This is a genomic window from Acinetobacter sp. P1332 (assembly GCF_044057475.1).
Classification (GTDB): Bacteria; Pseudomonadota; Gammaproteobacteria; order Pseudomonadales; family Moraxellaceae; genus Acinetobacter; species Acinetobacter johnsonii.
In genome coordinates, this window is record NZ_CP171157.1 from 979850 (window position 1) to 1441222 (window position 461373).

Below are 461373 nucleotides of genomic sequence, written 5' to 3' on the forward strand. Positions count from 1 at the left end.
CTACATCCAGCATCTGATTGTGACCTCTAACCATGCCACAGTGTTGTGCTTTACCAATGTTGGTAAAGTCTATCGCCTGAGAGTGTTTGAAGTGCCTCAAGCATCGCGTGGTTCAAAAGGTCGCCCAATGGTGAACTTATTGCCACTAGATGCCGATGAGACAATCACAGCAATTCTTCCTGTGATTGATGCGCCGAAGAAATTTAAAGAACGCTTAGCTGAGTTCAAAAACTTTGTGCGTAGCAATGTCGCGACATTACGTGAAAATAGTATTATCGACGCGCATTATGAAGCGTTAAAAGCTTCATTCGATGAGTTGGCTGAAGATGCTGATGAACTCTCTGATGCATTACGTAAGCAATTGAAAGAGTTGGGTGTTGAGCTTTCAACAACTGATTTAGACAATGAAACCGTTGTTGAATTTGCTGATCTTGCAGAGAAAATGCGTAAGAATTTCTTTGTATTTATGGCAACAGCATCTGGTACAGTCAAGCGTGTTGAATTAGAGCAATTTAGTAATGTTCGTTCAAACGGTTTACGTGCAATTGAGCTGAAAGAAGAAGATACCTTGATTGGTGTTGCAATCACCGATGGCGAACAGCAAATCATGTTGTTCTCAAATGAAGGTAAAGCAATTCGCTTCTCTGAAACTGATGCACGTGTGATGGGACGTACTGCAAAAGGGGTACGTGGTATGCGCGTCACTTTAGCTGCAGCTCAGGCCGAAGATGATGGTGAAACCGACACAGATTCAGATGATGAAGAATCTTCTGATTTAAGTGTGGCGAGCCGTATTGTTTCATTGGTTGTTGTGCCTGAAACTGGCGAAGTACTGTGTGCTTCTGCAAATGGTTATGGGAAACGTACGCCAGTTGATGACTTCCCAACCAAGAAACGTGGTGGTAAAGGCGTCATTGCAATCAAAACATCTGAACGTAACGGTGAGTTGGTTGGTGCGGTTGCCATTGATGAATCTAAAGAGTTGATGTTGATTTCTGATGGCGGTACTTTAGTTCGTACTCGTGCCTCTGAAGTTGCTAGAACGGGTCGTAATGCACAAGGTGTACGTCTGATTCGTTTAGGTAATGAAGAAATCTTGGTCGGTGTCGTTGCTGTTGAAGCAGTTGAAGTCGAAGATGATATTTTAGATGCTTCTATTGAAACAACTGAAGAAACTGTGGTTGACGAAGTAAATGTAGATGCATTTGAAAATACAACAGATACCAACACATCGAACGAAGACTAACTGAATGAAAAAGAAAAGGGCGCTTCGGCGTCCTTTTTCGTGTTGGCGATGACCGAGTGGTGGATAAGATTTTATGAAAGCAAAATTACTGGTTTTGAGTTGTGCGTTGGCTTTAACAGCGTGTGATAAATTGGGACAACAGGCATTGGATTCGATCCCAAATCCGAGTCCTGCTCAAGAGAAAGCAGCTCAGCAGGCTTATCAAGCCTTTACTCAGGGCGATTTTCCGCAGCTATATACTTATTTTGAGCCAGAGTTACAGCGTAAATTTAAAACTCATGAAAAAGACATGCGCAAATTTGCAAAATCGATTCCTAAACAAGCCATAACGACTCAAAAAATTGTATCGAAACATATTGAAAAATCGACAGAAAAACCAAGTTTGTATGCAGTTACCTATGAGTATGCTTATAGCAATAAAAACCTAGTTCAATATGATGTTGGTTTTGACAAAGCCGGCGGAAGCACAAAAATTCGCAGCTTTGATGTCAAACTTTATGGGGCTTCAACGGATTAAATGGATAGGATTGCTATCAATACGTTCTAAAATTTAGCGATGCTTGAGACGCCAATAAGCAAATGCTGCGCAAACTATACCAAACACAAAGAGATAGAGTAGTTTCGACAGAATAAGTGCAGTTGGTACACCCATTTGGTTCAGTTGAATAAACATTTGAATCCCTTGGGTCGATGGCAAAACATTGCCCAAGTGTTGCATCCAAACCGGCATTGCGGCGTGTGGCCATGCTGTTCCTGAAAGTAGAAATAGCGGAATAGAGGTAAATACAATGACATGTCCTGCACGCTCAGGCATATCGAAAAATGTTGAAATCAACATGCCTAAAGCCACGATACAGCCTATAAAAATCGGCACGGCCAGTAACATGCCACTAAAATTTCCTCCATGTGGGTAGTCATTTAACCAATAAATAAAGCCAAATAAATATAAACAACCGAGCATACCAATGGTCAGAATGGCGCAAAAAATCGCAAAAAATTCTGTCGTCGTTGGTCGCCATTTCTGTTCGCGGTATCCGGCCAATAACATTCCTAAACCGAGCACGATGGTTTGATGAATAATCAGCGGAGCAATGGCGGGGAAAATATAACTGCCATAACCCGACATGGTGTTAAAAAGCGGCGTTTGATGAATGGAAATGGCTGGAGAAAAGTGCGAAATATTGCCAAATTTTTCCACATGCTCACGTACAGTATTTTCAATTGAGGTGGCCAGACCTAGTCCAATTTGCTTGGTTTTTAAAAAGTTTGCCGCGCTGAGATAGAGCCCAATCCCACCGACTTCGCCATGCCGAAGACTATTGGAAAGATTTTCGGGTAAGAGCAAAATACCATCGGCTTGCTGTTGTTTAATCATATTTTCAGCATCGAGGAAATTGCCCGTCACAGCCTTCACTTCAACATTTGGACTGAGCGAAACTTGCTGAATGATGTTATTGGTCACGGTACTTTGTTCTTCATCCACAATCACAATGGGCAAAGCTTCTGCTTGCTGTGCTTTGTAGGCAGTCGGATAGAAAACACTATAGAAAATCACCGAGAGGATGAGCGTGGTTAAAATCGACTGATTGGCGATAATGTCTTTAAATGTCTTGAAGTAATAGTGCAAAAATGACTTCATGATACTGCTCCTTTGATTCTTTTTTTGAGCAGCAGGACAGAGGTCACAACGTAAAAGACCACATAGAGGATAAGTATGAGTAAAGGCAACAGCGATGAACTGATTGGGCTACCAATGACCCATTGTTCGGTTTGTAGTTTGGCATAAGGTGTGTAAGGGATAATATTGGCCCAAAATTTGGTAAATAGTGGTGCGTTATTTAAGGGGAGGGTCACTCCTGCAAAACTGAGTGATGAGCCGCCGTACACAGCAATTAAACCAAAGGTTTTGGATAAGTTATTGGTGGCTAAAACAATGGTACTACTGATCAAGGCATAGGCACTATAAAATAAAAGCTGTGCCAACATGATCAACCAAAGTTGACCTGCAACAAACCAGCCGCGAATCTCAATCAGCCAAAACATCCACGCCCATGTCCATAAGCTAAAAATTAGTACATAGGTCAGATTCTTAGAGAGGATGGCTTTAAAAGCAGATTGGTTGTTTAGCCAATTTTGCGCTGTATGAAACTTAAATTCTTGACCGACTGAAAATGCGACACAGCAGCAGAGTAGTAAATGCAAAATTGCAGGAATCATAAAGGGTTCTAAATAGAACTCATAACTCAAATTTGGGTTGTATAAGGTCGAAATTTTAACGTGTGGTGTAGGTACATCTAAATAAGGGATCGTATTTTCTAAATAGCTTTCACCAGCATAGTCTGCCATTGCTTCAACTGTGCTGAGTAACATGGCTGATGAAATGGTGTTCCCCACACTAAAGTAACTTTGGTTATAGGCGATGCTGATTTCAGCATCTTTAGCTTGAACAAAACGTTGTTCGGCGCCATTGGGAATACTGACGTAACCCCAAACTTTGGTTTGGTTCAGCAACTTTTCAACTTCGGTATTTTGATCACTGACGATGACGACATCTAAAGTATGGTTGAGTTTTAAGTAGCGCTGTATGTTTTGGCTGAGCTCGCTTTGGTCCTGATCAATAATCGCAATAGGCAAATGTTCGGGTTTACCTTGGGCAAACATGCTGGAAAACAGCACGATAATAAACAGTGGGGCAAGCGTGACTAAACATAGATCCCACTTATGCTTCAGTAAATAGTTCAGTTCCCGCAGTAGCCCGCTTAGCATTATTTGATCTCTTTGACTTTAAACAACACACTCATGCCAACTTTTAGGTCTGGAATGGCTTGCGCAGGCGTCAAATGAACTTTAAAGCTACGAATGTCATAGCCTCCTGTTTGGCGTGTGGTCTTAATGGTGGCAAATTCGCCTTCGGCATCAATATTCTTAATATTAAAGTTGGTATGTAGATTTAAGGCTGGAATAAAGCCTTCAATTTGTTTTGCTTGATAGATGTTGGCGTATTGGTCTTCACGAATATTCAGTGATACCCAAAGCTCGCGATCTTGAATAATACTCACAATCGGCACCCCCATCGCTACCAATTCGGAGGGTTTGCCATAAGTTTTAGAGACAGTACCGTCAATGGGTGAGAGTAGTTTGGTTTCAGCTTCAAGCGCATTGACTTCAGCAACAGCTGCTTTTGCAATTTGCACTTGCGCATCTGCTGAACTTTTTTGCTGTGGGGTGCTGCCACGTTCAGCCCGAGCATATTGTTGATATGCTGCTTCTGTCATTTGAGCGGCTGATTGTGCCGCGGCTTGCATTTCATCGCGACGTTGGCGTGAGATGACACCTTGTTGGTACAAGTTTGCACCACGTTGATAGGTGGTTTGTGCCAAAGTTTGCTGTGCTTTCAGTGCTTGCCAGTTGGCGTATAAACTCGCAATATTTTCTTCCTGAGAGCCACGGTCAGCAGTGGACTGGAGTGCTAAAGCAGCCTGTAAGCTGGCCAATGCTTGCTGTTTTTTGGCATCGACTTCAGGGCTATACAGTCGAACGAGTTCTTGGTTTTTACTGATCTTTTGTCCGTCATGTACATAAATTTCATCAATTCGACTGGGCACTTTGGTGCTAACATGGATCGTTTCTGCCTCAACCCGACCTTGGATTTCAACCGTTTTGGGTTGATAGGCCTTCCACAGTCCAAAAGCAATCACGATGAATAGAATGATGAGAGCAAGCCCCCCAATCAGCTTGATTGCTTTGGACTTTTGCTCGGTGTTTGTATTGGCTGATGCTGGCTTAGTCTGTTCGGTCTCAGCTTGTACCTGCTCTTGAGTATCATTTGTGGTTAATTCCTCTGTTGATGGCACCGCTTGATCTTCTTGTTTTTCAGGTTTTTGCGGATCAGATTGGTTTTGATCTTGATTCATTAAATGGCTCTCATCAAAGAATTAACGAATAAATCGCGTATTGGGTTGCAGAAGATAGGTTTGGAACTGATGGATCGAACCATGACTTTGTAGAAACGTCGCCAGTGACATGACATATTTATAGGCATTCAGTGCGGTTTCTGCTTTTAAAGCACTGAGCATATTTTGTGCATCGATCACTTGGGTCGCTGTTCCCATATCTTCTTTAAAGGACAGTTCTTGTATACGTAAATTTTCTTGCGCTGCTTTTATATTTTGCTGTAATAACTGATCACTTTGCTGCGCTGTGGTGGCTTCGCTATACGATTTATAAATCACATTTTCAATTTCTTGTTTAGTCCGTGCTGTCATCAGTTCAGAAGCGTAGCGTTGTAACTCTGCTGCTTGGACATTTTTGTTTTTATCAATGCCTGAGAACAGATTGTACTGTGCGGCTAAGCCAACGATCCAGTTATTTTTATCGTCTAGACTGTATTCACCAAAGGCAAAAATATGTGGTTTCTTGGCGGCGTTTTGTGCGGTGACATTGGCTTGTGCCAGTTGGGTGTCCATTTGCAGTTTTTGTACTAAAGCCGATTGATCTGCATATGACCTGAGTAGGGTATTCAGATCTTGGTTTTGGGTACTGTTAATAAAGAGTGGTGTGGTGAGCTCAGTAATTTGGCTGCTTTGCAAAAGGTTATTCAGTTGAAATAAACTGGCTTTTAAATTGGCCTGACTGGCTTGTTCACTGCGCTGTGCATTGTTTTTTGCCACTTCAAATTGCATGCGCTGGCCTTTACTAATAAAGCCCTGTTGTTCAAGTTTAAGTGCATTGTCATAGTGTTTTTGCATCGCATGCCAATTATATTGGCTAGACGCGAGTAACTGTTTTTGCAGTTGAACATTGAAATAGGCTTGAATCAGTTCAAAGCGTTGTAGGTCTTGCTGTTGTTTTGTATTGAGTTCGCTACGTTTTGCTTTGATTTTGGCGACTTGTTTCGCACTTGAGGTTAATCCGCCTGTATAAAGCGGCATCATTGCAGAAATGGTTGGGCGTATGACTTGATCTTCTAAGGTAATTTGCGAGCTATTCGGAATAAGTCCCACACCTTTGTGGATGGTTTGATCAATACCTTGCTCTAAACCACTTAAATCGCCCAAATTTGGATAGGTGTTTTGCCACTCATCAATTTTCGTGGCTACACCATCAGTCAGTGTGTGTTCTAAATTATTTTTGAGTGCACCCAGAGGCACATCGAGCTCATTATGAAAAGCATAGGCACGTACGTTCAGATCGATACGGGGTAGCCCCAAACCTTTGACAGCTTCAGCTTCTAGTTTTGAGGCTTGTTGTAAGGCTTGGGAGGCCTGTGTGCTAAACGAGTCTTGTAACACACTTTGCTCAGCTTGTTGATAGCTGATTGATGCAGCAAAAGTTGTCGAGCTGATTCCGAGACTGAGACCGAACATGCTTAATGACAAGATTGATGGCAGTGATGTACGCAATAAGTATTTGTTGGCTGGTGTATTAAGCATGTTGATTGGCTGGTGTATTAAGCATGTTGAATAGTCTTTGTAGCATGAGCACGACTCTTTTCTATGTTTTTGCACATTATACGCATAATCTAACTGTTCTGAATGCTGACTCAGTTACTGAATTGTTTAATTTGCAAATGTATATCAATAGATTAGCGACATTTTTAAGCAAAGGAAATGCTTTCGTTTGAGCTTAGGTGAATGGGACAGCGCTGCTGTAATTGATTGAGCAGTGCTGAGTTAAAACTGAATCGTTGATCTTGATTGAGTTTTTGACTGTAAAGGTGAGATTACATTGAAATATTTTCAGTTGAATTTACTGCAAGCACTGGCTATCTGTGGTTAAATGCCATCATTTTATTGTGTTTCACTTTGAAAGGAAAAATCATGCGCGCGTACAACTTCTGTGCTGGTCCTGCTGCATTACCTACTGCCGTTTTAGAAAAAGCACAAGCTGAAATGCTTGATTGGCAAGGCAAGGGTCTTTCCATCATGGAAATGAGTCACCGTAGTAAAGACTATGTTGCTGTGGCTGAAAAAGCAGAAGCAGATTTACGTAAACTCATGAACATTCCAGAGAACTATAAAGTCTTGTTCCTTCAAGGTGGTGCTTCACTTCAGTTCTCCGCGATTCCTTTAAATTTGTTGGGTAAAAACAGCAAAGCGGACTATATCCATACTGGAATTTGGTCTGAGAAAGCACTGAAAGAAGCGCAGCGCTATGGCGATATCAACGTCATTGAAGCGGGTACGCAAATTGATGGAAAACTTGCCATTGCAGACTCAAGCACTTGGAACTTATCTCAAGATGCGGCTTATGTGCATTATGTAGACAATGAAACGATTGGTGGTCTTCAGTTTTCGGCTATTCCAGAAACCAATGCGCCATTGGTTGCAGACCTGTCTTCAAGTATTTTGTCTGCACCTGTTGATGTGACTAAATTTGGTATCATTTATGCAGGCGCGCAAAAGAACATTGGCCCAGCGGGTTTAACCTTGGTTATTGTTCGTGAAGATCTGCTAGATCAAGCCAAACCTGAAATTCCAAGCATTTTGAAATACGCTTCGCAAGCGAAGAATGATTCGATGGTCAATACACCGTCGACCTATGCTTGGTACTTATCAGGTTTAGTGTTTGAATGGTTGCTTGAACAAGGTGGTGTTGAGGCGATCCATAAAGTGAACCTTGAAAAGGCAAAACTGCTTTATGGTTATATCGATGCAAGTGATTTTTATGCAAACCCAATTGCTGTGCAAAACCGTTCAATTATGAATGTGCCGTTTACTTTGGCGAATCCAGACTTAGAAAAACTTTTCCTTAAAGAAGCTGAAGAAAACCATTTGTTGAATCTTGCGGGTCACCGCTCAGTTGGTGGGATGCGCGCAAGTATTTATAACGCAGTTCCACTAGAAGGCGTTCAAGCGCTAGTGAATTTTATGGATGATTTTGCGAAACGCAATGCTTAAGTCATAGAAATAAAAAAGCCCATCAAACGATGGGCTTTTTTATTGGTTTTTTAACAGATTATCTAAAACAATCGTGACATTTTGGTGTCATACCAATCAATTATTCATTTTATTTATCGCTTAGTAAGGACGTCCACCTGCAAGACTAATACGTTTGAGTAAGCGACGTTGATCGACAGGAAAGGGACGACGTGAATGTAGTGTCACCTGATTATCCCAAAAGACAATATCTCCAGTTTCCCAGTGATGTTCATAACGAAACTCAGGTTTGAGGATGTGCGCACGGAGGGCAGCAATCAGTTCACTGCCTTCGCTATCATCGACATTGAGTAATTCAACTTCCGAACGGGTATTGAGCCAAAGCGCTTTACGCCCAGATTCTGGATGTGTGCGGACTAAGGGATGAGGATAGGCATGACCTAAAATGGGTTGATCTTTAAAGCGATAATAAGGGCTGTCTCCATAACCCGTATTGCCTGTATTACTTTGCGCACGGACGAATGGGTTATAAGTAATCAGCTGTAGCTGGTCGATCTGCTTTTTGACGTCATCGGGAAGTGCATCATAAGCTTTGATGGTATTGAACCAAGAGGTTTGTCCGCCGTCTTGAGGAAGCTCAAGGGCATAGAGCAGAGAGCCAAAAGAGGGAAGCGGTGTCCACTGGTGATCGGCATGTGGGGTGAGTTCGCCATGGCCGGTGTAGTTGCCTTGACCGACCGCATTGGAAACAGGAACCACATCGGGTGGAACACCAGTGTCAGTCTGGCTAGCCAGCACAGGATTGTCTGCACTTGGGCGGAAAATAGAACCAAAATAGCTGGCAAAGGCTAAATATTGCAGATCATCCAAAGTTTGGTTTTTAAAAATTAAAATCAGATGTTCAGCCAAAGCTTGTTTTAAGCGATAGATGGTCTCTCCTGCTTGGGCTTTACGGGCATCTAAACCAAAAACCATAGCACCTAAGGCTTCTTCCGCCAGTGGGATAATTTGTATTTCTTCTGGGTTTTGAAATTGTTTAGCCTGATGCCAACGCGGAGCATCATAAATCGCTTGTGAAAGTTGGGTTAGTGCGGTCATTTTGATTATTTTCTCTAGATATAGGGTCTAGAGAAAATGTAATCAAAATATGTGTAATCTTAAAATTAAAAGAAGTTCTAAAATTATGAAAAAATTTAAAAAAACAATAATTTATTGATTGTATTGCTTTTCTTTTATAATGAAATATTGAGCTCAAAATATGCAGATTTAATGTGCGCAAAATGCCTGATTAAAATACTCAAACAGATCAGGCGTATTCAGCCAAAGGCTAATTGCCAGAACAAACAAAGCAACGACGCTAATGCCGATACCACACTTGAGCCATAAAAATGAATTAGTCATGGACAACCGCCTTTTCATCGACAAAGAAATGTACCAGTACGCCAAAAACACTCAGAATAATGGAAAACAGCCAAATCAAGTCATAATTACCTGTCACGTCATGGTTCACACCACCCAGCCATCCACCGAAAAATGAACCAACTTGATGGGTAAAGAACACGATGCCACTCAGCATGCTGAGGTATTTAATACCAAACATATTGGCCACAATACCATTGGTTAAAGGCACTGTAGATAACCATAATAAACCCATCACCACACCAAAGCTATAGATGGTGACTGTGCTGAGTGGGAGCATCAAAAAGGCAATAATCGCAATGCCTCTGAGCCCATATAAGCCCATCAGTAACTTTGGTTTAGAATATTTCCCACCTAGCCAACCCGCAGTGTAAGTGCCAACGATATTAAATAAACCGACCAACGCTAAGAAAACAGTTCCTGTGGTTGCATTAAAACCATGGTCAATCAAATAGCCAGGTAAATGGATACCGATAAAGACCACTTGGAAGCCACAGACTAAAAAACCGAGTGATAGGAACCAAAATGGTTTATGGTTTTTCGCAATCACTAAGATATCTTTAAAACTGAGCTGAACTTGGTTGGTTGAAGCATTCGGTATAACAAAGGCGGGAGCTTTGAGCATCCAAGCCAGCGGAACAATCATCGCAATTAAAAGTGCACTAACGACCAACGCCGCAGACCAGCCAAAGTTTTGTAACAGCAGTAAGGTTGACGGCAGCATAATGAACTGCCCAAAAGAACCCGCTGCACTGGCAATACCCATAGCAAGGCTACGTTTTTCAGGCGGTGCAGCACGACCCACCGCGGATAATAATACAGAGAAAGAGGTCGCAGATAATGCTAGGCCCAAAATAAGACCGACACTTAAGTTGAGTAACCAACCCGTAGAGCTGACTGCCATGAGCAGCAAACCAATGGTATACAACACACCACCGACGGCAACCACAATTTTAGAGCCATATTTATCTGCTAATGCGCCTGTAAAGGGCTGCGCAGCGCCCCAAATCAGGTTTTGCATCGCAATCGCTAGACTAAAAACATTATGTCCCCAGCTAAACTCATCACTCATAGGCACAAGGTAGAGTCCAAAGCCATGTCGGACACCCAGTGATAATGCCAGAATTATTGCACTTCCAATGAGCATATAAATCAGCGGTTTGGAAAAACGAGTTTCTGACATATTTCAACCAAAAAATGAGCTTAGAGTTCGCTATATTAAGTGAATTATTTGCTGAAAGCGATGATAAAAAATTGACTATTTGATCAATAAAAACAATGAATATTCATGAAAAAAGACGACTTGGTGTCGTCTTTTTGGTAGTTGTTTGAAGCTTAGAACCGGTAGCCGACACCTGCATAAGCCAGAATGGGGTTAATTTCAATATCGGCTGTAGATTTGATTAGTTCACCGTGCGTAGCATCTTTGACGGTGATCGTGGTTTCATTTTTAAGATGAGCATAGGACACGGAACCGACAGCAAACCATTTATCATTAAAGTCATAGGTGAAACCGACGGTTGCAATAGGGGCGAAGGCATCGGTTGCTTCTAGCTTAACTTTGGGATTGGCTGAACTTTTTTTCCCTTCAAGTGATGCGCCAGCATTGCCTTCTTTAATATTGGCAATCATATGGCCTGCTGCAATCAAGTCTTTTTCAGTTTGTGGGTTAATTTCCAGCTCATTAAAGTAGGCATACATCATTCCAACACCGACATACGGACGGAATTTATTCACCCCTGTTTTACCAAAGTGATATTGGAACTCGAAAGCAGGTGTCCATGCACGTGCAGATGCCGCAGGGCCGTGTGCTTCCAAATCGGTAATGAAAATATCATTTTCAAGTTCTAAATTGCCTAAAGCTCCGCCCATAGGTGTTGCAGTTGCTGAAAAAGGTGCATAAATTTTTCCTTTACCTTGTAAATCAACTTTAGGCGGAATACCAGCTTTCATTTCAAAAGAAATATTGTCGGTAAAAAAGTAATTGGTCATGATGCCCAATGTGGTGACATCGTCGGCTTCTAAACCTGTACCTGGATTATCCCATTGACTGAGTCCACGGATTTCAGCAGTTCCACTTAGTGCTGAGGGGACATCAGCATTAATTAAAGCTAGCCCATCAATAGTAGCCTTTAAGAGAGGATTGACGCTACTTCCTGGCTTGATATTGTCGAGCACCGTTTGTGCTTTGATATCTCCAACTTTTGCAGTTTCACCTTCTTTAACCGATGTGTTAACTCGGAAAGGTTGGGCTTTACCTTGTGGCATGACATGTAAAGCACCGACCGATACAGAAAAGCGTTTAAATCCATCACCATCTTGTAGACTAAAATAAGGTGAATCTGCATGTGTGAGCATAGGTAAAGCAGCAATAGACGTTGCTACACAAAGCAATGTTTTTTTCATTCTGGGACTCCATGTCCAAATTAGCTATTCGTTTTTATAGAGCGTATTATTAAGGTTGCTGCTACGATAAAGCTGTTGTTTTTGAAGGACATGTGTTTTTGACATTTGTGAATGTCAAAACCTGTTTTGTGTGATCGTGTTACTTGCTTGCAATCTTTGTTACAGATGAATGAATATAATAGAGCGCTACTGTTGAGTATTTTTTGATTATAAATGTTTGTAAAATAAAGAATAAATTTCAAATCCAATATTTGCTCAGCCATAAAAAAGACCACCAGAAGGTGGTCTTTTTGACAGATGGCATCATATTTCATGCCAATGACAGCATTTTAAGACTGAAAGCGTGATAAATCTTCTTCAGGACGTGCAGTTAACACTTCAACCCCGTTTTTAGTGACCAACAACGTATGTTCATACTGTGCAGACAAACTATGGTCTTTGGTCACTACCGTCCATTTATCCCCCAGTAATTTAGTTTTCCAGTCACCACCATTGACCATTGGCTCAATGGTAAAGGTCATGCCTTCTTCTAAAATCATGCCTGAGTTTGGCTGACCATAGTGTAAGACTTGAGGTTCGTCATGGAACACAGTCCCAATACCGTGACCACAATATTCACGCACGACACCAAAACGTTCCGATTCGACATATTGTTGAATGGCGTGACCAATGTCGCCAATGGTTGAACCCGGCTTCACTGTTGCTATTCCACGGTACATTGCTTCTTGTGCCACTTTACATAAACGATTCGCAAGAATAGAAGTTTCGCCACCCACGATGTACATCATGTTGGTATCGCCGTGGAAACCATCTTTAATGACCGTCACATCAATATTTAAAATATCACCTTTTTTCAACACTTTTGCATCTGAAGGAATGCCGTGACAGACCACATGGTTTACAGAAGTACAAATCACATGTTGGAAAGCAGGGCGACCCGGTGCTGCACCGTAACCTAAACATGCTGGAATCGCGTCTTGTTTATTGACAATATAATCGTGACAAATCGTATCTAACTCAAGTGTAGTCACACCTGGTTTAATATGTGGCTTGATCATATCCAAGACTTCAGCCGCCAGTCGTCCAGCCACACGCATCTTTTCGATGTCTTCAGCGCTTTTGATGAGTCGACGGGGTGCTTCGTAAGTACTGTTCATGATCTCTAAAAACTTTTGGAAATTTGTGTGTGACTATGGTATAAATAGCCGCCCATTTTATCAAATGCTTTTTCGTGAATAAATTTCACGGGCTTTGTGCGATGGGGCAATAAAATCCGCACATATATCGACACATTTCTCTGGGTGCCCGTTAGGGTGGAGGATGCGGATATATGGAGGCCTAACCCAAACTTTAAGGTAAAGAAAATGGCAGATTACAACGTAAGCATGCGCGACCTTCTTCAAGCAGGCGCACACTTCGGTCACCAAACACGTTTCTGGAACCCAAAGATGCGTCAATACATCTTTGGTGCGCGTAACAAAATTCACATCATCAACCTTGAGCACACTGTTCCTGCGTTAAATGATGCTTTGAACTTTGTTAACAACCTTGCTAGCAAAAAGAATAAAGTATTGTTTGTTGGTACGAAACGTGCTGCTTCTAACATCATCCGTGAACAAGCACAACGTGCTGGTCAACCATATGTTGATCACCGTTGGTTAGGTGGTATGTTGACGAACTGGAAAACACTTCGCCAATCTATCAACCGTCTTAAAGACCTTCAAACTCAATCTCAAGATGGTACTTTCGCTAAGCTTACTAAACGTGAAGCTTTAGAGCGTACTCGTGAGATGGAAAAACTTGAACGCGCTTTAGGCGGCGTTAAGAACATGGGTGGTTTACCTGACGCATTATTCGTAATCGACGTTGATCACGAAGCAATTGCAATTAAAGAAGCTAAAAACCTTGGTATTCCTGTAATCGGTATCGTTGATACAAACTCTAACCCAGACAACGTAGACTACGTTATTCCGGGTAATGACGATGCGATCCGTGCAGTTACTTTGTATGCTTCTGCTATGGCTGATGCGATTCTTGCTGGTAAAGAATATGCTCAATCACAAGCAAATGCACAAGCTAAAGTTGAAGAAGCTAAAGAAGCTCCTGAGGCTTAATGCGTTTGACGTAAGCTTGTCATTTTTGCGACATGTGATGGTGGCAAAGTAAGCGTCATGTATGCAGACGGCCCAAGAGACAGCTCTGGGCCGTTTCTGTTCTAAAAAGAATTCATTTTCTACCGTATTTAGGAGATTGACATGACTGCAGTTACAGCAAGCATGGTTAAAGAATTGCGCGATCGTACTGGTCTTGCAATGATGGAATGTAAAAAAGCATTAACAGAAGCGAATGGTGACATCGAATTAGCGATTGATAACCTTCGTAAATCTGGTCAAGCTAAAGCGGCTAAAAAAGCGGGTAACATTGCAGCTGATGGCGCAATCACTATCGCTCAAGACGGTAACAAAGCGCTTCTTTTAGAAGTAAACTGCCAAACTGACTTCGTTGCTAAAGACGAAAACTTTGCTGGTTTCTCTGCTCAAGTTGCTGCTGCTGCGTTAGCTGCTGGCGAAACTGATGCTGCTAAAATTGCTGAATTGAAACTTGAAGATGGTGCAACTGTAGAAGAAGCGCGTATTGCACTTGTTCAAAAAATCGGTGAAAACATCCAAGTTCGTCGTGCTCAAATCATTGAAGGCGAAAACCTTGCAGTTTACAAACACGGTTTAAAAATCGGTGTTGTTGTATCTTACACAGGTGATGCTGCGACTGGTAAAGGTATTGCAATGCACGTTGCTGCATTCAACCCAGTTGCTATCTCTGCTGAAGGTGTATCTGCTGAACTTATCGCTAAAGAGAAAGAAATTGCTGAAGCTAAAGCAATCGAATCTGGTAAGCCTGCAAACATCGTTGAGAAAATGGTAACTGGTTCAGTTGAGAAATACTTGAACGAAGTTGCTCTTGATCGTCAAATGTACGTAATCGACAACGACAAGAAAGTTGCTGACGTTCTTAAAGCAACTAGTACTACAGTTGTTCAATTCGCTCGCTTTGAAGTGGGTGAAGGTATTGAGAAAAAAGCTGAACTTTCTTTCGCTGAAGAAGTTGCTGCTGCTCAAGCTGCTGCAAAATAATTGAAAAATTATTTTGAGTAAAAAAAGCCCCTTTGGGGCTTTTTTTATACAATTAATAAAAATAAAACGGGGGAAGTAGATAAGTGGCCAACAAAACCAACCTGAGTATTGGTGCGGTGATCGTACTTTTGATTGCTGCATATTTCGGAATCGATCTTCAAGAAAATCAATTACAAACATCGACACCATCAGTCACGGTAGAACCCACTACACAGACCAGTCAACCGCAAAATCAAGTGCTTGATGGCACAACAAAAATTGCCCAAGCGTTTCAAAGCCGGAAAAGTAATATTCAAGTTCAATCACAAGGGCGTGTTGTGGCTGTGCTTAAGGATGATAATGACGGTTCTCGTCATCAAAAATTTATTGTAGAACTCCCTAATGCAATGACGGTTTTGGTTGCACATAATATTGATTTGGCACCACGCATTGAGCGCTTACAAAAAGGCGATACCGTTGGTTTCAATGGTGAATACGAATATAGTGAAAAAGGCGGGGTGATCCACTGGACACATCACGATCCACAACAGCGCCATGAAGGTGGTTGGTTAAAACACCAGGGGAAAACCTATCAGTAGTAGAGCAATTTTGTTCTATACGTTTTGCTGAATCGCAGTATGCTGAGTGTTCAGGAGAGGTCAACTCATGCACGAAATCAGACCCAGTGAATTTGTAAATTACCATCATGTTCAAGAACTTGATGGTCTTGAAATGTTAAAAGCCTCCTATCAACATACGCAGTTTTCAAAACATACCCATGAAGGCTATTGTATTGGTTTAATTGATGAAGGTGCGCAGTCCTTTTTGCGCACAGGGAATCAGCATATTGCGCCGCAAGGCGATATTATTTTAGTGAATGCTGATGAGGTACATACGGGTTCTTCTGCTGTTGAAACTGGTTGGTGTTATCGGGCAATTTATCCGACCCCTGAAATGATTCAAGAGGTGAGCCAAGATTTTTTTCATGAAGCAGGTACTATGCCGTGGTTTCCACAAGCTGTGGTGCATGATGAAGGATTAGCCGAGCAATTGAATTTGCTGTTCGATTTGTTGTTACAGCCAAAAAATACATTGTTTAAACAGAGCTTATATATTTCAACTTTGGCCTATTTATTAAGTCGTTATAATCAATCTAAAAAAATATTAAAAGATTTGCCTGAAGCGCAGCGTAAAGTGGTCTTGGTACAAGAGCTACTTGCTGCGGAACCTGAAAAAGAGCACCAACTTACTGAGTTGGCGGCTGTGGTGGGGATGAGCCCTTGGCATTTACTACGTCAATTTAAAAAGTTTACTGGACTTCCACCTCACGCATGGTTGATACAGTTTCGTTTACGTAAATCATTATCTTTACTCAAACAAGGTTGTGAGATTGCGACAGTAGCACAACTGTGTGGCTTCTCCGATCAGAGTCATTACACACGTCATTTTAAAAAGGCATTGGGCTGTACACCAGCACAATATCTGGCACATAAAATTTAAAATAACAGCAATTTCATACAAGAAAGCCATCTAAGGTATGCCGCATATTGACTCTAGCGAAATGAAAAATGGAGTCTGCTGTGCAGTCGCAATTGATCCAACAGAAAAGTTTAGGTTTTTTCCGTGGTGTGCAAGATATGTTGCCGCTTTCAGTCGCCGTTATTCCATGGGGAATATTGGCTGGCTCAGCGGCGATTAATGCGGGTCTGAGTGTCATGCAAGCTGTAGGCATGTCAGCGTTAGTGTTTGCAGGTGCGGCACAATTAGTCAGTTTGAGCATGCTCATGACGGGTGCATCTTTACTGAGTATTCTGATCACCGTGTTTTTTCTCACCAGCCAGCACTTTATTTATGCACTGAGTCTAAGAGAAGAGGTGAAGCCTTGGTCACTCAAAAGAAGACTGAGCATCGGCTTTTTGCTAACCGATGAACTCTACGCCACCGCGATGCTGAAGGAAAAGCCGTCTTATGCCTATATGTTGGGTGCAGGATTCAGCTTTTATGTCAGTTGGGTGTTGTTTAGTCTAATGGGTATTTTGCTTGCAAATAAAGTACCTGATCTTTCAACTCTCCACTTAGAATTTTCAATTGTGGTGGTGTTCTTGGTTATGGCGGTGATGCTGATTGAAAATAAGGCTGCAATTTATGGCGTGGTGAGTTCATCGATCATGGTGCTGATTTTGAGTTGGTTCGAGCTTGGATCAGCTATTTTGCTGGCTGGATTTAGTGGGATGTGGGTTGCTGCGCTCTTTGATCAAGCAGAGGACTAAAACATGACCTGGTTATTTGTTTTGAGTTTGACCTGTGTGACCTTTTTTAATCGGTATTTATTTTTAGAGCCTAAAACTCAAATTCGACTGCCTAAATTTGCGACACGCATGTTGAAATATGCGGCGCCTTGTCTGATGGTTTCGATTTGTTTGCCACTGGTTTTTTTCGAAGGCGGGCACTGGAAAGGGATACTTCAAAATAGTTATTTTTATGGGGCAATTTTTACGCTGTTAATTACTCTTTTGACGAGAAAATTATTGCTCAGTATTTTGCTGAGTTTAGGATTTTTTTACAGTCTGAATCTGTTATTCGATTTCTAGCATTTCATCAGCAAATAGGCCCATAAAAGACCGAAAAAAGCATGAAAAAGTGTGAGATCTCGATCTTTTTCATTGCATTTAAATTTGTGTTGCTCTAAATGCTCACCATTTGCGATTTTTTCTATGTCTATCAAATTGGTGTGGCTTCGATTGGGAAACTAAAAAAGTTGAAAATAGAGCAAATGAGGCAGGGTTTGAGAACTTTGAAGAAATAAGAAGGTTTTCTTTTGAGTTTTGGTTTATAAAACTGCCCTAATTATACAAAAACAAGCAGGGCAATAATGAATCTAATATCGCAAAAATAGCGCTTAATTTACTAGGTAATTCATAAAATCATTTTAATTTGACGAATGCTTAAAACTACAGTTCAGGGTGGGTAGAAAATTGGCTTTGATCAGATAAGAATGAGCTGAGAAAATATTTAATTCTGCTAGTCTTCCACCGCTGTAAAAATGTGAGCACACTCACTTCAAAAAATCGGATCGATTAGATTTCGCATCTTATTCAAACTAAGCATCTGGGAGGGATCAAATGATGGAGATCGAGCTGTTTACGATTGTGTAAAACATTCGGCAAAGATAGGACAATAAAAAAGCCACATTACTGTGGCTTTGCTGTCAAATGCGTGCTGTAGGAAAGAATCTTAAGAGTTTGGTCCATCAATACGTTCAATGCTGACTTTTGCAGTCCCTGCATTGGTAATACCCAGTTGCTTAGCAGCACCATAAGAAAGATCGAGTACACGGTTACCGTGGAATGGACCGCGGTCATTTACTTTAACCACAACACTTTTACCATTGGTTTTATTCGTTACACGAATAAAGCAGTTTAGCGGCAAGCTACGGTGAGCTGCAGTTAATGCATTCATATCGAATGTTTCACCACTTGCTGTTTTACGACCGTGGAACTGACGACCATACCAAGAAGCCATACCCGTTTGACTAAACTTACGGACTGTATTTGATGCAACAGTATTTAACTTTTCAATCACTGAAGGCTCTTCTTCAGGGATCTCAATTTTTGCAGCGATTGTTTCGCGACGAATTTTATCGCCTGAACGTTCAGTGATTGAAAGGCTATTTAAATTTGAGAAGTGTGAGTTGAAGCCTTGAGCATCTTTATTCAAGACACGCGCAGCTAGGCGAGAGTTATCATTATCATTGGTAAATGATGACTGAACCATCTCTGCTTGCGATTGGCTCAGCGCGATGGTCGAGGCAATGGCCAGTATATATTTAAGTGAAGACTGCATTTATAAACTCCAAAAGACAATACTTTTTTCTTTAAACTAAGTGGTTGAAAGATAAAAAAACTTGCCTGTTAATTCACTTTTGCAACAACATTTGACGAAATGGATAATATTCATGCAGTCATAAGCATGTCTAGTGTTTAATTAAAATAATGATAAAAACTACATAAACCGAACATTTTTTGATTAAAAAACAATCAATATTGTAACAATGTATGAAAAATGCCGAAATTTACATCATTTTTAAATATTTTTTTATTGACATCTCAAGCTTGAGTAAAAAGCTAGCCCTATCGGCTAGCAATTTCAGCCCCTAATTGCCACACTGCAGTCGCATACATACGGCTCTTGTTATAGGTCGTAATCACTTGAAAGTTAGGGTAAGTGATGTAATAACTTTGCCCATAATTTTCCTGTAGTTGGATCACATTCACCATATCTAAATCATCGATTTTGACAATCGGATTGGTCGGTTGAATGCCCTGATTTTTTAAAACACCATAAGGCGTCGGTAAAGTTAAATCTTTAGCAATGACCGTTTCAGGATTTGAGCCACTATAGCGTGCTGCGAATCCAATTGGTTGATTACGTTGCCAGCCATGATTTGCTAAATAGTTGGCAATTGAACCAATCGCATCGACTGCTGAGTTTCGTAAATCGACATGACCATTGCCGTCATAATCCACCCCAAACTTTGGAATATTACTTGGCATAAACTGTGGGTAGCCCACCGCACCTGCATAAGAACCTACAACCGAGTTGGTTGGCACGCCATCTTTATAGCTCCATGCGATTAAAGCACTGAGTTCATCTTGGAAATATTGCTTACGACGTTCGTAACCAAAACCTAAAGTGGCTAAAGCATCACGGGTGACAAAATTACCTTTATTCGTCCCAAAACCTGTTTCTACCCCTAAAATGCCGAGAATGACTGATTGCGGCACACCAAATTGTTGTTCGGCACGGTTTAAAGTATCTGCGTACTGTGCTTTAAAACGGACACCACGCTGAATGGTGCTCTCTGCCATAAAGTTGGTTTTATACTCGTACCACGGTTTACTTTCACCTGGGCGGTTCATAATGTTGATGATGTTGGGTAGATTTTTAGAACCATTCATAGCCCAATCGACTTGTTCAGCAGACAGACCATAATTCTGCATGGTTTTTTGTTTAAAGCTGAAATAGTCAGGATGAGAGGCGAAATCGTTGGCTTGGCAAAAACTGGTGATCGACAAAGCGCCAATCAATAAAGGTAAACGTTTAACTTTGTTATAAAAGTTTAAATTTAACATAGAAGTCTAATTTCCAGAGTCGTTATTGGCAGTGGAGCAAAGCGAATAGGGGAATGCCCATAGTTCGCGTTTCTGTTATGTCGAAATTCTTGTGAACGGAGTCTAGCGTGAATAGGCTTTAAGATAACATTGTCTGTACTGAAGCGGGCAAATAGGTATACAAAAAAAGACAAACTCAGCCTATATAAAGGACAGATTATTCAAAATGGCGCAGATTTTTGTGCAGAGTATTTACGTGACTATATAAGTCAAGTTTTACTGACTGATATAAAAAAGTCTTCTATATATAGAAACAATTAAAACTGTAGTGTTTAGAGTCTAGTGACAATGACAAAAAGATCTGGTCTCAGCTTATATATCGCCTTTATATAGCTTTATATAAAGACTAAGAAATTACAGCTTAGAAACCAAAATGACCCTACACAAGTAGAGTCATTTTGATCTGAAAAGCATTGAAAGACTTTTAGTACTTAAGCATGAAATAAGGTGTCGTGATATTCAGCTAAAGCTAAAAGTTCATCTTTGGTTAAATTTGGGATGATTTTATTGGCAGCAATATGCACTGCTTTAATGACAGCTGCAGAACCGATATCGGCCGCTTTACGCTTAATCATGCCCAAATCGAGGGTTTTATTAAAGTCATTCATGAAGTGACGTACAGTCGCTTCAGCAAACTGTTTATACAGTTCGGTTAACGCGGCTTTATCTACTTCATTGCCTGCTTTAATTTCAGCATAGTTATATTTGAGGCTGGTCACTAAGCTTGCATCTAACGCTTCACCCACACGGAACTGACCTTCAGCATCTTTAAACAAGCTTTTTTCAGAAAACTGAATCGATGCTTGAACCACATCATTCGATGATTTGCCTAAAAGCTGCTTCAACAAAACCGCAACTGTTGACTTAATATAGCCAGCCAGTTTCTCGGCTGTGTCACGTTTATCACTCGGTGGAAAACGGCGAACTAACTCAGTCAAAATGGCATCAATAATTTCATCATTGATGAGTAGTGCTGTTTTATCTCGAAGTGGATATAAAGGCTCACTTGAGTCTTTCTTCTGCTGAGCAGTTTGAATAGTCTGTAAAAGTTCAGTCGATGGAATAAAACCAAAAAATGGCATCGTGTATTAACCTCAATGTTCTTTATTTTATTGTCGCGCCAATCGAATTGGGCGGGGCATCCATGACACATCTGACACACGACAAGGGTTAATGTCTAAACCACCACGGCGTGTATAAGCTGCGTACACCATCAGCTTTTCAGGTTTCAAATTTTGCCAAATATCGGCAAATATTTGTTCCACACATTGTTCGTGGAAACCGTTGTGCTGACGATAAGAGATAATATAAGCCAGTATGCTGTTATAACAAGGCTTTTTACCTTTATATCGGATAAATACCGTGCCCCAATCAGGTTGTCCAGTGACTGGGCAGTTACTTCTGAGTAAATGTGAGTAAATCTGTACTTCAACATCTTCCGCAGTATCATCTAATGCCAATAGATTTGCATTGGGATGATTTTCCAATTGGGTCGGAGTCAGTTCATCAATACAGATACCTTCAGGTTGACTAATTTCCACATCATCGACATGAAAAAGATCAATATTCACATCTGCGCCAGCCGCTGCCGATAAATCCTGTTCGACTGTTTCTTTAAACGTAGCTTTAGACTCAAACTGAGTAAAGTTCATGCTATTAAAGTAGAGTTTTAATGACTTTGACTCAATGAGGTTGGGCGATGTGGCCGGCAGGCTGATGCGACCAATGGCAACTTGCGGAACACCATGGGTGTTTAACCAAGAAATTTCAAAAACATGCCACCAGTCTTTACCTTGTTGAATACCTTCAACATGTGCATAGTGCTCACGTGCTGTAGCACGGGCTATAGGAAAAAGAATATCGGGTTGATAAGTTGGAGGGTAATTGGTGTCTTTACCCAAAAGAGAATGTTCTACACTCATTATTCACGCATTCCTGAACCACGAGAAAGTAAATAGTAAGCAATGCCATAAAGCACTGCACAGCATATGGTCATAACAGATAGGGAGACGACGACGTTAACATCGCTATGACCTAAGATACCGAAACGAAAAGCATTGACCATATATACAATCGGATTGATCAACGATAAATTTTGCCAAAAAGGGCTGAGTGCTGAAATGGCATAAAATACGCCACCTAAATAAGTTAAAGGCGTCAGCACAAAGGTTGGGATGATGGAGATGTCATCAAAAGATTTGGCATACACCGCATTGATAAAACCACCCAGTGAAAATAAGAACGAGGTGACCAAGACGGTGTAAATGGTAACAAACCAATTGGTAATATAAAGGTCAGTAAAAAATAAACTCATGGCCGTCACAATGATACCGACCAAGACCCCGCGACAGACACCGCCTAAGACAAAGCCCCATAAAATGGCATGCAAAGGTACAGGACTCATGATCAGCTCTTCAATACTTTTTTGAAATTTGGCACTAAAAAAGCTCGAAGAAACGTTAGCATAACTGTTGGTAATCACCGCCATCATAATCAGCCCAGGCACGATGAACTGCATATAGCTAAATCCGCCCATCTCGCCAATACGAGAACCGACCAAATTACCAAAAATTACGAAATACAAACTCATGGTAATGGCAGGCGGAAGCAAGGTTTGTGGCCAGATGCGCATAAAGCGACGAATTTCTTTATGCACCAGAGTATATAAAGCTACGCTAAGTTGATTTAAGTTCATGGCGTAGTTCCTTCGAGATTTTTTTCGACCATCTTCACAAACAGTTCTTCTAAACGGTTGGATTTGTTCCGCATACTACGAACTTGGATCCCTTGCGATTCGAGCAATTGAAATAAGTCATTGAGGGTATGCGCTCTATCCATAGTCACCTCTAAAGTCACGGCGTCGACTAAATGGAAACGAACCCCAATGATGTCGATATGAATCGGTTCAATCGGTGCTGCCAAATCAAAAATAAAGGTTTCCTCATTGAGTTGATTGAGGAAATTTTTCATGCTGGTGTCTTCTTTAATGACACCACGGTCAATAATGGCAATTCGACGACACAGCATTTCTGCTTCTTCTAAATAATGTGTGGTTAAAATGATCGATGTGCCTTTATTGTTCATTTCTGTGAGGAAGTCCCACATCGAACGACGTAGCTCAATATCAACCCCTGCTGTGGGTTCATCTAAAATAAGGAGTTTCGGTTCATGCATCATGGCACGGGCAATCATCAGGCGGCGTTTCATACCGCCTGAAAGCATACGGGCTTGAATGCCGCGTTTTTCCCATAAGCCGAGTTTTTCTAAATATTCTTCGGCACGAACTTCCGCAATTTTTTTAGGAATACCATAATAGCCTGCTTGTGTGACTAAGATATCGAAGGTTTTTTCAAACTGACCGAAGTTAAACTCTTGAGGTACAACCCCTAAGCACTGTTTGGCTTGAGAGGGGTGCGTGTCGAGATTATGTCCAAAAATTTCGACAGTGCCTGAGGTTTTCTTGGTCAATGAGCTGATAATACCAATCGTTGTAGATTTGCCTGCACCATTTGGTCCAAGAAGGGCATAGAACTCGCCTTCAGGAACAGTTAAATCGATGCCTTTTAAAGCCTGAAACCCATTTTTATAGGTTTTGGACAAATCCCTTAACGTCAATGCATCAGTCATGAAATTCTCGAATGATTAATAGTGGCACTATTGTGAGCGATTATGCCTAATAAACCAAGTAATCTACTCGCAATTCTGTGTTGCAGATATGGAACATTGTATAAAGCATAAGCAGGAAAATCACTCTAAGCTAGATAGATGCTTTACCTTGTGATTTTTTTTGATATGATGTGCTCGCGCGCTCATAGCTCAACTGGATAGAGTACAGGTCTCCGAAGCCTGTGGCGTGGGTTCGAGTCCCGCTGAGCGCACCACTTACCTATTTCAATACATACCAAAATAACCTCAAATGCCTATAAATACTGTATTATCTGCCTCTCTTGTTTCAACTTGTTCCATGTTGTACCGCTATAATCCATTTTTTTAGTGGTATATTTAGCAGTACATCAAAACAATAGTCTAAAATCTTTGTAAAAGCTTATTGGCTCATTCATTCGTGTGGCTTTACCACCCGCTAAAATCACTAGTGCTGTTGCTGGGTAGTTTTGCATGCCTTTGATCTAACATTCGTATGTAGGGATAATAATGCTCGTTAAATATTCAAGGGTACGGTCTAAGACAAAGCTGTCCAAGCCTTAGACCGTGTGCAAAAAGCATTTGGTTTGTATCACTATCCAATCGATGTCCTTAGATCGAGATGAAATCGACATAGTCCAATGTTACAGGAACATCAGATCGAGCAGGGATTCGAACAATACTATTGGCTCGATTTAAGTTACTGAGCATGTGGGATTGTTGTTTACCGAGTTTGGAAACGGTTAATTGTCCAAACTCGTTGACATCTAATACCATGCGAACCAGTTGCTCACGGCTGTCTTGTTTAATGCTGTCGTTGAAGCGAGCTTTTTTCCACGCGGGTGCAGGAGACGTAACTCCCTGTAAAGCCGCCAATAGTGTCGATACATGTACAGCAAGACAGGTGAGTACAGCAGCAGGGTTCCCAGGCAAGCCAATCAAATAAGAATGATGATGGTCTGTCTGATATTCAGCAAAATACAATGGTTTACCCGGTTTTTGCGCAACTTGCCAAAAAATCTCTGTTGCACCTACAGCCATTGAAACAGGTCGAATCAAGTCATAATCGCCTACCGAAACACCGCCTGTAGTAATGACTACATCATAATGATTCATGGCATTCGAGAGCGCTTGTGTGAGTATCTTCTCATCATCAATCACATGCTCTAAATGGGCTTCAGCAAAATCGTGTTCTTTGAGCCAAGTACGGATCATTGGGGCATTGGCATCGAACACTTGAGAGTCATTGTCCAGTTGCGTATTGACTTCATCACCAGTAATAAGCACTGCAATTTTAGGTTGGCGATAAACCTCGACATGCGGAACACCCGCCATACTGAGTGCCGCAATTAAACCGCTGCCTAAACGCTGGCCTTGTTGCGCAAGTGTTGTCCCGATGGACAACTCCTCACCTTGATAACGAATGTCTGCGCCTTTGTCCAAAGCTTGGGTTAGAGTCGCTTGATCATGGCTACGCGTGATAATTTCCTGCCGAGCCACAGTATCTGCTGAGTTTGGCAGCTTGCCCCCAGTAAAAATACGAACGGTTTGTCCTGCTTGAATCTCAATATGTTCTTCAATACCTGCACGAATTTCACCAACCAATTCAAAGCGAGTAATTCCTGCTTGCAAGTCTTCAGAGCGCAGCGCATAGCCGTCAACCGCACTTTGGGTAAATAGAGGCAAGGCAACTGTTGATAAAACATCTGCCGCTAAAACATGTCTATGCGCCTGTACTAAAGGCAAAGTAACGACAGGCAATGTTTGGACGGCGCTATAGTGTTCAAGAGCTTGATCGAGTGTAATTAAACCAACGCCAGAGCAACTCATTCATAACCTCCCGGGTGAGGTAGATCACGGCAGACATCAAAAATATGAACCAAAGCAGGTAAAATGGCTGCCATAGATTCACTTGCACCACCACGGCTGCCCGGAAGGGTAATCACCAATGAACGGTCGATAAAACCTGCAACGCCACGTGACATCGCAGCATAAGGGGTACGTTTTTGTCCGAAAGCACGTGCAGCTTCCATTAGTCCATTGAGTTCACGTTCAAGTAAAGGCTCAAGTGTGTCTACTGTAATGTCACGTTTGCCGATGCCTGTTCCGCCTACAGTAATAATGCAGGCATAAGATTGAGTGAGCTCTAAGACCAATCCTTTTAACTGATCGGCTTCGTCAGGTAAAATTTGATAGTGAATGGGATCAAAACCAGCTTCGGTTAAGGTCTCGACGACAGAGCGGCCAGCAGTATCGGGTTTACGCCCTGCGGCAACGGTATCTGATAGAACCAATACTGCCGCAGAAACAGGCTGACGCAAATGACGTTTAAAGTGTGATTTTCCGCCTTTTTTCAGATCGAGTTTACATTGTTGAATGATCAACTCATGCGGTTCGCAATGTGGTTTGAGCATGTCGTAAATGGTGAGAGCTGCAATACTGGCAGCGGTCAACGCTTCCATTTCTACACCTGTCGGCCCAATCGTTTCAACGGTTGCACGAATAACTACACGGTCGACAAGCAGTTCAAAATCGACATCGGCGCGGTAAATAGGCAGGGGGTGGCACAGCGGAATCAGTTCATCGGTACGTTTTGCGGCTAAAATCCCAGCAATGCGGGCTGTTTTGAGGGCATCACCTTTTTCGGTATTGCCGTCAGCAAGAAGTTGTAAACAATGTGCAGGGGCAAGCAGTTCAGAGCTTGCAGTTGCAACGCGATAGCTTTCTGGCTTCATGCCAACGTTTTTCATAAAGTATTCCGAAACATTGAAGTGTTGATCTAAAGTGAAACTGTTCGATCAAGAGAAAAAGTTTATGACGTATTTAGATAACACAAAAATAAAAGCGGATACAGTCGAATGACTGACAAACTCAAAATTAACTAGTTGATTAACCCCCTATGGCATGCATACTGATTTTGCGTGTTGGGGCATGTTGATGTTCAATAAACCCCGCTTTTTTATGCCATACCGCCTTCAGAATCTGAGCTTGTAATAAAGTGGGATCTTTTTGTTGAAGTAAATGACGCAGCGGTGTTCCGGTATTGGCAAATAAACAGGTAAAAAGCTCTCCCGTTGCAGTGATACGTAAACGGTCACAGCTTTGACAGAACGGTTTACTGATGGTGGAAATAATGCCTAATGTGTACTGATCATTAAGCAGATAAATGGTTGCTGGGTCATGTTGTCTGGCTTGTTTCTGAATTTGAAAATGGGGTTCAAGTATTCGGATAATGTTATCTTCAGTGATGACTTTTTTAGGCTGCCAGTGCTCAGGTTGATCTAAAGGCATATATTCAATAAAACGTAATGCGATATTCTGCTGATAAGCCCATTGAGTCAGTTCAAGCACTTCATGATCATTTTGTCCTGCGACTAAAACACAGTTTAATTTTATCGGCAGATTGGCTTGTTGAGCTGCAGCGATGCCTTCGAGGACTGGTGCTATCGGACGCTTGGTCATGTTCATAAAGGTGTCTGCATGAATGCTATCGAGACTGATATTAATATCATCTAGTCCTGCCTCTCTTAGCGCTCGTGCATACTTGTTTAAATAAAAAGCATTACTGGTCGTGGAAATACGTTCTAAACCGTGTGGCTTGAGCCGATTCAAAGTATCAATAAAATTGACCACGCCTTGACGCATTAAAGGCTCGCCACCTGTTAAACGAATGTGCCGAATGCCTAAACTGACCATCATTTCACAAAAGGTTAACAGCTCTTCAAAGCTTAAGATGTCTTTTTTGGCTAACCATTCAGGCGTATCGGGCATGCAATAACTACAACGAAAGTTACAACGATCTGTCAGAGAGATTCGGAGTTTATGTTTATGTCGGCCAAATTGATCGATCAGTTGTGCTGACCTATGTTCTAAGCGTGTAGTAGTCGAACCGTCCATAGTCGCTCCACCTCGTATTTACATACGATTTAGTTTTTATAAACGAGAGTATGAAATGTTTTATTTCAAAGATCAAACGGAGTCTTGAAGTCGCTTAGTTCGTTCATTCATTTTCAAAAATTGAGTTGGTGTTCCTCGAACGCGATCCATTAAGTCTTTGCTCTTTGTAATAATTCATCTATTGAAATTACATGCCAAAAGGGCGATATTTTTGATCAGAAGTGTTTTGGAATGGTGCCAAGAAACGCGGGCATGATGAATAAGAAATAGACAACAAAAAAGAGATGAGAAATCCAAATAGCTTACGAATGCTATGAGCAAAGTGAACAGTGAATTGATCATTGCAGAACTTTTTACCGAAGATAAATATTGAGGGCGGTGAGATGGAAAACACTGAAGATAAAAAGCATGACGATGAAGAAACCAGCTATGCGAGAATAGAGCCTTATACCAACCCTGCGGGTGGATGGGGCGCGTTGTTAAGTGTTGCAAGAAATTTAAAGAGACAGGAAGTTTTCAAAAAAGGTGCGATTACGCTTCTCAATATTAACCAACCCACAGGTTTCGACTGTCCAGGATGTGCATGGCCTGAAAAAAAAGATGCACATGCCTTTAACTTTTGTGAAAACGGTGCGAAAGCCGTTGCCTTTGAAGCCACTTCAAAACGTGTTACACCTGAATTTTTTGCGACCCATACGGTCAGTTGGCTGTCTGAACAAAGTGATTTCTTGCTTGAAGATTCAGGTCGTCTAACCGACCCAATGCGCTATGACAGCGTGACAGATAAATATGTGCCTATCTCATGGGATGATGCTTTTGCCTTAATCGCAAAACATTTACATGCCTTGGATCATCCAGATCAAGCGGCATTTTATACTTCGGGTCGTGCCAGTAATGAAGCAGCATTTCTGTATCAACTTTTTGTCCGCGCTTTTGGTACCAATAATTTTCCAGACTGTTCCAATATGTGCCATGAGACCACCAGTGTTGGCCTACGTGACTCAATTGGTTTGGGTAAGGGAACGGTGACTTTAGACGATTTTGATATCGCCGATGCGATTTTCAGTTTTGGGCATAATCCGGGCACCAACCATCCGCGGATGTTGGGGACTTTACGTGAAGTGTCGCGCCGTGGTGGCAATATCGTTGCCATTAACCCCTTAAAAGAACGTGGTTTAGAACGTTTCCAAGATCCTCAAGCACCTGTTGAGATGATGACCAATGGCAGTACACCTATTAGTCGTTATTATTTCCAACCCAACGTGGGCGGTGACTATGCACTCATGTTCGGGATGCTGAAACATTTACGTGAGTGGGATATTCAAGCACTGGCAGCAGGAAAAAAGAGCGTGTTTGACCGATCTTTTATCGAAATAAATACAGTCGGTTTCGATGCCATGATGGAAGAAATAGATCGTACTGCATGGTCCGATATTCATGCACATACGGGACTTAGCCCTGAGCATTTAGAATCTTTAGCTAAAATGTATTTAGATGCCAAAACGGCCATTTTCTGTTGGGGCATGGGGATTACACAGCATCGAAACGGGACTGCAAATGTACATATGCTCGCGAACTTAATGTTGGCAAGAGGGCATATTGGTCGTCCAGGGGCAGGCTTAGCACCGATTCGCGGGCACAGTAATGTGCAGGGCGATCGAACCATGGGGATCAATGAACGACCAAGCCCAAAATTGCTGGATAGTCTGGACCGAGTATTTGGTATTAAGTCGCCACGTGAACATGGTTTTGGCGTGGTGGATACCATTAAGGCGATGTATGAAGGTGGTGTAAAAGTCTTTATTGGTTTAGGTGGTAATTTTGCTGTTGCCACTCCAGATACACCGTATACACAAGAAGGCTTACGTCGTTGTGATTTGACGGTACAGATTGCAACGAAGTTGAATCGTAGCCATTTGGTTTGTGGTAAAGAGGCATTACTTTTACCCTGTTTGGGGCGTACCGAAATTGATATGCAACAGCATGGGCCACAGGCAGTCAGTGTTGAAGATTCCATGAGTAATGTGCATCTTTCAGCAGGGCGTAATGAGCCTGCTTCTAAGAATTTACTTTCAGAGCCTGACATTGTGGCGCGTATGGCAGCAGCCGTCTTGCCAGACAGTGATATCAAGTGGAAATGGTATGTAGAAAGTTATGACCGTATTCGAGATTCGATTGAAGACGTGTTTGATGAATTCCATGATTTTAATACACGTGTCTATCAGCCGGGTGGTTTTCACTTAGAGCATCCTGCCAATCAGCATGTGTGGAATACGCCTGTAGGCAAGGCACAGTTCTTAATTACGCCGTTGGCTGAAGTGTATGCCGATAAAGAGAATAAATACGCTGAACAATATACTGGGTCAAAAGTCTATACCCTAATGACCACACGCTCTCATGACCAATACAACACAACCTTGTATGGACTCGATGACCGTTATCGTGGGGTATTTGGTCAGCGCCGTGTTTTGTTTATGAATGCAGAAGATATCGCTGCGGCTGGTTTTGTTGCAGATCAATGGGTGGATATCGAAAGTATTTATTCGGATGGTGTTAAACGTGTGGTTCAAAGCTTCCGTATCGTACCGTATAACATTCCACGGGGTAGCCTTGCAGCCTATTATCCGGAGACCAATCCATTGGTTGCACTTAGTAGCCATGATAAATACGCCAAAATACCAGCTTCGAAAAGCGTGCCTGTGATTTTGCATGCAGGCCAAGCGCCTGAACATTTCAACTTGGCACAAGCGGTTGATCCTGAAGATGCCAATCAGATCGTGAATCGAGAGGTTAGTTGATTCAATGCTGAAATGACGCCTGATTTGCAGGTGTCATTTTTTTCATGATTGAAGGGTTTGGTGTTTAGGGAATATTGGAAAATTATTATGGATATTCGGGCGTTGATGTTGAATTCTCTCGGCTATGAAACTGTTAATATTCAGCGTTTAAGTGAAAATAGAGCTGTTGAACAATCTGATTTTGTGGTGCAAGAATACCCTATTGCCTTGGTTTATAATGGGATTTCGCATGCAGTAATGATGGCAACGCCAGCTGATATTGAAGTCTTTGCGAAAGGTTTTAGCTTGTCTGAAGGTATTTTGACGAGTTTGAAAGAGCTTTACTCTTTAGACATATACGAAACGGAATTTGGGATCCAAGTCGAAATGACGATTTCTACCCGCGCCTTTATGGCGCTCAAACAACATCGACGGATGATGGTTGGACGCACGGGTTGTGGTCTCTGTGGGATTGAAAGCTTGCAGCAACTTCATTTGGATTTACCTCAAATTACCACAGCCCTTTGTGAGGGATGGCTAGTTCAAATTCCCCAAGCCATTGCTCAACTCAATACCCGACAGAAAATCACCCAAATGACGGGCGGTGCACATGCGGCTGCATGGGTTGAAGCGGGGGAAATAGTGGCTTTGTTTGAGGATGTAGGCCGACACAATGCTTTAGATAAACTATTGGGTTATAGTGCAGAACATCATTATGATGTAAATCAAGGTTTTGTGGTGATGACCAGCCGAGCTAGTTATGAGTTGATTCGTAAGTGTGCTCAACTGAATATTGCCTTGCTGGCGTGTATTTCAGCTCCAACCAGTATGGCGATTAATATGGCAAAGCAGTCAGGTTTGACCTTAGCGAGTTTTTGTCGCGGCGATGGTTTTGTTTTATATACTTGATATTCAAAATTTTGCTGTATAAAAAGTAAAAGGTTTTTCTTTAGGTCATCTGCTTTGATGACAGGTCTTTATTTGAGTGAATGTATGCAGGACGTCAAATTAAAATTACAGCTCAGAATACTTCTCAATCAAGACATTGCATTTGGGCCGGGTAAGGCAGAATTATTGGAAGAAATTCGACGTACAGGCTCAATTTCTCAAGCTGCAAAAAGTATGAATATGAGTTACCGCCGTGCATGGCAGTTGGTTGAAACCATGAATCATAGCTTTCAGTCAGGATTAGTCGAAACTCAAAAAGGTGGAACGCATGGGGGTGGGGCAAAACTCACGGACTTGGGCGACAGTATTTTAAGTCAATTTAGACAAATGGAAATAAAAGCACGCCTTGCGATTGAACAGGATTTTGCAGAAATAGCTCAACACCTTAAACCATAATCTAGTCAGGTCAGCTAGATTCCTCTCGTATTCATTTATGACATACACGAATAGGCTTCCTCTATTTGATAAAAGCTCTTATTTCTACTGACTAGACTTCCGTCATAAATCAAAAAACGTACAATTTATTTGATCTTAAATTAGTCAGCAAAATTATTTAATTCAAGAGATAATCCTTGGATGAAATTCAAAGATATTCAAAAATTATCAGACGTTAAGTTTCGTAGGCTTACCGGTGTTAGTTGGGCTACATTTAACCTCATGTTGGCCGAGCTAAATAAGCATTTACCTCGTCATATTGGTAAAGGACGACCGCATAAATTACCGTTGGAAGATCGTTTGCTCTTATGTATAGAATATTGGAGAGAATATCGAACATTTTTCCATCTTGGTATGAGTTACGGTGTATCTGAAACGAGTGCAATTCGTATCACACGTGTTATTGAAGATACCTTAATCCGTTCTGGAAAATTTAACTTGCCAAAACAACTTCCTAATCGAGATGAAGTGGATTGGGAAGTTGTTGTGATTGATGCAACTGAAATATTAGTTCAACGTCCAAAAAAAACAGAAGAAATGGTATAGCGGTAAAAAAAAGCGACATACCTTTAAATTTCAGCTATCTATGCACTATACAACAGGTGAAATACTGAGTGTATGTGGAAGTCATGGAAGCATGCATGATTTTAAAATATTTAAAAAAAGTATGAGGAAATTAAAATTTAAGCCCTTTTTTATCGTTGATAAGGGTTATTTAGGGATAAAGAAATTGGGTTTTGGATGCCTCATGCCATCTAAAGCAAAGAAAACTGAAAAACTAGATTCTGAATTAAAAAAGTTAAATAAAGAGATTGGTCGTAGACGAATTCAAGTAGAGCATGTATTTGGAAGGATGAAATGTTTTAAGATTTTATCTTGTGTATATAGAAATCGTCGTAAAAGATTAAACCTGCGGTTTAATTTACTTGCTGGCATATACAATTTAGATTGGGTGAAAGATAAACAATTAAATTGATTGAAAAATGATTTATGAAGGAAGTCTACTAAATAGCAAGAGTAGTATCAGTCACGTGATTAAGATACAAATCCTTTAACTTGAACGATAAATAATCTGTTTCTAGAATTGACGTTGCTTATGTATCCATATATTTTTAAAAACATATCGGTCAATTTATAACGCTTAAGGGGAACATGGTGCTGCTTAATTTTAAGAATAAGTATATGCAATATGCGATGTTATGTTGTGGTTTGACTCTTGGGGTACAGGTACATGCAGAGCAAGCTATTACCGTTTATGCAGCAGCCAGCTTGACCAATGCTATAGCAGATGTCGATGCAATATTTGAACAACAAAAAAGAGTACACGTGAAAACCTCTTATGCAGGGTCGTCGACTTTGGCCAAGCAAATTGAAGCGGGTGCACCTGCGGATGTTTTTATTTCGGCAGATGAACAGTGGATGAATTATCTGCAAAATAAAAAGTTAATTGTGCCGAATAAACGTGTGAATTTATTGGGCAATCGTCTTGTATTGATTTCGCCAAAAGCTAAGCCCGTCAAAATAAAAATGGATAAAAGTTTTGATCCTTCTACTGCCTTTCAGGGCAAGCTTTGTACAGGTGACACCAAAAGTGTCCCAGTCGGAAAATATGGTAAACAGGCACTGACCGCATTGGGATGGTGGTCAAAACTTGAACCAAGATTGGTTGAAACTGAAGATGTCAGAGCTGCGCTCAACTTTGTAGCACGTGGTGAATGTCAGCTTGGCATTGTCTATGCAACCGACGCTGCTATCAGTAAAGATGTCACCGTCGTTGGTGTTTTCCCTATTAATACCCATACCCCGATTGTTTATCCCTTAGCTCTTGTCAAAAATAATCCCGATGCGCTAGCGTTTTATCAGTTTGTACAAAGTAAACAAGCACATGCAGTCTTTAAAAAATATGGCTTTACCGTTTTATCTGCTGCTAAGTGATGATGTTTTCTTTATCGGCTGAAGAGATAGAGGTACTCAAGTTATCCTGCCAAGTGGCTGCAACCTGTTTGGCATTTAGCCTGATCCCTGCGTTGGTAGTGGGTTGGGTTTTGGCACGTAAAGAGTTTTTTGGCAAATCCTTATTTGAAACCTTTATTTTTCTACCGCTGGTGCTGCCGCCTGTGGTGCCGGGATATTTGCTGTTACAGGTTTTTGGAGGAAACGGAATACTGGGTAAGTATCTTGAGCCCTTTGGACTCAATTTTGCATTTAACTGGAAAGGCGCAGTTTTGGCCTCAGCCGTGATGGGCTTTCCACTCTTGGTTCAATCGATTCGTTTGGCCATAGAGTTGGTGGATCAACGGCTAGAAATGGCGGCGAAAACGCTTGGTGCTTCCTCCTTGGGCACTTTTTTTTATGTCACTTTGCCTTTAGCCAGCAGTGGCATATTGGTGGGGGCGATTTTATGTTTTTGTCGCAGTCTGGGCGAGTTTGGCGCAACCATTACCTTTGTCGGTAATATTGCAGGGGAGACCAGAACTTTGCCCTTGGCCATGTATAGCTTGATGCAGCAACCTGACACAGAACAGGCGGTCTGGCGATTGATTATTCTGTCATTAACTGTGGCATTTTTGGCGTTATGGTTTGCCCAGTGGTTCCATCGCTATCAGAAAAACAAACGAGGACATTAAGACGATGATCGACTGTCATATTCAGTTAAATTTAGGCAAATTTAAACTCGATCAGACATTTTCATCTGAACATCCTGTCGTTGGTTTATTTGGGGCTTCAGGTTCAGGAAAAACCAGTATTTTGCATGCCATTGCAGGACTTAATACTCCAGTCAAGGGCTGGATTAAAATCAATCATCAGACATGGTTCGATGCTGAAAATAAGATTAATTTAAATGTACAGCAACGTCATGTTGGTTTGGTTTTTCAGGATGCACAACTGTTTCCACATATGACGGTGATGCAAAATTTATTGTTTGGCTATAAGCGAATTCCGCCTGAAAGCCGACGTTTTGATCCCGATTATATTATTGAACTGCTTAAACTTAATCATTTACTCAGTCGTATGCCGACGAAGCTTTCAGGTGGTGAAAAGCAGCGAGTTGCATTGGGTCGGGCACTGTTGTATTCGCCAAATTTATTATTATTAGATGAACCCTTGTCTGCGTTAGACGCTGCACATAAACAGGAAATCCTTCCTTTTTTTCAAACCGTCCAAAATGAAACCCATATCCCGATGTTGTATGTCAGCCATGATATGGATGAAATTAAGCAGCTGACCGAAACAGTTTGGTTGCTTTAATTAAACACATTTCAACTTCAACTTTTAAAGAGGGAACGAATAAAAACAGAAAAAATGGGCCTCCGTATCAGCTTAGGATCATTCGGTACCATTTTTATAAACAGACGGCGCTTGGCCTGTCCAGCGTTTAAATGCCCGACGAAATTCACGTACTTCTCTAAAACCTAAAGCTTGGCTAATGTCCCCAATGGAGAGATTATTTTCAAGCATCTGTTTCGCTTTTCGTTCTAACACGGTTTGTCGAATTTGCTGAAAACTAATGCCTTCTAGCAATAAGGAGCGTCGAAGATGACGCTCACTCATTTGTAAATAGTCTGATGCGAGTTGCATATCAAAGCGCACAGGAAGATGCTGCTCGATAAGCTGTTCTAATAAATATGCATATTGTGCATCACTGAAAAGAATTGGAGAGTAGGGTTGTAATTGAGCATTCAAGGGGGGATTATCGGTCAAAATAAAGGACTTATTTTATAAATTGAGCCTGTGAGAAATGAATGCTTTGATTGAGCTATTGGCGAGTGTTGATTACTTTTCATTAGAGCAGATGGTGATGCCGTTTAGTGAACGTTGATGCAGCCTAAGTAGATGGCGTGGTTGGATGTAATTAAGGAGTGTCGCTCTTATAGGGATTTTGGGCGAGTAACCTTAACAATAGCAATAATCGTCAGATTTCGATTAAACGACTGCCCTAGAAATAGATAGGACAGTCGCATTTTTATTTACCAGTTTACGCGCTTTAGTAAAATGTCTTTATACATTTTAAAGTCACAAACGAAACTGTAAAAAGGATATGTAAATGTGGCTGGTTTGTTATGTTCAAAAAAGAAATGACCGACCCACGCAAACCCATAACCCACCACAGGCAAAGCCCAGAGTAGTTTTGGATTTTTGGTCATCGCCGCAGCCGCGGTAATCCCGATCACACAGGTGGTTCCCACAAAGTGTAAACGTCGGCAAGTGGGATCTTCATGCTGAGAAAGATAGAAGGGATAGAATTCTTTTAAGGTTTTATAACGGCCATCACTTCCTTTAATTTGCACAGCAGGGCTTGCAACCGGTGTAGCAGAGAGATGGGCGTTATTCACCAAATCTTGCATATTGTTTTTAATTTGGGTTTGGGTATCCTGTAACATGTCCTACTCCTTTAGTGTTTACTAGGCGTAGTTTTAAACAGTAAACCAAAGATGGTCTTGAACGAATATGCTATCGCAAAGCAAGGATGCGAGTTTAGGGTTAGCGCTCCAAAGCAAAATTTACACTTGGGATGGTGTCATTTTGTATGTGACTCATGAGCAGTTGAATAATGCCCATGCCCATTTTCCAGCACTTTTACAAATTGGCTTGGGCATACCTTTTGCAATCACTTTAGACGACCACGTACGTCGTTATCACGATATTGTGGTGATGGCACCCAATGTGATGCACAGTACCGATTCAGAACATCAACCTTATCTTGCGCTCATGATTGATCCTGATCATGCACTTTATGGACACTTGTATCCATTGCTGAATGGCGAACAGATTTGTTCTTTACCTGCCGCTTGCCTTGCTACGTTTCATTCACAGTTTCAAAAGTTGATCGCTGGGCAACTCAGTCCTGATGATGCCAAACAATTGGTTTTAACGCTACTGTCGACGTTAAATCCAAATCCGTTGCAGGTATTGCCATGGGATGCCCGCGTTTTACAAGCTTGTCATTATATTCAACAACTTGTACCTCAGCAGATTCCCACAGTAGCTCAAGTCGCGGCATATACGGGACTGTCTGAGTCGAGGCTGATGCACTTGTTTAGTCAGCAACTGGGGATTTCAATGCGGCGCTACATTCTTTGGTTGCGTATTCGCTATGCCATCAAACTCTGGGCCGCAGGTCGGAGTTTGATTGATATTGCCTTGGAAGCAGGTTTTGCCGATCAGGCACATTTCACCCGAACTTTACGTAGCATGGTTGATTTTGCACCCTCGATGCTGAAAGGCAAAACTATCTTCGTGAATGACTCCATTAAAACACCATCGACGTCATAGCGTGTTAAGTTGCTTGATAGCACACGGAAATAGCAGAATCATTCAAGACAGGTTTCGCTATTTTACGAAGAATCAGTTTATGTTGAGAGAAAGACTTAAGCAGGGTTGGGCTTTTTCCTTCAAGCTCAATGTTAACTTTAATGGATAGAGATAATAGGGATAACAAATGACCAGTTTACATGCGATGAAAAGTCTAAAAGATGTCGTGTCCGAAAAAGAATGGGATGCACGTTGTCAGCTTGCGGGGTTGTACCGTCTAATTGCACATTTCCGCATGACCGATTTAATTGATACACATATTAGTCTACGTGTACCCGACGAAGATGGTCATTTTCTGATTAATCAATACGGCATTCCCTTTGAAAAAATGACGGCTTCGCATTTGGTTAAAATTGATTATGCAGGCAATATTATTGCGGATTATGATCAGGGCAAATTGGTCAATACCGCAGGTTTTGTGATTCACTCCGCGATCCATGATGCACGTAAAGATGTGCACTGTGTGATTCATACGCATACCGCAGATGGCATTGCAGTGTCTGCACAAAAACAGGGTTTATTGCCTTTGTCTCAGCATGCTTTGAAGTTTTATAACAAAGTCAGTTATCACGAGTATGAAGGGGTAGCGTTATTGACCGAAGAGCGTGAGCGTCTCGTGAAAGACTTGGGGCAAAACCGAGTCATGATTTTACGTAATCATGGTTTGCTATCGACAGGAGATTCGATTCAACGTGCTTTCCACGAGATCTATTTCCTTGAACGCGCATGCCAAGCGCAGATTAAGGCGATGGCGGGAGGAGCAGAGCTTCATCTTCCGTCTGAAGCTGTACGTCAACATACGGCTCAACAGTTTGAAAGTGAATTGATTGAAATGGTGATGCTGAAAGCATGGAATGCCGCGCTGTCTTTAATTGAGCATCAACGCAACGAGTATTGTTCATAAGCCATTCAACCATTTTAATAAAAGCCTCTATTTCTAAGTAGAGGCTTTTATTATGTTAAGTTTTGCTGTTGAGCTAACACATTTTTGAGCGTTTCGAAAATACGCGGATCTACCGATTGTGCGACATTGAAGCGTAAGAAATTCTGTGCATTTAAGGATTGGCTAAACGCATTTCCTGGTGCTAAAACAACGCCGTGTTTTAAACACTCTCGCGCAATGAGCGCAGCATCGAAACCGTCGGGAAGTTTACACCACAGGAATATGCCCGCTTGTGGGACGAGCCACGGGTGAATATTTAAAGCCCCGAGCTGAGTGATGACTTTTTGCATTTCATGAGCTAGGCGTAAGCGCACCGTTTCCATATGCTTACGATATCCACTGTCTTTTAAGGCAATCAGCACCATATCGGCGGCAAGTCGGCCTCCACCAAAAGAGGTGGCGATCTTTAAATCGATTAGATTTTCAATCCATTCATTTTTGGCCACGATATAGCCACAGCGCAAAGAGGCTGAAATCGTTTTTGAAAAACTACTAACTTGAATGACACGATTGAGTCCATCAAAAGCAGCCAGTCGTGGGGCAGGGGTATGTTCAAAGTCGGCAAAAATATCATCTTCCACAATGACTAAATTGGTTTGATCGACCAATTTAAGTAAGCGATGCGCCGTGACGGGGGAAAGCACTGCACCAGTTGGGTTGTGTATGCCTGAGTTGGTGATATACAGCCGTGGTGAGTGTTCAGCTAAAACAGACTGAAAGATCTCCAAATCTGGGCCATGGGGAGTATACGGCACACTCACAATATTAATGCGATGAGCTTTGAGGAGAGCATGAAAATTAAAATAACAAGGGTCATCGACAATAACAGTATCCCCAGCTTCCAATAAAAAACGACAGATCAAATCAATTGCTTGCGTGCCAGACTCGGTGAGCATGATGTGTTCAGGCGAAGCTTCAATGCCAATGTGAATTAAACGACGAGAAATTAATTGTCGCAGTTCAGGATGTCCTGCTGGTGTTGCATACTCCACCAGTTCTAAGCTATCTGCTTTTGCCATGCTACGCAGAGCACGTCGAACACCTGTCTCATATAACCATTCGGGTGGTAACCAGCCGCAACCTGGTTTGAGTGTGCTGTGATCTGTATCTAAGGCTTGTCGAGAGACCCATAAAGGGTCGACCTCTCTATCGAGCTTAGGCCCTATTTGGGCTAAAGCCAGTGGCGCGACAGGGCCAGACACATAAAAGCCCGATCCGGGTTTAGACAGAATGATGCCTTCGGCCATTAAACGTTCATAGGCTTCGACAACGGTTGAAACAGAGACCTGCAATGTACGTGCTTGTTGGCGTACAGAGGGAAGGCGATGACTGGGGAGATAAGTGCGTGAGCTAATTTTGAGTCTAATTTCATCCATAACTGCATCAATTCGAGTTTGGCTACGCATTCCATTTCTCCTAAACTGTATGGGCTTTTTATACATAACAGTTTTTATTTATTGTATTGGATTGTATCTCGATTCAAACATGCGGTCTATATTCAAATTGAGCGATTAACGATAAGAGAATCACGCCATGAAACAGGCAACCAGCGGCTGGGTAAACGGATTAATCGGTGTCGCTATTTTTGCGGGGTCTTTACCAGCAACACGGGTCGCCGTTGCCGATTTTAACCCCATCTTTTTAACCAGTGCACGGGCCACAATTGCAGCGCTATTAGGATTGTTTTTTCTGGTTTTACTTCGCCAAGCACGCCCGACCATTTCAAACATATCTGCACTTGCAGTCAGTGCATTGGGCGTGGACATCGGATTTCCACTCTTAACTGCTTTGGCCCTACAGCATGTAAGTTCTGCACACTCCATCGTTTTCTTAGGATTATTACCTATTAGTACTGCGATTTTTGCAGTTCTACGCGGGGGTGAACGGCCCAAGCCACTTTTTTGGTTGTTTTCAGTGCTAGGAGCCATTTTTGTAGCAGGTTATGCTGCACTTGGGGAAACGAGTACTGCATGGAAAGGCGACCTATACATGCTGGCAGCAATTATTTTATGTGGGCTGGGCTATGCAGAAGGGGCAAAACTTTCGCGAACACTGGGCGGTTGGCAAGTCATTAGTTGGGCTTTAGTGCTCTCGTTACCAGTGATGTTGCCAATAGCATTATGGAGCATGCCTATTTCATTTCAGCATGTCAGTACAGCCGCATGGATAGGACTGGCTTATGTTTCTGTCTTTAGCATGTTGCTAGGTTTTGTGTTTTGGTATCGAGGATTAGCACAAGGTGGCATTGCATCTGTTGGTCAACTGCAATTATTTCAACCCTTTATGGGTCTTGCACTTGCCGCTCTATTACTACATGAAAGCGTGAGTTGGATGATGTTGGCCGTCACTTTGGCAGCCATTGTTTGTGTGGCTGGGGCGAGAAAATATGCTTGAACATACGACGTCCAATTTTATCTGGATGGAGTAAAAATTACGAATGTCAGTCCTATCATCAAAGGTGTCATTTATCTTTGATGGTGGAATCATACTAAATACAATTTTTAAGTATCTATCTGTTATAAAAATCTGCTCTTGATTATCTTCTGTTCATATGTAGTGATGTGTTTTGTATTCCTCGAATAAAATCTTGCTGTATAGCAACAATGCTGTATATAGTTTTAAACATAGGCTGGTCAAGCGATGCTTAAATTCGCAGTATGTTGAGTGTTGATGGTAAGTCTGCGGACATGCAGAGTGAAAAGATCAGCGCTGAGACATCCTATCCGTACTGACATAGACTTTAGTGAATAAAATTAAAATAGCGTGAAATTGGCATGGATTGCCAACAACCAAGATGAGAACAAAATGAGTGCAGAAGTAGATTCACTAGGACTGGTTGGGCCTGTTGTACTGTTGAGTGCAGCGGTCATTGCCGTCCCTATTTTTAAACGTATTGGTCTAGGTTCGATATTAGGCTACTTAATTGCTGGATTGATTATTGGGCCGTTTGGTTTTGCCTTTTTTAACAATCCCACAGCTATCTTACATATTGCTGAACTCGGCATCGTGATGTACCTCTTTATCATCGGATTGGAGATGCAGCCTTCGCACTTATGGAGTTTGCGGAAAGAGATTTTTGGATTGGGCAGTTTGCAAATCCTTATTTCGGTCATTGCCTTAACGGGTATGGGCATGTTGTTTGGCTTTAGCTGGAAAATAGCGTTCATTGGTGCTGCGGGCTTTGTTCTGACGTCGACTGCGATAGTGATGCAACTGTTAAATGATCGCGGAGAGCTGCATCAACGACGTGGTCAAAAAATCGTTGCGATCTTATTGTTTGAAGACTTATTGATCGTTCCCTTATTAGCATTGGTTGCATTTATGGCACCTAATCAAGCGGCGGAAAGCTCATCTATCGATTTACAAGGGATTGGCATCGGACTGTTGGCCATCGCTGGATTAATTGTTGCAGGGCATTGGTTACTCAATCCATTATTTAAAATTCTAGCTGCTGCCAAAGCGCGTGAAGTGATGACTGCTGCAGCGTTATTGGTAGTACTGGGTGCGGCATTACTGATGCAACTCAGTGGTTTATCCATGGCACTGGGCGCATTTTTAGCGGGAGTGTTACTGTCCGAGTCGACTTTCCGTCACCAAATTGAAGCGGATATTGAACCCTTTCGAAGCCTATTACTGGGCTTATTCTTCTTAGGTGTCGGAATGTCTTTGGACTTGGCAGTGGTCAGGCAAAATTGGCCGCTGATTGTCAGTGGTGTAATTGCATTGATGTTGACCAAAGCACTGATGATTTATGTGGTCGCGCGTTTGACCAAGAGTAATCATCCCGAGGCTTTAGATCGTGCCTTACTGATGGCACAAGGGGGCGAGTTTGCCTTTGTATTGTTTAGTGCTGCGACGACAGCTCAAATTATTGACAATACCATCAAGTCGAATTTAACCGCGATTGTCGTATTGTCTATGGTGTTGACGCCAATCATTGGGGTGTTGTTTAAACGCTTTACCCTTGAGCAGAATGAAAGTTCACTCGATCAGGTCAGGGTTGCCGATGGCTTAACGGGTAAAGTATTGATGATTGGTTTTGGTCGCTTTGGTCAAGTGGCGAGTCAGCTGTTATTGGCGCGTAGTGTGGATGTGACCATTATTGATAATGATGTCAACATGATCCAAAATGCGGAAAAGTTTGGTTTTGATGTCTACTATGGCGATGGATGTCGTTTAGATATTTTACATGCGTCAGGGGCAGATACCGCAGAAGCAATTTTAGTCTGTGTCGACCACAAAGAAACGATTAATAAAATTGTAGAGTTGGTGAATGCTGAATTTCCTTTGGCTAAGCTGATTGTTCGTTCCTATGACCGTGAACACGCGCTGTATTTGTCTAAGAAAAATGTCAGTCTGATGGTTCGAGAAACCTTTGAGTCTGCATTGGCTTTAGGTCAAATGGCCTTGCAGCAACTGGGCGCAAGTCAGGATGAAATTCAGCAGGTGAGTGAGGATATCCGAGCTTTAGATAATCAACGTTTTGAAACCGAAGTTGCAGCTGATGATGTCAAAGCGGGCATAGGTATACAATATACGCAGCGTAACCCACGTCCGACTGCACCCTTGATTAAGCCGCAACATACGGGGCAGTTGTTAAATGATGCAGAACTAGAAAAACCGAGCGAAGTAGATGATAGAACTTAAAAATATAAGTTGAATCATCTTGCATGAAAAGGCCTATTTTAGGCCTTTTCATTTTTGAACAGATGGATCTGAAAAGCACTGCATGATTTGGCCTAATTTTATATTTAATGAAAGTTATATCAGTCCAATGATGTCGAGCGGATACAATTTCGACCATCATTCTTGGCTTGATAGAGTTTTTGATCTGCCAATTTAATCACCTCTTGAATATTTTCTGAGTCTTGAGGCCAAGAGGCGATACCAATTGAAACCGTGATCGTTCCAATTGGGTCAATGTAGCTTTGTGCTACTGTTTTACGAAGTCGTTCAGCCGCTATATAGGCAATTTTCGGATCTTCGTGCACCACAAAGACAATAAATTCTTCTCCACCGACACGGCAGCACACATCATGTTGACGAAAGTTGCTTTTCATATGAGACGCTAACTTTTTCAATACGTTATCACCTTGATCATGCCCATAGTTATCATTCACTGCTTTAAAGTGATCGATGTCCAATGTCAGTACCGAAAAAGGCGTATTGGTTGCTTCTAATTCATTTAAGAATAGTTTCATACCGCGGCGGTTATAAAGTCCCGTCAGCGGATCGGTATTCACGTGTTGTTTAAGCTCTGCAATTTCATCTTTAAAATGTTTGGAGCTAAGCAAGAGAGCGGTGCGAAAGCGTAAAGCCTCAAAATACCAAGGATCGATGTTTTTAATGTCTTGATCAATATTTGGGCGCGTCAACATGCTGGCCATTTGTGCAAGCTTATTGAGTGGTGACGAAATCCAGTAAGAAAGTTTCCACACAAAAATGAACAAGAGTAAATAGAAGCCGAGCATAGCCAGTGTTACTTTAATGATGATCGAGTTGGCTTGGCTTAATAACTCTAACGTCGGTTGTTGTGACACAACAACCCAATTCACACTTGGAATTGACGCAAACCCGGCAAGGTTTTCGATCCCTTTACTATTGACCAGTGCAATCTTTCCAGTGGGGTGGGAGGTAATATATTGCATCCCTGTGTTATTTTTTAATGAATCTCCAATGCGAGCTTTATCTGGATGGAAGATGATCTTATTTTTATTATCAACAACATAAGTATAACTTTTCTTATAAGAATAAGTGGTAGCTAACAGCTCACTCACCAAGTTTTCTTTATTCAAATAAATCGAGCCCGTGACGATACCGAGGAACTCATTTTTACGATTAAAAATAGGCTGAGCAATCAGCACAATTAAATTGTTTGACAAGCCTTTGTATGGAGAGGAAATATAGGTTTTCTTGAGTTTTAATGCTTCGGTAATACCTGGAGTTTTATATTGCTTCTTTTGATTAACATGTAAGGTCTCGGGTGAGTATTCCAAAATAAAAGCATTTTTATCGATAATCGTGATTGAGTTAAATTTTTGTGATTGACCTTTAAGACGTGTAACTTCAGCTTTTAAAACCTGTTGATTAGAAAAATCTTGACCAACAATTTGAGCACTATAGCGGAGCTCACTCAACATACTTTCAAAATATTTGTCGGTACTAAATGCAATTTTTGAGGCATAGCGTTGATTGGCAGCTAAAGAGTTTTCGGTTAACTGCTCTTTGATGACATAGTTCAGAACAAAAATTGAAATTAGAAACAAGCTTGAGACACAGCCAATAATTAAAATCAAAATAAGTTTTTGTAAATCTAAACTATGAAAAACAGATTTCTTGATCACTCATGCCCCCAAGACAAGAACAGATTTTTTAAAGTTTTGTTGTGACGCCTGTAGAAGCTCAATTCTCATGACTGAAATCAATCTGGGTGAAAATTGCTCGAATTTGCTTGCTGGTATTTTTCTAAGTATAGAGAAACTTCATATTAATATATATGTAATTTTTATATAAAAATTACATTAGTTTTCATTAAGATAATATGAATAGTACACAATAGCGCATAATCAATCAAAAGCACTATTAAAGTTTAATGAAAACAACATTAAATTGACATGCCTAAACGCAATAATGAGCTCTTTATTATTTCGGTCATTGGAGAACAAACATGAATGTCTTAGGCATCGGATTGATCATTTTATTATCATTAATCGGCTTAGGGGCACTCATTACAGGTTTTGCTGTGGGCGAAACATTCTTTATTGTGATTGGATTACTTATATTTATTATGACCTTTTTGGTTTGGTTAAGCCTTAAAGATAAAGTTTCAAATCCTTTTAAAGACTAAGAATGTTGTAATTGAGTGAATTTTATACCTTTGCTATAAGTGAATATTCATCGAACTTAGATAGGCATTATGTTCTTTGTATCTACTCAGTGTGTATATCATATGAACTACCAGCCCAAAGGCTGGTAGATTTGTAATTTTTGAACCTATGCTTCAATCCAATTATCTTTAATTTCTTGGGCATCTTTGCTTAACATGACCTGATCCTCTCGAATTTCTCTTACCCATGCACTTGGGATAATATGGTGTTTCCCATCGCCATGTTTGGTGAGTTTGATCTCTTTACCTTCTATGTGGTCAACATCTCCAATCTTCGTTCCACATACGGCAATTACACTAGAATGTTCTTTAATGTCTGAAATATTAATCGTGGTCATGATATACCTCTATCTTATTCATAGAACAAAAACGAAGATTTACCCTAAGCTAATTTCTCGTAGTCATGAGCTTTTTAAATACAACAGCAACATATTATGTCTTAAAATTTACGGAGTATAAAAATTGTCAGCCTGTGTTTTATTTATAGAGTGCTAAATTGATTCAATTATGCTGATGTTGTTTTAGTTGCAATTCAGCCAGCGTTTATTTACTGAATTTCCAGCATTATTATAGTGAATGACTTTTGCATAATTACCTACAGCTGTTGCATTATCAGGAATATCTTTGGTGACCACACTACCTGCACCGATGGTGGCATTATCGCCAATTTTAACATGATCGATAATACAGACATTTGGGCCAATATATACATTGTTGCCAATTACAGCGGCCTGATGACCGCCATTGGCACCAATCGTTTAAACTGCGATAGGTTGCATTGTTTCCAAGAACAGTAGTTACGTTGACTATCAAAGGTCTCTCATAACAGATGAACAAGCCATAGCCCATTTTTGTGGTGCAGTGGATATCGATCCCGTATTTTTTCTTATAATAAACAATAGAGTAGGCCAGTTTGCCGATCTGCTGTTTGCAAGCCGAAAGATGTAACCAATGCTAAAGTTCAAAACTGTAATTAAACAAATCAGTTTTGATAAATGAGTTTAGTTTTGTATTGGACAATACCGATATAAATCACTCAAAATGGATTGAACTAAGATGGAAAAGAACTCATAGGTTGAATGCGCGATTTTACTTGATTTGACGCTGAGATGTTATCTCGATTTTACCTTTCAGTAGGGTCTCTTATTTTTAAAAAATATCAACTGGCTTTTATTTGTACAGTTGTTTCGAAATGTCATAGGCTCTTGTCGAGAGTAAAAAATGCTTTTATATTGTACTTACAGTAGGTCGATAACTAAGACGCTACGATGTAGTTGGACGGATCAATGACAGCTCGTTGAGTTTGATACGAAATGTTCAAACAATAAATCAGCACTAGCCTTCCAACATAGAAAAGCTCGCAGCAATGCGAGCTTTTTTTATGTGAAAAAATATGACTATGTATCTCGGTTGTTAAGCATATTTGATTTAAGTTTATGATTTATAGTTATGATTTTGAAAATATTTATATAAATTAACATTGCGATAAATTCTAACAACTCTAAGGGCAGTGTTGGAAAAAACTTGTGCTATAAGATTAAACAGAGCTAAAAAAAGAAAAGGAAAATGACCATGACTCAGCTTGTAGATGTAAAGGTAAAGGACCAATACAGCCAAACGTATAATGTGAAGGCCCAGTTAAGACAAGTACCTGAAAACTCCGAAGCAGAACGTTTGGATTTGTTTAAACGAATTGAACATATCGTTGTTGATGGTGAAGTGATTCTGCCTAGTATTGAACTGTTATTTGAAAGTCGGCAAACGGAAAATATATACCGAGTTGTTGATTAACCCTATTGAAAAAAGCCCATGTTTACATGGGCTTTTTTATGGGCGATCTATATCAAGTTAAGTTATCCCATCGCAGAAGATAAGGGATAAATTTTTTGAGCGATTATATTGAAGATCATAAAGTGAAATTAGGATATCACTTCACACATAGTTCCTATTTATCAAGCTATTTGATGAATGGTTCGAGTAACCATTGTGCCAAAGTCTTAAACAGTCGATGAAAGACGTTAAGATTTATTGCTTGAAGAAAATATAAAACTTGTAGTCTTTAAATCTTAACTAAGACTCAATTATTCGTTGAATTTATTTAAGCTGCCTGCAAACGCAACAGTGAATGATTGATCTGTTGTAAGTGTTGGTTGAGTACTGTGGGTTCTATTCGACTTTCCTGTAACGTCGTAATCCATTGCATTTGGCAGCGTTTGAGACTGTGTAAGTCTGTCGCCGATTGAATTTGAAGAATGAGTTGTTTTGCCATTAAGCCACAATAACATTGTAATAAGCTCATCATCAAATCGCGTGTTTCTTCAAAGCTATAAGCTTTAAGTGGTGGGGCTGGGCTTTGTGTAGGAGCGGGTGGTGCAGGAGTCTGCGCTTTGCTGTCTAAATCTATTGGATTGACGTTATTCTGACTATTTTCGAGTACAGACGTCGATGATTGAGCCTCCGATGACGGTTGTATTGAGCTAGAGACGCGAGATGTTTGTGTGGAATGAATTAAACCCAATTCAATTAATTGTTCGAGGATTTCAGGCGTTGCAATGCGTTGTTTGAACTGATCAGCCAATTGTTCAAAATCTTCTGTACCAATTAAAACCAATAGTCGTCTTTGACGCGCATTGAGTGGGATATGACGTTGTTGTAAAGCATCTAAACCTAATGCTGTTTTTTGATAATGATTCATACCTTAATTTACTCCCCCGAACAAATAAATTAAGGCTGAACATACAGGGTGAAAATTACAACAATATTAAGAATTTATGACAATACATTTTAGAGCGTTTTAATGCTCGTATTCTCTAAAGCTTTACGTAAGTAAGGATCGAGTTCATCTTGACGCATTAACCACTGAATATAGTCAGCAGGGAGTTCGGCAATCGCTGTTCCGCGATGCTTGCCAAAATTAATGACTCGCGGAATACGAGCATCTTCAGAGACAGCAAATAACTGCTCCATGCTGTTTATTTTTAATTGATGAACCACATGCATTAAAATATTGGCTGTTAAAATAATATCCATATCGGCACGATGGGCCTTTTTAATCATTTCACGGGCTTTTTCACTGCCTTTTGAAATCATATAAATGAGTGCTGAAATATTGTGGGCTTCAGCATCAGGCCAGACCAAACGTGCAAGGGCGAGTGTACAAATCGCTTTAATATGAGAAGTATCGACACCACATTTTTCGATAGCACGAATATCATAATCAATATTATGACCAATGATGTATTGCGTTTCGGCGGGTAGTTTAAAGGTCGTATAGAGGGGCTTCCCAACGAGGTCTGACTCTAAAATATGATGCACAGCCATCGCTGCGAATGAGATTGGTTCATCGACGGTATAGAGCTGATCAAATACTTGGCTTTTGTCTAGGCTTAATTTGCCATTTGTAATTTCAATCGGTGCATATGCAATCTCAATGGGTTGACCATTTAGGGTATGGGTTTCTGTGTCGAGAATAATGGCTTGCATGTGCATATCCGAAAATTAAAAGCTGAATAAATTTATCATTTTCAAGACTATCAAGACAGCCTATGACTGCCAGATTTGTGGTTTATTCGCTGATTTTGTGCAGTGATGGTGTTTAAATCATCTGGTGAAGCTAGGTGATTAGAGATCAGGCTTTATTAAGCAAGGGAAAAGTTGGAAGCTACTTATCGATTTATTTAGGCGGGTTGAAAAGGAAAATGATTGCTTAAAATTAAAATAATTCTTTGGGATTCGGTTCAAACAAAGACTAGAGAAGAGCTCACTGCCTGAATTCAGTTGTGGGATCAGGATTTATTTTAAATTCCAATGACCAGTTTTTATAACAATGGTGAGTGTGCATTTGCAGACAATGTTCACTTTGTATCATTCTCGTAACTGGTCTTGCCATGCGTCATTTTGAGGCGTAAATCATTAATCTATTCAAGTGATTTGAATCGTTACAACAAGAAAAAATGTCATTAAGGAATTTTAAGATGAAAAAACATATATTGGCCGTGTTCGTCAGTAGTTCTATGCTTGTTTTAACAGCCTGTGGAGGAGGGGATGGCGATTCAACTTCTGTTGGTGTGGATGATGGGATTCCTAAAAATAATATTGTTAATCCAGTCGTAACTACGCCAACAGCATATACAGCTACAGATATGTCAGCTACGGCTGGTGAAAGTGTGGTCATGACTTATAAAATGCTGGGTCAGGACAATAAAGAAACTCGCGCAACTGCATTGCTTTTTACTCCTAAAACAGTAGCTCCGGCGAAAGGTTGGCCAATAGTGGTGTGGGCACATGGTACTACTGGTGTTGCTGATATTTGCGCGCCAAGTAAATCTTCTATGGATCCTGATGTAAAATCGATGATTAATGAGTTACTTAGCGCGGGATATGTTGTTGTTGCTCCCGATTACGAAGGACTGGGAGAGCCAAGTGGTACAGAAGCCCATCCTTATCTTAATTTAAAAAGTGAAGCTTTTTCGATTACAGATGCAGTAGTTGCAACACGTGACTACTTAACCAAGCAAGGTAAATCGGTTTCAAAAAACTGGGTGACGGTTGGGCATTCACAGGGCGGTCATGCTGCTTTAGGTGCTGGTGAATATCAAAGTCGCGCGCAGTTAGATTATAAAGGGACAGTTGCGATTGCACCTGCGTCTAATTTAAAAACGATCTTTCAAGTGGGGGCTGCAAGTGTTGCAAATTTGCCAGCAACTCAACAGGTTGCTACTTATACTTCACTGAATACCTATGCTGCACTCATCACTGCAGGTATGCAAAATCCACCCAATATAACTTTGTACGGGCAAGTGTTTGAGTCTGAAGCAGCCCGTATTGCACGAACAGCTGAATCGGCATGTTCAGGGACTGTTTCTGTAAATTACTATACGGAAATGTGGGCTTTAGCGACTGGTTATAACACATTAAATGGATATTACCCAAAAACAGGATTTCTAGATTTGCCAGTCATAAAAAACTTTTTAGATAACACATCTCAGCCTTTGAAGGTCAAACAAACAGCGCCAATTATTATTTATCAAGGCACCAATGACACGACTGTTCCAAGAGCGATTACGAATATTTTATATGCTGGAGCTTCTCAAGCTGGAAACAATATTCGTTATGTGACTGATGACAGTGAAACGACGAAATGGACCCATACCACATCGTTTAGTGAAAATATCGATGATATTGTTGACGATGTCAAAACTCTCATGCCAATTCAGTAATTTGCTTTGACCCAAATCGCTCATGGAGTTCTGCTTCGTGAGCGATTTTTTATTTAAAACTGCGTAAAGTTCGTTCTCGAAATTTATAAACTTCATGCTACAATACGCGCCAATCTTAGCACGGCTTAAAAGCCCTAATTTCATAGGACCTCGCTAATGTTTGCCAATATCTCAATTGCTGAATTTGATCCAGAAATCGCGCAAGCAATCACAAATGAAGATGCTCGCCAAGAAGCGCACATCGAACTGATTGCTTCTGAAAACTATTGCTCTCCAGCAGTAATGGAAGCGCAAGGTTCAAAACTTACAAACAAATATGCTGAAGGCTACCCAGGCAAACGCTACTACGGCGGTTGTGAATATGTAGACGTGATTGAACAATTAGCGATTGACCGTGCTAAAGAGCTTTTCGGTGCAGATTACGCAAACGTTCAACCGCATGCAGGTTCACAAGCAAACTCTGCTGTTTACTTAGCCCTTCTTAACCCAGGCGACACTGTTTTGGGTATGAGCTTGGCTCACGGTGGTCACTTGACTCACGGTGCAAAAGTTAGCTTCTCTGGTAAAACATATAACGCAATTCAGTACGGTTTAAACCCTGAAACTGGCGAGATTGATTACGAAGAAGTTGAACGTTTAGCAGTTGAGCACAAGCCACGTATGATCGTAGCTGGTTTCTCTGCTTATAGCCAAATTGTAGATTGGCAGCGTTTCCGTGACATCGCGGATAAAGTTGGCGCTTACCTATTTGTAGATATGGCTCACGTTGCTGGTCTAGTTGCTGCTGGTGTTTACCCAAGCCCAGTTCAAATTGCTGACGTAACAACAACCACTACACACAAAACACTTCGTGGCCCACGTTCAGGTTTAATCCTTGCGAAAGCAAACGAAGAAATTGAGAAAAAATTACAATCAGCTGTATTCCCTGGTAACCAAGGCGGTCCATTGGTTCATGCGGTAGCGGCTAAAGCAATTTGCTTTAAAGAAGCAATGGCTCCTGAATACAAAGTTTACCAACAACAAGTAGTGAAGAATGCTCAAGCAATGGCTGAAGTTCTTATTGCTCGTGGTTATGACATCGTTTCTGGCGGGACAGAAAACCACTTGTTCTTGTTATCTCTTATTAAGCAAGATGTAACAGGTAAAGAAGCAGATGCATGGTTAGGTGCAGCTCACATTACTGTGAACAAAAATGCTGTACCAAATGACCCACGCTCACCATTTGTGACTTCTGGTATCCGTATTGGTACACCGGCTGTGACGACTCGTGGTTTCGGCGAAGCTGAAGTACGTGAACTTGCTGGCTGGATCGCTGATATCTTAGACAGCAAAGGTGACGAAGCTGTGATTAACGCTGTTAAAGCGAAAGTTGAAGCTGTTTGTGCGAAATTTCCTGTTTACGCAAACTAAGTTCTGACTTGAGAAAGCCCCCTCAAGGGGGCTTTTTTTATAGCATTAAAAAATCAAAATCAGTTGAAATGTAATTTAGACTGCATTTCTGATATAACAGAAGTTATAGGCTAATAAATTATTTTTAATAAGAATTTTATTCATACCGTATTCAAATAGGAATGCAGCACATGGCAAACCCAGCAATTATCATTTCTGAGCAGGATCTTCATCGTTTAGAAACGATGTTAGAACATCAGCCTAAACTTACACCGACCATGCAGTTGCTTGAAGAAGAGTTGGCACGCGCCGATGTTGTTGCTCCACAAGATATGCCTGCCAATGTGGTAACGATGAATGCAAAAGTTTTACTGACCATTGCGCCATCTACAGAAGCATCTGAAATTACTTTGGTTTATCCGCATGATTTTAAAGGCGAGAAGGGACAGGTCAATGTTGTAGCCCCAATTGGTGCAGCAATTCTTGGCTTAGCTGAAGGTCAAGAAATTGAATGGCCGCAGCCAGATGGTCAAATGATGAAAGTCAAAATTGAAAAAGTGGTTTATCAACCTGAGCGTGAAGGAGATTATTTATAATTTCGAAACACCCCATTTTAAAGCCATGTTGATCATGGCTTTTTTATGACTTCAAATATGCGTTTTGTTTCATAAAGGATTGTAACTCCACAGAAGATAAAAATAGAGTATGTATTGATTGGATCTTTTATTTCTACTCAATAGGTTTGAGTCCTAGTACGAATAGAGTACTGAATAACAGATATAACCTTCGTGATAATTTCTACGGCACAAAAGATGTCACAGCATTTTTGCAAAAATCTACATGTTATTTGACATAAAAGCTGTACTATAAAAATGATTTTATTCAATTTCTTTATTGGGTTAAAGCACTATGGCACAAATTGACGTTCTTGTTCCTTTAAGGAATATACCAGTCAATTCAGATGAACTTTTAAGTATCCAGCGTAATGATTTGGTTCCGTTGCTGAACGATCAATATCGTCTCAATCATTATGCAGATAGTGTCATTCAAGCACAGTCTGTGCTGTTAAATGGAGTGGACCCGCAGCTCACTTTACAGTTGAGTCAGACCATTGAGCAACTGATACAGTCACTGGCTGACTCAAAAAAATACTTGAAGAAGCGCAAATTTAATGGGCTGCAAAAGTGGCTGGGAATTGATATTGAATATGGTTCAACCCAAGTTGAATACTATAAAAAACTGGATCAGTTGTTGGATCGAGCCAATCATCTCAGCCAAAAATTACAAATTGAAATTCAAAAGTCACAGGCGCGTTATCAGCAGTTAACAGGCTTACGTGAGCAAATGGCCAAATATGTATCTGCGGCTGAAGCATTTTTAATGGAATATCCTAAATTTGTGAAGAATGCACATCCTTTAGATAATTTTGCAGAACGTTTATCCAAGAAAATAAATAGTTTACAAACTTTGCAAAGCAGTAATGATATTGCGATTACACAAATGCAGTTGTCTCAGCAGCTTTCATTGAGTTTGTTAGATCGTTTTAAAGAAGCGCAGCAGGTCTTGATCCCAGCATGGCAATATCATGTCAAACAATCGCAGCAATCAAGCTCGACAATTGAACTGGAAAAGCTCGATAATAGCCGTGAAAAATTGATTCGTACCTTAAAAAAATCACTACAGAAACCAACACTTTAAGAAATAGATTAGGTGAATTATGACCAACTCAGAACAAAACAGTCTTGTGGTAGAGCCAACCACCGAAGTGATTGAACATAAGTTTCAACAGTTAAATTTGCAAGAAATTGGCTTGCAACAAGATGACTTCAATGCGGTCTTGGCAGCACGGAAAGAGTTGGCAGAAATCAACCATAACGCCGTGGCGGAGTATGGTAAAAATATTGCGACACAAACTTCAGGATATACCGATGAATTGTTAAATTTAGTGCAAAACAAGGACCTTGATGAAACAGGGCAAAAGCTGAATCAGGTGGTACAAGTCGCACAACAGCTTAATACCTCAAGTATCTTAAATAAAAAGAAAAATTCAGGTTTCTTCGGTGGCTTGATGAGCAAAATTAAAGGGGCAAAGAATAATATTGATATGCACTTTAATACCACCAAAGAACAAATAGATACTTTGGTGAAAGAAATTGAAAAATCGCAGTCTGGTTTAAAAGCACGCGTTGATACACTCGATCGGATGTTTCATGGTGTACAAAGTGAATATAAACAGCTCGGTGTGTATATCGCAGCGGGTCAGTTGAAACAGGATGAAATTCAGCAGGAAATCTCAACACTGACTGCACAGGCGCAAGACCAAACCACAACGCAGAGAGTTTACGACCTCAATCATTTAGCCAATAATTTGGAAAAACGTGTAAGTGATTTGCAGGTTTTACAACAATCAGCCATGCAAACATTACCGATGATTCGTATTATCCAGTCTAATAATTTGATGTTGGTCGATAAGTTTTATGCGATTAAAAACATCACATTGCCTGCATGGAAAAATCAAATTAGTCTGGCGATTTCTTTAAATGAGCAGAAGAATAGTGTGCAGTTGGCCAATACCATTGACGATGTGACCAATGACTTGTTGAAGCGCAATGCTGATTTGTTACATCAAAACTCAGTAGATACAGCAAAAGCCAATCAACGTTCAGTGATTGATATTGAGACGCTTGAACATGTACAAAACACCCTCATTAAAACAGTAAATGATGTGATTCAAATACAAAAAGAAGGGATGCAGAAACGTGCTGAAGCAACCACACGTTTGCGTAGTTTGCAGGACAATTTGAATCAACTGGTTTTAGACTCAAGTTCTAATCGTACGACACCATCTTAATGCCAAGGTGGGTGGTCGATAGAGGAGAAGTATTTGCCTTCCTTAGATGAGTATGTTGTTCAGCCTCAGCACATTGAACAAGGCGTGGTTGCACTCAAACAACGTCAACGTAAACTGAGTTTATGGTGTATGTTGAGTGCCGCCTTGTTTATTGCCTCCAGCATTAGCTATTTTCTACAACCTGATTTTGTCTATAGCTTTTTTGGACTGAGCGCTGAAATACAGCAACTACATATGCCCATGAGTGTCGATGCAAATTTAGCATCACTTGGACAACAGCCAGATTATTTTCTGAATTTGCTGTCATGGTTTGGTTGGCTTGTAGTCAAGATTATGGTGTCTTTTATTGGAGCATTCATACTGGTGCACTATGCACGGAAAATTCATTTTTTCTATGTACGTTTTCAATCTTTTATACTGAAGTTTGTGGCATGGCTGATTGCCTTTATTCTGCTTTGGTCAGGGCTGACTTATGTGCAATATGATTTAAAAGATGATGAAAGCGAGGCTTTTCAGCAAATCGTACACTACGATAAAAATATTCAGCAAAGTGAAATAGCGCAGTATTTGCAGCAGTCTCAAATTCAAATGCCCGTAAAACATTATTTGCTTGCGCAAACGGCATTGTTACATCAACCTGTCGATAAAAATGCAGCCATTCCGCATGTGCTTGCTCTGGTCCAAGCAGAAAAAAACGATTCACATTTTATTGAATATGGGTTTAAGCCTGAACAGTTATGGACGATGCAGCATCAACTCTATGGCAAAACACTCACACCGATGGCTGCAAGTGTAGAAAAACAAGTTCAGCAAGCAGCGCAGTTCACTAAGGTCATGCAATTCTTCTCGCTTATCTTGATGCTACTGATGGCAGTGCTGAGTCTTGTGTTGTTTGGTCTGACGCGTCAGTTAAAAGCCAGAACTTTAAGAATTGAACAGCGGATGCAGAGTGAATCCTAAGCTTTGACTTCATTTAAAGTCCTGCGTTTAATGGGACTTTTTATGATGAATATCTTTAAATCTATAAAACCGATTATTAAAATAAAAACAAACTGTTTTATCTATTTTTAGATTTACTCTATGATTCTTCTATCAAATAAATTTATAGACTGCTTTGGAGAGCTTAACAATGTTAGATCAAAATACTTCAGCTCAATTAAAAACACTTCTTGAACGCCTAGAAGGTCCGATTGAATTGGTTGCGACTTTGAACGGTTCTGAGAAATCAGACAAAATTAAAGAATTGGTTGAAGAAGTTGCAGCACTGTCTCCACTGGTGACTGCACGTTTTGATGGTCAAAACTCACGTGCACCTAGCTTTGGTGTAGCAAAAGCCGGTGAACAGCCGCGTGTCTTCTTTGCGGGTTTACCAATGGGACATGAGTTTACCTCTTTGATCTTGGCATTGTTACAAACCTCTGGTTATGCACCCAAAGTATCGGATGAAGTTTTGGCTTCAATCAAAGCTTTGGGCATCCAGTCTAACTTTGACGTATTTGTCTCTTTAAGCTGTCATAACTGTCCAGACGTGGTGCAAGCGTTGAACCTGATTGCTATTTACAATCCGGGCACGACAGCAACCATGATTGATGGTGCATTCTTCCAAGATGAAGTTGAAGAACGCAAAATCATGGCTGTACCAATGGTGTTCCAAGACAATAACCATATCGGTCAAGGCCGTATGACCTTGGAAGAGATTGTTGCCAAACTGGATACCAATTCCGCTGCCAAAGAAGCTGAAAAACTCAATGCCAAAGATGCTTTTGATGTTTTAGTGATTGGTGGTGGTCCTGCGGGAAATACCTCAGCCATTTATGCTGCGCGTAAAGGCATTAAAACCGGGATTGTGGCTGAACGTATGGGTGGTCAAGTCATGGATACCATGGACATTGAAAACTACACCTCGATTCAAAAGACCCAAGGGCCGAAGTTTGCTGCTGAAATGGAAGCACATGTACGTGAGTACGGTGTGGACATCATGAACTTACAACGTGTTTCTAACATCAAAGGTGCAGATGAGGCAGCAAATGGCTTGGTTGAAGTCACCTTAGAAAATGGTGCGAAGCTTGAATCTAAAACGGTAATCCTTTCAACAGGCGCACGTTGGAGAGAAATGAATGTGCCGGGTGAAGCAGAATACCGTACTCGTGGTGTTGCCTACTGTCCACACTGTGATGGTCCACTGTTTAAAGGCAAACGTGTAGCAGTAATTGGCGGGGGGAACTCAGGTGTCGAAGCTGCGATTGATCTTGCTGGGATTGTTGAACATGTAACTTTGGTTGAGTTTGATACCAAACTACGTGCCGACCAAGTGTTGCAAGACAAATTGCATAGCTTGCCTAACACTACGGTGATCCTGAATGCACTCTCGACCGAAGTTGTGGGTGATGGTTCACAAGTGACGGCATTGAAATATAAAGACCGTGCAACTGATGTAGAACATACGGTTGAGCTTGCAGGAATCTTTGTGCAAATTGGTTTATTACCAAACACTGATTTCTTAAAAGAGACTGCTGTTGAGCTTTCAAACCGTAATGAGATTATGATTAACGATCGCAACGAAACCAATGTCAAAGGTGTATTTGCCGCAGGTGACTGTACGACTGTGCCATACAAGCAAATCATCATTGCCACAGGTGAAGGCGCGAAAGCATCTCTATCTGCTTTTGATTATATTATTCGTTCTGGGCTGTAAGTGTGAAATGAAAAAGCCAACGCTCTCCCAAAATATACGTTGGCTTTTTCCCTTTATGTTGTATCGCTGATCTTTGGTTTTACCCTTGATAGGAACTGAGTCGCTAACAGCTCAGTTCCTTTTTTTTCGTTTAAAGCAAATATTTTGTACAAAGAAAAAGCCAAAGTGCTCCCCAGTCACTTTGGCTTTTTCATTTAGTTTTTGTTTATTGTTATTCTTTGCCCAGTTTTTGTTTTGAAACTCTGAGTGTGGTCAGTACTCGGTTTCTTTTCTACTTTCCCCAAGGTTAGATGTTAAATAATTTCAATCCTTTAAATTTTTCTAACAATTGTTGCTGTGTTTCAACGTGTTCTGGATGTTGCTCGATACAAGCAATTGGGCAAACATCCACACAGGTTTGGGTATCATAAAAACCAACACACTCGGTGCAGCGGTTGACGTCTATTTCATAAATTTTATCACCTTCAAAAATAGCGGTATTGGGACATTCAGGAAGACACATATCGCAGTTAATACATGCATCCGTTATTCGTAGTGCCATGGCATTAACCCCAGTCAGCTTGCAACATAAGCCAAGGCAGGCGCTGAAATGTCGGTACTTGAATGCGGTAAGTTGCGAATGAGCAGGGCATAGTGCATGTCGACATCAGCAGGAACTGGGATTTCAACCACATGACCTGAGCCTTTCGCTTCAAGTATTGGATTCCCTTTTTTATCGAGGATTTCTGTTAGTTCAAAAGTGATGTTGCCTGAAGTGGTCATGAGTTCGAGCACATCACCCACTACAAAACGGTTTTTGACATCGACTTTCAGATAATCGCCATTGCGCTCCAAAATTTCACCGCAGTATTGTTGATGGTCAAAACTGGATGAACCATTTTCATAATTTTGATATTCGCTATGCACGTGGCGACGTAAAAAACCTTCGGTATAACCACGGTTGGCCAGACCTTCGAGTTGTGTCAGGAGTGAGGAATCGAAAGGTTTACCGGCGAGCGCATCATCTATGGCTTTGCGATAAATTTGTGCTGTACGCGCACAGTAAAAATAAGACTTGGTACGTCCTTCAATTTTTAAAGAATGTATCCCCATTTGGGTTAAGCGCTCAACATGCTGCACCGCGCGCAAGTCTTTTGAGTTCATAAAGTAAGTGCCATGTTCGTCTTCTTCAGCAGCAAACATGTCTTCTTCATTACGTTGTAGTAATACGGGTTCATCGAACTGATGCTGTGCTTGCATATGCAGTTCATCAGCATCAGGGCTTGAACAGCAATTGGAGTCTGTATTCAGATTTTGGACTGGGATCACATCACCATTTTCATCTTGCGTAGTCTCATGAACTTTATATTCCCAACGGCAAGCATTGGTACATGCCCCTTGATTGGCATCACGCTTATTCATATAGCCTGAAAGCATGCAACGTCCTGAGTACGCCATGCATAACGCACCATGCACAAAAACCTCAATTTCCATGTCAGGCACTTGTTGCTTAATTTCTTCAATTTCATCAATGGATAATTCACGGGACAAAATGACACGAGTCAGTCCCATATTTTTCCAAAACTTCACAGTAGCCCAGTTGACTGGATTGGCCTGAACGGAAAGATGCACATCCATGTCTGGAAAATGCTCGCGTACCATCATAATCAGGCCTGGATCCGACATGATCAGGGCATCGGGTTGCATCGCAACCACAGGTGTGAGGTCGCGAATAAAGTTTTTGAGTTTCGAGTTATGCGGTTGAATGTTGACGACCACATAAAACTTTTTTCCTAAGTCATGCGCTTCTTGAATGCCGATAGCCAGATTGTCATGATCAAATTCATTATTGCGCACACGTAAACTGTAACGAGGTTGTCCGGCATAGACTGCATCTGCACCATAGGCAAATGCATAACGCATATTTTTAAGCGAACCTGCAGGAGAAAGAAGTTCAGTAACGTGATGAATGCTCATGATTAAACTAAGGCATAAAAAAAATATGGGTTTATTGTAGGGCTTTAAAAAATAGATTCAACCTAGTAAACAACTCGGAATTTAAACGGTTATAGACGCGAAAATTACATGTTCAAACGCTGGATTTGAGTGCTTAATGATAAATATCTAGATCTATGGTTTTATGTGGCTAAGGATAGAAGTAAATTTAAATATCCTTGTTTTATAAAGTAAAAGATCGGTTATATAAAAATTACCTGAGGCGCTAATCATCAAAAAGCTAGAGTTCTTTGCGGCCTTTTATCCGAAATAATTAGGGATTATTTTATTAGATTTGATGTGAAGCTAGATTCTTTTATTTGTGAATTTATAAAAAAATTAAATAAAATAAGGATAAAAATCCTGCATTGCCCACGAATGGTTCAAGTAAATAGGTAGCAAAACTGAGTAATACCCATATTCTAAATTCTACGTTGATGTGTTTTATGCATCTGTAAGTCCTGCTTCAAGATGTCTTAGAATTTGACAATCATCAATGGTTGATTGAGTTGAGCAGGACTGTCGAAGCTGTTGTAGCTGTATCTGGAATTTTTGCAATTCAATGATTTTTCGTTCGACTTGTTTTAAATGTTCATCGATCAGTTGATTGACCGCACTACAGTCTTGTTGAGGCTTTTGTTCCAGTTCAATCAGGTATTCAATTTCTTTGAGTGAGATATCTAGCGCGCGGCAACGTTTGATAAAAATGAGTCGTTTAAGTGCATCATCTTGATAATAGCGATAGTTATTGTCCCCGCGAAAAGAAGGCTCTAATAAATGCTTTTTTTCATAAAAACGAATGGTATCGGCACTTAATCCTGTTTTATGGACTAAGTCTTTCATCAAATAAACAGGAGATGAGTTTTGTTGATTCATTTTGCTTGACCTTAGAGCGACTCCATAGTTTTTAATCATAATAGAAAATGATTAGGTCTGGATAGAGGTTGTGTATATGGCATGTTCTTCTTGCAGTTGTGCACCCGCACCGCAAAAGCCAAATAGTAAGTTTAGAACGGTATTGTGGATTGCCTTATTGATCAATTTAGCCATGTTTGTGGTGGAGCTTATTGGTGGAGCTTATGCACATTCATCATCCTTATGGGCCGATTCTTTAGATTTCTTTGGTGATGCAGTCAACTATGGTATTTCACTTGCGGTGCTTGGTGCGAGTTTGTATTGGCGGGCGACAGTGGCACTGCTCAAAGGCATGACCATGGCGTTGTTTGGCTTGGTGGTGATTGGTAAAGTGATCTATGCCTATGCTTTGGGAATTCCACCTGAAGCTATGACCATGGGGGTGATTGGTGTGATTGCTTTGCTTGCGAATGTGGTTTGTGCCGTCATTTTATATGCCTTTAGAGAAGGTGACTCTAATATGCAATCGGTCTGGCTCTGTAGCCGAAATGATGCGATTGGAAATGTTGCGGTTATTTTTGCTGCAATAGGTGTGTTTGGTACAGGTAGTTTGTGGCCAGACATAATCGTGGCAGGCATTATGGCGACTTTAGGTATGACTGCAGGTTATCAAGTGGTGAGCAAAGCATTATCTGAGCGTAGATTACAGCTCGAGAATTAAGAAAAACGCTAAATTTCTTAATCAAAGTGAAATTATTTTCCATAAAAATGCTCCGCAGTTGCTCGGAGCATTATGTTGTTTACATAATAAGAATAAAACTCTGCTCATTTGTCGGATTGATCTGGCTATAATGGCGCCTAATTTATGATCGCTGTTTGCGATCAATGATGACTGAAACTTACTTTTTAAAAATATAGACGATGATAAATACAATCACTCAAGTGCTTGAGCAATTGGGGTTAAGCGCACAAAAACGTGCCATTCATGCACAATTTTCACATGCTGCATTAAATCATGACACCTTTTTGCAGCATATTGAAGGCACACATGCATTAAACCAAGGTTTAAACGTTGAATTGATCTGCCTCTCAACCAATGCCCTGATTCCACTCAAACAATTTATCGGGGTACAAGTCGCGGTCGATCAGGTCACAGACCAAGGCACATTATTTCGCAGTACAGGGATCATCACCCACGCCGAACAAGGACAAAGTGATGGTGCACTGACCCTGTACAAACTTCGCTTAGAAGACGCAACGGCACTTTGGCATAAACGTCGCAACAGCCGAGTGTTTATGAATAAAAGTGTGCGAGATGTCAGTGAAATACTCTTTAAGGAATGGCAGAGCAAAAGTCCGCTATTTGCTGCTAGCCTCAGTCTTGATCTTTCTGGTTTAAATACAGAGACCGATGTTCGTCCCTTCATCATGCAGTCAAATGAAACCGATTATGACTTTCTAACACGGCTCTGGCGCAGTGAAGGCATCAACTGGCTGATTGATGAAGCTGAACTCTATGTACCTCATACTCGTCATCCGATTCAAGCCCAAAAACTTAGACTCTTGGATGACAACAGTCAGTTTCAAGCCTTAAAGCGTCGACAGATTCGTTTTCATCGTTCTAGTGCTACCGAACAACAGGATAGCATCATCAGTCTGAGTGCACAGCGCAGCCTGCAACCCACTGCAGTCCATATCCAACGTTGGCAAGCCGATCACCTGAGTCAAGAAGAAGGCGCAGGTTCAGTCCAAAGCCAACATCAACACAGTACACAGCAAGACAATGCTAGCCTCAGCTTAGAACAAGCGTGGCATATTAGCCCTGCATGGATGCAAGATTTAAATGGAGAAGATCAGGCGACAGCAGCATCAAACAGCCAAATTGAAAAACTCAATCAAACCCTGAGTAATGTCTACAACCAACAGGCGAAACAATTCACTGCACAGAGCACCGTACGTGATGCCCAAGTGGGGTATTGGTTTGAGTTACATGAACATCCTGAACTTGATCAACACAGTGACGCAGACAAAGAATTTCTGATCACGACCAAGACTTTCTATAATCAAAACAACTTGCCCAAAGATCTGAGTGAGCAAATTCAGCATTTACTGAAACAAAGCCAATGGTCACTCAAAACCAGCGCAGTGCCAAGCGAACGCCAAGCCAACCACCTAAGTTTACAGCGTCGTCACATCACGACCGTTCCAGTTTATAACCCGATAGAGCACCGACCAGCCACACACCCACAGCGTGCCAAAGTCGTGGGACCAAGTGGCGAAGAAATTCATGTGGATGAATGGGGACGGATCAAAGTTCGCTTCCTCTTTACCCGCAACGATGACCACAGCCATGATGGCGGTGCAGGCGCCAATGACAATGATACAGACTCGGCATGGGTTGATGTCTTGACCCCATGGGCGGGTGAGGGCTATGGCGCACGCTTTTTACCACGCATTGGTGAAATCGTGGTGATTGATTTCTTTGATGGCAATCTTGACCGTCCCTTTGTGGTTGGACGGATTCATGAAGCGCAGCGCAGCCCAACGAAATTTGATCAGAAAGGTCAATTGCCAGAGACCAAGAAACTGGCAGGGATTCGCTCTAAAGAAATAGGGGGTGAAGGCTATAACCAACTCCGCTTCGATGACACCACAGGTCAAATCTCGACTCAACTACAAAGTAGTCATGGGGCAACTCAGCTAAACCTCGGTAACCTCAGCCACCCCAAAGAAACGGAGACAAGTGAAGGACGAGGAGAAGGCTTCGAGCTTCGAACTGATCAATGGGGCGCGATTCGAGCAGGCGAGGGATTACTGCTCAGTAGCCATAAACAAGATCAAGCTGCAGGTACACATCTGAATGCTCAACCTGCCAAACAACAACTTGAAGGAACTTTAAACAATAGCCAAGCTTTAAGTGAAGTGGCGAAGAATCAACAGACAGATCCACTAGAAGTTTTAGAGAACTTAAAAGGCTTCTTAGAACAGATTGAACAACATGATCAAAACAAGGCAGATGCATTTAAACAAGCCATCATGATTCTCTCTGCACCGAACTCAGTTGCTGTCAGCAGTAATGAAGACCTTTATCTCTCAGCTGATGGTCAAATCAGCCAAAGTGCAGGGGAGAGTATTAACCTTTCTACACAGAAATCGTTGATTGCACATGCCAGTGAGAAAATCAGTCTCTTTGCAGCACAGGACGGGCTAAGAGCCTATGCAGGCAAGGGTAAGGTTGAGATACAGGCTCAAGGTGATGCACTCGATGTCATTGCGCGGAAAGACATTCAAATTATTTCCACGGAAGAACAAATTGAAATTAAGGCCAATAAGAAAATCGTGCTAACTGCTGGTGGTAGTCAAATTGAGATTAGTGGTGCAGGGGTATTACCGACCACTGCTGGAAAGTTTGAGGTCAAAGCAGGGCAACATCAGTTTTTGGATGGGGAAAGTGTTCATGCAACCATTCCCTTAATACCTAAATCGGGGTTACACAAAATACAATTTGAATTGAGGGATACTGAAACCCAAGAGTTGCTGCCTTTCACTTTTTACATGTTAATGAATGATGATGGACATATAAGCTATGGAAAAACAGATGCAAATGGTTTGACACAGGCATTTGTCACTGACAAGCAAGAGAATTACTATCTACATGCAATCAATAACAAAATAAAGAAATTGGATAACTAAGATGGCAAAGTATCCTCAACCTAAGATTATACAAGCTGCATTAACGAATGTTCCAAAACATATTGCTTTGCCACGTTTGAAATATGTGATTACAGCTAAAACATCAGAAGCCAAATCTACCTATGTATCTAAGCTGACATATTTCAATAAGTTTATGAAAACCCATAAAATTGAGGTTAACTATGATACTGCGGTTGTTCAAGTTGATATTTTCTTAGATGGTAAATGGTATCAGGGGGCAATCCTCCCACACTTAGCACAATCTGAAAGCGGAAAATTTACAGAGGTCAAGTTTAAGTACCATCAAGCAAAAAGTTCCCCTATTGATGAAAATAAAATCCAAAAAGTTTATATAAAAGAAGGTGCCGAAGTTGGGTGGAAGCTGATAAAGAAAGAACAAACGTTTGATGAGTTGTTAAGAGAAATTTATAAAAAAGTACCAAATCATACTGAACGGGATATTTTCAGGCATGCTAATGCTCACCTTAGTGATCTACAAGATTTAAATTTGAGTAAAAAAATTAAACCTGGTCAGATTGTTCTTATTACAAATAAAAAGAGTTCACCTGAACTAACAGAGTATAAAAAGTTAGCATTAGAGGCTGAAAGAGTATTTCAATTTCTATGTACGCAGAATGGATTTGATCCTAAATTCTTTGCAAATAATTTTGAACTTTTAATGGATTATATAGCTTTAGCTCAGCAAGTTCAGATTGCTAGAGTTGACTATCTTAAAACTGTGGAAGGACATAAAGAAAGCTATTGTGGTGATGTAGCCCTGAATCAAAAAGTTGAATCTGCTAATGCTGCTGCTATTTATTCTGATCAAACTAAACATAAGATGGATGATCATAAGCTGCAACGGCTGAATCAAGAACTATTAGCTAAATTAAATAATGATATAACTGCCCTTCAAAGAGCTTATAGTACTGAAGCACAAGGAAAGACCAAACTTGGCAATCCAAAGCATAATGCTGATTTTAAAAGAAAAAATTATCATTTGTATCAACGTATTGAACAAACGATTGCTGGTAATTTTGTTCGATTACAAGATAATAAAGAGTTTGCAAAAACCCTAAAAAATATTGTGAGAGACACATCAGGCGTAAAAGCCCCAGATTTCATGGGGGGATTAAAGCTCAATGTTAAAATGATGGAGACGATTGGACGGGCAACCATAAGCCTTAAACTTGGTATGAAGTTAGTATTGTATTTTTATATCGCAGAGTCCGCAGTGAAGGTTTATGGAGCATCACAGACAGGGGATACAGCCTATACGATTAAAGTAGCGACAGTAGAGACAGCAAATATAGGAGGAGGAATCTTAATGGGAGGGCTAGGTGCTACTGGTGGTGCAAAGCTCGGTGCGTTGGCGGGAGCAGAGATTGGCTTGATATTAGCACCTGTAACAGGGGGAACATCTATCGGTATAGGTGGAGTTATCGGGGCAGGTATCGGTGCTGTAATTGGGGGAGTTGGTCTAGGTTTTGCTGGTAATTATGTAGGTACAACTGTTGCAAGAAATATTACAGGTGTATGTAATTAGGAATATAAGTTATGTTTGAAGATTTAAAAAATATTAGAATTAGAGATATTATAGTTACTGATGATATATTTCTTATTTGTGTTTTTTTAATTATTCCTTTTGGTCTTTTATTGCTGTTATTTACATATATGTATAATAAAGTCTATATAAAGAATAATAAGAGAGATTTTTTGGTTTTTTTCTTTGGAGAGAGAGGTGGAGAAGAGTTTTCTAGAGTTGGAGGAGATCTGGTTGTAGTTGCTTATTGGTTTTTAATATATTACTCAAATTATAAAACTTTGTCTGTAAAGTTACACTTTCCATCTATAAATGATGAAAAAAATAAACCAATACCAATTATTCCAAATACATATAGAGAAAATTTGAAAGTCTTTGAAGAAAAACATAAGGGGTGGCTATTAATTAATCTTTCATCTATGTATCTAGGATTTATTCTTGGGATTATATTCTTGGTATATGGTTTTTTTATGGAAAGTTAAATTTAGCTAACCTAAAAATTTATTTATTTTAATATGTTTATGTCAAAAATGGGTGGTCGATGAGCCTGTTAAGGCAGTTGCTAAAAAGAATAATCGTATTTACATTTGGAAAGTGGTTTTATTTATACGGCTAAAGTAGAATTTTTTTTAGTGTCTTGAAAGTCAATTTTAAAGTGAGAAGATCATTTATTACTTTGAACCGTGTTTGAGTATCGTAAGGCTTTGTTGCACAAACATTCAAAAGCTAAACTTCTTCCAAGTTATCTAAATTTAAGTGGCAACTTGGGTGTGAGGTCGGCCTAAATCTGTAAATTTATTTAATACGGCCACACGTGCATGAATCTCATTGACTTGGCTTTGAAAGTTTCTCGCACGGAGTTTATCGCCTAATAATTTGATGCAATGCATCTTGGTTTCTATCAGACTTCTGCGATGATAGCCTGACCAATTTTTCCATATTGTTCTTCCTAAACGTTTAACTGTTCGAAGTAATTCATTTCGCTCTAGCGAGCTGGTCTTTGTATCTTTCCAAGGTTTCGCATTTTTTCTTGGCGGAATCACCGCATGTGCTTGTCGGTCTGCAATTACTTGACGGCATTGCTTGGTGTCATAAGCCCCATCAGTATAGACAGAGTCAATCTGCTCATCTTGTGGAATCTGATCGAGTAAATCACCAAGCACTTGTGAATCACTCACATTATTTGTAGTGAGTTGAATAGCGCGTATTTGAAGGGTTTCAGCATCTATACCAATATGAAGTTTACGCCATTGGCGACGATATTCAGGTTGGTGTTTCTTACGCTTCCATTCACCTTCGCCTAGAAACTTTAAGCCAGTAGAATCGACGAGTAGCTGGAGACCATTACTGCTTTTTTGATAGTTAATTGCAATATCAATATGCTTTTGTCTTCTGCAGATGGTGGAATAGTCTGGTGCTGTCCAATCTAATCTACAAAGATGAATGAGACTTTGCACAAAGCCAGTGACCATGCGTAAAGAAAGACGAAATAAGGATTTGATCATTAAACAGCATTGGATGGCTGTATCTGAATAAGTTTGATTTCGACCATGTTTACCTTTGGGTTGAGCGTACCATTGAGTCTTGGGATCAAACCAAATTGAGAGATTTCCTCGATTTATTAATGCACTGTTATAAGAAGACCAATTGGTTGTACGATAGATTTTAGGTGTGGGCTTATTCATTTGAGAATTATATTGTGGAATAAGCCTTTAGAGATAGGTTTGTGCAACAAAGCCGTATCGTAAGCTTATTGAAAGTGCTCCCTATCCAGAAAATTATATAGAGCAAAAAGAACGGAATGTATAACTAACTAGAAATTAAAAGGTTATTTAAGGTAAATTATTTGAAACTAAATTTAAAGCTTGTTCAAGGCCCGATCCATTCTTTAGAAAAAGTCAAGTCCAAAATACCAGTAAATCAAAATGTAGGAGGAATCGCAACTGGCACCGCTTTTGCAGGTGTACTGGCTGAAAGTAGTTCTTTGCTTACCAGTGCTCCCATACTAGTGATGGCAGGTAAAGCTAAAGATGGCATCACGTTTACTGGTGAAATAGAAGGATATTCCTTGCTAGGACAATTTACGACGACACGTTTTAAAGAAAATGATGAACTTATTGCTGTAATTAGTGAAAAACCTGTAGATGGACGTCATCAAGTTTATGCCATTCTGGATCCTAAATCTGGTTTGCTTTATATGATCTATGAAATGGGCCGTTCAATAAAAATGGGTTATAAGGCTATTATGATACAAACTTATTACTTCACCTTAATTACATGGGGAGTAATAGCAATTTTAATGCTACTGTTTTATATATTTAAGTTTTCTTATTCTTGGGATTCTTTTTTACGCCTAATTATATGGACATTTTGGGGGATTTTTGGAGTGGGTACCTTAATGGGATTTGTAAACTATTTTGGCTATAAGAAGTCATATGAAAATTTTGGAACATTATCAGAGCAAATATTTAAAAAACTTGGTTTTGAATGTCCAGAAGAACAGGATTTTTATAATGATTTTTTAACTGATGATGGTGTTCAGATTAGTGTAATGAAATATCGTAATAAGTTAAAAGGACAAGACCCTTATCCAGAAGATTATTTTGATAAAAAAAGAACGGTTGAAACTTTGAATTAAGCGTTGAGAAGACTTTTCACACAATGTTATTGACTACAATACTTATTCCAGCATGGCTTTTCATGTATGAATTGAATGATTTTTCCAAGCTTTAATATACCATTTTGGACTAAATTTAGATTTAAGTTTAGCTTAATACCAAATTCATCTTGCTCCAAAAATTATTCCATAGACTTAAATATTCAGTTTGAAGTTGCTGGAAATACAGAGCCTGTTCAGGTTTATAGCATTGTGTGAATAGCACCCAAATATCGTCTTCATGATTGTCATCGTTAGCAAGGGTTGTATCACATGTTTCTGCAAGGCCATGACATGCATAGTAGCCTTGGGTAAATAAAGGATGATAGGCTGCGAGATTAGTTCTGAGTGCTTCACTAAACTTAATCACTTGTAGTTCAGTACAAGCCAAAATGAGTAGCAAGTCTGAATAAGAATGAATATGTTCTTGAATAAATTGTGCGATTGCAAATGCTTCAGGCTCGGTCTGTTTTTGATCGGTGACATTGAGTTCAAGTTGCTGCATCAGTTGAAGGAAATAGACCAAATGCGATTTAGAGGGTGAGCTTTTCTCAAGTTGGTGGGTATTAAAACCCAATTCATCTAGAAGATTTAGCGACAACAAATAACGTGCATATATCTTGGCTGCAATGCGGTCTTGCTCCACGATATTACTGTCGTGCTCAAGTTGCAGCGCTTGATACATAACCATACTCAAAGCATCAGTGAAAATTTTAACAATGGCTGTAAAATAATTCAGATGAATAAATTTCAGCTGTTCAAGGCTCAGTTGGCATTGATGCAGCCGTGTCAGTATCGGATGTTGAAATAAAACATGTTCGGTTGTCATTTGCTTTAAATGGCTGATCGCTTGAGTGTTGGTTGCCCATGACGCTGAGTTTAAGGATTGTTCAATAAAGCGCAAAACTTCTGCGCGGGTATGTTCAGACTGGGTGAAGGAGAGAGCATTCATATACGAGGTAAATTTTAATTGTCATCATTTTTATCATAGTGAAAAAGACTCGATTCTTCTAGTGTTTTATTTATCTTAAAAGCCATATATTTCAAATGCTTATTTTAATATTGATATTGTTTCTTATAAAAAAACGGTGTTGGTCTAAATTTGATATATAATATCGTCTTCAATCGATGTATTTCGTTTTCATGTGCTGTTCTTTTGGGTTAATGGCTTAATTTTAAAGTTTTGTGCATCAGGTAAAATAAATGTCAAAAAAAGAAGACATCATTAACACAGCGCTTAATCTCTTTAACTCACATAGTTATAATTCTATCGGTGTGGATCGGATTATTAGCGAGTCTGGCGTTGCTAAAATGACGTTTTACAAATACTTCCCATCTAAAGCTAAATTAATTGAAGAATGCTTAGTGACAAGAAACCAAAATTTACAGCAGTCGCTTGAAGCGACGATTGCTGCATGTGACCCAAGTGATTATCTCTCCCATATTCGTGCAATTTTTGAATGGTACCATGCTTGGTTTCATAGCGCGGATTTTAATGGTTGTATGTTCCAAAAGGCAGTTGAAGAAATTTCAAAAATTTATCCTTCTTCGCTACAGCCTGCAATTGATTATAAAGAATGGTTAAAAGGCAAGTTATGTCAGGCTTTGAATCGTCTAGGTGTGAAGCAGGATGAACAGTTGGCGGCTTTTTTATCCAGTATTTTGGATGGCATGACCATACAGGCGCAAATCGATCCGAACCAAGTGCATTTGGAAGATTATTGGAAGCGTGTGAATACTTTAATCCAAATGGAACTTTCAGCTGTCTAATGTATAAAATTTCATCTTAAACTTAACCCAATACACATTATATTGCTGGCTTAAATGAGTTTAAAATAAATCAAGTACAAATAAATAAGCGCGATAACGGTTAAGTTATCGCGCTTTGCTGATAATGATTATGTTCCATATCGCACATTATTTGACAATAATGCATGATATGAATATGAGCAACTTAATGTGCCTTCTTATATTTTTTGTACCCTCTGAATGTTTTCGGTCATTCAGTATTTCAGCAAAAATAGACAGACTTGTCTGTTTTGTTGAATTATAGAGACTTTGTGGAGAAAAACAACCAATCTCTCATTATTTTGGCTGAAATTTATTCATTATGCTTAATATTCCTTAAAATATGTAGGGTATTTATTATTTGTTGCGTTATTTACCCAAATGATTTAAGCACTTTGGGGGTAAATAAATGGTAAATTCATTGATTGGTTCAATCAGAACACTATAGGGCTTGAGCTGATCTTCATAGCATACAAGATTGAGCTTTGCTAAAAGTTCAAAGCGAGCGTAATGCAGCGTTGCAGGTTTCGGATTTAAGCGACCATGCCACACACGATAGCTGCCGAGTTTTCCATCGCGGCGATGGTAAAATCCTGCCAAAGGATGAGTCAATAAGACCTGATAACTTTCTAAATTGGGAAAGCCTTCAAAATGCCATCTCTCATGTTCGGACTGAGACAAATGCACATCTGCAGTGGCCCATGCCGATTGGGTACGCATTTTATATTGTGTATATCGACCCTCTGCATCTTGCTGACAATCAAATTCAATCTGTGCAGGATGCCACGGTAGTTGCCAAACATAACGAGGAACGATCAGTGTCCAAGAGTCCAAGGTCGTTCCTAAAAACCAAACGCAACGTTCCTGTGTCTCCTGATCAATCACGTAGACCCGATAATTGGTTTGTCCCATCGTGAATTTTGGAAAAGGATAAACCGCAGAGCTGAAATCGACATCGATGAAGGGTACTACCGACATCAGTGCGTGTTGTTTGCCTTGGTACTGGACCGTGTCTAACTTAAACCGTGCTGGAATGATCTCTTTAAGCCGCGCTGGGTCGACGGCATAAGTAATGAGGGCAAAATGCTGGAGTTTACACTGTACATCGAGGCCGCTGGGCTTGGGTTTCGGATGTAAATAGTCTTTAAATTTGAGTTCTGGAAAGGTCATTGGTTTAAATTCTAGATTTTGTTATTTTTTAATATTAGATAAAGCTATACGTAGAGTAAATAAAAAACCGAAGCCTAAGCTTCGGTTTTTTAATATCTTTATATGATCTTATTTTTCAACGAATGCACGTTCAATCACGTAGTCACCAAGTACACCCATACGTGGCGATTCTTTTAAACCATGTTGGTCTAGAAGTGCAGCAACGTCATCGAGGAATGCAGGGCTACCGCAAAGCATTGCACGGTCTGTTTCTGGGTTGAAACGTGGTAAACCGATCTTCTCAAAAATCTCGCCAGTTTCAATCACAGTTGTGACACGACCTTGGTTTGGATACTCTTCACGAGTAACCGTTGGGTAGTAAACCAATTTGTCTTTAATGCCTAATTCTTCAAAGAACTCATTGTTCGGAAGTTCGTCTAAAATGAGGTCTTGGTAAGCCAACTCAGAAATGAAGCGTGTACCATGAACCACAATCACTTTCTCAAAACGTTCATAGGTTTCAGGGTCACGAATGGTTGCCAAGAACGGCGCAAGACCTGTACCAGAAGAAAGCAGGTATAAGTTTTTACCAGGGTTTAAGTCATCAAGCACTAAAGTTCCAGTTGGTTTTTTAGATACCAAAATTTCGTCGCCCACTTTAACTTTTTGTAAAATAGAGGTTAACGGGCCATCAGGAACTTTAATTGAGAAAAACTCAAGTTCTTCTTCGTAGTTTGCACTAGCGATAGAATAAGCACGCATTAACGGTTTGCCATTTACTTCAAGGCCGATCATCACAAATTGACCGTTTTTAAAACGTAAAGCAGTGTCGCGCGTCGTTTTAAAAGAGAATAAAGTATCATTCCAATGGTGGACGTGAGTAATCTTTTCGACGTTGAAAGCAGCCATTAAAGGTCTCAATAAATTATCAAATTAGAACAGGTTGCTATTCTAATCTAAAATCATTCTCGATAAACTGAATATATTTAATTGAGCTTATTAGAAAAAGTGATGATGACTGAGTTAACCTTGCCAATTATTGGCTATATGCACTCTTCTTATAAGGAAAAGTTTGGTATTCCTCGTCAGCCTAATTTGGTTCAAGTGGAATCGTATATTGAAATGCTAGCACCCTATAATGATGTTCTGGCCTTTGAAGGAATTGAGGCATTTAGTCATTTATGGTTGGTGTGGCAGTTTCATGACAATAAAAATCCAGAAAAAACCCAGTTTCGCCCACAAGTTCGTCCACCACGCTTAGGAGGGAATAAAAAAATAGGGGTGTTTGCTACGCGTAGTATGTATCGTCCTTCACCGATTGGTCTATCGGTGGTAAAGCTCAAGTACGTTAAAAAAGAAGGGAAGTCGGTTCGGCTGTATGTCACAGGAAGTGATTTACTAGATGGCACCCCAATTGTTGATATTAAACCTTATATTCACTACTCAGATGCAGTTATAGATGCGGAAAGTGGCTATGCGCAAGATGAACCTAAACGTAAATCGGTGATGTGGTCGGATCGAGCAATCGAGCAGAAGCAGCAGCTCTTGATGAGTGGGAAATTGTCTGTACAGACCGTACAAGAGCTTGAAGCCGTTTTATCTTTAGATCCTAGACCGGCGTATCAGGATGATGAAGCACGGGTATATAAAATGAAATTTGCTGCTGTTGATATCGCTTTTACAGTGGGTGAAACTACAGTGAATATCACGGCCGTAGAATGAGAGTCTTAAAGAGAGAAGCTCCAATACAACAGCCCAATCAAAACCATCATATGCAAAATCTGAATTGGGGCAAAAGCAATAAAGTATTGTTGACCACCTGTTAAGGCGGCATTAACGGATTTAGCAACAGCGTGTGCAGCCAAACCTAAGATAAATGCAGACATTGCTGCCGTGTCTGCTGGTGCTCCTTGCATGACCACAGTTGCCATCGCTGCATGAATTTCAAACAAAGAAGCCAGTAAAGTCCCAGCGATTAAACCTGCATCTCCCAGCCAAAGGTTGAGTCCATACACACCCGCTTGGATGAACGTCAAAGTCAGAGCAATAATGCCAGCCTCTTTTAGGCTAAACATGCGTGAATCAGTGGGTTGATGTTGTTCTTGCGCAGGCACAGATCGTACCAACATGTAGGCACAGATCCCTAAAAGGACACTTGCCACAAGGGTCGGAATCAGTATGGTCTTGAGCCAAGGCATACTTACACCAGCGACGATAATCAGCAATTGTAACAAAGTGGCAATACAGGACATGAGTGCTGCACCTGCATTGGGTTTGGCGAGTGCTCGACCTGCACGTACTTCCATACCTAAGCTGGCAACAGTCGCTGTACTGGATACAAATCCTGAAGCGATTGCCGATAAAATCATGGCATTTTTAGTGCTCAGCAGTCGTTTGGCAATATGTGCAAGCGCTTGAACAGCAAGAATGAGTGTAACTAATTTTAAAATAATATAGGGATTCAACACAGCACCCCATAAAGGCGTATTCGGCGTTAAGGGCAAGGCAATTAAAATCAACGCTAGGAGAAAGATACCGTCTTTAAACTCTGCCTCAGTAATCCATTTCCCCGCAATGCTGTGCATCGGATGTTTGGTCATTAAAATAATGGTCAGGAGCACGGCTAAACCCGCAGCAAGGGGGGTATTCCATAAGCACATCGCCCCGATAAAATAAGTCATGACAAAGGCAAGTTCGGTGGTTGAACCCAAATCTTCTATTTGGTTTTTCATTGAAAATATAACTATGCCGCCGATGATCAGCGCACCGACAATGCCAATATTGACACCAAATAAAAAACAAATAGCACCGAGGAGTGCACAAATGGCAAAGGAGCGTAGTCCTGCAAAGCTCTGTTGGTTTTCACGTTGTTTACTTCGTTCACGTTCTAAACCAATCAATAGGCCACAGCCTAATGCTGAAGCCAAGGTGATGAGGACCTCAGATAAAGCCAAGCTGTTGATGGAAATTGCGCTGAAGTCCAAGCCTATCTCACAAAAGCTAATGATCTGTCTAAAATATAGGCGAATGCTGAAGGTGGATTCAAGTTAAAAGAGCAAGATTTGTGAGTAAATTCGTGATTATATTTATGAGCTTGGCTACTCCTCAATATTTGTGGGATTTGCTTATGCTTTGTGCGAATGAATACAGAAAATCTTGCTATAGTGGGGTTATGTTTGGGGACGTATAACAATGAATTTTAATTTTGAAATTGATACCACTTGGTGCTTAGATCAACTCTTTAAAGATGGGCGAATTACTGAAAAAGAAAAAAATCTAGTACAAACCTCGCACCGTCAACGCGATCAATTGAAGTGGCATCCACTACAGTGGATTGCTCATTTTAATCTGGTGGATCAGTCGCATCCACAGTCGAGACTGACATTAAATCGGCTGTGTCAATGGTTAGCCGAAAAGACCCAATTACCGTTTTATGTGATTGATCCACTCAAAGCCGATGTGCAAGCGTTGACTTCGGTGATGTCTCAAGAATTCGCCTTCCGCAATAAAATCTTGGCAGTTGAAGTTCAGGCCAATCAAGTGTTGATTGCAACAGATCAGCCCTATATGAAAGATTGGATTGCAAATTTGGAGCAGAATGTTGCACCGAAAAAAATCCAGCGTGTATTACTTAGCCCTGAACAATTACAGCGCTATATGGTCGAGTATTATCAGGTGAGCCGTGCTGTCAGTAACTCCCAGAAGTCTGGGAGCTATGACCGTGATAATAAAGGTGTTGAGGCACTTTTACAGTTGGGCGATAGTCAAAATCCAGATGCCAATGACCAACACATTGTTAAATTAGTTGACTGGGTTTTACAGTTTGCTTTTGAGCAAGGTGCCAGTGATATTCACTTAGAACCACGTAAAGACAACGGCAAAGTTCGTTTCCGTATTGATGGGGTATTGCATACGATTTATAACATGCCAGCCAATACTTTAACCGCAGTGATTTCGCGGATTAAAATTTTAGGTCGAATGAACGTGGCAGAGAAACGTAAACCACAAGATGGACGTTTAAAAACACGGACACCGAAAGGGCAAGAAACAGAACTGCGTCTTTCGACTTTACCGACTGCTTTTGGTGAAAAGTTGGTGATGCGTATTTTTGACCCTGAAGTTCTAGTGCGCAGTTTTCAGCAGTTGGGTTTTGAAGGGCATTTGCTCAGTAATTGGCAAGCGCTGACTTCGCATAGTCACGGCATTATTTTAGTAACAGGGCCAACAGGTTCAGGCAAAACCACCACGCTTTATTCTTCTTTGAAACAATTGGCTACGGAACAGGTGAACGTCTGTACCATTGAAGACCCGATTGAAATGTTAGAACCGAGTTTTAACCAAATGCAGGTGAATACAGGTATTGATCTTGGTTTTGCTGATGGTGTTCGCGCGCTGATGCGTCAAGACCCCGACATTATTATGGTCGGTGAGATTCGTGACCATGATACGGCCAATATGGCGATTCAGGCCGCACTTACAGGACATTTGGTGTTGTCAACTCTGCACACCAATGATGCACCTTCCAGTCTAACGCGTTTGCATGATTTGGGCGTACAACCGTTTTTAACCGCGGCAACCATTTTAGGGGTATTGGCACAGCGTCTGGTACGTCATCTATGTCCACATTGTAAAGTTGAAAAGCAAATCAACAGCCAAGAATGGGAGCATCTGACTTTTGATTACATCATGGAAATGCCTGAAAAAGTCTTTACCGCAGTAGGATGTGAAGAGTGTCGGCAAACGGGTTATAAAGGACGAGTCGGTATTTATGAATTTATGCCGGTGAGTTTAGAAGCCAAGCAACTGATTGGTGCCAATGGTGACTTGACTGCACTGCGTCAACAAGCCAAAAAAGAAGGCATTGAGCCTTTAAGAATTGCGGGTGCACGTAAAGTTTTAGAAGGCGTCACCACGCTAGAAGAAGTGTTACGTGTTGTCCCACTCAACTAAGCGTTTAATGCATTACTTGAAGCTTTCTTAAGATTCAGCTCATCTAGCTTTGGTTTAATGACTTCATCGAATAGGTGAACAATTAAATAGAGGTACTGGATATGAATATGATGATGAAAGCGTTATTGGTTGCAGGTGTTATTGGCTCAACCACTGTCGCTGTAGCAAACACCGCAGTGAACCAAGCGGCAGTTGCTGCTTCAACACCAACTACAGTTAAGCATGCGTTAACATTAAAAGATGACAGTCACGTCCAGTTAAAAGGTTATGTGGTCAAAGCCATTGGGGATGAGAAGTATGAATTCCGTGACCAAACTGGTTCAATTACTGTCGACATTGATGATGAGTTATGGGGTGGCAAAGCAATTTCGGCTAAAACACCTGTAACCATTATCGGTGAAGTAGATATTGACTACAAACCAGCAAAACGCGTTGAAATTGACGTAGATCAAGTGAAATTCTAAACACACTTGCCCAAGTTCAATTCAATTTTGATTGGGCATTCTTAAAAAAACCACAGGGCTTTGAATGGATATTAGCCCTGTGGTTTTTTGTATTTTGAGCCATTTCACGGCATGATCTAAACAATAGTGATTAGGCAGGTTAAGCAGTGCGGATATTATTAGCAGAAGATGATGCCTCTCAAGCTGAGAGTATTAAAACTTGGCTTGAAATGGATGGCTACAGTGTCGACTGGGTGGAACGGGGCGACCATGCCATTTTAGCCATTGAACAGCATCAGTATGACTGTGTGCTTTTAGATCGTGGTTTGCCACATGCCACAGGTGATGACATTTTGCTGAAAGTCCGTGGCAAGAACCTATCGACTCCTGTGATTTTTTTAACAGCGCGTGACAGTATTCGAGATCGAGTCGAAGGGCTAGACTTGGGCGCCAATGATTATTTGGTCAAACCTTTTAGTCTAGAGGAATTATCCGCTCGAATTCGTTTACAACTTCGACAGCAACAGCATAGTAGCTCGCAGGTATTGAGCTATGCCAATATCCAACTCGACCCACAGGCCAAAAGTGTGACTCAAAATGGTCAAGCTGTTAATTTAACCGCCAAAGAGTTTCAAATTTTGCATAAATTGATGCTCAAACCCGAATATGTCGTTACGCGGGAACAACTCGAAGAAAGTCTTTATGCATGGGGTGATGAAATCGAAAGCAATGCAATTGAGGTCTTTATTTATCAATTACGAAAAAAACTCGGTAGTCAGTGTATTAAAACCATTCGTGGTTTGGGCTACAGAATGAATCAGGACACATAATGGCTCAGCCAATTTCACTGCAGCGTCAGCTCGTTAAAAGTTCGCTCCTCAGTTCGATACTGGCGGGGCTTTTGGCATTGCTGATGTTTATGGGGGTGTCGGTTTATCAGACTATGTCTATGCAAGATGAAATCATGGATGAAATGGCCGATATGTTGCTGGCAGATGATTTAACGGTCAGCAATGGTCAAGCCTTGGCAGAGCTTAGTGATGAGTTTGATATTCGCTATCGACTCGATAATGCACAGCAACTTTTGACTGCATCCGAAGATGTGCCTGAAAAAATTACCGTGGATCATTTGAGTTTGGTTTCAGATGCACCTTATGGTTTTTATTGGTCAGAGCATAAACTGTGGCGTATTTATACTGCACAGGATAATCACGGTTTGCAGGTTCAAGTGACCCAGTCGATGTCCGAACGTTTCCATGCCTTTTGGCAAAGCATCCTAGTTTTCAGTGGTGTGTTGTTTTTAGTCTGGTGTGTACAGTGGTTGTTGATGCATTTTGCCATTCGACGTAAATTTCGGGTGATACACCAAGTTTCAGAGCAAATTTCAAATAAATCGGTCAATGATTTAGCACCTATTTCTATGCCAGAACCTGAGCTGATTGAGTTACAACCGATGCTATCGCAGCTGAATGCTTTATTGGAGCGTTTAGACCAAGCTTTAGTGGCAGAGCAGCGCTTTACCGCGGATGCTTCACATGAGTTACGTTCTCCACTGTCTGCGATACAAATGCGACTTCAGGTGCTCAAGCGCAAGTTTCCTGAACTTGAAAGTGAGTTCAAACAGATCCAACAAGATGTCAGTCGTGGGGTGCAGGTGTTGGATAATTTGTTGTTGCTGGCACGTCTAGACCCTGAGCAAAAGGAAAGCTTAGCGAAGACTAAGTTTGACTTCAGTCTGCTAATGCCGGACGTGATTAAAGCTTTACAGCCGTTTGCGGACTCAAAACAGATTAAAATTAACGTGGTGCTTGCAGAGCAAGCCTGTGTCTTGGCCAATGAGCAGCTCTTATTTAGCGCACTTCGCAATTTGCTCGACAATGCCATTCGCTATAGCCCCGAGCAGGCACAAGTTTTTGTCAATCTCACGATCGAAAAACAGCAGCTCAGACTGAGGATTGAAAATAGTGGAAATGGGGTCGATACAGCGGTTATCCAGCGTTTGGGTGAACGCTTCTATCGGGCTTTAGGTACAAAAACACAAGGTTCAGGTTTGGGCTTATCGATTTGTCAGAAAATTGTCGATTTACACGCAGGGCAGTTGTTATTTAGTTCATCCGACTTAGGCGGTTTAAAAGTGGAACTGCTGTTAAATAGGGTTGAGGCTTAGATATGCAGATTGTGATCTGTGATAAAAACAGCATAAATGATCAAACTTAAAGACATTAAAAAGCAGTACGCGCTGACATACTGCTTGTTTCCACGATTATTGTTATTGGGTTTTTATAGTTCTTATTTGGTAAGAATGAGTCGATTATTGCGAGTGAGTCGTAGACGATACTCTTCTCCAGCATGCATAATGCGAATTTCACGGCCTAGGGCAAATAAGTTGTTTGAGTGTAGCATTGGTAGTGAAAGGGCTGTTTCGTTACGAGTAAATAAGCTAAATGGTGCGTTCATTCTGGCGACTCCGTGGTATATGTTGAACGATTTAAATGATAATCATTATCGAATGAGGCTGTCAACATTTTCTCGCTGAAAATATAAAAAACTTCAATATCGTTACATGCAGTCACTCAATACACCACACATCTGAAATGGAATCTGATTATGTCAAAACCTTTGGTTCAAGTCGCTATAGCCATCCTTTTACATCAAGGCAAAGTGTTGGTGGGTTGGCGGCAGGCGGAACAGCATCAGGGCAATAAGCACGAATTTCCTGGAGGGAAGGTGGAAGCAGGTGAAACGCCTGAACAAGCCTGTCGCCGTGAAGTCTTAGAGGAAGTTGGAGTTGATATACAAGATTGGCATGCTTTTGACTGTATTCAGTTTGAATATGACGATGTGATTGTCAATTTGCATTTATTTCATACCACAGTATCAAATCATCTATTGGCAGACATTCACTCACCATGGGCGTGGTTCAAGCGTGCCGAATTACAAGATCTTAACTTTCCAAAAGCTAATCAGGCCATTTTGAAGCGACTTTATATTGCACCCGTGATTAAAATTTCAGATCAAATCGATCTGTTGAAGGGTTTGCCTGAACAACAAGTGCTGTATTGGCGAGTGCCTGCGACTCCTGAACATATTTTAAAAATTGCAGAACTGAGTGTAGAGCAATTGGCACGGGTGATTGTAAATATAGAACTATGGAAAGGTTTAAATCCACTACAACAGCAGGCAGTTGCGGCCATACACCTGAAACAATCTCAACTGATGCAATTGAGTAAAGGGGAGCTAAATGTTGGGCAGCGTTATATAGCGGCCTGTCATGACCGTAGCAGTGCTGAACATGCACAAGAAATTGGCTGTGATGCTCTTTTACTCAGCCCTGTACTTGAAACACTCAGCCACCCCAATAGTGAAACTTTGGGTTGGGAGAAGTTAAGCTTGATTGCAGAAGAGATTCATATCCCGATTTTTGCTCTCGGCGGCTTACATTTAGCCGATTTAGCCAAGGCAAACAGTTATGGTGCTTATGGTATAGCAGGGCAGCGCTCCATCTAACGGAGCGTGCTTTTAAGACAGACTTTTGATTGCTGTTTGGGCTTGTTGAATGGTTTTCTGATTCTTCTGCATTTGACCTGCTTTTAAGATAACGCTCCAAAGCTGCTTTTTCATGGCATTGCTTTGGGCATAACTCAAACCGCGACGTGCAAGCGATTCCGCATTTGCAGGTTGTTTTTGTTGATTAGCAATTAAAGCCAAATACAAAAAGGTCTCACTCGACTGTGGTGCTAAACGCTGTGCTTGCATGGCGTAGCTTTGTGCTTGACTCCACTGGCCTTGGCGATAGGCCGTTTGTGTTTTTTGCATCAGACTTTTAAAAGCAGGAAGCTGTCGCCCATCATCAAACTGTTGTTTGCTTTTCTGCTCAGGAATCACAATCTTCTGACGTTGAATTTCTTCGCGGTCATAAGGGTGAATTGTAACTCCTGAGGGTGTTTTCTGCTCTTTATCCGCCTGTGTCGGCTTTTCAGGTATCTTTTTTTCAGATGGCTGTGGGAGGCTTTGACAGCCTGCCACAGTCACGATGGTTGCTAAGATACTTAAACGTTTAAACCACATCAAAATTTAAATCCGTCCTATTTATTCAGGTTGATAGCTACCACTCGAAATGACTTGCGTCTCATCTTCTAAGTTACGCTGCATGTTCGATTCACTTTCACGAATATAGTTGTCTATGCTGTCGCCTTGTTCAGGTGTAGCTTGGTAACCATCTGTTTCAGGATTGTAAGTGGGTTCAACTTGATAATGCGGTAAGCCACATGTGGTTGCTTTGCGTGGTACGGTGTTTCGCAAGAGGGGAATATACATTGCACCCTCACAACCTTGCGCGGCAAGATAACCCGTGCCACGATCAATCCAATGCCATTGCACATCATCCGGTTGGCGTAAGTTGACTGGTTTTTGACGCAGCTGGCTCATTACACTTGTCCACACTGGCAACGCACCTGAAGAACCTGTTAAGCCAGTTTGTTTATTGTCATCTAAACCTAGCCAAACCACAGAAACATAATTGCCCGAGTAACCTGCAAACCATGAGTCACGGGTGTCATTGGTGGTTCCAGATTTGCCTGCAAGCTGAAGCGAGTTCGGTAGAGTGTTATAAGCTGAACGACCTGTACCTGAGGTCATCACTTGTTGTAGACCATAGTTCAGGACATAGGCAGAAGCAGGGTCAATGGTTTGTTGGACATTTAAACCATAACGGGTCAGCAAGCGACCATTTTGATCGACAACAGTACGAATGGATTTAGTCGGATACTTAAAACCGCCTGTGGCAAAGTTGCCATAAATGCTGAGCATTTCCATCGGAGACATGTCTACCGCACCCAAGAAAATGGATGGATAGGTTGGGATGTTACTGGTCACACCAAAACGTTTTAGGTGGTTACTAAACGTCGATAAACCAAACTCTTGACCAAGGCGAACTGCTGACAAGTTATATGAATTAGACAGTGCCTGTACCATTGGTACAACGCCGTGTTCGCCACCACTATAGTTCTTGGGTGTCCATGCTTTACCATTGGCTTGAATACTAATGCTACTGTCTTCAATTGGGCTGGCCCAGTTGTAACGTCCCGACTGAATCGCACTGAGGTAAATCACCGGTTTAAGTAGTGAACCGACTTGACGTTTGGCATCGAGTGCACGGTTAAAACCAGTAAAGTCTTGGGTTGAACCAACAGCTGCAACCAATTCACCATTTTCAGGATGAGCAACCAACACCGCACCTTGCAGCTCTTTTAGACGACTTGAACCACGGCTTAAGCGACCAACAGTCGATTTAAACGCATCTTGAATTTTGGTTTGTGCAATTGGATCGAGCGTTGTAAAGATGCGTAGACCTTGGTTGGTCAAATCACCTTCTTGGTATTCGGTACGTAACTGACGGCGTACAATGTCTAAGAAATCTGGGAAACGTGAAGGGCCGAGAGTCGGTTTGGCAATCACATTTAAAGGGCGAGCTGTTTCAGTTTCATATTGTTCTTGGGTCAGATAGCCCATGACCAACATATTGTTTAAAACAATATTACGGCGCTTTTTCGCAGCTTCTGGGTTACGCCAAGGGTTATATAAGGTTGGACCTTGTACCAAACCCACCAAATAAGCTTGTTGCGCAATATTTAGCTCACGCAAAGGCATGCCGAAGTAAAACTGTGAAGCCAAACCATAACCATTAATAGAATAGTTGCCGTTTTGCCCGAGGTTCACTTCATTGAGATAGGCTTCTAAAATTTCATCTTTGTCATAGTGAAACTCAACCAATAATGCCATAAATGCTTCATTGACTTTACGCTTAATGGTTTTTTCAGGGGTGAGGTAGAAGTTTTTCACCAACTGTTGGGTCAGTGTTGAACCACCTTGACGTTTTCCACCCGTTACATTACTCACAATCGCACGTGCCGTACCACGAATTGAAACGCCGTGGTGACTATAGAAATTACGATCTTCTGTTGCAATTAAAGCCTCAATTAAAGGCTTAGGGACTTTGTCGAGTTTAATCAGGACACGGTCTTCATTATGCTGCGGATAAATCCCGCCAATCAGCATCGGCTCTAAACGTGCAATCCCTGTAGATGAGGGTTTAGTTGCACTGACTTCAGCCACTTGCTCATTGGCAAAGGTGACTTTAAGCACTTGTTCAGGCTCGACACTATCACCGAAGTCAAAGCCACGGGTATGTACATATAGCTCATTGCCAGAACTGACAAAGTTCCCTGATTTGGTATAGTTTTCCGAGGACTTATAGCCCAAAAGTTTTAACTCTTGAGTGAAGTCAGCCTGATTGACAGGGGCATTGGTATACACTTCGAGTGGGCGTGCGAATACCTTCGCAGGAATGTCCCAGCGCTTGCCTTCAAACTTGTCACGTACAACGGAGTCGAGTCTTATTAAATAAATACTAAACACCAAGAATGCTGCAATGACTAAGATGCAGAAGATCAGTGCAATTAAACCTATGCCACGTTCTGACTTCATAAATACGAATAAGATCCTGAGAAATTGTGCTAATCATGCGAAGCTTTTCGCTAATTTGCAATAATTAAACTGTGAACAAACTGAAATATAGACAATTCCGCGAGTAGGAGCAGTCACTTTAGTTTTTGAATCAATTTAAATAAATAATGTTATGATAGGCGGGAATCGTAGCGGAGCGATGTTGCAGGTGCAAATTTCACATAAAACATTTCGAAACATAGGCTTAATTGGACGTCCAGATAAGTCTTCAGTCGTCGAAACCTTATGTCTTATTCATGATCATCTACTCAGCTTAGGGTTACATCCCGTTTTTGATGCGCAAACCGCTGAACTGGTTCCTTATAAAAATACACAAACGGTGAGTCGTGCACTTCTGGGTGAAGTGGTCGATTTGGTGATTGTGGTGGGCGGGGATGGCTCACTTCTGCATGCTGCACGTGCCTTGGTTAAATTTAATACTCCTGTAATGGGTGTAAACCGAGGGCGTTTGGGTTTTTTAACCGACATCAAGCCGACTGAAGTGATTTTTAAGCTCGATCAAGTTTTAAAAGGTGAGTTTCAGTTAGATCGTCGTTTCTTATTGGAAATGGAAATTCGCTCAAAGGGCGAGACGATTTATGATGCGATTGCCCTAAACGATGTGGTACTACACTCGGGTAAGTCGGTGCATATGATTGACTTCGAACTGAATATCGATGGTCAATATGTCTACCGTCAACACAGTGATGGTTTGATTGTATCGACGCCTACGGGTTCAACAGCCTATTCGTTGTCAGGTGGTGGCCCAATCGTGCATCCGGGGATGGATGCGATTGCTTTGGTACCGATGCATCCACATACCTTGTCTTCACGCCCGATTGTGGTGGGTGGACACAGTGAAATTAAGCTTCTGATTCGTGAAAACCGTGTCTTGCCGATGGTCAGTGCCGATGGTCAACACAGTGTTTCACTCAATGTGGGTGATAGCTTACATATTCGTAAGCACCCCTTTAAACTGAATTTATTACATCCACCGGGTTATGATTTTTATATGTCATGCCGAACTAAACTTGGGTGGAACCAAGATTTTGACTCTTTTCAACAGGATTAAATCATGAATATTGAACAGATGCTTTCTATTTTAGATGCCGATATTGTTGAGCGTTTAAAAACAGCTGTAGAAATTGGTAAATGGCCAAATGGCGTTGCGTTGACTGCTGAACAACGTCAAACTTGTATGCAAGCCGTTATTGCTTGGGAGCATCAGAATACTCCTGAAAAAGAACGTACGGGTTATATCGATAAAGGGCATAAAGAAGAAGGAGAGGAGTGTGATTCTCATGAGCCTGAACCAGAATTTAAACCTATTCGTTTTATTTAATTGATTAAAATACGTTGAATCGCTCAGCAACAGATGCTTGGTGATTCAACAACTCAATTTAAAAGAATAACCTTCAAAACTGTTTCAATCATTATGCTTATAAAAATAATAAAGCTCACTCGACTCAGTTTGTTCTTCATTACTGTAATTTCGAGCAATGTATTTGCAGAGCCAATAAGTGATGCAAGCAAAATTGAATGTTTATTAGATGTTTTTGTTTTACCGAGTCAAAATTTTCAAAATCCCGTCACACAATACACATCAATGAAAAATGATGGTTATCCGATGTTATTGATTGGAATAAAGATCCATAACGCCTATGCAGGCGAAGCATCGAAAAAGATAAAAAGACATCAACTCTATTGTTCAAGCCTCATTGGACAACAAAAAGATGTTTATTTATCTGGCCATCATGAATCTCAAAAAATCGACATTCATATTGGTGATCAGTTGAATCTCAGAAATATTCATTCTTTAGGAAAGCATTATCCTTACTGGGCCGACTTTTACTGGGTCGAAAAGCGTGACGAATAACGTTCACGCTTTTGTTTGTCCTCTCAGCTTAGAAACGGGTGTGCCAAAGCTGCTTGGCTTGTTGCATGGCATCGCCATACGTATCGCACACTCCCATGGTATAGAGCGCAATGCCAATGGTTTCAGTCACTGCCATTTCACCATATTCATGCTGTTTTTCACCCAGCCAAACTGCTTTAAACTCAGCCAAATCTAACTCTTCTTCAATTGGGCTTCGGTTGTCGGTGAGTTTAGGTAGCTCATGTTCGTAGAGTTCACCATTTTTAATGCCGCAGATCAGTGTTTTGGCATCTGGGTTACGTTCAAATTCGCCGCCTTCACCTTTAATGACCGCACTATTTTGATAGCCCAGTTTAAATGCTGCTTGCTGATGCGAACCACGATAGGCAGGGTGGAAAATAGCTTGCAAGGTCGCTTTAGCATTAAATGGATTGATCAAGCGCGCAAGTGTATGAATGGGTGAACGAAGACCCATAACATTTCGTAGTGAAATTAAGTCACTTAAAATCGGGGAGATGGCGTGCAGCGGTAAATACGCAAAATTACACTTCGCTAATTCCTGTTCCACATCTGCTTGAGTTTGGCAAATATTAAAATCGAGATATTCTAATACCTGTTCAGTATAAATACGGTTAATGGTATGACCTGATGCTCCGTGCATCACGACCTTATAACCTGCTTTAGCTAAAGTCAGTGCCGCTAAGAGAAACCATGGATAGTGTTTACGCTTGCCTGCATAAGAAGACCAGTCTAAATCGACCTCTAAAGGCGTGAACGGCAGTTGATCTCGTGTGGCTTGAACAAAGCCTGCCAGTTCATCTACAGACTCTTCCTTAACTCGTAGTAGCATCAGAAATGCACCGAGCTGTACATCTAACACTTGATTTTTCAAGATCATATCAAAGGCTTGGTAAGCTTCTTCATAACTGAGTGAGCGTGCCCCATTTTTCCCTTTGCCAATAATGCGAACAAACTGGGCAAAAGGGTGCTCAGCATCTTTATAAATATTTCTTTTGTTGTTCATGGAAAAACCAAAGTAAGTGAAGGCTGTGTTGTGCTATTTTAGTGGAACAATCAAAAAAAACAGCACTTTTAATTTTAAATAAATTTTCCACTATTAGACTAAAGTATAAGTCATATTGTTTAGATTTTATACATTATGATTGAAATCAGTTTACTTTGATTAAAGAATGTTAGGTAAAATTTACCCAATAATTGTGACTCGCTAGTTTTTAGTCTCTCCCATTGCAGTAAATGTGAATGAACTGTGATTTTTGTCACAGTGCTGTTGTTTGTACACCATGATTTTTTACCCGGTGTTTGGATGCGGTCCAAACTGTGGGCTTTTTTGTGTTTATCAGAAAGCCAACTACCTATGAGGAAGTATAGGTATACCGATTTTTTTCAGTCTTTTGATTTACAGAAGTATTCGTTATGACTAAGAAACCAATCTATAAGTCACTATATTTTCAAGTTATTGTCGCGATTATTGCGGGTATCTTAGTAGGACATTTTTTCCCTAGTGGTACGCAAGTTATCAATGGCGTTGAAAAATATGTACCTGGCTGGGGCGAGCTTTTTTATCCTCTAGGTCAAGGCTTTATTAAGCTGATCAAGATGATTATTGCGCCAGTAATTTTCTGTACCGTCGTGAGTGGTATCGCGGGTATGGAAAGTATGAAGTCTGTGGGTAAAACAGGCGGTGTTGCGCTACTTTACTTTGAAATTGTATCGACGATTGCACTATTGATCGGTTTACTGGTCATTAACATCTGGAAGCCAGGTGTGGGCATGAACGTTGACCCTTCAACATTAGATACTTCTGGTATCTCAAAGTTTGTTGAATCTGGTCAGCAGCAATCGACTGTCGATTTCTTTATGCATATTATTCCAAACACCGTAGTTGGTGCATTTGCTGAAGGTGAAATCCTGCAAGTGCTACTTTTTGCCTTGATGTTTGGTTTTGCATTACATAAGTTGGGTGATGCAGGTAAACCTGTACTGAAGTTCATCGATCAAATTTCTCATGTGTTCTTTAACATTGTAAACATGATCATGAAACTTGCTCCAATTGGTGCTTTTGGTGCAATGGCATATACCATTGGTAAATATGGTATTGGTAGCTTGGCGCAACTTGCTCAGTTGATCATCTGTTTCTACATTACCTGTTTACTTTTCATTTTCTTGGTTTTAGGCACAATTTCACGTCTTTGTGGCTTCAGTATTTTGAAAATGATTCGTATGATTCGCGAAGAGTTGTTGATCGTACTGGGTACCTCATCTTCAGAGTCGGTTTTACCGCGTATGCTGAAAAAGCTTGAAATTGCAGGTTGTGAAAAGTCAGTGGTTGGTTTGGTTATTCCAACAGGTTATTCATTTAACTTAGACGGTACCTCAATCTACCTGACAATGGCTGCAATTTTCATTGCACAAGCGACCAATACTCAGCTGGATCTTATGCACCAAGTGACTTTATTGGGTGTGTTATTGATTTCATCGAAAGGTGCTGCAGGTGTAACAGGTTCGGGCTTTATTGTGATGGCAGCGACTTTGTCAGCCGTTGGCCATATTCCAGTGGCGGGTCTTGCGCTCATTTTAGGTATTGATCGTTTCATGTCTGAAGCACGTGCCTTAACCAACTTGGTGGGTAACTCATTGGCAACGATTGTTGTTGCGAAATGGGTCGGTCAGTTAGACCAAGAAAAATTAAACTTCGCACTTGCAAATCCAGAAGAAGTAGACCGCTTGATGGCTGTTGAAGAAAATGCTCACGCATAATTTCAGTTCATCTTAAAAAGGAAGCCCAAGGGCCACTGCTGTCCCATAGTTTGCTTTAAATAAAAAAACCTGAGTCCTAACAGTTAAAATATGAGTGCAAACAAACACTTTAACGACCAGGATTCAGGTTTTGTCACATCAGAATACCGTATTTCATGAGCTAATTAAACCTGTTGTGCGACAGGATTTTGAACAACTTGCTAAAGTACACCATGTTGGACAGAAATTTAGAGCGGCTTCCCGGTGGAATCAGTTTATTGCCATATTGATGTCTCAATTCTCTTGTAGGCAAAGTCTGAGAGATATTCAATCCAATTTGGAGTGCCAACAGGAAAAGCTAAGTCATCTCGGAGCAAAGTCTATTCCCCGAAGCACGCTGGCACGAATCAATGAGCAGCAGCCTGCTGCCTTGTATCAACAGCTATTTTACAAGTTGCTTAAATACTATGAACACTCAAAAGTAGCTCATAAATTTCGCTTTAAGAATCCCTTGTATTCCTTGGATGCCAGTCATATTGACCTGTCGCTTTCCCTATGTGAATGGGCCAAAGTTCACGACTCAAAAGCCAGCATGAAACTCAGTATAGGATTGAATCACAGCAATGATATTCCTGAGTTTGTTGCAGTTGAAAATGGCAAAGAAATGACATGGTACAAGGCCGCAAATTCCAGTTTCCTACTGGCAGCATTGTAGTTTTTGATAAAGGCTATGTCGATTACCAATGGTATGCAAATCTGACTGCTCAAAACATTGGATTTGTCACACGTTTTAGGCCTAAATCTGTGTATCAGGTGATCCAGCAACATCCAGTGCTTGAATCCAAAGGTATTCTAAAAGATGAAACCATTCAGCTGAATAGCGCACATGCCCTAAAAAGAAAAGCCCCAGTGTTAAGAAGAATTGAATATAGAGATCAGCAAAGTGGCAAGCACTTTAGCTTTCTCAGCAATAACTTTCATTTAGCCGCCTCCACCATTGCGGCGATTTATAAAGATCGTTGGAAAGTTGAGCTGTTCTTTAAGGCGATTAAGCAGAATCTCAAATTAAAAGCGTTTCTAGGCCGCAGCAGGAACGCAATTCAGACACAAATCTGGATTGCGATGATCGCCTATTTATTGGTGAGTTTCGCTCAACATTTAGGAAAAACAGGTTGGACAGTTCAACGTTTACTCAGAATAATTCAAGTGAATTTGTTTGAAAGAAGAACTTTAAAAGCTTTATTTTCACCCGATAAAATACCCATAAAACAAGAGGAAGCTCATTTGAGCTTCCTCTTGTGAAAAATTGTGGGACAGCAATGGCCCAAGGGCTTCCTTTTTTATTGGAATATAAAATGGCCTGATGCGTTCATGACAGTTGCCTTAAAAATGGCTAGCATGTGAGCTGAATAATAAAATAACGTCACTACAAGGAAGAAGCATGTTGAATTACGATGCAGACCTAGAACTATTTCGCGATAACTTTCGCCGTTTTATGAATGAACACATTGCTCCACACTATGAACAGTGGGAACTAGAAGGCTTAATGCCGCGCTCAGTCTGGAATGCCTTGGGTGAAAATGGTTTCTTATGTGTCGATGTACCTGAGGAATATGGCGGTTATGGTGTTCCAACGCATTATTCACTGATGTTGGTGGAAGAGTCGGCACGTGCGGGTTTTAGTGCTTTATCGACAGGTATTTCTTGTCACTCTGAAATTGCTGCGCCTTATATTTTGCACATTGGAACGGAAGCGCAGAAGCAGTACTGGTTACCTAAAATGGTGTCAGGTGAAGTGGTCGGTGCGATTGGAATGACGGAACCGGGTGCGGGTTCAGATTTGCAAGCCATGCGAAGTAATGCCATTTTGCAAGGGGAGCATTATATTTTAAATGGCTCTAAAACTTTTATTTCCAATGGGCAGCATGCCGACCTTGTGGTGTTGGCGGTAAAAACTGATCCGCAAGCCCGCGCAAAGGGTGTTTCGCTGATGTTGGTCGATACCCATTTGGATGGGTTTAAAAAAGGCACCAACCTCGACAAAATTGGGCTGCATTCACAAGATACTTCTGAGTTGTTTTATGACAATGTGAAAGTCCCGAAAGATCAATTATTGGGACAAGCAGGTCAAGGTTTTGCTTATTTGATGCAAGAGCTACCACGAGAGCGTACAGCAATTGCAGCAACGGCTATAGGTGCAATTCGCGGTTCGATAGATGTCACTATCCAATACGTCAAAGAGCGTCAAGCCTTTGGTCAACATATTTCGCAGTTTCAAAATACACGCTTTGTTTTGGCTCAAGCTAAGATTGATGAACAAGCTACAGCTGCTTTTTATAATCAAAACGTTGAGCTTTATATGCAAGGTAAGCTGGATGTCGAAACCGCAGCTGCGCTAAAAAGTTTTTCAACAGATATGCAAATGAAGGTGGCAGATAATTTATTGCAGCTCTTTGGGGGCTATGGCTATATGAGTGAATATCCAATTTCACGTTTCTTTGTCGATGCACGTATTCAACGCATCTACGGCGGGACCAATGAAATTATGAAAGAAATTGTCGCACGTAGCTTACTTGGCCGCTAAGCCTTAGGTGTTGATATAAACATGTGTCTAAAAAGAGCCTCAAGTAGGCTCTTTTTTATCGGTTCAGTACCAATAAACTTTCTTGTATAAAGGCGGGTAGGTCATATTGGGTTTGCGATGAAATGTATAAATTATTGTCATTCATAACACCTGTGTCATACAGCACGGCACCTGCATCTTTTAAGTCTTGATGAAGGTGATGGATACACGTCATGCGTCTACCTTTCACAACTCCAGCATGCATTAAAATTTTGGGTGCATCAGCACTGCATAAAATAGGTTTTTGCGTGTTTGCAAAGTGCCTGACAAATAAGATATAGCGTTCATCTTGGCACAGGTTGTCTGGCGAAAAACCGCCTGGAATGAGTAAGGCATCGAAGTCATGTACGGAGGCGTCATCGATACTTTGGTCGATGGTGACAAAGGCTCTACGCTTTTTGCCATAAATGATTTTGCCAGCCTGACTTTCAAGGTTAATAATACTATGCCGAGCTGCTCGAAATGCTTCTACGGGTTCAGCATATTCGGCATCCTCAAAGTCATAGGTGACCAAGACTGCAATTTTTTTGTGCATGACAGTACCTACAGTTCATTATTGTTTTGTTTTATTGAGACTATAGAGCAATCGCTGCTGCTGCATACTCTCTTTGTTATGAATACGTCAACTTAAGTAAAGCATATTTTAAAAGATATTCTAACGCACTGAAATACGGATGAATGGTGATTTTTGTGAAGGTGTAGCAAAAATTTTCAAAATCTAGATACAGCTTTAAAAGCGTTGAGTTAAGACCCAAATACCATCGTCTTAGTGTTTTGCTTGAGTGTTGTTCTATGCATAACAGCAAGAAGAAAATAGGCAGGGCTCAGTGGTTTTATTGATGTCTATTATTGGGGCAGTTTATTGATAAACTTGATGATTAAATCAACTGTATGTTTTTAGCACTGAAACATGCAAAGTCTTATTGCGCAAGATTTCAAAGCTAACTATTGTTATACTGTTTGCACAATGTATATGAAGGGCGACATAACAATGATCCAAGACGATCAAAACACAACGACTTCTCTTGACCTCAACCAAATCCGTCAGGATATCGACTCTGTTGATCAACAGATTCAACAACTTATTAACCGTCGAGCGAAACTGGCGGAAGCTGTTGCAAAAGCAAAATTTGCTTCTGAAGAGAATCCAATGTTTTACCGTCCAGAACGTGAAGCGCAAGTTTTACGGAATGTTATGGAGCGTAATGAAGGCCCTTTATCTGATGTGACCATGGCACGTTTGTTCCGTGAAATCATGTCTGCATGTTTGGCTCTAGAAGCACCGCAAAGTATTGCATTTTTAGGTCCTGTTGGTACTTATACGCACTCTGCGGTGTTGAAGCATTTTGGACATGATGCTGTAGTTCGTCCTTTACCGACCATTGATGAAGTGTTCCGTGAAGTGGAAGCAGGCAGTGCCCACTATGGTTTGGTGCCGGTAGAAAACTCGTCAGAAGGTGTGGTCAACCATACTTTAGATTGTTTTAAAGCCTCACACTTAAATGTGATTGGTGAAGTTGAATTGCGTATTCATCACCAGTTTCTTGTGTCTGAAAACACGCGTAAAGACAGTATTAAACAAATTTATGCACATCAGCAAACTTTGGCGCAGTGCCGTGCATGGTTGGACGCACACTATCCAGGTGTGGAACGTGTTGCTTTAAGCTCGAATGCTGAAGCGGCACGTCGTATTCGTACTGAATGGCATTCGGCTGCTATTGCATCTGATGTTGCAGCAAGTATTTATGACTTAGAAATTTTACACAGCAATATTGAAGATAATCCTGAGAACACTACACGTTTCTTGGTGATTGGTCGTGAAAGAATCCCGCAAAGCGGTAATGATAAAACGTCATTGCTGATTTCTGCACATGATCGTGCAGGTGCATTATTGGAAATCCTTGCACCATTTGCAAAGCACAACATTAGTTTGACCAGTATCGAAACGCGTCCTGCATTGCCTGAAAAATGGGCTTATGTCTTCTTCATCGACTTAGAAGGTCATGTGGAACAAGACAATGTTAAAGCGGCGATTGAAGAGATTCGTCCACTTGTGAAAGAAGTTCGAGTATTGGGTTCATACCCGATTGCAGTACTGTAATCTCTAAGGTGGTTGGGTTTGTTCCAAACTCAACCATGTACACCACTTGTAAGAATGGAAAGGTCACATGTCGTTTGCTCCAGCCAATGAAGGTATTGCGAAGTTAAAACCATATCAACCAGGTAAGCCAATCAGCGAATTAGAGCGTGAATTGGGAATGACCGATATTGTTAAGCTTGCTTCAAATGAAAACCCTTTGGGTTGTTCGGACAAAGTAAAAGAAGCAGTTGCTGCTGAATTGGCGGAAATTGGACGATATCCAGACGGTGGTGGTTTTATTTTGAAGGATCAAATTCATGCGCAGTTTGGTGTAGCACATGATTGTATTACTTTAGGCAATGGTTCAAACGATCTACTTGAAATTTTTGCCCGTGCATTTGTTTCAGATAAAGACTCGGTGGTGTATAGCCAACACGCATTTGCAGTTTATGCTCTGGTCACGCAAGCCATCAACGCTGAAGCGATTGAGGTACCTGCTCAAGGTTTTTCGCATGACCTTGACGCGATGGCGGCGGCAATTAAAGACAATACCAAATTGGTGTTTATTGCGAATCCCAATAATCCGACAGGAACTTGGTTTGAAGAGGCTGAATTTGAGCGCTTCATGCAAAAAGTACCGAGTCATGTGATCGTGGTTTTGGATGAGGCTTATGTGGAATATTTCCCAGAAAACTTTAATAGCTTAAAGTTTTTAGCACAGTATCCGAACCTGATTGTTAGCCGTACCATGTCAAAGTGCTTTGGTTTAGCGGCATTACGTGTTGGCTTTGCTTTAGCATCGGCAGAAGTGACAGATTTCTTAAATCGTATTCGTCAGCCGTTTAACGTCAACCATTTAGCCATGGTGGCAGCAGTTGCTGCACTAAAAGATGAAGATTTCATTGAGAAATCACGTGTGGTCAATAAAGCGGGCATGGTGCAACTTGAAACAGGTTTTAAAGCGCTAGGCCTAAACTATGAGCCTTCTCGTGCCAACTTTATTTTGGTCGATATACAAGCCGATCCTGCACAAACTTTTAATGCTTTATTAAAAGAAGGGGTGATTGTTCGTCCTGTGGGCATCGCCAATCATTTACGAGTATCGATTGGAACTGAAGCTGAAAATACGAAATTTCTAACGGCTTTGGCCAACGTACTAGGTTTAGAGGCGAACGTTTAAATTATGTCTGTGCCACTATTTGAAAAAGTTGCATTTATTGGTCTTGGACTGATTGGTTCAAGTCTTGCACGGGTGATGATTGCTGAAGGTTTAACCCAAAATATTGTAGCCTCTACACGTTCGGAAAAAACCTTACAGGATGCCAAAGCTTTGGGATTAATCCAACAGGGGTATAGCGATCCTGTACAGGCGGTTCAAGGTGCGGACTTGGTGGTTTTAGCTTTGCCTGTTCGTGCAACGCAAAAAGTATTGGAAACCATCAAACCATATTTGCAAGAACATACGATTATTACCGATGTGGGCAGTACCAAAGGCAATGTGGTCGACGCGGCCAAAGCCGTGTACGGCGAAGCATTACCTGCTGGCTTTGTACCGGGGCATCCAATTGCGGGTGCAGAACATACAGGTGTGTATGCAGGTAAGGTCGATTTATTTGCAAATCATAAAGTGATTTTGACACCGTTACCAACCAGTGCTGATTGGGCTGTAGAGAAACTGATCCAACTGTGGCAAGCTGCGAAAGCAGAAGTGATTTGTATGGATGTGGCCAAGCATGATGAAGTCTTGGCACATACCAGTCATCTTCCGCATTTGATGGCTTTTAACTTAGTTGAACAACTGGCAAACCGTGAAGATAATTTAGACATTTTCCGCTATGCTGCGGGGGGATTCCGCGATTTTTCTCGAATTGCGGCAAGTGACCCACAAATGTGGCATGACATCTTTTTTGCCAATAAAAAAGCCATTTTAAATGCCGTAGATGGTTTTGAAAACCAACTGGCTACGATTCGTAAACTCATTGAAGATGAAGATTCACATGCTTTAATGGGCTTGCTTGGACATGCGCAAGCAGCACGCCAGCATTTTAACCATATGCTGGCTCAAAAACCTTTCATGGAGAGCAATAAAGTGACGACACAGCAATTCACCATATTACCGGGTAAAAAGAGTTTCCAAGGTAAGTTTAGCGTGCCAGGCGATAAATCTGTGTCACACCGTTCAATCATGTTTGGTGCAATTGCGGAAGGAACGACGCATGTGACAGGTTTCTTGGAAGGTGAAGACGCGTTAGCAACCTTACAAGCCTTCCGTGATATGGGCGTCAGCATTGAAGGTCCTAAAAATGGTGAAGTGACGATTCATGGTGTGGGCGTAAATGGCCTAAAAGCGCCAGCAAGTGCGCTTTACATGGGTAACTCAGGGACTTCAATGCGTCTGCTTTCAGGGATGCTTTCTGCACAAAAATTTGACTCTGTCATGACGGGTGATGCATCACTGTCGAAGCGTCCAATGGAACGTATTGCTAAACCGTTACGCGAAATGGGCGCACAGATTCAAACCACAGGTGAGCGTGGTACACCTCCTGTTTCGATCACTGGAAACCAAGCTTTGCAAGGCATTCACTATGATTTGCCAATGGCATCTGCGCAGGTGAAATCTGGGATTTTATTGGCAGGTTTGTGGGCAGCAGGTGAAACATCTGTTACCGAACCAGAACCTACGCGTGATCATACTGAACGTATGCTACGTGCATTTGGTTATGACGTGAAAACAGAAGGCAACCGTATTTCACTGCAAGGTGGCGGTAAGTTAGTTGGTACAGAGATTCAAGTGCCATCAGATATTTCATCGGCTGCTTTCTTTATGGTGGGTGCTGCGATTACTGAAGGTTCAGACGTCACTTTAGAAGCAGTGGGCATTAACCCAACGCGTACAGGTGTGATCGAGATTTTGAAACAAATGGGTGCAGACATTACGGTTGAAAATGAACGTATTGCAGGCGGTGAGCCGATTGCAGACATTCGTATTCAAGGCACACGTACACTCAAAGGTATTCATATGCCTGAAGATCAAGTGCCATTGGCGATTGATGAATTCCCTGCATTATTCATTGCTGCGGCATGTGCTGAAGGGCAAACAGTATTAACGGGTGCTGCTGAGCTGCGTGTGAAAGAATCAGACCGTATTCAAGTGATGGCAGATGGTTTAAAAACCATGGGTATCGATTGTACGCCGACTGACGATGGCATCATCATTGAAGGTAAAGGTCATTCGGGTGAATGGGGTGCGATTTTCACCGGTGGCGAAATTGAATCACATCATGATCACCGTATTGCGATGAGTTTCTCAATGGCCGGCTTACGCACCTCTGGTGAAATTAAAATCATTGGCACTGAAACGGTTGCCACGAGTTTCCCGACCTTCACGCAATTAAGTAATCAAGCTGGTTTAGCGATCCAAGTCACTGAATAAGACTAAAGCTTAGAGATTTTGTGTGAAAACAGCCAAGCTTTTGCTTGGCTGTTTTGTGTTAAGTCATTATGCTAAACCCATATAACAAAAAAGCCTTTGGAATGATCAATGAGAAAATTACAATTTACAGCACAGCATGGACAGCAGCAGGATGTAAATGAAAGCGGTGTAGTACAGAAGCAAGTACAAGACTTGCTGGTTCAAAAGTTAGGTCAATTTGGTTTTGAAACTTTGCCACAAAGTGGTGATCAGGTGGCTGTGAGTGTTGATAATCATACTTTGCCCCTGTCTATTACGTGCCAAGGTCATGACAGCGAAGGAAATCTGGTGTGCGAAATTGCGTCTTATCCAGATGAAGAGCAAGACTGGTTAGACCGAATTGCTGAACGAAGCTTGTTAAATCAATTGGCACAAGCGGTTGAAACCACACTAAAAACAGATAAAAGTTTTACTGAGTTTGAGTGGAAAGGCCAATTGAATAGATAAAAAATGCTGAATTGGTTTTTCCTAATTCAGCATTTTTTTAGAACAGAACACGTTTAATATTTTGATGGATCAACGCGCTTATAACTGGATGTGCTATAAGACTTATTCCACACGTAACCAAGTTTGGCTACGTCCCACAGCAGAAACGCCTAAATATCCTCTTAAGAATAGCTTTTTCCCATTTGGGCTAATTTTACCTTTTAGGCTATACAGCTTGCCTGAAACGGGATCAATGATTTTGCCATGTGTATAATTAATATTGTTTTCGGTCTTTAAACCGGTAATCACTTGCATACCAATAATAGGCTTATCGGTGTAGGGTGCAGGGCAGTTGGTGCAGAATTCTTTAGCTGTATAGCCTGGACGAGGAGTTGCTTTTAGTGCAGTTCCAGCATAAGTCCCATTGGCTTGCTTTTCAATTTTCACCAGACCTTTGGGTTCTCCAGTTTTATCATCGATATAACGCCAAGTCCCTATAATGTCCTGAGCACAGGCTGACGTGGTGGCTATAGTGACTAAAACTGCCCCGAGAATTGTTTTCATAAAATCCCTGAATATTTTAAAAATTATTTAAATGAATAGCTCTCACGAGCTAAGATGTTGATTGTATAATTTATTATTTGAATAATGATGTGCAGAATATATCAAGTTCAAGCGTAGATTGTTGCATAAAGTACCATTAGCAGGATTAAATCCTTACTTATTTTTAAAACAGGTATTTGATGGAGGTAGTGCTGATTGAGTTTAGCGCTCAAAAGGAAACTTAAAATTATTTTGGGAACAGAAGATATATAAGGGACGACTAATGAAGCTGCTGGAAATGGCGTATTAAGCGTTGGAATAGAAAAAGAGATACATCTAGATTAAAAATAAAAAGTTCAAGAAAGAAAGGGACTAATGTTAGACAGCCATTTCTTTCCTGAACTGAGTGATGCGTTAAATCCACAAGAAACGTGTAATCGCAATACGTAACTGTTTTAAGTAACCGGTAAAGAAATGGTTTGCACCAGGTAATACAGTCACTAAATGGCGCTGCGGTTTAGCCCACGTAATCATGTCAGACAGTAAGGTTACTTCATCGGCTTCGCCATGAATGAATAAGATGTCACCTTTAAGCTGTGGTGTTACATAGTGGCGTACACCAGCGACCGTTGCCGTTGGTAGACCACATAAAATGGTTTGTTTTGGTCGAATTTCTTCTTGTAAAGCGTCATAGCATTTCGCCATGACATGCGCACCGAAACTAAAGCCACCTGCATAGAAGGGTAAAGTTGTATGTGCTGCACGAGCATGCTTAATCACTTCAAGAACATCATCAGTTTCGCCATGACCTTCGTCGTGTAGACCAACACTTTGACCTGAGCCACGGAAACTCGGACGGTACACAATACAACCGCGTTCTAAGAACATTTGCGCAAGCAATGCTGGAACCTTGTGTTGAGGTGTACCACCTTGGAGTGGATGGGGGTGAGTAACTACCGCGAATCCTTTCACTTCACCCTGTGGATAATCTACAAAAACTTCAATTTGCCCAACTGGACCTTGAATGAACATCTGCTCAGACATAGAGAATCGATACATATAACAGGAGAATGGGCTAGTTTAACCGTTTATGCTTATTAAAAACACAGATTGGTAATAAAATAAGTCTACTGATATAGTCTGTTTAATTGTTTTTTAATCAGGTTATCTATGCTTGCCCTTGTTTCTCCTGCCAAAACTTTAGATTACCAAACTGCTTTACCTACCGATACGTATACACAACCCAGATTGCTGCAACATTCCCAAGAATTGATCGAAGTTACTCGCAAACTGTCAGCAAGTGAAATTGCAAGCTTAATGAGCGTCAGTGAAAAAATTGCCACCTTAAATGTCGATCGTTTTCGCGATTGGCAGCCAGAATTCAACTTTGCCAATGCGCGACAAGCCATGTTTGCTTTTAAGGGCGATGTCTATACTGGTTTAGATGCTTATCATTTGTCAGAGTCGAACATTGAATATGCACAGCAACATTTAAGAATGCTCTCAGGTTTATATGGTTTGCTACGTCCATTGGACTTGATGATGCCGTATCGTTTAGAGATGGGAACCAAGCTGGCTAACCCACGCGGACATAATCTGTATGAGTTTTGGGGCAATCACATTACCGATTTAATTAACCAAGATTTAGAACAGGCAGGTTCGAAAATTTTGCTGAATATTGCTTCGGATGAATACTATAAGTCTGTGAAAGAGAGCAAAATCCAAGCAGAGATTATTAAACCTGTGTTTTTAGATCAGAAAAATGGCAAATATAAAGTCATTAGTTTCTATGCTAAAAAAGCGCGTGGTTTGATGGCGCGTTATATGATTGAAAACCAAATTGATCAAATTGAAGGGTTAAAATCATTCCAGACAGATGGTTATTATTTTGATGCTGACAGCTCATTAAAAGGTGAGTTGGTCTTTAAACGAGACGAACAGGCCGCATAATGCATGGGCATTCCAATGGTGCAATATACAAAACAGTTTCAGGACTATTGGGCGCTCACCGCAAGGCAATTGAGTTTAGATGACGATACCACTCAAAAGTTCCATGCCATGCTATATGATGCCTATAGTGAAGTACAGCGGCATTATCATAGCATTCAACATATTGTTGAATGTTTAGAGCATTTTCATCAGATCAAAACCTACTTAGACGATACTTTATCTGTTGAGTTGGTCATTTGGTTTCATGATGTCATTTATAACCCGCAAGCACATGACAATGAGCAGCAAAGCGCTGATTATATGCAACGGATGCTTAAAAATGTGCTTGGAGCTGAGCAAATTGCAAAGATCTATGCATGGATTTTGGCAACCCAAGCACATGCACCGACAGCTGATACTGATTTGGCTTATCTATTGGATATTGATCTGGCTATTTTAGCCAGCGATCCTATGCGTTTTGCTGAATATGAACGCCAAATTCAGCAAGAATATGCTTGGGTTGAGCCCTCACTTTATGTGCAGAAGCGTCAACAAGTGTTAAGGCACTTTTTAGAAATGCACCCTCTGTACCAGACGCCACTTTTCCAAAAGCGCTATGAGCCTCTGGCTAAGCAGAACTTAACCCAAACTTTAGGTATTTAAAGCCCTTTAAATGCTTCGATGGCACGAATACGACTGGATTTCAAATCGACGATTGGTTTGGGGTAGTCCAAATCCATATTCGGCTGCTTCGCATAAGGCTCATGAATGCTTTTGGCATCTAAATGTGCAAGCTCTGGCAGCCACTGTCGAATATAGTCACCATTGCTATCAAATTTCTGAGATTGGCTCACAGGGTTAAAGACTCGGAAGTAAGGTACAGCATCGGTGCCCGTGGAGGCACACCACTGCCATCCGCCATTATTGGCAGCTAAGTCACCATCAGCCAAATGTTGCATAAACCATTGCTCGCCCAAACGCCAATCAATCAACAAGTTTTTAGTTAAGAACATTGCAACAATCATACGGACACGATTGTGCATCCAACCAGTCGCAAGGAGTTGCCGCATACCTGCATCTACAATTGGAATACCAGTACGACCTTTTTGCCATGCGTTTAAATCTTCAGGCGAATCTCGCCATACAATACGCTGCGTGCTGGCTTTAAAGGGCAGGTGTTTAGAGACATGTGGAAAATCAAATAAAATATGCTGATAAAACTCTCGCCAAAGTAATTCATCTAACCAAGTCTGCTGGCCTGTGTTATCAATCATAAATTGACCGTGTTGAGCACGAAACAGGGCATTGAGACACTGGCGAATCGACACGATCCCGAGATTTAAATAGGTTGAAAGTTGGCTGGTGCTATTTAAAAATGGAAAGTCTCTCTCTTTTTGATAGTCACTAACTTTGTGATCAATAAAATCATCGAGCACTGAAAGTGCATATATTTCCGTTTCAGGCCAATAGGCTTTAATTTGATTTAATTCATTCGTATTCACATCAATCAGTGATTCAATGTGTGGAATGGTTGTATTTAAATCGGCAGGAAGCTGTATAGGTTGCTGTGCAGAAGGGAGAGGATAGCACTGCGGTAAGCCAATATTTAAGCGTTCATAACAGGTTTTTTTAAAAGCACCAAAGACTTGATAGGGCTTATCAGATTGGTTACGAATACTGTTTAAGGGAAAGAGGGTTCGATCCTGGAAGAGCGTAAATTCAATGTGTTGCTGATTTAAGCATTGTTGAACTTCGGCATCGCGCTTAAGCTCATTCACGCCCATTTCGATATTTGCAAAAATCTGTTGTACTTGCAGTGTATGACACAAAGATGAAAGCCGACGTGGAATATCTTGCCACAGCGGAATATTTAGAATGAGCAAAGGAATATTCAGCTGAGCAAGGCTCTGTTTTAAATCGTGCAATTGTCTGACATATAAATCAATTTTTACAGCTGCATCATGATGTAATAGCCACTGTTGTGGGGATAGGATCACTAAAGCCAGCATAGGTCCATGTTGGCTTGCATGCCAAAGTGCGGCATGGTCGTGTATGCGAAGATCTTGTCTAAACCAAATTATGTTCATAAAAGGTTAATCAACTGTAATTTTTTGAAATATAAAATATTACAAAATTGAGCACTTTGATCATATTTTTTTCTCACTCATTTAATTTAATCTTATGTTATTGAAATAATTAAATCAGAAAAAACTATAAAGTGTGAAGATACTTTTTATCTGATAAATGTGTGGCCCTTTGTATTATTTGTTATGATTTGTAATCATGCTAAAGCAGTTGTGGATATTGTGAATGTCATGAAAAAAATTCTAATCCCTATTTTTGTGGCTGCTGTTTGTTTGCTTGGGTTTGTTGTTTTTCAGGATACAGAAACGAAAAAACAGCAACAGTTGAATCAACTCATGAACAGTACTGAGCCTAAAGTGCAAAAGTTGAGTCCTCTCTCAAAGGCAAACGTCGTGCCTGAAAAAGTCAATAGCTCGTTTTCAAAGTGATGCTGAAGCAATAATCGATCAGGTCTCCATTAAAGTAATTTGAAGCTTAAGATAGAATAAAATCATGTATAAATGACTTATCGTGTTGAATTTTAATTAAAAATAAATTTAAAACAATTAAAAATCAGTGTGTTATAATTCGCGCCAAGATATATTGAATTTTAGACTTTGAGTCTAAAATGACGTTTTTGTTGAAAGCTGCATACGGTTTATGCGGCTTTTTTGTTTAGGTATATATGGTTCGACCATACGTTTGAATCATTCATGGCTAAATAAACTTTTCCTGAATTGAGGAAATTTGGCATATTCATTGCTTTAACTTCCAGAAATTTAATCAGATTTTCATCGTACTGAGTGTCGAAATTTTTTGGCAGTTATACAGTTTTAAAAGTTTATTTACAGGGGCTAGGTCATGACGACTCCTAATCCATCTTCAGAAAATATGCTCGAGCGTATGTTCAAACTGAGTGAAAATAAAACCAGTTTTCGTACAGAGCTTCTTGCAGGTGTAACCACATTCTTAACCATGTGTTACATCATTATTGTGAATCCAATGATTTTATCCGAAACGGGGATGGATCATGGTGCTGTCTTTGTAGCGACTTGTCTTGCAGCCGCAATTGGCTGTTTGGTTATGGGTATTGTTGCAAATTATCCAATTGCATTAGCACCGGGTATGGGCTTAAACGCTTACTTTACCTATTCGGTGTGTATGGGTATGGGTGTGCCTTGGCAGACTGCTTTAGCTGCAGTGTTTATATCAGGTTTGGTGTTCATTGCGATCAGTATGTTTAAGATCCGTGAAGCCATTGTGAATGCAATCCCAATGTCGCTTAAGCTTGCGATTGGCGGCGGAATTGGTTTATTCCTTGCGCTGATTGCTTTAAAAAATGCAGGCGTTATTGTGGACAATCCAGCGACTTTGGTTGGATTGGGCGACTTAAAGCAACCGACGGTTCTTTTGGCTTTATTTGGCTTCTTGATGGTGGTTGTACTGCATCACTTTAAAGTGCGTGGTGCTATTATTATCAGCATCTTGGCTTTAACTGCAATTTCAACAGCAATGGGCTTAAGCGAGTTTAAAGGTGTTGTTGGTGAGATTCCATCAATTGCTCCAACTTTCATGCAAATGGACTTTGAAGGTCTATTTACGGCAAGCTTAGTGGGTGTCATCTTTGTATTTTTCTTGGTCGATTTATTTGACTCAACAGGTACATTGGTTGGCGTGTCACACCGTGCAGGCTTACTGAAAGATGGCAAGCTTCCACGTTTGAAAAAAGCATTATTTGCAGACTCAACCGCAATTGTTGCTGGTGCAGCATTAGGTACATCTTCGACGACACCATATATTGAGTCGTCTGCGGGTGTTGCTGCTGGTGGCCGTACAGGTTTAACCGCAGTTGTGGTCGGTGTGTTATTTATCTTATGTTTGTTTTTAGCACCTCTAGCTCAATCTGTACCTGGTTTTGCAACAGCTCCAGCATTGTTATTTGTTGGTGTGTTGATGATTCAGGGGATTACCCATATTGATTGGGATGATATTACTGAAGCTGTACCTGCGTTCTTAACCATTGTATTTATGCCATTTACCTACTCAATTGCAGATGGTATTGCGATGGGCTTTATTAGCTATGCATTGGTTAAATTGTTCACCGGTAAAGCGGCGACTGTACCTTACATGGTGTGGATCGTGGCTGTGCTTTGGGCATTAAAATTCGCGTTATTTGGTGGCTAATTCATCAAATAGTGATAAGGGTGTAAACTCAGTTTACGCCCTTTTTTATTTTTAAAGAGGAAAAGATATGAGTCAATTGGAGCTCATTCGTGCTTTACCAAAAGCTGAATTGCATGTGCATATTGAAGGGACATTTGAGCCAGAACTCATGTTTGCAATCGCACAGCGTAATCAAATAGACATTCCTTATATGTCGGTTGAAGAAGTGAAACAGGCTTATAATTTTCACAATCTACAATCATTTTTAGACATTTATTATGCAGGTGCAAATGTACTGATTCATGAGCAAGACTTTTATGACTTGGCTTGGGCATACTTTGAAAAATGTGCCGAAGATCGTGTAGTGCATACCGAAATGTTCTTTGATCCACAAACGCATACTGACCGCGGTATTGCTTTTGAAACAGTGATTAATGGTCTGCAACGCGCATGTGATGATGCCAAGGCAAAATTTGGCATTAGTTCGCATTTGATTATGTGTTTCTTGCGTCATTTAAGTGAAGAAGCAGCCCTTGAAACTTTAGCACAGGCATTGCCGTATAAAGATCAAATCATTGGTGTAGGCTTGGACTCAAGCGAAGTTGGGCATCCTCCTTCAAAGTTTGAACGTGTCTTTGCTAAAGCACGTGAAGCAGGCTTTTTAGTGGTTGCGCATGCGGGTGAAGAAGGTCCAGCAGAATATGTGTGGGAAGCTTTAGATTTGCTTAAAGTGAATCGTATTGACCACGGTGTGCGTTCTGAAGAAGATCCTGTATTAATGCAGCGTTTGATCGCAGAGAAAATGCCACTGACCGTTTGTCCGCTCAGTAACTTAAAGTTATGTGTCGTTGACGATATGGCACAGCACAATATCCGCCGTTTGTTGCAACAAGGTGTGCAAGTAACAGTAAATTCAGACGATCCATCGTACTTTGGTGGTTATATGAATGATAACTTTATTGCCATTACAGATGCGTTAGACTTAACAGCAGCTGAGCTAAAACAATTGGCGTTGAACTCTTTTGAAGCGTCGTTTATTTCGGCAGAAGAGAAGCAAAAATGGGCGGCTGAAATTGTAGCCATTGCTTAATCTAATGTCCTTTTAAAGACAGAGTTCGCTCTGTCTTTTTTATGTGAGGTCGATATGAAAAAAATCATTGCATTGCTTGTGGTTATTTTTGTGCTCTTTGCAGTTTATTTGCTCAAAACGGATATTGGGTTAACGCAAAAACTACTAAAGCCAGTGGTGGTGTATCAGTGCGGTGTCGAGCTTGAAGCGACAAGGCTGTGGAAAGTCAGTACAGCATTGCTTGGTGAAGAGAAAAAGAATCAGCTCCAAACGCAAATCTGTGGTTGCGTGGGTGAAAATGCGTTAAAGGATATTCCAGCAATAACTTTGTTGCGCGCAGTGGTTGATGAACAAGTCAAAAAACAGGTGGTCCAACAGGGTGTGTTGAATACGCTGAAAGGATGTGTGGTGGATGAAGTCCTAAAAGCAACAGATTGATGCTTTTAGGCTAATTCAACTTGGTCTTACTTTGCTTGTTTGGTCATGCTATTTAACACATTATCTTTATCAATAAAGTGGTGTTTCAGTGCTGCTGCAATATGACCCACTAACAGCAATCCTGCAGCCCATGAAATCCAGATATGTAAAGGTTTTACGATTGCGAGTAATTCAGGGGTGTCTTGTACTAAACGGGGAATTTCAAAAAGGTACAATACAGGCGCAGGGTGCCCAGCACTCCAGCTAAATAAACAGCCAGTAATTGGCAAAGCCAACAAAATGAAATATAAAGCCAAATGACCGAGGTGTGCCATTTTTTGCATGAACGGTGACATACTGTCTGGAAGTTTGGGTGCAGGGTGGGTATAGCGCCAAAAGATACGAATCACCACCAGAAAAATAATCGTGGTTGCAATGTTCTTATGTAAGGTAATGACATCCCCTTTAAAGCTACCATCAGCATCATAGCTGAGGAAGTTTCCGCTATAAAAACCAATCAGCCAAGCAGCAATAAAGATAATTGCCATGAGCCAATGCAGGATTTGAGCAGTACGCGTGTAATGGGTATTTGCCAAGTTCATTAGATTCACATCCATTTTTATGTTGCGCTATTTTATAGAGCTATAGATATGTCAAAAATGTAGTAGATGCAACATAGCGTTGATATTCTGCAACGCTGCACAGACCAATGGCGCATGACTGATCTAAAACTGTGTAATAAGCGAAAGATATTAAAATGGTATGGAAATAGTGTTTCCGTAAATAGCAAAGATTCGGCAAAATACGCGCACTTTAACTGTTATAAATGGATATATCCGTGAAAAAAATGATTGCAGTGCTTGCTCCTTTGGCTTTGATCCTTTCGGCTTGTACAACGACTGATATGGCAACGACCAATACGACGACCACCACGCAACAACTGGGTACAGCAGCGCTTAAAATTGCCATTAATGCAAAATGTACGACTGAGTTGAATAATCTACCAGCATGGAAAACAGCAACCAAATTTATGACGGCTGACCAAAAAACCGATATTCAAACCGAAATTTGTGGTTGTGTCAGTGAGAAAGCCCCACAAAATATTACGGCTGTCGACCTGGCAACAGCGGCCATTGACCCTGCGGCGCGTACAACTATTATTAGCAATGCTGTGACGAAAACTATCAATGCATGTGTGGCTGAAGCGGTGAATTAAGTTGTGATATATCAAAGAAGTGGGGGACATGCTTCGCTTCTTTGCGGTTTTTTTGTACTTTTTGGTGTTTATCTTTTATATTGATGTGAATAATAACAATTTAAGCCTGATTTCTTTTACAACAAAGGGTGTATCTGTATGAAAAATGATAAGTTAATTCTCTGTTTGTTTGGCTCGCTTATGCTTTCCGCGTGTGTGTCGAATCCTTTATCTAGCTCAGATGATGATGGAATCTCGGCTATTAAAATGGCCTCACATGCAAAATGTATGGATGAAATCGAAACTAATCCGACATGGATCATGGGCAGTAAGCTGTTATCAGAAGACCAAAAACAAAAGAAAAAACGTGAAGTATGTAACTGTGTAGGTGATAACTCTCCCAAAGTATTGTCTAAAGAGCAGTTGGCTTTGGCGGCAATTGATCCCAAAGCAAAGGCAACCTATGGTACTTTAGCCGCAACAAAAACAACAGCCACATGCGCCTCCGAAATGCTAAACTAAGCCGAATAAATTGTTAAATTTTTAGAATGGCTGTTATCAGCCATTTTTTATGAGAGTAGAAAATGCAAATTGCAGGTGCAGATGAGGCAGGGCGCGGCCCTTTGGTGGGTTCAGTGGTCGCTGCTGCGGTAATTCTAGACCCCAATAACCCAATACAAGGGTTGAATGATTCCAAAAAATTGACTGAAAAAAAACGTGAAAAACTTTTTGTCGAAATTCAGGAAAAAGCATTAGCATGGGCGATTGCTGAGGCGAGTGCTGCTGAAATTGATGAGATCAACATTTTACAAGCATCTTTGCTTGCGATGCGCCGCGCGGTTGAACAGCTTGCAATACAGCCTGAACATGTCTTGGTTGATGGTAATAAAATTCCACAAGGCTTGAGTATGAGCTGTGAGGCAATTGTGGGCGGGGATGCTTTACATGCTGAAATCTCAGCGGCGAGTATTTTGGCCAAAGTGACACGTGACCATCAAATGATTGAGATGGACCGAAAATATCCTCAGTTTGGTTTTGCCAAACACAAAGGTTATCCAACCAAAGCGCATTTTGAGGCGATTGCTGAACATGGGGTCATTGACGAGCATCGTCGTAGTTTTGGGCCTGTAAAGAAAGTAATTGAGGCATTTGAGCAAAAAGAGACTGTATAAAAATTTAAAGCGGCCAATCGGGCCGCTTTATATCTGAATGTTTCAATCTTAACGATTGAAATTATTCTGCTGTGCACCTTCATCTTCAAATGCAGGCTGGTAGTCCTGATCAAGATGTTGAAGATGTTCATGCATTGCACGTTCATGCTGAATGCGTTGATAAATCTCTTCACGATGTACAGATACTTCTTTGGGAGCATTGACACCAATACGAACTTGGTTGCCTTTGACACCAAGTACAGTAACACTTACTTGATCCCCAATCATTAATGTTTCACCGACGCGTCGGGTCAAAATCAGCATGTTTATCTCCTTGCAAAACGCTAAACCTGCAGTTGTACTAAAGTAAAATACATAATTTTTTGTATTTAAAAAAATTTAAACAAATGTTTAATACAACCGCATGACACTTGAATTTTTAGATATCTAGTGACATTAGGTATAACATTCATCTAAATTTAAGAAAGCCTCGGGCTTAATATAACAGAGCCACTATAGAAAAAACTATAGTGGCCCCTGATTTTTGTAGTCTTTTGCAAAAACTGTCAGACAATGACAAGTTTTTCGCAAGATTGCTTAAGCACGTGCGCTTGATTCACCATGTTCACGGTCTAAACCGAAAGCAGTGTGTAAAGAACGTACAGCAAGTTCTAAGTAGTTTTCTTCAATAATCACAGAAATTTTGATTTCTGAAGTTGAGATCATCAAAATGTTGATGCCTTCATCAGCCAAGGCAGTAAACATTTTACTTGCAACACCTGCATGTGAGCGCATACCTACACCTACGATTGAGACTTTAACAATGTCGTCACGTGTAGCAACTTCGCGCGCACCAATAGCTTGAGCAGTTTCTTGAAGAATTTTTGTTGCTTTTGCAAGTTCGCCACGGTTTACCGTGAAAGTGAAGTCAGTTGTACCATCTTCTTCAACATTTTGGATAATCATATCCACTTCAATGTTGGCATTACCAATAGGCGATAAAATTTTAGATGCAATACCTGGTTCATCAGGAACACCTAGAATCGTAAGTTTAGCTTCGTCACGGTTAAATGCGATACCAGAGATAATTGGTTGTTCCATGTTGTCTTCCGCCTCAGTGGTGATTAGTGTTCCGACGTTCTTTTTAAAGTCTTCGTCGAATGCGCCATCATCGTCATTATCAAAACTTGATAATACGCGTAAAGGCACTTGGTATTTTCCTGCAAATTCAACCGAACGAATTTGTAGAACTTTAGAACCAAGTGATGCCATTTCCAGCATTTCTTCAAATGAAATACGGTCTACTTTTTTCGCTTTTGGTGCAACGCGTGGGTCAGTGGTATAAACGCCATCTACATCTGTATAGATTTGGCATTCATCTGCTTTTAATGCCGCAGCAAGTGCTACACCCGAAGTATCTGAACCGCCACGGCCGAGGGTGGTGGTGTTGCCATCGGCATCGAAGCCTTGAAAACCAGCAACCACGATCACACGACCAGCATCTAAATGCGCAGTCATGGTATCGGTATCAATTGACTCGATACGTGCTTTGGTAAACGCATTGTCCGTCTTGATACCGACTTGGCGACCTGTAAGTGACTTAGCTTCGACGCCAATAGAATTGAGCGCCATTGCTAACATTGAAATCGTTACCTGTTCACCCGTAGAAACCATTTGGTCTAATTCTCGTGGGTCAGGGGTTTCGGTAATGGCTTTCGCTAAAGCAAGCAGACGATTGGTTTCGCCACTCATTGCTGATACAACCACCACAACCTTGTGGCCGTGGTCATGCCAACGCTTTACACGACGAGCAACATTTAAAATGCGCTCTGGAGTACCCATAGAGGTACCGCCATATTTTTGAACGATTAATGCCATAGTTGTTCCATATAAACCATGACCCTGAATGCATCATTCAGGGTCAGTTACACAAAAGGTGAAGTTTTATTTCGCTTCAAGCCAAGCAGTTAAATCTGCCATCACTGTTGCAAACTTCTCGTTTAGTGGCGCGCCACCTTGTGCTAAGTCAGGTTTGCCACCACCTTTACCACCAAGCTCAGTTGCTAGATGTTTGATGATGTCACCTGCTTTAATAGAAGCAGTAAAGTCTTTTGCTACAGATGCGATCAGGCTAACTTTGTCACCTTCAACACCAGCAAGTACGATGACTGCATTTTCTAATTTTGATTTCACACCGTCATGTAGGTTGCGAAGTGATTTCGCATCCATGTTTTGAACAGTCGTGATTAGCGTTTGACGACCTGCAAGCGTTTGAACTTGGCTAAGCAGTTCAGCAGCTTGGAAGCTGGCAAGTTTTTGATTGAGTTGCTCAATCTGTTTTTGCAAGCTTGATGCTGTGTCGACTAAGGCTTCAACTTTTTCTAAAGTTTGGTCTTTTTGAGCTTTTAATAAACCGTTTATGGTATTGATATCACGGTCAGCTTTTTGAGCAACTTCAACGGCTTTGGTACCCGTTACAGCTTCAATACGGCGTACACCCGCAGCTACACCACCTTCAGAAGTGATTTTGAACAAGCCAATGTCGCCTGTGCGTTTAACGTGAATACCACCGCATAGCTCGATTGAGAAGTTTTTCTCTTCAATGATTGAACCCATTGAAAGTACACGAACTTCATCACCATATTTTTCACCGAACAACATCATCGCACCTTTTGCTTTCGCAGATTCGATGTCGAGAAGTTCAGTACTTACTGCTGTATTTGCAATCACTTCAGCATTGACCAAACGCTCAATTTCTTGAAGTTGTTCAAACGAAACGGGCTGATCGTTGGCAAAGTCAAAACGTAAGATGTCTGACGCAACCAATGAGCCTTTTTGTTGTACGTGTTCGCCTAAAATTTGACGTAGTGCAGCATGCAAAAGGTGAGTTGCAGAGTGGTTACGCGCAGTTGCAGCGCGGATATCTGCTTTGACTGTTGCTTCAACATTTTGAGCAAGCTTAATGCTACCTACAGTCACGATACCTTGGTGTACAAAAGCGCCGCCAGATTTCTTGGTGTCTTGGACTTCAAAAATACCTGTGTCATTTTTGAAAATACCTGTGTCACCAATTTGACCGCCGCTTTCTGCATAGAACGGGGTTTGGTTCAGTACGATGAGGGCTTCGTCACCTTCAACGATTTCATCAACTTGTTCGCCATATTTATAGATCGCGATAATTTGACCTTCACCAACCGTTGCGTCATAGCCGTTAAACTGAGTTTCGCCTTCAACTTTAACAACAGAGTTGTAGTCAATTGCGAATTTACCTGCATCGCGTGCACGTTGACGTTGCGCAGCCATTTCAACTTCAAAACCGGTTTCATCAATGGTTAAATCACGTTCACGAGCGATGTCAGCAGTCAGGTCAGTTGGGAAACCGTAAGTATCATACAGTTTGAAAACCACTTCACCTGGAATCACTGAACCTTTGAGTTGAGCCAATTCACCCTCAAGCAATTTCAAACCTTGCTCTAAGGTTTTAGCAAATTGTTCTTCTTCTTTCAGCAATTGCGCTTCAATACGTACTTTTTGCGTTTCAAGTTCTGGGTAAGCTTGACCCATCACTTCAATTAAAGGTTGCAACATTTTATGGAAGAATGAACCTGTAGCACCCAGCTTGTTACCATGACGAACTGCACGACGAATAATACGACGTAGTACATAACCACGACCTTCATTTGATGGGTTTACACCATCAGCAATCAGGAATGAGCATGAACGTGCGTGATCCGCAACCACTTTAAGTGATGCAGGGTACTGAACAGGTGTACCTTTTTCGCTAGCTTCTGCTTCATGTGCAGCGGTATCTAAACCAATAATTTCAGCGGCTGCTTTGAGTAAGTGTTGAAACAGGTCAATTTCGTAGTTTGAGTTAACGTGTTGTAAAACAGCAGAAATACGCTCTAAGCCCATACCTGTATCCACAGAAGGCGCCGGAAGAGGGTGTAATACGCCATCTGCAGTACGGTTAAACTGCATGAAAACGTTGTTCCAAATTTCAATGAAACGGTCGCCATCTTCTTCAGGTGTGCCTGGTAAGCCACCCCAAATATGGTCGCCATGGTCAAAGAAGATTTCAGAACATGGACCACATGGACCTGTATCACCCATTGCCCAGAAATTATCTGATGCGTATTGGCCACCTTTGTTGTCGCCAATACGGATAATACGAGATGCATCTAAACCAATTTCTTTGTTCCAGATGTCAAATGCTTCGTCGTCAGTGTGGTAAACCGTTGCATAGAGTTTGTCTTTAGGCAGCGCTAACCAAGCTTCACCTGTTAGAAAATCCCATGCAAATTTGATCGCATCACGTTTGAAGTAGTCGCCAAATGAGAAGTTACCTAACATTTCAAAGAAGGTATGGTGACGTGCGGTATAACCGACATTGTCTAAGTCGTTGTGTTTACCACCTGCGCGGACACATTTTTGTGAAGACACCGCACGTACATAATCACGTTTTTCTAGGCCTAAGAAACAATCTTTAAATTGGTTCATACCCGCGTTGGTAAACAACAAAGTAGGGTCGTTGGCGGGAACTAGAGAACTCGACGCGACACGTGTATGCCCTTGCGATTCAAAGTAGCTTAAAAAAGCTTCGCGAATTTCAGCTGATGTCATAAAACGAGTACTCACAACCAAGTCACTCCATAATTTCGATTTGGCTAATAGTAGCTGAAGAAAGTCTTATTCTAAATACGCTGACTTCAGATACTGGCTTAAAAATTTTAAAACGCCAAATTATAACGGAAAAAGGATGTTGCACCAATCACTTTAAGGCGAATTGATGACATTTCTATGTATTCGATGGTTCTAAGATTTTGCTTGTTATTGTTGGATATTTATATCATTTCATGGAAATGAGTTGATTAGTGCGAGGTTGTCAGGCTGGTCAATTTATGACTTAAGGGTTCATATTCATCATCTTCACTGATGGGGGATAGAAAAAGAAAGCTTAACCAAACCTATATAAATCCATTAATATAGGCCTGCTTTATCTTTCATCATTTTATAAATAAGGGCAAGTCATGCAACGAGTGGCGATAAATGGATTTGGTCGAATCGGACGTAATGTACTACGCGCTTGGTTTGAAAATCCAAAGAACTTTCAGTTTGAAATCGTCGCAGTAAATGATGTAGCAGATGTAGAAACCTTATTGCATTTATTTAAATATGACACCACGCATGGGCGATTTCCGGGCAAAGTCGATTTAAGTTATGAAAATGAAAGGATTTATTTACATCTTTCTAAAGATCAAGCGCAGCTCAAAGTTGAAGTATTGTGTCAGGCAAACCCGCAGGATTTACCTTGGGCAAGTCTCAATGTCGACGTGGTTCTAGAGTGCACAGGTTTATTTCGCTCGCGTGAAGCGGCAACAGGGCATATCAGCGCAGGTGCAAAGCGCGTGATTATTGGTGCAGCACCTTTTGATTCGGTTGATGCTGCAATTGTGTATGGGGTGAATCACCATGAGGTCAAAGTGAGTGACCAAATCATTTCCAGTGTGTCATGTACCACGCAGGCCTTAGTGCCTTTGGTTAAAATCATTGATGATGCTTTTGGGATTGATACCGCGCTCATGACCGAAATTCATGCAGTGACTGCCGATCAGTCTGTATTAGATCATGCGCATCGTGATTTAAGACGTGCCCGTGCTTCAGGTCAAAATATTATTCCCACCACATCGTCAGCCCTCGGTGCTTTAAAACAAGTTATGCCAAAAATGGCCGATCGTATCGATGGTTATTCGATTCGTGTGCCAACCATTAATGTGGCGGCAATTGATTTAACTTTTATTTCGCAAACACCGATTACCGACCATAAAATTAATGAAGTGCTGATTCAGGCGGCGAAGTCAGACTACCGTGAAATTATGGATGTGACGGATGAACCTTTGGTATCTTCAGATTTTAACCATTCACCCTATTCACTTATTGTTGATTTAACGCAAACCATGGTGGTGGGGCATCAAGCTAAAGTCTTTGCGTGGTATGACAATGAATGGGGCTATGCAAACCGCTTATTAGATTTGTGTGAATCTTTTAGTGCGTCAACTACCTAAAGGTCTTTATTTTTAAGCATCTTTTACTCTGAAAACAAGATGATAGGCATAGACCGAATACAGACTTGTGGTTATCATGAATCTATAAACGAAAATAATGTAGAGCGGTGCTTATGTTGATCTTAATTTGGGGATTTATTTTGCTGTTGGCGGTCGCTGTCGTATTTTTAATTTGGTTTCAATTTAAAAATCAGGCAGATAAAACCGATCCAAGCGTACAGCAGAATCAACTGCAAGAAAAAGTACATCATCTTGAAGAAAACTTAAAAAAGACCTTGGAAATTATGCAAGATCTTGCAAAAAAGATGCATGTTCAACAGGAAGTGATCGAGCAGACCACTTCTAAGTTGCAAAAAGTTGAGCTACAAAACGCTGAGTTGGTGAATATTCTCGCTAAAGCTGTACAGCATGAACGCTAAAAATTAAGTTTAGATGAGCACGGTACGTAATAATGCTGCGCTCAGCATACTAATCACAACGGTTGGTAAGAGTGAAAAGCGTGAAGCTGCAAGTAAAGTGATGGCAATGGCGAGTAGGTCTGCGACATTGTCTTTGACAAAATAAGGTGCAATTACTGAAATAAGTACGCAGCCCGGCACAACTTCCAAAATCTTTCGTTGTTTGTTGCTTAAAGTTTTATTTTTCAGCAAAACATAGCCCAATATACGCGTCAGATAAGTGGTGGCTGCGACCAATAAAATTGCGACAAGTGTAGTGCTGTGGATCATAGCTCATCCTCCTGAATAAATAAGAAAGCAGAGGCGATGCCACAGATTGCCCCAATAGGCACATACCAACCCGTCGGTAAATATAAATAAGCAATGGCCGCACTGATTAGACTGATAAGCCAAGGGCGTGCTGCACTGAATCCTTTCCACATACCACGCAGTAAAACCAAAAATACTGCAGCAAAGGCCATATCAAATCCATAACGGTGAACATCGCCTAACAAAGGACCAAGAATGGCACCTAAGCTGGTAAAACTGACCCACATCAAGTACAGGGCAAAACAGATACCTGCGTAGTAGGACATGCTAAAGGCCTGTTGTAGCCCAAATCTTTTCTTTTGTTCTGCATCGGCAAGAGCTGCGGCCCAACTTTCATCACACATGAAAAACAGGGCAGGGAAAACCTGTCGATTAGGCAAATGGCGTAAATAGGGCACGAGACTTGCACCCATGAGTAAATGACGGCTATTAACTAGAAAAGTAATGAAAATTAAAACGAGAAAATTTGGTGGATTGGTCCAAACCTCGAGCACTGCAAACTCGGAACCGCCCGCAAAGTTTAGACCAGTAAATAATGGAACTTCTAAATGGCTAAAGCCTTTTTGAGTGGCTTGTGTTCCTAAGACCAAAGCAAAAGGAATAATGCCCAGCAGCATGGGGATAGATGTTTTAATACCGCGTTTAAACTCGACGTAATCTGTAGAGTCATTGAGTTCTTGAGTCGTATTTCTAAGGGAGAACATTTTAAATCGCCTATGCGTGCTAGGTTTTGGTGCAGTAGGTGAATAAGTTTAGGCTTTTTCCGAAGATATTTTTTGCTTTATTTAGCTTAATATAGAGCTTGTTTGGAATAATATGCTGCGATTGCTTAAATATGAGCAAGATTATGCTTTAAGGGTGGGATTTATGGATCAAACAGATAAGCGGATATTGCAAGTACTACAAACCGACGGAAAACTTCAAAATAATGAGTTGGCTCAGCGCATTGGACTGTCTGCCTCACCGTGTTTAAGGCGAGTAAAACAGCTGGAAGAAGACGGGATTATTCGGGCTTATGTGGCTTTGGTAGATCCTGCTAAGGTGAATCTGCGTTTGACCGTGTTTGCACGCATTTGGCTAAAAAGTCAGGATCCGCAAACGGTGAACCAATTTGTTGAATCGATTCGTGAAGTTCCTGAAGTGGTCGAGTGTCATTTAATGGCAGGGGATTGTGATTTCTTTTTACGTATTGTGGTTGCAGACTTAGACGCCTATCGACAGTTTCAAATCCATCGTCTAAATAAAATCCCCAATATACAAAGTATTAAAACAGAAATTCCATTGCAAAATATCAAACAAACCACAGAATTGCCGATTTGGTAACTCAAAAGTTGATAGCTAAATCGCCCGTGAATGTGACAGCATGACTAAAAAATAGGACTTGTACTCTAGTCATGCTGATTAGGATGTTATGACTTTTCGTTTAAAAAGCCTTCTTTAATTTCTTTAGGCAGATCTGCGTGCCACCATGCATAAATACTGGCTTTAATTTCTTCATCTTCTTCAGGGTCATTTAGAGGTTCATCATCTTCACGAACCAGTTCATCACCTTCAAATTTGAACCAAAACTCCCAAGGATCATCATCACCGCAACCCCATGCTTGCGCATGGATGTCTGGAAGCAAGGCTTTCAGGAAGAATAAAATCGCTTCCATGAACTCATCACCTGATGAACCATGGACAAAGTGTGCGATGGAATAACCCGCGAGGGAGTATAGCGATTCAGGACCCAAGTCAAACTCGATATTATCGACGGTATTTAAAATATCTTTGGCCAGTTCAGCACCATGTTCTGGATTGATGTCACAGACTAAAGCTGAAAATTGACTCGCATCGCCGCGATGTTCTTGAAATAATCGGTCTAACTTTGACATGATTTGAGCATCTGCATGCTTGTAATATAAGTTGCTGTGCATTTCCATCGAACTTTCCCCAAGTAAAAAATATGTGATTAAAAGTGCTATCTGTATAGCGCCGTTGTATTTATTTTTGCTGTCAAATTGAGCTGAAGTATAAAAGAATGTGCCTTTTGTGCAAGTGTCGATATAATTGGAAATAAAATATAAAACAAAGTCTTATATGAATTTTTCCAATCTGTGCGGAGCACTAGGATGAGTTAATATTATTGATTATGATACTTGGGCATTGTCTAAAGACATGTTTTGAATGGCTCGCTCAAAATCGGTCAGAATGTATAAACTTGTTAACGATGACATCGAAACGATAAATTAAATTTTCCGAAATTGTCTAATGCACAGCACATTGTATCGTGATAGACTAAGAGAAATCGGGTGTGCCCCGATTTTTTTATGCGGATTCGTTCCGCGCAGACAAGATTTTAGGTTTACAACATGCCCATTTCAGAGACATGGTTATTACCTGATGGTGTAGCTGATGTACTACCAGAACAGGCGCAAGTGATTGAAACTTTGCGTCGTCAAGCATTAGATTTCCTCGCAAATCGAGGTTATCAGTTGGTGTACACGCCATTCATTGAATACATCGAATCGTTATCTTCTCTTTCAGAATCGAATCAAGATTTAGACTTAGCCACTTTTAAAGTGATTGATCAGCTTTCTGGTCGTTTGCTTGGTGTGCGTGCCGATATGACACCACAAGTGGCTCGTATTGATGCGCATGTACATCCAGTTGAAGGTGTTGCTCGTTATTGCTATGCAGGAACAGTCCTACATACCAAACCACAAGGCTTTAATACCACGCGTACACCTTTGCAGTTAGGTGCTGAGCTATTTGGTTCAGACAGCATTGATGCCGATGTGGAACTGATTGATGTGATGATCAGCCTGCTTGAAAAAACAGGTTTTGCAGACGGTATCCATTTGGATTTAGGCCACGTGGGCTTATTCCGTAGTATGGTGAAGGTTGCGGGTTTAAACAAAGCGACTGAACGCCAACTCTCTGATTTATACCAACGTAAAGCTCTGCCAGAATTGGCTGAATTTACCCAAGATTTAAACTTTGGTGCTGACTTTTATACTTTAGGTCGTTATGCAAGTGACTTAGCTGCCTTGCAAACGCATTTAAGTGCAGAAGTCATTGCCGATGCAGAATTTAAGCACGCTTTTGATGCATTAAAAACTACACAATCTGAGATTCAAGCACGTTGGCCAAATCTTCAGATGGGTATTGATGTGGTTGAGCTACGCTCATATCACTACCATACGGGCTTAATGTATGCCGTTTACGCACCAAACCGTGCTGCGCCATTGGCACAAGGTGGACGCTATGACGGGATTGGTGAGCACTTTGGGCGTGCACGTCCAGCAACTGGCTTTAGTTGTGACTTATATGCACTCAGTGCAGGTCGTTTTCAGCAAAACAGTCTTGTGGTTGCACCCAAAGGTACCCAAACAGATTTGATCCAAGCGATTGAACACACGCGTGCTCAAGGTATGAGTGTGATTCAACTTTTGGGGCAGGATGATTTAACTACGCTTCCATATGCAACGCACCAGTTGGTGAATGTTGCAGGTCAATGGACTGTAGAACAAATTTAATCACTTCTTCAGGTAAGCTAAAACCTGAGAAGTTCTTCAATTTTAACAGCATGATGCAATGAGGCTATTATGGGCAAGAATGTTGTGGTACTCGGTACCCAATGGGGCGACGAAGGTAAAGGTAAAATCGTCGACCTGCTCACAGATCAAGCGGCTGCGGTCGTTCGTTATCAAGGCGGACATAACGCAGGTCATACACTTGTCGTTGGTGGTAAGAAAACTGTATTACACCTCATTCCATCTGGTATTTTACGTGAAAACGTACTGTGCTTAATTGGTAATGGTGTGGTGCTTTCTCCTGAAGCGCTCATCAAAGAGATGGACATTCTTGAAAAAGAAGGTGTGCCAGTTAAAGAACGTCTACGTATTTCTCCGAACTGCCCACTGATTTTGCCAAATCATATTGCTCTTGACCAAGCGCGTGAAATCAAGCGTGGTAATGCAAAAATTGGTACCACTGGTCGTGGTATTGGTCCTGCATATGAAGACAAAGTTGCACGCCGTGCAATTCGTGTTGCAGACTTGGTTCGTGGTGGCGAGCATCTTAAAGCTCAGTTAACTGAACTTCTTGAGTACCATAACTTCCAATTAACACAATTCTACGGCGTAGAAGCAGTTAAATTAGAAGATGTACTTGCGCTGTGTGATCAATGGCGTGAAGTGGTTGCACCACTTGTGATTGATGTCACTACAGAGCTGCATAATTACCGTAAAAACGGTGACAACATCATGTTTGAAGGTGCTCAAGGTTCACTTCTAGATGTTGACCATGGTACATATCCGTATGTAACGTCTTCAAACACGACTGCTGGTGGCGTAAGCTCAGGTTCTGGTTTGGGTCCATTACATCTTGACTATGTATTGGGTATTACCAAAGCATACACAACACGTGTAGGTGCAGGTCCGTTCCCAACTGAGTTGGTTTATGACGCTGCAAATGACGTAGGTGATGCGATTGGTAAGCACTTAGGGACTGTAGGTTCTGAATTTGGTGCCTCTACAGGTCGCCAACGTCGTTGTGGTTGGTTCGATGCTGAAATCCTTCGTCGTTCTGTAGACGTAAACTCACTTTCAGGTATTTGCTTAACTAAGCTTGATGTTCTTGACGGTTTAGAAGAAGTGAAAATCTGCGTAGGTTACGAAGCAGCGGATTCTGGTTGTGTTGGTTCTTCTGATGCGCTTGCATTTGAAACTTTAAAACCAATTTACGAAACAATGCCAGGTTGGTCTGAGTCTACGTTTGGTGCGAAATCAATGGATCAATTGCCACAAGCAGCGATCAACTATGTAAAACGCATTGAACAATTAATCGAATGCCCAATCGATATCATTTCTACAGGTCCAGACCGTGAAGAAACGATTGTTTTACGTCATCCATTTGACGCTTAAACGATAAAGCATTGAGTAAAAAACCCTGTCTCGTACAGGGTTTTTTATTTGTGCGATCCATCTGTACAATGAGCGTTACAGATATTGATTTAAGCTGCTGAGCTGGAATGATTTTCCCGACTAAAGTTGCATGAATAAGCACGACATAGTGTATAAGTGCTTGTTAGAATAAAATGCACAATAAACAGATGAGCAGGCAGGATGCAAAAGAATATCGCGGGAACTATTTTTTACTCACTACTTTTTGCTATGGGTGGTGCGCCAACAATCGCGATGATGATTATTCAAGGGCAAACCACCGATCCAGACGTGATTTATAGTGCGCTCATTGGATTGTCTGTGATTATTGCTTGTATCTTGGTGCCGATCATTCTGCTCCAAAATGCATTTCTGTTTGCAAAGCGTAAAAGTGCGACCCTTGAGGAAAAAATTGAACCTTTAAGCCACCTGTATTTGGGTTTAAATATCCTGTGTTTGGTTTATTGGCTTTTAATTCAGTTTATGTAACTAGGTTTAAGGTGGCGTGTAGATAAGGCTTTACCGCTGAAATTTGGCTTATTGTACTTAATTGTGAAGATATTTTTACATAATTGCTATGATAAAACGCGGTGATGATATTTAACACTTTAAATCTATTCAATATAATTCAGCACATTATGTAAAATGCTTTGAGATGGATGGAGTTAAGCAATAATGAAAAATAAAATATTAATGAGTTTGTGTGCAGCAAGTGTGGTTACCATTTCAGGTTGTGCAACTTTTGCGGAAGTGGCAGGTGCAGACACTGCAACATTAAATGCAGCAGCAACCCAAGGCTTCAACAAAACAGTGAATGAAGCGCGAAGCACAAAGACCTTAGATACCTCATCTACGACCTATAAGCGTATTTATGGTGTATTCAATCGCTTGAAGCCATATGCCGATCAAATGAACCAAACTGGAACGAAATTTGACTGGCAGTTGGCAGTACTTAAGTCAAATCAGGTCAACGCCTATGTTGCACCTGGTGGTAAGGTAGTATTCTACACAGGTATTGTAGATAAATTGAACCTAACGGATGCTGAAATTGCAGCGGTGATGGGACATGAGATGGTGCATGCTTTAGAAGAGCACTCGAAGAGTAAAGTGGGTGCGCAGGCATTAACGGATTTGGCATTGGGTATTGGTTTAAGTGCGGCAGGTGTAGGTCAAACAGGTTCAGCAGCAGCGCAGCTAGGTAGTCAAATTGGTATTGGTTTGCCTTACTCACGTAGCTTAGAAAGTCGTGCAGACCAAGGTGGTTTAATGTTGATGGCTAAAGCAGGCTATAACCCTCAAGCCGCAATTAGTCTGTGGGAAAAAATGAATAAGCTTGATGGAGCAGGCGGTTCTTCATTCCTGTCGACACACCCATCAAATAGTCAACGTATTGAAGCAATGCGTAAGAATTTAGCTGCTGCTCAAGCGGTTTATAATCAAAGACGTTAATTTATCTTTGAGTAAAAAAGGACGCTAAGGCGTCCTTTTTTAATGTCAGTTGATGATTTTGAAAAGTATAAATTATTTGTGACAGGTGAAGTCGTGTTTCACCTGAACAGCTAACTAAGAAATATCTATGGCGCAGGATTAGGTTGTTGCTGATGGATAGCTTGAATACCCTGTAAAACTTCTTCCGATAAATCTATCTCAAAGGCTTGGATATTTTCTTTCAACTGGTCTAAGTTGGTCGCACCAATAATCGTACTGGTCACAAAAAACTGCTGCTTGATGAAGGCTAAAGCCAGTTGCGTCGGCGTTAAACCGTGATGTTCAGCCAGCTGTGCATACTGTTCTGTTGCCCATTCACTCTCTGGGTTGCTATAACGACTAAAGCGGCTGAAAAGCGTCACGCGAGCATTCGCTGGGCGTGCACCATTGCGGAATTTACCTGTGAGATAGCCAAAAGCGAGTGGGGAGTAAGCGAGTAAACCAACGTCTTCATATTTCGCAATTTCTGACATGCCAATTTCATAAGTACGGTTCAATAGGCTATATGGGTTCTGCACACTGACAAATTTAGATAGACCAAGCTGCTCTGCAATTTGTAGAAACTTCATGGTGCCCCATGGTGTTTCATTAGATAAACCAATATAACGAATACGCCCTTTTTGAATCTCTGCTTCTAATGCTTGTAGTGTTTCTTGTAAAGAGGTCACGGTTTGCGTGTTTTGGGCTTCACTGTTTTCATAGCCTAATTTGCCAAAAAAGTTGGTTGGGCGTTGTGGCCAGTGTAGCTGATATAAATCAATATAATCGGTCTGTAAACGCTTTAGGTTGCCATCTAGGGCAGAAGAAATGTCGCTTGCATTAAAACGAGTCTGTCCATCACGAATATGACTACCACCTTGAGATGGCCCCGCAATTTTAGAGGCTAAAAATAGCTTGTCTCGACCGCCGCGCTGGGCAATCCATTGGCCAATAATACTTTCGGTTGCACCTTGGGTTTCAGGTTTTGGAGGAACAGGGTACATTTCAGCAGTGTCCCAAAAGTTAATGCCTTGCGCTAAAGCATAATCAAGTTGTTCAAAGGCTTCAGCTTGAGTGTTTTGCTCACCAAAGGTCATGGTGCCGAGACAAATTTCAGGGACCAAAATGCCTGTATTGGCTAAGGGTTTAAATTGCATTCAACATTTCCTTTTATGGACTGCGTTTTTTCGGTCGAATTAGGTTAAACAGTTATGCCCAGTAGGTTAAATCACTATTTTTACAAAGTTTGTCATGATTTTGTCAAAGCAGAAGCAGATTTAAAGACATAAAAAAAAGCAAATCCTAAGATTTGCTTTTGGCTGTATCAGCTATGGAGAAAAGTCTTATTCTTCGTCTTCATAGTCATCAGCATTCGCTTTTGACTCTTCTAAAGAGGCATCAAAAATTAAGATGGCTTTACCATCAGTTTCGATCATGCCTTGCTCTTCGAGTGTTTTCAAAACACGACCAACCATTTCACGTGAACAACCGACAATACGTCCAATCTCTTGACGCGTAATACGAATTTGGCGGCCATTTGGTAAAATCATCGCTTCAGGTTGCGAAGATAAGTCGATTAGGCAACGTGCAATACGACCTGAAACGTCGATAAATGCAAGGTCAGTCACTTTACGAGTGGTATTTTTTAAACGGCGAACTAGCTGTGCAAATACTGCATAGCTTAGGTCAGGGTATTGTTTGCTGAGCTCATGGAAGTTTTCATAAGTCACTTCAGCAATTTCGCAGACATCACGGGTACGCACTTCTGCAGTACGTTGTGAGTTTGCTTCGAATAGACCCATTTCCCCAAAAAAATCACCCGCATTTAAATAAGCGACCACGATTTCACGTTCATCGTCTTCACGCAGAATAATGGAGACCGAACCTTTTAAAATCAAATATAAAGATTTAGATTCTGAGCCTGCATCTACGATGGTGGTACGCTTAGGATAACGATTAATATATGCGCGTTTTAATAATGCTTTGACTGACTCGGGGAGTTGACCTGGAGACAGCGCATCAGTGCTTAATTGTGAAAAGCTTGAAGTCATGCTAACGGTTCCGAAAATGGATAAAATATAGATCGCACAGACCTAGGGTGAACTTGTCACACAGTCAGAGCTGAAATTCCTTATCAACTCAATTTATGTTAGTGTACAGTCACTTCGTCAATCTATAGCTTTTTTTAGGTACTTGCAATGCAAACAACTGTTCATTGGTTAGAGAATGTTGCTTTCGAAGCAAAAACTCAAAGTGGTCACAGTGTTATCATGGATGGATCGCCAGAATATGGGGGTGAAAACCGTGGTCCAAGACCAATGGAATTGATCCTGACAGGGCTGGGTGGTTGCGCTTCTTTTGACATCGTAACCATACTTAAAAAATCACGCCAAGAAATTAGCGATGTACGCTGTGAACTCAAGGCAGAGCGGGCAGATAGCATCCCTGCAGTGTTCACAAAAATCCACTTACATTTCGTGATTACGGGTCATGCGGTGAAGGAAAAACAAGTCGCAAAAGCTGTGGAATTATCGGCAGAAAAGTACTGTTCTGCGAGCAAAATGTTGATGGATGGTGGGGTTGAAATTACCCATGATTTTGAGATTATTGAAGCAAATTAAACGCTGACTTTTAAGTCATTTGAGGCTGATCTAGTGATCGGCCTTTTTCATGCTTCACGCTTTTGTTTTGATTCCGTAAACTGGGACACAATTCATCACACGAATAAATAGAAAAATGCGTTGCTTGTTTGATTAATAATTGATCAAATGATTTTGGTTGTCACGGATTGATAGGTCGTCGTGGTCTTTAATACATAAATAATCTAGGTTGGCGCTTGAAAATAAGGCGGATAAGACCCATCTTATAACCGAGTCTTATGAGTTTATTCTTAAGATAAACTAATGAAAAATAAGTTAAAATGTAGAAAAATTAATTAAATTTGAATTGAATTTTGAGCAATTGTTCCCATATATCCATCAAGTTCGAAATTTGTTGTGAGGAAAACAAGAATGCGATTTGAAAAATTCACAAACCGCTTACAGCAAGCTCTCTCAGATGCTCAATCACTTGCAGTGGGGAAAGACCATACCGCAATTGAAGGTATTCATATCTTATCAACATTGTTAGAAGAAACCTCTAATCTGAGTTTGTTGCAGCAAGCGGGTGCCAATTTACCTGCTTTACAAAGCAAATTAAAACAAGCGCTAGCTGATGCACCAACACTGACAAATCCTACAGGAGACGTCAACTTAAGTTCAGAGGCAGTCAAAGCACTGAATTTGGCAGATAGCTTCGCGCAAAAAGCAGGTGATGAGTTTTTGTCTACCGATTGGGTGATGCAAGCCTTGGCCGAAGTGGGGGCAACTAAAACGCTACTCAACAGCGTGGGCGTACAAGCAGACAGCTTACGCAAAGTCATTTTAAAAATTCGAGGTGATGAGAAAGTCATGAGCAACAATCATGAAGATCAACGTGATTCTCTGAATAAATACACCATTGATTTAACTGAACGCGCACTTGCAGGTAAGTTAGATCCTGTGATTGGGCGTGATGACGAAATTCGTCGTACCATTCAAGTTTTGTCGCGTCGTACCAAAAATAACCCCGTGTTGATTGGTGAACCAGGGGTGGGTAAAACAGCCATTGTTGAGGGCTTAGCACAGCGGATTATTAACCGTGAAGTGCCTGAAAGCTTACAAGGTAAACGTGTTTTATCCTTAGATTTGGGTTCATTGCTTGCAGGTGCTAAATACCGCGGCGAGTTTGAAGAGCGCTTAAAAGCAGTACTGAAAGATTTGTCTAAACAGGATGGTGAAGTCATTTTGTTCATCGACGAATTACATACGCTGGTAGGCGCAGGTAAAGGCGATGGTGCGATGGATGCAGGCAATATGCTCAAACCTGCTCTGGCACGTGGTGAGTTACGCTGTGTTGGTGCAACAACATTAGATGAATATCGCCAATTCATTGAAAAAGATGCTGCACTAGAGCGTCGTTTCCAAAAAGTGTTGGTCGATGAGCCGAGTGTGGAAGACACCATTGCGATTTTACGTGGTTTGAAAGAGCGCTACGAAGTGCACCATGGTGTGAAAATTTTAGACTCTGCCATCATTGCAGCAGCGAAAATGTCACATCGTTATATCACCGACCGTCAATTGCCTGATAAAGCGATTGATTTGATTGATGAAGCGGCTTCTCGTATCAAAATGGAGCTGGACTCTAAGCCAGAAGCTTTGGATAAACTTGAGCGTCGTTTGATTCAATTGAAACTGCAACTTGAAGCAGTGAAAAAAGATGAAGATGCAGGTAGTCGTGCGGAAGTCGCTCATCTTGAAAAGCAAATCAGTGAAGTTCAACACGAATACAATGATCTAGAAGAAGTTTGGAAAGCTGAAAAAACCTTAGTTGAAGGCACCAAACAAGTTCAAGCTGAATTAGATCAGGCGCGTATTGCGTTGCAAAAAGCGCAGCGTGAAAACGACTTGGGTGAAATGTCGCGTCTTCAGTATGGTGTGATTCCAGAGCTGGAAAAACGTCTCAATGAAGAAGAAGTCGTTGAGGAAAAAGAAGAGCCAAAACTACTGCGTAACAAAGTCACTGACAATGAAATTGCAGAAGTCGTTAGTGCTGCTACGGGCATTCCAGTGGCTAAAATGATGCAAGGTGAACGTGAGAAACTTCTCCATATGGAAGAGTTCTTACATAACCGTGTCGTCGGGCAGGATGATGCTGTGGTTGCAGTATCTAATGCGGTTCGTCGTTCGCGTGCGGGCTTGTCTGACCCGAACCGACCGAGCGGCTCGTTCTTATTCTTGGGCCCAACTGGTGTTGGTAAAACAGAGTTGACCAAAGCACTGGCAAACTTCTTGTTTGATAGTGACGATGCCATGATTCGTATCGACATGTCCGAGTTTATGGAAAAACACTCTGTCAGCCGTTTGGTGGGTGCACCTCCTGGTTATGTTGGCTACGAAGAAGGTGGTGTGTTAACCGAAGCTGTACGTCGTAAACCGTATAGTGTCGTGCTGTTCGATGAAGTGGAAAAAGCACATCCTGATGTGTTTAACATCTTGCTCCAAGTGTTGGATGATGGTCGCTTAACGGATTCGCAAGGTCGCGTGGTTGACTTTAAAAATACTGTGATCGTCATGACATCGAATTTAGGTTCGAGTGATGTGCGTGAGTTGGGTGATAATCCTTTGGATGAAGAAGTTCGAGCAGTGGTGATGAATGCCGTGGCGCAACATTTCCGTCCAGAGTTTATCAACCGTATTGATGAGTTAGTGGTTTTCCATTCACTCAAAAAAGCGCAAATTCGTGGTATTGCCGATATCCAATTGGATCGTTTACGTGATCGTTTGGTTGAAAAAGATATGCGCTTAACGGTGGATGATCAAGCCTTTGACTTATTGATTGACGCTGGTTTTGACCCAGTTTACGGTGCTCGCCCATTGAAACGTGCCATCCAGCAACAGGTTGAAAACAACTTAGCTCAAAAAATATTGTCGGGTTACTATGTGGCTGGAGACAATATTATGATCACTGCACAAGATGGTCAGTTGAGCTTTGACAAAGTGAAAATGAGTTAATTGTGTAAATGATTCATTGAAACTAAAAACCCAGCTTCGGCTGGGTTTTTTATTGCGGGATAGAAATGTTAAAAGATGACATTTTTAAGCCAAAATGTGACCTAAGTTTTCACATTTATGTGATGGGTGTGGCATCTAAGTGATTTATTTGCAAAACAATTATCTTTATTTGAAGATTCTCTTTATAATTTATTTTAATAAAAAACAAACAACTTGAGATAGAAGAAATGACTCAATTGAAGTGGGGTATTGGAGGCGTACTTACGCTTGCTGTGGTCGCAGTAGGGGGTAATCTTTATGCGGATAAAAGTTTGAAGGCTTATTATCAACACAGCACCAAACAGTCGAATGATTTAAAGTTGCAATATCAACAATTTCAAATGGGTGCTTTAAATGGCAGTGCGAACTGGACCGCTGAATTAGTACTAGACCCATGTAAACCGAAAGAAGTGATCCAATTGAAGGGGCAGGATCATATTCAACGGAGTTGGAATGGATATGCGATTCGTTCAGATATTAATATTATGCAAGCACCTGGCGCACTTCAGTCTTTGTTGAAGGAACCACTTAAAGTACAAAGCAAAGTGAATTGGTTGGGTACTTTGAATAGTACCTTGACTACGCCAGTGATTACCCGCAATGAGGCTCAACTCCAGTCTAGATTAGATCCGATGACATTAAAGTTTCGGGCAAAACCGATCGAACAACAGTTAAAGATACTGGATTTACAGCTTGAAATTCCGAATCTCACAGTCACCGATCCAAATATACATTTGCAAATGGTGGGGCTAAAGCTAGAAAGTAACCAAGGGCTGAATGGTGAGTATCTTGAGGCGGGTGAAACCAAAATTAAGATGGATCTACTGAAAATGTCAGATCGAGATATCAATAAACCGATCAATGCCGAACTAAAGAATTTTAGTATAGAAACACAAAGTGAACTGACAGACCGAGTTGTAAACACTGAAATGTTATTGCGTCTAGATGAAATGAAAATGCCTTCAGCGCCCGCTGTCCAAAACGTACAGTTTAATTTTAATGTACTCGATATAAACCGACAGAAATTACAGACGCTGTTTGATATTTTGGCGAAAAGTGAAAACAGTTGTTTGGCAAAAGAGGCCGTGGAAAAAGATATGGAGCCTGCTTTATTGGCAGTGATCAATGAAGGTTTCCGTTTTGAATCCAAAGAGAACCAATTTGCTATCGGGGAAGGGGTTGCACAAGCGAGTGTGACGGGGCGTATTATGCCGAGTCATCAATCGACGGTGATGGGTATGGTGAAAATGATGCCGAGTTTAATGGAATACAAAGCAGATATTCAGTTTGATAAAAATATGATCTCGCGCATCATGAATAATTATCTGCAAAAAGGAGGCATCAGCATGTCTGATCAAGAGATCGAAAGCATGCTTTCGACGATGCAGAGTTCAGGGCAGGTGAAACGTGAAGGGAATGTCATGAAAATGTCAGTTGATTACAAATATGGGCAAACCAATTTCCTGACTGAATAATGCAAAATATGATGATCTAACATAATAAAAGGGACGTATTTCGTCCCTTTTTTATATCTGAAAATTGTCTAATGCAAAATTTAGCGAAGATGAAAGAGCTGCTGGTATTTCATCTTCAGTGCATTAGTTTTTTGGGTGGGTAATTTTCCAAGCACGGTGAATTTTCTGATTGCGCTTGAAATCTGGCCCAATCGTCTCTTGGGTGATTTCTTCGACATCAAAGAACGCCAAAATTTCTTCGTCCATTTCAAAACCACGGTAGTTGTTTGAGAAGTACAAAGTACCGTCCGTGGTTAAACGGTTCATCGCGCGTTTGAGCAAGGATAAATGGTCGCGTTGTACATCAAAGGTACCGTAGAACTTCTTCGAGTTTGAGAAGGTTGGTGGGTCAATAAAGATCAGCTCATATTGCTCATGACCTTCTTTTAACCACTCAAAACAGTCGCTGGCAAAGAACTGATGTTGTTCATCGGCATGATCGACCGTTAAGCCGTTCAAGACGAAGTTCTCTTTAGACCAGTTCAAATAAGTATTTGAAAGATCGACGCTGGTGGTACTTACTGCACCGCCTAAAGCTGCATGTAAGCTGGCTGTAGAGGTATAGCTATACAAGTTCAAGAAGTGCTTACCACGTGCTTCTTGTGCAATGCGTAGGCGGATTTGACGGTGGTCTAAGAACAAGCCAGTATCTAAGTAATCGGTTAGGTTAACTAAGATTTTTGCTTTGCCTTCCTGCACGATAAAACGCTTAGAAGCAGTACTTTGCTTGGTATATTGAGTTTTACCTTCTTGGCGAGCACGTGTTTTGATAAAAATCGCATCACGGCCTAAACCTGTCACCGCACGAATTGCCTGTAAAGCAAGATTGAAACGCTTTTTGGCTTTTTCAGGATCGATTTTTTTCGGTGGCGCATATTCTTGGACATGTAAGCGTTCGCCATACAAATCGACTGCAACGTTAAAGTCTGGAAGATCGGCATCATATAAACGTAAACAGTGAATGTTTTCTTTCACTGCCCATTTCTTTAAGGTCTGCATGTTCTTTTGTAAACGGTTAGCAAAGTCTTCAGCGCCTTCAATTGCTTCAAACTGTTGCGGTTGCCATGTTTCCAAGAACGGCTTGATCACTGCAACAGGTTTAACTGAACCTGAACGCACGTAAATTGGCAGTTTACCATTCATTAAACGCATGGTTTGCGGGTCATTCAGCGCCAATACATCGGCTTGCTCAACGGCTGCTGCGATAACTGCTGCGGTTTGATTTGGGAAGTTCTTTTGCAGTAAAGCAGATAAGCCTAAATATAAAGCACGGTTTGAAGCTTTATCACCTAAACGCTCACCATAAGGTGGGTTGGTCACAATAAAGGCTGTTTTTCCTTCGGCTTCAAAGTTCGGCCAGTCGGCTAAAGTCCGTTCTTCGATTTGGATCTGGTCAAGTACACGTTCAAAACCAGCAGCAATAATATTTTGCTTGGTGGCTTTTACTGCTTCCCAGTCTGCATCAAATGCGTAGAACTTAGGAAGAGGTTGTTCCAAGGCTGTTTGATGGCGTTCAGCTGCTTCTGCTTTAATGCTCATCCACAGATCATGATCATGGCCATTCCAGCCATTGAAACCGAAACGACGAACTAAACCAGGTGCGCGGTCAGTCAGCATCATCAATGCTTCAATAATGAACGTCCCAGAACCACACATGGGGTCAAGGAAAATATCGGGTCTTTTTGCAAGGAGCTTAGCTTTTTGTAAAATCGCAGCAGCTAAGTTTTCTTTAATTGGGGCATCGGTCATATAACGACGGTAGCCACGTTTATGCAATGAATCACCAGATAAGTCTAAACAGTAGGTGTGTTCAGTTTTTCCTGCGAGTGCATAAATGGTAATTTCAGGATGCTTAATATCAATACTTGGACGCTTACCGACAGCTTCCATGAATGAATCGACGATACCGTCTTTTACACGTAGAGTTGCAAACTGGCTGTTCACCTTAATTTCACGTTCAATATGTAAACGAACGGCGAAGGTGCTTTGTGGTGCAAAAATTAGCGACCAATCAAAGTTCATTGCACCTTCATAGAGCTCTTCAGCAACATCACGTGCGTCATGGCTAAATTCCAGTTCATGGACATGAATTGGTGTGAGTACACGCGAAGCAAGACGCGACCACATACAAATGCGATAGGCATGTTCCAGTGTACCTTTGAAAACTAAACGCCCAGGAAAACGTTCAATGTTTTGAACACCTAAACCTTCTAATTCTTCTTGGAGTAAGGTTTCTAAGCCATCGGCACACGTAACCCAATAGCTGCTTAAACGCGAAGCGGTTTTCATAAATTTGAGAGACCAAAATAAAACAAAATAAACTTGCTAAAGTTTAACGTATTTTGCCTCTGAATGGTTTTTTAAATATGCCTCTACTCAGCGGAAATATCAAAATAAATGAATCACCATGTGAACAATAACGTTTTTGGTACGTATTTTGCTAAATCCTTGCAAGTTTAATTTGCTGACTGATTTCTGATAGATCGTTAGTAAATATTTTTCACTTGAAAGGGGATGAATATGTCGACCAAGTTAGATCGCGGTGTTGTAAGTCATGCTGATGCTTTTTCAATTGCAACTTTACTTTATGCACGTCTGCGCCGTGTATCGGGGCGTGTAATTGATGTGATGTATTTGGTGGAAAATCCAAGTTACGCACGTCAGATGGCAGAGCTTGCTTTAAGTACAGAAGATGCTGAACTGATTCGATTGGTGAGTCGTTTAGACAGTGTCATGGATGTTTTTAACTATGAAGAAACAGCCGTGATCGAAAAACCTAAACAGGTCGACACGACACGACATGAGTTAGATGCCACTGAAGAAGAAATCTACCGTGCCCAAGTGTCACATCACTATATTGGCGCTTTACGATAAGAATCGCTAAAGTTGGATCGCTCTCGCAAGAGAGCTTTTTTAAATGTCCGCTTGGGATAAATGAGATAAGAAACTCTATGGAATTGATATTTATAGCAATTTGATGAACTCTGAATTTGGCTAATTTAGCCTTTGATGGTTTAATTTAACTGGTTGAAATAATAGATAAGAATTTCATAATCTTAGTTTTGAAGCCGATGATAATTAAGGCAATTGTTTTAAACTGAGGTCCAAATCAAAAAGAAAATCTGTATAATGCGTTAACTTAACGTACAAGGAATCTCTCATGCACTTGGCAGCATTGCATACTCCGAGTCAGATTCAACTCAACCAAGATGGTCATCTCAAACACTTCCTCACCATCGAAGGCCTTTCTAAAGAAACTCTTACAAAAATATTGGACACCGCGCAGTCCTTTTTTAATGACCAAAATCAGCTGATTACCAACAACCTCTTAGAAGGTCGAACGGTAATGAACCTTTTCTTTGAAAACTCAACCCGTACTCGTACCACTTTTGAAGCAGCGGCAAAGCGTCTTTCTGCAAATGTATTAAATATCGATATCGCACGTTCAAGTACTTCCAAAGGGGAGACGCTCAGAGACACTTTATGGAACTTAGAAGCGATGGCTGCGGATATTTTTGTAGTACGTCATTCTTCGTCGGGTGCGGCACATTTTATTGCCCAAACCGTTTGTCCGCATGTCGCAATTATCAATGCAGGTGATGGCCGTCATGCGCATCCAACACAAGCTATGTTGGACATGCTGACCATTCGCCGTGAAACCAAAAAGAAATTTGAAGATATTTCAATTGCCATCATTGGTGATATTAAACACTCACGCGTGGCGCGTTCAGATGTTGCTGCATTACAAACTCTGGGGTGTAAAGACATTCGCGTAATTGCACCGAACACGCTACTGCCATACGGCTTTGATGAATATGGTGAAGGTGTACGTTTATTTAATAACATGGAAGCTGGGATTCAAGACTGCGACGTGATTATTACCTTACGTATTCAAAATGAACGCATTGATTCGCCTGCGCTGTCATCTCAAGCCGAATTCTACAAAATGTACGGTTTAAACAAAGAACGTCTTGCGATGGCAAAACCTGATTGTATCGTGATGCATCCGGGGCCTATGAACCGTGGTGTAGAGATTGATTCCAGTATTGCTGATGGTCCACAGTCTGTGATTTTAAATCAGGTGACCAATGGGATTGCTGTACGTATGGCAGTTTTGGCGCTTGCAATGCAAGGTCAACTGCAAGAGCAAGGTTTGTTAGACGCGATTGCGGGATAAGGAATAAGTCATGACTGTTGTAAAAATTGAAAATGTACGTGTTCTTGACCCAATTCATCAAACAGATGCGGTTCAAACGGTGTATATCGAAAATGGCAAGTTGGTTGCTGAAACAGCCAATGTCACTGAAACAATTGATGGTCAAGGCAAGTGGTTGATGCCGACCATGGTAGACTTATGTGCACGCCTACGTGAGCCGGGTCAGCAACAGCACGGGACATTAAAATCAGAAGGTCGTGCTGCGCGTGAAAATGGTATTTTGCATGTGTTTACACCGCCAGACTCAAAACCGATTGTACAAGACAATGGTGCTTTGATTCATGGTCTGATGGAAAAAGCGATGCTGGATGGCGGCATTTATCTTGAAGTGATTGGTGCTCAAACCCAAGGCTTACAAGGTAAGCAACCTGCAAATATGGCGGGTCTCAAAAAGGGTGGTTGTACAGCCGTTTCAAATGCCAGTGCGCCTTTTGCAGATGACGATGTGGTGCTGCGCACTTTAGAATACGCAGCAGGCCTTGGTATGACGGTGGTGTTTTATGCCGAAGAACCGCAAATTGCCAAAGATGGCTGTGTCCATGAGGGCTTTGTGGCATCGCGTCAGGGCTTACCAACCATCCCTGCGATTGCCGAAACCATTGCCATTGCCAAGTATTTGTTAATGATTGAAGCGACAGGTGTTCGTGCCCACTTTGGTTTATTGTCTACAGGTGCTTCTGTTGATTTGATTAAAATCGCTAAAGATAAAGGTCTACCAGTCACATGCGATGTGGCGATGCATCAGCTGCATTTAACAGATCAGCTGATTGATGGCTTCAACTCACTTGCACACGTCCGTCCGCCACTACGTGCAGAGTCGGATAAAGAGCTTCTTCGCCAAGGCGTGAAAAGTGGCGTGATCGATGCGATTTGTACGCATCATGAACCGCTGAGCAGTTCGGCAAAGCTGGCACCATTTGCTGAAACACAACCGGGCATCACCGCTTTTGATACCTATGTAGCTTTTGGTGTGCAATTGGTACGTGAAGGTTTATTTAGTCCTTTGGAATGGGTCGAAAAAGTCACGATTGCACCTGCCACGGTAGCCAATATGCTTGAACGTTGGACTGCTGAAGCAGGCTGGGTATTGGTTGATCCTGAGTTAGACTGGATTGTGAATAAAGACAATATTTTGTCGCAAGGTAAAAATACACCTTTGATCAATCAAGTGGTGAAAGGAAAAGTTCTAAAAACTTTTGCAGCTTAAATATTGCATTAAATGTGGATTAAAAAGTCAGCTTCGGCTGGCTTTTTTATTGGGCCTAGATAAAACTGATGCAAATACAATATTTTACAAAGTATAAAAAATGAACAGATAAACTGGAAAATGACGATGAAAACAATGAGAAAAAGTGGGGTAAGACTTCATGAATGTCGATTTTATGGATTTACTAAAACAAAATGTCTCTGCAATTGTTTTAGAGGGTGATACACAACATTTACTTGAAAAAAATCAAGCAATTCAATCCTTTTTACCAATTTTACTGTCTATATTAAAGTCAAAATCTGAACTGATTCCTGCATTTCAGCAGCAGTTGAATCCACGTCTCAATGATGCTTTTGCCTCGAATGTCAGTCTCAAGCAACAGTTTTTGGAGCATGTCCGCGGGGCAGCACCCGCAGATGAAATTGAAAGTACCTTGAGCCGTTCGATTACACCTGCATTAGCATTTTTAGCCACAGAGGCAGGCTCTTCAGAACCTGAAGCGATTTCCCATTTACTACAAGTCAACACAGATTCCATTAGTCGTGCGTTACCTGAGTGGGCAACTGCATTACTGGCCGGATTGGGGGTAAATATCTTACAAGGACAAGCTACACATGTTGCACCTGCAAGCGTACATGCTACAAAAGTAGATGAGAAACGGTCATTTTTACTGCCAGTTTTGGCTTTAATTATTTTTGCGGCATTGTTTGCTTTTATTTTTAGAGCCTGTACCGAAAAAGCCACAACTGAAACAGCACCTGCTGCAAATGTGAATTCCAGCCAACCTGCTAAATTTCAAATCATCACAGGGGCAACAGGAGATTTGGTCACTTGCCAAATTTTCTCAGCCAATGCGGCTTATGTTGAAATTTTGCAAAAAGAAGTAAAGCAAATTTTTAATAACAGCATCGGCTGTGGTGCCGATATGCAGAGTATGTATCACACTGAATTTATCGACCAAGATGCGATACCCAGTGTAATCAGTGCATTGAAAGGTGTGCCGAATGTAAATTTAACCTGGTTTGGCAATCAGTTATCGATTCAATCACAAGATCCAACCAATGCACTTAAAGTGGCAGATCAAATTAAACCTTTACTGCGTAATATGACAGTTGTGACGCAGCAACCACTGGATGTCAATCGTGCCGTGGATACCAGTATTAGTGATGCTGAGCGTGCGCTGGCAGAAATTAATCCTGAGCAAGTTCGAGCATTAGATGTTGCCACGGCATTGAATTTGCAAATTATTAACTTTGATACAGCTTCATCGACGATACCTGATGTCAATAAGTCGATCTTGGATCAGGCCGCAGCGCTGATGCAAAAAGCACCGCAAGTCAAACTGACCGTGATGGGGCATACAGATGCAACGGGAGATGCGGCAGTCAATAAAACTTTATCGCAAAATCGAGCACAAGCGGTGGTGGATTATTTAATTTTTAAAGGCGTCGATCCTGCGCAGTTGAGAGCGATTGGTTATGGGCAAGAAAAGCCAATAGCAGATAATCAAACCGATGAAGGCAAATTTAAAAACCGTCGTATTGAGTTTGAGGTTTTAAATACAGACTCGGGTGTGGTGCGTGAAGTGGATGATCGTGGTGTTGAAAAGGCCAACTAAACGATATTTTAACCCTGCTACGGCAGGGTTCTTTTATATAGCTACTCGCATAAAAGCTTATTTTTTGGTTAAATACGCTGCGAAAAACAACAGCCTTATGGTTTTATAACAATGATGAAGAAAACAATTTTTGCCAGTCTAATCTTGAGCAGTTTATTTTAAGTGCTTGTAACCGAACCGAGAATAAAACAGAAACGGTTGCTGAACCGCAAGAAATGTCAGATTGGAGTTGTACGGCTCCTGCCAACGTTGAACAAATTCAAGCGCATTTAAAAGCTGAATACTTAAAAGCCCTAGACCGCCGTCTGCGTGATAGCCGTGAATATGAGGCCGATGAAAAATTATTAACACAGATTAATAACGGTATTCGCTTTGAAATTAAAGGGATTTCAACGACTACAGAAAAGCCTGAAACTGCGAAGCAATTGGACTGCGAAAGTCAGTTGGTGGTGATTTTCCCGAAAGGTTTACAGAAACGTGCTGAAAATGCGTTTTTAGCGCGTCCATGCGAAGAGTGTGAGGACGGTTATCAAAGTACTTTGCGTGATGTCTTAGAAGAGGGGGAATATTCACTCAACTTAGACAACGATCAGCTACAAGGTGCATTTAGCTATAACATCATTAAAACGGATAAAGAAGGCATTAGCCTCAATGTACCGAATCAAAATGGTGTGATTGATGGTGTAGTGTTGGTGACTCAGCATGCGGTTCAGTTTGCGGCGTATGAAAAAGAAAATGCCGAAATACAGAAAAATATAAAACAATATAATGAGCAAGAAGTTGCGCAGATGGAACTGGCACAGAAAGCCATGAATATTCGTAAGAAGGAATTGGACGCTGACCAAGTCAAAGTGGTGGAACGTCTGAACCAAACTTGGGACAATTTCACTGAGGAACAAAAACAGCAGCTACAACAAGACCAAACGGAGTGGTTTGAAAAGCGTGATGTGGACTGTAAAGTGATTTCCCAAAAAAGTGTCTACCAAATGACGGATAGTGAAAAAGAAACCTATCAAAAGCAGTCGCAATATTGGGATGATGCTTTACGTGCCCAAGATCAACAATTGCAATATACCAAGTGCTTTAATCAAAAAACTAATGAGCGCATTGTGTATTTAAATAATGTGTTTAATTAGTTGGGCTACATTGAAAATATGCTTTATAGAATGAGAAAAGGACGAATATGATTCGTCCTTTTTTATTTAGATTGTGTTTTTTGTCCTTGTTTAGAAGGTAGGTGGCATATAGGTCAGGCTGCGGCCTAAAATCCAAAGCAGGAACAGCACCAAAGGCAGATGGAAAACCAATTGAGTGACGGTAAAGCCGATTACATCTTTGGCTTTTAATTTGAGAATGCCGAGCATGGGCAGCATAAAAAATGGGTTGATTAAATTCGGCAAGGCTTCAGCAGCATTATAGATTTGCACCGACCAGCCTAAATGCACTTTCAAATCATGTGCAGCTTGCATGACATAGGGTGCTTCAATAATCCATTTACCGCCGCCAGAAGGAATGAAAAAGCCTAAAATGGCAGAATATAGGCCCATCACAATGGCAAAGGTTTCTTTGGAGGCAATCGAAACAAAAAACTCAGCAATATAATGTGATAGTGATAAATCATGACTGTTCAAGGCTTGCGTCATCATAAAGGCGATACTGCCATACAGAGGAAACTGAATAAGAACACCTGAGACCGCTGGCACGGCTTTAGTGACAGCATTGAGGAAATTTCGTGGCGTACCATGCAGTGCAATACCCAGCATCAGGAAAATAAAGTTGTAGGTATTTAGGCTTGAAATGGCCAAGATCGGATTACTTTTGCTGAACTCATTGAACATCCAAACTAGACCCAAGAGCACAATCAATATACTCAATAAAGGTGAGTTCTCTAACCAGTCTCCTGGGCGTTTTGTGGTTGGTGTTGGTTTAGCTTCTTCCTCAAACTGGATGGAGAATTGATCAATGGTTTTAATGTCTTGCCCTTTGGGTGCAGACCAAAATGCAATAGCAATCGATGCAATAATCAACACAGCCGTCATGATCATCGACTGAGGTAAGAAAATGGTTTCGGTGAAGGGAATCACGCCGGTTAGATTGTAAATTGATTCGGGCAGGCTGGCTTTGTTGGCTTGCAGTTGTGCCGCAGAAGAACTAATATCTAAGGCCCACGTCGCTCCCATACCAATAATCGCGGCGGCAGCGGCAGCACGATAGTCCATATTGAGTTCTTTGCGTTTAGCTAAAGCAATCACCAGCAGGGCAGTCAGTACTGTACTCATGGCCCAGTTAATCAGCGAAATTAATAAACTGACCGTCGCAACAAGTACAATCGCACCACGTCCACTATGGGGAATTCGAGCCATTTTTTGAATCAGCAGCTCTACAGGCTTTGAAACAGAAACCACATAACCAACCACAATCAGCATACACATTTGTAAGGTAAAAGGAATCAGACTCCAAAAACCATCACCAAAGGACACTGCGACATCTTTGGCAGGTGCGCCAATGCTGATGGAAGCAATTGCGACGATCACGACACCCAATAGGGCAAAAATATAAGAGTCTGGAAACCATTTCTCCGACCAATCACTGACACTTAGTGCAAAACGTTGCAAAATATTTTGAGAGTTTTCCATGCATTGATTCCATTTTTATCTATAAGGTATGAATTTTTGATTCAGCCTATCCGTGCTGATAGAAATGCCTTTAAAACAGGATCGCTGCTTTAAAGACATTGGATTATTTTTCTATTGTATAAATGATGTCGAATTAGCGGATGAGGGGAACACCTGTCACTTTTTGAATATCTTCAAAACTGACATCTTTCGCCAGTTCAACTAATTTCACACCTTCCTGCGTAATGTCCATGACACCGAGGTCAGTAATCACGCGATGTACGACATTTTTACCTGTCAGAGGCAGGCTACACTGCTCGACAATTTTCGGTGTACCATCTTTTGCAGAGTGTTCCATGAGCACCACCACTTTTTGTACTCCAGCAACCAAATCCATTGCACCTCCCATACCTTTGACTTTTTTACCCGGAATCATCCAGTTGGCCAAATCGCCATTTTGTGAGACTTCCATTGCCCCTAAAATGGCGATATTGACATGACCTCCACGGATCATGGCAAAAGAATCTGCACTAGAGAAAAATGCGGCGCCCTGACGTGCAGTAACAGTTTGTTTCCCAGCATTGATTAAATCGGCATCGACTGTTTCGGCTGTTGGAAACTCGCCAATACCTAACAATCCATTTTCAGACTGCAACCAGACGTTGACGTTTTCAGGAATATAGTTGGCCACCAGTGTGGGTAAGCCAATGCCTAAATTGACATAAAAACCATCTTCCAGCTCAAGCGCTGCACGTTGTGCCATTTCATTACGAGACCAAGCCATGGGTTAAGCCTCCTCTTTTAATGTGAGTTGTTCGATACGTTTTTCAGGGTTTGCATTCAGCACAATGCGATTGACATAAATACCTGGCAGGTGAATCTGGTCTGGATCTAAAGCGCCAATTTCAACAATTTCCTCAACTTCGACAATGCAGACTTTTCCAGCCATCGCACATACAGGGTTAAAGTTTTGTGCGGTTTTACGGAAAATTAAGTTACCTGCAGTATCGGCCTTGTAAGCCTTCACGAGTGCAATGTCAGCGGTGAGCGAGTTTTCTAGAATATAAGGTTTGCCATTAAACTCACGCTCTTCTTTGCCTTCGGCAATGAGTGTGCCGACACCTGTTGCGGTAAAGAAGGCAGGGATACCCGCACCTCCAGCACGGAGTTTTTCTGCCAGTGTACCTTGAGGGGTGAGCTCCACTTCAAGCTCACCACTTAAAAACTGACGTTCAAATTCTTTGTTTTCACCTACATAGGAAGCAATCATTTTTTTGATTTGTTTACTTTCTAATAAGAGCCCTAAGCCGAAACCATCGACGCCTGCATTATTTGAAATACAGGTGAGGTTTTTCACGCCCGTTTGTTTTAAGGCCGCAATCAGACTTTCTGGAATACCGCATAAACCAAAGCCACCAACCGCTAGGGTTTGACCATCTTGAACCACATCTTGCAGTGCATCCTTTGCACTTGAATAAACTTTATTGACCATAGTGTTCTCGTTATCAATTGAATGGCTTAGGCACAGCGCTTTTGCCAGTAGGCATTGGCATAATTAGATGGATTGGTGCGTTGTAGTATCTGGCTGATGTTTTGGCTGGCAATCATCAGTGCATCAAGATCAATCCCTGTGATATAACCCATGTTGGAGAGTAGGTAGTAAAGGTCTTCTGTGGAGACATTGCCCGATGCGCCTTTGGCATAAGGGCAGCCGCCTAAACCTGCAATGGACGAATCAAATACACGAATGCCTTGTTCTAAAGACTGATAAATATTGGCAATCGCCATGCCATAGGTATTATGAAAATGTCCTGCTAGACTCGCAGCATCCATTTCCGCTAAACACGCCTGCCAGACTTTTTTCACACGGTCTGGTGTCGCCGTGCCAATCGTTTCACCTAAGGACACTTCATAACAGCCCATGTCCAGCAAACGTTGACTGACGTGTGCAACTTTGCTCGGTGCAATTGCACCTTCATAGGGGCAGTCGACAATACAAGACACATAACCACGCACTTTGATGTTATGGGCTTTCGCCGCAGCCATGATGTCTGCAAATTTTTCAAAGCTTTCGTCAATGGAGCAATTGATGTTCTTTTGGGTAAAGCTTTCGGAAGCTGCGGTAAAAACGGCAACCTCCTGACAGCCAACTGCCAAAGCAGACTCAAACCCTTTCAAGTTCGGAGTCAGTAAACTAAAACTGATATTCGGATCTTTGGGTAAGCTGGCAAAGAGTTCATCACTCTGTGCCATTTGTGGAACCCACTTTGCAGAGACGCAAGAACCCACTTCAATGGCACTGAGTCCTGTTTGCATTAAATCTAAAATCAGTTTGCGACGGTCATCCAAAGTGAGCGGTGTCTTTTCATTTTGCAAACCATCTCGCGGCCCGACTTCGACAATTTTGACAAATTCATTCATGCGGCACCTTCCAAGCTTGAAAACTCAACCAATTCATCACCCGCTTTGACCTGATCACCGACTTGGAAGTAAGCCGCAGAGACAATGCCATCATGTGGAGCACGAATTGAATATTCAATTTTCATCGCTTCAAGCGTGAGGAGGACATCATCTTTTTTCACTGCGCTGTTGTTTTGTACCAAGACTTGTGTGATCACACCTGGCATTGGTGCTTTTAAGTTGTTGGCATCAGAAGCATCATCTTCAGTATTAAAGTTAGGCTGAATATGTGAAAATTTATAGCTTTGACCATCTGCATACAGGGTTAGGCCCTGCGCATTTGAACTATAAGCATAGGTCTTTTTGTTTGTTGCACATTCAATTTTAGCTAAATGTGCTTCTAACAATTCACCCTGAATGAAAACGCTATGTTCATTGTACTTTGCTGTAAAGCCTTTTGCCGCTGGACTGAAATAGACTTTATGTTCTTTATCGTTTAGTGCAAGTTTAATGGCATAGCTGGCATTAAGATTTAAACGCCATAGAGACTTGGCTTGCCATACAGGATTTACAGCGGCTTTATTGCTGGCAAAGCGAGACAAGAGTTCAATCAATGCCGCCGTGATGATGAGTTCTGAAGAGGCTGTTTCATTGTGTTGCAGTAAAAATGCTTCTTCACGTTGAATTAAGTTGGTGTCGAGGTTGGCGGTTTTGAACGATTCTGAACGGACCAAACGGTCTAAGAATGCTATGTTATTGCCCAAGCCATCGACATGAAATTGACTCAGTGCGTGGTGCATTTGGGTGAGTGCGGCTTCACGATTCTTTGCCCAAACAATTAATTTGGCAATCATTGGGTCGTAAAAGGTCGTGATTTCATCCCCTTCAACAATGCCACTGTCTACGCGGACATGCTCATTTTGCTGAGGGTAGTGCAGGTAGTGGATTTTACCAATTGCAGGTAAGAAACCTTTTTCAGGCTCTTCAGCATAGACACGCGCTTCTAATGCATGACCATGAATACTGAGCTCATGTTGTTGTTTAGGCAGCGGTTCACCAAAAGCTACACGTAGTTGCCATTCCACCAAATCCTGCCCTGTAATCATCTCTGTTACAGGATGCTCAACTTGCAGGCGAGTATTCATTTCCATGAAATACGCCGTGCCGTCTTGTTCCACAATAAACTCAACTGTCCCTGCACCGACATAATCCACTGCACGTGCTGCATCAATAGCGGCTTGGCGCATGGCTTCGAGTTTTGGTTCTGCCATTTGGGGTGCAGGTGCTTCTTCTAGTACTTTTTGATGGCGACGTTGTACCGAACAATCGCGTTCAAAGAGGTGCACATAGTTACCATGTGTATCACCAAAAACTTGTACTTCAATATGGCGCGGTTGTACCACATAGCGTTCAACCAAAACATCGTCATTGCCAAAGCTTGAACGCGCCTCACTTTTACATGAAGCTAGATGGCTTAAAAAGTCTTCGCCGCGATCAACTAAGCGCATGCCTTTACCACCACCGCCAGCACTGGCTTTAATCAGCACAGGGTAGCCAATGGTATCGGCTTGTTGTTTTAAAAAATCAGGATCTTGGTTGGTGCCATGGTAGCCCGGTGTCAGCGGTACACCTGCTTTCTCCATTAAGGATTTAGAAGTGGCTTTGAGGCCCATAGCTAAAATGGCATCTACAGGTGGACCAATAAAGACAATGTTGTTTTTTTGGCAGGCATTGGCAAATTGGTCATTTTCAGATAAAAAGCCATAACCTGGATGAATTGCTTCAGCACCTGTGTCTAAGGCAGCTTGAATAATACGTTCAATTTGTAGGTAGCTTTGTGCAGCAGGGGATTCGCCGATATAAATGGCTTCGTTGGCTTGTTGCACGTGCTGCGCCTGAGCGTCAGCATCTGAATAGACTGCAACGGTGGCAATGCCCATTTTTTTTGCAGTTCGGATCACACGACAAGCAATTTCACCACGGTTCGCAATTAAGATTTTATTAAACATATCGATATCCTTTCTTGTTGTTATGCCGTCGTCTTGATCCAGACTGGACTGTGTTTATTTAAAAAAGCATTTAAGCCACTTTTCGCCTCTGATCCTTGGCGTACATGGGCAATATGTTGTGCTGTTTGCAACAATAATGCTTCGGTTAACACTTGCTGGTCGACCATTTGGATGAGTTGTTTTGAAGACGTTTGTGCTTCTGGCCCACCCAAAAGTAAGGCATCGACCATTTCTGCGACTTTTTCATCTAACTGTTCAGCATCGGCCACTACATGCGCCAGACCAATGTGTAGGGCTTGCTCCGCAGAAATACGCTCTGCGGTTAAAAAGTAGCGTGAAGCCTGACGTGCACCAATCGCACGAATCACATAAGGGCTAATGGTTGAAGGGGCTAAACCTAAGCGCACTTCAGAGGTTGCAAACTTAGCATCACTGCTTGCGACACAAATATCACAGGCAGAAGCCAGGCCCATCCCACCACCAAAAGCAATGCCTTGCACACGGGCAATGGTTGGTTGTTTTAATGTTGCTAAACTTTGTAGCATTTTCGCCAGTTTTAATGCATCGGCTTCATTTTCAGCCTGTGAGGCTTGTCCTGCTTCTTTCATCCAGTTCAGGTCAGCACCCGCTGAGAAGCTTTTGCCACGTCCAGCTAAAATCACCACACGTACATCATCACGTGTGTTGAGTTCGCTAAAGCAGCGGTGCAGTTCTTCAATCACTTGAGTATTGAAGGCATTATGCATTTCTGCACGATTAATCCATACCGTTGCCACTTGGTCGCGTTGTTCGAGTTGTAAATATTGAAAGCTCATCACTCATCTCCTACATGCGGAACACGCCGAATTTGGTCGGTTGGATGGGTGCATTTAAGGCTGCGGCTAAACTTAAACCGAGCACCTGACGGCTTTGTGCAGGATCAATCACACCGTCATCCCACAAACGCGCCGATGCATAATATGGATGGCCTTGGCGTTCAAATTGGTCACGGAAGGGCTGTTTAAAATCATCTTCTTCTGCCGCAGACCAAGACTCGCCACGTTTTTCGATTTGATCACGCTTTAAGGTCGACAATACACTTGCCGCTTGTTCACCACCCATAACCGAAATACGCGAGTTCGGCCATGTCCACATGAAGCGTGGAGAATAGGCACGACCACACATACCGTAGTTGCCTGCACCAAATGAACCACCAATCACAAGGGTAAGTTTCGGGACATTTGCGGTTGCAACAGCCATGACCAGTTTGGCGCCATTTTTGGCAATGCCTTCATTTTCGTATTGGCGACCGACCATAAAGCCAGTAATGTTTTGAAGGAACAGTAGGGGAATATTGCGCTGCGTACAGAGCTCAATAAAGTGAGCCCCTTTTTGTGCAGACTCTGAAAATAAAATACCGTTGTTGGCAATAATGCCAACGGGCATGCCATATATTTTGGCAAAACCTGTGACTAAGGTGGTGCCAAAGCGAGCTTTGAATTCATCAAAACGTGAACCATCGACAATGCGCGCAATCACTTCACGAATATCGAATGGCTTGCGTGCATCACTTGGCACAACACCATATAGTTCTGTTGCATCAAATAACGGTTCTTCAATCTCTGTTGCACGCGTATGTGGTGCTTTATTCAGGTTGGCTACGATGTTACGAGCAATGGCAATGGCATGTTCGTCGTTCTCAGCCAAATGATCCGCCACACCAGACAGGCGAGTATGCACATCACCACCACCTAAGTCTTCACTGCTAACCACTTCACCCGTTGCTGCTTTCACCAATGGTGGGCCACCTAAGAAAATCGTCCCTTGATTACGCACAATAATGGTTTCATCAGACATGGCAGGTACGTAAGCACCCCCAGCTGTACAGCTCCCCATGACCACCGCAATTTGGGCAATTCCCATGCTTGACATGCGTGCTTGGTTATAGAAAATACGGCCAAAGTGATCACGGTCAGGGAAAACTTCATCCTGCATCGGCAAATATGCACCGCCTGAGTCCACCAAATAAATACAGGGCAGATGGTTTTGCTCCGCAATTTCTTGAGCACGTAAGTGTTTTTTCACCGTCAATGGGTAGTACGTGCCGCCTTTCACTGTCGCATCGTTGGCGACGATCATGCAGGTCACACCATTGACCTGACCTACACCAGCAACGACACCAGCCGCAGGCACATCGTCTGCATAGACGTTTTGTGCTGCCAACTGACCAATTTCAAGGAATGCGGTGCCTACATCAATTAACTGATCAATACGATCACGTGCTAATAGTTTTCCGCGTGCCAAATGTTTTTGTCGCGCCGCTTCACCACCGCCTAAAGCAATTTGTTCTGCTTTTTGCTTTAAGTCATCGACCAAGCTTTGCATCGCGGTTTGGTTAGTTTTGAAGTCTTCACTTCGAATATTGATCTTGCTATGTAATTGATTCATCACGAACATCCTTGTCATTTTTATTGTTGTGGAGGGTTAAGCTGTTTCATTAAACAGTTCACGGCCAATCAACATACGGCGAATTTCAGAAGTTCCCGCGCCAATTTCATAGAGTTTTGCATCGCGCCATAGACGGCCTGCAGAAAATTCATTGATATAACCATTTCCACCTAAGGTCTGAATGGTTTCACCTGCCATCCATGTGGCTTTTTCCGCGGCATATAAAATTGCACTGGCTGCATCTTTACGTAGGCTACGGCTATGGTCAGCCTTGTCGCACTCAGCACCCACAGCATAAACCAACGCTTTACATGCCAACCAAGTCGAATACATATCGGCAATTTTGCCTTGCATCAACTGGAACTCACCGAGCGCTTGTCCGAATTGTTTACGGTCATGGATATACGGAATCACGGTGTCCATGCAGGCATCCATAATGCCTAAAGGACCTGCGCTTAAAACCGCACGCTCATAGTCCAAACCACTCATGAGCACTTTCGTGCCGTTTCCTACACCGCCCGTCACGTTTTCTTTTGGCACTTTCACGTTGTCAAAGAACAGGGGGTAAGTGTTCGAACCGCGCATACCTAACTTGTCTAAATGTGTGCCGTGGCTAAAACCTTCCATGCCTTTTTCTACAAGGAAAGCCGTCATGCCTTTAGCACCTGCATGCAGATCAGTTTTGGCATACACCACAAGTACATCAGCATCACCACCATTGGTGATCCACATTTTTGAACCATTTAACAGGAAGTGATCGCCACAATCTTCAGCTTTGAGTTTCATGCTGACTACGTCTGAGCCTGCGTTTGGTTCAGACATGGCAAGTGCACCGACATATTCACCTGAAATCAGCTTAGGTAAATAGCGCTGCTTTTGTTCTTCGCTGCCATTTCGGTTAATTTGATTCACACATAGGTTAGAATGTGCACCATAAGAAAGACCTATCGAAGCTGAAGCACGTGAGATTTCCTGCATGGCAATGATATGCGCTAAATAACCTAGGCCTGTACCGCCATATTCTTCACTGACGGTTAGACCGAGTAAGCCCATATCGCCAAATTTTTTCCACAACTGAGCCGGAAATTCGTTGTTCTGATCGACTTGTTGAGCAATAGGAGTAATTTCTTTGGCACAAAAAGCCGCAACGGAATCACGCAGTGCAATGAGTGTTTCATCTAAACCGAAATTTAAGCTTTGTAGGGTCATTTCTTCATTCGTCCTATGAGTGTATTTATTGTTCCTGATAAAGCATTTTTGTTGTGCTTGATTTTTACAATACATCGAATTTTTAAAAAAGTGAACTAAAATTCACAAATTGATTTACAATTCATTTTATCTGGTTGAGAATAGAATTATGAGTTATAAAAGATCATCGTTGATGCAAGAGCGAATGGAACAAAATCGTGAAGCGATTTTGCAATCCGCTCGTGAACTTATTGCTCAAGGGGGGATTAAAGACGCGCAAATTCAAGCAATTGCTGAACGCGCGGGTGTTTCGAGTGGTTTGGTGTATCGATACTTCGATAACAAAAGCCAAGTGTTAATTGAGGTTTTGTCTGAGGCCATTCAGCATGAGGTGAAAATTTTAAATCACATTGCTGAAAGTGAGCTTACGTCAAAACAGAAATTGGACAAGGCGGTAACCACGTTTGTGAAACGTGCCATGAATAGCCCCCAACTTGCGTATTCACTCATGTTTGAGCCAGTCGATGCTGAGTTAGAACATGAACGTTTTCGCAGTAAACAGCTGATTAAACAGAGCATCAAAGAAATACTGGCCGCAGGGAAAATTAACGGTGAGTTTGGATTTGAAGATTTAAATACCGCAGCACTTTGTGTGGTCGGCGCCATGACTTTTGTGGTGATTGAGCCTTTAAATCCGTCTCGAAATGTGATGTTTGATCAAAACTATAAAGACTACTTTGTGAAACAAATTGCCGAATTTTGTGTCAATGCAGTTCAGGTTCAGGAGGAAAAATAGTAGCAGGTGTGAACACAAAGGCTTGGTGTTTGAAGGGAAGTAGTCATAGAACAATTAAAGTTGAATAACAAGATTACAATGAATCAAGGAGATCGATTCGATGACACAAGAACGGTTAAGTTATGCCTATGGAACGAGCAGTCAGCCCCTATTAGGCATGACAATTGGTGAGAAATTTGATCAGGCTTGTCAGCAGTATGCGGAACAAGATGCTGTTGTCAGCCTGCATCAAAATGTCAGACTCACGTATAAGGAATTACAAGCTCAGGTCAATGCGTTTGCCTGTAGTTTACTAAAACTGGGCTTGAAGAAAGGCGATCGACTTGCGATTTGGTCACCGAACTGTGTGGAATGGACGATCACCCAGTTTGCTGCGTTTAAAGCGGGTATCATTTTAGTCAACTTGAACCCTGCCTATAAAAGTAATGAGCTCGAATATGTGTTGAATAAAGTTTCTTGTAAGGGCTTGGTCATTGCATCGCAATTTAAAAGCACGAATTATCAAGATATTCTAATGAAAATTGCACCTGAAATTAAAGGTGCTGAAAATAAAGTGTTAAAGGCAGAACGACTGCCACATTTGAAATATATTATTAAAATTGATGAAGAAGAGCATACGGGTTTGCATCGTTTTAGCGATTTGCTCACTCCCCCCAGCAAGAGACAGCTCAATCAATTAGAGCTCGTTGCAAGCGAATCGCAGTTTGATGAAACCATCAATATCCAGTTTACTTCGGGCACCACAGGTAACCCGAAAGGCACAATGCTGACACATAATAATATTTTAAATAATGGTTATTTTGTTGGTGAAGCCATTCACTTAAGTCCTGCCGATCGAGTCTGTATTTCTGTACCGCTCTTTCACTGTTTCGGTATGGTGATGGGTAATTTGGCCTGCATTACGCATGGTTCAACCATGGTCTATCCATCGGCGGTGTTTAATCCTTTAGAAACGTTAAAAGCCATTCAGCAAGAAAAATGTACGGCCGCATACGGTGTACCGACCATGTTCATTGCCATTTTAGAGCATGAACAGTTTGATGATTTTGATCTTTCTAGTTTACGTACAGGCATTATGGCGGGTAGTCCGTGCCCACGTGAAATTATGCAACGTGTTATTGATCGGATGCATATGTCTGAAATTACCATTTGCTATGGTATGACTGAAACAGCACCTGTCAGTGCACAAAGTTCAACTTCAGATTCAGTTGAACAACGAGTCGGAACCGTTGGGCGCGTCCATCCACATCTTGAAATTAAAATTGTAGATGAACAAGGCAAAGTTGTGCCGCGCGGCCAGTTGGGTGAACTGTGTGTTCGTGGCTATTCGGTAATGTTGGGGTATTGGGAAGACCATGAAAAATCGCAAGAAGTGATTGATTCAGCACGCTGGATGCATACAGGTGACATCGCAGAAATGGACGAAGCAGGCTTTGTGAAAATTAAAGGCCGAATTAAGGATGTGGTCATACGTGGTGGAGAAAACCTATTCCCGAAAGAAATCGAAGACTTTTTATATACCCATCCTGATGTCAGCGATGTCCAAGTCATAGGTCTGCCAGATGCGCGTTATGGTGAAGAATTGTGTGCTTGTATTATTTTACATGAGCATCATGAAATTACTGAAGAGTCGATCCGTCAGTACTGTGCTGAACATATTTCACACAATAAAGTTCCACGTTATGTCCGGTTTTTTAATGAGTTCCCAATGACGGCTTCGGGCAAAGCGCAGAAGTTTAAATTGCAGGAATTTATGCGTAATGAACTGGATTTGAAAGAAATCGCATAAGGTTGAAGACGGACTTTCCTTTGCTGGGTTAAAGCCAAAGGAAAGTCCGAAGTGAAAAGCAAAAGGAATAGCATATGCACCTGAGAAATGATTGGACTCGCGCTGAAATACAAGCACTCTACCAACAGCCTTTTTTAGATTTGGTCTTTCAAGCACAGCAAATTCATCGTCAGTACTTTGAAGCGAATGCGATTCAAGTCAGTACTTTACTATCGATCAAAACAGGCAAATGCCCTGAAGACTGCAAATACTGTTCACAGTCTGCGCGTTATGACTCAAAGCTCGAAGCTGAAAAAAGAATTGCGGTTGAAAAGGTCATTAGTGAAGCACAGCAGGCGAAAGCCTCAGGTTCTACTCGGTTTTGTATGGGCGCAGCATGGCGAAATCCACATGAACGCGATATGCCTTATGTCTTGGATATGGTGCGTGAAGTCAAAGCATTGGGTTTAGAAACCTGTATGACCCTAGGCATGCTGAATATCTCCCAAGCCGAACGTTTAAAAGGTGCAGGACTCGATTATTACAACCATAACTTAGACACGTCTCGTGAGTACTATCCAAATGTGATTAGTACCCGCAGCTTTGACGATCGTCTAGATACCTTAAGTCATGTTCGAGAAGCAGGCTTAAAAGTGTGTAGTGGCGGGATTGTTGGCCTAGGTGAAGAGACCAAAGATCGAATTGGATTACTGTTTGAATTGGCGACTTTACCGATACATCCTGAGTCTGTGCCGATCAACATGTTGGTTCCAATGCAAGGTACGCCTTTGGCAGAAGTTGAAAAGTTAGATGTGACCGAGTGGATTCGCACTATTGCAGTAGCGCGCATCATTATGCCGAAAAGCTATATTCGTCTGTCCGCGGGACGTGAATCGTTGTCCGATGCCGACCAAGCTTTGGCTTTTATGGCAGGTGCAAATTCGCTGTTTTCTGGTGAGAAATTGCTGACTACGCCAAATACAGCACAAGGCAAGGATCAACAACTCTTTCAAAAACTGGGTTTACATGCAGAAAAAGCCAAACCGCAACTTGCTGAGTTAACGGTCGATGCTATGGCTGTGGCTTAAGTGCTAGAACATGCGGTGATGAACGTGTAGATTTAGGGCGGTGAATAAAAGTAGATGAGTGAACAATAAAATGGCGAAAGACTTTCAGAGTCAAACTGTAGTGGATGGTTATGATCAACATATTCGTAAGCTCATTCCAGGTTATGAGTTGGTTCATCTGCAAATTCAAGCCATTTTAAAAACACATCTACCAAAACATGCGCACGTATTGATTGTGGGGTGTGGTACAGGTTATGAGCTTTCATATTTGTTGGCGCAGCATCCAACTTGGAGTTTTACCGCGGTTGACCCATCTTTGACCATGATTGAAAAAGCGCAGCAGTTATTGAACACGACCCATGGTGATTTAACACGGGTTCGCTTTGTGCATGGCGATACAACCGCATTACCGGAAAATGCACAGTTTGATGCAGCTTTGGCTATATTGGTGGCGCACTTTATACCACTGCCAGAAAAGACCTTTTTCTTTGCCGATATTTTGCGCTGTTTGAAAACGCAAGCGATATTACTCAGCTATGATCTTATGCATTCAAGCCATGAAACTGAACTCGTGGTTCTACAAAACCTGTGTCAGCGCATTGGACTGACAGTAGTACAAAGTGAAAAGATGCTCGAGCGCCTGCAACAAGATTTTTATTTGGTTTCGGCCAGCCAGATGCGAGAGCTTCTGACTAAAGTTGGATTTAATGAAGTGCGAATTTATAGTCAACTGTTGAATTATTATGGTTTTTTTTCACAAAAGTAAAAACCAATGGCAGTAAAAAGATACATTTTAAAGATAAGAGTGAAGGAATATACATGGCAGCCTATTATCAACTTTTAAATCGTGAACAGCACAGTGATGGGAGCTGTACGGCGTCTTATCTGTCCAATATTCATGCACAAGGCGCATGGAATCCGCATGAACAGCACATGGCACCTGCAACAGGGGTTTTGTGTGCGGAGTTAGAGCAGTTTCAAACACGCCATGAGATGCGCATTGGACGCGTGAGTTTAGATATTTTTGGACTGATCGCTTTTGGTGAGTTTACCGTGCATACCCGTGTCATTCGTGCTGGAAAAACCATTGAAATGATCGAGGCGGAAATGAAAGCAAACGGGAAGACTTGTATTGTGGCCCGTGCTTGGAAAATGATGAAGCAAGATACCAGTGCAATTGCAGGGCTGGAAGATCAACCGATTGTAGATCCTGAAACTTTGCCAGTATGGGATGGGATGAAATGTTGGCCGGGTGGTTATATCCAGAGTATTGAGACACGTGCAGCAGAAGGGCACCGTGCGGGTAAAGGCATTGTTTGGTTACATAATGATTTGGACATGGTGGAAGGTCAGGACACATCGAGTTTTGTGCGCTTATTGGGCATGGTCGATACAGCCAACGGTATTGTCCCACGTCAAAATCCAGCATCTGGATGGGGCTTTCCCAATTTAGACCTACAACTGCATTTATACCGTTTACCCCAAGGGAAATGGTTAGGTTTGGAAGCGACGCAGCAATATGGTGATGATGGTATCGGTTTAACCAGTGCGGTTTTGCACGATGAGCAAGGGCCATTTGGTCGTAGTGAACAGATTTTGACCCTGCGTAAGTTTTAGTGGGTCAGTGTTAATTTAATAAAAAAGGATGAATTGCTTCATCCTTTTTTTATTGGCATGCTGTAGGCACTTTAAAATAGTGAAATGAAGATGCGGATCAGTTTAATTGGAGCGGGACGGGTGGCTCATCATTTGGCCAAAGCCCTGATGTCTCAGCATGAAATCATCAATATTTATAGCCGAAGCTTCGACAAAGCTGCGGATTTAGCGCAAGTCGCACATGCAAAGGCGGTCAGTCATTTTAAGCAGTTAAATGTTGATGTGGATTTGGTGATGATTGCAGTAAGTGATCAGTCTATTCCGAATGTGATTTCGGCATTGACTGAATATCTGCCGAATGTGTTGATTGTACATACTTCAGGGAGTACAGCTCTTTCAGTTTTGTCGACGAAACATGCACGTGCAGGAGTTTTTTATCCCTTACAGACCTTTAGCTTAGAACGTGAAATTGATTGGTCAAATACACCGTTGTTTGTAGAAGCCACTGAAAATACGGATCTTCAAAGACTACATACACTGGCAGAAAGCCTGAGCCAACGCGTGTATAGCTACAGCTCTGCACAGCGTCTAAGTTTGCATTTAGCGGCTGTCTTTGCCTGTAATTTTAGTAATTATTGTTATGACATGGCGAAACAAGTGGTGGATGCAGAGCAGGTCGATTTTAGTCTGTTATACCCCTTGATTTTAGAAACCGCGCAGAAAGTCACACAGAATGACCCGAAGCAGATGCAAACTGGCCCTGCGATGCGTCAGGATCAGAATATTCTACAGATGCATCAACAGATGCTTGCACAAGTTCAACGAGAAAATCTTGCCGAAGTGTATGCCTTAATGAGTCAGCAAATCAGTCAACGTCACAGTTAACATTTAAAATAAGAAACGATGATGCAAGCCACAAAGAACAAGCAAAGCCACTGAAAACGTGGCTTTTTTTATGTCCTAAGATTCGGTACAGTATTGCTTAAAATAAATACAAACAAATAGAGGGCGTATGCGTTCACATTCATTATTAGAACAAGTGCAGTGGAAAGATCTCGTACAGTTAGGCCGTACCGATGTTGTCAGTGAGTTATTTATTTCTTTACCGTGGTTGATTGTCTCTTTCATTTTTGCAAGTTTACAGTGGTATGTCTTGGCGCTGTTTTGCTCGTTTATGTTTTTCTTAACAGGACTCAGACAGGTGCATAACGCTTTTCATTTTGCCCTAGGTATTAGCCGTCCTGCGACTCATTGGGTCATGTTTTTTTTGAGCATCGTCATGCTCGGCTCGATGCATGCTGTACAAATTAATCACCTGCGTCACCATCAGCATTGCATGCAGGAAGAAGATATTGAAGCGAAAAGTGCAACCATGAAGTGGTGGCAAGCTTTGCTTTTTGGCCCAGTTTTTCCATGGATGTTGCATAAAAAAGCCTTTGAGGTTGGGACTAAAACCCAGAAAAAATGGATGTCTGCTGAACTGGTTGCCAACGTCATTGTATTGTTTTTGGTTTTTGTGATCTTGGATATCAGTATTTTAAAATATCATGTCAGTGCCATGTTAATTGGGCAATGTATGACGGCGTTTTTTGCGGTGTGGACGGTACATCATGATACAGAAGATCATGTGTATATGGCGCGTACAGTGCGTAATGAGTTTAAACGGGTCGTGACCTATAACATGTTTTATCATGTGGAGCATCATTTGTTTCCCGCAGTGCCGACACGACGTTTACATATTTTGGCAAAACGCTTGGATGAACATGATCCAACGGTTGAAATTCGACATGTGTTTTAATCATTTCAAAATAAAAAATAGGGCACTAAGCCCTATTTTTTTAAACACAAAACTTATTTAATTTTCTTAAATAAGAAGTCGTTGATCTTATGACCCTCTTCGAGTCCACGACGTTCAAATTTAGTTTGTGGACGCCAGTCTGGACGTGGGTAGCTGTTGCCTTTACCTGCCATATTTTCAAGATTTGGACGGTTATCGAGTACATCAATCATCCACTCTGCATACGGCTCCCAGTCAGTTGCTGCGTGGAATGTGCCACCCATTTCCAACTTTTGCTCAACCAGTGGCATACGGTCATGTGACACGAAGCGACGTTTGAAGTGACGTTTTTTCTGCCATGGGTCTGGGAAGTACAGTTGCACAGCATTGATGCTGTTGTCTGGCATTTCACGTAAGACTTGAATAGCATCTGCATCTAAAAGACGAAGATTGGTTAAGCCTGCAATTCCAGCTTCATACACACATTGCGCGATCCCTGGAACATGCACTTCAATCCCGACGTAGTTACGTTCAGGGTTGGCCTGCGCCATCAAGACCAATGAACGTCCCATACCAAAGCCAATTTCAACCGTGAGCGGACGCTCTGGATGTTCAAACTGCTGGCGTAGGTCACCTACAGGGTATTCCAAAATCATGTGACCATATTGTTCAAGCGCAGTACGTTGCGAGGTATTCAGCGGAGATGAACGACGCATAAATGTCACAATTTCGCGGTGTTCATTTAAGTTGTCTAGCTCGACGACTTGCTGGTCTAATTGATCATTCGTCATAATTTTGGCAGATGTAGAAATTCGAAAGCGGTATTGTAAGTCCTGAGCAGGACAAGTCAAATTTTTTACTCAGAATTTATTAAATTCAGCACCACCATGTTTGCGCAGCCTAGAAATTGTCATCATTTATTAATCATGATGTAACGAATAAAAATTAACCTGCCAGCTGATTTAACCAACTGATAAAAAAATGATGAAAAATTTTAAGCCACAGATATTAAGCCTGAGCCTGATTTTGGCGGGTTGTTCCTTTCCTGCCTATGCACAGTTATTGTTTAGTCAGTATGTAGATGGAACTTCAAATAAGAAAGGATTGGAAATTTATAATCCAGATCCGACGACGGTCAACTTGGCAGAATATCAGATCAAGCAATACGCAAATGGCAGTAACAGTGCAAATTTGACGGTGAGTTTGACAGGGCAATTGGCAGCAAAGGGGCATTATCTAGTCGGGCATTCTGCTTTAAAAGAAGCTCTAGGCGATACGGTGCAACAGCAGGCGAACTTAGCTTTCAATGGTGACGATGCTTTGGTGCTTTATCATAATGGCGTTGCGATTGACCGCTTTGGCACAGTGGGTGAAAGACCAAGCACTGGATGGGGTAGTGTTGCAACAGCGAATAGTTTTAAACGCACACTATTAAGTAATAATGTATCCAGTGCAGGGATTGACGTTAGCGCACCGTTTGATTTGGCATCGGCATGGGAAAAATGGTCAGACCGAAATGCATTTTCCAGTTATCTTGCTGGAAATACGGCACCCCCTCTAAGCTCCGTGAGCTGTAGTACGACAGCGACCCCAATTGCGACATTGCAAAGTGCAGCGCAAGAGGAGGAATATGTGGTGAAAGGCGTAATTACGGCAGATTATCGTTATAACAATGGTTTCTCAGGTTTCTTTGTCCAAACCCCAGATGCTCAAGCCAAAGCCAATAGCAGTAATGCGGTGTTTGTCTATGTTCCTTCTTCAAGTAGTGTGACAGGTGGTCAAGTGGGGCAGGAAGTCATTTTCAAAGGCAAGTTAAAAACCTATCAAAACCAATTACAGCTTCAAGATTTAAGTAGCGATATTAATGTCTGTAATCCTTCGGCAAGTGATTGGGTTAAACCAACGGCGATCAATTTGCCTTTTGATAGTTTGACTGAAATGTCAGGTCATGCACCAAAACGCTATCAGGGCATGTTGGTGAACATCCCTCAAACGCTCACGGTCAGTGAAAACTATAACTATGGGCGTTTTGGAGAACTGGCTTTAAGCCCTGCGCGTTTATATATTCCAACCAATTTATATCCTGCCCATTCAACCGAAGCCAAAGCACTGGCACAACAGAATTTGCGTTCTAAACTTATTTTGGATGATGGCTATAACAATCAGAACAGAACGCCGTGGTTGCCAACTTCCTTTAGTGCTAAAAACACCCTACGTACAGGTGCACAACTGCAAAATGTACAAGGCATTTTAGAATACCGCTATAACCAATGGCGAATTCAACCTGTGCTTGGTGCAACAGCGCCACAAGTCTTAGACGCGACAAACCCACGTGCAAGCGTTCCAGCAAAGGCTACACAGCAAGTTCGTGTTGCAGCATTTAATGTACTGAATTATGACAATGGTTTGGCACAAGGTTTTCCAACTGAACGTGGTGCAAGTTCCGAAGCTGAGTTTAAAAAGCAACATCAGAAAATTGTCAGTGCATTAAAAGCGATTGATGCGGATGTTTATGGTCTGATGGAAATTGCCAACAATGGTTATGGCGAGCGTAGTGCAGTTGCTTATTTAGCCCAAGCGCTGGGGAGTGACTGGAAATATGTAACGCCTCCGAATGCTGACAAACTTGGAACCGATGCGATTGCTGTTGCCATTATTTATAACGCTAAGCGCGTCAAACCAATCAATGTTGCAGCGGTCTTTGATGACCAGAGTCAGAAAAATCGAGTCACGATGGCGCAAACCTTTCAAGCCTTATCAGGCGGGAAGACTTTTACGGTTATTCCCAACCATTTGAAGTCTAAAGGTAGCTGTCCAGATGATAAAACCTCAATAGAGGCAGATCAGGGCGATGGTCAAGGTTGCTGGAATCCAACCCGCGTTAAAGCGGTACAAGCGTTAATGCAGTGGGTCGCGAAGAATCCAACACAGGTGAGTAAACCGAATGTCTTACTGTTAGGTGATCTGAACAGTTATGCCAAAGAAGATCCCATTTTGGCGCTTGAACAAGCCAACTATAAAGTATTGTTGAATGATGAAAAAATTGGTCAGGGGAAAGCAGCTTATAGCTATGTTTTCGGCGTAGCCAGTAATGCTCAAGGTTATGGTGGTGCAGGCAATTTAGATCATGCGATTGCTGATGTAGCACTTTATCCTTTGGTGAAAAAAGCATTTGCATGGCATATCAATGCGGATGAGCCGACCGCATTAGACTATAACGAAGAATATAAAACGGAGGAGCAAATTGCTGCATTCTATGCAGACGATGCTTACCGCTCTTCTGACCATGACCCTGTGATTGTGGATTTAGACTTAAACGATGCAGTGGTTAACGATGATGATAAAACCCATGCCGGAAGTACAGGGCTGTGGTCTGCATTAGGGTTAATTGGTTTGGCCTTGTATGGCAGTCTAAGACGTCGCAAGAATCAGTCTTAACTCGCTTTATGGATAATAGTAAAAGGGCGTCATCGCCCTTTTGTTTTGTCTATGGTTTGAACTTTATGAGCTGATACGGTCAATGAGGGTGCTGCTGGCTTCATTTAAGCCTAACACCTCGACCACTACACCGTGGGCTTCAAACTTTTCAATTACAGCATTTAACATTTGGACTGAAGTCATATCCCAAATATGTGCATGGCTGAGTTCAATTTCAACCTTCTGAATATGTTCATTAAAGTCAAAAAACTGAAAGAATTTCTCTGAACTACTAAAGAAAATTTGACCGCTTACTAGATAGCGACGGGTATGGTTATGTAGTTCCGACTGGACATGAACCGTACTTTCCAGCTTGTTAATGAAAAATAATGCAGACAGTAAAACTCCGACAAAGACACCTAAGGCAAGATTATGTGTGGCTAAGACAATGATCACGACACTGAGCATCACTACATTACTTTGTAGCGGGTGTTTAGCGATGTTTTTAACTGAGTCCCATTGGAAGGTTGTAAATGCCACCATGATCATGATTGCAACCAGCGCCGCAATTGGAATATAGGACAGCCAGTCTTTAAAAAACACCACCAAACACAGTAAAAACACACCAGCCACTAAGGTTGAAAGTCGAGTACGTGCACCTGAGCTGACATTAATCACAGACTGTCCAATCATGGCACAGCCTGCCATACCGCCCATAAAACCGCTCACAATATTGGCCATACCTTGTCCGCGACATTCTTGATGACGGTCACCTTCAGTGCCTGTAACTTCATTTACCACCGTGGTGGTCATCATTGTTTCAAGCAAACCGACGGTCGCTAATGTGATGGCGTAAGGGAAGACAATTTGCAGCGTTTCAAGGGTTAGTGGAATATCAGGAAGTAGAAAAATAGGTAAAGTATCGGGAAAATGCCCTAAGTCACTGACCATACGCATATCCGTGCCTAAAAACAGCGCCAAAGCAGTCAGGACAAGAATACAAATAAGTGGTGAGGGAATGTTTTTTCCCACTTTAGGTAGATAGGGAAACAGATAAATTACCGTGAGGCCAAGAGCGACAAATGCATAGCCCCAGTAATTCATTTGGCTGAGCTCTGGAAGTTGTGCCACGAAGATTAAAATCGCTAGCGCATTTAAAAAACCATACACCACTGACTGCGACACAAAACGCATCAGTTTGGCAACTTTAAAATAACCCGCAACGATCTGAATGACACCTGTGAGAATGGTTGCCGCCAGTAAATACTGTAGGCCATGCTCTTTGACCAGTGTGATCATGAGTAGGGCCATCGCACCTGTTGCTGCTGAAATCATGGCTGGACGACCGCCAAAAAAAGCAATGCTCACTGCGATACAAAAGGAGGCATACAGTCCGACTTGAGGGTCTACACCTGCAATTGCTGAAAAAGCAATAGATTCGGGAATCAGGGCAAGTCCTACCACTAAACCTGCTAGAACATCGGTACGAATGTTAGAAAACCATTCATCTTTTTTAAGGCTAATCACAGATCAAATTCATTTTAGGGTCAAGGGGGCTATGTTAAAACAACTCTGTTGCAAATTGCAGTGTTGTTGTACTTGAAAAAAAATGTGAATTAGACAATATTCAATAGGCGAACGAATGATTTTTCGTTTACGCTTTTTTGCAATTTACAGGTTTTGATCACTTGAAAGTTTGTTAGAAGCCATTTAAAACAGAGAATAGAGTTATAACAAGGATCAGATATGAAGCTTTATTATGCACCGGGTGCGTGCTCGCTTGCGGCGCACATTATCCTCAATGAAATTAATGTTGACTTTGATTTAGTCCGAGTAGATTTAAAAACACATAAAACAGAAAAAGGTGCTGATTATTACGAAATTAATCCAAAAGGATATGTACCCGCTTTAGAAATTAATCCAGGTTTGATTCTGACTGAAAATGTAGCCATTTTGCCATTTTTAGCACAACATGATCCAAAACAAGATCTTATTCCGCCATCGGGTTTGGGGCGTGCCAAAGTTTTAGAATGGTTAGGTTATTTAAACTCTGAATTGCACGATGCTTATGCCGTTTTCTTTGGTGCGCCATTAGATACAGCTGCCAAAGAAAAAGCTTATGCAGAGATTGATCGTTTACTCAGTTATATCGATAAACAAATTGGTGAGTCGGATCATGACTATTTGGTCGATGATAATTTTGGCCCTGCGGATGCATATTTATTTGTCCTCACCAATTGGTCAAATGGCATCGAACATGATTTATCACCGTATAAAAATATTATCTTTATTCGTAATAAAGTGGCTGAACGTCAGTCAGTACAAATTGCAATGCGAGATGAAGGTCTAATTCCTTAATTTTGATGCATTGAAGAAGCGCCGAAAGGCGCTTTTTTTATACTTTAAAGTTTATTGTTGATAATTAGTCAATAATATTTTGCAAATTCACTACTTTTTAGCGCTGAACAGAGTCTCTATAGTGCGTGCATAGATTTTGGCTTTTAGGCTCTTCCCATGAAAAATATTTTATTAATTAATGGTGCGAAAACTTTTGCACACTCAAATGGTCAGTTGAACGATACCTTAACTGAACTTGCACAAGAGGTGTTGTCAGACTTAGGACATCAGGTTCAAGTGACACGCGCCGACAGCGAATATGATGCAAAAGTTGAAGTGGAGAAATTTCTGTGGGCAGACACCGTGATTTACCAAATGCCGGGTTGGTGGATGGGTGCGCCGTGGACTGTGAAAAAGTATATCGATGATGTCTTTACCGAAGGGCACGGTAGTCTGTATGCCAATGATGGTCGCTCACGTGCAGATGCTTCAAAAAAGTATGGTTCAGGCGGTCTGATTCACGATAAAAACTATATGCTGTCGTTGACGTGGAATGCGCCGATGGATGCATTTAACGACGCTGAACAATTTTTTCATGGGGTTGGGGTCGACGGGGTTTATTTACCTTTTCACAAAGCCAATCAATTTTTAGGGATGCAAACCTTACCGACTTTTATTGTCAATGATGTGATTAAAGCACCTGAAGTTGAAGCCTATATGGCACAGTACCGTGACCATTTGACGCAAGTTTTTGCTTAATTGGGAGATGCGAGTATGTTAACTGTCATTGCTGAAATTATTTGTCATTCAGAGCAAGATTTTAAAACGGTTCTTGATTCATTCAACAACATCCGTGAGCAAGTATTACAAGAGCCCGGTTGCCATCTCTATGATGTGTATATCGACCATCCTGCTGTTGAGAGTGCATTACAAACCAAAGTACCGTTTTCAATCATGATGTATGAAAAATGGGAAAGCATGAAGCATTTAGAAACACATATGCACAGTGTCAATATGCAGCAACATGCTCAAGCAACCGAAGGTGCAGTTGCTCATGTACAAATTCGTATTTTAGAAGCGCAATAAGTGATGCATATGAGTTTGACAGCGCTTTTCTTCGCTCTGTTTATTTAAACTCCAGTGGCTCATTGAACTGAACCTGTTCGAGTTTCAATGTGTAGCGCTGTTTGAGTGTTGTCCATTGAACTTTGACAGGTTGAGTGCTTTCAGCAAACTCATTTTGGCCTGTCGTACTTTTTACTTTGCCTGTCATAAAGTTGATACTTCGCACCGTGATGTCGCCTGATGCACGGTGGAAATCATCGACATCATAACCAATCAGTTTAAATGCACGGTCTTGGTATCGGAAGGTATACGTGTGATTGGTCACATACCACGAACCACAGCTTAACCAGTAGTGCAGATGAATTTTGAGCACACCTTTTTGAATGCTTAACGCTTCAGTCTCACCGAGTGGATCAGCGAGGCAAGGGGACTCTATGTCACCTTCTGTCGGCAAAGTAGTATTAGTCGCCGCAAGTTGATAACCATGCGTTTGCTTCAATAAAACCAAAAGCTTTCGTTCATTGATATTGAGGACATCACTCCCTAAACGATCATTTTTAACAATATGTTCAGGATTGGTGTCTTCAATAATCAGGGCAATATCCGCTTGACCATCTTGGTTTAAATCGCCTTGGACTTTTTCTAAAATCTTCCAGTTTTTTGGCACAAAAGATTGGTAGCTTGTTTTGAGAGTCGGTTTTTCCTCTACTTTGGCCCAAGCATTGCTTGTGAGTGTTATGAAAAATAGGGTGTTGAGTATGAGTGTTGGTCTGATCCATTTTTGCATGGGCATCGTTTCCTCTCATTTTTATATGGTTATAGATATTTGAAGATGGATATTATTGAGTGTATCAAAGAGTATGGCGGAATGTCCCTACAAGCTAAGTCAGCATAAAATACTGACTTTATATTGAAATAAATAAAAAAGGACTCCGAAGAATCCTTTTTATCGCTTAAAACAGATTAAGAGATTATTTAAAGAAATAACCTGTTTCTGGTGAGCTTGCATTGGCCATACGTTTGCGAGGCATACGACCTGCGAGGAACGCTTCTCGACCCGCTTCAACTGCTTTTTTCATAGCAGAAGCCATTAAAATTGGCTGCTGAGCGACAGCAATCGCGGTATTCATCAACACGCCATCACAGCCGAGTTCCATGGCAATGGCTGCATCGCTTGCCGTTCCCACACCAGCATCCACCAATACTGGTACTTTGGCATTTTCTTTAATAATAGAAATCGTGTGTGGATTCAAAATTCCTAGACCAGAACCAATCAAACTGCCTAAAGGCATGATGGCAACGCAGCCCATGCTTTCAAGTTCTTGTGCCACAATTGGGTCATCCGAGGTATAGACCATGATTTCAAAACCATCGTCAATCAAGGTACGTGCCGCTTTCAATGTTTCGGTAATGTTTGGATATAGCGTTTTTTCATCGCCTAATACTTCAAGCTTGACCAAGTTATGACCGTCTAATAATTCACGCGCCAACATACAGGTACGCACGGCACTATTGGCATCAAAGCAGCCTGCTGTATTCGGGAGAATGGTGTATTTTTCAGGTGGGACCACGGACAATAAGTTTGGTTCGTCGGGGTGTTGACCAATATTGACGCGACGAATCGCAACCGTCACGATTTCTGCGCCACTGGCTTGGATGGCTAAATCGGTTTCTTGCAGGTCTTTATATTTACCTGTGCCCACCAGTAGACGAGATTGAAATGATCTAGAACCAATGATGAGAGGGCTGTCTTGCATGTGAACTCCGTATTAACCGCCACCGACGGCATGAATAATTTCAATTCGATCCATTGCACAAATTGGGGTGTATTCCAATTTACTTTTACTAATAATGTTTTCATTTTGCTCAACAGCAAAACGTTTGCCTTCAAGTGCAAAGGTTTGCACCAGTTCAAGCAGGTTTTTACATTCGGTGTGCTGTAGTTCGCCGTTTAAATAAATCTGCATCGTGCTCATCCCTAGTTGTTTACTTGGCATATTTCATGGCATTCCATGCCAGAATCAACCAACCTGCAATCATCAATGCCCCACCAATCGGGGTAATCGCACCTAGGCCACGCGGTAAGCCCAATGCCATAACATAGAGGGAACCACAGAAAAAGAAGATGCCGACTTGAATCACTAAAAAGCTGGTTTTGATGGGAAGTTGCGGGATGACTTTGGCCAAAATACCAAGCGCCAGTAAACCAAGCGCATGATAAAAAAAGTAATCAGTTGCAGTTTGCCACCAAGCCAATTGGGCTTCAGTAGCACGTGCTTTGAGACCATGTGCACCAAAGGCACCTAATATAACGGCAAACGCTAAATTCAGAGCTGAAATCGCAATCCACATATGCAATGCTTTACTTATATCACTGTGCGCAACAAAATAGCATATTTTGAAGAAAGGTTAAAAGACAAAAAGCCTCATTTATTGGTAAAAAGAAAAGGGCATTTCGCCCTTTTCTGTATTGGTATCATCTTAGTTCGATGACATCGCCACTTTAATTTTTTCCATGGCATTTTTTTCAAGCTGACGAATACGTTCGGCCGAAACATTATATTCAGCAGCCAGTTCGTGCAGCGTCGATTTTTCATCATCTAACCAACGGCGCTGTAAAATATTACGCGAACGGTCATCAAGCTGTTCCATCGCATCATGCAAAGCATTGGTGCTCTGTTCTTCGTAATCTTCTTCTTCAGCCAAACGCGCTGGGTCGTAGCGGTTATCTTCAAGGTAAAGCGCAGGTGCAACATGGGTTGAACCTTCATCGTCATCATCGCCCTGAACTTCAAACGCTGCATCATAAGCAGTTAAACGACCTTCCATTTCTAACACCTGTTCAGGTGTCACATTGAGGTCATTTGCAATCGATTGAGCTTCTTTTAGAGTGAGCTTTTTAGACGATTTTTTTAGACTACGTAAATTAAAGAACAGTTTACGCTGTGCTTTAGTCGTCGCAATTTTGACAATACGCCAGTTACGAATCACATATTCGTGAATTTCTGCTTTAATCCAGTGCACCGCAAAAGAAACCAAGCGTACGCCCATGTTTGGGTCGAAGCGTTTAACGGCTTTCATTAAGCCCAAGTTACCTTCTTGAATGAGGTCACCTTGAGGTAAGCCGTAGCCTGCATAACTGCGGGCAATATGAACCACAAAACGCAGATGCGACATGACTAAAAGTTTAGCGGCATCGAGGTCTTGGTCATAATAGTAGCGTTCAGCTAACTCTTTTTCTTGTTCCGCTGTCAAAATCGGGATTTGGTTGACAGTACTAATATAAGCGCCCAAGTTTACACCTGGTGCCGATAATGACAGGGGCATCAATTGATTGCTGCTGTCACTCATGTGTTCTCCTTAGGGATTTCATTTTTACCCAACAATTGAATTTATCTTAATCCAATCTTCCACTGAATAACGGAAAATTGGGTATAGAAATGTAAACTTTTATGCAAATGTGAATAGACTTAGTGTAATTGAAAAGAATTAAGATTCAATGAAGTAGTGAAATTCATGCTCATTAATTTGTTTCAAAACGCAAGTTAAATGATGGATTTCGCAATAACGCGTGATATCGATCTGACTGTGCGGATCAGACGATTTTAATAGAAAATGCTGCGCCGGACTCTTCTTAAGTGCGCGTTTAAGCAACAACAGAGGCATAGGACATGGTTGCCCCATTGCATCAATAATGTTGGTATTTTGTTCGATATCACTCATATAGCTTAGTAAGGCTTCACAACATTTAGGTGGGTAGAAATATTAGCAAATTCAGTGCCAAAACCCAAATATTTCATGTGTTATAGGCCTATAGTCGCTATATCCAAAATTACAAATAACTAGTTAAAAAATATGCTGAATTAAAAAGACGATTAATCAAAAAAAAGGGTATGAATTGTTTTTAACCCATGTTAAGCTCGTCGCGTACTGGGATTTAACACAACCATAAATTGTTTTAAATCCTATTTTACAAATGGATGTAACCGGGATTTTGTTAATAGTTATACAGAATGATTACAAGCTTAGAAATAATAAATATTTTTAAACCTTGTTTGGTCTGCTGTTTGCAACACCGGGTGGTCCTTCTTTTAGATACAATGAGGATTAACTTATGACAGCTCGTGAACAAGGCGTAGTTAAATGGTTCAACGACACTAAAGGCTTCGGCTTTATCCAACGCAATGGCGGCGACGATGTATTCGTTCACTTCCGTGCAATCCAAGGCGACGGCCACCGTTCACTACGTGACGGCCAACGCGTTGAATTCAGCGTTGTAAAAGGTCAAAAAGGCTTCCAAGCTGAAGAAGTACAACCTTTAGACTAATTGTCTGAACGTACTTTAAAACGCCCCAATGTAAATTGGGGCGTTTTTGTTTATACTACAGATCAATTTTCGTGATTTTTCGTCAGAGCGCACTTATATGTCATCAGGTTTTGAAACCTTAAATTTACATCCTCAACTTAAACGAGCTATTGATGCTTTAGGTTTTAAGGATATGACGCCTATTCAGCAAAAGGTTTTAAAATTCACTTTGGCGGGACACGATGCAATTGGTCGTGCGCAAACAGGGACTGGTAAAACAGCGGCATTTTTGGTGAGCGTGATTAACGACTTGCTGAACAACCCAATTCAAGAGCAGCGCTACCGCGGTGAACCTCGCGCCTTGATTTTAGCACCGACTCGAGAACTTGCACTGCAAATTGAAAGCGATGCGAAAGAACTCACAAAATTCTCAGATTTACATGTCGTGACGCTTTTAGGCGGCGTTGACTTTGATAAACAAAAAGCACAACTCGATAAAAAACCTGTCGATATTATGGTGGCGACGCCAGGTCGTCTGATTGACTTTGTTGAGCAAAAAGAAGTTTGGCTCGACCAGATTGAGTTTTTAGTGATTGATGAAGCCGATCGCTTATTGGATATGGGCTTTATTCCTTCAGTCAAACGCATTGTTCGTTTCTCACCGCGTAAGGAACAGCGTCAAACTCTGATGTTCTCTGCAACGTTTAGTTACGATGTTTTAAACCTTGCGCAGCAGTGGTTGTTTGAACCTGTAACTGTTGAAATTGAGCCAGAGAAGAAGACCAATGCGGACGTTGAACAACGTGTCTACATGGTCGCAAAGTCTGATAAATATAAATTGCTACAAGACATTCTGCGTGATGAGCCCATTGAAAAAGTGATGATTTTCGCAAATCGTCGCGATCAAGTGCGTAAACTCTATGACAACTTAAAGCGTGATGGCTATAAAGTGGTGATGTTGTCAGGTGAAATCGCACAAGACAAACGTTTGAAAATGCTGGATCAATTTAAAAATGGTCAACATAACATCATGATTGCAACCGATGTTGCAGGTCGTGGTATCCATGTGGATGGTGTATCGCATGTGGTGAATTTCACCTTACCTGAACAGTCGGATGACTATGTACACCGTATTGGTCGTACAGGTCGTGCAGGTACGCGTGGTGTGAGTATTAGTTTCTTATCTGAAGATGATGCATTCTATCTACCAGAAATTGAAAAAGCCATTGGGCAAAAACTACCACTGACACGTTTAGAAGGTTATTGCTAATCGTTTGACGTGATTGGTGTAAAAAAAACCGCTCAGATGAGCGGTTTTTTTGATGGTATCTTTATTTTGCTTTACACGAAAAAGTCAGGATTGTTTGATAGTCACTGTCTTGGTTAATGCCTGAGTTTGTACCCGAAATAGAACCCAGTACTGAAGCAGCTGCTTGGATCATTTTTCCAGTTTCATCGCTCACCACGCCTTTTAAAGCGCCTTGATATTCGGTTTTTTCATCACTCACAATCGCCGTTGCTTTAGAGCCACACGTTTTAGCTGCTGCTTCAATGGCGTTGTTTTTTGCAATCAATGCAGTTTTACCAATACCCGTAACTTCGTATTGATTGTCAGCTTTTTGGATCGCTAAAGAGTTGCTTGGTGTCGATGCGCAAGCGCTTAGAAGTAGTGTTAGTGCTGCTGCTCCAGCAATAGCGATATTCTTTTTCATTTCATACCCCAGTCATGTTTTATTAAATCATTGTTTATTGGAACATAGCTTGTAGGATGAATCATGTAAGAAATGTATGAAAAATGCAGTCTTATCGAACAGTTTGAAAAGTGCTCAAAATTTTAAAATTAGTTTTGCCGAAACTCGGTATTTCATACTGAAGCCCTAGAGCAAACTTTTCAGAGTGTGCTACTCTAAAACGTATTGTTTAATTTGAAAGATTAAGAGCCTAATGACGGAACTCGCGGTAGATATCGTTCACCAGAATATGCATCAACGTCAATCGATTGGCCATTTGGTCGAGCCTGCTCCCAATGCAGAACAATTAGAGCGGGCATTTCAAGCCGCATTGACTGCACCAGATCATCATCGTTTAAAGCCGACACGTTTTATCGTAATTGCTGAAGATCAACGTGAGGCATTTGGTGAGTTATTATCACAAGCCTTGGCTGATTTGGGCGAAACGGAATCAGCACAATTAGAGCGTGTTAAAAATCATCCTTTTCGTGCCCCATTACTGGTTTTGGCACTGACTAAATTTCAATCGCATCCGAAAGTCCCTAATTTTGAGCAGACTTTAAGTAGTGGGGCGGCTATTCAGAATTTTATTTTGTCCTTACAAGCTCAAGGTTTTTCGAGTATGTGGCGTAGTGGGGCAGTGGTGGAATCGGTGCATTTCAAACAGGTTCTAGGCCTCAGCGCAGATGATTTGATCTCAGGTATTTTATATATTGGTACGGCAGTTAAAGCGATTCCGCCACGTGCTGAAATTCAAACCCAAGATTATGTAAGTTATTGGAATCAATAGTTCCATTTTAGGATATAAAAATAATGTCAGAGTTAAAGTTTTCAGATTTGGTTGAACCTGTAGCAGTAGATCAAAAAACGGCACTACGTATTACAGTTTTGGGTGGTGGTAGTTTTGGGACGGCCATGGCGAATACCGCGGTTCGTAATGGCTGCGATACCATGATTTGGATTCGTGATGAAGCCGTTGCAGCTGATATCAATGCGACGCACGTAAATAAACGCTATTTGCCCGATTTTAAACTTGAAGATGGTTTACGTGCAGTTTCAAATATAGAAGAGGCTGTTCGTGATCGCGACATTATTTTGGTGGCGATTCCGAGTCATTCTTTCCGTGATGTCCTTAAACAAATCAAACCGTTTATTACTTCGCAAGCAGTGGTGTCTTTGACCAAGGGTATTGAAGCGAATACTTTTAGTTTTATGAGTGACATTATTCGCTCAGAGCTACCAGAAGTGCCTTATGGCGTGTTATCTGGGCCAAACTTGGCCAAGGAAATTGTGGCAGGACAACCAGCTGGGACGGTCATTGCAAGCCAGTCTGACTTGGTGCGTTATGCGGTACAGCAAGCTTTGCATAGTGCCTTGTTCCGTGTTTTCGCCAGTGATGACGTGCATGGTGTAGAACTCGGCGGTGCGCTTAAAAACATTTATGCGGTTGCGATGGGAATGGCTGCTGCATACAAAGTCGGTGAAAATACCAAGAGTATGATTTTGACTCGTGCTTTGGCGGAAATGAGTCGTTTTGCTGTGAAGTTGGGAGCAAATCCACTGACCTTCTTAGGTTTGTCTGGTGTCGGTGATTTATTTGCAACGTGTAGCAGTCCACTGAGTCGCAACTATCAAGTCGGTTTTGCACTGGGGCAAGGCAAGAGTTTGGAACAGGCGACCACTGAATTGGGACAAACAGCAGAAGGCATTAACACCATTGTACAAGTCAAAGCACGTTCTGAAGAGCTAGATGTGTATATGCCGATTACCAGTGCTTTATACAGTGTTATTTTTGAAAATGCGCCACCAATGACAATTGCATTATCCTTAATGAAAAATGGACACCGCAGTGATGTGGAGTTTGTCTTGCCGCATCATGAGGTTTAAAGTCACTTAAAAACCGAAATAAGATGAGCGTTTAAGTGGATAGAGTGACTGAATTGTCATAAAAATTAATTAAAATAATCAGGATTTGAATAAGGATTTTTTATGCAACTGACTTTGGTACGTCATGGTGAAGCTGCGCCACCGATCATGGGGAATGACACTAAACGCCCACTCACCGAACGTGGGCATGCACAAGCGGAGCAAACTGCTGACTTTTTAAAGTCGCGTATCCAACCAGATGTCTTTGTGGTTAGCCCATTGCTGCGTGCGCAGGAAACATTGGCACACATCAAACAGCACTTTGCGGATGTACCTGTTGTAATCTGTAATACCATTAAGCCAGATGATGATGCAAAAGCGGCTGTGGAATGGTTATCACATTTGCCGTATGAGTCTATTGTGGTGGTGTGCCATATGAATGTGGTGGCGCATATGGCTTCGATTTTGGTGACAGAATCTTTCAATCCTTATGCTTTGGCTGAAGCGCGGATTTATGAGCAAGCAGTTATCGCGGAAGGCTTGTCGACACAAACAAAAGCATTTATACCTAGCATATAAAAACCAATTAAAACGGCAGAATATAATACATGTTGCAAATTTGGATGCCCGAAGCCGATGGAACATGGCACTGGTCTATAGGGGAAAGATGGCAATCTGCTCATACACTTGAGCAATTGATCCAAGATATACAAGCGCATCATGGTGAGGAAGCAACTGTTTTCTTTCCAAGCCGTGATGTGCAAATTATTCAGCAAAATATGCCTAAGGCCCAATACAAGCAGTTGGGGGCTGAAGGTGTGAAGTATTTGCTCGAAGAATATGTATTGAGCTCAATCGAACAGATGAAAGTATTACATCACTTTCAAGTGCCTGAGCAACTCACTGTTTTGGGTATTTCAAAGCATCGTTTAGAGACTTTGCAGCATGCCTTGAGTTTGATTCCTGTGAAGCTGGTCAGTCTATTGCCTGATTTTCTGATTTTGCCTGTGCCTGACGCAGAACAGGTAATCTTGGGCTATGTTGAAGAGCGACTTCTGTTTCGCGCTAATACTTGGTTGGGCGGATCAATTGATGATCTTGCTGTATTTTTAGATTATCAAGCAGTCAACCAAAAATATAAGATTTGTAACTTTAGTGCTTCACACATGCATAGCTTAAACGCCAGTGTGACGCAGGAGCAGCTTGAGTCTTTCCATTATGAATGGGCGGCATTGCCAAGAGCAAAACAACATCCATGGAATCTTTTGCCGAAGGTGAAAGAGCAACATGTTTCAACGGGCTATTGGAAAGCCTGTGCAGCGGTATTGGCTACATTGATTGTGACGCAACTGACCTACGATGCGACCCGTTGGTATCAAAATCAGAAGCTTGCAGAGCAAGTGGCTGCTCAGGCGGTCGACCAATTTAAATATTGGTTTGGTGCGAATTATCCTGTGAGCGAGCAAACCCTGCGCAGCCAGTTTGAATATCAACTGAATATGAATAAACAAGCGGATGCTCAAGCTTTGTCTTTATTGAGTCGCGTTGGGCCTGTGCTCATGCAACAGCAAATTGTGGCGAATCAGGTGGTGTATGAAGCGAATAGCCTAAATATGCAACTTAAAGCCAACTCGGCAGAGGCTTTACAGACACTCACTCAGCAGCTTAATCAACAGGGTTTTCAGGTTGAATTAGGCAATATTCAGCCGACCACGGGTGGGGCAATTGGAATGGTGAAAATACAATAATGAAAGCCATGCAAAATTTACAAACTGTTTTGGATCAGCGTTTAGAGCTGATCAGTGCTTATTTTGATCGTCTTACACCGCGCGACCGTGTATTAGCCATCTTCTTGGTCATTTTTGTCTTGGTGACCTCGATAGGGACTGCGCTTTGGTATACCCATGCTGCGGCAGAGAAACAGCAAAAACGCGTGAACCAGCTCAAAGAAACCATGACATGGATGCAGAGCAATGCAGTCACCATGAAATCGAGCTCAGATGGGCAACTGACTCCGATGGAGCAGATCCAACGTATTGCACAGCAGCAAGGTTTGTCGGTTGCTTCGCAGCAGAATGCTGAACAAATTCAGTTGGTGGTAAGCCACGCAAACTATGTGGTGTTGGCCAACTTTTTGACCCAACTGACGCAAAATGGTTTGAGTATTGAAAAAATGGAGTTGGTCCCAGATGCAGGGCAGATTAAATTATCGGCTAGCGTTAAATAATCGCTAAAAATAAAGCCAGACGAAGCATGGTGTTTTAGCGAGGCTATGCCTATAATATGGCGACTTAAAAAGCAGTAGACTTTTACAGATATGTTGTATTCTCTTGCCCGCCCTTTGTTGTTTACTTTAGCACCAGAGCGTGCACATGAGCTAACACTATCGCTATTGAAATCAACGCATAAGCTAGGCTTAATGCGTCAAAATATAGCGGCTAAACCGGTGACATGTATGGGCATCGAGTTCCCCAATCCTGTAGGTTTGGCTGCTGGTCTAGATAAAAATGGTGCTTATATTGACGCACTGGCAGGTCTAGGGTTTGGTTTTATTGAAATTGGAACCATTACTCCGCGTCCACAGCAGGGCAATCCTTTACCGCGTTTATTCCGTATCCCACAAGCTAAAGCCATTATTAACCGTATGGGTTTTAACAACGCTGGTGTGGATCAATTGATTGAAAATGTCAAAGCGGCAAAATTTAAAGGTGTTTTGGGGATTAATATCGGCAAAAATGCGGATACCCCAGTCGAAAAAGCAGTAGATGACTATCTCATTTGTTTAGAAAAAGTCTATAACTATGCGTCTTATATTACCGTTAACATTTCTTCTCCAAATACTAAAAACCTGCGTAGTTTGCAAAGTGGTGATGCTTTAACCGAGCTGCTAGAGACGCTGAAAAAACGTCAGTTAGAGTTGGCTGAAGAGCAGCAGCACTATGTACCCTTGGTGCTGAAAGTTGCACCAGATTTGGAAGCGGAAGATATTCAATTTATTGCGAAACAACTGCTTCAGTTTAAAATTGATGGTCTGATTGTGACCAATACGACTTTGTCTCGTGAAGGGGTGGAAAACTTACCTTTTGGTGATGAAGCGGGTGGTTTATCTGGTGCGCCTGTGTTTGAGAAAAGTACAGCGTGTTTAAAAGCCTTTGCTGAGGTTTTAAATGGTCAGATTCCTTTGATTGGTGTGGGTGGGATTTTGTCGGGTGAGCAGGCGCTTGCAAAACAAAATGCAGGGGCAAACCTTGTACAAGTTTATAGTGGCCTCATCTATACAGGACCAACCTTAATTCAAGACTGCGTCTCTGCAATGAAAACAACATGAATGCCATTGATATCTTCATATTGATTGTATTGCTCATTGGAGGGCTCAACGGTTTGCGTCAAGGATTTGTTAAAGCCTTTGCGAACTTGATAGGATGGATTTTAGCGCTAATTGTTGGTGCTAAATTTGCAAGTGTCCTAGCACCTTCGATGGTCTCACTCAGTGAAGATCCAGTGGTTCAAAAAATTGCAGCTTTTGCATTTATTGTATTGGTTATTGTGGTTTTGACGTGGATAGTCACGGCATTACTGAATAACATATTGAAGAGTTTAAAACTCGGGCCTTTGAATCGATTAGCCGGAGGTGCTTTTGGTTCATTAAAAGGGTTGTTAATTGTTCTGATTACGATGCAAGGTGTCGGGTCTTGGGTTGAAAGCTCTCCATATTGGAGACAATCCAAATTTGTCCAAACACTTTTGCCTTACGCGCCTTGGGCGATGGAGCTTTCTAAAGAGGCTGCAAGCGAGGCGATGTCACATATCAAGTCTAAAGATACACATGTATCTTCAGATTCTTCACCGAAAATTTCCTCGAAAAATGCTGAGGGACAGGGTGAGTCAACAAATAATCCTTTTTATTAATCCTAGCTTGTCTGCGAGGTTGCTATGTGTGGAGTAGTTGGTATAGCTGGTAAATCAGCTGTTAACCAAATGTTGTTTGATGCATTAACGATGTTACAACATCGTGGGCAAGATGCAGCTGGGATAGTAACCTGCCACGAAGGTCGTTTATTCTTACGTAAAGACAATGGCATGGTTCGTGATGTGTTCCACACTCGCCATATGCGTGCATTACAAGGTAACTATGGTATTGGGCATGTGCGTTATCCTACTGCGGGTTCATCGAGCAGCGCTGAAGCGCAGCCCTTTTATGTGAACTCACCTTACGGGATCACGTTGGCGCATAATGGTAACTTAACCAATGCTGAAGAAATTCATGACGATCTGTTTAAAACAGACTTACGTCATATGAATACGGATTCAGACTCAGAAGTACTTTTAAACGTGTTTGCGCATGAGTTGCAAAAACGCGGCAAATTGATGCCTACAGCAGACGACATTTTTCATGTCGTTAGTAAAGTACATGAACGCTGTAAAGGTGGTTATGCTGTAGTTGCAATGCTTACTGGGTATGGCTTAGTCGGCTTCCGTGATCCAAATGGTATTCGTCCACTGATTTACGGTTCGCGTGAAACTGATGCTGGTATGGAATATATCATTGCATCTGAGTCTGTCGCTATTACGGCACTCGGCTTTAAAGTTGAGCGTGATATTGCGCCGGGTGAAGCGATCTTTATCGACTCACAAGGGCAGATGTTTACCAAGCAGTGTGCTGAAGCGCCTGAATACCGCCCATGTATTTTTGAATATGTTTACTTTGCGCGTCCAGATGCGATTATTGATGGCATTTCAGTCTACAAAGCACGTTTAAAAATGGGCGAAAAGCTTGCGCAGAAAATCCTGACGGAGTGGAGTGAAGAGCACGATATTGATGTCGTGATCCCAATTCCAGATACATCGCGTACCTCTGCACTTGAACTGGCAAATATGTTGGGCGTGAAGTTCCGTGAAGGCTTTATGAAGAACCGCTACATTGGCCGTACCTTCATTATGCCGGGTCAGCAATTGCGTAAAAAATCAGTACGTCAAAAGTTGAACCCTGTTGAACTTGAGTTCCAAGGTAAAAATGTACTTTTGGTGGATGACTCGATTGTACGTGGTACTACGTGTAACGAAATTATCCAAATGGCACGTGATGCGGGTGCGAAAAAAGTCTTCTTTGCTTCTGCTGCGCCGATGGTGAAATATCCAAATGTGTATGGCATTGATATGCCAGCAAAAGAAGAGCTGATTGCATCTGAGCGTACAGTTGAAGAAATTCGTGAAATTATTGGTGCAGATCGTCTAATTTTCCAAGATTTGGAAGACTTAAAAGCAGCTGTGCGTACCAGCAAAGTGCCAGATTTACAAGAGTTTGATTGCTCGGTATTTGATGGTAAATATGTTGCTGGTGGTATCGATGAAGCTTATTTAGATGAATTACAAGCGAAACGTCGTGAAACATCGAAAAAGAAAGACAGCTATATTGATGTCAATATTGATGCAGCTTCCGTTGATTTGACAGGTGTGAAAGAAGTCTAATTGATTTAGATTTGAGAAAAGCGGGAGTTTCCCGCTTTTTTCATTTATGATGGTTTGATTCAAACAATGTAAGAAAAGGGATTTACATTGAAGGGTGTAAGTTATTCAATCATAAAGAATAAAAACATGTTGTGGTCTGCCAGTATCTGCTTGCTGGCGGTACTTTTGTCGCTATTTATTTTAAATACTGTGGCTGGGCTGCTGGTTTTTTATTTTGATTCGAGTCAAAGCATTTTTTGGCACAGCTTGAGTATTTATATCATTGGTTTATTGCTCTTGGTGATGAGTTATTCCGTGGTATATGAGTTGTATGTGTTCCGTTCGGGTGGACACAGTCTTGCCAAGCAACTGCGTGCACGACGTTTAAGTTTGATTGAAAGTACACCAGAAGAAAGTATTGCACTGAAAATTACAGAAAAACTAGCTGATACTTTTTTAATTGAAACGCCTGCTGTGTACGTTTTGCCCGATGAAGTGGGGGTGAATGCATTAACCGCTGGTTTTTATCCCAAAGATATTGCGATTATTTTAACGTGGGGCGCCCTGCAAAATCTTGATGAGCTTGAGCTGACGGGGTTATTGAATCATGAGTTTAATCAAATTTTATCAGGTGAGACCGCTGAAAACACACGGTTAAAAATTCTATATAGTGCTCTCACCACCTTTAGTCAGTGGGGCAGTAAAATTGCTAAATTGGGATTTTCAACTCATCATAAAAAATCGCAAAGTTTTGAAACCACTTTTGTCGCAACAGGTGGTGTGATTTGGCTGATTGGTAGTTTGGGGGTGCTGGTTACCCGCTGCATTAAGTTTCTGACGTTGGGGGGGCGTACTTTAAAAAATGATATGAAAACACGTCGCCTGATGCAAAATGATGCCAATATTCAAACCTTGATGCGTATCTATGTGCATCACGCAGGTTCGCAAATTCACAGTGAATATTCTGAGTCGATTGCACACATGTGTTTTGCCAACTCATTAAGTGCACAAAGTTGGATGAATATTCATCCAAGTATTGAAGAACGTATTTATGAAATGAATCCGAATTTGGTTCAAGAGATACAGTTGGAAAATCTACAAAAACTGCGCAACCGTCCGTTATTTGGTTTGTTTCGTTCCTTAGAAGAGCAGTACGCGGATTTTCAAGCCCCTTGGACTTCACCGCAGCCTTTGCCCTTATTACGACTGTCTCCGATTAGTTTTGCCATTAAAGATGCAATTAAACCGCTTAACCCTGAAGTACGTGCGCATATTGAACGTCCAGAGCTAATTCAGCGTGCTTTACAGACCGCAACAGGTTCACGCGAGCTGATGGTCGCGATTTTGATGATTCGGCAATTCCGTGAGTTTATTCCTGCTGAGGCTGAAGTCAGCCGTGCCATTGTTGATTCATTGTTAAACTTAGATGGTCGTGTTCATATTTCAATTTTCCATGAGGCATGCCGAAATATTGGTGGCATGCCAGCGACAATTGCACGCCAGTTTTTATTAAAGTTGGCGAGGATTATTCAAGAAGACGGTGAAATTGGACTGTTGGATGCACTGCTACTTGAACGGGTCAAGTTTGAGTTGAATTTGTTGCCTGTACATACACCTGCGGCCCTAGATGAAGTTAAACCGCAGATTGTGCGTTTAATTGATGCTTTGTTGCATGTGCAACAAATCAATAGTGAAACACAGCTGGAAGTACGAGAGAAAATCTTGCGTCGAGTTTTAACTGTGCAAGAGTTGGAGCAGTATGCGGAAATTTCAGATGAGCCGATTGATTTGGCTGAAATTTTAAATGATATGGCAGGGTTGCTGCTGCGAGATCGTTTGAGTATTTTGGGAGTGGCTGAAATTTGTTTATGGAATGACCGCATTATTACTCAAGATGAGCAGGATGTTCTGGAGTTGCTCTATTGGCGTCTCGGTTTTGACAGTGAAGAGATTGTTGAACAAATGCAAAAGAAGAATCGCTTGATGATTGTTTAATTGAGGGTTTAATGCGTTCTTAGTATTTGCATACTGTCTATGCGAATATAATGTGAAAAGAACAGCATCTCTAGGCATTTCTCGATAGAATATGCACTGAATTAAGTGTGAAGGTATAAGATGATCGGGCATCAGCGTGAGGTTTTGGCGAGTTTAGGAATTGATTTGTGGGTTCCTGATTTTTTGCCGTCTCAACAAAATGTAGCCACATCGATCTGGCGAGATCAAAACGCGACTGAGATTATTTCTGAAATTGTGCGACCTCAGTCTCAGCCCGAAGCCAAAAGCATTCCTGAACATCCACCTGTAAAGAATAAGCTTCCACATCCAGCGCCTCTTGCTGAAATTGCAACACAACCGATTGAACAAGAAACTGTTACAGCATTAAAAGAAGAGATTGTCCGAGAGGCCATCCATGTTGAGGCTTTTCAGTTGCAAGCTGTTGCCTTGGAGCACTGCGCCTTGGTCATTGAAGCGACACAATTGAGCTTGGAGCAGCAGCAGCTGTGGCAAAATATTGTGCAAGCCTTACCAGCGCAAAAGTATGCGCTGACTTGGCCTTTTCCTTTGTTGAACTTACAAGATGGGCGCGGTGTCCAGAGTTATATTCAAGGTTTCTTTGATGGTTTAAGTCAGGGTAAAACTGTTATTGCATTGGGCTCTATACCAAATGCTAATGGTATAAAAGTCACACAAGCAGCAAGCTTACAAGAAATGCTTGATCAGCCATTACTTAAAAAAGCCCTGTGGCACATGATGCGAGCAAAACAACAAAATATGGAATAGGTATGAAGCAGAAAGTCGTTGTTTTTAGTCAAATAGATGCAGAAGTATTACAGCGCCTAGAGCAGCGTTATCACGTGGTGGTCATCAACCCGAAAGCAGGTGATGTAAATACGCAAATCCGCGAGCAAGTTGCGGATGCGGATGCCATGATTGGTGCAGGGCGTTTACTGAATCAAAACAACCTAGAAACGGCGAAACAGCTCAAAATTATATCTAGTGTCAGTGTTGGCTATGACAACTATGATTTGAACTACTTAAACCAAGCAAAAATTTGGCTCAGTCACACCCCTCATGTGCTAACTGAAACGACTGCCGATTTGGCCTTTACTTTGTTGATGAGTGCGGCACGTCAAGTGCCTTATTTAGATCAATGGACCAAAACAGGTCAGTGGTCGCGTACTGTCGGGCAGGCACAATTTGGTCAGGAAATATTTGGTCAAACATTGGGTATTATAGGCTTAGGAAATATTGGTGCGGCAATTGCGCGACGGGGTTTTCATGGTTTCAATATGAATATTTTGTATCACGGGCGCCGAGAAAAATTAGAATTGGCACAACCCCTAAATGCACGTTTTTGCGAATTAGATGAGCTGTTACAGCAATCGGACTTCATTGTTGTGGCGGTTGATCTAAACGCGCATACGCAGCATTTGATTGATGCAGAAGCCTTTAAGAAAATGCAATCTCATGCTGTTTTTGTAAATATTTCGCGTGGTGCCGTGGTGGATGAGCAGGCACTTATTCAGGCCCTGGAGCAAAAGCAAATTTTTGCAGCTGGGCTGGATGTTTATGAGAAAGAACCCTTGCAAGATTCAGTGCTGTTTCAGCTGCATAATGTGGTGACGTTGCCGCATATTGGTTCTGCAACGTCTGTAACACGTAAAAAAATGGCTGAGTTGGCTTACCAAAACTTGGTGAAAGCATTGGAAGGTGGTCAACCTCAATATGTGGTGAATCCTGAATTTAGATAAAAATTTGATAACACTTCATTGCATTTTCATTCAATTATCAATGTTATATTCATTCGATTCCTTTAAATAAAGTCGGGGTGAGGGTTGAAGCGTTTTCTGTGTGCGTGCAGTTTAAGTCTTATTTCGACTGTTGGTTTTGCAGAAGGTCAATTTCTTACGAATGCCCCACAGTTTAATGTGCCTGAGATTGGTTCGGGTATAGGTTTTATTGATCAATATAACGAGCGCTATATTGGTGAAAAAGTTTATCGTGAAGTACAGCGTCAGCTACCTGTTACGCAAAATCCGTGGCTAGAAGATCAACTGATGAATGCTTTTTCAAGCATTTTGAGTCAAACCCAACTTGGTCAACCCATAGGTCTGGTGGTCATTAATGACCCGCAAATTAATGCCTTTGCAGTTCCGGGTGGTTTGTTTGCATTAAACGCTGGTTTGATTACCAATGCCAGTAATATGGATGAAGTTGCTGGTGTAATGGCGCACGAAATTGCGCACGTCACACAGCGCCACTACAGTCGTTCGCAAGAGGCGTTTAAGGGGCAGGGGTTACTCGCGCTGGCTGGGATTTTGGTTGGTGCTTTGGTTGCGTCTCAAGCCGATGGTGATGTCGGTTCAGCGGTCATGGTTGGTACGCAAGCCGCACTCATGGACAAGCAGCTGTCTTATAGTCGTAACCAAGAGCGTGAAGCTGACCGTATAGGGATGCAGTATATGTATAGCGCTGGTTATAACCCGCAAAGTATGGCTGATTTTTTTGAAGTGATGCACCGTGCAACCAGTCGAGTGAGTTTTTTACCCGACTTTTGGTTCACACACCCACTCACGACTGAGCGGATGAGTGAGGCAAGACTTAGAGCGAATCAGTTGCCTAAAGTGAAATCTACTTGGCGTGATGAAGACTTTGAAATCTTGAAGCTGTATACCATGGTGATCTCGAATCAGGCGACAGAACAGCAACTACAGATGCTGGTGAGTCGTAACAGTTATGCAGCACAACTGGCTTTGGCCAGTTTTTACCTTAAACAAGGTGACTATAAACTTGCTCAACAAGTCTTAGATCAGGCCAAGTCACATCAGAAATTACATAACCTACAAACCTTGATTCAAACTGATATTTTACTTGGACAAAATCGGGTGAATGAAGCTCTTACCGTGATTCAATCACCTGCGAGCATCATGCCTGAAAATCGGGCTTTAAATTATAAATTGGCTGAAGTTTACATTCGTCAGAATCGACCTGAGCTTGCGCAGCCTGTACTCAATCGGTTTTTGAAAAATAATCCGCGTGATATGAATGCGTGGAGACTGATGCAGCAAGCTGCGAGTTTAGATAAAAAGTCGCCAATGCATACCATTAATGTTTTGCGCTATCGGGCTGAAGTGCAGTTCTGGTCGGGCTTTGAAGAAGAAGCGATTAAATCTTTGTTGCATGCTCAGCGTTTAGCGAAAGATAATGAATCAATGTCAGCGACCATTAAAACGCGTTTAACCCAAATGCAAAAGGATCGACAATTTAGAGCTTAGAAAAGTGGTATTGCAAATAGAGGGATAAAACAGAGATGAGTCGGAAGCTGTTTTGAAGCTGAGAATAAATAGATAAAATAAAAAGAATAATAATTTTTATATAAAGTAAAACTTTGAACTGCCTTTTTTAAGGTCAGTTCAACGTAATCGATTTAAAGATTTTTAAATTAAGCCAGTTTTGCTTTAATTTTTGCTGAAACTTGAGAAGGATCGGCGCGCCCGGCTATGAGCGGACGCAGAGAATTCATCACCTTACCCATATCTTTCATGCTAGTAGCTTCTTGCGCTGCAATCGTTTGCGCAATCATGGAATCAAGTTCTTCCTCAGTCATAGCTTCTGGTAGAAATTGAGATAAAACCTCAAGTTCGGCTTGTTCCTTACTAGCTAAATCTTCTCGACCAGCGCCTTCAAAGGCTTTGATCGATTCTTTACGTTGTTTAATTTGTTTTTCAATGACCGCAAGAACTTGAGCGTCGTCAAGTTCTTTGCGCTCATCGACTTCGATTTGCTTAATTGCTGCCTGTAGACCACGAATTACCGTTAACTTATCCATTTCTTTAGCACGCATAGTGGCTTTCAAAACTTCAGTTATTTGGCTTTTTAAAGTAGTCATTATTTAGTCCAGGCAGTCAATCACAAATTAATCTTAGTAAAGGCGAGTAGTACGTACTGATTCACGCGCCAATTTCTTTTGGTAGCGTTTAACAGCAGCAGCTTTTTTGCGCTTACGTTCTTGAGTTGGTTTCTCGTAGAATTCGCGCTTACGAACGTCAGCTAAAACGCCCGCTTTTTCGCATGAACGTTTGAAACGACGGATAGCTACGTCTACTGGTTCGCCTTCTTTCAATTTAACTTGTGGCATGAAGAATCCTCATTAAGTTATGGATAAGATCTGGGCGACATTGCCCTGATCACAAGTGAAGGTCAGTATTTTACTCATTTACATCTCATACCACAAGTCTATAATGGTTCACGCAATAGATTTGATACAGGTTATAGGCAGTTTAATGATCGTTTTAGGCTTAGAAACATCTTGTGATGAAACAGGACTTGCCCTTTATGACAGCGAGTCGGGTTTGCGTGGGCAAGTGCTGTACAGCCAAATTAAACTGCATGCAGAGTATGGTGGTGTGGTGCCGGAGTTGGCATCGCGTGACCATGTGCGTAAGCTGATTCCTTTAATGAATCAACTGTTTGAAGAAAGTGGTGTAAAAAAATCTGAAATTGATGCCGTGGCATATACGCGTGGCCCTGGTCTGATGGGTGCGCTGATGACAGGCGCGCTGTTTGGTCGAACTTTGGCCTTTGCTTTAAATAAACCTGCAATTGGTGTGCATCATATGGAAGGGCATATGTTGGCACCACTTTTATCGGAAACGCCGCCAGAATTTCCTTTTGTAGCACTTTTGGTCTCAGGCGGACATTCTCAATTGATGGCTGCCTATGGGATTGGACAGTATGAATTGTTGGGGGAGTCGATTGATGATGCTGCAGGTGAAGCCTTTGATAAGGTTGCGAAAATGATGGGATTACCGTATCCAGGTGGCCCAAATATTTCAAAACTGGCTGAGCAAGGTGATCCGAATGCCTTTGCTTTCCCACGCCCAATGCTGCATCAAGGTTTGGAGTTTTCATTCAGTGGGTTAAAAACAGCCGTATCTGTGCAAATGAAAAAACTCGGTGACGAAAACCGTGATGCGGATATTGCAGCGAGTTTCCAAGAAGCCATCGTGGATACCTTAGTTAAAAAATCTGTGAAAGCGTTGAAGCAAACAGGTTTGAAACGTTTAGTGATTGCAGGTGGTGTTAGTGCAAATAAACGTTTACGTGAGCGTTTGGAAGCAGATTTAACCAAGATTCGTGCTCAGGTTTACTATGCCGAACCTGCACTTTGTACGGACAATGGCGCTATGATTGCTTTTGCTGGTTATCAGCGCTTAAAAGCAGGGCAGCATGACGGTTTGGCTGTAACGACAACACCTCGCTGGCCAATGACTGAGTTGACCAATCCCAGTGAAGTCTAAGACTTTCATTTGATAAGCCTAAAGCCCGACGAAATGTTGGGCTTTTTACATTTAGGTCTTACCAAAGGGATGTTAAAAATGCTCTGCTTAGACTCTAAGAATATTTTTTTGACTCATTTAAATGTAGCTTAGCATCAAGTTAAAAGTATTTACCCATAGGTTTATCCATAGAAATTGGGGATAAGTATGCCTAGCGTAGTTTTTGATTGATCTCAAAAGATTAAAACTTTGAGTATTTTGACTTCAATTGAAATTCTATTTTATATGGTTTTAAGATATTGATTAATATTGAGAATTTATATTTTTCTTAAGTTTTTATTTCTATACGGGGATAAAACTCAAAGCCACGAAGGCCAATTACAACACGTAACATGATTTAGCTTCCTGAGCTTAAGGATATTCTTTAGTTTATATGAAATGCAGATGTAGATTTCGTTAAAAATATCTTGGTCGTATAAATCACAAAGCTATGACGGTCTGTCTTAGGAACTTTCATTACAACAATGGAAGTACATAATTAGAAGAAAATTTTAGAGGTGTTACCCATGGCGGCTACTAATGGAATGCTAGACCCTGATGATTCGATAATTCTACTGATTGATCATCAAAGTGGACTTTTTAATACCGTACGCGATGTACCTGTACCCGACTTACGCAATTATGTGATTGCAATTGCAAAAGCGGCAACTTTATTAAATATACCTGTAATTACTACGGCTTCTGTACCTGATGGCCCCAATGGCCCTTTAATTCCTGAAATTCACCACTTTGCTCCGCATGCAGTTTATGTACCACGGACTGGACAAATTAATACTTGGGACAATCCATTATTTGTAGATGAAGTTAAAAAAACGGGCAGAAAGACACTGATTATTGCTGGAACGCTGACCAGTGTATGTATGACTTTCCCTGCTGTAAGCGCTCGTAAAGAAGGTTATAACGTCTATTGTGTTGTGGATGCATCAGGTAACTGGAGTAAATTAGCCACAGATACATAAATTGCTCGTGTGACCCAAGCGGGCGCAATTCCAACCGATAATTTTGCGATTGTGGCCGAGTTAATGCGTACTTGGAACCGTCCTGAAGGCTCCCGTTTTGCCGAAATTCTTTCAGATCATGTCTGCCCAGAATATAAATGCTTAATGGAGAGTTATGCAAAAGCGCAAGCTGTGGTCAAAGATGGGCCAGAAACAAACTTAGATAAATATCAATAATCAGATCAAACCTATTTGAACTGATATTCATCCCTCATTTTTTCAAAGAAATAACCCAAATTCTAATGCGGAATTTGGGTTATTTCTTTGATTAGACTGAACTGTTAGTCGTAAAAAATTAGATAAAATATATACTTAAGTTCCTATTAGTATTTTTATACTAAAGTTGCTTTAATTGTTGTGAACCGACCCAGTGTTTAGAAAATTGATACGCGGCACGTCCAGAGCGTTGTCCACGTGCTTGACACCAACGAAGCGCTTCGGCTCGTACCATATCGTCCATGGCGATTTGAGCTTTTGCTAAGTAGTGCTGCACAATGTCCAAATATAAGTTTTGATCCATTGGATAAAAAGAGAGCCATAATCCAAAACGATCGGAGAGTGAAATTTTTTCTTCAATCGCTTCTTGTGGATGTAGTTCAGTGTACTGCGGTACGTCGACTCGAGTCACAGGCGTGTTTTCATGCATAAACTCAGGCAGCAAATGACGACGGTTACTGGTGGCATAAATAATAAAATTACTTGAAACTGACTGCAAAGACCCATCTAGCACACTTTTTAAACTGCGATAGTTTTCATCTTCGGCGTTAAAAGCCAAGTCATCACAATACACAATAAACTTTTCAGGGCGCTCTGCAATTAGCTTTTGAATTTCAGGCAGTTCGGATAAATCATCACGTTCAATTTCAATCAGCCTTAAGCCTTGCTCTGCGTATTCCGTTAATAAAGCACGCACAATAGAGGACTTGCCTGTCCCGCGAGAGCCAGTAAGCAGGACGTCATTGGCAGGTAAACCATTGAGAAACTGTTCTGTGTTTTGCAGTACTTTTTCTTTTTGACGCTCAATGCCTTTTAAGTCATTTAATTCGATTCGTTTGAGTTGATGAATGGCTTTTAACTCGCCATTTTCCCATTTAAAGGCAATCGCTGAAAAATCAGGTGCTTGTTTAACTTCTGGTAGGCTTTGCTGTAGTTGTTGGAGTACAGTCGATAGTGCTTCTAAGATATTGTTCGGTAGGTCAATGGTCGCCATGATTAATCAGCTTATAATTACACTTGTCGTCGATCTTAACATCCGATTTAGTCGCATCAAACCCTTAACGTGGAGTAGATTTGCCAATTTTAGGGTTGAAATGGCAATTGTAATGCTCACATAATTTGCACATAGTCAGTTAGACTGACGGTTGAACGTGTCAGTGAAATTTTAGGAAAACAAAAAAAGTGGGTGAGGATGAATATGTTGTTTAAAGATTTCACACGGGAAATCAACCCGCACCAAGCCTATCGAATCAAAAAACTGAAAAACCAATTGGCTCAGGCAGACAACTATACTGAGTGGAAAAGCATTGCACTTAGAATTGATGAAGAGTCAGGGGCGCAAGAGTGGAAGTATGACAACTGTTCACCTTATTTCGATGCAGAAGTGATTACCCATCGTTTGGGTTTGTTGAAGCGTTATCGCCAACAAAAGCGTACGACTGATTTGATGTACCTGCTACGAGAAGGTTTGAGTTACGACATTGCCAATATTGCTCATCCCATGTTGTTTACCGCAACCTATGTCGGCACCAAAAAAATTATTGAAGACTATATTGAAGAAGTCAGTTTGGGTTTAGCATTTGTAGCATCTACGGATTGCCAATGTTTAGATAAACAGCAAAAAATTGAATTTTTTCAGCACTGCCAAAAGGCCTTTGGCCAACCGGCCATGATGTTTTCAGGTGGTGCAACATTAGGACTGTTTCATACAGGTGTGTGCAAGGCTTTGCTTGAGCAAGACCTGATGCCGAAAGTACTGTCTGGTTCAAGTGCGGGTGCCATTATGACAGCGATGCTGGGGCGAGCAACGCCTGCAGAAATGCTGAGCATCTTAAATGGTGAAAACTTTTTCACCGACGCATTTCAGTTTCGAGGCTTTCGTGAGGTCTTAAAGGGCAATGGCGGCTTAGCGGATGTAAAGCATTTAAAAAACTTTTTAATTGCAAATTTGGGTGACGTTACCTTTGAAGAGGCATTTAAGCAGTCAGGCTTGTATAACAATGTCGCGGTTGCGCCTTATGATGCCTCACAAAATCCACGCATTATGAATACCTTTACTTCACCTGACTTATTGGTATGGAGTGCGGTACTCGCGTCTTGTGCAGTGCCGATTCTATTTCCGCCAGTCAAGCTCACCAGTAAACGACATGATGGCTTATATACCCCCTATATGTCTTCTACTCGCTGGGTTGATGGCAGCGTGCGTAGCGATTTTCCGCAGGAAAAAATGGCGCGTTTATACAATTTAAACTACACCATTGCCAGTCAAGTGAACCCGCATGTGGTGCCGTTTATGCAGTCAGATGAAGCGCGGTTTCGGAAAGACATGTTGAGCTGGCCTGAACGGATTGTACGCAGACAGGGTAAAGTGATTAGTAAAGGGGTGATGGACTTTGCCCGTGAGCGTGTGGGTATGATTCCACCGATTCGTCGTTTACTGGATCATGGCTATGGCGTGGTCGATCAGCGTTATTATGGCGATGTAAACATTGTAGGGAAATATGGCCTGCGCCATTATAGCTATATGCTGCAAAATCCAAGACCACACTTATTTAAACTCTTACAACGTGAAGGCGAACGTGCAACTTGGCCAAAAATCTCAATGATTGAAACACATGCTCGTGTCGGGAAAACTATACAACATTGTTTAGAGGTCTTAACTGCATTGGATACGGCAGAGATGAATGAATCCGAATTCTTGGCAGTTTAATCGTCAAGAATTAAATGCTCTCGCGATGTCGCTTCATACTCCGACTCAGCGTTTGGGCTGGGGGCGAAGGCTTTATCGCTTTGAAGTTGCAGGGCAGGGGTATTGGTTAAAGTATCAGTCGCTATCAGAGCATGTGGCGCTAATTAACGGCTTTGACACTGAACTTAGTTTTTATCAACATGCACTTGCGATGCTGCAACTGCCGAAGTTCTTGCCTGAAGTGCAAATCCTTGAAAATTTTGAGCTTCACTCAGAGCAGGTGAAAGTCGCACTCATCTTAAAAGATGTTCCATCATTACTTATGGCGAATCCCCATCAGTTAAGTCGTGATCATGTCATTCATATCATTTTTAAAATGCTGAATGCAGTTGAAGAATTACATCAGATGGGGTGGATTCATGCTGATTTAAAAGCTTCGCATTTTTTGTTAGACGGTTCTACATGTAAATTAATTGATTTTGAGCAGAGCCAAAGAATTGGTGAAATAAGCTGTCAAAAGGCTCTAACGGCGACACCGCGCTATATGGCACCTGAATTATTTCATGGTAAAGCAAAGACCGTACAAACCGACCTGTATGCACTCGGGATCATTCTACTTGAGTGGTTGACTGATCAACGTTTGCAGGCATCAAGCTACCAAGATTGGGCGTATTTACACTGTCAGTTTTTGAAGATAGCACTTCCAGAACCTTTTCAGGGTTTTAGTCCATTATTACATGGACTTTTAGCTAAGCAAAAAAGCCAAAGATGGCAAAATACCATGGCTGCAAAACGATGCTTAATGACTGAAATTGAATGAGAAAAAGCCAAGTATAAAGTTTTTGTTTCTTATTTAATCAAATGAGTGTGTTTTTCTTAAAAATTGCTTGTCATGCGAAAATGATCCCTATAGTATACACAGCCATTGGGGACGTGGCGAAATTGGTAGACGCACTGGATTTAGGTTCCAGCGCCGCAAGGTGTGAGAGTTCGAGTCTCTCCGTCCCCACCATAAATCATTTGAATTAAGATGGTTTATAAGGCAATAGAGGATTGGTGTAATGGTAGCATGACGGTCTCCAAAACCGTTCGTCAAGGTTCGAATCCTTGATCCTCTGCCAACTTAAAGTCTAACGCAAAGTTAGCACCCTGATGGGGACGTGGCGAAATTGGTAGACGCACTGGATTTAGGTTCCAGCGCCGCAAGGTGTGAGAGTTCGAGTCTCTCCGTCCCCACCATCAGTAATGAAGCAAGGTATAAAACCTTGCTTTTTTATTGCCTAAAATTTAGTGAAGAGCTGAATAGCCTTTTTATATAGATCGAGCATAAAAATAGATTCAACTGCTGATTTTATGACAGAAAAGCGGGTGATTGCTTATAAAAGCGCTTGTCATATAGTGTCTATCGCTATAATATACACAGCCATTGGGGACGTGGCGAAATTGGTAGACGCACTGGATTTAGGTTCCAGCGCCGCAAGGTGTGAGAGTTCGAGTCTCTCCGTCCCCACCATAAATCATTTGAATTAAGATGGTTTATAAGGCAATAGAGGATTGGTGTAATGGTAGCATGACGGTCTCCAAAACCGTTCGTCAAGGTTCGAATCCTTGATCCTCTGCCAACTTAAAGTCTAACGCAAAGTTAGCACCCTGATGGGGACGTGGCGAAATTGGTAGACGCACTGGATTTAGGTTCCAGCGCCGCAAGGTGTGAGAGTTCGAGTCTCTCCGTCCCCACCATCAGTAATGAAGCAAGGTATAAAACCTTGCTTTTTTATTGCCTAAAATTTAATAGATGATTCATATATAAAAAAAGCCCCTTTAAGGGGCTAAATTTTGATTCATCACGCGAAGTAAGTATGGAGCAATTTTAGGCTTTCAAATGGTCTTCGAATTCTTCACCGAGCTGCATGGCTAAGTTATTGCCCGCTAGGTCGCAAGTCACCAGTCCATATTCTTTTTTAAAGCTAAAAGTAAAGCCACGGTTGTCTGCTAAAGTTTTAACTGAATAACCTAATTTCTCTAGCCAAATACGAAAGGCGATGAGGTTTTTTGCTTTCACTACTTTTTTCACGAGGATATTCCTTTTTCACTGATAAATTATTAATAGGGATATTTCACGCTTTTTTAAAGGGGATTTTTTTATATATTTTTGTTTTTGTCTCTTTTTAAAGCAATCTAAACTAAGGCGAAAACGTATAGAAAGCATAAACGAGAGTCTTTCATTGTTTAAAATAATTTTATCATGATGAAAATAATAATATTTTGAGATGAGTCTCAATACAATAGAATTATGTGCGTTCGTGATAGAGAAGTATTTTGTCATAAATAGAAATGTAATGATTTTTTTCAAAGGCTGGGTTTTTTGTGACAGTATTTTCAAACAGCCTTGCTCGTGATCATTCGATTCAGGCATCGTGTGGCTTGAAACTGCGTAGGTTGAAATTTTGAGAGCTCAAAGGTTAAGGGTGGGAGCCCAAACTGATCGTTATAACTCAATAGAAGCATACATACATAATAGGAGACTGCGTTAGTCAGCAGTCTCTAGAAGGCGGAGACCAATTAAAATTGATCCTTCAGATCACGCAGTCGTTTAAACTCTTCAACATTTTCTGTACGTAAAAAAGGATTGGTTTCGAGTTCGATCTCAATACTGCTTGGAAGGGTACATTGCCCCAAATAACGCATGGTTTCGACACGGTCTAAACGTTCTTGAATGGCGATATTGTCTGGTTCAACATGGATGGCAAACTTCGCGTTAGAGAGCGTGTATTCGTGCGTACAATAGACTTTGGTTTCGGCAGGTAAAGCCGCTAAACGATTGAGCGAATGGTACATCTGCTCATGTGTACCTTCAAACACTCGCCCACAGCCCATAGCAAACAGGGTGTCACCGCAAAATAAAGTCTGGATGGATTCGATAAAGTACACAATATGGCCTAGTGTGTGGCCAGGAACTGCTAAAACGTCGACATGTAAATCATGAAATGAGAAATAGTCATCATCCATCAATGCATGGGTGATGAATGGAATTTTAGATAATTCCTCACGTGGCCCATACACAGGAATATTCCGACTCGCAATCAGGTCGGAGACACCGCCAATATGGTCTTTATGCCAATGAGTCAGCCAAATTTGAGCAATGTTTAAGCCATGTTCAGTGCAATAATCTTCAACTAATCCAGCCTCAGTTGGATCAACCACCACGACTTGTTTTGATGAGCTGTGTTCCAGCAGCCAAATATAGTTTTGGAGTTGGTTTTTCACATCAATCATATGAACTTGATAAGTCATCTTTCTTCTTCAAAGAGCTGCATGTATTCATTCTACTGTAGCGGGTACACGCACTGAATTCCAGTCATGAATCATTTACAGCGCATAGAGGACAGGTGTTTATTGTTCTGTATTTTTCTCTTTCTTGTCATATTGTACTGTTATCTTGGACATAAAAAACCACGCTAAAAAGCGTGGTTTTTTATGTGTTCAATCTAATTTAGATTAGATTTTACCTACTAGGTCGATTGAAGGAGCAAGAGTTGCTTCGCCTTCTTTCCATTTAGCTGGGCAAACTTCACCTGGGTGAGCGTGAACGTATTGAGCTGCTTTAACTTTACGAAGTAATTCTTGAGCATCACGACCAATACCACCAGCGTTGATTTCAACGATCTGGATTTTACCTTCTGGATCGATTACGAAAGTACCACGGTCAGCAAGACCAGCAGCTTCGATTAGAACGTCGAAGTTTTTAGAAAGAGTCCACGTTGGGTCGCCGATTAATGGGTATTGGATTTTACCAATAACTTCAGAAGTGTCGTGCCAAGCTTTGTGAGTGAAGTGAGTGTCAGTAGAAACACCGTAGATTTCCACGCCTAATTTTTGGAATTCAGCGTAGTTGTCAGCAAGGTCACCAAGTTCAGTTGGGCAAACGAAAGTGAAGTCAGCTGGGTAGAAGAATACTACAGACCATTTGCCTTTAAGATCTGCTTCAGTTACGTCAACAAATTGACCGTTGTGATATGCAGTAGCTGCGAATGGTTTTACTTCAGTATTAATCAAGCTCATCATTGTCTCCATGATTGGGGTTTGTATTTAATGTTGAATAGGGTATCGAAATTTTTGTTATTGCTGAAACAGTATTTTTACATTACAAGAATCGGAAAAACCGAATCTTGCTCCAGACTATTTCAGCGAATGTGATCATTCTGTTCATTTAGCATGATAAATATGATGACCAAATGACAAAATCATCTATTCCGCAACTCGTCTACAGACATGATGCCCCTAGGCTTAAAATTCAAGGGGATATTTGAAAAAAAGTTAAAATTAAAAAATTATGCTGTACTTTCGCTTCGCTGTATTACCACGTAAACTAAGCGATTGATGTTTTTGATGTAGGTATTTTTTCTGTGCAGCGTCCTTTAAATATAGAGCAATTGGTGATGGTCAAAGACCGTCATCGTTTAAACCGACTCAAAAAAGGAAAAGATGCCAACGAAAAGCAATATCAAGCATTATTTGAACAGTCGCATTTAAAAGTTCTAGAGCGTATTGAACGCATTCCGAATATTAAACTGAATCAAGACCTGCCTGTTACGCAGTATGCAGATAAGTTAATTGATGCCATTCAAGAGCATCAAGTGATTATCGTTGCAGGGGAGACGGGTTCGGGTAAAACCACACAGCTACCGCAAATTGCAATGTTGGCGGGTCGTGGTTTAACCGGTCTGATTGGTCACACACAGCCACGTCGTTTGGCTGCACGTAGTGTGTCTCAGCGTATTTCGGAAGAAGTTGGTGAAAAACTTGGTGAGTCAATTTCTTTTAAAGTTCGTTTTAATGAACAAGGGTCGCAGGATTCGATCGTCCGTTTAATGACGGATGGTATTTTGCTGGCAGAGCTGGCCAATGACCGTTATCTCAATAAATACGACACCATTATTATCGATGAAGCGCATGAGCGTTCGCTCAATATCGACTTTATCATGGGGTATCTCAAACAGCTTTTGCCTCGCCGTAAAGATTTAAAAGTCATCATTACCTCCGCAACTTTAGATGTAAACCGTTTTAGTCAGTACTTTAATAATGCACCTATTTTTGAAGTAGAAGGTCGTAGCTTTCCAGTCGAACTACGTTATCGCCCTGTATCTGAGATGAGCATTGTCGGTAGTGATGATGATGAGTTTGATGACTTTGAAGAAAATCTACCTCGTGCTGTCGTGCAAGCTGTAGAGGAATGTTTTCGGGATGCACAAGAAAAAGGCCATCCTGAATATGCCGATACTTTAATTTTTGCCAGTACCGAACAAGAGATCCGTGAGTTACAAGAAACTTTGCAAAAGCATGGGCCGCGACATACAGAAATTTTACCTTTGTATGCGCGCTTGGCCTTGGCTGAACAACAAAAAATCTTTAATCCATCGGGTGGTGGGCGACGCATTATTATCGCCACCAACGTTGCAGAAACAGCGTTGACTGTACCCAATATTCGTTATGTGATTGACAGTGGTTTTGCGCGTATTTCTCGCTATAACTATCGTTCACGCGTACAGCGTTTACCGATTGAAGCGGTTTCGCAAGCAGCGGCAAATCAGCGTAAAGGCCGTTGTGGTCGTATTGCCCCAGGTGTATGTATTCGTTTGTATTCTGAGGAAGACTTTCAAAGCCGCCCAGAGTTTACTGAACCCGAAATTAAGCGAACGAACTTAGCTTCAGTTATTTTGCAGATGCAAAGTTTAGGGCTAGGTGCTTTAGAAGATTTTGATTTTATTGAGCCGCCAGATCATCGTTTAGTCAACGATGGTCGTAAGTTGTTGGTTGAACTTGGGGCTATGACGGAGAAAAGTAAAGCCCCTCTTTTGCAAAGAGGGGGTGGGGGAGATTCATCTGAAGTCAATCCCCCTCAGTCCCCCTTTTCCAAAGGGGGAAGTAAAGGAGATTTAACCAAAATTGGTCAACAAATGGCCAAAATGCCAATTGACCCACGTTTGGCCCGTATGATTTTGGGTGGAGCACATTTTGGTGTGTTGAATGAAGTCTTGGTGATTGTTGCTGCTTTAGCCGTACAAGACCCACGTGAACGCCCTGCGGATAAACAAATGCAGGCAGATCAAAAACATGCGTTGTTCCGTGAAGCCGATTCTGACTTTTTATTTTATATCAAACTTTGGGAAGCGCTGGTTGCCAACCGAGACATGAGTGAAAACAAACGCCGTACTTTTGCGCGTAATCACTTTTTAAGTTGGTTGCGTCTACGTGAGTGGAAGAAAACTCATGAGCAATTGGTTGATTTGGCAAAAGGCTTAAAGCTGTCTTTTAATGAGAAAAAAGCCAGTTATGAAAATTTACACCGTGCACTTTTAACAGGTTTGTTGTCTTTTATTGCCAATAAAACCGATGAACGCAATGTGTTTATGGCGGTGCGTCAGCAAAAGGCCCGCATTTTTCCAGCATCTACCTTACATAAGACCAATACGCCTTGGGTCATGGCTTTTGAGATGGTAGAAACCTCACAGGTCTACATTCGTACACTGGCAAAAATTGAACCTGAGTGGATTTTGCTTGCAGCAGGTGATTTGCTGAAGCACCACTATTTTGAGCCACACTGGTCGAAAAAAGCAGGTGTGGTCAATGCCTATGACCAAATTTCACTATTTGGCTTAATTATTGAGCCGAAACGTCAAATCAACTATGAAAAAGTCGACCATGTTGCAGCACATGAAATTTTCCTTCGAGATGCACTGACGACAGGGCATTTGGGCCTTACGCCACCATTTTTAAAACACAACCTGCTTAAACTTGAAGAAGTAGAGCGGGTCGAAGATAAGCTACGCCGCCGTGATTTGGTGGTAGATGAAGAAACCATTTACCAGTTTTATGCGGCTAAAGTTCCTGAAGAGGTCGCAAGCCGTCGTAGTTTTGAAGACTGGCGTGCAACGGTTGAACCGCAAAACCCACGTTATTTATTTATCGATGATGATGCGCTGTGGATGAATGACCGTCCAACCACGCAGCAGTTTCCTGATTTTTTACGCAATGGCGAACTGCGCCTTGCGGCCAGTTACCGTTTTGATCCAAGCCATGACGAAGATGGTGCAACAGTAAAAATTCCGTTGCAAGCTTTGCCTCAGGTGGATGAAAACTTGTGGTCTTGGGGTATTCCCGGTTGGCGTCAGGATTTAATGGAGGCGTTACTCAAGGCGCTGCCTAAAGATAAACGACGTCATTTGGTGCCTATCCCTGATACGGCTGCAAAGCTAATGGCGAAAGTAGATGCGATGCATTTGCAGCAGCATATTTTTAGTTTTTTAGCCTTCCAGCTACGTGGTGAACAAATCACTGAGAAAGACTTTAGCTTTGATCGGGTTGAACAATATTTATTGCCGCTGATTAAAGTCATTGATGACAAAGGCCGTGTGATTGAACAAGGTCGTGACTTGTCTGAGTTAAAAGCGCGCTGCCGAACGGAAACCCATAGTCCAGTCAAACAGCTCAAAGGAGAGTTTCAAGCTTTTCCTGAAAATTTTGTGTTTGAAGCATCACAAAAAGTGACGGGCGTGGTGGTGAAGCAGTATCAAGCTTTAGTCCCGACCAAGGCCTTTGCAGTATTGGAACAAAAGGATGAGTCCGGTGTCGTGATTCAGACTTTTAATGATCAAGCTGAGGCGATTAAACAGCACCGCGAGGGTGTACTTCGTTTGGTGCATATACAACTAGGGGATTTGGTCCGTCAGTTGAAAAAGCAAATTTCCAAACCGTTGGCATTGGCGTATTCACCTTTGGGCGATAAGGCGCAGCTGGAGCAAATGTTAGTTTATGCCACACTGCAAATGTCGATTCATGAACTGCCTGTTAATGCACAAGAATTTGAAAACTTAGTTACAAATGTCAAAAAAACTTTTCTGACCCATGGGCAAAAAGCACTGGCAGATGTGACAGAGATCTATATTCAATGGCAGGATATACGTCGAAAGTTGTTGGTCTTAGATGATGCAGTGTTTGGGAAAAATATTGATGATGTTGAAGATCAGCTAGATTTGATGTGCTTATCAAACTTTGTTTATGTGAAATCTTCCGACATCTGGCTTGAATTTCCTCGATATTTGAAAGCATTGGTCTTGCGTTTGGAGCGCCTGCCCAATAACCTACAGAGGGATAATTCTGCCATTGATCAAGTTGACCCGTGGATGGAAAAATTATTTAAGTTTAAAAATGACACTCGCCTTAAAGAATTGTATTTCATGGTTGAGGAGTTTCGGATTTCTTTATTCTCTCAACCGATGAAGACAAAGATGCCCATTTCTCCGACTCGCTTGCAAAAAGTATGGGAAAAACTTGGAATCAGTTAAGATATAGGTAATTTAAAGAAGGAGTTTTACATGGGCATCCGCATTACAGGTACGGGTCTTTATCATCCTGAAGACATCATTACCAATGAAGAGTTAGTTGAAAGTTTAAATGCTTATGTGGAACAGTATAACCTAGACAATGCTGACAAAATTGCTTCGGGCGAGTTGGAAGCCCGTCGTGGGTCAAGCGCAGAGTTTATTGAAAAAGCATCTGGTGTAAAACGTCGTTATGTGGTTGAGAAAACAGGGATCTTAGATCCGAAGCGTTTACGTCCATTGTTACATGAGCGTTCAAATGATGAACTCTCGATTCAAGCCGAATGGGGCGTAATCGCTGCAAAACAAGCGATGGAAAATGCAGGCGTGACTGCAGAAGATATCGATGTCGTAATTTTATCGTGTTCTAATTTACAGCGTGCTTATCCTGCTGTTGCAATTGAAATCCAAACAGCATTGGGTATTCAAGGCTATGCCTACGACATGAACGTGGCATGTTCAGCCGCAACCTTTGGCATTAAACAAGCGTATGATGCGATTAAAGCGGGCGGACGCCGTGTATTATTGGTGAATGTAGAAATCACCTCTGGTCATACCGACTACCGTTCACGTGATTGCCACTTTATCTTTGGTGATGTTGCAACGGCTTCAATCATTGAAGAAACCGACAGCAAAACTGGTTTTGAAATTGAAGACATTAACTTATTTACCCAGTTCTCAAACAACATCCGCAATAACTTTGGTTTCCTAAACTTAAGTGAAGTCGATGCAGACATTGAAAATAATCGTTTCGCTCAAGACGGTCGTAAAGTGTTCAAAGAGGTTTGCCCACTGGTTGCCAAAATGATTACAGCGCAACTTGAGAAAAACAACATTGCACCGACTGATGTGAAGCGTTTCTGGTTACACCAAGCCAATGCCAGCATGAATGAGCTGATTTTGAAATTGGTTGTGGGCAAAGAAAATGCTCAGCCTGATTTAGTACCGATCATTTTAGATGAGTTTGCAAATACCTCTTCAGCAGGTGTCATTATTGCGTTGCACCGCACAGCAGACCAAGTCAATGATGGTGAATACGGTGTCTTGTGTTCATTCGGTGCAGGTTACTCTGTTGGTGCTGTGCTTGTGAAAAAACACGTCGCATAAGCCCGTATGTTGCAGGTTGAGCATGATGCAAAATGGATTAAACGCCTGAGTGCTTTATCCAAAGTTTATTTCACACCGACATTTATCGGTGCTGAACAGTTAGATGCATCTCAACCTGCAATGTATGTAGGAAATCATTCTATGTATGGTGTGCTTGATTCACCTATGTTGATTGATTATCTCTACAATGAGCATCAAGTGGCTGTGGTCAGTATTGCTGATCATAGCCATTTTTATTTGCCACTGTGGCGCAGTGTGGTGAAAAAATTTGGTGCGGTCGATGGCGTTCCAGCCTATGTGCGTGAAGCCATGCAACAAGGCTATTCTATTTTGGTTTTTCCTGGTGGCGGACGCGAAGTTCTAAAACGTGAGGGCGAACAGTATCAACTGATTTGGAAACAGCGCTACGGCTTTTTAAAGCTCGCTCAAGAATTTGGCTATGACATCGTGCCGTTTGCCGCGTTAGGCGGAGATGAAGTCTTTGATATTGGTTTTGATGCAAATAAAGTGGTTCAGCACCAATATTTTCAAAAGTTGCTACAAGTGCCGCAGTTAAGTCGCTTGCTGCGTAAAGGGGAGGTGATCCCATCTTTACCGAAACATTTGATTCCGAAACGATTGCCTTTTTATTTTAAGTTTATGCCCAGACAACGTTTGATGCATATTGAAAACCTAGAACACTTACAGCAGTTCCGAGACCTGATTGCAGCAGAAATTTATACTGGGCTTAAAGACTTAAGAGTATTGCGTCAACAGCAGCATGGTGACCGATTTGATTGAGCATTTACATGCGTAAAATCTGCTTAGTCTTCCTGTAAATCTTTCAACAAATGTGCAATTTTTAAAGTATGGGTCTTATTCCCTTTGACTTCCATAACCTTATTTTCCACCCACCATAAATATTCAAAAATTTCAGTTTCACTGGCTTGTTCACAAATGAACCGAAATAAACTGGGTAAGTATTCCTCATATTCATCTTGTAGTGCAGGATTACGATAGATCCGCAGGGGATCCCAGTCTTTAATCAGTATTTTGTTAATCGCATGTAATAAAGAAACATGTCGATTTTCCTCGGTAAACATAATACACCCCGCTGTCCTTGGGTTGGTTTGACGTTTAAAAAGAAGTTGTGATGAAGATTATTTATCTATTGTTTTCATGTTTTAAAAGATATTAGCGTGCTTTTCGCATGAGTAAATAGTGCGCTCAGATAAATGGAAGCTAAAGAAAAATGCCCAATAAAGTGGCAGTAAAGTTAGATCGCAGATTTACTTCAAAATATTATTCAGAATAAATGTTTCAAAATAGTGCGTAATTACGTCTTAAGTAACATGTAGTAATAATTTAAAAAATCAAGTCTTTGTTTGAATGACGCAATTTTCACTAATACCGTGAATTTCATCACTCTCTAAATTTACATCATCCCATTTTTGCATTTGCTGTGTGAGCCAAACAAAATCCGAAACTTGCGGCTGGGCTTGTTTGGGAATAAAACCACGAATGATGTTCTGAATCAGGTGATATTTTTCGACGTGAACACTTGCTGAACATGCAAAGCGAATGATGTTGTAATCGACCAAGACTTGCCAAACAGGCTCAAGATCTTGCATTTGTTTAAGTTCAACTTGTGCTTTTTGGATGGCTTGGACGAGGGCTGCAAGCGTATTGGGATTGGAGATAGCCCATTCTTGAGTCACAGCCAGTACTTTGTCTGCGACGCGAGGAATAATGTCTGAGCCAGTCGCAATGATTTGGCTATAGCCTTGAATTTCCGCTTGTGTGTTCCAAGGTTCCCCAACACAAAAACCATCGATCAATTGATTTGAAATGGCTTCCACCATATAGGGCGGCGGTAAAGTGCGTAAATGTACGCGTTTGGCAAACTCAGGATTGGCCAACGCCAACCACTCGCGTAAACAATAATGATGAATAGACTGCTTAAACACATGGGCAATCGGAAGATACTGTTCATGCTGCATGGCACTAAAGAATTTCTGTGCAGTGGTGGCTGCATCGTCAGTTTTTTTGATATCAAGCGCGTAGCATAGTTTTTGGCTTAAGCTGATAAAAGCACTGTTGTAGCTTAAGACGAGAGGGGTTTGTAGCGGAATACCTAGTTGATCTTGAGCGAGTGCGGCAGTAGGCAACATAGCAGATAAGCAATGTGCTGCGTCTAGGAAACCAAAAGCCAAACGATCTCTTAAACTTGCCCAAGATGCTTCTTTGACTAAGCTCACGTCTAAGCCCACTTCTTCAAAAAAACCGCGTTGTTTAGCCCACAGTAAAGCAACACAGTCTAAAAGTGGAATATAGCCCAGATGAAGTTGCGACTTTTCGAGTTGAGCCATGACTTAGTCCTTGAGTTGAGATTGTAAAAGCTGTTGAGCATCCAACAGACGTCTTGCCATTTCACCGATGGTCATACGGTGGCTCATGGCATTTTTACGCAGCAATTGAAAGGCATCATCTTCAGATAGTCCATGTAATTGCATCAGCAAGACTTTCGCACGCTCCACATCTTTACGGTCAGCCAGTTTATTTTTAGTGTCTTGTAAGTCTGTGAGCAATTTTTTGTGTTTACGAAACTGTTCGATCGAGATTTCTAAAATATTTTCTAATTTTGAAGGATCGATCCCATCCACAATATAAGCTGTCACCCCAGCATCTATGGCACTTTTAATGGTGTCTTTATGGCTATTTTTAGTAAATAAAACAGTGGGCAGATTAAATTGGCTTACACAGCTTTCAATGATGTCACGTTGCGGGTGGTCCATATCTAACAAAATGACGTCAGCACTTAATTGTTCAAGACGGCTAATATTGATGTGATCGATAATCAGGCAGGCAACTACATCGAAATCATGTTCGATGAGGGAATTTCGAATATATTGTGCACGTTCTTGATTGTCATCAATCAATGCAATTTTCAGTTTAGGCATACTGTACAGTGCTCAGGAAAACCTGAAAATGAGATCTAAAAGTATACAAGCAATTTAAATGCCAAACTTAACAAATGCCAGCTTTATCTCGAATCAGGCAGTCAATCTTTATGGTCGCGATTACAGACCAAGTATGCATGTTGGCATGAAGACGATTGCGGATATGGGTTTAGTAAATCGAAGTGTTGATGTTCTCAGTCGATTTGTACATCTAAGGGCGAATTTCTAGATGTCGTGCTTAGAACAAAGCAATGTCGTTTATTTGAGAAAACAGATGCTCATCGATAATGCAAAATGCACCAAGAGGTAGCAGTGTTTTAAAAAGTCGGAAAAACTAGCTGTTGTGCTTTAAAAAAAAAGAGCTGATTATATCGAATTATAAGATTTTATTTTAAATAAATCATTAAAAAACAAAATATTAAAATTAAATTATAAATATTGGCACACTCGTTGCATTATCCCTAATGAGTCAAAGACGACTCTAAATCAAATTTGTAAGACGGCCAACGACGTCCGTTCTGATCGCTTCTACATCCCAAGTGTTTGTGCTGTAGAAAAACTATACGCTCAGTTCAGTCTGGAGAAGGTTATGTCTTCAAATTTACATGCTAAAAAAGCAACAAAAATAAGTCTTTTCAGTTTTAACGGCGCAGCAATGAGAGCCTTCCACATGAGTTGGCTCGCCTTTTTTGTTTGCTTCTTTGCTTGGTTCGCTTGTGCTCCGCTGATGCCAGTGATTGCGGGTGAATTTCATTTAACCAAAGATCAAATTGCCAATATCAATATTGCAGCTGTCGCGATCACCATTTTAGTTCGTCTTATTGTGGGGCCATTGTGTGATAAATACGGCCCGCGTAAAACCTATACCGCACTTCTTGTACTCGGCAGCATTCCAGTCTTTGGAGTAGCGTCTGCAAATAGCTATGAATCCTTCTTGTTCTTCCGTCTATTGATTGGTGCGATTGGGGCAAGCTTTGTCATCACTCAGTATCACACCAGCATTATGTTTGCGCCAAACGTAGTCGGGACTGCAAACGCAGCGACAGCAGGCTGGGGTAATGCAGGCGGTGGTGCAACACAAGTACTCATGCCATTGATGCTTGGTGCCTTAGTGATGTTTGGTGTAGAGCAAGCGATGGGCTGGAGAATTGCACTGATTGTTCCGGGTGTACTGATGCTGATCGTGGGGTTGATGTATTGGAAATTTACCCAAGACTGCCCACAAGGCAACTTCAAAGAACTTCGTGCAGAGGGTGTCAGTGTTGGTTCAGATAAAAAAGGTGGTGTAGCGATTCTGATGCATGCTGCGAAAAACTACCGTGTTTGGATTTTATTTGGTGCCTATGCCGCGTGTTTCGGGATTGAAATTTTTATTCATAACATTGTCGCGATGTACTACGTTGACCACTTTAGCTTTGGTTTAAAAGAAGCCGGGATGGCGGCTGGTATTTTCGGTTTACTGGCACTGTTTGCTCGTGCTCTGGGCGGCATTGTGTCAGACAAAGTCGCAACTAAAAAAGGGCTTGATGGTCGTACTAAAGTGTTGTTTGGCATGATTCTGCTGGAAGGTATCTTCCTCGTCTTATTCTCTCAAATGAATACCCCTATCTTTGCGATACTCGCAATGACAGTCTTCGCATTGTTCACCCACATGGCATGTGGTGCAACTTATGCTTTGGTACCTTTTATTGATCGTGATGCTTTGGGCGGTGTGGCAGGCATTATTGGCGCAGGGGGTAACGTGGGTGCAGTGGCAGCAGGTTTCCTACTCAAAGGTATGTTGGATATTCAAACCACACTGATGATTTTAGGTGGCTTGGTGGTCATCGCTGCAAGTTTTGTCCTTATGATTCGGTTCTCTGTTGAGCATAAAGAAAAGGAACAGCGCTTATTCGAACAAGCAGTACATGATCGTAGCATTGCTGAAGCGCAAAACTAAATAAAGAGATTAAACCCAAGCCTCAAGGCTCAGGCAGAACAAATGAAATATTGCGGAGAAAGAATATGAAAATCATCATGATTGGTCATGGCATGGTTGGCCACAAATTTATCGAATCAGTACTCGAACATGTGGGTGATGATGTTGAAATTACCATCTTGGCCGAAGAACCGCGCTTGGCTTATGACCGCGTACATTTGACTGAGTATTTCAGTGGTAAATCAGCAAAGGATTTAACCCTTTGTCGTGCAGATTTTGCTGATGCTTATGGCATAGATTTACGTTTGAATACCAAAGCGGTTGCAATTGATCAAAGCCATAAAACGGTGACGACGAATCATGGTGATGTTCTTAGTTTTGACAAATTAATCTTGGCAACAGGTTCATATGCTTTTGTTCCGCCTATTTCGGGTAATGACCGTGAAAACTGCTTTGTTTACCGAACCATTGAAGACTTAGATGCGATTCGTGCTGCAAGTCTCAATGCGAAATCAGGTGTGGTAATTGGCGGCGGTTTATTGGGCCTAGAAGCCGCTAAGGCGCTACGTGATTTGAACTTGGAAACCCATGTCGTTGAGTTTGCACCGCGTCTTATGGCGGTTCAAATTGATGACTTGGGCGGAAAGGTTCTACGTGCAAAAATTGAAAACTTAGGCGTAAAAGTCCATACCCAAAAAGCGACTTCATCAATTGAGGAAGGTGCAACGACGAAGCATGTGATGAAATTTGGTGATGGTTCTGAGCTTGAAACAGACATTATTTTGTTCTCAGCGGGTATTCGCCCACGTGATGAGTTGGCACGTCAAAGTGGTTTAGCCCTTGGAGAGCGTGGCGGGATCATGATTAATGATTATTGCCAAACGTCAAATCCAGATATTTATGCCATTGGTGAATGTGCGCTGTGGCAAAACAAAATTTATGGTCTGGTGGCACCGGGCTATGACATGGCACGTATTGCAGCAAAACATGTCACTGAACAAACTTGTGCTGAGTTTGCGGGTGCAGACATGAGCACCAAATTGAAACTGATGGGCGTTGATGTGGCTTCTGTCGGTGATGCACATGCGATGACACCGAATGCACTCAGTTATTTCTATGCCGATGAAGATACACAAGTTTATAAAAAAATCGTGGTGAACGGCGAAAAAACCAAGTTACTTGGCGCGGTTTTAGTGGGCTGTGCAAAAGAGTACAACGACTTACTACAAATGATGCTGAATGGTTTAGCGCTTCCAGAAAATCCTGAAAGTTTAATCATGCCGGGTTATGCACAATCTTCCGCTAAATCTGGCGGTAGTGGCGTCGATTTACTGCCAGACAGTGCAACCATTTGCTCATGTAATAACGTCTCTAAAGCCGATATTTGCAGTGCAATCGCCGAGGGCTCAACGTCTCTAGGGGCCCTAAAAAAATGTACCAAAGCAGCTACTGCATGTGGTGGATGTGCACCATTAGTGACCCAAGTTTTAAAATCTGAATTACAACGCCAAGGCGTGACCGTGAATAACCATATTTGTGAGCACTTTGCCTACTCACGTCAAGAGTTGTATCACTTGGTACGGGTTAATGAAATCAAAACTTTTGATGACCTGATTCAACAACATGGTCATGGTTTGGGCTGCGATATTTGTAAGCCAACTGCAGCCAATATTTTAGCGTCGTGTTGGAATGACTTTGTTTTGAAACCAAGCCATGCAGGTCTACAAGACAGTAACGACTACTACCTAGGAAATATTCAAAAAGATGGTTCTTATTCTGTCGTCCCACGGATGGCAGGCGGTGAAGTGACGCCTGACGGCTTAATTGCTGTGGGGCAAATTGCTAAAGAATATGGCTTATATACCAAGCTCACTGGTGGGCAACGTGTCGATATGTTTGGCGCGCAAATTCACCAACTTCCTGAAATTTGGGAAAAGCTCATCGCTGCCGGCTTTGAGTCAGGCCATGCGTATGGGAAATCGTTGCGTACAGTGAAGTCTTGTGTCGGCAGTACATGGTGTCGCTACGGTGTGGATGACTCGGTGGGTTTAGCTATTTTCCTAGAAAACCGCTACAAAGGACTGCGCTCACCGCACAAATTAAAAATGGCTGTTTCAGGCTGTACCCGTGAATGTGCCGAAGCACAAAGTAAAGATGTCGGTGTGATTGCCACTGAAAAAGGCTGGAATCTGTATGTCTGCGGTAATGGCGGGATGAAGCCTCGCCATGCCGAGTTATTGGCTTCGGATCTCGATACCCAAACTCTAATTAAATACATCGACCGATTCTTTATGTTCTATGTGCAAACCGCAGACCGTTTACAACGAACTTCGGTATGGCGCGACAACATGGAAGGTGGTTTAGATTATCTCAAAGATGTGGTTGTGCATGATTCTTTAGGTCTAGCGGCTGAACTGGAACGTCGTATGAGCTATGTGGTGGGGACTTATCAAGATGAATGGCGTACGGCTGTTGAAGACCCAGAAGTACGTAAACGCTTCGTGACTTTCATCAATGCCAAAGCTGAGCAACAACAAGATCCGCATATTCAGTTTGCAGAAGTTCGTGGCCAGATTCGTCCTAAAACTGAGGCTGAACGAGATCGTAGCCGTATTCCAGTGGTTGAAGCTTAACAAATTAGGGTATTCAAACTTCTTTCTTCAGCACTCTCTCAAAAGCAAAGATAGAGGGAATAAATGAATGAATAAGTTTAAAAAGGATCAAGATGATGACAATTTTAAAAGAAATGAATGAGCTAAATTGGGTTGATGTCTGTGCGTTAGATGATGTAACGCCAAACACTGGCGTAGGTGCACTTATTGAACATCAGCAAATTGCTATTTTTCGTGTCGGTGCTGAAAAGCGGGTATATGCCTTGAGCAATCAAGACCCATTTAGCCAAGCTTTTGTAATGTCGCGCGGCATTATTGGTGATTTGCAAGGTGAGCGTGTGGTGGCATCGCCCATTTATAAACAGCATTTTAGCTTGGCGACAGGACGTTGTTTGGAAGATAAAGATCAGAAACTGTTGGTTTTTCCAAGTAAAATTGAAAATGGCCGAGTGTGGATTAGTCCGACACCACAAAAAACCTACATCACAAACACAGGTGCATCTCAGGAAAAAATGAAGTTGGTGCTGGTTGGTAATGGCCTAGCGGGGATGCGTTGTTTGGAAGATTTGCTCGATATGGCACCAGATCGTTATGAAGTGACCGTAATTGGTGAAGAGCCTTGGGGAAACTACAACCGTATTATGTTATCGCCTGTATTGTCAGGCGATAAAACCATTGACGACATCATGTTACATCCACATGCATGGTATAGCGACAAAGGGATTCGTTTCATTGCGGGTGACCCTGCGGTACGTATAGACCGTCCTCGTAAGCAGGTCTATACCGAAAAAGGTGAAGTGGTTGATTATGATCGTTTAATTTTAGCGACAGGCTCGAAACCATTTATTCCTCCAATTGCTGGATCGGATTTGAAAGGTGTCATTAGTTTCCGAGATATCTACGACATCAACACCATGCTGGATTACTGCAAGACCAAGAAAAATGCCGTGGTAATCGGTGGTGGACTGTTGGGACTTGAAGCTGCATATGGCCTCAAACAACGCGGGATGAATGTCACGGTTTTACATCTGATGGATCGTATTATGGAGCGCCAATTAGACAGTAAAGCCAGCCAAATGCTACGCCATAGTATTGAACAAAAGGGTATCTCCATTATTACTGAGGCCAATACTGAAGCATTGGTGGGTGTAGATGGTCATGTCACTCAAATTCGCTTGAAAGACGGTACAGTCTTAGAGGCGGATCTTGTGGTTTTTGCAGTTGGTATTCGTCCGAACATGGCACTTGCACAAAGTGCAGGACTGCGCTGTAACCGTGGTGTGTTGGTGAATGACACCATGCAGACTTTTGACCCAAGTATTTACGCCGTGGGAGAGTGTATTGAACATCGTAGCCAGACTTTTGGCTTGGTTGAGCCACTTTGGGGGCAGGCGTTCATTTGTGCCTCACATTTGGCGGAGCATGGCAGCTTAACGTTCAAAGCACCAACTGTTCCAACACAGTTAAAGGTAAGTGGTTGTGATGTGTTCTCAGCGGGTAATTTTGAACCGAAGGATGACTTTGAAGACATTATTTTAAATGATGAAAAACGTCAGATTTATAAACGTATTATTATTCAAAAGGATAAGGTCGTTGGTGCGGTGTTGTTTGGGGATACCGAAGATGGTGTTTGGTATGCAGAACTTATTTCGGATCAAACCCCAATTTCTTCAATTCGAAATAAATTGTTATTTGGTAAAGATTTTGCATTAAAAAAAGCAGGGTAAAACCTTCCACTAACCCCTTCTAAAAAGGAGGGGTGATTTTAAGTATTTGCCATAGATAAAGGAGCGAAGCAGAAATGAATAGTATCCCTGTAATGGAACTGCATAGCTCCACAGAAAAAATGATTACAACTACACAAACCACCTGCCCATATTGTGGGGTGGGATGTGGGGTAACAGCAACTGTTGAAGAAACGGCTTTAGGGCAAAAAGTCTCTGTGGAGGGTGATGCTCAGCATCCTTCTAATTTTGGAAAGTTGTGCATTAAAGGCAGTAATTTAGCCGATACCGTAGGTTTAGAAACACGTGTCTTACATCCCATGTTAGGGCGTAAACCGCAACGTGAGGTAAGTTCATGGGATACCGCAACAAATTTAATCGCCAATAAATTTCAACATTATATCGATCAATATGGGCCTGAAAGTATTGCTTTTTATGTGTCAGGTCAGCTGCTGACTGAAGATTATTATGTGGTCAATAAATTTGTTAAAGGCTACTTAGGTACGGCCAATATCGACACCAATTCACGGTTGTGTATGTCTTCAGCCGTTGCTGCGCATAAACGCGCTTTTGGTGAAGACTTAGTTCCAGCCAGTTATAGTGATTTTGAACATACCGATATGGTGGTTTTGGTGGGTTCAAATACTGCATGGTGTCATCCTGTGCTGTATCAACGCATCATGAAAGCTAAAGAGGAGCGAGATATTTTCGTCGTCGTGATTGACCCGCGTTTTACTGCCACCTGTGAGGCGGCTGATTTACACTTACCGATTTTACCGGGTCAAGATGTCGCGCTGTTCAATGGTTTATTACAGTATTTAGCAAACAATCATTGTACCGATACCGATTTTATTGCAAAGCATACTCAAGGCTTAGAACAAGCGTTGGCAAGTAGTGCATCGGAAGCATCAATAGCGAGTGTGAGCGAACGGACGGGGATTTCTGTTGAAAAATTAGCACTCTTTTTTGAAAAATTTGCTCAAACAGAAAAAGTGATGAGCTTATTTTCAATGGGGGTGAATCAGTCTTCACGTGGGGTAGACAAAGCCAATAGCATTACCAACTGTCATTTGTTAACTGGCAAAATTGGAAAATTAGGCGCTGCGCCTTTTTCCATGACGGGCCAGCCGAATGCGATGGGCGGGCGTGAAGTAGGTGGACTTGCCAATATGTTGGCTGCCCATATGGATTTGGATAATCCAAAGCATCAACAATTGGTACAGCAGTTTTGGCACAGTCCAACCATTGCAAAGCAAGTGGGTTTAAAAGCCGTCGACCTTTTTGAAGCGGTCGAAGCCGGAAAAATTAAAGCCATTTGGATTATGGCGACCAATCCTGTGGTGAGTTTGCCCAATGCCGATCAGGTGAAACGTGCACTAGAGAAATGTGAGTTTGTGGTGGTGTCAGACATTTGTCTGGATACCGATACCACTCAATATGCCGATGTGTTACTGCCTGCATTGGGTTGGGGTGAAAAAGACGGCACGGTGACTAATTCTGAACGCCGGATTTCTAGACAGCGTGCCTTTCTAGAACGCCCAGCCCAAGCACAAGCGGATTGGTGGTCAGTTTCACAAGTTGCTAAAAAATTAGGATTTCAGGGTTTTGACTTTGAAAGTAGTCATGACATTTTCAAAGAACATGCACAACTTTCAGCTTATCAAAATGCAGAAATCGATTTACGTTCATCGACTGAAACATTTCGCTATTTCAATTTGGCAGGTCTGACGAATCTTTCATTTGATGACTACCAAGAGCTTGAACCGACGCAATGGCCTGTGCTCGTACCTTTGAAAAACGGCCAAACCAAACCAAACATTTTTGCCCAATTATTTAAAGATGGTCAGTTTAGTCATCCAGATGGTAAAGCCAAGTTTATTGCAACAACGGCAGTTGGTGCGGTGAATCCAATTAGCAGTGAGTATCCATTGGTGCTGAATACAGGACGCATCCGCGATCAATGGCATACCATGACACGTACAGGTTTATCAGCTAATTTAAGCACACATAAAGCAGAACCCTATTGTGAGATTCACCCAAATGATGCCCTGAAATATGGTTTAAAAGATGGCGAACTGGTGGAGATCAAATCGGCTTGGGGAAATTGCGTACTGCGAGCTACAGTCAGTGACAATATCCGCCGTGGACAGATTTTTGCACCGATTCACTGGAGTGATCAATTCGCATCTGATGCACGGATTGGAAAAGTGGTGAATCCTGTGGTGGATGCGATTTCAGGAGAACCTGAGTTCAAACATACCCCTGTGATGATTCATCCGTTTTATACGCAATGGCAGGGCGTATTTTATGTCAGAACGGGCTTTGAACATTTGGTACAACAAAGTATTGAACAAAGCATTTGGTGGACCAAAATCAAAACGTCCAAAGCTATTCGTTATGAGCTGGCAGACCGTCGACGTTTTACGGAAACGACGGAACAACTCAAAGCTTTATTGCCTTTTGATGATGAAAGTTTTGAATGGCTCAATGTAGAAGATCAAACCGCCCATATCAGTCATAGTGTGGTGTTACAAGATGGACACCTCATTGCGAGTCTGTATATTGCACCTAAAGCGTTATTGCCAGATCGAGACTGGGTGGCAAGTCTGTTTAAGCGCGAACGCTTAAGCGCGATGCATCGGAAGGCTTTATTAGCAGGGCAAGCCATGTCAATGACTAATAGCGATGGCCCACTGGTCTGTAGCTGTTTTAAAGTTGGGAAAAATCGTATTATCGATGTCATTAAAGAAAAAAATATCACCCATGAAAAACAAGTCACTGCATGCTTAAAGGCAGGAGGCAATTGCGGTTCTTGCTTACCTGAAATTCGAGGTCTGATCAAAGCGTGTCAAACGGAGGAGGTAGAATGAAAAGAAAAATACTCAAACCCGTGAGCTACCCAGAAACTGAAGTTGTTATTTTGGCGGGTGGTCAGGCGCGCCGTATGAATGGCATTAATAAACTCTTGCAAAAATTTGATGATGAAATTCAACTTATCAAAATTCATCAGCAGTTAAAGTCACGTGCAACCAAGTTATGGGTCAACAGCCATCGCGATCATTCCATTTATGAGCGGTTGATTCCGTCGATTGGCTTTTTTGAAGATGAGGCAACAGGCTTTCAAGGGCCCTTGATGGGGATGAAAAGTGCATGGACACATGTGCAATCAGACTATGTGCTGTTCGTGCCCTGTGATGTAACTTTTATTCCGAAAAAAGTGTTTTCACGGTTACATCAAGCGATGCAACAAGATCCGAACTGTGGTGTCGTTATTGTAGAAATCAATGACCGTGCACTGTATCCGTTTTGTTTGTTAAAACGGAGCAGTTTACCGACATTGATTCAGCACCTTGAGCAAAATCAGCGCAGTTTAAGGCAGTGTTTTGCAGATTTGCACCCACAAGTGGCACGATTTAAAAATCATGCACTGTTTTTTCACAGCATTAACTCGTTGGATGAGTTACAACAGCATCGGCAACTCAATTTTTTATAAATACCTCAGATATTGAAGAGAGGAGGTGTGTTGAGAGCAAAAGATGTTGCCATAAACCGATTTGACTGTTTAAATAAAAATCTATAAAAGAACCAAATAAGTATTCGTGTTTATATTAAATTTATTATAAAACAAAAAATTAGAATATATTTATGGGAGTCGTTATTTTATTTAGATTATAAACGTATGTAGCAGTGATCACTCATTACGGCGGTGAACTGAAAATACTCAAAATGTAAAAAGTGCACAAAGTTGGAACAGTTATTGCAATTTATACTTTAGAAAATAGGGCGTGAAATATGAACTGCACCGACACCGCTCAAAGGACGCATAGGTAAGACAGATGAACAGCATGACCCATGTATCCGCAGTTAGAGTATTCCAAGATCAGTTTGGACGTGAAAAGCGCAAACTACGAATCTCTGTGACGGATCGTTGTAATTTTAAATGCGTCTATTGCATGCCCGAACATCCCGAATGGATGAAAAAGCACGACTTGCTCAGCTTTGAAGAACTCTACCATTTTTGCAAATTTATGGTGCAGCATGGCATTGAGCAAATTCGTATCACGGGCGGTGAACCGTTAATGCGCCAAGGTGTGGTGCATTTTATCGAACAGCTACAAAGCCTAAAAAAACAGGGGCTGAAGCGTATTTCCATGACCACCAATGGTCACTATTTAAAACAATATGCCGCTGCTTTAAAGCAAGCAGGGCTGGATGATTTAAATATTAGTCTAGACAGTCTAGATGCCGAACAATTTCAACACCTCACTAAAAAACAATTACATACAGTGCTGGAAGGAATTCAGGTCGCACAGCAGGTTGGTTTTAACATCAAAATCAATACCGTGCTGATGAAAGGCATCAATGACGATCAAATTGTTCCTTTGGTTCAGTGGGCAAAGCTGCAAAAGGTAGAACTGCGTTTTATTGAGTTTATGCCTTTGGATGGCGATCAAAATTGGTCGCAAGCCGATGTCGTCACTGAACAAGAGATTTTGTCCCAACTCAGCTCGCAATTTACGGTGCAAGTGCTTGAAGGACAAGGTGCCAATCCTGCACGTAGTTATCGGGTAGATGGTGAGAAGGTTGGGATTATTTCTACCATTAGCAACTCATTTTGTGGGGAGTGTGATCGACTACGGTTGAATGCGCAAGGTGAGTTTTATAATTGTCTTTTTGCCAAGCAAGGCTTAAATTTAAAGTCAGATATTCAGCAACTTGCCCAGCTCAATCAGCATGAACCCTTTGTTTTAGAAAGTAAACTTTCAACTTATGTTTGGCATAAAGAGCAAGGCTTTCATGCTATTCAAAAACAGCAGTTGCATCAGCCCGTGCGAAAAATCAGTATGCATATGATTGGAGGTTAGGATGACTCAGGAATTAAACAACGTGATTAAAGTGAAGATTGAAGCTTTTGGTGCGATTGAACGCCAGTTACCCCCTAATTTAATGCTGCAATGCGAGCCTGATTCATCGGTTACGGTGGTTTTAAAGGATCTCGTTACTCAGTACCCAGATGTCCACACAGTATTGGAGCGCTGTGCCTGTGCAATCGGTGAAGACATTATTCCAAGGCAGACTATTTTAAGTCGAGATTGTACTTTGGTGTTGTTGTCCCCTGTGGCAGGAGGTTGAGATGGAATTAAAACAATTTCCACGGATTCAAACCGTGACTTTTAGCCAAAATGACTTTGATGGCATCCAGCATTTTCCTGAGTGCGGCGGCATAGGCATATTCATTGGTACGGTGCGAAATCACCATCAAGGTAAAGCTGTAAAAGCATTGAAATATACCGCTTATGCACCTGTCGCTGAAAAAATGATTCGTCAAATTGAACAAGAGATCCAATTAAAATATGGCGTGTCTTATGTTCGGGTGGTGCATCGCATTGGCGCTTTAGATATTGGCGATACTGCCATTATTGCGATGGCTTATGCCGCGCACCGCCGTGAAGCCTTCCAAGCCTGCGAGGAAGCGGTGGAACGGGTGAAACATGAAGTTCCTGTATGGAAAGAGGAATTTTATATGGACGGTACCAGTCAGTATGTCGAGGGTTGCTGTATTCGAACAGATCATGAAGCGCCAAAACCTCATAGCCATGAGCATTGCGAGCATGTACATGTTCATCCCTAGTAAATGCATCATGCAATGCCAATATTTACCAGTAACCCGTTTAAGATTTGGATAATGGAAATTTGGAAATAGTTGCGTATAAATGAAAAGCGGCGAGATAATTGAAAGAAAAATCTTCTGAAAACTTTATGAAAAATAATGCTTAGGTTAAGATGATCCATTCTTATATTTGAAGTCTTTTGAATCGCTATGCAACCATTTGTTCTATATAACTCAGAGCAACGCAAAAAAGTAGAATTCGTACCTCGTGTTGAGGGGCATATTGATATGTATGTTTGCGGTATGACGGTATATGACTACTGTCATATTGGACATGCGCGCGTGATGGTTGCATTTGACTATATTATTCGCTTCCTGCGTAGCCAAGGTTGGAGCGTTAAATATGTACGTAACATTACCGACATTGACGACAAAATCATTAAACGTGCCAATGAAAATGGCGAGTCGATTACGCAGCTGACAGACCGCTTTATTCAAGCGATGAATGAAGATGCTGAAAATCTAGGGTGCCTACATCCAGATGAAGCACCGCGTGCGACGGATTATATTGATCAAATGCAAAGCATGATTGGTAATCTGGTTGAAAAGGGTACAGCTTATCCATCTGCCAATGGTGATGTGTATTTCCAAGTGGAAAAATTCGCTAAATATGGTCGTCTTTCAGGACGTAAATTGGAAGATATGCAAGCGGGTGCATCTGAACGTGTTGATGTTGAAGTTGAGAAAAAACATCCCTTTGACTTTGTACTTTGGAAACATGCCAAAGAAAATGAACCTGCATGGGCTTCGCCATGGGGCAAAGGTCGTCCGGGTTGGCACATTGAATGTTCTGCCATGTCGACTTGCTGCCTAGGGAACCATTTTGACATTCATGGTGGTGGTTCGGACCTCATGTTCCCGCACCATGAAAATGAAATTGCACAGTCTGAGGCTTCAACTGGCGAGCAGTATGTCAACTATTGGATGCATGTCGGTTTTATCAACGTTGATGGTGAGAAAATGTCGAAGTCATTGGGCAATTTCTTTACCATTCGTGATGTGATGGATAAGTTCCACCCTGAAGTGATTCGTTACTTCATTGTGTCATCACACTATCGTAGCCCTGTGAATTTCTCTGATGTTGCTTTAAAAGAAGCAAAAACAGCGCTGTCACGTTTCTATCATTCATTCAAAGCTTATCAACAAGCCTATGGCGATACACAAGTCGATACCTTAGATGAAACATTGCTTGAGCGTTTCAATAGTGCCATGCGTGATGACTTCAATACCGCTGAAGCCATTGCGGTATTGTTTGAAGTAAACAAAGAATTGAACCGTGCCGTAAAAGAGCAACAAACTGAGCAAGCTGCGATTTACTATGCAACTTTGCGTCATTTAACCAATATTCTAGGTTTGGTTCAGCACAATGTTGAAGAATTCCTGAAGTCTGATATTGGGCAAGAGGCTTTGGCTTTGTCTGAAGAGCAAATTGAAGATTTGATTCAACAACGTCAAGATGCGAAAAAAGCGAAAGAATTTGCCAAAGCGGATGAAATTCGTCAGTCTTTGTTGGATCAAGGTGTGGTTTTGGAAGACACTCGCCAAGGGACAATCTGGCGCCGCGCTGATTAATTCAGCAATTGCATTATAGAGTGTTGACAGTTTGATGAAACTCTCTATAATGCACATCCATATTGCGGGAATAGCTCAGTTGGTAGAGCACAACCTTGCCAAGGTTGGGGTCGCGAGTTCGAGTCTCGTTTCCCGCTCCAAAATTTAAAAAGCCTCAAGTTCAACTTGGGGTTTTTTTATGTCTGTAATTTGAGTGTATTGAAAATAATTCATTTAAATGTGAAATTATCTCGGCGTTTCAGCCCATAATTTTGACAAAAATATGCTTAAATCATTCATCTTCATTTGTGAATAAAATTGTGTTTCTTCAACCCAATAGTACTGTAGTACCGACCGAAGCTCGAGACTATCCTGAATGGCATTTGGGACGAGAACGCTATGCACTTTGGTATATTGAAGTGGATGATCCCGTTTTGATCAGCTATTTAACAAAGCTTCGTGAGCAGTTTTCAGATTTGCTTTATCAATCAAATCAACGGCAGTTTCATATCACTTTATTTGTTGCAGGTTTTTGGGTAGAACAGGCAACACAGTCGGATGACTTTAGTCGAGTGCAACTGAATCAGCAGCTTGAACGCCTTAAAAAATTAAAGCTAGAATCTTTTCAGTTACAGATAGGTGGATTAAATAGTTTTGAAAGTGCCTTATTTTTAAAAGTGGATGATAGCGCAGGCGTATTGGATAAAATTAGAAAAACATTGCTGCAAACCTCGCAGGAAGTCGCAGCATTAAGTTATTGTCCACATATTACATTAGGTCTATACCGTGAAGCAGTGGGTAGTGATCATGTATTGGAACGTATGGCTGAAATTGAAGATATTAGGTATAGCTTAAATGTCTCAAAGCTCACGTTTGGTTTTTATCAGTCCCATGTCCTACAAGGGGCATTGTTTTCACAGACACAAATTGAGTTGGGGAATGCGCAATGCAACTGATTTTAGGTGGTGCACGTTCGGGGAAAAGTCGCTTGGCGGAGCAGATTGCCCAACAGCTGGCGCAGCCTGTGATCTATGTCGCCACAGCACAAGCCTTGGATGGGGAGATGCAAGCGCGTATTCAACACCATCAGCAACAACGACCCGAAGATTGGGGGCTGTGTGAAGAACCCATTTATCTTGCAGAGCAGTTGCTCAAATTAGATCGCCCAAACCAAACCATTTTGGTTGATTGCCTGACCTTATGGATGAGTAATTTACTGATGCATGCTGACCCAGATTTGCAAGTTCAAGAATGCCAGAAGTTGTTAGATGTTGTCGGAAATTTACAGTCCGAGCTGATTTTAGTGAGCAATGAAACAGGCTTAGGTGTGGTTCCAATGGGACAAATCAGCCGACGTTTTGTTGATGAAACAGGGCGATTGCATCAGCAGTTAGGTCAAATTGCAACAAAAGTGGTGTTCTGCGTAGCAGGATTTCCAATGATTTTAAAAGGAGAGCAAGTGTGAGTTGGTGGTTAGAAGCATGTCAAAGTCCGAGTGAGTCTGTATTGCCTCAAGCCCTAGCACGCCAGTCACAGTTGACCAAACCGACAGGCTCGTTGTCGGAGCTTGAATCGGTTGCAGTGACCTTAGCTAGTTTGCAAAACACTGTAAAACCCAAGATTGACCGCCCATGGATTACAATTTTTGCAGGTGATCATGGGGTGATGGAAGAAAATATTTCTGCCTACCCACAAGCGGTGACACGTCAAATGTTGCAGAACTTCGCAACTGGCGGGGCGTGTATTAGTGTGATTGCCAAAGAGTATCAAGCCAAGTTACAAGTCATCGACTGTGGTTCAGTCGGTGAAGCGTATGAATATGTCGGGGTTGAACGCCACTGCATCCGCGCGGGGACGGCTAACTTTGCTCAAACCCAAGCCATGACTGAAGCTGAATGTGAAGCAGCTTTTGCTTTGGGGCAAAAAAGTGTGGAAGATGCCATCGCTTATGGGGCAGATATCTATGTCGCGGGTGAGATGGGCATTGGAAATACCTGTTCAGCCTCAGCCGTGGCTTGTTTTTTATTGGCTGAACCTGCTGAAAAGCTCACGGGTGTTGGAACAGGTATCCGTACTGAACAATTAATACATAAAAAACAAGTGATTGATCAAGCACTTGCATTGCATACCCAATATGTCGATAACGATCCGTTTAAAGCCTTATGTGCAGTGGGTGGACTTGAAATTGCAGCCATGACAGGCGCGTATATTCGCTGTGCACAACTGAGGCTGCCAATGGTGGTAGATGGGTTTATCAGTACCGTTTCGGCATTGCTCGCAGTACGCTTAAATCCACAGGTTCGTGCTTGGATGCTCTTTGGGCATCAGTCGGCTGAATATGGTCATGTCCGTTTATTAGAAGAACTTAAAGCGATGCCTTTATTGAAGCTGAACCTACGTTTGGGTGAAGGCAGTGGAGCAGGAGCTGCACTGGGGTTGATCAAACTCGCCTGTCGCTTACACAATGAGATGGCAACATTTGCTGAAGCAGCCGTGATTGGTGAGAAAGTTTAAGGATGTTGTATTTAGATTTCCTACGCCACGGCGAAACTAATTTAAGCCATACTCTACGGGGTAGAACGGATGATGCTTTGACTGCGAAAGGATGGGCGCAAATGCGATCTACCATAACACAGTCTGAGCAGACTGGTCAGGCGTGGGATGTCATTTATAGCTCACCATTACAGCGCTGCCGTCTATTTTCAGAGCAGTGGGCGGAGCAAAAACAGCTTCCTTTGTATATAGAACCGAATTTGCAAGAAATGGATTTTGGGGAATGGGAGGCTCAGTCGACTGAGCGACTCTATCAACTCTACCCAGATGAATTGGCTCAATTTTGGCAAACACCGTTAAGCTTTACCCCGCCTCAGGCGGAAAGTTTATTGACATTTAAAAGTCGTGTTCTAGAGTCAGTAGAGACCTTGACTCAGCAAATGTATGCGCAGGGCTGGACACGCGCATTGATTATTTCCCATGGTGGAGTGATTAAACTCTTAAAATGCCAAGCGCTGAAACAGCATGATAATGATCTTTTAAAAATGTCAGCAGAGTTAGGGCAGTTGAACTGCTTTGTATTCGATCAAGGGCAGCTTCAGTTTATTCAAAGTGAGGACGTGTAATGACACCGTTTTGGATTGCATTACAGTTTTTAACGACCTTTCCAGTTCGCCTAAGCGTAATGCCAACGCCTCAGCAAAATGCGCAGGCATTGTTGTTTTATCCTGTAGTGGGTTTGCTTATGGGAGGAATTCTATATGGGATCGCCCTGTTATTGCATGCTTTGCCACTTGTGCTGTTAAGCAGTGTGATTCTGGTGTTATGGATTTGGTTGACGGGTGGTTTGCATCTGGATGGTTTAGCCGACACTGCCGATGCTTGGATCGGTGGTTTTGGTGATAAAGCACGCACACTTGAGATCATGAAAGATCCGAGTTGTGGGCCGATAGGTGTACTCAGTCTTATTGTGGTATGCATATTAAAGTGGTCTGCACTGTGTGTGTTATTGCAGCAGCAGTGTTATAGCGCACTCATTTTATTTCCTGTCTTAGGACGTCTCGTACCGCTATTCTTCTTTTTAAGTACAGACTATGTGCGCGATAAAGGACTCGGCAGTCAGTTGAGCCAACATTTAGCACGACCAATTGCAATGGCACTTTTACTGCTGATGCCTTTGGTGGCTTTGTATTGGGCATGGGTTGGTACTGTGGTGATTGCCACTTTTTATCTGGTACTGTGGTATTTGCGGTATAAATTTATACAGCGTATTGGCGGTGTGACGGGAGATACCATTGGTGCCAGTATTGAAATGATTGAATTAGCGACACTCTTTAGTTTTGTGATGGCTACTTTTTATTTCACTTAAGTTAGGGGATATATAAGAGCCTCTCAGTGTGAAAGTTGTGCAGTCATGCGTTGCCGAAAGAAAAAAGAATAAAAAGGTAGCGAGCTATATGCATTTGAAACAAAGGTCTTTCATCATCAGCAAAACACATTTGTAGATATGTTGTGAAAATCCAAAGATTTCCGCGCTAGTTGTCTACAGAGATATGATAAAATTGCGAAAATTATTTTTTATGTGCTGATGTTTCATTTCGTCACACGGTTCAGGTAAAACAACGTTGAATTCTGAAAATATGTCAAATCCCATTGATTTCCAAAAAGTTGCTTTAGAAACACTAGAGATAGAGCGTCAGGCACTCTCGGTACTTGCTCAGCAAATCGATGATCGTTTTAGCCGTGCTTGTGAAATTATCTTAAAGTGCAAAGGTCGCTTAGTCATTACTGGTATGGGTAAATCAGGGCATATTGGCCGAAAAATGGCAGCCACATTTGCCTCTACAGGTACGCCATCATTCTTTATGCACCCAGGTGAAGCGGGGCATGGTGATTTGGGGATGTTGGTTGCAGGTGATGTGTTGATTGCGATTTCAAACTCAGGCAAGAGTGATGAAATCATGATGCTGATGCCTTTGATCAAATATTTGGGTGTGCCTTTAATTACCATCAGTGGGGATGACCGTGGGCCGATGCCACAGAATGCTGATGTGGCGCTGACGTTGGGCAATATTCAAGAAGCTTGTCCATTAGGTCTAGCACCAACATCGAGTACAACGGCGACTTTAGCCTTGGGTGATGCATTGGCTGTTGCACTGTTAGATGCACGCGGGTTTACTTCAGATGACTTTGCACGCTCGCATCCTGCGGGTGCTTTGGGTAAACGCTTGTTATTACATGTGAAGCATTTAATGCACACTGGAGACGAACTACCGAAAGTGTCTCCAGATACAGCAATGAACAAAGTTCTGTATGAAATCTCTAATAAACGCCTAGGTTTAACCACAATTGTAGATGAAAATGACCGTCTATTAGGAATTTTTACCGATGGTGACTTACGCCGTTTGATTGATAAACAGCAAGGTTTTGATGTGAACTTGGCGGTGTCTGATGTGATGATTAAGAGCCCGCTGACGATTTCACCGGAAGCACGTGCTGTTGAAGCCTTAGAGCGAATGAATGAAAAGAAAATTAACCAATTTGTCGTTGTTGATGAGAGCAATAAAGTCATTGGTGTTTTGAGTATGCATGACCTGATTCAAGCTGGGGTAAATTAAAAAATGGCTTCTTATATTTTGTTAGAACAAGCGCGTTATGTAGAAGCTCTAGTTTTGGATGTTGATGGTATTTTAAGTGATGGTTTTGTGACTTTGACTAACTCGGGAGACGAAATCAAATCTTTCGATATCCGTGATGGCTTAGGTATGAAACTGGTTCAGCAAGCTGGTGTGAAAGTGATTATTATCACAGGACGTAAAAGTCAGATCGTAGAAAAACGGATGTCTGATTTGGGCGTGGACCTTGTTTATCAAGGCCGTGAAGACAAAGGTGTTGCATTGCGCGAGGCTTGTGCAAAATTTGGTATTTCACCCGAAGATTGTTTATACATGGGTGATGATTGGCCTGACCTATCTGCATTTGCCATTGCAGGCATGAAAGTGACCGTGCCAAATGGTCATTTAGAAGTACGTCGCCGTGCCGATTTGGTAACTCAAGCGATGGGTGGACGTGGCGCGGTACGTGAAATCTGCGATATGATTTTACAAGCCAAAGGTGTATACGAAACTTTACTTGAAAAGTACACCGCAGTCCCGCATTAATCTGTATGCATGCATGAGAGTTTAGTTAACATTTATGGATACTAAAGTTTTATATATCACTGCTGTAGCCATTGCGGCTATCAGTAGTGGTTATTACTATTACAGCGGAAAAGGGCAAAAGCTCGAGGTCGATGGTGCGCAAAGCATGACCTATTCTGCTGAGCAGATCCAACTGACTCAAACAGATGAGGAGGGTAATTTATACGTCCGCGCAAAAGTAGATCGTCTTGAGCAGGACATGCAAAAGAAGACCTCTAAGTTAGAGAACTTAAATGCTGAGATGTATAAAGATGGAAAAGTGGATGCGACTTTCTATGCCAAGCAAGCCAATGGCATCAACGACAACGAAAAAGTCGTTCTGACAAACCAAGTGGTTGCAAAGAAAATGTTGGATCAAGGTCAGATGCAGTTTGAGACCGCAGAATTGACTGCGTTTCCACAGACGCGTGAACTTGAATCTCAGCATCAAGTGGTTGTTACGACACCACAAGCCGAATTTGTTAGTCAGGGCTTAAAAGCGAATTTAAATACGGGTCAATATGACTTTTTCCATATTCGAGGGAAGTATGAACCATAATCCAAAATTTTCTATTTCTAAAACTTTCCTCAAGCAAACACTTGCACTGAGTTTAGGTGTGGCTGTTTCAACTTTTGCTTTAGCACTACCAAGTGACCGTAGTAAAGCGATTTCGTTGGTGGCAGATCGAGCAACGTTTAATGAAAAAACTGGTGTTACGACGTACACAGGCAATGTCATCATTGAACAGGGTACGATGAAACTACAAGCAGATTCAATTGTTGCCAATTTAAATCAAACCCGTCAAATTAGCACCATTACGGCCAATGGTAAGCCTGCACGTTTCCAGCAGCAAGTCAGTACCAATAAAGGTATTGCCAAAGGTCAGGCGCAAAAAATTATTTATAATGCAGAAACAGGCATTATTACCTTATCGGGCAGTGCACTTCTAGAACAAGATGGTGCCAGTATTCGCGGTAATACATTGCGTTATAGTATGAACAAAGGTGACATCGAAGCGATTGGTACACCAAATAACAGTGGTTCGTCGAGTGGTCGTGTTCAAATTGTGATTCCACCTTCAAGTTCTCAATCCTTCCCAGGAGCGCGTGACTAATGGAGCAAACTCTCAATCAGCCACAAACCCTATGTATTAAGCATCTTGCGAAAAACTACAGTAAGCGTTGGGTAGTGAAAGATGTATCGTTTAGCATGCAAAGCGGACAAATCGTAGGTTTACTTGGCCCTAATGGTGCAGGGAAAACTACCAGTTTCTATATGGTGGTTGGACTGGTGCGTATGGACAAAGGTGAAATTCATCTTGATGACCTAGACATGTCTGATTTGGCCATGCATGAACGTGCGCGTAAAGGCATTGGTTACTTACCTCAAGAAGCATCAATTTTTAGAAAACTCACCATTTCTGAAAATATTATGTCGATTTTGGAAACGCGTAAAGACCTGAACAAAGAACAACGTAAACAGCGTCTGCATGAATTGCTGGCCGATTTCAAAATTAGCCATATTAAAGATTCATTGGGTATGAGTGTATCTGGTGGTGAACGTCGTCGTGCTGAAATTGCACGTGCACTTGCAGCCGATCCAAAATTTATGTTACTCGATGAGCCTTTTGCTGGGGTTGACCCAATTTCAGTGGGTGACATTAAAGATATTATTCGTACTCTAAAAGACCGTGGTATTGGCGTTCTAATTACAGATCATAACGTTCGTGAGACTTTGGCGATTTGTGAACGTGCTTATATCGTGAGTGAGGGTGCGGTGATTGCTGAAGGCTCTCCAGATGAAATCTTAGCCAATGAAACCGTGCGTCAAGTTTATCTTGGTGATGATTTCACTGTATAAGATTATTCTGCGCCAATGAAAATAATTGGCGCAGATTTCCCTCTCATATTTTTAATCCATCGCTTTGTATTGAATTAAGAATAGGGCATTCCCTTTCTATCATCCTTTTGAAATCACTTCTTTCAGCATGCTACATAGGATGCATATCTATTTATTTTGTGTGGGCTTAAAGCGAAAAGCCATTTTCATACGATAGCTGATTGAAAATACGTTATAATTTTTTGTGAAATTTTTAAAAATTACGCTATGCCATTTACCATCTCTAGTTTAGTGAGCTATGAAGAAGACATTAAAAAAAGTCGTTTTCAAGCTTTTGCTGTGCCTGTAGAAAATGAACAAGCTGTTAAAGATTTTCTAGAGCAATATAAAGATATCGGTACCACGCATCAGTGCTGGGCATGGAAAATTGGCCACAATGTTCGTTTTAATGATGACGGTGAACCCTCAGGTACTGCAGGTCGTCCTATTTTAGCGACCATTGAAGGCAATGAACTAACCAATATTTTGGTTTTAGTCAATCGTTGGTATGGTGGTGTCAAGTTAGGTACAGGCGGGCTGGTACGTGCTTATGGTGGAACAGCAGGACAGTGTTTACTGTTGGCTGAAAAAATAGAGCTTATTGAGAAGAAAAAAGTGTATTTTGCCTGCCAATTTAATGAATGGGCGATTTTCCAGTACGAGCTGAATAGCCAGCAGATTGAATTTAATGAGCAATATACTGCGGATGGCGTGCTTGTAGAGGCATTATTACAAGTGCATCAGATTGAAGCGCTCGCACTTAAAATACAAGATGTAACCCGTGGACGTGAAGCGTTAAAAATTGTGGATGACCATCATGACTGATCCCTTATTAAAATATCGTGAGCAGCATAAGCACCGCTTAAACTATATGCCCTGGTTGTATTGGTCGCTCAAGCCTAAAAACCGCGTGTGGGCGGAAGAGTGGCAGCAAGAATACCAAGCTTATCTAATGGAAATGGAAACCGTTGAAATTGGTCAAAACTGTTTTATTTCTCCATTGGCACACATATTTGCAGAGCCTGGTCGAAAAATTGTCATTGGGGACAACACGTTTATTGCTGCCGATTGTACTTTGCATGGGCCTTTAGATATTGGCAGCGAAGTCGCGATCAACCACCATTGTATTTTAGATGGTGGTCGTGTGGGGATTAAGTTACATGATCAAGTGCGTATTGCGGCTTATTGTCACTTATATGCCTTTGATCATGGCATGGCACTCAGTAATCCGATTTATCAACAACCTGTGCGTTCACAAGGGATAGAAATTGGACGGGATGTTTGGTTGGGTGCGCATGTGGGCGTGAAAGATGGAGTGAAAATTGGTGCACATGCAGTGGTGGGAATGAATAGTATGGTAACCAAAGATATCGCGGAGCAATCGATTGTTGCTGGCAATCCTGCTCAGTTTATTCGTTTACGTGATTAAGATATCAAAGAATATTGAACATTTATCAATACTTAATTACATAAAAACCTGCCATCAAAAAAAAAGATATGCTAAGTTTAGAACAACAATGAGACCTTATACCAAATGCGGTGTAATGAGAGGCGATAATGAAACGAGTCATTGCATGTATCGATTCTTCCCCTTGTATCAATGCCCTAGCAGAAGCTGCGGCGTGGATCGCAAAGCAGACTGGGCGGGAATTGGTCCTTTTACAAGTTTTGGATTATTATCCTGCAAGTTATCACTTAGGTGAAATTAGCGGGGTAATTGGATTTGAAAGCAATGCAATGTTGCTCAAAGAGCTGGCTGAATTAGAGCAAAAACAAAGTGAACTTGCGCTCAGTTATAGCAATAATTTACTCGATCATATTTCGAAACTCATTCTCGAAACGCATGGCCTACATACAACGCATATTCAAGAAAAGGGTGACTTTCTAGAGCAAAGTTTTAACTTATTGCACGAAGATGACATTGTGGTGATTGGCCGTGTGGGTGAGAAATCGGCTGAACGCAATAAACCATTGGGCAGTAATGTTGAAAACTTTATCCGTGGTGCAAATTGTACCGTCATGACGGTAGGTGATAGCTTTAAGCCACCTACGCGCTTTATCTTTGCCTACGAGTATTCACCGACGTGTGTGAAGATGATGAAGCGGATTGCGCAAAGTGATCTACTGCACCTCTTACAATGCCATTTGGTCTATGTCGGTGACCACCCTGAAATTTTAAGAGAACCTGAACAGTATTTGAAAGATGCGAATTTGGATGTGATTACAGAATATCGTTATGGTGACGTGGCTGAAAATATTCTGGAATACCAAAATGAGCATGGCATACAACTGATTGTGCTCGGTGCGTTCAGCCACAGTAAAATTCATCAGTTCTTCTTGGGCAGCATTGCAACCACTATTTTTAGGAATGCCAAAGTTCCTTTACTGGTTGCCCGTTAATTTAGAGTGATTTCTCTGAATTGGAACTGTTTTATCCATAGTTATCCTCATTAATTGTGGATAACTATATGGACAGTAAATGTAAGTTTATAATTTATATAAGCTTAAATTAATCGATTGTTTTTTAATCTAAGTTTTGGCTTATTTTACAATGGCTAAGGCAAATCCATCATGTCCTTTGCTACCGACCGTTTGAAGTGCGGTGCACGACAAAATTTTCGGATGGTTTTGCATCGCTTTGAACATATCTCGAATCCCTTCAATACTTGGTTTATGATTTTCAGGATTGATAATATCGCCTGCACGAATTACGTTATCGAGGAAAATCAAAGTACCTGAATGAGATAGGTTCAGGCTTAATTCCAAATACTCTGGGTAGCTTTGTTTATCGGCATCAATAAAAATAAAGTCGAAAGGTTCAATGTCTGCAGGCAGTGATTTAAGGATATCTGCTGCACGTCCACATTTGAGTTCAATGGTTTGTTTAAGCTGAGCTTTGTCAATATTTTCTTGACCCATCGCGGCATGCGTATCACGCCCTTCAATCGTTAAAATATAGCCGTCTTCAGGTAAAGCACGCGCTAACCACATGGTGCTATAGGCAGCAAAAGTGCCGAGTTCTAGCACACGTTTACACTGATTCATTTGAATCAACATCTGTAAAAGCATACCTTGGTTGGGTGCAACAGCTAAGTGATCTGGAAAACCATGCTTCTCTGTATTTTCTAAAGTTTGCAGTAGAATGGGGTCTTCAGGAATTAAATGTGCATCGATATAGTTATCAATCTCTGTCCACATTTGTTGCATAGCATGTTCACCTTGGTTGCGATGTGGAGCATTTTAAACTTTTATTTTCAGAGTGCAATTTTTCCGACCATATTTGTTGAAATCAATGCTCAAAAAAAGAGGTCATATTGACCTCTTTTAATTTTTAAAAACTAGTAACTACACATCGAAGAATTGCGACTGAGGTCTGGGCCCCATGTACGATATCCTTGGGTATCAATGTGAATCTGACCAGAAGCATATAAACCTAAGCCCATGTTCAAGCTCTGACCATGTTGGGTCCAAAATTGGCATAGACGATATTTTGTATTTTCAATATAAGCATAATCTTCGGGTTGCGGGTTTTCAGACCCAATTCGAAAATCGATGGCAGAATTGAATAAGTGGCGGGATGAGTTTGCACCGCCAGCACATTGGTTTAAAGGTAGATCACGATAAACTGAAGTGACTTCAAAATCAGTCAGTACTTTGGCTGCAACTAAATATTTAAATACTTTTAAGGTCGCAATTTGGTTTTTCCAAAGTTCACGGTTCGGGATCATGTATTGTGAACGACCACATTTTTGCCAGTCACGTGCTGTTCTGAGCAGTTCAAAGCTTGGGATGATATTTCCCACGCCATTGCGTTCAAGAAAAACTTCATACTCACGTACGCGTGCTAGCGTGTCACCGACAGACATCCAAGCATTGTAGGTATAAGGAATAATTTTAGGTGGAGCAGGGCGGTCAAAACTAATTTTCTCTTGTGGGATAAAAATACGTTTTCCATCAGGAGTTGTGATGGTCTGGCCTTTGTGGGATGAAGTCGTACAGCCAATCATCACCAAGGGGATTATGCTAACCGCAAATAATCCCTTTAAAAATTTCTTCATTATAGAAATCAAATATTTAAAAAATACGCCTATTATTTTAATCCAAATTTGTGAGGAAAAATTGGAAATATTGCAATCAAATGTGTGTTTTAGGTATAAAAAAAGATCAGCTTATGCTGATCTTTTTCTGGCTTACTTTTCTAAATATTGTAACTTATCTGTTTTACCGTTCCATTCTTCACGGTCAGCAGGTTGGTCACCAATCTGGGTAATGTTCGGCCAAGTTTGTGATAACTCAGCATTTAGTTCAATAAATACTTCTTGACCTTCTGGCAGTTCATCTTCAGAGAAAATTGCATTTGCTGGACATTCAGGTTCACACAGTGCGCAATCGATACATTCATCAGGATTGATCACTAGAAAGTTTGGACCTTCATAGAAACAGTCTACTGGACAAACTTCTACGCAGTCTTGATATTTACATTTAATACAATTTTCAGTGACAACAAAGGTCATGGCGAAGGCTACCTAAAAATATGGTTCTAATAACTAATGTGTATTTTAGGCAAAAACAGCACCAACTAACAATTGCTTTTATTGATATTTGTTATATGCACGGCTGTTAAATTTGATAAAAACTGAACATTCTGCTGAAAATTGCTTTTTACAATAAAAAAGACCGTCATTTTGACGGTCTAGACGGTTTACAAAAATAGAAAACTACTATGAATGTAGCTGATCTTTCAATGCATAAAGCTGCTGTAAGGCTTCACGTGGACTTAAGTTATCGACATCAATGCTCTTGAGTAGTTCAAGTGCGGCAGAAGGCTTCTCAATTTCGACCACACGTTCAATGATTTCAAGTTCAGGTGTTTCTATCGCGGCAAACAAATCATTTTGAACGACTTTAGGTTTTTGCAGCTGTTGCTTCTCTAAAATTTTCAGACGATTTTGTGCTTCTTTGATCACACTGGCAGGAATACCCGCCAATTTTGCTACCTGTAAGCCGTGACTTTGGCTCGCTGGCCCATGTTGGACTTTATGTAACAAAATGAGGTTGCCATTGAGTTCTTTTGCGGTGACATGGTAGTTATCAATAGCAGTTTCTTTGGCTAGCTCGGTTAGTTCAAAGTAATGTGTGGCAAATAAACATAAGCATTTAATGCGTTTGGTTAAGTCAAGTACGCAAGCCCATGCCAAGGATAAACCATCATAGGTACTGGTGCCACGACCAACTTCATCCATCAGAACCAGCGACTGATTGGTTGCATGATGTAGGATTTGCGAGGTCTCAGTCATTTCCACCATAAAGGTCGATTTGCCTGTAGATAGGTCGTCCGCAGAACCAATACGGGTAAAGATTCGATCAATAGGACCTAAGACTGCTGATTGGGCTGGTACATATGAGCCACAATAGGCCAATAGGCTAATTAAAGCCGTTTGACGCATAAAGGTTGATTTACCGCCCATGTTAGGACCCGTAATAATGGCCATGCGGTGGTTAAAATCAAGTGTCGTGTCATTCGGTGTAAATGAGGCTTTGTTCAAAGCCTCAACCACTGGATGACGTCCCGCAATAATTTTAACCCCAATTTCTGGACTATACTCAGGACGTGACCAATTGCGTAAGCGAGCCTGATGTGCAAAGTTGGCTAAGAGGTCGATCTGCGCAATAGCGCTGCTCATCATTTGTAAATGCCCAATCTCGGCGCGCAGTTCATCTAAAAGCATTTCGAACAGCATTTTTTCGCGAGCTAATGCACGGGATTCACTCGAAAGCACTTTGTCTTCAAAGGTTTTTAGCTCAGGGGTGATATAACGCTCAGCATTTTTCAAGGTTTGACGACGAATGTAGTGATCAGGTGCTTGCTCGGCTTGTGCACGGGTCAGTTCAATATAATACCCACTGACACGGTTATAACCAATTTTTAAGGTCGAAATTCCAGTATTTTGACGTTCTTGAATTTCAAGGTCGATCAAGTACTGTCCTGCATGATCGCGGATTTTACGGAGTTCATCGAGTTCATGATCAAAACCTTCCGCTATCACATTTCCATCTCGTAAAAGCACAGGTGGATGTTCAACGATGGCAGACATTAAACGTTGATGTAAGCCATGGAAATCACCCAATTCCTCATTCAATTGGGTAATGAGTGCGGACTGTTTACTTTGAATCACGGGTTGAATGGCATGACGTAAATAAGGGACTTGCGCACAGGCTTGGCGCAGTTGCACTAAGTCACGCGGACGGGCGCTACCTAAAGCCACCCGACTGAGGACACGTTCGATGTCTCCAATCTCTTTTAATACTAAACGGACTGGTGATTCATGGTAACCATCCACAAGACTCTTAGTGGCATCTAAACGTGCGTCTAAGAGCTTGGTATCACGTAACGGTTGCATCAGTGTACGACTAAGTAAACGTCCACCCATTGCCGTTTGACAGTCATTGATGAGTTGAAATAATGACGTGCCGTGTTCAAACAGAGGCTCAACTAGCTCTAAGTTTCTACGTGTCACAGGGTCAAGCGCAATGAAATCACTGCTTTGTTCAAGCTGAATAGAGCGAATATGCGGTAAGGCTGTTTTTTGCGTTTCTTTGGCATAATGAATCAGCGATGCTGCTGCTGCTTTGGCAAGCGGCAAATGGTCAATACCGAAACCAGCTAAAGTCGATACAGCAAACTGATCACATAAAGTTTTTTGTGCATTGTTTAAATTAAAGTCGACATTGGGACGGCGTGTTACAGGGCAGTCGAGCAGTTTTTTAATGTGTTCAATGATATTGGGGTCGACAATATTTTCATCGACCAAAATTTCACTTGGCATCAGACGAGACAGTTCAATACCGAGTTGCTCAAGCTGAAACTCTTGTTGCTGAACTTTGAATAAACCTGCACTTAAATCTAACAGCGCAATACCAATTTCGTTTTGTTGTACGCAAAGCGCGACAAGATTTGAACTTTGATGTGCAGTCAGTAAGGCATCATCTGTCAGTGTACCTGGGGTAATAATCCGGACAACGCCACGTTCAACAGGGGCCTTACCTGTGACTTCACCAATTTGCTCGCAAATAACGACGGTTTCGCCTTTTTTCACCAAGCGAGCAAGGTAGCCTTCAGCTGCATGGTAAGGAACACCTGCCATAGGGATGGGTTCACCATTGGCTTTGCCACGATGGGTCAGGGTAATCCCGAGAAGTTTAGCGGCCTTGTGTGCATCTTCAAAGAACAGCTCGTAGAAGTCACCCATACGATAGAACATCAAAGAGTGCGGATGTTGCATTTTGACGCCCATGTACTGTTGCATCATGGGTGTGAGTGTGGACAAATCAGTTATGATTCCCGAATTGCTCATGTAGGTGAAATCCTTAAATCTTTGAAAATGCACAATATAAAAATAGACCGAGCGACACCGCTTACCGTGTGTATTTATGCGCTATGAACAGCTATTGTATGAATGGCAATATCTTAGCAAAATTGAAAACGACTAAACAATAAATCATCTATAAAGCGAACAGTTGTTAAACAGCCAAGTGATTATTGCTGTAGGCATTAGGTGTAAAGCAAAAATAAAAAAGCCTAAACATCTGTTTAGGCTTTTTAAGATTTAAGGCTTATACAGACCGAGTTCAGTCAGCTGCAACCGTAGGATACGACGTATCTCAAGAACAGCTTCAGGCGTTTCTTGAATAGAATGTCCACCTTTAATAATCTTCTCAGACAATGCACCATCTAGATGGGCACTCGTATAAGGCACGACATCGTCTGTAATGATATTGATGTCATCACTTTTGGTCGCATTCCCCATGATGCTGTGGAATTTCATGCCTTTGTATGGAACGACGTTTTTAGTTAACCGAGTGAAGTTAGAGTTCTTGCTGAGATCACTTGGCCCATTTTGTATGAGTCCATTATCTACATCTTTAATAAATTCTTGTAGGTCAGGGTCACTACTTTGTATAACATCGGTCAGTGCCCCCAAAAATGCACCTGGTAGACGAATGACTTTACGCGCCGCGAGGGTAAACCAGCGGTCAGCAAACTCTGTCCCACGATGTGGCGCTGCTAAGAAAATGGCCCGACTGAAATTTGGAATCGGTTGAATGTCGAGGCGCGATTTAAACAGAGGATCATTTTTAAATTGTTGCACACGTCGATTGGGTAGCAGTTTCATTGCCGCAGGGGTTAAGTCAGCATCGCTTACCAAAAGCCGCGCAATAATACCGCCCATACTATGACCCACTAGCACGGCATCCTTTTTGGCAGGCGCTTTGCTATCGACCAAATTAAAACTTTGTTGAATGATTGCATAGATTTGGAAACGACTTTCCAAAATTGGCATATTGGTCGAGTAGAACACTTGCCAGACTTGATAGTGTTCACGTAGCACGGGATCGCCCATGACATCATTCGTCAAACGAATCCATGCCTCTGGACTACTGGCTAGTCCGTGAACGAGCACCACCACTTTTTTATTTGGGTTGTACGGCTCAAGCATGTATAGGTGCGGCATAGTGAGGCGTGCATCACGATCAATCAGTGATAAATACGCGGCTTTACCTAAATTGTTTTGTGCCAACCATAAGCCATAAGGCGCAGAAAAGTTTGCAGCAAGAGGGTAACTTTTGCCTGCAATTTTCGCAGATTCAAACTTATAGGGATCATAAGCTGAGATTTCAAACTCAGGGTTGTTTAAGATCTCATCGATATTGGATGCAGAGCGTGGTTGTGCGGTAATAGTCGCTGCTAAATAACGGGCATTGTGAATGTTAGGATTACGACCATTGGTGTACTGATAATGCAGTGGATCGACAATATATTTGGCTTTTTCAGGTGAGGTATCGTTATGCTCAGGTGGGAGAACAATCAGAAACTCTGAACCAAAACCATCGCGACGCGTGATAGAGCGGAGGCCTGAGAAGTTCATATTGTAAGTTGACATTAGTTGTTCAACTTGACGGTTTTTTAAAAGTGGGTAGTTATCGTAATTTATGCGGTAAATACTTTGTCCCACTTTGATTTGATTACCGACTTCAGATGGTTCATGGCGTAGTCCATAACTATGTACAAGTTTAGCGATAGCTTGGTTATAAAAGTCACGCAGTTGGACTTGTCGGTTATCAAAAATACGATCTTGGGGACCACGTTTGGTGTTAAACATGTAGGCATAACTATAGCGAATACTTTTATCCAACATGCCGAGTTGCTCATCTAGGCAGCTTTGGTAGTTTTGTTTTTGTAGCGCTTTTTTTTCTTCGGACTGAGTCTTGGCTAAAATACTCACTTTACAGGTAGATGATTTTTCTAAGGAAATTGCTTTAGCGAGATACAGTTCGCTGGCAGTAGAGAGGAGTTGTTCATCCTGAATTTGTGGAATTTGTCTGAGTTCGCTGACACATTCTTCAGGTTGCTCTGAACAGATTTTGGCTTCTCGACCTGTCATGGACAACACGTTTAGACTCGCTTCACTGAGCTTATCTCGCGTTAAAATACTCTCACGCTCATTGGTAATCGTGACGTTCAGTGATTGATTTTTCACACTGACCACTTGGCAACCACTCAAGAGCGAAAATAGAGCAGTTACTATCAAGGTGCTACGGATGTATTTAGGCATAAAAAGCATCGACTACCGTTTATTCTTTTGAATTTTTTAAATCATACGATAATTTTCGGATTTATCAATTCGCCTAAAATAAAAATAGACCGAAAATTCGGTCTATTTTTTAGGTACATCAGAAGTGATGGAATTATTTTGCAGTATTTAGAACTTGCCAAACATTCCAACGACCTTGTTTTTCAATTTCATTAATCAAGCGATCCGCAACTTCAGCTTCTTGTGGATATTTCAATTTGTAGTTTTTCAAGGTTTGCACCGCATTTTTCTTTTGTTCCATCGCGATGTAGTTATTTGCTGTCGCTAAATATGCTTCTTGAACACCAGCTTTCATTGCTTTATCGAGGTATGGCATTGCTTCGCGTTGACCACCACCTTCAGACAAAGCAAAACCGAACCAGAAGTTTGCTTCAGGGTCTTCTTGGTTAATTTTTAAAATACGCTGTGCATAAGCCAAAGACTTGGTGGTATAGACTGAACCAAGGTCTAAATTACGTGCCATAACGCTGGCTTTGAATGCACGGACCAGTACATCAAATGAAGCATTGTCTTTTGATGCTAACGTATCAAGCTGTTGTGTCACTTCTTTTAGTTTTAACTCAAAACCTTTACGTTCTTGGCGTTCTGTAAAACGTGGTGGGTAGTGACGGGCTTTGCCTTCAGCCAACTGTAAGAAGTCATCAATTTCAGTAATGTCGACTTCATTGTCGCCTGCCAGTACGGCAAACTTTAATTGACGGTCTTTGCTGTTTATGGTTGGAATAATCAGTTTATTGGTGTCTAAAACCATTTTTTTAGATGGATCGTCAGAGCGAGTCACTTCCATTTTTGTTACAGGCTGAGCCGCTGCTTTTTTTAAGTTAATTTCAAATGGAGGTGGCGCATCATAATTAAATGGATTGAGTGCATAAAATGGTGCAGTTAATTCAGGCTCTGTAAAAACGATGGTATCGTTGTTATTCTTCGTTGGGTTTGAGCTACACGCTGTTAAAAACGAGACAGCAAGAACAGCAACCGCTAAGGGTTTAAGCATCATAAGGTTCTTCCATTCATTATTTTAAGAAGTGGTATAAAAGGCATGTTCGTCAGTCTAAAAAAACTCTGATGAACATGCAAGGTTTGCTATAGGCAGGTTTTCAAAAACTAACACTTTTCATGTTTAGTCATTGGATGGCAGGCTTTGAGCTTCACATTCGCGGCGTACATCTTCCAAAATTTTCAATTCTTCAGCACTAAAGGGTTGTTCATTTTGTTGTTGCTTTTTAAAGGTTGGATCAAGCAAAGACAAACGTTGGCATAAGGTGTTCATCCGTTTTTCATTGAGCTGAATGCGGTCAAGTAGAACACGCATACCTTCAAGAATTGGATCAGACTGGTCTTGTGTTGCAGCATAAGGTTGGAAACCAATACTTTCTGCATAATCACGACGACGTGTTTCTGCCTCATCTTTCGGTTTATCTTTAGAAATAAAGCGTGCAGGGTTACCAACTGCGGTCGTGTCGGCTGGAACTGCTTTGGTGACGACTGCATTTGAGCCGACTTTCGCATTTTTACCGACAGTAAAAGGGCCTAAAATTTTAGCACCAGCACCAACCACTACGCCGTCTTCTAAGGTCGGGTGACGTTTGCCTTTATTCCATGTAGTTCCACCTAAAGTGACACCGTGATATAAGGTCACATCGTCGCCAATTTCAGCGGTTTCACCAATCACGACGCCCATGCCATGGTCAATAAAAAAACGACGACCAATTTTAGCACCCGGGTGAATTTCAATACCTGTTGCAAAACGGCTAAAAGAAGACAATAAACGTGCTGAGCCTTTACATTCTTTTTTCCATAACTCATGCGCCATACGGTGCATGATCAAGGCATGAATGCCTGGATATGTGGTTAGAACTTCTAAAGTGTTTCGTGCCGCAGGATCGCGCGCGAATACAGCTTGTATATCTTCTTTGAGCTGTTTAAGCATTAGATTGATCCTCTGTTTGATCCGTATTTGACTTTTTCCATGTGCCATTGTTTAAGGCTTGTACACGACTAAAAATACCACGAAGTAAATGATATTCCATACGATCTAATTGTATACGTCCAAAAAGACGACGCAAGCGTAAAGGCAGTAATCGTGGATTTTTGGGGTCTAAAAATTCAATCTCGGCCAACATTTTTTCAATGTGCGGGTAGAACTGTTCCATTTGCTCATGGGTGACCAAAGGCTCATCCCATTGCATAGACTCTGTATCTGTGACAGGCATGGTTGCAGCTTCATCTTCACCGCTTTCCACAGCAGCCAGTGTGGCCATACGCATTTCATAACAAATCACTTGAATGGCTTGAGCCACATTTAGTACACCATAGTCTGTATTTACAGGAATGGTGACATGATAGTTAGCCATGGCCAGTTCTTCGTTGGTCAGTCCGCGGTCTTCACGGCCAAATACAACAGCAACGTCTTGCTGATCATTCACCACTGCTGAAATTGATTTTTCAGCCGCAGGGCGTGCGTCAAGCAAAGGCCAAGGAATGGTACGACTACGCGCACTCGTGCCAAACACTAAATGGCAGTCTTTGATGGCATCGGCAAGGGTTTCAACGATTTCAATCTGCTCAATTAAATCAGTTGCACCCGCAGCCAAAGCATCAATATCGGGATGTGGATAGGTTTTTGGCGCAACCAACACCAGCTTTGAGAGTCCCATTGTTTTCATGGCGCGCAGTGCGCTACCAATGTTCGCAGGGAGTGTGGTATTGACCATGACAATACGCACATGGGAGAGATGCGCTGAAACAGCGGCATTGTCAAATTGGCTCATGATTTTTCCAATGAATCTTTAAAATTTAAATAATTAAGAGAACTGACCGACTTCAGCTTGATATAAGTCAATGGCATCATCCATGCTCATATCCGCAGGGGGCGGTGGTACATCTACAGGTTTGGCTTCTTCATAGCTCACCGCTTTGGCTGCTTTGGATTTGACTTGATATTCCACATGAAGATTTTCTTTACCAAAATAGTCACGCAGTTTAGAAAGTAGTTCATCCAGCGGTGCCACTTTCCAATTGATCCCTAAGTGCAATTCAGCCGTGGCATACGGGTAGTCCAATAGCAATTGCAGCGGGATGTGATTACACATATCGACATTACAAAAGGGTGCAAGTATATTTTTTAAATCTTGACTCAGTGTTTTTGTACTATGTGTTGGGTCGAGACGAATTTGAATACAGTTGGCGCGTTTTTGACGAATTTCATTCAGAGTAAATGCTTTGGTTAAGCGTCCCATTGGACGGTCAAAACCTTCACGCTCGTAAATTTCGCCTTCAATTACCACGACTTTTTCATTTTGAATGATGTCTTTAAAACGCATAAAGCGTTCATGATTCGCAGAGACTTCAATTCGTGAGGTACCATCATCCAACGTCACCATCATTCGGTTCGGGAAGTTGGCTACATCGACCACGAGACCTGCAAAAACCGTAGTAACACCACGACGGGTTGGGGTAAGTTCATTGATTTTGTTCGGAATAAACGCTTTCAACTCAGTGCGATAGACATCAATTGGGTGGCCGGTTAAATACAACCCTAGAGTATCTTTTTCACCTTTGAGACGGACTTCATCTGACCAAGGTTTAACGGGTTTAGCGGGTTTACGTTGTACTTCTTCAACTTCACCAAACAAGTCCATGATACCTGTTTCACGGTTTGAGCGAGCTTGTTCAGCCGCTTGTACCGCTTCAGGTAGTTGCGCCATTAGACTTGAGCGTTCAATGCCGAGGCAGTCTAAAGCACCTGATCGAATCAACGCTTCTAAAGTCCGTTTATTAATTTTTTTCAGATCAATACGGTGGCAGAAATCAAACAAATCACGATATGGCCCATCTTGAATACGTGAGTCAATGACTGACTGCATCGCCGCTTCACCGACGCCTTTAATCGCACCGAGCCCATAGACGATTGTTTTATCGTCCGAAGCATGGAATTGATAGATAGACATATTGACCGAAGGCGGCAATACCTCTATATCGTTGTGTCGACAGTCATCAATCAAGAACACCACGTTATCGGTGTTTTGCATTTCCGATGACATCACCGCTGCTAAGAATTCAGCTGGATAATGCGCTTTGAGCCATGCCGTTTGATAGGCCACTAAGGCATAAGCTGCGGCATGCGATTTGTTAAAGCCATAACCTGCGAACTTTTCCATATAGTCAAAAATATGGTTGGCAGTGGCTTCATCAATGTCTTTTTTCGCTGCACCTTCCGTGAAAATTTGGCGCTGTTTGACCATTTCTTCGGGCTTTTTCTTACCCATTGCACGACGAAGTAAGTCCGCACCACCCAAGCTATAGCCCGCACAATACTGTGCTGCCTGCATTACCTGTTCTTGGTAAACCATAATGCCGTAAGTCGGCTCAAGTACACCTTCAAGTAGGGGGTGAAGATATTCAAACTCGCCACCATGCATACGGTGGATAAAGTCTGGAATCAGGTCCATCGGACCCGGACGGTAAAGGGATACGAAGGCGATAATTTCTTCAAATTTGCTTGGACGTGCTTCCTTGAGCATTTTTTTCATGCCCACGGATTCAAACTGGAAGACCGCTGTGGTGTTGGCATTGGCAAAGATAAGGTATGCATCTTTGTCATCAAGCGGAATGAACGCAATGTCTAAAGGCACATCTAACTGAATGCGCTTATTGATATTCTTCACGGCATCTTCAATGACCGTTAAGTTACGTAGACCCAAGAAGTCGAACTTCACCAGACCTGCAGATTCAACGTCGTCTTTATCGTACTGCGCAACACGGCCTGTACCATCTGCGTCACATAGAACGGCAGAAAAGTCGGTAATTTTAGTTGGGGAAATGACCACGCCACCTGCGTGTTTACCTGTGTTACGGGTAATGCCTTCGAGTTTTAATGCCATTTCCCAAATTTCAGCGGCATCGTCATTGTCTGGGTTAGATGGGTTGGTGACAATGTCTTTAAGTTGTGGCTCTGCTTCAATGGATTCTTCGAGGCTTAAACCTAAAGGTTTAGTCGGAATCATTTTTGAGATTCGGTCTGCCAAACCATAGGATTTACCCAAGACACGTGCCACATCACGAATAGCACCTTTGGCTGCCATGGTGCCGAAAGTGGCAATTTGTGATACTGCATCGCGTCCGTATGTACGCGCAACATAGTCAATCACACGATCACGACCAGCAATACAGAAATCGACGTCGAAATCGGGCATTGAAACACGTTCTGGGTTTAAGAAGCGTTCGAACAGTAGTCCGTATGGGAGAGGATCAAGATCCGTAATTTTTAAGCTGTATGCAACAAGTGAACCTGCACCTGAACCACGACCTGGACCAACGGGAACGCCATTACCTTTGGACCATTGGATGAAGTCCATGACAATCAAGAAGTAGCCTGGGAAACCCATTTTAAGAATGGTCCCGATTTCATACTCTAAACGATCATCGTATTCTTTACGTTTTTGAGGCCAGTATTCATCACGCGTTTCTGGTGGATATAAAAAGTCTAAACGCTCTTCTAAACCTTCTTTGGATAAATGTGCAAAGTAGGTGTCAATGGTATGGCCTTCAGGAATAGGGTAGTCAGGCAGGAAGTATTTACCTAATTGCAGAGTGACGTTACAACGCTTCGCGATCTGATAAGTATTTTCAATTGCAGAGGGAATGTCTGCAAATAACTCCGCCATTTGTTGGCCAGATTTAAAATATTGCTCTGGAGAGTAATTTTTTGGTCGGCGGTTATCCCCTAATACATAACCATCGGCAATACAGACTCGGGCTTCGTGTGCTTCAAAGTCTATTTCTTTCATGAAGTGCACATCGTTGTGCGCAACTACACCAATATTGTATTTTTTAGCCAGTTTTAGGGCTTCATAGTTGAAGTCATCTTCACCTGAACGCTCTGTTCGACATAAAGCCAAATAAACACGATTGCCAAACTTTGCAATCCATTCTTCGAGTAAAGGTTCGGCTTTTTGCGGATTCGATGTACAGAGCATTTTGCCGACATCAGATCGCATGCCAAGTAGCGCAATCAGGTCATGGTTTTGTTCTAAAATCCAGTCTTTTGCAACGCAAGGAATATCAAGCTGTTGACCTCGGATAAAACCTTCTGAAACCAGTTCGGTTAGATTACGCCAGCCAACATTGCTCATCGCCAATAATGTCACGCGATGTTCAGCATCGTTCAAGCGAACTTCTGAACCCATAATCGGTTTGATACCATTATCTAAGCATTTACCATAAAATTTTACAGCAGCATGTAAGTTAGATAAGTCAGTAATGGCAAGGGCTGGCATACCTTCTGCCTTAGCAGCTTTGACTAAATCAGGTATACGTACAATTGATTCTGTGATTGAAAATTCTGTATGAATACCAAGATGTACAAAGTGCATAAGTGAGTCCCTGCAAAAACCGCTGAATAGTTTAACATGCTCTGCCTTCATTCTGAGTGCGATTCAAATGAATTGGCAAAATTTAATAGGCTACAGTGTTTGGACTGTTTATTTTATTGTCAGTAAGTTCTAAACGACTTAAAAAAGCCAATGTCAGTCGCATTGTTTCTTGGAATAAAAGCCTTTATCAGGCCACTGCTTGCTGAAGGGCAAAATTACTTAACCGTCCATTTTTAAAACCAAAGTTGAGATAAGCTGTGTAGGGTGGGGCAAAGTCTTGGGGTTTTTTTAGAAAGGCTTTGATTTCATTGGGCTGCAAGAGCAAAACTTGGGCTTCACCTGATGCTGCCATACCTTGTGCACTGTATTTAAAGTCTTGTTTAAACTGCTGCAAAGTATAATTCGGTGTGATCTGAGTATTTTGCACGCGTATATTTTCGCCCATCGCTTGAGTGCTTTTCCAGTCAAGCCAAACACGGCCTTTGGTTTGACCGAGTTGTTTTAAACTCGCTTTGTCTTTATAGAATTTTTCAGCCTGAATCTTGGGATTATCTTCGCTAAAAATCTCAAATTTTAGGGTTTTGGGTTGGGTACTGGTAATACTGTATTCATAGTTGCCTGTACATTCGGCATATTGTTTGCTGGTTTTTCCATTCGGAGGAGCGAGTAATTGACTGACTTGATGTGCTGTCACAGGTGCATTGAGTTCAACCTGATTCACTTTTACACTGGTGACGTAGTTATAGGGATTTGAAGCTGCATGGCTGAGCATCGGCAAAAGACTTAGACTGATCAATAGAGTTGTTATTTTCATCGTTATAGCTTTTAAAAGTGTTGTTTGCCAGATTATATAAAACTTAGACCTGAAAAAAAGCTCCCAATATTGAGAGCTTAATTTTGTTAGCGTAGTTTAGACAGCCAATCGCCAACGGATTGTACAATTTGCACCATGATCAACAGCACAATCACCGTGAGGATCACGACACTGGTGTCAAAACGTTGATAACCATAAGAAATAGCAAGGTCGCCAATACCGCCTGCACCCACTGCACCAGCCATCGCTGTGGCACCAATTAAGCTAATCGTGGCTGTGGTTAAGTTTAAAATCAGTGAACTGCGTGCTTCAGGTAAAATAAACTTAAAGATGATTTGTAGCGGAGTTGCACCCATGGCTTGTGCAGATTCGATAATCCCTTCATTCACTTCAAGTAATGAAGTTTCCACCAAACGACCAATGTAAGGTCCAACATAAATGGTGAGCGGAACAATTGCAGCCCAAGTGCCAATCGATGTACCGACGATGAGTTTGGTTAAAGGTAAAACCGCAATCAGCAAAATAATAAAGGGCAGAGAGCGCAGGGCATTCACAATCGGGTTGAGGCTGTGATAAATCGCTTTATTTGGCAAAATACCATCAGGACGTGTGACCAATAAAATGATAGCTTGAATAAAGCCCCAAATACAGCCAAACAGCATTGCAAAAAACACCATATGAAATGTTTCTTGCAAAGCGGTAATAAACTGATCAATCGATAAAGAGCTTTTCCAAAAAGGTGCTGTGATTTGAGTTAACCACTGGACAATTAAATCTCTCATGCCAGCTCTCCTGATTGTTCAACAGCCACACCATGTTGTTTTAAAAACTCAACTGCTTCAGCGATCAGGCTTTCATCGCCCAAGAGCTGAACAAACATTTGTCCAATCACATTGCCATCAATTTCAATCATGTTGGCAAATAGGATATTCAGACTAATATCAAACTGCTTAATTAAGTTTTGAATTACGGTTTCGTGGGCAGAGTTACCCAGAAATTGTAAGCGGTAAATACTATGATGATGCTTATGTTCGAGGTTATTCAGAAGCTTAATAGGTAGTTGTTGATGCAAAATCGTTTGAATAAAATTCTGTGTCGTTGCATGTTGTGGACGACTAAACAGGTCCACTGTTTTTCCAGTTTCAACCACTTTACCGAGTTCCATCACGGCTACATGTGAGCAGATGCTTTGGATCACATCCATTTCATGCGTCACCATGACGATGGTAATACCTTGCTCTTGATTGATTTTTTTGAGCAAGTCTAAAACTGACTTGGTGGTTTGTGGGTCTAGTGCAGAAGTCGCTTCGTCACAAAGTAATATTTTAGGATGGTTGGCAAGCGCACGTGCAATACCGACACGTTGTTTTTGACCACCCGAGAGCTCGTCTGGATAAGCTTCTTTTTTGTGTTTGAGATCAATAAACTCAAGTAGCTCATTCAAACGTTTTTCACGTTCAGCTTTGCTATAACCTAAAAGTTTCATTGGCATTTCAATATTGGCTGCAACGGTTTTGGTTTGCAGTAAATTAAAATGCTGGAAAATCATGCCAATATTTGCACGTTCTTGACGTAATGCTTTTGCATCTAATGCAGTAAAGTCTTTCTGATTGATAATTACTTGGCCTTCGGTTGGACGTTCAAGTAAATTGATCAAACGAATGAGGGTACTTTTACCTGCACCACTATAGCCAATAACGCCAAAAATACTACCTTCTGGAATATCCAAATTGATTTGGTCCAGTGCAAGAATGGTTTGGCCTTTCAGCTGATAGTGCTTTGAAATGTTTTTAAATTGAATCATATCGTCAAAAACTACACAAAAATGAAAAAACAGGCAAAGAGACTTTGCCTGTTTCGTTGATTTGATTATATTACTATTTAGCTTGAGTAAGGTAGCTTACTGGCTTGTTCACATCAATTTTTGTGCCGCCAAAATGTTCTTGAACATATTTGCCTACTGCAGCGACATGGTAAAGCTCACCAACTTTTTTCAGTACAGGGTCGTTTTGACGCGCTTCAGCCACAGCAAGAACGTTGACGTTCATTTTCGTGGTTTGGTCGATTGGCTCATAATAAATCGCATCTTTCAATACGTTTAGACCACCTTCCATTGCAAGGGTATTACCCAAAACAATTGCATCAACTTCGTCTTTCACACGTACAGCTGTTGCCATTTGAATTGGCTTGATGACGAGAGCTTTGTTGTTTTCAACAATGTCTTTCGAAGTGCCTTTCACGAAGTCAAAGTCATTTTTTAACTTCACTAGACCCGCAGATTGTAATAATAACAATGCACGTGATTCGTTCGCACCATCATTTGGAATTGCAATCGTAGCACCATTTTTAAATTCAGCCAGAGTTTTTACTTTGCTTGAATAGATGCCCATTGGCTCTAGGTAGGTCGTTGAAAGTGGAGCAATCTTCGCTGTGTTCGCTTCGTTATATGCTACAAGGTAAGCATAAGATTGGAATGCATTGACATCGACTTCATTGTTTGCAACAGCAGTGTTCATTGCAACATAGTCAGTGAAGTTTTTAATGTCTAGCTTTAAGCCAGCTGCTTTAGTTTCTGGCAAAGTTGCAATATAGCGCCAAATGTCTGCATCAGACCCAGTCGATGCGATGGTTACTGTTTGCTCAGCTGCTGCAGTATCCGTTTTAGCCGCATCTGCTACAGGTGCTTCAGGTTTGCTACAACCCGTTAAAACAACAGATAAACCCAGCGCAATTCCTAGAATTTTTTTCATTTTTTCTTCCCGAGTAAGCACCCAAACGAGGCTTAACTTAGCTGAACAATAGAGAGATCGATTGATTTTAAATCAGGTATTCCTGATTTGATGCATATGACTGTAATGTGAGTTTTGCAAGTGTGCAATTCGATATCAGTCGAATATGTACTTTCACTTTGGAAAAGATTAACTTTTTCAACTCACTAGAAACATCTTTGCTCAATCGTTAAATTTTGCACATCATATCAACAAAGTAATATTCGATATAGAGTATAAAAGTTCAATACTTATCTTATTTAAAGATTAGTAATTTGAATTTTGTTTATAATTTTATAATGAAAACAATATATTATTTTTAATTAATCTATTTAAAAAATAATAATTTGCATAAATTTTGTTCTTTATAAGATTTTATCTAAACTAAATACAAAAAATAGATATAACGAGTATAAAGTGCAAAAAGTATGTCTCAGAATACAGGATGAATATAGCTACATCTGTAGAACTTGATTTATATTCATACGGATATATTTAAAAAAATTCGCAGCGGTTTGCAATAAAAAAACCCGCATTTAGCGGGTTTTTACGGTATGAATGTTTTTAAGTATTTTCACGCGCAATCGCACGATAACCAATATCTGTACGGTATTGCATACCCGTAAATGTGACTTGACCACAAACCTCTAAAGCATTGACTTGCGCTTCAAGTACGGTATCACCAAGAGCTGTCACACATAAAACACGACCACCTGCAGTCAAGATGCGACCGTCGGCACTCATTGTAGTGCCCGCATGGAAGATTTTTGTGTTTTCAGGAGATTGACCAAGACCAGAGATGACGTCACCTTGACGAACGGTTTCTGGGTAACCTTCTGCTGCTAGGACAATACCAATTGATTTGCGTTCATCCCATTCAGCTTCTGCTGGAAGATTACCTGCAATACCAGCTTCAACCAGATCAACCAAAGAAGATTTTAAACGCATCATAATCGGCTGAGTTTCAGGGTCACCAAAACGACAGTTGAACTCGATCACTTTTGGTTGACCTTTGTCATCAATCATCAAGCCTGCATATAAGAAACCTGTATAAACGTGACCGTCTTTTTTTATACCTTCAACGGTAGGACGCATCACTTCATTCATGGTTTTTTCAAATACGTCTGCAGTCACCACAGGAGCAGGAGAGTAAGCACCCATACCACCCGTGTTTGGACCTTGGTCGCCTTCAAAAATACGCTTATGGTCTTGAGATGTTGCCATTGGTAAGATGTTGTCGCCATCAATCATACAAATGAAAGACGCTTCTTCACCAGCAAGGAATTCTTCGATCACAACACGAGAACCAGCATCACCAAACTTGTTGCCCGCCAACATGTCATCAATCGCATCAAAAGCTTCTTGATTAGTCATGGCTACAATTACGCCTTTACCCGCAGCAAGACCATCGGCCTTGATCACGATTGGCGCGCCATTTTTTTCAACAAATGCTTTCGCTGCATCGACTTCAGTAAATACATCGTAGAACGCAGTAGGAATGTTGTGGCGTTTTAAGAAGTGCTTAGCAAAGGCTTTTGAGCCTTCTAACTGGGCAGCAAATTGAGTTGGCCCCCAAATTTGAAGCTCTGCCGCGCGGCAAGCATCCACTACACCATTTACAAGCGGTGCTTCTGGACCCACAATAATCAAATCTACTGCATTATTTTTTGCAAAGTCGATAATTGCAGCATTGTCTAAAATGTTGAGTGCAACATTTTCACATTTGTTTTCTGTTGCAGTTCCTGCATTACCTGGTGCAACAAAAACTTTTGCAACTTTTTCATCTTGCGCGATTTTCCATGCCAACGCATGTTCACGACCGCCATTACCCAAAACTAAAATGTTCATCTTACTATCCTTTTTTAATCCCTCCCAACCTCCCTTTGAAAAGGGAGGGGCATCACGAATTTAAAGAGTCCTTTAATTCATGACAAGTCCCCCTTTAAAAAGGGGGATTTAGGGGGATTTTTGAATATGAATTATTGTAAATTAATGACGGAAGTGGCGCATGCCCGTGAAGACCATTGCAATACCTGCTTCATCTGCAGCAGCAATGGTTTCTTCGTCACGCATAGAACCGCCTGGTTGGATAATACATTTAATGCCTGCTTTCGCTGCATTATCAATACCATCGCGGAATGGGAAGAATGCATCAGATGCCATTACAGCACCTTCAACCACTAAGCCTGCGTGCTCCGCTTTAATCGCAGCAATACGCGCTGAGTTAACACGGCTCATTTGACCTGCGCCTACACCAATGGTTTGACGACCTTTAGCATAAACAATGGCATTTGATTTTACGTATTTCGCAACTTTCCATGCAAAGATCAAATCATCAATCTCAGCATCCGTTGGTGCGCGTTTCGTCACGACTTTTAAATCATCTTTGGTGATCATGCCTAAGTCTTGGTCTTGAACCAATAAACCGCCATTTACGCGTTTATAGTCAAGTTGTGGCGCACGTTCATCAAGTGCCGGTAATTCACCACAAACGAGAACACGAACATTTTTCTTCGCGCCAGTGACTTCAAGTACGCCTTCAGCAATGCTTGGTGCAATGATCACTTCCACAAACTGGCGGTCAACAATCGCTTGTGCAGTTGCAACATCTAATTCACGGTTGAATGCAATGATACCGCCAAAAGCTGATTCAGGATCTGTCGCATAAGCCAAGTCATATGCCGCTTGAATACCATCTAAAGACACAGCAACGCCACATGGGTTTGCGTGTTTAACGATGACACAAGCAGGTTTTGCAAATGATTTCACACATTCAAGTGCGGCATCTGTGTCTGCAATGTTGTTATAAGAAAGTTCTTTACCTTGAAGTTGTTTCGCTGTTGAAACAGATGCTTCAGTTGCTGTACTTTCTACATAGAATGCTGCTGACTGATGCGGGTTTTCACCATAACGCAAGTCTTGAGCTTTATTTAATTGTGTATTAAAGGTACGTGCGAACTTGTCTGCTTGACCTTCTTCTTTGCCTACGCGAGCGCCTAGGTAAGAAGCAATCATGCCATCATATTGTGCTGTATGTTCAAATGCTTTAACGGCTAAGTCAAAACGAGTTTCGTAAGACAAAGCACCATTTGCTTTTAGCTCAGCAATAACAGTGTCATAGTCTGTAGCATTGACCACAATACCGACAGAAGCATGGTTTTTCGCAGCAGCACGCACCATGGTTGGGCCGCCGATGTCGATATTTTCAATCGCATCTGCAAGTGAGCAGTTCGGTTTAGCGACAGTTGCAGCAAATGGATAAAGGTTCACAACCACAAGATCGATCGCATCAATATTGTGTTCAGCCATCACAGCTTCGTCTAGACCGCGACGAGCTAAGATACCACCATGAATTTTCGGGTGTAGCGTTTTTACACGACCATCCATCATTTCTGGGAAACCCGTATGCTCTGAAACTTCAACTACAGCGATATTGTTGTCTTTTAACAACTTATATGTACCGCCAGTAGATAAAATTTCTACCCCTAGAGCAACAAGGTTTTGAGCGAACTCTACAATGCCAGTTTTATCGGAAACAGAGATTAAAGCGCGTTTAATGGTCATGATCTTCGTCACAGTTATCAAGAATTAAAACAAAAAGTCAAAAATAGCAGGTAAAAAAAATGCCCGCGGAAGCCGCAAGCATTTTATCATTTATTCACTCATTAAACCGTGAGCTTTTAACTTTTTACGTAAAGTTCCACGGTTAAGTCCTAGAATCTCCGCAGCACGTGTTTGGTTACCGCGGGTATATTCTAAAACTACAGATAGAAGAGGTTTCTCCATTTCTGCCAGCACCATGTCGTAGACCTGAGATGGTTGCTCGCCTTGCAGTTGTGCAAAATAGTGGCGAACTGCGCGATCTACGTGAATACGAAGAGCGACATCAGACTGTGCAGTAAAAATAGGAGATTTGCTATTCATGCGAAGTAATCCGAAAAATCTAAATATCACTTGGGTAAAGTGACATATATAAAGTGGTCTAAAATTAAAATGAACTTCGTTTTAGATCCTAAAACGACTAGTTCTAAAACTGTACATTTAGCATGCCACAATATCGCTAAGTTGGTCGAAATATAAGCGTAACAATAGTTAAATATTTGTTACCGACCTTTTTTTAACAAAAAAATCTGCTCAATACGCGATATTTCGATAACGCGCATTTTTGCTGATGTTCTATTTGTATTAAAAGACTGAGGAGATTGCAGCACTAAGCTTTTGTGGCGCGTATCATACCATTGTCTAAGAAAAAGTGAGCAAGAAAACTGCATTTTTTTTCACTTTTTTTACATTTTTTTTAAATTTTAGGGCTGGACTATTTCTAAACTGTAATGATTGAAGCTTTTACGGCTAACTGGCAGGCTAAATTTGAATTTGAACGGACTATTTTTAGGAATTCGTTTGATTCCAACGAGACTATCAATCAAATATTCATTTGCATGTAGTTGATAGGTTGAATCGACTTCACCATCCACTTTTAAAATGACCTTAAGATCTGGTAGGGGAAGACTGGTGTCATGATAATTGATCAGTTCACCTGAAAATTGAGTTTTCTGTGCGTCTACACGTTTTACTTTTAATTTATTAATGCTGATCAGACTGTAACGTTCTTGTAGGCTGCTACAGTTCAGTACGAGACAAATTTTATTATAGGTTGCACCTAATGCGGGGCTGTTATTGAGGATATGTGGGTTAAACCATAAGTATTGGAAACACAATAAAGCCAATAAGCTGAAGTTAATCATACCCCAAAGCATATAGTACATCGGGCTTTTTTGCGGTTTCGCTGGATTGTTGTCTGCCAAATTCATGGCAGGATAGTTACCAATCGGGTCGGTACTAAAATAGTTTAAATTGTTTAAATAAGTTTTGAGGTCAATGTTGGAGTGCTCAACTTTCAGGTTGAAAATATCAAGCAAATTTGATGTCGACATTGAAAGTGCAGCAGATTGTGATAAATCAAAATGAATGCTGTCTATACGAGGAGAGGAAAATGCTGAATTTGAAGACATGCTCATGTCATTCTGATTCGACGATCTTTCCTCACCTGTGTCAAAAGTATGACCCGTGGTTAAATGCGAGAGCGCATTAAAGGTCATCGAACACTTTGGGCAACAAACCATACCTTGCGCAACAGTGAGTTGTGCAACACTTACTTTGTAGATGGTTAGGCATTTAGGGCAAGAGGTTTGTTTGTCGCTCATAGTGTATTAAGAGTTCATTTAAAGGGTGTGGCGTTTACCCGAGATTCGGCACCAGTTTTCATCACGTTTCTCGACCTCTAATATATCAAAAAACTCAGAATAAACACTAGAAACATCAGAAACTTGCTCTTCAATTACACCTGCAAGTGCGAACTCTCCCTCAGATTTGACCAAAGTTGCGAATTCTGGCGCTAACATCATAAGCGGGCCTGCCAAAATATTTGCAACAAAGACATCTGCTTTTTGGTCAGCCAGCTCTAAATTGAACTCGTCTGGTAAGCCGACATAAAGGTTCTCAGCCACGCCATTGAGTGCCGCATTTTGTTCAGTGGCTAAAATTGCTTGTGGATCAATATCTGTCGCATAGACTTTTTTTGCACCTAGGAGTAGAGCAGCAACCCCTAAAATACCTGAACCGCAACCATAGTCGATCACGATTTTATCTTTAACATCAGTTTTACCTAACCACTGCAGGCAAAGAAAAGTAGATGCATGGTTCCCCGTACCAAACGCTAAGCCTGGATCAAGTTTAATGTTCACTGCATCCGGTTCTGGTGCTTCCATCCATTCAGGAACGATCCAGTATTTGTCTGCAATTTGAATTGGTTCGTAGGCATCCATCCATGTGCGTTCCCATTCTTGGTCTTCAAGAAATTCGCTACGCATCGGTGCATCAGGCATTTGAGTGCGAATAAACGTTTCTAATGCATTGACATCAATTTCTTCGTCGTCTTCTTGCGCATAGATACCTGTCACAATGACTTTATTCCAAAGTGGCGTTTCACCTGGAAGTGGTTCAAGTAAGTCTTGGTTTTCTGCATCATCTAATGTGACACTGACTGCACCCAAAGATTCTAAAAGGGTTTCAGTAAAATCGACTTGCGCTTGATCAACCGTAATATGAATTTGTAACCACTTCACAGGAATAACCTAATATTTATGTATAAATAAATATTGTAGCGGAACAGGGGGCAGTTCGACAGCATTCCTCAAAATAAAAAAGGATGCCGAAGCATCCTTAGATCTACACCTGTTCTAGGCTTGTTCTGTACTGGTTTGAACCGATGGGGCAAAACGGTTGAGTAATGTCCCAAAGATGGCAGCAAAGATATACATAAAAATAGAATAGACCGCTGCAGGCATGGCAATGGTGGTACTGGCCATCACGGTGAGTGCAATGGTCATGGCAAGGGTGCTGTTATGAATGCCAATTTCAAAGGCACAAGCCCGTGCTTGAGCACTGTTGATCCCCAGTAGTCTCGGTACAAAATAACCAATCATTAAACTACAAATACAGAAAATGACGGTGGCTAAACCGACCTGAGTCAGATACTCCAGAATATGTGCGCGTTCTTTGGCTATTGCTCCAACAATGATTAAGACCAAAAATACAACAGAAAAAATACGCAATGGCTTATTCAGCTTCTTGGTAAAAGAAGGTGCATAGTGGCGAATCAACATACCAATACAGACGGGGATAAGAATAATCGAGAATACCTGCAAGATTTTACTAAACTGCATACTGACGTGTTGTCCATCCTGCATAAAGTACTGAATGGCAAAGTTGACAATTAGCGGCAAGGTAAACGCTGCAATAACGGAGTTAATTGCGGTTAAAGTAATATTGAGCGCAATATCACCTTTAAACAAATAGCTAAATAAGTTTGCAGTACTACCACCTGGAGAAGCTGCTAAGAGCATTAAGCCGACGGCAAGCAGTGGCGGTAAGTTGAGTACTTTGCAAATTACAAAGGCAATCCCAACAAGAAGTACCAACTGACAAAATAAAGCAACCAATACTGCTTTGGGATGTTTGCTGACGCGTGCAAAATCCTTCGGGGTTAACTCTAAGCCCAAACCAATCATGATGATGGCAAGAGCTAGGGGTAACATAATCGTTATAATTCCTGAATCCATAGGTGTATATTCTCCTTAAAATTATATAAATCATGACCGTGAAATTATTCAGCTGCGGTCTCTTTCTTCAAAAATAAACTGTCATTTCTTCGCGAGATTAATAGGCCCAATAACGCAGCAAATACAAACATGAAAATAGAATAAATACCGGCAGGAATAGCCATGGCGGTGTTGCCTAAGACTGACAGGGCAACCGTAATGGCAAGTGCGGTGTTGTGAATGGTGATCTCAAAAGAGCAGGTTAAGGCTTGTTTTTCTGGAATATTGGCAAGATGTGGCACAAAAAAACCAATAAACATGCTACAGAAGCAGAATAAGGCTACGGCAGGCCCAATCTCAAACACATATTCAACAAAATTATGTCGCTCTAAGTACAGTGCGAGAAAAAAGATAAAAAGAAGACAGCTTGCAGACAAAATACGCATTGGGCGGTTTAATTTGTCGGCAAGTTTTGGAAAGTAATAACGTAAAAACATGCCCATACTGACTGGAAGTAGAGTGATGAAAAATACCTTCATCATTTTCATGGCCGGCATGTCAACGGGTTGTGATGTTTGTAGAAAGTACATCAGTGAAAAATTAATAATAAAAGGAAGGGTCAGTGTTGAAATGATGGAGTTCGTGGCTGTAAGAGTAATGTTGAGCGCAACATCACCTTTAAATAAATAGGTCAATAGATTTGACGTTGGTCCGCCCGGTGAGGCTGCAACGAGCATCAAACCAATCGCGAAAATAGGCGCTAAATTTAAAAATTGACAAATCAGGAACGCAATGCCCACCAGCAGTACCAACTGTGAAAATAACGCGATGAAAATGACTTTGGGGTGTAGTGTGAGGCGATAAAAATCAGCTGGGCGTAGGTGTAAACCAAGACCCATCATCATTAATGCCAAAGTCAAAGGCAAAAAAACTGTAAACAATTCCGAATCCATGGAATACCTTTTTTATTCGTTTTTATCTTTTGTGTTTTTGAGTGTATACAGAATTCAATAATTTACAAGGTAGAAAAAAGGGCAAAAAATGGACTATTTTTTACCCTCAATACAACATGAACTTTAAGTTGTTTTGCTTACATTCTTGGTTTAGGTGCTACAAAACCAAGGGCACATTTGCCTTTGATTTCTTTACCTTCGATATTGATTGATGTCGCTTTTGAGTCGCCTTGGCAAATGCTGGCTAACTCAGCTTCATCACCATGAATATTGGCATTTTTTGAGCTTGGGAAAAATTGAGGTTCACAGGTACCATTCCAAATAATGCCTCGATAGGCAAAACTAACCGCTGTTCCTTGTGACTTACCTTTACAGACTTGTTGATAACGTTGACTATCATAGACCTTTTCAACTTTGTCGTTGGCTGATACAAAAGGCGAAAAAAATAAACCGCAGAGAATGGATGAAAAAAGAATCTTCTTATTCATAATGCTTACCTTTGGTTGTTGTATGATCAACTTATAGGATAAAAAATGATCAAATTAATACAAGGCTTTTCAGGTAACAAAACGCATCCTTTGTTGAGTTTTTGCTACTACTCTGCAAGTAAAATTACATAAACCTAGCGCTGGCGCAGTAAGCACAGCACCGTATATACAATAAATTCCACGGAATCTGTCAACTTACAATCGAAAATTTGCTATAATCTTTCGTTATCATTTTTTAATCTCCTTTACCACTATGCATTATCCTAAAGTTTACGATGTCATTGTTATCGGCGGCGGTCACGCAGGTACAGAAGCAGCATTGGCTGCGGCACGTATGGGGCGACAGACTTTACTCTTAACTCATAATATTGAGACTTTAGGGCAGATGAGCTGTAATCCAGCAATTGGTGGTATTGGTAAATCGCATTTGGTGCGTGAAATTGATGCCTTGGGCGGTGCAATGGCATTGGCTGCCGATAAAGGTGGTATTCAGTTCCGTATCCTAAACTCACGTAAAGGTGCAGCCGTTCGTGCAACACGTGCACAGGCAGACCGTATTCGCTATAAAGCCGCGATTCGTGACACTTTAGAAAACCAAGCAAATCTCGATATTTTCCAACAAGCCGCAGACGACCTGATTGTTGAGGGTGATACTGTAAAGGGCGTTGTAACTCAAACGGGTATTCGCTTTGATGCGAAAACAGTTGTACTCACCGCAGGGACGTTCTTGGGTGGTGTAATCCACGTTGGTCTTGAAAAATCAAGTGGCGGCCGTGCAGGTGATCCACCTTCAATTTCACTGGCACACCGTTTACGTGAATTGAATTTGCCAGTGGGTCGTTTAAAGACAGGTACGCCACCACGTATTGATGCGCGTTCGGTTGATTTTTCTGTGATGATTCCACAGCCGGGTGACTTCCCATCACCGACTATGTCATTCATGGGTGATGCATCTATGCACCCTGAACAAGTGAATTGTTATATTACCCATACCAATGAAAAAACCCATGACATCATCCGCGGCGGTTTAGACCGTTCACCGATGTACACTGGTGTTATTGAAGGTGTGGGGCCACGTTACTGCCCATCCATTGAAGACAAAATTCACCGTTTTGCAGATAAAGACTCACACCAAGTATTCTTAGAGCCTGAAGGTCTAGATACACATGAGCTTTATCCAAATGGTATTTCAACTTCACTTCCGTTTGATGTGCAGTTTGAGCTGGTTCGTTCAATTCGCGGGATGGAAAATGCGCACATTTTACGTCCGGGCTATGCTATCGAGTACGATTATTTCAACCCGCAAGCATTGAAGTTTACTTTAGAAACCAAAGCCATTAATAACTTGTACTTTGCTGGTCAAATTAATGGTACGACAGGTTATGAAGAGGCAGGTGCACAAGGCTTGCTTGCAGGCTTAAACGCTGCGCGTCGTGCGTGGGATCAAGAGCAATGGACACCAAAACGTGATGAAGCCTATATGGGTGTATTGGTAGATGACTTGATTACGCTCGGTACGAAAGAACCGTACCGTATGTTTACTTCACGTGCCGAATATCGTTTGATGCTACGTGAAGACAATGCGGATCAACGTTTAACGCCAGTGGGTCGTGAAATGGGCTTGGTGGATGATGTGCGTTGGGCAGCTTACTGTGAAAAAATGGAAGCCGTTGAACAAGAAACTGGTCGCTTACAACACCTTTGGGCTGCACCAAATAACCCGATGGGTAAAAAGTTTGTCGAAATGACAGGTGCGGATTTATCGAAAGAGTGTTCTGCGATTGATTTGTTAAAACGTCCGAATATTTCATTTGCTCAAATTGCGGAACTCACAGGTTCAGAAGTGTCTGCACAAGTGGGCGATCAAATTGAAATCGCGGTGAAATATGCAGGTTATATTAACCGTCAGCATGAAGACGTTGCGCAAATGAAGCGTTTGGAAGAAACTAAAATTCCAGCCGATTTTAATTATGATGTGGTTTCAGGTTTATCTCGTGAAATTACTTTAAAATTGAAAGATGTACGTCCTGAGACATTGGCTCAAGCAAATCGTATTCCGGGGGTAACACCTGCAGCAGTGCAATTGATCATGATTACGATCCGTAAAAATACACAAGCGAAAAAATCTGCTTAATCTTTGAAAGTTATTGAAAAAGTCCGCTTTATGCGGGCTTTTTTTTTGGGTAAAATCTGCGCAGGGGTAATATACAATAAAAAATAAGGTGAATTATGTCATTACATTATAAAAGCGGAGAAGAGATTCGCGCGGGTGATGTGGTTATCTGGCTCAATCAAAGTGGTGAGTTTTATCAATTTGATCAAGCCATTATGAAAGTTTGGGAGGTTGCTAAAACCAATAATGGTGAGGTGGTTGGAGTGAATTTAATGCCACCACAAGCTGAATCTCCTATGCAGATGCTGAGAGCTTTAGTCCGACCCGAAGATCCTGAGCCATCTTCTGACATTGTGAAAATGCAAGATGTTCCGGGACTCTATACCATTACACGATGGTTTCTACCCTTGGAGCAAGTGTCTAAAAGTTTGGGATTGATTGAACGAATTGAGTATTTCTCTGAGCATGAAACTGGACATGGAGCGTTAATCCTTCAATTAATTAGAGGTAAAGCCGAGCAATATCGGGGTATTTATCAATATTATTTGGCAGATCAAGCCTACCAAGAGCGTGAGTTTCAGCTCTATATTGATTTCCTACGTCAATCCGCTCAGTCGGGTTATACCCCTGCGATGTGTCAGTTAGCACAGTAATTATTCATTGGTGGAATTTTACAAAAAAGTCTGGAAGGAAGTTTTAACTGGTATCGAGAAGCCGCATCCAAAATGGATAGCATTGCGCTATATCAGTTGGCGGGATGTTATGCACGAGGTCAAGGCACTGAACAAGATTTACAAAAAAGTTTGCAGCTCTTGGAGCAGTCCTCCGAACAGGGTTGTTGGGCAGCCACATTGGGGTTGGCGGCTAATTATCGTTTTGGTTGGTTAACCTGTTTCTTGGTAAATTCAGTTTATCCAAATTATGGTGTGGTGAGCGAACATGTGATTCACTCGGCACGAGCATTCTATTTGTATCATCGAATCTCATCACAAGCGCCTGAAACTGAAAAAGCTGTTTTAGCAAATGCTTATTATCATTTAGGCTGGATGTATCAAGATGGTATCGGGACAAAGCGAGACTACGAACAATGTGTCTATTGGTATCAAAAATCTGCTGATCTGGGTAATCCCGTTGCGATCAATAATTTAGCGGATAAGTATGAGCAAGGTTTAGGTGTACCGCTGGACCTAGATATGGCAATTGGACTGTATCAACAAGTAGTAGGTCAGGTCATAGCGGCAGATTTAAGTTTGGGCCGTATGTATTTAGAGGGGCGAGGTGTTGAGCAAGACTTCGAATTGGCTCGAAAACATTTAAATGTCGTACTGGATGCGCGTATCAGTGGGATAGATGAGATGCAGGCAGAAGCAATGCAATTAATCGCATCCTTTACCGAAGAAAGTCCACTGCAACAGGCTCAACATGTTCTCAAAAATGCACGGGACTACTCAATTGATCAGATTAATGAACAAATCCGAAAGATTGATTCATTTCTGCATATGGATGAAGCCAAACAACTATTCTTCAAACTATTTTTACTGAATGCCCAAAAAGGTGAGGCATCTTCACAATATCAAGTGGGATATTGGTATTTAAATGGCTTGTACACTGAGAAAAGTTTGGAAGAAGCCGTATATTGGATTCAAAAAGCGGCTGATCAGAAAGACCAACATGCGGAATGTAAAATTGGCTATTTGTATGAAAAAGGGCTCTATTTTAATGCCGATTTAGACGTTGCACAAAAATGGTATGAGCGCTCATTACGAAAACCTTGTACATCGTATACGCCTGAATATATCGGAGAGCAGTTGAATCCTGAATATTTAAAAATGTATGACAGAATCAATAATGAAGCACTCAAGGGATTGGTGCGTATTGAAGAAAAGCGGCCTAAACGTAGCAAGTGGCAATTTTGGAAGAAATAAAAGCGGATGATTTGTAACGATTACTGCCGAAAGGTTCTTGCAATCCATATTGGAAATGCAAGGGTCTAATCATAAGCCTGCTGACCATAAGGCTGGCTTTTTGTTTTGAAAGATAAACAAAGCAAAAGAGTTGTTTAAGATAAAAACAGATAAAAATAGCCAATCATGTTATTTCACAAAAGTATCGCCATATTTTAAATTGATTCTACGTTCTTAACATGAGGTCAACACTATGACGATGAAATCGATCCGTTTTAACAGTGGAGAGCTTGCATGCCAATGCTAGTTTGTATCAATCACCAAAAACAGCACACTTATCTTGGTTTAGGGGAGGCATTAAACCAAGATGAGCAATGAAAACGACAAACCCAAGCAATTCAAATATCTAATACCAAAAAGACTGTAAAGCCCCGAATACTTGGGGCTTTTTTTATTTTAGTCGGTGATGGTCTGATTAACTGCATCACGAACTTCTTTGGGTTCAATGTGGCTAATCTTATGACCAAAACTACGTAACCACCACACCAGTTGATTGGTAAAAGGGACGGTCGCATGAACCAAGATTTGCCCATTTCCAAGCGGTTCTAAAACCTGATTGGTACTGAGTTTGGTTTCTTCCAAATACAGCGCATCTATTTCATTCATGGTCAGGGTAAGTGCAACGGTTTCTGTAGGTTTTGAAAAATCTACACGGAAACCTAATGCACCTGATTCGATGTATTCATCGATATCAAAATTGACTGGGTGTAAGGCACGAGTGTTTAAAACCGTCGCTGATTTGAAACGGTGCAGTGCAAAGGTTTGAATATCAGTTTTGTCGTGGCGGGTACAAATCAGATAAATAATTGCACCTTTTTGAACCAGTGCCAGAGGGTTGAGGGTATAGGTTTTTGCTTCAGCCGCTTGGTTTAAGCCTTGATAAACGCATTCCAGCTGTTTGTCTTGGAGTAGTCCTTCATAGATGGCTTGTTGTGCTGTTTTCTCCACAATCGGGGGAATCAGCGGTTGTGTCGCAGGGACAATGCGTACGCGGTTAATCCATTGGCGCACATTATTTTGGGTAGAGAGGCTACGACGTGCTAAGTCAAACCATGGATTCATTTCTTCAATTAAGCTTGGAGGAAGAAGATGTTTAAGGTGTTCTTCAACCATCATAAACGTCACCGCTTGAGAGCTGGTCATGTGCGGTAAGCTTTGAATTGGAGCATCAGAACGCCAACGCCAACCTTGAGGCACAGCCCCATTGTTTTCAATCGGGAAGCGTTGAGAGATTTGGTTTAAATCACGTTGAATGGTTCGCAAAGTAATATCGATGCCTTCACGTTGTAAAATCTCTTGCAGCTCTCGAGTCCCCATCCATTTTCCAGTGGAAAGGCGAGACAAAATTTGCCATTGGCGATAGAGACTATTGGACGTTTCTTTTTCTTGTATAGACATAGTTTAATAAAATATAGGAGTCGAAATTACTTACTTGAATGTGAACACAATAAGAAAACTCATTCGTTTAAGCAAGCTTTGCTTGAAATTTTTCAGTTATATTTTTTGACACAACTTAATGCGAAATAGAATTGAAGCAATGCGTTTTTTATCGATTAATAAACAAAGCATCTTTAGAAATCCATGGCATAGATATTGCTACGTATGGGTTACATATCGATAACAATTGAGAGGTTTGTATGTTTAAAGAAGATAAAGATACAAATGTAAATACGATGTTGGACGGATATAAGCTTAACTCTCCTGTATTAAATCCGATTCACTCTCATGATCGTCTATCGAGCCAGTCTGCTGGATTGTTTCATCAAATGACCTCGAATTTCTTTAATGAAATGACAGATGACCAAGCGATGTCTGGTGAGGCTTGTACGCGTATTGAGCACTGGTTGTCACAGCATAGTGTAGAAGAACTCGAAGAACTGAACCAAATTGCCAAACAGCATTTTTTATATGAAGGTATTACGTTTACTGTATATGGTGAATCTGAGGGCATTGAGCGCACCATTCCTTATGATTTAATTCCACGTGTGATCGCCAAACAACAATGGAATAAAATCTCCCTTGGCTCTGCACAACGTGTGCGAGCTTTAAATCTATTTTTACATGATATTTACCATCAACAAGACATTCTCAAAGCGAAAATTATTCCAGAACTGCAAGTGTTGACGCATGAGGCTTATCAACCGCATATGTATGAGCACCGTTTAAAAGGTCAGATTTATAGCCAAATTAGTGGAATTGATATTATCCGTGATGGGCAGGGTGAGTTTTATGTACTCGAAGATAATTTAAGAACGCCATCGGGCGTATCTTATATGCTTGAAAGTCGTAAGATTAGTGAAAAACTTATGCCTGATTTGATGCAGAAGAACCATATTTTAGGCATAGAACAATACCCACAATTACTAAAAGAAATCTTGGCTGAAAATGCTTATGTCGATCAGCCTTTCATCGTGGTGTTGACACCGGGACGTTTTAATAGTGCCTATTATGAACATGCTTTTTTAGCCCGTGAAATGGATGTGCCTTTGGTGACATCACGCGATTTATTTGTAGAACATGATAAGGTCTATGTCAAAACCATTCGTGGCCGTCAACGAGTAGATGTAATTTACCGCCGTTTGGATGATGCATACCTTGACCCGCTGTGCTTTATGCCGAATAGCACTTTAGGTGTCGCAGGGTTGATGTCGGCTTATTTGAGTCATAACGTGGTTATTGCGAATGCACCAGGCACAGGGGTTGCGGATGATAAATCGATTTATCCTTATGTCGATAAAATGATTCAGTTTTATTTAGGTGAAAAACCTATCTTAAAAAATGTTCCGACATATCAATGCCGTAACAAGCAAGATTTGGCTTATGTACTGGAGAACCTTGAGCAGTTAGTGGTCAAAGAGGCGCAAGGTTCGGGTGGGTATGGTATGCTGATTGGACCGCAAGCCTGTAAAAGCCAAATTGAGCAATTTAGAGATAAGCTCATGGCGACGCCGCATTTATATATTGCCCAGCCCACATTAGAACTTTCTGTCAGTCCAACCATGACTGAATCGGGTGTGTCTGAGCGTCATATTGACCTTAGACCGTTTGTGCTCAGTTCACCGTATCGTACCGAAATTGTCCCTGGCGGTTTAACACGTGTTGCGATGAAAGAAGGTTCGTTGGTGGTCAACTCATCCCAAGGAGGAGGAATTAAAGACACTTGGGTCGTGGAAAACTTACATTCATAAAATAAACAAATATGAGGGTAGAACTATGATTTTATTAAGCACCAATGCTGAAAATATTTTTTGGTTAGGGCGTTATTTAACACGTACTCAATATTTGTGTGCTCAGTTTCCTTTTACCCAAGACCAGCCTGCAATGGATTATGCGCATGCATTTTGTTTGCCTGCTTTTGATGCGTGCTCACTGAATGAGCTGATTTTAAACCCAAACAACCCTGCTTCATTTAACCAGCAATTTCAAAGTGCTAAGAGTAATGTACAAGACTTGCGCGGGATTTTATCTGCAAAGGCCTACGCGGAACTGAATCAATTTATCAAAAATGCCACTGAAAACACCGCCTATATTTGTGATGTGGTTGGAGAGTGTCAGGATGTACTTGAGTCTGAAGCCAGTGATGTCTTTTTATTCTTTAGTTTGGGGCAAATGATTGAGCAGCTCGACCGTCAAATCCGCCTGAAACAAGATGCACAAAATACTTTAGTTGAAATAGAAAACATCGTTATGTTGTTAAAAGAAATGGGCTGGCTAAATTTGGCACAAGCTTGGCTAGAGCTCAAATCACAACCTGATGCGATGAGTTTTTATCATTTTAGTGATTATATTCAACAATTGTTTGAGGTTGATGTATGAAACTTATGATCAATCACCAAACGCATTATCAATATAGTGAATTGGCCCTGAACAGCATTCAATATATCAAAATGACACCCACGAATAATTCGCACCAAAAGGTATGTCACTGGCATGTGAGTGTGCCAGGAGAGCGTGAAGAAAAACGGGATGCCTTCCAAAATATTTGGATTACTAGTTCGCAACGTGAAGCCTATCAACAGCTGACCATAATGGCACAGGGCATTGTTGAAATTAATAGCTTGGCAGAACATGGTATACAAGATCGGCTGAATCCCAATTTATTTTTACAGCCGACGCTCAATACCCAGTGCAATGCTGAAATGAAGGCATTTGCACATCAGTATGTGCCTGAGTTGAATCGGGAAAATTTGATGAAACTGTCAGAAGCAGTTTTAGTGCATATTCCTTATGTACCTGCCGAAACTTCGGTGTTAACTTCGGCAATTGATGCATTCAATGGGCAACAAGGTGTATGTCAGGACCATAGTCATGTTTTTATTGCTATGTGCAAGCATCTGGGCTTACCGGTACGTTATGTATCGGGGTATTTGCATGTGCCTGAAACTTCACACCTCGCCAGTCACGCGTGGGCCGAGGTATATATTGATGATGCATGGTATTGTTTTGATACCAGTAATCAATTATTCAAACCACAGTCACATATCTATGTAGCTATTGGGCGCGATTATTGGGATGTGGCTCCCGTTCGTGGCGTACGTGAAAAAGGTGGGGTGGAATCGATGCATTCCATGGTACAAGTTTTAAGTTGTTAAGGTTTAGCTGAAAAAGGATGTTCTATGACCTATTGTTGTGCACTTCGTCTGCAAGATGGTTTGGTTTTTATAAGTGATACACGTACGAACGCAGGTGTAGACCATATATCCGTGTTTAGGAAACTGTATACCTTCGGTGTGGAGGGTGAACGCTTTATTGCGATTCAAACCTCAGGAAATTTAGCAACGACCCAAGCGGTGATTGGACATTTAAAAAATCATCTGGAGTTAAGCCAAGAACCGAATTTATATAGTGTCAATACCATGTTCGAAGCGGCTGAGTTGGTTGGACATACTTTGAAAAAAGTCTTGGCGGATATGGCGCCGGACACGCAGGAACAGAGTAATTACTACTGTAGCTTATTGGTCGGTGGACAAATTAAAGGGGCAGAAATGCAACTTTATAATATTTATCCGCAGGGGAATTTTATTTGTGCGACCAAAGATACGCCGTATTTTCAAATTGGTGAAAGTAAATATGGCAAGCCGATTCTAGATCGTGCATTACGGTATGACATGCCCTTAGACGAAGCGGTGAAGTGTAGTTTGATTTCTTTTGACTCAACTTTACGTTCCAATGTTTCTGTAGGTTTGCCTTTAGATGCTTTGGTGTATACAAGAGATAGTTTACATATTCCAGTGGGTAAGCGGATTGATGAAGAGGATCCGTATTTTTCAAGCATTAGCAAGCAATGGTCAGATACCTTAAGAAAAGGATTGCAAGAATTGGCAAAGCCGACGGATGACTATTTAGTATAAACGTGCTAAATGCTAAAAATAATGAAATCAATAAATTGGGGAAGTCTATGCAGCAAATTTGCTATGCAAGTACTTCAACTTTGGATCATGTACAGCTTCTTCAAGATGTTCGAGACATTTTAAAGGAAGCACGTGATTTTAATGCATTGCATAATATTTCAGGCATTCTTTATTATGCAGATCAGCATTATTTCCAGTGCTTAGAAGGGGGTGAAGAGGTTTTAGAATTATTAATGTCGAAATTATTGAAAGACCCTAGACATAAAGATATCAAAGTCTTTGAGGTGAAAACGATTAACGCGGCACATTTTAGAGCTTGGGGGATGAAGTATGTGCAACGTATGAGTAGCGTACATACCAAAATGCGTGAAATGGGTTTTGCAACATTTGAACCGCAGATCATGAGTCAACAACAAATTGATCAACTATTGCAAGACCTTTATGATGCCCAGTCTGATGAGAGTCTAGGTTGAAAAAAGCCCAAGTATAACTTGGGCTTTTTTGTTTAAATTTGCTTACGTGTAGGGCGATTGCTTAACCGACAAAGTAGCTCATAACCAATAGTTCCATTGGCTTCCGCAACATCGTCAACTAAGCGGTTTTTACCCCAGAGTTCAACCTTTGTACCGAGTTTGGCGTTTAAACCCGTCACATCGATCGCAATCATGTCCATTGCTACTCGGCCCACAACAGCTGCAGCCTGACCATTTATAGCAACATGGTTTTGTTTTGGAAATGCACGTGGGTAGCCATCTCCATAACCAATCGCAACAATCGCCAATTCAGTTTCTTGGTTCGCGACAAAATGCGAACCATAACCCACACCTTCACCTGCTTGAATGGTATTTAATGCAATAATTTCCGCCGTGAAGGTCATAACGGGCTTTAAGTCTAAGTCATGTGCATTTTTATCGGCAAAAGGGGATGCACCGTACAGCATGATACCGGGGCGGACAAAATCAAAATTAAGTTCTGGCCATTTAAATATAGCAGCTGAGTTACAACATGAGGCTAGGATGGGTGAACAGGCTTCTTTGATGTGTAGGAATTGCGCACGTTGCTGCTCATTGAGTGGGTGATCCGCATCGGCGTTGGCAAAGTGCATTGCTAGGACACATGTAAAGCCTTCTGCTTTCAATGTGTTGATGACAGCAATGATTTCAGCAATTTTAAAGCCTAAACGGTTCATACCGCTGTTGAGTTTGACCCACACTTTGAGCTTTTGTGCGATATATGCGGTTTTATGTGCGATCAACCAATCGACTTGCTGTTGCTGATGAATCACGCACTCGATATTTTGCTCAATGACGGTTTGCATTTCATCTGCTGAGAAAACACCTTCAATCAGGGTAATAGGCTGTTTAAAGCCGAGTGCACGAATCTCTAATGCTTCTTCTAAACAGGCGACGCCAAAGGCATCGGTTTCACTTAAGGCTGCTAAACAGTCTTTGACTCCGTGTCCATAAGCATTGGCTTTGACCATGCTGACGATTTTCGCGTTTGGGGCAAGTTGTTTGACACGGTTTAAATTATATTGCAGCGCTTGGCTATCAATATAAACTGTTGCTTGACGCACCCTAATTACTCCTACAGGGTCATGGAAGGGCGACGATGAGTTTTTAATTATTCCTCATCATCGTACTGAGCATAAAACTCAGGGGATAAGTTACTAAAGCGGGTATATTGGCCTTCAAAAGCAAGTCGAACGGTACCAATAGGGCCGTTACGTTGTTTACCAATAATAATTTCGGCAGTGCCTGCTTCTTTGGATTCTTTGTTATAGACTTCATCACGGTAAATAAACATGATCAAGTCGGCGTCCTGCTCGATTGCACCAGATTCACGTAAGTCTGACATCACGGGACGCTTGTTGGGACGGTTCTCGAGGGAACGGTTAAGCTGCGATAGTGCAATCACAGGACACATCATTTCTTTGGCAAGAGCTTTTAAGCTTCGTGAAATTTCCGAAATCTCACCGACACGGTTATCACCCATGCCTGGTACTTTCATTAGCTGTAAGTAATCGACCATGATGCAGCCGAGTTTACCATCGTGCTGTTTGGCAATACGACGTGCGCGAGCACGAACTTCTGTAGGTGGAAGAGCAGAGGAGTCGTCGATATAGAGCTTTTTCTCTTGCAGTTGCAAAATGGTGCCGGTCACTTTTGACCATTCATCACCATCGAGTTTACCTGAACGTAAATGTCCCTGATGGACTTTCCCGTAAGATGAAATTAAACGCATGGCGATGGAGTCGGCTGGCATCTCCATGGAGTAAACCAAGGCAGGTAAGTCATTATTAAACAGCACGCTTTCCACTAAATTCATGGCAAAAGTGGTTTTACCCATCGATGGACGCGCTGCAACAATAATCAAATCACCTGCTTGCATGCCCGAGGTTTTATTGTCGAGTTCAAGAAAGCCTGTAGTTAAGCCTGTAATGCTGCCTTCCATTTGCGACAGCTCATTAAGCTTATCAAATACATCAGCTACAACTGTATTGATGGCTTTAGGCCCTTGAGCTTTGGCATTGTTATTGTGTTGTTCAGCCAAAGAGAAAATATTAGTTTCGGCCAAATCTAAAATTTCACTGACGTTACGACCTTTGGTGTCATAGGCATTTTGTAAAATTTCAGAACTAACCTTGATCATGCTGCGCAAAGTCGAAAATTCTTTGATCTTGGTGGCATAAGTTTCCATGTTATAGAAACTAGACGGGGAGTCTGCCATCAATTGCATCAGGTACTCTTCACCACCAACTGCATCGAGTAGGTTTTGTGTAGTGAGCCAGTCATGCACTAAAACCGCATCATAGGGTGAGCTGTCTTTGGAGAGTTGTGCAATCGCGCGAAAAATATATTTATGGCGCGTCGCATAAAAGTCATTTTCAGTGAGTACATCGCCAACTTGTTCAAAGGATTCAGCAACCGTCATTAAAGCGGCAAGTACGGCTTGTTCCAATGCTAAGTTATGCGGAGGTGTACGGAATTCTTTCAGTTGCCCTGACTCATTCGGTTTATTGTCTTGTTTCGATGAGCTCTTTTGAGCAGTGGCATTCGCCTGTGACATATAACGCCCTGATTTTTAATACAGTAAGAGGGATAACTTAAGATAAATTTCACTGTAAATTTGGGAAAAAATACAGTCATTTAACTCTATGCACTTTATCAAAAAATGCAGCTGCTGTGTGCTGAATTCAAGGCTTATGGATAAAACCCATAATATTCAAATTTGGCATTTTGTGGGGCAGACTGATGAAGTTTTAAGCTGAGCAATGAAACTACTTTTTCATAGAGATAAAAAAAAGAGCATGCAAAAGCATGCTCTTTTTTTTGCAAGAAATTACTCAGATACGATAGTAACGAGAACTTCAGCAACAACATCATGGTGCAATTGGATTGCGATGTTGAATTCGCCAGTGTGACGAAGTGCACCGTTCGGTAAACGAACTTCTGCACGGTCAACTTCAAGACCAGCATTTGTTAACGCGTCAGCGATATCACGAGTACCGATAGAACCGAATAGTTTACCTTCGTCACCAGCTTTCGCAGTGATTACGATGTTAACTTCGTCTAATTGGCTAGCACGTGCTTGAGCAGCAGCTAAAACATCAGCTTCAGCTTTCTCAAGTTCAGCGCGACGAGCTTCAAAAGCAGCAGTGTTAGCTTCAGTAGCAGCTACTGCTTGACCTTGAGGGATAAGGTAGTTGCGGCCGTAACCAGCTTTAACTGAAACTTTATCGCCTAATTTACCAAGGTTTTTAATGCGTTGTAATAAGATAATATCCACAGCTCAACCTCACTTATGATTGTCAGTGTAAGGGATCAAAGACAAGTAGCGAGCTTGTTTAATAGCAAGCGCTAATTGACGTTGGTAACGAGCTTTAGTACCTGTAATACGGCTAGGAACAATCTTGCCGTTTTCAGTGATGTACTGTTTTAAAGTGTCGATATCTTTGTAGTCGATGTACGTAACGTTCTCAGCTGTAAAGCGGCAGAACTTGCGACGACGGTAAAAACGTGCCATTGATGTTCTCCTTATGCTTCAGCAGAGTCTTGAGCTTGTTGTGCTTCTTCACGTTGAGCTTTACGCGCACGTTTTTCTTCAGCACTCTTAGCCAATAGTGACTCTTCAGTGATAGCGTTCTCACGACGGATGATAAGGCTACGAATAATTGCATCGTTGTAACGGAACAATTCTTCTAACTCATCAAGAGTAGTTTGACCACACTCAACATTCATAAGAATGTAGTGAGCTTTGTGGATCTTGTTGATTGGGTAAGCCAATTGACGACGGCCCCAGTCTTCAAGACGGTGAATTTGACCTTCAGCTTCTTTGATGTGAGTTAGGTAGCGTTCTACCATACCAACGACTTGATCGCTTTGATCAGGGTGTACTAAAAGTACGATTTCGTAATGACGCATTGTCAGCTCCTTACGGTTTAAACAGCCCCTAACAAAAAGTTGTTAGAAGCAAGGAGTCACAACCTAGGTTGTGTCGCATTAGATGCGAAGGGGGAATTTTAGAGACTTTGCTCGCCAAATTCAAGAACTTCTCTTAAAAAGCCCTAATTATTTTGAGGTTTTGAGCGTAAAAGGAAGACAACATAGCCTTTAAAGTTCGTATCATTTTCAAGCTTTGGCGGTCTATGCCACTCACCGTATTGAACGATGCCAATTTTATAAGGCAGTTTCAGTGCTGAAACTTTTTTTAGATAAGCTGCATAGTTGGGTATGGTGGTTGAACCTTGATAAGTTTGAATGACCAACTCGTCGATGGTGTTATTCAGGAGGTTTAAAGTCTCCTGATTTGTGACATTGGTCCAGTCCATTAAGCCCGTGATACTGAGTTGATAGTGTTGAGGCAATTGTTTTCTTAATTGACTTAAAAATAGGGCATATTGGTGAATGTGTTTGGTTTTGGCATCGAAATCAATTTGTATGCCTTGAATATGATTCCCTGCATTTTCCCATTGCTGAACGCGTTTTAGAATGTGTGTAAGCTCTTGGCCATTCCAGTTTAAATGATAATTACGAAAAACCAGCCACACCTTTTGCTGAGGAATCGTTAAAACGCTTACACCTTGCGGTATGAGCTTAGAGTGATGTGTTTGGGAATCTAAACGGATCTCACCTTGTAAAACATAAATTTCTTTAGCCGCATTTAGATAAGGGGCAGATGAAATATTGCCCCAAATCCAAAATGCATCATAGTCTTCGGCATTTACCCGACTAGATGTTGAAGCTGACTGACTCGGCTGACAAGATATGATGCTCAGCATACAGATCAGCGTCATAACAACGGAAAAAATCTGCTTCAACATATAGTCTTACCAGTAATACTTTAAAGATTGTGCCCAAGAGGTACTTGGATAGTCGCGTTTAATGTGGTCGAACCATTGTTTCCGGGTGGATTTTTCAACTTCTGCATCCTGACAGTCATTCATCCCGCTTGGTGAATAACACATGATTGAGCGATAAAGAGCATATGCTTTTAAATCTGGTACAGAACTGGATTTGATGATGTCTTTATACACTTGGCCACGGGTAAAAATTGCACCTTGGAAGCTAGCAGTTTCTTTTTCTAAAGTGGTGACATAGCTTATGTTATAACCTTGAGGCGAGCGCGCATATTAACCCAAACAAAGTCGGAGTTTTGAATCTTGAGGTGAATTTTCAAGTTTCTGAGTCAGACTGAATAAGTCAGGGCATTGAATCTGTGACGTAATTTGCGTTCCTGCCCAAATGAAATCACTAAGGGGCGGTTGATTTTTATAGTTTTGATATGTTTCTGAGTCATATTTATACTTTGCGGCATCTTGTGGTAGCAGTACAAAGGCTTGATTAAACAGTTTAAAGTTCTGATGTACCAATGACTTTTGCAAAGTTTTATATAAAGCTAAATTTTTTTGATCTGTACTTGATGCTTTGCTCTGTACAATTTGCATTAAGCTTTTTTCATTGGCTTGATTTTCAATAAAGCTTTTTTGCAATGAAGCTTGTTTGATTTTAGCATTTGAACCGATGAATAGGTTTGCACTTTGCTGCTGAGCATAATGTGGATACAGCATCAGCTCAAATAAGCCACGCTGTTCAATGGATTTTGATTGACTCAGCCAGCCTTCCCAATACTGCTGCGCATTTTGAGTTTGTCTCAGTTTTTCTAAAATACGCCCTTTTAACAATATTTGACTGAGTTGAAGGTAACTATTAATTGAATTAGAGGAATGTTCTGGCAAATATTTTAAAGCTTCAGTTGGTTTGTTCTGTACAAAGAATAAGTGATTGGCTTGTAGGTATTGGAACAGTTCTGGCTGACTCTTAAATAGTGTTTTTTGGTTGTTGAGTTCAGACCAACTTAAGACTTTATCTTCTGCCGATGTTACCTGACGCATTTGCATTAAACCTGAAATGGTCAGAAAGAAGGGATCTTTTAGATTTTTTGCATTGAATGAGCGGCTTTGAAAAACATGGCGATCCATTTCGAAGGCTAGATTATCGAGCTCTAAATTATAGTATTTGGAATCAGGATGATTGATTTGCCATGCGAGTTCGTTGGTCAGGAGTTCGGTATTTCCACTCAGCCAATAACAACGACGTAGTAAACCGCGTGCACTTGCAGCATATTTTCCCTCAGGAAAGCGTTTGAAGTAGGTAGTAATATGCTCATAGGTGTTTTTGAGTAAAGTCTGATCTACTTTATCTATTTTTAAGTCGCCATATTTACCTACACCCGACTGATAGCTTTCATTGAGGCTGCTACGAATCAACATATATTGTGATGTTTCTTTGATCCAAGGCTGATCAACCGTAGTTAATACTGAGTAAATTTTAGTAGCTATGGAAAAGTTACTATTATAAAAGGCAATGGTTGCATTTAAATAAGACGCATACTGACGTGCTTGTATAGACCAGTTCGGATTGACTTGGATGAGGGCAAGATCACGGTCGCAGGCCGAGATATTTTGTCTTTCTTGAATTAGTAAATCTTTTTCCGCTTTGCTGAGATTTTTGTCGGCTTTCACCTGCTGGGTAAATTGATCCGCACCATTGTCTAGGCTACTACAATGTTCTTGGTAAGGCGTCTTTTCATTGTTCGGTTTTAATCGGGCATTCGGTCGTTTATTGGTTACGCCTTCAAACAATGTTTTAGCCGCAAATGGTACGTTGCTATATTCAGTTTCCCAAAGCGGATTATTTGGCTGATTAAAATTCAATTTGGCCAAACCCATGTCGCTCAGAAGTAAGAGCATATTGGTTTGATTGTCATTGGCGGGTGTGAGTGCAGGCAAATTGTCACAGGCTGTATAGGCATTGGTTTGAATGTTGGTCGATGGGTAGCAAGAAACATCGAAACCAGAAAAACTGTGCGTGCTATAAGCAAGAGTGATAGGGAACAGACTAATAAAAATAGATTTTTTAAAAAATTGTGATGGCATTTTCATTGCAGAGCATGAGTTATTATTGTGTCTGCTATGGTAACAACTTAAAGACTAGACTTAAATATTGAATAAGTTGAAATAAAAAAGATAGAGAGAACTCTATCTTTTTTAAAACAGCGGCAAATGTGGAGCAGGTGAGACATAGCTAAAACTAAAACTAAAACTTAATGCAGTAATTAAAATCACTGAATATAAGAAATAGCGTTTTGCCCAAACCTGATCATTTTCAGCTTTAAAACCAATGATTGATAAATATACCCAATAAGCACAGAGTGCGTTAAAGGTGATAAGAAAAAACATATTGGTATAGCCAAAACAATACAAACCATTTAACACCGCAGCAAACAGCAAGACATAAATCAAGCTTTCAACTTTCGTGCGGAAAATTGAACGTGCTACAGGTAAAATTGGAATGCCTGCATTTTTATAGTCATCAAAGCGGTATACCGCAATTCCCCATGAATGAGGCATTTGCCAAAGTGCATATGCTAAGAAAAGCAACAATGCGGCAACATCAAATTCATTGGTCACAGCTGTATAGCCGATCACTGGTGGACTAGCACCAGAAATACTTCCAATCACGGTTTGGTGAATGGATGTGCGTTTGCTCCATAGACTATAAAAAATCACATAAACCACAAAACCAAGTACAGCAAAGCCAAAGGCATAAGCATTAACAAAGAACCAGAGTAGGGCGAAACCTAATATTCCAAGCGCAGCAGAAAATGCCAAAGCTACGGAAGGACTGATGGTTTTTTTAACTAATGCACGGTTCATCGTCCGTTCCATCTTTTGATCAATATCTTGATCAATGACGTTATTGACGACACAGCCAGAAGCAACAACCAGTGTTGTACCGAGTAGAGTGATGAGAAGAAGGAGGAAATCTACAGACCCCTGAGCGGCTAAAAAGAAGCCGCCCAGAGTGGTAACGAAGTTACCAAAGAGAATTCCTGGTTTAGTCAGGAATAAATACTTTTTCAACATGACGATCAGTTTAGATCATCATGTTGTAGTGTAAGTAGTTCATAATCCATACAGAGCCGACTAGAAGTACAGCAATACAAAGTACTGTATAGATAAATGCAATCACGTTCCAACGTTGCTCTGAAGATGAGTTCATGTGCAAGAAGTAAACTAATTGAACTAGAACCTGAGCAACCGCTGTAATTGCGATAACTGCCATAACAATACCGCGACCAAAACCACCAGCCATTACCATACCGAATGGAATTACGGTCAGGATAACTGAAAGGATAAAGCCGATCGTGTATTGCTTGGTGTTACCGTGTGAAGCACCAGCTGAGTTATGATCGTGACTCATTATAGAACTCCCATCAAGTAAACTACGCTGAATACACAGATCCAAACGATGTCAAGGAAGTGCCAGAACAAGCTTAGGCAAGCAAGACGACGAGTGTTTGGAAGAGTCAAACCATTTTTCTTGATCTGAATCATCAAAATGATCATCCATACCAAACCTGAAGTTACGTGAATACCGTGCGTACCTACTAAAGTAAAGAACGACGATAAAAACGCACTTACGCTTGGACCGTGGCCAGCATGAACTAAGTGATTAAACTCATATAGTTCCATGCCGATGAATGAAGCACCGAATAACCAAGTGATCGCTAACCAAGTTAAAACTTGGTTGACGTTCTTTTTGTATGCAGCAAGAACCGCAAAACCAAAAGTTACAGAAGAGATCAAGAGAGCGAAAGTTTCAGTTAAAACGAAACCTAAAGACTCACCGAATAATTCTTTTGCACTTGGTGTGCCCATAGGCACATGGCTACTTAAAACAGCGAATGCAATGAAGAGTGTACCGAATAGAATCAAGTCACTCATCAAATAAGTCCAAAAACCAAAGACGGTGATGTCAGTATCATCGTGGTGATGATGCTCATCGTGTCCGTGGTTTTCGTGATGAAGTACGTCAGCCATTGTCTTAGTCCTTCTTCAAATGTTTTTCAAGAATCGCGTAACGTTCATTTTCAATACGCTCAACTTCAGCAGCAGGAACATAGTAGTCCACTTTCTTCGTAAACGAAGATGCGATGAAGCTGATAATAGCAGCGATGAACATCACAACAACTAACCACCAGATATGCCAGATTAAACCAAAGCCCATAACAGTAATGAACATGGCAATCACAACACCAGCAGCACGATTCGTTGGCATATGAATGTCTTCGTATGAAGTAGGTTTCGCATACGCTACGCCATTCTCTTTGTCATTCCAGAACGTATCAATACCATTGATTGTTGGAAGGTGAGCAAAGTTGTAGAACGGAGCAGGAGACGAAGTCGCCCATTCAAGTGTACGACCATCCCATGGATCGCCTGTAAGGTCGAGGTTGTCGTTGCGTTGTAAGTAACCAACAACAATCTGCATAACGAAACATGCAATACCAATCGCGACTAACACAGAACCGAAGAATGCAATAGCAATGTACGGATCCCATTCAGGGTTGTCATATGTATTCAAACGACGAGTCATACCCATGAAACCAAGGATATAAAGTGGCATGAATGCAAAGTAGAAACCGAAGAACCAGAACCAGAACGCAGCTTTACCCCATGCTTCATTGAGCTTCCAACCAAACATTTTCGGCCAGTAGAAAATGATGCCGGCAAACATACCAAACACCACACCACCGATAATTACGTTATGGAAGTGAGCAATCAAGAACAATGAGTTGTGTACAAGGAAGTCCGCAGGTGGAACCGCCATTAATACACCAGTTAAACCGCCAATACCGAATGTTACAAGGAAGCCAAGCGTCCATAACATAGGAGTAGTGAAGGTGATACGACCCTTATACATTGTGAATAACCAAGAGAAGATTTTCACACCAGTAGGAATCGCAATAACCATGGTCATGATACCGAAGAACGCATTCACGTTCGCACCAGCACCCATGGTGAAGAAGTGGTGAAGCCATACTACGAACGCAAGTACTGTGATCGCAATTGTTGCATACACCATTGATTTGTAACCGAACAACGTTTTACGAGAGAACGTTGATACAACTTCAGAGTAAATACCAAATGCTGGTAATACTAAGATGTAAACTTCTGGGTGACCCCATGTCCAAATCAAGTTTACATACAACATTGGGCTACCACCCATGTCATTTGTAAAGAAGTGGAAACCGAAGTAACGGTCAAGCGTTAACATCGCAATTGTTGCTGTTAACACTGGGAATGACGCAATGATCAATACAGCTGTACACAAAGATGTCCAAGTAAAGATCGGCATGTCCATAAGTGACATACCAGGCGCGCGCATTTTAATGATGGTAACGAAGAAGTTAACACCCGTTAATAGCGTACCTAAACCTGAAATCTGAAGTGCCCAGATATAGTAATCCACCCCCACGCCTGGAGAGTATTCGATACCTGAAAGAGGAGGATAAGCCATCCAACCTGTTGCAGCGAATTCACCAATTGCAAGAGATGCCATCATTAAGCCTGCAGCACCAGCAAATAACCAGAAGCTTAGAGAGTTTAATAATGGGAAGGCAACATCACGTGCACCAATTTGAAGTGGTACAGAGATGTTCATTAAGCCAACAACTAGACCCATTGCTACGAAGAAGATCATGATTACACCGTGTGCGGTGAAGATCTGATCGTAGTGTTCTGGGTGTAAATAACCTTCACCGCCACCTTTTGCAAGGAACAGTTGAAGACGCATCATAATCGCATCGGCGAAACCACGCAAAAGCATGATGATCGATACGAAAAGATACATGATACCAATTTTTTTATGGTCGACTGATGTGAACCATTCGTTCCACAAGTAGCCCCATTTTTTAAAGTAGGTAATACCAGCAACAACTGCGATACCACCTAAGATCATCATTGCAACTGTGACCAGTACAATTGGATCGTGCGGAATAACGTCCGGACCTAACTTACCTAAGAAGCTCATGTCTTATTCCCCTACAACTGATGAAGCAGGTTCAACAGCGGCATGTGCTTCAGATGAAGCAGCCCCGTGAGCACCCGCAGTCGCTGAGTGATCAGCACCGTGATAGTTGCTCATATATTTGCTGATGACTGACTTAAACAAGCCTTCCTCTACAGAAGAGTAGTAAGTCACAGGGTGTGGCTTAGTTGGATAAGGCTTCATTGCCTCAGCAGCAGCCTTCTCTTCAGGAGTTTTTGCTTTTGAAATCAAAACTTCAATTTGGTGTTTACCACGGTTACCGTCACGTAAAGACTCAAATTCAGCTTGATCTAAAATTGTTTTTTGTACAGCTTTAGGATTAATGCTTGTACCGTTACCTGCTTTAACTGCAGCAACCCATTCAGCGAATTGAGCGTCAGTTACAGAGTGAGCACGGAAGCGCATTTGCGAGAAGCCGTAGCCTGAATAGTTCGAAGAGAAACCGCGGTAGCCTTCAGCTGGGCTAGTTCCATCTGCTAACAAATTCAAGTGCGTTTGCATACCTGCCATTGCATAAATTTGACCACCTAACGCAGGGATGAAGAACGAGTTCATCGTGAAGTTAGAGGTAATTTTAAGTGCAACTGGAGTTTTTTCAGGGAAACGAATTTCGTTAACCGTCGCAATGTTAAGATCAGGGTAAATGAAGATCCATTTAAACTGTTCTGCAATGACTTGAATATTTACAGGTGCTTTATCAGATTCGAGCGGGCGGTAAGGGTCATACTTGTGTGAACCCCACCAAGTTAACCAAGCCAGAATACCAATAATAATGACAGGAATACCCCAAACTACAATTTCAATTGCAGTAGAGTGTGCCCATGTAGGTTTATAGTCTGCATCTTTATTCGACGCGCGATATTTCCAACCAAACCATAATGCCATTACGACTGATGGAATAACCACCAATAGCATTAAATAGATCGCAGTCATCATTAAGTCAGATTGACCTTGTGCAACTGGACCTTTTGAGTTTAGAAGTACCATATCACCACCACACCCAGTTAAGAGCGCGGCGATCGCAGATAAAGACAATACAGCTAAAATCGTTTGTCTCATTTTACAACCTCGGTGAAGAGTCCCATTCCCTAATAAAATTGGGATAGCGATTAAAGTGTCGCATGGTTGAAAAGTTTCTTTTTAAGTCTAAAACACTTCTCAATCATAAGACACCGCTACGTTGTAGGGCATTATGCCTCATATCGACAAACTAAGCTATACGTAAAGGTGCTTTAAATAACTGTTATAAAAACCGATTTTTTCACTCGGAATTTTATAAATTATTTAGGGATTTATTTTGAATATCAATAAACTGCAGAAAACTGAGGTGAGCCAAACCTCAGCTTAAATATGCTCAAATTAGTGCTTAATGACCTTAGTTTTCGCCAGCTTATCGTGCAAAGTTTGACGCTTTGCAGTTAAACCAAAGACGTGATCGGCGATGGTAATAAACGGCATGAACAGCATATTGAGTACAATAAAGACAACACTGCGTAATGTGAATACACGTAAAAGGCTGACTTTTTCGTTGGTTTCAACGTCTACAATTTTAATTTTGGTGATTTTTTTACCAATACTTTGACCATTTTTTGCTAAGAAAAAGGCCTGTATACCGAGCATAATCAGCAGGTAAATGCCCATGGTGGTCCATGCTTCAGTTGGAATCAAACTGAACAGTTGTGCTTGCAGTTCACTGGCCTGTGTTGCTGTGGTGGCAGCTTGCATTTTTTGCTGAATTTCAGTGAGTTCACCAAATTTATCTGCTTGTAAAAAGAACGAGGGAATCGCAGCGGCAGGGAGCCAAAGAAGTAAATCAATGACTTTGGCTAAGACACGTGTGCCTATTGATGCCAGTTCAGGTTGAGCAACTTTCGCCGCTGTGTGGTTTGGCTGTGAAAATTGATTTGGCGTATGTATTGGCTCAGGAATAGGGGGCTGAGGTAGATAACCTACAGGTTCATACGCCAGTTTTCCTTGGGTGAGTTCACCTAAAGCTTTCCATTCAGGCATACCCTGATGCCAAACTAAATCCGTCAATAAAACTTGTTGGCTTGCGAGCATCTGATTCAATTGCTCTAAGGTATATGGACCGGCTTGTTGATTATTTCGTGCCAAGTAAATCTGCATATAAACTTAATCTCAAAATATAAATTGGGATATTAAAATAATAAATGTATTTGTTTTTAGATTAAAAACAAATAAAAAATCTATGATAAAACATGCGGATAGTCTAGAGAATTTCAAGCTAAAATTAACCAAAACTACACAAAATGCAGGACAGTGTAGCAAGGATTATGCTGCTTCTTCTAGCTTTATCGCAATGCGATCTCTTCTCAATCAAGATGTTGGTGCATGAATGCCAGACTTAGTCTAAGTTTTTGTATAAAAACGTTTGTTTCAATGCGAATGCGTTGAAAGAGTGGATATAAAAAAAGACCCTTGAAAGGGTCTTTTTTATCGGATCAAAAAGTTAAGCTTTTTGAACTTTCTCTTCAGCAAGGAAGAACCAAGTGTCTAATACTGAGTCAGGGTTAAGTGATACAGATTCGATACCTTGTTCCATCAGCCATTGCGCAAGATCTGGGTGATCTGATGGGCCTTGACCACAGATACCCACATATTTACCTGCTTTACGGCATGCATGAATTGCCATAGAAAGAAGCGCTTTTACTGCTGGATCACGCTCATCAAATAGGTGAGACACAATACCAGAGTCGCGGTCTAGACCAAGTGTTAACTGGGTTAAATCGTTCGAACCGATAGAGAAGCCATCAAAGTGTTCCAGGAACTGTTCAGCCAATAATGCGTTTGTTGGTAACTCACACATCATGATCACTTTCAGACCATTTTCACCACGTTTCAGGCCGTTTAACGCCAATAATTCAATTACACGTTTCGCTTCATGTACAGTACGTACGAAAGGAATCATGATTTGAATATTGGTTAAGCCCATTTCGTCACGTGCTTTTTTCAACGCGCGGCATTCTAATTCGAAGCAGTCACGGAAGTTGTCAGACACATAACGGCTTGCACCACGGAAGCCCAACATTGGGTTTTCTTCTTCAGGTTCGTATAACTTACCACCGATCAAGTTTGCGTATTCATTTGACTTAAAATCAGACATACGAACGATCACAGGTTTGTCTGCAAATGCTGCAGCAAGGGTAGAAATACCTTCAACCAGTTTTTCAACATAGAACTCGATTGGCGATGCATAACCCGCTGTACGTGCCATCACCGCAGCACGAGTTTCACGTGGCAAGCTGTCAATGTTCAACAATGCTTTAGGGTGGACACCGATCATACGGTTAATGATGAACTCAAGACGTGCAAGACCAATCCCTTCATTTGGAATTTGTGCAAAGTCAAATGCGCGGTCAGGGTTACCGACGTTCATCATAACTTTGAACGGAAGCTCTGGCATCGATTCGATAGAGTTGGTTTGAATCTCGAAATCTAAAGAGCCTTCGTAGATGAAACCTGTATCACCTTCTGCACATGAAACAGTCACTTCCTGACCGTCTACTAGAACTTCAGTTGCATTACCGCAACCAACGATTGCTGGAACACCCAATTCACGCGCAATAATCGCTGCGTGACAAGTACGACCACCACGGTTAGTGACAATTGCAGCGGCACGCTTCATTACTGGTTCCCAGTCTGGGTCAGTCATGTCAGATACAAGCACGTCACCATCTTGTACTTTGTCCATTTCTTTAATAGATGTAACAATACGGACTTTACCAGAACCGATACGTTGACCGATTGAACGACCTTCACAAATCACAGTACCTTTTTGTTTTAAAAGGTAGCGTTCCATGGTGCCGACATTTTCACGGCTCTTCACAGTTTCAGGGCGCGCTTGAACGATATAAATTTGACCGTCATCGCCATCTTTTGCCCACTCGATGTCCATTGGAGAACCATAATGGTTTTCAATGATCAGCGCTTGTTTTGCAAGTTCTTGTAGTTCGTGGTCGTTTAATGCGAATTGTTGACGCTCTTGTTTTTCAACATCAACCACAACAACTGATTTACCTGCAGATGCTTCTTCACCATAAATCATTTTTTGGTGTTTAGAACCCAGATTACGGCGGAGTACAGCGTGCTTGCCTGCATTTAAAAGAGGTTTAGAAAGGTAGAATTCGTCAGGGTTTACAGCACCTTGAACAACCATTTCACCCAAACCATAAGATGCAGTGATGAAGACTACGTCACGGAAACCTGATTCAGTGTCGAGTGTAAACATTACACCTGCTGCACCAGTTTCAGAGCGAACCATACGCTGAATACCAGCAGATAAAGCCACAACATCATGCGCAAAGTTTTGGTGTACGCGGTAAGAAATTGCACGGTCGTTATACAGTGATGCAAATACTTCTTTGATCGCGATCAATACGTTGTCGATACCGCGAATGTTTAAGAAGGTTTCTTGTTGCCCTGCAAAAGAAGCATCTGGTAAATCTTCTGCTGTCGCAGAAGAACGAACGGCAACCGCGATGTCTGGGTTGCCGTTTGAAAGCTCTGCAAATGCTTTACGAACTTCTTGTTCGAGTTCTGCCGTAAGTGGAGTATCTACAATCCATTGGCGAATTTTCGCGCCTGTTTCAGCAAGAGCATTTACATCATCAACATTGAGGACTTTTAACTCTGCATTGATTTTAGCGTTTAGGCCACTTTGCTCGAGAAATTCACGATATGCTTGAGCTGTAGTAGCAAAGCCACCTGGTACAGATACACCTGCATTTGATAGGTGGCTGATCATTTCACCTAAAGATGAGTTTTTCCCACCTACAAGTTCAACGTCGTGTTTCCCTAATTTTTCTAGACCAATTACGCGCGCTTCCAAAGTTGTTACTCCACTTTTGCAGTATTTAATCACTATCTTGGCATCAGATTATAACAAATCTACTTAGCTTTTTGATTTTACTAAGCGACAGTCATGTAAGATCGGTTTACTATAAAGATTATATAGCACTAAGACAAATTTTTGAGGAGAATTTTAATGTCAGGAAGTAAACAATTTAAGCGGAGCGTTTTTTTTGTATCTGATGGTACTGCAATTACCGCTGAAACCCTTGGGCACTCGCTATTGGCGCAGTTTCCAAATGTTGACTTTGACATTCATATTATTCCTTATATTAGCTCTGAAGAAGCTGCTACAAATGTGGTTGCTGAGATCAATTTAAGGGCACAACAAGACGGACAAAAGCCACTGGTTTTTGACACTTTAGTTGACCCGTACGTGCGTGACATTATTAATACTGCAAATGCTATAAATCTTGATGTATTTGAAGGGCTTATTAGTAAATTGTCTGAGGAGCTGGGAACACCGCCTACAACTTTAGTCGGACAGACCCATGCGGTGACCGATTCGGAGTCTTATAAAGCACGTATTGATGCGGTGCATTTTGCTTTAGATAACGATGACGGTGCACGTACACGCCACTATGACAAGGCCGATCTGATTCTGATTGGGGTGTCACGTTCGGGTAAAACACCGACGTCAATTTATTTGTCATTACAGTTTGGGATTCGTGTTGCAAACTATCCATTGACTGAAGAAGACTTGGATGACAACCGTTTACCTGCGGTACTTCGCGCGCATAAACAGAAGCTTTTTGGTTTGATGATTGATGCTGAACGTCTTGTTGCTATTCGCTCTGAACGTAAAGCCAATAGCCGTTATGCAAGCTTCAGCCAGTGCCAAATGGAGCTTCGTGCAATTGAAGGGATTTATATCTCTGAAGGGATTAAATACTTAAATGTCTCGGAAATGTCGATTGAAGAAATTTCAACTCGTGTACTCCAAATGACGGGTTTAAAACGTCGCATTGGTTGATATTGTCATTACATTATAAAGCGTCATATTGATGATGCTTTATAATGTTGATCAATATAAAAATACAGATTAGATCAAATGAAAATAATATCAAAATGCCTATTAGGTGTATTTTGTTTTGCTCATTTTAATATGGCTGTATATGCGCAAAATATATCAATTCAGCAGGCTGAGCAGGTGATTGATCAAAAATATGCAGCGCTAGATTTTTATGCAGTGAATCAACAGATCGAAAGTGATGTGGTTGATTTAATCCGTGAAAATGCAGAAAGTTATGCTTATTCTTTCCCCAAATTGACTGAGAATCTTAGACTAAAGATTAATGCCTCACCGGACCAACTGCTTAAATTCTATACCTTTGATGTAGGTGGTGGCGGTACCATGGGTGAATTTTCATCCTATGTGCAGATGAAATCGAGCAATTCCACTAAACTTCAGCCTTTAGAAACAGGCTATATTTTAAAGATTGATCAAGTGAAATGGGGTGCACAGCCGATTTATCTGATTCAAAGTTATTACAAAGGCGATAGTTGTCACGGTCTCTATCAAATTCAAGCCTTTAAAATGCATGCCCAAGCTTTGACAGCAACACCAGTTTTTCAGACCAAAAAACAGCAGTTAAGTTCAATTGAAGTAGATTATGACTGTCATTGTGACGAAGAGCAGCGCGGTTCATATATTCGTGTTTCAAAAGACTTAAACAAGCTTGATATCACTTTATTGGATCAAAACAGTCGACCGACTGGAAAGTACTTACGTTATCAGCGTTCAAATACAGGCTATCGGTATACAGGTGTGACGAAATAAACAACGGGTAAGTAGGGAAACTTACCCTATATGGTTAATGGCTATAGGTGGTAATGATCACATCGACGGGATATTCAGCTCCATCTAAACTTTGAATATCATGTTCTCGAATTTTGACGATCGGCCAAGTGATTAGCTTACAGTTGTCGCGCTGTAAGGCATGATAATAATGATCGGACTTAAAAAATTTAAGTTTATCGGCAGCGGAGTTAGGTTTGAGTTGGTGTCTAAGCCATGGGTCTTGAACTTGGGTTTCTAAGAAGCGTAAAGCCAGTAGGCATTTGATACGTGTGTTAAATAGGCGTCGGTTCTTAATAACCAGTGGATGTTGAATTAAGCGCTGAATTCCACGCTCTGTTTTTGGCAAGATAAATTGTGGCGCATTTTGAAAAACATAGACCGATTGAGCGACCTGACAAATCGATTCAAGGGCAGTTACTGTATGCTGGTTGGTACCAATAATTGCGACACGTTGTTCAGTAAAAGCATGTTGTTTAATTTCTGAAGCAGTAATCAATTGCCCTTTAAAATGCTGAAAATATTCGGGATGGTTTTGAAATAAACCAGATACGTTGTCAGTTGAATGCAAATTGACCATGCTTGATCCTTAATTGTTTTTTATCGTCTTTCCTTAATTTATTATTTTTAGTGCTTTTGCTCTAAAAAAGCAAAGTGATAAATTGTCTGAGCAGTCACGCTAACTTTAGTCTAGACATAGCAGCAGTTTTGCAGGGCTTTAAGGATTTTTTAAGTATCGGCTAAGATTTTGGTTATTCATTTATGCACGTCGCCTTATGGGTATGCATTAATACGCATAAGGCGATTCACTTCATTTGTACTTAGTTATTTTTGATCTGCATGAGACGTTCAAAGTTTTCTAAACGCTTGTCCGTGTCATAGATGTCACAGGTGAAAATAAATTCATCGACATCATATTCTAAAAGAAGCTGTTTTAAGCCTTCTTTCACCGTGCCATTGGAACCGATTTGGGCCATGGCATAAAAACTGTCTACTGACATTTTTTCCGCAGGTGACCATAGACCGTCCATACTGGCAATCGGTGCTTTTAACTTTAAACTTTGACCGCGCATGAGACCTAAAACACGTTGGTAGGCACTAGTCGCTAGATATTCAGCTTCAGCATCGGTTTCAGCAACGACCGTCGGGACACCCATAGATACATAAGGTTTCGATAAGTATTCGGAGGGTTCAAAGTTTTCACGATAGAGCTGAATCGCTTGTTTCAGCATACGCGGTGCAAAGTGTGATGCAAAAGAGTAGGGAAGACCGAGTTTTGCAGCCAGTTGTGCACTAAATAAACTTGAACCGAGTAGCCATACAGGCACATGTGTCCCTTGCCCTGGAGTTGCAATGATGCGCTGATTCGGCTCAGCGTCTTTAAAGTAATGCAGAATTTCTAAGACATCTTGTGGGAACTGATCTTCAGTTTCTTGACGGCCACGGCGAAGTGCTCGCATGGTCACTTGGTCTGTACCTGGTGCTCGACCTAAACCTAATTCGATCCGGTTTGGATAGAGTGTCGCAAGCGTACCGAATTGCTCCGCTACGATCAGCGGGGCATGGTTCGGGAGCATGATGCCGCCTGAACCCACTTTTAAGGTTGAGGTATTCGCGAGTAAATAGCCAAGTAGTACCGCAGTTGCAGAGCTGGCAATACCATCCATATTATGATGTTCTGCAAGCCAAAGACGGCTATAGCCTAAATGCTCAGCTTGTTGAGCCAATTTTAAGCTATGTTGTAGAGTGAGTTGTACAGTTTGATCTTCGCGGACAGGAGCTAATTCTAAAATAGAAAATTGAGTCTCGGACAACGTGCGCATTCTAGTTCTCAGTTTCGTTTCATATATCGAAATAATACGATATAACTGCTATTTTGTATATCGATTTTATTCGATATTGTAGTTGTTTTATATAAGGTGTTGATTTAAAAATGAAACTAAATATCTATTCAATATCGTTGAACCGCACTAGCCACATATGCATTTAAAACAAAAAAAGGGGATTACTGTATTTAGCATAACAATGTAGTATTTTTTTGAGTGTAGTTGTCAGATAAATAAAAAGCACCCGAAGGTGCTCTTTTATTTGAAAATGTTTTATGCGGTGCTTAACGTTTCCCGTTTTTGTACCAGCCCAAGTGACGGCCATTGTCACCACGGTAGTTGCGACCATTATATTTATAATTGCTATTACGGTAGCCACGGCTGTCATAACGACGATCATAACGGTCGTCGTAACGGCGGTCATATTCGTCATCATAACGACGGTCTTCAGAGACTTTTTTACCCAGAACTGCACCACCCGCTGAACCTAGACCTGCGCCAATATACCCACCATTGGTACCGCCCATGTTTTTACCTACGGTATAACCACCAGCACCACCGAGTGCTCCACCAATGATTGCACCATTACGGTCACGTTTGTTGGCTGAAGCAGCTGCACCTGCACCACCACCAATGGCAGAACCAATCATCGCGCCTGTTTGTCCACCCATTTGGTTACCAATCGCGGCACCGACAACACCACCTAATGCAGATGTTAGTGCAGTATTGGTTGTATTACCTGCATATGTTGTGGTCATCGTTAATGCTGAAGCTGCAATTACGGTACTCATTAAAATTGATTTAATTTTCATTTTTAAACTCCTAAGAGCATGTCTATTTTGTCTTGATTTCACTTTAGCGAAACAAGTGGGAAGAATAATGAAGAGAAATTTTATCGAAACCGTTGCTTTGGTAAGTGCTGTGTAACGACTCTTCGTATTTTCTACCAGTTTGGCTGATGTGTTGTTGCGTCTAAATCTGTGCCATAAAAAAGCACCCGAAGGTGCTTTCAATGACATCTTTACGATGCAGCTAATTAATGGTGTTTATGTTTTTTCTTCCATTTTTTACCATGGTAAGAGTCATACTGTTTATCTTTTGAGATTTTGTTGCCGAGTGCTGCACCGCCCGCTGCACCTAATGCAGAACCCACGTAGCCACCATTGGTTCCGCCCATGCTTTTACCTACGGTATAGCCCGCACCACCACCGATCGCACCGCCAATAGCAGATTCAGTACGATGACGTTTGTCACTTGCAACTGCTGCACCACCTGCACCACCAAGTGCTGCGCCAATAGTTGCACCAGTTGTGCCGCCCATGTTTTTACCAATTGCTGTCCCTGCAACACTACCTAAAGCACTGGCTGCTGCAACGCGAGTTGTGCTGTCTGCATACGCAGTTGCAGTAAACATAGATGCCGTTGCTAATGTTGCTGAAATTAAGAGTGTATTAAGTTTCATGTGTTTCTCCATGTCCAACATTGGTTGAACTGTCTTACTTTTTTCGATGTGGCTAATGTAACAAAAAGATTCCAGTTAATTGTGGAGAGTTAAAACTAAATTGAAACCCGTTGGTTTCTTGTTTGTATCAGTTTTATTACAAATGTGAATAAGCAGAATGAAATTTATCCAAAACCGTGCAAATGTGGATAAACCTAGGAGTGATGCAGTTCACACTCTGAATTTTGAGCTGAAATGACCTATTTAAAAAATGTATATGAAATAAGCTGTTTTGCATTTTTTAAGCGTTAGTAAGTGCATAAACACGCTTTAAAAGTGTATCAATCTACTGAGGCGTATAAAGTAAACGTCGCTCAGGATTGAATAAAGATGTTCTTTGCGTGATAGAGCCGTTAAACTAAGCGCAAATTTTTTGGTGCTGTGAAACTGTATTGCAGCCTTTATATTGAGATATTTTCCTAATGAAAGAATCGTTACGTTTACGATTAGATCAACTTTCTGACCGTCACGAAGAATTAACAGCATTACTTGCAGATGTAGAAGTCATTTCGGATAACAAACGCTTTCGTCAGTTGTCACGTGAACATAGTGATTTAAGTGAAATCGCAGAAGTGTGGACCAAGTACAAACAAGCAGAAGCTGATATTGAAACGGCTGAAGCGATGCTGTCAGATCCTGATTTTAAGGAAATGGCTGTTGAAGAAATTAAAGAAAATAAAGCTATTATTGCGTCTTTAGAAGCTGATTTAAATATCTTAATGATTCCGAAAGATCCAAATGATGCGAACTCTGCATATTTGGAAATTCGAGCGGGAACAGGTGGTGATGAAGCCGCTATTTTCTCGGGTGACTTATACCGCATGTATAGTAAGTACGCTGAATCACAAGGCTGGCGTATTGAAGTGTTGTCTGAAAATGAAGGCGAACACGGTGGTTATAAAGAAATCATTTGCTTGGTGAATGGTGAAGGCGTTTACGGCCGCTTGAAGTTTGAAAGTGGCGCGCATCGTGTACAACGTGTACCTGCAACAGAGTCTCAAGGTCGTGTGCATACTTCGGCGTGTACCGTTGCGATTTTGCCTGAAATTGATGTCGATACAACGGTCGAGATTAATGCATCAGACTTACGTATTGATACCTACCGTGCCTCAGGTGCGGGTGGTCAGCACATCAACAAAACCGATTCGGCTGTGCGTATTACCCACATTCCAACAGGAACCGTGGTGGAATGTCAGGAAGAACGTTCACAACATAAGAACAAAGCCAAAGCGATGGCTTTACTTGCTTCACGCTTGGAAAGTGCAAAACGTGCAGCAGCTGATGCAGCAACTTCTGAAATGCGCCGTGACTTGGTTGGCTCGGGCGATCGTTCAGAACGTATCCGTACCTATAACTACCCGCAAGGTCGTATGACCGATCACCGTATTAACTTAACTTTATACAAGTTAGACGCAGTTATGGAAGGCGATTTAACTGAACTATTAGATAGCTTACATCGTGAATATCAAGCAGATCAGCTTGCGATGCTTGCACAGCAGAATGGTGGATAATGAATATTGCCCAAGCTTTGGCTTTACGTGGTGAAGCCGAGAGTTACGAACGTCAAGAGAACGCATGGTTGTTGGAACACATTACCAAAATTGATTCTTTCGATTTGGTTATGAAAAAAGATCAAGTGCTGACCGATGAACAAGAGCAAGCATATGTTACTGCTTTGGCACGAATCGAAGCAGGTGAACCTTTGGCCTATGTGACAGGTTCACAGCCGTTTTGGACATTGGATCTGATTGTCACTCCTGACACTTTAGTACCACGTCCAGATACCGAGGTACTGGTAGAAACTGTATTACGTTTAGACTTACCTGAAGATGCCCGAATTGTCGATTTAGGTACGGGGACGGGTGCGGTTGCGCTTTCGTTGGCCTGTGAACGGGACACATGGGACATCACGGCGACCGATATTTATGAGCCAACTTTAGCCGTTGCGCAGCAAAATGCAGAAAAGCATGACTTAAATGATGTGACTTTTGTGTGTGGCAGTTGGTTTGCACCGCTAAATCGAAAGTTTTTTGATGTGATTGTCTCGAACCCGCCGTACATCGATGCCGATGATGCTCACATGCAAGACTTAGCAACTGAGCCTGAACGTGCTCTAGTTGCTGCGGATCATGGTTTGGCTGATTTAAAAGTCATTATCCAGCAAGGCAAAAAGCATTTAACCCTCGATGGTTGGGTGGTGCTTGAGCATGGTTATGATCAAGCTGACGCTGTACAGAAAATCTTTAAAGAGGCGGGCTATAAACAAGTCCGGACTGTGAAAGATTATGGTGGGAATGACCGCGTTACATTAGGGCAGTGGACACAATAATTTCATTGTTCCCTCCAAAATAAAAGCGCATTCGATGCGCTTTTATTTTTTCTACCTTATGTTCCAAATACGTCACGCCAACGCAGGAGCCAAGTCTCAATGGCCTTCATGATGCTATCACTGAGTTTTCCGAGCACGGCTAGAAGAATAATTGCTAAGATCACAATATCGGGGCGTGAAGTTTCTCGGCCATCACTCAGTAAGTAGCCAATGCCTTGTGTTGCTGCAATGAGCTCTGCGGCAATCATAAACATCCATGCCAAACTTAAACTGTTGCGCAGTCCCGTTAAGATCCCCGGAGACGCTGCAGGCAAAATAATCTGTTGTACTTGCTGCCAGTATTTCAGCCGATAGACTTGTGTAACTTCGATGAGCTTACGATCGACACCTTTAATAGCCGCGACCGTGTTGGTATAAGTCGGAAAAAATGCGCCAATCGCAATCAAGGTAATCTTCGATGCTTCATCAATTCCCAGCCACAGTAAAAGTAGAGGAATCCAAGCTAAACTCGGGATGGATTTAATCGCTGAAAAACTGGGTTCTAAAAACGCTTCAACCTGTTTATTGAGTCCCACCAAAATCGCAAATATTAAAGCCAGGGCACTCCCAATAAAAAAGCCTAAAAACACTCTCCATGTACTGGTCCAGACATGCATCCATAAATCTGCCTGCCATAAATCTAGAAAGGTTTGCCATAGACTACTGGGGGCAGGCAATAAATAAGGTTCAATAAAACCTGCACGGACCAGATATTCACAAGCAATCAGTAAGAGCACTGGAAGGGTGATCGCTTTGAGAACACTCTTCAATTTCAACTGAAATGAGGAACTCTTTTTCACTACAATAGGGCTGAAAGAGCTCGCGACTGACTTGGTCATTATTTGCTTACAACCTTTTGTGCATATTGTGGTTTAAACAACTGAGTCACGATTTGATTAACATTGGTGCCTTTACGGACTAAGTCTTCTTCATTTAAAATGCCGCCAGACTTTTGTAATTCGGCAATCTGTTTGGCTGACGGAATGTTTTGATCAAAGTTGGTACGGCTTAATTGTAATTTTGCGACATTCAACGGAAGTTTGGACTCACGTGCCAGTAACTCCGCCAATTTCTCTGGATTAGCTTTGGCCCATTTACGTGCTTGCTCATAAGCTTTAATCACTGCTTCAATGGCTTCGGGACTTTGCTGAGTAAAAGACTCTTTGACACTGAGTACGCTATAGCTGTTAAACCCAATATTTCGATACAACAGTTTTGCGCCAGATTGCACTTGTGCCGATGCCATCAATGGATCTAAGCCTGCCCAAGCATCGACTTGACCACGTTCTAAAGCTGTTTTTCCATCTGGATGTTGTAAATGAACCAGTTGAACATCACGTTTATTTAGACCCACTGTATCCAGCGCTTGTAAGGTAAATAGAAATGGATCTGTGCCTTTGGTTGCGGCAATTTTTTTTCCTTTTAAGTCTTTTAGGCTTTTAATTTGGGAGTTTTTAGCAACCACCAAAGCAGTCCATTCAGGTTGGCTTTGGATATAAACGGTCTTGATTGGACTGCCGTTGGCACGACTGAGTACGGCTGCAAGTCCAGCGGTTGAAGCAAAATCGACACTGCCGCTATTTAAATATTCCAGCGAGCGGTTACTGCCTTGGCTAAACACCCATTTAATTTCAGTTTTAGGTAAGGCTTTTTCTAACAGTTTTTGTTCTTTCACCACAAGGCTGGTTGGTGCGTAGTAGGCATAATCGAGTTTGAGCGTGTTTGGAACAGCGGCATGGGTATAAGTGCCGATCAAACCTAAAATCAGTGAAGTGCTCAGTAGTTTAAAGTTTTTCATTTTGCATCATTTAAATAAGTTCATTTGTGAGTTCTTTTAACCTGATGTATGCGAAAAATAAAAAAAGAAAAATGGATAACAAAATACTAAATTGAAATAAGTAGATAATCTTGATTTAAGTGTCTGAATTTTAATAAGTATGTTGAGCTTTGTGTAGTTTTTGGAGTATAGAATAACTTTAAAAAAGCATAGAATAATTTCTTCTTATATGAAGATTGCATAACTAAATCATTCATTTTGAATGTAAAAAAGCGACTGTAATAGTCGCTTTTTTAAGGGCTTGCAAGTTTACATAGGATAGTCTTGTAAGCTGTCAAACACTTCAACTTGCTCTAAAGCATCTGTTTCAAGTGCAAGACAAAGTGTCACAATTTTCTTTAGATCAGCTAAATATTGTTCATCTTTAAACGATGCACCTAACTGCAGGGCTTGAATACGGTCAGCGCTAATATCCAACGCTTGAGCAGCTTCAATCGCATTAACTTCATTAAAAAATGCAGTAACAGCATGATTTAATTCAAGGTCTGATGCATTGAGAATACCTTGATCCAGTTGCTCTTCAAATTGTGGGGTAGGAGACTGCAAAGCTTGAGTAAAGTTTTGCACCAGACGTTGATCGAGAACATCAATCATTTTAAGCATGTCATAACCTTTAAAAGAAATAAGGTGATTAAACAGGGGGAGTACAGCCAGAAAATAAGCATTAAAGAATGCTTTAAAATTGGTTGAAAAATAATCCATTTTGGAACTTTTTGCAAATAGATTCCGATAAATGAAAGATGGATTTGTTAAGTAAATGAAAAGATTAAATTTATTAAATTGAGAGCATGTTTACATTTTACACTACTGTTGCAATGGTCTCGGATCGATCAAAAGAAGTATTCAATGCGGACTATCGAGGGACTTCAATTGAAAAGTTATTGGAATTATTTTTAAAGTATTGAAAAGTAATAACTTGTTAATATCTTTGTTGCAATGGTCTTTATTTTACGCATCACTGATGCGAACTCAAAACATTGTGGAATTGCAATTTATAAGGACATGCTAAAGCAACATGAGGTATATCACCTTGCTTTAGCTGTCTTTGTTTGATGTGGAGAATGATGAACGTTTAAGCCACTAGTTAAAGTGCTTTTGCCTCAGTTGTTCTAGACGGAGTTGATATTGCTGCTGCCATGCAATTTCAGCTAAGTTTTGTTTTTGCTGGTTCATTTCTTGGTTGAGAGCAGCAAGTTCAGATTGATAACTGGCGATCTGTTGTTGTTGTCGAGCGACTTGTTGTTCGCGTTCAGCCAACTGCGCCGCTTCTTTGCCTGAAAAGTAGCTGTTACGAATTTGTTGGGTAATTTCTTGCTGTTGTATTGGGTCGGTGACGCCAATTAAAGCCAATTTAAGGGCTTTATCATAACTACCACTTTGACCATCAATATTTTTGCTCGGGTTTTTATATTGTTGCTGTAGTTGTGAAAGTTCACTCAGCCGTTGTTGTAAGGTCATGTGTAGTGCGCGGCTCAAGAGCTCACCATAAGCAAACTGATAGCTGGCAAACTCTTTTTCTTCAGCAAAGCCGAGTTGTGTTTCTTGCTTACCTAAAGTCTGTTCGCGTAAGTTCCAAATCTCCTGATAACGCTGTTGCGGTGTCATTTGTGTGGACATGGTTTTAGCTTGCATTTCTTTTTCGTACAGTGGTAGGCGTTCTATCAATTGTTTTAAAGTCTGGGCAAACTGTTGATCTGGATATTCGGCCAGTACCTGTTTTAATAACGCCTGACAGTTGGTATCAGGGCAGTTTTGCTGTAACTGGTTTAAGAATTGTGTGATATTGCCCGGATTTTTTTGAAAATGTTGAATGATTTGTTGGATGGATTCTTGTTGCTGTTGTTGCTGCATTTTTGACTCGTCATTGTTTGCAGCGGCAAGCTTCTCTTGCAAACTGCTGGGTTGAGCAGTCTCTGTAAGGGACGGTGAGGATGCCTGAGTTTGACCCGATGTGGCATATGATGAGCCAAGGCCCAACCATATCACCACACCGATCACCAATACACTCAGCACCAAAGCGATAAGCCCAAAGCGCTTCATTGTTCTTCCTTATGGGTTGTATTGGAATTGACCCATTACTGGGAAGTGGTCAGATAAGTCCCAAGTCATAAATACAGGGTCGGCAGCCGAGCGAAGAATGCGGACATCATTACGTGCTTGCATAGGCTGACGGTGGTTATTGGATGACACCACGTAGTCTAAATACTCTACGGTAGAGCCACCCGTGAGTCCTGCACCTGCGAGTTTATTCACTCGTGGATCGAAGGTCGATGCGGTATATCCTGTGCTGACTGGTACTGTACAATTCAAGTTAATTTGCATTTGCGCATAATCTTGCGGCCACAGGAGTTTGTTGACATTAAAGTCACCGCCCATGAGCACTGCATCAAATGATGGAATATTTTGCTTATCGACCAAAGCGCGGATTTGCTTAAATTGTTGCTGGCGCATATCACGTGCCGCGTCGGTATCAAACGATGCGGTATGTGTGGAGGTCACATGATAGGCTTTGCCATTCTTGAGAATTTCAGCATAAATCACGCCTTTATCGGCAAAACAGTCAATCCCTGTACAGCTCGGGTAAATAAAATGATCCGTTTTTACAATTGGATGGCGACTTGCAACCAATATGCCGCTGTCATAGATATTGAAACCTGAACCGATTGGAATATAGGTTTGGTACGGATATTCCTGCGCTAATTTGGCCAACATGGCGGTACGACCAGAAGCAAAGGTTTCTTGGAATAAGATCGCGTCGTAGCCTTTTAGGTTTTGCGGCAGTTGCTCTAAACGCGAATCAATTTTACTTCCTACTAAAGGAAGCGCATAAATATTGTAGGTTAAAACTTTAAACTCATCAGCACTGCTGGCGACGGGTTCTGGCACGGTATTTTGATGGATAGTGTAGTGGAAGTCGTCATAACCACCAGTGTACTCAGCTTTAAACGCAGTCTGTGCCGTTTTTCCTGCATAATTGGTGTTGAAGCGCTGAATGTTACGGTCGTTAAACCATGGTGCAGAAAAATCACTGCCAGATGCAGAGTGTTTAATATCACTGCCAGACCAAGTGCCGGTCATGGATTGCTTCAGGGTGACGCTTGAACCACCGCCTGTAATCACGGTATCAAAATTATAAGTCTGACCTGACTTTACCCCTGTATAACGGTTAAAACGCAGTACACGTTTGGTTTCATAAGGTGCAATTTGGGTGGCTTCTTGGGCCCATTGACTCCCTTGCGTTAAGGTGCGTGTACCGTGATGGTTAACATTAACGGAGACTGTTTCAGGGGTGGTATTGGTCACATAAACGTATGAGTCGGCTATCACTGGCTGACTGCACAGCAATAATAATAACCATCCGATATTTTTCATTAAGTTTTTATTTAATTGGGTGCTCATGTGTTCCCTCCATGATGTTTTTATTCAATATTGTGTAAAACAATATGACGAGATCACTATGGCAGGTAATTTTTTTAAGTCAGTGACAAAGTGCGACAGCGCCCTGATTTTCCGATGAATGAGCATCAAAAAATCAATTTAATTTATAAGCCCTGTTGACATTTTATTTGGAAAATCAAAACCAAAGCTAGAACAATAGAATGATAAGGTTTTACTTTAACGAGAGAATTTTATGGGTCGGTTATTTGTTATGTAGAAAGAGCAAGAGCGTTTCGTAGTTGCTTATACCAATCGACTGAAGTTAAGTATCCTTATTTTGACGATAAGCGCCAGGGCTGACCCCAGTCCACTTTTTAAAAGCACGATGAAAAGCACTCGGATCATGAAAATTGAGTTCAGTGCTAATGTCTTGTAATGATACTTGGCTGTTACTGAGCAGCTCAATCGCCATATCACGGCGTATATCATTTTTGAGCTGTTGATAACTGAAACCCTCACTTTTCAGTCGACGCTGAATAGTTGCCTCAGACATATTGAAATGATGGGCAATTTCAGACAGTTCAAGCCACTGTATCGGGGGGTCTTGCATTAAATAGCGACGAATTTGGGCACTGGTTGAATGTGGGTTTTTATAACGGGTCAGTAAAATATGTGGGGTTTGCTGAATAAATTGATACCACGATTTACTGTACTGTTTTATGGGCATTTTTAAATAATTGGCATCGAACTGAATATAGTTTTCAGCCATTTGATACTGGATATTTTCACAAAAACGAACTTTGTAGTCGATGTCATCTGTAGGTGCATCACATTTGAGTTGAATTTGATTCAAAATCACCCGTTGACCCACTAGCCAACACATTAGGGCATGAATCAGCATGATGTAAGTTGCGTAACTAAACATACGCTTGGGCTGTTGTCGTTCATAAATCACAATATAGGCATAATGCTCTTGCACCATGAGTTGACTGCTAAAGTCGTCTAGTACCAGATTCATAAACTGCAAAATATGCTGAATGGCTTGGTCCAACTGGGTGGTGTGTAATAGTGATTTAGATAAAAACTGAAAACTGCCACGGCGCATAGCATGGCGATCCATCCCAAAGAACTCATCATTCATCACATTGGCCAGTTCAGTCCAGAGCTGTGCATATTGATTGACTGAGACTCGTGCTTTTGTCGCACTTAACAATTCGCTATTGATGCCTGCATTTTTCAAAATATCAGCAACTGCATATCCCTGCTTTTCAGCTTCAAACAATGCTTCGTGTACCAAAGCAATTGAAATGGAATCTTTCTGGGCGTTTGCATGTTCCGATGCAGTCATAGTGGCTTCCATATTTTTATTGTGCATTTTGAGCATTGTCCAAAACCATCATGGAAGATGCAATATTTGGAAATTGTACTCAAGTGCTTCTGTGTTTACATTTCTTCTTAAGTCGTAGCATTCAATCATACAAGGAAAAATAAATGAAGATTCAAGGGAAGGTTTTTGTCGTCACGGGTGGAGCATCGGGTTTAGGTGCAGCAACAGCACGTCATTTGATTGAACAAGGTGCGAAAGTCATTTTGGTGGATATGAACCAAGCTTTAGGTGAAGAGCTACAGCGTGAGTTGGGTGAAAATGCTCAGTTTAAAAGCCTCGATGTTACTGATGAGCACGCTGTGCAAAGTTTCTTCCAAGAAGTCGAGGCTGAATATGAGCAATTGAATGGTTTGGTGAACTGCGCAGGTGTAGCGCCTTCAGCCAAAGTGTTGGGTCGTGATGGTATTCATGAGCTGGCGTTATTCCAAAAAGTATTAAACATCAATGTCTCAGGTACTTTTAATATGCTGCGTTTTGCTGCGCAGTTAATCGCGAAATATGAACCTCAAGCCGGTGAAGAAGAACGCGGAGTGATTGTGAATACAGCTTCGGTTGCAGCCTATGACGGACAAATTGGCCAGACCGCTTATGCAGCCTCTAAGGGCGCTGTGGTTTCAATGACTTTACCGCTGGCACGTGAACTAGCACGTGAGAAAATTCGAGTGATGACCATTGCTCCAGGCATTATGGAAACGCCAATGTTGAAGGCGATGCCGCAAAATGTACAAGATGCGTTGGGTGAAATGGTGCCATTTCCGAAGCGGTTGGCAAAACCTCAAGAGTTTGCTCAGCTTGTGGGGCATATTTTTGAAAATAGCTATTTGAATGGTGAAGTGATTCGTTTAGATGGCGCGATTCGTATGCAGCCTAAATAATCTATTTTGACTTGTGATCTTTGAGTTTATGACGGAGTCTTTGCTTCGATAAGTAAGGGCTTCTTATAACCTTCGGTTCGACCTACTTTTCTTTCGGGAAAAGTAGGCAAAACCATCTCCATTCGCAAAACCTGTTTTATTAAATTTACAGACTACTTTCTCGCAGAAACATTATCTTTTGAAAGGCTTTCAGGTTGCGAATGGGTCGCCGTGTATCAAATATTTATTAAATTTAATAACCTGAATAGAGAAGGGATACTCCATGCTTTTAAATGAAGAACAAAAAATGGTTCAGGATATGCTGCGTAGTTATTCGCAGGAAAAACTGAAACCAACTGCAGCTGAACGTGACAAAACCGCACAGTTTCCTGCGCAAGAACTTAAAGAGCTGGGTGAGTTAGGTGCTTTGGGTATAACTGTTTCACCTGAGTGGGGTGGTGCAGGCTTAGATTATATTTCACTGGTGGTGGCACTTGAGGAAATTGCAGCAGGTGATGGTGCTATTTCGACCATTGTCAGTGTGCAAAACTCACTGCCGTGTGGCATTACCCAGCGTTATGGAACTGATGAGCAAAAGCAGAAATATTTAAGCAAGCTTGCCACAGGTGAGTGGTTAGGGTGCTTTTGTCTCACTGAACCACAAGCAGGCTCAGATGCTGGAGCGTTGGAATGCAAGGCCGTTCGTGAGGGCGATGAATGGGTGCTGAATGGAACTAAACAATTCATTACCACAGGTAAGCATGCTCAAGTCGCTTTGGTTTTCGCAGTCACAGACAAAGCTGCGGGGAAGAAAGGCATTTCTTGCTTTTTAGTCCCAACCGATACCGAAGGCTATATTGTCTCTCGTATAGAAGAAAAGATGGGGCAGCACTGTTCGGATACGGCAACCATTGTTTTGGAGAACTGCCGCATTCCTGCTGATCATTTGCTAGGTGCTGAAGGCGAAGGTTATAAAATTGCGCTTTCAAATTTGGAGTCGGGACGCATTGGTATTGCTGCGCAATCAGTGGGCATGGCTCGCGCCGCTTTAGATGCTGCGGTTGAATATGCCAATGACCGTAAAGCCTTTGGTGTTGAAATTGTACAACATCAGGCAGTTGCTTTTCGTTTAGCCGATATGGCGACGCAAATTGAAGCTGCACGTCAGTTAATTTTCCATGCAGCCACTTTGAAGGATGCAGGATTGCCGTGTTTAAAAGAAGCCTCTATGGCCAAACTGTTTGCCTCAACCATGGCGGAGCGTGTTTGTTCTGATGCGATTCAAATTCATGGTGGCTATGGCTATGTTTCAGATTTTCCTGTTGAACGAATTTATCGGGACGTCCGTGTGAGCCAGATTTATGAAGGAGCGTCTGATATCCAGCGTCTTGTCATTGCACGTGAAGTCACCAAGGTTTAAGTCGACTTAGTTTTAGACCTTGGTCGATGTTCAAAGCCTGCATTTTCATTGAGGGATTTGGAAATTGTAGGCGCATTTAAAACATGGTTATCTAGGTACAGCGGTTAAGTACAGTCATTAAATAGAGCAACTGAACCGCTCTAAGTTTTCAAATAATATGGGACTGACAATGAGGTCAGTTCAATGCTTAAAACGATAAAGAATATGGACGGCCAAAGTGGATTTGGTCTTAAAAAATGGATAATGCGAGGTTGTCGTGATGAAGACATTAGAACAAGCCCATCAAGAATTTAACTATGATCAACTGGTTCAAGAACAACTGGTAGGCCAACCCAATGCAGTGAATGCTTATATTGAGTGCTGTCAGCGCTATGTCGGGCTGCAAAAAACAGCACTCATTTGGGAAGGAAAAAATGGCGAGTCAGAGCAATGGAGTTTTGAACAGCTCGATGTTGCCTCAGCTCAGTTGGCAAATTATTTTAAAAGTAGTGGGATTCAAGTGGGTGACTGTATCGCAGGGCTGTTACCGCGTACGCCTGAGCTGTTGATTACGATTTTAGCCACATGGCGGATCGGTGCGATTTATCAGCCTTTGTTTACTGCTTTTGAGTCGAAGGCGATTGAACATCGAGTGTTAACTGCAAACACCAAATTGATTGTAACCAATGCAGAGCAACGTCCAAAGCTAAATCATGTTGAAGTCAAACATATCCTGACTGTGAATGCAGGAACAAACTTAACTAGCAATGAAGCTGATTTTTGGCAGGAAGCAGAACAACATTCCGATCAATGTGAAGCTGTTTTACGTAGCTTTGATGATGATTTCCTGATGATGTTTACCTCAGGCACCACCGGTTTGGCGAAATCCGTGCCTGTTCCTTTAAAAGCAGTTTTGGCTTTTAAGGGCTATATGCAACATGCAGTCGATTTAAGAGAAGACGATTCATTTTGGAATTTAGCTGATCCGGGTTGGGCTTATGGGTTGTACTATGGCATTACAGGACCGCTCAGCTTGGGGCATAGCATCATTATGGATGAGCGCGCATTTAGCGTCGATCATGCGGTTGAAGTCATTAAAAAGTATCGCATCAGTAATTTAACAGGTTCGCCTACAGCTTTTCGGATGTTCTTTGGTTTTAAAGAAAAGTTTGATCCTTCCATTAAAACCCACCTACGTGCTGTTAGTAGTGCGGGTGAGCCTTTGACCCCAGAAGTGATTCATTGGTTCAATAATGATCTGAATGTCAACATTTATGACCAATATGGACAAACTGAGTTGGGCATGGTGATTGCCAACCATCATGCACTGGAGCATGAGAAAAAAGTCGGCTCGGCAGGCTTTGCTAACCCCGGACACCGCTTTGCTGTACTTGATGCGAACCACCAAGAAGTGAAGTACGGCGAAATTGGAACGTTGGCGATAGACTTTAGACAGTCACCACTGACATGGTTTAAGGGCTATGGTGGCAATAATCGTAAGTCCTTTGTGGGGCAGTATTATTTAACAGGTGATACGGTCAAGCTGAATGAAATTGGAGGTATCGACTTTATAGGTCGTGCTGACGATGTCATTACAACGTCAGGCTATCGAGTCGGGCCTTTTGATGTCGAAAGTACCTTACTTGAGTGTGCGGAAGTACTCGAGTCAGCTGTGATTGGTAAGCCTGATCCAGAGCGCACTGAAGTGGTGAAAGCTTTTGTGGTACTAAAGCCACAGTACCAAGCCTCTAAAGAGTTGGATAGCAAACTCCAAGCCTATGTGCGTTCACGTTTATCTAAACATGCGTATCCGAAAGAAATTGAGTTTGTTGAAAGCTTGCCAAAAACGTCGAGTGGAAAAATTCAACGTAATTTGCTGAAACAGCAAGAAGTGGCAAAGATGCAAACTTTACAAGCTGCCATTTAATTTACAAATAAAAGGGTCTTAAAGAAAAAGCCAGTCAGTTCTAAATAGACTGGCTTTTTCTTTTAACCGTTTATAGTGGTATGTGATTTGTGGAACACCGCTCGAAATATAGCTAGAGATATAAATAGCCTAAGTAAATTAAAATAGGCAACTAGTATGATTCAATCTCCATTACTTAAAAATGATAAAGTTGAGTCATCTAAAGCACATAGCATTTATTGAATTTGTGCATAGCTAACCTTGGTTTCATGGGTATAATTCGCCATCAACATTTTCTTTAGCAAAAGGCTGAATCATGGACGAGTTAGATGAAAGTCTAGAACTCAGTAATGCTGAAATGCATCTCTATAGCCGCCAAATTTTATTGGACGGATGGGATATAGAGGCACAAGAAAAACTCAAGTTGGCCAACGTCCTCATTGTGGGTTGTGGAGGCATCGGTTGTTTGACTGCGGAGTTACTGGCACGTGCTGGCGTAGGGAAAATCACTCTGATTGATGCAGATACGATCGAAGTAAGCAATCTACAAAGACAGATTGCCTATGTAGAAAACAATGTCGGTTTCTATAAAGCAGAGGTTTTGGCCCAGCGTTTAAAGCAGATCAATCCCTATATTCAAGTCCATACGCATACTGTAAAACTTGATACAGCCAATGCAGCCAGTTTAATTGCAGGTCAAGACTTAGTCCTTGATGGTTGTGATAATTTTACGACACGGTATTTGGTCAATCAGCAGTGTAAAGTGAGCAATGTTCCACTCATCAGTGCATCTGCCATTGGTTTTCAAGGGCAACTGTTTATGGTGGAAGGTGAGTCTGCTTGTTATGAATGTCTGTTCCCGAAAGAAGAACATGCGAATGAAAGCCTACGCTGTGCAGATTCGGGCGTTTTAGCTACCACCCCAAATGTAATGGCCAGTCTTCAAGCGCATCATACACTTTTATATTTGGGTTTAAATGTGACTGCACTCAAACAACGCTTGTTACTTTGGGATGGCTTAAGTATGAAACAACGTTTGCTTGCTTTCGAAAAAGATACAGATTGTCCCGTTTGTCAGGCAAGATAAGCCTACAATTTTTTCATTCTTTGATACACTCAATACAATTTATTTTTGACCGATATTATGAAAAACAATATCTTTTTAGATGGACTGCGTTCTGTTGCCCGCGTTGGGGAAACAGCAGTCATTGCAGCGCGTGCGGGTATTAAGTACGCCACTGAAAAACCAAGTAATGCCAAATTGATGCGTGAAACCTTTGAGTCTCTGGGCTCAACCTATATCAAGTTGGGTCAGTTTATTGCGAGTACACCTTCACTTTTTCCACGTGAATATGTTGAAGAGTTTCAGGGCTGTTTAGACCAAACTCCATCTTTACCGTTTAGTTATGTACAGGGGGTTTTGGCGTCTGAGTTTGAAGGCCGAAACCTGTCTGAGATTTTTGCATCGATTGATGAAACACCTTTAGCTTCAGCGTCTATTGCCCAAGTCCATGCTGCAAAGCTGGTGACGGGTGAAGATGTAGTGATTAAAGTACAAAAGCCGGGTGTAGAAACCATTCTCTATACCGACTTAAATGTTTTGCACTGGGCAACCAAGGTTTTAGAAAAAGCAGTGCCTAAAGTCAAATTTGCATCGCTTGCAGACATTGTGGAAGAAATTAAAACCCGCATGGTTCGAGAAGTCGATTTTATTGAAGAAGCCAGTAATCTGGATGACTTTGTGAACTATCTCAATATCACGCAAAACCATAAGGCGATGGCACCTAAAGTTTATCATCAATATTCGACTCGCCGTGTGCTCACCATGCAGCGTCTTTACGGCGTGCCATTAACTGATTTTGAAGTGGTTAAAAAGCGCTGTAAAGATCCTTCACAAGTCCTGATAACTGCCATGAATACATGGTTTGGTAGTCTAATGATGTGTAATAGCTTCCATGCTGACTTACATGCTGGAAACCTAATGCTGCTTGATGATGGTCGTGTGGGTTTTATTGATTTCGGCATTGTGGGACAGTTGAAACCTGAAGTATGGACAGCTTGTATCGCCTTTATGGATGCCTTACAAAAAACGGATTATGCACTCATGGCGGAAAACATGCTGAAAATGGGCATGACCGCAGTGCAGATTGATACTCAGGTGTTGGCCGCAGATCTTGAGCGTTTATTTAGTGGTGTGTTGTTGGCAGATCCGCAAGAATTGCTGAGTTCAAATCCAGCAGATTTGAATGACATCATGATGGATATGGTTGCAGTAGGTGAGCGTCACGGTATTCGCTTCCCACGTGATTTTGCCCTGTTATTTAAACAGATGCTGTATTTCGATCGTTTCATGCGCATCCTTGCACCGTATACCGACATCTATGCTGACCAGCGTTTGCAAATGGTGCAAACTATGGATCCAAATGTGTTGTTAAAAAACTAAGTTCTTTGGAAGCACACTCACCAAAAAAACCTTTCAGTCCTTCTTTTAAAAGAGGGACTGAAAAACGCTTTCCTGTTTAAGCGGTGAGAAACATGGTTTCGCAAGGCAGGGATTAAAAGTCAAAATCTGTTAAAGGTAATAATGTGGACGCAATTATCATTGAAGGCTTAAAAGTTGAAACAGTGGTTGGCTGTTTTAACTGGGAACGTCAGATTATTCAGCCTTTAATGTTGGATATGATTATTCAAACAGATTTGGAACAAGCTTCAAACTCAGATGACTTAGACCATACCTTAAATTATGCTGAAATTTGTGAAATTGCAGCAAAGGTCATTCAAGATGCTAAGCCTGAGCTGATTGAACATGCGGCAAAATTGGTCATCAACGCACTTTTTTCTACCTTTCATGCGATTGAATCGATTAATATTACCATCCGTAAGCCTGCCATTATCGCGCAAGCAAATTCTGTAGGAATTCGTCTTGAACGCCACCGAAACAATTTTCGCCCTAGCTCTGGCGAGTAATAATAATCCCAAGCAACATTTTTTATATGCCTCTGAGCAACTTGCTAAAATTGGGCAACTACATTTTTCGAATATTTATTTAATTCCATGCCGCGATGGGGTTGGGGCAGATTATTGGAATGCAGCCTGTTTGCTGAAATCGTCTTTGTCGGTTGCCGATATTTCGGTATTGCTGAAAAATATGGAAGCCACATCTGGGCGTATTCGCCCATCGCATCAGATTTCACTAGATGTCGATTTGATTGCATGGGGGAGTGACTTAGAACATATGCAGTTCAATCCCAAAAAATTACCTTTAGCTTTAGACGTTAAAATTCCAATGTTTGATGTGTGGAAGGATGCTGCATTTCAGCATCAAACACATGCATTTCCAACGGTGAGCTGCTTGGAAGCCAAGTAACATATCGAAGTGTGATTGACACTTGAACTGGCTTAACATACTTATAAAATATAATTCGCAGAGAGCTATTTTCATGAAAATACAAATTTTGAGTGCTCTTTCTTTAGCAGTGTTTTTAGCGGGCTGTCATTCAACTCCGTCCAAAACGACAGCGACACCTGCTATGGATATAACGAGTGTATCTCAAACGACTGAAAAACAAGGGTTAAAACTAGCTGTTCATGCCTATACCCAAGATCAATCGGATTATCAAACTAGCCTATATGATTTAAATCAAGATGGTATCGATGATGCCGTGGTGTTGTTAAGTGGGATGGAGTGGTGTGGTTCAGGTGGCTGTACGTTGTTGGTCTTTAAAGGTCTTGCAAATGGAAGTTTTCAACCGCATAGCAAAATGACTGTGTCATCTACACCGATTTATGCCTTAAGTACCCAAACCCAAGGTTGGCGTGATTTGTCGGTTTATACCCGTGGTTTAGGACAGGTCATACTGAAGTACAATGGGAAAAGCTATCCATCTAACCCATCACTGGCGTCAAAATATACGGCGAATTTAAAGCAAGCGGGTAATACCTTATTACTGCCGATAGCAGCGGAATAAGCAAATTGGAGTAAATAAAAAAGCAGTGGTTATTCCACTGCTTTTTTATTGGGCTACATCATGTTTGTTTAAATAAAATAACTGGTCTTGGTCATGAGTTTTGAAATAGCCGTCATGGTGATTTTGACAGGAATCGGTAAATCGACACCGCCAGCATTCAGTGCTGTATCACGGTGGTGTAATTCATCTTCATTCATTTGCACAAGGATATTACGTGAACGGTCATCTTGAGCTGGGAGTTGGCTGATGTGATGCTGTAAATGTAGGCTCACTTGGCGTTCAGTTTCTGCAACAAAACCTAAGCTATATTTATCACCTGCAATGCCTGCAATTGCACCCATACCAAAGGATAAGCCGTACCAAATTGGATTGAGCAGACTGGTATGGCTGTCTAGCTCTTTTAAGCGGTCTTCACACCATGCAAGATGGTCTTGTTCTTCAATCGCAGCTTGTTCCATTTCACGGCGTACATTTGGCAGTTTTGCTGTTAAAGCTTGCCCATGATAAAGCGCTTGCGCGCACACTTCACCACTATGGTTGACCCGCATTAAACCTGCAACATGACGCGCTTCACTCACGGCGAGTCGGGTTTCGACCGCCTTGCCTGGGTTTTCACGTTGAGCAGACGTTGTGCCCGGAACTAAGCTACGCAGGGCTTGATCAAAAGAATTGATAAATTTATCGATGCCAGTGTAATGACGCATAACTTTAGTCCTCTAACTCAGGTTGTACAGTTTTTAGCATGGGTTTGAGTCGATATAACAACCACAGCGTAAAGCCCGCACTTAATACAGCAGTAATGCTGAAAAGTATTTTAATATCAATCTTCAAAACACTTAAAATGATAATCGAAAATATAGCAGAAGACACCATAAACACCGCATTTAATATATTGTTTGCGGCAACCACACGTGCACGGTGTGAACGCGGTGAATAGGCTTGCATCATGGCGTATAGCGGCACAATATAAAAACCGCCACTGATGCCGAGCAAGGTCACCGCAAGCATGACATGGTAGTAAATTGCACCGTGGTTAAACATATCCGCAACATTCATCATCGCGCCTGTACGTTCAGGTACAAAAGCTAGACTCAAAGCCAAGTAAAAGGCAAATAGGGTGAGTCCAATCGCACCGATTGGCACCATTTTAATATTCACTTCAGAGCCACCAATTCTACGACATAGCAGTGAGCCGACCCCAATCCCGACAGAAAAGAACGTGAGTAAAAGACTGACGACATTTTCTGATGCATGTAAGTTTTGTTGAGTCAGCTGTGGAATTTGGGTGAGATAGGTTGCACCGTAAAACCAATACCACGAATTCCCCAGTAAAATCATAAAGATGAGGGGGAGGCTTTTGGCATATTTGAGTGTTTGAAAACTGGTTCTAAAGAAATTCCAATCAATTTTTAAGTCGGGTGAGCTGACTTGCTGTTTTAAGATAAATCGGCTGGAGAGATAACCCAAAATGGCAATGATAACGACAGTCAGGCTGATCCAAATAAGATTGCCTTGAGAAACCGAAATGACTGCGCCACCCAAAATCATCCCGATTAAAATAGCAATGGAGGTACCCGACTGAAATAGTGCATTACCTGACATGAGTTCATTCGGTTTTAGAATCTCAGGTAAAATGGCGTATTTAATGGGGCCAAAGAAGGTGGAGTGTGTGCCCATCATAAATAGAGCCAAGAGCAGTAGCCATAAATTGCCCAACAAGAAACCCGCGGAACCGATGAGCATAATCACAATTTCTAGAACTTTGATGCCACGAATAAGTTGTGAGCGCTCAAACTTATCGGCAATTTGTCCTGCGGTTGCAGAAAAAATGAAGTAAGGCAAAATAAATAACAGTGCGGCTAAATTATTTAAGGTACTTACATCTGCAGCTTGTTGATTAATCCATCCATAAGTAATGACTAAAAGCAAAGCTTGTTTATAGACATTGTCGTTTAAAGCACCAAAAAATTGGGTAATAAACATGGGAAGAAAACGACGGGTACTTAATAGATGTTCATTGTTTTTCATGCTTTTTGCGCTGTATTAAGTTTTATTAAGAAATGTGACTAATTGCTCAAACGTTCAATAAAATCATGTAAGATATTTAAAACCTGAAATTGGGTAAAATAATCAATAGATTTCAGTTCTTTTGTGACAATTCATTAGAGCAAATCCATAACGATTAAATAAATTTAGAGTTTTCTATGCTTGCCAAAACACAATTTAAAAAGTCGACTCTTTCATTGAGTATGAATTCTTTCATACCGTGGAATCATAACAATAAATATTTGTGTCTGAGTATCTTTTTAACGCTTTTGTCACAAGCGGCTTTGGCTGAAACCCCCGTTGCGATTGAACCAAGTAACGTACAAGTCGAGCCACAAAATTCTACAGAATTCACTGAAGACATTAAAAAAGAAGCGATTCGTCAAGGTATGGGTAGCGCGGACGAATTAAAAAAAGTTGAAAATTCTGTAGTTCAGCCCACGGTTCCAGACAGTATGCAAATGTTGCAACAGCAACAGACGGCTTTAAAAAATTTACCTGAATTTGCACCGATTGAGTTTGATGATCTTGAGGACTTGCCAACTGTACAAGTTGATCAAGGCATGGCCAATGATATTTATCAGGTGGCTGAGCAAGCGAAAGCAGAAGCTCAAGCTTACCGAAGTGGTCAAACGACAGAGTTGGTGCTAAGCGATGCAACTCAACAGGAAATGGCGGAAATTAATCAAGCTCCAGTCAATGTTGATCAACTGATGCAAAGCATTCAAGCAGACAGTAAAATTTCAGTAGAAGCCAACACTGAAGGGAATACCTTAGATTTTGGCATGAGTGCTGAAGAGCAAATTGCCAAAGAACCCAATTTCTTTAAGCGCATGCTTTATAAAATTCGACCACCAAGAGCATTAGATACTGCAAAAGTGCCGCGAATCAATGCAGATGTTGAAATCATCAATGCGAAATATGAAGGCGAGATATCCAATAAAGCGTATCAGGCTGCTTTGGTCAATTTAAAAGAAAATATTGAAGGCAAGGTTTCGAGCTTTACTGAAGAATCTTTTGAAGACTTTCCTTCAGCACTGCCACAGTTGCGGACACTTTCCAACCAAGCTGCTCAAGCCGTCGGGTTTTATAATGCTGAGTTTAAGTTTGAAAAAACCAGCAGTAATCGTGTGCGCATTCAAGTGGTACCGAATAACCCTGTGCGGATTGAAGAACAAAACATCGAGTTTAGTGGTGCAGGTCAGTACTTACCGCAGTTCCAAGTGATTAAAGTCTTACCAGAGCAAGATGTCGGTGATGTATTACACCATGGTTTATATGAGTCGACCAAAGCACGAATTAATGAAGCTGCTAGCAATAATGGTTTCTTTGATAGTTACTGGCGTTTACATGATGTGAAAGTTGAACAGCCGCAAAATACGGCAGACATTAACTTACGTTATGAAACAGGTGAACGTTATAAACTCGGCGGTGTTGAGTTTGTGATGAGCGACCCAAGCAAACCACTGCCTATTGATTTAGATGTTTTACAAAGTTTAGTGACTTGGGAGCCTGGGGCGGATTATACTTTTTGGCGTGTTAATGGTTTGGCTAATAATTTGACCAACTCACGTTACTTTAACTACAGCTTGGTAGATGCTGTTCGACCTGATCCTGTAGAAAGGGTTCGTGAGTTACCCCCTGATTTACAGCAGTTGGTCGATGACCAACAACTTTCTCGTCAGGATGTTCTGGTTCAAGAAAAACAGGAAGTTGTTTCAAGCCGTGAAGTGACGCAGTCTGTGGTAAGTGAAGCACAGTTTGCTGGTGTCAATGATGCCGAGCAAAATCAAGCACAATTAGAGCTTCGCAGCGCACAAGAAACCAAAAAAAGTGAAGAAGAACGTTTAAAACTTGAAGCTCGAGAAACAAAAGTGATCCCTGTCAAAGTCACTTTAAACGCGGACCAGTTAAATAGTGTAGAAGTCGGTGCTGGTTATGGTAGTGACTCAGGTGCACGCTTACGTACACAGTATCGCCGTGCGATTGTGAATCAACGTGGTCACTCTTTTGATGCCAACTTAGAACTTTCAGAAATTCGACAGGCTATTGATGGTCGCTATAATATTCCCTATAAGCATCCACTAAATGATTATATCAGTCTCGTAGGTGGCTATGAGCGTGAAGAACGAGATGACATCGGACAAGGCGTAAACTTACTCACGGAGTCTGCTGTTGCCGGGGCTGATCGTGTTATTAAAAACCCAATGGGAAATTGGCAACATACTTATGGTGTACGTTACCGTTTAGATCGATTGACGCAAAAGGGTTCAGCGAATGTAGATGATTTGCCGGATGCATTTATTGCAAATAATGACCCTGAGCAAGAGTCGCTTTTATTGGGTTATGAAATTTCTAGAATCGATAGCGATAAACGTGTAAACCCAAGTAAGGGAATTAAACAAACTTATAAAATTGAACTTGGAAGCGAAAGCCTACTTTCAGATGCAGATATGGCCATCGTAAATGCGGGTTGGCGCTTTATCTATTCATTGGGTGAAAATGACAACCATCAGTTTGTCGGACGTGGTGATCTCGGTTATATCTTTACTGAAGACTTTAATAAAGTTCCTTATAACTTACGTTATTTCACGGGTGGAGACCAAGGCATTCGTGGTTTTGACTACAAGAGTTTGTCACCTGTGGTCGATGGTTTTAAAGTGGGTGGTCAGGCCTTGGCTGTTGGCTCCATGGAATACAATTACCAATTTAAAGAAGGCTGGCGTGCGGCAGTATTCAGCGACTTTGGTAATGCTTATGATACAGATTTTAGCAATGACACCGAATACAGTGTCGGTCTTGGTGTGCGCTGGGCATCGCCGATAGGCCCGATTCGTATAGATGTAGCTTCAGGAATTTCTGATGATAGTCATCCGATACGTGTGCATTTCTTTATTGGCTCATTATTATAAAATTTAACACTTTTTGGGAAGACTATGGCTGAAGTAGAACAGCAGCAAGAACCAACACCACCTACGCCGCTTGCCAAACAGCGACGTATTTTTAGAAGTGTCCTTTTGACGCTGTTGTTGACGCTCATCTTGTTGGTGATATCGCTTGCAGTCATGTTTTCTACCGATAAAGGCAGTAAGTTCTTACTTGACCAAGTTTTACAACGCCAGCAGATTATCCAATATGAATATGAAGGCGGTAATCTGTGGAAAGGCATTATCCTTAAAAATGTGGTGGTCACCTTAAAACCTGTTGATGTCAAAATTGACCGTGCCGATGTGGTTTTAGGCTGGCGCGCCATCTTAGATAAAGAGATTCATCTACGTGAAGCTGATGTGCGCAATTTGCGCATCATTACCAAAGGTGAACCGAGTGATGAACCCTTTAAGTTCAGCGAAATTAAATTACCCTTTGTTTTACGTTTAGATACAGCAGATGTTGATCATTTAAATATCCGTACCGCATCCGATGCCCAAGTAGATTTTTATGATGTGCATTTAAATAATGCCCTCTGGTCGGGGACAGAACTTGAGTTTGAAGACTCTCGTATGGACATGGGCTATTTAGCAGTTCGTAATGCAACTGGGAAAATGAAATTCTCAGGGAAATATCCACTTGAGGCGACTGCTATAGCCAACCTACCGGCACTGCGTGATAGTTTAAATGTGCATGATATTGCTGTACATGCAACAGGAACACTGGACACCATCCAAGCGGGTTTTGCAACGCGGACGCCTGACCTGTTGACAGGTTGGGCCATTTTGCACCCTGTACGTAAGCATGTACCGATGCAAGGTCAGCTTAAATTTAATCATTACAACTTACCACTCCTGACCGATTACAAACTCTATGCTGAAAAAGGCGTTGCTAAATTTTCAGGTGATATCGAACGTTTAAATATTGACTTAAATACAGATCTGAGTGGTAAAGATATTCCAAAAGGTCAATATACTGCTTTGATGCATACCGATTTGGTTCATCAACTTGATATTGATAACCTAAATGCTCAGTTAATGAAAGGTTCGGTCAATCTGGGTGGTGTGGTGAGTTGGGAAGATCATGTCACATGGGATGTACAAGGTCGTTTAGATAAAATCAATCCTAAAGATGATGTACTGCCACAAGTGGTTTCTGACTTTCTACCGCCAAGTTTGGATGCAAAAATTGCATCTAAAGGCACGCTTGAAAAAGGCTTATACTTAACCGCAAATTTAGACTTTGATCGTTATGAAGCATGGCATCTCGCACTAGACCAAAACCCAGAGAAAAATAACAAAGTCCAGCCAATGTTGATGGATGTCTCTTGGAAAAATATTGACCGCGCCATGCCTTATATCGGTTGGTTAAGTAGTGCTTCAGGGGATGTAAAACTGGCGTTGGTTGAAGGTCAGCAAGATATTCATGTTGCTACTGTTGTGAGTAAACACGAAAACGCAACTTTACCTGCGGGTAATTACCTCGCACAGTTAAATTTTAAAAATAATAATTTAAATGTGCCGAGTTTTAGTTATGTAGCAGGTAAGGGAAGCTTAAGTGGTAATGCTGTGGTTGAGCTGCCAGATGAGAAACGTCAACTGAAGTGGAAAGCCGCTTTAAATGCGAAAGATTTTAACCCGCAAATGGTTGCCGAAGCTTCACCAGTTAATCTATTGAATGGAAAGCTCCAAGCAAGTGGCTATGCCAAACCGAATCAGCAAATCATTCAGCTACAGGGCATTGATCTGACTGGAAAACTGGTGGGCAATAATGAAACGGTTCACTTAACTGGTCAGTCAACCGCGGCACTCCTGTTTAATGATGAAAAAGCTGGTGGTGCTTTCAAAGGCTATGCAGTGAACTACGATGGCGCTTTAAAAGCCAGCCAGTTTGAAGCCAGTCAGGGTGCGTTAAACCTAAAACTTTCAGGAACGCCTGAGTTTATTAAAGTAACTGAGCTGAAACACAATGGTGTGGCAGGTCAAATTAATGCCAGTGGTTTGGTACATTTTATTCACGGTATCACTTGGGATGTGAATGCAGCATTCATTCGTTTTAAACCACAATATTTTGCATCTAGTGTTAAAGGCGAATTGTCTGGTGTAGTGAAAACCAAAGGCACATGGTCGGATGCTTTAAAACGCATTAACATTGAAAGCTTAAACCTAGCGGGTACACTGAACAATAAGCCAGTCCGTGGTACAGGTAATTTAGCTTTGGTGCTCAACTCCAGTGAAAAGGGCTTTTTACCGCAACAGTTTGAAGCGAATAACCTACTGTTGGCTTATGCCAAAAACCAAGTGCAAGCAACGGGTAATGCACAAAACCTAAGACTGAATATTAATGCGCCTGCACTGTATGAAATTTATGCGGGCTTACGTGGCCGTGCTTACGGCTATTTAAATATCCAATCTCAACCGCGTTTAAGGGCTACCGCAAACTTAGCAGTGGATAATTTTGGCTTTAAAGATCTGATTGATATGCGTAAATTACGCATTGTCGGGCAATTGCCGACATCGGAAACAACGCCGTCATTATTGACTGCAAAAATGGAAAGCTTAAGAAGTGGTAATCGTGAAATTCAACAAGGTGAAATTTCACTGGCAGGTATTCGTAAAGCCCATTTATTAAAAGTTTCTGCACAAAACGAAAAGTCGAAATTTTATGTGCAATTGGCAGGTGGTTTTAATGCGCAAAATGATTGGTTAGGCCAGATCCAAAAAGGTGATTTTGACTCTTTGCGTGCACGGTTGGTACAGCGCCAAAGTGCAGCCGTGGTCTATAACAGTGCCAAAGCAGATTTGTTGATTGGTGCGCATTGTTGGATGAGTCAACAAAGTCAGTTGTGTTTTGACCAGCCGATTCGAGTCAGTAAAACACGTGGCAATATTTCATTCTTGACTCAAAACCTCGACCTAAACGACTTTGCTGCCTTTATGCCTGAAGGGTTAGCAATTACAGGTAAGTTAAATGGTCATGCTAAAGCGGTTTGGGCACAAGGGTCTAAACCGAAAATTGATGCACGTTTAGTTACTCGAAATGGTGTGATTGGCTTGGCGGCTGATGACCCACAAGACATGGGTTCAACCTTAAAATACGAACAAGTGGCTTTGGTTGCCAAAAGCATCGCAGAAGGGTTACAAATTCGTTTGGATGTCAAAACGCCTGAAATTGGCGTGGGCTATGCCAATGTCGTTATTGATCCGTATCGAGACAACATGCCTATGCGTGGTGAAATTGCATTTGATCAGGTGCAACTCAAAGTCTTTAAACCGTTCATTGCTGATGTACGTTCGATGGGCGGAACACTTTCATATGCAGGTAAAATTAATGGAACGCTAAAAGCACCACTACTTACAGGCGATGTTCGTCTGAAAGACGGTTCAATTAGTATGATCTCACTGCCAGTCAATTTGACCAATATTCAGTTGTATTCCGCTATACGCCAAGACCAAGCCACCATTAATGGTGCTTTTAACAGTGGTCGTGGTGTAGGCACACTTACAGGGGTAGTAGATTGGAAAAATGATCCACGCATTCAGCTTCAGTTGAATGGAGAAAATTTACTGATTCGCCAAGCACCATTAATTACCGCGCTAGTGACACCAAAAATCACACTGGATGTTTTACCATTGAGTAAGAAGTTGACCTTAAACGGTGAAATTCAAGTTCCTCGTGCCTTGATTTCGATGCCTGAAGCATCTGTACCTGTGGTGAATGTATCATCTGATGTACGCGTGGTCAGAGAAGGTCAAAACCAATTAGCGATTTTAAATAGCGCAAAACCTTGGGATATTCGTGCCGATGTGATGGTCGGATTAGGTAATCAAGTTTTCTTCCAAGGGTTTAATAGCCGTATTCCATTGTTAGGGCGTTTATATCTATCGCAGCGTGGTGCTGAAACCGCAATGCGTGCCAATGGTGCAATTGGGGTAAGTCAGAAAGTTAAAATTGAAGCTTATGGACAGAGTTTGGATTTAAACCGTGCCATTGCACGTTTTAACGGTGTGTTGAGCAACCCAACACTGGATGTTGATGCAAATAAAAATGTACAAGGCAGTACGGTGGGTTTCCGTGTAACGGGTACAGCAACATCACCCAATATTCAAGTCTATAACGATGCAGGGCTTTCTGAGCAAGAGGCTTTGAATGCATTAATTACAGGTCGTATTAACGAAGGTACAACGGGTTTAAGTCAAACGGAAGGCTTTAAGTCAGATGTCAACAACACCATTGCTGCCGCAGGGATCAGTTTAGGTTTAGGCGGTACACGCGCTTTTACGAACCAAATTGGACGTACTTTTGGCTTAAGTGGTTTGGCGTTGGATGCGCAAGGTACAGGGGATGACACACAAGTCAGTCTGACGGGGTATATTACACCTGACTTATATATTCGTTATGGTGTGGGTGTCTTTACACCAGTCAATAAACTGACTCTGCGTTATCAAATGAACAAACGTATGTACTTAGAGGCGAGTCAGTCATTAGAGCGTGCCATCGACGTCTTTTATAACTGGAAGTTCTAATGGCGGGAAAGTGTAGTGTGATGCAAGTTATTGTTATAAAGTAATTTATTATGCATCACGTCTACACTAAAAAATAACATGTAGACTATATGTAGACTGTTGAGTAATTTCAGGCTTAAAATGCAAGTGTCGAATTTGTAAATTAAGCTTGAAATGAAACTCAACAAATCTAATGTTGATGCTATTGCATTGACTGAAAAAGGGCAAGCCATCTATCGTGACTCAGACTTGATTGGTTTTGCAGTCCGAGCCACTACCAAAAGTAAATCTTATATTGTTGAACGTCGGCATGCTGGAAAGTTATTCCGCGTGACGCTAGGCAAGACCAACGAGATTACACCTGTAGAAGCCAGAAAAAAGGCCCAGTCCATTTTGGCTGATATAGCCAATGGTGTTTTTGAGAAAAAGAAAGATGCCTTAAATGGTGAAATGACATTAAGCCAAGCATTCGATCTATATCTCAAACAAAGAAAATTAAAACCGCTTTCTGTGAATACCTACAATCACTGCATCAATACCTTCCTTTCAGACTGGAAAGAACGGCCTATATTTGAAATCAATAAAAAGGATGTATTTGACCGGTTCATTAAACTAACCGAATACAGCCCCACTCAAGCCAACCTTACTTTAAAAATGTTCGGGTCCATCTGGCGCTTTGCTCAAATCCATTGCTCCACTGATGAAAATCCAATTCTCAAACAAAATCCAGCTGATATTATCCCTGCAAAACGTGGCTGGAATAAAACCAAAGCACGAACACGCCACTTAGATGAAAGCAATATCCACACTTTTTACAATGCGGTCCTGAATTACTTCACTGAGCGTTCTTTATATGAAGACGCCTCCAAGAATGCTACACGTGACCTTGTGTTATTCATTATGTACACAGGCTGTCGAAGAAATGAAGCTCAAACCTTGAGGTGGGAAAATGTAGACATTGAAAAGGGTTTATTTGTATTTAAAGACCCAAAGAACGGTGATGACCACTTATTGCCAATGGGTGACCACTTATTTGAAATTATCAAACAGCGATATGAATTAAAAAGTAATGAGTATGTCTTTCCGGGCTCCAATATGTCCACCGAAGCAAAACACATATCAGGTGCTCAGGGCATGTTAAAGACGATAGGCGAGCAGACAGGAGTTGAAATTTCACTGCATGATTTGCGTCGAACTTTTGCCACTATCTGTAATAATTTGGACTACGGCCCATATACGATTAAGCGATTACTCAACCATAGATCTGGCGCTAAAAATGATGTTACTGGTGGCTATGTGCAGGTATCACTCAAAAAATTACGGCTTGCAATGAATGACATTGAAGCCGTGTATCAGGGTGAGCTCAACTGCTTCGATTAAGAGGCAAGTTGAGCCGTATTCATTACTGTTTGTCGTTCTTGGTAGGCCAACACATCCGACTTCTTGTAAGTTACACATCGACCTACCTTGGTGTAAGGGATTCCACCACCAGAGCAGCGCAAACGCTGCAAGGTGTGGACAGAGCAGGATAGGTAAATTGCTACATCTTCCTGCGGAAATAACTGTTGATCTGATGCAGCAAGGAAGCGATCTAAACGCATATCTTTATCTTGCTGCGACATTTCATTTAGCTTAATTTTCACTTTCCACCTCCAATCTTTTACCTGCTTTGATTTCTGCATCTGTCGCGTGTCGCCATGCTGACATATACCACTTGCCAATATGCTCTTGCTCCACGGTGAGAATCACATAATCTTCAGGCCAAAACGGGTGAGCCTTAACAACCACCTTATCCCCAACCTCAAAAATATTGTGCTGGCGGCGGTATTCGAGAAGGGCTTTCTTCAATCGCTCTGAATGAAACGAGCCATTATCTCTTGCCTTGGATTTAGCACTTTCGTATCCACCTAAGTTTTCAATTAGATTCACTGAACACCTCCATACAACTTTCTACATCTGCGATGGCTTGTTTTAATCGATCATTAAATTCTTGCGTATCACCATAACGATACATACCCCATCGAACGCGAAATCGAATACCACGACCACGCTTGTATTTCTCAACCAACTCATGACTTTCGACAAGGCGTTTTAAGTCGCCAGTCAAAGCATCTTCATAAGCTGCCACATACGACCGAACAGCCTCAATGCCAACCTTTTTAAAAAACTCATTCGCTTTCACGACACTTCTCCCAAAGACTTCACCACACTTTCTGGTATGCCAAACACATCCTTAAAAGCCTTATCAAATTCACCGCTTGCGATAAACTTATCAATATTGTTTGCAGTCTGTTCGTGCTCTGCGATATAGCTACTCAGCACGTGATAATACAAATCAGCATTGCAATTAATCTCAAGAATCACGCCAGTGCCATTATTTACGCGCTGTCTTAAAGTTGCTTCTAGTTTACGAACAAAGCCGCTATGCAAGTGATGCGACTCGCTCGTTATGTTGTATAAAGCGCCTGTTTGACCTGCATCTAACACCAAATTAAAAGGTTTTTCTTTGTGTAGTTCGCCGATGATGAAATTGGCTACTGCAATGTTTGTTTGCTGAATTTCAGTCATTGGCTGGCTCCTGTGTTTCGATCATTACAATCTGAGTTTCAAATTCATTACGCTCATCATTAAGATCACGGAAATAATCACCTAATGCTGTCACACCAAACATACCGCGATCATCCCCGGTGGCCGTATAACGTGCATCCTTACTGTCAAGAAAACCAACACACTCATCCTTGTTTTCATTCCAGACAAGATGTAATTTCACTGTCTTTTCAGGCACCGCTTGGGCTTTGGCTAACCAACCTTTTTTAAACAAATTAAACGCTAGGGCAGTATCACTGTTTTCATAAGGGTTTTCATAATCTCCCCATAATTGATCTAAGCAGAAACCAATTTCCTCTGCTTCAATTTCAAAAGCCTCTTTGATTAAATCATCTTGTTTTTGAACATCCATCACGCCACCTTTAAACTTTTGAAATGTTGACAAACATTCCGAATGATTTTGAAAAGCCATTTTTCTTCACGTTGAGTTGTATGTCGTGAATTGGCTGTGAAGACTTGAACAAGATGTTCCTGAATCTCACGCTCATACCAGCAATCAATAAAATAATCTTCGATTGCATCATGACCGCAACTGCCACGGTAACCAGTCCAAGCGCAATCCCAGCAGCGAATAGTTACTTGGAATGCCTGATTGCCATACCAAGCAATAAACACATCAATTGGATCAACACCATTTGAAGCAGGAATGTGGTGCGTTCGCACTTCTTGAATATCCATTACACTCTCCTGAGCAAACATCTGCGCAAAATCCTGATTTATTGTTTAAATTGCGCAAATAATTGCTCGAAATCTTTATTTAACCACTGGCACAATCGTCAATTGACCGCCTGTTGTTGATTCAATCAATTTAGTGAAATAACCAATTGCATTACCTAATGTTGTTTCATCAGCTTGAGCAGGGCGCTTTATCAAAATATCAATCGCTTCTAAGAGTTTTCGCTTTTCATGCACTTCCATCACGCCACCTCGCATTCACGTTTATTTCGAGCGAAAACGGCATAGGCATCATCTTCACTAAAATTGATATCAATTAAGAAAAAGCCGTTTGGTGCAATCGGGTCCCACTTGGTGATATCACAATCATCCATCATGATTTCCCAATCATCGGGATTAACAAGGCTCTCCATCCAGAACACCACAGTGTCTACACCAAAGTGACTTTTGAATTTTTCCCACTCTTCACGACTTACGTATTCTTTGTTTTCCAGATGCTCATTCATGTATTTTGAATAAACTGAATGTGTCCAAGTTCCTATTTCACTGCGCACAATTTCAGCTGGCTCTAGTTTGTTATCTTCCATCACGCCACCTTCGCTAAGTTAATCTGACGATGCACTTCAACAAATTTAGACATCATCGAACTATCCAGATCATTCACAAAAGATTTGCCATATTTAAGCCACTGCAAGCTGAACAACTTAAAGCGCTCAATCATGTAGCCACTCATAAAATAGCTCGGCTGAATTTGACCGCGCTTTGCAAATATCTCACCAGTTTTCGCGCCTTTTCGGATAACGACACGGTCTTTTTTAACTTTTATTTCATGCCCACCACGCACACACCACTCCATAAATGCAGGGCATAGCTCGTTCGGTAAACGAGAAATTGTATTGATATGCTCAGTCATGACGATAACCCCACGTATTCACAAAATCTTTAATGCAAGCTTCAATCCCAAAGAGATCGATGTCGCTGTAAGTTTTTACCCGCCCTTTGTGCTGAATTGACAGCACGCGGGTAATAGATGAGTAGGTGTAATTCATATCAATCGCCCACCCATCTTGAGCCTTTGCGGTAGTATTCGATTTCACGCTGAACTCCATCTTGAGTAACCACTTTTTGCAGACTTGGACCATTCGTTCTAGGCGGCTCAAAGTGACCGATCTTGGTCACAGTCCAAGGCTCAAATCCTTTGTGGTGTCTAACCCAATTAACACCATCTGAATAGAATGAGCCTTTTGCATCAATGCGGTGGTGAGTAAGCACCCCGCCAAAGGTGTCATAGTGAGTGGCATCGGTCGGGACACCATTCACCAGAACCACTTTATTCAGACCATTTTTAGCCATTTCGAAATCCATAAGGATTAGATCCAGTGAGCTAATGGCAGTGAAAGCTTTTAGAACTGTCATGATGGCGCTCCTTGTGGTGGCACAAGTTGAGCCTTCTTGTTTGCACACTCAGCAATAATTTGCTGCTCATAATCGGTGCCTCGGAACTGCGAATAGATGATGCCAAGCTCTGCAATGTCTTTGGTATCCCCGATGCGCTCAACAGCTTCTTGAAAGGCTTCGAGCAATGCTTCTTCTTGTGACTTACCATCATTAAGCCAAGCAAGAATTCGCTCACCAGTTTCTTTAGTGATCTGCTCACCATCTGGATTAAACAGCTTGGTACGGTCTTTTGTAGGCACTGCAACGTGATTGTCATGTACTACATCTAAAGCAACAGTTAATTCATACTCATAACCATCGCGCTGTTCAGCTTTCATACCCAACTTGAGGATCTTCTTGCCATCACCCTGAACCGTTTCAGTTTTAGCGCGAGTAGTGGTGATGATGTGCATATCAGTTTGCAAGATTGCATCAATAAAACGTCTATGGCGCGGAGTGGTATCAGACCAAGCAGACCATGTATTGCCTTTAAATTTGGTGCGCGCTGACTGGTCGTTAATCTCAAGACAACCACCAGTGCCGATCCACTCGTGCGAAGCGCTGTCGATGATTAGCACCTCGTAGCCCATGTGATAAGCCGCCTGAATCGCTCCTGCAAAACGCTCTGGCGTGTAGGGTGGGCGAAGTGGCAAGGTGTCGAATCTAAACTCATTGGCATACAAAGACGCAGATTCATTTTCAGTATCAATTACTGCGACTTTAGATCCTAGACCGCTTGCCATAGTTAAAGCACTGTAAGTCTTACCACTGCCTGACGGGCCATTAAGATTGAGCTTTAATTTTGCTTTTTTACGTTCCGCTTTGGTGAACGTGAAGTTTTCAATATTCATAATCTTCTCCTGATCATCAAGCACTTAGTACTTGATCGATACATGTGGAATTTGATTTTTAGCGATAGCAATCACAATCAATTTGGCTGTCTCTATATCAACCCCACCAGCCAAAGAGATAGCATTCAGAGCTTCGTTATTGATGGTTCGCATGTGCTCAACATTAGCCTCACGCTCTTCGGCAGCTTTGCGCTCGGCTTCAACCTTTGCAATCTGCTCAGCTTCGATGCGCTTACGCTCAGCCTCAATCGCATTTTGACGGTCAATTTCAGCTTGTTTTTCACGCTCAATGGCTTGCTGTTTTAACTGTTCTTCGCGTAAAAGAGCGGCTTCTTTTTCAGCTTTCAATCGAGCTTCACGCTGTTCTGATTCAAGTTTTTCACGCTGTACACGTTCAGCTTCAAAACGTGCTTTTTCTTCTGCCTCACGCGTCGCTTTTTCAGCAGCTTCACGAGCAATACGCTCTTCATGTTCGCGCTGCAAACGAGCTTGCTCGGCTTGGCGTAATCGCTCCAACTCAGCTTGTTCAGCTTCGTATTTTTCACGGCTGACAAGGGTAGTGCGTAATGCTTCCAGTGTTTCTAGTTTTGCAATTTTTGCCTCTTGCTCGAATTCCTCAAACAAAGGGCAAATCTCCAAAACATCAAGCATTCTGATTTGCTCAGCAATACGATTTGCGGGCATATCATGGAGGATAGATGGGTGGGCAAAATCCCGAATCTTTTCAATGTCGGACTTATGCTTTTCTACACGATCCTTTTCCGCCTGTTCCCAAGCATCACGCGGTGCAAGAATTTCATCACGCAGAGCATCCATGCGCTTCACAAACTGAATACGGTCATCATCAACCAGCTTGATTCGAGCCTTTTCTTCTGCAACCAAGTCTTTTGCATATTTTTCAGCAAGTGTTTTTGATTTACTTACTTTTGCAGCGAGAGATCCAATTGCATCGCGGCCTTTTTTAGTGGTCACATCTGGAACGTGTTTTCGAACTTCTTCAGCAATACGATCAACCAATAAAAGACTTCCGCCTTGAGTTGCAAACGCCTGAACAATGACGTTTTGTTCTAATACTTGTAATTCCATTTTTCTCTCCTAAGCAGCCCACAAAACAAGATCAGATTTAATCTTCTCAAGTCGCGCCATGTTTTCACGCGCATACTTAACGCGCATCTCGTCCGAGTAATTACCATCAAGGCAAAGCGCGATACTTTCAGTGCCACGCCCCACATAGTTCAGATTGATCGTATTACCTTCAACCTTGATCACGTCATCAGCCGTGGAGAGCATGACCATCTCGTGCGCCAGTTCTAATAATTGAACTTCAGCGCGTACCACTTCGATTGATAAGAAATGATTCATGCTGGCACCTCCCGAACTTCCAATCGATATGTTTTGCCCTTAACCTCAAACTGCAAGCAAATTTCTTCTTTCAAAAGATGCTGAGCCACAGCACTGACAGCGGTATCAGTCACATCATCTTTTTCGCCAATAAACATTTGGTTTTTTGGATTAACTCGACCTGCATAAATTCGGCCAGTCAGCATCGACGACATGACCTTGATAGGGTTTTTACTCACTTCACACCCCCAGCAATCGCAGCGTTAATCTTTTCAATCTCATAACGATCAACATAGGTATTCACAGTCTCGTCATGACGAACCACGTTCAGAATGTCTAGAAATTCGACTGATGCATCATCCAAGCGGTACTCGACATAAATGCTGTAATCGTCAGCTTTGACGGTAGCGACACAGGTTTGATTGCAGTTAATGCTTTCAACTTCGTATTGCTTTGCAGCGATATTTACTTGTGGCTCTGATAACTCATCAGCAGTCTTAGCAGGCTGGAATGCGTAAGCCGTTACCAGTGCCGCGCTTATGGATGCTGCAATTAATGCAGACTTGAGAATATTGGATTTAGTGTTCATGCCAGCCACCTGTTAAAACAAAACGCAATGCAGTAACAACCTGTTTAATTTCTTCTTCGGTACGCCATGCTCCGAATTGTGCATAGCTTTCTGCAGGATCGTAGTCACCATCTAAATAACCACAACCATAATCAGGATGTAAAAACCAAATCTCATCCCCATGCTTAGGCTCAAAAGGCGCAGGCATTTCAATCCCATTAATGGTGATGGTGCGTGGTTTTAGGCGGAATTTCCAACCCAAATCATCATCAAGAAAATATTGCAACTTAGCTGTTTTTTGGGGAACTTTGTGCCATTCACCAACACTAAAATGCGTCCACTCAACCTCATCACCATTCGCCAAAGCAATCAGCGCATCTTTGCCGCTAATCAACTTGCCTTCATTAACTTTTGTATTCATAATGACCTCGTTGTGTTGAAGCCCAGTTCCCGTCTAAAGTTGCTGGGCTTTTTTATGTTTACGAGGTAAATATCGCATTACCGATATTAATAGTCAATAGGAAAACCGATAAAAATATAGAAAAACCGATATTTTTATTTTTTACTATGTTTTAATAGACAAAAGAAAACCCATCACTGGGATGGGTTGTTTGGAGTTTGTTATGGGTAAGAATCAAGAATTAGAACGTGGCATTATTCCTGCTGGAACACACATCCGACTATATGAAGGCTCAATCACACTCCTGCAAGATACTGTGGTAAATGCAGATCAAGAGTGGATTGATAAAGCGATTCAGGATGAGAAAGATTTTTATAATGGTATTGGTTGTGTAGGTAGTAATTCAGCCAAAGGTTAGATGGAAGGTTTCAAAAACCAACTTTCAACATTCTTGGAGATATTCCAGCTTGCCCAAGTGTCAGGCTTTATCTCTACCACAAACAACTTATCATCCGTATCAATACACCCAAGCAAATAATCACGAACTTGCGCAGATGTCTTTGTTGAGCTAATCAACCACTGCGATGCTGTAGGTCTAGCCCAGTTTCCACCTGAAATTAGCTCTATACCTTTGAATAGTTTCTCGTAATCCTTAGTCTTTATAAGATCATAAGTAATGGAATATACAGCCATATGGTTCTCCACCCGATCCAAGAGCCGCTCGGGTATGCGGCAAGGTAATTGTTATGAAAAAGAAATCTAATTATTCATTACTAGTTGTGTGTTTAGCTGCTATTAGTGCTTCACTTCCCGCACTCAATGTTGACCGATTTTTTGTCGGCCTGTGTTTCGGGGCAGCGCTCATGCTTTTGATTGTTGATGTGGTATTGGTAATAAAAAGATCCCGCAGTTAGAATGACTATTAGGAAGGCGAAAAACTGGGTGGTAAACGTATTTAGATTTCTTCTTATCGCCAATAAAATCGTTTTGAACAAACCTACAGGCTTGCTAATAATGATAGCCAGCCAGTGTCTTTTAGGCGCTCTCTTATACTCATATTCTTGAGTTACAAAGTTAAATTCAGGCTCCCCATCATCACCCCTGTACCAGTCTTTTATTGTTTGGATTATTTTTTTCATAAAACACCTAAGCCGCATATAGCGGCTTTTATTTTTTAAATCTTGCGTGTTTTTTTCTTAGCTCGATAAACGTAGCGAATACAATCCACTACTTCACCAACAAACTCACAGTCTTGATCAAGCGGAATGATATTTGGTTTAAATTCAGGATTGATGGCTTGTAGGTATTTAGTACCATCTGGCTCAATTACCAGGCGCTTAAAAGTCGCATCATCAAACTTTCTAACAACAATAATGTCGCCTGAGTTCATATCACTAAAAGGCAGAGTAGGGTCTACAAGAATGTAATCGCCTTCATGGAATTCTGGGTAGTTACTCAAGCCCTGTACTTTCAGGTAAAAGCACTTCTCACAATCACCATCTGGAATAGGTAGCCATTCCTCCACCTGTGACATATCAACAGCTTGAACATTGGTCATAGTTCCAGCTTGAACCCATGACAAAACAGGAGCCATGCGTGGAACTACTGTTGCAACGTTTGTTAATGAGGTTTCATCAAAAACACCTTTCTTTAATTCTTCAGCGGTCACGCCAAGCGCATTAGCTAACTCTAAAATCGATCCAGTAGATTTTGCATTACCCGTTTCCAGATCAGAAATAACAGACTGTTTAACTCCAGATTTTTGAGCCAATTCTTTCTGGGTCATTTTTTTCGCTTTGCGAATTTTCTTTAAATTTTCACCCAAAGTTGTCATGAGCTTTTCCTTAAAACCACTATCGGAATTGTGATACAAATTTCAATCGGTTTGGCTATTGTATAAATATCGGAAAACCTATATATTTATAAAAAATATAGGAGGTGTTCTATGAGCCAGTGGCAAAAAATGATCATTGATTTGAAGGAGCAGGGATTAACCCAAACCCAAATCGCTACTGAGATTAACTGCTCTCAAAACTATGTGAGCAATCTTGAAAACGGCTTATGTGGCAAAAGGATCGGATACGACTTGGGTAAAAGCTTGGAGTGCCTATGGAAAAAACACTGTTCACACAGTCCAGCAGCATAGGTGAGTAAATGTGGATTAAGGGATTTATCAAATCAATTGCAACAGGAGGACTTATGTCTCTACCAAAAAGAGAGGTTCGGGCTAAAGGGGTTTTACCCGAAGCGCATGACCGTTTGGCATTACTTGCCATGTCTCGTAACGAAACCATAGATAAAGCTGCATCTGACATTTTGAATACCGCCTTGCTTGGTACTGGGTATACAGAAAGATTAGCAGCTGAGCGAATGGCCCGCTTGGGATTGTTAGGGAGTAACTGGGAAACACAAAAAAGCTCATCTGCTGTAACAGATGAGCTCGATGTTCAATAAGGAGACTAACCAATATGAACATGCCAATTTTAACACAGTTTGGAAATTCTGAACAAAAAACTATGTCGAGTCGCGTTATTGCTGACTTGACAGAAAAGCGTCATGACCACGTTAAGCGTGATGTTGAAAACATGCTTGGGCAGCTTGGTTTAGATATCCCCAAATTTGGGGGCATCTATTTTGATACTCAAAACCGCCAGCAAACCGAATATTTGTTAGATGAAGAATTAACAATGACTTTGGTTACTGGTTACAACATCGTTTTGCGTAATCGAGTTATTAAACGCTGGAAGGAGCTTGAATCACAAATAGCTCAACCAGTAATGGATTTAAATAATCCTGAATTTTTACGCCAAGCGTTACTTGGTTATACAGAAAAAGTAATCGAGCTTGAGCACAAAGTTCAGGCGCTTGAACCAAAAGCAAAAGGCTTAGACCGCATTGCTGATTGCACCAATGTATTAGGTATCCGCGAATCTGCAAAAGTTCTCAAGATTGGTCAAAACCAACTTGCTCAATACTTGATTGACCACAAGGTTGTTTACCGTGATCAATATTCAAAAATTCAAGCTTATCAAAAGTCTATAGATCAGAAGCTCGTGCATGTTGTGACTTCAGCACCTCGTTTATTTGAGTCGGGTGAAAAGGTGTTCACACAGGTAAAACTTACTCAAAAATTAATTACTCGCATTGCGAAGTGGTTAGAGAAGGGAGTGGCGGCATGAAGAATAGATTTTATTTACGTTCACCACACGGAAACACCGGATCAAATATGGTCTTCCATGCTGCAGATGGTCAAGGATACACAACAAATCTCGACCTAGCTCACATTTATTCCTTGGAAGAAGCTCAAAGAGAATATGAGCTTGCAAGAGATAATGAGTACCCAATTTCTGCTGATCATGTGGACGCTCTAGCTACACAGAAAGTAGATCATCAACACCTGCCTTTGAGTTCAGATTTAAGCCCGAGCGATCGATACGTTGCTTTTGTGAAAGGCATATGGGATGGAAATGATGTTTATTGGATTGATTTAAATGGTACGAGAACAACCAACTTTCTACACGCTAAAATTTTCGGGAGAACATCGGTAGAGTGCTTCAACCATACTGATTATGTTGTAGTGCCTTTTGAGTTAGCTGACGCAAGAAAAAGAAGTACGTTTAATTTTGCACTATTCAATAAGCGAAAAATGATTACCGCTGCAGGCTTAAAAACTCCAGAGCGTATAAAAAAACAACGCCGAAGAGTCAGCAATCCAATGACACGCTTTAACTGCCCTGAATGCGGAAAGATCAATTGGCAGCACAACCCGTATGATTTTGAGGTGTGTAATCACTGCTACCATCATGGAGATGTTGCCTAATGCACTACTACAAAAGAAATCTGGGTGATTACGCAAAGAAAGCAGGTCGCTTATCTATGCTTGAGCATGGTGCTTACACTTTGCTTATGGATGCAATTTATGACCGTGAAATTTTCCCAACATTAGAGGAAGCTTTGGATTGGGCATGGGCGCGTGATGAAGCAGAAGTGGCGGCAGTTAAGTTTGTTTTGACCAAGTTTTTTGAGCTGCAAAATGATGGTCGTTATGTTCAAAAACGCATTCAAGATGAGCTTATGGATTATAAAGCCAAAGCTGAAACTAACGCACGAATCGCCAAGCAGCGTGAAGAAAAACGCAAATCCAAGAACGAAGCGTCACGAATCTTGCACGAACCGTGTGAAGAAAAGCACGAATCGTCACCTAACCATAAACCATTAACCAATAACCAAGAACCATTAACCAGTAACCAATATATATATACGTTCGACCTCGATTATGTGAATGCCAATTTATTGAAGTCTGGCCGTAAACCAGTTGACCAGAAATATATTGACCAACTGCAACCGCAGTTCGAGCTTTACTATGCAAATCAATCCATGGCTGCCAACAAAGCATTGGTGAAATTTGTCCAGTGGATTATGCGAAATCAAGATTCTGAAAAACAGAATGCTGAAAAGCCGCAAATTCAAACCCCTCAACAACGCACTGCATCTGAAATGGATCGCTGGAGACAGGCCGAACGTGAAGCATTTGGTGAGCGCGATGTAACGCCAAAAAAGTCATTGCTGATTGAGGAGGTGGGTCATGCGTGAGTTCACCAAAGATGATGCTACGCGTCTGATTTCAAAAATGCGTATCAACTACGGCAAGAAGTTTGCGGATCAGTGGGTTGGTGTTGATGTTGAAGAACTAAAGCAAGCCATGGTCGACGCATACCAAGGCTTAACAGTTGAAGACTTTGCTCGCGGTGTGAATCGCATGAAGCATGAGCAGTGGCCACCAACCATCCCCGAATTCCGTTCTTGGTGCGAACCAAAGACCGATGACTGGCTTGGCTCACATGAAGCATGGGCAATTGCTGAAAAGTCGATTGGCTTTGATGGTCAGGAATTAACAGTAATTTGGACTGAACAAATGGCTCAAGCATTCAGTCGTTGTGAAGACTTGGTTAAGACTGGTGATAAATACCAACGTGCTGAAGCCAAGAAAATCTTTTGTGATGCTTATGACCGCCTTGTTACTCAAGCTAAAGACCAAGGTTTGAAGCCGATTTATGTGACTTCGCTTGGTACTGACAAAGATCAGCAGATTGCAGCGATCAATCAGGCGACTGTAGACGGCTTTTTAACTGCACCCGATGCAACTGCACTGCTAGAGCATAAACAGACCAAATTGGAGCAACTGAGCGAATCTGAGCGATACAAAACGATAGCTCAAGAAGCGCTGGCGAAACTTGGATCACTGATTAAGCGCAATCCGATTAACAGGATGGCGGAAGAACACAAAGAGCCGCAGCCGTGGGAGTCAATAGAAATGGAGCATATTGATCCGTTTGACAACTTTGAGGAATACAAAGCGGCACTACGAGCTGAGCAAAAGCAATTGCCGAATGCGGTGCGTTTTATGGATAAGCAAGTAGGGGGTGGGGTGTGAAGAACAAAACCGAAGCAAATCAAATTGCAATTTTTGAGCGTGTCATTGCAGTTTTACAGGCCATTCAAACTACGCCAGTCGCTTCAACTTCTGCGCTAAGAGAACAAGTAATGCCTGATTTAAGTCAGAGAACCGCACAAAGGTACTTAAAAGGCTTGGAGCGTGCGGGATATGTAAGTCGGGTGCTAGATGCTGGTTGGCACAAAAGCGATGCACGTTATTTTTTGACAGAAAAAGCAAAACAATTATTTGGAGCGTCAGCATGAAAAAGCGCAATAAGAAATATAACCCGAATAAGTTGGTCAATCTGGTGCAGCGTGAATCGCAAAAGCCTTATGAGCTTTGGATGAGTTTTGAAGCTGTGGAAGTGGAAGAAGCTTGTCAGAAATACAATGCAATGGGCTTAACCAAGTCGGAAGTCATCAAGAGGATTTACGCGCTGCATGATGGTGACTTGATTGTGCCACTCATTAACGACCTAACCAAAGATGCCTATGAGTTTTTTGTGGGTATCGACTCGTATTACTACCGCGAAGATGATCCGAGCAACATTGTTGATGATGCGCGTCAGTTTGAATTGCCAGTGATGAAATGGGATGAGTTCCGTGTTGGTGGCAATCCAGAGTTAAAAATTGTGGATGGCGACATCAAGCGCCGATGGAAAGGCATTAGTGAGGAGATGGATGGTATTCACGCTGAATATCGGAAGAAGGGTTACAAGCTTTTCAAAAGCATGACTTACATCAAAACAGAAGTGACTTTCAAGGATATTGAAGCCTACAACATTTTCAAAGCTGAACGAGTGGTGCGTGGAATGTGTCGCAAGTATGAATTGCAAGGAGCAGCGGCATGAACTTAACAATCGAACAAATGCGGAAAATTGTGGATGGGGCGCCTGAGTGGGCACAAGGTTTTTGTTTTGAGCTAAGTATTTATGCAGCATCCAGTAAGGGGAGCAAACTCAATATTACTTGCTTGGACGACATCCGCAAAGCCATTGCTGACCACGACCGCATTGATACGTGCACGGACATTAAGAACCACATTAGCCCAAATACAAAGGTGATTGAACAATGAAAGCAGGTGACCGCGTAAAAGTAGATTTTATTGGTGAATCCGCAACGATTTATTCAGGCAAACGCTTCACTGGGTACGGTGTATTAGACCGAGTTGAAGATGGTCGGGTATTTGGGCGCTTAGATGATGGAACGCCTTTCATGTGTTTGTGTGCTGATGTGGAGGTGGTTGAGCATGAGTGATTTTGAAGAATACATCAAAGTGAATTATCCACGTGACTATGAGCGTCAAAAGCGGATTTATCCAGATCAAAGGGTGGAGGAGCTGTACTCAGAAGATTACAAGATGTGGAACCACCAACAAACCATCATCGACGACCTAAAAGCCCAACTCAACAACATGGAGCAGTGTTATATCGGGAAGAAAAAACAGGTTGAGGCTGTAGAGCACGTGCTTTGCGAGCTTAAGGAATCCATGGTTGATTTTCGGGAAATGGATTTATACGACAAGGGTCATCGGGTTACTACTGAATATGTGATTACTGATTTAGAAGAAGCTCTGCGAGGTGCCAATGACTAATCTCCGCATCACCGCAGCACAGGCACGAAAAGCTGGTATTGGCCCTCGATTTGGTGTAACAGCCAAGTCGGGGAAAAAGAAATCCAATCCAGATCCAATGCCAAAGGTTCCAGCTCATCTGGTCGAAGGGAAAGGGTTTGGTGTGATGAATGATGAATTGCTCTGGTGTGAAGTTTTAATTACACCTCCTTTGGTAAATCACTACTGGATACGTGGGGCGAACAAGACCAATCGACTAAGTAAGCGTGCAATCCACTTTATTGACGTTATGAAGCGTTTTATTGAGCCAGCGGGGTATCAGGGCAGAGTTCGCGTAAAGATCGAATACGCGCCACCTGACGCGAAAATACGTGACATCGACAACATCGTAAAACCATGCTTTGACGCTTTGTCAAAAGGTGGGCTGATTCTGGATGATTCTCAGGTGGATGAATTGCTTGTGAAGCGGTTGCCATCAGAAAAAGGCGGGAAGTTGATTATTCAAGTTGAAAAGTTAAAGGTTTAAGGGGATAGGGATGAATGCGATGGTAGCTGAAAAGATGACAAATATTGAATGGTTGGGGCAGCAGTTAAGAGCCAAAACAGCAAATTACGAAGCAGATACACCACCAACAAATGAAATCCCTGTCAATTGGGAAGATCGTTGTGGCGCAATTGCTTTAATGCCAAATGATGAAACCAAGGCTTATGCGTCAATTTTGGTATGGGGTGATTTCCGGGATAATACAGATAATTATTCCGTGGTCACAAGATACATTTCTGATTATTTGTGGCGCATGGCGCAGGAGGAAATGGATAAGCAGCGTGAAAGCTTTGATATGCAGCAATTCTGCAAACATATTGCACGTATGGAACTGTTTTATTCATTGCGTCCAAAGTTGCGTGAATACCATACATTGAAAGGCCGCTTAGTATTTTCAGGAATTGATTATATTGAGCCAAATACTTATTCAAAACGCTATGCATGGCTAGGTAATGCAGTTGAACTTTTGCTCAAAGAGTTGAATGATGAGGTAGAGCATTATGTAGGTCAGTACCGGAAAAATTTAAGAAAATTGAGTGTTTGACATCCTATATGGATGTAAGGTATTCTTTTTCTATACTGGTCGTATTACGGTTCAACCGAGACCAAGTCATTAAAGCTCATCGAAAGGTGGGCTTTTTTAATGCCTGAGATTCTATAAACCCGACTCACTGGTGATCTTATGAAATAACGTCAGCCATTAGGTAATTCGGATTTGTGACGCTGCTATACGAATTTGGTATATCGGCTAGAAGCACAAACGGTGAGATGCGGAAACCAGCCGTATAAATTGGTTTGAATCCAATGTGATTTCGTCACATATTGAGTTAGCCTTAGAGCCATAAATTGTGGGTGACACCCCGACTAATCAAGATGAAAGACGCAAAGCGGATCAATAGCTAACTTTGAGAAGTTTATTGTGTCGAGTAGCGGTAGATCAGTTGCTGAGCTGGTCAATATCGTAATCTAAGGCAAGGGTGTGGCAGATCACCACATCCTTTTTTAAGCGCCATTAGCTCAACTGGAAAGAGCATGGGTTTTCTATACCAATGGTTGTGGGTTCGAGTCCTACATGGCGTGCCAGATTTCAAAAGAAAGCAAACCTGTCATAGATAGCGCATTACCGGAAATATTGCGCTGAGGCATCCGGTGGTTTGCTTTGCTTATGAGATCAAAAGGAGATCCACATGCTCCAATTCCTATTCTGTTTATTCGGCCTACATGGTGCGACTGAGATCGATTACACGGTTGATGATGAAGAAATCAAGGTGTGTCGGGATTGTTTGAAAGAAGTTGAATGAACCCTTGTCACTTCGGTGACTTTAGCCGAACGTATTACGGCACATAGAACCCCGCTAAATATGCATTATTGGCGGGGTTTTCTTTTTTATTGGTGGTGAATATGCGATTAAGTCGAATTGGTTTGGGTATGGCTATGGCTTATATGGGAATGATGATGGTTGATGAGGGGATGCATCGAGCTACAGATAGTTTGGGTGCATTATCGCTGGCTATGCGTTTGACCCAGCCATCAAAATATAAATCAAAGCCTAATCGTGTAAGTCAGGCGAAAAGACGTAAATATAAACGTCAAGGTCGGTGAATATGGACATCGTAGAAGCAAAACGGAATTTGGAATTACTAGGAAAGAACCGTAGCCGATTGATGAATTACAACCATTTGTTTTCAAGCTATGCATTTAAAGAGTCTTGCGGTGCTGAATTGCGCAAGATCAATAAACAGATTCATTGCATAGAAGAACAGTTAAATGCGCAATCCCAAAAGACTCGCAGCAATACGCACACTACCTTGCGTGAGGTGTGGTAATCCACATAGCCAAGCTGCTCATTCAAATAGTGCTAAGCATGGTAAGGGCAGAGCAATTAAAGCAAGTGATGAGTTCACAATTCCCCTTTGTTTTAAATGCCATGCTGCATTTGATACCTTTCAATTGGGTAATCGGGCAGAGAGTGAGGCAATGTTTGAGAAGTGGTTGGTTAAGACTGAGTTGATGATGAATATTAAAGATCGGGATGTTTTTTAAGTGTGCAGCGATATAATTAAAAACAAACCAAAAGGGGCAACACATTACAGAGTTGATGTGGAATATCCGACGTATTGGATTGTTGCGCCAAACGGGATTTTTTACTTTACCAAAACTGGTGATATTAGACGTTCCTATACAGGCAAAACATGGCTTGAAATTAACCTGAAAGCATTTTAAGCTATTATTTCTGACAGCCAGATATAACATGCGGTATGTAGTGTTTTTCTGCAAAGCCTATCATTAATTTGATGGGCTTTTTTATTGGGATTAGGAAATGCAAAAAGCTGTTTGATCAGTGGCTGGTGAAAGTGGATCGGATGTTGAATCAAACAGACAAAGAGATTTTTTAACTGAGCCAGATGGCTCTTTTTTATGTGAGAAGAATATGGAAAACCAACATCAAAAAATCAAAGGCTATCGTGATTTATCTCAAGCTGAAATCGATCTAATGAATGAGATCAAAGCTATTGGCCCGCAAGTTCAGGCCGTGATTGAGAAAGTGCAAAAGCACTTATCAACACAACGGTACAATTGTAAGTGTGATGCAGGTCAGCAAGTTGTCGATGCGGAGGAATGGGATCGCCTTGAAGCTGCAACACCTGAGCGATTTGCTGCTATGGCTAAGACAGACTTTCAAACAGGTCTAATGTATCTGGTTCGTGCTGTAGCTCAACCAACCAGTTTTTAAATAGAAATGGAGATAGGAAATGCAAAAAGCCGTGTTTCCTATCCAGAGTCATGCCGACATCACCAAAGCCATTAACTACATGCATACCAATTACACCCAGGCGATTAATGAGGGTAAGCCGTTAAGAGTGGTAATTGATCAGAAGCAGGATGATAGATCCACTGCACAAAACAGACTCATGTGGATGTGGCTTGGTCAGATAGAGAAAAAGACTGGTCAGGATAAAGACTCGCTGCATTACGAGTTTAAGAAGCGCTTTCTGATTTATATCTATCGTCGTGATGATCAAGAGTTTGCTGAGACCTGCAATGCGATTGCAATGCTCAAGCAGAATGAATGTGAAGAATATCGAGTGATTGCAGAGCAAGTGATAAGGCTTTGCAGCACAACCAAATTAAGCGTTAAGCAGATGACCGAGTATTTGAATTACGTGCATGATTTTGCAGTAGTGAAGTTGGGTGTGCATTTAACTGTGCCGGATGATTTGAAGTGGTGTTATCAGGAGTAAAGATATGGCGAACCTAACGCCTAAACAGCAAAGGTTTGTCGAAGAATATCTGATAGACCTGAATGCTACGCAAGCGGCTATTCGCGCGGGATATAGCGAAAAGACAGCAAGAGACATTGGTTGTGAAAACCTAGCAAAACCCAACATTGCAAAAGCAATCGAAGAAGCGCAAAACAAACGCGCTGAACAAACCCAAATTGATGCAGCCTATGTCTTAAAGCGCTTAGTCGAAATTGACCAGATGGATGTCTTGGACATCATGGATGATCAAATGAAGATTCGACCCGTTAATGAATGGCCTAAAGTTTGGCGACAGTACGTGGTAAATCTTGAGAATCTTGAACTGAGTGATGGTGAAGGTTGTTTTAAAAAGATCAAATGGCCTGACAAGGTGAAGAATCTTGAGTTACTAGGTAGGCATGTTTCGGTTGGGGCGTTTAAAGACAAGGTGGAACATTCAGGAAAACTTGAGATTCAATCACTATCTGACCTGATGGATGAGCTAAGCAACGTCTGAAAATAAGGAGGGCATATGCTTAAACCTGAGCATAGAGCAAAACTTATTGACCAACATTTCCGTTTAAATAATCTCTACTACATCACTGATAAGAACGGTAAACAAGTTAAGTTCAAGATGACACTTGAGCAGCTTGAGTACTTTGAAAACGAGTGGTCGAGAAACATCATCCTAAAAGCGCGTCAGCTCGGCTTTACGACTGAGATGTGCATCATTCAATTGGATGCTGCATTGTTCATGTCGGATAAATGTGCCTTGATTGCACATACCTTGCATGATGCTAAACGTCTGTTCCGGGAAAAGGTCAAATACGCTTATGAGAAACTGCCACATCCATTACGTGCAGCCAATCCATTAAGCATTGAAACCAAGGAAGAGCTTGTATTCTCCAAAGGTGGATCGGTCACAGTCAGTACATCATTCCGTGGTGGAACGCTAAAGCGATTACATATTTCCGAATTCGGTAAGATCTGTGCCAAGTATCCAGATAAGGCCCGTGAGATTGTCACTGGTGCTTTTGAAGCGGTTGGCTTGGGCGGAAAGATTACCCTTGAGTCTACGGCAGAAGGTAAGTCGGGTTATTTCTATGACTATTGCCAGACCGCTGAGAAGTTGCAACTGCAAGGTAGAACGCTTGGCATTCTGGACTGGAAATTCTTTTTCTTCTCATGGTGGAAGAATCATGATTATGCCTTACCAGTTACAGCTGAGATTCCGCAGCGTCTAAAAGATTACTTTGCTGAACTAAAAGCCAAATACAACATTCATACCACACCAGAGCAGCAGCAATGGTACTGGCAGAAAGAGAAAACGCTCGGTGAAGATATTAAGCGTGAGTATCCATCTATTCCATCGGAAGCCTTTGCTCAGTCAGTAGAGGGCGCTTACTACAAGAAGCAATTCAAGTTCTTGTACGAGAATGGCCGTATTGGTCAATTACCTGATAATTCTCATTTAGATGTGATGACCTTCTGGGATTTAGGTGTATCGGATTCTATGGTGATCTGGTTTATTCGCAAGATCGGTGAAGACCGCTATCAGGTGATTGACTACTACGAAAACTCAGGCGAAGGGATGCGTCATTACTTCAAGGTACTGAAGGATCGCGGCTATACCTATTCATCACATTATGCTCCACATGACATTCAAAACCGCTCACTGATGAACGATGGTAAATCTCGTTTAGACATTGCCAAAGAGGGTTATGAGATTGACGGGGTGAAATATTCAGTTCGTTTCCAAGTGGTTCCTAATATTGGGATCATGGACGGCATTGAATTGGCCCGTGAAATCTTACCGCGATGTGAGTTTGATGAAGCTAAGTGTGGAGAAGGTATTTCTCATTTGGAAAACTACCGCAAAGAGTGGGATGACAAGAAAGGCTGCTGGAAGGATAAACCTCTGCATGACCATACTTCGCATGGTGCCGATGGTTTTAGATATTTTGCTGTGGCGATGAGTAGAAAAGATCGTAAACCACAACAACAACGAATAGGTTTTATATGAGTGTAAATACACAACACCCAGAGTATGCAAAGCACTACCCTAAGTGGGTGATGATGAAAGATGCACTCAATGATGAAGTTATTAAAAAGGGCACAGTATATTTATCAAAAACGCCTGGTATGTTGGCGCTTGATAGAGAAGGCTTAGATCCTGAGCAAAATGTCTATTGTGGATATAAGAGCCGCGCACAGTATCCGCTGTGGGTTTCTGACTCTGTACGCACAATGAACGGCTTGCTAACGAGATTAAAGCCTGAAGTTAATCTTGTGCATAAGCAACTAGAGATCCTTAAAACCCAAGCAACTAATGACGGTTTTGGTCTTGACCAGTTGTTTGTCCGTTGCTGTGTTGAAGCACTTGGTAAAGGTCGCTATGGCTTGCTTGTTGATTTTGACGATAAAGGGCAGCCGTATATCTCAATGTACGACAGTTTAAGCATTATCAACTGGAAGTCTGGCGATGTTGGTGGTCGTCGTGATGCAAGGCTTATTGTTCTGCAAGAGAGCCATTTAAAGGCAGAGCAAAGCAAGTATGGTCACGAATCAGAAGTGCTTTATCGTGAGCTTGAATTGGCAGATAACCAGTACGAAGTTCGACTACTTAGCGAGAGTGGAAAAGAAGTAGAGAGCTTTGAGCCTAAAATGGGTGAAAAGCGGCTTAACTTTATCCCTTTTGTTTTTGGGGGTTCTTTAGATAACTCGCCTGAAATTGACGATATTCCACTGTACTCAATGGCGAAGTGTGCTGTTAAGTATTATCAATTGAGTGCTGATTATTACCAAAGTCTTTACTTGACCGCACATCCGCAGCCTTACACGATTGGCGCTGACAATGTTGATCTAAAAGTTTCAGGACCAATGATGCTTTGGGTGCTACCTCAAGGCGCATCATGTGGATTCATGGAAATTCAAGGTAATGGTATTGAGAAAACCAAAGCCGAAATGGATTCTCAAAAGACCGCAGCAGTCGAAGCGGGTGCGAAAGTTCTTGATGCTGGCTCAAATGAATCAGGCGAAGCGCGTAAAGCTCGTCAAAACGATCAGCATGCATCGCTCCATACCGTTGTCAAAGCAGCAGCGGAAGCGATTGAGCAGGCGTGTAAATATGCCGCTTTGTGGCTTGGTCTTGATGATTCTGAAATTAGATTTACAGTTCCGCTTGAGTTTGCCCAAGACATTGACCCGCAAATATTGGCGCAATTATCTAATTTGATGATGGCAGGTAAAATCAGCTCTGATACGGTTTGGACTTATTTGCAAACTGGCAAGATTCCAGAGCGTGATAAAGAAGCTGAAGATGATTTGATTGAAGAAGATTCAGCTAAAGTGCCGATGGGTGGAAATATCCCAACTGAGTAACCTATGAACACATCACAAGACGCAATTCTAAGCGCCATAGCTCAACATGCGGCATATAGCTATAGATTATCTAGCGGTGAAGTAAATAAGCTTATATCGCTGTTTAATGGCGAATCAAACGCTATGGTAAGCAAGCTTCGAGATTTGTTGGATGAATTGTCGGATGCTGAACGAGTTGCGTTGAGTGGTGGGCAGTACACAACACCACTTTTAAAAGAAATTCAGGGGTTGTTTGCAACATGGCAATCAACACTTGCAACAGCATTGCCTGAAGCTTTCGCGGTATCTGCTACAGCACTGGCCGTTCATGAAGCAACCTTTGCAGCCAAATTGGTTGGCGATAGCATCAAAGCTAATGGCGAGAAGCTATTCAAGAAAGCTAAAAAAGTGCCTGTAGTTGGTGGCGCTTTAGTTGATGAGTTATTCGATAAGATTAAAGATGATGCTCGGCTTCGAGTTGAATATGCAATCCGACAAGGCATTAATGATGGTTGGACGAATCAGCAGATTGTGCAGCGCATCAAGGGCAAAATGGCTTTCGATTATCAAGATGGTATCTTTCAGCAGTCGAGAAGTGATATTGATCGAGTAGTGAGAACTGCAAGGAGCCATGTAGCCAATACTGCTTATATGGATACATACAAAGCGCTTGGATTCACACACGTTAAATTTGTGGCCACATTGGATGGTCGTGTATCAAAAACATGCGCCAGTCTTGACCAATCCATGTGGGAAATTGAAAGCCCTAAGATTAGACGACCACCACTTCACCCGCATTGCCGATCCGTATTGGTTGGAGTTGATGCTGATGGGAACTTAGCAGGCAAGCGTCCTTTTGTGATGGACGAAAGAAAGATTAAGGATATTCCAAAAGACGAGCGAAGCGGCCTGATTGGTCAATTGGACGCCAACACCTCATTCGAGCAGTTTTTTAATAAAGCAGATGACTTTTTCCAAAAAGAATGGCTTGGTGAAAAACGCTATAAGCTATTCAAAGATGGAAATTACAGCATTGATAAATTTGTCGATCCGCTAGGACGTCAGTACACACTCGCTGAACTCAGAATATTGGATGAAAAGACTTTTAAAAATTTAGGTATCTAAATCAAATTTTAACCATGACCCGAAAGGGTCTTTTTTTATGTCAAAAAATCCGCTAGGCGGTAACTCTAGGAGTTTCAAAATGTCTGACGACAACCAAAACCAAGATCAAGAAATTGATCTGAATAACCCGAAAATCCAAGCCTATATCGAAGAACAGGTTAAAGGTCTAAAGAATAAAAACTCTGAGTTGCTAGGCAGTCTCAAGGATTTAAAAGACTTTAAAACCAAGTTTGATGGCGTGGATGTAGATGCAATGCTTTCGCTTGCTGAAAAAGCCAAACAAGACGAACTTACTCGAAAACTTGCTGAGGGCAAATTTGACGAAGTTCTTGCACAGAAAACCGATTTAATGCGCCAAGACTACGAGCAGAAATTAAGTGAACAAACTTCACGTGCTCAAACATTGGAGAGCAAGGTTTTAGGTGGCTTTATTGCAACTTATGCAGCTCAAGCAGGGGTACAACCTGAAGCGATTGATCTGGTGAACATGTTGGCTCAAAGCCAATTCAAGCTAGATGCAAATGGCGATCCTGTGGCGGTAAATGCTCAAGGTGAAGTAATCAATGGTAAGGATGGCAAAACACCGCTTTCAATTACTGATTGGCTAGCAACACTTCGAGAGACTAAACCGTTGCTATGGGGGAATCCGCAGGGTTCAGGTGCTCAAGGGTCAAAAGGTAGCGGCAAGGTAGACATTCTAAAAGCTGACGGCTCGGTCAACCTGACCAAGCTCGGTCAATTACGAAATGAAAATCCACAGCTTGCTAAGCAGATCGCTGCGGAACACGGCATTCAATTAAATTAAAAGGATGAAGCTCAATGGCTGAAACTAAAATTAGTAATGTAATCGTACCTGAGTTATTTAATCAGTACGTTTTAAATAAAACCGCAGAAAAGTCTGCATTATGGCAGTCGGGTATTGTTGCTGGGTTGGATCAACCTATTGCATTCGGTACAGCAGGCGGTACAACTGTAAATCTTCCTTTCTGGAACGATTTATCGGGTGAATCTGAAGTATTAACCGACGCCACAGCTTTGACTGTGAACAACATTACAGCATCAAAAGACGTTGCAATTCTGCATGCTCGCGGTAAAGCATGGGGCGCAAATGACCTTGCGAAAGCATTGTCAGGTGATGATCCGATGGGTGCGATTGGTGACTTGGTTGCTGATTACTGGGCACGTCAAATGCAGGGCATCTTATTAAGCTCGCTTGGTGGTGTTTTTGCTGCAACAAACATGACTGGCAACGTGCTGGACATCTCAGGCGGAACAGGTGCAGCAGCCGTGATTGATGGCGCATCATTCATCGATGCATCTTACAAGCTTGGTGATGCTACGGATAAGTTGACTGCGGTAGCAATGCATTCAGCAACTATGGCAAAACTTGCCAAAGATGGCTTGATCGAAACTGTACGTGATGCTGATGGTGTTGAGTTGTATAAAACTTATATGTCAAAGCGCGTCATTGTTGATGATGGCCTACCAGTTGAATCAGGTGTTTATACCACTTACTTATTCGGCGAAGGCGCTGTTGGTTATCAAAACGTGGGCGCTCCAGTGGGCGTTGAAACGGATCGCGATAGCTTGGCAGGTTCGGATATTCTAATTAACCGTCAACACTTTGTGCTTCATGCGCGTGGTGTGAAATGGGCAGGCACTACAGGTATTGCGCCAAACAATGCAGGTCTTGCAACTAGCACCAACTGGTCGCGTGTTTATGAGAACAAGCAAATCCGTATGGTTGCTTTCAAACATAAACTCGCTTAACTGAATTAAGGGTGTGGCAATCCGCCACGCCCTTTTTATTGGAGTATAAGACATGGGATTAGCAGCATTTAACCGCATGCGTCGCGAAGCGGAAGAGAAAGCAAAACAGGAAGCTGAAAAGCAGCCTGAGCCAAAACCAAAAACAACCAAGCCAAAACCCGAACCAAAAACCGAGTAAGCATTATGAGCTATATCACTGAACAAGAAGCCTTAGACAATGTAACCGAGTTTGCTAGTCAGACGGCTAGTGATAAAGCTCGCTTACTGGCTCAATCAGAAGCGTATTTACGCGCTCGTAACGTCAAAGAATACAAAGATGGTGCAGATGTACCGCAAGCCTTAAAGCTCGCCTGTTATGAGGTCATTAAGGGCATTATTGCAGGGCAGTTATATCAAGGTAAAAAAGCCACCGTAACAAGCAAGATTATTTCAGCACAATCAGGCACCAGTGTTTCAAAAACCTTTGCTGATGGCTCGGAAGATTTGAATGTGTATGAGCAATTTATTAGCGAATTAATTGCACCATTCACCAAGACTCAAGGCGCGCAATGGCTGGATCGAATATGAGAGATGAGCTACAGGAAGAACTTGCAGCAGCCTTCAATGATGACCTAGCTGACGCAGTTGACACCTTCACCTGTGAAAAACCGATTTATTCAGGCGTATTTGATTTTGAAACACAGACTTATCCAGTCGTAGGTAGTGAATCATACTCAGGGCGTGGCGTACTGTTTGGCTCGTATTTAAAAGACTTGGTGAAGCCTGCTGATTATCAAGCCGAAGATGCAAAAGCGATTGTTCTGCAAAATGAAGTAACCGCTGTGCCTCAGATTGATGATGTTTGGGCAACCAGTAACGGCGATTTTAAAGTCGTGAATATTGGTGCAGACCCAACGGATAGTATTTGGACTTGCCAGCTTAGAAAGGTGTAGTAATATCCCTCTAAATTAAGGGGGATTTATGGCAAAGAAATCATTAAAAGAAAAACTACAAGACGCAATGTTTTGGACATTAATTTTCTTTATTCTATATTTAATAGTTGGGTATTTGCTTGAAAGTTCGTGGCTATCAAGTCCGCTAAAGCTGGGTGATATATATAATTTATTGAAAGATGGCTTTAATATTACAGCAATGTTTCTAGCCCCAGTTGCTGCTTTTCTGTTATTTAGTGACTGGAGGGAGCAGCATAATAAGCAGGTCAGAAATGAATTCGCAATCAAGGTCTTTAATCAGTTTGAGTTATTTGAAAAACTGATTCAGGAGGCAAATATTATAAATATAGAAATGGAATATCTGGTGCCGGAAGAATCAAGAATTGAGCTTAATTATGACCGAATACCAATTTATTTAGATAATAAGATATTTAAAGAAAATCAAGAGCTAATTCTATCTTTTGGTTATAAAATTAGAGAAATCCAAGAATGTTATAATATTCTCTTAGATAAAATTAGGTATTTTGGGATCGTTGCAGGCAAATTAGAAGATATTTCAAAAATTCTCTTATATCTGATAGCTAAGCTTGAAGAAATTAATACAGTCGATGAAGATAATGATTTTTATGGTGAATATTTACAATTATTGGATTTTAATTCAAATAAGCTTCAGCAATATTTTGAGTTACGAGATGATGTATCGGAGTTAATTATTACAAGTCTACTGGCATCGTTAAAAGCTGTTTAGTTTAAGTAAGATTAAAACCCACTTCGGTGGGTTTTTTAATGGGTGGAATTTATGATCAGCAACAACTATGTGCCCGAATGGCATATCTCACCTTTTGAACATTCAAAATACACTTTAGTCCGCAATCAAGATCAATTCGACCTGTTATTTGATGATGTGACTGACACACAAGAGTTTATGCATTTAGGTGCGGGTGCTCAGGTCGATTATTACGATGGTGGCAAACATTGCATTGTTCAATTGGGTGATTGCGACGAAAGAACACTGATTGAAGTGCATGGGCTTTTATTACATGAAGCTGTTCATATCTGGCAGCGAATTAAAAAGCTGATGGGTGAAAAAAAGCCCAGCACTGAATTTGAAGCCTATTCAATACAGCGGATTGCTCAGGATCTTTTTGCAATGTTTCAGGAGAGTGAAACTGATGATTTACATTGATGATTCAAACCTAATTCAACGTGCAGTTGATTCAGATCAGGCGTTTCATGCTGATGTTCGCGCTACTAACATTAAATCGGTGTTTTTAAATGGCGAGCAGATTAGAGATGCCTTTTATGTGGATTTGGAAAAAGGCTTCTTAATTCGAATCAAGACTGATATTGAATGTCGGCCAGTTATGATTAGTGGTGAATTGGCGCATGAAATTTTATTTGGTGATGTGACTGTTGAATATCGAGAATAGCTATGGGATGGAAAAACAAACCGACTAATTTTGCGCTTGAAATAAAAAAGATTGGTGATGAACATTTGCGAAAAGTGAGTGCTGAAATGTTGCAAGCCGTAATTATGGGTAGTCCAGTAATGGATGGCTCATTCCGTAACTCAAACCTAATTACAATTGATCGGCCTACCTATCACTACATTGAAGGTGAGGGTAATACAGCGCCTAAAGGCACTTTAGATCAGAAAGCTTTTGATCGAGGTGCTCAGAACATCCTTAAAGCAAAACTAGGCAACTGTGTGTATTTGACCAATGCCTTGCCTTATGCACTCAGGATTGAAAATGGTCATTCAGATCAAACCCCCCATGGTGTGTATGCGCTTGCATTCCAATCAGTAGCGAGTAAATACAAATGATGACACTCTCTCAAGCTGAAACTGAAATTTATAAAAAAATTGGTCAATTCACTGGTGTAGAAAAAGCAAACCTTCGCATTGAGAATCAACCCTTAAATAATGGCCAGCCATTTAAGGCGCCAACAGATAAGTCGTGGTGTAAAGTTTTTGTACAGTACGCTGATAGTCAGGTGGTAGCGATTGGTAATGGCCCGTGTATTCGAGATCAAGGCATTATTTCAATCCAATGTTTTGCGCCAAAAAACAAAGGCACTCTTGCCATGACTACATTGTGTGATTCTTGGCGTTCGTTCCTGCAATCTTTCGGCGTATCTCATCTTGAAATCTATAAGGTTCATGCACCGCAGAGCATGACTGCATACAATGCCAATGGCTCAAATGAGGATGATTTTTATGGAAAAATCATTCGGGCTGAGTTTCGAGTCAACTAAACAAATTTAAACCCACCGCCTACATGGCGGTTTTTTTATTGTAAATTTTTTACGGAGTAAGTCATGTCATCTAAAGGTACTGACGTTTCACTTTATATTGCTAAAGAGCAATCACCAAACACATTGCCATCGACACCCGAGTGGCACACATTGCGACGAGTTTCCGACTCATTAAAGAAAATTGTCGAATTGACTGCATCTGGTGAAGTCATTGATTCCGTATTTGAGCAGGGTTCTGTTGCATCATCCGCAACAGCCGCAGGCGCAATCAATTTTGAGTTTTCAGCATTAAGCCAAGATATGTTTTTAGAGGGGGTATCTCGGAATGTGTTTATTGTGGATGCGATTGATACTGATAAAAGCGTTTTAGAGATTGGTGGTGATAACGATCTAGCAACCTTCACTATTGTTAAGCATGACCGAAAATTAAGTCGTATTGAGGTGTTCTCTGGTGCCCGTGTAGGTGAGCTAACCATCTCTGGAGGTACTGACGGCATGATTGAGGGTGCTGCAACAATTACAGCTACAGGCTATTCTGAGCCAACAGCATTACCAGTAGCCAATCCATTGCCAGCAACAGACACCCCATTTATCTCTGCATTGAATGTAACTGCATTTAAGATTAATGGCGTGAATACAGCTGGGACTGCTTGTGCTGAAAGCTTTGAAATCACTATTAACAACAATCTTGATGCTAAAGGTTGTCTAGGTGGTGCAAGTTTGATTAAAAGCCGTGTAACAGAGGGTCGTGTGGCTGTTGGTCTAAATTCTACGGTGCTTTTAACTGCGGCATCTAAGGGTTGGATTAAGAATGTAGAAACCCGTGACCGAATGACTGCTGAAATCGAAATTGTAGATAAGCTCGGAAACTCTTACGTGTTTGGTTTTACAAAATTAGAGCTTGATAATGACGGCTTGTCTGATACCACGGCAGATGATGAGCACACATTAAGCTTAGAGTTTAAGCATGTAAAAGAAGCACCAACAATCACACGTACAGTAGTTTAAATCTAGCCGCCTTTGGGCGGTTCTTTTTGGGATATAAAAAATGGCTTTAAAAGTAGCGATTCAACAAAGCAAAGAAGTATCACTCTGGAAAGAATACAAAGATGCTGAAGGCAATGTTTTAGCAGAATTTAAAATCCGTGGTGAAGGCTATAAGCCTTTCCGTGTGGCTCTTGAGCGGGCTAACAACCAAGTCACATCAAAAGGCTATAACGTATCCACAGCAGGCAAAGAAGATAAGCTCTATCATGAGTTGCTTTTAGAAGCTGCGGCCTGTCACTTAATTGCAGACTGGAAAGGCGTGGTGTTTGTTGAGGATGGCAAAGAAATTGAACCATCTTGCACACCTGAAAATACGACCAAGTTGTTTAATATGGGCGATATTGGTGTTGCGATCTGGGCTTTTGTAAAATCACATGCCGAGCAAATCCAGGCGGAAGCAGACAAAGTTCAGGCCGAAACACTGGGAAAGTCATTGAACTCTACGAATACTCAGAGCGATACGCAGGACTCACCGAGCACCAAATAAAGCAGCGTGAGGCGATGGGGCTAGAAATTCCAAAACCACCACGATACAGCTACACAGCAAATGCAATACTGAGTGCTTATAACACGATTGCACGCGCTAGAAAGTATGAGCAAGGTGTGCCATTGGCTTTGGGTGCCACCGATATTGGTGCATACCTTGAGTTGTATGAAGCGCCTTGTGAATTACATATTTTGGTCGAGTGCGTATTCGCTTTAGACAACAAGTATCTAGATAAGGCGCATAAACGGTTGAGTAAGAAATCAGCTTAGGTTGGTTTCTTTTTACAATTAATTTTTTTATTCATATACTGACGCTCAATTATAAAGATATTCAACGACTAATAGTGTCGCATTAAGAACATGTCTTTTATTTTGAGGGGTGGTAGGTGGGTACAATAGAAATTAATGCCAATGAAGATCAGACTATGTTGACGGTTAATATTAAAAATAGACAGCCAGTTGAGTTAGTTGATTTCGCACAAAGTATGATAAGTCTTGGTGCTGAGTACTCGGACTACATAGCAAGCTCTCAGAATCACCTTGTGTCGGATGAGATTAAGCTTTACATCAAGGAAATTAGGCCCGGGTCAATTATCACTGAATTGGTTGCGCTTGCTCCTGCGCTTATGCCTTTTGCTGAGCATGCCAATACAGTTATAGATTTTACAAATCACCTTAAATCTTGCCTCGACTACTTAAAAGGTACTGGCCCCAAACCCAATGATCTTGATAAGAAGACCCTAAACAGGGTTGTAAACTTTGTTGAGCCCGTTGCCAAGGATAGTGGTGCTGTATTGCAGTTAGATGCTTCCAATAATACAGGAACAATTACTGTAAATATAAACAGCATGGAGGCGAATGCAATTCAAAATAAAGCAGCCAAAGAAATAGACAAGATAAATGAGCCTATTGTTGGCTTGCACAAGCAAGTATTGTTGTATTGGGCGCAAACACGCGCTGACAATAGAAAAGGCTATAAGGCGGTTATTGAGAGTATTTCAAAAAAAGAAGTGAGAGCGCTTTTCGATAATGATGAAATTCAATATGAAATGATCCATGGTGAAGAGCAACTGTACAAAAAGGCTTACATTGTGGATGTGTATGTTGAAACCATCAAAGATAGGCCGGCTGTTTATAAGATAAAAAAATTCTATGAATCCATTGATCTAACAGACACAGATTAACCATCCTTCGGGATGGTTTTTTAATGCTGGAATTAGTATCTTATATTTACTTATAAGAGGGTATTCACATGAAAAAATTATTAATTGCAGGGGTTTTGGGTTTTGGGTTGGTTTTGAGTGGGTGTGGAAAAGCACCCCAAGTAATGAGTGCTGAATTTAGCTCCATGGATGATTGTTTGGCTGCAATTCAGAGAAATACTGGTGAAAAATTAGATATTGTGTCAAATGAGTTTGGCGAGGTTTCTGGGTTTTTAAAGGGCACAAAGCTAGGATTTGGTTGCAAAACAGAATCTACAGGAACGAAAGGGTTGATTGTTAATGGTTGGTATCAGGTAGAGGGTTGATTGCTATGGCTAATATACAAATACATGCAGGTGACTTTACAAAAGGAAAGGGTGTTATATCTGCAAGTGATATGGCATTTTCATTCACGGCAGCATGGGCACCAGGAGATGGGTTGTTGGGTAAATCAAACACTTTTACTAAGCATGATGTTGAGGAGGTGTCTGTTGCCACAGAGGAGAGCGTTAAACGCGTCGGCGGAACGGTTGGATGGGGTGCGGTTGGAGCATTGGCGCTAGGTCCAGTTGGTTTGCTAGCAGGTCTTTTGCTCGGCGGAAAAGGGAAGGATGTGACGTTCATCATGAAGTTCAAGGATGGGCGAAAAATGCTAGCTACAACAGATAGTAAAACATTTACCAAGCTAGCAGCCATGGTTTTCTAATAATCGAATTTAAAACCCGCGCAAGCGGATTTCAAATACTTAAAACACAGCTCGCATCTTGCGGGCTTTTTTATTGCCCGCAGGAAAGTGAAATGGCTCAAGAATCTGTATTAAGAATCATAATCGACTCAAGAAATGCTGAGCGTAATGCGCGTGCCTTGGCGAGTGAACTAGACAGCATCGAAAAGAAAGGTGATTTTGCTAGCAAATCTATGGATTCGATGTCTGTGGCAACTCGTCAACTTGCGGGTTATATGGCTGGCGTTGTGACTGTTGGTGCTGCTATCTCTAAAATGGATGCCTACACAGGTATGCAGAACCGCTTAAAACTGGTCACCCAGTCGCAAGAGCAGTTAAACCTAGCGATGAGTGACACCTTTAGCATTGCGCAAAAATCTTACCAATCATGGGATTCTGTAATTCAGGTGTATCAACGCTTTAGTGATAATGCGAAAACACTCAGAATTGATATGGCTAAGACAGCTGAACTTACAGAAACAGTATCAAAAGCTGTGGCAATTAGTGGGGCTTCAACTCAAGCAGCAGAGGCCGCATTAACGCAGTTTGGTCAAGCATTGGCATCGGGTGTACTACGTGGCGAAGAACTTAACTCGATCTTAGAGCAAACACCAGCACTCGCAAAAGCTATTGCTCAGGGTATGGGTATTACAGTTGGTCAGCTTCGATCTGTAGCTGCTGAAGGTAAAATCACTGGCGAAGTACTTGTTGATGCATTAACAAAATCAAAAAAATCAGTAGATGAATTATTTGCAAAAACCGATGTGACAATTGGTCAATCCCTTCAACTATTAAGCAATGAAGTCACCAAATTTACAGGCGAAGCAGGCAAGGCTTCAGGTGTTGCAACAACCTTAGCTAGTGGCATCCAAATATTAGCCAATAATCTTGATGCTATTGCGGGCATTGCAGTGGTTGGTGGTGTGGCTTTATTAACCAAAACTATTGCTTCTCAAACAGTGGCGATTCATGGCTCCATTACCGCAGTAGTGGCACGACGAGCAGCAGATACAGCAGCCCTGCAATCTCAGATTCAATTGACTGCGGTGGAGGTGCAACGTACTCGTCAAGTAGCAGCGTTAGCGCTTACTGAGATCAATCTAGCGCGCCAAGAATTAAACAGCGCAACAACACGACAAGCGCGTGCAGCCGCAACTATGCGACTCACTCAGGCAGAGATTGCACACAGTATTGCATTGAAGCAAAGCGCGGCGGCCGTAGCTACTCAAACTGTTGCTGAAAATGCACTGAATGCTAGTCGGTCACGTGGAGCAATGTTGCTTGGTTTGGTTGGTGGCCCAATCGGTGCAATCACAATCGGTGTGGCTGCATTGACTGCTGGATACATGTACCTTCAAAAACGCACAGCAGAAGCAAATGCAAAACTTGAAGAACAAGGCCGTGTTGCTGAAAAAACCAAACAGGAGCTTTTGGCACTAAAAGGGGTTCAGCTTGATGTCGCTAAAGATGATTTAGCAGCATCATTTGAAGACCAGAACGACAAGTTGAATAAGTTGAACTTGTCGTTTAATGGCTTTATTCGCACAGTTAAAAATGCGAACGCTGGCAATAAAGAGGTTTATGAAATCTCAGATCAAGTGCACAAAGGATTAATGTCGCAAGCTGATGCTGTCGAGAGATTGAATAAGCTAAAACTATTAACACCTGAGCAAAAATCCCAAGGTCTGGATTTAATTAAGAGTTACGAGGAGGCTAGGGTTAAGGCCCAGCAAAATGCAGATGCTCAAAAAACTTTAGGTCAGCAGGTTACTTTATCTGGCAATGCTGCATCTAATGCTGTTGGTAAAGTAAACGATAACACCAATGCTATGTATAACAATGCTGATGCGGCGAACGCAGCAGCAGATGCACAGTCTAAGTATATTTCAAACCTACAGAAGGGTGCCGCACAGACCATTATGACCAACAAGCTAATTGCTAAAGGTTGGGAGATTGAGCGTGCAAAAATGGCATCACAAGCGGCTTTTGAGAATGGAGGAAAGGTTTCGGCAAAAGATATTCAGATTATTGATATGAATATTGCTGCAAATAAAAAACTACAAACCTCTGAGGATGCAATCGCTAATGCTAAAAGAGGATCGGCTAAAGCAACGAGTGCAGCTTTGTCGCAACACCGAAAGGATGCAAAAGAAGCAAATCGCGTAGATGAGGAGCAACGTAATCTTAGAGAGCAATACATTTATGCTTATGCTGATAGAGAGAAGCAGATTGAGTTGAATTTAGCTAAAGAAATTGCAGAAATTCAAAAGGCAAATTTCGCTAATCCTGAGCCATACCTAGAGGCAGCAAATAAGCGCGCTTATTATGAAAAGCAAATCTATTTATCTCAATTGCAGTTTGAAATTAATGAATTCCAAATGAGCGAGGAGCAAAAGCTTAAATACTCTTACGATATAAAAAACTTACAACTTCATCAAAATTCAGAAATAACCAAGGAAAGCAAAGAGGTTGCTATTAATGCACTCGAGGAGCAATACAACCAAGAGCTCAGCTACATTAAACTCGCCAAAGAACAGCGCATCTTTCAAGTTGAGCAAACGATGTATAGTGAAATGGAATTAATCCAAAAACGCTATGCATTTGAATTGCAAGAGATAGCGAAAGTTCAAGATGCTGATGAGCGATCAAGATTATTAAATGCCGCCTCTTTTAATAAAAAGGAATCCGAGAATGATTTAACAAGATCATTAACTAGTGACTATATGAATGTTATGGGTTTTGAGGAAAACCCATTAATTCAGCAATTTGAGGTTCTGAATAAATTACGTGAAAACGACTTGATTAATGAGGAAGCATACCAAAATGCAAAATTACAACTTCAAGCCAAATCTACAGCTGGATATATGGAGGGGATGCTAGGCGGTTTTGCCTCACTGGTTGATGAGAACTCTAAAACCTATGCGGTACTGTTTGCTGCTCAAAAGGCTTTCGCAGTTGCCCAAGCGATGCTGAATATTCCAGCGGCATACTCTAAAGCCTATGATGCGGTCGTTGGTACACCATACATTGGTCCGTATATCGCACCTGCGGTTGGTGCGGCCGCAGCAGCCTTACAGGTGGCTCAGGCCGCAAGCATTAAATCTACCAATATGACAGGCTTCAAATCAGGCGGCTACACTGGCAACATTGGCTTAAATCAAGAGGCGGGTGTGGTTCATGGTCAAGAGTATGTGTTGAATGCTGAAGCCACTAAACGTGTCGGCATCAATACTCTTAACGCCATCAATAACGGTGGAACTATTCAAGCTGAGAAGCAGGCTCAGGCGAGTGCTAAAGCTCAATCAGCTAATCCTCAACCTATTGATAATCAAATTCGAGTTGCTATCTTTGATGATCGTGCTGATATGATGAATCAAATGTATGGGCGAGAAGGTGAGAAAGTTGTCATGTACCATTTAAAAAGAAATGGTATGTTAAAGGCTTAAATTTATTCAGTATATTTAATAAACGTGAGGGAAAATGAAAAATATTTATTTAGAAACTTTGGCTGCAGTTGTATGTGGCAGTGAGAGTAAGACTGACAAAGGTATTGGAATAACTCTTAGCATTAATGGAATGTTAATTAGCGGTGAATTGGTGTCAAAAGGAACATTTTTTGATCATGAAGGCAATTCAACGCTAAAAGCTCTACGAGATAAGCTTATTCATACTGCTGAAGAGCATAATCTCAATGAAACAGATGGCGTCACTCCTGATCATGAGTTCGAACCAACCCTTTATCTGAAAAATGCAAAATATTTTTCAGGTGGTAATCAGATCCCGACAAATGGTGGTGCATTAATTACAGTTGATTTAAATTCTGTAGACGCTTTTAGTATGGGGAAATTTGAACAGCAGTAAGTTAGATTTAAGATCCAAATAAGCCCACTTCGGTGGGTTTTCACTACCAAGCGACAGCATGTGGCGCAACAATTGCATCACAAATCTTGACATGCGGCTAACTATGGCGTATTGACGAAAAACCATATAGGCAATACTATACTAAACATATAACCCTGTTATCTGAGGATAAGAGGGTATTTTTGTCTAAGGAGTTTCCTTATGAACTTTTCATTTGGGTTTAGTGGTTCTAAACAAAAAGAAAGCGTAAATAGCTCCGCGCGCTTATTAACTGAAGCTGTTGAATCATATAAAAAAGCTATACAGGAAAGCACAGCCCAGTACAATGAGCATAGAAAAAAAGCTGAGGAGCAAATAAGTCGTGGCGCAAGACTCACAAAACATAGAATCGATCTTTGATTTCTTTTATTTAGACAATCCAAAAATAAAATCTTTCTATGCACAGCTTAACGGCTTGGGTGCTCTCAATACCCTAAAAAATACCAGTCAGATCGGCGATACTCGTAAAATGGAGGCCACAGTAGGTGTGCCTACTGTAACGGGTGGTAAGATGGGTAATGACCACACAGTTAATACGACATCTGAGCAGCTTTACGATGGCTTGCCAACTATGCCACGCGAGATGATTAATAGGCTGGATCAATTGGGTTATATTAACCGTGAACTAACCCCTGATAATCTGGGCGCCCTTGTTTTGTTAAAGGGGTATTTAAATATTACTGATATTGAAGTTATGAAAGGGGTTATTGATCCAACTATTAAATTCACTTTGAACTCAATGCCAAATACAACTGGTGCCCATAAAGAAAAAAGAAAGAATTTTGAAAATACCATAAATCCAGTAATTGAGTTCATGAAGAATGTCCCTTTTGCCTTGAGCTGCAACTTATTTGTTCCTTCTGAGTCAGATGATCAGTTAACTCAAGTCTGGATGAGCCTGGCTCGTGAGGATATGTCGTCGGTTATCCATGACATTAATTTTAAACATGGTGAAAAATTAGCAGGCAAGTGGTATGTATTAGGGATATTAGATGCAATCCCTAATTCAATGGATAGCAGTAATATTGTTTTACCTAATAGTGGTGAAATGGAGCAATTTAAAAAAGCCATGTCTGAAATGATGAAAATGTTTGGAAGAAACGATGGGGCTTACGGCATGACACCAATTGCAATTTTTAGAGTTTTAAAGCCAAAGCAATAAAACTAGATGTATATCAAGCCGCCGAAAGGCGGTTTTTTAATGCTTAAACTTTGAGGACAAAATGAAAATACAAACCAAATATGGTGAGGTGCACGTATTAACAAATTGCCCTCTATTAGATTCGACTGAGCGATTGGAGTTTAAAACTGAAGTTCATGAGGCTTATGACAGTAGTGAAGACCGTTACATCCAGCGGGATGCACCAAGGCAGGTCTTGAGCTTCAATTACGTGAATATGCAGAAAGCGATGGGCGACATCTTCCATATGCTCTATGCAAATTTGCGTAAACAGTGGGGTATTCCATTACCACAGTTTCAACAACACATTTCAGATATGGTAGACAGTGATTTTATTATCATGGACACGAAAGCATATTCAGCCGACCTTAGAGTCGGTTTTATTTTGCTTGAAAGTTCTGAGGGTACTCAAGTTGCTGAGATTGTGAGCATAGGTCGTTACATTATTGTGCAAGAAGAAATTCGAGATCCTGAAACGCAAGAAATCATTCAAGAATTGATTACTGAATATCAGGATGGCTTTCGACTTGCAGCCGATGTAACAGCAACCAATGCTTCAATCATGCCGCTGCGGATCTGCATCACTGATGGTGATGCCTCTATCAATACGGGTGGTTTTTGGTCCAATTCGAGTGTTGTATTTCGTGTGATTGCAGAGGATTCACCTGAATTTGAAGCTGATGTACCTGAACAATTTCTTGGTGATGATATTTACTTCAAGCCTTTGCTATTGGATGGCGACTCATTAGAAATGACGCTGACGCAGCATCAAAATATTGTTGATGGTGATGTTGGTGGATTTCAACAATTCACTCATTGGAAGAAACCACGCTACTTAAAACCGTTTAAGTCTGTGCTGAAAGGGTGGGATCAATATAGCGAATACCGCCGATTCTTATTTCGACGCATGGGTCGTTATCAAGCTTTTTGGATGCCTTTATATGAAAAGCATTTGAATATTTTAAACACGGCAAATATCACTACCTCATTGAGTACCAATACCAAGTACTTACTGGACGCTGATCGTAAGCACATTGCAGTTAAACGGAAAGACGGAACGTGGACCGCGCATGAGATTACAGCCAAAACTGGTGGTTCACTGACTGTTTCACCAGCGATCAATTCGCATCGTAACGACATCCAAACCATTTGCTATTTGGGTTTACACCGTTTTGATGCAGATCAAATCGAATTTCAATTTTTAGGTGCACAGATTACGCAAGTGACAGTGCCTATTGTGGAACTATCATCATGAGAAACAGAGCCGAGTTATATCAACTCAAGCATGGTGCACGTGCTTGGTATTTTACGGATCAGCGCAAAGCAATCACACATGCAGGGATTGAGTATCTGCCGATCCGTGGCCTACAGCGTACAGCGATTGAAGATGAAAGTATTGATAAATGTGATACGGAAGTGACTTTTCCGCAGGTGCATTTACTCAATGCCGATGGTGAAGATTTAGCCGCCATCTTTGCAGGCAAGATCTTCTATGGTGGTGTGACCATTACCATCCTTGAACTTTACCAGGGCGAAACACTGGTCCTGCATAAAGGCCGTGTGACACAGCCAAAATATGATGAAGATGCGGACATATTAACCTTGGTGTGTGAAACGGGTGAATCCTATCTAAATCGCAATATTTTGACACGCAAGTTTCAGTACTCCTGCCCAAATTCGATCTATGACCGTTGGTGCGGACTAAAGTTTGAAGAATGGTCATTTGAGGTTGAAGTGACTGCGATCGATGGCTTAAAGATTTCTTTTGATGTGGTGCCCACTCAGGTTTTGGATACAGAAGGCAATCCAATGTTTGAGCAGGTCCCAGTATTGGATGAAGAGGGAAATCCTGTTTTAGATGATCAGGGCAATCCCACTTTTGAAAATGGAGATCCGATCATGGAAACCAAGAGTTATCCGGATCAATGGCTGAATTTGGGGTTGATGCTGAAAGGTGGTGTACATACCTTAATTACGACCAGCAGCGCAAATAGCTTTACGCTGTATCGTCAACATGTGGGTTTAGCGGTGGGTGATGTTTTCTCAGTTGTACCGGGTTGCGACCAATCTAAAAAAATGTGTGATGAGAAGTTTAACAATTGGGCGCGTTATGCTGGGCATCAATTTATCCCGAACAGCAACCCAATTTTTACCCAATTAATTAAGTAAGCGAGGTGTCGAATGATTATTGCACCATGGGTGATTTACGCCATGCTTGCGCTGATGGTCGTCACAATGGCTTACAGCTATTACGCCATGCGCAAAGCCCAAAAGAAGAACCAACAAACAGCAAATCAGCTTGATGGAACGATTGCAGATGAAGGCGTTTCTTTCTCAGATATAGCAGGTAGTCCACATATGTATGGAAACATCACCCATATTTGGGGACATGCAACGACGGATATCAAACAGAAAGGTGGCAAGTGAGAATTTACATGTCCGATATACGAGAAGCAGGAATGTGTGCTCGCGGATCGCGGGCATTTTTTTTATCTCAGGGTTGGGACTGGACAGCTTTTCTTGAAAACGGCATCGATATTGAAATTGTTGAACAAACCAATGATGCCATGGCGCAGCAAGTTGTGGAGTATGTAAAAAATGGGCGGAAGCAGTAGTCAAACAATTGGTCAAAGATACTTCGCCAAACTTACGACATTTATTGGTAATCCAATTGAGAAGTTGATTGGGATTAACTTTGATAACCGTGGCTGGATTTTTAAACCCGATAATGATGAAACCTTTCTGCGTGTAGAAAGCCCAAATCTATACGGGGATAAAGAGGGCGGTGTTGCTGGGTTTATCGATATACATACGGGCACCGCAGATCAATTGCCGAATGCCACTTATAGCGCTGACTTTCCAAAAGTTTCAGGCTATCCATTTCAGTCTTATTTATTGTTCCGTGGACTGGGCAGAGGGGTTTCAGCGGGTGGCGTAGTTGGTGAAATTGCGGGAATTATTGCGAAACGACACCATTACAATAAATCGTTTTATCATGGCAACTCAGGCTACATGAAAGAAATGTTGCTTTGGCCGAAGCGCACGCGAATCAGAAATGATGGTCGCAGACAGTGGTATGAGGTGCGTGGGGATGGTGCGATTGTTTGTGAGATTAATGGCTATTACATCAAAAATAATGAGGAATTTAATCCACAGCCATTTACTTTAAACGCAACTAGGACGTATACAGGCGGACAAGACCTAAATGAAATTAATTTCAATAAAGTAACAATGAATTTCTCGCCTAATAAGTCAGGTGGTGGATCGGGAGTGTCGGGTCAAAGCTACTTTGATGGCTATCATGAGGAAAAGCAGTCTTTTGTAAATACATCTATTTTTGACATTCTTGTTAGGGTTCATTCATCTTCACAGGGTGAGAGCTCATCAGTAGAAAAAGACTATGAAACTTGGGTTGCCCCTGGTGAAGCTCTTATTGAAACTTCATATTGCAGTAACTCAGTCTATGATCATGAATCAAACTCTTATGTAATGGGTGCAGCACTTGATATTTATTTTCTTGATATAAAAATGCATAGAGATTTTATTGAAATTGATGCTCCCGATATAAATCCAATTCATAAGATTAGGGAAATTCTTACGGATGATACCGCGATGGGCAAGCCTGAATCAGACATAAATGACGTGAATTTTATGAAAGCTGCGGATCGAATTTTTGATGAAGGTTTGGGTATTTCATGGTCAATTACTGAGAAGTCATGTCTTGAAGCCATCAATGAACTTTGTGGCCATATCGAAGCGGGTGTGCGGATGAACCGTCAAACTGGTTTATATGAGATGGTCTTATTTCGTGATGATTGGTTTGCAGATAATGAAGTTCACACACTGCCTGTCAACAAAATTAAGGGTATGCAGCTGGATGGAGCAACATCTGCAGATGAACTGATTAATAAGTTGAACGTGAGTTATTACAATCAAAGTGCGATTAAAAACTCTTCATTTTCAATTGCCGAGAATGCTGCAATTCGGAACTTAAATGGACATGAAAACTCTGATGAGGTGAAGTTTCCTTATTTCATGCATCAGCGTAATGCAGCAATAGTAAGTCAGTGGAAGCTCAAGCAGGTATCTACTCCAGTTTGGCAAGGAACTTTCACAACTGGGTTTTATCAGGCACGAAAGTGGAATCGGTATGACTTGCTCAAACTGGAATGGCCAAGACGTTGGAGCGGTACCATTTTAGTTCGGATTATGAAAATCAACTTAGGCACCGGTACAGATGTATCGATTGATTTTGTAGAGGTCGTGCCTTATTCAGGCAATCTTTCTTCAAACATTGTGAATGATACACCTGTAGACACCACACCAAAACCTCCACAGCCTGCATTGTTTAAGGCTTTTGAGTTGTCCTATTTAGAAGCAGTGCAGCTCAATGGGCAGAAAGCTGTGGACGAGGCTCTAGCTTATAACCCCGATGCAGGCTATGCGGCGGTGATTGCTCAGCGCCCACAAAGTAATTCATTAAATGCTCTGATGTATACAGATATTGGCAATGACTTTGAGCGAGCAGGTGCGATTGTATATAGCGAAACAGCTGAGTTAGATCAGAGTCTTTCAAAAATGGATCATGCATTTATTGTAAAAAAGGCTGGTGATATCGACATGGTTAGCACAGGTACACAAATTACCGTAAATAACGAAATCATGGTCTATCAATCCTATGATGAGGAAACGGGATTGCTTACGGTAAAACGCGGTGCGCTAGATACCATTCCTCAAAATCACTTAGCTGGGAGCGTTTTGTATTTTGCAGACGATTTTGTCACGGTGGATCCAACCGAATATGTTACAGGCGAGATAGTCAATGTAAAAACACTAACCACAACACCGAGTGGAATTCTAAACCTTGATGATGTGGATGCGCAGCAAGTTGAAATTAAAGCTCGTGCCATCCGACCATACCCACCTGCTAACGTGAAAATTAATGGTGAGTATTTCCCTGATGAAATTGAAACTGATTTGATTGTGACTTGGGTTGATCGTAATCGTTTGCAGCAAACTGGTGGTGAGATTATCGGTTGGTTTGATGGCGGTGTGACGATTGAAAGTGGCGTGACATATCAATTGATTTTAGTTGAGCGTGATGAAAATGAAGTTGAATTGCGCACTCAAAGTCTGAGTCTTAGTGCACTTAATGCATTCACATTTGCAACATCTTCGATGGATGCGAATACACGCACGATTGAAATTACATTGAAGTCATTGCGCGATGGGTATGAATCATATTCTGCGTTTAATCACATAGTTGAGCTATCTCAATTCTTTAGTGAGCCGCATAACATCAGCTATGTCGTTAGGGAGGTATAAGAGGTGGGTATAGAAATAGATTATGCATATAGTGTCGATGGGTTGTTCCATAGTATTAATTATTATCGTTCAGAATCACCTTTAGATATAAATAATATGCCATCGCCTGCAGCTACTGGAATTACCGAGCTGAATTACACTGATACGGAGGCCGAATCAGGGAAGATCTACTATGTCAGGTTCGGTAGTGTTAAGGCTGATATTGAAAAAATTAGTGATCAAATTACGGTATCAACCGGTGGAATTATTGAGTATGCAGATACCTATCTAAACCTATTTGCAGATGTTGTGGATAGAGGATTAAAACCAAAAGTATTTACTGGATCAGACATTAGTTTTAGTGCTAATTTTGCGGTGTTTAATGGATCATCATCCTCAATCACTTCACCAGCAAGCAGCGATTTTGGTTTTGGAACCAATGATTTTACAATTGAGCTTGCAATAAAAAGCACTGGTGCTGCATCCAGATGTCTTATTGATTTTCGAGATGCGTCAAATGGTAACGTGTCGCTGTGGTATGCACCAAATGGCGTTTATTGGCTAGATGATCTAATTTTTGAAAAGACGTCTGATGTTGTTATGAATGATGGTTCTGTGCATCATATTGCTGTTGTTCGTAGATTGAATAATCTTAAAATTTACATTGATGGCATTCAGAGTTTTAGCAAAACAACAACCAAGAACTACGGTGCTTCAAGACTTGTATCTATCGGAAAAACTTTTAACAACGCATCATATTTTTCAGGGTCTATTCGGAAAGTTCGAATCACAAAAGGAGTTGCAGTTTATCTAACCAACTTCACTTCAACATATCAAATTTAGCACCCTCGGGTGCTTTTTTATTGCCAAAAATTAGGGGGCATCGTGTCTAAACACAAAACACAAAACACAAGCTGCTGCTGAAATCGAAGTGTGAATTTTTAAATTAAAGCAAGCGTCCGAAAGGGCGTTTTTATGTCTGGAGAAAAGACAATGCAAGAAAACACGTTACCATGGGTCATTAAATTAGTTCCAGCAGTTGTGGGGGCAATCCTTGCTTTAGTGCTAAGTGGGGATATTGATAAAGAGGGGAAAATTCAGGTCACGTTAGGCTTGATTGGCAAGTTCTTATTTAGTGTGTCAGTCAGTTTGTATGGCGGTGCTGCATTCATTGAATACTACGAATTAAACCAATATTCACACATGGCGCAAGGCTTTGTGATGTTGATTTTCGCTGTATTTGGATTATTGACGATTGGTATCGTTTATCAATCAATTGCACTGATGCAGGGTAAATCAATCGCAGAAGTCATTACGGAAGTGAAAGCTGCTTTCGTTGCGATTATCGGGGGCGGAAAATGAAATTAATTGATAACTGGAAACAAGCTTGGAAACTCAAGTCAGTACAAGTGGGCGCATTAAGCGCCTTTTTTTACGCCTTCATGTATGCAGCTTTTGAGTTTCTTTGGCAATTTGGCACACATTTCCCACAAGTATGGGCTGTGGTGCCAGAAGAAATTAAGCAGTTAATGCCGCATTCATGGGTTGCTTGGCTGGGTTTTTTAAGTAGTGTTTTAGGTGTTTTTGCACGGTTAAAAGCGCAGCCTGAATTGCATGGAGAGTCGGATGAATCCAACCCAAATTAAAAAACTTCAAAAAGCTGTTGGTGTGCATGATGATGGCATCATTGGCCGTGGCACCTTGACTGCGGTATTTAAAAAATTGGGTGCCAGTCAAGCGCGTGCTGAAGAACTTGGACTTGCTGCTAATGTTCATCTGCGAACCTTTGGTATTCTGGACAACTCGCTTCGATTGATTCACTTCCTTTCACAACTGGCGCATGAATCTGGCAACTTCCGTTATATGGAAGAAATTGCGTCAGGTGCAGCTTATGAGGACCGAAAGGATTTAGGCAACACACAACCGGGCGATGGAAAGCGATTTAAAGGTCGTGGGCCAATTCAATTGACTGGGCGTGCCAATTATCGCAGATACGGTCAGCAGCTCGGCATCGACTTTGAAAACAATCCTGAGATTGTGGCGCTGCCAAGTGTGGGCTTATTGGTGGCTTGTAAATTTTGGGCAGACAATGGCTTGAATACCTTGGCTGATAAAGACGACGTACTGACCATTACACGTCGGATCAATGGTGGTACGAATGGTCTAGCGGATCGTAAAGCTCATTTAGCAAAATTGCGCCAATGGGTGTAAGAATAATTTTGCTGTGTATCCTCCTATCAGGTTACACAGCTCATTCGATTACGACGAATGTGAGTGTGGGGATTTGCATTGGGATTGTTTAATTACACTCAAATTCTCACCTATATATAGTCATTAAAAAATGTAGACTGATTTGTAGACTGTTGAATTATATTTGTAGACTGATCATGGTTGTTAGTGCGAAGTGTTGCATATATACAATATATTTAAAAACAATGATCTACTGTTATTTATAGCCAATTAGATTAATCGCAAAACAATGTTCTCAGAACTGGAAGTTCTAAAGCCAGCCTCCTGCTAAATAAAGCCTCCATCATGTAGGCTTTATTTTTAGGGGTTAAAAAAAGCTTAATCTGCCATTTGATAAAACTCTTTATTTGATAGATGAAGAAAACCTATGAATAACAGACACTAGATACTTAAAATCAATTAAACCATAATGAAAGTAGGTGTATAGTAAATGGACTTGCTAAATTTAGAGTGATGATCCTTATGCCGATCAATTTTGTAATACGCTTTGCAGCGATTTTATTTTCAGTTTTAATTTTAGTGGCGCTTGCTATTCGGTTCTTCTTTGATCCGCACTATACCGTGGTCTTTTGGATCTTTGCCATGCCGTTTATTTTAGGTACTCCAATTTTAGCATCTGTAGTTTTAGCGAAAAATGAAGAGCTTGATATTCACTCAGTCAATTAAAAATGACGTAAAAATACAGCTTTTCAATATAAAAAAGCCCGTCAAGTGATGGGCTTTTTTATGCAATCTTAAATTTTGCAAAACTCGCACAGTTTTTTAAAAATATATTTGCTATGTTGATCTTTTATTTAAAGAAATATTTTTTATGAAAAAAATCTTAATGCTTGGATTAATGGTTGCTGCTATTTCGGGTTGTAGTACTGTGCAAAAGAATGAAACTGAAAAGCCAACTTTGGGGATGGCTAATCCTGCCAGTACGTACTGTGTTGAACAGGGTGGTAAATTAGAGATTCGAAAAGAGGCCAATGGTGAAGTAGGCTATTGCCATTTACCGAATGGTCAAATCATTGAAGAATGGGCACTTTTCCGTGCTAGTCAAAGCAAATGTGTTGCTGAGCAAGCAACATCCTTGATTGGTCAGTCAAATTTAACTGAAGCACAGATTAAGCAAAAAACCAGTGCGAAGATGGTCCGCTTAGTACAACCAGGGCAGCCTGTGAATATGGATTATCGCGAAGACCGTGTGACAGTAACAGTCGATCCGAAAACCAATAAAGTGGTTCAAGCAAGCTGCGGTTAATTTTTCTAAGAATAAAAGCCCGAATTTGGGCTTTTATTCTATTTAAAGTGGGTAATGGTTCTTCATTTGAAAAAGTTTGATTATGATAGGGCGAATAGGAGAGTTGTAATGAAAAAGTTATTCGCTTTGGCTGCTGTGATTGCACTGGTGGGTTGTGCTGAAAAAAAACCGCTAACACCAGAAGAGCAATGGCATGGCTATTGTAAAAGTATTGGTAATGCGGCACGTTCAATTATGTTAGACCGCCAAAATGCCATTGAAAAAGAGAAAGCGATTGAGCATGCCAATAAAGTTGAAGACGAAATGACCAAGGCATTTGCGTTAGAAATTATTGAAGATGTTTATGCTTTACCTGAGGCTGAAATTAAATCCGATATTGAAGGTGCGCGTGAAAAAATTCGTGTGAAATATACTGAAAAATGTATTGCAACACCGCATACCGAAATGCCAGATTACAAACCGTTCTAAGGAACGGTTTTTTTATTTTTTGGATGGAACTTTTTGTGACAAAACTCTAAATCATATATATAGCAAAGCATATAAAAATAAAGAATAATGAACATAGAATAAAAAATGAGAGGAGCAGAAAATGGAAGTTGTTGGCTATTTAAATCACGCTGATTTACTCTTGGAAGATGAAAATGGTGTGGCCGTAATTGGCGGTGGTCATTATGTCCTTAGCTTGGGTGACCATGTATACTTCAAACACGCACTTGACCATGAACCTACACGAATTTCAGTACAAATTTCTTTTGCAAGCTCTGCACATCAAAATTTGCATGAGGATGAAATTCAGATGAAATTTGAAGGCTGTCGTGAAAGTTTCAAACAATATATTCAAGCCACAACAGTACACTAAGGTTGAATATTGATATTGCGTAAAAAGAGGCAACATAGGTTGCCTTTTTTGTTTTTAAATGGCAGTTCAAAGTTAATGTGAAACAATTCCAAACGATCTGACTATATTGCTGTTTTTATGTCCAATCGATATGAACATCATTTAGTTAGAAAATAATGGGCATCACGAAGAAACACTTGTAGCGCATTAACTTTTAACTGGAATTTTAGTAAAATTAAGCAGTCCATATTATTTACGTAGCTTTATTTAAAGCAGGAATACGTAAATAATTTTTTAAAAAAGAGGAATAACACCGTGCTAGAAGCTTACCGCCAACACGTTGCAGAACGTGCCGCACTCGGAGTCCCACCGAAGCCACTTGACGATGCTCAAACAGCTGCATTAGTTGAATTATTAAAAAACCCACCAGCTGGCGAAGAAGCATTTTTAGTTGATTTACTAGAAAACCGTGTTCCAGCGGGTGTTGACCAAGCTGCATATGTTAAAGCTGCATTCTTAGCTGCTTTGGCTAAAGGCGAGGCGACTTCACCATTAGTTTCTAAAGAACGTGCGGTTTACTTACTAGGCACTATGCTTGGTGGTTATAACGTTGCTCCTTTAGTTGCTCTTCTTGATGATGCTGCACTTGCTGAATTAGCGGCTGAAGCATTGAAGAAAACGCTTCTTGTATTTGATGCGTTCCATGACGTTGCAGATAAAGCAAAAGCGGGTAACGCGAATGCACAAGCGGTTATGCAATCTTGGGCTGATGCTGAATGGTTCACTAGCCGTAAAGATGTTCCAACTGAAATCAAACTGACTGTTTTCAAAGTAACTGGCGAAACCAACACTGATGACTTGTCACCTGCACAAGACGCATGGAGCCGTCCAGACATTCCATTGCACGCAAATGCAATGTTGAAAAACGTACGTGACGGTATCAACCCAGAAGTTCCTGGTGAAGTTGGTCCATTAAACCAAATCAAAGACTTAATCGCGAAAGGCAACCAAGTTGCTTACGTAGGTGACGTTGTTGGTACAGGTTCAAGCCGTAAATCAGCAACTAACTCTGTACTTTGGTTCTTCGGTGACGAAATTGCTCACATCCCGAACAAAAAAGACGGTGGTTACTGCTTAGGTTCTAAAATTGCTCCGATTTTCTTCAACACAATGGAAGATGCTGGCGCGTTGCCAATCGAGATTGATGTTGCAAACATGAACATGGGCGATGAAATCGTTCTTAACATTGATCATGCTGCTGCAAAAGTTACTGCAACTAAAGACGGCGCAGTCATTGCTGAAGCTGAACTTAAAACTCCAGTGCTTCTAGACGAAGTACGTGCGGGTGGTCGTATCAACTTAATCGTTGGTCGTGGTTTGACGACTAAAGCGCGTGAAGCTCTTGGTCTTGCTCCATCGACTTTATTCCGTGCTCCAGTTCAACCTGCTGCTACTGGCAAAGGTTTTACTCAAGCACAGAAAATGGTTGGTCGCGCATGTGGTCTTCCTGAAGGTCAAGGCGTACTTCCAGGTACTTACTGTGAACCTAAAATGACGACTGTTGGTTCGCAAGATACCACTGGTCCAATGACGCGTGACGAATTGAAAGACTTGGCTTGCCTAGGTTTCTCTGCTGACCTTGTTATGCAATCTTTCTGTCACACAGCTGCGTATCCAAAACCAGTTGACGTTCAAATGCAACACTCGCTTCCTGATTTCATCATGAACCGTGGCGGTGTGTCTTTACGTCCAGGTGACGGTATTATTCACTCTTGGTTAAACCGTATGCTTCTTCCAGATACAGTTGGTACTGGTGGTGACTCACATACGCGTTTCCCAATTGGTATTTCATTCCCAGCAGGTTCTGGTCTTGTAGCCTTCGCTGCTGCGACTGGTGTTATGCCATTAGACATGCCTGAATCTGTACTTGTTAAGTTCAAAGGTAAAATGCAACCTGGTATCACACTACGTGACCTTGTACATGCAATTCCTTACGTTGCGATTCAGCAAGGTGACTTAACTGTAGAGAAGAAAGGTAAGAAAAACATCTTCTCTGGTCGTATCCTTGAGATCGACTTAACAGAAATGGAAACAGACCTTACTGTTGAGCAAGCATTCGAACTTTCTGATGCATCTGCTGAACGTTCTGCTGCGGGTTGTTCTATTACGCTTTCTGAAGAGAAAGTTGCTGAATACCTCAAATCAAACATCACAATGTTGAAGTGGATGATTTCTGAAGGTTATGGCGATGCGCGTACTATGGCTCGTCGTGTTGAGAACATGGAAAAATGGTTAGCGAACCCATCACTTCTTAAAGCTGATGCTGATGCTGAATACACGAAAGTGTATGAAATTGACCTTGCGACAATTACTGAACCAGTTCTTTGCTGCCCGAATGACCCAGATGATGCGAAATTGCTTTCTGATGTTCAAGGCGTGAAAATTGACGAAGTATTCGTTGGTTCATGTATGACAAACATCGGTCACTTCCGCGCAACTGGTAAGTTGCTTGAGAAAGTTCCTGGTGGCGTACTTTCAACTCGTTTGTGGATTGCTCCACCTACGCGTATGGACGAACGTCAATTGATGGAAGAAGGTTTCTACAATACTTATGGTAAAGCTGGCGCACGTACTGAAATGCCAGGTTGTTCATTATGTATGGGTAACCAAGCACGTGTAGCTCCGAACACTACTTGTGTATCGACTTCTACTCGTAACTTCCCGAACCGTTTAGGTCAAGGTGCGAACGTTTACTTAGCTTCTGCTGAACTTGCTTCTGTTGCTGCTGTACTTGGTAAATTACCAACTCCAGAAGAATATCAACAGTATGCAGCTCAAATTGATAGCATGTCTGCTGACATCTACCAATACTTAAGCTTCGACAAAATGGGCGACTATACTGACGCTGCTGCGAATGTTGATACCAAGAAAATTGCTGCTGCTCAATTGACTTAATTGATTGATAATTAAGTTTAAATGAGTTAAAAATAAGGGCTGATTTATCAGCCCTTATTTTTTGGATTATAAAATGGATAAACCAAATATTTTTAAATATGCTACAAAAGAATTATCGCAAGATGCTTTTATTTTTTGGCTATTAGATCATGCAAATCCTAAATATGAGAATGTAAATCAAGCTTTAAAAAATTGTGCTTTGAGTTTAATATCAGAATTTTTTAAATTGGAAAATAAAAAAATACCTGAAAAAATTGAACAGTTCAGTCTTTCCAAACAATACAAAAATATTGATATCTTACTTAAAATAAACAATTTTTCTATTATTATTGAAGATAAAACTGGAACCCAATCACATGGAGATCAGCTAACTAGATATCGAAATATTATTGCCTCAGAGGTAGGTGAGGAAAATGTTTTAGCTATATTTTTTAAAACACACGATCAATCTAATTATAAAAAAGAAATAGACGATGGGTTTAAGATTTTTTCTAGAGATAAATTAATTTCAGTTTTAAATATTTATGAGAATGTGCTCAGTGATATTTTTAATGATTTTAAAGACTATATAAATTCAATTGAAAATGAAGTTAACGCATTTGTTCATAAAGAGAAATGGAATCATAAAAATTGGATCGGATTTTTCAAGTATTTGCAAAAAGAGTTGAATCGAGGTAATTGGGGATATGTTCCTAATCAAAATGGTGGGTTCATGGGGTATTGGTGGGCATTTCAAAAAAATGAATTTTGTACACAGTATTTGCAAATTCAAGAAGAAGATCTAGTGTTAAAAATTAATAGTAACAAAGAAGAAAATGACAAAAAATTTAGAAATATTTGTTACAAGCATTATTTAGCTAAAGCTAAGGAGGATGGTTTAAGTTTTGAAAAACCAACCCGATTTGGTAAAGGTGAAACAATGACGATTTTAACAACTAAGTATCTTATTAGAGATGAAAGTTCAGAATTAATAGATATCGAAAGTACTCTTGAGAAACTGAAGAGGTACACTCAATTTATTGAAACTAATTCTTTAAGTCCTGCACAGTTTGTTGATTAAATGAAATAGGCATCTCTTGATATTACAACATGAGGTCATTTGTGTATTGCTTATGACTTCAATCTTTCAGTTGAATATTCACTTTGATAGATTGATATTTCTTTTTATAGATATTGTTTGTTCCACTTTACAGTCCATCTAATAAATCGTTTAATCCACGAATTGTTAAATGATTTAAAAAGTTGAAGTACACAAATGGCTAAACAATCCCGATTTCTCTGTATAGGTGGTTTCCTCAATGGGACACAAGTCAAAGACCAAGGCGATAGCTTTATCTGTGTGGAAAATGGTAAACAAGTGACCTATCGAAAAATGGAAATTTTCCATCAAGACTCGTGGGATCAAGACTACTACGTGTGTGAAACGACAACAGACCAACAAGCCAAAAATTGGGTCTATGACATCGAGTAAGTCGTCGATAAGACCATGAGTTAAAAATAGACCAAAATACACTTGGTCTATTTTTTTGTTGTCATATTTATAATTATAAAAAATTAGAGCATTATAAATAGCGATTGTTTGTTTTTCACTCAGTTTTTCTGTGAAAAGGAACGTATATCGGCAATACAAATATCTTAAATCTAAATTAAAGATGTATTTGCTAATGATAATTAGTATCACTTGCGTTATTTTTTGTTTATAATTTTTCGAAATGGATTGATATGTAATGACTCAAACCACTGAGATGTTCGAAAAGGATTTTACGAATCTTAGTACTTGTGATGCTACAAAGGTGCTTGTTTTACTTAAGCATAGTAGGTAGGTGCGCACTTTAAAATTATCAATTCATTGTCTTATTTTTTCTCATTAGCTGTGAATGTCCTGATATGTTTAAACGTCCTCTGTCTACACAAAAGCCACTCTATTTGGCGATGCAAATCATTTTCCTGTCTTCAACTGCCATGCTGTCTATAACACACGCAAACACCGTGGAAGAGGAGGAGTCAAATACAACGTCTCAGCCAAATGCACAGTTGGCGACCATTACCCTTACAGCCCAAGATAAAACAGCCGTCACAGAAAATACAGGTAGCTATACGACCAGCAGCACAAATACCGCAACCAAGTTAAATTTATCCCTACGTGAAACCCCACAAACAGTCAAAGTCTATACCCGTGAATATTTAGATGACCGTAATATCGAATCTTTTCAAGATTTACTCAATAACATTACTGGTGTTTCTACAGTTCGTACTGATGAGCGTCAAAGTGCATTTGCGCGTGGTTTCCAAATTGATTATTACTTAGTAGATGGTTTACCAAGTACGTTAACTTTGGGTGCGGGGGACCCTGACCTCAGTATTTATGACCGTGTCGAAGTGGTAAAAGGCGCGAACGGGTTAATGACAGGTGCAGGTAACCCAGCCATGGGCTTAAACATGATTCGTAAGCATGCCAATGCCAAAGAATTTACAGGTAAGGTAGATGCTTCTGTTGGCTCATGGGATAGTTATTCAAGCTCGGCAGATTTGTCAGCACCTTTAAACAGTGATGGTTCACTTCGTGGGCGCGTTTTTGTAAAACATTCTGATGAACATTCGTACATGGATTTTTATGAGAAAGAACGTAATGTGGCTTATGGTGCAATCGACTACGACTTAAGTGATAAAACCGCATTATCGTTTGGGGCGACCTATCAAGAATTAAATCGGGATGGTGTACGTTGGGGCGGGTTACCAGCATTTTACACCGATGGCACACGTACCAATTTTGATCGTTCTCTCACGGTGAGTTCTGATTGGACATATTGGGATGTCACCTCTGCTGCATTCTTTGCAAGTTTGAAGCAAAATCTATTTAAGAATGTTGATTTGAATGTAGCTTATTCTTATCGTCGTGATGATACTGATAGCTTTATTTTCTACACTTCAGGACAAGTTGATAAAGCAACCAATACCATCGGTATTGAAAATGCATCAGTTTATAAAGATCATAAACAAAATGATGAAAACAATGTTGATGTGTATATTTCTGCACCTTTTACCGTTGCAGGAAGGAATCAGGAAATTGTCATTGGTGGTTCGTGGAATAAAGCCGAGCTGAAAAAGAATACCTATGGTCAAACCTTTGTTTCAAATAATCCAGCGCTAACTAAACAGAATAATATTGATTTATTAGGACAGGATGTTATTGATTTTAATAACATGAATACCCATTTGGTTGGTTCCTTGGAAATGGATAAGACCAATCCGCTGAATGAAACCACGCAAACTTCGGGTTATATCTCAGGGAAATTCCATATTCTAGACCCATTAAAAGCAGTTGCTGGCTTACGCGTATCGAGTTGGGAATATGAGTCCGAAAATGGTGCAGGTAATCGTAAATTTGAAAATGAGTTAACGCCATATGCAGGTATTATTTTTGACTTTGCTAAAGACTATTCATGGTATGCAAGCTATACCAGTATTTTTAAACCGCAGAGCAGAAAAGAACAATCAGGTGATTATTTAGACCCGATTGAAGGTAAAAGTTACGAGACAGGTTTTAAAGGCGAGCTGTTTGATGGCCGTTTGAATGCTGGATTGGCAATATTCCGTATTGAACAAGATAATGCTGCGGCGCTTTTACTTAATGAAAAAGGTGAAAATATTAAAGTAGATGGCTTAGCTGAAAATGCTTATTACGGTACTGATGGTGTTGTGAGTAAAGGGGTTGAGTTGAATGTTGATGGTGAAATCAATGATAACTGGGGTGTGAGCTTTGGTGTGGCTAATTTTGATGCTGAAGATGCCGAAGGAAATGATTACAACACGACCAGTTCACGGAACACAGCAGATCTATTTGTAAAATATAAAAATGAAGCATGGTATGCAGGTGCAGGTGTAAATTACCTAAGCAAAATTTATACAGGTACTGGTGCAACTCGTATCGACCGCGGTGATTTATATCTTGCCAATGCAATGCTCGGTTATAAGTTTGATAAAAACTTTAGTACGCAAGTTAACGTGAATAATATCTTCGACAAAAAATATTATGAAGGCATTGGTACGAGTGCAATGGCGTGGGGTGCTCCGCGTAATGCAACACTTAGCTTTAATTATAAATTCTAATTTTAAAGTAACGCTGCTATAAAAATAAAAAGACCCAATGGGGTCTTTTTATTTTACGATGATGAATTCCTATAATACTGAGCTCAGTTTTAAAACATCATGTAATCTAAAGCATAGAAATTGTACATTGAGAAACTTTAGCCTGTTCATCACTGACTTATCTGTTTTAGAATTAATGCAATAAGCATCATTGGATATCTCATGAACTATCAATTCGATGCATTTATGACAATTGTTGCAGCAGTTGCTGTGCTATTGGTCGGTTATGTATTTGTGAATAAAGTCAGTATTTTAAAAAAATATAACATTCCCGAACCTGTTGCGGGTGGGTTGGTTGCAGCTGTTATCACTTATATCTTATTTAAAGGTTCAAACATAACTGTCAACTTTGATACCAATATTCAGCAAATTTTTATGCTGATGTTCTTCACCTCTGTGGGGTTAAGTGCAAGCTTAGTTAAGCTCAAAGAAGGTGGGAAGTCGCTGCTTATATTTTTAGTCTGCGTTATTGTATTTGTCCTGTTGCAAAATGTGGTTGGTATTAGTCTTGCCAAAGTTTTAGGTCTAGACCCGCTGATTGGTTTAATTACAGGCTCGGTCACACTCACAGGTGGTCATGGGACAGCAGGTGCATGGGGCACGATATTTGAACAAGAACATGGTGTGCATGGTGCGATTGTGCTGGGTATGGCAAGTGCAACATTTGGTTTAATCATTGGTGGGGTAATAGGTGGACCTATCGCTAAATTTCTGATACGTCGCTACCAGTTGGCTGAAGAAATTCCAGCAGCAACAGGGCGTAATGAAGCGCCACCTTCAGCACAAACGGCTCCATTTGAATTTCCTGAAAAAACACGTCTAATTACGGCAGATGATGCGGTCAAAACCATGGGGATGTTTGCCATTTGCATCAGCTTTGCATACTTCATGACAGGGGTAGCTAAAGGGCAGTGGTTTGAGCTACCAAGTTTTGTTTGGGCGCTAATGTGTGGTGTGGTTTTACGTAATATTTTAGAGCATGGTTTGAAAGTTCAGGTCTTTGACCGCTGCATCGATGTATTTGGCAATGCTTCACTGGCACTGTTTTTAGCCATGGCGTTGATGTCCTTACAGCTTTGGTTGTTGGCAGATTTGGCTGGTCCACTGGTGATTATCCTGATTGTTCAAACTATATTTTTAGCACTTTATTTGTACTTTGTAACTTTCCGTGTAATGGGCAAGAACTATGATGCTGCAGTACTGTGTGCAGGTCAATGTGGTGTCAATTTAGGTGCGACACCGACAGCAATTGCCAATATTCAAGCGGTAACCAATACCTATGGACCATCCCATAAAGCCTTTTTGATCATTCCGCTGACGGGCGCATTCTTTGTCGATATTGTGAATGCTTTTGTGATTCAGCTCTCAATTGGTATTTTGGGTTAATATTTTTAGAGATGATATCGTTAATAAAAAAGCACCTTGGGGTGCTTTTTTATTGGCTACCATTTTGTATTTGAATAATGTGTACTATTTAAAATATCAGTATTCTAAAACGTATAGACATTAAAAAGCCCCATGGTTAGGGGCTAGTCGTATGCACATCTAAGGCACATACTGTAAGAGGCTCATCTCATACTGAGTGTATTAAACCACATTTACACAATATTTGCAGCAATCACTCAATCATAATGAGGTCTGATTTATTTTCGAGCTTCAAAGGGCGTAAGGCAAAAATGGAGCGTGTATGTCGTACACCTTTCATTGAGTATAAGTTCTTACGTAAAAAGCGTTCATAGTGTTCCGCATTTTTCACTGCAACTTTGAGTAAGTAGTCGTAATCGCCAGTCACTAAATGTGCTTCAACCACTTCAGGCATGTAAGCCAGTGCTTCACTAAATTGTTCTAAGATTTCATCATCATGGCGTTCAAGCGTAATTTCAATAAAAAACAGCTCATTAATACCAATGGCTTTTGAATTAATCTTTGCTGTATAGCCTTCAATGATGTTGAGATTTTCTAGGCGTTTTACACGTGTCCAGCAAGGAGAAGAGGACAGCCCAACTTTCTCCGCCAACTGGGTAACGGTCAGACGGCCATCTTGGCGAAGTTCAGACAAAATACGACGGTCAATTTTATCTAAAACGTAGTGAGCGTCATTCATAACGTATTCCTGCGTATAATTTTCTTTATAAACTATTTTATGTGAAAATATTTCTCAATAAATACTCAAAATAAGCAAATAAAAGAGAAACACTCTGCATCGGTCATGACTACAATAAAGTGATTCAATCAAAGTCATTTGGGAGATTGGCTTTGATTTGCAAACAGCGCCCTTAAAGGGAAGGGTGCCTTTTAACGGCGCTGTTTGCTGACTTATTTATTGTACTTTTTGTGTTTTTGATCTTTGTTTAAACCAGTAAGTTAGGGTTAAGCAGCCAATCCAAAGTGGAATCAGCATCACTGCAATTCGCATATCAGGTGTGAGCCACATCACCACTAAAATACCAAGCATAAATACAATACAGATATAGTTGCTGATGGGGTAAATCAAAGTTGGAAACAAGGTTGATTTTTTCAATGCCAGCATACGTTGCTTGAATTTTAAGTGGGTCAATGCCAACATCATCCAGTTAATTACAATGGCTGAAACCACAAGACTCATCAGTAGTTTAAAGGCTTTTTCTGGAAAGATATAATTCAAGACGACACACAGTAGGGTCACCAATGCAGAGCATAAAATGGCTGCATAAGGAATGCCACGCTGGTTAATTTTCTTTAAAAACTGTGGGGCATTGCCTTGTTCTGCCAGACCTAGCAGCATACGACTCGTGCCATAGCTGGTACCGTTATACACCGATATAGCTGCGGTTAAGACCACAAAATTCAGCACAGTTGCAACGCCTTGACTACCTAAGGAGTCAAAAATCAAAACAAAAGGACTACCGCCTTCTGCGATTTGATTCCATGGAAACAATGAGAGCAGAACGATGATCGTAAGCACGTAAAACAGCAACACACGATAGACAATTTGATTGACTGCTTTAGGAATAGTTGTAGTCGGATTTTTGGTTTCCGCAGCAGCAATACCAACGAGTTCAATCCCGCCAAAGGAAAACATAATGATGGCCATCGCCATGATTAGGCCAGAAATCCCGTTGGGAAAGAAACCGCCTAGAGCCCAGAGGTTGGAAATAGAGGCATGTGCACCACCATGACCACTTGCCAGTAACCAAGCGCCATATCCAATCATGCCAATGATCGCGAGAATTTTAATCATGGAGAATAAAAATTCTGTTTCACCAAAGACTTTGACATGTAACAGATTGATGGCATTGATCAGTACAAAGAAACCAAGTGCTGAAATCCATGTGGGAATTTCAGGCCACCAATACTGGACATAGAGGCCTATGGCACTTAGTTCCGCCATGCAGACCAAGACATTGAGCACCCAATAGTTCCAACCCGACATAAAGCCGGCAAAAGGGCTCCAAAACTTATAGGCAAAATAACTAAAAGAGCCACTCACGGGTTCTTCAACCACCATTTCACCCAACTGGCGCATCATGAAAAATGCAATTAAGCCCGCCAGTGCGTAGCCTAAAATAACGGAAGGGCCAGCCAGTTTAATGGTTTGCGAAATGCCTAAAAATAGGCCTGTACCAATAGAGCCGCCTAAAGCAATCAGCTGAATATGACGGTTGCTCAGCCCATGCTTAAGCTGGGGTTGCTGTTGTGCAGACATGATTCATCCATCTCTAGCACATGCGATAGACATCACATGAACTATGACTTAATAAAAATTCGTGGTGGAAATATAATATTTATTTATCGATTAATGAAATTAAATTTATCAATAGCGTTGGTTTTTATCTGAAAGCTGCAATTTTGCGGTGAAAATAAAGCCAGTCAAGCAAGTGCTGCTTAAACTGGCGGATAGGCTTGGCTTGATATGTGCCGCCTTAAGATGAAAGCTGTGCTGCAATTTCAGGCCATATGTTTTGATGGGAACGCTTAAACATCGCCATATGACCAATGGCTTTGTGGCCATAAGCCTGTGGTTTGAGTTCAATTTGATCTGTTTGTGCATTTGGGTAAAGGCTGAGTAAGCTTTTGACATTCACTTGCGTGGCAATTTCATCATCCGAGGCCCAAATGGCTGTGATTGGACAGCGAATATCACGGTGGAAGTCATCTTGTACTGTTTTGCCTAAGGCATTAATTACATAACCTGGTTTGCTGCAAAACTGTGCCCAATCACGCGCCACATCTTTGGGTAGGTTTTCGCCCATGCCAATGGCATTGGTCGGCCCATAACCTAAGGTATAACGTGCAATAGGAAAGATCAGTTTAAACATCACAGGAGCCAAGAGTTTGGTACGACCTTTCAAATCTTTTACGTGGCCTGTTGATCCTGCAACAGCAACGACTTTTGCGACTTTTTCATAGTTTGGGTTAATGCCTAAAAGTTGCCCGCCTGCACTATGACCTAGCAAAATCACTTGTTTCGCTTGGGTCTTATTCAATAATACCTCCATCGCCGCTGGGATATCCAATTGCCCCCATTGCACGATGCTGGCTTTCGACTTTTTCAGTGGTTCATGCAAAGACTCACCAATGCCGCGAAAGTCAAAAACCAAAACGGCATAGCCTTGTTCTGTAAGCCATGATGCAAAATGGTGGTAAAACTGCTGGGTAATACCTGTGGCAGGGCAGATTAAAACAGGTAGGGCTTGTTGTGTACCTTGGGCTGCATAAAAGCGTCCACTGAGTGAATAATGGTCAGAGCAGGTAATAGCTAAAGTTTCGTAATTTTGCATAATCGGTTAAGCATTGAATTTTTTTCTACTCTATCTAAGTTCCAAAAAGAAACTGGTCTAATCTATGACTTTGAAGTCAAGTAGATCTGTATAGAATAGGGTGAAAATAAAAAAGGAAAACACATGCAGTTTGTTGAATTAGATATGTCGGTAAAATTTGCACTTTTATTTAGTGGGATTTTTCTATTTGTTGGGATGCTGACAGGGGTATGGAAATATGCACAAATACGCCATTCACCGCAGTTTCGCGCGCACTATTATGTTGATATCGCCCACCGCAGCAGTTTGTTATATGCACCTGCAAGTTTAATTATTGCGTTAATGGCCGCAATTTCAGTCTGGACAGAGCCTGTGAACATACTGTTTGTGGGAATCAATTTATTCTTTTTTAGCTTCTCTATACTGAGCTATATTGTGCATGGGTTATTGCAAGACACCAATAACCAGTTCCGTAGTCCGCATGTTTTAGGCAAATGGACTTTACCCAAATCAATTATGCTAATGGCAATGATGGCATTGGTTGTGGGGGAAATTGTGGCGACGTTAGGCTTGTTGTGGGGAATGTTTTTAGGTTTATTTTAAGTTGTTCTTATAGTTTTTTTAATTTTTATACTTTTACAAAGGTGGATGACTAATCATCCACCTGTTTGCTAGTCAATTGACTGTGTGGCCTTTCGGAATTTTTGATCGACGACTGCCCATAAATAAAAGGCAAATGATACGACGATAGCGTAAGCAAAATATTCAGCTTTAAGGTTACCTTGAATTAAGCCATGCATGATCATAATGACCATTAGGGCAATGGTGGTACTTAAATACGTCACCATATTCTTGTTTGCCTTCAGAGCGTTAATGAAGACTTGCTTGTTGAAATGTAATGATAACATCTCCATCCCTCCTTGAGTTTTTGACTAAAAACCAATGTGTTTAGTCGGATTAGTTCTTAATGTTGTACTGCTAAAACTTGCGTTGATCAAGAGCAAAAACAACTATTTTCAGAGAAATTATGCTATACCAATCAGAAAATATGTGTGTAGCATTTTTTTAGTGAATAAATAGTATTTCGTTACCGTATAAGGTGACAAATGAATGATGCATGTAAGCTTATACATAGATTGTATAAAGCAATATTGATGCCATGAATGGCTTGCTAGGACAGGCTTTAAAGAATTTTTTATTTTCTAATATTAAATTTATAAGAGATATGAAGGTGTTGATATACGACTTTAGCGGTGTATATGAAATGTGTCAGTATGTACAAAACTGATGTATAAAGAAATGAAACAATATGTGTCCATTTGGATAAAATGTGACAAATATTGATCATGCTTAAAATCAGGTTTGGGTAAAACCAGACTTTAACAACATCAGTTTTTGCTTACTTTTTCACTTTGTCGATTACAACGGCAATTGCAAAAACCACTAATGATGGAATAAGCCATGCAAGGTTTTGTTCTGCAAGAGGTAAGTGAGTCAGTGCATAAGGTAGTTCAAAGTTTGCAACTTTTAAACCGTCTAGAATACCAAAGACCAAAGACACTGCGGTAACAGGTGCAATCACTCGTCGAGGATGATTAAAGAATTTCCAGCCAAAGCTCAGCATAATCACCACAATTGCAGGTGGATAAATTGCACTTAAAACAGGCACTGAAAAGGCGATGAGTTTGGTTAAACCTAAGTTTGAAATAATGAAAGAGAAACCAATCAGAATGAAAACCCAAACTTTATAGCCAATTTTAGTGATCGAACTGAAATATTCAGCACAAGCACAGGTCAGGCCAATCGCAGTGACCATACACGCAATAAAAATCATGGCAGAAAGGAAAATAGAACCTAAGTCACCAAATGCATGTTGAACATATGCATGCAGGATCACTGCACCATTGCTCGCATTTGCTGCGACTTCATGGCTTCCAAGGCCAAGTTTAAATAAGCTGAGATAAACTACAGTTAAACCAATACCAGAAATGATACTCGCAATAACCGCATAACGCGTGATCAGTTTAGGGTTGCTGACACCGCGTGAACGAATGGCTTGAATAATCACAATACCAAAAACCAAAGCGCCTAAAGTGTCCATGGTTAAATAACCATTTACAAAACCTTCAGAAACAGGGCTGTCGACATAATTATTGATGGCTGGCGGAACGAAACCCGTTGGAATCATCATCGCCGCAATGCCAAGGATGGCTAAAGATAAAATCTTCAGTGGCGAGAGTACATAACCAACCGTGTCTAAAATCTTGTTTGGATACAGTGAAATGAGGGTGACTACACTAAAGTAGATTGCACTGTAGATCAGCAAGCTACTGCTTGATGTTCCAAGATAAGATGAAAAACCAATTTCATAAGAAACGGTTGCAGTACGTGGTGTCGCAAAGAGTGGCCCGACAGTTAGGTAACACGTAATGGTTAAAATCAGGCTGGCTATTTTACCCAAAGGTGAACTTAAAATTTGAATCGAACCTTCGACACGTGACAGCGCAATAATGGTGATTACAGGTAAGCCCACAGCAGTGATTAAGAAACCAAAAGCTGCTAGCCATACATGCTCACCCGCTTGTTGAGCCACAATCGGTGGAAAGATAATGTTGCCCGCACCAATGAAGAGTGCGAAAGTCATAAAACCCAAAGCAACAATATCCCGAGTACGCAGACTTGTCATAAAAGGGAGATCGAGTTGAACAAAGGGGACGATTTTAGTGCATAAGTGTTTTTTTGGCTAATTTATTTCATGGGTAGTATTAAATTTTTTTATAAGATGAAAAGTGAATATATCAACTTGTAAAAAATAGGTTGATATATGTGATTGATTATCCATTTTAAAATAGAAAAATTATAAATATTAAAAGCTTGAGGCGCTATTTTTCCTAAATTAAAAGTTGTAGTGCAAATGCTTTAAAATTACACAAATTTTTTAAAGGCCGGTTGTTGGAGGCTACCCTAAGATTTAAGTTTGAACAAAAATATTGAGAAAAGGTCTATACTTGCGACTTCATAATTGAGGATATTTCAATGCGTGGCTTAAATGTGAGCATAAAAACTGAACAAGATGTAGAAAAACTTCGTATATCTGGTCGTTTGGCTGCCGAAGTTTTAGCGATGATTGGTGAACATGTAAGGCCGGGTGTTACGACTGAATATCTGGATGATATTTGTCATGACTTCATTGTAAATACCTTAAAAGTGACGCCTGCCAATATTGGTTATCATGGCTATACCAAAACCACCTGTATTTCTCCAAATGAAGTGGTCTGTCACGGTATTCCATCGCCGAATGTTGTACTCAAAGATGGCGATATTATTAATATTGATGTGGCGATTATTAAAGATGGCTACTTTGGTGATACCAGTCGTATGTATTACGTGGGTACAGTGAAACCAGAAGCCAAAAAGCTAGTCGATACGACTTATGAGGCGATGGTTGCAGGTATTCATGCTGTGAAGCAAGGTGCAACGCTTGGTGATATTGGTTATGCCATTCAAACAGTTGCGCACCGTGAAGGTTATAGTGTGGTACGCGAGTATTGTGGTCATGGTATTGGCAAGGTTTATCACGAACAGCCAAGCGTATTGCACTATGGTCAACCAGGTAAGGGGATGCAGCTTAAAGCGGGCATGGTGTTCACGATTGAACCGATGATTAATATGGGCAAAGCGCATGTCAAAGAACTTAAGGATGGTTGGACAGTCGTGACTGCAGATAAGTCTTTAACTGCGCAATGGGAGCATATGGTACTCGTGACTGAAACAGGTTTTGAGTTACTATCACCTTGGCCTGAAGGTACGGGCAGTTATCCAGAAATTTAAGTTGATGTTTTGTAGGTGATTAAATTTTAGACTTTGGTCTAGTTTTGTGGCTTAAAAACTAAATTAAGTCTTAAAATCAATAACTGATATTTTTGAAACCATTTATTTATCGGGTTTTTGATATTATATGATTAAAACTTATACATGTAAGCTATTGGCCTAGACTTTATTTTGTCACTAAAATTGTTTCCAAGATACTCGCTGTAGTTTCTTATTTTGAAAGTTTATGAGCTTATCCACCTCGGTTAAGCTCTTTTTTTTTGCCTCATGGATTGGCTCAATGTCATTGAGCATGAGTAGGGTTTAAAGTGATTTATTTGAGCTAAGGTGTTCAATTAAATAGTCAATAAACACACGGACAGCAGGCAGTAAACCACGACGTGAAGGATACACAGCATGAAAAATACCGTGTGGTGCTTTCCAGTCGGGTAGGACACGAACCAGCTCACCACTTTTCACCATATCTTGTACGATGCTGTCTGGAAGTAAGGCAATGCCGCAGTTTTTACGGACCAGTTGAGCCAACATGCTCAAATCAGAGCCCATCACTACAGGATTGACGCGTATTTTCTTTTGTTGCTGTGCATCATTATGCACGATGATATGTTGATCTAAATGCTCATCAACCATACTCAGTATATGATGTTGGCTTAAATCTTCAGGTTGTTTCAGTTCGCCAAATTCATTTAAGTAAGCTTGGCTGGCAAATAAATGCTGCTCGATATTTTCAAATTTACGAATTACCAAACTTGGATCATCGTCTAGATTGGAGCGAACCCGCAGCGCGATATCAAAACCTTCGTTAATAATATCCACACGGCGATTGGTCACCATCATTTGCACTTTAATTTCGGGATAGGTTTTTAAGAAGTTAGGTAAAATACGTGCAATTTCGTTTTGTGCAATCGATACAGGCAAGCTGAGTTTAATGACACCACGCGGTTGTAAACTGAGATGATCGACCAAGTCGTGTGCGGCTTGTGCAGCATTCATCATCACTTGCGCATGACGGTAAATGTTCATGCCAATATCGGTCACTGCGAAGTGTCGAGAGCTGCGTTGAATTAGGCGTACACCCAATCGTTCTTCGAGGTTATACACGCGTCGACTGAGCTTGGATTTAGGAATATCTGTTGCGCGTTCGGCTGCGCTAAAACCACCATGTTCAACCACTTGAGCAAAACAATAAAAATCATCTAAATCGCTTAACATTCACCATGTCCATTTGTGCAACGATAGGCTTAATTAAAAAGTGATCGTTGCAGTTTGTCAATTTTGAAATTGTAGAGATTTAATTGAAAATACTCAGTTATTTTAAGGGTTTCACTGAGTTTTCGCTTGTTTGAGTATTTCAAGCACCTCTTTATATTCTTCAAGTCGTGCAAAGTCGCGTGCTGTTGGGTTGTTTATGCGCGAAAGGTTCATATTATCGAGTACATCGACATATTTTACTTGGGTTGCAAGAGGGTTTAATGTAGTGCGCTTAGCTGCTTCCAAACGTGATTCACCTGTTTGTTTGGTCAGTGCTTGTATGGATTTAATGATCTCGGCACTAAAGCCAAGCGCTTCTAAGTCTTCAGCAGTCGTTGCGGTGTCTTCCAAAATGTCATGCAACACCGCAATGATTTGTAGGGTAGGATTGGAAAATTGCAACATGAGGCGTAATGGATGCAAGATGTAAGGTTGTCCGCCCTTATCGAGTTGCCCCGCATGTTGGGTTGCAGCCAGTGCAATGGCTTTTTCTAAAGTCGACATGATTATTCTAGGCACTTTATCCTATGCTAAACTTCGCAGCATCTTTGTTTAAAAGCTAAATTATGACTTATCAATTGATCCCACTAGACTGTGAAGCGACAGATCCTGTAGCGTGCCCACACTGCCAACAACAGGTAATTGATTGGTCTCAGGAACAATACGTTCAGCCTTGTGAACATACCTTATTTATTGCAATGGACATTGGTTTCGAATATATCACAGATGAATTTGAAGCGACCATGCAGCGCAGTGTTGATGATCTCCATGCGCATGATGATCAAGTGATTATGTTTGAAGAGTTAACCCAAGCCAGTTACCCAAAATTTATCATGTTAAAAGCACCACTTGGTGTTGAAGGCTATTCACGTTATTTGGGTTTTACGGCTTAATAAATAAAAGCGCCATTGCGGCGCTTTTAATTTGAGTTGGCTATCACGTAGAATCTGCTTTTAGTTTTCTAAAACTTCTTCTTCACTTTCATCATCCGCTGTATCCATACCTAGTTCTTTGAGTTTACGTGTAAGGGTGTTGCGCCCCCAACCGAGTAACTCAGCCGCATGCCGTTTACGGCCACGGGTTTGTTGCAGCGCAGCAATGATCAATGTACGTTCGAACATTGGGGTGGCGATATCGAGAATTTTCATCTCGCCATTTTTTAGTTTCTGCACAGCCCATTGACCCAACAACTCATCCCAATGGTGGACTGCAATCCGATCTAAGTTTTGCGCGGCTTGCGCATCTTCACCTGAGCGGGTAATTGGAATTTGCTTCAGCTCTGACGGTAGGTCTTCAGGGTAAACTTCACGTCCTGTAATCATGACCGTTAACCAGCGGCAGGTGTTCTCGAGCTGACGTACGTTGCCTTGCCAAGGCAACTGTTGCATATATTCTTGCGTTTCAGGGCGAAGGATTTTAGGGCTGACGCCTAATTCTTTGCCTGCACGTGCCAAGAAGTGTTGCGCTAACATTGGGATGTCTTCGCTACGATGCGCCAGTTTTGGAATGTGAATGCGAATCACGTTCAGACGGTGATATAAGTCTTCACGGAAGCGACCATCATGTACCAATTTTTCTAAGTCTTGGTGCGTTGCCGCGACAATACGTACATCCACTTTTACCGGGATATGCCCACCGACGCGATAGAACTCGCCATCAGCCAGCACACGCAGTAAACGTGTTTGCGTTTCGAAAGGCATATCGCCAATTTCATCTAAAAACAGTGTTCCGCCATTGGCTTGTTCAAAGCGACCTTGGCGTTGGGTATTTGCCCCTGTAAAGGCACCTTTCTCATGACCAAAAAGCTCTGTTTCAATTAGGTCTTTGGGAATCGCGGCCATGTTGAGCGCAATAAAAGGTTTACTGCTCCGTGGTGAGTGGCGGTGTAAAGCATGCGCAACCAACTCTTTACCTGTGCCAGATTCACCATTAATCAGCACTGTAATGTGCGATTGAGACAAACGACCAATTGCGCGGAAGACTTCCTGCATAGCAGGAGACTCGCCAATGATTTCGGTTGATTGAATCGGTGGTACAGTTTTTGCCGATTCTTGCTGCTGCATTTTGGTAATGTGCAAAATCGCACGATTCACTAAAGCTAAGGCTTCATCAATGTCAAAAGGCTTGGGTAAATACTCAAATGCGCCTGTTTGATAACTTGAAACAGCAGACTCTAAGTCGGAGTGGGCCGTCATAATAATGACAGGTAGGTCAGGATAGTTAGCTTTAACTTTTGCTAAGAAAGTTAAGCCATCAATGCCGGGCATACGAATATCAGTCAAAATTACATCGGGTGCATCTAAACTGAGCTGGTCTAAAGCAGATTGAGCTTCTTCAAAACTTGTGACGTCGAAACCTTCTTCTTTGAATGTTTTTTCCAGCACCCAGCGCATGGCGCGATCGTCATCAATTACCCATATTTTATTTCGCGACATGGTTTAACTCCCAAGGTATATATAAGCTAAAAGTTGTTTTTCCGGGAACAGATTGGCATTCAATCATTCCGTTATGTTGATGCATAATATTTTGCGCAATACTTAAACCTAGTCCTGTGCCTTTAGCACGACCCGTGACCAGCGGGTAAAACACAGATTCTAAAATTTCTTCTGGAACGCCTGGACCATTGTCTTCGATATCAATCCGCACTACGGAGCGTTGCAGGACACCATTAATGGTCACTAAACGTTGAATACGGGTACGTAACATTAGCTCAGGTTGATGGTCGACAAAGAACTCTTTATTTTCAGTCATGGCTTGCACTGCATTAACGCTAATGTTCAACATGACTTGGATCAGTTGATCACGATCAGCCATCACTTCAGGTAACGACAAATCATAATCACGGGTGATCTTAATTTTCTTTTTGGTTTGATTGGTAATGAGTGAGCGGACACGCTCTAAAGGTTCATGTACATTGACCAACTCATAACTTGGGAGCTGACGAGAACCAAGCATGGTGTCTGCTAAATTACGTAAGCGATCGACTTCACTGATAATAATGTCGGTGAACTCGCTATATTGCGGATCATTGAGGCTACGCGCTAACAGTTGTGTAGCGCCGCGAATTCCGCCCAACGGATTTTTAATTTCATGTGCAACACCACGAATCAGTTGGCGTGCAACCTGATGTTGTTGTAAGAAGTTTTCTTCCTTGGAAATTTTGAGCATCCGATCAATCGGATTGATCTCAATTAAAAGCAAAGGATGGTAGGGTTTATTTGAATTTAGCTGTGACACGGTATAGTCAACATGAATATCTTTAAAGTTGACCTTAATGATGGCTTCACGGCGGGTGTAGTGTTGTCCCGAGTTTAAAGTATTGAGAAGAGCTTCTTCTGTATTGAACTCATCATTGGGTGCATGGAGTAAATTAAGCGCTGGTTGGCCAGAGGCACGTAAAAGACTGATATCAAATAATGCTTCGCAAGAGGAATTTAAGTAAAAAATATTTAATTTACTGTCGACCAATAAAATCGCAGTGGTCAAATTGTCCACTAAAAGGCGATAGTCGATAGAAATAGGGTGATCCATTAGCGAATGTATCCTGTATTAAAATAGCGCAATGGCATCTTGATAAAGCATTAATCGTTCCAAATAGCGGACTGAATTGATGCAAATAAAGCAAAATGCACGCCAACTTTGATTTTGTATAGTGAAATGAGCACACTTTTTTTGCGGAATGCGCTGTAAATGAACGATTAGCTAAAGATATAGCGGATTCTAAAAATCAAGTAAACTGAAAGTGACTTAAAATGGTGCGTTACGTTGATTCTACTACAGTGTTGGTTTTATTTTGGTGCATTAAACAAAGAGTGTGGAATCGATCTGTTTTTATAAACAGAAAAGACATACAATACGCGCATTCTAGTGGAGCGCAGATTCATGAAATCCCCCAAAGTCGGTTTTGTTTCTTTAGGTTGTCCTAAGGCATTGGTTGATTCCGAACGAATTTTAACTCAGTTGAAGACTGAAGGTTATGATGTAGCATCAGATTATGATGGTGCGGATTTAGTTGTTGTAAATACCTGTGGTTTTATTGAATCTGCAGTGCAAGAGTCTTTAGATGCCATTGGCGAAGCCATGAGTGCGAACGGTCGTGTAATTGTTACGGGCTGCCTAGGTAAAGACGAAGACAAAATTCGCCAAATGCACCCAAATGTCTTAAAAGTGACAGGGGCGGCTGCATATCAAGAAGTGATGGAAGCCGTGCACCAATACGTGCCTGAGCCACCAAAACACAACCCATTTATTGACCTTGTTCCAGAACAAGGGATTCGTTTAACGCCGAAGCATTATGCGTACTTAAAAATCTCAGAAGGGTGCAACCATCGTTGTACCTTCTGCATTATTCCAAGTATGCGTGGTGACTTAGTGTCTCGCCCAGTCGGTTCTGTTTTAGAAGAAGCGGCTGCGCTTAAACGTGCCGGTGTAAAAGAAGTACTCGTTATCTCCCAAGATACTTCTGCTTACGGCCTCGATACCAAATACAAATTAGACTTTTGGAATGGTCAACCTGTTAAGACAAAGTTCTATGACATGTGTGAGGCCTTAGGTCAACTCGGTATTTGGGTACGTTTGCACTATGTCTATCCATATCCACATGTGGATGCAGTGATTGACTTGATGGCACAAGGCAAAATTTTGCCTTATTTGGATATTCCATTCCAACATGCAAGTCCAAAAGTTCTAAAACTGATGAAACGACCTGCGCATAGTGAAAATACACTTGAGCGTTTAAAGCTGTGGCGTGAAAAATGTCCTGACTTAGTAATTCGTTCAACCTTCGTTGTGGGTTTCCCTGGCGAAACTGAAGAAGATTTTGAAATCTTACTTGAGTGGTTGAAAGAAGCACAACTTGATCGCGTAGGCTGCTTCACCTATTCACCTGTTGAAGGTGCAACAGCAAACGACTTGCCAGATCACGTGCCAGAAGAGATTAAGCAACAGCGTTATGAACGCTTTATGGAAGTGCAACAGGCGATTTCTGCTGCAAAACTTCAAAAGCGTGTTGGTCAGAAAATGACGGTGCTGGTCGATGAGCTGGATGAAGAATTTCCAGTTGCGATTGCACGTTCATACGCAGATGCTCCTGAAATTGATGGCAATGTCTTTGTGGAAGATATTGATAAAAGCCAGATTAAATCAGGCGATTTGTTAGAAGTCGAAATTACCGATGCAGATGAATATGATCTGTATGCACAATTGATTTCGATTAAATCGAATTAAGACACAAATAAAATTTTAAAATTTAGATATTGGAGTTATTGCGATGTTGGATTCTAAAAAACCACGTTTTGAACGCATCTTACTGAAACTTTCTGGCGAAGCATTGGCTGGAAATAAAGATATGGGTATTGATGCTCAAGTACTTGATCAAATGTCTTTGGCAATTGCGCACTTGGTGGGTTTGGGTGTGCAAGTCGGGATTGTTGTGGGTGGTGGTAATTTATATCGCGGTAGTCAATTACAAAAAGATGGTTTGGTTGGTCGTGTAACGGGTGATCAAATGGGTATGCTTGCAACCGTGATGAATGGTTTGGCATTACGTGATGCTTTGGTACGTCGTAATATCAAAACCCGTTTGATGTCAGCATTGCCAATTGGTGCTGTGGTTGAATCATACTCAAGTCGTGATGCGATTCGTCACCTAACACAAGGTGAAGTTTGTGTGTTTGTCGCAGGTACAGGTAACCCGTTCTTTACCACAGATACAGCAGCATGCTTACGTGGTATCGAGATTGAAGCCAACCTGATCCTAAAAGCAACGAAAGTTGATGGTGTCTACAACAAAGACCCAAGCAAATACGATGATGCCGTTAAATATGACACCTTAACTTTTGACCAAGTGTTAGATGAGAAATTGGGTGTGATGGATTTAACCGCGATTTGCTTGTGTCGTGACCACAATGTGCCGCTTCAAGTCTTTGACATGAACAAAGCTGGTTCATTGCTTTCAGTGGTTATGGGCGAAAAAGAGGGTACTCACGTAACGAACTAATGTACGTGACCTCGAAAGCTCTTTATACTACACGCTATTTTAGAATTTATATCTTTTCGAATTAAGTAAGGAAGATCACATGATTAACGATCTTAAAAAAGACGCAGAAGACCGTATGAACAAGTCACTTGACTCGTTAGAACACGGTTTTGCCAAGGTTCGTACAGGACGTGCGCATCCATCTATCTTAAACGGGGTAATGGTTCCTTACTATGGCTCAGATGTGCCATTAAACCAAGTGGCAAACGTGGGTGTTGAAGACTCGCGTACATTGTTGATTCAGCCATTTGAGCGCACGATGGTTGCAGCAATTGATAAAGCCATCCGTGAATCAGATTTGGGCTTAAACCCAATTACAGCTGATGCGATTCGTGTTCCAATGGCTGCATTGACGGAAGAAACACGTCGTGACATGCAAAAAGTTGCGCGTAACGAAGCTGAAAATGCAAAAGTTGCAGTACGTAATATTCGCCGTGATGTACTGGGCGACATCAAAGCATTGTTGAAAGAAAAAGAAATTTCTGAAGATGATGAGCGTCGTGCATCTGATGATATTCAAAAAATCACAGATAAGTTTGTTGCTGAAATCGACAAACGTCTTGCGAATAAAGAAGCTGAGTTGTTGAAGGTCTAACTTGTATAATGACCGATTCAGAAGATAAGCTTACTCTTCCAAAACATGTTGCCATCATCATGGATGGCAACAATCGTTTTGCCAAAAAAAATGTAATGCAAAAGGGCGATGGTCACCGTGAAGGAAAAAATGTCCTTGACCCGATTGTAGAGCATTGTCGAAAAAGAAATATTCAAGCATTAACCGTTTTTGCTTTTTCGAGTGAAAATTGGAAGCGCCCTCAAGCTGAAGTTGATTTGCTCATGAAACTGTTGGAAGACACGATTCATGAACAGCTGCCTCGTATGCATCAATATCAAATGTCCTTACGTTTTATTGGTGATCGTTATAAATTATCTCCGCAATTGCGTGACTTAATGTTGCATGCCGAACAAGACACTGCTAATTTCGACAAGATGACTTTGACCATCGCAATTAGTTACGGTGGGATGTGGGATATGGCGAATGCGGCTAAGCAGATTGCACTTGCTGTTCAATCTCACGCGTTAGATCCTGAGCAAATTGATGAACATGTTTTTGGCCAATACGTAAGTTTGAGTGATTTACCCGCTGTAGATCTATTGATTCGTACAGGTGGGGATTTTCGTTTATCGAACTTTATGTTGTGGCAAGCAGCTTATGCAGAGCTTTACTTCACTCCGACTCTTTGGCCAGAGTTTAGTGTAGAAGAGTTTGATGACGCCTTGGCTGTATTTGGTGGGCGTGAACGTCGTTTCGGAAAAACGACGGAACAAATTCTACAAGATAAAATTGAGAACTAATAAATGTTAGAGCGGATTATAACCGCATTGGTTTTGGTGGCCGTTGTACTGAGTTGTATGTTTGCAACCCAGTCACACTATCCAATGTTTGTGCTGATGATTATTGCGGCAGGGGTTGCAGGCTATGAGTGGTTTAAACTCATGCCCCGTACAACAAAAAATGTTAATAAACCTCTAGCATGGGGTTTTGGTTTACTAAGTGCTGGCCTTGCTACACTTGCCTTATACTTTAATGATATTGCACTTCTACTTTGGGCTGCCTCTATTCTATGCTGGTTGCTCAGTCTGTATTGGGTTAAATCCTATCCAAATTATGATGCTTGGTATAATTCAACCCTTAAAGTGGTTGGGATTGTTCTGATATCTTCGGCTGTGACTGCTATTTTTGCACTCTGGAAGATGTCTCCATGGTGGCTGATGTACCTGTTTTTATTGGTATGGGGTGCTGACAGCGGGGCATACTTTGTTGGGCGTAAACTGGGTAAGCGTAAACTTGCACCTGAAGTGAGTCCAAATAAATCGTTGGAAGGTCTCTATGGTGGTGTGATTACGGCCATGATCATTGTGGTCGCTGTTGAAATCCTCTATTTAGACCTAACGTACGCACAGCATTTATTATTTCTTATTTTATCTGTAGTGACTGTATTTAGCTCGGTGCTCGGTGATTTGTTTGAGTCTATGATTAAACGTCGTGCTGGAATTAAAGACTCAGGTCGTATTTTGCCAGGGCATGGTGGGGTATTGGATCGTATTGACTCGCTACTGGCTGCGGCACCTATCTTTGCTGCGGGTGTATATGTGTTAAAACTTATTGGCGTAGATTTGTAAATGTCTCAATCTGTTTGTATTTTGGGTGTTACCGGTTCGATTGGGCAGAGCACCTTAAAAATATTGCAACAACATGCTGAACACTACACTGTGTTTGCTGTTACGGCACATAGTCGGATGCAAGAACTTGTCGATATTTGTCAGCAGTTTCAACCTGAAATTGCAGTTGTACCTCAAGCCAAAGTAGATGAACTGCGCCAGCTTCTAGTCGCAGCTAATTTACAAAACATTGAAATTTTGGCGGATGAGGCAGGCCTCATCGCAGTTGCTGAACATCCAGAAGTGGATGTGGTAATGGCGGCGATTGTTGGTGCGGCAGGTTTAATGCCGACGCTAGCAGCGGTAAAAGCAGGAAAGCGTGTCCTTTTGGCAAATAAAGAAGCGCTGGTGATGTCGGGTGACATCATGATGCAAGCTGCTCATGACCATCAGGCTCTTTTACTTCCTGTAGATTCTGAACATAATGCAATCTTTCAATGCTTGCCCCAGACCTATTTACAAGCTGAGCGTCACGGAAAGCCGAAACTTGGAGTGTCTGGTATCCTTCTGACTGCATCCGGCGGGCCATTTCTAAAACATAGTTTAGATGAATTACACAATGTAACGCCTGCACAGGCGTGCAAACACCCGAATTGGTCCATGGGGCAGAAAATTTCGGTTGATTCGGCGACCCTCATGAACAAAGGGTTAGAGCTAATTGAAGCTTGTCATCTTTTTTCAATCGAAGAACATTTTGTTACAGTAGTTGTGCATCCGCAGAGTATTATTCATTCCATGGTGCAATATGTGGATGGTTCAACATTGGCGCAAATGGGAAATCCTGATATGTGTACGCCGATTGCACATGCGTTGGCATGGCCTGAGCGTATTCAAACCCATGTTCCAGCTTTAGATTTATTTAAAAATCATCAGTTGGATTTTCAAGCGCCAGATACGCATCGATTCCCTGCATTAAGCTTGGCACGTCAAGCGATGAAAACTGGGGGCACAGCCCCAGCGATTTTAAATGCAGCCAATGAAATTGCGGTTGCTGCATTTTTAAATCAACAGGTGGGGTTTATGGGTATTCCTGCTATTGTTGAACACACTTTGAATACCATCCCACATCAAGCAGCAACACAACTTGATGTTATTTTAGAAGCCGATCAAAACGCACGTCATGTTGCTCAGCAATATGTGGTGAATATAGGAATTTAAGCATGAGCGCCTTGTTTATGATTGTTGCGGCAATTTTGCTTTTAGGCCCACTTATTGCAATACATGAGTTTGGGCACTATTTTGTTGCGCGTAAATTGGGCGTAAAAGTTTTAGTTTATTCCATTGGTTTTGGGCCAACGGTTTTAAAGTGGACTTCTAAAAAGTCAGGTATTCAATATCAGCTTTCGGCATTGCCCTTGGGTGGTTATGTCAAAATGCTGGATGAGCGTGAAGGTGATGTTGCTGAAGAGGATGCGCCCAAAGCATTTAATCGTCAGTCACCTTGGAAGCGTATCGCAATTGTTGCAGCCGGCCCATTGATTAACTTGGTATTTGCAATCTTTCTGTTTTGGATTTTGTTTTTGCCTGCACAAGAGCAGTTGAATACACGTGTGGGTAAAGTGCTACCTAATACACCTGCAGCACAAGTTCAAATGCAAGTGGGCGATAAAATTACCGCTGTTGATGGCTTAACGACACCCACTTGGGAAAAGTTGAATTTTGCCTTGGTTGATCGTGTAGGTGAAACGGGATCAATCCAAATTCAGGCCGAACGTGCGGGACAAGTTAAGACATTTAGTTTGCCTATTCAAAACTTCTTGAAAGATCAAACACAGTCTCCGCTTGATGTTCTGGGTTTTACGCCTTATCGACCTAAAATTCCTGCGGTCGTGACTAAGTTGAGCGAAGATGGTGCAGCCATTCGTCAGGGTATGCAACAAGGTGACAAAATTGTCGCGATTGATGGCATTAAGATGAATGATTGGTTTGATGTGGTTCAAGTGGTTCAAGCTTCACCTGAGAAATTGTTAAAAATTGATGTGCTTCGCCAAAATCAATTGGTACAAGTTGAAGTGATGCCACAAGGTAAACGCGACAATATGGGCAAGGTTTCTGGTGTCTTAGGTGTACAAAGTGACCCTGGGAAAATCAGTATTCCTACAGAATATAAACAAACGATACAATATAATCCTGCCGAAGCCTTCATGATGGCGGTAGATAAAACCGGTCAACTGTCGAGTATGATTTTGAACTCGATTGTAAAAATGGTGCGCGGTTTGATTGGTCTAGACAACCTATCAGGACCGATCACGATTGCCAAAGTCGCAGGACAAAGTGCGGAAATGGGTTGGCAAACTTTTATCTCATTTATGGCATTGATGAGTGTAAGTTTAGGGATATTAAATTTATTGCCTATTCCTATGCTTGATGGTGGACATTTGGTCTATTATTTTATAGAACTAATACGTGGTAAACCTGTTTCTGAACAAATACAATTGGTTGGTTTAAAAATTGGTATGGTATTGCTCGGAAGTATGATGCTTTTGGCACTATTCAATGATTTTATGCGTTTGTAAAAAAGCGTAGATACGGAATTAAATTTTACATCGGAAAAAACTGGCATGCAGCACACACATTTATTTATGCCTTTGGCGCTCATCAGTGCTATGGCAACAGTACAACAAGTATATGCAGCAGAAGATTATATAGTACGTGATATTAAGGTTGATGGACTTGTTCGTTTAACGCCAGCAAATGTCTATGGAATGATTCCGTTGAATAGTGGGGATCGTGTGAGCGATGCAGCACTTGCCAATGCCATTCGTAGTTTATATGCAACAGGTTTGTTTGATGACATTAAAACAGAAAAGCAGGGTGATACGCTGGTTTTCAAAGTTGTCGAACGCCCACTGATTTCTAAAGTTGAATTTAAAGGTAATAAACTCATTCCTAAAGAGGCCTTGGAAGAAGGCTTGAAGAAGATGGGGATTACCGAAGGTGAAGTGCTGAAAAAATCAGCGCTACAGACGGTTGAGTCTGAGCTTGAACAACAGTACATGCAGCAAGGTCGTTATGATGCTGATGTAAAAGTTGTGACAACAGCGAAGCCGAATAACCGTGTAGACCTCACTATCGAGTTTGTTGAAGGTAAGGCTGCAAAAGTTGTAGATATCAATATTATTGGTAATACCGTATTTAAAGAAAGCGAAATTGAACAAGCGTTTGCAGTAAAAGAGAGTGGTTGGACGTCCATTATTTCACGTAATGACCGTTATGCACGTGAAAAGATGGCTGCAAGTTTAGAGTCTTTACGTGCACTTTATTTAAACAAAGGCTATATCAACTTTAATATCAATCACTCAAGCTTAAATTTAAGTGAAGATAAAAAGAATATTTTTGTTGAAGTTTCAGTGGATGAAGGCGAACAGTTTAAATTTGGCGAAACCAAATTTTTGGGCGATGCTTTATACACCCCAGCAGAGCTGAAAGCTTTACAAATATATAAAGATGGCGATATCTATTCGCAAGAAAAAGTGAATGCGGTTAAACAGTTGCTTCTACGTAAATACGGTAATGCAGGTTATTACTATGCAGAAGTGAACGTCGTACCTCAGATCGATAAAGAAACTCATCTGGTGGATTTAAATTATTATGTGAATCCAGGTCAGCAAGTAACTGTGCGTCGTATTAACTTTACCGGCAACACGAAAACTGCGGATGAAGTATTACGTCGTGAAATGCGCCAAATGGAGGGTGCACTTGCAAGTAATGAGAAAATTGATTTATCTAAAGTTCGTTTAGAGCGTACAGGCTTCTTTAAGACTGTAGATATCAAGCCTGCACGTGTTCCGAACACAGCCGACCAAGTTGATTTAAATATTAATGTTGAAGAACAGCACTCAGGTACCAGTACTTTAGCAGTTGGTTTCTCGCAAAGCGGCGGTATAACCTTCCAAGCGGGTCTAAGTCAAACTAATTTCATGGGTACAGGTAACTCTGTTGCTATTGATTTATCACGCTCAGAAACACAAGATTACTACAACCTAAGTGTGACCGATCCGTACTTTACGATTGATGGTGTACGTCGTGGTTATAACATGTACTACCGTAAAACCAAGTTGGATGAAGACTATAACGTCAACAACTATGTGACGGATAGTTTTGGTGGTGGTATCAATTTCGGTTATCCAATTGATGAAAACCAAAGCATCAGTGCAGGTTTAAACATTGACCAAACTGAAGTGACTACAGGTCCGTATGTATCGACCTATGTACGTGATTATTTATTGGCAAATGGTGGAAAGGCAACGGGTAGTAAAGGGTCATATTGTCCAGATGCGAATTGGGATGAGACAACTAGTGAGTGTTCTGCAACAGAATCATTTGATAACGAGTTTAAGGGTGATTTCTTAACGTATAACTTAAACTTAGGTTGGTCATATAACACCTTAAACCGTCCAGTATTCCCTACATCTGGTATGTCGCATCGTGTAAATGGTGAAATTGCCTTACCAGGTAGTGATGTTGAATATCAAAAACTGACTTATGATGCTCAGGCGTACTTCCCATTAGGCAAAGACTTCGTACTTCGCGGTTATGGTAAGTTAGGCTATGGTAATGACTTACCATTCTATAAAAACTTCTATGCAGGTGGTTTTGGTTCAGTCCGTGGTTATGACAACAGCACATTAGGTCCAAAGTATCCAGGTGTAACGTACAGTGAATCTGATGATGTTGATTATGACCCTGAAGAAGTCGGTGGTAATGCGCTGATTCAATTTGGTACAGAATTGGCTTTGCCTTTACCATTTAAAGGGGATTGGACACGTCAAGTCCGTCCAGTGCTGTTTGCTGAAGGTGCACAAGTTTTTGATACTCAATGTAATGTATCGAGTTCAACCATTTATGTGAATGGTGCCGATGTAGACTCTAAGCAATATTGTAAAGACAACTTCGGTTTCGATGTTGATAACATGCGTTATAGCGTGGGCGTTGGCTTTACTTGGATTACCATGATTGGTCCATTGTCTCTCAGCTATGCATATCCATTGAATGATAAAGAAGGCGACGAAACAAAGAACATTCAATTTGAAATCGGTCGTACCTTCTAAAGTCGATCTTTTCTCTCCATGAAAGATATAAATATGAAAAAACTTCTTACAGCTTTAACACTTACAGCGCTAACCTCTACAGTGGTGAATGCTGCTGGCTATGGTGTTGTGGATCTTGAGCGTGTTGTTGAAAATAGCATCTATTTAAAACAGCAAAATTCGAGTTTTCAACAGAAAATTCAACCGCAGAGTACGAAGCTTGATCAACTTAGTAAAGAGCTTCAAGACTTACAACAGCGTTTACAAACAGGTGATAAGCTGAGCGCTACGGATAAGCAAAAAATGGTGACTCAGTATCAAACCAAAATGAACGAGTTCAATACTTTGCAGCAAACCATGCAAAGCAGTGTGCAAAGCTCTATTCAGCAAGTACGTAGTGTATTTGATGGTCGAGTGAAGCAAGTTGCTGAACAATTGCGTAAAGAAAATCAATTAGATGTTGTTTTGAATAAAAACTCAGCACTTGCCTATGACGCTAAGTATGATTTAACTGATAAAATGATTCAAAAGGTTAACGCAATTAAGTAATCAATGAATCCTCAACAGTATCGCTTAGAAGATCTTGCTCGTTTAGTCCAAGGTGAGTGTGTAGGTCAAGCTGATTTAATCCTTAAGGGATTAGCAAGTCTAGATTCAGCAGAATCTAGACATCTTGCATTTGTAAATGGTGAAAAGTACTTAGAGCAAGCACAGCAGTCTAAAGCTGGAGCATTTATTGTTACAGCTGATCTGAAGGATCACTTGGTTGAACATCAAAACTTTATTGTTGTTGCCAATCCTTATTTAGCCTTTGCCATTTTAACCCATGCTTTTGAGGTTAAACACACTGAGCAGGGTATAGAAAGCACTGCACAGATACATCCATCAGCAATCATCTCAGATACTGCTTATATTGGTCATTATGTGGTCATCGGTGAAAATTGCGTTGTTGGCGATGACACGATTATCCATTCACATGTCAGCATACATGATGGGGTTGAAATTGGCCGCGGTGGTTTAATTGAATCGCATGTAAATTTGATGTCATGCAAAATTGGTGATCGTGTCCGTATTCATGCCAATACTGTGATTGGTAGTGAGGGTTTTGGTTTTGCCCCTTATCAAGGGAAATGGCATCGAATTGCTCAATTGGGTTCAGTCATCATTGGAAATGATGTACGGATTGGTTCAAATTGTAGTATTGATCGCGGTGCATTGGATGACACAATTTTGGAAGATGGTGTCATTATTGATAACCTTGTGCAAATCGCCCATAACGCTAAAATTGGTGCCAATTCAGCTTTTGCTGCCAATACGGCAATTGCGGGTAGTACAACTATTGGCAAAAATTGCATCGTAGGTGGTGGGTCTGCAATTGCAGGGCACCTAAATATTGTTGATAATGTCACTTTAACTGGAATGTCAATGGTCACAAATAATATTTCTGTGGCTGGAACATATTCTTCAGGAATTGGACTGTTTGAAAATCAAAAGTGGAAACGCACCGTTGTTCGTTTAAGACAATTAGCAGATGTGCCATTGACCCAATTGGTAAAAAAACTTGATCATATGCAGGCTCAAATTGAGTCCCTTGAATCAACAATTAAATTGCGTAAATAGAAATATGATGACTGAGTCGAATTCTACTAGTTTCACGAAACCTGAATTGCCAATGACGATTCAAACTATTCGTGAGTACTTACCACACCGCTATCCTTTTTTATTGGTCGATCGTGTTGTTGATGTGACTGAAAATGGAATTGTGGCGTATAAAAATGTGTCTATTAATGAAGAATTTCTTCAAGGCCATTTCCCTAATTATCCAATTATGCCTGGTGTTTTGATTGTCGAAGCATTAGCGCAAGTTTCAGGTATTCTTGGTTTCATCATGAACAATGAGAAACCAAGTGAAGGTTCTTTGTTCTTGTTCGCAGGGGCAGAGAAAGTTCGCTTTAAAAAGCAAGTCGTTGCAGGTGACCAATTGGTGTTAAAATCAGAATTGGTTATGCAGAAACGTGGTATTTACAAATATAATTGTATTGCCACCGTTGACGGTGTAGTAGCAGCATCTGCGGAAATTATGGTTTCGCATCAGAAAATAGAGCAATCATGAGCAATAACGAATTTATTCACCCAACAGCAATCATCGATGCATCTGCCGTGATTGCAGCAGATGCAAAGATTGGACCGTATTGTATTATTGGTCCAAATGTCACTATTGGTGCAGGTACGCAGTTACATTCGCACGTAGTGGTCGGTGGTTATACGCGTATTGGAGAACACAATGAAATTTTCCAATTCGCAAGCGTGGGAGAGGTCTGCCAAGATCTAAAATATGCAGGTGAAGAAACCTGGTTAGAAATTGGTGACCATAATAAAATTCGTGAACATTGTAGTTTACACCGTGGCACGGTTCAGGATCACGGTATAACCAAGATTGGTAGCCATAATTTATTGATGGTAAATACGCATATTGCGCACGACTGTGTGGTCGGTGATCATAATATTTTTGCAAACAACGTCGGCGTGGCTGGCCATGTTCACGTAGGTGACTATGTGATTGTCGGCGGTAACTCGGGTATACACCAATTCTGTAAGATTGATTCTTATAGCATGATTGGTGGTGCATCATTGATTGTGAAAGATGTACCTGCTTATGTGATGGTTTCTGGTAATCCTGCACATGCTTTTGCGATGAATGTTGAAGGTATGCGTCGTAAAGGTTGGTCTAAAAATGTGATTCAAGGTTTACGTACAGCATTTAAACTGATCTATAAAGAAGGTTTGACGACAGAGCAGGCTTTAGAACGTATCCGTGCAGAAATTTTGCCTGAAGTCGCTGAGGTACAATTGCTCATTGACTCCTTAGAACAGTCAGAGCGTGGCATTGTGCGTTAAGTTTAATCCAAAGATAAAAAAAGACACTTCGCGTGTCTTTTTTTATATCTGTAGGAAAATTATTTTTTAAAGAAAGAGGCTTCTTCAGACTTGGGATATTGCTTAAGAAGTTTGGCTTTGTATTGGTTGGCCTGAGTCGAGTTTTTATCCACTTCTTTGGTAATATTATAGAGTTGATAGACGGCTCGAGGTGCGCGCGAAGAGTTTGGGTATTGGTTTGCCACAATCCCGTAGTTCTTTTTCGCTTCTGCATAGTTGGTAGGTTCAATCGCTAAATTAAATTCCGCTAACCAGAAATATGCATTGCTGATGTAAACACTGTTGGGATTGTTTTTAATAAAATTTTGCATGGGTGCAATCGCTTTCTTCGCACCACCTTGCTTATAGGCATCCAATGCGACAGTATACGCGGCTTTTTCTAGCTCAGATGGCTCTGATGTGTTTTGTGTACTGACCACTACAGGTGCTTTGTTTACTGCGGCTGCGGTTGTGTTACTGCTGGGGTTGGTGATTGTGGTGTTACTGGGAGGAGTATCCTGTTGGTTATCCTCCGTTGTGGTACTCGCTTCAGGGTCTACTTTTTGCTGAAGTAACTCTAAGCGTTGATCTAGGTCAGCGTAACGATTTTCCAACTCATGTTTGAGTTGAGCGATCTCGTTGTCTTGCTCTTCAAGTTTACCGCGTAAGCTACGCAAATCACTTTCTAATTGTTGGTTCTTTTGCATGATTTGCCAATTAATATTGGTTGCTGTTGCACTCGCACCTGTGTCTACTGCGACGCTGGTTGGATTGACACTATTGTTCGTTGCTTGGCTTAAGCCGCGAGATTCAATTGGAATATTGGCGAAAACAGGCGTTGTGCAAAGTAGGGTGAGGGCACATAGGCTATGCTTCTTTAGCATCATAAAATATCCGTGTTATAAGGCTTTGATGGGGGACACATCAAACAAAATTCATTTCCCTCATTAAAAACGGCAACGTTATGAATTGCAATAACCTTTTACATTGTTGTCGTATATTTAGGTAAATGAATGTAGCCTAGTCGTTACCAAAAAATGAGCGATTTTTCTTGATTTTGTTTTATAAATAGTCAATTGAATGAAATACTTATTGAAAAGTCGTTTATAGGCTTGCAACTTAGGGAAAAATCTCTATACTCTGTTCTTGCAATGGTAGCCCTGCCGGTTACTTCGCAATTGTACTCTACGAACCCCGCCAGGACCGGAAGGTAGCAACGGTAGTAGAAATATGATGTGCCGAAGGCTTGCTGGTAGGGTTGCCACCATATTTATAAATATATAAGAATAAAAATGAAAGATTACTATGGCATTGATGCAGGTCTAGTCGTAAGTATTGAATCCTCTGAGAAAGTGAAAAGTATTCTTCTATTTTTTGCAATTACCATTATTTTTATCTATTTCTCAAATCTATATTTTATTTCAAATGGATTCTCAAATTATATTGTCGTAGGTATTTTTCTATCTTGCTTGTGTGTTTTATTCTGTATTTTTTATTTGTTGTTGGAAAGTATAAATACCGAAATTGTTTTTAATGAAGACCATCTTCTCTATCGTAAAGTTTTTTCAGTCAAAAAAGTACTCTATAGTGAAATAAAAGGCTACCAAATCTTACATTTTAAAAAAGAAGTCGTCTATTGTTGGTCGATCAGCATCATCAAGTTGTCAATATTAGTTCAGATTTTGAGTCATATAAAAGAATTTGTAATATGTTTATGGCGCATTTTGAAGATATTGAGGCCGTCAATAAGCGAGAGCAAGAACAAAATTTTATACAAGAACATACAAAAAATATTTCCAGTGAACAGCAACAAAAATATTTAAAATATGCATTAAGAATTAGAAAAATTTTAGATTCATTGACGGTTATTATTTTCTTTTTAGCTACTATATTTGATTGGTCAGATTTTTTATTTCATGGTATGGCATTGGTTTATCTATATCTTAGTTATCCAAAGCATCGTAATTTTTATATTGTTTATATGCAAAAGGCTAAAATCTCTACCGAGATGCTGGCTTTTCTAATTATGCTTGCATGCAATATTTTATTTTTACGGGATATTATCCAGCACCACGATTTAGCTTTTTTATTTTATTCATTGATATGTATGAGCTTTTTGCTATCAGCTCTATATGTTGTATTTAAAAAGAAGTTTGCTCAAAAAATGAAGCGGCAAATGATCATGGTGATCGCACTTGCTCTACCTATTGTCGGTATTTATTCTGTGAGTTTGGTAGGTATTGTGTATAACATAAATGATAACAGTATTTTAAGTTCTTAAGATGTGCAGGTCATAAATAAGGAGAAGAGTGAGAGCGGTACGAGAAGAAATAGATATCCAAGTTATTATTTGGATGTTCGAATGTTTGATGGTGAGGTGCGACGTCTCAAAGTAAGATCTAGTGAATACTATAATACGAGTGTTGATGGTGGTTTTAAGATGACACTACATAAAGGTAACTTAGGCATCCCTTGGTCAGCTTATGAGCTACAGTAAATTAGATTTTAGCATCTAAGATTTAATAGATCATAAGCCTGTTTACGTTTTCTTGATATAGCTAGATGATAGATCAATCATGTGTAGGCTAGTGCAGGTAAATAGCCGTTTAATCTTCCACTTTTCTAGAAATCGCTTTCATAATCGCGTCCATTTCAAAGCCACGATACATTAAAAAACGGATTTGTTTGGCTTTTAGTTTTGGATCTGTTGCGACCTCAGTTCCATACTTTCTAACTTTGAGTTGATAGGCTTGTTCGACCCAATCTGTTTCTTTCAGTTCTTCTAAAATTAAACCAGTGTCAATTTTTTTAGTTTTAAGCGCCAGTTTAATGCGATTAGGGCCTTTGCCTTTACGCTTTTGGCTCGATAAAGTGATCTCAGCCACACGTTGATCACTCTGATAGTTTTGTGCTGAAAGCTCTTCAACCAGTTTAATCACTTCTTCACGGTGCATCGCCCATGTAGCCAATTTTTCAATCAATTCTGCTTTTGAATATTCCTTACGTGTTAATACAGCAAAGGCATAAGAGCGTAGACGGGAACCTGTTAAACCTGTGGGTTTGGGCTGATTCTCTTCATCAAAATCTAAAGCATCATCAGTTTCTTGTGTTACCTGCGTGTGGCCGTATTGAGTAGGAGGGGATTCATCCTCACCAAATTGTTGTTTGAGAGCATCATAGTCAAGAAGTTTGGGGAATTTTGAATTAGGCATAATCGGCTATGAAATAGATCTGAATAAACAAAACGCCCCGTAGGGCGTTTCTTAGTGTAAGCCTAAATGTCGTCTAATAACATTTAATCTTTTTCGATACCTTTAATTAAGCATCTAAAAAGTCTGGCTCTTCTTCATTCTCTTCTACAGGCGCAGCGTTTGCAGTCGTCAGTAGTTTTTCTCGAATGATTTTCTCAATGGTTTCAGCCAACTGAGGGTTTTCTTCAAGGTGACGGATCACATTGTTTTTACCTTGACCAATTTTATCACCTTGGTATGAATACCAAGCACCTGCTTTTTGTACGATTTCTTGTTGAACAGCTAAGTCTACAAGTTCGCCCAAGTGGTTGACGCCTTTACCATATAGGATTTGGAAAAGCGCTTCGCGGAATGGAGGTGCCATTTTGTTTTTGACAACTTTTACTTTGGTTTCAGAACCAACGATTTCATCGCCTTCTTTGACCTGACCTACGCGACGAATGTCTAAACGCACAGACGCATAGAATTTCAACGCATTACCACCAGTCGTGGTTTCAGGGCTACCAAACATTACACCAATTTTCATACGAATTTGGTTAATGAAAATCACCATACAGTTTGAACGTTTTGCATTACCTGTAATTTTACGTAATGCTTGGCTCATTAAACGTGCTTGGAGCCCCATGTGCGAGTCGCCCATTTCACCTTCAATTTCCGCACGTGGTGTCAATGCTGCAACAGAATCGACAACGATGAGGTCAATAGCACCAGAGCGAACCAGCATGTCTGCAATTTCAAGTGCTTGTTCACCATGGTCAGGCTGAGAAACCAAGAGGTTGTCAATATCTACGCCAAGTTTACGCGCATACTGTGGGTCTAAAGCGTGTTCTGCATCGATAAATGCACATGTACCACCTGCTTTTTGACATTCGGCAATCGCTTGTAAAGTCATGGTTGTTTTACCTGAAGATTCAGGACCATAAATCTCAACGATACGACCTTTCGGTAAGCCGCCAATGCCTAGTGCAATATCAAGTGTCAAAGAACCCGTTGATACCGCTTCAACAGCTTGTACGGTGTTATCGCCAAGACGCATTACTGTGTTTTTACCAAACTGCTTTTCAATTTGGCTTAGCGCAGCATTGAGCGCCTTGCTTTTATTATCATCCATCTTACAACCTCAAAACGATGTCACGGATATTTACTGAATATGCTCAGTATAGTGACAGATTTAGTCTGTATCTTCTATAAAAGTCAGATCGTGTGCGACACAATATGACGCATGTCATTCATCATCATTATAAGACCAATATTGGTCAAATTGTTGATCATTTTCTTGTCTAAACTTACTGATATCGCGTCGGTCTTTTTTACTTGGACGATGATCAGGTCGAGCTAGATTATGCAACTTTCTTTGGCTTGCAATCAATTCCCGTCGTGTAATACTGACTTCAGTTTCTTCATATAATTTTTGTGCAACAGGAGCGGGGCCACGCACGTCAGAGAGTTCTTTAATCACTACGGTTTTCTTGTCAATACCTTGTTGTATGGTGAGTTCCATTCCAACCCGAACTTCTCTCGACACTTTGACACGTTCGCCATTGTGGTGAACTTTGCCCCCCTCAATTGCATTTTTAGCAATGGAGCGCGTTTTAAAAAAACGTGCTGCCCATAACCATTTGTCAATGCGCATGCCGACAGTATCTTCCGCTAAAGTGGATTTACGCATATTTGGCCGTGACCTCAGCTTGCTCTAAATACGGAATTAAATCGGTGAGCTGATTTAAGATAGGATAAGGGCTGGATGTCTTGCTTTGACCTAGTGATGAGGGTTGAGCAATGGTAAATAGGTTTTGAATACCATAACTTTCAGCACCCTTTAGTACTTTTTCAGTGTCATCGATAAAGTAACACTGTGTGGTTGCAAAAGGATGGCGTTTATGGAGATGTTGCCAAAACTCAGTAAACTCTTTGGCATGACCGAGGGTTTCGCTGCTAATAATGACATCGAAATATGAGGCTAGTTTCGTGTGTTCGAGTTTGAACTTGAGTCCCTCACAGTCCGCATTGGTGGCAAGCCAGCAAGGGTAGCCGTTACTTTTTAAATAGTCGAGAAGTTCAAGACAGCCTTCACGCAGGCTAACTTTATGCTTAAATTCCTGCTGTAAGGCGAGTGTATCTACGCCGACTTTGGCTGTCCAAAAGCGCGTAGAATACCAATTGAGTGTGTGATTATGGGTTTGATAAAACTGAAATAGCGCTTGAGTACTTTGTTCTAAAGAGCACTGGTGTTGTTCAGCATAACGGATAGGAAGCTGATGATTCCAAATAAAATCATCATAGGCAAGATCCAGTAATGTACCGTCCATATCAAAAATGATAATTGGCTTTTCCACTCAAAAAATCTCCAAGGTTTCAAAGTTCAGCAATCGCGATAGAAAACAGTTAGCAACCGATTTAGCAGTTTTGCTTTATGCAAATATGGCGTAATTATAGCGTATAGCTGTATAAGATTACGGGCTTGCATAGCCCATTGTCAAAAATTGAAGAATACGAGATCTCAATTTTTTAAGTAAGAACATATAAGATGTGTTAACTGCACATTGATCCACTGCAATATTGAAATTTCAGCATTAGGAATGATTCACTTTAATGAAGAAGGAAACGCTTTTATAAATATTCGATGAGAACGCTTAGAGCTGCCATTATTCTCCAAAAGCCGCTACTGTTGCTGCTGACCTAAATCAGCCATGGATTACAACGGACTGCATCATTGGTTTTGTCAGCTTTTCAGTACCACTTAGCTATTCGGCTTTCATGTCTATCTAATCTGTTTCATCAAATGTTCATTTTACATCGATACCATTAACACCACCTGAGGGTGATTTTTTATGTTTGAAACTAAATATAAACCACCTCAGCTGACGGAGAAAGATTCGTTGTATCCAGCTCAATAATGCAATAAAAGTAAGTTTTTTGACAAAAATAAAAATAAAGTGGTTTTGCTGGTTATTTACACAAGAATCGGTTAAAAAAGATGTGGCGAATGAGAATAAAATAGAGAGGAATGGATGAGTGAGTTAAATTTAGATTTTTTAGATGAAACCTTAGATAAATATGAAGCAAAAGGTAAGAAAAAGGCCATTAAAAAAATCCGTATTGGTTATATGCTCTATGCAAAATTTATGTCGAATAAAAAATTTGCAGAAAATGTAATGAGTTCATCTTTAGATCCAAATAAGCGGACTTATCGCAATACCAAGATTAAAATTACGCATGATGAATATGAGTTAACCTTTTTACGTAATGATGATTAAGTATTCAATTGTGTTAAAAACCCTAAGGTTTCATTTATTTGAAATATTTGGGCTGTAAAGTGTGCGACATAAAGTAATGAAAATATAATGATTAGATGATGTTTGTGCAGTTAAGCCTGTTTATTTGGAGAGAGGTAAACAGGTTTTTTATTATAATAACTTTCTGGTCTAAGTGATTACAGACAAAAAGCCCGATTTGTTTTGATACTGATCGGGCTTTCATTTTGCTATTGAAATGAAAATAGTGAGAAAGATGATTTCTGACATCTTTTGATCATATTGTTCATGGATAATCTTTTTTATTTTGAGTTGCTTCGATATGTCAATTGTTACTGCAAATGAACTAGACGATATTCTAAAAAAATTAATTTCCAAAAATAAAAAGCCTGAAAAGATTTTGATTGGTTATAAAGCATATAGCGAGCTTATGAATGATCGAAAGTTTTTGCATGAAGTCGCTAGTTCGGCTATGGATCCGAATAAAAGAAAGTATCAAAGGATTAAGATCAAAGTGACGCAGGATGAGTATCAATTAGAAGTGAAGTGTTCAGATAAAAATGAGTAGATGTACCGTAATTTAAAAAAACTGCAGGTATAACGCATTTTTTAATTGATGTATTTAAAATACAGGTTTATACTGTACTCCAAATTAAAGCGCTGTAGCTTTTCTTGTTTTATATCCCACGCTCCCATGCGTGGGATTTTTTTGCGCGATGATTTTTCCTAAAGTAATCAATTGGATGTATAAAGCTGAAAAGAAATTAAGAGTAAGCACAAATTAGAAACGGTCAGCTGGTGACTTTCTCTAGTCTCAATATTTAAGGTGTGGGTAAAGGTAAAGTCAGGTTGATTGGACTACTCAACCCAAAGTCAAAAGAAGAATTGGAATTGAGTGATATTTCCTGAGTGTCTTAGGCGTATAATATTTTTAAGGCAGTGTTGAAAAAGTGTTCGCGTGTTCTCACTCTGAGGTGACTGTATACCGTTGAATACGAGGCGATCAGTAGGCTGCTATCCCAATAGATGAACTTCTCAATCTATAACTTAATGAATAAAAGGCGGTCTCATGTTTAAGCCCACAACTGCACCTCAAGATGCGCTGATATTGCAACTTGTACCGATTGTGACTCAAGCGTGCGAGATTTTACGAGCAGAGTATCAAGCTTATGTTGCAGGTGGTGATTTTACAGTTGAACGAAAATCCGATCATTCACCAGTTACGCAAGCTGACTATCGTGTCAATCAATTTATTACCGATGCTTTAAACAAAGCCTTTCCTCATTTGCCTGTTCTTTCTGAAGAAGGGCAGCATGTGCATAGACAGCAGTGGCAGTCTTTTTGGATGCTTGATCCCTTAGATGGTACGAAAGAATTTTTGCATCAACGTCCAGAATTCACTATCAATCTCAGTCTTATCGAAGGTGCGCATACAACTTTTGCGGTGTTGGCTATTCCATGTGAACAGCAAGTTTACTTCTGTCCACTACACGGTCAGCCGTTAAAATACAATATGGAAAAAGACGTATGGTCTGAATATGTTCCAGTTGAAAACCACAGTGCTGTTCAAGTCGGCTTAAGTCAAAGTAGTCAGAGTAAGCCGCAGTATCAAGTATATTTAGAGCAGTTGGAAAAACTTACGCCTATTCAAGAGTATCGTGCAGGGAGTGCATATAAGTTCTGCATGGTGTTGGAAGACCGAGTCGATATTTACCCACGCTTTCACCCAACGAGTGAGTGGGATACCAGTGCTGGACAGTGTTTATTAGAGCGAATCGGTGGTGGTTTAGTTGATTTTCAGGGACGACCATTCGTATATAACCAAAGATTGAGTTTATTGAATGGCGGTTTTATTGCATATCGAAATAACGATATGAAAAAACTGGCATTACAAGCACTTGAACTAATGCCTTCGTCGGCTTGAGCTAAAAACTGAGCGTGCTATAGTGTTTTTTGAATTATTGAGTTGCTAGTGATTATGGCCTTAGAGTTACTCCCGCCTAGTATGTTGAAGGCAATCGATTTATTGCCAGATGCAAAAACGCCAGTGACGTTATTTACACGTCATTCCATTCGTGAAGTTGTTACGGGTCAGGGGCTTGCAGGCTATGATTTACAGTTGACGCATCAAGGGCGAGATTTGGCGGAGGCGTGGGGTTCCTATCTGATCGATAATACAGATCGAGTGATACAACACTGTATTTCTAGCCCAATTCAACGTTGTATTGATACCGCTGCACTAATGATTCAAGGGGCAGATGGACAAACCCTTGAGCCGAATACCCACCGTATTGAAATTATCGAACAAGGTTTATTGGTTGAGCCAGGCAGTTTTGTTTTGGATATTAAGCAAGCCGGCCCTTATTTTCAGCGTCAAGGTGCTCTAGGATTTATTAATAGCTTTGTGAATAATGCCTTACCCGGTATGAAGCATCCGATTCATGGCGTCGTAGATGTATTGGAGCTTATATATAACACGCATCCGAACAACCCTTATGGTTTGAGCCTTGCGGTCAGTCATGACACGATTTTAGCTGCGATTTTGGCGGTTATTTCAGGGCGCACGATTGTGACCAAAGAAGACTGGCCGAAAATGATGGAAGGTCTTTTTGTGTGGTTTGAGGGAGATGTGTTTTTGGAATCAAAATTGAAATGGATTTGGCGCGGAGAAATGAATGAACTGAATATTCATGAGTTTCAAAATCTGTAAGTGATTTGTTTATTAATAAAAATCAGCTATAAATCTCGTTGCTTCATTTAGACAGTTGTTTGAACGAAAAAAGAATATACGAGATTTATAGATCGATCATTTGTCACCGTTATTGAATGATATACCACATAAGTTTAACTTTTTGCTTTGAGTCGATTGGGAAAATCGAGCAAGTCGATACTTAGGCCTTCATCATTTAAAGGCCATAATGAGGTATTCACTGCTACGCTGTGCTGATGAATACGATTGTATTTATCTGCAGCAATGAGCGTGGCAATCTCATGATTCGAAAGGGTATAAGCATTGACAACATCGGCTGGATATTGAGTACGGTCATAAAACTCAGCTTCCGTTTCCCCTTGGTGCAGTGCAAAAATACGTTCAATTGCAGGTAAATAGACGCCATAGCCTAACCATGCGTCAACGCCCTGAGAGGCCTGAATTTCTGCGGTTCCGCGCATATTTGAGATGACTTTGGCGAGTATGTCTTTTTCACCTTTGGCATGAAAATACTCAATATATTGTTGTTCTGTCGGTTGGAATTTTTCAAGTGTTGGAAGAAATTTATTAATCATGCTATTCCCCAGTAGAACATTCTATGTGGTTTCATTATAAGAAAACAGAATACCATAATTTATTTATGGGATTTTAATCATTTTGGATTTAAAAATTAGAATAAGCTACGTGCTTACAAAGAAAATTAATTGAAATATCTTTTTTTAAAAAATTAACTGACAAATATTGGCACTATATTGGTGCAAATTCAAATGTATAACTCATCATTATTTTTCATAAATTCAAGCCCTGTCACAGAACTTTTATTTTTCGGACATTAGTTTCAAGACCGATAAAAAATATGTCCTGAAGTGACAAATTATGTAAATTGAATATGTATAGAAAATAGTGTTAAATAATTAAGCTTTTGATTTATATGAATTATTAATGATTTTTTAATTTTTATTTGTGACTATTTTGGGGGAAGATGTGAAAAGTGTGAATGAGTTCTTGTATTGCAAGCTAAGTCTTTGCGTTGTAACACTGATGTTAGCTGCGTGTGGTGGAGGTGGTGGAGAAAGTGGAACCGAAAACTCTACAACGCCTGTAGTGAAAACCTATGCGGAGCCTACACAGGATGTGGCTGATGTAAATACATTGGGTTATTTTGATTACGATGCAAACTCAAAAACACGTGTGATACGAAATGACTTAACTGGTAGTTTCGAAGCAATGCTGCAATTTGGTCAGAGTCATGTGGTTGATCCAAATGGTAATGAAAGTAAAAAAATGCCACGTCTGACGATGGAAAAAGAAGCGCTATTGTTAGTTACGCCAACTGATAGCATGGGGAAAGTTGATGGTCTGAGTGCTGATATTTACATGAATAATCAGTTGCTCCGCACAGTTACATTTAACGATCCAACTCAGATTCCTCAGTCTGATCAAACCAATACCGATGAGCGTGCACGTGTGCAATATAGTAAGCGTGCGTGGAGTGCTCAACTCAATTGGGATGAAATACGTCCGGGTTTGCGTATTCAGCTTAAAGATTCTCATGGTCGTCAGGGGCAAATCGCGGAAGATAAAATTGATTTTGCCTCTCCGGGAGAGTTGGTCTTAAACAATATTCGTATCGGTATGTTAACGGCTCCTCCTGTTTCCAATGGTCACTATATGCTGAATGATCCTGTTCGGGCAGGTTCAGATTACTTTCAAACGATTCCAGCTGCTGAAATGACCGTTGCAAAATATGATGATATTCAGTTGGATCGCGTCATGATTGCAGACGGGACGATTTACGATACGGCAAGCACCAGCCAAGGCGGAGTTTATGAGGGTGACATGCGTGAAAACGTGGGTAAGTCGACATTTAGCGTGGGCATTAACCTAGCAAACTGGGGCATTACCAGTGCTTCGATGGCAAGTCAGAATCAACCACAATTAACCCAAACCGTAGTTGCACACCATAGTCGTGGAAAATATGCCAATGGCGAAAGTAATCATGGCTTAAGTGGTGGTAACGGCATGCTGACGTTGTATGATTCGGTTGGAAATGAGTTTAGTCATGAAATTGGACATCACTATGGACTGGGGCATTATCCTGGGCAGGAAGGTGATAACCAGTTTTGGACTTCACATCATGCGGATAGTGGTTGGGGTTATATTCCGTATCGCAATATGATGCGGGGAAATTTGATTTGGAATAATAAGGATTTATGGGCTTCTTCTACAGGAATTGCAAATTTTTTAGCTTTATATCCACATAGCCGAGATGCAATGTCTGGTGGTTATGCATCAAGCTCAGTTTCACGTTATACCCACTATACGGGTTATAGCACTTATTTAAAAATTCAACCGCACTTTAACCGCTATGTGTGGGATAAGACTTCACCTACGGGCTATAAAAAATGGAATGAAGTAACAAGGCAGATGGAAGTGGTTCAGCCGACTATGCCAGATTCTGCTGCACCTGTTTGGTATCAACCAAAGCAAAACTATTTACGCCCACGTGTCTTTGGTGAGCCTGTAGTGACCATTTTGGGTGGCTATGACCCTGTTGCAAAGGTTGGGCTACTATATCCTGCGGCACGTTCAAACTGGGGCAATGTCTATGATTTACCCACTGCAAATACGGCGTTAAATCAGGATGCATGTTGGTTAAATGTACAGTATCCAAATACAGTAACCAATATTGCACTGGCTCCGACACGATTAGGTAGTAATGCCAATAAATTACATGTCAATTTAGCGCTTGCAGATCACCCTCAAAAAGTTGATTTATATTGTAAGCAGGCCAATGCTGCTGCCAAATTATTATCGACTACAGTGATTCCCCAATATACTACGGCTATTACACCTGCTGTTAAGATTGGGAAAGCACAGGGTTATAAAGCCTTACGCGATGTAGAGTTGCCCCTACTTGAGCAAGAGCTACTGAATCAAGCGGCGAACAATCTTATTGTTTTGTCACCAAATGGTTCAATGCTTTATCAGGCTTATAAGTCATATAAAAATGAGATGAGTTTAGCTGCGCAGCAGGTAATTGAGCGTTATGAAGAGCAAGAAACTAGGTGGATGCGTTTAAATCGTTGGGTAAATGTTTATTATGATGATTTAGCCAAAGATGTACCTGCTGCGATTGATGCACTCAATGCTTTTATCAAACAGCTAGGTTTACAACAAGATGACCCACTTGCACAAAGTGGATTGTTGAAAAATAACAAGAATTGCTTGAAAACAGAGCTGGCATCTAACCAAAAAATGGATGTTTACATTAGTGGCCCATCGGCTTGTACTGCTGATGATACTGAGCAGTGGGTTTATGACAGTTTAGGACGTATCCATAGCAAAGCGGCTATGGGGCAGTGTCTAACGGGTAATGGAGGAAGTGCTAAAGTCACCTTGACTGACTGTGTGGCGAATAATGCAGCACAAGTGTGGTCAATGGATGCCACGACGTCTGCCATTAAACAATCAGGACAGTGCTTAGATTTAAACTCGGGTAATTTGGTAAATAACCGTCAAATTGCAATTCGATATAGTTGCTCTGGAAATAATAATCAAAGATGGACAATGCTGAACCAAAATACAAGCTTGATTCTAGCTGGGGCAACATCAAGAAACATTGATATTTTAGTGAAAAACCTGAAAACTCAATCTTTGAATTAAACCACTGCTCATCTGACAAATGCTTTAACATGAAATGAAAACGAGCTCCCTAAAAGGGGGCTTTTTTTGTAGGTAGGTGTTCTCGTAGGTGCTAGAGAGCACTTGCTAGATTTTATTTGGGTTTTAAGCTGTATTGTTAAGGAACAGATGTGCTAAAAAGGTGTGCGCACTGTGAAATTTCAAAAAATAGATACAAAAAAAGCCCTTTAAAAAGGGCTTTTTTTAATGCATAAATTAGTTAGCTAAAGCTTTAACTTGTGCATTTAAACGGCTCTTATGACGAGCAGCTTTGTTCTTATGGATGATGCCTTTATCAGCCATACGGTCGATTACTGGTACAGCAGTTTTGTATGCTTCAGAAGCAACTGCGTAATCACCAGCAGCGATAGCAGCTACTGTACGTTTGATGTAAGTACGAACCATAGAACGTAAGCTTGCGTTGTGTTTGCGTGCTTTAACGTTTTGACGAGCACGTTTTTTAGCTTGAGCAGAGTTTGCCACTCGTGCACTCCTTGAAATAGATTGGTCTGGGCGGGCTGAAATTCAAACTGAAAACCACATCAGAAGAACAATCACCAGCCCGTAAACAAGTGGCATATTTTGATTAATATACGCAGTGAAGTCAAGTCTTGACATGCTTTGACTATATTTAAGATACATAAAAATTCTAAAGAAAAGGTAAGATTAGCCATCTGCATGGGAGTTTGTATAAAAATGAAACAAAATATAGAACAAGCGATTGTGATTGGAGCAACCGGTTTGGTGGGCTTAAACCTGATTCAACAATTACAACAACTGCCAAGTTGTAGCAAAATTTTGGCTGTGGTCAGAAAGCATAATGTGCAGCTCGATCACTATGACAAAGTTCAGCAACTGGAGTTGGATGATTTTTTATTACTCAACCATGAAGATGTTCAGGGCTACAGTCATGCTTTTAGTTGTTTGGGGACGACTTTAAAGAAAGCTGGCTCAAAAGAGCAGTTTTATGCCATCGACTATGTGGTGAATGCACATTTTGCTGAATTGTTTGTTTTGACCAAAACCCATTATGTGTTGATCAGTGCCTTGGGGGCGCAAGCCAATTCAAAAATTTTCTATAATCGCGTCAAAGGTGAGCTTGAAGAGACTATTCGAGGACTCGATTTATATAAGGTTAGTATTCTGCAGCCATCCTTACTGATCGGACAGCGTAATGAAGGTCGCATGTTGGAAGATATTTTCCAAAAGGCTTATACCAAACTATCGCATTTTATACCAAAGCATTTTAAATATAAGCCAGTGACAGCAGAACAAGTGGCTCATACTATGGTCGAGGCTGCCCAAACGCAGACCGAAAAATTTGAAATATATGATAATTTACGCATACAAAAGACAAAATGAGGGGAAGTGTAGTGACGACAGCATTTGTGACATGCGATTTATTGGATGATCATCCTGAACTTGATTTACAAGTGGTCAGCCCATCAATGGATGGTAAGTTCTTTAAGAGCTATGGTGCGCGTAAAACCTTTGGTGGTCAGGTGGTTACGGTTAAATGCTTTGAAGATAACTCTCGGGTGAAAGAGCTGTTAGCAACAGATGGTACGGGTAAAGTATTGGTTGTGGATGGTGGCGCTTCGATGCGCTGTGCCTTGATGGGAGACTTAATTGCAGAGTCAGCAGTCAAAAATCACTGGAATGGTGTGGTGATTTATGGCTGTGTCCGTGATGTAGATGCGATTGCTGAACTAGATTTAGGTGTGCATGCTTTAGCTGCTATTCCACAAAAAAGTAACCGTAAAGGTGTAGGGGAAGTTGATATCAGCTTGCATTTTGGTGGTGTCACCATTCAATCAGGTCATTATCTCTATGCGGATAATAACGGCATTGTCATTGCAAAAGAAAAACTGGTCGATGCATAAGCACCAACCAGACTCATAACAACATCAACAAAAGATATGGACGTGTAATATGGTGAAGCATCAAATTAAAGTGATTCAGGCTCTTTTTTCTGGGCTTGCGCAAGGTGGACGTGGTGTAACAGGAACGCCGCATCCTAAACAACCTGAGCAACCTTTAAAGCTCTATGAGTTTGAAGGCTCGCCATATTGTCGTCGTGTGCGTGAAGTATTGACTTTGTTGAACTTAGATTATGAAGTGTATCCATGTCCTAAGGGTGGAACTAAATATCGCCCTTTGGTGAAACAGTTGGGTGGGAAAACCCAATTTCCTTTTTTACTTGATGAAAATACAGACACCAAGCTGTACGAATCTGAAGATATTATTCACTACTTATTTGAACAGTATGGCCGCAGTGGTAAAACACCGAAAAAGTATGCACATTATCCCAAAACACCTTATGTTGCTTATGTCGGGACATTGGTAAATGGTGCGAGTGGAGTGTGGATCAACAAGAGTATTAAAGATCGCGTAGCGCCAGAACAGCTGTTACAACTTTGGGGATTTGAAGCCAGTCCTTATACTCGGATTGTCCGTGGTTTGCTGACCGAGTTGGAGCTCCCTTTTAAGTTTCATAATGTGCCTAAAGAACGTTGGCAAGATCAAGGCCCAGCAGTACTGCGTTTAAAGCCGGGCAAATATGTACCTTTGGCAGGTGGAAAGCGTGAGCAAGTTATGCAGGTGATGGGGCGTGATATTCAAGTGCCATATTTGGTTGATCCGAACACTGAAACAGCTTTGTTTGAGTCGGCAGATATTGTTGCTTATCTCAAGCAGACCTATGCAGCATAAGAAAAAGGCATCTCTTAGAGATGCCTTTTTTAATTCCTAAGCATTGATGTTTTATCGGACTGATCTGATTTTTTGTCATTACAATGGAATGATTAAGTGTATTTATCTTCAGTTGTTATAAAAATATTCATTATTTGGTTGATAATACGACACACATTCAAACATCCGTAGCGTTGAGGAAACGTGTAATTTCTTGAGAGAATTTGCGCGGTTCACTCAATAAAGGCGTATGCCCAGATTTTTTAAAGATCACCGTTTTCGCATGCGGCACACTTGAAGCAATCAGTTTTTGTCCTTGAGCAGGATAAAGTTTTGAGTCTTCACCAATAAAAAATGTAGCTGGTCGGTCAATCTGACTGAGCGCACTGCGATAGTCTTCTTGATGGTCAAGATAATTTTGAATATACCAAGCCATATAGTCTAAACGCTGGATTGGGAGCATGAATTTTTGCAAGTGTGGCTGTTGAAATGCTTTTTGAAATAAAGCCGCAGTTCGAGATGGTGTGGCTTGCAGTTGAATAAAAGCCAACCACTGGTTAACCAGTTCTGTACGCATAGACGCTGTTAAGTCTGAGACCAAACGGTACTGTGCATTTTGGGCCAATAGGTCTCCAATGTTTTGTAGGATGGCTTTGAAATCGGAATGCTTTTCAGCAAATAAACCATGTGGCCAGTCTGCATCTACGCTAATCTTGGGTGTTTGGTCGATGTGTAAATAGCTGCGGATATGGTTTTGAAAGCGACCATATTGCATGCCATGCATGGCTGTCGTAGCGCCCATAGAATAGGCAATGACATGGAATGCTGTATCAGCATATTGTTTTAGAAAGCAGTTTAAATCTTGCCAGTGGCTGGAAATCGCATCCAGTGTGGGAATTTTGCACTGCGCTGAACCACCAAAACCCCGCCAGTCAGGAATGTAAAAACGGTACTTTTTACGGTGTTGATATAAAAAAGGTAGCCATTGCCAACTTTGCATCCCTAAGCCAGATAAAACCAGTACAGGTGTGCCTTGTCCAAATTCTCGAACATAGAGTTTTTCGCCATCTGGCATTAAATAATGTGACATGGTCAATCCTTTGCGTTGTTTATTATTTTTCGAAGTTTTTAAGAGCTGGAATCATGGTCTCTAGCCACTCAATCCAACCACTTTCTAAATTAATTCCAATTTGTAAAATCATCTTATGAATATATAAGGTACGATCATTTTCTTCAGCATGACCAAAATCTTTGGCAAAAATGCTTTGGTAAATTTGTAGTTTTTCTTTGTGTAGGATGAGATGTCGTTCCAGTTCAGGCAAAACTGTATTGCCACCAAGTTGAGCCTCAACACGCAGTCTCACCATCAGTTCTTCGCGGAGCTGGGCAGGTGGGCTTTGCTTTACGAGCCAGTCTGCAAGTTCTGTACGTCCGAGCTGTTCTGCCTGATAGGTTTTTTTACGCGAGGTTGCACCATCGTCTTCTATCGTTGAAATCCAGCCTTTGCTCTGCATAGCGCTGAGTTCTCTATATATCTGTTGATGTGTTGCATTCCAAAAGAAGCCCATTGAACGGTCAAAACGACGCGCTAACTCAATACCTGTGCTTGGTTTCTCAATCAAACTGGTCAATAAAACATGAGCTAATGACATTTCGGTAATATTTCGCAATTAAAATGGACGTAGAGTCATTATGCAACATGTTGCATAAAAAACAAATCTCGATTATAAAGATAAACATTATGCAACTTGTTGCATTAAATAATTTGATCTAACCTTGTATTTAAAATACCAGCCAGCGAAAGCACGCCAAGGAGTACACATGTCTAATTATCCGCATTTACTTGCGCCTTTAGATTTAGGCTTTACCACATTAAAAAACCGCGTATTAATGGGATCTATGCACGTTGGACTTGAAGAAGTTGAAGGTGGTTATGATCGCATGGCGGCATTTTATGCAGAGCGTGCCGCTGGCGGTGTAGGGCTAATCGTAACAGGTGGTATTTCACCGAATGATCATGGTGTGACTTTTCACGGTGGTTCTAAGTTAGATACTTTAGAAGAAGCGGAAAAGCATAAAGTCATCACACAAGCTGTACATGATGCGGGTGGTAAAATCGCATTACAGATTTTACATACTGGGCGTTATTCTTATCAGGCTGAAAACGTCGCACCATCTGCAATTCAAGCACCGATTAACCCTGTAAAACCCCATGCTTTGACTTCGGCTGAAGTAAATCAGACTATTGCTGATTTTGCCAATTGTGCAAAATTGTCGCAAATCGCTGGCTATGATGGCGTTGAAATCATGGGTTCAGAAGGCTACTTAATCAATGAATTCATCGCGGCACGTACCAATCATCGTGATGATGAATGGGGTGGAAGCTATGAAAACCGTATGCGTTTCCCGATTGAAATCGTAAAACGAACTCGTGCAGAAGTGGGTGAAAACTTTATTATTATTTACCGTCTTTCAATGTTGGATTTGGTTGAAGGTGGTTCGACTTTAGAAGAAGTGATTCAGCTTGCCAAAGAAATTGAAAAGGCGGGTGCAACCATTATCAATACAGGTATTGGTTGGCATGAAGCGCGTATTCCAACGATTGCAACCAAAGTGCCACGTGCTGCATTTACATGGGTGACCAAGAAGCTAAAAGGTTCGGTTCAAATTCCTTTGGTGACGTCTAACCGTATTAATACCCCTGAAATGGCTGAACATGTTTTGGCTCAGGGTGATGCGGATATGGTGTCGATGGCACGCCCAATGCTTGCAGATGCTGAGTTTGTACTCAAAGCAGAACAAGGCCGTAGTGATGAAATCAATACGTGTATTGGTTGTAACCAAGCCTGTTTAGATCAAATTTTCTCCATGCAAATTGCGACGTGTTTAGTCAACCCGCGTGCATGCTATGAAACTGAACTGATTTTTAAAGAAAGTGCGGCTAAGAAAAATATTGCGGTGATTGGTGCTGGGCCTGCAGGTTTGAGTTTTGCGACTTATGCTGCTGACCGTGGACATCAAGTAACTGTTTTTGATGCAGCAAGTCAGATTGGTGGTCAGTTTAATATTGCGAAGACTATTCCTGGTAAAGAAGAGTTTTACGAAACACTGCGTTATTTCAAACGTAAAATTGAATTACAACCGAATATCAAATTGGTGCTGAATCATACCGCAACTTATGAAGAACTGAGCGCTGAAAACTATGATGACATCGTGGTTGCAACAGGCGTTACTCCACGTGAGCTAACTATAGAAGGGATTGATCACCCGAAAGTGTTGAGTTATATCGAAGTTCTACGTGAGCGTAAGCCTGTCGGTAAAAAAGTCGCGATTATTGGTGCGGGTGGTATTGGTTTCGATACAGCAGAATACTTAAGCCATGAAGATGAAAGCGGTAGTTTAAACCCACAAAAATTCTATGATGAGTGGGGAATTGATACCAGCTATGCACATGTCGGTGGCTTAAAACAGCCAGTCTTGGAGCAATCGGATCGTGAAATTTACCTTCTACAGCGTAAAGCGAAGGCAGTCGGTGCAAGCTTAGGTAAAACCACGGGTTGGATTCACCGTACAGGGCTAAAACATCGCGATGTAAAAATGATTGCAGGTGCAAGCTACGACAAAATTGATGATCAAGGTCTCCACATTACAGTGAATGATCAGCCAACGGTTTTAGAGGTAGATCACGTGATTATCTGTGCAGGACAAGAGTCTTATACTGCAATGTACGACCAATTAAAAGCCGATGGTAAAAATGTGCATTTGATTGGTGGTGCGAAAGAAGCAGGTGAGTTGGATGCGAAGCGTGCGATTCGTCAAGGCGCTGAACTGGCTGCGACCATTTAATCGATAACAATAATTTATCAGCTTAAAATTTGTAATAAAGCTCCCTCTCCTATACGGAGAGGGTTTGGGAGAGATATTTTCTAAAATATTATCTTTTCCCTCGTGTAGCCTTTTCCATGAAACGTATGTGGTGTAAGAGAAGGTGCTTTTATTGCAGATTTGAGTGGATTCACTTTCATAAGGACATAAGAATGAGTTTAGCAACAACAAAACAAGCATTGGTACGCTGGCATGATATGGCCACGACTCGTGATATGAGCATCTTAAATGAGCTTTTAGCAGAAGATGTCGTGTTCCGTTCACCTGTGGCATTTAATCCTTATCCGGGTAAGCAAGTGGTTTTTTTATTTTAAGTAATGTGATTCAGGTTTTTGAAAACTTTACCTACCACCGTGAATTTTTTACAGAAGATGGTTTAAGTGTCGTCCTTGAGTTTTCTGCCAATGTCGGCGAAAAGAAACTCAAAGGGATTGACATGATTCGTTTTAATGAGCAAGGTCAAATTGTAGATTTTGAAGTGATGATCCGTCCTAAATCGGGGTTAGAGGCCTTGGCTGTACAAATGGGACAGCGAATGGCAGCTTTTGCACCTCAAGCTGGATGATAAACGTGTGACTTGTTATTTATAGTTAGGCACGAAAATTGATGCATCACCAAGAAAGATAGGAAAAAAGAAGGTACTGATATGAATGCTGTGTTCAGTTTGCTAAACCAATTAAGCCAAACGGCGTGGGATCGAGTGACTGGTGCGGAACAACCGAAGCTCTATATTAATCCGAAAGGGCAAATTCAAGAGACTGTTGGGGCGCTTACACAGCTTCAAGAAAAGTACCGACCAACACCGTGGTTATCCAACACGCATGCCCATCTTTTGTATTTTGATGTGATTCGTAAGCGTCGGATTCAATTGGAATACGATCATTTTGATCAGTTAGAGATGCAAGACGGTGGGGTCACTGGCATTATGTGGTTCGGTTATGACTTGCCTGAAGCGACGCCAACGGTTGTGGTTATGCATACGATTACAGGCTCTCCTGAAAGTATGCGTGAGGTGGTGCGTGACTTAAATCGCTATACGGGTTGGCGTGTTGCACTGTGCTTACGCCGTGGACATGCAGACCTTCCAATGCCTGTACCCAAAATGAATCTTTTCGGTTCAACCGATGATTTACGTGAGCAAATTGCCTTTATTCAAAGCACATTTCCAAGTTCAACGTTGTATGCGGTAGGCTCTTCTGCGGGAACGGGGCTTTTGGTGCGTTACTTAGGCGAAGAAGGAAGTCAAACCCCTTTTAAGGCGGCCTTTGCCCTGTGTCCGGGTTATAACACGGAGTTGGGTTTTGTAAATGTGCATCCCTTTTACAGTAAGGTCATGACCAAGAAACTGTTTAAGAAATTTATTTTTCCTTATCAGCAAACGTGGCAACAAACAGCGTCTGTGTCGCAAGTTTTAATGACCAAAACCTTGGCTGAGTTTGAGTCGAGTTATTATGAAATGGCGGGTTATGTGAACTATGACAGTTATAAACAAGCCACAAACCCAATCTATGTATTTGAAAATGTCACCATTCCATTGCTGATTTTAAATGCAGAGGATGATCCCGTCTGTCATATTAAAAATTTTGAACCGTATAAAGACATGATCCGTCAAATGCCGAATATTGCGGTAGTGACCACCAAAAAAGGCAGCCATTGTGGCTTCTATGAAGGGGTACTCAATACCGAGTCTTGGGCAACCAAGCTGATTGCGGACTTTTTGAAACTGGAACATCAAAAAACACTAAAAAAAGACCTACAGCAGTGTAGGTCTTTTTTGATTGGTTCAGCAGTGTAAAGGCTTAAACGGCTTCACAGGCTTTCTTGCTAAGACCGAACTTCATTTGCAGTAAGACCAAGATCAAGGCCATAAAGCTGAGTGCGGCACCTGCATATGAAACTGCTGCATAGCTGAGTTGCATACTCAGTACCGTTGCACCTGCAAAGGCACCTAAGGCATTACCTAAGTTAAACGCACCAATGTTGACTGAAGAGGCAAGACCAGGCGCATCTGCTGCGACTGACATGACGCGCATTTGCAGTGGTGGTACTACCGCAAATGCTGCCGTACCCCAAATCACTAAGCCAATCGCTGCACCAACGGTTGTTTGCGCTAATACTGGGAAAACAAGCATCATCACCATTAAAAGTATAAGGAAGCCTATCAGGGTTTTCTCTAGGGATAGATCGGCAAACTTTCCACCCAAATGATTACCAATGGAGAAACCAATCCCGATTAAAACCAACATTAAGGTGATGGTTTGCGGTGATGCCTGCATAAATACATGTAGGCTCGGAGCAATGTAGGTATATAACGCAAACATTGCGCCCGCGCTCATGACCGTGGTTAATAAAGCAAGGACGACAGGCGCACGTGTTAAAACACGTAATTCTTTTGCTACATTCGGTTTAACCACATCGTGATCTTGTGGGAGTGCTTTCCATAGTGCCAATATGGTCATAATGCCTAAGATTGAAATCGCAGCAAAAGCCATGCGCCAACTGGTATTTTGACTGAGCCACGTTGCAAGTGGCACACCGCCAATATTGGCAATGGTGAGACCCATAAACATCATGGCGACTGCACTGGCTTGTTTGTCTTTAGGCACAACACTGGCCGCCACCACCGAACCTAAGCCAAAGAATGCACCATGGTTTAAACTTGTAATTAAACGTGCACCCATTAAGCTCATATAATCAGGTGCAACGGTCGCCAACACATTCCCAATCGTGAAAATAGCCATCAATAGGATTAAAGCGGTTTTCTTAGGAAAGCGTGCCAGCCATAAGGTCATGAGCGGAGCCCCAATCATGACACCTACTGCATAGGCACTAATCAGAAGTCCGGCTTGTGGAATTGAAACGGACAAATCGTTGGCAATTTCAGGCAAAAAGCCCATGGGTGAAAACTCGGTGGTTCCAATGGCAAAAGCACCCACTGCAAGTGCCAAAAGTGGAAAATTAATTTTCATAGCGATGCTCAATCCCACATCGGTGCTAATCCCTCAGGACTAACTTCACGTTGATTTCGGTCTAATTGCGTAATTGCCATCATTTCTTCAGTCGACAGTTGAATCTCTTGCGCCTTTAAGTTGGACATCAAGTGTTCACGTTTGGTTGAAGAAGGTATGACTGCAAAACCACGTTGTAATGCCCAAGCCAAGCTAATTTGTGCAGTCGATACTTGATGTTGCTGCGCGATGTGCATTAAAACAGGATCATTCAAAACCTTACCGTAAGCCAGTGTCATATATGAAGTGACATCAATGTTTTGTGCTTGGAGGAAATCAACCAGTTGATGGTTTTGTAGGTAAGGACTGAGTTCAATTTGGTTGGTTGCGATGTTTTCTAGCCCAATACTCTCAATCGCCTGTTGAGTCAGCTCAATATTGAAGTTAGAAATACCAATGTGTTCGGTCAAACCTTGTTGTTTCGCTTGCAATAAGTTCTGCATGAGTTCTGTAATGTTTACATCTGTACTTGGGGCAGGCCAGTGGATCAAGGTTAGATTCACGGTATCGGTTTTTAGTTTATGCAAACTTTCTTTTAAGCTTGGAATCAATTTTTCTGCTGAAAAATTTTCCGTCCAAATTTTTGTGGTGAGAAAAAGATCTTGATGATTGATACCACTGAGTTCAATGGCTTGACCAACTTCGGCTTCATTACCATAGATTTGAGCAGTATCGACCGCACGATAACCGACTTCTAGTGCAGTTTTCACAGACTCAATGACAGTGTCACCTGTTAAACGGAAAGTACCTAGGCCGAATTGAGGAACGATATTCATTTTTTACTCGATAACTTGTTTCATGGAATGAGGCTATTTTGTAGAAAAAAGACTTGCTTAAAAACTGGGTAATTTGCAAAATATTATTGACTATTAATCAATAATTACACATGAAATCAACCATAGAAGAATTAACGGCTTTTGTGAGCATTGTTGATAGTGGCTCTATCGTCAAAGCTGCGCAGCAATTGGATCAAACCACATCGGGTGTCAGCCGAGCCTTGCAACGTCTAGAGTCAAAGTTGAATGTGACTTTGCTAGAGCGAACGACACGGAAGCTCAAGTTGACCTATGAAGGGCAGCAGTTTTTGACAAAGGCACGTAAAATTTTACTCGACCTGACCGAAGCTGAAGAAAGCCTGCAAAATAATGATGCTGAGGCATCTGGTTTAATTCGGATTGATTCAGCAACGCCTTTTGTGCTGCATGTAATAGTGCCGTTGATTGAAGAGTTTATGCAGCGCTACCCAAAAATTGATATAGAAATTACCAATCACGATCAGGTTATAGACTTACTTGAACATAAAACCGATGTCGCGATTCGATTTGGTGAGTTAGCGGATTCCAGCTTACATGCCAAGCTGCTTTGTAAAAGTCGGTTATATATTGTGGCTAGTCCTGTTTATGCGCAAAAACATGGTCTACCTAAAAATGCAGCAGAATTAAGCTCACATACTTTGCTTGGTTTTAGTCAGCCTGCACATTTAAATACGTGGCCTATTCAGTTGGAGGATGAACCTTTAACAATTCAGGCCAAAATTAAATGTTCAAACGGTGAAACGGTTCGTCAGTTGGCATTGCAAGGGGCAGGGATTGCGTGTTTGTCACGTTTTATGGTCGAGCAAGATATTCAAGATGGGCAATTCATTGCTTTGTTGGAAGATCAAATCCAGATCAAAGAGCAGAAAATACATGCGGTCTACTATCAACAAAACTATGTACCAAAGCGTATTCGCTTATTTATTGACTTTCTTGCAGAAAAATTAAAAGCTTATTTATAAGCCGGCAATAAAAAAACCCGATATCAATCGGGTTTTTTTAATCATCTAATATAGCGATGATTAGTTTTCTAAAGCTGGTGTCGCTGCTGCAATGGCTGCTGCAACCGCATCATCTTCAGTTTGCGTATTTGGGTTTGTATTACTTGGGCGTGCTTGCGTTGGTTTTTCTTCAGCTTTTGGTGCTTCTGCTTTTGGTGTAGGCTGAGCTGCTGGAGCAGGTGCTGGCGTTTCACGACGGATCTCAGTAGTTGTATTCGGTGTTTCTTCGCGAATCACTTCAACTTGCGCTGGAATCTCAGGCTCAGATGCTGCTAAAGGTTGAAGTTCAACAGTTTGTTGTTGCTCTGTAGTAACGACTTCAACTTGTTCTTGTTCATCTTCTTTAGGTGCTTCTTTCTTTACACATGCTGTTAATAGTAAGCCTGCTGCAATGGCACCACAAATTAAAAGTTTTTTATTCATAATTACATAAAATCGAGTGTTTGAAGGATCGCGCCATTATAACAGCAAAATGCAAGATGAAAATCCTATGAACTTAGCTTAATTTTATCTGCCAAATGCTGATAGAATATCCAATTGTTTATTGTTCTATGAATTGATGCGGATTGACTTTGCTTTATTGGTACAAGGTAAAGTAAAATTGCGCAACATTGCAGGCCGAATTAGGCTCGATTGTACGAGAAACCCAATGACCCATTTTATTTTCGTGACTGGTGGTGTAGTTTCATCACTAGGTAAAGGTATTTCAGCTGCTTCAGTTGCTGCGCTTTTAGAAGCCCGTGGATTAAAAGTAACCATGGTAAAAATGGATCCATACATTAATGTCGATCCAGGGACTATGAGCCCGTTCCAACATGGTGAAGTTTTTGTCACAGAGGATGGTGCAGAAACCGATTTAGACTTGGGTTATTACGAACGTTTCTTGCGTCGTGCGAAAATGACCAAGTTAAATAACTTTACTTCTGGTCGCGTATACCAAGACGTTTTAAATAAAGAACGCCGTGGTGACTACCTTGGTGGAACTGTTCAAGTTATTCCACATATTACAGACAACATCAAAGAACGTGTACTTCGCGCAGGCGAAGGTTATGACGTTGCGATTGTTGAAATTGGCGGTACAGTAGGTGACATCGAATCTCTCCCATTCATGGAATCTGTACGTCAACTTATGGTTGAACTAGGTCATAAGCGCACTATGCTTATGCACTTAACTTTGCTTCCATATATCAAATCTGCGGCAGAGTTGAAAACTAAACCAACTCAGCACTCGGTAAAAGAATTGTTATCGATTGGTATTCAGCCTGACATTTTAATTTGTCGTACTGAATATGATGTTGATGCAGACACGACCCGTAAAATTGCCTTGTTCACAAACGTTGAAGCACGTGCAGTTGTGGTGTGTAAAGATGCGCGCAGCATTTACCAAATTCCGCGTACATTCTATGAGCAAAATGTTGATGACTTAATCTGTGAACGTTTTGGTTTCAATGACTTGCCTGAAGCTGATTTAACAGATTGGGACAATGTTGTAGAGGCGCTACTAAACCCTGAATACACGGTTCGTGTTGCAATGGTTGGTAAGTATGTTGAACTTCCAGATGCGTATAAGTCTGTGAATGAAGCGCTTTTACATGCGGGCATTCAAAATCGCGTTAAAGTTCAAATTGACTATGTCAATGCTGAAGAACTTGAAATCCAAGATGTCAATGAAGTATTGAAAGATATGGATGCAATCTTGGTACCGGGTGGTTTTGGTGAACGTGGTACTGAAGGGAAAATGCAAGCGATTAAATTCGCACGTGAAAACGGTGTTCCATTCTTGGGTATCTGTTTAGGTATGCAGTTGGCTGTGATCGAATATGCACGTAATGTCGTGGGTATTAGTGACGCGAGTTCGACTGAATTCAACCGTTCGACTAAGTCTCCATTGATTGGTCTAATCACTGAATGGTTAGATGAGCGTGGTGAAGTTCAACAGCGTAATGTTGACTCTGATCTTGGCGGTACGATGCGTCTTGGTGCTCAAAAATCAGAATTGGTTGAAGGGACTAAAACACGTGAAGTGTATGGTTCAGCAGATATTATTGAACGTCACCGTCACCGTTATGAGATGAATAACCGTTTTATTCCAGCGCTTGAAGAAGCTGGCATGAAAATTTCGGGCTATTCACCTGTACAGCACTTAGTAGAAACAGTTGAAATTCCTCAACATCCTTGGTTTATTGCTGTACAATTCCACCCGGAATTTACAAGTTCACCACGTGATGGACACCCATTATTTGCTAGTTTTATTGATGCTGCAAAAGCACAGTACAAAAAAGCGAAGTAATTTGGGTTAAGCAATAAACTAGGAAGTTTAAATGTCACAATTAAAACCACAAGAAATTGTACGTTTAGGCGATATACAAATGGCAAACCACTTGCCATTTGTACTATTCGGCGGCATGAACGTACTTGAGTCTAAAGATTTGGCTTTTGAAATTGCAGAGACCTATGTCGATATCTGCAAGCGTTTGGAGATTCCTTACGTATTTAAAGCCAGTTTTGATAAAGCCAACCGTTCAAGCTTGAACTCGTTTCGAGGGCCAGGCCTAGAAAAAGGGATTGAGTGGTTAGCTGACATTAAAAAACATTTTAATGTACCCATCATTACTGATGTACATGAGCCTTACCAAGCTGCACCTGTAGCGGAAGTTGCGGATATTATTCAACTTCCTGCTTTTCTAAGTCGTCAGACTGATTTGGTTGAAGCGATGGCAAAAACTGATGCCATCATTAACATCAAAAAAGCACAATTCCTTGCACCACATGAAATGCGCCATATTTTGCATAAGTGTTTAGAGGCAGGGAATGACAAGCTCATTATTTGTGAACGTGGTTCGGCATTTGGTTACAACAATTTGGTTGTAGACATGTTGGGCTTTGACATCATGAAAGAAATGAATGTCCCTGTGTTCTTTGATGTGACCCATGCGCTTCAAACTCCGGGTGGTCGTGCGGATTCTGCGGGCGGTCGCCGTGCGCAAATCACGACACTTGCTCGCGCGGGTATGGCAACAGGTCTAGCAGGTCTATTCTTAGAAGCGCATCCAGACCCAGAAAAAGCCAAGTGTGATGGACCATGCGCATTGCGTATGTCTCAACTTGAGCCTTTCTTGGCACAGCTCAAAGAATTGGACACCTTGGTTAAAGGTTTCAAAAAGCTAGATACACACTAAATTATAAACTCATTGATGCCATCTAAAGCATCTCGTTATTAATCAACTGAGGAATTGTTCATGAGCCAAATCGTTGACATCCGTGCACGTGAAATTTTGGACTCTCGTGGTAACCCAACCATCGAAGCAGACGTAATCTTAGCATCTGGCGTAGTTGGCCGTGCATGTGCACCATCTGGTGCTTCAACTGGTTCTCGTGAAGCTTTAGAACTTCGTGATGGCGACAAAGCACGCTATTTAGGTAAAGGTGTTAAAACTGCGGTTAACAACGTAAACACGATTATCCGTGATGCTTTAGTGGGTAAATCAGTATTTGAACAAAAAGACATCGATAACACGATGATCGAACTTGATGGTACTGAAAACAAAGAAAAATTGGGTGCGAATGCAACTTTAGCGGTATCACTAGCTGCTGCACGTGCTGCTGCCGATGAAAAGAAAATTCCTCTTTTTCAATACATCGCAGACTTACGTGGTCAAACTATTTTGACTATGCCTGTACCAATGATGAACATCATCAATGGTGGTTCGCATGCAGACAACAACGTTGATATTCAAGAGTTCATGATCGAGCCTGTAGGTTTCACTTCATTCTCTGAAGCATTACGTGCGGGTGCTGAAATCTTCCATTCTCTAAAATCAGTTTTAAACAAAAAAGGTTTAAACACTGCTGTAGGTGATGAAGGTGGTTTTGCGCCGAACTTACGTTCAAACGAAGAAGCAATCACGGTTATTCTTGAGGCGATTGGTCAAACTGGCTACAAAGCAGGTTCTGATATTATGCTTGCACTTGATTGTGCATCTTCAGAATTTTACAAAAATGGTCAGTACATCCTTGCTGGTGAAGGCAATAAAGCATTTACAAGCAACCAGTTCTCTGACTATTTAGCGGGCCTTGTAAACCAATATCCAATTATCTCAATTGAAGATGGTTTAGATGAGTCGGATTGGGAAGGTTGGTCTTACTTGACGTCTATCCTTGGCGACAAAATCCAGTTGGTGGGTGATGACTTGTTCGTTACAAACCCGAAAATCCTTCAACGTGGTATTAATGAGAAAGTGGGTAACTCTATCTTAATCAAGTACAACCAAATTGGTACGTTGACTGAAACTCTAGATGCAATCTATCTTGCGAAAGAAAATGGTTATTCTACAGTAATTTCACACCGTTCTGGCGAAACTGAAGATTCTACGATTGCGGATCTTGCGGTGGGTACTGCAGCTGGTCAAATTAAGACAGGTTCACTGTGCCGTTCTGACCGTGTAGCGAAATACAACCAATTGCTTCGTATTGAAGAATTGACAAATGCTGCTTACCGCGGTAAAGCTGAGTTTAAAGGTTTAAACTAAGCGACTGATGTCAATGTTCAATGTATTCGACTCGTTGATGAGTAAAGTACTACTAGGCCTTGCGATCATTTTGATCGCAGGGTTTCAGTATTTATACTGGTTTGGTGAGGGTGGTTATCAAGACCATTTACAACTCACACAAAAAATCCAACAACAAACTGAAATTAATAACGACTTAAAAGAACGTAATCGTGTCTTGGCGGCAGAAGTGTATGATTTGAAAAATGGTATTGAAGCCATTGAAGAGCATGCGCGCTTGGACTTGGGTTTAATCAAACCTCGAGAAACGTTTATTCAAATGAGTACTATCAGTACTCAATATAAGCCTGTTTATATTGATCCTAACGCCCAAATTGATTTGCGAACCAATGAAGACGATGAGCCTGAAACCCCTCCAGCTACCCCATAAATTGTGGGCTATTATTCCTGCTGCTGGCTCGGGTAGTCGCTTTTCTAAAACTGAACTAAAACAATATCAAATGATTGGACAAAAGACTGTACTTGAACATACGGTTTTACGTCTTAATCAATTGCCCTTGCAGGGCTATGTTTTGGCGATTGGTTTAGATGATGATGTTGCTCAAAGTTTACCCTTTACCAATATTGAAAAAGCACATTTTTGTGAAGGTGGTGCTGAGCGTGTAGACTCAGTGCTCAATGCGCTCAATTATCTTTCCACAATCGCTGATGCTGACGACTGGGTCTTTGTGCATGATGCAGCACGTCCATGTGTCACGCAGGATTGTTTATTAAAACTGGTTAGTACGGCTATTCAGTCCAATACAGGGGCGATTTTAGCTATTCCTGTTAGAGATACTTTAAAGCGTGTGATCTCAGCGCAAGATATTCAAGAAACGGTTGATCGTTCACAACTTTGGCAGGCGCAAACTCCGCAGATTGCTAAACTGGGGGTGCTGAAAAAAGCAATTGAGCATGCACTAGAGGCACAAGCCTTAATTACAGATGAAGCCAGTGCTTTAGAGTTTGTTGGTGAAAAGGTTCAAGTTGTACAAGGGCGCTCCGATAATATTAAAATTACCTATCCAGATGACCTTGAGCTTGCACGCCTGATTTTGGCGGCACAATAAAAAATTATTTGGATTTATTGAGCTAAAACTACAGAAATATGGGTTTGAATGATGTTATCTAAAACACTTTGAACTTATAATTTGCCCTGTCTTTAGCTCATTCAATTTACGCAAATGATACCATCACAGCAGTATCGTTTTTTACGTCAGTCTTTACGTGACGGTAGAAGCATTAAACATGACTCATCTCGCTGGGCTAAATTGCATTTAGATCCATGGCTTTTATGCTTTCTGATTTTAAATGCCGTGTTGGGATTGTTGGTCATTTATAGTGCTTCAGCGCAAGATATGGGTATGGTGTTTCGCCAAGCCACAAGCTTTGCTGTGGGCTTCATTGTGATGATTATCTGTGCGCAAATCCCACCCAAAGTCTATCAGGCCATTAGTCCTTATTTTTTCATCTTCGCTGTGATTTTAATGGTATTGGTCTTGGTGGTGGGCGAAACCCGCATGGGAGCCAGACGTTGGATTAGTCTACCAGGTATTGGTAGCATGCAGCCTTCTGAGTTTATGAAGTTTGCCATGCCTTTGATGATGGCGTGGTACTTTGCAGGCCGCGCATTCCCGCCTAAGTTTATGCATATTGTGATTTCGTTGGGTATCATGATGTTGCCGTTTTTATTGGCAGCTTTACAGCCCGACTTAAACCTAGGTCTCTTGATTCCTGGTGTGTGCGTCATTTTCCTCAGCGGTATCTCTTGGCGGCTCATTGCTTTGGCCTGTGGAGCATTGGCTGTTGTCGCTCCCTTACTTTGGATGTTCTTTTTGCAAGAGTACCAAAAAAAGCGAGTGCTCACTTTATTTGACCCAGAGTCGGATGCATTGGGTGCCGGTTGGAATATTATCCAATCCAAAATTGCCATTGGTTCAGGTGGTTTAATGGGGAAGGGATTCACGGAAGGCACGCAGTCACATTTAGGGTATTTGCCTGAGCACCATACCGACTTCATTATGTCGACGTATGCGGAAGAGTTTGGCTTTATTGGGGTGTTCTTGCTGTTTAGTTTGTTTGCAGCCATTATCATTCGTTGTTTGATTATTGGTATGAACAGCTTCCATAATTTTGGGCGTTTATACGCGGGTGCTGTGGGCTTAACGTTCTTCTTCTTTGTATTGTTAAACTCGGGGATGGTCAGTGGGATTTTACCTGTAACAGGTGATCCATTACCACTGATGAGTTATGGTGGAACCGCGGTGATTACTATGCTGGCGAGCATGGGTATCGTGATGTCAATTCATACCCATCGCTAAAGTTTAAAAGAATCAAGCCAGCGGTATTGCTGGCTTTTTTGTGTTTAAAATAAGAGGAAAACTCTAACGTTTTTTTGATCTTTATAAAGCACCATATTGTTGCCATGTTTCGCCTGTATGCAGGCTGTCATAATAGTTTTGCAGAGTATTCAAGTCATGGTATTGCGTATAGGCTAATACTAAAAGCCCAAAAATTAAAGCCGCCTTCAATAGATTTAAATGCAAGTGCTGCTGTGAAAAATAGCCTAAGCTAAGTGCGGTGAGTATGACTGAGGGAAGAATGGCAATACTTTCAGGCTGAGAAAGAAGCCTCCAATCATTGAGATAAATCAGAATTAGAATGAGTCCAATCAATCCCATGTAGTTATAGATCTTTTTATTTACAGATGCTTTAAAAACAGTAACTGTTTGAAATATTAAAATCAGACCACTGAAAAGGTACGCACTTTTTCCACCAATAATCACACTATAGATTGCATTGAATAGGCAATAAGCCAACAACACGGATAGTACGAGAGAATAGAGTTTGGCATAGAGTGTGTGTGAAAAGGGGAGAATCTGTTTCATAATTTGCTCTATTGAAAACTCACATCATATTAAAAGAAGATTTGAAGCTTAACATGCTATTCGCTTCTTGCGGCGGTGGCATGTTTTTGTTGTGTTGTAGATGGTTTGAATAAATGTCGCGTACGAGTAGAGCTTAGACCACAGATTATTAAACACAGCATCCCTCCAATAAGTACTGCTGGCACTACCGAAAAATAGCGCGTCATCAGGCTCATGTGTAGGGCACCGAGTTGATTACCTGAAGTCACTAAGATGCCATTTAAAGCGGCTACACGTCCTAATAGTGCTTTTGGGGGGAGTTGCTGTAATAAAGTTTGTCGAATGATCATGCTGATGCTATCAAAGGCGCCAATCAAAACAAGGAAGAAGACTGAGAGCCAAACATGGGGGGATAGTGCAAAGGCCAAAGTGCACAAAGCAATTGCAAAACTACTATAGAGCATGTTTCTCCATGCATTTTTCATCGGAGAATAACAGGTCAACATCAACATCATGATACAGGCGCCAATGGCTGGGGCCGCTCTGAGTATACCTAAGCCTTCAACGCCTAGATGAAGGATATCGTGTGCAAAAATAGGCAGTAAGATAATGACACTACAAAAAAGCATGGCGCTGAGGTCCAGCAACATACTCCAAAACATTAGTGGATGTTTAAAGATAAACAAATAGGCTTCTTTTAAGCTTTTGCTTAAATGTTGTTTATGTGGGCTTGGGAATTGACGAGCGCTTAATCCGAATAAGCAGATGCTACCCACGCAACATAAGAAAAAAGCAATCAAGAGAGTTTTTTTAAGCCCAAGTTGGCCGAGTAAAAGTCCTGCGCATAAGGGCGCCAAAATACCGCCCATTTGCCAAATGAGGGTAGTCCATGTGGCTGCATTGCTATAGGCTGACTCTGGGGTTAGAAAAGGGCGTAATGAATTAAAAGATGGGCTGTAAATGCCTCTAAGTATGCCTAAGCAAAAGATGAGGCTATAAATGCCGCATAAAAGTGTATTTTGTTGAATGTGCTGTTGTTGGTACTGAGAAAAAAGAACAATAAATAATAAGGGAATTAAAGTGCTACAGCTAAAACTCCACTGCACAATTTTTTGTCGGTTATAGCGATCAGCCCAGTCGCCACTGAACAGGGAGAGGCAAATAAAGGGGAGTAACTCAATTAAGGCAATCATGCCAAGGCTGAGTGGATTTTGAGTGAGTTGATAGATACTATAAGCAATGACGACTTCTTGAATCATGATGGTTAGAATTAAGCACAACTGATTGACACTCAGAAGTGAAAAATCACGTGAACGAAAAGCCAAAAAAGCATCGGAATGGAAAAGCGACATACACAGAATAGTTTCAAATATGAATTAAAAAAGGATGGCGAAAAGTCCATCCTTTTTAGGGTTTAAAGCAGATTACTGTGCTTTTGCTACCGCAATAGTTTCGTCATATGCAGCTTTAGCCATAGGTGTATATTTCAAACCAAGGGTTGTGCTGGTGTATTGGCGAACTTGGTCAAGAAGCACAGGATTAGTGCTGAGTTCTTGTTGGTACGATTTTACAATTTCATGTAATTTCGGATTCCATTTACCTGCTACTTGCTGAGGGAATGCTTTTTCAAGCAAGCTCAACATAATATAAGGGGAAGTTGAAGCACCAGGAGACGCACCTAATAGGGCAGTCACAGCACCGTCTTGTGATGCAAAAATCTCGGTACCAAATTGTAAGCTTGCAGGTTTGCCTGGTTCTTTCTTAATGATTTGAACACGTTGACCACCTTGATTCATACGCCAGTCTTCTGGTTTTGCATCAGGGTAGTATTTTTTCAATTCATTAAAACGGTCGGCATCGTTCATCATGACTTGGCTAACTAAGTATTTCACCAAATCAAGATTTTCCATACCCACAGCAGTCATTGGTAAAACGTTGTTCTTCGTGGTTGATTTCAATAAATCAAGCTGAGAACCTTGTTTTAAGAACTTGTTTGAATAAGTCGCAAATGGGCCAAACAATACATATTTTTTACCGTCGATATAGCGTGTATCAATATGTGGAACAGACATTGGAGGCGCGCCTAATTCAGCACGACCATAAACTTTTGCAGTATGACCTTCAGTGACTTTCGGGTTGTCGGTCATTAAGAACACGCCACCTACAGGGAAGCCAGCATATTGCTTCGCTTCTGGTAAGCCTGTCATTTGTAAAAGTTTAACCGCTGCACCGCCTGCACCAATGAAGACAAAGCGCGTTTTCACGTGATCTGTTTTACCGGTAGTGAGGTTTTTAAATGCAACCGTCCAAGTTTTATCATCGTTTTGGCTAATGCCAGTCACTTCAGTTGATGTTTGTAGTTTGAAGTTAGATTGTTTTTTAAGGTGATCGACCAATTGAGTGGTGATCGAACCATAGTTCACATCTGAACCGACATCCATGCGTGTTGCAGCTACTTTTTGTGCAGCATCACGGCCATTCATCACCAATGGTGCCCATTGTTTAATTTCAGCAGGATTCTCAGAGAATTTCATGCCATAAAACATTGGGTTTTTAACCATTGCAGCATAACGTTTTTCGAGGAAATTCACGTTATCGCCCCAAACGAAAGCAATGTGCGGTACAGGGTTGATGAAACTATTTGGTTGCCCCAAAACACCTTCTTTGACTTGATAAGACCAGAACTGTTTTGCAACTTCAAATTGTTCAGCCACTTTTACAGCTTTGGTAATGTCCATTTTCCCATCTTTTTCAGAGGTGTAGTTCATTTCCATAAAGCCAGAGTGACCTGTGCCTGCATTGTTGAAGCCATTAGAGCTTTCTTGTGCAACTTTATCTAGGCGTTCATACATGCGAATTTGCCAGTTTGGCTCAAGTTCACTAAGGTATGTGCCTAGGGTTGCGCTCATGATGCCACCACCAACTAGGACTGCGTCAACAACAGGCTCATTGCTGGTGGTTTGAATTTTTTTAGACGTGATAGGTCTAAATAAGAAAATTACGACTGCAATAATAAGCAGTACGATGGCGAATTCAAACATGAGGTGCGACAGTTTCAAAAGCCATATGATAATCAACAAGCTGAGCAAATTTCTCTAATGGTGTAAGCCAATCTAACGCCTTTCTAGGACGAGTATTCAGTGACATGGCAACTTGATTTAAATAATGCTGATCTGCCTGATTTAAATCAATCCCTTTAGGTAAATATTGCCTAATTAAACCATTCATATTTTCGCATGTGCCTTTTTGCCAAGGTGAATGTGGGTCACAGAAATATACATCTATGCCTAAATCTTCTTCGAGTATTTTATGTTCTGACATCTCGCGTCCACGGTCATAGGTCAACGTTTTACGCAGTTCTGCAGGTAAATATTTCAGAGCTTCAGTTAAAGCCTTGCGCACTGATTCTGCCTTTGCATCAGGTAATGTTGCCAAGATACAGAGCCGTGTATTTCGTTCAATAAGTGTTGCTATCGAACTTTTATTGTCTTTACCTTTAATTAAATCAGCTTCCCAATGACCCGGTATTTTTCTTTCTTGAACTTCGGCTGGGCGCTCATGAATAGTTTTAATATCCTGTAATATAGAATCTTTTTTAGGTTCACCGTTAGCTTTTCGCTTTTTATTTTCATGACGCAGACAGGATAATAAGTCTTTTTTCAACTCACCCTTGGGTAATGCTCGTATCGTTGAATAAATCGTTGTATGGCTTACATTCATTGTTTGATCCAAATCAGGAAATGTCTTTAAACGCTTTGCTATTTGCTGAGGAGACCATAAACAACGGATCGCTTCAACAATAAATTTCCAGAGGATTGAATCGATTTTGAGTTTTCTGTGACCACGTCTACGTCTAGCGAAGGTGTTATCAGAAGCATATCGAGCTTGATAAACGTCATTGATGCTATTTCTTTTAAGCTCACGATAGATCGTACTAGGATGTCTTTTAATGAGTTCAGCAAATTTTCTGGCTGAAAAGCCTTCTTTTCTTGACTCAAGCATTAATGCAGTACGATCTTCAAAGTTAAGATGATGGTATGACAATTTTATATACTCCATAAACCCTTTAAATTAATTAGGTGGTTTATGTCGCACTTCAAGTTTTACTCTGCCGATTAATACCAAAAGGTATTTTAAAAATTTGTTCATGCGATTATGACCTTGGGGAGCAGGTTTTGGATCGCTTTATAGCGAAGAGAAAATAACAATTATGGTGATAGAGGTGCTTGTAAAAAATTAGCTTGGCAGAATTGAAGTAATACTTAAAATCTCAAGTAGCCAAAGCTTAACTTTTTAAGCTATCACGCATCTTGACTTATGGGTATTTTAGACTAAATATGTATTGACTTAGTAATTTTTATTGTAAATGGTTTGGGTTGAATTATAAATATCAGTGATGTTTGTTTTTAGCTCTTGTTTTTATTGAGTTTTATTTAGGTATAATTTCTGTATTTAAAATACAGACGTTGAATATCTATACAAGAGCATAATCTTTTTAACGTTTAAATGTATAAGTTGAGATGGAAAGTAAGTCCTAAAGATAAAGCAAGTTGTGATTATGGTGTTTTAGAAAATATGAATAATTGCCTGACCTAATTATTCTAAAGTTGAATAAAAGGTCAGGTTTTACACCATTAAGAGTTATGTGATTTCGGCGCGGTAAAATGGAGCAGTTGAACGTGGTAAAGCTTGATGACCACGTATTTGATCCGCGATTTTCTCAGCCATCATAATGGTGGTTGCATTTAAGTTACCTGTGATAATCAGCGGCATAATCGATGCATCAACAACACGTAAATTTTGCATGCCATGCACACGACCTTGTCCATCGACTACTGCCATATCATCTTCGCCCATTTTACAACTACAGGATGGATGATAAGCAGTTTCAGCGTGATTTCGCACAAATTCATCTAATTCAGCATCGGTACTCACATCTTTTCCAGGGCTGATTTCTTCGCCTCGATAAGGATCAAGTGCAGGTTGGTTCATAATTTCACGAGTAATCCGGATAGCATCACGAAATTCCTGCCAGTCTTGTTCGGTCGACATGTAGTTAAATAAAATACTTGGATGGTCGAAAGGGTTTTTAGATGTTACCTGTACTCGACCGCGTGAAGGTGAGCGCATCGAACCGACATGGGCTTGGAAGCCATGCTCTTTGACGGCATTACTGCCATTATAGTTAATTGCAACAGGCAAGAAGTGGTATTGAAGATTTGGCCAAGCAAACTCTTTGGAGGATCGAATAAAGCCACCTGCTTCAAACTGGTTGCTTGCTCCAATCCCTGTTCCGTTAAACAACCACTCTGCACCAATTGCAGGTTGATTTTGCCATTTTAAAGCAGGGTAGAGAGAAACAGGTTGCTTACACTTATATTGTAAGTACATTTCTAAATGGTCTTGCAGGTTTTCACCGACACCCGGTAAGTCATGCACCACTGGAATGTCGAGAGATTGAAGTAAGGTGCTTGAACCCACACCCGAACGTTGCAAAATTTGCGGTGATGCAATCGCTCCAGCACAGAGTAGGACTTCTTTATTGGCATAGACCTGAAGCAAGTTGTTTTGATTAGCACCTTGAATATATTCAACACCAATCGCTTGTTTGCCATTGAACAAAATTTGATTGGTCATGGCATGGGTGATAATGGTTAGATTCGCTCGACCTTTGGCCATATCTAAATAGCCACGTGCAGTGCTTGAGCGTCGACCTTTGGGGGTTACGGTTCGATCCATTGGGCCGAAACCTTCTTGTTGATAACCATTTAAATCATCAGTGCGTGGATAGCCTGCTTGCACACCTGCTTCAACCATGGCATGGAATAAAACATTATTGTCTGCTTTAGGCGTGGCGACAGAAACAGGGCCAGCATCGCCATGATAGTCATTGCCACCAATATCACGGGTTTCTGCTTTTTTGTAGTAAGGCAGACAGTCGGCATAGCTCCAATTTTCAAGGCCTTTCAAGCTAGCCCATTGTTCTAAGTCCATGGCATTACCACGGATATAGCACATGCCATTAATGAGGGACGAACCGCCTAAGCCTTTGCCGCGACCACATTCCATGCGGCGGTTATTCATATGAGGTTCTGGGTCGGTTAAATACGCCCAGTTATAACGACGACCTTGTAAAGGATAAGCCAAAGCGGCAGGCATTTGAGTGCGAAAGTCGAGACGATAATCAGGTCCACCTGCTTCGAGTAAGAGCACTGAAACATCGGGGTCTTCGGTTAAACGAGCAGCCAGTACGTTACCCGCAGAACCTGCGCCAATAATAATATAATCGTAGTGTTGAGAATGCATAATGATCCTTTTTCTATGGCAGAGCCACGTTGCATGAGAACGTGGCTACATGTTGAGTTGAGGATGAAAAAAAGAATAAATAAAAAGGAAGTAAGGATTTAGATAATTAAAATTCAGACTTTAAAAAATACTTTGGTATTCGCCCAGTTCAACTTGAACCGATTTGATACGGGTATAGTGTTCAAGTGTGGTGATGCCATTTTCACGTCCGACTCCTGACTGTTTATAACCCCCTACAGGCATTTCAGCAGGGGATTCGCCCCATGTATTGATCCAGCAAATACCTGCCTCAAGCTGATGAATAATGCGATGCGCTTGGGAAATATCTTGTGTTACCACACCCGCAGCTAAACCATAACTGGTGTTGTTGGCACGTTGAATAGCTTCTTCAATACTGTCATAGCTTAAAATGCTCATGACCGGACCAAAGATTTCATCTTGCACAATGTGCATGTCGTCATGACAGTCGGTGAACACGGTCGGTAATACATATGCGCCCTGAGCAAGCGCTGCTTCAGTGGCACGTTGTCCACCAGTCAGTAAGGTCGCACCTTGTTGTTTGCCCGACTCAATATAAGACAAGACTTTTTCCATATGGGGAAAGCTGACTAAAGGTCCAAAGTTGGTTTCAGCCTGCATCGGGTCACCTATGCGGATACGTTTTACACGCTCAATCACTGCTTGTTCAAATGCAGCCTTGAGGGTTTGTGGTACAAACACACGGGTGCCATTGGTACATACTTGACCTGAGCTAAAGAAGTTTGCCATCACCGCAATATCGGCTGCGCGGTCAAGGTTGGCGTCGGCACAAATAATCAGAGGTGATTTGCCACCGAGCTCCATGGTGACTTCTTTGAGACTAGAAGCTGCAGCACTGGCCATGACCTTTTTACCCGTTGCCACACCACCTGTGAACGAAATTTTTTGGATATCTGGGTGTTCAGTCAACCATTGACCCACTTCAGCACCCAAACCTTGTACTACGTTGAAAACCCCAGCAGGTACGCCTGCTTCAGTATAGATCTCTGCTAACTTTAAGGCGGTAAGAGGGGTCACTTCGCTGGGTTTAAAAATCATGGTATTCCCAGTAGCGAGGGCTGGAGCTGATTTCCAAAGTGCAATTTGGATGGGATAATTCCAAGCGCCAATGCCTGCCACCACACCTAAAGGTTCACGGCGCGTGTAGAAAAAACTACTTTCACGTAGTGGCACTTGTTCACCTTGAATGGCAGTTGCAAGTCCTGCGTAGTACTCTAAAACATCTGCACCAGTGACAATATCGACGGTAGAGGTTTCACTGAACGCTTTACCTGTATCCAGTGTTTCTAGGCGTGCTAACTCGTCATTACGAGCGCGTAAAATATCGACGGCACGACGTAAAATACGGACACGTTCGACCGCTGTTTTGGCAGCCCATTCACGCTGCCCTTTTACAGCACTGTGCACGGCTGCATCGACATCAGCTTTAGAGGCTTGTTGAATGGTAGCAATGACTTGACCTGTGGCAGGATTGATACTGTCAAAGGTTTGACCACTGGTGGCATTGACATATTGTCCGTGAATATAAAGCGAGTGAAGCTGTACATCATTCATTTTGTTGTTCCTGCCGTATCTGTTGAATTAAGCGAAGTTGCATATCGACATAGTCGTATGCAATAGAACGTGCCAAATCACGATCAAATGCTTGATGACCACTTAAACTTCCACGTAACCATAATCCATCAATCAGTGCTGCTAGCCCTTTAGCGGCTGGGCTTGCCTGTGACTTCGGCATGAGCTGCAAGAAATGAAACTTCAAATTTGAATAAAGACGTTGGTCATTGATTCGTTGTAGGCGACCTAAGTTGGGTAGGTGCATACTGGCAGACCAAAAATCCAGCCAAACCCGCATAGCAGTGTTGTTGACCTGACTGATGTCAAAGTTGGCATCAATAATGGCTTTGAGCGAATGTTCCGGACTGGGCTGCACCACCTTTGCCTTATAGCTTGCCGTGGTCTCGGCTAAGACATTGAGCATTTGGCGCATGCAACTGTGAATGAGGCCTTGTTTATCACCAAAATAATGACTCACAATGCCCGTAGAAAGCTGTGCTTTTTTCGCAATTTGAGCAATGGTGGTGTTGGATAAGCCCACTTCATAAATGACTGCATAGGCAGCATTAATGATTTCTTTACGGCGCTCATGCTCAGGTTTTACTCTACGTTTATTCATGACAATCCAGAACAATTTGCCTTAAATTTAAAGGCGTTAGATTCAATAACTTACATGGAAAGCATCATAGCATTTTTTTATGATACTTTTTATTGATTGAACGTTCAATCAATAAAAAGTACACTTATGGTTAAATTCAAAGCAAAATACTGCTAAATTGCTTTGAGTATTCGACATAACTTTTTATTTATCAAATGGATGTGCCATAAGGGTTTAATCTCAGGACATCATTCAGAAAAGTGAGCTGATGAGCTATAGGTTACGGTTTTATACTTTTTTCGAGTTGAGAAAGCTCTTATAGTCATTTTGAGGGGAAATATGTGTAGGATTCCTATCAAAATATCAATGAACAAGGGTGGCTCACATTTTAAAAATGTGTAGAAAATGCACCTCATAATTGATTTAGACCTTCGGGTTTAAAGAAGATAGCGTTTTTATTTCTGATAAAAGTACTGTCGTTTTCGTTAGTCGATTTTTAAGCTCTCGACCACGAGAAGTTTAAAAATTGGCTTTTGTCTTTTTTTATTTACTTTCTTGAGGATTGTATGGCAACAGATAATCCAAGAGCAGTTGATGATCAAACATTAGCGCCTAAAGACCGTTTAAATGGTGTGGTCTTTTATATTTCAGCTCTCATTATTTTAATTTTTTCTATTACCACCATTTTGTTTAATGACTTTGCCAATCGAACCTTAAATACAGTCTTGGCGTGGGTGAGTTCTACTTTTAGTTGGTATTACTTACTCGCAGCGACTTTGTATATGGTCTTTGTCATTTTTATTGCCTGTTCTCGCTATGGCAACATCAAATTAGGCCCCAAACATTCCAAGCCAGAATTTAGCCTTTTAAGTTGGTCTGCAATGTTGTTCTCAGCTGGGATCGGCATCGATTTGATGTTCTTCTCGGTGGCGGAACCTTTATCTCACTATATGCATCCACCCGTGGGTGAGGGGCAGACCCTAGAGGCTGCACGTCAAGGCATGGTGTGGACGCTATTTCACTATGGTCTAACTGGATGGTGTATGTATGCCTTGATTGGCATGGCATTGGGATATTTTAGTTATCGCTATAACTTACCACTGACTATTCGCTCTGCCTTATATCCGATTTTTGGCAATAAGATTCATGGGCCGATTGGTCATAGTGTTGATACCGCAGCGGTCATCGGGACGATTTTTGGTATTGCGACAACCTGCGGGATTGGGGTAGTACAGCTGAACTATGGCTTACATGTGTTGTTCGATTTACCTGAAAACCTCTGGATGCAAACCGCATTAATTGTGGTTGCGGTGGTAATGACCATTATTTCAGTGACTTCAGGGGTGAATAAGGGACTGCGAGTTCTCTCTGAGATCAATATTTATGTTTCTGTTGGGTTGATGCTGTTTATTTTGTTTTTAGGCAATACCGAATTTTTACTGAATGCTTTTGTGCAAAATATTGGGGACTACATTAACCGTTTTCCAAGTATGACTTTGGAAAGTTTTGCCTTTCAACAACCCAAAGAATGGATGAACAGTTGGACATTGTTCTTTTGGGCATGGTGGGTGGCTTGGTCACCATTTGTAGGTTTGTTTTTAGCACGGATTTCACGTGGTCGAACCATTCGTGAGTTTGTTAGCGGAACGCTCATTATTCCTTTATTTTTCACACTCACGTGGTTATCAATATTTGGAAATAGTGCACTACATAGTGTGATTTTTGATGGTAATTTAGCCCTCGCACAGAGTGTCATTGCCAACCCAGCACATGGTTTTTATGACTTGCTGGCACAGTATCCGTGGTTTCCGTTTATTGCAGGTGTAGCCACAATTACTGGCTTACTGTTTTATGTGACCTCGGCGGACTCTGGTGCACTGGTATTGGGTAATTTCACCACTCAATTTACCAATGTCGATCATGATGCACCGCGATGGTTGAGTGTATTCTGGGCCATAGCGATTGGTTTATTGACCCTTGCAATGTTGATGGCTAACGGGATTACGGCACTACAAAATGCCACGATTATTATGGGGTTGCCGTTTAGTTTTGTGATGTTCTTGGTGATGGCAGGTTTGTATAAATCACTGCGGTTAGAAGACTACCGACAAGCCAGTAGCAGTTTAAATGCCGCACCCGTGGTGGGCAATGTCGACATCCTCAACTGGAAAAAACGTTTGTCCCGAGTCATGCACCATCCAGGAACAACTGATACTCGGCGTATGCTCGATGACATCTGCCGACCTGCGGTAATGGCCGTTGCAGAGGAAATGCAAAAACGAGGTATCGACATCAGTGTTCAAGAGAGTGCACTAGAAGAAGACCCAAATCTATATCATTTAGATTTGATGATACATTTGGAAGAAGAACAAAACTTTGTCTATCAAATTTGGCCAGTGCGTTATATCGCGCCGACCTTTAGTGAGCGTGGCAAACTGGGTAAACGGTTCTACTACCGTCTTGAAACCTATTTGTATGAAGGTTCTCAAGGCAACGACCTTGTTGGTTATACCAAAGAGCAAGTGATTAATGATGTGCTGGATCGTTATGAACGTCACATGACCTTCTTACATATCAATCGAATCAGTCCAGGGAATCGTCCCTTATTTCCAGACCCTCAAGGATAATTAGGAGGAACCATGTTGACCTCATATTTACATGCTTTTGCTTTGTTTTTCTCATTGCTGAATCCATTTTTAATGAGTATTTATATGATTGGCATGATTCGGAACTCCGAAGCTAAAGTATTTAATAAGGCCTTGGTTCAGGGCTGTCTTATTGCTTTTATAGTATTTATGCTCTTCGCATGGGGCGGAGAAGCGATTTTTAGTAAATATTTAAATGTACGCTTTGAAGCCTTTCAAATATTTGGTGGTCTGATCTTCTTGGTGATTGGTTATCGTTACGTGTTTCAGGGGGCAGATACCATTGGTGAAATGCGTGGTGCGCCTGAGCATTTGGCAGGAACCATCGCCATGCCTTTTATGATTGGTCCAGGAACCATTAGTGCTGCTGTGGTGACAGGTATGGCATTGCCAATCAGCGGCGCAGCGATGATTATTTTCCTGACTTTGGCGTTGACCTGTGGCTTGATGATTTTAATGAAATTCGCGCATGACCATTTGCGTTATAAGCATGCCAAATATATTGACCGCTATGTTGATATTGTCGGGCGACTGTCGGCTTTACTGATTGGAACTATTGCGGTAGATATGATTATTAATGGCATTATTGGTGTCATGGCTGAAATGTAGAATCCACGAATAGCGGACCATAAAAAAGCCCTCAGTCAATGAGGGCTTTTTTATTTAACTGAAGAACCAAGTGTAATAACCCCAGATCATCAGTGGCCACGATAGAAACGGGCTAAATAGCCATTTCCAAATCCAGTGGCGTGGTACAAACCCGACGCCGTGGATAAAGCCACCTGAGATACCAATCATGATATACATCAGTGCACTATGGCTATAGTGACCATTGTCATCCAACATAGCAGCAGGATGCACTAACAACACCGCTGCAAGTGGAAAGGCCAATAGGCAGGAAATTAGCATCGCAAATTTGTTCGGCTTTTTATCTACAGTTTGGTTTTCCATAGCAACGTCTGTCATGGTTTATTCCTCATCAAGGTCTTGATGATGTTCGATATACAGAGCACTGAGTACACCTGCAAAGCAAGCCATCAAAATGCCGAGAATCCATGCAAAATACCACATAATTTGATCTCCTTAGACACAGCCTTAGTAAAGGCTGTGTGAATTCTCTTTAATGTGTGTGTTGGTAATAACACCCCACATTTTGTAGTAACACCAAGTGGTATAGCACAAAATAAGTGGGACAAAGATACATGCCGCAACTGTCATTACAGTTAACGTCGTTTTACTTGAAACTGCATCCCACATGGTCAAGCTTGCAACAGGTTGAATGCTTGATGGCATTAAGAATGGGAACAGCGCAAAACCAGCAGTTAAAATTGCACCCACGACCGCTAAACTCGAACCTAAGAAGCTAAAGCCCGCTTTGTTTTTGCCTGCTGCAAGCACCACAATTAAACCACCTAAGATACCAGCGATAGGCGCAATCATGGTAATTGGGTAAGTCGAGTAGTTGTTCATCCAGCCATGGTTGGCATTGGTCAACACTTCTTTTGCCAATGGGTTAGCAACACCGTTGGTGTCAAATGGAGTGACTAAGGTATAACCTTCGATTCCACCAAAGTACAACCAAGCACCAGCACCTAAGAAACAGATGAGGTAAACAATGCCCATAAGTTTCGTTGCTTGAGCTGAGCGTCTGCGTAAGTCACCATCGGTACGAAGCATGAGCCATGCACCGCCGTGTGCACATAGCATTGATAAGCTAACGAGACCGCAGACTAAAGCAAATGGGTTGAGTAGGGCAAAGAAGCTCCCTGTATAAGTTGAACGGACGGTATCATCTAAGCTAAATGGCACGCCTAAGAACATGTTCCCAAACGCCACACCGAAGACCAGTGCAGGCACAGCACCACCCACGGCTAAACCCCAGTCCCATGACGTACGCCATTTGGTATTTTGTAGTTTAGAGCGGTAGTCAAAACCTACAGGTCTTAAGAATAGAGCAAACAGTACCAACAGTAGCGCCCAATACATGCCTGAGAATGCTGTTGCATAAACCATTGGCCATGCGGCAAACAATGCACCGCCAGCAGTAATGAACCAAACTTGGTTACCGTCCCAGTGCGGAGCAATGGTATTGATGGCTGCACGGCGTTCTTCATCTGTTTTGCCCACAAATGGCATGATCGCCATAGAGCCCATATCGAAGCCATCGGTGAGGGCAAAGCCAATCAGCAAGACGCCGACTAAAACCCACCAAATGATTTTGAGTAATTCATATTCGATCATGCTTGAGTCTCCTCATTACGAGCTGCTTCAAGTTTTTCAAAATGGTATTTACCAGTGTGAAGCGAACTTGGACCAAGACGTGAGAATTTGATCATTAAATACATTTCAATAATCAAAAGAACGGTATAGAACGCAGCTAAGGCAGCGATAGAACCCCATACATCACCTGTGCTTAAGCTTGATGCTGACAAGTGTGTAGGTAGAACTTCACCAATCGTCCACGGCTGACGCCCTACTTCTGCAACATACCAACCTGTTTGTGCAGCAATCCATGGCAGAGGCAAAGCGAAAAGCGCGAACTTCAGTAACCATGGTTTGTTTTCTGCATTGCGTTTTGCCACAGCAAAGGTTGCTAGAGCAAATAACAACAGCATAAGGAAACCAGATACAACCATGGCACGGAATGCCCAGAATAAGCTTGGCACGTGAGGAATCGTGTCTTTTGCAGCAGATTTGATTTGATCTTCAGATGCATCAACTACATTTGGTGTGTATTTCTTCAGCAGTAAGCCATAACCCAAGTCTTTTTGAGTTTCAGCAAAGGCAGCTTTTAGCTCTGGAGAAGTATCACCTGCGCGTAGTTTTTCCAGTTGTGAGTAAGCCACCATACCGTTACGAATACGATCTTCGTGTTGTACGATCAAATCTTTAATACCAGTCACTTCTTTGTCTAAAGAACGTGTTGCAATAAGACCCATCACATATGGAATTTTCACTGCATAATCTGTAGTCATGGTTTCTTTATTTGGAATACCAAACAAAGTAAAGGGTGCAGGTGCAGGGTGAGTATCCCATTCTGCTTCAATGGCCGCGAGTTTAGTTTTTTGAACATCACCCAGTTCATAACCTGACTCATCGCCCAGTAAAATCACTGAAAGTGTTGAAGCTAAACCAAAAATTGCGGCAATGGCAAATGAACGACGTGCAAACGGAATATCGCGTTTTTTCAGTAAGTAGTAGCTTGAAATAGCAAGGACGAAAATAGCGCCTGTCACATAACCCGCAGACACGGTATGTACAAATTTTACCTGCGCAACTGGGTTAAAAATGAGAGCACCAAAATCTACCAGTTCCATGCGCATGGTTTCATAGTTAAATACAGAACCGACAGGGTTTTGCATCCAACCATTTGCAACCAAAATCCATAAGGCAGACATATTAGAACCGAGTGCAACCAGCCATGTCACACATAAGTGCTGTACTTTGGATAAGCGATCCCATCCAAAGAAGAACAGACCGATGAATGTCGATTCTAAGAAGAATGCCATTAATCCTTCAATGGCTAATGGAGCACCGAAAATATCCCCCACATAGTGTGAATAATATGCCCAGTTAGTCCCGAACTGGAACTCCATGGTTAAGCCAGTAGTGACCCCTAAAGCGAAGTTAATACCGAAGAGTTTCCCCCAAAACTTGGTCATGTCTTTATAAATTTCTTTACCTGAAATCACATAGGTGGTTTCCATAATGGCAAGAATAAAGGCAAGCCCCAGTGTAAGTGGAACAAAAATAAAGTGATACATCGCGGTCATAGCGAACTGGAACCGCGAAAGATCGACCACGCTTTCAGATATCATCAACGTGTCTCCTTGATTGGGGATGGATTGCCTGCAATACGCTCAGCAACTTGATTGTCAAAATTTTTAGGAATAGTCGGGGCGTCAAACCAGATGTTCTTAATGACCATTAAAATAATCACCTTAATGATTAAAATGGCCACAATCTCTCTGGTGACTTTTTGATTGAGATTTTTGGGGACTAAGCTCATTTCACAAAGCCTATTTTTTAACTTGCTTTATATTATTAAACAAAAACATACAAAAGATAAATAGTCTTTAAACTTAAATAAAAAATATATTATTAAGTTGTTTAAATACATATACTTAAAATAATGATGTGATGAAAAATAAACTAATATTTTTGTATTTTAAAGTTGACTAAATTACTTGTGTTTATATTTAAATACCTGACTAAAATACTTGTATATATTTATTTTAAATCCGACTAAAATGCTTATATTTAACGTTCATCGTTATTTTATTGATAATTCGTCTTAAGATAATAAAAGTGATAGGGCTTTTAAATGATGGATTTTAACGGATATGAATCATGGATGATTTGATCTGTCGCATACATCACAAGGAAATTAGGCATTGAAAATCGAATTAATATTTAAAAAGTCTTTTATTGTGTCATATGAGCTTGAAGGCAGAGGCGGAGAGTAAAATTCTCATCCTGATCTTATGTTGCGCAAATATTTTTAAATTGTAGAAAGCTGGATTGTGAATGAAAGATTACTTTAAAAAGATTGAGCAAGAAGATGAGGCAAGGGTTCGATTTAAACAGCGCGTTGTAAGGCGTTTGTTGAAGGCTGACGCTATCAATATCTTGGTAGGGTATAGGCCATGGCAAAGGATAAACATGCTTATATAGACGTACAGCGTTGAAACGAGGTCAGATTGAGTGCTTGTTTAGCGCGTATTTTCACCACTAAAAAGTTGATTGGATTTTGAAATTTTCTTTGCTATGTAATGCGACTTTTTTAGACGAATGAGAATAATTTGTGACTGAAATTCAAGTTCACCAAACTCAGGTTCAACTTGCACATAGTGTAGCTGACCATATTCATCGCGAACGCGAGCTTGAGCCGAAAAACCAGGACGTGCATTCCCGCTAGAGATTGTCGCCAGACGCCCCAGTAAGTTGGTTTGCTTTTTATCTGGTCTTGGTTTAATAACTTGATCCAAACAGTGGATCATAAAAACGGTAAAGAAAATTGCAATAATCAGCGCGGGCAATATTAGATAGTAAGCCGAAGTAAACGTTTGTTCTTTGGCATAGATGCAGAACTGAAGGAAATAACCTGCAACACTAAAATTAAGTAAGAGAAAAACCACAATCAGCACTTTAGAAAACTTAACGTCTAGCAGTGGAGATTCAGTCAGTTTTTGCGGGGAGAGCCTTTTGAGGAAATGACTTGGGCGTGATTTAAAAAAGTAGCCTAAGGTTTCCACCATGCTGAGTATGACTAAAGTCAATAAGCTGAAATGAAAGAGCATCAAATCAGGGTGATGTAGCAACTCATACATGGTGAACGTCCAATTTCATTATTCTTCTGTGAGATAAATCCCGCCGTCAGAATGCACGGTAATCGCTACTTTTTCAAGTGCTTCACCTTGGCATGGGCCAGAAATGCATTCACCTGTTTCCACCATAAACAGCGCACCATGGGTCGAACACTCAATAAATTCTTGGTCGCGGTCTAAAAATTGGTTTTCCAAAAATTCAAGTTCAACTTGCAAATGCGGGCAAATGTTTTGGTAAGCAAAGAAGGCACCGTCACGTTGGGTGATAAAAATCGTATCCCCTTTAGGTGTTTCAAAAGAACGCGCTTCGCGTTCTGGGATGTCTTCTGTCATGCAAATTTTTTGCATCATGCACATTCCTTTTGCAGTTGTTGGAGCAATTCGGCGTAATCTGCCACAGCTAAACGAGGGCCAAACTGAGACACCACTTCACTTGAAATCAAAATTGCAAGTTGCGCAGCTGTATGTAAGCCTAAGCCTGCATTCACAGCATAGAGGAAGGCACCAGCAAAGGCATCGCCTGCGCCATTGGCATCGATAGCGTGTACTTTACGACCTTCAACACTAAATGTTTCCTGTGCATTTGAAATAAGTGCACCTTCCGCCGAAAGTGTAATCACCACATGCTGGCTCAGTGTTTTAAGTTTTGCTAAAGCCGCCTCAACTGTTTCAGTTTCAGTGTACATCATGGCTTCTTGTTGGTTACAGAACAATAAGTCCACACCATCTGCAATCATTTCATCTAGACCATAACGCGCATATTGCACCATCGCAGGGTCAGACAGGGTTAATGCAATTTTAACACCATGAGCTTTGGCAATTTCACGGGCCTGCTTAACAGCCAAACGTGCGCTATCGCTGGTTGAAAGATAACCTTCGATATAGAGCCATTTCGCGGTTTTTAAGGGTTCAAAGTCAATCTGTTGTTCAGTTAACTCGGCCGTGATCCCCAAATAGGTATGCATAGTGCGTTCAGAGTCTTCACTGACTAAAACCATACACGTGCCTGTTACGCCTTCACTGATTGATTTTTCAGTGTTTTTAATGCCTGCTTCGTGCAAACCGTTAAGGTAAGTTTGTCCTAGCTCATCATTACCCACGCGGCATGCATAAAATGCTGAACCACCCAAGGCACTAAAGGCAACGGTGGTGTTGGCTGCTGAACCACCTGAAGCTTGACCTTTATAGCTTTGTGTTTCTTTTAATTTTTTGTAAAGATCTGCTTGTGTTTCACCATCAGTTAACTGCATAGTGCCTTTTTGCAAATGTTGTTGAATAAGGAAGTCGTCAGAGACTTTAAATTCCTGGTCGATTAGTGCATTACCAATTGCAAAAAGATCAACAGTTGCCATGTCTTTTTTCGTCACGTATTGAAAATAAAGCGACATTTTACACCAATGCTCAAGATTGCTGTAGTTTGTTGAGGAAAATTCATTTTATTTACGTGGCAAATGTAGTGAAATGGCTTTGCTCATATTCAAGGAAGTTTAGATGGAAATTTTAATTCAAGCGGCAAAACAATTACCTCCTCAAATACAAGCTTTGGCACAACTCGCAGCAAAAGAAGGATATGAACCGTTGACCCGCTTGATCGAAGAATATCAAAGTGGAAAAAATCGTTTTGATCAAAAGGGTGAAGTATTGCTATTGGCTTATGATCAAGACCAATTGATTGCCTGTGGCGGTTTAAATCAGCAATGGGGTGAAAATGAAATCGAAGCGCGAATTGGTCGCGTACGTCGTTTTTATGTACATCCTAAATACCGTAAGAGCGGTGTGGGTCGTCAGTTGTTGGCGCATCTAGAAAAATGTGCGCGTCCAAACTTTTCTGCACTGTGTTTAAATACCGCAGACTTATCCGCAGCCAGTTTTTATCAAAAGCAAAACTATGTTTTTGTGGAAAATCACCCGAACTATAATTATTTTAAATATCTCATCTAGTTTTACTTTCTGAGAACACCTCCCTCAAAAAGACTGAAATTTGGAAAGCAGCGAGATGCTTTTCAAATTTCCAGCAAATTACTCGGGTTTTCAGCGTGAAATCTTTTGACAACTAAAGCTATAATGCAGGCAGTGTATTAATTATTGTTAGGAGATCACATGACTGTAGATGTCACTGAAACCATTTCTCAAACTGTACATCCTGCGTTTCAGTTGGTACGTCAACACCATGTTGAAGCTTTAGACATTTTAGTGTCTGAATATAAACATAAAGTCACTGGGGCAGTGCATTATCACTTGGCCACCAATCATGATGAAAATGTATTCTTGGTTGCATTTCGCACCCAACCTATGGATTCAAAAGGCGAAGCGCATATTTTAGAGCACACAGCACTGTGCGGTTCGGAAAAATTCCCTGTTCGTGATCCGTTTTTTTTAATGATTCGACGTTCATTGAATACTTTTATGAACGCCTTTACTGCGGCGGACTGGACAGCGTATCCATTTGCGACTCAGAATAAAAAAGATTTCCAAAACTTACTTGAAGTATATTTAGATGCGGCTTTTGCAGCCAATTTGAATCCGTTGGATTTTGCCCAAGAAGGGATCCGCATTGAGCTTGAAAACGGAGAGCCTGTTTATAAAGGTGTGGTTTTCAATGAAATGAAAGGGGCAATGAGTTCGCCTTCAGACCAGTTGTATCATCAGTTAGCGCATCACTTATTTCCTGAAACCACTTATCACTACAACTCAGGTGGCGACCCTAAAGATATTCCAGACTTGACTTACCCTGAGTTGGTGGACTTCTACAAGTCACATTATCACCCAAGTAACGCAGTTTTCATGACCTTTGGTAATGAACCTGCTTACAATCTACAAGAGCAGTTTGAAACTTTAGCCTTGGCCAAGTTTTCAAAAGGTGAAACGCTATTCTCTAAAGAAGAGCACCGTTTGACTGCACCGCTAGAAGTGACTGAAACCTATGCGGTAGATGCAGAAGATTTAAAAGACAAAACTTATCACATCATTTCGTGGTTATTGCCTAAAGCCAGCGAGATCAAACTACGCTTAGGTATGCGCCTTGTAGAAGGTGTACTGTTAGAAGACTCGGCTTCTCCATTACGTCATTATTTAGAAACGTGTGGTTATGCACAGTCTACTGGCCCGATTATGGGGGTAGATGATTCAAACTACGAAATGACCTTCTACTGTGGCGTACAAGGTTCTAATCCAGAACATACAGCTGAGTTTAAAGCAGGTGTGTTTAAGGTTTTAGAAGACGTCGCTTCAAAACCTGTCGATCAAAACATGGTGGATGCAATTTTACATCAAATTGAATTACATCAACGCGAAATCAATGGTGATGGCATGCCTTACGGTCTAAGCCTGATTTTAAATGGTTTGGGCAGTGCGATTCACCACAGCGACCCAGTCACTGTATGGGATGTGGACTCAGCCATTGCTGCGGTAAAAGAAGAACTGAAAGATCCAATGTGGTTGTCAAACTTAATCAAAACCTATTTGATTGATAACCCGCACCGTGTACAAATGACTTTGGTGCCTGATGCCAATAAATCTGCAGTGGAAGCGGCGGCAGAAAAAGCACGTTTAGCCGAAATTGGTGCGCAGCTAACAGACGCTGAAAAAGCAGAAATTGAAGCACAAACTGAAGCACTTAAAGTCCGTCAAGATACCCCAGATGACCTTAATCTTTTGCCAAAAGTGGGCTTGGAAGATGTGCCTGCTGAACTGCAAATTGTACAAGGGCAGTTGCGCGAGATTATCTCAAATCGTATCGATTATCCGTTGAATCTTTATCATGCGGGTACGAATGGTATTTACTACAACCAAGTGCTGATCCAGATTCCGCAAGATGTAGTGCAATCGCCATACTTTAACTTGCTGTCCATTTTGATGGGTGAAGTTGGTGCAGGTCAATATGACTATCTAGAACTACAACAACTACAAACTGCGGTGAGTGGTGGTTTAGGTATGGGCGCCTCTTTACGATCTCAAGTAAATGATAAAAATCAAATCAGTGCATGGTTAACGCTGACCACAAAATCGTTGGTGAGTAATTTTGACAGTATTGCATTGTTGAAACTGGCTTTTGAACAACTGCGTTTTGACGAAAAAGATCGCATTGTTGAGTTATTGCAACAACGTAAAACACGTTGGGCATCCCGTCTTTCAGGTTCAGGCCACAGTTATGCCATGCAAATTGCAGGACGTAACCACAGTGCTTTGGCAAAACGTGATTATCACAACACGGGCTTGGGTGCATTAAACTGGTTAGGCGATCTAGTCAGCCGTATTGAAAAAGATGCAGCAGCTTATGATGATTTGATCAATGAATTAAAAGCGATTCACTTAAAACTTTTACAAGCACCAAAACAGTTCTTACTGGTGTGTGAAGAACATCAGTCAGACCGTTTGGTTGAAGAAGTTCAAAACGTGTGGGACAAGTTAGCTATTCCTGAGCAAACTGTGACTTTAAAAGCTACTGAGCAGGTTGATACCGATGCAGATGAGGCATGGTTAATTCAAGCCAATGTTCAATTCTGTTCATCGGCTTATCAAGCCGTTGAGGTGTCACATCCAGATGCTGCCCCGCTGATGGTGCTGGCAGCGTACTTGCGTAATGGTTTCTTACACAGTGCAATTCGTGAAAAAGGTGGGGCTTATGGTGGTGGCGCAAGCTATGACGGCAATGCATGTTCATTCCGTTTCTATAGCTACCGTGACCCGCGTTTGGCTGAAACCTTCAATGACTTTGAAGCCTGTGTGCAATGGTTGCTCAATACTGAGCAAAAGCCACATCAGCTTGAAGAAGCAATTTTAGGTTTGATTGCTGGTATGGACAAACCAGGTTCACCAGCGGGTGAAGCGATTACGGCATGTTATGCACTTTTGCATGCACGTACACCAGCCTTCCGTAAGCAGTTACGTAGCCGTCTTTTGGCTGTGAGTTTAGAGGACTTGCAACGTGTGGCGGTACAATACTTGCTTGAACAAAAACCAACGAAAGCCGTGGTTGCACCTATGGCGAAGCGTGATACTTTAATTGAGTTAGGTTTTAGTATTCAACAAGTTCAGTAAAACAATAAGAGGGTCGTATGGCGTTCAAATCATTTGAGCGTTCAACTTTAGTACTGAGCATGACTGTGCTCAGTACTTTGGGTGTCGCTAAAACACATGCACAAATTTCCGAAGTACCTGCAGCTCCTGCAACAGCCGAGGCATGTGTTGCATTGGCATCGAATGCAGACCGTTTGGCTTGTTATGATGCATTATTTAAAATTCCTGAAGCAGTAAAGCCGCGCATTGTTTCTGAGCAACGTGCAGCTATGGAAATTGCGCCAGAACCCGAAAATATCACGGGGAAGATTACACAAAGTGTGAGCTCTGTTTTCGCTTCTGAAGGTCCTAAAATATCGCCAAATTTATCTTTAATGGATAGTCGTTGGGAGCTTTCACCCGAAAGTAAACTGGGGACTTGGAATATTCGTGCCTACCAACCTGTGTACTTAATGCCTGGTTTTTGGACAACGGATAAAAATGAATATCCACAAAGTCCAAATCCGACCAATACGGTGGATGAAGATCAGAACCTAAAGTCAATGGAAGCGAAATTCCAACTGTCTTTAAAAACCAAAGCTGTTGAAAACCTATTTGGGGACAATGGTGATGTTTGGTTGGGTTATACCCAGTCTTCTCGTTGGCAGCTTTATAATAGTGATGAATCACGTCCGTTCCGTGAAACGAACTATGAGCCTGAAGCCAGTTTGGTTTTCCGCACCAATTATGAATTGTTGGGTTTAAATGGTCGCTTACTGGGATTAACTTTCAACCATCAGTCTAATGGTCGTTCCGATCCGCTATCACGTAGTTGGAACCGTGTCATGTTGAATGTGGGTTTTGAAAGAGACAACTTTGCGCTCATGCTGCGCCCTTGGTACCGTCTAGACGAAGATGCAGGTGATGATAATAACCCTGATATTAAGGATTATGTCGGACGGGGTGACTTAACAGCATTCTACCGTTGGAATGAACATGATTTTTCACTCATGCTTCGCCATAGTTTAAAAGGTGGCGATGATTCACGTGGTGCTGCACAGTTTGACTGGGCTTTCCCTATTTCAGGGAAGTTGCGTGGCCATTTGCAGTTATTTGATGGTTATGGCGAAAGCTTAATTGATTATAACCACCGAGCGACCTACGTAGGCTTGGGCGTGTCCTTAATGAATTGGTACTAATTTAGAGACATAAAAAAACCACGTTTGATACGTGGTTTTTTTATGTCTAAGTTTTAGTGTTTTAACCAATTTGAATATCGGCAGTTGGGTGCTTTAGACGGCTCTTTTTCGGCGTCGCTATCAGGTAGGCCAGCGTTAAAGGGCCTAAACGACCTGCAAACATCAAGAGCATCAGGATAAATAAACTTGCAGGTTGAAGTTCACCGGTGATGCCACGTGACAAACCGACAGTACAAGCAGCGGAAATGGCTTCAAATAACAAATCCATAAACTGATGATTAGGTTCGATTAAAGATAAACTAAAGATGCCTAAGAAAATAAGTGCCGCGGTAATAGAGACAACAGCCATCGCCTTAAAAGAGGTTTTTTGAGAAACGGAGTGATTGAACACGCGAATTTCATCTTCACGTCTAAGGAAGCTAATCACGCTGAGTAAAACAATAATAAATGTACCTACTTTAATCCCGCCTGCGGTACTCATCGAGCCCCCACCAATGAACATCAGTAACATGGTCACGAGGGTCGAGGCATCTTTCATTTGTGCCAAATCGAGGCTGTTAAAACCCGATGAACGAGGCACGGTGGCATGGAACCATGCATTTAAAGCTTGGTCACCTAAGCTCATTGGCGCTAAAGTGAGGGGATTGTTCGATTCAATCGCCCATAAAAGAACAAAAGCAATCAGGTTCAAACCGGCAATGGTGGATAAAATCAGTTTGCTATTGGTACTTAAGCCTTTCCAACGTTTGCTGCGTTTAATGTCCATTAACACCACAAAACCTGTCCCACCAATGATGTATAGCATACTGATGGTAAAGGTAATGAGATACTGACCCGAGAAGCTCATTAGACTGTTGGGAAACAGTGAAAAGCCGCCATTGTTAAATGCGGATACACTATAAAAAGCCGCATAGAACAAAGCTTGATTGAAGTTGTAATCCTCTAACCATGCAATGGTCAAAATAACCGTGCCGATCGCTTCAAAAAATAAGGAATACAGCAGTACCCCTTTAATGGTGAAGGATACTTTGGATAAGCTGGTTTGACCAATGGTCTCTTGCGCCATGATTTGTTGCTTTAAACCCAGTTTAGTTGACAGACTCAGTGCGGCTAAAATTGCAAAAGTCATAAAGCCTAAGCCACCAATTTGAATCAGCAGCATAATGATGACTTTACCAGTTACGGTAAAAGTTTCACCGACATTCACCACAGACAGTCCAGTAATGGTGACTGCTGAGCTGGCGGTGAACAAAGAGTTAATCCAACTCAGTTCACCGTGGTGCGAAATGGGTAACTTTAATAATAGAGTCCCAATAATAATAAAGCTCAAAAAACCCAAAGCCAGCAGGCTGGGCGGGCTTAAATTAATGGTGCTGTTTTTTGGGGTTTGCCATTCTTTGACTTTTTTCATGATTTGAACCGTGCTGAAAGACGACGTAATGTTTCAACTAAACCTTCAACAACTAGAATATCACCCACTTGTAAAATTAAATTGGGATCAATGCTGTACAAAACGTCTTTGCCACGTTTATGGAGTAATGTTTTCACATCAGGTGCTTGATCCATCAATTGGTGGAAGCGAGTCCCTTGTAGTTTTTCATCAATTTCAATTTTGACAATATAGTGATTATCTTCAAGCGCCATATAGCGACTGACCATGGGGTAGCATAAAGACTGCGCAATCCGCACGCCCATGTCTTCTTCAGGGTGAATAATTTTACTAATCCCTAAATGGCTTAAAATCATATGGTGCGACTTTGATTTGGCTTTGACCCAAATTTTTTCAACCCCAATATTTTTGAGGTGCAGTACACACAAAATACTGGCTTCAATATTTTCACCAATTGCGACCACCACGGCATCGCAGTTTTTAATATTTAATTCATCGAGGACATGTTCATCTGTTGCGTCGGCGATGACAGCATGGGTCACCTGCTCAGAAATATTTTCAACATATTTTTTTTCACTATCGATACCAATGACATCATGTCCCAGTTCAATGAGTAGAGTTGCAACTGTGGCTCCAAAGCTTCCTAAACCAATCACTGCAAATTGTGCCATGTCATCTTTCCTTTAAATTTTTTTATACGTCGATTGTTAACGAATGTTGTGCCAAATTTCACAAGATGTCATCTTTATACAGACACGCTATTTTCGATCAACCGCGCTTTGCCTTATACCAATATATCACTCATCCAAAGGAGTATATAAATGCGGAAGACACTGTATGAATCCCTGAGGGTCGCGTTTCCAGAATTGAATGATACCGCAATTCCAGAAGAACAAGATGAGTTCGAGCACTTTGTACGTTGGTTGAATACCTATTATTCAAACATTCAAAAAATAGAACTCGATGATTTTAGACAAAATGGTATTGATGAATGCCATCGCCTCCAACAGCTAGGTATTGACTTAGACGAGCTGAAAAACCAAATCAATGATGACATGGCGTCTTTTTATCAAATGTATGACAGTGAGGCAGAAGAAACCTCAGACATGCATGGTTATGATTTTGAATTTAGTTTTGATGTTATTTTTAATCACATTAAAATTTTTATTGAGCCTTATGAACTCAGTTTACTGGTTATCGAGCGGGAAAACCCTTATTGGCTATTGGTACCGCATAATGATGAACTGATCGACAGGATTATTGTCACGTATAACCACACGTTTGGTGATGAAGAGCCGATGCAGCTCATAGAATAAAACCGCCTCGAAGGGCGGTTTTATGTATGTATTAAATCTTTTATTTTAAGAAACGTTGATAACCTAGGTTATTGGTAATTTCTTCATATGGATACGAAATACTTTCTAAAGTTTCAATCAAACCATCTGGGTTTTGTTTCGCATCACTTGCTTCTAAACCAACAAGGACACGACCTTCCGCCGCACCGTGGTTACGGTAGTGGAATAGGGTAATGTTATGCGTAGGGCCAAGGCGTTCGAGGAACATTAACAGTGCACCTGGGCGTTCAGGGAACTCAACACGGAACAAACGCTCATTTTCAAGGTCTGCATGACCACCAATTAGGTAGCGAATATGCAGTTTTGCTACTTCATCATCAGACAAGTCATCGACATCGAACTGAGTTTTCAGCGCTTCAAAAATATCGTGACGCTCTTTTTCACCGCCTTTTAAGCTAATCCCGACAAAGACTTGCGCTGCACTGGCATCACTCGCACGGTAGTTAAACTCGGTGATATTACGACCTTGTAGTGCTCGGCAGAAATTCAGGAATGAACCTTTTTTCTCTGGAATGGTCACAGCAAAAATAGCTTCTTTGCGTTCACCCAATTCGGTACGTTCTGCAATATAACGTAAACGGTCAAAGTTCATGTTTGCACCACATACAATTGAGACGATGTTTTGCCCAATTAGCTCGTGTGTTTCAACATACTTTTTAATCCCTGCCAAGGCCATCGCACCCGATGGTTCAACGATGCTACGACATTCATCATAGGTGTCTTTAATTGCGGCACAAATTTCATCGGTATTGACTAAAACTACTTCACGCTCAACGAGCGGGCCTGAGTTATCCGACTTTTGTAGTTGAATCACTTCAAATGGTTTTTCACCAATCTGTGCCACAGCCGTACCGTCGGCAAATAAGCCGACTTGAGGCAGTACTACACGTTCACCAGCTTCAAATGCGGCTTTTAAACAAGCAGATTCGTCATATTCAACAGGAATAACTTTGACATGTGGTGCAACATCGCCTAAGTAAGCTGCTACACCAGCAATTAAACCGCCTCCACCAACAGCAACGAAGACATAGTCGACATCGCGCCATTGACGCAAAATTTCATTGCCAATCGTGCCTTGACCTGCCATGACCAGTTCATCGTCATAGGGTGGAATAAAACTCATACCGTCTTCTGCAGCACGTTGAATTGCATATTTGTTGGCAACATCAAAAGAGTCGCCATGGAGAACTACTTCACCGCCTAAGCGTTTGACTGCCTGAACTTTAATATCTGGGGTGGTTTTCGGCATCACAATAATGGCACGAATCCCGAGTTTTTTACCTGACAGTGCTACGCCTTGGGCATGGTTGCCAGCAGATGCAGTAATCACGCCACGTTCAAGTTGAGCTCTAGGGAGTTGGCTAATGCGGTTATAGGCACCGCGCAGCTTAAATGAAAAGACTGGTTGTAAGTCTTCGCGCTTAAAACGAATGTTGTTATTGAGTTTCTCACTAATTCGAGGTGCCGCTTCGAGTGGAGTTTCGATTGCAACATCGTAGACTGTTGCTTGTAATATTTGTCGAACCAAACGAGACAGCATGTTAATTTCCCATTTAACAGTTTAAAATAGAGGATCATTGTAACAAACCCCTGTACATTTGGGCTGTAAAATCAGCAACAAATGTCAAAAAATAGTTGAGCCAAATTATGAGTCTGTATGCTACCCAAGACGAAAAAAAGCAAGCTGCTGCAAAAGCTGCCTTAAAGCACTTACCTAAAGGTGGCATTTTAGGGGTGGGTACAGGCAGCACCGTGAATTTCTTAATTGAGCTTTTGCCCGAGCTTCAGCTTGAGGCGGCTGTGGCAAGTTCAGAAGCAACGGCTGAGCGCTTAAAGAAATTAGGCATTGAAGTGGTTGATATGAACTCTGTCGGCGGTTTAGATGCCTATGTAGATGGTGCAGACGAAATTGACCGTCATATGCATATGATTAAAGGTGGTGGGGCTGCACTGACTCGCGAGAAAATTGTAGCTTCAATTGCGAGAAAATTTGTTTGTATCGTTGATGACTCTAAGTGGGTTGATCAATTGGGGCGTGACTTTCCACTTCCGATTGAAGTGATTCCAATGGCTCGTTCAGCTGTGGCACGTAAAATTGTAGCGCTCGGTGGTGATCCTGCTTACCGTGAAGGCGTGGTGACGGATAACGGTAACGTGATTTTAGACGTCTATAACCTGAACATCTTAAATGCGCTTGAGCTTGAAAAAACCATTAACGACATTCCAGGTGTGGTGTGTAATGGTATTTTTGCAATCAATAAAGCAGATGTGGCAGTTGTTGCAACAGACAGCGGTATTGAAGAACGTACCGCTGTCTAATTTTAAATCTCCTCAAACCTCTCTTTGAAAATAAGAGGCTAAAAGCAAAAGCATTTTTATCTTATGTTTTTCTCCCTCCTTTCAAAAAGGAGGGCTGGGGAGGATGATTCAATAAAAGAATAATATTAATGACCTTAGCAGACCTACCTGAAATTCAAATCACCCATCATGCACGTGCGACCCGCTTACGACTTCGTGTTGAACCGACTCAAATTCGTTTAACCGTGCCTAAATTTTGTAGCAAACGGCAAATTCAGGATTTTTTAAATCAATCTGAACAGTGGATGGTTGAAACTTGGCAGAAGCAGCAAGCCAGTCTGGTACAGATAGATCAAACCCTTCCCACAGAGTTATGGTTATTTAATCGCCAAAATGCTTTAACGGTGAGCTATAAAACACAAAAAAATGCATATATTTTGGATGAGGATAATCACCAGCTTTGGATCAGTGACCGTCAGCCCGAAAGTTATTTAAAATCTTTTGTAATTGCATATGCCAAACAGCACTTGCCTATTTATTTGCAACAGATTAGTCATGAAACTGGTTTAAAATTTGCACAATGTTCAATTCGACAGCCCAAGACCCGCTGGGGGAGTTGTAGTGCCAAACATGACATCATGCTTAACAGTGCTTTAGTGTTGTTTCCTGAAGCCATTACCCGTTATGTCTGTGTGCATGAACTCGCACATACGCAACATTTTGATCATAGCGCACGTTTTTGGGCGGAAGTTGCTAAATATGATGCCGCTTTTCAACAGCATCGAAAAACCTTAAAAACAACCGCATTGCCGTATTGGTGGGCAAGCGTTTAAAGTTAATTTTACGTGCAAAATTTAAAAATAATTTCTTCTGACCGATTGAGCGTTAGTCAAAAAATGCTCTAAACTTCATGATCTAAGGTAAACATTCCTCAATTTCAGTTCAAAGACCTCAAATGTGAATTTTACAGATATCCACTATTTTATATTAATCGTTCCAGCTTGCCTGATTTTAATGGGAAGCTTACTTTTAATATGTCATTTTGCTTTTAGAGCTCCCTCATATTTATTATGGCTCGGGCTTGGATATATTGTGCCTTCGTTTTCTGTGGCGGCACAAAGTTTTATGTCGAATAAGCAGTTGGCTTTGTCGGCACCCATTTTAGGCAGTATGTATTTGTTTGGTGCATGGGCCAGCGCTTATGCCATGGGCTTAAGAAAGAATGCCAATGCACGTCCATATTGGTGTCTTGCCTTGGCCGTGATGGCTTTACTTTCACTCAGTTATTATTCCTACGTAGATGATCAACTGTGGATCAGAATGCTGATTCTGAACATTTCAATTGCATTAGTTGAGTCTTTGGTTTTGTTTTCAATGTTTAAACATTATCAAGGGATTGATTTGCTCAATAAAATAGTCGACTTTTCCTACTTGTTTATTGTGCTGTATACCTTTGTTCGCGGAATCATTATTTTTCTCTTTTTAAGAAATATTGAAGCAGACATGCTGGCAAATTCAGTTTGGTGGCTGATGATGCTTGCTGCGAGCATTATCTTAAGTATGTGGTTTGCAATAGTGCTGCTCGGAACCTTGGTACGCGATATTATCCATCAACTCAATGATGAGCGGCTAAGAGATCCGCTAACACATTTATTCAATCGACGTGGCTTTAACGAAGCCGCTAAACGAAAGTTGCATCAGCTCTCTAAACAGTCTTATTTCTTGCTCATGTGTGATATTGACCATTTTAAGAAAATTAATGACACCTATGGGCATTTGGTGGGTGATCAAATTTTACAACAAGTCGGTGAAATTATTGGGCAAAACGTCCGTGCCCATGACTTGGTAGGGCGTTTTGGCGGAGAGGAGTTCATTGTCTTATTGCAAATTGATGACCCAGCGCTGGCTTATAATATTGCCAATCGTATTCGTTTAGGTATTGCCGATGCACGATTATCCTCAAAAAAAATTGCCGTGACAGCAAGTTTTGGACTGGCTACAGTACATCATTCCAACTTAAAATATGCCATACAAGCTGCCGATCAATTGTTATATCAGGCGAAACATTCGGGACGAAATCAGATTGGTTTTGAGCCTGCACAGAGTATATTGGATGTGTCTCATTAGGTGTCGATAGCACTAAAAACGCATAAATTCCAAGTAAAACAGTTTAGAAAGCAGAAACTTCCTGTCATACTAGGCAGTTACGAAATGGACAGTTTAAGTTTGAGGTAATACACGTGATTTCAGTTGGTATTGTCGGCGGTACAGGTTATACAGGCGTTGAATTGTTGCGTCTTTTACTACGACACCCAAATGTGCAAGTAAGCGTATTAACATCGCGTACAGAAGACGGTCGCCGTGTAGATGATATGTTCCCAAGCCTACGTGGACATACCGAACTTAAATATTCAGATTTGAATATCGATGAACTGAAAAAATGTGATGTGGTGTTCTTTGCGACACCGCATGGCGTTGCCATGAAACATGCCGAAGAATTGGTGGCTGCCAATACCAAAGTGATTGACCTTGCCGCAGACTTCCGTTTACAAGACTTAGAGCAGTTTGAAAAATGGTATGGCATGCAACATGCGTGTCCTGAACTGTTGAAAGACTCAGTTTATGGTTTGTCAGAATTAAACCGTGAGCAGATTAAACAAGCCAATGTCATTGGTAACCCTGGTTGTTATCCAACAACAGTACAACTGGGTTTAGCGCCATTATTTAAGCAAAACGACACATTAGTTAAACCTGAGAGTATTATTATTGATGCAAAATCGGGTGTGTCTGGTGCAGGCCGTAAAGCCAGCCTTGGGATGATCTATTCTGAAAATGCAGATAATTTCAAAGCTTATGGCGTTGCAGGTCACCGTCATCATCCTGAAATTGTGGAAGCGTTGGAAAATATTTCAGGCTTAAAAGAGGTGTTTAACTACATTTTATTTGTCCCACATTTGGTACCAATGATTCGTGGCATGCTTAGCACGATTTATGTGGACTTAACCGATGCGGGTGAAGCTGCTGATGTGCAAAGTTTATATGAACAGTTTTATGCCAATGAAGCTTTTGTCGATGTGATGCCTGCGGGAAGCTCACCAGAGACACGTTCTGTGCGGGGTGCAAATCAACTACGTATTGCGCTGTATAAACCGCAACCGAAAAAGTTGGTGGTCATTTCTGTACAAGACAATTTGGTTAAAGGAGCAGCAGGTCAGGCCGTTCAAAACATGAACTTAATGTTTGGATTTGCTGAAACTGCGGGCCTAGATGGAATTGGTTTATTACCATAAAAAACGTTTTAAAACTTCACACACATTTAGATTTCGATTTAAATGTGTGTTTTGAATTGAATCAAAATAAGAGATGACGATGCCGAACACTGACACAAATATGACGTCACAACAGCCTGAACCTGCAAAGCCGTTTTTACAGACCAATAAGCCCTTGGCAATTGGTGCTGCAATATTGATGGTTGCAAGTGGGGTATTGGGCTATACCGTCGGACATCGTCAGGGTTTAACGGTGGTAGGTTTTGATGCAGATGCTGAGCAACTGGTCGAAGTGGTACAAAAGCAAAAGACCAGTCTGGATGCTTTAAATAAAAACTACAATGCTGCTGTTCAAGAGCGTGATGTTGCTGTGACCAATTCAAATGAGCTGTATTTGTCATTGCAAAAAGCTTTGGATCAACAAGCGCAATCTGAAAACACAGCTGTGATTTACCGTGAGGTTTTGCGTCAACGCGGTGGTATTCCACTGGCTGTGCAGCATATTGCGATTAAACCTTTGCCTGAGAATGCATTTGAATATCAACTCGACTTGGTTCAAGTTAGTCCATCTAAACGTGCAGCTTCAGGTACCGTTGAACTCCGACTCATTCGTGGTACAGAGGTTTTAGTTGTGCCTCTTGAAGACAAAAACTTTAACTTTGAAAACTATGAGCGTTTAACAGGGCGTTGGACGATGCCTAAAGGCTTTACGCCACAGTTTATCGAAGTCCGTTTAACAGGTAGCACACCAGTGACACGACGCTTTAGTTGGTCACGTGGTGAAGCCGTAGAAAGTCAATCTGCATTTGTCTCTGAAATCCCTCAGGCTGAGGCAAATGCACAATAATTGTGAATTGTAAGTTTATGGGTATCTCTAAGCGTTCAACGTGTTTAAATGAAATCAAGCAGTCTTTTCATGAATCTGGCTATGTCGACTGGCATATCAGCCCGCGCTTGAGCAATGATGAACCGCATGAAGAAGAAAATGGGGATGTCGCTGTCCAAACCGCGCCACCAGAACTTAAGCGTCCTCCACTCTATGCTGTCGTTTTAATGAACGATGACTACACCCCAATGGACTTTGTTATTGAAATTTTACAACAATACTTTGCTTTGAATCTTGACCAAGCCACTCAAGTAATGCTAACTGTACATTATGAAGGAAAAGGTGTTGCAGGCGTTTACCCGAGAGACATCGCGGAAACAAAAGCAAACCAAGTCAATAATTACGCTCGGTCTCAAGGTCATCCTTTACTTTGTCAGATTGAGCCGAAAGATTAAGGGGGGTTCCATGCTCAGTCGTCAATTAGAAGTATCCTTACGTTTGGCTGTTAGTATGGCTCGACAAAAGAGACATGAATTCCTAACCGTTGAACATTTATTATTGGCTTTACTCGATAATGATTCGGCCGTAAATGCATTGAAAGCCTGTGGTGCAGATATTATTGTGCTTCGCAAAGAGCTTGAAGAATATGTAGAGCAGCACACCCCTAAGCTGGGCGAAAACAGTGATCAAGCCCCGCATCCAACCGAAAGTTTTGACCGTATCTTACAACGTGCAATTTTTCATGTGCAATCAAGCGGTGGTGATCGGACGGTTGAAGGCGCAGACATTTTAGTGGCGATGTACTCTGAGCGTGATTCTTTTGCAGTTTACCTCTTAAAACGTCATCAAATTAATCGTTTAACACTGACACAATACTTGGCCCACGGCACACGTAAAGACGAAGTGCAAGTGGAAGAGGAAATTGAAGATCTTGATGGTGAATCTGCTAGTTCAAGCAACGCAGGCCCTTTAGAGCTGTATACAACCAACTTAAATGTTGAGGCACAAAAGGGTAAAACAGATCCTTTAATTGGTCGTGAAAAAGAAATTGAGCGTGCAGCACAAATTCTATGCCGTCGCCGTAAAAATAACCCGTTATTGGTCGGTGATCCTGGCGTCGGTAAAACATCGATTGCTGAAGGTTTAGCTTGGCTCATTGTTAATGGTAAAGCACCGAAACCATTGGCAAATGCTGAAGTGTATAGCTTGGATATTGGTGCTTTGGTGGCAGGAACCAAATACCGTGGTGACTTTGAAAAACGTTTAAAACAGCTTTTGAACGCGTTGAAAAAGAAACCAGAAGCAGTTTTGTTTATTGACGAAATCCACATGATTATTGGTGCAGGCTCAAGTATGGGTAGCACGATGGATGCGTCAAACTTGATTAAACCCGCTTTGGCCAATGGTTCATTGCGCTGCATCGGTTCAACCACATTCCAAGAATACCGCCAAGTCTTTGAAAAAGATCATGCATTGTCACGCCGTTTCCAAAAAATTGATGTCAATGAGCCATCTATTTCAGAAACGATTGATATTCTACGTGGTTTGAAGAGCAAGTTTGAAGATTTCCATCATGTTAAATATGATGACAAAGCTTTAATTTCTGCAGTTGAGCTGTCTGCGAAGTTCATTAATGATCGTTTCTTGCCAGATAAAGCCATTGATGTCATTGATGAAGCAGGGGCACAACGTCGTCTGAAAGCTGAACAAGATGACACCTTGATTACCGTGGAAAATATTGAAGATATCGTGTCGAAAATTGCACGTATTCCACCAAAAACTGTGTCTAAAGATGACAAGACCGTTCTTGAAAATCTTGAACGTGATTTAAAACGTGTGGTCTTTGGTCAAGATGAAGCCATTGAAGCTTTAGGCTCAGCAATTAAGCTGTCGCGTGCAGGCTTAAAATCACCAGATAAGCCTGTGGGTAGTTTTGTTTTTGCAGGCCCAACTGGGGTAGGTAAAACAGAAGTCACTAAGCAGCTTGCGAAATTACTGGGTGTTGAGCTGGTTCGCTTTGATATGTCAGAGTATATGGAGCGCCATGCAGTTTCACGTTTGATTGGTGCGCCTCCAGGTTATGTCGGCTTTGACCAAGGTGGTCTGTTGACCGATGCGATTCATAAAAATCCGCACTGTGTATTATTGCTAGATGAGATTGAAAAAGCGCATCCAGACGTATTCAACTTATTGCTACAAATCATGGATCATGGTTCATTGACCGATAACAATGGTCGTAAATCAGACTTCCGTAATGTGGTGTTGGTCTTGACCACAAATATTGGCGCAGAAAGTATTTCTCGCGTGAGTATTGGCTTCATGGATCAAGACAACAGTAATGATAACCAAGATGCGATGAAGAAAGCGTTTTCTCCAGAGTTCCGTAACCGTTTAGACAGCGTGATTCAGTTTAAAGCTTTACCAACGACAGTAATTGAAAATGTGGTGGATAAGTTCTTAACTGAACTACAAGCGCAACTGGATGAGAAAAAAGTCATTCTAGAAGTGGATCAAAGTGCGCGTGAGTGGATGGCTGAAAATGGCTATGACCGTTTAATGGGCGCTCGCCCAATGCAACGACTCATCCAAGAGCATTTGAAAAAACCACTGGCTGAAATGATTCTATTTGGTGAGCTTGCAGAACATGGTGGTAATGTTGCGGTCTCTGTGAAGAACGAAAATGGTAAAGCGGTGGGTCTAAAACTTGAAGTTTTTGAAGACCAAACGGCTGAGCCTGCTTAAAGATTGCTACATAATTTAAAACCCGTGTTCGCACGGGTTTTTTATTGAAAAAAGTATTTAACAGTTAGAAGTAATAAAAGTAGGTTGCATGGATATTCAATTGACGAAAGTTTTAAGTACATTTGTACTGTTTTTGGTAACCGCTGTGATGGAAATATTAGGCTGTTATTTCCCTTATTTGATTTTAAATCAGGGAAGAAGTCATTGGTTGTGGATTCCTACAGCCTTAGCGCTAGGTGCTTTTGTGTGGTTGTTGACTTTACATCCGGCTGCGTCAGGACGTATTTATGCCGCTTATGGCGGAATTTATATTTTTACCGCATTGCTATGGTTGCGTTATGTCGATCAAGTTTATTTATCCCGTTGGGACATAATGGGTGGGGCAGTGGTGTTGATTGGTGCGGCCATGATTATCTTACAACCGCAAGGATTGGTTCGCTAAAGTAGAGAACCAATCGCTAAAAAGATACTATTTGATACCACAATCTTTTTGCTTTAATTCTAAATCGTAGCTATTTTTCTCAGAACTGAGCTGTAATTTTACAATGTAGGGATTATGGCGTTGATATTGATGCTCGAAGAAAATATTGCAGTTTTGCACAACATTTTTTTTAATCGCTTTTTGAACTTCTTTCGTACCTAAATCCTGTTCAAACTGCGCGAAGTCAGGGGTAATGATCAAGCCTTTAAGCTCGGTACGGTCTGCATATAGATTAAATTGTTCAATGATAGTGTTGTTATCAATTTCAATTGGGAGGGTTCTAGAGTCTTCTGCAGTTAATACAGTTAATATTTCATTCAACGTTTCTGGTTGCTTAATTTTAAAATTTTGATCAATAATTTGTTTGGACTGTAAGTAGTCATCAAATTCTGAGGCTTGAACCTGAAAAAAAGTAGAGCTTAGAATTGTAGCAAGGCACAGGCCAGTTTTTTTGAAATGCATGGAAAGTGTCGCTTATAAAAATTATGTTCCGATTATAGCTTTGCCCGTATAAAAAAGCACCCTTAGGTGCTTTTCGTTGGAAAAATTAATTAATCTTTCTTAGTGTTTTCATTGATTAAAAACTCAACTAATGCTTTTTGTGCATGTAAGCGGTTTTCAGCTTCATCCCAAACCACTGCATTTTTATGGTCGAGCATCTTTTCAGAAATTTCTTCGCCGCGATGCGCAGGTAAACAATGCATAAATAAACAATCAGGATGAGCCAGATCCATAAGACGTTCATTCACTTGATAGTCTGCAAAAGCAGCTTCACGAATTTTTTGCTCTTCTTCTTGGCCCATGCTTGCCCATACATCGGTCACGATAAGGTCTGCGTTTACGGCAGCATCTTCAGCTGAGTTAACCAGTTCTGCACAATGTGCAAATTCACTTAAAAATTCTGCTTTGGGTTCATAACCTTTCGGCGCAGCAATTTTTAACTTGAAGCCCCACATATGTGCAGCTTCAATATATGAATTACACATATTGTTGCCATCACCAATCCAGGCTACCGTTTTGCCAGCAATGGGGCCACGGTGTTCAACAAAAGTTTGAACATCTGCAAGTAGTTGGCAAGGGTGGTGATCATCAGTCAAGGCATTAATCACAGGAACTTTTGAATAAGAGGCAAAACGTTCAACAATGTCATGTCCAAAAGTACGGATCATCACAATATCCAACATGCTTGAAATTACACGTGCTGAATCTTCAATCGGTTCACCACGACCCAATTGGGTGTCTCGTGGTGAGAGGAAAATTGCACTGCCACCAAACTGGCTCATGCCTGCTTCGAACGATACACGGGTACGGGTGCTCGATTTTTCAAAAATCATACCCATGACTTTACCAACAAACGGTTGGAATACTTCGCTGTTGTGCTGTTTACGCTTTAGTTCGATACCGCGTTGCACAACTTGGTTCAGTTCTAAAGTAGATAAATCGCGTAAGGTAAGAAAGTGACGTAGAGCCATTGTTACTCCACAATAATTGCTGAAAACCGAAATAGGTACAGAACAACAATTAGTTGTTGGTTGGTGAAAAGAAAAAAGAGAGTCGATTAATATACTATATGCAAAGGAAATTGCAAAAAAACTAGACTTTTTGATGACCTGCTAAGAAACGATCTACGCAATAATGAACATATTCTAGATTTTCTTGTTCATTTTCTTCAACATAGATGTTCATGAGTACTCGCCACTCTAATTCACGCACAATGCCAAAAAAAAGCTGGGCAGAATAATTCGGGTGTTCACAACGAATAATGCCTATTTCATCTGCTTTGGTTAAAACACAAGCCACGGCATCTTCAATATGTTTAGGTCCTTGTTTGTGAATATGGAAGGCCAACTGCGGATTACGTTGTACTTGTTCCATAATGAGTCTTAAAAAAGAGGCATTTTCTGGAAGCACAAGGTGTGTTTGAATATTTAAAATGGTTTGTATTAAATAAACGCGCAAATTGTCCTTAGTAAAATCAAAAGGCATACAAATATCTTTAAAAAACAGCTCACGACGGTAGTCGCAAATTGCTGTAAAAAGACCGTCTTTATTTCCAAAATATTTGTAAATCGATGCTTTTGAACCACCCGCATGATTAACAATATCATCAAGTGAAACTGCATCGTAGCCATGTTGCAAAAACAACTCGTTTGCACTTAATAAAAATGCAAGACAGCGTTCATGACCTCGTTTTGTGTGAGGTATGTCACGTGTAAGGGGTTCTAGTTGAACTGAGTCGTGCATATAACTAACAACAGCCTAATAAATGTGGATCTCTAGTTGCTATCATAGCAAAAATATGCACACATTGTTGTTTTGGGGCTTATCTGTTTACCACTAAACCCCAATGCATGGAAGAAAATTACACAATAAAAACGTGAACCATGGGACTAAAGTTTTAGAGTGATCATTCTAAAATGTCATAGTCAATTCAGTCATTATGGCTATACTCAAAACTCGAAAATTAAAGTAAATGCCGTGGAAAGGACGATGACAGAACAAAGATCTGCAGGCTTAAGATTTAGACAAGCACTGGAAGTGGAAAAACCATTACAAATTATCGGTACAGTCAATGCTTATGCAGCAATGATGGCGAAACATGTGGGCTACAAGGCCATCTACCTTTCGGGTGCTGGTGTAGCCAACTACTCTTATGGATTGCCTGACTTAGGCATGACCAGTCTGGATAATGTTTTGGAAGATGTACGTCGCATTACCGAACGTGTAGACACTCCGTTACTGGTCGATATTGACACCGGTTGGGGTGGGGCATTTAACATTGCGCGTAGTGTTAAACAAATGATTGCTGCAGGCGCAGCCGCAGTTCACATCGAAGATCAAGTGGCACAAAAACGTTGTGGCCACCGTCCAAATAAAGAAATCGTCACCCAACAAGAAATGGTCGACCGCGTAAAAGCCGCAGTTGATGCCAAAACCGATGCAAACTTTGTGGTGATGGCACGTACCGATGCCCTACAAAAAGAAGGCCTACAAGCGGTAATTGACCGTGCCTGTGCCTGTGTAGAAGCCGGTGCTGATGCGATCTTTGCTGAAGCAATGACTGACATTACCATGTACAAAACCGTCTGTGATGCAGTCGGTGTTCCAGTACTGGCCAACATTACCGAATTTGGCGATACCCCATACTACACCAAAGAACAACTGGCAGAACAAGGCATCTCGATGGTGCTGTATCCACTGTCACCGACCCGTGCCATGCAAAAGGCAGCACTGGAAGTCATGCATGCCATTCGCAATGACGGCAGCCAAGTCAACGTCCTCGACAAAATGCAACAGCGCAAAGAACTCTACGAATTTCTCGATTACCACACCTTTGAAAACACATTAGACAAGCTGTTTAAACAGGAGAATTAAAAATGGCTGAAGGAAAAGTCCTCACAGGCGCAGGATTGCGCGGACAAGTCGCAGGAAAGACAGCACTATCAACCGTAGGCAAAAGCGGAGCAGGTTTGACCTACCGTGGTTATGACGTCCAAGACCTCGCTGAAAACTGCCAGTTTGAAGAAGTGGCCTACCTGATCTTCTTTGGTGAACTACCAACAGCAGCACAGCTCACCGCCTATAAAGCTAAACTCAAATCACTACGCCAACTGCCACAAGCACTCAAAGAAGTACTTGAGCGTATCCCAGCAGATTCACACCCAATGGATGTGATGCGCACGGGCGTATCAATGCTGGGCAACCTCGAAACAGAACAATCTTTTGCAGAACAACAAGATGTTGCAGACCGCATTCTCGCAACCCTTCCAGCAATCATTTGCTATTGGTACCGCTTTAGCCATGATGGCGTACGCATTGAAGAAAACACCGATGACGATTCAATCGGTGCTCAATTCCTACACCTACTACGTGGTGAAAAACCAAATGAACTGCATGAACAAGTGATGAATGTCTCACTGATCCTCTATGCAGAGCATGAATTCAACGCATCGACTTTCACCGCACGTGTATGCGCATCTACTTTATCCGATATGCATTCATGCATCACCGGTGCGATTGGCTCACTACGTGGTCCATTACATGGTGGAGCAAACGAAGCAGCGATGGAAATGATTGAAAACTGGACGTCACCTGAAGAAGCTGAGCGAGAAATGCTGGGCAAATTGGAACGTAAAGAAAAGATCATGGGCTTTGGTCATGCAATCTACAAAGACAATGACCCACGTAATGGCATCATTAAAATCTGGTCAGAGCGCTTAGCGAAAGATGTCGGTGACACGGTCCTGTATCCAGTTTCAGTACGTTGTGAAGAAGTGATGTGGCGTGAGAAGAAATTATTCTGTAACGCAGACTTCTTCCATGCATCGGCATACCACTTCATGGATATTGCGACCAAGTTATTCACCCCAATCTTCGTGATGAGCCGTGTGACAGGTTGGGCAGCACATGTGATGGAACAACGTGCGGACAACCGTATTATTCGTCCAAGTGCGGACTATACGGGGCCTGAGCTGCGTAAAGTAGTGCCAATTGAAGAACGTTCAGCGGCTTAATATATGAAGCTCTGATACATTATTAAAAAAAGCCTCTTCGGAGGCTTTTTTTATATGCAATTTTTTGTTGATTTTTCTCACGGGTTAATTCATATAAATATTTAATTTTAATGAAATAATCGGTAAACAAAAGAATAAAGTTGCTATAATATCGACCGTTTATTTCTTCATTTTTATTGTAATTTACTTTATGAAACATAAGTTTTTGTGTACATCAGCACTGTTTTTGGGGGTGTCTCATTCTGCTTTCGCCATGCCATTTGACCCACTTATTGGAACATGGAAAGTGATTGATGATCGGACGGGGTATTATATTTCAGATATTGTGATTCGTAAGAATTCTAAAACATCACAATATAGCGCAGTGGTGACCAAGTACTATCCTTTGGCTGGAGCGCCTGTGAGTGATGTATGTAGTAAGTGTCAGGGTGGGCTTAAGGATAAACCGATTTTTGGTATGCAAGTGCTGAATGGCTTAATGGGTGATGCAACAGGTCAAAAATTCGCAAAAGGCCAATGGCTGAATCCTCAAGATGGCCGTGTGTATAATATCAATACTGCGCAGTTAAATGCTGGTAAAGATCAGATGAAGGTACAAGCCACAGCAAAAGATGCGAAAGGTTTGAGCAACATGACATGGAAAAAGCTTTAAGTTTTTTGCTTGTATCGATAAAGCCATCGCACGGTCATAATGCGGTGGCTTTTTTATGGATAAAAAAGCTGGAAGGGTATTTTCTAGACTTGTTGAATCCGTATAAAAAGGAAAAATCATCTTTCGGAGTGCGTGGTCAAAGAAAATGTAGTCTATTTAATCGATGAGATGTACGTCATGACAGAGAGAGGATTAAGATTTAATTAATTGATAATGATAACTATTATTATGTGTTAAACTTCAGTATCTCATGGCTGTATATACAAAAAAATGACGCATCTTTATAGAAAGATTTTTACTACTTTGCTTTCGCGAATTTTTAGCTCGTTATTGATTTTGGGTGCCAGCTTAAGTGCTTATGCGAAACCTGAAATAAAACCTTTGCCTGCCAATATTGCAGAAATCGGTTCGGCGTATTACAGTTTTAAAGGGCTTTGTTGCACAAACCTATCTCTAAAGGCTTATTCCACAATATAATTCTCAAATGAATAAGCCCACACCTAAAATCTATCGTACAACCAATTGGTCTTCTTATAACAGTGCATTAATAAATCGAGGAAATCTCTCAATTTGGTTTGATCCCAAGACTCAATGGTACGCTCAACCCAAAGGTAAACATGGTCGAAATCAAACTTATTCAGATACAGCCATCCAATGCTGTTTAATGATCAAATCCTTATTTCGTCTTTCTTTACGCATGGTCACTGGCTTTGTGCAAAGTCTCATTCATCTTTGTAGATTAGATTGGACAGCACCAGACTATTCCACCATCTGCAGAAGACAAAAGCATATTGATATTGCAATTAACTATCAAAAAAGCAGTAATGGTCTCCAGCTACTCGTCGATTCTACTGGCTTAAAGTTTCTAGGCGAAGGTGAATGGAAGCGTAAGAAACACCAACCTGAATATCGTCGCCAATGGCGTAAACTTCATATTGGTATAGATGCTGAAACCCTTCAAATACGCGCTATTCAACTCACTACAAATAATGTGAGTGATTCACAAGTGCTTGGTGATTTACTCGATCAGATTCCACAAGATGAGCAGATTGACTCTGTCTATACTGATGGGGCTTATGACACCAAGCAATGCCGTCAAGTAATTGCAGACCGACAAGCACATGCGGTGATTCCGCCAAGAAAAAATGCGAAACCTTGGAAAGATACAAAGACCAGCTCGCTAGAGCGAAATGAATTACTTCGAACAGTTAAACGTTTAGGAAGAACAATATGGAAAAATTGGTCAGGCTATCATCGCAGAAGTCTGATAGAAACCAAGATGCATTGCATCAAATTATTAGGCGATAAACTCCGTGCGAGAAACTTTCAAAGCCAAGTCAATGAGATTCATGCACGTGTGGCCGTATTAAATAAATTTACAGATTTAGGCCGACCTCACACCCAAGTTGCCACTTAAATTTAGATAACTTGGAAGAAGTTTAGCTTTTGAATGTTTGTGCAACAAAGCCGTTTTAAAGTCAAAGAATTTGCAACTACAGATCAAAATAAAACTTATCGCGTTTGGTTAGGTATTCCAAAGACAGTACAGAAGACGCAGAACGTCTATGCATCGGTCTTTATGCTGGATGGAAACGCTGCGATGTCCCATCTGAATGAAGAAATACTCAAGTCTTTGTATGCAAATGATGCCCCTGTATTGGTTGCCATTGGTTATAAAACCAATTTGCCATTTGCCACAGCTTTTCGTTCACTTGACTATACTCCAGCAGATTTATTAACGGGGAAATCCACCCAAGAAATCCAGAGCGGATGAGCGGGGGAAGTGCTGATTTTAGAAATGTGGTTTTGAAGGATATCGCCCCTTGGGTTGAGCAAAATGTAAAACTGGATGCGCAAAAAAGAGCGTTATGGGGCATTCCTATGGAGGGCTTTTTGTGCTTGATAGCTTGCTCGATGGGCGTTATTTCAACCATTTCTTTGCTGCAAGTCCATCACTTTCTTGGGCTGATGAGCGTATGATGCAAAAAATTAGAACAGTAAAATTAGTCAAAGAGCCACAAAAACATCTATTGTTGATGGAAGGTGATCTTTTAACACATACTGGAGCACAGCAAAGCGCTAATTTTGATGCAAATGGCATCAATAAAAATAGAGAAATTTTGTCTATATTCGATCAGCAGGGCATAGAGTCTAAATTTTTAATCTATCCAAATCTAAAGCATGGTGAGGTGTTTAAAGCGTCTTTATTAGACGTGCTTTCAAATAAATTGTATTGATGGTATTTACACTATCCGAACATGAGAAAAGCCTGATTATAAGATCAGGCTTTTATTCTCAACAACGTTAAACAGGATTTTGTTCCAGTAGGACTTGTCCATATTGGGCGCGGAGTTCACGTTTTAGCATTTTACCCGTACCGCTCAGTGGAATACTGTCGACAAAGATCACACGGTCAGGGATCTGCCATTTCGCAATTTTGTCGGTATAGTAGTCTAAGACACCTTGTTCAGTGACCGTGCTATCAGGTTTCTTCACAGCGATGACAATAGGACGTTCATCCCATTTTGGATGTTCGGCTGCAATAACGGCTGCCATAAGAATGTCTGAATGTCCCATCGCAAGGTTTTCAAGTTCAACTGATGAAATCCATTCGCCGCCAGACTTGATCAGATCTTTAGAGCGGTCACTGATGCATAAGAAGCCATCCTCATCTAAGGTTGCAATATCACCTGTGTCAAACCAGCCATCGGTTGTGAGTGCAGATTCATCTTTACCAAAGTAGCTATCAATAATCCAGTGACCCTTAATTTGTAGATTTCCAATTTGCTCACCATCGCGGGCAATTTCATGGCTGCCTTTTTCTTCATCGGTAAGACGTAAATCCACGCCAAAAGGCGGACGGCCTTGAGAAAGACGTAGCTTGAAACGCTCTTGTTCAGAGAGCTGTTGATGTTTGGCTTTAAGTTGGTTGGCAGAACCGAGTGGACTGGTTTCGGTCATGCCCCATGCATGGATAGTGTCGCAGTTATAGTCATTTTTAAAGGCCGCTAACATGGATGGTGGACATGCAGAACCACCAACAACGTTACGGTTCATACTTGCCAGCTGGCTGCCTGTTTGTTTGGCTGCTACCAGTAAACCTTGCCAAATGGTGGGAACACCCAAAGCCACAGTGACTTTATAGGTGTCAATCATATTCACTAAACTTGGCCCATCTAAGCCTGGCCCAGGCAATACAACTGTACAACCGACCATAGCTGCTGCATAAGGCGTACCCCAAGCATTGACATGGAACATGGGTACTACAGGCAACATAATGTCATTTGCAGACAGATTGAGAGAATCGGGTAGGCTGATGGCAAAACTATGCAAAATGGTGGAGCGGTGGCTATATAGCACGCCTTTTGGATTTCCAGTTGTGCCCGAGGTATAGCACAAAGAGCTTGCAGTTTGCTCATCAAAACTTGGCCATGTGAATTGTTCAGACTCTTTGCTGACCAAGTCATCATAAAATTTTACATCGGCAATTTTTTCTGCAATAGCGTCATCTACGGCATCTAAGCAAATAAAGTGCTCTACATGGGGTAAATGTGCTTTTACCGCAGCAATGAGTGGTGCAAAGGTTTTATCAAATAACACCACACGGTCTTGGGCATCATTGATAATAAAAATCAGTTGTTCTGGAAATAAACGTGGGTTGATGGTATGGCAAATATAGCCACTACCAGAGATCGCATACCAAGATTCTAGGTGACGATGATTGTTCCATGCGATGGTCGCCACGCGGTCACTTTGCGAAAGTCCTAAATCTTTGAGTACATTGGCAAATCGCTTAGAATTGGCTGCGACTTTGGCCCAGTTGGTTTCAGTGATACTTCCGTCTGTATTTTTAGAAATAATGGCTGTATCCGCATGGTAGCGTTCTGCGTGATCAATAAGATTGCTAATTAATAGCGGTTGAAACATCATACGTCCAAGCATGTATAAATATCCTTATCGTTGCTTTTTTATCAAATTCTTTATTGGTTGCTCGATACATCTGTTTTGAGCATTCATTGTATTTTTATCCTAGCTTGATCCAAATTTAAATCAAGCATTGTTTCATTCTCAGCCGCATTTTTAACAGCGATGTAATATAGAACCACAATTAAATGAAAAGCATCATTTAAAAAAGTAAATGACCATTTATCACTTTATGCTGTTATTCGACAAAAGGCACTTGAAATTTATAAAAAGTATGTTTAAAACTGTGTATAGCTCATGAGATATGAGTTGTGGGTATTTCAGGAAGATATACCTATTTTAAGAAGCGAATTTTTAAAAAATCATTTACAGGAGTTAAAAATGCTTCAGTTGTTTAAAAAATTATTTTGCATCCACGTTTATGAATATGAACAAATGACTGAAATAGGGGAGCATATGGAATGCCGAAAGTGCGGTGATTCTAAAACCGACTAATCATCTTAAGGAAAAGTGAGCGTAGGCTCACTTTTTAATGCCTGTATTTTTTTATGGCTTAGTTCGACTGAATTGACGCAGAACGGCTTACAATAGCCGAATAACAGTGTTTAGCGTATTCGGATGATGACCAAAAATTTTCAAGCACAGACTTATATTGTTGATAATAATTTGAGTGATACCTTAAGCTGGCTGTGTCAGCATCAAGAGTGTTTTGATTCTTTTCACTATGACGCGATTCGCCAAACCTTAACTGTACGCCATGCCAATGGTGAAGATGAGATATTCCAAGGCGATTATCTGAATGTCAGTTATGGTATTTTAATTACTGCGCATAATTTTGCTCAGTCATCTGAAGGTTAAATAGATAGACATTAAAAAAGCCCCATACTGAATAAGGGGCTTTTTTGTGCTTAGCAAATCTTGGGAATTAGCTTGCCATGGCATCTAGGCTAAGGTCTGCCACCGTTGGTTTTGGCTTTTCTGCCACTAAACCTAATTTGGTGAACAGTTGACGATCTTTACCTTCGCCTGCATTTGGCGTGGTCAGTAGTTTCTCACCCGAGAACAATGAGTTTGCACCCGCCATAAATGCAAGTGCTTGGTCTGAGTCAGAAAGTGCTTCACGACCTGCAGATAGGCGGATATAGCTGTGCGGCATGATAATTCGCGCAACAGCAATGGTACGAATCCATTCCGTCACATCGAGTTTTTCAACATCTGCCAGTGGCGTGCCTTCAATTGGAACCAACATGTTGATTGGCACAGATTCTGGGTGAATTGGCATCGTTGCAAGCTCTTGCAATAAACCAATACGGTCTTCTTTCTTTTCACCTAGACCAACAATACCACCGCTACACACTTTCATACCTGCTTGACGGACATATTCTAAGGTATTTAAACGGTCGTCAAAGGTACGTGTACTAATAATATGTGAATAATACTCGCGTGAAGTGTCGAGGTTATGGTTGTAATAATCTAAACCTGCATCTTTTAAACGCCCAGCTTGAGACTCATTCAGCATCCCTAAAGTCATGCAAGTCTCTAAACCAAGTGCTTTTACTTCTTTAACCATTTCTAGTACATAAGGCATGTCACGTTCATGTGGATTACGCCAAGCTGCGCCCATACAAAAACGAGATGAGCCTGAGGCTAAAGCTTCTTTGGCTTCTGAAATCACTTTGTCTACAGCAATTCGCTTTTCGGCTTCAAGTTTTGAGTCATAACGTGCTGACTGAGAGCAGTACTTACAGTCTTCAGGACATTTTCCTGTTTTAATCGACAGTAAAGTACTGACTTGAATGGTGTTGGCTTGGAAATGTTGGCGATGTACGGTCTGCGCTTGAAAGACGAGATCAAGAAAAGGCTGATCATACAAAGCTTCGATTTCTTCACGCGTCCAATCATTGCGTAGGTTCATAATGGCGATCCATTTTTAATTCTAACTTGTATACATCATACATTTAACGTGCCAACTTAAAAGGCATTATTGCTCAGTTTTAATAGTATCTCCCGATTATGTTTTTAATTTTATCTTTTTATGAGATTGTAAAAATAGTTGCAAAGTTGAGCACTTTTTGGGAAATTTTGCCGCAAAATTCTATTTATTTAGATTTTGAGTTACACTGAAAATGCAGCTAAATAGATAAAATAAATAAAATTATGCAAGCAAATGGCTATTTGATTGAACTTTTATTGATTGAGTCTGTTTGAAGCAAGTATTACTGCTTTTTCATCAGTTGCTCTTGGATGGCCCAGTCAATATGGACTTGCACAATATCGTTAAGCTCTGGGCGAGAAGCTTGTAATTGCTGCAATATTTCATCTGAAAATGGTGCATTACCTAGACCAATCGCGACGTTACGCATAAAGCTTTGGTAGCCTGTACGACGTAGGGGACTCCCTTCTGTATTTGCCATAAAGGTGTTTTCATCCCATTGCCAAAGGTCAATTAGTTGAATGTCATCCAAACCATGACGTGGGTTAAAATCATCAATTGGTGTGGTTTTGGCAAAGCTATTCCACGGGCAAATGAGCTGGCAGTCATCGCAACCAAACACACGGTTACCAATACCGCGGCGTAGTTCTTCAGGAATAATGCCTTGAAACTCAATAGTTAAATAGGCAATGCATTTACGCGCATCTAATAAATAAGGCTCAACAATGGCTTGGGTCGGGCAAATATCAATACACGCGCTACATGAACCACAGTGTTTGGTGGTGGCTTGGTCAAAAGGTAGCTCTAAAGAGGTAAAGAGCTCACCCAAAACAAAAAATGAGCCTGATGTTTTATGAATGAGTAAGGTGTGTTTACCGACCCATCCCATCCCTGCATTTTCAGCCAATGATTTTTCAAAAATGGGTGCTGAGTCTGCAAAGGGGCGAGATTCAAAATCGCCAACTTTGGCTTTGATTTTCTGAGAAAGGGTCTTTAAACGCCCACGCATGACTTTATGATAGTCACGTCCGCGTGCATAACGCGCAATGATGGCGCTATTTGGTGCAAAAGGCACAAGACGTGGTTCAGGAACGGCAACTAAATAATCCATACGCACACAAATAATGCTTTTGGTGCCCGGAACAAGTAGGGTTGGATCTGCGCGTTTTTCTAAGTTTTCAGCAAGAAAATGCATGTCACCATGATAACCAAGCTCTAAATATTTTTTAAAACGCGGCAATTCAACTTGAGCATCTGGTTTGGCGATGACACAATCAGAAAATCCTAAAGCCAGTGCTTCAGCTTTAATCCAAGCCTTAAGCTGCTCTAGATCATATTGATCTACAGGGATTTTTGAGGAAGATGTGGATGTTGTCATAACCAAGAACAAAGGAAAAATCATGCATCAGCAAGTGTACCACAGCAGCGAGATTCAAGCATGGGAAGGGCGTTGGTTCGCACAGCAAAATAGTGCTTATGGGTTGATGCAACAAGTCGCATGGTCAACAACTGAACATATGCTGCCTAGGCTTAAACAGCAGCAGGTCAAAAGCCTCGCAGTGTGTTGTGGTCAAGGCAACAATGCAGGTGACGGTTACTTGATTGCATCGTATCTAGCCGCGCAAGGTTATGACGTTGAAATTTATGCAGCTGCATTGGGAGAGTCTGTATCACTACAACAAGCACATGCAGCGGCCGTGAAACAGGGAATAATGATTCATACCGGTTTTGCATTTCAACGCCCTTATGATACCTATATTGATGCTTTGTTTGGCATTGGGTTAAACCGTGAACTAAGTTCAGACTGGCAGGCAGTGATTCAGCAGATTAATAGACAAACAGGTTTAAAAATTGCGGTTGATATTCCAAGTGGTTTGCAGGCCAACACGGGGCAAGCTTTACCTTGTGCAGTTGTCGCCGATTATACCTTTACAGCTCTGGGCTTAAAGGCGGGTTTATTTACTGGGCAGGGTAAAGCCTATGCAGGAGTCGTTGAGCTTATTTCGCTACTTCCCGTAGACAGTGCTTTAAAACCTTTAGCTTCGCTTGCTCCACAACATATGCACCTTGTACCGCGTCAAGCATTTGGACATAAAGGAAGCTATGGGCACGTACTGGTGATTGGGGGACATGCACAGATGGGTGGTGCGGTGATGTTAGCCGCTGAAGCTGCCTTT

Annotated in this window: 454 protein-coding genes, 9 tRNA genes, 1 other RNA gene and 7 pseudogenes (2 of these 471 only partly in view); 280 read left to right on the forward strand and 191 right to left on the reverse strand. The window is 41.3% G+C overall.

Annotated elements, in window-relative coordinates:
- Window positions 1-1246, forward strand: partial view of a DNA gyrase subunit A gene (gene gyrA / locus ACFN7Z_RS04740; protein WP_094148339.1) — the 3' end only. The gene continues 1736 nt to the left of window position 1, outside the view; 1246 of the gene's 2982 nt are visible here — the last part of the coding sequence; its start codon lies beyond the left edge, outside the window; it ends in the stop codon at window positions 1244-1246.
- Window positions 1247-1319: 73 nt separating this feature from the next.
- A complete protein-coding gene (locus ACFN7Z_RS04745) occupies window positions 1320-1763 on the forward strand; it encodes a hypothetical protein (protein WP_004982555.1) in 444 nt (147 codons plus the stop codon).
- A gap of 33 nt (window positions 1764-1796) precedes the next feature.
- Here the strand turns inward: ACFN7Z_RS04745 and ACFN7Z_RS04750 are convergent, their stop codons facing one another.
- From ACFN7Z_RS04750 to ACFN7Z_RS04765, 4 genes are read right to left on the reverse strand one after another with little or no spacing between them, the layout of a single operon-like run.
- On the reverse strand, window positions 1797-2885 hold the full coding sequence (locus ACFN7Z_RS04750; RefSeq protein ID WP_010327220.1) for an ABC transporter permease: 1089 nt from the start codon (window positions 2883-2885) through the stop codon (window positions 1797-1799).
- On the reverse strand, window positions 2882-4012 hold the full coding sequence (locus ACFN7Z_RS04755) for an ABC transporter permease (protein WP_010327219.1): 1131 nt from the start codon (window positions 4010-4012) through the stop codon (window positions 2882-2884). The genes ACFN7Z_RS04750 and ACFN7Z_RS04755 overlap by 4 nt, the downstream gene beginning before the upstream one ends.
- Window positions 4012-5160: an HlyD family secretion protein gene (locus ACFN7Z_RS04760; protein ID WP_010327218.1), complete on the reverse strand. Its 1149-nt coding sequence runs from the start codon at window positions 5158-5160 to the stop codon at window positions 4012-4014. The genes ACFN7Z_RS04755 and ACFN7Z_RS04760 overlap by 1 nt, the downstream gene beginning before the upstream one ends.
- 21 nt (window positions 5161-5181) lie before the next feature.
- Window positions 5182-6678 (reverse strand): TolC family protein, encoded by a 1497-nt coding sequence (locus ACFN7Z_RS04765; protein ID WP_050796978.1) that lies wholly within the window; start codon window positions 6676-6678, stop codon window positions 5182-5184.
- A 387-nt stretch (window positions 6679-7065) separates the two neighbouring features.
- Between ACFN7Z_RS04765 and serC the strand changes: the two genes are divergently transcribed.
- Window positions 7066-8145: a 3-phosphoserine/phosphohydroxythreonine transaminase gene (gene serC / locus ACFN7Z_RS04770; protein ID WP_010327215.1), complete on the forward strand. Its 1080-nt coding sequence runs from the start codon at window positions 7066-7068 to the stop codon at window positions 8143-8145.
- A 120-nt stretch (window positions 8146-8265) separates the two neighbouring features.
- Here the strand turns inward: serC and ACFN7Z_RS04775 are convergent, their stop codons facing one another.
- The 5 genes from ACFN7Z_RS04775 to map (ACFN7Z_RS04795) form a co-directional block, all read right to left on the reverse strand.
- Window positions 8266-9222, reverse strand: coding sequence for a TauD/TfdA family dioxygenase (locus tag ACFN7Z_RS04775; protein ID WP_010327214.1), 957 nt, complete (start codon window positions 9220-9222; stop codon window positions 8266-8268).
- Between the two features lie 168 nt (window positions 9223-9390).
- Window positions 9391-9525 carry a hypothetical protein gene (locus tag ACFN7Z_RS04780; RefSeq protein ID WP_029575080.1) on the reverse strand — a complete coding sequence of 45 codons (135 nt, stop codon included), beginning with the start codon at window positions 9523-9525 and terminating at the stop codon, window positions 9391-9393.
- Window positions 9518-10726 carry an MFS transporter gene (locus tag ACFN7Z_RS04785; RefSeq protein WP_010327213.1) on the reverse strand — a complete coding sequence of 403 codons (1209 nt, stop codon included), beginning with the start codon at window positions 10724-10726 and terminating at the stop codon, window positions 9518-9520. Before ACFN7Z_RS04785 ends, ACFN7Z_RS04780 begins: the two co-directional genes overlap by 8 nt.
- Before the next feature lie 152 nt (window positions 10727-10878).
- Window positions 10879-11949, reverse strand: a complete 1071-nt coding sequence (locus ACFN7Z_RS04790) for an OmpW family protein (protein WP_159151466.1) — start codon at window positions 11947-11949, stop codon at window positions 10879-10881.
- A 329-nt stretch (window positions 11950-12278) separates the two neighbouring features.
- A complete protein-coding gene (gene map, locus ACFN7Z_RS04795; protein WP_004695821.1) occupies window positions 12279-13106 on the reverse strand; it encodes a type I methionyl aminopeptidase in 828 nt (275 codons plus the stop codon).
- 207 nt (window positions 13107-13313) lie between these two features.
- Here map (ACFN7Z_RS04795) and rpsB point away from each other — a divergent pair, with 207 nt between their 5' ends.
- From rpsB to ACFN7Z_RS04825, 6 genes are all read left to right on the forward strand, one after another.
- Window positions 13314-14063, forward strand: a complete 750-nt coding sequence (gene rpsB, locus ACFN7Z_RS04800; RefSeq protein ID WP_004982536.1) for a 30S ribosomal protein S2 — start codon at window positions 13314-13316, stop codon at window positions 14061-14063.
- A gap of 141 nt (window positions 14064-14204) precedes the next feature.
- Window positions 14205-15080, forward strand: coding sequence for a translation elongation factor Ts (tsf, locus tag ACFN7Z_RS04805; RefSeq protein WP_087013308.1), 876 nt, complete (start codon window positions 14205-14207; stop codon window positions 15078-15080).
- Between the two features lie 83 nt (window positions 15081-15163).
- A complete protein-coding gene (locus ACFN7Z_RS04810; RefSeq protein WP_159151467.1) occupies window positions 15164-15658 on the forward strand; it encodes a DUF3465 domain-containing protein in 495 nt (164 codons plus the stop codon).
- A gap of 67 nt (window positions 15659-15725) precedes the next feature.
- Window positions 15726-16559, forward strand: coding sequence for an AraC family transcriptional regulator (locus tag ACFN7Z_RS04815; RefSeq protein ID WP_159151468.1), 834 nt, complete (start codon window positions 15726-15728; stop codon window positions 16557-16559).
- 68 nt (window positions 16560-16627) lie between these two features.
- Window positions 16628-17329, forward strand: a complete 702-nt coding sequence (locus ACFN7Z_RS04820) for an AzlC family ABC transporter permease (protein WP_159151469.1) — start codon at window positions 16628-16630, stop codon at window positions 17327-17329.
- A 3-nt stretch (window positions 17330-17332) separates the two neighbouring features.
- Window positions 17333-17650 carry an AzlD domain-containing protein gene (locus tag ACFN7Z_RS04825; RefSeq protein ID WP_159151470.1) on the forward strand — a complete coding sequence of 106 codons (318 nt, stop codon included), beginning with the start codon at window positions 17333-17335 and terminating at the stop codon, window positions 17648-17650.
- A 643-nt stretch (window positions 17651-18293) separates the two neighbouring features.
- Here ACFN7Z_RS04825 and ACFN7Z_RS04830 read toward each other — a convergent pair.
- From ACFN7Z_RS04830 to ACFN7Z_RS04855, 6 genes are all read right to left on the reverse strand, one after another.
- The gene (locus tag ACFN7Z_RS04830) at window positions 18294-18902 is read right to left on the reverse strand and encodes a septal ring lytic transglycosylase RlpA family protein (protein WP_004695839.1); all 609 of its coding nucleotides are present in this window, start codon (window positions 18900-18902) and stop codon (window positions 18294-18296) included.
- A 287-nt stretch (window positions 18903-19189) separates the two neighbouring features.
- Window positions 19190-20191, reverse strand: a complete 1002-nt coding sequence (gene mltB / locus ACFN7Z_RS04835; protein WP_159151471.1) for a lytic murein transglycosylase B — start codon at window positions 20189-20191, stop codon at window positions 19190-19192.
- A gap of 470 nt (window positions 20192-20661) precedes the next feature.
- Window positions 20662-21312, reverse strand: a complete 651-nt coding sequence (locus ACFN7Z_RS04840) for a hypothetical protein (RefSeq protein ID WP_004695843.1) — start codon at window positions 21310-21312, stop codon at window positions 20662-20664.
- 27 nt (window positions 21313-21339) lie between these two features.
- Entirely contained in the window at window positions 21340-22152 is an 813-nt protein-coding gene (queF, locus tag ACFN7Z_RS04845) for an NADPH-dependent 7-cyano-7-deazaguanine reductase QueF (RefSeq protein WP_010327206.1), read from the reverse strand.
- Window positions 22152-22925 carry an ABC transporter permease gene (locus tag ACFN7Z_RS04850; protein ID WP_004982514.1) on the reverse strand — a complete coding sequence of 258 codons (774 nt, stop codon included), beginning with the start codon at window positions 22923-22925 and terminating at the stop codon, window positions 22152-22154. Before ACFN7Z_RS04850 ends, queF begins: the two co-directional genes overlap by 1 nt.
- Complete coding sequence (locus tag ACFN7Z_RS04855; protein WP_058951690.1) at window positions 22922-23857, reverse strand: ABC transporter ATP-binding protein; 936 nt, start codon at window positions 23855-23857, stop codon at window positions 22922-22924. The genes ACFN7Z_RS04850 and ACFN7Z_RS04855 overlap by 4 nt, the downstream gene beginning before the upstream one ends.
- A gap of 178 nt (window positions 23858-24035) precedes the next feature.
- Here ACFN7Z_RS04855 and ACFN7Z_RS04860 point away from each other — a divergent pair.
- A tRNA-Arg gene (locus tag ACFN7Z_RS04860) sits at window positions 24036-24111 on the forward strand.
- Window positions 24112-24484: 373 nt separating this feature from the next.
- On the opposite strand, the gene ACFN7Z_RS04865 is transcribed toward ACFN7Z_RS04860, so the two are convergent.
- The 3 genes from ACFN7Z_RS04865 to moaA (ACFN7Z_RS04875) form a co-directional block, all read right to left on the reverse strand.
- Window positions 24485-25702 carry a molybdopterin molybdotransferase MoeA gene (locus tag ACFN7Z_RS04865; protein ID WP_058951691.1) on the reverse strand — a complete coding sequence of 406 codons (1218 nt, stop codon included), beginning with the start codon at window positions 25700-25702 and terminating at the stop codon, window positions 24485-24487.
- Complete coding sequence (moaCB, locus tag ACFN7Z_RS04870; RefSeq protein WP_058951692.1) at window positions 25699-26622, reverse strand: bifunctional molybdenum cofactor biosynthesis protein MoaC/MoaB; 924 nt, start codon at window positions 26620-26622, stop codon at window positions 25699-25701. Before moaCB ends, ACFN7Z_RS04865 begins: the two co-directional genes overlap by 4 nt.
- Before the next feature lie 139 nt (window positions 26623-26761).
- Window positions 26762-27769, reverse strand: coding sequence for a GTP 3',8-cyclase MoaA (moaA, locus tag ACFN7Z_RS04875; RefSeq protein ID WP_029575079.1), 1008 nt, complete (start codon window positions 27767-27769; stop codon window positions 26762-26764).
- Between the two features lie 383 nt (window positions 27770-28152).
- Between moaA (ACFN7Z_RS04875) and ACFN7Z_RS04880 the strand changes: the two genes are divergently transcribed.
- From ACFN7Z_RS04880 to ACFN7Z_RS04915, 8 genes and pseudogenes are all read left to right on the forward strand, one after another.
- Window positions 28153-30567, forward strand: coding sequence for an FdhF/YdeP family oxidoreductase (locus ACFN7Z_RS04880; RefSeq protein WP_010327202.1), 2415 nt, complete (start codon window positions 28153-28155; stop codon window positions 30565-30567).
- A gap of 87 nt (window positions 30568-30654) precedes the next feature.
- On the forward strand, window positions 30655-31455 hold the full coding sequence (gene fdhD / locus ACFN7Z_RS04885; protein ID WP_010327201.1) for a formate dehydrogenase accessory sulfurtransferase FdhD: 801 nt from the start codon (window positions 30655-30657) through the stop codon (window positions 31453-31455).
- Window positions 31456-31539: 84 nt separating this feature from the next.
- Complete coding sequence (locus ACFN7Z_RS04890) at window positions 31540-31890, forward strand: winged helix-turn-helix domain-containing protein (protein ID WP_010327200.1); 351 nt, start codon at window positions 31540-31542, stop codon at window positions 31888-31890.
- Window positions 31891-32151: 261 nt separating this feature from the next.
- Entirely contained in the window at window positions 32152-32475 is a 324-nt protein-coding gene (locus ACFN7Z_RS04895) for an IS5 family transposase (RefSeq protein WP_032031561.1), read from the forward strand.
- Between the two features lie 37 nt (window positions 32476-32512).
- Window positions 32513-32905, forward strand: a pseudogene (locus ACFN7Z_RS04900) (transposase family protein); the annotation flags it as partial.
- Between the two features lie 206 nt (window positions 32906-33111).
- Window positions 33112-33864 (forward strand): molybdate ABC transporter substrate-binding protein, encoded by a 753-nt coding sequence (modA, locus tag ACFN7Z_RS04905; RefSeq protein ID WP_010327199.1) that lies wholly within the window; start codon window positions 33112-33114, stop codon window positions 33862-33864.
- Entirely contained in the window at window positions 33864-34556 is a 693-nt protein-coding gene (modB, locus tag ACFN7Z_RS04910) for a molybdate ABC transporter permease subunit (protein WP_010327198.1), read from the forward strand. The genes modA and modB overlap by 1 nt, the downstream gene beginning before the upstream one ends.
- Window positions 34557-34560: 4 nt before the next feature.
- Window positions 34561-35178: an ATP-binding cassette domain-containing protein gene (locus ACFN7Z_RS04915; RefSeq protein WP_010327197.1), complete on the forward strand. Its 618-nt coding sequence runs from the start codon at window positions 34561-34563 to the stop codon at window positions 35176-35178.
- A gap of 78 nt (window positions 35179-35256) precedes the next feature.
- On the opposite strand, the pseudogene ACFN7Z_RS04920 reads toward ACFN7Z_RS04915, so the two are convergent.
- Window positions 35257-35562 (reverse strand): annotated as a pseudogene (locus ACFN7Z_RS04920) (helix-turn-helix transcriptional regulator); the annotation flags it as partial.
- Between the two features lie 335 nt (window positions 35563-35897).
- Window positions 35898-36311, reverse strand: coding sequence for a DUF962 domain-containing protein (locus ACFN7Z_RS04925; protein ID WP_010327195.1), 414 nt, complete (start codon window positions 36309-36311; stop codon window positions 35898-35900).
- A 67-nt stretch (window positions 36312-36378) separates the two neighbouring features.
- Between ACFN7Z_RS04925 and ACFN7Z_RS04930 the strand changes: the two genes are divergently transcribed.
- Window positions 36379-37203: an AraC family transcriptional regulator gene (locus ACFN7Z_RS04930; protein WP_010327194.1), complete on the forward strand. Its 825-nt coding sequence runs from the start codon at window positions 36379-36381 to the stop codon at window positions 37201-37203.
- A 166-nt stretch (window positions 37204-37369) separates the two neighbouring features.
- Window positions 37370-38146, forward strand: a complete 777-nt coding sequence (locus ACFN7Z_RS04935) for a class II aldolase/adducin family protein (protein WP_010327193.1) — start codon at window positions 37370-37372, stop codon at window positions 38144-38146.
- Window positions 38147-38196: 50 nt separating this feature from the next.
- Here ACFN7Z_RS04935 and ACFN7Z_RS04940 read toward each other — a convergent pair whose 3' ends face one another.
- A complete protein-coding gene (locus ACFN7Z_RS04940; protein ID WP_010327192.1) occupies window positions 38197-39591 on the reverse strand; it encodes a PLP-dependent aminotransferase family protein in 1395 nt (464 codons plus the stop codon).
- A gap of 127 nt (window positions 39592-39718) precedes the next feature.
- On the opposite strand from ACFN7Z_RS04940, the gene ACFN7Z_RS04945 reads away from it, so the two are divergent.
- Together ACFN7Z_RS04945 and ACFN7Z_RS04950 are read left to right on the forward strand one after the other, a co-directional pair.
- The gene (locus tag ACFN7Z_RS04945) at window positions 39719-40579 is read left to right on the forward strand and encodes a DMT family transporter (protein ID WP_010327191.1); all 861 of its coding nucleotides are present in this window, start codon (window positions 39719-39721) and stop codon (window positions 40577-40579) included.
- 411 nt (window positions 40580-40990) lie between these two features.
- Window positions 40991-42832: a monovalent cation:proton antiporter-2 (CPA2) family protein gene (locus ACFN7Z_RS04950; protein WP_010327190.1), complete on the forward strand. Its 1842-nt coding sequence runs from the start codon at window positions 40991-40993 to the stop codon at window positions 42830-42832.
- A 119-nt stretch (window positions 42833-42951) separates the two neighbouring features.
- Here the strand turns inward: ACFN7Z_RS04950 and ACFN7Z_RS04955 are convergent, their stop codons facing one another.
- Window positions 42952-44529, reverse strand: a complete 1578-nt coding sequence (locus ACFN7Z_RS04955; protein WP_010327189.1) for a sensor domain-containing diguanylate cyclase — start codon at window positions 44527-44529, stop codon at window positions 42952-42954.
- A 323-nt stretch (window positions 44530-44852) separates the two neighbouring features.
- Here ACFN7Z_RS04955 and ACFN7Z_RS04960 point away from each other — a divergent pair, with 323 nt between their 5' ends.
- A complete protein-coding gene (locus ACFN7Z_RS04960) occupies window positions 44853-45032 on the forward strand; it encodes a hypothetical protein (RefSeq protein WP_029575077.1) in 180 nt (59 codons plus the stop codon).
- A 146-nt stretch (window positions 45033-45178) separates the two neighbouring features.
- On the opposite strand, the gene ACFN7Z_RS04965 is transcribed toward ACFN7Z_RS04960, so the two are convergent.
- Both ACFN7Z_RS04965 and ACFN7Z_RS04970 read right to left on the reverse strand, forming a co-directional pair.
- On the reverse strand, window positions 45179-45409 hold the full coding sequence (locus tag ACFN7Z_RS04965; RefSeq protein ID WP_010327186.1) for a DUF2171 domain-containing protein: 231 nt from the start codon (window positions 45407-45409) through the stop codon (window positions 45179-45181).
- Window positions 45410-45592: 183 nt separating this feature from the next.
- A pseudogene (locus tag ACFN7Z_RS04970) lies at window positions 45593-46129 on the reverse strand (serine acetyltransferase).
- Between the two features lie 514 nt (window positions 46130-46643).
- On the opposite strand from ACFN7Z_RS04970, the gene ACFN7Z_RS04975 reads away from it, so the two are divergent.
- Window positions 46644-46862 carry a hypothetical protein gene (locus ACFN7Z_RS04975; RefSeq protein ID WP_004696033.1) on the forward strand — a complete coding sequence of 73 codons (219 nt, stop codon included), beginning with the start codon at window positions 46644-46646 and terminating at the stop codon, window positions 46860-46862.
- A gap of 307 nt (window positions 46863-47169) precedes the next feature.
- Here the strand turns inward: ACFN7Z_RS04975 and ACFN7Z_RS04980 are convergent, their stop codons facing one another.
- A complete protein-coding gene (locus ACFN7Z_RS04980) occupies window positions 47170-47766 on the reverse strand; it encodes a hypothetical protein (RefSeq protein WP_010327184.1) in 597 nt (198 codons plus the stop codon).
- An 89-nt stretch (window positions 47767-47855) separates the two neighbouring features.
- Window positions 47856-48554 (reverse strand): exonuclease domain-containing protein, encoded by a 699-nt coding sequence (locus ACFN7Z_RS04985; RefSeq protein WP_010327183.1) that lies wholly within the window; start codon window positions 48552-48554, stop codon window positions 47856-47858.
- Between the two features lie 491 nt (window positions 48555-49045).
- On the opposite strand from ACFN7Z_RS04985, the gene ACFN7Z_RS04990 reads away from it, so the two are divergent.
- The 7 genes from ACFN7Z_RS04990 (at window position 49046) to ahpF (ending at window position 57225) form a co-directional block, all read left to right on the forward strand.
- On the forward strand, window positions 49046-50290 hold the full coding sequence (locus tag ACFN7Z_RS04990; RefSeq protein ID WP_010327182.1) for an alpha/beta fold hydrolase: 1245 nt from the start codon (window positions 49046-49048) through the stop codon (window positions 50288-50290).
- A gap of 156 nt (window positions 50291-50446) precedes the next feature.
- The gene (gene glyA / locus ACFN7Z_RS04995) at window positions 50447-51700 is read left to right on the forward strand and encodes a serine hydroxymethyltransferase (RefSeq protein WP_004982454.1); all 1254 of its coding nucleotides are present in this window, start codon (window positions 50447-50449) and stop codon (window positions 51698-51700) included.
- A gap of 170 nt (window positions 51701-51870) precedes the next feature.
- Window positions 51871-52275 (forward strand): nucleoside diphosphate kinase regulator, encoded by a 405-nt coding sequence (gene rnk / locus ACFN7Z_RS05000; RefSeq protein ID WP_004696044.1) that lies wholly within the window; start codon window positions 51871-51873, stop codon window positions 52273-52275.
- A 313-nt stretch (window positions 52276-52588) separates the two neighbouring features.
- Complete coding sequence (locus ACFN7Z_RS05005; RefSeq protein WP_010327180.1) at window positions 52589-53377, forward strand: hypothetical protein; 789 nt, start codon at window positions 52589-52591, stop codon at window positions 53375-53377.
- Window positions 53378-53396: 19 nt separating this feature from the next.
- A complete protein-coding gene (locus tag ACFN7Z_RS05010; RefSeq protein ID WP_010327179.1) occupies window positions 53397-54530 on the forward strand; it encodes a toxic anion resistance protein in 1134 nt (377 codons plus the stop codon).
- Window positions 54531-54563: 33 nt separating this feature from the next.
- Window positions 54564-55490 carry a hypothetical protein gene (locus ACFN7Z_RS05015; RefSeq protein WP_010327178.1) on the forward strand — a complete coding sequence of 309 codons (927 nt, stop codon included), beginning with the start codon at window positions 54564-54566 and terminating at the stop codon, window positions 55488-55490.
- Between the two features lie 169 nt (window positions 55491-55659).
- Entirely contained in the window at window positions 55660-57225 is a 1566-nt protein-coding gene (gene ahpF / locus ACFN7Z_RS05020; RefSeq protein ID WP_010327177.1) for an alkyl hydroperoxide reductase subunit F, read from the forward strand.
- 286 nt (window positions 57226-57511) lie between these two features.
- Here ahpF and ACFN7Z_RS05025 read toward each other — a convergent pair whose 3' ends face one another.
- The 3 genes from ACFN7Z_RS05025 to ACFN7Z_RS05035 all read right to left on the reverse strand — a co-directional run bounded on the left by ACFN7Z_RS05025 (window position 57512) and on the right by ACFN7Z_RS05035 (window position 60075).
- Window positions 57512-57766 carry a YfhL family 4Fe-4S dicluster ferredoxin gene (locus ACFN7Z_RS05025; RefSeq protein ID WP_010327176.1) on the reverse strand — a complete coding sequence of 85 codons (255 nt, stop codon included), beginning with the start codon at window positions 57764-57766 and terminating at the stop codon, window positions 57512-57514.
- A gap of 14 nt (window positions 57767-57780) precedes the next feature.
- Entirely contained in the window at window positions 57781-59181 is a 1401-nt protein-coding gene (yegQ, locus tag ACFN7Z_RS05030) for a tRNA 5-hydroxyuridine modification protein YegQ (protein ID WP_029575076.1), read from the reverse strand.
- A gap of 462 nt (window positions 59182-59643) precedes the next feature.
- Window positions 59644-60075 carry a Cd(II)/Pb(II)-responsive transcriptional regulator gene (locus tag ACFN7Z_RS05035; protein WP_010327174.1) on the reverse strand — a complete coding sequence of 144 codons (432 nt, stop codon included), beginning with the start codon at window positions 60073-60075 and terminating at the stop codon, window positions 59644-59646.
- Window positions 60076-60151: 76 nt separating this feature from the next.
- Between ACFN7Z_RS05035 and ACFN7Z_RS05040 the strand changes: the two genes are divergently transcribed.
- The 4 genes from ACFN7Z_RS05040 (at window position 60152) to ACFN7Z_RS05055 (ending at window position 65772) form a co-directional block, all read left to right on the forward strand.
- On the forward strand, window positions 60152-60775 hold the full coding sequence (locus tag ACFN7Z_RS05040) for a cation transporter (protein ID WP_010327173.1): 624 nt from the start codon (window positions 60152-60154) through the stop codon (window positions 60773-60775).
- A gap of 200 nt (window positions 60776-60975) precedes the next feature.
- Window positions 60976-63747: a type VI secretion system Vgr family protein gene (locus ACFN7Z_RS05045; RefSeq protein ID WP_010327172.1), complete on the forward strand. Its 2772-nt coding sequence runs from the start codon at window positions 60976-60978 to the stop codon at window positions 63745-63747.
- 1 nt (window position 63748) lies between these two features.
- Window positions 63749-65293 carry a hypothetical protein gene (locus ACFN7Z_RS05050; protein ID WP_010327171.1) on the forward strand — a complete coding sequence of 515 codons (1545 nt, stop codon included), beginning with the start codon at window positions 63749-63751 and terminating at the stop codon, window positions 65291-65293.
- Window positions 65294-65304: 11 nt separating this feature from the next.
- A complete protein-coding gene (locus ACFN7Z_RS05055; RefSeq protein WP_010327170.1) occupies window positions 65305-65772 on the forward strand; it encodes a hypothetical protein in 468 nt (155 codons plus the stop codon).
- Between the two features lie 270 nt (window positions 65773-66042).
- Here the strand turns inward: ACFN7Z_RS05055 and ACFN7Z_RS05060 are convergent, their stop codons facing one another.
- Window positions 66043-66975: an IS5-like element ISAha1 family transposase gene (locus tag ACFN7Z_RS05060; RefSeq protein WP_004637176.1), complete on the reverse strand. Its 933-nt coding sequence runs from the start codon at window positions 66973-66975 to the stop codon at window positions 66043-66045.
- 161 nt (window positions 66976-67136) lie between these two features.
- Between ACFN7Z_RS05060 and ACFN7Z_RS05065 the strand changes: the two genes are divergently transcribed.
- Complete coding sequence (locus ACFN7Z_RS05065) at window positions 67137-67928, forward strand: putative type VI secretion system effector (protein WP_010327169.1); 792 nt, start codon at window positions 67137-67139, stop codon at window positions 67926-67928.
- 127 nt (window positions 67929-68055) lie between these two features.
- On the opposite strand, the gene ACFN7Z_RS05070 is transcribed toward ACFN7Z_RS05065, so the two are convergent.
- A complete protein-coding gene (locus ACFN7Z_RS05070; RefSeq protein ID WP_395442590.1) occupies window positions 68056-68898 on the reverse strand; it encodes a hypothetical protein in 843 nt (280 codons plus the stop codon).
- Window positions 68899-69149: 251 nt separating this feature from the next.
- Here ACFN7Z_RS05070 and ACFN7Z_RS05075 point away from each other — a divergent pair, with 251 nt between their 5' ends.
- A complete protein-coding gene (locus ACFN7Z_RS05075) occupies window positions 69150-69716 on the forward strand; it encodes a TetR/AcrR family transcriptional regulator (RefSeq protein ID WP_010327167.1) in 567 nt (188 codons plus the stop codon).
- Between the two features lie 387 nt (window positions 69717-70103).
- On the opposite strand, the gene ACFN7Z_RS05080 is transcribed toward ACFN7Z_RS05075, so the two are convergent.
- Together ACFN7Z_RS05080 and ACFN7Z_RS05085 are read right to left on the reverse strand one after the other, a co-directional pair.
- Window positions 70104-70904 carry a DUF2071 domain-containing protein gene (locus ACFN7Z_RS05080; protein WP_010327166.1) on the reverse strand — a complete coding sequence of 267 codons (801 nt, stop codon included), beginning with the start codon at window positions 70902-70904 and terminating at the stop codon, window positions 70104-70106.
- A gap of 108 nt (window positions 70905-71012) precedes the next feature.
- Entirely contained in the window at window positions 71013-71792 is a 780-nt protein-coding gene (locus ACFN7Z_RS05085; RefSeq protein ID WP_004696086.1) for a ferredoxin--NADP reductase, read from the reverse strand.
- Between the two features lie 102 nt (window positions 71793-71894).
- On the opposite strand from ACFN7Z_RS05085, the gene tsaA reads away from it, so the two are divergent.
- The gene (gene tsaA / locus ACFN7Z_RS05090; protein WP_159151646.1) at window positions 71895-72605 is read left to right on the forward strand and encodes a tRNA (N6-threonylcarbamoyladenosine(37)-N6)-methyltransferase TrmO; all 711 of its coding nucleotides are present in this window, start codon (window positions 71895-71897) and stop codon (window positions 72603-72605) included.
- A 5-nt stretch (window positions 72606-72610) separates the two neighbouring features.
- Here tsaA and ACFN7Z_RS05095 read toward each other — a convergent pair whose 3' ends face one another.
- Window positions 72611-73867, reverse strand: a complete 1257-nt coding sequence (locus ACFN7Z_RS05095) for an MgtC/SapB family protein (protein ID WP_159151647.1) — start codon at window positions 73865-73867, stop codon at window positions 72611-72613.
- Between the two features lie 208 nt (window positions 73868-74075).
- Between ACFN7Z_RS05095 and ACFN7Z_RS05100 the strand changes: the two genes are divergently transcribed.
- The 4 genes from ACFN7Z_RS05100 (at window position 74076) to ACFN7Z_RS05115 (ending at window position 78443) form a co-directional block, all read left to right on the forward strand.
- Window positions 74076-75833 (forward strand): GspE/PulE family protein, encoded by a 1758-nt coding sequence (locus tag ACFN7Z_RS05100; RefSeq protein ID WP_159151648.1) that lies wholly within the window; start codon window positions 74076-74078, stop codon window positions 75831-75833.
- Window positions 75834-75934: 101 nt separating this feature from the next.
- Window positions 75935-76297, forward strand: coding sequence for a NirD/YgiW/YdeI family stress tolerance protein (locus tag ACFN7Z_RS05105; protein ID WP_004696098.1), 363 nt, complete (start codon window positions 75935-75937; stop codon window positions 76295-76297).
- Window positions 76298-76443: 146 nt separating this feature from the next.
- Window positions 76444-77106 carry a response regulator transcription factor gene (locus ACFN7Z_RS05110; protein ID WP_010327161.1) on the forward strand — a complete coding sequence of 221 codons (663 nt, stop codon included), beginning with the start codon at window positions 76444-76446 and terminating at the stop codon, window positions 77104-77106.
- Window positions 77106-78443, forward strand: coding sequence for a HAMP domain-containing sensor histidine kinase (locus tag ACFN7Z_RS05115; protein WP_010327160.1), 1338 nt, complete (start codon window positions 77106-77108; stop codon window positions 78441-78443). Before ACFN7Z_RS05110 ends, ACFN7Z_RS05115 begins: the two co-directional genes overlap by 1 nt.
- Before the next feature lie 122 nt (window positions 78444-78565).
- Here the strand turns inward: ACFN7Z_RS05115 and hemP are convergent, their stop codons facing one another.
- Entirely contained in the window at window positions 78566-78733 is a 168-nt protein-coding gene (hemP, locus tag ACFN7Z_RS05120; protein WP_029575074.1) for a hemin uptake protein HemP, read from the reverse strand.
- 150 nt (window positions 78734-78883) lie between these two features.
- On the opposite strand from hemP, the gene ACFN7Z_RS05125 reads away from it, so the two are divergent.
- A complete protein-coding gene (locus ACFN7Z_RS05125) occupies window positions 78884-79783 on the forward strand; it encodes an NUDIX domain-containing protein (RefSeq protein WP_010327158.1) in 900 nt (299 codons plus the stop codon).
- A gap of 12 nt (window positions 79784-79795) precedes the next feature.
- Here the strand turns inward: ACFN7Z_RS05125 and ACFN7Z_RS05130 are convergent, their stop codons facing one another.
- Window positions 79796-80344, reverse strand: coding sequence for a tetratricopeptide repeat protein (locus tag ACFN7Z_RS05130; RefSeq protein WP_010327157.1), 549 nt, complete (start codon window positions 80342-80344; stop codon window positions 79796-79798).
- 21 nt (window positions 80345-80365) lie between these two features.
- A complete protein-coding gene (gene mrcB / locus ACFN7Z_RS05135; protein ID WP_010327156.1) occupies window positions 80366-82762 on the reverse strand; it encodes a penicillin-binding protein 1B in 2397 nt (798 codons plus the stop codon).
- 151 nt (window positions 82763-82913) lie between these two features.
- On the opposite strand from mrcB, the gene ACFN7Z_RS05140 reads away from it, so the two are divergent.
- The 3 genes from ACFN7Z_RS05140 to ACFN7Z_RS05150 all read left to right on the forward strand — a co-directional run bounded on the left by ACFN7Z_RS05140 (window position 82914) and on the right by ACFN7Z_RS05150 (window position 84656).
- The gene (locus ACFN7Z_RS05140; protein WP_004696112.1) at window positions 82914-83852 is read left to right on the forward strand and encodes an NAD(+) kinase; all 939 of its coding nucleotides are present in this window, start codon (window positions 82914-82916) and stop codon (window positions 83850-83852) included.
- Window positions 83853-83855: 3 nt separating this feature from the next.
- Entirely contained in the window at window positions 83856-84122 is a 267-nt protein-coding gene (locus tag ACFN7Z_RS05145; RefSeq protein ID WP_010327154.1) for a YeaC family protein, read from the forward strand.
- A gap of 93 nt (window positions 84123-84215) precedes the next feature.
- The gene (locus ACFN7Z_RS05150) at window positions 84216-84656 is read left to right on the forward strand and encodes a hypothetical protein (protein ID WP_035330667.1); all 441 of its coding nucleotides are present in this window, start codon (window positions 84216-84218) and stop codon (window positions 84654-84656) included.
- Between the two features lie 28 nt (window positions 84657-84684).
- Here ACFN7Z_RS05150 and ACFN7Z_RS05155 read toward each other — a convergent pair whose 3' ends face one another.
- The gene (locus ACFN7Z_RS05155; RefSeq protein WP_010327152.1) at window positions 84685-85680 is read right to left on the reverse strand and encodes a glycosyl transferase family protein; all 996 of its coding nucleotides are present in this window, start codon (window positions 85678-85680) and stop codon (window positions 84685-84687) included.
- A 410-nt stretch (window positions 85681-86090) separates the two neighbouring features.
- Between ACFN7Z_RS05155 and ACFN7Z_RS05160 the strand changes: the two genes are divergently transcribed.
- From ACFN7Z_RS05160 to ACFN7Z_RS05170, 3 genes and pseudogenes are all read left to right on the forward strand, one after another.
- Window positions 86091-87434, forward strand: coding sequence for a dicarboxylate/amino acid:cation symporter (locus tag ACFN7Z_RS05160; protein ID WP_004696118.1), 1344 nt, complete (start codon window positions 86091-86093; stop codon window positions 87432-87434).
- A 130-nt stretch (window positions 87435-87564) separates the two neighbouring features.
- Window positions 87565-88715, forward strand: a pseudogene (locus tag ACFN7Z_RS05165) (IS4-like element ISAbe18 family transposase).
- A 139-nt stretch (window positions 88716-88854) separates the two neighbouring features.
- Window positions 88855-89997: an acyl-CoA dehydrogenase family protein gene (locus ACFN7Z_RS05170; protein ID WP_010327151.1), complete on the forward strand. Its 1143-nt coding sequence runs from the start codon at window positions 88855-88857 to the stop codon at window positions 89995-89997.
- 55 nt (window positions 89998-90052) lie between these two features.
- Here ACFN7Z_RS05170 and ACFN7Z_RS05175 read toward each other — a convergent pair whose 3' ends face one another.
- Entirely contained in the window at window positions 90053-90571 is a 519-nt protein-coding gene (locus ACFN7Z_RS05175) for a DJ-1/PfpI family protein (RefSeq protein WP_010327150.1), read from the reverse strand.
- A gap of 456 nt (window positions 90572-91027) precedes the next feature.
- Between ACFN7Z_RS05175 and pheA the strand changes: the two genes are divergently transcribed.
- The 4 genes from pheA to ACFN7Z_RS05195 all read left to right on the forward strand — a co-directional run bounded on the left by pheA (window position 91028) and on the right by ACFN7Z_RS05195 (window position 96035).
- Window positions 91028-92137 carry a prephenate dehydratase gene (pheA, locus tag ACFN7Z_RS05180; RefSeq protein ID WP_004696123.1) on the forward strand — a complete coding sequence of 370 codons (1110 nt, stop codon included), beginning with the start codon at window positions 91028-91030 and terminating at the stop codon, window positions 92135-92137.
- A 67-nt stretch (window positions 92138-92204) separates the two neighbouring features.
- Complete coding sequence (gene hisC / locus ACFN7Z_RS05185; protein ID WP_010327149.1) at window positions 92205-93296, forward strand: histidinol-phosphate transaminase; 1092 nt, start codon at window positions 92205-92207, stop codon at window positions 93294-93296.
- A 3-nt stretch (window positions 93297-93299) separates the two neighbouring features.
- A complete protein-coding gene (locus tag ACFN7Z_RS05190) occupies window positions 93300-95549 on the forward strand; it encodes a bifunctional prephenate dehydrogenase/3-phosphoshikimate 1-carboxyvinyltransferase (protein WP_010327148.1) in 2250 nt (749 codons plus the stop codon).
- A gap of 108 nt (window positions 95550-95657) precedes the next feature.
- The gene (locus ACFN7Z_RS05195; RefSeq protein ID WP_010327147.1) at window positions 95658-96035 is read left to right on the forward strand and encodes a hypothetical protein; all 378 of its coding nucleotides are present in this window, start codon (window positions 95658-95660) and stop codon (window positions 96033-96035) included.
- Between the two features lie 102 nt (window positions 96036-96137).
- Here ACFN7Z_RS05195 and ACFN7Z_RS05200 read toward each other — a convergent pair whose 3' ends face one another.
- Together ACFN7Z_RS05200 and ACFN7Z_RS05205 are read right to left on the reverse strand one after the other, a co-directional pair.
- The gene (locus ACFN7Z_RS05200) at window positions 96138-96578 is read right to left on the reverse strand and encodes a DUF2147 domain-containing protein (protein WP_010327146.1); all 441 of its coding nucleotides are present in this window, start codon (window positions 96576-96578) and stop codon (window positions 96138-96140) included.
- A gap of 393 nt (window positions 96579-96971) precedes the next feature.
- On the reverse strand, window positions 96972-97601 hold the full coding sequence (locus tag ACFN7Z_RS05205) for an alpha/beta hydrolase (protein WP_010327145.1): 630 nt from the start codon (window positions 97599-97601) through the stop codon (window positions 96972-96974).
- A gap of 126 nt (window positions 97602-97727) precedes the next feature.
- Between ACFN7Z_RS05205 and yaaA the strand changes: the two genes are divergently transcribed.
- Window positions 97728-98507: a peroxide stress protein YaaA gene (gene yaaA, locus ACFN7Z_RS05210; protein ID WP_058951696.1), complete on the forward strand. Its 780-nt coding sequence runs from the start codon at window positions 97728-97730 to the stop codon at window positions 98505-98507.
- Between the two features lie 15 nt (window positions 98508-98522).
- The gene (locus ACFN7Z_RS05215; protein ID WP_029575072.1) at window positions 98523-99149 is read left to right on the forward strand and encodes a hypothetical protein; all 627 of its coding nucleotides are present in this window, start codon (window positions 98523-98525) and stop codon (window positions 99147-99149) included.
- Here ACFN7Z_RS05215 and ACFN7Z_RS05220 read toward each other — a convergent pair.
- The gene (locus ACFN7Z_RS05220; RefSeq protein WP_029575071.1) at window positions 99146-100573 is read right to left on the reverse strand and encodes a deoxyribodipyrimidine photo-lyase; all 1428 of its coding nucleotides are present in this window, start codon (window positions 100571-100573) and stop codon (window positions 99146-99148) included. The genes ACFN7Z_RS05215 and ACFN7Z_RS05220 overlap by 4 nt on opposite strands.
- 228 nt (window positions 100574-100801) lie before the next feature.
- Here ACFN7Z_RS05220 and ACFN7Z_RS05225 point away from each other — a divergent pair, with 228 nt between their 5' ends.
- The 4 genes from ACFN7Z_RS05225 (at window position 100802) to ACFN7Z_RS05240 (ending at window position 104220) form a co-directional block, all read left to right on the forward strand.
- Window positions 100802-100999, forward strand: a complete 198-nt coding sequence (locus ACFN7Z_RS05225) for a hypothetical protein (protein WP_224216868.1) — start codon at window positions 100802-100804, stop codon at window positions 100997-100999.
- Window positions 101000-101411: 412 nt separating this feature from the next.
- On the forward strand, window positions 101412-102734 hold the full coding sequence (locus tag ACFN7Z_RS05230; protein WP_395442591.1) for an NCS2 family permease: 1323 nt from the start codon (window positions 101412-101414) through the stop codon (window positions 102732-102734).
- Window positions 102735-102801: 67 nt separating this feature from the next.
- Window positions 102802-103803 (forward strand): adenosine deaminase, encoded by a 1002-nt coding sequence (locus ACFN7Z_RS05235; protein WP_010327140.1) that lies wholly within the window; start codon window positions 102802-102804, stop codon window positions 103801-103803.
- Between the two features lie 54 nt (window positions 103804-103857).
- On the forward strand, window positions 103858-104220 hold the full coding sequence (locus ACFN7Z_RS05240) for a hypothetical protein (RefSeq protein WP_010327139.1): 363 nt from the start codon (window positions 103858-103860) through the stop codon (window positions 104218-104220).
- Between the two features lie 26 nt (window positions 104221-104246).
- Here ACFN7Z_RS05240 and ACFN7Z_RS05245 read toward each other — a convergent pair whose 3' ends face one another.
- On the reverse strand, window positions 104247-104801 hold the full coding sequence (locus ACFN7Z_RS05245) for a cytochrome b (RefSeq protein ID WP_010327138.1): 555 nt from the start codon (window positions 104799-104801) through the stop codon (window positions 104247-104249).
- Window positions 104802-105037: 236 nt separating this feature from the next.
- Here ACFN7Z_RS05245 and ACFN7Z_RS05250 point away from each other — a divergent pair, with 236 nt between their 5' ends.
- From ACFN7Z_RS05250 to rnhB, 3 genes are all read left to right on the forward strand, one after another.
- A complete protein-coding gene (locus tag ACFN7Z_RS05250) occupies window positions 105038-105415 on the forward strand; it encodes a hypothetical protein (RefSeq protein ID WP_010327137.1) in 378 nt (125 codons plus the stop codon).
- A 138-nt stretch (window positions 105416-105553) separates the two neighbouring features.
- Entirely contained in the window at window positions 105554-105916 is a 363-nt protein-coding gene (locus tag ACFN7Z_RS05255) for a hypothetical protein (RefSeq protein ID WP_010327136.1), read from the forward strand.
- Window positions 105917-105978: 62 nt separating this feature from the next.
- Entirely contained in the window at window positions 105979-106566 is a 588-nt protein-coding gene (gene rnhB, locus ACFN7Z_RS05260; protein WP_010327135.1) for a ribonuclease HII, read from the forward strand.
- Between the two features lie 48 nt (window positions 106567-106614).
- Here the strand turns inward: rnhB and csrA are convergent, their stop codons facing one another.
- From csrA to alaS, 3 genes are all read right to left on the reverse strand, one after another.
- A complete protein-coding gene (gene csrA, locus ACFN7Z_RS05265; RefSeq protein ID WP_004982340.1) occupies window positions 106615-106869 on the reverse strand; it encodes a carbon storage regulator CsrA in 255 nt (84 codons plus the stop codon).
- A 273-nt stretch (window positions 106870-107142) separates the two neighbouring features.
- A complete protein-coding gene (locus tag ACFN7Z_RS05270; protein ID WP_010327134.1) occupies window positions 107143-108423 on the reverse strand; it encodes an aspartate kinase in 1281 nt (426 codons plus the stop codon).
- A 66-nt stretch (window positions 108424-108489) separates the two neighbouring features.
- Window positions 108490-111183, reverse strand: a complete 2694-nt coding sequence (alaS, locus tag ACFN7Z_RS05275) for an alanine--tRNA ligase (RefSeq protein WP_171056723.1) — start codon at window positions 111181-111183, stop codon at window positions 108490-108492.
- A gap of 392 nt (window positions 111184-111575) precedes the next feature.
- Here alaS and ACFN7Z_RS05280 point away from each other — a divergent pair, with 392 nt between their 5' ends.
- Window positions 111576-112610, forward strand: a complete 1035-nt coding sequence (locus ACFN7Z_RS05280; RefSeq protein ID WP_010327132.1) for a type I glyceraldehyde-3-phosphate dehydrogenase — start codon at window positions 111576-111578, stop codon at window positions 112608-112610.
- 113 nt (window positions 112611-112723) lie between these two features.
- Window positions 112724-113029, forward strand: a complete 306-nt coding sequence (locus tag ACFN7Z_RS05285; RefSeq protein ID WP_010327131.1) for a hypothetical protein — start codon at window positions 112724-112726, stop codon at window positions 113027-113029.
- Between the two features lie 9 nt (window positions 113030-113038).
- Here the strand turns inward: ACFN7Z_RS05285 and ACFN7Z_RS05290 are convergent, their stop codons facing one another.
- Together ACFN7Z_RS05290 and ACFN7Z_RS05295 are read right to left on the reverse strand one after the other, a co-directional pair.
- Window positions 113039-113338: an AzlD family protein gene (locus tag ACFN7Z_RS05290; RefSeq protein WP_010327130.1), complete on the reverse strand. Its 300-nt coding sequence runs from the start codon at window positions 113336-113338 to the stop codon at window positions 113039-113041.
- Window positions 113335-114081, reverse strand: a complete 747-nt coding sequence (locus ACFN7Z_RS05295; RefSeq protein ID WP_029575069.1) for an AzlC family ABC transporter permease — start codon at window positions 114079-114081, stop codon at window positions 113335-113337. The genes ACFN7Z_RS05290 and ACFN7Z_RS05295 overlap by 4 nt, the downstream gene beginning before the upstream one ends.
- A gap of 163 nt (window positions 114082-114244) precedes the next feature.
- Between ACFN7Z_RS05295 and ACFN7Z_RS05300 the strand changes: the two genes are divergently transcribed.
- Entirely contained in the window at window positions 114245-114700 is a 456-nt protein-coding gene (locus ACFN7Z_RS05300; RefSeq protein ID WP_005400579.1) for an Lrp/AsnC family transcriptional regulator, read from the forward strand.
- Window positions 114701-114786: 86 nt separating this feature from the next.
- Here ACFN7Z_RS05300 and ACFN7Z_RS05305 read toward each other — a convergent pair whose 3' ends face one another.
- Window positions 114787-115299 carry a hypothetical protein gene (locus ACFN7Z_RS05305; protein ID WP_010327128.1) on the reverse strand — a complete coding sequence of 171 codons (513 nt, stop codon included), beginning with the start codon at window positions 115297-115299 and terminating at the stop codon, window positions 114787-114789.
- A 429-nt stretch (window positions 115300-115728) separates the two neighbouring features.
- On the opposite strand from ACFN7Z_RS05305, the gene ACFN7Z_RS05310 reads away from it, so the two are divergent.
- The 4 genes from ACFN7Z_RS05310 to ACFN7Z_RS05325 all read left to right on the forward strand — a co-directional run bounded on the left by ACFN7Z_RS05310 (window position 115729) and on the right by ACFN7Z_RS05325 (window position 119751).
- Window positions 115729-116895 (forward strand): ATP phosphoribosyltransferase regulatory subunit, encoded by a 1167-nt coding sequence (locus tag ACFN7Z_RS05310; RefSeq protein WP_010327127.1) that lies wholly within the window; start codon window positions 115729-115731, stop codon window positions 116893-116895.
- Between the two features lie 69 nt (window positions 116896-116964).
- Entirely contained in the window at window positions 116965-118284 is a 1320-nt protein-coding gene (locus tag ACFN7Z_RS05315) for an adenylosuccinate synthase (protein ID WP_004696178.1), read from the forward strand.
- A gap of 201 nt (window positions 118285-118485) precedes the next feature.
- Entirely contained in the window at window positions 118486-118791 is a 306-nt protein-coding gene (locus ACFN7Z_RS05320; protein WP_004696180.1) for a hypothetical protein, read from the forward strand.
- A 186-nt stretch (window positions 118792-118977) separates the two neighbouring features.
- Window positions 118978-119751 (forward strand): M48 family metallopeptidase, encoded by a 774-nt coding sequence (locus ACFN7Z_RS05325; RefSeq protein ID WP_004982314.1) that lies wholly within the window; start codon window positions 118978-118980, stop codon window positions 119749-119751.
- 125 nt (window positions 119752-119876) lie between these two features.
- Here the strand turns inward: ACFN7Z_RS05325 and ACFN7Z_RS05330 are convergent, their stop codons facing one another.
- Both ACFN7Z_RS05330 and crp read right to left on the reverse strand, forming a co-directional pair.
- Window positions 119877-120926, reverse strand: a complete 1050-nt coding sequence (locus ACFN7Z_RS05330; protein WP_010327126.1) for an NADP(H)-dependent aldo-keto reductase — start codon at window positions 120924-120926, stop codon at window positions 119877-119879.
- 186 nt (window positions 120927-121112) lie between these two features.
- Window positions 121113-121820: a cAMP-activated global transcriptional regulator CRP gene (crp, locus tag ACFN7Z_RS05335; RefSeq protein WP_004696183.1), complete on the reverse strand. Its 708-nt coding sequence runs from the start codon at window positions 121818-121820 to the stop codon at window positions 121113-121115.
- 147 nt (window positions 121821-121967) lie between these two features.
- Here crp and ACFN7Z_RS05340 point away from each other — a divergent pair, with 147 nt between their 5' ends.
- From ACFN7Z_RS05340 to ACFN7Z_RS05350, 3 genes are all read left to right on the forward strand, one after another.
- A complete protein-coding gene (locus ACFN7Z_RS05340; protein WP_010327125.1) occupies window positions 121968-122390 on the forward strand; it encodes an OsmC family protein in 423 nt (140 codons plus the stop codon).
- Between the two features lie 390 nt (window positions 122391-122780).
- A complete protein-coding gene (clpB, locus tag ACFN7Z_RS05345) occupies window positions 122781-125360 on the forward strand; it encodes an ATP-dependent chaperone ClpB (protein ID WP_010327124.1) in 2580 nt (859 codons plus the stop codon).
- A gap of 227 nt (window positions 125361-125587) precedes the next feature.
- Entirely contained in the window at window positions 125588-126874 is a 1287-nt protein-coding gene (locus tag ACFN7Z_RS05350; protein ID WP_010327123.1) for a DUF945 family protein, read from the forward strand.
- A gap of 123 nt (window positions 126875-126997) precedes the next feature.
- Here ACFN7Z_RS05350 and rlmKL read toward each other — a convergent pair whose 3' ends face one another.
- Entirely contained in the window at window positions 126998-129202 is a 2205-nt protein-coding gene (gene rlmKL, locus ACFN7Z_RS05355) for a bifunctional 23S rRNA (guanine(2069)-N(7))-methyltransferase RlmK/23S rRNA (guanine(2445)-N(2))-methyltransferase RlmL (protein ID WP_010327122.1), read from the reverse strand.
- A 231-nt stretch (window positions 129203-129433) separates the two neighbouring features.
- On the opposite strand from rlmKL, the gene ACFN7Z_RS05360 reads away from it, so the two are divergent.
- From ACFN7Z_RS05360 to ACFN7Z_RS05380, 5 genes are all read left to right on the forward strand, one after another.
- A complete protein-coding gene (locus ACFN7Z_RS05360; protein WP_010327121.1) occupies window positions 129434-129787 on the forward strand; it encodes a hypothetical protein in 354 nt (117 codons plus the stop codon).
- 286 nt (window positions 129788-130073) lie between these two features.
- On the forward strand, window positions 130074-131090 hold the full coding sequence (locus ACFN7Z_RS05365; RefSeq protein ID WP_004696193.1) for an aspartate carbamoyltransferase catalytic subunit: 1017 nt from the start codon (window positions 130074-130076) through the stop codon (window positions 131088-131090).
- A gap of 10 nt (window positions 131091-131100) precedes the next feature.
- Complete coding sequence (locus ACFN7Z_RS05370) at window positions 131101-132336, forward strand: dihydroorotase (protein ID WP_010327120.1); 1236 nt, start codon at window positions 131101-131103, stop codon at window positions 132334-132336.
- A gap of 160 nt (window positions 132337-132496) precedes the next feature.
- Window positions 132497-133954: an OmpA family protein gene (locus ACFN7Z_RS05375; RefSeq protein WP_010327119.1), complete on the forward strand. Its 1458-nt coding sequence runs from the start codon at window positions 132497-132499 to the stop codon at window positions 133952-133954.
- 215 nt (window positions 133955-134169) lie between these two features.
- Window positions 134170-135090 (forward strand): hypothetical protein, encoded by a 921-nt coding sequence (locus tag ACFN7Z_RS05380; protein ID WP_010327118.1) that lies wholly within the window; start codon window positions 134170-134172, stop codon window positions 135088-135090.
- 90 nt (window positions 135091-135180) lie between these two features.
- Here the strand turns inward: ACFN7Z_RS05380 and ACFN7Z_RS05385 are convergent, their stop codons facing one another.
- The 8 genes from ACFN7Z_RS05385 to ACFN7Z_RS05420 form a co-directional block, all read right to left on the reverse strand.
- A complete protein-coding gene (locus ACFN7Z_RS05385) occupies window positions 135181-136590 on the reverse strand; it encodes a short-chain fatty acid transporter (protein ID WP_395442592.1) in 1410 nt (469 codons plus the stop codon).
- A 133-nt stretch (window positions 136591-136723) separates the two neighbouring features.
- On the reverse strand, window positions 136724-137353 hold the full coding sequence (locus ACFN7Z_RS05390) for a CoA transferase subunit B (protein ID WP_010327116.1): 630 nt from the start codon (window positions 137351-137353) through the stop codon (window positions 136724-136726).
- Window positions 137354-137356: 3 nt separating this feature from the next.
- Complete coding sequence (locus ACFN7Z_RS05395; RefSeq protein WP_004982282.1) at window positions 137357-138061, reverse strand: CoA transferase subunit A; 705 nt, start codon at window positions 138059-138061, stop codon at window positions 137357-137359.
- A 26-nt stretch (window positions 138062-138087) separates the two neighbouring features.
- Window positions 138088-138990, reverse strand: a complete 903-nt coding sequence (locus ACFN7Z_RS05400) for a hydroxymethylglutaryl-CoA lyase (RefSeq protein ID WP_010327115.1) — start codon at window positions 138988-138990, stop codon at window positions 138088-138090.
- Window positions 138987-140978, reverse strand: a complete 1992-nt coding sequence (locus ACFN7Z_RS05405; protein ID WP_010327114.1) for an acetyl/propionyl/methylcrotonyl-CoA carboxylase subunit alpha — start codon at window positions 140976-140978, stop codon at window positions 138987-138989. Before ACFN7Z_RS05405 ends, ACFN7Z_RS05400 begins: the two co-directional genes overlap by 4 nt.
- A 20-nt stretch (window positions 140979-140998) precedes the next feature.
- Window positions 140999-141793, reverse strand: a complete 795-nt coding sequence (locus ACFN7Z_RS05410; protein ID WP_010327113.1) for an enoyl-CoA hydratase/isomerase family protein — start codon at window positions 141791-141793, stop codon at window positions 140999-141001.
- A 10-nt stretch (window positions 141794-141803) separates the two neighbouring features.
- The gene (locus ACFN7Z_RS05415; protein ID WP_010327112.1) at window positions 141804-143405 is read right to left on the reverse strand and encodes a carboxyl transferase domain-containing protein; all 1602 of its coding nucleotides are present in this window, start codon (window positions 143403-143405) and stop codon (window positions 141804-141806) included.
- Between the two features lie 36 nt (window positions 143406-143441).
- Window positions 143442-144614, reverse strand: a complete 1173-nt coding sequence (locus tag ACFN7Z_RS05420; protein ID WP_395442593.1) for an isovaleryl-CoA dehydrogenase — start codon at window positions 144612-144614, stop codon at window positions 143442-143444.
- A gap of 148 nt (window positions 144615-144762) precedes the next feature.
- Between ACFN7Z_RS05420 and ACFN7Z_RS05425 the strand changes: the two genes are divergently transcribed.
- The 7 genes from ACFN7Z_RS05425 (at window position 144763) to ACFN7Z_RS05455 (ending at window position 151618) form a co-directional block, all read left to right on the forward strand.
- Complete coding sequence (locus ACFN7Z_RS05425) at window positions 144763-145389, forward strand: TetR/AcrR family transcriptional regulator (RefSeq protein WP_029575068.1); 627 nt, start codon at window positions 144763-144765, stop codon at window positions 145387-145389.
- 100 nt (window positions 145390-145489) lie between these two features.
- Window positions 145490-147178, forward strand: a complete 1689-nt coding sequence (locus tag ACFN7Z_RS05430; protein WP_005400597.1) for an AMP-binding protein — start codon at window positions 145490-145492, stop codon at window positions 147176-147178.
- Between the two features lie 74 nt (window positions 147179-147252).
- The gene (gene bioB, locus ACFN7Z_RS05435; protein WP_010327109.1) at window positions 147253-148245 is read left to right on the forward strand and encodes a biotin synthase BioB; all 993 of its coding nucleotides are present in this window, start codon (window positions 147253-147255) and stop codon (window positions 148243-148245) included.
- Between the two features lie 70 nt (window positions 148246-148315).
- Window positions 148316-148990: a class I SAM-dependent methyltransferase gene (locus ACFN7Z_RS05440; RefSeq protein WP_010327108.1), complete on the forward strand. Its 675-nt coding sequence runs from the start codon at window positions 148316-148318 to the stop codon at window positions 148988-148990.
- Between the two features lie 53 nt (window positions 148991-149043).
- Entirely contained in the window at window positions 149044-149841 is a 798-nt protein-coding gene (locus tag ACFN7Z_RS05445; protein ID WP_159151649.1) for a thioesterase family protein, read from the forward strand.
- Between the two features lie 90 nt (window positions 149842-149931).
- Complete coding sequence (locus ACFN7Z_RS05450; protein WP_010327106.1) at window positions 149932-150705, forward strand: Rossmann-like and DUF2520 domain-containing protein; 774 nt, start codon at window positions 149932-149934, stop codon at window positions 150703-150705.
- A gap of 127 nt (window positions 150706-150832) precedes the next feature.
- Entirely contained in the window at window positions 150833-151618 is a 786-nt protein-coding gene (locus ACFN7Z_RS05455) for a fatty acid desaturase (RefSeq protein ID WP_010327105.1), read from the forward strand.
- A gap of 53 nt (window positions 151619-151671) precedes the next feature.
- Here the strand turns inward: ACFN7Z_RS05455 and trmB are convergent, their stop codons facing one another.
- Window positions 151672-152388 carry a tRNA (guanosine(46)-N7)-methyltransferase TrmB gene (trmB, locus tag ACFN7Z_RS05460; RefSeq protein WP_005400603.1) on the reverse strand — a complete coding sequence of 239 codons (717 nt, stop codon included), beginning with the start codon at window positions 152386-152388 and terminating at the stop codon, window positions 151672-151674.
- A 193-nt stretch (window positions 152389-152581) separates the two neighbouring features.
- Here trmB and ACFN7Z_RS05465 point away from each other — a divergent pair, with 193 nt between their 5' ends.
- A complete protein-coding gene (locus tag ACFN7Z_RS05465) occupies window positions 152582-155035 on the forward strand; it encodes an ExeM/NucH family extracellular endonuclease (protein WP_010327104.1) in 2454 nt (817 codons plus the stop codon).
- A 63-nt stretch (window positions 155036-155098) separates the two neighbouring features.
- Here the strand turns inward: ACFN7Z_RS05465 and ACFN7Z_RS05470 are convergent, their stop codons facing one another.
- The gene (locus tag ACFN7Z_RS05470; protein WP_010327103.1) at window positions 155099-156541 is read right to left on the reverse strand and encodes a SulP family inorganic anion transporter; all 1443 of its coding nucleotides are present in this window, start codon (window positions 156539-156541) and stop codon (window positions 155099-155101) included.
- Window positions 156542-156760: 219 nt separating this feature from the next.
- Between ACFN7Z_RS05470 and ACFN7Z_RS05475 the strand changes: the two genes are divergently transcribed.
- From ACFN7Z_RS05475 to ACFN7Z_RS05485, 3 genes are all read left to right on the forward strand, one after another.
- Entirely contained in the window at window positions 156761-157372 is a 612-nt protein-coding gene (locus ACFN7Z_RS05475; protein ID WP_004982251.1) for a glutathione binding-like protein, read from the forward strand.
- A 156-nt stretch (window positions 157373-157528) separates the two neighbouring features.
- Window positions 157529-158110, forward strand: a complete 582-nt coding sequence (locus ACFN7Z_RS05480; RefSeq protein WP_010327102.1) for an NAD(P)H-dependent oxidoreductase — start codon at window positions 157529-157531, stop codon at window positions 158108-158110.
- A gap of 15 nt (window positions 158111-158125) precedes the next feature.
- Window positions 158126-158437, forward strand: a complete 312-nt coding sequence (locus ACFN7Z_RS05485) for a putative quinol monooxygenase (RefSeq protein WP_010327101.1) — start codon at window positions 158126-158128, stop codon at window positions 158435-158437.
- A 40-nt stretch (window positions 158438-158477) separates the two neighbouring features.
- Here the strand turns inward: ACFN7Z_RS05485 and ACFN7Z_RS05490 are convergent, their stop codons facing one another.
- The 6 genes from ACFN7Z_RS05490 to ACFN7Z_RS05515 form a co-directional block, all read right to left on the reverse strand.
- Window positions 158478-159203, reverse strand: a complete 726-nt coding sequence (locus ACFN7Z_RS05490) for a hypothetical protein (RefSeq protein ID WP_029575067.1) — start codon at window positions 159201-159203, stop codon at window positions 158478-158480.
- A 184-nt stretch (window positions 159204-159387) separates the two neighbouring features.
- Entirely contained in the window at window positions 159388-160173 is a 786-nt protein-coding gene (locus ACFN7Z_RS05495; RefSeq protein WP_010327099.1) for a thiazole synthase, read from the reverse strand.
- 12 nt (window positions 160174-160185) lie between these two features.
- On the reverse strand, window positions 160186-160383 hold the full coding sequence (thiS, locus tag ACFN7Z_RS05500) for a sulfur carrier protein ThiS (RefSeq protein WP_005400611.1): 198 nt from the start codon (window positions 160381-160383) through the stop codon (window positions 160186-160188).
- A gap of 19 nt (window positions 160384-160402) precedes the next feature.
- Window positions 160403-160768 carry a DUF423 domain-containing protein gene (locus ACFN7Z_RS05505; protein WP_010327098.1) on the reverse strand — a complete coding sequence of 122 codons (366 nt, stop codon included), beginning with the start codon at window positions 160766-160768 and terminating at the stop codon, window positions 160403-160405.
- Window positions 160769-160897: 129 nt separating this feature from the next.
- Complete coding sequence (gene rpoH / locus ACFN7Z_RS05510; RefSeq protein ID WP_395442594.1) at window positions 160898-161767, reverse strand: RNA polymerase sigma factor RpoH; 870 nt, start codon at window positions 161765-161767, stop codon at window positions 160898-160900.
- Window positions 161768-161905: 138 nt separating this feature from the next.
- Window positions 161906-162139 carry a sulfurtransferase TusA family protein gene (locus ACFN7Z_RS05515; RefSeq protein ID WP_004696251.1) on the reverse strand — a complete coding sequence of 78 codons (234 nt, stop codon included), beginning with the start codon at window positions 162137-162139 and terminating at the stop codon, window positions 161906-161908.
- A gap of 391 nt (window positions 162140-162530) precedes the next feature.
- On the opposite strand from ACFN7Z_RS05515, the gene ACFN7Z_RS05520 reads away from it, so the two are divergent.
- Entirely contained in the window at window positions 162531-162743 is a 213-nt protein-coding gene (locus ACFN7Z_RS05520) for a cold-shock protein (protein WP_004648643.1), read from the forward strand.
- A gap of 97 nt (window positions 162744-162840) precedes the next feature.
- Window positions 162841-163992 (forward strand): ATP-dependent RNA helicase RhlB, encoded by a 1152-nt coding sequence (gene rhlB / locus ACFN7Z_RS05525; protein WP_005400612.1) that lies wholly within the window; start codon window positions 162841-162843, stop codon window positions 163990-163992.
- A 61-nt stretch (window positions 163993-164053) separates the two neighbouring features.
- On the opposite strand, the gene ACFN7Z_RS05530 is transcribed toward rhlB, so the two are convergent.
- The gene (locus ACFN7Z_RS05530; protein WP_004982234.1) at window positions 164054-164434 is read right to left on the reverse strand and encodes a hypothetical protein; all 381 of its coding nucleotides are present in this window, start codon (window positions 164432-164434) and stop codon (window positions 164054-164056) included.
- A gap of 232 nt (window positions 164435-164666) precedes the next feature.
- Here ACFN7Z_RS05530 and ACFN7Z_RS05535 point away from each other — a divergent pair, with 232 nt between their 5' ends.
- From ACFN7Z_RS05535 to ACFN7Z_RS05590, 12 genes are all read left to right on the forward strand, one after another.
- Window positions 164667-165242, forward strand: coding sequence for a nitroreductase (locus ACFN7Z_RS05535; protein ID WP_005400613.1), 576 nt, complete (start codon window positions 164667-164669; stop codon window positions 165240-165242).
- A gap of 23 nt (window positions 165243-165265) precedes the next feature.
- Window positions 165266-166339 carry an NAD(P)H-dependent glycerol-3-phosphate dehydrogenase gene (locus tag ACFN7Z_RS05540; RefSeq protein WP_004982230.1) on the forward strand — a complete coding sequence of 358 codons (1074 nt, stop codon included), beginning with the start codon at window positions 165266-165268 and terminating at the stop codon, window positions 166337-166339.
- Between the two features lie 102 nt (window positions 166340-166441).
- Entirely contained in the window at window positions 166442-166897 is a 456-nt protein-coding gene (locus tag ACFN7Z_RS05545; protein WP_005400615.1) for a phosphoglycerate mutase family protein, read from the forward strand.
- A gap of 29 nt (window positions 166898-166926) precedes the next feature.
- Window positions 166927-168066, forward strand: a complete 1140-nt coding sequence (gene gspL, locus ACFN7Z_RS05550; RefSeq protein ID WP_010327097.1) for a type II secretion system protein GspL — start codon at window positions 166927-166929, stop codon at window positions 168064-168066.
- Entirely contained in the window at window positions 168066-168545 is a 480-nt protein-coding gene (gene gspM / locus ACFN7Z_RS05555; protein ID WP_010327096.1) for a type II secretion system protein GspM, read from the forward strand. Before gspL ends, gspM begins: the two co-directional genes overlap by 1 nt.
- Window positions 168546-168635: 90 nt before the next feature.
- The gene (locus ACFN7Z_RS05560; RefSeq protein ID WP_010327095.1) at window positions 168636-169646 is read left to right on the forward strand and encodes a quinone-dependent dihydroorotate dehydrogenase; all 1011 of its coding nucleotides are present in this window, start codon (window positions 168636-168638) and stop codon (window positions 169644-169646) included.
- A complete protein-coding gene (locus ACFN7Z_RS05565; RefSeq protein WP_004696270.1) occupies window positions 169643-170227 on the forward strand; it encodes a CvpA family protein in 585 nt (194 codons plus the stop codon). Before ACFN7Z_RS05560 ends, ACFN7Z_RS05565 begins: the two co-directional genes overlap by 4 nt.
- Before the next feature lie 24 nt (window positions 170228-170251).
- Entirely contained in the window at window positions 170252-171787 is a 1536-nt protein-coding gene (purF, locus tag ACFN7Z_RS05570) for an amidophosphoribosyltransferase (RefSeq protein ID WP_010327094.1), read from the forward strand.
- Window positions 171788-171874: 87 nt separating this feature from the next.
- Window positions 171875-173761, forward strand: coding sequence for a M48 family metalloprotease (locus tag ACFN7Z_RS05575; protein WP_029575066.1), 1887 nt, complete (start codon window positions 171875-171877; stop codon window positions 173759-173761).
- 120 nt (window positions 173762-173881) lie between these two features.
- A complete protein-coding gene (locus ACFN7Z_RS05580; RefSeq protein ID WP_005400621.1) occupies window positions 173882-174547 on the forward strand; it encodes a hypothetical protein in 666 nt (221 codons plus the stop codon).
- A gap of 2 nt (window positions 174548-174549) precedes the next feature.
- Window positions 174550-175518, forward strand: a complete 969-nt coding sequence (locus tag ACFN7Z_RS05585) for a D-glycerate dehydrogenase (protein ID WP_005400622.1) — start codon at window positions 174550-174552, stop codon at window positions 175516-175518.
- An 84-nt stretch (window positions 175519-175602) separates the two neighbouring features.
- The gene (locus ACFN7Z_RS05590; RefSeq protein WP_010327092.1) at window positions 175603-177042 is read left to right on the forward strand and encodes a M48 family metalloprotease; all 1440 of its coding nucleotides are present in this window, start codon (window positions 175603-175605) and stop codon (window positions 177040-177042) included.
- Between the two features lie 167 nt (window positions 177043-177209).
- Here ACFN7Z_RS05590 and ACFN7Z_RS05595 read toward each other — a convergent pair whose 3' ends face one another.
- Both ACFN7Z_RS05595 and rpsU read right to left on the reverse strand, forming a co-directional pair.
- Complete coding sequence (locus ACFN7Z_RS05595; protein WP_004982206.1) at window positions 177210-177656, reverse strand: GatB/YqeY domain-containing protein; 447 nt, start codon at window positions 177654-177656, stop codon at window positions 177210-177212.
- Between the two features lie 33 nt (window positions 177657-177689).
- Window positions 177690-177905, reverse strand: a complete 216-nt coding sequence (gene rpsU, locus ACFN7Z_RS05600) for a 30S ribosomal protein S21 (RefSeq protein WP_001136722.1) — start codon at window positions 177903-177905, stop codon at window positions 177690-177692.
- A 145-nt stretch (window positions 177906-178050) separates the two neighbouring features.
- On the opposite strand from rpsU, the gene tsaD reads away from it, so the two are divergent.
- Window positions 178051-179067 (forward strand): tRNA (adenosine(37)-N6)-threonylcarbamoyltransferase complex transferase subunit TsaD, encoded by a 1017-nt coding sequence (gene tsaD / locus ACFN7Z_RS05605; protein ID WP_010327091.1) that lies wholly within the window; start codon window positions 178051-178053, stop codon window positions 179065-179067.
- 545 nt (window positions 179068-179612) lie between these two features.
- Window positions 179613-180281 (forward strand): annotated as a pseudogene (locus ACFN7Z_RS05610) (isochorismatase family protein).
- 160 nt (window positions 180282-180441) lie between these two features.
- Here the strand turns inward: ACFN7Z_RS05610 and ACFN7Z_RS05615 are convergent.
- Window positions 180442-181314, reverse strand: a complete 873-nt coding sequence (locus tag ACFN7Z_RS05615; protein ID WP_159151650.1) for an ATP-binding protein — start codon at window positions 181312-181314, stop codon at window positions 180442-180444.
- Window positions 181315-181518: 204 nt separating this feature from the next.
- Between ACFN7Z_RS05615 and ACFN7Z_RS05620 the strand changes: the two genes are divergently transcribed.
- From ACFN7Z_RS05620 to ACFN7Z_RS05655, 8 genes are all read left to right on the forward strand, one after another.
- The gene (locus tag ACFN7Z_RS05620) at window positions 181519-183030 is read left to right on the forward strand and encodes a DUF3336 domain-containing protein (protein WP_029575065.1); all 1512 of its coding nucleotides are present in this window, start codon (window positions 181519-181521) and stop codon (window positions 183028-183030) included.
- On the forward strand, window positions 183005-183829 hold the full coding sequence (locus tag ACFN7Z_RS05625; protein WP_005400628.1) for a protein kinase domain-containing protein: 825 nt from the start codon (window positions 183005-183007) through the stop codon (window positions 183827-183829). Before ACFN7Z_RS05620 ends, ACFN7Z_RS05625 begins: the two co-directional genes overlap by 26 nt.
- A 107-nt stretch (window positions 183830-183936) precedes the next feature.
- A tRNA-Leu gene (locus ACFN7Z_RS05630) sits at window positions 183937-184021 on the forward strand.
- Between the two features lie 35 nt (window positions 184022-184056).
- Window positions 184057-184130, forward strand: a tRNA-Trp gene (locus ACFN7Z_RS05635).
- A gap of 33 nt (window positions 184131-184163) precedes the next feature.
- Window positions 184164-184248 (forward strand) — tRNA-Leu (locus ACFN7Z_RS05640).
- Window positions 184249-184437: 189 nt separating this feature from the next.
- Window positions 184438-184522: transfer RNA gene (locus ACFN7Z_RS05645), tRNA-Leu, on the forward strand.
- Between the two features lie 35 nt (window positions 184523-184557).
- A tRNA-Trp gene (locus tag ACFN7Z_RS05650) sits at window positions 184558-184631 on the forward strand.
- Window positions 184632-184664: 33 nt separating this feature from the next.
- Window positions 184665-184749 (forward strand) — tRNA-Leu (locus tag ACFN7Z_RS05655).
- 130 nt (window positions 184750-184879) lie between these two features.
- Here ACFN7Z_RS05655 and ACFN7Z_RS05660 read toward each other — a convergent pair.
- The 3 genes from ACFN7Z_RS05660 to ahpC form a co-directional block, all read right to left on the reverse strand.
- The gene (locus ACFN7Z_RS05660) at window positions 184880-185083 is read right to left on the reverse strand and encodes a hypothetical protein (protein ID WP_004696295.1); all 204 of its coding nucleotides are present in this window, start codon (window positions 185081-185083) and stop codon (window positions 184880-184882) included.
- A gap of 488 nt (window positions 185084-185571) precedes the next feature.
- Window positions 185572-186303 (reverse strand): hydroxyacylglutathione hydrolase, encoded by a 732-nt coding sequence (gene gloB, locus ACFN7Z_RS05665; RefSeq protein ID WP_010327086.1) that lies wholly within the window; start codon window positions 186301-186303, stop codon window positions 185572-185574.
- A gap of 204 nt (window positions 186304-186507) precedes the next feature.
- Window positions 186508-187071, reverse strand: coding sequence for an alkyl hydroperoxide reductase subunit C (gene ahpC, locus ACFN7Z_RS05670; RefSeq protein ID WP_004982189.1), 564 nt, complete (start codon window positions 187069-187071; stop codon window positions 186508-186510).
- 344 nt (window positions 187072-187415) lie between these two features.
- Between ahpC and hrpA the strand changes: the two genes are divergently transcribed.
- From hrpA to ACFN7Z_RS05685, 3 genes are read left to right on the forward strand one after another with little or no spacing between them, the layout of a single operon-like run.
- Window positions 187416-191354, forward strand: coding sequence for an ATP-dependent RNA helicase HrpA (gene hrpA, locus ACFN7Z_RS05675; RefSeq protein WP_010327085.1), 3939 nt, complete (start codon window positions 187416-187418; stop codon window positions 191352-191354).
- A gap of 30 nt (window positions 191355-191384) precedes the next feature.
- Window positions 191385-192497, forward strand: a complete 1113-nt coding sequence (locus ACFN7Z_RS05680) for a beta-ketoacyl-ACP synthase III (protein WP_004696303.1) — start codon at window positions 191385-191387, stop codon at window positions 192495-192497.
- 6 nt (window positions 192498-192503) lie between these two features.
- Window positions 192504-193277 (forward strand): 1-acyl-sn-glycerol-3-phosphate acyltransferase, encoded by a 774-nt coding sequence (locus tag ACFN7Z_RS05685; RefSeq protein WP_010327084.1) that lies wholly within the window; start codon window positions 192504-192506, stop codon window positions 193275-193277.
- Between the two features lie 23 nt (window positions 193278-193300).
- Here ACFN7Z_RS05685 and ACFN7Z_RS05690 read toward each other — a convergent pair whose 3' ends face one another.
- The 3 genes from ACFN7Z_RS05690 to ACFN7Z_RS05700 all read right to left on the reverse strand — a co-directional run bounded on the left by ACFN7Z_RS05690 (window position 193301) and on the right by ACFN7Z_RS05700 (window position 195436).
- The gene (locus ACFN7Z_RS05690) at window positions 193301-193579 is read right to left on the reverse strand and encodes a hypothetical protein (protein WP_004696307.1); all 279 of its coding nucleotides are present in this window, start codon (window positions 193577-193579) and stop codon (window positions 193301-193303) included.
- 270 nt (window positions 193580-193849) lie between these two features.
- Complete coding sequence (locus ACFN7Z_RS05695) at window positions 193850-194845, reverse strand: ABC transporter substrate-binding protein (RefSeq protein WP_010327083.1); 996 nt, start codon at window positions 194843-194845, stop codon at window positions 193850-193852.
- A 3-nt stretch (window positions 194846-194848) separates the two neighbouring features.
- Window positions 194849-195436: an ANTAR domain-containing response regulator gene (locus ACFN7Z_RS05700; RefSeq protein WP_004982170.1), complete on the reverse strand. Its 588-nt coding sequence runs from the start codon at window positions 195434-195436 to the stop codon at window positions 194849-194851.
- 589 nt (window positions 195437-196025) lie between these two features.
- On the opposite strand from ACFN7Z_RS05700, the gene ACFN7Z_RS05705 reads away from it, so the two are divergent.
- From ACFN7Z_RS05705 to ACFN7Z_RS05815, 23 genes are all read left to right on the forward strand, one after another.
- Window positions 196026-197375 carry an MFS transporter gene (locus ACFN7Z_RS05705; RefSeq protein WP_029575062.1) on the forward strand — a complete coding sequence of 450 codons (1350 nt, stop codon included), beginning with the start codon at window positions 196026-196028 and terminating at the stop codon, window positions 197373-197375.
- 65 nt (window positions 197376-197440) lie between these two features.
- Window positions 197441-199987, forward strand: coding sequence for a nitrite reductase large subunit NirB (nirB, locus tag ACFN7Z_RS05710; RefSeq protein ID WP_010327081.1), 2547 nt, complete (start codon window positions 197441-197443; stop codon window positions 199985-199987).
- A gap of 95 nt (window positions 199988-200082) precedes the next feature.
- Complete coding sequence (gene nirD, locus ACFN7Z_RS05715) at window positions 200083-201693, forward strand: nitrite reductase small subunit NirD (protein ID WP_010327080.1); 1611 nt, start codon at window positions 200083-200085, stop codon at window positions 201691-201693.
- A 74-nt stretch (window positions 201694-201767) separates the two neighbouring features.
- Entirely contained in the window at window positions 201768-204560 is a 2793-nt protein-coding gene (locus ACFN7Z_RS05720) for a nitrate reductase (protein WP_010327079.1), read from the forward strand.
- Window positions 204557-205183, forward strand: coding sequence for a molybdenum cofactor guanylyltransferase (locus tag ACFN7Z_RS05725; RefSeq protein ID WP_010327078.1), 627 nt, complete (start codon window positions 204557-204559; stop codon window positions 205181-205183). Before ACFN7Z_RS05720 ends, ACFN7Z_RS05725 begins: the two co-directional genes overlap by 4 nt.
- A gap of 343 nt (window positions 205184-205526) precedes the next feature.
- Window positions 205527-206555 (forward strand): GTP 3',8-cyclase MoaA, encoded by a 1029-nt coding sequence (gene moaA / locus ACFN7Z_RS05730; RefSeq protein WP_029575061.1) that lies wholly within the window; start codon window positions 205527-205529, stop codon window positions 206553-206555.
- A gap of 1 nt (window position 206556) precedes the next feature.
- Complete coding sequence (locus tag ACFN7Z_RS05735) at window positions 206557-206823, forward strand: MoaD/ThiS family protein (RefSeq protein WP_010327076.1); 267 nt, start codon at window positions 206557-206559, stop codon at window positions 206821-206823.
- A 1-nt stretch (window position 206824) separates the two neighbouring features.
- Window positions 206825-207322, forward strand: coding sequence for a molybdenum cofactor biosynthesis protein MoaE (locus ACFN7Z_RS05740; protein WP_010327075.1), 498 nt, complete (start codon window positions 206825-206827; stop codon window positions 207320-207322).
- Window positions 207323-207511: 189 nt separating this feature from the next.
- On the forward strand, window positions 207512-208933 hold the full coding sequence (gene cysS, locus ACFN7Z_RS05745) for a cysteine--tRNA ligase (RefSeq protein WP_010327074.1): 1422 nt from the start codon (window positions 207512-207514) through the stop codon (window positions 208931-208933).
- 64 nt (window positions 208934-208997) lie between these two features.
- A tRNA-Gly gene (locus tag ACFN7Z_RS05750) sits at window positions 208998-209073 on the forward strand.
- Window positions 209074-209220: 147 nt separating this feature from the next.
- Window positions 209221-209868, forward strand: a complete 648-nt coding sequence (locus ACFN7Z_RS05755; protein ID WP_029575060.1) for a 2'-5' RNA ligase family protein — start codon at window positions 209221-209223, stop codon at window positions 209866-209868.
- Window positions 209859-210377 (forward strand): bifunctional adenosylcobinamide kinase/adenosylcobinamide-phosphate guanylyltransferase, encoded by a 519-nt coding sequence (gene cobU, locus ACFN7Z_RS05760; protein ID WP_010327072.1) that lies wholly within the window; start codon window positions 209859-209861, stop codon window positions 210375-210377. Before ACFN7Z_RS05755 ends, cobU begins: the two co-directional genes overlap by 10 nt.
- Window positions 210374-211426 (forward strand): nicotinate-nucleotide--dimethylbenzimidazole phosphoribosyltransferase, encoded by a 1053-nt coding sequence (cobT, locus tag ACFN7Z_RS05765; RefSeq protein WP_010327071.1) that lies wholly within the window; start codon window positions 210374-210376, stop codon window positions 211424-211426. Before cobU ends, cobT begins: the two co-directional genes overlap by 4 nt.
- Window positions 211427-211428: 2 nt before the next feature.
- Window positions 211429-212031, forward strand: coding sequence for a histidine phosphatase family protein (locus tag ACFN7Z_RS05770; RefSeq protein ID WP_010327070.1), 603 nt, complete (start codon window positions 211429-211431; stop codon window positions 212029-212031).
- Complete coding sequence (locus ACFN7Z_RS05775) at window positions 212031-212774, forward strand: adenosylcobinamide-GDP ribazoletransferase (RefSeq protein WP_010327069.1); 744 nt, start codon at window positions 212031-212033, stop codon at window positions 212772-212774. The genes ACFN7Z_RS05770 and ACFN7Z_RS05775 overlap by 1 nt, the downstream gene beginning before the upstream one ends.
- Window positions 212775-213045: 271 nt before the next feature.
- Complete coding sequence (locus ACFN7Z_RS05780; protein WP_010327068.1) at window positions 213046-214023, forward strand: KpsF/GutQ family sugar-phosphate isomerase; 978 nt, start codon at window positions 213046-213048, stop codon at window positions 214021-214023.
- A 3-nt stretch (window positions 214024-214026) separates the two neighbouring features.
- Complete coding sequence (locus ACFN7Z_RS05785; RefSeq protein ID WP_004982122.1) at window positions 214027-214566, forward strand: HAD family hydrolase; 540 nt, start codon at window positions 214027-214029, stop codon at window positions 214564-214566.
- Window positions 214567-214600: 34 nt separating this feature from the next.
- Window positions 214601-215143 carry an LPS export ABC transporter periplasmic protein LptC gene (gene lptC / locus ACFN7Z_RS05790; protein ID WP_005400648.1) on the forward strand — a complete coding sequence of 181 codons (543 nt, stop codon included), beginning with the start codon at window positions 214601-214603 and terminating at the stop codon, window positions 215141-215143.
- Window positions 215133-215699 (forward strand): lipopolysaccharide transport periplasmic protein LptA, encoded by a 567-nt coding sequence (gene lptA / locus ACFN7Z_RS05795; protein WP_010327067.1) that lies wholly within the window; start codon window positions 215133-215135, stop codon window positions 215697-215699. The genes lptC and lptA overlap by 11 nt, the downstream gene beginning before the upstream one ends.
- Window positions 215699-216445, forward strand: coding sequence for an LPS export ABC transporter ATP-binding protein (gene lptB, locus ACFN7Z_RS05800; protein WP_004696348.1), 747 nt, complete (start codon window positions 215699-215701; stop codon window positions 216443-216445). The genes lptA and lptB overlap by 1 nt, the downstream gene beginning before the upstream one ends.
- Before the next feature lie 246 nt (window positions 216446-216691).
- A complete protein-coding gene (locus tag ACFN7Z_RS05805; protein ID WP_010327065.1) occupies window positions 216692-217288 on the forward strand; it encodes a YigZ family protein in 597 nt (198 codons plus the stop codon).
- Window positions 217281-217892 (forward strand): DapH/DapD/GlmU-related protein, encoded by a 612-nt coding sequence (locus tag ACFN7Z_RS05810; RefSeq protein ID WP_004982112.1) that lies wholly within the window; start codon window positions 217281-217283, stop codon window positions 217890-217892. Before ACFN7Z_RS05805 ends, ACFN7Z_RS05810 begins: the two co-directional genes overlap by 8 nt.
- Window positions 217893-218020: 128 nt before the next feature.
- The gene (locus ACFN7Z_RS05815) at window positions 218021-218863 is read left to right on the forward strand and encodes a universal stress protein (protein ID WP_010327064.1); all 843 of its coding nucleotides are present in this window, start codon (window positions 218021-218023) and stop codon (window positions 218861-218863) included.
- 141 nt (window positions 218864-219004) lie between these two features.
- Here ACFN7Z_RS05815 and ACFN7Z_RS05820 read toward each other — a convergent pair whose 3' ends face one another.
- The 21 genes from ACFN7Z_RS05820 to ACFN7Z_RS05920 all read right to left on the reverse strand — a co-directional run bounded on the left by ACFN7Z_RS05820 (window position 219005) and on the right by ACFN7Z_RS05920 (window position 244613).
- The gene (locus ACFN7Z_RS05820; RefSeq protein WP_010327063.1) at window positions 219005-219670 is read right to left on the reverse strand and encodes an O-methyltransferase; all 666 of its coding nucleotides are present in this window, start codon (window positions 219668-219670) and stop codon (window positions 219005-219007) included.
- 131 nt (window positions 219671-219801) lie between these two features.
- A complete protein-coding gene (locus tag ACFN7Z_RS05825; protein ID WP_004982106.1) occupies window positions 219802-220521 on the reverse strand; it encodes a D-Ala-D-Ala carboxypeptidase family metallohydrolase in 720 nt (239 codons plus the stop codon).
- Between the two features lie 132 nt (window positions 220522-220653).
- The gene (gene fdxA, locus ACFN7Z_RS05830) at window positions 220654-220977 is read right to left on the reverse strand and encodes a ferredoxin FdxA (protein WP_010327061.1); all 324 of its coding nucleotides are present in this window, start codon (window positions 220975-220977) and stop codon (window positions 220654-220656) included.
- A 207-nt stretch (window positions 220978-221184) separates the two neighbouring features.
- On the reverse strand, window positions 221185-223818 hold the full coding sequence (mutS, locus tag ACFN7Z_RS05835; RefSeq protein ID WP_010327060.1) for a DNA mismatch repair protein MutS: 2634 nt from the start codon (window positions 223816-223818) through the stop codon (window positions 221185-221187).
- Between the two features lie 252 nt (window positions 223819-224070).
- A complete protein-coding gene (locus ACFN7Z_RS05840; protein WP_029575059.1) occupies window positions 224071-226077 on the reverse strand; it encodes a triacylglycerol lipase in 2007 nt (668 codons plus the stop codon).
- 133 nt (window positions 226078-226210) lie between these two features.
- Window positions 226211-227113, reverse strand: a complete 903-nt coding sequence (locus ACFN7Z_RS05845) for an ABUW_2363 family tetratricopeptide repeat lipoprotein (protein WP_029575058.1) — start codon at window positions 227111-227113, stop codon at window positions 226211-226213.
- Window positions 227114-227236: 123 nt separating this feature from the next.
- Window positions 227237-228046 carry a serine O-acetyltransferase gene (cysE, locus tag ACFN7Z_RS05850; RefSeq protein ID WP_004696365.1) on the reverse strand — a complete coding sequence of 270 codons (810 nt, stop codon included), beginning with the start codon at window positions 228044-228046 and terminating at the stop codon, window positions 227237-227239.
- Window positions 228039-228887 (reverse strand): RNA methyltransferase, encoded by an 849-nt coding sequence (locus tag ACFN7Z_RS05855; protein ID WP_010327057.1) that lies wholly within the window; start codon window positions 228885-228887, stop codon window positions 228039-228041. Before ACFN7Z_RS05855 ends, cysE begins: the two co-directional genes overlap by 8 nt.
- A 33-nt stretch (window positions 228888-228920) precedes the next feature.
- The gene (dnaE, locus tag ACFN7Z_RS05860; RefSeq protein ID WP_010327056.1) at window positions 228921-232490 is read right to left on the reverse strand and encodes a DNA polymerase III subunit alpha; all 3570 of its coding nucleotides are present in this window, start codon (window positions 232488-232490) and stop codon (window positions 228921-228923) included.
- A 187-nt stretch (window positions 232491-232677) separates the two neighbouring features.
- On the reverse strand, window positions 232678-233304 hold the full coding sequence (locus ACFN7Z_RS05865) for a hypothetical protein (RefSeq protein WP_029575057.1): 627 nt from the start codon (window positions 233302-233304) through the stop codon (window positions 232678-232680).
- A gap of 86 nt (window positions 233305-233390) precedes the next feature.
- Window positions 233391-234086 (reverse strand): methionine ABC transporter permease, encoded by a 696-nt coding sequence (locus tag ACFN7Z_RS05870; RefSeq protein ID WP_004696373.1) that lies wholly within the window; start codon window positions 234084-234086, stop codon window positions 233391-233393.
- Complete coding sequence (locus tag ACFN7Z_RS05875) at window positions 234083-235108, reverse strand: methionine ABC transporter ATP-binding protein (protein ID WP_010327054.1); 1026 nt, start codon at window positions 235106-235108, stop codon at window positions 234083-234085. Before ACFN7Z_RS05875 ends, ACFN7Z_RS05870 begins: the two co-directional genes overlap by 4 nt.
- A gap of 73 nt (window positions 235109-235181) precedes the next feature.
- Window positions 235182-236054, reverse strand: a complete 873-nt coding sequence (locus tag ACFN7Z_RS05880) for a MetQ/NlpA family ABC transporter substrate-binding protein (RefSeq protein ID WP_010327053.1) — start codon at window positions 236052-236054, stop codon at window positions 235182-235184.
- A 582-nt stretch (window positions 236055-236636) separates the two neighbouring features.
- Window positions 236637-237920: a phosphoribosylamine--glycine ligase gene (gene purD, locus ACFN7Z_RS05885; RefSeq protein ID WP_010327052.1), complete on the reverse strand. Its 1284-nt coding sequence runs from the start codon at window positions 237918-237920 to the stop codon at window positions 236637-236639.
- 141 nt (window positions 237921-238061) lie between these two features.
- Window positions 238062-239636: a bifunctional phosphoribosylaminoimidazolecarboxamide formyltransferase/IMP cyclohydrolase gene (gene purH / locus ACFN7Z_RS05890; RefSeq protein WP_029575056.1), complete on the reverse strand. Its 1575-nt coding sequence runs from the start codon at window positions 239634-239636 to the stop codon at window positions 238062-238064.
- A gap of 90 nt (window positions 239637-239726) precedes the next feature.
- Window positions 239727-239996, reverse strand: coding sequence for a DNA-binding transcriptional regulator Fis (gene fis, locus ACFN7Z_RS05895; protein ID WP_001086304.1), 270 nt, complete (start codon window positions 239994-239996; stop codon window positions 239727-239729).
- A 380-nt stretch (window positions 239997-240376) separates the two neighbouring features.
- Entirely contained in the window at window positions 240377-241276 is a 900-nt protein-coding gene (locus ACFN7Z_RS05900; protein ID WP_010327050.1) for a DUF3426 domain-containing protein, read from the reverse strand.
- Between the two features lie 18 nt (window positions 241277-241294).
- Window positions 241295-242197 (reverse strand): 50S ribosomal protein L11 methyltransferase, encoded by a 903-nt coding sequence (gene prmA, locus ACFN7Z_RS05905; RefSeq protein WP_004696394.1) that lies wholly within the window; start codon window positions 242195-242197, stop codon window positions 241295-241297.
- Window positions 242198-242311: 114 nt separating this feature from the next.
- Entirely contained in the window at window positions 242312-243193 is an 882-nt protein-coding gene (locus tag ACFN7Z_RS05910) for a bile acid:sodium symporter family protein (RefSeq protein WP_010327049.1), read from the reverse strand.
- 44 nt (window positions 243194-243237) lie between these two features.
- Window positions 243238-244125: a bile acid:sodium symporter family protein gene (locus ACFN7Z_RS05915; protein ID WP_010327048.1), complete on the reverse strand. Its 888-nt coding sequence runs from the start codon at window positions 244123-244125 to the stop codon at window positions 243238-243240.
- 137 nt (window positions 244126-244262) lie between these two features.
- Entirely contained in the window at window positions 244263-244613 is a 351-nt protein-coding gene (locus ACFN7Z_RS05920; protein WP_004696401.1) for a hypothetical protein, read from the reverse strand.
- A 253-nt stretch (window positions 244614-244866) separates the two neighbouring features.
- Here ACFN7Z_RS05920 and mnmG point away from each other — a divergent pair, with 253 nt between their 5' ends.
- The 3 genes from mnmG (at window position 244867) to ACFN7Z_RS05935 (ending at window position 248651) form a co-directional block, all read left to right on the forward strand.
- Window positions 244867-246747, forward strand: coding sequence for a tRNA uridine-5-carboxymethylaminomethyl(34) synthesis enzyme MnmG (gene mnmG / locus ACFN7Z_RS05925; RefSeq protein ID WP_010327047.1), 1881 nt, complete (start codon window positions 244867-244869; stop codon window positions 246745-246747).
- A 95-nt stretch (window positions 246748-246842) separates the two neighbouring features.
- Window positions 246843-247379 carry a hypothetical protein gene (locus ACFN7Z_RS05930; protein WP_010327046.1) on the forward strand — a complete coding sequence of 179 codons (537 nt, stop codon included), beginning with the start codon at window positions 246843-246845 and terminating at the stop codon, window positions 247377-247379.
- 72 nt (window positions 247380-247451) lie between these two features.
- Window positions 247452-248651, forward strand: a complete 1200-nt coding sequence (locus ACFN7Z_RS05935; protein ID WP_010327045.1) for a tetratricopeptide repeat protein — start codon at window positions 247452-247454, stop codon at window positions 248649-248651.
- Window positions 248652-249086: 435 nt separating this feature from the next.
- Here the strand turns inward: ACFN7Z_RS05935 and ACFN7Z_RS05940 are convergent, their stop codons facing one another.
- Entirely contained in the window at window positions 249087-250088 is a 1002-nt protein-coding gene (locus ACFN7Z_RS05940; protein WP_029575055.1) for a YafY family protein, read from the reverse strand.
- Window positions 250089-250327: 239 nt separating this feature from the next.
- Here ACFN7Z_RS05940 and ACFN7Z_RS05945 point away from each other — a divergent pair, with 239 nt between their 5' ends.
- The 5 genes from ACFN7Z_RS05945 to ACFN7Z_RS05965 are packed head-to-tail and all read left to right on the forward strand — an operon-like array spanning window position 250328 to window position 254514.
- The gene (locus ACFN7Z_RS05945) at window positions 250328-251878 is read left to right on the forward strand and encodes a circularly permuted type 2 ATP-grasp protein (protein WP_010327043.1); all 1551 of its coding nucleotides are present in this window, start codon (window positions 250328-250330) and stop codon (window positions 251876-251878) included.
- Between the two features lie 25 nt (window positions 251879-251903).
- On the forward strand, window positions 251904-252506 hold the full coding sequence (locus tag ACFN7Z_RS05950) for an alpha-E domain-containing protein (protein ID WP_010327042.1): 603 nt from the start codon (window positions 251904-251906) through the stop codon (window positions 252504-252506).
- Window positions 252503-253282 (forward strand): transglutaminase family protein, encoded by a 780-nt coding sequence (locus ACFN7Z_RS05955; RefSeq protein ID WP_010327041.1) that lies wholly within the window; start codon window positions 252503-252505, stop codon window positions 253280-253282. Before ACFN7Z_RS05950 ends, ACFN7Z_RS05955 begins: the two co-directional genes overlap by 4 nt.
- A gap of 24 nt (window positions 253283-253306) precedes the next feature.
- On the forward strand, window positions 253307-254041 hold the full coding sequence (locus ACFN7Z_RS05960) for a proteasome-type protease (RefSeq protein ID WP_004696423.1): 735 nt from the start codon (window positions 253307-253309) through the stop codon (window positions 254039-254041).
- Window positions 254042-254088: 47 nt separating this feature from the next.
- Window positions 254089-254514, forward strand: coding sequence for a BLUF domain-containing protein (locus ACFN7Z_RS05965; RefSeq protein WP_010327040.1), 426 nt, complete (start codon window positions 254089-254091; stop codon window positions 254512-254514).
- Window positions 254515-254546: 32 nt separating this feature from the next.
- Here ACFN7Z_RS05965 and alr read toward each other — a convergent pair whose 3' ends face one another.
- The 14 genes and pseudogenes from alr to ppsA form a co-directional block, all read right to left on the reverse strand.
- Window positions 254547-255617 (reverse strand): alanine racemase, encoded by a 1071-nt coding sequence (gene alr / locus ACFN7Z_RS05970; protein ID WP_010327039.1) that lies wholly within the window; start codon window positions 255615-255617, stop codon window positions 254547-254549.
- A 47-nt stretch (window positions 255618-255664) separates the two neighbouring features.
- On the reverse strand, window positions 255665-257110 hold the full coding sequence (dnaB, locus tag ACFN7Z_RS05975; RefSeq protein ID WP_004696432.1) for a replicative DNA helicase: 1446 nt from the start codon (window positions 257108-257110) through the stop codon (window positions 255665-255667).
- A 273-nt stretch (window positions 257111-257383) separates the two neighbouring features.
- Window positions 257384-257830, reverse strand: a complete 447-nt coding sequence (rplI, locus tag ACFN7Z_RS05980; protein WP_004696433.1) for a 50S ribosomal protein L9 — start codon at window positions 257828-257830, stop codon at window positions 257384-257386.
- Between the two features lie 9 nt (window positions 257831-257839).
- On the reverse strand, window positions 257840-258067 hold the full coding sequence (rpsR, locus tag ACFN7Z_RS05985; RefSeq protein ID WP_004278792.1) for a 30S ribosomal protein S18: 228 nt from the start codon (window positions 258065-258067) through the stop codon (window positions 257840-257842).
- 11 nt (window positions 258068-258078) lie between these two features.
- Window positions 258079-258465, reverse strand: a complete 387-nt coding sequence (gene rpsF / locus ACFN7Z_RS05990) for a 30S ribosomal protein S6 (protein WP_004696436.1) — start codon at window positions 258463-258465, stop codon at window positions 258079-258081.
- A gap of 143 nt (window positions 258466-258608) precedes the next feature.
- Window positions 258609-259364, reverse strand: coding sequence for a DUF3142 domain-containing protein (locus tag ACFN7Z_RS05995; protein ID WP_029575054.1), 756 nt, complete (start codon window positions 259362-259364; stop codon window positions 258609-258611).
- A gap of 6 nt (window positions 259365-259370) precedes the next feature.
- Window positions 259371-261485, reverse strand: a pseudogene (locus ACFN7Z_RS06000) (hypothetical protein).
- Window positions 261486-261590: 105 nt separating this feature from the next.
- The gene (gene cyoE, locus ACFN7Z_RS06005; protein WP_004982036.1) at window positions 261591-262469 is read right to left on the reverse strand and encodes a heme o synthase; all 879 of its coding nucleotides are present in this window, start codon (window positions 262467-262469) and stop codon (window positions 261591-261593) included.
- Between the two features lie 10 nt (window positions 262470-262479).
- On the reverse strand, window positions 262480-262809 hold the full coding sequence (locus ACFN7Z_RS06010) for a cytochrome o ubiquinol oxidase subunit IV (protein ID WP_026056475.1): 330 nt from the start codon (window positions 262807-262809) through the stop codon (window positions 262480-262482).
- Window positions 262806-263426, reverse strand: a complete 621-nt coding sequence (gene cyoC, locus ACFN7Z_RS06015) for a cytochrome o ubiquinol oxidase subunit III (RefSeq protein WP_004696446.1) — start codon at window positions 263424-263426, stop codon at window positions 262806-262808. The genes ACFN7Z_RS06010 and cyoC overlap by 4 nt, the downstream gene beginning before the upstream one ends.
- A gap of 4 nt (window positions 263427-263430) precedes the next feature.
- Window positions 263431-265419: a cytochrome o ubiquinol oxidase subunit I gene (cyoB, locus tag ACFN7Z_RS06020; protein WP_004982033.1), complete on the reverse strand. Its 1989-nt coding sequence runs from the start codon at window positions 265417-265419 to the stop codon at window positions 263431-263433.
- 3 nt (window positions 265420-265422) lie between these two features.
- Window positions 265423-266496, reverse strand: a complete 1074-nt coding sequence (gene cyoA, locus ACFN7Z_RS06025) for a ubiquinol oxidase subunit II (protein WP_004696450.1) — start codon at window positions 266494-266496, stop codon at window positions 265423-265425.
- Between the two features lie 300 nt (window positions 266497-266796).
- Window positions 266797-267564 carry an RDD family protein gene (locus ACFN7Z_RS06030; RefSeq protein ID WP_010327034.1) on the reverse strand — a complete coding sequence of 256 codons (768 nt, stop codon included), beginning with the start codon at window positions 267562-267564 and terminating at the stop codon, window positions 266797-266799.
- 343 nt (window positions 267565-267907) lie between these two features.
- Complete coding sequence (ppsA, locus tag ACFN7Z_RS06035) at window positions 267908-270286, reverse strand: phosphoenolpyruvate synthase (RefSeq protein ID WP_004982030.1); 2379 nt, start codon at window positions 270284-270286, stop codon at window positions 267908-267910.
- A 156-nt stretch (window positions 270287-270442) separates the two neighbouring features.
- Between ppsA and ACFN7Z_RS06040 the strand changes: the two genes are divergently transcribed.
- The gene (locus tag ACFN7Z_RS06040; RefSeq protein WP_005400687.1) at window positions 270443-271279 is read left to right on the forward strand and encodes a pyruvate, water dikinase regulatory protein; all 837 of its coding nucleotides are present in this window, start codon (window positions 270443-270445) and stop codon (window positions 271277-271279) included.
- 132 nt (window positions 271280-271411) lie between these two features.
- On the forward strand, window positions 271412-272086 hold the full coding sequence (locus ACFN7Z_RS06045; protein WP_010327033.1) for a hypothetical protein: 675 nt from the start codon (window positions 271412-271414) through the stop codon (window positions 272084-272086).
- A gap of 34 nt (window positions 272087-272120) precedes the next feature.
- On the opposite strand, the gene ACFN7Z_RS06050 is transcribed toward ACFN7Z_RS06045, so the two are convergent.
- From ACFN7Z_RS06050 to ACFN7Z_RS06065, 4 genes are all read right to left on the reverse strand, one after another.
- The gene (locus ACFN7Z_RS06050; RefSeq protein WP_010327032.1) at window positions 272121-272684 is read right to left on the reverse strand and encodes a hypothetical protein; all 564 of its coding nucleotides are present in this window, start codon (window positions 272682-272684) and stop codon (window positions 272121-272123) included.
- A 241-nt stretch (window positions 272685-272925) separates the two neighbouring features.
- Complete coding sequence (locus ACFN7Z_RS06055) at window positions 272926-273927, reverse strand: LLM class flavin-dependent oxidoreductase (RefSeq protein ID WP_010327031.1); 1002 nt, start codon at window positions 273925-273927, stop codon at window positions 272926-272928.
- Between the two features lie 287 nt (window positions 273928-274214).
- On the reverse strand, window positions 274215-274742 hold the full coding sequence (locus ACFN7Z_RS06060) for a hypothetical protein (RefSeq protein WP_010327030.1): 528 nt from the start codon (window positions 274740-274742) through the stop codon (window positions 274215-274217).
- A gap of 224 nt (window positions 274743-274966) precedes the next feature.
- Window positions 274967-275392, reverse strand: coding sequence for a glycine zipper domain-containing protein (locus tag ACFN7Z_RS06065; protein ID WP_010327029.1), 426 nt, complete (start codon window positions 275390-275392; stop codon window positions 274967-274969).
- Window positions 275393-275853: 461 nt separating this feature from the next.
- Here ACFN7Z_RS06065 and prfA point away from each other — a divergent pair, with 461 nt between their 5' ends.
- Both prfA and prmC read left to right on the forward strand, forming a co-directional pair.
- Window positions 275854-276942: a peptide chain release factor 1 gene (gene prfA, locus ACFN7Z_RS06070; protein ID WP_010327028.1), complete on the forward strand. Its 1089-nt coding sequence runs from the start codon at window positions 275854-275856 to the stop codon at window positions 276940-276942.
- Complete coding sequence (gene prmC, locus ACFN7Z_RS06075; protein WP_010327027.1) at window positions 276942-277760, forward strand: peptide chain release factor N(5)-glutamine methyltransferase; 819 nt, start codon at window positions 276942-276944, stop codon at window positions 277758-277760. The genes prfA and prmC overlap by 1 nt, the downstream gene beginning before the upstream one ends.
- A gap of 56 nt (window positions 277761-277816) precedes the next feature.
- On the opposite strand, the gene ACFN7Z_RS06080 is transcribed toward prmC, so the two are convergent.
- The 6 genes from ACFN7Z_RS06080 to ACFN7Z_RS06105 all read right to left on the reverse strand — a co-directional run bounded on the left by ACFN7Z_RS06080 (window position 277817) and on the right by ACFN7Z_RS06105 (window position 284362).
- Window positions 277817-278638 carry an ABC transporter permease gene (locus ACFN7Z_RS06080; RefSeq protein ID WP_395442595.1) on the reverse strand — a complete coding sequence of 274 codons (822 nt, stop codon included), beginning with the start codon at window positions 278636-278638 and terminating at the stop codon, window positions 277817-277819.
- Window positions 278638-279597, reverse strand: coding sequence for an aliphatic sulfonate ABC transporter substrate-binding protein (locus tag ACFN7Z_RS06085; RefSeq protein WP_094148157.1), 960 nt, complete (start codon window positions 279595-279597; stop codon window positions 278638-278640). Before ACFN7Z_RS06085 ends, ACFN7Z_RS06080 begins: the two co-directional genes overlap by 1 nt.
- A gap of 288 nt (window positions 279598-279885) precedes the next feature.
- Window positions 279886-280239: a hypothetical protein gene (locus ACFN7Z_RS06090; protein ID WP_029575052.1), complete on the reverse strand. Its 354-nt coding sequence runs from the start codon at window positions 280237-280239 to the stop codon at window positions 279886-279888.
- A 477-nt stretch (window positions 280240-280716) separates the two neighbouring features.
- Entirely contained in the window at window positions 280717-281676 is a 960-nt protein-coding gene (locus ACFN7Z_RS06095; RefSeq protein WP_010327023.1) for a hypothetical protein, read from the reverse strand.
- Between the two features lie 9 nt (window positions 281677-281685).
- Window positions 281686-283008 carry a sphingomyelin phosphodiesterase gene (locus ACFN7Z_RS06100; protein WP_228127606.1) on the reverse strand — a complete coding sequence of 441 codons (1323 nt, stop codon included), beginning with the start codon at window positions 283006-283008 and terminating at the stop codon, window positions 281686-281688.
- A gap of 328 nt (window positions 283009-283336) precedes the next feature.
- On the reverse strand, window positions 283337-284362 hold the full coding sequence (locus tag ACFN7Z_RS06105) for an AraC family transcriptional regulator (RefSeq protein ID WP_029575051.1): 1026 nt from the start codon (window positions 284360-284362) through the stop codon (window positions 283337-283339).
- A gap of 143 nt (window positions 284363-284505) precedes the next feature.
- Here ACFN7Z_RS06105 and ACFN7Z_RS06110 point away from each other — a divergent pair, with 143 nt between their 5' ends.
- From ACFN7Z_RS06110 to ACFN7Z_RS06145, 8 genes are all read left to right on the forward strand, one after another.
- Entirely contained in the window at window positions 284506-285276 is a 771-nt protein-coding gene (locus ACFN7Z_RS06110) for a 3-hydroxyacyl-CoA dehydrogenase (protein WP_395442596.1), read from the forward strand.
- A 262-nt stretch (window positions 285277-285538) separates the two neighbouring features.
- Window positions 285539-286675: an acyl-CoA dehydrogenase family protein gene (locus ACFN7Z_RS06115; protein WP_010327019.1), complete on the forward strand. Its 1137-nt coding sequence runs from the start codon at window positions 285539-285541 to the stop codon at window positions 286673-286675.
- A 259-nt stretch (window positions 286676-286934) separates the two neighbouring features.
- Window positions 286935-288581, forward strand: a complete 1647-nt coding sequence (locus ACFN7Z_RS06120; RefSeq protein WP_010327018.1) for an AMP-binding protein — start codon at window positions 286935-286937, stop codon at window positions 288579-288581.
- 295 nt (window positions 288582-288876) lie between these two features.
- Window positions 288877-289647 carry a HesA/MoeB/ThiF family protein gene (locus ACFN7Z_RS06125; protein WP_010327017.1) on the forward strand — a complete coding sequence of 257 codons (771 nt, stop codon included), beginning with the start codon at window positions 288877-288879 and terminating at the stop codon, window positions 289645-289647.
- Window positions 289648-289704: 57 nt separating this feature from the next.
- On the forward strand, window positions 289705-291003 hold the full coding sequence (locus tag ACFN7Z_RS06130) for an AarF/ABC1/UbiB kinase family protein (RefSeq protein ID WP_005400705.1): 1299 nt from the start codon (window positions 289705-289707) through the stop codon (window positions 291001-291003).
- 143 nt (window positions 291004-291146) lie between these two features.
- Complete coding sequence (gene folB, locus ACFN7Z_RS06135) at window positions 291147-291527, forward strand: dihydroneopterin aldolase (RefSeq protein WP_005400706.1); 381 nt, start codon at window positions 291147-291149, stop codon at window positions 291525-291527.
- A complete protein-coding gene (locus ACFN7Z_RS06140) occupies window positions 291484-291927 on the forward strand; it encodes a 2-amino-4-hydroxy-6-hydroxymethyldihydropteridine diphosphokinase (RefSeq protein ID WP_062033036.1) in 444 nt (147 codons plus the stop codon). The genes folB and ACFN7Z_RS06140 overlap by 44 nt, the downstream gene beginning before the upstream one ends.
- Before the next feature lie 163 nt (window positions 291928-292090).
- Entirely contained in the window at window positions 292091-292528 is a 438-nt protein-coding gene (locus tag ACFN7Z_RS06145) for a hypothetical protein (RefSeq protein WP_094148206.1), read from the forward strand.
- Between the two features lie 68 nt (window positions 292529-292596).
- Here the strand turns inward: ACFN7Z_RS06145 and coq7 are convergent, their stop codons facing one another.
- Together coq7 and ACFN7Z_RS06155 are read right to left on the reverse strand one after the other, a co-directional pair.
- A complete protein-coding gene (gene coq7, locus ACFN7Z_RS06150; RefSeq protein WP_094148159.1) occupies window positions 292597-293232 on the reverse strand; it encodes a 2-polyprenyl-3-methyl-6-methoxy-1,4-benzoquinone monooxygenase in 636 nt (211 codons plus the stop codon).
- Between the two features lie 4 nt (window positions 293233-293236).
- The gene (locus tag ACFN7Z_RS06155; protein ID WP_094148160.1) at window positions 293237-294556 is read right to left on the reverse strand and encodes an MFS transporter; all 1320 of its coding nucleotides are present in this window, start codon (window positions 294554-294556) and stop codon (window positions 293237-293239) included.
- 176 nt (window positions 294557-294732) lie between these two features.
- On the opposite strand from ACFN7Z_RS06155, the gene ACFN7Z_RS06160 reads away from it, so the two are divergent.
- The 3 genes from ACFN7Z_RS06160 to ACFN7Z_RS06170 all read left to right on the forward strand — a co-directional run bounded on the left by ACFN7Z_RS06160 (window position 294733) and on the right by ACFN7Z_RS06170 (window position 303387).
- The gene (locus ACFN7Z_RS06160; protein WP_395442597.1) at window positions 294733-297486 is read left to right on the forward strand and encodes an autotransporter assembly complex family protein; all 2754 of its coding nucleotides are present in this window, start codon (window positions 294733-294735) and stop codon (window positions 297484-297486) included.
- A gap of 24 nt (window positions 297487-297510) precedes the next feature.
- A complete protein-coding gene (locus ACFN7Z_RS06165; RefSeq protein WP_094148162.1) occupies window positions 297511-302028 on the forward strand; it encodes a translocation/assembly module TamB domain-containing protein in 4518 nt (1505 codons plus the stop codon).
- Between the two features lie 153 nt (window positions 302029-302181).
- A complete protein-coding gene (locus ACFN7Z_RS06170) occupies window positions 302182-303387 on the forward strand; it encodes a tyrosine-type recombinase/integrase (protein ID WP_395442598.1) in 1206 nt (401 codons plus the stop codon).
- Here ACFN7Z_RS06170 and ACFN7Z_RS06175 read toward each other — a convergent pair.
- From ACFN7Z_RS06175 to ACFN7Z_RS06255, 17 genes are all read right to left on the reverse strand, one after another.
- Window positions 303384-303650 carry a helix-turn-helix domain-containing protein gene (locus tag ACFN7Z_RS06175; RefSeq protein WP_395442599.1) on the reverse strand — a complete coding sequence of 89 codons (267 nt, stop codon included), beginning with the start codon at window positions 303648-303650 and terminating at the stop codon, window positions 303384-303386. The two genes, ACFN7Z_RS06170 and ACFN7Z_RS06175, sit on opposite strands and share 4 nt — an antisense overlap.
- On the reverse strand, window positions 303640-303936 hold the full coding sequence (locus ACFN7Z_RS06180; protein WP_395442600.1) for a hypothetical protein: 297 nt from the start codon (window positions 303934-303936) through the stop codon (window positions 303640-303642). Before ACFN7Z_RS06180 ends, ACFN7Z_RS06175 begins: the two co-directional genes overlap by 11 nt.
- Window positions 303923-304189 (reverse strand): hypothetical protein, encoded by a 267-nt coding sequence (locus ACFN7Z_RS06185; RefSeq protein WP_395442601.1) that lies wholly within the window; start codon window positions 304187-304189, stop codon window positions 303923-303925. The genes ACFN7Z_RS06180 and ACFN7Z_RS06185 overlap by 14 nt, the downstream gene beginning before the upstream one ends.
- Window positions 304186-304575, reverse strand: a complete 390-nt coding sequence (locus ACFN7Z_RS06190; RefSeq protein WP_395442602.1) for a hypothetical protein — start codon at window positions 304573-304575, stop codon at window positions 304186-304188. The genes ACFN7Z_RS06185 and ACFN7Z_RS06190 overlap by 4 nt, the downstream gene beginning before the upstream one ends.
- Window positions 304568-305026: a hypothetical protein gene (locus ACFN7Z_RS06195; protein WP_395442603.1), complete on the reverse strand. Its 459-nt coding sequence runs from the start codon at window positions 305024-305026 to the stop codon at window positions 304568-304570. The genes ACFN7Z_RS06190 and ACFN7Z_RS06195 overlap by 8 nt, the downstream gene beginning before the upstream one ends.
- Window positions 304966-305292 carry a hypothetical protein gene (locus ACFN7Z_RS06200; RefSeq protein WP_395442604.1) on the reverse strand — a complete coding sequence of 109 codons (327 nt, stop codon included), beginning with the start codon at window positions 305290-305292 and terminating at the stop codon, window positions 304966-304968. Before ACFN7Z_RS06200 ends, ACFN7Z_RS06195 begins: the two co-directional genes overlap by 61 nt.
- Before the next feature lie 75 nt (window positions 305293-305367).
- Window positions 305368-305532, reverse strand: coding sequence for a hypothetical protein (locus tag ACFN7Z_RS06205; RefSeq protein WP_262470190.1), 165 nt, complete (start codon window positions 305530-305532; stop codon window positions 305368-305370).
- Window positions 305532-305876 carry a hypothetical protein gene (locus ACFN7Z_RS06210; protein ID WP_395442605.1) on the reverse strand — a complete coding sequence of 115 codons (345 nt, stop codon included), beginning with the start codon at window positions 305874-305876 and terminating at the stop codon, window positions 305532-305534. Before ACFN7Z_RS06210 ends, ACFN7Z_RS06205 begins: the two co-directional genes overlap by 1 nt.
- Window positions 305876-306202, reverse strand: coding sequence for a hypothetical protein (locus tag ACFN7Z_RS06215; RefSeq protein WP_279731205.1), 327 nt, complete (start codon window positions 306200-306202; stop codon window positions 305876-305878). Before ACFN7Z_RS06215 ends, ACFN7Z_RS06210 begins: the two co-directional genes overlap by 1 nt.
- Window positions 306195-306386, reverse strand: coding sequence for a hypothetical protein (locus tag ACFN7Z_RS06220; RefSeq protein WP_395442606.1), 192 nt, complete (start codon window positions 306384-306386; stop codon window positions 306195-306197). The genes ACFN7Z_RS06215 and ACFN7Z_RS06220 overlap by 8 nt, the downstream gene beginning before the upstream one ends.
- Entirely contained in the window at window positions 306340-306705 is a 366-nt protein-coding gene (locus tag ACFN7Z_RS06225) for a hypothetical protein (RefSeq protein WP_395442607.1), read from the reverse strand. The genes ACFN7Z_RS06220 and ACFN7Z_RS06225 overlap by 47 nt, the downstream gene beginning before the upstream one ends.
- Window positions 306702-307577 carry an ATP-binding protein gene (locus ACFN7Z_RS06230; protein WP_262470185.1) on the reverse strand — a complete coding sequence of 292 codons (876 nt, stop codon included), beginning with the start codon at window positions 307575-307577 and terminating at the stop codon, window positions 306702-306704. Before ACFN7Z_RS06230 ends, ACFN7Z_RS06225 begins: the two co-directional genes overlap by 4 nt.
- A 24-nt stretch (window positions 307578-307601) precedes the next feature.
- Window positions 307602-308663 (reverse strand): hypothetical protein, encoded by a 1062-nt coding sequence (locus tag ACFN7Z_RS06235; protein WP_395442608.1) that lies wholly within the window; start codon window positions 308661-308663, stop codon window positions 307602-307604.
- A 9-nt stretch (window positions 308664-308672) separates the two neighbouring features.
- Window positions 308673-308939, reverse strand: coding sequence for a hypothetical protein (locus ACFN7Z_RS06240; protein WP_348943475.1), 267 nt, complete (start codon window positions 308937-308939; stop codon window positions 308673-308675).
- The gene (locus ACFN7Z_RS06245; protein ID WP_348943474.1) at window positions 308936-309157 is read right to left on the reverse strand and encodes a hypothetical protein; all 222 of its coding nucleotides are present in this window, start codon (window positions 309155-309157) and stop codon (window positions 308936-308938) included. The genes ACFN7Z_RS06240 and ACFN7Z_RS06245 overlap by 4 nt, the downstream gene beginning before the upstream one ends.
- Window positions 309154-309507, reverse strand: a complete 354-nt coding sequence (locus ACFN7Z_RS06250; protein ID WP_395442609.1) for a hypothetical protein — start codon at window positions 309505-309507, stop codon at window positions 309154-309156. Before ACFN7Z_RS06250 ends, ACFN7Z_RS06245 begins: the two co-directional genes overlap by 4 nt.
- Entirely contained in the window at window positions 309497-309907 is a 411-nt protein-coding gene (locus ACFN7Z_RS06255; RefSeq protein WP_395442610.1) for a hypothetical protein, read from the reverse strand. The genes ACFN7Z_RS06250 and ACFN7Z_RS06255 overlap by 11 nt, the downstream gene beginning before the upstream one ends.
- 202 nt (window positions 309908-310109) lie before the next feature.
- On the opposite strand from ACFN7Z_RS06255, the gene ACFN7Z_RS06260 reads away from it, so the two are divergent.
- Window positions 310110-310304, forward strand: coding sequence for a hypothetical protein (locus tag ACFN7Z_RS06260; protein WP_395442611.1), 195 nt, complete (start codon window positions 310110-310112; stop codon window positions 310302-310304).
- On the opposite strand, the gene ACFN7Z_RS06265 is transcribed toward ACFN7Z_RS06260, so the two are convergent.
- From ACFN7Z_RS06265 to ACFN7Z_RS06275, 3 genes are all read right to left on the reverse strand, one after another.
- Window positions 310301-310579 carry a hypothetical protein gene (locus ACFN7Z_RS06265; RefSeq protein ID WP_004784450.1) on the reverse strand — a complete coding sequence of 93 codons (279 nt, stop codon included), beginning with the start codon at window positions 310577-310579 and terminating at the stop codon, window positions 310301-310303. The genes ACFN7Z_RS06260 and ACFN7Z_RS06265 overlap by 4 nt on opposite strands.
- Window positions 310580-310689: 110 nt before the next feature.
- Entirely contained in the window at window positions 310690-311025 is a 336-nt protein-coding gene (locus ACFN7Z_RS06270) for a hypothetical protein (protein WP_125273131.1), read from the reverse strand.
- A gap of 35 nt (window positions 311026-311060) precedes the next feature.
- Window positions 311061-311720, reverse strand: coding sequence for a LexA family protein (locus tag ACFN7Z_RS06275; RefSeq protein WP_395442612.1), 660 nt, complete (start codon window positions 311718-311720; stop codon window positions 311061-311063).
- 111 nt (window positions 311721-311831) lie between these two features.
- Between ACFN7Z_RS06275 and ACFN7Z_RS06280 the strand changes: the two genes are divergently transcribed.
- From ACFN7Z_RS06280 to gltS, 61 genes are all read left to right on the forward strand, one after another.
- The gene (locus ACFN7Z_RS06280) at window positions 311832-312032 is read left to right on the forward strand and encodes a helix-turn-helix domain-containing protein (RefSeq protein ID WP_395442613.1); all 201 of its coding nucleotides are present in this window, start codon (window positions 311832-311834) and stop codon (window positions 312030-312032) included.
- A gap of 53 nt (window positions 312033-312085) precedes the next feature.
- Entirely contained in the window at window positions 312086-312340 is a 255-nt protein-coding gene (locus ACFN7Z_RS06285) for a hypothetical protein (RefSeq protein ID WP_395442614.1), read from the forward strand.
- A 14-nt stretch (window positions 312341-312354) separates the two neighbouring features.
- Window positions 312355-313065, forward strand: coding sequence for a phage antirepressor KilAC domain-containing protein (locus tag ACFN7Z_RS06290; RefSeq protein ID WP_395442615.1), 711 nt, complete (start codon window positions 312355-312357; stop codon window positions 313063-313065).
- Entirely contained in the window at window positions 313062-313706 is a 645-nt protein-coding gene (locus ACFN7Z_RS06295; RefSeq protein ID WP_395442616.1) for a hypothetical protein, read from the forward strand. Before ACFN7Z_RS06290 ends, ACFN7Z_RS06295 begins: the two co-directional genes overlap by 4 nt.
- Window positions 313706-314479, forward strand: coding sequence for a YdaU family protein (locus tag ACFN7Z_RS06300; protein ID WP_395442617.1), 774 nt, complete (start codon window positions 313706-313708; stop codon window positions 314477-314479). Before ACFN7Z_RS06295 ends, ACFN7Z_RS06300 begins: the two co-directional genes overlap by 1 nt.
- A complete protein-coding gene (locus tag ACFN7Z_RS06305) occupies window positions 314472-315320 on the forward strand; it encodes a hypothetical protein (RefSeq protein ID WP_395442618.1) in 849 nt (282 codons plus the stop codon). The genes ACFN7Z_RS06300 and ACFN7Z_RS06305 overlap by 8 nt, the downstream gene beginning before the upstream one ends.
- Complete coding sequence (locus ACFN7Z_RS06310; RefSeq protein WP_395442619.1) at window positions 315317-315586, forward strand: winged helix-turn-helix domain-containing protein; 270 nt, start codon at window positions 315317-315319, stop codon at window positions 315584-315586. Before ACFN7Z_RS06305 ends, ACFN7Z_RS06310 begins: the two co-directional genes overlap by 4 nt.
- A complete protein-coding gene (locus ACFN7Z_RS06315) occupies window positions 315583-316173 on the forward strand; it encodes a hypothetical protein (protein ID WP_395442620.1) in 591 nt (196 codons plus the stop codon). Before ACFN7Z_RS06310 ends, ACFN7Z_RS06315 begins: the two co-directional genes overlap by 4 nt.
- The gene (locus tag ACFN7Z_RS06320) at window positions 316170-316397 is read left to right on the forward strand and encodes a hypothetical protein (protein ID WP_395442621.1); all 228 of its coding nucleotides are present in this window, start codon (window positions 316170-316172) and stop codon (window positions 316395-316397) included. The genes ACFN7Z_RS06315 and ACFN7Z_RS06320 overlap by 4 nt, the downstream gene beginning before the upstream one ends.
- Window positions 316394-316579 carry a hypothetical protein gene (locus tag ACFN7Z_RS06325; RefSeq protein ID WP_130234765.1) on the forward strand — a complete coding sequence of 62 codons (186 nt, stop codon included), beginning with the start codon at window positions 316394-316396 and terminating at the stop codon, window positions 316577-316579. The genes ACFN7Z_RS06320 and ACFN7Z_RS06325 overlap by 4 nt, the downstream gene beginning before the upstream one ends.
- Complete coding sequence (locus ACFN7Z_RS06330; RefSeq protein WP_279661692.1) at window positions 316572-316916, forward strand: hypothetical protein; 345 nt, start codon at window positions 316572-316574, stop codon at window positions 316914-316916. The genes ACFN7Z_RS06325 and ACFN7Z_RS06330 overlap by 8 nt, the downstream gene beginning before the upstream one ends.
- Window positions 316909-317421, forward strand: coding sequence for a RusA family crossover junction endodeoxyribonuclease (locus tag ACFN7Z_RS06335; RefSeq protein ID WP_395442622.1), 513 nt, complete (start codon window positions 316909-316911; stop codon window positions 317419-317421). Before ACFN7Z_RS06330 ends, ACFN7Z_RS06335 begins: the two co-directional genes overlap by 8 nt.
- A 10-nt stretch (window positions 317422-317431) precedes the next feature.
- Window positions 317432-317983, forward strand: coding sequence for a hypothetical protein (locus tag ACFN7Z_RS06340; protein WP_395442623.1), 552 nt, complete (start codon window positions 317432-317434; stop codon window positions 317981-317983).
- A 462-nt stretch (window positions 317984-318445) separates the two neighbouring features.
- Window positions 318446-318522, forward strand: a tRNA-Arg gene (locus ACFN7Z_RS06345).
- Between the two features lie 319 nt (window positions 318523-318841).
- The gene (locus tag ACFN7Z_RS06350; protein WP_395442624.1) at window positions 318842-319042 is read left to right on the forward strand and encodes a hypothetical protein; all 201 of its coding nucleotides are present in this window, start codon (window positions 318842-318844) and stop codon (window positions 319040-319042) included.
- 2 nt (window positions 319043-319044) lie between these two features.
- The gene (locus ACFN7Z_RS06355) at window positions 319045-319266 is read left to right on the forward strand and encodes a hypothetical protein (RefSeq protein ID WP_340872367.1); all 222 of its coding nucleotides are present in this window, start codon (window positions 319045-319047) and stop codon (window positions 319264-319266) included.
- Window positions 319208-319483 carry a hypothetical protein gene (locus ACFN7Z_RS06360; RefSeq protein ID WP_395442625.1) on the forward strand — a complete coding sequence of 92 codons (276 nt, stop codon included), beginning with the start codon at window positions 319208-319210 and terminating at the stop codon, window positions 319481-319483. Before ACFN7Z_RS06355 ends, ACFN7Z_RS06360 begins: the two co-directional genes overlap by 59 nt.
- 388 nt (window positions 319484-319871) lie before the next feature.
- Window positions 319872-320174: a hypothetical protein gene (locus tag ACFN7Z_RS06365; protein WP_160361922.1), complete on the forward strand. Its 303-nt coding sequence runs from the start codon at window positions 319872-319874 to the stop codon at window positions 320172-320174.
- Between the two features lie 19 nt (window positions 320175-320193).
- Complete coding sequence (locus ACFN7Z_RS06370; RefSeq protein ID WP_395442626.1) at window positions 320194-320682, forward strand: recombination protein NinB; 489 nt, start codon at window positions 320194-320196, stop codon at window positions 320680-320682.
- 4 nt (window positions 320683-320686) lie between these two features.
- Window positions 320687-321199: a terminase small subunit gene (locus ACFN7Z_RS06375; protein WP_395442627.1), complete on the forward strand. Its 513-nt coding sequence runs from the start codon at window positions 320687-320689 to the stop codon at window positions 321197-321199.
- Window positions 321200-321214: 15 nt separating this feature from the next.
- Complete coding sequence (locus ACFN7Z_RS06380) at window positions 321215-322705, forward strand: terminase (RefSeq protein WP_395442628.1); 1491 nt, start codon at window positions 321215-321217, stop codon at window positions 322703-322705.
- Window positions 322702-324063 (forward strand): DUF4055 domain-containing protein, encoded by a 1362-nt coding sequence (locus tag ACFN7Z_RS06385; RefSeq protein ID WP_395442629.1) that lies wholly within the window; start codon window positions 322702-322704, stop codon window positions 324061-324063. Before ACFN7Z_RS06380 ends, ACFN7Z_RS06385 begins: the two co-directional genes overlap by 4 nt.
- Window positions 324064-324066: 3 nt before the next feature.
- Window positions 324067-325167, forward strand: coding sequence for a minor capsid protein (locus ACFN7Z_RS06390; RefSeq protein WP_395442630.1), 1101 nt, complete (start codon window positions 324067-324069; stop codon window positions 325165-325167).
- A gap of 79 nt (window positions 325168-325246) precedes the next feature.
- A complete protein-coding gene (locus ACFN7Z_RS06395) occupies window positions 325247-325972 on the forward strand; it encodes a hypothetical protein (RefSeq protein ID WP_395442631.1) in 726 nt (241 codons plus the stop codon).
- 14 nt (window positions 325973-325986) lie between these two features.
- Window positions 325987-326937 carry a major capsid protein gene (locus tag ACFN7Z_RS06400; RefSeq protein WP_395442632.1) on the forward strand — a complete coding sequence of 317 codons (951 nt, stop codon included), beginning with the start codon at window positions 325987-325989 and terminating at the stop codon, window positions 326935-326937.
- Between the two features lie 52 nt (window positions 326938-326989).
- Window positions 326990-327115, forward strand: coding sequence for a hypothetical protein (locus ACFN7Z_RS06405; protein ID WP_395442633.1), 126 nt, complete (start codon window positions 326990-326992; stop codon window positions 327113-327115).
- A gap of 5 nt (window positions 327116-327120) precedes the next feature.
- Window positions 327121-327504: a hypothetical protein gene (locus ACFN7Z_RS06410; protein ID WP_395442634.1), complete on the forward strand. Its 384-nt coding sequence runs from the start codon at window positions 327121-327123 to the stop codon at window positions 327502-327504.
- Window positions 327501-327869 (forward strand): glutamate 5-kinase, encoded by a 369-nt coding sequence (locus tag ACFN7Z_RS06415; RefSeq protein WP_395442635.1) that lies wholly within the window; start codon window positions 327501-327503, stop codon window positions 327867-327869. Before ACFN7Z_RS06410 ends, ACFN7Z_RS06415 begins: the two co-directional genes overlap by 4 nt.
- A 28-nt stretch (window positions 327870-327897) precedes the next feature.
- Window positions 327898-328617: a hypothetical protein gene (locus tag ACFN7Z_RS06420; protein WP_063454317.1), complete on the forward strand. Its 720-nt coding sequence runs from the start codon at window positions 327898-327900 to the stop codon at window positions 328615-328617.
- Window positions 328618-328668: 51 nt separating this feature from the next.
- Entirely contained in the window at window positions 328669-329055 is a 387-nt protein-coding gene (locus ACFN7Z_RS06425; RefSeq protein ID WP_395442636.1) for a hypothetical protein, read from the forward strand.
- Window positions 329042-329299 (forward strand): hypothetical protein, encoded by a 258-nt coding sequence (locus tag ACFN7Z_RS06430; RefSeq protein WP_395442637.1) that lies wholly within the window; start codon window positions 329042-329044, stop codon window positions 329297-329299. Before ACFN7Z_RS06425 ends, ACFN7Z_RS06430 begins: the two co-directional genes overlap by 14 nt.
- Before the next feature lie 2 nt (window positions 329300-329301).
- A complete protein-coding gene (locus ACFN7Z_RS06435) occupies window positions 329302-329694 on the forward strand; it encodes a hypothetical protein (protein WP_395442638.1) in 393 nt (130 codons plus the stop codon).
- Window positions 329691-330125: a hypothetical protein gene (locus ACFN7Z_RS06440; RefSeq protein WP_278805031.1), complete on the forward strand. Its 435-nt coding sequence runs from the start codon at window positions 329691-329693 to the stop codon at window positions 330123-330125. Before ACFN7Z_RS06435 ends, ACFN7Z_RS06440 begins: the two co-directional genes overlap by 4 nt.
- Before the next feature lie 63 nt (window positions 330126-330188).
- The gene (locus ACFN7Z_RS06445; protein WP_395442639.1) at window positions 330189-331133 is read left to right on the forward strand and encodes a phage tail tube protein; all 945 of its coding nucleotides are present in this window, start codon (window positions 330189-330191) and stop codon (window positions 331131-331133) included.
- 40 nt (window positions 331134-331173) lie between these two features.
- Window positions 331174-331659 carry a hypothetical protein gene (locus tag ACFN7Z_RS06450; RefSeq protein WP_395442640.1) on the forward strand — a complete coding sequence of 162 codons (486 nt, stop codon included), beginning with the start codon at window positions 331174-331176 and terminating at the stop codon, window positions 331657-331659.
- 14 nt (window positions 331660-331673) lie between these two features.
- A complete protein-coding gene (locus ACFN7Z_RS06455; RefSeq protein ID WP_395442641.1) occupies window positions 331674-331928 on the forward strand; it encodes a hypothetical protein in 255 nt (84 codons plus the stop codon).
- A 116-nt stretch (window positions 331929-332044) separates the two neighbouring features.
- Entirely contained in the window at window positions 332045-332842 is a 798-nt protein-coding gene (locus ACFN7Z_RS06460) for a hypothetical protein (RefSeq protein WP_151206223.1), read from the forward strand.
- 68 nt (window positions 332843-332910) lie between these two features.
- On the forward strand, window positions 332911-333186 hold the full coding sequence (locus tag ACFN7Z_RS06465) for a hypothetical protein (protein ID WP_279731171.1): 276 nt from the start codon (window positions 332911-332913) through the stop codon (window positions 333184-333186).
- A gap of 5 nt (window positions 333187-333191) precedes the next feature.
- The gene (locus ACFN7Z_RS06470) at window positions 333192-333566 is read left to right on the forward strand and encodes a hypothetical protein (RefSeq protein WP_395442642.1); all 375 of its coding nucleotides are present in this window, start codon (window positions 333192-333194) and stop codon (window positions 333564-333566) included.
- A 92-nt stretch (window positions 333567-333658) separates the two neighbouring features.
- Window positions 333659-337030 carry a tape measure protein gene (locus tag ACFN7Z_RS06475; RefSeq protein ID WP_395442643.1) on the forward strand — a complete coding sequence of 1124 codons (3372 nt, stop codon included), beginning with the start codon at window positions 333659-333661 and terminating at the stop codon, window positions 337028-337030.
- Between the two features lie 34 nt (window positions 337031-337064).
- Window positions 337065-337445, forward strand: a complete 381-nt coding sequence (locus ACFN7Z_RS06480) for a hypothetical protein (protein WP_395442644.1) — start codon at window positions 337065-337067, stop codon at window positions 337443-337445.
- Window positions 337446-337646: 201 nt separating this feature from the next.
- Window positions 337647-337844, forward strand: coding sequence for a hypothetical protein (locus tag ACFN7Z_RS06485; RefSeq protein WP_296282074.1), 198 nt, complete (start codon window positions 337647-337649; stop codon window positions 337842-337844).
- Window positions 337807-338646: a hypothetical protein gene (locus tag ACFN7Z_RS06490; RefSeq protein WP_395442645.1), complete on the forward strand. Its 840-nt coding sequence runs from the start codon at window positions 337807-337809 to the stop codon at window positions 338644-338646. The genes ACFN7Z_RS06485 and ACFN7Z_RS06490 overlap by 38 nt, the downstream gene beginning before the upstream one ends.
- A 61-nt stretch (window positions 338647-338707) precedes the next feature.
- Entirely contained in the window at window positions 338708-339919 is a 1212-nt protein-coding gene (locus ACFN7Z_RS06495) for a hypothetical protein (protein WP_395442646.1), read from the forward strand.
- Window positions 339916-340833: a phage BR0599 family protein gene (locus ACFN7Z_RS06500; protein WP_395442647.1), complete on the forward strand. Its 918-nt coding sequence runs from the start codon at window positions 339916-339918 to the stop codon at window positions 340831-340833. Before ACFN7Z_RS06495 ends, ACFN7Z_RS06500 begins: the two co-directional genes overlap by 4 nt.
- Before the next feature lie 12 nt (window positions 340834-340845).
- A complete protein-coding gene (locus ACFN7Z_RS06505; protein WP_262471072.1) occupies window positions 340846-341091 on the forward strand; it encodes a hypothetical protein in 246 nt (81 codons plus the stop codon).
- Window positions 341092-341099: 8 nt separating this feature from the next.
- Complete coding sequence (locus ACFN7Z_RS06510) at window positions 341100-341279, forward strand: hypothetical protein (RefSeq protein WP_395442648.1); 180 nt, start codon at window positions 341100-341102, stop codon at window positions 341277-341279.
- On the forward strand, window positions 341263-343989 hold the full coding sequence (locus ACFN7Z_RS06515; RefSeq protein ID WP_395442649.1) for a hypothetical protein: 2727 nt from the start codon (window positions 341263-341265) through the stop codon (window positions 343987-343989). The genes ACFN7Z_RS06510 and ACFN7Z_RS06515 overlap by 17 nt, the downstream gene beginning before the upstream one ends.
- A gap of 3 nt (window positions 343990-343992) precedes the next feature.
- Complete coding sequence (locus tag ACFN7Z_RS06520; protein WP_395442650.1) at window positions 343993-344811, forward strand: LamG domain-containing protein; 819 nt, start codon at window positions 343993-343995, stop codon at window positions 344809-344811.
- A gap of 150 nt (window positions 344812-344961) precedes the next feature.
- Window positions 344962-345330, forward strand: a complete 369-nt coding sequence (locus ACFN7Z_RS06525) for a hypothetical protein (protein ID WP_279699932.1) — start codon at window positions 344962-344964, stop codon at window positions 345328-345330.
- Entirely contained in the window at window positions 345327-345614 is a 288-nt protein-coding gene (locus ACFN7Z_RS06530; RefSeq protein WP_395442651.1) for a hypothetical protein, read from the forward strand. The genes ACFN7Z_RS06525 and ACFN7Z_RS06530 overlap by 4 nt, the downstream gene beginning before the upstream one ends.
- Window positions 345595-346179 (forward strand): glycoside hydrolase family 19 protein, encoded by a 585-nt coding sequence (locus tag ACFN7Z_RS06535; RefSeq protein ID WP_395442652.1) that lies wholly within the window; start codon window positions 345595-345597, stop codon window positions 346177-346179. The genes ACFN7Z_RS06530 and ACFN7Z_RS06535 overlap by 20 nt, the downstream gene beginning before the upstream one ends.
- Before the next feature lie 501 nt (window positions 346180-346680).
- A complete protein-coding gene (locus ACFN7Z_RS06540; protein ID WP_094148163.1) occupies window positions 346681-346884 on the forward strand; it encodes a hypothetical protein in 204 nt (67 codons plus the stop codon).
- Window positions 346885-347029: 145 nt separating this feature from the next.
- Entirely contained in the window at window positions 347030-347464 is a 435-nt protein-coding gene (locus tag ACFN7Z_RS06545; protein WP_395442653.1) for an I78 family peptidase inhibitor, read from the forward strand.
- Between the two features lie 108 nt (window positions 347465-347572).
- The gene (locus ACFN7Z_RS06550; protein ID WP_094148165.1) at window positions 347573-347932 is read left to right on the forward strand and encodes a hypothetical protein; all 360 of its coding nucleotides are present in this window, start codon (window positions 347573-347575) and stop codon (window positions 347930-347932) included.
- Window positions 347933-348053: 121 nt separating this feature from the next.
- Window positions 348054-348323, forward strand: coding sequence for a hypothetical protein (locus tag ACFN7Z_RS06555; RefSeq protein WP_004696516.1), 270 nt, complete (start codon window positions 348054-348056; stop codon window positions 348321-348323).
- Between the two features lie 294 nt (window positions 348324-348617).
- Window positions 348618-351257 carry a bifunctional aconitate hydratase 2/2-methylisocitrate dehydratase gene (locus tag ACFN7Z_RS06560; RefSeq protein ID WP_094148166.1) on the forward strand — a complete coding sequence of 880 codons (2640 nt, stop codon included), beginning with the start codon at window positions 348618-348620 and terminating at the stop codon, window positions 351255-351257.
- Between the two features lie 73 nt (window positions 351258-351330).
- Window positions 351331-352317, forward strand: a complete 987-nt coding sequence (locus ACFN7Z_RS06565; RefSeq protein ID WP_094148167.1) for a PD-(D/E)XK nuclease family protein — start codon at window positions 351331-351333, stop codon at window positions 352315-352317.
- A 195-nt stretch (window positions 352318-352512) separates the two neighbouring features.
- Window positions 352513-352728, forward strand: a complete 216-nt coding sequence (locus ACFN7Z_RS06570) for a hypothetical protein (protein ID WP_094148168.1) — start codon at window positions 352513-352515, stop codon at window positions 352726-352728.
- A gap of 416 nt (window positions 352729-353144) precedes the next feature.
- Window positions 353145-355367, forward strand: a complete 2223-nt coding sequence (locus tag ACFN7Z_RS06575) for a TonB-dependent siderophore receptor (RefSeq protein WP_094148169.1) — start codon at window positions 353145-353147, stop codon at window positions 355365-355367.
- A 201-nt stretch (window positions 355368-355568) separates the two neighbouring features.
- Window positions 355569-356792: a sodium/glutamate symporter gene (gltS, locus tag ACFN7Z_RS06580; RefSeq protein WP_094148170.1), complete on the forward strand. Its 1224-nt coding sequence runs from the start codon at window positions 355569-355571 to the stop codon at window positions 356790-356792.
- A gap of 232 nt (window positions 356793-357024) precedes the next feature.
- Here gltS and ACFN7Z_RS06585 read toward each other — a convergent pair whose 3' ends face one another.
- The 3 genes from ACFN7Z_RS06585 to ACFN7Z_RS06595 all read right to left on the reverse strand — a co-directional run bounded on the left by ACFN7Z_RS06585 (window position 357025) and on the right by ACFN7Z_RS06595 (window position 360166).
- Window positions 357025-357510, reverse strand: coding sequence for an Lrp/AsnC family transcriptional regulator (locus tag ACFN7Z_RS06585; protein WP_004696532.1), 486 nt, complete (start codon window positions 357508-357510; stop codon window positions 357025-357027).
- 216 nt (window positions 357511-357726) lie between these two features.
- Window positions 357727-359091 (reverse strand): amino acid permease, encoded by a 1365-nt coding sequence (locus ACFN7Z_RS06590; protein ID WP_010327000.1) that lies wholly within the window; start codon window positions 359089-359091, stop codon window positions 357727-357729.
- A gap of 217 nt (window positions 359092-359308) precedes the next feature.
- Window positions 359309-360166, reverse strand: coding sequence for an alpha/beta fold hydrolase (locus ACFN7Z_RS06595; protein WP_010326999.1), 858 nt, complete (start codon window positions 360164-360166; stop codon window positions 359309-359311).
- A gap of 123 nt (window positions 360167-360289) precedes the next feature.
- Here ACFN7Z_RS06595 and ACFN7Z_RS06600 point away from each other — a divergent pair, with 123 nt between their 5' ends.
- Window positions 360290-360748, forward strand: coding sequence for a hypothetical protein (locus ACFN7Z_RS06600; RefSeq protein WP_010326998.1), 459 nt, complete (start codon window positions 360290-360292; stop codon window positions 360746-360748).
- A gap of 68 nt (window positions 360749-360816) precedes the next feature.
- Here the strand turns inward: ACFN7Z_RS06600 and ACFN7Z_RS06605 are convergent, their stop codons facing one another.
- Entirely contained in the window at window positions 360817-361053 is a 237-nt protein-coding gene (locus tag ACFN7Z_RS06605; protein WP_004696541.1) for a hypothetical protein, read from the reverse strand.
- 491 nt (window positions 361054-361544) lie between these two features.
- Window positions 361545-362831, reverse strand: coding sequence for a branched-chain amino acid transport system II carrier protein (gene brnQ, locus ACFN7Z_RS06610; RefSeq protein WP_058951725.1), 1287 nt, complete (start codon window positions 362829-362831; stop codon window positions 361545-361547).
- 350 nt (window positions 362832-363181) lie between these two features.
- Here brnQ and map (ACFN7Z_RS06615) point away from each other — a divergent pair, with 350 nt between their 5' ends.
- Window positions 363182-363976, forward strand: a complete 795-nt coding sequence (map, locus tag ACFN7Z_RS06615; RefSeq protein ID WP_094148171.1) for a type I methionyl aminopeptidase — start codon at window positions 363182-363184, stop codon at window positions 363974-363976.
- 303 nt (window positions 363977-364279) lie between these two features.
- Here map (ACFN7Z_RS06615) and ACFN7Z_RS06620 read toward each other — a convergent pair whose 3' ends face one another.
- Window positions 364280-365188, reverse strand: a complete 909-nt coding sequence (locus tag ACFN7Z_RS06620) for a LysR family transcriptional regulator (protein WP_094148172.1) — start codon at window positions 365186-365188, stop codon at window positions 364280-364282.
- 111 nt (window positions 365189-365299) lie between these two features.
- Window positions 365300-365731, reverse strand: coding sequence for an HD domain-containing protein (locus ACFN7Z_RS06625; protein ID WP_094148173.1), 432 nt, complete (start codon window positions 365729-365731; stop codon window positions 365300-365302).
- Between the two features lie 62 nt (window positions 365732-365793).
- Here ACFN7Z_RS06625 and ACFN7Z_RS06630 point away from each other — a divergent pair, with 62 nt between their 5' ends.
- Window positions 365794-366120: a hypothetical protein gene (locus ACFN7Z_RS06630; RefSeq protein ID WP_004696551.1), complete on the forward strand. Its 327-nt coding sequence runs from the start codon at window positions 365794-365796 to the stop codon at window positions 366118-366120.
- Window positions 366121-366180: 60 nt separating this feature from the next.
- Here the strand turns inward: ACFN7Z_RS06630 and glnG are convergent, their stop codons facing one another.
- Window positions 366181-367662, reverse strand: coding sequence for a nitrogen regulation protein NR(I) (gene glnG, locus ACFN7Z_RS06635; RefSeq protein WP_062033089.1), 1482 nt, complete (start codon window positions 367660-367662; stop codon window positions 366181-366183).
- A complete protein-coding gene (gene glnL, locus ACFN7Z_RS06640; protein WP_004696555.1) occupies window positions 367649-368758 on the reverse strand; it encodes a nitrogen regulation protein NR(II) in 1110 nt (369 codons plus the stop codon). The genes glnG and glnL overlap by 14 nt, the downstream gene beginning before the upstream one ends.
- 351 nt (window positions 368759-369109) lie before the next feature.
- Here glnL and rimO point away from each other — a divergent pair, with 351 nt between their 5' ends.
- From rimO to lpxA, 12 genes are all read left to right on the forward strand, one after another.
- Entirely contained in the window at window positions 369110-370453 is a 1344-nt protein-coding gene (gene rimO, locus ACFN7Z_RS06645) for a 30S ribosomal protein S12 methylthiotransferase RimO (RefSeq protein WP_004696556.1), read from the forward strand.
- A gap of 43 nt (window positions 370454-370496) precedes the next feature.
- Window positions 370497-371225 carry a UMP kinase gene (pyrH, locus tag ACFN7Z_RS06650; protein WP_004696558.1) on the forward strand — a complete coding sequence of 243 codons (729 nt, stop codon included), beginning with the start codon at window positions 370497-370499 and terminating at the stop codon, window positions 371223-371225.
- Window positions 371226-371304: 79 nt separating this feature from the next.
- The gene (gene frr, locus ACFN7Z_RS06655; RefSeq protein ID WP_004981941.1) at window positions 371305-371859 is read left to right on the forward strand and encodes a ribosome recycling factor; all 555 of its coding nucleotides are present in this window, start codon (window positions 371305-371307) and stop codon (window positions 371857-371859) included.
- A gap of 8 nt (window positions 371860-371867) precedes the next feature.
- Window positions 371868-372620, forward strand: coding sequence for a polyprenyl diphosphate synthase (gene uppS, locus ACFN7Z_RS06660; RefSeq protein WP_395442654.1), 753 nt, complete (start codon window positions 371868-371870; stop codon window positions 372618-372620).
- A gap of 3 nt (window positions 372621-372623) precedes the next feature.
- Entirely contained in the window at window positions 372624-373448 is an 825-nt protein-coding gene (locus ACFN7Z_RS06665) for a CDP-archaeol synthase (RefSeq protein WP_004981939.1), read from the forward strand.
- Window positions 373449-374645 (forward strand): 1-deoxy-D-xylulose-5-phosphate reductoisomerase, encoded by a 1197-nt coding sequence (ispC, locus tag ACFN7Z_RS06670; protein ID WP_094148175.1) that lies wholly within the window; start codon window positions 373449-373451, stop codon window positions 374643-374645.
- Window positions 374646-374647: 2 nt separating this feature from the next.
- Window positions 374648-376003 carry an RIP metalloprotease RseP gene (gene rseP, locus ACFN7Z_RS06675; protein WP_094148176.1) on the forward strand — a complete coding sequence of 452 codons (1356 nt, stop codon included), beginning with the start codon at window positions 374648-374650 and terminating at the stop codon, window positions 376001-376003.
- Window positions 376004-376048: 45 nt separating this feature from the next.
- Window positions 376049-378538 (forward strand): outer membrane protein assembly factor BamA, encoded by a 2490-nt coding sequence (gene bamA, locus ACFN7Z_RS06680; protein WP_094148177.1) that lies wholly within the window; start codon window positions 376049-376051, stop codon window positions 378536-378538.
- Window positions 378539-378571: 33 nt separating this feature from the next.
- Window positions 378572-379066 carry an OmpH family outer membrane protein gene (locus tag ACFN7Z_RS06685; RefSeq protein WP_094148178.1) on the forward strand — a complete coding sequence of 165 codons (495 nt, stop codon included), beginning with the start codon at window positions 378572-378574 and terminating at the stop codon, window positions 379064-379066.
- A 3-nt stretch (window positions 379067-379069) separates the two neighbouring features.
- Window positions 379070-380137: a UDP-3-O-(3-hydroxymyristoyl)glucosamine N-acyltransferase gene (lpxD, locus tag ACFN7Z_RS06690; protein WP_094148179.1), complete on the forward strand. Its 1068-nt coding sequence runs from the start codon at window positions 379070-379072 to the stop codon at window positions 380135-380137.
- A gap of 7 nt (window positions 380138-380144) precedes the next feature.
- A complete protein-coding gene (fabZ, locus tag ACFN7Z_RS06695; protein WP_010326983.1) occupies window positions 380145-380630 on the forward strand; it encodes a 3-hydroxyacyl-ACP dehydratase FabZ in 486 nt (161 codons plus the stop codon).
- Complete coding sequence (gene lpxA, locus ACFN7Z_RS06700; protein ID WP_010326982.1) at window positions 380627-381415, forward strand: acyl-ACP--UDP-N-acetylglucosamine O-acyltransferase; 789 nt, start codon at window positions 380627-380629, stop codon at window positions 381413-381415. The genes fabZ and lpxA overlap by 4 nt, the downstream gene beginning before the upstream one ends.
- Window positions 381416-381474: 59 nt before the next feature.
- Here lpxA and ACFN7Z_RS06705 read toward each other — a convergent pair whose 3' ends face one another.
- A complete protein-coding gene (locus ACFN7Z_RS06705) occupies window positions 381475-382320 on the reverse strand; it encodes a YbgF trimerization domain-containing protein (RefSeq protein WP_094148180.1) in 846 nt (281 codons plus the stop codon).
- A 274-nt stretch (window positions 382321-382594) separates the two neighbouring features.
- On the opposite strand from ACFN7Z_RS06705, the gene ffs reads away from it, so the two are divergent.
- Window positions 382595-382691, forward strand: an RNA gene (gene ffs, locus ACFN7Z_RS06710) — signal recognition particle sRNA small type.
- Window positions 382692-383141: 450 nt separating this feature from the next.
- Window positions 383142-383714: a hypothetical protein gene (locus ACFN7Z_RS06715; RefSeq protein ID WP_228149533.1), complete on the forward strand. Its 573-nt coding sequence runs from the start codon at window positions 383142-383144 to the stop codon at window positions 383712-383714.
- A gap of 325 nt (window positions 383715-384039) precedes the next feature.
- Here ACFN7Z_RS06715 and ACFN7Z_RS06720 read toward each other — a convergent pair whose 3' ends face one another.
- From ACFN7Z_RS06720 to ACFN7Z_RS06735, 4 genes are all read right to left on the reverse strand, one after another.
- Entirely contained in the window at window positions 384040-384645 is a 606-nt protein-coding gene (locus ACFN7Z_RS06720) for a regulatory protein RecX (protein WP_094148181.1), read from the reverse strand.
- 106 nt (window positions 384646-384751) lie between these two features.
- Window positions 384752-385795 (reverse strand): recombinase RecA, encoded by a 1044-nt coding sequence (gene recA, locus ACFN7Z_RS06725; protein ID WP_005401034.1) that lies wholly within the window; start codon window positions 385793-385795, stop codon window positions 384752-384754.
- 114 nt (window positions 385796-385909) lie between these two features.
- Complete coding sequence (locus ACFN7Z_RS06730) at window positions 385910-386353, reverse strand: RNA-binding S4 domain-containing protein (RefSeq protein WP_094148182.1); 444 nt, start codon at window positions 386351-386353, stop codon at window positions 385910-385912.
- A complete protein-coding gene (locus tag ACFN7Z_RS06735) occupies window positions 386346-387020 on the reverse strand; it encodes an HAD-IA family hydrolase (protein ID WP_094148183.1) in 675 nt (224 codons plus the stop codon). The genes ACFN7Z_RS06730 and ACFN7Z_RS06735 overlap by 8 nt, the downstream gene beginning before the upstream one ends.
- A gap of 675 nt (window positions 387021-387695) precedes the next feature.
- On the opposite strand from ACFN7Z_RS06735, the gene ACFN7Z_RS06740 reads away from it, so the two are divergent.
- The 4 genes from ACFN7Z_RS06740 (at window position 387696) to ACFN7Z_RS06755 (ending at window position 390648) form a co-directional block, all read left to right on the forward strand.
- Complete coding sequence (locus tag ACFN7Z_RS06740) at window positions 387696-387941, forward strand: hypothetical protein (RefSeq protein WP_004696593.1); 246 nt, start codon at window positions 387696-387698, stop codon at window positions 387939-387941.
- Window positions 387942-388260: 319 nt separating this feature from the next.
- Window positions 388261-388506, forward strand: a complete 246-nt coding sequence (locus ACFN7Z_RS06745; RefSeq protein ID WP_094148184.1) for a hypothetical protein — start codon at window positions 388261-388263, stop codon at window positions 388504-388506.
- Window positions 388507-389007: 501 nt separating this feature from the next.
- Entirely contained in the window at window positions 389008-389862 is an 855-nt protein-coding gene (locus ACFN7Z_RS06750) for a 3'(2'),5'-bisphosphate nucleotidase CysQ (RefSeq protein WP_094148185.1), read from the forward strand.
- 54 nt (window positions 389863-389916) lie between these two features.
- Window positions 389917-390648 carry a histidine phosphatase family protein gene (locus ACFN7Z_RS06755; RefSeq protein ID WP_004696597.1) on the forward strand — a complete coding sequence of 244 codons (732 nt, stop codon included), beginning with the start codon at window positions 389917-389919 and terminating at the stop codon, window positions 390646-390648.
- A 134-nt stretch (window positions 390649-390782) separates the two neighbouring features.
- Here the strand turns inward: ACFN7Z_RS06755 and ACFN7Z_RS06760 are convergent, their stop codons facing one another.
- Window positions 390783-391223, reverse strand: coding sequence for a hypothetical protein (locus tag ACFN7Z_RS06760; protein ID WP_130235144.1), 441 nt, complete (start codon window positions 391221-391223; stop codon window positions 390783-390785).
- Between the two features lie 466 nt (window positions 391224-391689).
- Here ACFN7Z_RS06760 and ACFN7Z_RS06765 point away from each other — a divergent pair, with 466 nt between their 5' ends.
- Window positions 391690-394314, forward strand: coding sequence for a M66 family metalloprotease (locus ACFN7Z_RS06765; RefSeq protein ID WP_130235145.1), 2625 nt, complete (start codon window positions 391690-391692; stop codon window positions 394312-394314).
- Window positions 394315-394548: 234 nt separating this feature from the next.
- Here the strand turns inward: ACFN7Z_RS06765 and rpsT are convergent, their stop codons facing one another.
- On the reverse strand, window positions 394549-394815 hold the full coding sequence (gene rpsT / locus ACFN7Z_RS06770; protein ID WP_004696602.1) for a 30S ribosomal protein S20: 267 nt from the start codon (window positions 394813-394815) through the stop codon (window positions 394549-394551).
- A gap of 213 nt (window positions 394816-395028) precedes the next feature.
- Between rpsT and ACFN7Z_RS06775 the strand changes: the two genes are divergently transcribed.
- Genes ACFN7Z_RS06775 through ACFN7Z_RS06785 form a run of 3 tightly spaced genes read left to right on the forward strand, consistent with a single transcriptional unit; the run spans window position 395029 to window position 397044 of the window.
- Window positions 395029-395694, forward strand: coding sequence for a nucleoside-diphosphate sugar epimerase (locus ACFN7Z_RS06775; protein ID WP_130235143.1), 666 nt, complete (start codon window positions 395029-395031; stop codon window positions 395692-395694).
- Window positions 395691-396215 carry a ribonuclease E activity regulator RraA gene (gene rraA, locus ACFN7Z_RS06780; protein WP_130235142.1) on the forward strand — a complete coding sequence of 175 codons (525 nt, stop codon included), beginning with the start codon at window positions 395691-395693 and terminating at the stop codon, window positions 396213-396215. The genes ACFN7Z_RS06775 and rraA overlap by 4 nt, the downstream gene beginning before the upstream one ends.
- A 49-nt stretch (window positions 396216-396264) precedes the next feature.
- Entirely contained in the window at window positions 396265-397044 is a 780-nt protein-coding gene (locus ACFN7Z_RS06785; RefSeq protein WP_004696607.1) for a glutathione S-transferase N-terminal domain-containing protein, read from the forward strand.
- A gap of 157 nt (window positions 397045-397201) precedes the next feature.
- Here ACFN7Z_RS06785 and ACFN7Z_RS06790 read toward each other — a convergent pair whose 3' ends face one another.
- Complete coding sequence (locus tag ACFN7Z_RS06790) at window positions 397202-398113, reverse strand: alpha/beta fold hydrolase (protein ID WP_395442655.1); 912 nt, start codon at window positions 398111-398113, stop codon at window positions 397202-397204.
- Window positions 398114-398135: 22 nt separating this feature from the next.
- On the reverse strand, window positions 398136-398675 hold the full coding sequence (locus ACFN7Z_RS06795) for a PadR family transcriptional regulator (protein ID WP_130235140.1): 540 nt from the start codon (window positions 398673-398675) through the stop codon (window positions 398136-398138).
- A 169-nt stretch (window positions 398676-398844) separates the two neighbouring features.
- Between ACFN7Z_RS06795 and ACFN7Z_RS06800 the strand changes: the two genes are divergently transcribed.
- The 3 genes and pseudogenes from ACFN7Z_RS06800 (at window position 398845) to ACFN7Z_RS06810 (ending at window position 402703) form a co-directional block, all read left to right on the forward strand.
- Entirely contained in the window at window positions 398845-400869 is a 2025-nt protein-coding gene (locus ACFN7Z_RS06800) for an NADPH-dependent 2,4-dienoyl-CoA reductase (protein ID WP_130235139.1), read from the forward strand.
- A 191-nt stretch (window positions 400870-401060) separates the two neighbouring features.
- A pseudogene (locus tag ACFN7Z_RS06805) lies at window positions 401061-401473 on the forward strand (nuclear transport factor 2 family protein).
- Window positions 401474-401554: 81 nt separating this feature from the next.
- Window positions 401555-402703 (forward strand): YheT family hydrolase, encoded by a 1149-nt coding sequence (locus tag ACFN7Z_RS06810; RefSeq protein ID WP_131230409.1) that lies wholly within the window; start codon window positions 401555-401557, stop codon window positions 402701-402703.
- Window positions 402704-402707: 4 nt separating this feature from the next.
- Here the strand turns inward: ACFN7Z_RS06810 and ACFN7Z_RS06815 are convergent, their stop codons facing one another.
- Window positions 402708-403877 carry an MFS transporter gene (locus ACFN7Z_RS06815; protein WP_062033128.1) on the reverse strand — a complete coding sequence of 390 codons (1170 nt, stop codon included), beginning with the start codon at window positions 403875-403877 and terminating at the stop codon, window positions 402708-402710.
- Between the two features lie 8 nt (window positions 403878-403885).
- On the reverse strand, window positions 403886-404692 hold the full coding sequence (gene dkgB, locus ACFN7Z_RS06820) for a 2,5-didehydrogluconate reductase DkgB (protein WP_130235137.1): 807 nt from the start codon (window positions 404690-404692) through the stop codon (window positions 403886-403888).
- Between the two features lie 110 nt (window positions 404693-404802).
- Between dkgB and ACFN7Z_RS06825 the strand changes: the two genes are divergently transcribed.
- Window positions 404803-405693 (forward strand): LysR family transcriptional regulator, encoded by an 891-nt coding sequence (locus ACFN7Z_RS06825; RefSeq protein WP_094148194.1) that lies wholly within the window; start codon window positions 404803-404805, stop codon window positions 405691-405693.
- Window positions 405694-405753: 60 nt separating this feature from the next.
- Here ACFN7Z_RS06825 and ACFN7Z_RS06830 read toward each other — a convergent pair whose 3' ends face one another.
- Window positions 405754-406155, reverse strand: coding sequence for an internalin (locus tag ACFN7Z_RS06830; RefSeq protein ID WP_094148195.1), 402 nt, complete (start codon window positions 406153-406155; stop codon window positions 405754-405756).
- A gap of 226 nt (window positions 406156-406381) precedes the next feature.
- Here ACFN7Z_RS06830 and ACFN7Z_RS06835 point away from each other — a divergent pair, with 226 nt between their 5' ends.
- From ACFN7Z_RS06835 to rodA, 6 genes are all read left to right on the forward strand, one after another.
- The gene (locus ACFN7Z_RS06835) at window positions 406382-408022 is read left to right on the forward strand and encodes a CTP synthase (protein WP_094148208.1); all 1641 of its coding nucleotides are present in this window, start codon (window positions 406382-406384) and stop codon (window positions 408020-408022) included.
- Between the two features lie 31 nt (window positions 408023-408053).
- Complete coding sequence (gene kdsA / locus ACFN7Z_RS06840; protein WP_005401052.1) at window positions 408054-408911, forward strand: 3-deoxy-8-phosphooctulonate synthase; 858 nt, start codon at window positions 408054-408056, stop codon at window positions 408909-408911.
- Between the two features lie 60 nt (window positions 408912-408971).
- Window positions 408972-410261, forward strand: coding sequence for a phosphopyruvate hydratase (eno, locus tag ACFN7Z_RS06845; RefSeq protein ID WP_004696631.1), 1290 nt, complete (start codon window positions 408972-408974; stop codon window positions 410259-410261).
- Window positions 410262-410268: 7 nt separating this feature from the next.
- Window positions 410269-410670, forward strand: coding sequence for a septum formation initiator family protein (locus ACFN7Z_RS06850; RefSeq protein ID WP_010326966.1), 402 nt, complete (start codon window positions 410269-410271; stop codon window positions 410668-410670).
- Window positions 410630-411349: a 2-C-methyl-D-erythritol 4-phosphate cytidylyltransferase gene (gene ispD / locus ACFN7Z_RS06855; RefSeq protein ID WP_094148197.1), complete on the forward strand. Its 720-nt coding sequence runs from the start codon at window positions 410630-410632 to the stop codon at window positions 411347-411349. The genes ACFN7Z_RS06850 and ispD overlap by 41 nt, the downstream gene beginning before the upstream one ends.
- A gap of 114 nt (window positions 411350-411463) precedes the next feature.
- The gene (rodA, locus tag ACFN7Z_RS06860) at window positions 411464-412600 is read left to right on the forward strand and encodes a rod shape-determining protein RodA (protein WP_004696637.1); all 1137 of its coding nucleotides are present in this window, start codon (window positions 411464-411466) and stop codon (window positions 412598-412600) included.
- Window positions 412601-412681: 81 nt separating this feature from the next.
- Here the strand turns inward: rodA and ACFN7Z_RS06865 are convergent, their stop codons facing one another.
- The 7 genes from ACFN7Z_RS06865 to betI all read right to left on the reverse strand — a co-directional run bounded on the left by ACFN7Z_RS06865 (window position 412682) and on the right by betI (window position 421664).
- Window positions 412682-413167 carry a hypothetical protein gene (locus ACFN7Z_RS06865; protein WP_094148198.1) on the reverse strand — a complete coding sequence of 162 codons (486 nt, stop codon included), beginning with the start codon at window positions 413165-413167 and terminating at the stop codon, window positions 412682-412684.
- A gap of 56 nt (window positions 413168-413223) precedes the next feature.
- Window positions 413224-414498: an MFS transporter gene (locus ACFN7Z_RS06870; protein ID WP_131230407.1), complete on the reverse strand. Its 1275-nt coding sequence runs from the start codon at window positions 414496-414498 to the stop codon at window positions 413224-413226.
- A gap of 72 nt (window positions 414499-414570) precedes the next feature.
- Window positions 414571-416187: a malate dehydrogenase (quinone) gene (mqo, locus tag ACFN7Z_RS06875; RefSeq protein ID WP_131230405.1), complete on the reverse strand. Its 1617-nt coding sequence runs from the start codon at window positions 416185-416187 to the stop codon at window positions 414571-414573.
- Complete coding sequence (locus ACFN7Z_RS06880; RefSeq protein ID WP_005804963.1) at window positions 416180-417148, reverse strand: IS30 family transposase; 969 nt, start codon at window positions 417146-417148, stop codon at window positions 416180-416182. Before ACFN7Z_RS06880 ends, mqo begins: the two co-directional genes overlap by 8 nt.
- 639 nt (window positions 417149-417787) lie before the next feature.
- On the reverse strand, window positions 417788-419452 hold the full coding sequence (gene betA / locus ACFN7Z_RS06885; RefSeq protein ID WP_094148201.1) for a choline dehydrogenase: 1665 nt from the start codon (window positions 419450-419452) through the stop codon (window positions 417788-417790).
- A gap of 120 nt (window positions 419453-419572) precedes the next feature.
- Complete coding sequence (betB, locus tag ACFN7Z_RS06890; RefSeq protein WP_094148202.1) at window positions 419573-421045, reverse strand: betaine-aldehyde dehydrogenase; 1473 nt, start codon at window positions 421043-421045, stop codon at window positions 419573-419575.
- Window positions 421038-421664: a transcriptional regulator BetI gene (gene betI / locus ACFN7Z_RS06895; RefSeq protein WP_395442656.1), complete on the reverse strand. Its 627-nt coding sequence runs from the start codon at window positions 421662-421664 to the stop codon at window positions 421038-421040. The genes betB and betI overlap by 8 nt, the downstream gene beginning before the upstream one ends.
- A gap of 545 nt (window positions 421665-422209) precedes the next feature.
- On the opposite strand from betI, the gene ACFN7Z_RS06900 reads away from it, so the two are divergent.
- Entirely contained in the window at window positions 422210-424270 is a 2061-nt protein-coding gene (locus ACFN7Z_RS06900; RefSeq protein ID WP_005401063.1) for a choline transporter, read from the forward strand.
- Window positions 424271-424282: 12 nt separating this feature from the next.
- A complete protein-coding gene (locus tag ACFN7Z_RS06905; RefSeq protein WP_130235101.1) occupies window positions 424283-424897 on the forward strand; it encodes a MarC family protein in 615 nt (204 codons plus the stop codon).
- 54 nt (window positions 424898-424951) lie between these two features.
- Here ACFN7Z_RS06905 and ACFN7Z_RS06910 read toward each other — a convergent pair whose 3' ends face one another.
- From ACFN7Z_RS06910 to ACFN7Z_RS06945, 8 genes are all read right to left on the reverse strand, one after another.
- A complete protein-coding gene (locus ACFN7Z_RS06910) occupies window positions 424952-425254 on the reverse strand; it encodes a cyd operon YbgE family protein (RefSeq protein ID WP_004696655.1) in 303 nt (100 codons plus the stop codon).
- A gap of 3 nt (window positions 425255-425257) precedes the next feature.
- On the reverse strand, window positions 425258-425359 hold the full coding sequence (gene cydX / locus ACFN7Z_RS06915; RefSeq protein ID WP_002120988.1) for a cytochrome bd-I oxidase subunit CydX: 102 nt from the start codon (window positions 425357-425359) through the stop codon (window positions 425258-425260).
- A 24-nt stretch (window positions 425360-425383) separates the two neighbouring features.
- Window positions 425384-426529 (reverse strand): cytochrome d ubiquinol oxidase subunit II, encoded by a 1146-nt coding sequence (gene cydB / locus ACFN7Z_RS06920; RefSeq protein WP_004981849.1) that lies wholly within the window; start codon window positions 426527-426529, stop codon window positions 425384-425386.
- Window positions 426526-428106, reverse strand: a complete 1581-nt coding sequence (locus tag ACFN7Z_RS06925; protein WP_004696658.1) for a cytochrome ubiquinol oxidase subunit I — start codon at window positions 428104-428106, stop codon at window positions 426526-426528. The genes cydB and ACFN7Z_RS06925 overlap by 4 nt, the downstream gene beginning before the upstream one ends.
- A complete protein-coding gene (cydP, locus tag ACFN7Z_RS06930) occupies window positions 428106-428297 on the reverse strand; it encodes a cytochrome oxidase putative small subunit CydP (protein WP_004696660.1) in 192 nt (63 codons plus the stop codon). The genes ACFN7Z_RS06925 and cydP overlap by 1 nt, the downstream gene beginning before the upstream one ends.
- 703 nt (window positions 428298-429000) lie before the next feature.
- Window positions 429001-429618: an OB-fold-containig protein gene (locus ACFN7Z_RS06935; protein ID WP_058951796.1), complete on the reverse strand. Its 618-nt coding sequence runs from the start codon at window positions 429616-429618 to the stop codon at window positions 429001-429003.
- An 18-nt stretch (window positions 429619-429636) separates the two neighbouring features.
- Window positions 429637-429948: a Rieske (2Fe-2S) protein gene (locus tag ACFN7Z_RS06940; protein ID WP_010326961.1), complete on the reverse strand. Its 312-nt coding sequence runs from the start codon at window positions 429946-429948 to the stop codon at window positions 429637-429639.
- A 14-nt stretch (window positions 429949-429962) separates the two neighbouring features.
- The gene (locus ACFN7Z_RS06945) at window positions 429963-430967 is read right to left on the reverse strand and encodes an adenosine kinase (protein ID WP_130235102.1); all 1005 of its coding nucleotides are present in this window, start codon (window positions 430965-430967) and stop codon (window positions 429963-429965) included.
- Window positions 430968-431106: 139 nt separating this feature from the next.
- On the opposite strand from ACFN7Z_RS06945, the gene ACFN7Z_RS06950 reads away from it, so the two are divergent.
- The 3 genes from ACFN7Z_RS06950 to ACFN7Z_RS06960 all read left to right on the forward strand — a co-directional run bounded on the left by ACFN7Z_RS06950 (window position 431107) and on the right by ACFN7Z_RS06960 (window position 435812).
- Complete coding sequence (locus ACFN7Z_RS06950) at window positions 431107-431556, forward strand: GNAT family N-acetyltransferase (RefSeq protein WP_062033171.1); 450 nt, start codon at window positions 431107-431109, stop codon at window positions 431554-431556.
- Window positions 431557-431715: 159 nt separating this feature from the next.
- Window positions 431716-434655 carry an insulinase family protein gene (locus tag ACFN7Z_RS06955; RefSeq protein ID WP_130235100.1) on the forward strand — a complete coding sequence of 980 codons (2940 nt, stop codon included), beginning with the start codon at window positions 431716-431718 and terminating at the stop codon, window positions 434653-434655.
- Window positions 434656-434672: 17 nt separating this feature from the next.
- On the forward strand, window positions 434673-435812 hold the full coding sequence (locus ACFN7Z_RS06960) for a phospholipase A (protein WP_130235099.1): 1140 nt from the start codon (window positions 434673-434675) through the stop codon (window positions 435810-435812).
- A gap of 61 nt (window positions 435813-435873) precedes the next feature.
- Here the strand turns inward: ACFN7Z_RS06960 and ACFN7Z_RS06965 are convergent, their stop codons facing one another.
- Both ACFN7Z_RS06965 and ACFN7Z_RS06970 read right to left on the reverse strand, forming a co-directional pair.
- Window positions 435874-437223 (reverse strand): TrkH family potassium uptake protein, encoded by a 1350-nt coding sequence (locus tag ACFN7Z_RS06965; protein ID WP_130235098.1) that lies wholly within the window; start codon window positions 437221-437223, stop codon window positions 435874-435876.
- The gene (locus ACFN7Z_RS06970) at window positions 437220-437873 is read right to left on the reverse strand and encodes a potassium channel family protein (protein ID WP_395442657.1); all 654 of its coding nucleotides are present in this window, start codon (window positions 437871-437873) and stop codon (window positions 437220-437222) included. The genes ACFN7Z_RS06965 and ACFN7Z_RS06970 overlap by 4 nt, the downstream gene beginning before the upstream one ends.
- 150 nt (window positions 437874-438023) lie before the next feature.
- On the opposite strand from ACFN7Z_RS06970, the gene ACFN7Z_RS06975 reads away from it, so the two are divergent.
- Window positions 438024-438518 carry a hypothetical protein gene (locus ACFN7Z_RS06975; protein WP_058951802.1) on the forward strand — a complete coding sequence of 165 codons (495 nt, stop codon included), beginning with the start codon at window positions 438024-438026 and terminating at the stop codon, window positions 438516-438518.
- A 40-nt stretch (window positions 438519-438558) separates the two neighbouring features.
- Here ACFN7Z_RS06975 and ilvA read toward each other — a convergent pair whose 3' ends face one another.
- Window positions 438559-440097 carry a threonine ammonia-lyase, biosynthetic gene (gene ilvA, locus ACFN7Z_RS06980; RefSeq protein ID WP_004696682.1) on the reverse strand — a complete coding sequence of 513 codons (1539 nt, stop codon included), beginning with the start codon at window positions 440095-440097 and terminating at the stop codon, window positions 438559-438561.
- A 107-nt stretch (window positions 440098-440204) separates the two neighbouring features.
- Here ilvA and rpiA point away from each other — a divergent pair, with 107 nt between their 5' ends.
- The 8 genes from rpiA to ACFN7Z_RS07020 all read left to right on the forward strand — a co-directional run bounded on the left by rpiA (window position 440205) and on the right by ACFN7Z_RS07020 (window position 448134).
- Window positions 440205-440876: a ribose-5-phosphate isomerase RpiA gene (gene rpiA, locus ACFN7Z_RS06985; RefSeq protein ID WP_004696685.1), complete on the forward strand. Its 672-nt coding sequence runs from the start codon at window positions 440205-440207 to the stop codon at window positions 440874-440876.
- Between the two features lie 128 nt (window positions 440877-441004).
- Window positions 441005-441688 (forward strand): SprT family zinc-dependent metalloprotease, encoded by a 684-nt coding sequence (locus ACFN7Z_RS06990; protein ID WP_130235097.1) that lies wholly within the window; start codon window positions 441005-441007, stop codon window positions 441686-441688.
- 259 nt (window positions 441689-441947) lie between these two features.
- Complete coding sequence (locus tag ACFN7Z_RS06995; RefSeq protein ID WP_159151852.1) at window positions 441948-442982, forward strand: GGDEF domain-containing protein; 1035 nt, start codon at window positions 441948-441950, stop codon at window positions 442980-442982.
- A gap of 107 nt (window positions 442983-443089) precedes the next feature.
- A complete protein-coding gene (argC, locus tag ACFN7Z_RS07000; RefSeq protein WP_171457915.1) occupies window positions 443090-444145 on the forward strand; it encodes an N-acetyl-gamma-glutamyl-phosphate reductase in 1056 nt (351 codons plus the stop codon).
- Between the two features lie 79 nt (window positions 444146-444224).
- Window positions 444225-444971: a DUF6776 family protein gene (locus ACFN7Z_RS07005; protein WP_130235094.1), complete on the forward strand. Its 747-nt coding sequence runs from the start codon at window positions 444225-444227 to the stop codon at window positions 444969-444971.
- Window positions 444972-444988: 17 nt separating this feature from the next.
- Entirely contained in the window at window positions 444989-445405 is a 417-nt protein-coding gene (gene clpS, locus ACFN7Z_RS07010; RefSeq protein ID WP_004981811.1) for an ATP-dependent Clp protease adapter ClpS, read from the forward strand.
- A gap of 10 nt (window positions 445406-445415) precedes the next feature.
- A complete protein-coding gene (gene clpA, locus ACFN7Z_RS07015) occupies window positions 445416-447692 on the forward strand; it encodes an ATP-dependent Clp protease ATP-binding subunit ClpA (RefSeq protein WP_058951805.1) in 2277 nt (758 codons plus the stop codon).
- 88 nt (window positions 447693-447780) lie between these two features.
- The gene (locus tag ACFN7Z_RS07020; RefSeq protein ID WP_005401079.1) at window positions 447781-448134 is read left to right on the forward strand and encodes a YnfA family protein; all 354 of its coding nucleotides are present in this window, start codon (window positions 447781-447783) and stop codon (window positions 448132-448134) included.
- Window positions 448135-448161: 27 nt separating this feature from the next.
- On the opposite strand, the gene ACFN7Z_RS07025 is transcribed toward ACFN7Z_RS07020, so the two are convergent.
- The 3 genes from ACFN7Z_RS07025 to ACFN7Z_RS07035 form a co-directional block, all read right to left on the reverse strand.
- Window positions 448162-448635, reverse strand: coding sequence for a hypothetical protein (locus ACFN7Z_RS07025; protein ID WP_062033193.1), 474 nt, complete (start codon window positions 448633-448635; stop codon window positions 448162-448164).
- A gap of 89 nt (window positions 448636-448724) precedes the next feature.
- Complete coding sequence (gene argF, locus ACFN7Z_RS07030) at window positions 448725-449645, reverse strand: ornithine carbamoyltransferase (RefSeq protein ID WP_010326946.1); 921 nt, start codon at window positions 449643-449645, stop codon at window positions 448725-448727.
- Window positions 449646-449766: 121 nt separating this feature from the next.
- The gene (locus ACFN7Z_RS07035) at window positions 449767-450417 is read right to left on the reverse strand and encodes a TetR/AcrR family transcriptional regulator (protein ID WP_005401081.1); all 651 of its coding nucleotides are present in this window, start codon (window positions 450415-450417) and stop codon (window positions 449767-449769) included.
- Between the two features lie 246 nt (window positions 450418-450663).
- Between ACFN7Z_RS07035 and prpB the strand changes: the two genes are divergently transcribed.
- From prpB to ACFN7Z_RS07065, 6 genes are all read left to right on the forward strand, one after another.
- Window positions 450664-451548 carry a methylisocitrate lyase gene (gene prpB, locus ACFN7Z_RS07040; protein ID WP_130235093.1) on the forward strand — a complete coding sequence of 295 codons (885 nt, stop codon included), beginning with the start codon at window positions 450664-450666 and terminating at the stop codon, window positions 451546-451548.
- 2 nt (window positions 451549-451550) lie between these two features.
- Window positions 451551-452687, forward strand: a complete 1137-nt coding sequence (gene prpC, locus ACFN7Z_RS07045) for a 2-methylcitrate synthase (protein WP_004696709.1) — start codon at window positions 451551-451553, stop codon at window positions 452685-452687.
- A gap of 190 nt (window positions 452688-452877) precedes the next feature.
- Window positions 452878-453339, forward strand: coding sequence for a DUF2147 domain-containing protein (locus tag ACFN7Z_RS07050; protein WP_130235092.1), 462 nt, complete (start codon window positions 452878-452880; stop codon window positions 453337-453339).
- 484 nt (window positions 453340-453823) lie between these two features.
- On the forward strand, window positions 453824-454756 hold the full coding sequence (locus ACFN7Z_RS07055) for an IS5-like element ISAha1 family transposase (RefSeq protein ID WP_004637176.1): 933 nt from the start codon (window positions 453824-453826) through the stop codon (window positions 454754-454756).
- Between the two features lie 33 nt (window positions 454757-454789).
- Entirely contained in the window at window positions 454790-455113 is a 324-nt protein-coding gene (locus ACFN7Z_RS07060) for a hypothetical protein (protein WP_228260962.1), read from the forward strand.
- 121 nt (window positions 455114-455234) lie between these two features.
- Window positions 455235-455576 carry a hypothetical protein gene (locus ACFN7Z_RS07065; protein WP_010326942.1) on the forward strand — a complete coding sequence of 114 codons (342 nt, stop codon included), beginning with the start codon at window positions 455235-455237 and terminating at the stop codon, window positions 455574-455576.
- A gap of 67 nt (window positions 455577-455643) precedes the next feature.
- Here ACFN7Z_RS07065 and ACFN7Z_RS07070 read toward each other — a convergent pair whose 3' ends face one another.
- Window positions 455644-457281 carry a long-chain-fatty-acid--CoA ligase gene (locus ACFN7Z_RS07070; protein WP_010326941.1) on the reverse strand — a complete coding sequence of 546 codons (1638 nt, stop codon included), beginning with the start codon at window positions 457279-457281 and terminating at the stop codon, window positions 455644-455646.
- Between the two features lie 603 nt (window positions 457282-457884).
- On the opposite strand from ACFN7Z_RS07070, the gene ACFN7Z_RS07075 reads away from it, so the two are divergent.
- Complete coding sequence (locus ACFN7Z_RS07075; RefSeq protein WP_029575047.1) at window positions 457885-458121, forward strand: hypothetical protein; 237 nt, start codon at window positions 457885-457887, stop codon at window positions 458119-458121.
- 67 nt (window positions 458122-458188) lie between these two features.
- Here the strand turns inward: ACFN7Z_RS07075 and bioB (ACFN7Z_RS07080) are convergent, their stop codons facing one another.
- Together bioB (ACFN7Z_RS07080) and queG are read right to left on the reverse strand one after the other, a co-directional pair.
- A complete protein-coding gene (gene bioB, locus ACFN7Z_RS07080; protein ID WP_004981788.1) occupies window positions 458189-459178 on the reverse strand; it encodes a biotin synthase BioB in 990 nt (329 codons plus the stop codon).
- Window positions 459179-459479: 301 nt separating this feature from the next.
- Entirely contained in the window at window positions 459480-460574 is a 1095-nt protein-coding gene (gene queG / locus ACFN7Z_RS07085; RefSeq protein ID WP_029575046.1) for a tRNA epoxyqueuosine(34) reductase QueG, read from the reverse strand.
- A gap of 22 nt (window positions 460575-460596) precedes the next feature.
- On the opposite strand from queG, the gene ACFN7Z_RS07090 reads away from it, so the two are divergent.
- Window positions 460597-461373, forward strand: the 5' portion of a protein-coding gene (locus tag ACFN7Z_RS07090) for a bifunctional ADP-dependent NAD(P)H-hydrate dehydratase/NAD(P)H-hydrate epimerase (protein WP_010326937.1). 693 nt of this gene lie beyond the right edge of the window; the window shows 777 of its 1470 coding nt (coding positions 1-777); it begins with the start codon at window positions 460597-460599; the stop codon falls past the right edge of the window.

Bases quoted from the DNA above. Each gene is read 5' to 3' on its own strand.
- fabZ (WP_010326983.1), top strand. From the start codon at position 380,145: ATGACTGAGTCGAATTCTACTAGTTTCACGAAACCTGAATTGCCAATG.
- ACFN7Z_RS04975 (WP_004696033.1), top strand. From the start codon at position 46,644: ATGACTCAGCTTGTAGATGTAAAGGTAAAGGACCAATACAGCCAAACG.
- queF (WP_010327206.1), bottom strand. From the start codon at position 22,152: ATGAGTGTAGAACATTCTCTTTTGGGTAAAGACACCAATTACCCTCCA.
- ACFN7Z_RS06260 (WP_395442611.1), top strand. From the start codon at position 310,110: ATGGGTAAGAATCAAGAATTAGAACGTGGCATTATTCCTGCTGGAACA.
- moaA (WP_029575061.1), top strand. From the start codon at position 205,527: ATGAACAGCATGACCCATGTATCCGCAGTTAGAGTATTCCAAGATCAG.
- ACFN7Z_RS06430 (WP_395442637.1), top strand. From the start codon at position 329,042: ATGATTTACATTGATGATTCAAACCTAATTCAACGTGCAGTTGATTCA.
- ACFN7Z_RS05100 (WP_159151648.1), top strand. From the start codon at position 74,076: ATGAATTTTAATTTTGAAATTGATACCACTTGGTGCTTAGATCAACTC.
- uppS (WP_395442654.1), top strand. From the start codon at position 371,868: ATGACCGATTCAGAAGATAAGCTTACTCTTCCAAAACATGTTGCCATC.
- crp (WP_004696183.1), bottom strand. From the start codon at position 121,820: ATGACTTCAAGCTTTTCACAATTAAGCACTGATGCGCTGTCTCCAGGT.
- ACFN7Z_RS06370 (WP_395442626.1), top strand. From the start codon at position 320,194: ATGCAAAAAGCCGTGTTTCCTATCCAGAGTCATGCCGACATCACCAAA.
- ACFN7Z_RS05405 (WP_010327114.1), bottom strand. From the start codon at position 140,978: ATGTTTAATAAAATCTTAATTGCGAACCGTGGTGAAATTGCTTGTCGT.
- betA (WP_094148201.1), bottom strand. From the start codon at position 419,452: ATGCATTCTCAACACTACGATTATATTATTATTGGCGCAGGTTCTGCG.
- rpsB (WP_004982536.1), top strand. From the start codon at position 13,314: ATGGCAGATTACAACGTAAGCATGCGCGACCTTCTTCAAGCAGGCGCA.
- rpsU (WP_001136722.1), bottom strand. From the start codon at position 177,905: ATGCCACAAGTTAAATTGAAAGAAGGCGAACCAGTAGACGTAGCTATC.
- ACFN7Z_RS05105 (WP_004696098.1), top strand. From the start codon at position 75,935: ATGAATATGATGATGAAAGCGTTATTGGTTGCAGGTGTTATTGGCTCA.
- ACFN7Z_RS06500 (WP_395442647.1), top strand. From the start codon at position 339,916: ATGAGAAACAGAGCCGAGTTATATCAACTCAAGCATGGTGCACGTGCT.
- ACFN7Z_RS05320 (WP_004696180.1), top strand. From the start codon at position 118,486: ATGCAAAAGAATATCGCGGGAACTATTTTTTACTCACTACTTTTTGCT.
- map (WP_094148171.1), top strand. From the start codon at position 363,182: ATGCGTGGCTTAAATGTGAGCATAAAAACTGAACAAGATGTAGAAAAA.
- ACFN7Z_RS06685 (WP_094148178.1), top strand. From the start codon at position 378,572: ATGAAAAAACTTCTTACAGCTTTAACACTTACAGCGCTAACCTCTACA.
- yegQ (WP_029575076.1), bottom strand. From the start codon at position 59,181: ATGAGCATTCATCACGTTACTGAACTTCTTTCTCCTGCAGGTTCGCTT.
- ACFN7Z_RS06940 (WP_010326961.1), bottom strand. From the start codon at position 429,948: ATGACAGAAGACATCCCAGAACGCGAAGCGCGTTCTTTTGAAACACCT.
- ACFN7Z_RS06740 (WP_004696593.1), top strand. From the start codon at position 387,696: ATGAGTGAGTTAAATTTAGATTTTTTAGATGAAACCTTAGATAAATAT.
- ACFN7Z_RS05050 (WP_010327171.1), top strand. From the start codon at position 63,749: ATGGCAAAGTATCCTCAACCTAAGATTATACAAGCTGCATTAACGAAT.
- ACFN7Z_RS05085 (WP_004696086.1), bottom strand. From the start codon at position 71,792: ATGGCTGCTTTCAACGTCGAAAAGATTACTCACGTCCACCATTGGAAT.
- ACFN7Z_RS06205 (WP_262470190.1), bottom strand. From the start codon at position 305,532: ATGGAAGTGCATGAAAAGCGAAAACTCTTAGAAGCGATTGATATTTTG.
- trmB (WP_005400603.1), bottom strand. From the start codon at position 152,388: ATGACGAATGATCAATTAGACCAGCAAGTCGTCGAGCTAGACAACTTA.
- ACFN7Z_RS06510 (WP_395442648.1), top strand. From the start codon at position 341,100: ATGTCCGATATACGAGAAGCAGGAATGTGTGCTCGCGGATCGCGGGCA.
- glnL (WP_004696555.1), bottom strand. From the start codon at position 368,758: ATGGATCACCCTATTTCTATCGACTATCGCCTTTTAGTGGACAATTTG.
- ACFN7Z_RS06750 (WP_094148185.1), top strand. From the start codon at position 389,008: ATGTTTAAGCCCACAACTGCACCTCAAGATGCGCTGATATTGCAACTT.
- ACFN7Z_RS06200 (WP_395442604.1), bottom strand. From the start codon at position 305,292: ATGGATATTCAAGAAGTGCGAACGCACCACATTCCTGCTTCAAATGGT.
- rseP (WP_094148176.1), top strand. From the start codon at position 374,648: ATGAGCGCCTTGTTTATGATTGTTGCGGCAATTTTGCTTTTAGGCCCA.
- ACFN7Z_RS06385 (WP_395442629.1), top strand. From the start codon at position 322,702: ATGAGTGTAAATACACAACACCCAGAGTATGCAAAGCACTACCCTAAG.
- ACFN7Z_RS05025 (WP_010327176.1), bottom strand. From the start codon at position 57,766: ATGGCACTACGAATAACGGATGCATGTATTAACTGCGATATGTGTCTT.
- ACFN7Z_RS05235 (WP_010327140.1), top strand. From the start codon at position 102,802: ATGAGTCAATTGGAGCTCATTCGTGCTTTACCAAAAGCTGAATTGCAT.
- ACFN7Z_RS05150 (WP_035330667.1), top strand. From the start codon at position 84,216: ATGCTTATAAAAATAATAAAGCTCACTCGACTCAGTTTGTTCTTCATT.
- ACFN7Z_RS05580 (WP_005400621.1), top strand. From the start codon at position 173,882: ATGATCGGGCATCAGCGTGAGGTTTTGGCGAGTTTAGGAATTGATTTG.
- ACFN7Z_RS04940 (WP_010327192.1), bottom strand. From the start codon at position 39,591: ATGCGTAGCCAAACTCGAATTGATGCAGTTATGGATGAAATTAGACTC.
- ACFN7Z_RS04840 (WP_004695843.1), bottom strand. From the start codon at position 21,312: ATGCCATTTTTTGGTTTTATTCCATCGACTGAACTTTTACAGACTATT.
- rpoH (WP_395442594.1), bottom strand. From the start codon at position 161,767: ATGAGTGACAGCAGCAATCAATTGATGCCCCTGTCATTATCGGCACCA.
- ACFN7Z_RS05915 (WP_010327048.1), bottom strand. From the start codon at position 244,125: ATGGATTCGGAATTGTTTACAGTTTTTTTGCCTTTGACTTTGGCATTA.
- ACFN7Z_RS06765 (WP_130235145.1), top strand. From the start codon at position 391,690: ATGTTAGCTGCGTGTGGTGGAGGTGGTGGAGAAAGTGGAACCGAAAAC.
- ACFN7Z_RS05385 (WP_395442592.1), bottom strand. From the start codon at position 136,590: ATGGAAAACTCTCAAAATATTTTGCAACGTTTTGCACTAAGTGTCAGT.
- ACFN7Z_RS06540 (WP_094148163.1), top strand. From the start codon at position 346,681: ATGCCGATCAATTTTGTAATACGCTTTGCAGCGATTTTATTTTCAGTT.
- ACFN7Z_RS06280 (WP_395442613.1), top strand. From the start codon at position 311,832: ATGAGCCAGTGGCAAAAAATGATCATTGATTTGAAGGAGCAGGGATTA.
- bioB (WP_004981788.1), bottom strand. From the start codon at position 459,178: ATGAACCTACGCAATGATTGGACGCGTGAAGAAATCGAAGCTTTGTAT.
- ACFN7Z_RS05340 (WP_010327125.1), top strand. From the start codon at position 121,968: ATGCAAACAACTGTTCATTGGTTAGAGAATGTTGCTTTCGAAGCAAAA.
- ACFN7Z_RS06225 (WP_395442607.1), bottom strand. From the start codon at position 306,705: ATGACAGTTCTAAAAGCTTTCACTGCCATTAGCTCACTGGATCTAATC.
- prpB (WP_130235093.1), top strand. From the start codon at position 450,664: ATGACAGAACAAAGATCTGCAGGCTTAAGATTTAGACAAGCACTGGAA.
- ACFN7Z_RS06170 (WP_395442598.1), top strand. From the start codon at position 302,182: ATGAAACTCAACAAATCTAATGTTGATGCTATTGCATTGACTGAAAAA.
- lpxD (WP_094148179.1), top strand. From the start codon at position 379,070: ATGAATCCTCAACAGTATCGCTTAGAAGATCTTGCTCGTTTAGTCCAA.
- ACFN7Z_RS04830 (WP_004695839.1), bottom strand. From the start codon at position 18,902: ATGCAGTCTTCACTTAAATATATACTGGCCATTGCCTCGACCATCGCG.
- ACFN7Z_RS05960 (WP_004696423.1), top strand. From the start codon at position 253,307: ATGACCTATTGTTGTGCACTTCGTCTGCAAGATGGTTTGGTTTTTATA.
- ACFN7Z_RS05815 (WP_010327064.1), top strand. From the start codon at position 218,021: ATGAAACGAGTCATTGCATGTATCGATTCTTCCCCTTGTATCAATGCC.
- ACFN7Z_RS06525 (WP_279699932.1), top strand. From the start codon at position 344,962: ATGCAAGAAAACACGTTACCATGGGTCATTAAATTAGTTCCAGCAGTT.
- ACFN7Z_RS06090 (WP_029575052.1), bottom strand. From the start codon at position 280,239: ATGCTTAAAATGATTGATGTTCTCGATCAACGTCTGGTGCAAAACTTT.
- cyoB (WP_004982033.1), bottom strand. From the start codon at position 265,419: ATGAGCTTCTTAGGTAAGTTAGGTCCGGACGTTATTCCGCACGATCCA.
- ACFN7Z_RS06835 (WP_094148208.1), top strand. From the start codon at position 406,382: ATGACCCATTTTATTTTCGTGACTGGTGGTGTAGTTTCATCACTAGGT.
- ahpF (WP_010327177.1), top strand. From the start codon at position 55,660: ATGTTAGATCAAAATACTTCAGCTCAATTAAAAACACTTCTTGAACGC.
- ACFN7Z_RS04895 (WP_032031561.1), top strand. From the start codon at position 32,152: ATGTTGGCCGAGCTAAATAAGCATTTACCTCGTCATATTGGTAAAGGA.
- ACFN7Z_RS04945 (WP_010327191.1), top strand. From the start codon at position 39,719: ATGAAACAGGCAACCAGCGGCTGGGTAAACGGATTAATCGGTGTCGCT.
- ACFN7Z_RS06495 (WP_395442646.1), top strand. From the start codon at position 338,708: ATGAAAATACAAACCAAATATGGTGAGGTGCACGTATTAACAAATTGC.
- ACFN7Z_RS06945 (WP_130235102.1), bottom strand. From the start codon at position 430,967: ATGGCAACTGTTGATCTTTTTGCAATTGGTAATGCACTAATCGACCAG.
- ACFN7Z_RS05310 (WP_010327127.1), top strand. From the start codon at position 115,729: ATGCCCATTTCAGAGACATGGTTATTACCTGATGGTGTAGCTGATGTA.
- ACFN7Z_RS06720 (WP_094148181.1), bottom strand. From the start codon at position 384,645: ATGCCTAATTCAAAATTCCCCAAACTTCTTGACTATGATGCTCTCAAA.
- ACFN7Z_RS05585 (WP_005400622.1), top strand. From the start codon at position 174,550: ATGAAGCAGAAAGTCGTTGTTTTTAGTCAAATAGATGCAGAAGTATTA.
- ACFN7Z_RS06475 (WP_395442643.1), top strand. From the start codon at position 333,659: ATGGCTCAAGAATCTGTATTAAGAATCATAATCGACTCAAGAAATGCT.
- rlmKL (WP_010327122.1), bottom strand. From the start codon at position 129,202: ATGAAAACCGCTTCGCGTTTAAGCAGCTATTGGGTTACGTGTGCCGAT.
- ACFN7Z_RS06050 (WP_010327032.1), bottom strand. From the start codon at position 272,684: ATGGTCAATTTGCATTCAACTGACAACGTATCTGGTTTATTTCAAAAC.
- csrA (WP_004982340.1), bottom strand. From the start codon at position 106,869: ATGCTGATTTTGACCCGACGCGTCGGTGAAACATTAATGATTGGGGAT.
- ACFN7Z_RS06395 (WP_395442631.1), top strand. From the start codon at position 325,247: ATGTCTGACGACAACCAAAACCAAGATCAAGAAATTGATCTGAATAAC.
- ACFN7Z_RS05005 (WP_010327180.1), top strand. From the start codon at position 52,589: ATGGCACAAATTGACGTTCTTGTTCCTTTAAGGAATATACCAGTCAAT.
- gspM (WP_010327096.1), top strand. From the start codon at position 168,066: ATGAAAGCCATGCAAAATTTACAAACTGTTTTGGATCAGCGTTTAGAG.
- ACFN7Z_RS05875 (WP_010327054.1), bottom strand. From the start codon at position 235,108: ATGATTCAATTTAAAAACATTTCAAAGCACTATCAGCTGAAAGGCCAA.
- ACFN7Z_RS06195 (WP_395442603.1), bottom strand. From the start codon at position 305,026: ATGGCTTTTCAAAATCATTCGGAATGTTTGTCAACATTTCAAAAGTTT.
- ACFN7Z_RS05945 (WP_010327043.1), top strand. From the start codon at position 250,328: ATGTTTAAAGAAGATAAAGATACAAATGTAAATACGATGTTGGACGGA.
- ACFN7Z_RS06950 (WP_062033171.1), top strand. From the start codon at position 431,107: ATGGAAATTTTAATTCAAGCGGCAAAACAATTACCTCCTCAAATACAA.
- ACFN7Z_RS05785 (WP_004982122.1), top strand. From the start codon at position 214,027: ATGGCTTCTTATATTTTGTTAGAACAAGCGCGTTATGTAGAAGCTCTA.
- mnmG (WP_010327047.1), top strand. From the start codon at position 244,867: ATGCATTATCCTAAAGTTTACGATGTCATTGTTATCGGCGGCGGTCAC.
- ACFN7Z_RS05920 (WP_004696401.1), bottom strand. From the start codon at position 244,613: ATGAATAAGAAGATTCTTTTTTCATCCATTCTCTGCGGTTTATTTTTT.
- ACFN7Z_RS06575 (WP_094148169.1), top strand. From the start codon at position 353,145: ATGTTTAAACGTCCTCTGTCTACACAAAAGCCACTCTATTTGGCGATG.
- ACFN7Z_RS05845 (WP_029575058.1), bottom strand. From the start codon at position 227,113: ATGATGCTTAAACCCTTAGCGGTTGCTGTTCTTGCTGTCTCGTTTTTA.
- ACFN7Z_RS05615 (WP_159151650.1), bottom strand. From the start codon at position 181,314: ATGGCGACCATTGACCTACCGAACAATATCTTAGAAGCACTATCGACT.
- ACFN7Z_RS05780 (WP_010327068.1), top strand. From the start codon at position 213,046: ATGTCAAATCCCATTGATTTCCAAAAAGTTGCTTTAGAAACACTAGAG.
- ACFN7Z_RS06485 (WP_296282074.1), top strand. From the start codon at position 337,647: ATGAACTTTTCATTTGGGTTTAGTGGTTCTAAACAAAAAGAAAGCGTA.
- ACFN7Z_RS05060 (WP_004637176.1), bottom strand. From the start codon at position 66,975: ATGAATAAGCCCACACCTAAAATCTATCGTACAACCAATTGGTCTTCT.
- ACFN7Z_RS06355 (WP_340872367.1), top strand. From the start codon at position 319,045: ATGGACATCGTAGAAGCAAAACGGAATTTGGAATTACTAGGAAAGAAC.
- ACFN7Z_RS05725 (WP_010327078.1), top strand. From the start codon at position 204,557: ATGAAAAGAAAAATACTCAAACCCGTGAGCTACCCAGAAACTGAAGTT.
- ACFN7Z_RS06360 (WP_395442625.1), top strand. From the start codon at position 319,208: ATGCGCAATCCCAAAAGACTCGCAGCAATACGCACACTACCTTGCGTG.
- ACFN7Z_RS06330 (WP_279661692.1), top strand. From the start codon at position 316,572: ATGAGTGATTTTGAAGAATACATCAAAGTGAATTATCCACGTGACTAT.
- modB (WP_010327198.1), top strand. From the start codon at position 33,864: ATGATGTTTTCTTTATCGGCTGAAGAGATAGAGGTACTCAAGTTATCC.
- ACFN7Z_RS06445 (WP_395442639.1), top strand. From the start codon at position 330,189: ATGTCATCTAAAGGTACTGACGTTTCACTTTATATTGCTAAAGAGCAA.
- cydB (WP_004981849.1), bottom strand. From the start codon at position 426,529: ATGATCGAATATGAATTACTCAAAATCATTTGGTGGGTTTTAGTCGGC.
- ACFN7Z_RS06400 (WP_395442632.1), top strand. From the start codon at position 325,987: ATGGCTGAAACTAAAATTAGTAATGTAATCGTACCTGAGTTATTTAAT.
- ACFN7Z_RS05740 (WP_010327075.1), top strand. From the start codon at position 206,825: ATGGAATTAAAACAATTTCCACGGATTCAAACCGTGACTTTTAGCCAA.
- brnQ (WP_058951725.1), bottom strand. From the start codon at position 362,831: ATGACAAGTCTGCGTACTCGGGATATTGTTGCTTTGGGTTTTATGACT.
- ACFN7Z_RS06265 (WP_004784450.1), bottom strand. From the start codon at position 310,579: ATGGCTGTATATTCCATTACTTATGATCTTATAAAGACTAAGGATTAC.
- ACFN7Z_RS06480 (WP_395442644.1), top strand. From the start codon at position 337,065: ATGAAAAATATTTATTTAGAAACTTTGGCTGCAGTTGTATGTGGCAGT.
- ACFN7Z_RS06435 (WP_395442638.1), top strand. From the start codon at position 329,302: ATGGGATGGAAAAACAAACCGACTAATTTTGCGCTTGAAATAAAAAAG.
- ACFN7Z_RS05485 (WP_010327101.1), top strand. From the start codon at position 158,126: ATGTTAACTGTCATTGCTGAAATTATTTGTCATTCAGAGCAAGATTTT.
- ACFN7Z_RS05075 (WP_010327167.1), top strand. From the start codon at position 69,150: ATGTCAAAAAAAGAAGACATCATTAACACAGCGCTTAATCTCTTTAAC.
- ACFN7Z_RS06275 (WP_395442612.1), bottom strand. From the start codon at position 311,720: ATGACAACTTTGGGTGAAAATTTAAAGAAAATTCGCAAAGCGAAAAAA.
- ACFN7Z_RS05520 (WP_004648643.1), top strand. From the start codon at position 162,531: ATGACAGCTCGTGAACAAGGCGTAGTTAAATGGTTCAACGACACTAAA.
- ACFN7Z_RS06745 (WP_094148184.1), top strand. From the start codon at position 388,261: ATGTCAATTGTTACTGCAAATGAACTAGACGATATTCTAAAAAAATTA.
- ACFN7Z_RS06125 (WP_010327017.1), top strand. From the start codon at position 288,877: ATGGACGAGTTAGATGAAAGTCTAGAACTCAGTAATGCTGAAATGCAT.
- ACFN7Z_RS07075 (WP_029575047.1), top strand. From the start codon at position 457,885: ATGACCAAAAATTTTCAAGCACAGACTTATATTGTTGATAATAATTTG.
- prfA (WP_010327028.1), top strand. From the start codon at position 275,854: ATGAAAGAATCGTTACGTTTACGATTAGATCAACTTTCTGACCGTCAC.
- ACFN7Z_RS04880 (WP_010327202.1), top strand. From the start codon at position 28,153: ATGGAAAACACTGAAGATAAAAAGCATGACGATGAAGAAACCAGCTAT.
- ACFN7Z_RS04755 (WP_010327219.1), bottom strand. From the start codon at position 4,012: ATGCTAAGCGGGCTACTGCGGGAACTGAACTATTTACTGAAGCATAAG.
- fis (WP_001086304.1), bottom strand. From the start codon at position 239,996: ATGAATAGCAAATCTCCTATTTTTACTGCACAGTCTGATGTCGCTCTT.
- ACFN7Z_RS06350 (WP_395442624.1), top strand. From the start codon at position 318,842: ATGCGATTAAGTCGAATTGGTTTGGGTATGGCTATGGCTTATATGGGA.
- ACFN7Z_RS06300 (WP_395442617.1), top strand. From the start codon at position 313,706: ATGCACTACTACAAAAGAAATCTGGGTGATTACGCAAAGAAAGCAGGT.
- ACFN7Z_RS05365 (WP_004696193.1), top strand. From the start codon at position 130,074: ATGCACTTGGCAGCATTGCATACTCCGAGTCAGATTCAACTCAACCAA.
- ACFN7Z_RS07020 (WP_005401079.1), top strand. From the start codon at position 447,781: ATGGATATTCAATTGACGAAAGTTTTAAGTACATTTGTACTGTTTTTG.
- ACFN7Z_RS05280 (WP_010327132.1), top strand. From the start codon at position 111,576: ATGCAACGAGTGGCGATAAATGGATTTGGTCGAATCGGACGTAATGTA.
- ACFN7Z_RS05930 (WP_010327046.1), top strand. From the start codon at position 246,843: ATGTCATTACATTATAAAAGCGGAGAAGAGATTCGCGCGGGTGATGTG.
- dnaB (WP_004696432.1), bottom strand. From the start codon at position 257,110: ATGTCACAGGCGAATGCCACTGCTCAAAAGAGCTCATCGAAACAAGAC.
- ACFN7Z_RS05420 (WP_395442593.1), bottom strand. From the start codon at position 144,614: ATGACCCTACAAAGCTTAAATTTCGGTTTAGATGAAACACTCATTGCA.
- ACFN7Z_RS05880 (WP_010327053.1), bottom strand. From the start codon at position 236,054: ATGAAAAAAATTCTAGGAATTGCGCTGGGTTTATCTGTTGTTTTAACG.
- modA (WP_010327199.1), top strand. From the start codon at position 33,112: ATGCAATATGCGATGTTATGTTGTGGTTTGACTCTTGGGGTACAGGTA.
- lptC (WP_005400648.1), top strand. From the start codon at position 214,601: ATGGATACTAAAGTTTTATATATCACTGCTGTAGCCATTGCGGCTATC.
- ACFN7Z_RS05140 (WP_004696112.1), top strand. From the start codon at position 82,914: ATGATAGGCGGGAATCGTAGCGGAGCGATGTTGCAGGTGCAAATTTCA.
- ACFN7Z_RS06230 (WP_262470185.1), bottom strand. From the start codon at position 307,577: ATGAATATTGAAAACTTCACGTTCACCAAAGCGGAACGTAAAAAAGCA.
- ACFN7Z_RS05505 (WP_010327098.1), bottom strand. From the start codon at position 160,768: ATGTGGATTGCGATTTCAGCTCTGAATTTAGCGTTTGCCGTTATATTA.
- ACFN7Z_RS04915 (WP_010327197.1), top strand. From the start codon at position 34,561: ATGATCGACTGTCATATTCAGTTAAATTTAGGCAAATTTAAACTCGAT.
- ACFN7Z_RS06130 (WP_005400705.1), top strand. From the start codon at position 289,705: ATGAAAAACAATATCTTTTTAGATGGACTGCGTTCTGTTGCCCGCGTT.
- ACFN7Z_RS06990 (WP_130235097.1), top strand. From the start codon at position 441,005: ATGACCTTAGCAGACCTACCTGAAATTCAAATCACCCATCATGCACGT.
- mutS (WP_010327060.1), bottom strand. From the start codon at position 223,818: ATGAGCAATTCGGGAATCATAACTGATTTGTCCACACTCACACCCATG.
- ACFN7Z_RS05380 (WP_010327118.1), top strand. From the start codon at position 134,170: ATGTCAGATTGGAGTTGTACGGCTCCTGCCAACGTTGAACAAATTCAA.
- kdsA (WP_005401052.1), top strand. From the start codon at position 408,054: ATGTCACAATTAAAACCACAAGAAATTGTACGTTTAGGCGATATACAA.
- ACFN7Z_RS06600 (WP_010326998.1), top strand. From the start codon at position 360,290: ATGCAGTTTGTTGAATTAGATATGTCGGTAAAATTTGCACTTTTATTT.
- ACFN7Z_RS05495 (WP_010327099.1), bottom strand. From the start codon at position 160,173: ATGCAAGACAGCCCTCTCATCATTGGTTCTAGATCATTTCAATCTCGT.
- ACFN7Z_RS05395 (WP_004982282.1), bottom strand. From the start codon at position 138,061: ATGGTCAATAAAGTTTATTCAAGTGCAAAGGATGCACTGCAAGATGTG.
- ACFN7Z_RS06785 (WP_004696607.1), top strand. From the start codon at position 396,265: ATGGTGAAGCATCAAATTAAAGTGATTCAGGCTCTTTTTTCTGGGCTT.
- ACFN7Z_RS05045 (WP_010327172.1), top strand. From the start codon at position 60,976: ATGATAAATACAATCACTCAAGTGCTTGAGCAATTGGGGTTAAGCGCA.
- yaaA (WP_058951696.1), top strand. From the start codon at position 97,728: ATGCTTGCCCTTGTTTCTCCTGCCAAAACTTTAGATTACCAAACTGCT.
- ACFN7Z_RS06555 (WP_004696516.1), top strand. From the start codon at position 348,054: ATGGAAGTTGTTGGCTATTTAAATCACGCTGATTTACTCTTGGAAGAT.
- dnaE (WP_010327056.1), bottom strand. From the start codon at position 232,490: ATGCACTTTGTACATCTTGGTATTCATACAGAATTTTCAATCACAGAA.
- prpC (WP_004696709.1), top strand. From the start codon at position 451,551: ATGGCTGAAGGAAAAGTCCTCACAGGCGCAGGATTGCGCGGACAAGTC.
- ACFN7Z_RS06515 (WP_395442649.1), top strand. From the start codon at position 341,263: ATGGGCGGAAGCAGTAGTCAAACAATTGGTCAAAGATACTTCGCCAAA.
- ACFN7Z_RS05390 (WP_010327116.1), bottom strand. From the start codon at position 137,353: ATGGCTTGGTCTCGTAATGAAATGGCACAACGTGCAGCGCTTGAGCTG.
- ACFN7Z_RS04890 (WP_010327200.1), top strand. From the start codon at position 31,540: ATGCAGGACGTCAAATTAAAATTACAGCTCAGAATACTTCTCAATCAA.
- ACFN7Z_RS06730 (WP_094148182.1), bottom strand. From the start codon at position 386,353: ATGCGTAAATCCACTTTAGCGGAAGATACTGTCGGCATGCGCATTGAC.
- nirD (WP_010327080.1), top strand. From the start codon at position 200,083: ATGACAATTTTAAAAGAAATGAATGAGCTAAATTGGGTTGATGTCTGT.
- ACFN7Z_RS05370 (WP_010327120.1), top strand. From the start codon at position 131,101: ATGACTGTTGTAAAAATTGAAAATGTACGTGTTCTTGACCCAATTCAT.
- ACFN7Z_RS05810 (WP_004982112.1), top strand. From the start codon at position 217,281: ATGACTGATCCCTTATTAAAATATCGTGAGCAGCATAAGCACCGCTTA.
- ACFN7Z_RS06800 (WP_130235139.1), top strand. From the start codon at position 398,845: ATGTCTAATTATCCGCATTTACTTGCGCCTTTAGATTTAGGCTTTACC.
- ACFN7Z_RS05350 (WP_010327123.1), top strand. From the start codon at position 125,588: ATGACTCAATTGAAGTGGGGTATTGGAGGCGTACTTACGCTTGCTGTG.
- ACFN7Z_RS07035 (WP_005401081.1), bottom strand. From the start codon at position 450,417: ATGCACGACTCAGTTCAACTAGAACCCCTTACACGTGACATACCTCAC.
- hisC (WP_010327149.1), top strand. From the start codon at position 92,205: ATGTCGTTTGCTCCAGCCAATGAAGGTATTGCGAAGTTAAAACCATAT.
- ACFN7Z_RS05125 (WP_010327158.1), top strand. From the start codon at position 78,884: ATGTCAAAACCTTTGGTTCAAGTCGCTATAGCCATCCTTTTACATCAA.
- ACFN7Z_RS05565 (WP_004696270.1), top strand. From the start codon at position 169,643: ATGAATGCCATTGATATCTTCATATTGATTGTATTGCTCATTGGAGGG.
- ACFN7Z_RS05840 (WP_029575059.1), bottom strand. From the start codon at position 226,077: ATGCCTAAATACATCCGTAGCACCTTGATAGTAACTGCTCTATTTTCG.
- ACFN7Z_RS06775 (WP_130235143.1), top strand. From the start codon at position 395,029: ATGAAACAAAATATAGAACAAGCGATTGTGATTGGAGCAACCGGTTTG.
- ACFN7Z_RS06755 (WP_004696597.1), top strand. From the start codon at position 389,917: ATGGCCTTAGAGTTACTCCCGCCTAGTATGTTGAAGGCAATCGATTTA.
- ACFN7Z_RS06705 (WP_094148180.1), bottom strand. From the start codon at position 382,320: ATGATGCTAAAGAAGCATAGCCTATGTGCCCTCACCCTACTTTGCACA.
- ACFN7Z_RS06470 (WP_395442642.1), top strand. From the start codon at position 333,192: ATGGCTAATATACAAATACATGCAGGTGACTTTACAAAAGGAAAGGGT.
- ACFN7Z_RS05375 (WP_010327119.1), top strand. From the start codon at position 132,497: ATGAATGTCGATTTTATGGATTTACTAAAACAAAATGTCTCTGCAATT.
- cysS (WP_010327074.1), top strand. From the start codon at position 207,512: ATGCAACCATTTGTTCTATATAACTCAGAGCAACGCAAAAAAGTAGAA.
- rodA (WP_004696637.1), top strand. From the start codon at position 411,464: ATGATACCATCACAGCAGTATCGTTTTTTACGTCAGTCTTTACGTGAC.
- ACFN7Z_RS05480 (WP_010327102.1), top strand. From the start codon at position 157,529: ATGAAAAATATTTTATTAATTAATGGTGCGAAAACTTTTGCACACTCA.
- ACFN7Z_RS05115 (WP_010327160.1), top strand. From the start codon at position 77,106: ATGGCTCAGCCAATTTCACTGCAGCGTCAGCTCGTTAAAAGTTCGCTC.
- ACFN7Z_RS06040 (WP_005400687.1), top strand. From the start codon at position 270,443: ATGTCAGGAAGTAAACAATTTAAGCGGAGCGTTTTTTTTGTATCTGAT.
- ACFN7Z_RS06665 (WP_004981939.1), top strand. From the start codon at position 372,624: ATGTTAGAGCGGATTATAACCGCATTGGTTTTGGTGGCCGTTGTACTG.
- ACFN7Z_RS06900 (WP_005401063.1), top strand. From the start codon at position 422,210: ATGGCAACAGATAATCCAAGAGCAGTTGATGATCAAACATTAGCGCCT.
- ACFN7Z_RS05230 (WP_395442591.1), top strand. From the start codon at position 101,412: ATGACGACTCCTAATCCATCTTCAGAAAATATGCTCGAGCGTATGTTC.
- ACFN7Z_RS05530 (WP_004982234.1), bottom strand. From the start codon at position 164,434: ATGAAAAAGAATATCGCTATTGCTGGAGCAGCAGCACTAACACTACTT.
- ACFN7Z_RS05255 (WP_010327136.1), top strand. From the start codon at position 105,554: ATGAAAAATGATAAGTTAATTCTCTGTTTGTTTGGCTCGCTTATGCTT.
- ACFN7Z_RS07060 (WP_228260962.1), top strand. From the start codon at position 454,790: ATGTTTGTGCAACAAAGCCGTTTTAAAGTCAAAGAATTTGCAACTACA.
- ACFN7Z_RS05705 (WP_029575062.1), top strand. From the start codon at position 196,026: ATGTCTTCAAATTTACATGCTAAAAAAGCAACAAAAATAAGTCTTTTC.
- ACFN7Z_RS05690 (WP_004696307.1), bottom strand. From the start codon at position 193,579: ATGTTTACCGAGGAAAATCGACATGTTTCTTTATTACATGCGATTAAC.
- ACFN7Z_RS06065 (WP_010327029.1), bottom strand. From the start codon at position 275,392: ATGAAACTTAATACACTCTTAATTTCAGCAACATTAGCAACGGCATCT.
- betB (WP_094148202.1), bottom strand. From the start codon at position 421,045: ATGAATGATGTACAGCTTCACTCGCTTTATATTCACGGACAATATGTC.
- ACFN7Z_RS06590 (WP_010327000.1), bottom strand. From the start codon at position 359,091: ATGTCTGCACAACAGCAACCCCAGCTTAAGCATGGGCTGAGCAACCGT.
- pyrH (WP_004696558.1), top strand. From the start codon at position 370,497: ATGTTGGATTCTAAAAAACCACGTTTTGAACGCATCTTACTGAAACTT.
- rnhB (WP_010327135.1), top strand. From the start codon at position 105,979: ATGCAAATTGCAGGTGCAGATGAGGCAGGGCGCGGCCCTTTGGTGGGT.
- ACFN7Z_RS05305 (WP_010327128.1), bottom strand. From the start codon at position 115,299: ATGGAAATGCACAGCAACTTATATTACAAGCATGCAGATGCTCAAATC.
- ACFN7Z_RS05225 (WP_224216868.1), top strand. From the start codon at position 100,802: ATGAAAAAAATTCTAATCCCTATTTTTGTGGCTGCTGTTTGTTTGCTT.
- argF (WP_010326946.1), bottom strand. From the start codon at position 449,645: ATGGCTCTACGTCACTTTCTTACCTTACGCGATTTATCTACTTTAGAA.
- ACFN7Z_RS06620 (WP_094148172.1), bottom strand. From the start codon at position 365,188: ATGTTAAGCGATTTAGATGATTTTTATTGTTTTGCTCAAGTGGTTGAA.
- ACFN7Z_RS05145 (WP_010327154.1), top strand. From the start codon at position 83,856: ATGAATATTGAACAGATGCTTTCTATTTTAGATGCCGATATTGTTGAG.
- coq7 (WP_094148159.1), bottom strand. From the start codon at position 293,232: ATGCGTCATTACACTGGCATCGATAAATTTATCAATTCTTTTGATCAA.
- ACFN7Z_RS05010 (WP_010327179.1), top strand. From the start codon at position 53,397: ATGACCAACTCAGAACAAAACAGTCTTGTGGTAGAGCCAACCACCGAA.
- ACFN7Z_RS05170 (WP_010327151.1), top strand. From the start codon at position 88,855: ATGTTGAATTACGATGCAGACCTAGAACTATTTCGCGATAACTTTCGC.
- ACFN7Z_RS06760 (WP_130235144.1), bottom strand. From the start codon at position 391,223: ATGATTAATAAATTTCTTCCAACACTTGAAAAATTCCAACCGACAGAA.
- ACFN7Z_RS05300 (WP_005400579.1), top strand. From the start codon at position 114,245: ATGGATCAAACAGATAAGCGGATATTGCAAGTACTACAAACCGACGGA.
- ACFN7Z_RS06850 (WP_010326966.1), top strand. From the start codon at position 410,269: ATGTCAATGTTCAATGTATTCGACTCGTTGATGAGTAAAGTACTACTA.
- ACFN7Z_RS06535 (WP_395442652.1), top strand. From the start codon at position 345,595: ATGAATCCAACCCAAATTAAAAAACTTCAAAAAGCTGTTGGTGTGCAT.
- ACFN7Z_RS06410 (WP_395442634.1), top strand. From the start codon at position 327,121: ATGAGCTATATCACTGAACAAGAAGCCTTAGACAATGTAACCGAGTTT.
- ilvA (WP_004696682.1), bottom strand. From the start codon at position 440,097: ATGCTGTCTCGTTTGGTTCGACAAATATTACAAGCAACAGTCTACGAT.
- ACFN7Z_RS06340 (WP_395442623.1), top strand. From the start codon at position 317,432: ATGAATGCGATGGTAGCTGAAAAGATGACAAATATTGAATGGTTGGGG.
- ACFN7Z_RS04965 (WP_010327186.1), bottom strand. From the start codon at position 45,409: ATGACCACGATTAATATTTCAGACATTAAAGAACATTCTAGTGTAATT.
- fdhD (WP_010327201.1), top strand. From the start codon at position 30,655: ATGGATATTCGGGCGTTGATGTTGAATTCTCTCGGCTATGAAACTGTT.
- ACFN7Z_RS07025 (WP_062033193.1), bottom strand. From the start codon at position 448,635: ATGCATTTCAAAAAAACTGGCCTGTGCCTTGCTACAATTCTAAGCTCT.
- ACFN7Z_RS06795 (WP_130235140.1), bottom strand. From the start codon at position 398,675: ATGTCATTAGCTCATGTTTTATTGACCAGTTTGATTGAGAAACCAAGC.
- glnG (WP_062033089.1), bottom strand. From the start codon at position 367,662: ATGTCGCGAAATAAAATATGGGTAATTGATGACGATCGCGCCATGCGC.
- ACFN7Z_RS05870 (WP_004696373.1), bottom strand. From the start codon at position 234,086: ATGAGAGATTTAATTGTCCAGTGGTTAACTCAAATCACAGCACCTTTT.
- ACFN7Z_RS05820 (WP_010327063.1), bottom strand. From the start codon at position 219,670: ATGCAACAAATGTGGACAGAGATTGATAACTATATCGATGCACATTTA.
- ACFN7Z_RS06145 (WP_094148206.1), top strand. From the start codon at position 292,091: ATGGATATAACGAGTGTATCTCAAACGACTGAAAAACAAGGGTTAAAA.
- ACFN7Z_RS05680 (WP_004696303.1), top strand. From the start codon at position 191,385: ATGGGCATCCGCATTACAGGTACGGGTCTTTATCATCCTGAAGACATC.
- ACFN7Z_RS06110 (WP_395442596.1), top strand. From the start codon at position 284,506: ATGAAGATTCAAGGGAAGGTTTTTGTCGTCACGGGTGGAGCATCGGGT.
- recA (WP_005401034.1), bottom strand. From the start codon at position 385,795: ATGGATGATAATAAAAGCAAGGCGCTCAATGCTGCGCTAAGCCAAATT.
- hemP (WP_029575074.1), bottom strand. From the start codon at position 78,733: ATGAACGCACCATTTAGCTTATTTACTCGTAACGAAACAGCCCTTTCA.
- ACFN7Z_RS04930 (WP_010327194.1), top strand. From the start codon at position 36,379: ATGCTATCGCAAAGCAAGGATGCGAGTTTAGGGTTAGCGCTCCAAAGC.
- ACFN7Z_RS06465 (WP_279731171.1), top strand. From the start codon at position 332,911: ATGAAAAAATTATTAATTGCAGGGGTTTTGGGTTTTGGGTTGGTTTTG.
- ACFN7Z_RS05440 (WP_010327108.1), top strand. From the start codon at position 148,316: ATGGCGAAAGACTTTCAGAGTCAAACTGTAGTGGATGGTTATGATCAA.
- purF (WP_010327094.1), top strand. From the start codon at position 170,252: ATGTGTGGAGTAGTTGGTATAGCTGGTAAATCAGCTGTTAACCAAATG.
- ACFN7Z_RS04760 (WP_010327218.1), bottom strand. From the start codon at position 5,160: ATGAATCAAGATCAAAACCAATCTGATCCGCAAAAACCTGAAAAACAA.
- ACFN7Z_RS04745 (WP_004982555.1), top strand. From the start codon at position 1,320: ATGAAAGCAAAATTACTGGTTTTGAGTTGTGCGTTGGCTTTAACAGCG.
- ACFN7Z_RS05535 (WP_005400613.1), top strand. From the start codon at position 164,667: ATGACGGAACTCGCGGTAGATATCGTTCACCAGAATATGCATCAACGT.
- ACFN7Z_RS06715 (WP_228149533.1), top strand. From the start codon at position 383,142: ATGTTTATGGCGCATTTTGAAGATATTGAGGCCGTCAATAAGCGAGAG.
- ACFN7Z_RS06455 (WP_395442641.1), top strand. From the start codon at position 331,674: ATGGGGCTAGAAATTCCAAAACCACCACGATACAGCTACACAGCAAAT.
- ACFN7Z_RS06625 (WP_094148173.1), bottom strand. From the start codon at position 365,731: ATGTCGACTTTAGAAAAAGCCATTGCACTGGCTGCAACCCAACATGCG.
- clpB (WP_010327124.1), top strand. From the start codon at position 122,781: ATGCGATTTGAAAAATTCACAAACCGCTTACAGCAAGCTCTCTCAGAT.
- ACFN7Z_RS06405 (WP_395442633.1), top strand. From the start codon at position 326,990: ATGGGATTAGCAGCATTTAACCGCATGCGTCGCGAAGCGGAAGAGAAA.
- ACFN7Z_RS06120 (WP_010327018.1), top strand. From the start codon at position 286,935: ATGAAGACATTAGAACAAGCCCATCAAGAATTTAACTATGATCAACTG.
- mqo (WP_131230405.1), bottom strand. From the start codon at position 416,187: ATGTTTGAATTCGCCATCGTACTGCTTATTATTGCAGTCGTAATTTTC.
- ACFN7Z_RS06565 (WP_094148167.1), top strand. From the start codon at position 351,331: ATGGATAAACCAAATATTTTTAAATATGCTACAAAAGAATTATCGCAA.
- ACFN7Z_RS05290 (WP_010327130.1), bottom strand. From the start codon at position 113,338: ATGATCCACAGCACTACACTTGTCGCAATTTTATTGGTCGCAGCCACC.
- ACFN7Z_RS05330 (WP_010327126.1), bottom strand. From the start codon at position 120,926: ATGCAATTTAAACCCTTAGCCAATACAGGCATTTTGGTCCCTGAAATT.
- ACFN7Z_RS04785 (WP_010327213.1), bottom strand. From the start codon at position 10,726: ATGTCAGAAACTCGTTTTTCCAAACCGCTGATTTATATGCTCATTGGA.
- ACFN7Z_RS06870 (WP_131230407.1), bottom strand. From the start codon at position 414,498: ATGTCGCTTTTCCATTCCGATGCTTTTTTGGCTTTTCGTTCACGTGAT.
- ACFN7Z_RS06235 (WP_395442608.1), bottom strand. From the start codon at position 308,663: ATGGAATTACAAGTATTAGAACAAAACGTCATTGTTCAGGCGTTTGCA.
- ACFN7Z_RS05685 (WP_010327084.1), top strand. From the start codon at position 192,504: ATGTTGCAGGTTGAGCATGATGCAAAATGGATTAAACGCCTGAGTGCT.
- ACFN7Z_RS06105 (WP_029575051.1), bottom strand. From the start codon at position 284,362: ATGACTGCATCGGAACATGCAAACGCCCAGAAAGATTCCATTTCAATT.
- ACFN7Z_RS05415 (WP_010327112.1), bottom strand. From the start codon at position 143,405: ATGAATCAATTACATAGCAAGATCAATATTCGAAGTGAAGACTTCAAA.
- ACFN7Z_RS06975 (WP_058951802.1), top strand. From the start codon at position 438,024: ATGCGGAAGACACTGTATGAATCCCTGAGGGTCGCGTTTCCAGAATTG.
- ACFN7Z_RS06550 (WP_094148165.1), top strand. From the start codon at position 347,573: ATGAAAAAGTTATTCGCTTTGGCTGCTGTGATTGCACTGGTGGGTTGT.
- ACFN7Z_RS06320 (WP_395442621.1), top strand. From the start codon at position 316,170: ATGAACTTAACAATCGAACAAATGCGGAAAATTGTGGATGGGGCGCCT.
- ACFN7Z_RS06030 (WP_010327034.1), bottom strand. From the start codon at position 267,564: ATGCAGATTTACTTGGCACGAAATAATCAACAAGCCGGTCCATATACC.
- ACFN7Z_RS05450 (WP_010327106.1), top strand. From the start codon at position 149,932: ATGCGGATCAGTTTAATTGGAGCGGGACGGGTGGCTCATCATTTGGCC.
- ACFN7Z_RS04815 (WP_159151468.1), top strand. From the start codon at position 15,726: ATGCACGAAATCAGACCCAGTGAATTTGTAAATTACCATCATGTTCAA.
- ACFN7Z_RS07070 (WP_010326941.1), bottom strand. From the start codon at position 457,281: ATGCTTGGACGTATGATGTTTCAACCGCTATTAATTAGCAATCTTATT.
- ACFN7Z_RS06095 (WP_010327023.1), bottom strand. From the start codon at position 281,676: ATGAAGCGCTTTGGGCTTATCGCTTTGGTGCTGAGTGTATTGGTGATC.
- glyA (WP_004982454.1), top strand. From the start codon at position 50,447: ATGTTTGCCAATATCTCAATTGCTGAATTTGATCCAGAAATCGCGCAA.
- ACFN7Z_RS05190 (WP_010327148.1), top strand. From the start codon at position 93,300: ATGTCTGTGCCACTATTTGAAAAAGTTGCATTTATTGGTCTTGGACTG.
- nirB (WP_010327081.1), top strand. From the start codon at position 197,441: ATGAAAATCATCATGATTGGTCATGGCATGGTTGGCCACAAATTTATC.
- moaA (WP_029575079.1), bottom strand. From the start codon at position 27,769: ATGGACGGTTCGACTACTACACGCTTAGAACATAGGTCAGCACAACTG.
- ACFN7Z_RS06420 (WP_063454317.1), top strand. From the start codon at position 327,898: ATGGCAAAGAAATCATTAAAAGAAAAACTACAAGACGCAATGTTTTGG.
- cydX (WP_002120988.1), bottom strand. From the start codon at position 425,359: ATGTGGTATTTTGCATGGATTCTCGGCATTTTGATGGCTTGCTTTGCA.
- rpsF (WP_004696436.1), bottom strand. From the start codon at position 258,465: ATGCGTCATTACGAAATCGTACTTTTAGTACACCCTGATCAAAGCGAT.
- ACFN7Z_RS05295 (WP_029575069.1), bottom strand. From the start codon at position 114,081: ATGTTCTCCCTTAGAAATACGACTCAAGAACTCAATGACTCTACAGAT.
- ACFN7Z_RS06505 (WP_262471072.1), top strand. From the start codon at position 340,846: ATGATTATTGCACCATGGGTGATTTACGCCATGCTTGCGCTGATGGTC.
- ACFN7Z_RS05955 (WP_010327041.1), top strand. From the start codon at position 252,503: ATGAAACTTATGATCAATCACCAAACGCATTATCAATATAGTGAATTG.
- eno (WP_004696631.1), top strand. From the start codon at position 408,972: ATGAGCCAAATCGTTGACATCCGTGCACGTGAAATTTTGGACTCTCGT.
- ACFN7Z_RS06285 (WP_395442614.1), top strand. From the start codon at position 312,086: ATGTCTCTACCAAAAAGAGAGGTTCGGGCTAAAGGGGTTTTACCCGAA.
- ACFN7Z_RS06055 (WP_010327031.1), bottom strand. From the start codon at position 273,927: ATGCGCACGTTGTCCGAGACTCAATTTTCTATTTTAGAATTAGCTCCT.
- ispC (WP_094148175.1), top strand. From the start codon at position 373,449: ATGTCTCAATCTGTTTGTATTTTGGGTGTTACCGGTTCGATTGGGCAG.
- rpsR (WP_004278792.1), bottom strand. From the start codon at position 258,067: ATGGCACGTTTTTACCGTCGTCGCAAGTTCTGCCGCTTTACAGCTGAG.
- ACFN7Z_RS05160 (WP_004696118.1), top strand. From the start codon at position 86,091: ATGACTAAGAAACCAATCTATAAGTCACTATATTTTCAAGTTATTGTC.
- ACFN7Z_RS05720 (WP_010327079.1), top strand. From the start codon at position 201,768: ATGAATAGTATCCCTGTAATGGAACTGCATAGCTCCACAGAAAAAATG.
- ACFN7Z_RS05130 (WP_010327157.1), bottom strand. From the start codon at position 80,344: ATGTGGTTTAAACGTTTAAGTATCTTAGCAACCATCGTGACTGTGGCA.
- ACFN7Z_RS06335 (WP_395442622.1), top strand. From the start codon at position 316,909: ATGACTAATCTCCGCATCACCGCAGCACAGGCACGAAAAGCTGGTATT.
- ACFN7Z_RS05560 (WP_010327095.1), top strand. From the start codon at position 168,636: ATGTTGTATTCTCTTGCCCGCCCTTTGTTGTTTACTTTAGCACCAGAG.
- ACFN7Z_RS06810 (WP_131230409.1), top strand. From the start codon at position 401,555: ATGAATGCTGTGTTCAGTTTGCTAAACCAATTAAGCCAAACGGCGTGG.
- purD (WP_010327052.1), bottom strand. From the start codon at position 237,920: ATGAACATTTTAGTTTTGGGTAATGGCGGTCGTGAACATGCGTTGGCA.
- ahpC (WP_004982189.1), bottom strand. From the start codon at position 187,071: ATGAGCTTGATTAATACTGAAGTAAAACCATTCGCAGCTACTGCATAT.
- ACFN7Z_RS06375 (WP_395442627.1), top strand. From the start codon at position 320,687: ATGGCGAACCTAACGCCTAAACAGCAAAGGTTTGTCGAAGAATATCTG.
- gspL (WP_010327097.1), top strand. From the start codon at position 166,927: ATGTTGCAAATTTGGATGCCCGAAGCCGATGGAACATGGCACTGGTCT.
- ACFN7Z_RS06060 (WP_010327030.1), bottom strand. From the start codon at position 274,742: ATGAAAATTAAATCAATTTTAATGAGTACCGTAATTGCAGCTTCAGCA.
- ACFN7Z_RS06570 (WP_094148168.1), top strand. From the start codon at position 352,513: ATGGCTAAACAATCCCGATTTCTCTGTATAGGTGGTTTCCTCAATGGG.
- ACFN7Z_RS04925 (WP_010327195.1), bottom strand. From the start codon at position 36,311: ATGTTACAGGATACCCAAACCCAAATTAAAAACAATATGCAAGATTTG.
- tsaD (WP_010327091.1), top strand. From the start codon at position 178,051: ATGATCGTTTTAGGCTTAGAAACATCTTGTGATGAAACAGGACTTGCC.
- ACFN7Z_RS05540 (WP_004982230.1), top strand. From the start codon at position 165,266: ATGTCAGAGTTAAAGTTTTCAGATTTGGTTGAACCTGTAGCAGTAGAT.
- ACFN7Z_RS06160 (WP_395442597.1), top strand. From the start codon at position 294,733: ATGCTTGCCAAAACACAATTTAAAAAGTCGACTCTTTCATTGAGTATG.
- cyoE (WP_004982036.1), bottom strand. From the start codon at position 262,469: ATGTTGAAAAAGTATTTATTCCTGACTAAACCAGGAATTCTCTTTGGT.
- ACFN7Z_RS06970 (WP_395442657.1), bottom strand. From the start codon at position 437,873: ATGGCACAATTTGCAGTGATTGGTTTAGGAAGCTTTGGAGCCACAGTT.
- ACFN7Z_RS06325 (WP_130234765.1), top strand. From the start codon at position 316,394: ATGAAAGCAGGTGACCGCGTAAAAGTAGATTTTATTGGTGAATCCGCA.
- ACFN7Z_RS06865 (WP_094148198.1), bottom strand. From the start codon at position 413,167: ATGAAACAGATTCTCCCCTTTTCACACACACTCTATGCCAAACTCTAT.
- ACFN7Z_RS06215 (WP_279731205.1), bottom strand. From the start codon at position 306,202: ATGACTGAGCATATCAATACAATTTCTCGTTTACCGAACGAGCTATGC.
- ACFN7Z_RS05865 (WP_029575057.1), bottom strand. From the start codon at position 233,304: ATGAAAATAACAACTCTATTGATCAGTCTAAGTCTTTTGCCGATGCTC.
- ACFN7Z_RS05425 (WP_029575068.1), top strand. From the start codon at position 144,763: ATGAGTTATAAAAGATCATCGTTGATGCAAGAGCGAATGGAACAAAAT.
- rpiA (WP_004696685.1), top strand. From the start codon at position 440,205: ATGAGTCTGTATGCTACCCAAGACGAAAAAAAGCAAGCTGCTGCAAAA.
- cydP (WP_004696660.1), bottom strand. From the start codon at position 428,297: ATGAGCTTAGTCCCCAAAAATCTCAATCAAAAAGTCACCAGAGAGATT.
- ACFN7Z_RS05430 (WP_005400597.1), top strand. From the start codon at position 145,490: ATGACACAAGAACGGTTAAGTTATGCCTATGGAACGAGCAGTCAGCCC.
- clpA (WP_058951805.1), top strand. From the start codon at position 445,416: ATGCTCAGTCGTCAATTAGAAGTATCCTTACGTTTGGCTGTTAGTATG.
- ACFN7Z_RS06960 (WP_130235099.1), top strand. From the start codon at position 434,673: ATGGCGTTCAAATCATTTGAGCGTTCAACTTTAGTACTGAGCATGACT.
- ACFN7Z_RS06210 (WP_395442605.1), bottom strand. From the start codon at position 305,876: ATGGAAGATAACAAACTAGAGCCAGCTGAAATTGTGCGCAGTGAAATA.
- ACFN7Z_RS06250 (WP_395442609.1), bottom strand. From the start codon at position 309,507: ATGAACACTAAATCCAATATTCTCAAGTCTGCATTAATTGCAGCATCC.
- ACFN7Z_RS06630 (WP_004696551.1), top strand. From the start codon at position 365,794: ATGACTTATCAATTGATCCCACTAGACTGTGAAGCGACAGATCCTGTA.
- ACFN7Z_RS06965 (WP_130235098.1), bottom strand. From the start codon at position 437,223: ATGAAAAAAGTCAAAGAATGGCAAACCCCAAAAAACAGCACCATTAAT.
- ACFN7Z_RS05805 (WP_010327065.1), top strand. From the start codon at position 216,692: ATGCCATTTACCATCTCTAGTTTAGTGAGCTATGAAGAAGACATTAAA.
- ACFN7Z_RS06545 (WP_395442653.1), top strand. From the start codon at position 347,030: ATGAAAAAAATCTTAATGCTTGGATTAATGGTTGCTGCTATTTCGGGT.
- ACFN7Z_RS07055 (WP_004637176.1), top strand. From the start codon at position 453,824: ATGAATAAGCCCACACCTAAAATCTATCGTACAACCAATTGGTCTTCT.
- ACFN7Z_RS06450 (WP_395442640.1), top strand. From the start codon at position 331,174: ATGGCTTTAAAAGTAGCGATTCAACAAAGCAAAGAAGTATCACTCTGG.
- ACFN7Z_RS05245 (WP_010327138.1), bottom strand. From the start codon at position 104,801: ATGAACTTGGCAAATACCCATTACACGCGTACTGCTCAAATCCTGCAT.
- ACFN7Z_RS06440 (WP_278805031.1), top strand. From the start codon at position 329,691: ATGATGACACTCTCTCAAGCTGAAACTGAAATTTATAAAAAAATTGGT.
- ACFN7Z_RS04750 (WP_010327220.1), bottom strand. From the start codon at position 2,885: ATGAAGTCATTTTTGCACTATTACTTCAAGACATTTAAAGACATTATC.
- ACFN7Z_RS05620 (WP_029575065.1), top strand. From the start codon at position 181,519: ATGTTGTTTAAAGATTTCACACGGGAAATCAACCCGCACCAAGCCTAT.
- ACFN7Z_RS04820 (WP_159151469.1), top strand. From the start codon at position 16,628: ATGGAGTCTGCTGTGCAGTCGCAATTGATCCAACAGAAAAGTTTAGGT.
- ACFN7Z_RS05735 (WP_010327076.1), top strand. From the start codon at position 206,557: ATGACTCAGGAATTAAACAACGTGATTAAAGTGAAGATTGAAGCTTTT.
- ACFN7Z_RS05410 (WP_010327113.1), bottom strand. From the start codon at position 141,793: ATGAGCTTTCAATATTTACAACTCGAACAACGCGACCAAGTGGCAACG.
- cobU (WP_010327072.1), top strand. From the start codon at position 209,859: ATGCAACTGATTTTAGGTGGTGCACGTTCGGGGAAAAGTCGCTTGGCG.
- clpS (WP_004981811.1), top strand. From the start codon at position 444,989: ATGGGTATCTCTAAGCGTTCAACGTGTTTAAATGAAATCAAGCAGTCT.
- ACFN7Z_RS04775 (WP_010327214.1), bottom strand. From the start codon at position 9,222: ATGACCGCACTAACCCAACTTTCACAAGCGATTTATGATGCTCCGCGT.
- ACFN7Z_RS05625 (WP_005400628.1), top strand. From the start codon at position 183,005: ATGAATCCGAATTCTTGGCAGTTTAATCGTCAAGAATTAAATGCTCTC.
- ACFN7Z_RS05455 (WP_010327105.1), top strand. From the start codon at position 150,833: ATGCGTTCACATTCATTATTAGAACAAGTGCAGTGGAAAGATCTCGTA.
- ACFN7Z_RS05900 (WP_010327050.1), bottom strand. From the start codon at position 241,276: ATGAGCGACAAACAAACCTCTTGCCCTAAATGCCTAACCATCTACAAA.
- ACFN7Z_RS05910 (WP_010327049.1), bottom strand. From the start codon at position 243,193: ATGGATTCAGGAATTATAACGATTATGTTACCCCTAGCTCTTGCCATC.
- betI (WP_395442656.1), bottom strand. From the start codon at position 421,664: ATGAATAAACGTAGAGTAAAACCTGAGCATGAGCGCCGTAAAGAAATC.
- ACFN7Z_RS05270 (WP_010327134.1), bottom strand. From the start codon at position 108,423: ATGGCATTAATCGTTCAAAAATATGGCGGTACCTCTATGGGTACTCCA.
- cyoA (WP_004696450.1), bottom strand. From the start codon at position 266,496: ATGAGACAAACGATTTTAGCTGTATTGTCTTTATCTGCGATCGCCGCG.
- ACFN7Z_RS05220 (WP_029575071.1), bottom strand. From the start codon at position 100,573: ATGAACATAATTTGGTTTAGACAAGATCTTCGCATACACGACCATGCC.
- ACFN7Z_RS06585 (WP_004696532.1), bottom strand. From the start codon at position 357,510: ATGAATGACGCTCACTACGTTTTAGATAAAATTGACCGTCGTATTTTG.
- ACFN7Z_RS06935 (WP_058951796.1), bottom strand. From the start codon at position 429,618: ATGTATGAGTTGCTACATCACCCTGATTTGATGCTCTTTCATTTCAGC.
- ACFN7Z_RS06415 (WP_395442635.1), top strand. From the start codon at position 327,501: ATGAGAGATGAGCTACAGGAAGAACTTGCAGCAGCCTTCAATGATGAC.
- fdxA (WP_010327061.1), bottom strand. From the start codon at position 220,977: ATGACCTTTGTTGTCACTGAAAATTGTATTAAATGTAAATATCAAGAC.
- ACFN7Z_RS05035 (WP_010327174.1), bottom strand. From the start codon at position 60,075: ATGAATCAACAAAACTCATCTCCTGTTTATTTGATGAAAGACTTAGTC.
- ACFN7Z_RS05080 (WP_010327166.1), bottom strand. From the start codon at position 70,904: ATGACCTTTCCAGAACTCAAATTTAAAGACTATTTACATCCGAAACCC.
- ACFN7Z_RS05155 (WP_010327152.1), bottom strand. From the start codon at position 85,680: ATGAACAACAAAAGAAATATTTATAAAGATGCTGAGCACCCTTTTGCC.
- ACFN7Z_RS06045 (WP_010327033.1), top strand. From the start codon at position 271,412: ATGGCTGTATATGCGCAAAATATATCAATTCAGCAGGCTGAGCAGGTG.
- ACFN7Z_RS05215 (WP_029575072.1), top strand. From the start codon at position 98,523: ATGGTGCAATATACAAAACAGTTTCAGGACTATTGGGCGCTCACCGCA.
- rraA (WP_130235142.1), top strand. From the start codon at position 395,691: ATGAGGGGAAGTGTAGTGACGACAGCATTTGTGACATGCGATTTATTG.
- prmC (WP_010327027.1), top strand. From the start codon at position 276,942: ATGAATATTGCCCAAGCTTTGGCTTTACGTGGTGAAGCCGAGAGTTAC.
- ACFN7Z_RS06115 (WP_010327019.1), top strand. From the start codon at position 285,539: ATGCTTTTAAATGAAGAACAAAAAATGGTTCAGGATATGCTGCGTAGT.
- ACFN7Z_RS06425 (WP_395442636.1), top strand. From the start codon at position 328,669: ATGATCAGCAACAACTATGTGCCCGAATGGCATATCTCACCTTTTGAA.
- ACFN7Z_RS06165 (WP_094148162.1), top strand. From the start codon at position 297,511: ATGGCTGAAGTAGAACAGCAGCAAGAACCAACACCACCTACGCCGCTT.
- thiS (WP_005400611.1), bottom strand. From the start codon at position 160,383: ATGCAGATTTATTTAAACGGCGAACTACAGCACACCGAATGTAAAAAC.
- mltB (WP_159151471.1), bottom strand. From the start codon at position 20,191: ATGTTAAATTTAAACTTTTATAACAAAGTTAAACGTTTACCTTTATTG.
- ACFN7Z_RS04960 (WP_029575077.1), top strand. From the start codon at position 44,853: ATGAATGTCTTAGGCATCGGATTGATCATTTTATTATCATTAATCGGC.
- ACFN7Z_RS04855 (WP_058951690.1), bottom strand. From the start codon at position 23,857: ATGACTGATGCATTGACGTTAAGGGATTTGTCCAAAACCTATAAAAAT.
- ACFN7Z_RS06240 (WP_348943475.1), bottom strand. From the start codon at position 308,939: ATGAATCATTTCTTATCAATCGAAGTGGTACGCGCTGAAGTTCAATTA.
- ACFN7Z_RS06255 (WP_395442610.1), bottom strand. From the start codon at position 309,907: ATGAATACAAAAGTTAATGAAGGCAAGTTGATTAGCGGCAAAGATGCG.
- ACFN7Z_RS06305 (WP_395442618.1), top strand. From the start codon at position 314,472: ATGCGTGAGTTCACCAAAGATGATGCTACGCGTCTGATTTCAAAAATG.
- ACFN7Z_RS05360 (WP_010327121.1), top strand. From the start codon at position 129,434: ATGTCGACCAAGTTAGATCGCGGTGTTGTAAGTCATGCTGATGCTTTT.
- ACFN7Z_RS04865 (WP_058951691.1), bottom strand. From the start codon at position 25,702: ATGAGTTGCTCTGGCGTTGGTTTAATTACACTCGATCAAGCTCTTGAA.
- ACFN7Z_RS05965 (WP_010327040.1), top strand. From the start codon at position 254,089: ATGCAGCAAATTTGCTATGCAAGTACTTCAACTTTGGATCATGTACAG.
- gloB (WP_010327086.1), bottom strand. From the start codon at position 186,303: ATGACTTATCAAGTTCATATGATTGATGTGAAAAACCAACTCCAAAAC.
- ACFN7Z_RS05595 (WP_004982206.1), bottom strand. From the start codon at position 177,656: ATGACTACTTTAAAAAGCCAAATAACTGAAGTTTTGAAAGCCACTATG.
- tsaA (WP_159151646.1), top strand. From the start codon at position 71,895: ATGATGACTGAGTTAACCTTGCCAATTATTGGCTATATGCACTCTTCT.
- ACFN7Z_RS04825 (WP_159151470.1), top strand. From the start codon at position 17,333: ATGACCTGGTTATTTGTTTTGAGTTTGACCTGTGTGACCTTTTTTAAT.
- ispD (WP_094148197.1), top strand. From the start codon at position 410,630: ATGAAGACGATGAGCCTGAAACCCCTCCAGCTACCCCATAAATTGTGG.
- ACFN7Z_RS05995 (WP_029575054.1), bottom strand. From the start codon at position 259,364: ATGTTGAAGCAGATTTTTTCCGTTGTTATGACGCTGATCTGTATGCTG.
- ACFN7Z_RS06925 (WP_004696658.1), bottom strand. From the start codon at position 428,106: ATGATATCTGAAAGCGTGGTCGATCTTTCGCGGTTCCAGTTCGCTATG.
- ACFN7Z_RS06085 (WP_094148157.1), bottom strand. From the start codon at position 279,597: ATGAAAAACTTTAAACTACTGAGCACTTCACTGATTTTAGGTTTGATC.
- ACFN7Z_RS06955 (WP_130235100.1), top strand. From the start codon at position 431,716: ATGACTGTAGATGTCACTGAAACCATTTCTCAAACTGTACATCCTGCG.
- ACFN7Z_RS06905 (WP_130235101.1), top strand. From the start codon at position 424,283: ATGTTGACCTCATATTTACATGCTTTTGCTTTGTTTTTCTCATTGCTG.
- ACFN7Z_RS06910 (WP_004696655.1), bottom strand. From the start codon at position 425,254: ATGACAGACGTTGCTATGGAAAACCAAACTGTAGATAAAAAGCCGAAC.
- ACFN7Z_RS05070 (WP_395442590.1), bottom strand. From the start codon at position 68,898: ATGAATGCTCTCTCCTTCACCCAGTCTGAACATACCCGCGCAGAAGTT.
- ACFN7Z_RS07005 (WP_130235094.1), top strand. From the start codon at position 444,225: ATGCCGAACACTGACACAAATATGACGTCACAACAGCCTGAACCTGCA.
- ACFN7Z_RS04780 (WP_029575080.1), bottom strand. From the start codon at position 9,525: ATGACTAATTCATTTTTATGGCTCAAGTGTGGTATCGGCATTAGCGTC.
- ACFN7Z_RS05940 (WP_029575055.1), bottom strand. From the start codon at position 250,088: ATGTCTATACAAGAAAAAGAAACGTCCAATAGTCTCTATCGCCAATGG.
- ACFN7Z_RS05055 (WP_010327170.1), top strand. From the start codon at position 65,305: ATGTTTGAAGATTTAAAAAATATTAGAATTAGAGATATTATAGTTACT.
- ACFN7Z_RS04850 (WP_004982514.1), bottom strand. From the start codon at position 22,925: ATGAACTTAAATCAACTTAGCGTAGCTTTATATACTCTGGTGCATAAA.
- lptB (WP_004696348.1), top strand. From the start codon at position 215,699: ATGGAGCAAACTCTCAATCAGCCACAAACCCTATGTATTAAGCATCTT.
- ACFN7Z_RS05205 (WP_010327145.1), bottom strand. From the start codon at position 97,601: ATGTCTGAGCAGATGTTCATTCAAGGTCCAGTTGGGCAAATTGAAGTT.
- moaCB (WP_058951692.1), bottom strand. From the start codon at position 26,622: ATGAAAAACGTTGGCATGAAGCCAGAAAGCTATCGCGTTGCAACTGCA.
- ACFN7Z_RS05040 (WP_010327173.1), top strand. From the start codon at position 60,152: ATGGCATGTTCTTCTTGCAGTTGTGCACCCGCACCGCAAAAGCCAAAT.
- ACFN7Z_RS05935 (WP_010327045.1), top strand. From the start codon at position 247,452: ATGGATAGCATTGCGCTATATCAGTTGGCGGGATGTTATGCACGAGGT.
- bamA (WP_094148177.1), top strand. From the start codon at position 376,049: ATGCAGCACACACATTTATTTATGCCTTTGGCGCTCATCAGTGCTATG.
- ACFN7Z_RS06270 (WP_125273131.1), bottom strand. From the start codon at position 311,025: ATGAAAAAAATAATCCAAACAATAAAAGACTGGTACAGGGGTGATGAT.
- rnk (WP_004696044.1), top strand. From the start codon at position 51,871: ATGGCAAACCCAGCAATTATCATTTCTGAGCAGGATCTTCATCGTTTA.
- ACFN7Z_RS05195 (WP_010327147.1), top strand. From the start codon at position 95,658: ATGAGAAAATTACAATTTACAGCACAGCATGGACAGCAGCAGGATGTA.
- ACFN7Z_RS05825 (WP_004982106.1), bottom strand. From the start codon at position 220,521: ATGAAGAAATTTTTAAAGGGATTATTTGCGGTTAGCATAATCCCCTTG.
- ACFN7Z_RS06530 (WP_395442651.1), top strand. From the start codon at position 345,327: ATGAAATTAATTGATAACTGGAAACAAGCTTGGAAACTCAAGTCAGTA.
- tsf (WP_087013308.1), top strand. From the start codon at position 14,205: ATGACTGCAGTTACAGCAAGCATGGTTAAAGAATTGCGCGATCGTACT.
- ACFN7Z_RS06830 (WP_094148195.1), bottom strand. From the start codon at position 406,155: ATGAATAAAAAACTTTTAATTTGTGGTGCCATTGCAGCAGGCTTACTA.
- rhlB (WP_005400612.1), top strand. From the start codon at position 162,841: ATGTCATCAGGTTTTGAAACCTTAAATTTACATCCTCAACTTAAACGA.
- mrcB (WP_010327156.1), bottom strand. From the start codon at position 82,762: ATGAAGTCAGAACGTGGCATAGGTTTAATTGCACTGATCTTCTGCATC.
- dkgB (WP_130235137.1), bottom strand. From the start codon at position 404,692: ATGAATATCGTTCCTCAATTCGGCCTAGGTACTTTCCGTTTAACAGGT.
- ACFN7Z_RS05240 (WP_010327139.1), top strand. From the start codon at position 103,858: ATGAAAAAAATCATTGCATTGCTTGTGGTTATTTTTGTGCTCTTTGCA.
- rimO (WP_004696556.1), top strand. From the start codon at position 369,110: ATGAAATCCCCCAAAGTCGGTTTTGTTTCTTTAGGTTGTCCTAAGGCA.
- ACFN7Z_RS05490 (WP_029575067.1), bottom strand. From the start codon at position 159,203: ATGCAAAAATGGATCAGACCAACACTCATACTCAACACCCTATTTTTC.
- lptA (WP_010327067.1), top strand. From the start codon at position 215,133: ATGAACCATAATCCAAAATTTTCTATTTCTAAAACTTTCCTCAAGCAA.
- ACFN7Z_RS06365 (WP_160361922.1), top strand. From the start codon at position 319,872: ATGGAAAACCAACATCAAAAAATCAAAGGCTATCGTGATTTATCTCAA.
- ACFN7Z_RS05950 (WP_010327042.1), top strand. From the start codon at position 251,904: ATGATTTTATTAAGCACCAATGCTGAAAATATTTTTTGGTTAGGGCGT.
- ACFN7Z_RS06825 (WP_094148194.1), top strand. From the start codon at position 404,803: ATGAAATCAACCATAGAAGAATTAACGGCTTTTGTGAGCATTGTTGAT.
- purH (WP_029575056.1), bottom strand. From the start codon at position 239,636: ATGACCATTAAACGCGCTTTAATCTCTGTTTCCGATAAAACTGGCATT.
- ACFN7Z_RS04950 (WP_010327190.1), top strand. From the start codon at position 40,991: ATGAGTGCAGAAGTAGATTCACTAGGACTGGTTGGGCCTGTTGTACTG.
- ACFN7Z_RS06390 (WP_395442630.1), top strand. From the start codon at position 324,067: ATGAACACATCACAAGACGCAATTCTAAGCGCCATAGCTCAACATGCG.
- ACFN7Z_RS04935 (WP_010327193.1), top strand. From the start codon at position 37,370: ATGACCAGTTTACATGCGATGAAAAGTCTAAAAGATGTCGTGTCCGAA.
- ACFN7Z_RS06595 (WP_010326999.1), bottom strand. From the start codon at position 360,166: ATGCAAAATTACGAAACTTTAGCTATTACCTGCTCTGACCATTATTCA.
- ACFN7Z_RS06815 (WP_062033128.1), bottom strand. From the start codon at position 403,877: ATGAAAATTAATTTTCCACTTTTGGCACTTGCAGTGGGTGCTTTTGCC.
- lpxA (WP_010326982.1), top strand. From the start codon at position 380,627: ATGAGCAATAACGAATTTATTCACCCAACAGCAATCATCGATGCATCT.
- ACFN7Z_RS04790 (WP_159151466.1), bottom strand. From the start codon at position 11,949: ATGAAAAAAACATTGCTTTGTGTAGCAACGTCTATTGCTGCTTTACCT.
- ACFN7Z_RS06080 (WP_395442595.1), bottom strand. From the start codon at position 278,638: ATGACCAAGTCAGTCGCGAGCTCTTTCAGCCCTATTGTAGTGAAAAAG.
- bioB (WP_010327109.1), top strand. From the start codon at position 147,253: ATGCACCTGAGAAATGATTGGACTCGCGCTGAAATACAAGCACTCTAC.
- ACFN7Z_RS04990 (WP_010327182.1), top strand. From the start codon at position 49,046: ATGAAAAAACATATATTGGCCGTGTTCGTCAGTAGTTCTATGCTTGTT.
- gltS (WP_094148170.1), top strand. From the start codon at position 355,569: ATGAACTATCAATTCGATGCATTTATGACAATTGTTGCAGCAGTTGCT.
- serC (WP_010327215.1), top strand. From the start codon at position 7,066: ATGCGCGCGTACAACTTCTGTGCTGGTCCTGCTGCATTACCTACTGCC.
- ACFN7Z_RS05200 (WP_010327146.1), bottom strand. From the start codon at position 96,578: ATGAAAACAATTCTCGGGGCAGTTTTAGTCACTATAGCCACCACGTCA.
- ACFN7Z_RS06100 (WP_228127606.1), bottom strand. From the start codon at position 283,008: ATGAAAAATATCGGATGGTTATTATTATTGCTGTGCAGTCAGCCAGTG.
- ACFN7Z_RS06880 (WP_005804963.1), bottom strand. From the start codon at position 417,148: ATGCTTGAGTCAAGAAAAGAAGGCTTTTCAGCCAGAAAATTTGCTGAA.
- ACFN7Z_RS05325 (WP_004982314.1), top strand. From the start codon at position 118,978: ATGAAAAATAAAATATTAATGAGTTTGTGTGCAGCAAGTGTGGTTACC.
- ACFN7Z_RS05465 (WP_010327104.1), top strand. From the start codon at position 152,582: ATGAAAAATTTTAAGCCACAGATATTAAGCCTGAGCCTGATTTTGGCG.
- ACFN7Z_RS05775 (WP_010327069.1), top strand. From the start codon at position 212,031: ATGACACCGTTTTGGATTGCATTACAGTTTTTAACGACCTTTCCAGTT.
- ACFN7Z_RS05770 (WP_010327070.1), top strand. From the start codon at position 211,429: ATGTTGTATTTAGATTTCCTACGCCACGGCGAAACTAATTTAAGCCAT.
- ACFN7Z_RS05855 (WP_010327057.1), bottom strand. From the start codon at position 228,887: ATGAGCCAATTTGACAATGCCGCTGTTTCAGCGCATCTCTCCCATGTG.
- ACFN7Z_RS06790 (WP_395442655.1), bottom strand. From the start codon at position 398,113: ATGTCACATTATTTAATGCCAGATGGCGAAAAACTCTATGTTCGAGAA.
- ACFN7Z_RS06290 (WP_395442615.1), top strand. From the start codon at position 312,355: ATGAACATGCCAATTTTAACACAGTTTGGAAATTCTGAACAAAAAACT.
- ACFN7Z_RS04980 (WP_010327184.1), bottom strand. From the start codon at position 47,766: ATGAATCATTATCAAAAAACAGCATTAGGTTTAGATGCTTTACAACAA.
- pheA (WP_004696123.1), top strand. From the start codon at position 91,028: ATGATCCAAGACGATCAAAACACAACGACTTCTCTTGACCTCAACCAA.
- ACFN7Z_RS05475 (WP_004982251.1), top strand. From the start codon at position 156,761: ATGAAGCTTTATTATGCACCGGGTGCGTGCTCGCTTGCGGCGCACATT.
- map (WP_004695821.1), bottom strand. From the start codon at position 13,106: ATGAACAGTACTTACGAAGCACCCCGTCGACTCATCAAAAGCGCTGAA.
- ACFN7Z_RS04985 (WP_010327183.1), bottom strand. From the start codon at position 48,554: ATGCAAGCCATTATTCTCGACACAGAAACCCATACCCTAAATGGTCAA.
- ACFN7Z_RS04765 (WP_050796978.1), bottom strand. From the start codon at position 6,678: ATGCTTAATACACCAGCCAACAAATACTTATTGCGTACATCACTGCCA.
- ACFN7Z_RS05315 (WP_004696178.1), top strand. From the start codon at position 116,965: ATGGGCAAGAATGTTGTGGTACTCGGTACCCAATGGGGCGACGAAGGT.
- ACFN7Z_RS05175 (WP_010327150.1), bottom strand. From the start codon at position 90,571: ATGCACAAAAAAATTGCAGTCTTGGTCACCTATGACTTTGAGGATGCC.
- ACFN7Z_RS06605 (WP_004696541.1), bottom strand. From the start codon at position 361,053: ATGTTATCATTACATTTCAACAAGCAAGTCTTCATTAACGCTCTGAAG.
- ACFN7Z_RS05445 (WP_159151649.1), top strand. From the start codon at position 149,044: ATGGCAGCCTATTATCAACTTTTAAATCGTGAACAGCACAGTGATGGG.
- cysE (WP_004696365.1), bottom strand. From the start codon at position 228,046: ATGCTTAAACAGCTCAAAGAAGATATACAAGCTGTATTCGCGCGCGAT.
- ACFN7Z_RS06380 (WP_395442628.1), top strand. From the start codon at position 321,215: ATGCTTAAACCTGAGCATAGAGCAAAACTTATTGACCAACATTTCCGT.
- ACFN7Z_RS05400 (WP_010327115.1), bottom strand. From the start codon at position 138,990: ATGAATGAATTTGTCAAAATTGTCGAAGTCGGGCCGCGAGATGGTTTG.
- ACFN7Z_RS06315 (WP_395442620.1), top strand. From the start codon at position 315,583: ATGAAAAAGCGCAATAAGAAATATAACCCGAATAAGTTGGTCAATCTG.
- ACFN7Z_RS05695 (WP_010327083.1), bottom strand. From the start codon at position 194,845: ATGGCTCAACTCGAAAAGTCGCAACTTCATCTGGGCTATATTCCACTT.
- ACFN7Z_RS05545 (WP_005400615.1), top strand. From the start codon at position 166,442: ATGCAACTGACTTTGGTACGTCATGGTGAAGCTGCGCCACCGATCATG.
- ACFN7Z_RS05285 (WP_010327131.1), top strand. From the start codon at position 112,724: ATGTTGATCTTAATTTGGGGATTTATTTTGCTGTTGGCGGTCGCTGTC.
- ACFN7Z_RS05700 (WP_004982170.1), bottom strand. From the start codon at position 195,436: ATGCCTAAACTGAAAATTGCATTGATTGATGACAATCAAGAACGTGCA.
- cyoC (WP_004696446.1), bottom strand. From the start codon at position 263,426: ATGGCTGACGTACTTCATCACGAAAACCACGGACACGATGAGCATCAT.
- ACFN7Z_RS07050 (WP_130235092.1), top strand. From the start codon at position 452,878: ATGAAACATAAGTTTTTGTGTACATCAGCACTGTTTTTGGGGGTGTCT.
- ACFN7Z_RS05515 (WP_004696251.1), bottom strand. From the start codon at position 162,139: ATGAGTGATATCGAACAAAATACCAACATTATTGATGCAATGGGGCAA.
- ACFN7Z_RS06190 (WP_395442602.1), bottom strand. From the start codon at position 304,575: ATGACTGAAATTCAGCAAACAAACATTGCAGTAGCCAATTTCATCATC.
- frr (WP_004981941.1), top strand. From the start codon at position 371,305: ATGATTAACGATCTTAAAAAAGACGCAGAAGACCGTATGAACAAGTCA.
- ACFN7Z_RS06155 (WP_094148160.1), bottom strand. From the start codon at position 294,556: ATGAAAAACAATGAACATCTATTAAGTACCCGTCGTTTTCTTCCCATG.
- queG (WP_029575046.1), bottom strand. From the start codon at position 460,574: ATGACAACATCCACATCTTCCTCAAAAATCCCTGTAGATCAATATGAT.
- ACFN7Z_RS06295 (WP_395442616.1), top strand. From the start codon at position 313,062: ATGAAGAATAGATTTTATTTACGTTCACCACACGGAAACACCGGATCA.